Raw genomic sequence first — 455,950 nt, 5'->3', positions numbered from 1 at the left:
GCGGTCGTAGAACAGCTGCCGGGCGACGGCGTCCAGCCCCAGGTACGGCTCGTCGAAGAACGTGAGCGGGGCGCGGGAGGCCAGGCCGACGATCACTCCGATCGCCGAGAGCTGTCCGCGGGAGAGCTTCTTGATCTTGCGGTCGACCGGGAGGCGGAAGTCCTCGACGAGCTCGCGGGCGAACGCCTCGTCCCAGCCGTCGAAGAACCAGGGAGCGCTGCGCAGGACGTGCTTCACCTTGAAGTCGTCGGGGTACTTCTGGCTCTCCTTGATGAAGCAGGTGCGGGAGAGGACGGCGGCGTTCTCCACAGGTGACTGCCCGAAGACGCGGATCTCGCCCGAGCTGGCGAACTCCTGGCCGGTGAGCAGCGACATCAGCGTCGTCTTGCCCGCGCCGTTGCGGCCGAGGAGGCCGTGGATGCGGTTCTCCTCCAGCGCGAAGCCGATGCCGTCGACGGCGCGCATGCGTCCGTAGTGCTTGGTGAGGTCGTGGACCTCGATGACCGCGCTCATCGCGATCCCCCTTCTGTGATCATGTCGGCGAGCTGCTCGGTGCTGAGGCCGAGCTTGGCGGCCTCGGCGAGCAGCGGAGCGACGAACTGGTCGCGGAACTGCGTGCGGCGCTTCTCGACCAGGCGGTCGCGCGCCCCCTCGGCGACGAACATGCCGATCCCCCTCTTCTTGTAGAGCACCCCGTCGTCGACGAGCAGGTTCACGCCCTTGCCGGCGGTGGCCGGGTTGATGCGGTGGAACGCGGCGAACTCGTTGGTCGACGGGACCTGCGACTCCTCCGGCAGCGCGCCGTCGATGATGTCGTTCTCGATCTGCTCGGCGATCTGCAGGAAGAGCGGGCGGGAGTCGTCCACGCGGGCTCCTTCGGTGCTTGGTTGGGTGGTTAGTTGGTGCTGTAACCAACCATGGAGCCTCCGCGAGGCTGTGTCAAGAGGCGGGTGCCGCTCGGTCGGCGCGACGAGGCCCGCGGCGTGCTTCGCTGGCGTTGTGGTGAGGCCCTGTCGTCGCTTCGCGGGGGGCGGGGCACGGCGGGTACACTGGCTCGGCCAGCCTCTGTAGCTCAATGGAAGAGCGACTCCGTCCTAAGGAGCAGGTTGGGGGTTCGAGTCCCTCCAGGGGCACCACAGTGTCGTTACTAAAACCCTTGCCAGAGAAGTACGCCGGATTGGCGCCGATCTCGGCCTCCAGGAAGCTGGTGGGGTTCCGAGCACCATTCTTTCGAGTGGTGCTTTTTTCGTGTGCTGCGAGCTGAACGGCGGTTGAGACGATCGTGACGAACGGCTCGTTCAACTCGACGGTGATGGTCTCGTCCGCGTGAACGAGAACACGCGCGAGGAAGACCTGATTGAAGAGCCTCTTCACGTGGTCGGGAGCCCAACCGTAAGCGCTGGCACACTCCGCGGTCACATCGAGGGCGAGCCGGATCGCATGCTCGACATCGGCAACGTCCTGGCTCAGAATAGTTGCATGAATTCAAATCCGCATCGATGTTTAATCCGAAAAGCATTTTAAATGCTACTAGCCCGCCACCTTGCCAGCTACGGTGAAGGCTTGGCGCAAGCGCGCAACGAGGGAGACGTGGTTGCATTTGTGGAATCGAATAAAGTACCCAGTCTTTCTATCTATGACAAGGTGAGTTTGCTTCGCCTCTGCCTTGGGCTGCAAGGCGTAACGACTATTCTAGACGGTGAGCCAGTCGACGTTCTGTCTGATGCGATGGCCGCACTATTCGATGCTGGATTTAACTGTCGGCTATGTCGAGATGATGCGCGAAGTATTTGGATTGAAGTCGTTTTAGCTGCAGCTGTCTTTGACTACCTTGATGTGCGCGGCGAGGATCTATCTGTGTTCGAAGCTAAAACTCTCTGGGGGAGTCCTTTGTCCCTCGCGATGGCGCATGAGGGCGTGCTGACGTTGCGTCAGGCGACCGGTTCGCACGAGCCGTACGAATATTTTCTCGCCGCTCACTACTCTGATCGGTGCTCTAAAGCAGAGATGGCCTTTTTTGCGGCGCAATGGGAACTCATGCGAATCTCTAGTCCATCGATTATTGCTGATGCAGAAAGTGAAAGTCGGACAGCCTCTCTATCACAAACTCAGAGCGACGCAGCCTGAGAACGTGCGGACATTAGCTTCGAGATAATCTCTGATCGCCGGTTCTGTATCGAGGCAATCCGGTCGCGAGCATCGGACTGGCGCCGTTGCTGGCTGTTTACGATTGACATCCAGTTGGGATTCTGCATCGAGGGCGAGCGCGCTGACAGGGCGCGCGAGTACGAATCTTGTGCCCGGTAGAGCGCCATCTCAACGTTGCTGAGTTGGGCTTCTAGACGGCTGACATACTCATAGGCTTTGCGACGTCGTTCAGCTTTACGGTTCTCGAAGTCCTGTTGCTTGCGCTCGTGTAGCTTCGTCTTGGCTGCGTTGAGGCGCGCCCACAGTTGTTCGTTGTCAGCCTTATCGCACTGCCCGACTTGTTTCCACCGATCGGTGAGAGTACGCATCTCGTTTCCGGCGGCAGTCAGATCGGTCGCAGATGACAGCGATTCTGCTCGGGCGACAATCTGCTCCTTAGCTGCGCGGTTGCGCTCCCATTCGCGCTTGCGCTCTTCAAACTGCCGGTGCTTGCGATCGTTAAGCCGAGTTCGAGCGGCGTTGAAGCGCTGCCACAGTTTTTCGTTATCCGCCTTATCGCATTGACCAACTTTCTTCCACTGATCGCCAAGTGTGCGCATTTTCTCGGAAGCGGATTTCAAGTCGTTCGATCCAGCAAGTCCTTCGGCCTGCGATACTATACGTTCTTTTTCGGCCTTGTTTGCTGTCCACTCCGCCTTCCGCTTTTCGAATTCTCGTGAGCGTCGTTCGTTGAGCTGTTTGCGGGCGCGGTCAAAGCGGGCCCAAAGGCGATCCTCTTCGGCACGTTCGCAGCGACCAGCCTGCTTCCACTCATCGAGGAGCTTCTTCATCTCTTCGCTGGCCGCCCGTAGATCACTAGAATTAGTGAGCGACTCGGCGCGATTGATGATCCGCTGTTTTTCTGCCGCGGCGACGAACTGATTCTTCTTCAAATTATCGAAATGCTGCTCGCGCGCGTCAAAAAATGACTTGCGGGCAGCGTCGAATTTCGGCCATAGCTTGTTGGCTGCGCTCGGGGCGGCCTTAGCCGCCCCTTGCCACTTTGTGAGAAGTTGTTTGTACTGCTCACCGGTAGATTTCCAGTCGGTTGACGTCGAAAGGTTCTGGGCGTCTTGAACGATCCAGTAGAGCGGCTGATCTGTGCCAACAATCACGTCAGCGCGCCCCGTCGAAGGGTACTCATTGACAGTCGTTGGTCGTCCGGCATGATCGGTGTATCGCTGCTGCGAAGCTGGGCCGCTCCCCCGAGGAACTGTTCGCCCACTGTCGTAGCGAGCGCCGGACGTCCTGCGCGAGTACTCGATCAGTCCGTCCTGGCCGACAGCATGGTCATGGTCTCTGTCGTTCGCCATAACGCCCCCATCTCGTAGTGCGCGTAGTCTACGAACTGGCTCGGCGCGGTGTCGAGAGTCAGGGTTTCGTCAGGCGCTGAAGAGCGATGCGCTCGATCCCGTTCCTTCTCGCCGAGAAGCCTCGCCATGGCTGCGGAAGTTTGGCTGCCGCGCGCCCAGTCCTCCTCCGCGTGGTACTTCAGGGTCGACTTCCTCCCTGCAGCACTTCTATGTTTGGAAGGTCAACGTTGGTCACTCGGTGTAGGCCGGCGCCCGTCCGTTACCTTCGATGCTGCCGCCCGTGTCGGGAAGCAGGGCCTGCGCTAGCGTCGCTCCATGACCACACGTGAGTTGCGCGACGAGCTCGCCGCGTTCGTCGCCGAGCGGGAGTGGGCGCAGTTCCACTCGGAGGAGAATCTGGCGAAGAGCATCGCCATCGAGGCGGGGGAACTGCTCGAATGCTTCCAGTGGGGCCACGACGCCGACCGGGATGCCGTCCGATCCGAGCTGGCGGACGTCCTCACCTATTGCCTGCTGCTCGCCGACAGGATCGGCGCCGACCCCGAGGACCTGGTGCGGTCGAAGCTCATGCGGACGCGCGAGAAGTACCCGGTGGACAGGGCTCGGGGAAGCAGCGCCCGGTATGACGCCCTCTGACATCGAGCGGATCGTCTTCGACGGGCCGTCCGTCAAGGCCTGGGCGATGACGGACGACCGCCGCTCGAACTGGCCGGTCGTCTACGTCCTGGACGAGAGCAAGCGCCGCGCGAGGCGGCTCCCGCGGGTCTACGTCGGAGAGACGAGGAGCGCCGCGAGCCGGCTGCGGCAGCACCTGGGCTCGGTCGACAAGGTCGATCTCCAGACGGCGCGCGTGATCGTCGATCCGAGGTTCAACAAGTCGGTCTGCCTCGATCTCGAATCCTTCCTGATCAAGCTGCTCTTCGCGGAAGGTCGATTCGCCGTCCTCAATCGCAACGAGGGGATCGTCGACTCCGACTACTACGACCGGGCGGCCTACCAGGACCGCTTCGCCGAGATCTTCGAGCAGCTGCGCCTGGAAGGCCTGTTCACGCGGAGCATCGCTGAGATCGAGAACAGCGACCTCTTCAAACTGTCGCCCTTCAAGACGCTCACCTCCGAGCAGGCGGCGGCGGTCGTCGGAATCGTCGACGCGCTCGTCGAGGACCTCGGGAAGCAGACACAGTCCACGTCGATCGTTCAGGGGGAGCCGGGGACGGGCAAGACGATCGTCGCTGTCTACCTCCTCAAGCTCCTCGCGGACGTCCGGCTGTTCGCGGAGAGGATCGACAGAGCCGAGGAGGCTCCCGGCGAGGACCGGCTGGACGACCTCGTCGAGGGCGACTCCGTCTTCTCGGACTTCTTCTTCGCCGACACCCGCGAACTGCTGCGCGGGCTGCGCATTGGGATCGTCGTGCCGCAGCAGTCTCTGCGCTCCTCGATCAAGAAGGTCTTCGCCAAGACCACAGGGCTCGACGAGAAGATGGTGCTCACTCCCTTCCAGGTCGGTGAGGACCCGGGACGCTGGGACCTGCTCGTCGTCGACGAGTCGCACCGCCTCAATCAGCGGGCCAACCAGCCGTCGGGCTCCCTCAACAAGAAGTTCACGGACATCACCACTGCGCTATTCGGCTCCGACGATCACGCCCGGACTCAGCTCGACTGGATCCGCGCGAAGAGCGATCACCAGATCCTCCTTCTCGACGCGGCGCAGTCGGTCCGACCGGCAGACCTTCCGCGGCCCGCGATCGACGCGTTGATCCGATCCGCTCAGGAGGACGGCCGCCTGCACCGTCTGACCTCGCAGATGCGGGTGCGCGCCGGAACGGACTACGTCGGCTGGGTGCGCGCCGTCCTCGATCCGACGGCAGCAGACCTCCCCCTGCGACCGGACCTCGGGGAGTACGACCTCCGCTTCTACGACGACTTCGGAGCCCTGCGGCGCGACCTGCGGCAGCGGGAGGAGGAGACCGGTCTGGCGCGGCTGGTCGCCGGCTACGCCTGGCGCTGGACGTCGCGGAAGGACCCGTCAGCCGCCGACATCGAGATCCAGGGAGAGCGGCTCCGCTGGAACAGCACGCAGGTCGACTGGATCGCGTCGCCCGGCTCCGCCGATGAGATGGGCTCGATCCACACCGTGCAGGGGTACGACCTGAACTACGCGGGCGTTGTCATCGGCCCGGACCTGAGGTGGGACAGCGAGAAGGGCCGGCTCAGGGTCTCCCGCTCGGACTACCACGACAAGAAGGGCAAGGAGAACAACCCGGGACGGATAGGCCGCGATTACACCGACGACGAGCTCCTGCAGTACATCGTCAACATCTACGCGGTGCTGCTGACCCGCGGGATGCTCGGCACGTACGTATACGTCTGCGACGACGCCCTCCGGGAACGACTCCGGACGGCCTTCGGCCGACCGCTCACGGCCTTCTGAGGGCGTCCCGCGGGCCTTCGTTCAGGCTGCCTCGACATGATCGAGGCTGGTACTCGACGGAAGGTTCTCTGTGAGCATGTTCAAGCGCATTCTCGGCATGGCGTCGAAGGCGCTCGATTCGAAGAGCGGCTCGGGGTCGTCCTCGAGCGGGACGACCGATTGGCGCGACCTGGTGCGCACCGCCGCCGACAAGGTGACGGGCGACTCGCGGAGCGGGCAGGCTCAGCCGCCCCAGCAGTACGGCTCGCCGCAGCGCCCCTCCGCGCGACCCCAGGACGCCCGGCCCGGGCAGCAGCCTGTGGTCACGCAGGAGGACCGCGCGGCGATCGCGCGCTACGACTACCTCCTCCGCACCGCCGACCCGGAGCAGCTCGAGCAGGTCCACCGCGACGCGTTCGCGAAGCTGACGCCGGCGCAGCGCACCCAGGTCGAGGCCCGGCTCCGCGACGAGCTGCCCGCGAACGAGCAGCCGCGGTCCTCCGCCCCCGACGACCTGGCGCGTGCGGCGACGCGGGGAGAGGCGAACAACCCGGGATTCCTCAAGAAGATGTTCTCGAAGCCGGGGACGCGCGGTACGCTCGCGGGCGCGGGCGTCGGAGCGGCGGCGGGCATCGGGCTCGGCGCGGCGGGCGGACTGCTCGCGGCGGTCGCAGGCGGTGCCGTGATCAGCAGCGTCGCCGGTCCTCTGCTCGCGCAGGCGTCCGGTCTCGGCGTGGACTTCGAGAACCTGGCCGGCGGATTCGGGGACCTGGGTGACTTCGGCGACATCACGGGCGGCGCGGGCGAGTTCGTCTCCGGCGCGGGCGAGCACGTGTCCGGGCTGGGGGAGCAGGTGTCCGAGTTCGGCTCGGACTTCCAGCTGCCGGGTCTCGGCGACCTCGGGAACCTCTTCGACCGCTAGGCGGTCCCGGCCGGAGCGCTCCGGCGGCGGAGGAACGGCGACGCGATCGCGAGCGCCGCTCCGACGACGAGCAGGACGGCGCCCACGATCGCGACGGCGGTCGTCGACCAGTCGGGGAGGTCGACGACCGTCGTGCCGTTGAGGAGCTTCCATTCACAGGCTGCGCCGAGCGGCCACCACGACCAGAAGCCGCGGACGAGCTCTCCCGCTTCGGGCGGGACACCGCCGAGGCTGACGCTGCAGACGTAGTCGAAGCCCTGACGGTCGATGTTCGCGTACTGCAGAGGCACGAGTGCGAGCGCGGCCAGGCCGGCGACGGCGAGGACGAGGCCGGCGATCAGGGCGAGACGGGCGGCCGTGAGGCGCTTCTTCACCGGTGTCGAGGCGGGGGCGGGCGGCGTCTCGGTCATCATCCGATGGTGTCATGAGCGCGGAAGGGCCGGGCGGGGGTGCGCAACTACGGCTGAGACGCGTGCATCGGTCTGATTCAGCGCTTCGCGAGAAAGTCAGCATCCGGTGCGCAAGAGTCGCCGGTGTGCTGGCGCGATCGGATGCCGTCACCAGCGTCCGCCGACCGCCCGCAGCGCGACGGCCAGCATCCCGGCCAGCGCCACCAGGACGGTCGCGATGACGAAGATCCCGGACGAGTAGCCCTCGACCATCAGCGGCAGCACTGCTCCGAGGACGGTCCCGACCTGCGTCACGGCCGTGTATGCGCTGGCGCCCGCGCCGACTCCGCCCCTGCTCGTTCGACCGAGCAGGACCAGGCCGGTGCTCTGAAAGCCGACGCCCACTACGGCGTAGAGCACCTGGGCCAGCAGCAGCACCGGATAGGTGGTCGCGAGGAGCAGGAGCGAGAACGATCCGACCCCGAAGAGGGCGATCACGACGAGGGTGACGGCGCTGCCGCGGGCCGCGCTGAGCCGACCGAGCAGAGGCAGCGCGGCCAACTCCAGTAGAGCCGATATCAGGAACAAAGGAGGCACCTCGGCAGGGCGGAGCCCGGACGAGACAGCGAACAGCGGCAGATAGATCCCCCGAAGGGTGTCGGCCGACTTGAGAAGCGCCACGAGGACAAGCGCAGTGAAGAACGCTCCGCTTCTCGCTCGAGGCGTTCCGACTTCTCCGCCATCGTGCTCGCGCGGGAACGCGCGTCCAGCGAATGGTCTGCAGGTCGCACCGATCATCGTGATGCCGCCGAACACGGAGGCGATCAAGAGAGGATCGAGCCCGAGCGCGGACACGGCCGAGTAGATGACGAGGCCGAGGATGTATCCGCCGACCGTCATCAGCCGAAGACGCGTGACCGCGGCGACCTGTTCGTCGTCACTCAGCTGCGCGGCGACGCGGCCGAAGATCTGCGGGACGATCGTGCTGACGAGGAGCAGGAGAACGCCGCTCAGCATGACGAGCACGAATGTACCTGCGGTCGCGCGGAGTGCAAGGAGGGCGACCGGGACGGCTGCGCAGGTCAGGACCAATGCGCTGCGCGGGTACCCGTGATGGCGAACTGTAGGGACGAGCAGGGTGTTGTAGACGATGGCGGCGGCCGCGTTGACGAGAAAGAACACGGCGATCTCGCCCTTTGAGTGACCGGCCGAGTCGAGGGAGACGGGAACGGCTACGCTCGTGAGGCCTCCGATGGTCGCGTTGCTCAGCAGGGTCAGGGCGACGGATTGTGGGACGCGAGCGCCAGACAGTGGTTCCTCCTTAGTCGCTGACCGGTCTAGTTGGCGCGGACGGACGAAGGTGGATCCTCGATGTCGCCCGGGTCGTTGCGATCCGAAACTGATGCGCGCCACTGAATATCTCTCACCTAAAAGCCGTCCGACCCTATCCCCGCTGATTGAAATGTCGCGGCGAGACCGCGCCCCAGCAACAGGTCCTTCCCGCACCTCCGGGCCGTGGCCAGAAGATGCTCACCCCACACTGCAGCCAGGGGCGCCATCGCATCGCTCAGGTACACCATGTCGAATTCGCGTTCGGCGAAACCGCATCGGATCCCGATCGCGTTGAGATTGACCGGTCGCCGTGCAGTCGACCAGCCGCTCGGATGTTCGGACGCAATGGGAAAACCCGGCCCGAGCGCGACGACGGACCGTGAATGAGCTACTTCAGACATCAGTCCGACGAAAAGCATCGATGTGTCGTTCGGATGCTGACGAAGGATCTGCAGGTCAGCTCGGCTGTTCGTTGAATCTCGAGCCCACCTCGCGACGCGCTCCCACTCGGGCTGCTCCAATTGCGCCAGGGGCCTGTTGCAGATGAAGAACTCGATTTCCATATCGACACATCGATCGGCCCACTGTTCCAGGTTAGCTCGATTGCTTCTTGCTTGTTCGGCTGTATTTTCGGAGATGCTCGGCAGTTCTACGCCCCACGCGTCCTCTATCCAGTGAAGAGAAAGGCCCATCCGGCATAGCCTGTAGCCGAACTCCACATCTTCGACTCCATAAGTTGAGAAGCGCTCGTCGAAACCGCCCGCGGAGAAGAAATTCGATCGCGCCACTGCAATGTTCCGTCCCCAGTAGAAACGCCAGGAGACCGCCAGCGGAACCCGCCGGACATCGACATCCAACCACTTGTCCGATCTATAATCAGCGTAGCCGGGCCGCGTAGCCATCTCCATGTGTCTTGTGCGCCAGTCCGGGCCGCTGACAAGAGAACGGAATGCATGGGCATCTTCGCCAGAGAAGTCCCAGCCGTAGGTCGGCCCTGCTGTACTGCGTTTACCGACTTCCACGTTCGCCGCATGGGACTGAATCAGGTTCTCGCCCGCGAGAGTGCCGCAATCGAGGAAGATCAGTGTTCTGCCCCGAGATGCTCGCGCGCCGAGATTCCTTACCGCGCTCAGGCGGAACCCGTCGTCTCGTTGGCGAGTGTATGAGATGTCAATCGCGTGTTCGAAGGCCTTGACGACCGCAACGGTATCGCTCGAAGAGCCGTCGTCTGCGACGATGACCTCATAGGTGAACGACGCCTCTTGTTGCGCTAATGTCGTCAGAGTTCTTCTCAACTCGTCAGGGCGGTCATAAGTCGGAACGACGACTGAAACCTCCGGAGAAACACCGTCTGCTTTCTGCGGGAAGATCAACGGTCCTGACATGCCTTCATCCTTTCTCGCGTACCTGGAGGCATCGCAGAGCCGGCCCTCATTGTACGTTGCGGACTGCACTCCGCGATGTCGCGGTAAAGGAGTGATCGCTTCACGTCAGTTCGCTTGTGACTTCGCAATTCGATGTGCGAGACCGTAGCAGGCTGTGCCCTTCGGCGACCAGAGTGTGGCGCGCGTGGCACCCCTCGGGTCGTGAACACCGTGCGCACGCGCAGACGTGGCGCCAAGGCTCGCCCGCTGTCCAGCTCTCACAGAGCCAGGCGCGGCGAGTGTCATTTCGTGCCAGTCGTCGGCGTGGATGGCTGTGGGATATATGTTCATCATCACATCGAACCGACGAAGACCCACACGAAGAGGTGCGGAGTGATTTATCTCGATTCTGCGGCCACGTCTTTTCCCAAGGAGCATCATGTAGTGGATGCCATGAAATCCTATGCTTAACGTGGAACAAGCCCAGGCAGGTCGGGGCACCGGCTATCCGCTTGGGCTGAGGGCCAAGTCTGGGCAGCTCGTGAGTCGCTAGCAGATCTGGTCAAATGCATCGATCCGGAGCGGGTGACCTTCTCGCTGAATGCAACGATGTCTCTCAATGCGGTTGTGCACCACCTGGGCTCGATCGGGGGCCGCGTCCTGACGTCCGCTTTCGAACACAATTCAGTGGTTCGGCCACTTCATGCAGCGGCGCAGGAGGGTTCGGTCAGGCATGAGATCATTCCGCCCTCGACCAGCGGACCGTTCGATCTCGATCGACTGCAGGAGCAACTGCTTGCCGGCGGAGTCGCCGGGGTCATTGTCACCTGGGCCTCCAACGTCTCCGGTTCAGTGCTTCCGATCCGTGAAATCTCTGAAATCTGCAGAGAGGCCGGTGTTTTCATCGCCGTGGATGGGGCGCAGGCGCTTGGGTACCTTGATGTCGACGCGGGTCTTGCGGACGTGCTGGTGTTCGCTGGGCACAAGGGTTTGGGGGGACCTTTGGGTGTTGGTGGCGCTGTTGTCGGAGAAGGTGTCCGGTTGTCGCCTTTCGTCACCGGCGGATCGGGTGGACGTTCTGAAAGTCGGGATCATCCCTGCTGGCTGCCCTGGTCGCAAAAGGCGGGAACACAGAATGGGATCGGAATCGCCGGGTTAGGCGCGGCTCTGAGGCTGTTGGACGGGGCCGAGATCGCCAGAAGGCGGCGTCGAGCAACCGATTTGCGAGAACGATTCGTTACTGGTCTCAGTGGTGGTGGCGCGGTCACCCTCATCGAATCGCCCAGCGCCGAAGAACCTGTCGGAGTGGTGTCGTTCCGGATGAACCGTGTGACCCCGAGTGTTGCTGCTTCGCTCCTCGAAGAACGCTTCGACATTCTCGTTCGCGCCGGACTGCATTGCTCTCCTCTGGCCCACGAGACTCTCGGCACAGGCGATGGCGGGACTGTCCGGGTGAGTTTCGGGCCGAGAACTACGACAAATGAGGTCGATCTAGCACTTGCCGCAGTCCAGTCCATCTCATCGAGTTCGAGCGAAAGGAAATGATGAAGAATGTCGGTCACCTGGGACCCCGAATGCGTCTTCTGCAGGTCGAATCCGCGTCGAGTGTGGGAGGAAGACGGACTCGCGGTCTGTTCTGATCCAGCTCCCCTTCGGCAGGGTCACCTCCTCATCTACACAACCGAGCACTATCCATCGGCCGCAGACATGGATGCGCAGGCGGCAGAGCGGCTCGACGCATTGGAGGCCGACCTCGGTAAGCGCATCTGTGCAGAGTTCGGGGACTACGTTCTGTTCGAGCACGGGCGTACCGGTCACTGTCTTCGAAGTCGTCCTGGAGAGCGCCTCTGTCATCACATGCACGTCCACATGATCCCCGGCGCCCTAGACCTGCGGGGCTATGCAGGAATAGCGCAAGAGATCGGGATCTCATCATGGCGAGACGTCCTAGCCCTTGGTAGCGATGTCGATGGCTACGTTGTCATCGGCAATGCGCACGAAAAGGTCGTCGCGCCATTGACGCGCTCTCTTCCTCCGCATCACCTGCGTACGGTGATCGCGCGAGCGAACGCAACTCCAGATCTCGCCGACTGGGAACTCGCTCTCGCGGGAGAAGAGGTGGGCCTGGTCGCCGCTGCATCGCATTCGACTGTCGTCGCGCTCGTTGAGAATTTTCGGTTTGCGAGGGCGACATGAAGCGCCCCGTTGTACTGCATGTCTCGTGGGGAAGGGGGAACGGCCACGTCACGCGCCTGGTAGCCATAGGTCGGGCTTTTCACTCCGCGGGTTGGGACTGTGTTCTACTCGGTCGGCAGAATGCGGTGCACGATCGATTGGTCTCGAAGGCGGGAATCTTCACGACAGCCTATTACCGCGAAGGTGTCGCAGACATCGACCCATGGGCAGAATGGGGAGATCCTGGCGTGTTCGATAAAGCAGTCGTTGCTGACGTCGCTGTGCTCCAGCGGTTCAGGCCGGACCGGGTGATCAACGATAACCGATTGTCGATGATCGTAGCTTGCGCTTCGCTCTCCATCCCGATCGTCACGCTATGCCAAGACAATCAGCTCGTCGGCTACCGCTATCAGGGCGAGGGAGTGTCCGAGATCTGGACCGGACCGCTCATGGCGGTCAACGAGGCTCTTGGGCGGCGAGGGCTTCCCCTGGTCGATCGAGATGTTCGAGAACTGTTCGAACGCGGGCTGATCGCAATACCGAGTGCGCCGAGTCTTGACGTAATGGAGAGCCGCGTCGGTATGAGAGAAGTGGTTTTCACTGGCGTTCTCGGACCGGTCAAAGCGGGTCTGCATGGATCCGGGTTGCTGTTCTATCGGACGGTAGGAGGAATCGAGTCGGAGTTCCTGCACGCTTTCGAGAACTGGGAAGGAGAAATCTATGTGGCGACCGGAGACCAGGCGTCAGCGGATTCGTATCGACATGTCCCGGACGCCATCCACGTCGCGGCTCTCTGGGATCTCGAAGAAGTGTTTCCGGAGCTGGCTGCCGTCGTGCATCACGGAGGACATGGAATCGCGACGACGTGCGTGGCATCAGGGGTGCCAGCCGTCATTCTTCCAGGTCACAATCCGGAGAGGCGTTCGAACGGGTATCGGGTGGAGTTGTCGGGGTGGGGGAAGGTGCTCGGTCCACTTTCAGCGGAGGGTACTCGATGGGGCCCGGCCGTCGATGTGACCGGAGACCGTCCTCCGTGGAGCGATGTCCGTGGTGCAGTCGACGCTCTCCGGGCCCCCGACGTCGACGCGGGCGGGTCCGTCGCGTCAGCATCAGAGCTCGTCCGGCTGCTGACATGACGAGGGAGAAGCTCGTCCGAGACGGTGTACCGGCACTGCTTTGGGGTCTCGGTGTCGACGCGCGCTTCAGATCCGTCGATGCCGGCGAGCGGCGGGCCTGGCTCCTGGCGAAGCTGAAGGAGGAATGCGACGAGGTCCTGGCTGCCCCGTCCGTCGAAGAGCTGGCGGACGTCGCGGAAGTCCTGCATGCGCTCGCGTCGGAGCTCGGAGTGGCCTGGAGCGAGGTCGAAGCGGTGCGCGAGAGGAAAGGAGCGGACCGCGGAGTGTTCGACGCCGGAGTCGTGATGCGACTCTCCGAGTAGCACTCTGCTCGCGCGGCGGCGTCGTACCCTCGTCTGCATGGGGTTCGTCTTCTCGCTGCTGATCATCGTCCTGACCGTGCTCGCGCTGGTCGACGTCGTACGGCAGCCGGACAACGTCATCAAGAACCTGCCCAAGATCGTGTGGATCCTGCTGATCTTCTTCCTCCCGCTCATCGGCGTCTCGCTGTGGTTCCTGCTCGGGCACGACTGGAAGCGCGGCGACGGCGGATCCTTCGTGCCGGGCGGCCGAGTGCCCCGCCGCCGGAAGCAGGCGCCGCCGCCGATGGTGGTGCGGCCCGCTCCGAAGAGCACCGAGGAGCAGCTCGCCGACCTCGAGCGCGAGGAGGCGCACTACGCGCGGCTCGCCGAGGAGCAGCGTCGCCGCCGCGAGGGTGAGCGGCCGCTCGACGCGTGAGCGGCCGCTCCGGAGGCCGCTACTTCGAGAAGTTCGACGCCGCCCACTGGATCGAGGCGATCTTCGCCTGACCCGCGACGCTCGGGTGGAAGTAGTCGGTGGTCCCGATCAGGCCCTTGGTGACGGGGGTCGCGGTGAGCGCTCCGCCGTCCCAGTCGCAGAGCTGACCGGCGGCGCTGCACGCCGTCTGCAGCGCGGTGTTGTACTGCGTCGTCCGCGTCTTCGCGGCAGCGGCGGAGGCGGCAGCGGCTGTGCTGCTGAGCCTGCGGCCGGTGGAGCTGACGCCGCGCGTGGTCCGGCAGAGGTCGCCGCCCGCCCAGACGAGCGCGCCGACTCCGGTCTTCACGACCGACCACTCGGAGGCCACGTTCGGCATCGACGAGAGGACGATGCGGGCGGAGGGCCACGTGGTGCGGATCTTCGTGATCGCGGCGGAGGCTCCGGTGCGGAACGTGCTCGCCGGGGTCATCGTGTAGCCGTCGGAGGCGACGCGGTTGTCGGGCGAGCAGAGGTCGTTGCCGCCGATGAGCAGGGTGACGACGTCCGGCCGCACGCCGGCGGCGACCGCGGCGTCGATCCGCGAGGGGACCTGCGCGACGACGTCGCCGGTGGTGGCGAAGTTCGCGGTCGTGACGGTGGTGCCGGGGAGCGCGGTCCGCAAGCGGGAGGCGAAGGAGTTCACGGAGGAGCTGGTGCCGGTGGACCAGTTGTTGCGGGGGCAGTCCGCGAAGGAGCCGCAGGTCCCGTAGGCCTGGGTGATGGAGTCGCCGAGGCTCAGCACCGAGAGGGTGGCGGGAGTGGCGGCGGCGGCGGCCTGCGCCGGGAGCAGCGCGGCGGCGAGGGCGAGCGCGGCTCCGACGGCGAGGGCGCGGACGCGGCGGCTCGGGGTCGGCGGGCGGGAGAGGGAGAGGCTCATGGGGGACCGTTCTCGAGGGGGAGGACGGTGGGGGAACCGTCGGTGCTGACGCTAGGGGAGCGGCGCCCCGGATGACCCCGAACGGGTGACCCCAGAACGGGCCGGATGTGCGCGACGGCAGCGGATCCGGTCGTCCGGCGGGCGGAACCGTCTGGAAGGCGAGCGTCCTCTCAGCCGCCTGCCACCGGCACGATCCGCAGCCGGCTCATCGCCCAGACCAGCGCCCCCGACGCGAGGAACGCGACCGCGATCACGACGACGAACACCGACACCTGCCCGTACCCGGTCGCGGGATCCAGGAACGGATAGGGCACCCAGCCGTCCGTCGCTCCGCGGATCAGCACCACGACGAGCCAGACGATCGGGTAGACCACGACCAGCCAGAGCCTGCGCCACGGCAGCGGAGGGCGATCCGCGAGCAGCAGCCAGTCGAGCAGTCCGTAGACGGGGAACAGCACGTGCATGACGGTGTTGGCCCACGGCAGCGCCACTCCGCCCGCCACATCGGTGAGGAGGGTGTTGTAGACGAGGCCGACGACGATGATGTACCCGGTGAAGGCACCCCGCACCAGTAGGAGCCCGCCGGGCGCGGGACGGCGGCGGAGCGCGAGCACGGCGGTGGCTCCGAGCACGACGGCCAGCACGATGTTGCTCTGGATGGTGAAGAAGCCGAAGAAGTTGAACGGGTTCAGCGGCGTCCGAGAGGCGGTGTCGACGGCCGTCGCGATCACGGCCACCAGAACGGCGGCGGCCACGAGGAGGCGGAGGAGCGCGACCGGCACGCGGGCCGACTCCGCCCGGGAGGAGGGAGCGGGTGGCGTCATCGCTCGAGCGTAGCGCCGGAGCGCCTACCCTGTCCCCGTGCTCACGATCGGTGTCGACCTCGCTGCGGAGCCGGTGCGCACCGCTCTCGCCGCCCTCGAGTTCTCCGGCGGCCGGGCCGTCGTCCGCTCGCTCGTACTCGGCGCCGAGGACGCGACGATCGTCGAGGCGTCACGGGACGCGGCGGTCATCGGGATCGACTGCGCGTTCGGCTGGCCGGTGGAGTTCGCGGCGTTCGTCTCCGCGCACACGCGACGGGAGGTCTCGCCGCGGACGCTCGCGGGACGCGACTGGCGCCGCCGCCTCGCGTACCGCGAGACGGACCGGGTGGCGCGCGAGGTCACCGGCCGCTGGCCGCTCAGCGTCTCGACCGACCGGCTCGGGATGACCGCGATGCGCTGCGCGGAGCTGCTCGACGCCTTCGCCGCGAGCGGGGAGGACGTCGACCGCTCCGGGCGCGGACGGCTCGTCGAGGCGTACCCGGCGGCGGCGCTGCGGCTCTGGGGAGTGGACACCACGGGGTACAAGACGCGACCGGAGGCCGTGGCGCTCGCCGCGGAGTCGCTGCGACGGGCCGCACCCTGGCTCGATGTGCCGGCGCCCGCGCTCGCGCTGATGAGCCGCTCCGACGACGCGTTCGACGCCGTCGTCGCCGCTCTCAACGCCCGCGCCCACGCCCTGGGCGCGACCCTGCCGGTGCCTCCCGAACTGCAGGAGGCGGCGGAGGCCGAGGGGTGGATCGCGGTCCCGACCGGATCGCTCGCGGAGCTCGCGGGCTGATCCGGCCGTCTCGACGGGTGTGCGCTCAGGCCGGGATCTTCGCCCCCAGCAGGCCGGCGGCGACCTCGGCGGCCCGCTCGGCCTCCTCGACGGTCGAGAAGGGTCCGGTGGGGACGAGGGAGGGCGCGGTGGTCAGTCGGGCGTCGATCTCGAGTCGGAACCGGGGCAGCTCCGCCCCGGGAACGACGACGATCCTGACTCCGTTCCGGCTCCATCGCGCGGGTTGGATAGAAGAAATCTGTGTCATGGTGCTCTCCGCTTTCGCGATCATCCGCACGGGTGGCTGACGCCTCGACCGTGCACGCTTCACGCTACGTCCGGTGCCCGTCTCTCCGAACGGGCTTGACCTCTCAGGCTCGTCGGGCGTAGTGCCTCATTGCAGTCGGTCGAGGGTGTCGCTGATCCGCCGCAGGCACTCGATGAGGACCGACACCTGCGCGGCGTCCAGGTCGGCGAGCACCTCGCCCTCGGCGGCGACGAGATTGCGCATCGCCTCGTCGACCCGCTTCGTGCCCCGCGGGGTGAGCGAGACGATCTTGCTGCGCGAGTCGGCGGCGTTCTGCTCGCGGACCACGAGCCCGCGGGCCCCGAGGCGGTCGACGCGGCTGGCGAGGTTGCCGCTGGACAGCGCGAGGTGCGTGGCCAGGGCCGAGGGCGTCATCCCGCCCTCCCCGCGCTGCCGCAGCAGCGAGAGGAGCTCGAACTCCCACGGGGCGAGATCGCTGACGGCGAAGGACTGCCGCCGCACCTCCTGCACGCGCGGGCTGAGCCGGCGGAGGCGGGAGACGACGTCCAGAGGCGCGAAATCGAGGTCGGGCAGGGCCCCGGCCCACGCGTCGATCACCAGATCGACATCGTCGTCTTCGCGCATGCCCCGATTATCCCCGGACGGCGCGGGCGCCGACGACGGGTGGTCCGGGGAGGCCGGCGGGCCTAGCCTGTGCGGACGACGGGCGGACCGGTCAGGCGCGGGCGGCCCGGACGTAGGCGACGATCGCGTTGGCGTGGCCGTGGCCCAGGCCGTGCTCGGTCTTCAGCCAGGTGACGACCTGCATGTGCGGCTCGGAGCGCAGACGCTCGTCGGCGAGGTCCAGCCAGTCCTGGACGGGACGGTCGTAGGTCTTCTCGATGCTCGGGAAGTACGAGGCCGGTCCCTTCGGCTTCGCACCGTCGGCGGGCGGTTCGGGAGCGAGCACGCGGTCGGTCATGCGGTCACGATAGCGAGCCGCGGTCAGGTCGTGTAGGCCGAGGGGTCGAACCGGCCGAGCTCCTCGCGGAAGGCGAAGGCGAAGTCGGGCCAGAGCAGGGTGAGTCGCCGGTTGTCGTCCAGGTACCAGCTCTCGCAGCCGCCGTTGGTCCAGACGGTGTCGGCGCTGAGGGCGTCGAGGCGGGCGACGGAGGCGGCCTCGGCCTCGGCGGTGACCTCGAGCCGGTCGGCGCCGGAGACCGCGAGGTGGTCGAGCGCGGCGAGCACGTAGGCGATCTGCGTCTCGATCATGTGCACCGCGGAGTTGTGGCCGAGGCTCGCGTTGGGGCCGTTGACGACGAAGAGGCTCGGGAAGCCGTGGACCGCGGTCGACTCGTACGCGACCATGCCGTCGGCCCAGCGGTCGGCGAGGAGGACGCCGCCGCGGCCGCGGATGCGCCGGGCGAAGGGCGGCCGCGTGGAGTGGAAGCCGGTCGCGAAGACGAGCACGTCGACCCCGTGCGGGACGCCGTCGTCGCCGAGCGCGGCCCCCTCCTCGAGGCGCCGGAGCGGACCGGGGACGACGCGGACGTGCGGCTGCGCGAGAGCGGGGTAGTAGTCGTCCGAGAGGAGCACGCGCTTGCAGCCGATCTCGTAGTCCGGAGTCAGCACGGTGCGGAGTGCGGGATCGATGATCTGCGACTCGAGGTGGCCGAGCGCCTCCGCCCGCAGCCGGTCGATGGCCTCGGGCACGGCGACGCGGCCGGCGAAGCCGAGCTCGGCGCGCCAGAACAGCTCCTCGCGGAGCCTCGCCAGGGCCCCGGGCGCGCGGGAGAGGGTTCGGCGCTCCTCCGGCGGGTACGGGCGGTTCCGGCGGGGGACGACGTACGGGGCTGAGCGCTGGAAGAGCACCACCTCGGCGGCGCGCTCGGCGAGGTGCGGCACGATCTGCACGGCGGAGGCTCCCGAGCCGACGATGCCGACGCGCTTCCCGTCGAGGTCGACGTCGTCCCTCCAGCGGGCGGAGTGGAAGGCGGGACCCGCGAACGAATCCAGGCCCGGGACGGCCGGGAGGCGGGGCTCGGAGAGGCGCCCCGCGCAGACGAGGAGGACCGCGGCGGAGTAGTCGCCCCGGGAGGTGCGCACCCGCCAGCGGTGCGCCTCCTCGTCGAAGACCGCCTCGAGCACCTCGGTCCCCAGCCGGAGTCGGGGCGCCAGGCCCTCCTTCTCGACGACGCGCTCGAGGTAGGACTGGATCTCGGCCCCGGGGGCGTAGAACGCCGACCAGTCGGCCTCGGGGGCGAAGGAGTAGGAGTAGAGGTGCGAGGGGATGTCGCAGGAGACTCCGGGGTAGACGTTGTCCCGCCAGGTCCCGCCGATCCGCTCGGCGCGCTCCAGCACGACGAACGAGGTCCCGCCGCGGCGCTCCAGGCGGACCGCGGCTCCGAGCCCGGCGAAACCGGCGCCGATCACGACGACGTCGACGTCCATCAGACCGTCGTCCTCGCCAGGACGCTGCCCGCCGGGTCGCGGTGCGGATCGGCGAGGAAGTGCTCGAGGACGGCGAGGAGCTCGGCGGGCCGCTCGGCGAGCACCGCGTGACCGGCGTCGAGGACGGCGTAGCGGGCGTCGTCGATCGCGCCGAGCAGGGCCTCGGCGCCCTCGACTCCGGCGACAGCGTCGGCGGAGCAGCCGACCACGAGGGTCGGAACCCGGCAGTCCGAGGCGGCCGCAGCGACGTCGGCCCGGGCGGAGGCGGCGAGCATCCTGGCGACGTCGGCGCCCCACGGGGAGGAGGCGGTGGCCGAGCGGACGGCGAGGAGCCGAGCGGCCTCCTCCTGCGCGTCGGGCGGGAGCATCGGCCAGAGGCGCGCCGCGCGGAGGAGGCGCTCCGTCGGCCGCAGCCATCCGGCCACGAGGGCGAGGGCGCGCACCCGCCGATCGCCCGCGGCGAGGGCCACGGCGGCTCCGAGCGAGTGGCCGATCAGGACGGCCTCGTCGGCGCCGAGCGCGTCCAGGGAGGCGCGGACCGCGGCGGGTCCGTCGAGCCAGGGGTCGCCGAGATCGGCGAGCTCGAGCGCGGCGACGCGGTGGCGCCGCGCCAGCATCGGCAGCAGCAGCCCGGTGTCGCTCCGCGCGCCCCGGCCGACGCCGGTCAGCATCAGGACCGCGCGCGGGCTCCCGGCGCCCGCGGTCAGCAGCCGCACGGTGGCGCTGTCCGACTCGATCCGCTCCTCCCGGACCAGCTCGGCCTGGCGCCGCAGGTACTCGGAGCGGGTCATGACGCCCGGCGGGTCCCGCGGACCGGGAGGCGCATCCGCTGAGGACCCGCCGCTGCGACGGGCTCCGCCCGCAGCGCCCTCTCCGGCGCGACCACGCCGTACGTCGTGGTGCGCTGGCGCCAGCCGCGGCCGATCTCGCCGCTCAGCCGGGCGACGGTCGCGATGTCGAGCGAGCGGTAGGCCTCCGCTCCGGCCTCGGGCCGCAGGGCCCCGTCGAGCAGCAGGCCGCCGAGGTCGTCCGCCCCGCCGCGGAGGAGGACCTGCGCCGCGTACAGTCCGAGCTTGGTCCAGGCGGTCTGCACGTGGGCGATCCGGCCGTGGAGGACGAGCCGTGCGACGGCGTGCACGGCGCGGGTCTCGCGGAGGGTCGGCCCGCCCCGGCTCGCGCGCACCACGGCCGGAGGCGCCTCCGCCGGGACGAAGGGCATCGCGATGAACTCGGTGAAGCCGCCCGTCTCGTCCTGGATCGCCGCGAGCGTGCGCAGGTGCGCGAGCTGCTGCTCGGGGGTCTCGACGTGTCCGTAGACCATGGTCGAGGTGGAGCGGAGGCCGCTGCGGTGCGCGGCCGTGATCGCCTCCCGCCACTCGGCCACGGTCGGGTCCGTCCCCTCGCTCAGGACGGCGCGGACGTCGTCGTCGAGGATGCGGGCGGCGGTCCCCGGGACGGAGTCCACGCCGGCCTCGCGCAGAGCGTCGAGCATCGCGGGCAGGGTTCGGCCCGTACGCCGGGCGACCTCGAGGATCTCGCCGGGCCGGTAGGCGTGCAGGTGCAGCGAGGGCTGCCGCTGCTTCAGCGTGCGGACGATCAGCAGCAGATCGTCGCCCGGGTGCTCCGGTCCGATCGCGCCCTGGAGGCAGAGCTCGGTGGCGCCGAGCGCGACCGCCTCGTCGGCGAGCTCCTCCAGCCGCTCGACGGTCAGCCCGCCGTCTCCCCAGAGGGAGGTGTCGATGTTGCGGTTGACGACGACCGAGACCTCGTCGCCGGCGGCGTCGTGCCGCAGGTCGTCCGCCAGAGCGGAGAGGGCGTCGAGGTCGTCGCCGTCGGCTGCGAGCAGGGCGAGGTAGTCGGCGTCCTCGAGACCGGCGGGGTCCGTCTCCGCCCGGGCGAGCACGGCGCCGAGGGCGGGCGCGACTGGTCGGGGCAGGGCGTCGAGCGAGTCGCGGTAGGGCCGGGGGAGGACCGCTGCCGCCTCGTCGGCGAGCCAGGTCCCGCGGTCGGCGAGCGCCTCGACGTAGGGAGCGACGCGCGGATCGATCCAGGTGGCCGAGTCGCGGAGGTACTGCGGGTGGGCGGTCAGCCGCTCGTGCAGCCGGTAGCCGGCCGTCGCGGTGAGCCGCGCGAGGTCGTCGATGTTCGGCCAGGGGCGCTCCGGATTCACGTGATCCGCCGTGAGCGGGCTGACACCGCCCCAGTCGTCGACCCCGGCGCGCAGCAGCAGCCCGAGCTCCTGCTCGTCGGTGAGGTTCGGCGGCGCCTGGATCGTCGCCTCGGCGCCCAGCACGAGGCGCGCGACCGCGACGTTGGCCACGTACTCCTGCAGCTCGAGGTCGACCTCGTTCTGCATGGCCGTCCGCGGCTTCGCGCGGAAGTTCTGGACGATGCACTCCTGCACGTGGCCCCACCGCTCGTGGGACTCGCGGATCGCGAAGAGGGCGTCCGCCCGCTCCGCCGCGTTCTCGCCGATGCCCAGCAGCACGCCGGTGGTGAAGGGGATGCGGCTGCGGCCCGCGTCCTCGAGCACCCGCAGGCGCAGCGCCGGGTCCTTGTCCGGGGAGCCGTAGTGCACACCGCCCTTCTCCGACCAGAGGCGCTCGGCGGTCGTCTCGAGCATCATGCCCATCGAGGGCGCGACCGGGCGGAGCCGCTGCAGCTCGGCCCACGACATCACGCCGGGGTTCAGGTGCGCGACCATGCCCGTCTCGCTCATCACCAGGACGGCCATCGCGCGCACGTACTCGAGCGTCGAGGCGTAGCCGTGCTCGGCGAGCCAGGCGCGGGCGATCGGCCACCGGTCCTCCGGGCGGTCGCCGAGCGTGAACAGGGCCTCCTTGCAGCCGAGCGCGGCACCGGCGCGGGCGACCTCGAGGATCTCCTCCGGCTCCATGAAGGTCGACTCGCGCTTGGCCGCGAGCCCGCCCGGTGTCTCCACGAAGACGCAGTAGTGGCACCGGTCGCGGCAGAGCTTGGTCAGCGGGACGAAGACCTTCCGCGAGTAGGTGACGACGCCGGGCCGTCCGCGGCGGGCGAGTCCGTCGTCGCGCAGGCGGCCGGCGGCCTCCAGCACCAGGTCGAGGTCGTCGCCGCGCGCGCCGAGGAGCTCCTCGGCGGTCTCGCGCGTCAGCGCCTCGCCGCGGTCGAGCCGGGCGAGCAGGGTGGCCGTGGTCATGCGGGAGCGGCCCTTCCGAAGGGGGTCGTGGCGGAGGCGGGAGGTCAGAGCGCGCGCAGCCGCGGCGCGAGGTCGCGCTCGAAGGCGTCGAAGAAGCGCTGCTGGTCGTCGCCCGGGGCGTGGAAGACCAGGTGGGTGAAGCCCGCGTCGACGTAGGGCTTGATCTGCGCGACCGTCTCCTCGGGGTCGGAGCCGACGATCCAGCGCTTCGCGACCTGCTCGATCGGCAGCTCGTCGGCGGCGCGCTCCATGTCGACCGGATCGGTCAGCGAGTGCTTCTGCTCCGGCGACAGCGAGAGCGGCGCCCAGAAGCGCGTGTTCTCGAGCGCGAGCGCCGGATCGGGATCGTAGGAGAGCTTGATCTCGATCATGCGGTCGATGGTCGAGGAGTCGCGATCGGCCGCCGCGGCGCCCTCCTCGACGGCGGGGAGCAGCTTCTCGGTGTAGAGCTCCATGCCCTTGCCCGACGTGCAGATGAAGCCGTCGCCCGCCCGGCCGGCGTACTTGGCGACGACGGGGCCGCCCGCCGCGATGTAGACCGGCACGCCGCTCTCGGGCTTGTCGTAGATCGACGCCTCGTGCGTGGAGTAGTACTCGCCGTCGAAGGTGACGCGGTCGCCCGCCCAGAGCGCGCGCATCAGCCGCACGGCCTCGCGCAGGCGGGCGAAGCGCTCCTTGAAGTCCGGCCAGGTCTGCTCGCCCGCGCCCTGGTAGCCGGTGGCGACCTCGTTCAGCGCCTCGCCGGTGCCGACGCCGAGCATGATCCGCTCGGGGTAGAGCACGCCGAGCGTGCCGAACGCCTGGGCGATGACGGCGGGATTGTAGCGGTAGTGCGGGGTCATCACGGAGGTGCCGAGGGTGATGCTGGAGGTGCGCTCACCGGCCGCGGCGAGCCAGGCGAGGGAGAACGGCGCGTGCCCGCCCGTGTGCCGCCACGGCTGGAAGTGGTCCGAGACGACCGCGGTCTCGAAGCCGTGCCGCTCGGCGCCGACCGCGAGCTCGACGAGCTCCCGGGCGCCGAACTGCTCCGCCGATGCCTTGTACCCGAGCGTGATCGTCATCTGCAGCCTTCGTGAGAGGTGGGACGGCCCCCGGAGCGGGAGCGGCCCCTCCATTCTGCGCCTGCCGCGGCGCCCGGCGGGACGGGTGGACGCACCCGGGGGAGGCGTGCCCCGATCCCGCGCTGGGGAGGAGCGTCAGGCCGGCGGAGCGGCGATGTTCACCATCCAGCCGACGCCGTAGCGGTCGACCAGCATCCCGAAGCGGTCGCCCCAGGGCGAGGCGACCAGCGGCTCGACGACCGTGCCGCCCTCGGCCAGGCCGTCCCAGTAGCCGCTCAGCTCGGCGTCGTCGTCGCCGAAGAGCGCGATCGTGATGCGGGCGCCGCTCTCGGCCGGGCTCGAGGAGGGGGAGTCGGAGCCCATCAGGATCATCCCGCTCGGCGTGACGAGCTGGGCGTGCATGATCCGGTCCTGGTCGGCCGGATCCGCGCTCATCCCGAAGTCGCCGAAACGGCTGGAGCTGAGCTCGCCGCCGAGGACGTCCCGGTAGAACTCCATCGCCTCCTGCGCGGAGCCGTCGAAGCCGATGTAGGGGCTCAGTGAAGTGGGCACGGCACCCCTTTCCGTCGAGGTGCGCCCAGTATCTCCGCGTCCCGACGCGAGCACCAGGGGCGTCCTGCAGAAGGTCCGTCCCCGGCCCTCAGAGCTCGTCGCGGGTGGGCGGGTTCGCGCCGGAGCGGGAGGTCGTGATGCCGGCGACGTGCGCGGCGTGGCGGCCGATCGCGTGCAGGGCGGGGCCGTCGAGGAGCATCCCGTTCGCGGCGCCGAGGCCCTGGCGGAACGCCTCGTCGAGGATCGCGCCCATCGCGGAGTCGCCGGCGCCGATCGTGTCCGCCACCACGATCCGGGCGGCGGGCACGGTCACCCGCGTGACGGCCGAGGCCAGCAGCAGTCCCTCCGCGCCGCGGGTGACGACCGCGAGCTGCGACCCGAGGGAGAGCAGCCTGCTGAGGATCTCGTCGAGCTGCATCGTCGGGTAGAGCCACTCCGCGTCCTCGTCGCTGAGCTTAACGACCTCGCACGCGGCGGCGATCCGCTCGAAGCGCGCGAGCGCCTCGGCGTGCGCGCCGACCAGAGCCGGACGGATGTTCGCGTCGACGCTCGCCGTCACTCCGGCGGGCAGAGCCTCGAGGAGCCCGAGCACGGCGGATCCGCCCGGCTCGAGGAAGATCGCGATGGAGCCGGTGTGGACGTGGGAGGCGCCCTCCGGGTCCGCCGCCGGCGGGTTCCAGGAGAGGTCGAAGACGTAGCGGGCCGACCCGTCCGCGGCGAGGACCGCCCGAGCGGTGCTGGTGCGCTCCGAGTCGCCGTGCCGGACCTCCACGCCGGAGGCCTCGAGGTGGGCGCTGATGCGGCGGCCGCGCTCGTCGTCGGCGATGTCGGTGACGAGGGTCGCGGGCCGCCCGAGTCGGGCGAGCGTGAGGGCGACGTTGGCCGGGGAGCCGCCGACGTGCTCCGTGGCGCTGCCGTCGCGCTCGACGATGTCGATCAGCGCCTCGCCGATGACCAGGGTGCGGGAAGCCGGGCTGACGCGCTCGTCGGTGGAGGACATGCCGACATCATGCCGGGTGACGGGGTCGCCCCGCGACGCGCGGGGCCGACCGGCGCGAGCGGCTCGCGTCCCGCCCGCGGTCTCAGACCCGGTCGCGCAGGTCCGCCAGCACCGCGTCCACGGTCGTGATCTCGATCAGCGGCGCGTACAGGGACATGGCGTCGAGCGCGCGCTGGTGGTCAGCCTCGGAGGCGCCCGCGCAGGCGTCCGCGGCGACCCTGACCCGCACTCCGGCGTCCGCGGCTGCCAGCGCCGTCGAGAGCACGCAGCAGTCGGTCGAGACGCCGGTGAGCACGAGCTCGCGGGAGTCGTCGAGCTCGGCCTCGAGCTCGGGCCCCCACTTGCCGAAGGTCGTGGCGGTGATCGTGCGGTGGCCCTCGAACCCGGCCACGAGCTCGTAGAGCCGGTCGCTCTCGGGGACGAGCGCGAACGGCCACTCGCGGTAGTAGGGGATCCACGCGCCGGCGGGCCGATCCGGGGCGACGAAGCGGGTGGTCACGACCCGCTCGCCGAACGCCGGGAGGAGCCGGCGGGTCCCCTCGGCCGCGCGCTCGAATCCGCCGGATCCCCACGGCGACTCGGCGTCGGCGAAGACGTGCTGCAGGTCGATCGCGACGAGCAGGCTCACGCCGAGGCCTCCTGGCGGCGGACGGCCCCGCGCGAGAGGGCGAGCGTTCCCGCGAAGCCGATCACGAGCGCCACGAGGACGCCGAGGTTGGCGCCGGCCCAGTCGCCGTCGCGGCCGCCGAGCGAGCCGAGGAGGTAGCCCTCCCACTCGAACCCGGGGGAGTAGTTGACCACCAGGCCCCAGCCGACGATCGCGCCGATCAGCACGAGGGCCACGGGGACCGCCGAGACGCTGCCGTAGCGGCCGCGGGAGTCGTACAGAGCCTCCTGGTCGTAGTCGCGCCGACGGAGGAGGAGGTCCGCGAGGAAGACGCCGAGCCAGGCCGCGATCGGCACGCCGAGGGTGATCAGGAAGCCCTGGAACGGGCCGAGGAAGTCGCCCGCGACGAACACGACGTAGACCGCTCCGAGGACCATCAGCACGCCGTCGATCCCGGCGGCCACCGGCCGCGAGACCTTGAGCCCCGTGCTGAGCAGCGCCAGGCCCGAGGAGTAGATGTCCATCACGGCCCCGCCGATCAGGCCGAGCAGCGCGACGACGATGAAGGGGAGCAGGAACCAGGTCGGCAGGATCCCGGCGAGCGCTCCGATCGGGTCCGCGGCGATCGCGTCCGAGAGCTCCTGCGAGGAGCCGGCCAGCAGCAGGCCGACGACCACCAGCACGACGGGCGCGACCGCTCCGCCGATCGTCGTCCACGCGATCACTCCGCTCGTGCGGGCACCGCGGGGGAGGTAGCGGGAGTAGTCGGCCGCGGCGTTCACCCAGCCCAGCCCGAAGCCGGTCATCATGAACACGAGCCCGCCGATGACCGCGGCGGCCGAGCCCGCGGGCAGGGCGCCGACGGCGGCGAGGTCGATCCGGTCGAGGACGAGCACGACGTAGACCACGGTCAGCACGGCGGTCGCGACGGTGATCGCGAGCTGGAGCCGCATGATCAGGCGGAAACCCGCGATCCCGGCGATCACGATGAGCGCGGCGACCACGATCAGCGCGACCACCTTGGTGAGCACGCCCCCGTCCCAGCCGAACTCCTCGAACACCGTCGCCGTCGCGAGCACCGCGAGTGAGGCCAGCACCGTCTCCCAGCCCACCGTGAGCAGCCAGGAGATCACCGAGACGAGGCGGTTGCCGTCGACCCCGAAGGCCGCCCGGCTGAGCACCATCGTGGGGGCGGAGCCGCGCTTGCCGGCGACGGCGACCAGACCGCAGAAGAGGAACGAGACGACGATCCCGATCACGCTGACGAGCGTCGCCTGCCCGAAGGAGAGGCCGAAGCCGAGGAGGAAGGAGCCGTAGCTCAGCCCGAGCACGGACACGTTCGCGGCGAACCACGGCCAGAACAGGTCGCGAGGGCGGCCGTGCCGCTCCGACTCCTGGATCGTGTCGAGGCCGTTGAGCTCGATGCCGCTTGCGGGGCGGGTGCTCGGACGATCGGGGGAGGTCATCGCGTCCTCGTTCTCACGGGTGCCGGCCCTGCGCCGGAGCTGTGACGAACCTACAGCGCCCCGCGCTCGAACAGCAGCCGGAGCGATTCGAGGTCGTCCGCGACCCGCGCGCAGTCCTCGTCCCAGTCGTCGAGGCTCATCCCGGGGCGCCGCCGCACGGTGAAGGCCACCTCGGCGCCGTCCCCGTTCACGAGCACCCGGAGCGGATTGTCCACCACCGTCCCGTCGGGGAGCGTGACCTCGTGGTCCGCGACGCCGAACGGGTTCTGCGGGGCGAAGCGCACCTCGACCCGGCCCATCGGCGAGTCGGCGAACCAGCGTCCGTCGACCTCTTCGAGCGCGGCGGAGGCGAGGCCCGCGGCCCACCGCGGGAGGTTCGCCGGGTCGGAGACGAAGGCGTACACCTCCGCGGCCGGAGCCTCGATCACGACGCCCACGGGGCGCGATTCGTACAGGGTCATCCGCTCGTCCTTCCTCTGCAGCCGGTCAGTGCTCGTCGCCGAAGCTGGCGACCAGCAGCGCGGCCAGCGCCGTCCGCTCCAGCATGCCCTCGATGCCGATCGCCTCGCTGCGCGCGTGCGCACCCTCACCCGGGGCGCCGAGCCCGTCGAGGACCGGCAGGCCCAGCGCGGCGACGAGGTTGCCGTCGCTCGCCCCGCCGACCGCGATCTCGCGGAGGGGGACGTCGATCCGCTTCGCGACCCGCTCGGCCCTGCGGTAGAGCGCGGCGACGGAGGCGGTCCGCTCGAAGACGGGCCGCTCCCAGGAGCCGCGCACCTCCAGCCGGATGCGCGGGTCGGCGGCGGCGAGCGCGTCGAGCTCGGCCTCGACGCGGGCGGCCTCGGCGGATCCGCGGATCCGCGCCTCCAGCTCCAGGCGCACGCGGGCCGTCGTCACGTTGACCCTCGAGCCGCCGGAGACCACTCCGATGTTGACCGAGGTGCCCTCCTCCTCCCGCGCGATCGCCAGCACCCGCGGGATCAGCGAGCCGAGCTCGTGGATCGCGCTCGCCCCCTTCTCCGGCTCGACCCCGGCGTGCGCCTCGACCCCGACCACGTCGATCACGAAGCGCCCGATGCCCTTGCGCGCCGTCTTGACCGCGTCGCCGATCGCGCCCTCGAACACCAGGACCGCGTCGGCGCCCGCGCACTGCCGCTCCAGGAACGGGCGGGAGGCGGCGCTGCCGATCTCCTCGTCCCCGCTCATCACCAGGCGGACGGCCGGATGCGGGACGCCGGCGTGGCGGAGCGCGGCCACCAGCCACACCATCTGCACCAGCCCGGCCTTCATGTCGTAGCTGCCCGGTCCGCTCAGGCGGTCGCCGTCGACGGCGAAGGGCCAGGAGCGGGTCGTGCCCAGGGGCCACACCGTGTCGTAGTGGCCGAGCAGCGCCACGAACGGACGCGTGCCCCGGTGCGGTCTCGCGCCGCCGCTCGCCGGGACGGTCCAGCTGGTCGCGGTCGGCGCGTCCTGCGCACGCCGGTGCTGCACGTCGGCGTCGTGCCCGAGCCGCTCTCCCACCCAGTGCACCAGGAAGGCGTGCAGCTCGCCGAGCGCCTCGAGGGAGTCGCTGGGGCTCTCGATCATCACGAGGTGCCGGACGTCGTCGAGCATCCGCGAGCGGTTGTCGCGGAGGAAGGAGCGCACGCGGGCGGCGTCGTCGGCATCGGGGAAGGTCATCGACTCCGGAGTACCAGAGTGCGGCCGCTCGCGCGAACCGGCTGAACCGTTCGGGCCCCCGTTACGTTGGTGCAGGAAGAGGTGGAGATGTCCGAGGATCAGGCCCAGATGCTGCGTGCGCTGCACGACGAGCACGCCAGCGCGCTCTGGCGGTTCGTGCTGCGCCTGACCGGCGACCGCCAGATGGCGGAGGACGTCGTGCAGGAGGCGCTGCTGCGCGCCTGGAAGCACCCCGAGATCCTCGCCCAGGGCGAGGCCGCCGCCCGCTCCTGGCTCTACACCGTTGCCCGGAACCTCGTCATCGACGACCGCCGCAGCGCCCGCTACGCCCGGGAGCTGGGCACGGACGAGGTCCCCGAGCGCCCGACCGCCGACCGCACCGACCAGGTGCTCGACGCCTGGCTGCTCTCGGACGCGCTCAGCGGACTGAGCCACGACCACCGCGCCGTCATCGTGCACGCCTACTACGGCGGCCGCACGGTCACCGAGATCGCCGCGCTGCTGGGGATCGCCCCGGGCACCGTCAAGTCTCGGATGCACTACGGGATGCGGGCCCTCAAGCTCGCACTGCAGGAGCGGGGGGTGACGGAGCTGTGAACCGCGACCCCTCCTCCGACGACCGGCACGACGACCCCTTCCGCGACTGGGACGCCGCGTACCTCCTCGGATCCCTGACCGCCGCCGACCGCCGCGAGTACGAGCTGCACCTGCGCGCCTGCCCCGGCTGCCGCGAGTCCCTCGCCGAGTTCGTCCCGCTGCCGGGCCTGCTGGCCCACCTGCCCCAGGACGAGGCGATGCGCCTGGTCGAGGAGCCGGAGGCGGCCGGCGATCCGGCTCCGGCGGCACTGCTGACCCGCCTCGCCGCGGCCACCGACTCCGTCCGCCGCCGGACGCGGCTGCGCATCGCGGGCCTGGTGCTCGCCGCCGCGGGCGTCTCGGCCGCCGCCGCCGTCGCCCTGCCGCTCGCGATCGGCCCGTCCCTCGCCCCCGTCGAGACCGTCGGCTCGACCGTCTCGCTCGCCGCGGCTCCGGGCGTCCCCGTCGAGGCCTCCGTGCGGTTCGTGCCGCAGCAGTGGGGCACGCGGATCGACATGGACTGCAGCTGGGCCGACACGGCCGAGCAGTACGCGGGCTCGGCCGGCTACGTCCTCTACGTCACGGACACCTCGGGCGGCACCGAGGCCGTCGGATCGTGGACGAGCGCGCCGGGGACGACGATGGAGCCCAGCCTCGCCACCGGGCTCCCGCTGTCCGAGATCGCCTCGGTCGAGGTGCGGCTGCAGGGATCGGACACCGTCGTGCTCACCGGCCGCCCCTGAGCGGGCCGCCGGATTCCCAGGTGCGCGCTCGGCGGACTGAGTAGCTTCTCAGTCATGACGATCGCGACCCTCGCCCTCGCCCCCGCCTCCGTGGCGACCGCCTCCTCCTCCGACAGCATCGACGAGCTCTCCGGACTCGTCGGCGTCGCCGCGCGGGTGATCGCCGCGCTCGGAGAGGCGGGCGTCGGCCTGCTGACGCTGATCGAGACGGTGTTCCCGCCGATCCCGAGCGAGCTCGTGCTGCCGCTGGCCGGCTTCCTCGCCCAGCAGGGCCGGATGAACCTGGTGCTGGTCGTGATCACGGCGACCCTCGGCGCCTACCTCGGCGGCCTGATCCTCTACGCGCTCGGCCACCGCATCGGCACGGAGCGCTCGATCCGCCTGCTCTCCAAGCTCCCGCTGGTCGACCGCGAGGACTTCGAGAAGGCGGTCGGCTGGTTCCGCCGGCACGGCACCTGGGCGGTCCTCTTCGGTCGCCTCATCCCGGGCGTGCGCAGCCTCATCTCGCTCCCCGCGGGGGCCGAGCGGATGAACCTGCTGCTGTTCTCGGGACTGACGATCCTCGGCTCCGGCGTCTGGAACGGCCTGCTGATCGGCCTCGGCGCGGCCCTCGGCACGCAGTACGAGCTCGTCGACCAGTACGCGGGCGTGCTCGACGCGATCATCTACAGCGCGTTCGGCGTGCTGCTGCTCGCGCTCGTTGTGCGCCGCGTGCGGCGGCACCGTGCCGCGGCGCGCACCGGATCGCGGCACTGACCTGCGTCCTCGGGCGGGCGGGCGCAAGGCCCCGCGCCACCCCGCCCCGGTGCCCTAACGTTCGAGGGGTCCGCACTCCCCGACGCGAAGGAACGCCATGTCCGAGACCGCCGCGCCCACGATGTCCCGCACCTCCGTCGAGCGCTGGTGGATCATCGCCGTCTCGCTGATCGCGATCGTGCTCGGCGTCATCGCCGTCCTGATCCCCGGTCCGACGCTGCTGACCGTCGCCATCGTCTTCGGCATCCACCTGATCGCCGCGGGCGTCTTCCGCCTGCTGCTGGCCTTCACCGCCTCGCGGCTCGATGCCCGGGTGCGCTGGCTCGCGGGCCTGCTCGGCGCCCTGATCCTGGTCGCGGGCATCCTGTGCCTGTCGAACCCGTTCGAGTCGCTGAGCGTCCTGGGCCTCGTGATCGGCGCGGGCTGGATCCTCGACGGCGTCTCGAGCATCACCAGCGGCCGCACCGTCGCCGGCCCCGCGTGGCTGCCGATCGCGGCAGGGATCGCCTCGGTCATCGCGGGCGTCCTGACGATCATCATGCCCGTGCTGGCGCTGGCCTCCTTCGTCACGGTCGCGGCCATCCTGCTGATCGTCGTGGGCGTCTCGGGCCTGCTCCTGCTCCCGGGCCGCACGAAGCGCCCCGAGAGCGCCGAGGCGTAGACCGCGCGGATGGCCGATCCCGATCTCGTCCCCGAGCTGCTCGTCGCCGACCTCGACCGGAGCCTGGGATTCTGGTGCGGTCCCTGCGGGTTCCGGATCCACTACGCCCGGCCCGAGGAGGGCTTCGCGTACCTGGTCCTCGGCTCCGCGCACGTGATGCTCGAAGAGGCGGGGCGGGGCCGCAACTGGATCGCGGCACCGCTGGAGCGCCCGCTCGGCCGGGGGATGAACCTGCAGCTGCACGTCGACGACGCCGACCGGACGGCAGCGGCGCTCGCCGAGGCCGGGACGCCGCTGTTCTCGCCGCTCGAGACCCGCTGGTACCGGGTCGGAGCGGAGGAGGCGGGCGTCCGTCAGCTGGTGGTGGCCGATCCGGACGGGTACCTGCTGCGGTTCCAGTCGTCGCTCGGACGCCGACCGGCTCGAGCGGACGTCCCCGTCGCTCCCTGACGGGCCGACCGCGCCACCATCCGCTCGGCTCGGGACGTCATGCCAGCGAGTGACGACCGTGACACTGCGCGGCTGGTTGCCTCGGAGACATGACGCAGCACCCCGCCACCGCGACCCTCCCGCAGGTCCCGGCCGCCGCCCTCTCCGAGCCCGCGATCGAGCAGGCCGCCTCGGCGGAGCACGAGCCCCTCGTCCGTCCGGCAGACCTGGTGTCGGCGCTCACGGGCGTCGCGCTCTGCTTCTTCTCCCTCTTCGTCTACGCCATCGCGCACTGGCAGTACTTCGGCACGGACGTCGACGAGGTGAGCGTCCTCGGCTGGCTCGCGCCGCTAATCGCCGGCGTCGCCTGCCTGCTGTCGGCCGTCGTGTCCGTCGGGGTCCGCGCCTCCGGGCGCCGCGCCGAGCGGACCGCGGCATGATCGCCGTCCTCGCCGGGCCCGGCCTCGAGGCCGCGGAGCAGCTCCTCGTCCGCGCCGGATGCCTCCGCCCCGAGCACCCGTGGGCGGCCGGTGCCGCCACGGAGGCCGCGCCGCGGATTGACTTCGCCGTCCTCGCCGAGCAGGCGTGCCTCCTCGACCTCTCGGAGGAGGCGGTCGCCCGCATCGCCGTGTCGCTCGCCACCGGCCGTCCCGTCGATCTGCGGAGCGCCTTCGGGCATCTCGCGCGCGACCACGCTCAGCTCGTCATGACCGCGGTCGCCGCTGCCGCCGGGCACGACCGCGTGAGCAGCCGGATCCGCGTGGTCGGCGACGAGCGCCGGGTCGAGACGGCGCCGCCCCTGGCCGTCTGGCCATCCTGAGCCCCCCGCCCGCCCCGATCGGGCGGGCGCGCTCGCCGATCCGACCCTGGGCTCCGCGTTCCTCCGATGCTCCAGGCAGGTGAGCCGTTCGGAGGTGCCATGCCGCCGACCCGCGTCGCTACGGCCTTTCGGAGGTGCCCGGTTTAGGGTGTCCGTGTGCAACGAGTCGACGATTTCCCAGGAGCCGGACCGGTGGCGACCTCACCCGAATCCGGTGACCAGGGGGAGGCGTCCGCGCATCGGCTCTCCCCGACGGCGACCTCTCCCGTGCAGGTGACAAGCGGCGAGGCCGGCTACCAGGGCGGCAACGTGGCCGATCCGGTGTGGCAGTCGTGGCGCGACGAGCTCGCCAAGGTCGGCGGTCCGTCGCCCCTGCTCCACTTCGTGGACTCGCCCCGGACGCGCATCGAGCTCTCGACCACGCACCCCGGCGGGCTGCCCCCGTTCATCTCGGGCAAGACGACGCTCCTCTCCTCGCTCATCCGCGACGAGCTCGCCCTGCGCACCGCGAAGAACGCCGCGGGTGCGATCACCGACAAGGGGATCGAGCTGCGCTCGGTCCGCGGCATCGAGGGCGTCCACCTCGCCATCGGCCTCGCCCAGTGGCGCGCCGGCGACACGGAGTTCACCGCACCCGTGCTCCTGCGCCCGCTCGCCATCCGCCGCTACGGCCGCGACTTCGAGCTCAAGCTCAAGGGCCAGCCCTACTTCAATCCGCAGCTCGCGCGCGCCCTCAAGCAGCAGTTCGGCATCACGATCGACCCCGAGCAGTTCGTCGAGCTGGCCGTGCAGAACGGCGTCTTCAAGCCGCAGCCGGTCATCGACCAGTTGCGCGGCCTGACCTCGCACCTGCCGTGGTTCGCCGTGCACCCGCGCCTCGTGGTCTCGAGCTTCGCCGACGTGGCGGGCGACATGCTCCGCGACGCCCGGATGCTCGAGCACCCGGTCCTCGACGCCGTCGCCGGGAACCCGGCCGCCAAGCGGGCGCTGCAGCAGTCGCAGAAGGTGGCGTCGATCATCCCGCAGGACGAGCGTCCTCCGGCGACCGACAACCTCCTCCTCGACGCGGACGCCGAGCAGGAGCAGGTGATCGCGAACATCGCGGCCGGCAACTCGCTCGTCGTGAAGACCCTTCCCGGCACGGGCGGCACCCAGACCATCGTCAACGCGATCGGCGCCCTGGCCGCCCAGCACAAGCGCGTGCTGGTCGTCAGCGCCCGCCGGTCGAGCCTCGACAGCATCCACCAGCGCCTGCTCTCGGCGGGCCTGGGCGGCATCGCAGTCGGGCCCCGCACGCTCCGCCGCGACCTCATCCAGTCGATCGGCCGCAACGAGAAGGCCGCGCGCCCCTCCGTCAGCGAGATCGACGACGCCCTGCTCCGGCTGCGGAAGGTGCTGCTCGACTACCGCGGCGCGCTCTCCCGGCGCGACGAGAGCTTCGGCGTCTCGGCGCTGCAGGCCCTCGAGGAGCTCGCCCGCCTCTCGCAGCTGCGGACGCCCCCGTCGACCGCCGCCCGCCTCGACCGCCGCTCCGTCACCGCTCTCGCGCACAGCCGCCCCGAGGCGACCCGGATGCTGATCGAGTCGGCGCGCCTGGGCGAGTTCCGCTACGGCCCGGGCGACTCGCCCTGGTACGGGGCCCAGTTCGACTCCACCGCCGACGCCGAGATCGCCCACGAGCTGGCCAAGCGCCTGCACCTGCGCGACCTGCCGCGCCTGCTCGACCGCGCCCAGGACGTCATCGGCCAGACGCGGATGCGCCCGTTCGAGTCGGTCGCCGAGCTCGGCATCTACCTGCGCCTGCTGCAGGACGTCCGCGAGACGCTGGACAAGTTCCAGCCGGCCGTTTTCGACCGCTCGATCCAGGACCTCATCGTCGCCACCTCGCCGCGCCGCGAGGCCGCCGAGATGTCGTCCACCAACCGCCGGCGCCTGAAGAAGCTCGCGCGCGAGTACCTGCGTCCCGGCGCGCACGTCACCGACCTCAACGCGGCGCTCCGCCGGGTGCAGCAGCAGCGGACGCTGTGGCAGCGCTACGCGGTCGCCGGCACGATCCCCGAGGTCCCGGTCGGCGTCGCCGACGTGCAGGTGGCCTACCAGCAGGTGACCGACCAGCTGAGCCGTCTCGACGAGCCGCTCGGCCGCCGCGGGACGAACCTGCAGCTCGCCTCGCTCCCTCTCGCGGAGCTGGCCTCGATGGTGTCCGGCCTCGCCGAGGACAGCGAGGTGCTGGCCAACCTCCAGGAGCGGACGACCCTCCTCGCCACCCTGCGCGACTGGGGCCTGGACCCGCTGCTCACCGACCTCTCGCGCCGCCACGTGCCGGCCGAGCTGGTCGCGGGCGAGCTGGACCTGGCCTGGTGGCGCTCGGCGCTCGAGATCATGCTGACCGACGAGCGCGCATTGCTCGGCGGCAACACGAGCGTGCTCGACCGGCTCGAGGCCGACTTCAAGCTCGTCGACGAGGCGCACGCCGCCTCGAGCGCCGAGCTGCTGGCCTGGAAGCTCTCCGAGACCTGGAAGATCGGGCTCGTCGACTGGCCGCAGGAGCGCGACGCGCTGCGCGCGCTGCTGCGCACCGAGGCGGCGACGACCCCTCAGGAGCTGCAGAAGGCCGCTCCGCACCTCTCGCGCGTGCTCGCTCCGGCCTGGCTCGCCTCGCCGTACGAGGTGCACCGCATCGGCACCGAGACGACCTTCGACGCGGTGTTCCTCGTCGACGCCGGGGCGACCACGCTGGCCGAGAACGTCGGAGCGATCCGCCGGGCGAAGCAGGTCGTCGCGTTCGGCGACCCGGTCACGCAGACCCCCACTCCCTTCGGCCTTCGCGTCGACGAGACGCCGGAGTTCGGCTCCACCGCCTCGCGGACCGACGTGGAGGCGCTGCACGCCCAGTCGGCGCTCGCCCGACTCGGCGAGCTGCTCAACACCGTCACGCTCACCCGCAGCTACCGCGCGGGCGGCGAGGACCTGGCCGAGCTGGTCAACCGCCGCTTCTACGGCGGCCGCATCGACTCGCTGCCCTGGGCCGGCTCGTTCCTCGGACACGACTCGCTCCGCTTCCACTACATCGCGAGCGGGCACGGCATGCCCGAGAACGACTCCGGAGCCGTCGAGTCCGTCGACGCCGAGGTCGCGAAGGTGGTCGAGCTGGTGCTCGAGCACGCCGTGATCCGTCCGCGCGAGTCGCTGATGGTCATCACCGCGAGTCCTCGCCACGCCGTGCGGGTGCAGCAGGCGGTGCTGACGGCCTTCGCCAAGCGCACCGATCTGAGCGACTTCATCCTCGGCGATCGTCCCGAGCCCTTCGCCGTCGTGACGCTGGAGCAGTCGGTCGCGCAGAGCCGCGACCGCGTCATCTTCTCGATCGGCTACGGCCGGACGCCCCACGGCCGCCTGCTGTCGAACTTCGGCGCTCTCGCGGAGCCGGGCGGAGAGCGCCTGCTGGCAGTCGGGATGACCCGTGCCCGCCGCTCGATGGACATCGTCTCGTGCTTCCGCCCGGGCGACATCGACGAGTCGCGCATGCGCTACGGCATGGTCGCGCTCGCGCAGGTGCTGCAGGAGGCGGAGGACCGCGTCCAGCCGAGCGACCGCGACGACTACTCGGAGCCGATGCTGGTGGATCTCGCCGCGCGCCTCGAGCGCCGCGGACTCCGGGTCAACATCGGGCACAAGGGCAAGCTGGCCCTCGTCGCCGCGCACGGGACCCGTGCCGTGGTGGTCGAGACCGACCGCGACGTGAGCACGCAGAGCCTGCGCGTGTCGCTGCGCCTGCGTCCGGAGCTGCTGCGCCGGCTGGGCTGGCACTACCTGCGGGTGCACAACTTCGAGCTGTTCGCCGACCCCGAGGCCGTGGCCGCGCGGGTGGCCGGGCTGATCGGTGCGACCGCGGGGGAGGAGCAGACCGCTGCTCCCGCCGCCGGCGAGGCTCCTGCTGCTCCCGCCGCTCCTGCCGCCGCCGCCGCTCCGGCATCGGGGGAGACGCAGCCCGTCGAGCCGCTGCCGCGCGACTGATCGTGGCGCCGGATCCCGACGCCCCCGCGGGTGCCGACCGCCCGTTGCGGCGCACCCGCGGCGGTCGGCGGGCGACGCTCCCCGCGAAGCCCGGCACCGATCCGTCCCCGCACGACGCTCCGGTCGCCGACCCCTCCGCGTCGCCCGCGCGCCCCGACACCGGCCCGAACGACGCGCGCCTGCGCCAGGACGTCCCCCCGCACTACTGACGTCAGCCGGACCGGTCGGTGATCCGCGAGTCGGCGCTCGACCCGTCGACGACCTCGGACCTCACCCCGCCGCGCCCCGCCTCGACGAGCGAACGCGTCACGCCGCTGTCCGGCGACCGCTCACGTCGGACCCGGCGACGGTGACCGGCTGCTTCCCGTCCGGTGCCTGCGGACGATCGCGTCCGTCCGGTGCCTAGCTGATCGACCGCTTTCCGCCTCATGCCCGGCGATGTCCGATGAAGGCGTGGACACAGGAACGATCAGTCCCCGCCGGAGACGCTGAAGGCCCCGATAGGCGACCTACCGAGGGTGCAGGTGTCGTCCGAAACGCGTGCCAGCGTTTCGAACGCACTGTTCGCACACCGCTCCACGGAACGCTCTCCATCGGGAAGCCGACCGCGGTCTTCTTCCGCCTCCGGCGGAAGAAGACAGAGCGACTCAGTCGACGTGCTTGCCGGAGTTCGCGGTGGTTGCGGTGCCATTGTTGGCGAGCAGATCGCGGATGTCGGCGAGGAGCTCGAGCTCGGTGGGGGCCTTGTCCTCCGCGGCGGGGGCGTCGGCGGCCTTCTTGGCGAACGCGGCGTTCTTGAGGTGGTTGATCGGCAGGACGAACGCGAAGTAGAGGACGAAGGCGACGATCACGAACTGGATCAGGGCCGAGACGACCGAGCCGTAGGCGATGACGGTCGGGTCCTCGCCGTTCTCTCCCGGTCGGATGGGCCAGACCAGGGCCTCGAGGGAGGAGGCGTCGAAGATCACGCCGATGAGCGGGTTGAAGATCCCCGTCACGATCGCGTTGACGATGGTCGTGAAAGCGGCGCCGATGACCACGGCGACAGCCAGGTCGATGACGTTGCCGCGGAGGATGAACTCCTTGAAGCCGTTGATCATGATCGTTCCGTTTCTGCCGTGAGCGGTGGGTGGCGGGTCAGCTCCCGGAGGAGGAACCCGAGGAGGAGGACCCGGAGGAGCCCGAGGACGACGAGGAGGAGGACGATCCGGAGCCCGAGGACCCCGAGCCGGACGAGGAGCCGCCCGAGCCCGATGAACCCGAGGATCCGGAGGAGGAGCCGCCCGATCCCGAGGAGCCCGACGACGAGTCGGATGAGCCGGAGCCGGATGCGCCCGAGCCGGACGAGCCGGCACCCGAGGAGGAGGAGCCGCCCTCGCTCGACTTCCCGCTGGAGCGGGAGTCGGTGCGGTAGAAGCCCGAGCCGTTGAAGGTCACGCCGACCGCGCTGAACACCTTACGCAGCGCCCCCTGGCAGCTCGGGCACTCAGTGAGCGTGTCGTCAGTGAACTTCTGCTGGATGTCGAAGGCGTTGCCGCACTGCGTGCAGCGGTAGGAGTAGGTGGGCACAGGGGGCTCCTCGGAGGCGGGTGGGGGAGAAGGAGGACGGGGTCAGTGGCGCAGGTCGACGATGCCGGAGGGAGTGACGACTCCGTCGACGGCCTGGTCGTGGACCTCGCTGGGCACCCGGTCGACGAGCTCGCTGTCGAAGACGACGGCGTAGACCGGCGGGCACTTCTCCATCGAGCCGAGGGTCTTGTCGAAGTAGCCGCGCCCCCAGCCCATCCGCATCCCCTGCCGGTCGACGGTGGCGGCCGGGACGACGATGAGGTCGACGTCGTTGATCGCGATGGGGCCGAGCAGCTGCCCGACGGGCTCGGGCATGCCGAACAGGCCCTGGGTCTCGGTGTGGCCGTCGCCGACCGCCCAGTCGAGCAGGCCGTCCTGGCGCGAGACGGGGAAGAGGACGCGGATGCCGTGGCTCTCGGCCCAGCCCAGGAACGGCCGGGTGCTCGGCTCGTCCGGAGCGGAGAGGTAGCACGCGAGGGAGCGGGCCCCCACGCGGGTGGCGAGCTCGATCAGGTGGGCGGTGATCTGCTCCGCGGCCTGTTCGCGAGCGGTCGAGGTCTGCGTGCGGCGGCGCTCGCGCAGCTCGGCGCGCAGCGCCCGCTTCTCGTGCGTGATGTCGACTGGCATGCGCTCAGTCTAGAACCGGGCCCCGCGCCGGCCTCCGCGCGGACGACCCTGAGGGACGCTCGTCCCGGACCGCCCCGGAACGGGGTCCGGCGCCTTCCGTCGCCGGTCCTGGCGCGAAACTCCCGCGACTTCCCCCGCCGCTAGGATGGCGCCCCATGGGCACTCGAATCCGCAAAGCAGTCATCCCCGCCGCAGGTCTCGGCACCCGCTTCCTGCCGGCGACGAAGGCCATCCCCAAGGAGATGCTGCCGGTCGTCGACAAGCCGGCGATCCAGTACGTGGTCGAGGAGGCGGCGGACGCCGGCCTCCAGGACGTGCTCGTGATCATCGGGCGCAACAAGAACGCGCTCGCCAACCACTTCGACTCGGTGCCCGAGCTCGAGCAGAACCTGTCCCAGAAGAAGGACGACAAGAAGCTCGAGCACGTCAAGTACGCCAGCGACCTCGCCGACGTGCACTTCGTCCGTCAGGGCGAGCCGAAGGGCCTCGGCCACGCGGTCTCCCGTGCGCAACGTCACGTCGGCGACGAGCCCTTCGCCGTGCTCCTCGGCGACGACCTGATCGACGCCCGCTACCCGCTGCTCTCCCGCATGATCGACGTCGCCGAGCAGCGCGACACCACGGTGGTCGCGCTGCTCGAGGTCGACCCCGACCAGATCCACCTCTACGGCTGCGCGGCGGTCGAGGCGACCGACGAGGACGACGTGGTGCGGATCACCGGGCTGGTCGAGAAGCCCTCCAAGGAGGACGCCCCCTCGAACCTCGCGATCATCGGCCGCTACGTGCTGAAGCCCGACGTGTTCGGCGTGCTCGAGCATACCGCTCCGGGCAAGGGCGGCGAGATCCAGCTGACCGACGCGCTGGAGCGCATGGCCCAGGATCCGGCCGAGTTCGGCGGCGTCTACGGCGTCGTGTTCCGCGGCCGCCGCTACGACACCGGCGACAAGCTCGACTACATCAAGGCCATCGTGCAGCTCGCCTCCGACCGCGACGACCTCGGCAAGGACCTCAAGCCCTGGTTGAAGGACTTCGTCGCCGGCCTCTGAGCCCCGGCGAGCGCGCCTCCGGAACGGACGGGACCCCCTGCTGAGGCGGGGGATCCCGTCCGTTCCTCCGTTCCACGGAAGCACGGAACGCCCCGGAGTCCAGTCCCCCTCCCGCAGTGCGGTGGAGCAGTAGGGTCGCATCATGCCGCTCCCGATCCCGACGCTCACCGAGGGTCGTGTCACCGTCCGCCCCATCCGCGTGCGCGACGCCCGCCCTCTCGAGCGGGAGCTGATCGCGAACCGGTCGTGGCTGCGCCAGTGGGAGGCGTCCGACCCCCGGGGAGGCGCCGCATTCGACGTGCGCGCCAGCATCCGCTCGCTGCAGCAGAACGCGCGGGCCGGCGGGGGAGTGCCGTTCCTCATCGACTGGGACGGCGAGCTCGCCGGGCAGCTCAACATCTCGAACATCGGGTACGGCTCGCTCTCCTCCGGGTCGATCGGCTACTGGGTGTCCGAGCGCTACGCCGGGCGGGGGATCACTCCGATCGCCGTGGCCCTCGCGGCCGACCACGCCTTCCTCGACCTGGGGCTGCACCGGATCGAGATCTGCATCCGCCCGGAGAACCGGCCGAGCCTGCGCGTGGTCGAGAAGCTCGGCTTCCGCTACGAGGGCCTGCGGCGACGCTTCATCCACATCAACGGCGACTGGCGCGACCACTTCTGCTTCGCCCTCGTGGCGGAGGAGGTGCCCCGCGGCGTGCTCCGCCGCTACCTCGACGGGCAGGTCCCGTCGGAGGTCGGCGTGCCGACCGACGCGGATCTCCGCGCCTCGCGCCGCTCGGGTCTCTCCGGACCCTCCGACGGCGCCGGTGTCCCTCCGACGGGGCCCCGACTGATCCGCGATCCGCACGGACACACCTACCCGTAATGACGGACGGGAGTGCCCGGTGCTCCTAGCGTTGTCCGCATGAGTAGCGACTGGCTGGGCGGGGGCGTCGTCTGGGCGCTCGCCGCCGTTCTGTGGGTCGCCTATTTGATCCCCACGTGGATGCGCAGGCGGTCGTACAACGCGACCGAGCGCAACGCGGTGAGGCTGCAGCAGACGCTGCGGATCCTCGCCGAGACCGCGGAAGTGCCCGAGCACGTGCGTGCGGAGGCGACGGCCCGCGAGGTGGCGCTGCAGCAGCGCCGGCTCCGGGTGACCGAGACACGACGACGAGCCGAAGAGAAGGCACAGGCGATGGAGCTGGCACAGGCGGAGAAGGCGGCGCGCGACGCGCTGCGACGGGCGACCGCGAGCGCACGGCGGAGCACGCGGTCAGGGCCCTCGGTCCTGCGCTGGCGCCAGGGCGCCGCGCTGGCCGTGCTGGTCGGGGCGGTCGCCGCGCTGGTCGGGCTCGTGATGCTGCCCTTCGGCGGCACGGGTGCGGTGCCGCTCGTCGGCCTGCTCCTCGCCGTCGCGGGGCTCGGCACGCTGATCCTGCTGGCTCCGGGTCGCCGGCGCGCGGCCGCTCCGGCCGCAACAGCGACGACGGCCGCCGCGACCGAGCGCCGGCGCGCCGAGGTCTTCGAGGCCGAGCTCGCCGAGGAGGCGGCGGACGACGCCTCCGAGGAGCTCGCCGAGGACCGTGCGAGCTGGACGCCGCAGCCGCTCCCCAAGCCGCTCTACCTCTCCCGGGGCACGGTCGCCGCCTCCGCGATGGCGTCGATCGACGCCGTGGAGCGCCTGCGCACCGCCGCGGCGGAAGCGGAGCTCGCCCAGCGCGCCGCCGCGACCGCTCCCGAGGTGGCGCCGCTGCGCGTCCCGCGTGCTGCCGCTCCCGCTCCCGAGGCGCCGCGTCCCTCCTCCCGCTTCGCCGCGATGGGCGTCGTGGACGGCGTCGACGCGATCGACCTCGACCAGGCGCTGCAGCGCCGCCGCGGGGCCTGACCCGAGTGCGAGGCGCCTGCTCGTCCGTGCTAGTGTGGACGAGTTGTTCGGGCCGGTGACGGCTCGGAAGGCACGGGTCCGTGGCGCAGTTGGTAGCGCGCTTCGTTCGCAATGAAGAGGTCAGGGGTTCGAATCCCCTCGGATCCACCACCACGGAAGGCCCGCTCGAGAGAGCGGGCCTTCTGCGTTCTCCCGGCGGCCGGATCGGGAACCTCGCCTGTTCGGCGGGTCGACCGCCTCGCGGCCTCGACGCGCTCGTCGGCGGAGAAGTGGTCCGTTGGATCGGCTTCGGTACTAGGCGTCTCCGCCGATCCTGGCTCGACCGCCGAGGACGGCGACTCCCGTCGAGACTCCGGCGACTGCGACCATCGCGACGATGCCCAGTGCCCGGAGCACGAACGCCTTGTGCTCCGAATCCTTGAGTGCTTCGTCGTCGATCGCTTCTTTGAACAGCCGAAGGACCGAGTAGCGGTCCGCCGCGCTCAGGGTGTCACGATCCAGTTCGCGGTTCAGGACGGCGCGGTACTCGGCGAAGGCCCTGTGAACCTTCTTCTGACTCTTCCAGTTGGCTCGAACGGCTGAACTCGCCTGATCTCGCACTTCACTGAACGAGTCGAGGACGAGATTCTTGAAATCCGGGAACTGCTCGACGACCTTCAGGGCGAGCTCCTCGCTCATGTTCGGCAGCTCGGATGCGAACGCTATGAACTTCTCTTTCGACAGATTCCTCCAAGAGTCGATACCGATCCTCTGCTTGAGATCGTCCTCGTTCGAGTAGTCCATGCTGATCCCTCTTCCCTCCACGGCGACGGCCGATCATCGCTTCAGAGTATCGAGGAGGAGCCGTCGGTCCACGTGCTCTCCGGGCGGGAGAGCGCGCGGGCCGGTCGTGCAGGTCCTGACGATCGGGCGCCCGAAGCTGTGGGCCGCTCGCCTCCGTGCGTCCTCCGTGTCCCCCATCCGGGCCGCGCCTGACGGGAGCCGCCCTCCTCCGGTCCGTCGGGGGAGCCGCGGCGACGTACGCTCGCCCCTCGTGCTCTCGCAGCACGCGAGGCACTCGAACGATGGACGACCAGGGGACGGGACGACATGGGGACCACAGCACACAGGGCACGGCGGAGAGCAGCAGGGGTCGGCGCGGGGGCGATCGCGCTCCTGGCGGGGCTCCTGGCGGCACCGCCGGCGCAGGCGTCCGGGACGCAGACGCTGCTCGCGCTCGGCGACTCGATCACGCGCGCGGCCACGACCTGCGGGGTGAACCGCGACTGCGTCGAGAACTCCTGGGCGACGGGATCGGCGCCCGCGGTCGACTCGATCGCGAACCGGATGGCGGCGGCGGATCCGCGGACGGCGGTCCGCGCGGTGAACTACGCGAAGTCGGGCGCGGTCATCAGCGGAGTCGAGTCGCGGATCGACGCCGCGGTCGCGGCCGGGGAGGAGCCGGACGTGGTCACGCTGCTGATCGGCGGCAACGACCTCTGCTCGCTGAGCCTCTCGCCCGACTCCCGCGACGGCTACGCGATGACGCCCGCGGCCTCCTTCGCCGCGTCGGCGACCCGGATCCTGCGCTCGATCGGCGAGGAGTGGCCGGAGGCGACGGTGCTCGTCGGCTCGGTCCCGGACATCGAGTCGGAGTGGGAGGCCGTGAAGCCGACGCCGGGCGCCGCGATCTGGGCCTGGGGCGGGGTCTGCCGGACCCAGCGCGGAGTCGACGCCACGACCGGAGCCCCGCTGACCGGCTCGGCCTACACTGCCTCGCTCGCGGCGGCGGAGGACCGGGAGGCCGCCTTCAACGAGGCACTCGAATCGGCCTGCGCATCCGCCGCGAACGACTGCGTCTGGGACGGCGGCGCCCTCACGGCGGCTCCGATCTCGCTCGACCAGCTCTCGACGGACGTCGACTACTTCCACCCGAACGTCGCCGGCCAGGCGATGATCGCGGAGGAGCTGTGGACGGCCTGGGGCCTCGGCGACGAACCGGCTCCGACCCCGACCCCGACTCCCACGTCGGCGCCCACCGCGGCTCCTGCTCCGGCACCCACGGGCTCGCCCGCGCCGTCGCGCGACACGACGGCTCCGAAGACCGTCATCACCGCGCCGACGAGCGGATCGACGGTGCGCGGCTCTGTCACCCTGGTCGCCACCGCCAAGGACGACGTCGGCACGACGAAGCTGAGCTTCTGGAGCGGAGCCACGCGGCTGGGCGACGCGACGAGGGCGTCGGACGGCACGTGGCGCCTGACCGTCTCGGCCTCCTCCTACCCGGCCGGGCGGTACGCGATCGTCGCGCACGCCTACGACGCCGCAGGGAACCTCGGGCGGAGCTCTTCGATCACCCTCAAGCGCTGAGCGGCTGAGGGGGCCGTCCGTCACCGGCCCCCTCAGCCCGGCGCGACGAGCAGCACGTCGGGACGATCCCAGTTCTCGACGGTCTGCAGCACCCAGAAGATCCCGAAGAGGGCGAGCGCGACGGCCTCGCCGAGCAGGAGCCACTGCTCGCCGAGAAGTTCCGCTCCCCGCTCCGTGAGAAGCAGGAGCACCAGCGCCGCATCGACCGCGGCGATCAGCACCGCGAGAACGGCGTAGCAGCGGGAGTAGAAGCGCGGCGTCCCCGGCCCGCTCGCTCCCTCCTCGCGCACCGCGACGGCGTGCAGACCCGCGGTGACGGCGATGAGGAGGAAGAAGACGCCGGCGGCGGCGTAGTGGCCGAGCCGCAGGAACGACGGGAGCGTGCTCCAGGCCGCCAGAGCGATCAGGAGGGCGGCGGCGATCGCGGTGCGGACGAGCGCCCAGCGGTCGAGGACCCGGTCGAGGGCGAGCAGGATCACGGAGGCGACGAGGACGGCCGCGGCCGTGACCAGGTAGGCGGGCAGGGAGGCGGCGACCTCACCCGCGGCCGTCGCGGGAAGGCACGACGCCCCTCCCGCCGGGCACACCGCTCCCTGGAGGCGCTGCAGCTCCTCCGAGGCGAGGGGCACCGGCACGATCGCGATGACCGGCGCCGTCATGCCCGCCAGCAGCAGGAGGAAGCGCCGCACGCTCCTCCCGGCGAGGACGACCAGCGCGACGCCGACCGCGAAGAGCGCCCCGGTGAAGAGGGAGCGGACCGGGGTGTAGTACGAGGCGCTGATCGAGCGCAGCGGGCCTCCGACGACGAGCTGGTGGACGAGGCCGGCCGTGAGGAGCACCACGGCCGCCACCAGGGAGAGGCGGACGTAGCGGTAGGTGCGGAGGGAGGAGACGGCGCCGCCCCCGCCCAGCGCGTCGCCGCGGGCCACCCGGCTACTCCGCGCGCAGGCCGGAGGAGGCGAGGGCGAAGTCGACGTCGATGCGGATCGCGACGCGGAGGGGGTTCGGGCGCGGGGTGCGGTAGCGCTGGGAGTAGAGCTCGACGGCGTGCTGCACGGCGTCCGGCTCCTCCTCGATCGTGGCCGGACCGCCCAGGCTCAGCCACCGGATGCCGTCGACCTGCCCGACCGTCGCGGTGCCGCCCCGCCGGACGTTGAGCACCTTCTGGCTCTCGCGGGAGGTGATGACGCGGACGACGCCGTCCTCGTAGGTGAAGCCCACGGCGACCACGTGCAGGCGGCCCTGGCGGCCGGGGGTGGAGAGGGTGGCCAGGTGGCGCTCGGTGACGAAGGCGAGGCCGTCGGCGCTCAGGATGCTCATCCCGCGAGCGTAGCCGGAGGCGCCGACGCGCTCCTGGGGGCGGACCGCCGGTCAGTCCTCGAGGATCAGCGCCTCGCCCTGGCCGCCTCCGCCGCAGAGCGCGGCGACGCCGAGCCCGCCGCCCCGGCGACGGAGGGCCAGCGCCAGGTGCAGGGCCAGCCGTGCTCCGGAGGCGCCCACCGGGTGGCCGAGCGCGATCGCCCCGCCGTCGAGGTTGACCGTCTCGGGCTCGACGCCGAGATCGTCCGCCGACTGGAGGACGACGGAGGCGAACGCCTCGTTGATCTCGATCAGGTCCAGGTCGGACACCGCTGCACCGCGGCGGCCGAGCGCCTGGAGGATCGCCGCCGACGGCTGCGAGTGGAGGGAGTTGTCCGGTCCGGCGACCTGCCCGTGCTCGGCGACGGTCGCGAGCCAGGGCAGTCCCCGCTCGCGGGCCCAGCCGCGGGACACGACGACCAGCGCGGCGGCACCGTCGGTGATCGGTGACGAGCTGCCCGCGGTGATCGTGCCCTCGGCTGAGAACGCGGGGGCCAGCCGGGCGAGCGTCTCGACCGTGCTGTCCTCCCGGATCCCGTCGTCGGCGGACACGACGAGGTCTGGTCCGCGCCGCTGCGGCACCGCGACCGGCACGATCTCCTCGGCGAGCACGCCGGTGGACCGTGCCGCGGCGGCCCGCTGGTGCGAGAGCGCGGCGAAGGCGTCCTGGCGCTCGCGGCGGATGCCCCGTGCGGCGTTGCCGTCGTCGGTCACCCTCCCCATCAGGCGGCGGTCGAACGGATCGAGCAGGCCGTCGTGAAGGAGTGCGTCCTCGAGCGGACGCGGACCGACACCCAGGCCCGAGCGGGATCCGAGCAGGAGGTGCGGCGCGTTGGTCATCGACTCCTGCCCTCCGGCGACGACCACCTGCGCCTCGCCGAGCCGGATCATCCGCGCCGCGTCGATCACCGCGGTGAGACCCGACAGGCAGAGCTTGTTGATCGTGACCGCCGGGACGTCCCAGCCCAGGCCCGCGAGGACCGCGGCCTGCCGGGCGGGGCCCTGACCGGCTCCGGCCTGGATCACCTGGCCGAGCACGACCGCGTCGACGTCGGCCGCGGAGGCGCCCGAGCGCTCGAGAGCCCCTCGGATGGCAGCGGCGCCGAGCTCGACGCCCGAGAGCGGCGCGAAGGCCCCGGAGAAGCGGGCGAACGGGGTGCGGGCGCCCCCCAGGATCACGGGGGTGGTGTCGTCAGTGGACACGGGGACTCCTTCTCGACGGTGAGAGCGGGGGAAGCGGTGGGGAGACGGATGCCGGATGCCGGCCCGGGTCAGGGAACGAGCAGGATCTTCCCGCGGACGTGGCCGTCCTCGCTGAGCCGATGCGCCTCGGCGGCCTGCTCGAGCGGGAGGCGCGGACCGGTCGCGACCGCGAAGCGCCCCTCGCTCGCCAGCCGGGCGGCGAGCGGCACGCCCTCGCGGCGGAGGCGCTGCTCCTTTTCGGTCAGCGGCACGGGACTGCCGCCGCTCCACGCCCGGATGCCCAGCTCTGCCGCACGAGGGCCGGCGACCACCGTTCCGACGTGCTGCGGATCCGCCACCAGCGCGAGCGAGGCGGCGAGCGCCTCGTCCGTCCCGGCCGCGTCGAGCACGCGGTCGACGCCCTCGGGCGCTGCGGCGCGCAGCCGCTCGAGCAGCCCGGGCCCGTAGGCGACCGGCACCGCTCCGAGCGCGCGCAGCGCCTCGTGGTTCGCCGGGCTCGCCGTGGCGATCACCCGGGCTCCGCGGTCGACGGCGAACTGGATCGCCGCCCGTCCTACCGCGCCGGCGCCCGCGTGGACCACGAACGTCGATCCCTCCGCGACGCCGAGCGAGACCACCGCCTGGTAGGCGGTGGAGACCGGGATGCCGAGCGCGGCCGCCTCCTCGAAGCCGAGTCCGTCGGGGAGCGGATCGAGGGAGTCGGGGGAGACCGCGACGGCGGTCGCGTAGGTGCCGGTGGCGCCGCTGACGATCACCCGGTCTCCGACGCTCCAACCGGTCACGCCCGGACCGACGGCGGAGACCACGCCGGAGCCGTCCGACCCGAGCCTCCGCGGACCGTCGAACGGCGGGCTCGGGCGCAGGCCGGAGCGCACCTTCCACTCGATCGGGTTCACGCCGGCCGCGCGGACGGCGACCACCACGGTGCCGGGCCCCGCCTCGGGCTCCGGCGCCTCGACGGTCTCGAGCACCTCGGGCCCGCCGATCCGCTCGTACTGCACGATCCTCGCCATGTCGTCCTCCTCCTCGCGGGCCACCGCCCGCTCCGGTCGCCTCAGTCCAGCAGACTCTCGCGCACCTGGCGGCGCAGCACCTTGCCGATCAGCGAGGTCGGCAGCTCGTCCACCGGGACGATCCGCTTGGGCACCTTGTAGGGCGTCAGGTGCAGCCGGCAGAAGTCGCGCAGCGCCTCCGGATCCACGGCCGTCCCGGCCCGCAGGACCACGGCCGCCGCGACGCTCTCGCCGCCGTCCTCGCGGGGGAGCCCGACGACGGCCGCGCGCGTCACGTCCGGGTGCGACTCCAGCACTCCCTCGACCTCGGAGGGGGAGACGTTGAAGCCGCCGGTGATGATGAGCTCCTTGGCCCGGTCGACGATCGTCACGAAGCCGTCGGCCGAGACGGTCGCGATGTCGCCCGTGCGCAGCCAGCCGCCGGGGAGGAGGGCCTCGGCCGTCTCCTCCGGCCGCTTCCAGTACCCCTGGAACACCTGCGGCCCCCGGAGCAGGAGCTCGCCGGACTCGCCCGGGCCGCGGTCGACCGACGGATCGGCGGGGTCGACGAGGCGGATCGTCGTGCTGGGGAACGGCACGCCCACGGTGCCGGGCCGGCGGGTCGGGCCGACCGGGTTTCCGAGGGCGACCGGCGAGCTCTCGGTCATGCCGTAGCCCTCGACCAGGAGTCCCCGGCTCGCGCGCTCCCAGCGGTCGACCGTCGCGACCGGCAGGCTCATCGCTCCCGAGATCGCGAAGCGGATGCCGCGCAGGTCGAGCTCGTGGCGCTCGGAGGCGCGGGCCAGCGCGTCGTACACGGGCGGCACCGCGGGGAGGAAGGTGGGCGGCGACGACTTCGCGGCCGCCTTCACGAGGCCGACGTCGAAGGTCGGGAACAGCACGACCTTCGCGCCGATGCTGATCGCGAAGGTCAGGCACAGCGTCAGGCCGTAGGCGTGGAACAGGGGGAGCACCGCGTAGAACGTCTCGTCGCCCTCGCGCAGGCCCGGCACCCAGGCGCGGCCCTGCAGGGCGTTCGCGCGGAGGTTCGCGTGGGAGAGGATCGCGCCCTTGGGCGTCCCGGTGGTGCCGCTCGTGTACTGCAGCAGGGCCGTGTCGCCGAGGACCGGGCGGGGGTGCGAGCGCGCGATGCGGCGGTTCTTCAGCAGCGACGCGAAGGGCACCAGGGAGCGGCTGCGGGGGGTCGCGGTCAGCTTCTCGCGCGACCGGCGCACCGACGGCAGGGGGAGCCGCAGCGCCAGGCGCTTGCCGAGCGGGAAGGAGCGGGTGAGGTCGACGGAGACGACGCGCTCGATGCCCAGGTCGGCGGGCATGGTCGCGACGACGTCGGCGATCTTGTCCCACACGACCGCGAACCGGGCGCCGTGGTCCTCGAACTGCCGCCGCAGCTCGCGCGGCGTGTAGAGCGGGTTGTGCTCGACCACGATCGCTCCGAGGCGGAGAGCGGCGTAGAACGCCACCACGTGCTCCGGGCAGTTCGGGAGCACCAGCGCGACGCGGTCGCCGGCGCGCACGCCGAGGCGCCGCAGGCCCTCCGCCGCGCGCGCGACCTGCTCGCCGAGCTCGGCGTAGCTGGTCTCGGCGCCGAAGAACTCGAGGGCGGTGCCGCGGCGGTACCGCGCGATCGAGTCCTCGAGCAGGTCGACGAGGGTCTGGGTGGGAGGGTCGATCTCGGCGGGCACGCCCTCCGCGTAGGAGGTCAGCCACGGCTTCGTCGCCAGGTTCGAGGATCCGGAGGTCACGGGCCGAGTATCGGGCACCCGCCTCCGCACTTCCTCCGAGGCGCGCGGAGGGGGTGCCGCGCCGGGCGCGGGAGCGGCAGGCTGGCGGCATGAGCGCAGCCATCGACCTCCTCCGCGACGCCTTCGGCCGGGTGCACGAGAACGTGCACGCCGTCCTGGACGACAGCACCCCCGATCAGCTCGCGTTCCGCGCGGACGCCCGCTCGAACTCGCCCGCCTGGCTCGTCTGGCATCTCGTCCGGGTGCAGGACGACCACCTCGCCCCGCTCGCCGGCCACGAGCAGGTGTGGACGGCCGACGGCTTCCACGGCCGGTCCGGCCTGCCCTTCGGGCCCGACGAGACCGGCTACGGGCAGGAGCCGGCCGAGGTGGCGGCGCTCGCCGCGGTGCCGGCCGCGCTGCTCGCGGAGTACGCCGACGCCGTGCACCGGCAGACGCTCGCCCTCCTCGACACGCTCGGCGACGAGGACCTCGAGCGCGTCGTCGACGAGCAGTGGGATCCGCCGGTGACCCTCGGGGTGCGGCTGGTCTCGGTGATCGACGACGACACGCAGCACGTCGGCCAGGCCGCGTACGCGAAGGGTCTCGCCGAGCGCTCGGCGCGCTGAGCCCGGCCTCTACGCTGGCGGGATGCGCGCGCTCCGGACCCTGCCCGCGAGCGCGGTCCTCGCCCTCGCCACCGCGCTGACCCTCGTCGGCTCCTGGATCCCCTCTTACTGGAACGACGAGGCCGCGACCCTCCGCCTGGCGCGGCTCCCGGTGGGGGAGCTCCTCGCCTTCGTGCAGGAGAAGGACGCGGTGCACCTGGTCTACGGCCTGATGATGCACGGCTGGATCGCGATCGCCGGGGAGTCGGAGCTCGCGGTGCGGGCGCCGTCCGCTCTCGCCGCGGGAGCGGCGGCGGCGGGCGTCGTCGTCCTGCTGCGATCGTTCGACCGGCCCCGGGCGGCACTCCTCGCCGCCGCGGTGCTCGTGCTGCTCCCGCGGTCCTCGTTCTCGGGGACCGAGGCGCGATCCTCCGCTCTGGCCACCGCGCTCGTGGTGGGAGCGGCGGTCCTCGTCGTGCGGGCGGCCCGCTCCGGAGGAGCCCTGCGCTGGATCGCGTTCGCGGCCGTCGCGGGTCTGGCGGACGCGGTGTTCCTCTACTCCGTGCTGGTGCTGCCGGCTCTCGTCGCGCTCGCCGCGGCCGCGGCGCCCCGGGGTGCCGTGCGGGCTCTCCCGGCGAGCGCCCTCTCTGCACTGGGCGCCGTGCCGGTGCTGCTCCTCGCCGCCGGGCAGAGCGGCCAGGTCGGCTGGCTCCGCTCGCAGCCGGTGACCGCGTTCACCGTCCTGGTCGAGCCGTTCTTCGGATCCGCGTGGTGGCTGGCCGGGATCGCCGTCGCGCTCCTCGCGGTCGCCGCGGTGCGGGGCGGCATGCGCGGGCCGCTCCTGCCGGCCCTCGTCCTCTGGATCGTGCTGCCGACGGCGGTGCTGGTGCTCGGGACCCTCCTCGTCGAGCCGATGTTCACTCCGCGCTACCTCGCGTCGAGCACGCCCGCCCTCGCGGTCCTCCTCGGCCTCGCGCTCGACTCGTTCAGGGCCCGGACGGGCGTCGCCCTCCTCGCCCTGATCGCGGTGGCCGCCCTGCCGGTCCTGGTGCAGATGCGCACGGTCACCGGGAAGCCGGCCGGGCAGGACCTCCGCGGTCTGGCGGCCGCCGTCGAGGAGCGGGCCCGTCCGGGCGACGCCGTCCTCCTCGGCTCCTCCGGGACGGTCTCGCTCCGGCCCCGCCTGGCGCTCGCCGCCTACCCGGAGGCGTTCGCGGGCGTGGACGATGTCGCCCTCGCCGCTCCGTACAGGACGACGGGCACGTATTCGGACGTCCTGCTGGAGGGCCAGGCGCTGCGCGCCGCGCTCGCCGGGGAGGACCGGGTCTGGCAGGCGCTGCCGGAGGGCGAGGCGGACGCGGTGCTCGCTGAGGCGGGTTTCGTCGCGCGCGAGCGGATCCGGGTGCCGACGACCGTGCTGACGCTGTGGGAGCGTCCGGAGGGCCGCTGATCCGGAGCGCTCGGGGCGTCGCAGCCCCGGAGTGGAGAGACGCCGGAGTGCCCGGAGCCCCGCCGACGGGGAGCCGCTACCCTTGTCCCCGGCGCCGTCGCAGAGCGGTGGCGTCCGCGGAGCGAGGACCGCGCCACCGAGAGGACCCGAACGTGACGTTGCCCGAGACCACCACCACCGCCATCGCGAAGCGGAAGGGGCGCGACGTCGCCCCTGAGATCGCGCGCTCCTGGCTGCTGGTGAACGCCACCCGCACCGAGACGTTCGACGCCGCGCACGCGTCCCGCGCCGACCAGATCGTCCTCGACATCGAGGACGCGGTCGACCCCAAGGCGAAGCCCGACGCGCGGACCGACGTCGCGGAGTGGCTGACCGGCGAGAAGCGCGCCTGGGTCCGCATCAACGACCACTCCACCCCGTTCTGGTCCGACGACGTCGACGCGCTGAAGGGCCTGCCCGGCCTCGCCGGCGTCATGCTCGCCAAGACCGAGGCCGCTGAGCACGTCACCGAGACCTTCGATCGCCTCGGCGGCTCCACCCCGGTGCTCGCCCTGGTCGAGTCCGCCCTCGGCATCGAGGAGGCGGTCTCGATCGCCCGCGCCCGCGGCACCTTCCGCCTCGCGTTCGGCAGCGGCGACTACCGCCGCGACACCGGCACCAGCGCCGACGACCTCGCGATGGCCTACCCGCGCTCGCGCCTGGTCGTCGCCTCGCGCATCGGCGACCTGCCCGGCCCGATCGACGGCCCGACCGTCTCGAACAGCCACCCCGTGCTGCGCGAGCAGTCCGCGCTCACGGTCTCGCTCGGCCTCACCGGGAAGCTCTGCCTCGACACCGAGCAGCTCGCCGTGATCAACGAGGTCATCAGCCCGACGCCGTCCGACGTCGCCTGGGCCCGCGACTTCCTCGACGACTTCGAGGCCCGCGGCCGCGTCATCCGCGACGGCAGCGACCTGCCCCGGCTGGGCCGCGCCAAGAAGATCGACAAGCTGGCCACGGCGTTCGGCGTCAACCCGCTGTGATCCGTCGCGGGGAGCGCGCCTCCGCGGCACACTGAGGGAGCCGCGGAGACCCTCCCGCGCAGGACGGAGACTCCGATGGGCGCGGTCAGCACCTTCCTCTGGTTCGACGACGGCGCGGGGGAGGCGGCGCGCTTCTACACGGAGCTGGTGCCGAACTCGCGGATCACCGGAAGCCAGGTGCTGCCGGAGGGCTCTCCGTCGCCCGGCGAGGTGCTGTCGGTGACGTTCGAGCTCGACGGGCAGCGGTTCCAGGCGATCAACGCCGGGCCGCGGTTCCCGTTCACCGAGGCCGTCTCGATCGTCGTGACCGTCGGCGGCCAGTCCGAGCTCGACCGGCTGTGGGACGCCCTGATCGCGGACGGCGGCGAGGAGAGCCGGTGCGGCTGGCTCCGCGACCGCTGGGGGCTGTCCTGGCAGATCGTGCCGGAGGTCCTCCCGCGTCTGCTCGGAGGCGCCGACCCCGAGGCGTCCGCGCGCGCTCTGCAGGCGATGCTCGCGATGAGCCGCCTCGACATCGCGGAGCTGGAGCGGGCCCATGCCGGCGCGTGACTCCGCCCGCCCGCGCCGCTCGACCTCGCTGCGGCGCGCGTACCTCCGCGACTACCGCTACGCCTACGGCTCGCGCTTCGTGCACCTGCGGGAGGGCTGGGACGTGTCGCGGTACGCGTCCGGCGACGGCGCTCCGGTGCTGCTCATCCCCGGGATCTATGAGACGTGGCAGTTCCTCCGGCCCATCGCCGAGAGGCTGCACGCGGCGGGCCATCCGATCCACGTGCTGCCCGCGCTCGGCTACAACACGCGGCCGATCGTCGCGTCGGCCGGACTCGGCCAGGACTACCTGCGCGAGCACGATCTGCGCGGAGTCGTCGTCGTCGCGCACAGCAAGGGCGGCCTGATCGGCAAGCACATGATGGTCGTCGACGACCGCGAGGACGGGCGGATCGAGCGGATGATCGCCGTCTCGACCCCGTTCAACGGCTCGTCGCTCGCACGGATCGCCCCGGCGCGGGCGCTCCGGGAGTTCGCGCCCCACCGCCCGCTGATCCGCACCCTGCTGGCTGAGCGCGAGGCCGACGCGCGCATCACGTCGATCTACGGGATGCGCGACCAGTACATCCCCGGAGGGAGCCGCCTCGCCGGGGCGCACGAGAACATCGCGGTCTCGGTGGTCGGCCACTTCGCGCTGCTCTCGAGCCCGAAGGTGCTCGACCTCATCGCGGCCCGGGTCTGAGGCCGGACCGGATCCGCTGGGCTCGCCGCCCGCGTGAGGCGCCTGCCGTGCGGCGCGACCTCGACCGGAGGACGGCCGCCTCAGCGACGGGCCGAGCCGCCCGCCGCGCTCAGGACCAGGGAGTGAGCAGCACGAGCGGGATCTGCCGCTCGGTCTTCGTCTGGTACTCGGCGTAGTCCGGCCACGCGGCGACCGCGCGCTCCCACCAGGCCGCGCGCAGATCGCCCTCGAGCACGCTCGCGGCGTAGTCCTTCTTCACGGGCCCGTCCTGCAGCTCGACGTGCGGCTCCTTGAGCATGTTGCCGTACCAGACGGGGTGCTCGGGCGCGCCGCCCTTGGACGCGACGACCACGTACTCGCCCTCGTGCTCGACGCGCATCAGCGCGGTCTTGCGGAGCTTCCCGCTCTTCGAGCCGACGGTGGTCAGGACGATGATGGGGCGGCCGCGGAGGAGGTTCCCCTCGGCTCCGCCGGTCCGCTCGTAGAGCTCCGCCTGCTCGCGGGCCCACTCGGACGTGCTGGGTTCGTACTCTCCGGTCAGCGGCATGCCTCCGATCGTACGGCCGCGGCGGCCCCGGTGGCCGACCCGTGTGCAGGAGGATGGAGCGGTGTTCTCCGCAGACCCGTTCGACCGAGCCCGTATCGCCCTCCTGCGCGACGACCTGATCCGCGCCCGCTACGGCGTGGACGCCGTGCGGGGGCTCTGGGGCGACGAAGCGGCCGAGGCGCTGCACCGCGGCGACCGGGTCCCCGCCCGCCGCGCCCTCGAGCGCAGCGGCGACCACGACGCGCTGGCCACCCTCGCCCGCCTGTTCCTCCTGGCCGATCCCGTCTCGGCCGACGACGCGGACGAGGCGTTCGGCGCTCTCGCGCTGGAGGGGGCGGTGGAGCTCGGCCTGGTGCGCGTCGAGGCCGGAGCCGTCGTCACCGCGGCCCTCGACCTGCGCCCCTACGACGTGGTCGACCAGCGCGGCGCTGCCTCCTGGTGGATCGCCTCCGACCTCGGGGAGCTCGCCCTCGGCCGCGCGCTCGACGAGGACCACGTGCTCGGCGTCGGCGGCGCGAGCCTCACGCTGACCGGCCTGATGATCCAGCGGCCCGTCGGCCGCGTGCTCGACCTGGGGACCGGCTGCGGGATCCAGGCGCTGCACGCCTCCCGCCACGCCGAGCAGGTGGTCGCCACCGACATCTCCGAGCGCGCGCTCGCGCTCGCCTCTTTCACCGCGGCGCTCAACGGGATCGAGAACATCGAGTTCCGCCTCGGCAGCCTCTACGAGCCGGTCGCGGGGGAGCGCTTCGACCACATCGTCACGAACCCGCCGTTCGTCATCACGCCGCGAGTCGAGGGCGTCCCCTCCTACGAGTACCGCGACGGCGGGCTGGAGGGCGACGAGATCGTGCGCCGCGTGATCCTCGGAGCAGCCGAGCACCTGGTGCCCGGCGGTGTCGCGCAGCTCCTGGGGAACTGGGAGTACCGGGAGGGCGCGGACGCCTTCGACCGGATCGCGGACTGGCTCGCCGACGCCCGCAGCCCGCTGGAGCAGGCGCTCGAGGCGGGGCCCGAGGGGCTCGACGCCTGGATGGGCGGGACCGCCTCTCCTCTGGACGTCTGGGTCGTGGAGCGCGAGCGTCAGGATCCGGCGGTCTACGCCGAGACCTGGATCCGGGACGGCGGCACGACTCGCGGCCCCGCGTTCGACGCGCTGGTCGACGCCTGGCTGACCGACTTCGAGCGGCGCGGGGTGACCGGCGTCGGCTTCGGCTACGTCACGCTCCGCTTGCCCGAGCAGCCCCGCCCGCCGATCCGCCGCCTCGAGCGGATCACCACGCCGGTCGCGACCGCGGGCCTGGGCGGCCACCTCGCCGCCTGCCTCGACGCGGCCGAGGCCCTCGCGTCGATCGACGATCGCGCTCTGGCGGGTCTCGCCCTGGTCGTCGCCGGAGACGTCACGGAGGAGCGGCACTACTGGCCGGGCAACGACGATCCGACGGTGCTGCGGCTGCGCCAGGGCGGCGGGTTCGCCCGGGTCGAGGAGGTCGACACGGCGCTCGCCGCCGTGGTCGGCGCCTGCGACGGCGAGCTCTCGGTGGCGGCGATCGCGGCGGCGGTCGCCTCGCTCCTCCAGGTCGAGGAGGAGGCGGTGTCCGACTCGGTGCTGCCGCGGGTGCGCGAGCTGGTGGCGACGGGGCTGCTGCGGCTGCCCCAGGGGGAACGCGGCTAGAAGAGGGTGGCGGAGTCCTCGACGGGGGGCGCGGCGGCCGCGGCGGGCGCGGCGGCGGCCGTCGGCCATCCGGGTCCGGCGTCGACGGGCTGCCGGCGCTGGTAGGCGGTCGCGGCGCTCCGGGCGCGGACGTCGGCGGCCTCGTTCATCCGGTGGTTGGCGTGCCCCTTCACCCACTCGAAGGTGACGGCCCGGCCCTGCAGCTCCTCGTCGAGCGCCTTGATGATCTCGACGTTCATCACCGGCTTGCCGTCGGCCTTGCGCCAGCCCTTCCGCTTCCAGCCCGGCAGCCACTCGGTGCAGGCCTTGATGGCGTACTGGCTGTCGCAGAGGATGTGCAGCGGCTCCTCCTCCTGCGCGGTCGCGCGCAGCAGCTCGAGCACCGCGGTGAGCTCGCCGATGTTGTTCGTGCCGTGCGACCAGCCGCCCGCGGCCCAGCGCTCGTCGTCGACGTACCAGGCCCAGCCGGCGGGGCCGGGGTTGCCCAGTGCGGACCCGTCTGCGGCGGCGATGATGCTCACGTGCGTCTCTCCTCGTGCTCTCGGTGCTCGCGCCGGTGCGGCGCCCTCCGAGGGTAGTCGGCGGGCGGGGCGGTCCGCGGCGCGCGGCGCGGAGTCAGGCGGAGGAGGAGCGGCGCGCGATCGTCACGCGCGTCGAGTACGGCATCGCGACGGTCCCGCTCCCGCCCGACTCCTCGTCCACCACGGCGTCGACCGCCGCGAGGACCGCGGCGCGCTCCTCGTCGGGCATCGCGATGATGTAGCTGCGGGACGCGAACATGTCGCGCACCCCGGCTCGGTCCAGCTCGAAGGACCACTCGAAGGCCGCGAACGCCACCCGCTCGAGAGCGGAGCCGAGCGGCGGCCGGAGCGTCTCGAAGCGCTCGGCGGTGGAGGCCCCGGCGACCTCGCCGAGCCGGCGCACCCAGGGGACCGACTCGTCGCGGATGTTCCACACCAGCGCGAGCACGCCCTCCGGCACCAGGACGCGGGCGACTTCGGCTCCCGCGCGCTCGGCGTCGACCCAGTGCCACGACTGCGCGGCGGTGACGAGCTCCGCGGAGGCGTCCGCGGCGGGGATCGCCTCGGCCGTCCCCTCCTCGGGGCGGACCCCCGGCAGATTCGAGGCGAGCCGCGCGAGCATCTCCGCGTCGGGCTCGACCGCGGTCACGGCGAGGCCGCGGGACGCGAGCGACGCGGTGAACTTGCCCGTTCCCGCGCCGAGGTCCACGGCGCGCAGCCGATCGGAGGCGTCGGCTCCCGCCGCGCGGGCCCGCTCCGGGACGAAGGCGCCCGCCACCCGCGCGGGGGCGTGCCCCACGATCCAGTCGACGGCGTCGTCGGGGTAGCCGGGCCGCCCGCGGTCGTAGGCGTCGACCGCGCTGCCGAAGGAGCGTCCGAGGCCGCTCATCGCTTCTCCGCCGCCCGCGCGAGCACGTCCACCGCGTAGCCGTAGCCGGCGATCCCCGCGCCGACGATCACGGCGATCGCGACGTCCGAGAGGTAGGAGTGCTGCCGGAACGGCTCGCGCCGGTGCACGTTGCTCACGTGCACCTCGACCATCGGCAGCTCGGTCGCGAGGACGGCGTCGCGGATCGCGATCGACGTGTGCGTGTACGCCCCGGCGTTGAGCACCACTCCCGAGACGGAGCCGCGAGCCGCGTGCAGCCGGTCGACGATCGCGCCCTCCGAGCTGCTCTGGAAGGTCTCGACCGTGAAGCCGTGCCGCTCGGCCGCCTCCGCCGCCAGCGCCTCGGCGTCAGCGAGGGTGTCCGAGCCGTAGAGCTCGGGCTCGCGGGTGCCGAGCAGGTTCAGGTTCGGGCCGTTGAGGACGAGGATCGGCAGCTTCACGCTCCGACCCTAGCGCCGGCCGTCCCCGCGAGCGGGAGCGACGGCAGCGCCGCGCGCAGGAGGATCAGCTCGCGCGCATGGGCGTCCAGACGCCGGTCCTCCTCGGTCCGCAGCTCGAGAGGCGGAACCGGCTCGGCCGCCCCGTCGGCGCCCCGCACCACGAAGACGCTCCGGCACTGCGTGGTCAGCTCCAGCTCGCCGGTCCGCGGGTCCCCGGAGCGCACGTGCACCGCCAGGTGCATGCTCCGGGCGCTCGTGTGGATGAGGCGCGCCTCCACCTCGACGAGGTGCCCGATGCGCACCGGACGGTAGAAGTGGATCCCGCCGGAGTAGACGGCCACCGCGTCGCGGCCGGTCCAGCGCTGCGCGACCGCGTCGGCCGCCTCGTCGATCCAGCGCATCACGATCCCGCCGTGGGCGTTGCCGCCCCAGTTGACGTCGCCCGGCGCCGCGAGGAAGCGGAACACGATCCGCGGACCGGTGCCCTCCTCGGTGTACTCCTGGGCGCGCATCACGTCGTGCAGCCGTCGGCGGCCGTCGATGCGCGCGGCGGCGCCCTCGGCGAGGGACAGGTCCTCGATCGAGCGGGGCCGCCACTCCGGGACCGACCGCGGCCTCTTCTCGTCGTCGACGGCCACGAACACGAGGAGGCAGTGCGTGGCGCCCTCGTAGAGGCCGGTCCGCGGATCCGCCTGCGCGACCTGCACCAGCACGTGCATGCTCGTGCGCCCGGTGTGGATGACGCGGGCGGTCGCCTCGATCAGGTTGCCGACCGAGATGGGCCGGGTGAAGTGGACGTTGCCGACGTACGCCGTCACGCAGTAGCCGCCGCTCCAGCCCACGGCGCAGGCGTAGCCGGCCTTGTCGATCCACTCGAGGACGCGGCCGGCCTGGGCGCTGCGGCCGTCGGCGGTGGCGTCCTGCGGGGCGGCGAGGAAGCGGAGCGTGATGCGGTCGGTCATGGTGCCCGTCGTCGTGGGAGCGGAAGGGGAGAGTGGACCCGCGGGGGTGCGAGGAAAGGGAGATGATCCGCCCGCGGGCCACAGGGGTGTCCGGCAGGAGCCGGCTCGGTCAGGGGGATCAGGCCGCCAGCGGCAGCTTCTCGGCGAGGAGCCGGAGCCGCAGGGCCTGGAGCTCGGCGGTCAGCTCGGGCGGCAGCCGGTCGCCGAACCGCGTGAAGAACTCCTCCGTGAGCGCGCACTCCTCCAGCCACGCCTCCACCGGGACGGAGAACAGCTCCTCCTTCTGGGCCGCGGAGAGCCGGAGCCCGTGCGTGTCGATCGCGACCGGCAGGTCGCCGAGGGGGCTCCGCCGCGCCTCCGCCAGCCCCTCCAGGCGGCGGACGAGCCACTGCAGCACCCGCGCGTTCTCGCCGAAGCCGGGCCAGAGGAACTCGCCGTCCGCGTCCTTCCGGAACCAGTTGACCTGGAACACCGCCGGCGCCGCATCGCCGAGCTCAGCGCCGATCGCGAGCCAGTGCGCGAAGTAGTCGGCCATGTTGTAGCCGCAGAAGGGGAGCATCGCGAACGGATCGCGGCGCAGCTCCCCGACCGTGCCCTCCGCGGCCGCGGTCTTCTCGGAGGCGACGGTCGCACCCAGGAAGACGCCGTGCTGCCACGAGGTGGCCTGCGTGACCAGCGGGACGTTGCTCGCCCGTCGGCCACCGAAGACGATCGCGTCCAGCGGCACGCCCTCGTGGGCGTCCCAGTCGGCGGAGAGCGACGGGCACTGCGCGGCCGGCGCGGTGAAGCGGGAGTTGGGGTGCGCGGCGGGCGTGCCGGACGCCGGCGTCCACGGCTGCCCGCGCCAGTCGGTCAGCCGCTCCGGGACCTCGTCGGTCAGGCCCTCCCACCACACGTCGCCGTCCTCGCGGAGCGCGACGTTGGTGAAGATCGTGTTGCCCCAGAGCGTCTGCACGGCGTTCGGGTTCGAGCTCTCCCCGGTGCCGGGAGCGACGCCGAAGAAGCCCGTCTCGGGGTTCATCGCCCAGAGGCGTCCATCCTCCCCGCGGCGCATCCAGGTGATGTCGTCGCCCAGCGTCTCGACCCGCCAGCCGGGGATCGCGGGCTGCATCATCGCGAGGTTGGTCTTGCCGCACGCGCTCGGGAAGGCGGCGGCGACGTGGTAGCGCCGTCCCTCGGGCGAGACGATGCGGATCAGCAGCATGTGCTCGGCGAGCCAGCCCTCCTCGCGCCCCATCGCCGAGGCGATGCGCAGGGCGAAGCACTTCTTCGCCAGCAGGGCGTTGCCGCCGTAGCCGGAGCCGTACGAGACGATCTCGCGCGTCTCCGGGAACTGGGTGATGTACTTCACGGGGCTGCACGGCCAGGCGACGTCCTCGCGGGTGACGCCGTCCGCGTCGCGGAGGGGCAGCCCCACGGTGTGCACGCCGCGGACGAACGGGGTCTCCTCGGTGAAGGCGGCGAGCGGCTCGGAGCCCACGCGCGCCATGATCCGCAGGTTCAGCACCGCGTAGGCCGAGTCGGTGACCTGGACGCCCAGCTGCGAGAGCGGACCGCCGACGGGCCCCATCGAGAACGGGACGACGTACATCGTCCGTCCGCGCATCGCTCCGTCGAGGAGGGGAGCGAGCTCGGCCCTCATCGCGGCGGGCTCGCGCCAGTTGTTGGTCGGTCCCGCGTCGGCCTCGTCGGTCGTGCAGATGAAGGTGCGGTCCTCGACCCGGGCGACGTCGTCCGGGTCGGTGCGGGCCAGGAACGAGCCGGGCCGCCACTCCGGATTGAGCGGGAGGAGCGTGCCGGAGGCGACGAGCCGCTCGGTCAGGCGGTACCACTCCGCGGGGGAGCCGTCGCTCCACTCGATCGCGTCGGGCTTGAGGATCGCGGCGGTCTCGCGCACCCAGCGGCGGAGGGCGAGGGGCGCCGGCGGCACGACGGGCGCGGGGACGGACGTCGGCGCGGTCATGGTGCTCGGCTCGAGTCGGACGGTGTTGCTGTAGATGCTCATGCTGGCTCCGCTTTCGGTGGTCGTCGTCGACGGGGGTGGGGAGTCGCCGGCCGCAGCCGGGAAGAGGCCGGCCGGGCCGGGAGGGGCGCTCAGTGGCGCCTGAAGCCAGGATGGAGGAGGATCGGGAGGTATTCCCGGCGCTCAGGCGGTCAAGAAACCACCTTTTTGCGCTTCCGTCACAACCGATCGCTGGAGCTCGCCGTGACCGATCCCTCGACGCCCGCCCCGGGCTCCGACGCCGTGCTGCTCGGGCAGCGCCTGCGCCACTTCCGCACCCGGCGCGGACTGACCCTCGGGCAGCTCGCCGAGCGCGTCGACGTGTCGGGGAGCCAGCTCTCGCTGATCGAGACGGGGCGCCGCGAGCCGCGCCTCTCCCTCCTGCAGCGCCTCGCGGCCGCGCTCGGCGTCGAGCTGGCGGCGCTGCTCTCGGACGAGCCGCCGAGCGAGCGGGCCGCGCTCGAGATCGAGCTGGCGCGCGTGCAGAAGGGGTCGCTGTACCGCTCGCTCGGCCTGCCCGAGTTCAAGGTCAACAAGGGGCTGAGCACGCCCGTGCTGGAGGCGTTCCTCGGCGTCTACCGCGAGCTCGCCCGTCGCCGGAGCGAGGCGAGTGCCACACCGGAGGAGGCGCGCCGGGCCAACACCGCCCAGCGGCTCCAGCTGCGCGAGCGCAGCTCCTACCTGCCCGAGATCGAGGAGGTGGCGGGCGAGATGCTCCGGACCGTCGGGCACCGCGGAGGAGCACTGACCCACAGCTCCGTCTCGAAGATGGCCCGGCACCTCGGCTTCGAGATCATCCACGTCGGCGACCTGCCGCACTCCGCCCGCTCGGTGATCGACCTCGCGAACGGCAGGATCTACCTCCCGCCCGCCTCGATCCCCGGGGGGCACGGCCTGCGGGCGCTGGCGCTGCAGGCGATGGCGCACCGCCTCCTCGGGCACGAGCGGCCGGTGACCTACGCCGACTTCCTCCGCCAGCGCCTCGAGATCAACTACTTCGCCGCCGCGTGCCTGATGCCGCTGGAGCCGGCGGTCGCGTTCCTCCAGGAGGCGAAGCGCGAGCGGGACATCTCGGTGGAGGACTTCCGCGACGGCTTCGGCGTCACCCACGAGGCCGCCGCCCTGCGCTTCACGAACCTGCTCACCTCGCACCTCGACATCCGGATGCACTTCCTGCGGGTGCTGGGAGACGGCTCGATCCAGAAGGCCTACGAGAACGACGGGCTGCCGCTGCCGACCGACGTCACCGGGGCCGTCGAGGGCCAGGTCGTCTGCCGCTACTGGTCGGCGCGCTCCGCGTTCACCCGGACCAACCGGACGACGGAGTACTACCAGTACGTCGACACTCCGGCGGGCACCTTCTGGTCGGCGTCGCAGACCGGCACGACCGCCACCGAGGAGTTCTCGATCACCGTGGGCGTCCCGTTCGCCGAGGCCCGCTTCTTCCGAGGCCGCGACACCGACCGCCGCGAGCTCTCCCGCTGCCCCGACGAGTCCTGCTGCCGACGCGCCCCGTCGGAGCTCGCCGCGCGCTGGGACGGCAACGCCTGGCCGAGCGCGCGCCTGCACGCGCACGTGCTCGCGCCGCTGCCGTCGGGGACCTTCCCCGGCATCGACGACGCCGAGGTCTACGAGTTCCTCGACGCGCACGCTCGCGAGTCCTGACCGCTCCCGCGAGACGCCGCTCCGGTGCGCCTGGGTCGGCGTGCCGCGTACCCGAGCGGCGTCCCGCGGAGGGGGCGGGAGGCGTCAGTCCGAGATGAGGGCGCGGGCCGTTCCCTCGTCGAGGATGAGGTCGGTGATGAGGCCGGCCGCCAGGGCGCCGCGCAGGCCCGGCAGCTTCGAGGCGCCCGAGACGACGCAGATCCGGCGCGACGCGCGGCGCACGGTGGAGAGGTCCGGACCGCTTGCACGTTCGTTCATGGGGATGTCGTCCCAGCTGCCGTCGGACCGGTAGAACACCGTCGCGACGTCGCCGACGACCCCGGAGCCGCTGAGCGAGGTGAAGTCGCTCGGCTCCAGGTAGCCGCCGATGTAGACCTTCGAGGGGACCGCCGCGAACGGCGACCCGAGCCCGAACAGCGCCACGTCCATCCGCTGCTGCAGCTCCAGGACCCGTCGGGTGGAGCGCTCGCGCCACACCGCCTGCTTGGTGGTCGGGTCGTCGAAGAACGCCGGCACCGGGAACTGCTGGACCTTCGCCGCGTAGGCGTCACCGAAGCGGCGGAGGATCTCGCTCGAGTAGTTGATGCCCGTGGTCTCGGTGTTGCCGGCGCCGTTCAGCTGCACGATCTGCGTGTTGTGCGTCTCCTTGGCGATCAGGTGGCGGCTGATCGCGCTCATCGTGGAGCCCCAGGCGATGCCGACGATCATGTTCGAGTCGATGAACTGCCCGAGGATCCTCGCTGCGGACAGGGCGACCCGCTCGAGCCGGTCGATCTCGCTGGTGTGGTCCGGCACCGGCACGATGTGCGCCGTGATGTCGAAGTGGGACCGCACCTCGGCCGAGAGGGCGCTCGCCCGGTCGAGGGGGGAGCGGATCTGGATGTCGACCAGGCCGGTCGCGCGGGCGTGCGAGAGCAGGCGCGAGACGGAGGAGCGCGACGTGTGCAGCTCGTGCGCGATCGCGTCCATCGTCAGATCCTGCATGTAGTACAGCTGGGCCGCACGCAGCGCGTCCCGCGTCTTGTCGGGATGGGTCGCGTGGGTCGTCTCGTCGAGTTCGACGACCGGTCTCACCGGGGTCATAGCACTCCCTGCACGGATTTCCACCCGTCTTGACCGGATGTGTTGTCGGGTCAAGGATGGCTGTATTCCTCCGCGAAATCAATCGGTCATCTCCCCGGTGCACGCTGGTGCGGAGGCCTCGACGACACCCCTACGACACGAAGGCGAGTACGAAGTGGCACAGTCCGACGGAACTCCCGGAAACTCCGCTCTGCGCGAGAGCGTCGCTGCTCTCCGCGACAACCCCCGCGCCACGGTCCTGGTCATCGGCGGTGGCATCAACGGCATCGGGACCTTCCGCGAGCTCGCGCTCAACGGCGTCGACGTCGCCCTCGTCGAGCGCGGCGACTACGTCTCCGGTGCCTCGAGCGCCTCGAGCCACATGATCCACGGCGGCATCCGCTACCTCGAGAACGGCGAGTTCCGACTCGTCAACGAGGGCGTGCACGAGCGCAACGGCCTGCTGAAGATCGCTCCCCATTACGTGAAGCCGCTGCAGACGACGATCCCGATCTACTCGACGTTCTCGGGCATCCTCGCGGCTCCGCTGCGCTTCCTGACCCACAAGTCGGGCAAGCCGCAGGAGCGCGGTGCGCTGCTGATCAAGGTCGGCCTCACGATGTACGACTTCTTCTCCCGCGACGGCGGCACGGTCCCGCGCCACCAGTTCCACGGGCGCAAGCGCTCGCTGAACGAGCTCCCCAAGCTCGACCCGAAGATCAAGTACACCGCCACCTACTTCGACGCCTCCGTGCACGAGCCCGAGCGCCTCGCGCTCGACGTGCTCCACGACGCGCTGATCGGCGGCAGGAAGGCCCGCGCGGCCAACTACGTCGAGGCCGTCGGCGCCGACGAGAAGGGCGTGGTCCTCCGCGACCGCGAGTCCGGCGAGGAGTTCACCTTCGCGGCGGACGTCGTCGTCAACGTCTCCGGACCGTGGACCGACTTCACCAACACGGCCCTCGGCACGTCCACGAAATTCATGGGCGGCACCAAGGGCTCGCACATCGTGCTCGACAACCCCGAGCTGGTCGAGGCCTGCGAGGGTCGCGAGATGTTCTTCGAGCACAGCGACGGACGCATCGTCCTCATCTACCCGCTCAAGGGCCGCGTGATGGTCGGCACGACCGACATCGACGCCGACCCCACGAAGCCGGCGGTGTGCACGGAGGAGGAGATCGACTACTTCTTCGAGCTCGTCAACCACGTCTTCCCGGCCATCCGCGTGGACCGTTCGCAGATCGTCTTCAAGTTCTCCGGCATCCGCCCGTTGCCCCGCCACGACGACGAGGCCCCGGGCTTCGTCTCCCGCGACTACCGCATCGAGCCCTCGACGCTCCCCGGCAACGGCTCGCCCGTGCTCAGCCTGGTCGGCGGCAAGTGGACGACGTTCCGCGCCCTGTCGGAGCACCTCTCGAACGAGGTCTTCAAGCGGATCGGCGTGACCCGTCGCGTCTCCACCGTGAAGACCCCCATCGGAGGCGGCAAGGGCTTCCCGCGCACCGACGCGTCCCGCGCGCAGTGGATCAGCCAGCACCGCTCCGGGCTCTCCTCGGCCCGCACGGGCCAGCTGCTCGAGCGCTACGGCACCCGCGCGCAGGAGGTCATCGAGGCCCTGGCCGACGGACACGACGAGGCGCTCGACTTCGACAAGGACTTCACCACCGGTGAGATCCGCTACCTCGCCCAGCGCGAGAGCGTGGTGCACCTCATCGACCTGGTGATGCGCCGCACCAACCACGCCTTCACGGGCGGCCTGAGCCGCGAGCTCCTCGAGGAGCTCGCCGAGCACACGGGCGCCGTGCTGGGCTGGGACGACGCCGCCCGCGCGTCGGAGGTCGACGCGACCATCGCGCACCTCAAGGAGTACAACGGCGTCGACGTCGGGGGCACCTCGGTGCAGACCCCGACGGCCGTGCCCGCCTCCTGATCGGCGATCAGGCGCGGATCGACGGAAGCCCCGGACCGAGGACCACCTCGACCGGGGCTTCCGTCGTGACAACGCACAAACGTGCACGCGCCGTTCCTTGTCGCTAGGACAGGGCGCCGATAACTTCACACCGTCGGGCATCGAAGCCCGCCGCGGACGCCTGTGCGCGTCCGTCTTACGAAAAGGAAAAGGTCAACGTGGACAATCTCGGAGTGGTCTTCCTCGCCGAAGTCGTGGGAACGGCCATGCTCGTGCTCCTCGGCTGCGGTGTCGTCGCCAACGTCGCGCTCGTGAAGAGCAAGGGTCTCAACGGCGGAACCCTCATGGTCAACATCGGCTGGGGCTTCGCGGTCTTCGCCGGTGTGATCGTCTCGTACAACTCGGGGGCGCACCTCAACCCCGCGGTCACCCTGGGCCTCGTCGCGAGCGGAGCGACCGAGTTCGGATCCGGCGTGCCCGTCGACATCGTCTCGATCCTCGTCTACATCCTCGCCCAGATGATCGGTGCGATCCTCGGTGCCGTCTTCTGCTGGCTCGCCTACAAGCAGCACTTCGACGAGGAGCCCGACGCGGCGAACAAGCTCGGCGTCTTCTCGACCGGCCCGGCGATCCGCTCGTACGGCTGGAACTTCGTCACCGAGGTCATCGGCACCTTCGTCCTCGTCTTCGTCGTCATCGGCTTCGGCGGCGGACGTCAGGGCGACGGCGGTCTGGCCGCGCTCGGCGCGCTGCCCGTCGCCATCCTGGTGATCGCGATCGGCGCCTCCCTCGGCGGCCCGACCGGCTACGCCATCAACCCCGCCCGCGACCTCGGCCCCCGCATCGCGCACGCGCTGCTGCCGATCAAGGGCAAGGGCTCGAGCGACTGGAGCTACGCCTGGGTGCCCGTCGCCGGCCCGATCGTCGGTGGAGTGCTCGCGGGCCTCGCCTCGCTCGTGCTGCTCCCGGTCCTCTAGACCGCCGCGCTTCCTTTCACCCCCGTTACGAAGGAGTAATCATTCATGGCTGACTACGTCATCGCTATCGACCAGGGGACCACGTCGTCCCGCGCGATCATCTTCGACAAGAAGGGATCGATCGTCTCCACCGGCCAGAAGGAGCACGAGCAGATCTTCCCGCGCGCCGGCTGGGTCGAGCACGACCCGATCGAGATCTGGAACAACGTCCGCGAGGTGATCGGCCAGGCTCTCTCCCGCGCCGACCTGACCCGCCACGACATCGCCTCCGTCGGCATCACCAACCAGCGCGAGACCGCTGTCGTCTGGGACAGGACGACCGGCAAGCCGGTCTACAACGCGATCGTCTGGCAGGACACCCGCACCCAGTCGATCGTCGACCGCCTCGCGGGCGACGAGGGCGCTGACCGCTTCAAGTCGATCGTGGGCCTCCCGCTCGCGACCTACTTCTCCGGCACCAAGATCGTCTGGATCCTCGAGAACGTCGAGGGTGCTCGCGAGAGGGCCGAGGCGGGCGACCTGATCTTCGGCACGACGGACACCTGGGTCCTCTGGAACCTGACCGGCGGCATCGACGGCGGCGTCCACAAGACCGACGTCACCAACGCCTCCCGCACCCTGTTCCTCGACCTCGAGACCCTCGAGTGGCGCGACGACATCCTCGAGGCCTTCGGGGTCCCGAAGTCGATGCTCCCCGAGGTCTGCTCCTCCTCCGAGGTCTACGGCCACGTCGAGTCGTCGTCGCTGCTGCGCGAGGTCCCGATCGCCGGCATCCTCGGCGACCAGCAGGCCGCGACCTTCGGCCAGGCGGCGTTCGACCCGGGCGAGGCGAAGAACACCTACGGCACCGGCAACTTCCTGATCTTCAACACGGGCACCGAGATCGTCCACTCGAAGAACGGTCTGCTCACCACCATCGGCTACAAGCTCGGCGACGGCGAGGTGCACTACGCGCTCGAGGGCTCGATCGCGGTCTCCGGCTCGCTGATCCAGTGGCTGCGCGACAACCTGGGCCTCATCGGCTCGGCCCCCGAGGTCGAGGCGCTGGCCGCCACGGTCGAGGACAACGGAGGCGCGTACTTCGTCCCCGCCTTCTCGGGTCTGTTCGCCCCCTACTGGCGCTCCGACGCCCGCGGAGCCCTCGTCGGCCTCACCCGCTACGTCAACAAGGGCCACATCGCCCGCGCCGCGCTCGAGGCGACCGCCTTCCAGACCCGCGAGGTCCTGGACGCGGTCAACGCCGACTCCGGCGTCCCCCTGCAGGAGCTCAAGGTCGACGGCGGAATGATCGCCAACAACCTGCTCATGCAGTTCCAGGCCGACATCCTCGGCGTCCCGGTCGTCCGACCGGTCGTCGCGGAGACCACCGCGCTCGGAGCGGCCTACGCGGCCGGTCTCGCGGTCGGCTTCTGGGAGAACCTCGACGACCTGCGCCAGAACTGGCAGGAGGACTCGCGCTGGACCCCGCAGATGGACCAGGACGAGGCCGCCCGCCAGTACCGCCTCTGGAAGAAGGCCGTCACCAAGACCTTCGACTGGATCGACGAGGACGTGCAGTAGTTTTCTCCGCGGCAGTCCCTGCCTGCCGCGGCGCGGTCGGCTCATCGAGGTGGTCGCGTCTCGGGGAGCGGGTCGCGTCCGGCTAGGGGACGACGCTGACACGCGTCCTCCCCGTTCGCCTTGTGCGACGAGCGGATGGCGTGAGTCCGTTCACGGTGAAGCGCCCTGTCCGACCCTCGGGTCGGGTGGGGCGCTTCGTCGTTCCGACGACGGTGCAACGGGAATCGCAACGGGGTGGTTCGGGGACACCCATGCTGGTCGAGTGGTCGCCGCAGACGGCTCATCGAGACCCGGCAATTCGGACCTGCATGCTGGTCGAGTGGTCGCCGCAGACGGCTCATCGAGACCCGGCAATTCGGACCTGCATGCTGGTCGCGTAGTCGCTGCAGGCGGTTTATCGAGACCCGGACCGGGTGAGGCCTCAGCCCGCCGACAGCCCGAGCTGCGCGTCCAGCTCGTCCAGGGAGCCGATCCGGCGCACGCCCAGCTCGACCGCCTCGGGCGGCAGCTCGCGGCCGTGCTCGGGACCGCCGACGCGGTCGAGCCAGACGCCGCGCAGGCCCGCAGCGGCCGCTCCGACGGCGTCGGTGCCGAGCCGGTCGCCGACGTAGAGGGCCTCCTCCGGAGAGACCCCGAACCGCTCGCAGGCGATCGCGAAGATCCGCGCGTCCGGCTTGGCGACGCCGACGTCGCCGGAGGCGATCACGTGCTCGAAGCGACCGGAGAGGCCCGTGCCCTCGATCTTCCCCCGCTGGAAGTCGAGCACGCCGTTGGTGATGACGCCGAGGCGGACTCCGGCGGCGTCGAGCCGGTCGAGGACGGGCAGCGCGTCGTCGTGGAGGGTCCAGGCGGCGACGTAGTGCTCGAGGTACCCGCGGAACCAGGAGCTCGCCTCCTCGGGAGTCAGCCCGACTCCGGCCTCCGCGGCGAAGTCCGTGGCGCGCGCCCGGCGCTGGCCCTCGTAGTCGAGCTCGCCCGCGAGGTAGCGGTGGTAGTGCTCCTCCTCGAGCAGGTGCCAGCGGCGCTGCACGTCGGCCGGCTCGCCGGCGTAGGCGGCGCCGAGCGAGGCGGCGTACGCGACGATCCCCTCCCGCACAGCGCGGGCATGGGCGAAGAGGGTGTCGTCGAGGTCGAAGAGCGCGAGCCGCAGCACGGCCGCCTCAGCGGACGCGGCGGAGGAGGCCGACGGAGTCGTAGACGGCGGCGAGCGTGCGCTCCGCGGTCTCGGACGCGCGGTCGGCGGCGAGGGAGAGGACCCGGTCGAGCTCGGCCGGGTCGGCGAGCAGCTCCGCGGTCCGCGCGCGGATCGGGTCGAAGGTGGCGGCGACCACCTCGACGAGGCCCTTCTTGAGGTCCCCGTAGCCGCGGCCCGCGTACTCCTGCTCCAGCGACTCGACGGAGCGGTCGGCGAGGACCGAGTAGATCGTCAGCAGGTTCGAGACGCCGGGCTTCGCCGCCCGGTCGAAGCGCACCTCCGACTCGGTGTCCGTCACGGCGCGCATGATCTTCTTCGCGGTCGCCTTCGGCTCGTCGAGCACGCTGAGCAGGCCCGCATCCGACTCCGCCGACTTCGACATCTTGGCGCCCGGGTTCTGCAGGTCGAAGATCTTCGCGGTCTCGCGCACGATGTGGGGCTCCGGCACGGCGAAGGTCTCGCCGAAGCGCGAGTTGAAGCGCGCGGCGAGATCGCGGGTGAGCTCCAGGTGCTGGCGCTGGTCCTCGCCGACCGGCACCGCGTCCGTCTGGTACAGCAGGATGTCGGCCGCCATCAGGATCGGGTAGGTGAACAGGCCCACCGAGGCGGCCTCAGCGCCCTGCTTCGCCGACTTGTCCTTGAACTGCGTCATCCGGCTGGCCTCGCCGAAGCCGGTCAGGGTGTTGAGGACCCAGGCGAGCTCGGCGTGAGCGGGTACGTGGGACTGGATGAAGAGGGTCGAGCGCGTGGGGTCGATGCCCGCGGCGATGTACTGCGCGGCGGTCGCGCGGGTGCGCTCGCGGAGCTGCTGCGGGTCCTGCGGGACCGTGATCGCGTGCAGGTCGACGACGCAGAAGTAGGCGTCGAAGTCCTCCTGCATCGCGACCCACTGGGTCAGCGCGCCGATGTAGTTGCCGAGGTGCAGCGACCCGGAGGAGGGCTGCATGCCGGAGAAGATGACGGGCTTGGCGCCCGGGGTGCTGGGAGTCATGGGTGGCCTCGAGGGGTCGGTTCGCGGGGGAGAGGGTCAGAGCTCGTAGTCGACGACCACGGGGGAGTGGTCGGACCAGCGGGTGTCGTAGGAGGCGGCGCGGTCGACCTCGTAGCTGCGGGCGAGGTCGGCGAGCGCGGGCGTGGCGAGCTGGTAGTCGAGGCGCCAGCCGGTGTCGGTGTCGAAGGCCTGGCCGCGCTGCGACCACCACGTGTACGGTCCGGGCACCTCGCCCGCGAACCGGCGGCCGAGGTCGACCCAGCCCAGTCCGGCACCGGCGTTGTAGTCCGGGTCGCCCTCGGCGCCGACGAAGCGGTCGACGTAGGCGCGCTCCTCCGGGAGGAAGCCTGCCTTCTTGACGTTGCCCTTCCAGTTCTTGATGTCGAGCGTGCGGTGGCCGACGTTGAGGTCGCCCATCACCACGGCGAGCTCGCTGTGCGCCCGGATCTCGGGCAGGCGCGCTTCCATCGCGTCGAGGAAGCGGTACTTCTCGACCTGCTTGGGGGTGCCGACCTCGCCGGAGTGGACGTAGGTGGAGACGACGGTGAGCGAGCGGCCGCCGACCTCGTAGTCGGCCTCGAGCCAGCGTCCGGCCGAGTCGAAGTCGTCGGCGCCGAAGGTCACGCGGTGGATCGTGGCGAGCCTGCGCGAGGCGAGAGCGACTCCGGCGCGCCCCTTGGCGGTCGCCTCGTCGTGCAGCACGTCCCACTCGTCCCCGAGGAGCCCCGTGAGGTCGTCCGTGGAGGCGCGGACCTCCTGCAGGGCCAGGACGTCGACGTCGCGAGCGGCGAGCCAGTCGCCCATCCCCTTGCGGTAGGCGGCGCGGACGCCGTTCACGTTGACGGAGGCGATGCGGAGGGTGCTGCGAGTCACCGGAGCAGTCTATTCGGAGCCGCGGAGCGGGCCGCCCGGCCGCGCTCGCACCCCGGAACGCGGAAGCCGGCGGCCGCCTCGCGCCACTCCCTCGGAGAGGGGGAGGAGCGCGGAGGCGACCGCCGGCGGGACCGCTCAGGACGGTCGGTCGGAGGGGATCAGGCGGGGACGGCCTGCGCGGTGGCGGGCTCGGGCACCTCGGCGACCACCGGGGCGCGCTTGATGCTCTTCGCGATGATCACGCAGACGGCCGTGACGACCATGCCCACCAGGATGGCGACCAGGTAGAGGATCGGCTGCCCGACGAGACCGGTGACCCAGACGCCGCCGTGCGGGGCGCGGAGGGTGGAGCCGAAGAGCGCGACGAGCGCACCCGTGACGGCCGAGCCGACCATGGCGGACGGGATCACGCGCAGCGGGTCGACCGCGGCGAACGGGATGGCCCCCTCCGAGATGAAGGACGCGCCCAGCAGGTAGGCGGCCTTGCCGTTCTGGCGCTCGGCGTCGGTGAACAGGCGCTTGCGGAGCGTCGTGGCCAGGGCCAGACCCAGCGGCGGGGTCATGCCGGCGGCCATGACGATCGCCATCACCTTGAACTGCACGGAGTTCGGGTCGCCGTCGGCGGGGACGGAGGCGAGGCCGGTGGTCGCGAAGGCGTAGGCCACCTTGTTGACCGGACCGCCCATGTCGAACGCCATCATGAGGCCGAGGATGATCCCCAGGATGATCAGGTTGCCGCCCGAGAGGCCCGAGAGCCAGGACGACAGGCCCTCGCTCAGTGCGCGGAGCGGCGCTCCGAGCACCACGAACATCAGGAAGCCGGTGATGAAGGTGGCGATCAGGGGGATGATCACGACGGGCATCAGCGACTTGAACGCCGCGGGGAGCTTGATCCGCGAGATGTAGAGGGCCGCGTAGCCGGCGATGAAGCCGGAGGCGAGGCCGCCCAGGAAGCCCGCGCCGACGGTGACCGCGACCGCGCCGCCGAGGAAGCCCGGCGCGATGCCGGGACGATCGGCGATGCCGAAGGCGATGAAGCCCGAGAGCACCGGCACCAGGAAGGCGAAGGTCGCGCTTCCGATGAGGAACATCACTCCGGCCCAGTCGGTGATGTTCGCCACGTTGAAGCCGTCGTCGATGATCTGCTGGGCCGTGAAGTCGACGATCCGGTAGCCGCCGAACAGGAACGACAGCGCGATCAGCAGACCGCCCGCCGCGACGAACGGGATCATGTAGGAGACGCCGGTCATCAGGTTCTGGCGGATGCGTGTTCCGACGCCGACCTTCTTCGGCGCGGCGGGGGCCGCGGCCGGAGTCGAGCGGGCGGGGGCGGACGCGGCGGAGCCGGAGCCGCGGAGGGCCAGAGCGCGGTCGAGGACCTCGTCCGGCTTGGACAGGGCCTCGGCGACGCCCACCTGGAGGATCGGCTTGCCGGCGAAGCGGTCCTTGCCGCGGACCTCGAGGTCGGCGGCGAGGATGACGACGTCCGCGGCGGCGATGTCGGCCGCGGTCATCTCGTCCGAGCCGGCCGCGCCCTGGGTCTCGACGTGGATCGGGTAGCCGCGCTTCTTCGCGGCCTGCTCGAGCGCCTCCGCCGCCATGTACGTGTGGGCGATGCCCGCGATGCAGCTGGTCACGGCGACGAAGCGCGGGCCGGAGGCGGGGCTCGCGGCGGGCGCGTCCTGCACCTTCGCGACGGCGCGGTCGATGACGTCGGCCGCCTTCGCGAGCGCCTCCGACGTGCCCACCTCGAGGGTGGGCTTCCCGGCGAAGCGCTCCTTGCCGCGGACCTCGAGGTCGGCGGCGAGGATCACGACGTCGGCGTCGGCGATGGTCCGGTCCGACATGGGATCGGAGCCCGCGGCGCCCTGGGTCTCGACCTGGATCTCGTACCCCTTCTTCTTCGCGGCCTGCTCGAGGGCCTCGGCCGCCATGTAGGTGTGCGCGATGCCGGCGATGCAGCTCGTGACGGCGACGATCCTCATGAGACGACGACCTCTCGGGCGATGATGTCCGCGACCTCCTGGCCGCTGGCGGCGGCGCGGAGGGAACCGGTGAAGGACTCGTGGATCAGCTTGCGGGCGAGCTGGGCGAGGATCTTGAGGTGCGCCTGGTCGGCGCCGTCCGGAGCCGCGATCAGGAAGATCAGGTCGGCCGGGCCGTCGGGGGCGCCGAAGTCGACGCCCTGCTTCGCGATGCCGACCGCCACGCTGGGCGAGACGACGTGGGAGGAGCGGGCGTGGGGGATCCCGATGCCGCCGGGCATGCCGGTCGCCATCTGCGACTCGCGGTCGCGGACGTCGGCGAGGAAGCCGTCGAGGTCGGTGACGCGGCCGGCGTCGGCGAGCGTCTTCGCGAGCTGCGCGGTGGCCTCGTCCTTCGTGGCGGCGGTGAGGTCGACGATGACCGTCGACGCCTCGGTGAGAGCAGTCATGCGCTCAGTTCTCCAATCGGGAGGGTGGGGTCGGGGTTCTCGACGACGGAGACGTCGTCGAGGCGGAGGGAGTCGGGACCCGGGGCTTCGCTGCCCGGGAGCTGGACGGCGGCGGTACCCCACGCGACTGCTGTCGCGAGGCGCTCCGCCTCCGTGGCGTCGACGGCCGAGAGGTAGCCGGCGAGCGTGCTGTCGCCGGCGCCGACGGTGCTGAGAGGCACGACGGCGGGGGCGCCCGCCCACCACGACGCATGCGCCGTGACGAGGAGGGCGCCGTGCTCTCCGAGGCTGACGAGCGCTCGCGCGTCGGGCAGCTGCAGGAGTTCACGGGCTCCGGCGACGACGTCTCCGACCGTCGTCAGGGAGCGGCCGAGGAGCTCTTCGAGCTCCTCGAGGTTGGGCTTCACCAGGGTGGCGGTGCCGGCCGCGATGATCGCGGTCAGGGGGGCTCCCGAGGTGTCGACGGCGAGGGGGACGCCGAAGTGCAGGGCGAGGCGGCCGAGCGCGGGGTAGAAGTCCGCTCCCAGTCCCGGGGGGACGCTGCCGCAGGCGACGAGCCAGCGGGGCGAGGCCGAGACGTGCTCGCCGATCAGCTCGGAGAGGGCGTGGGCCTCCTCCTCCGTGACGGCGGGGCCGGGCTCGTTGATCTTGGTGGTGCGGCCCGTCTTGTCGTCGACCACGGTGATGTTGGTGCGGATCGGGTGGGCGATCGCCGCACTGGCCGAGCGGACTCCGGCGACCCGGAGCATGGTGGACAGGTCGAGGCCGGTGGAGGCGTCGGCCGGGTAGACCGCGGTCGCCTCGACGCCGTTGCGGGCGAGGGCACGGGCGACGTTGACGCCCTTGCCGGCCGGGTCGCGCCGCACGTCGTGCGCGCGGTTGACCTCGCCGACGGCGAAGCCGCTCGTGGAGAGGGTGACGTCGATGCTCGGGTTGGCGGTGACGGTGACGATCATGCGCGGACGACCTCCGGGCCGGCCGACTCGATGTCGTCGGCGAGCTCGTCGTCGACATCGGCGTCGGTGATGACGGTGTCGACCGCGGACAGCGGAGCGACGTGCCCGAAGTCCTGCCGGCCGAACTTCGAGTGGTCGGCGAGGACCACGACCCGGCGCGCGGAGGCGATGATCGCGGACTTGACGACGGCCTCGTCGAGATCGGGGGTGGTGAGCCCGCGCTCGAGGCTGAGGCCGTTCGTGCCGATGAAGGCGACGTCCACCGAGACCGTGGAGAGGGCCTGGGCGGCCCACGGTCCGACGGCGGCCTGCGTGACTCCGCGCAGGTGCCCGCCGATGAGGTGGAGGTCGATGTTGGGCCGGCCGACGAGCGCCATCGCGACGGGGAGGGAGTGGGTGACGACCGTCAGCCGGCGGTCCAGGGGGAGCAGCTCCGCCAGCCGCACCGTGGTGGTGCCGGCGTCGATGGCGATCGAGCCGCCGTCGGGCACCTCAGCGAGGGCCGCGGTGGCGATGCGGTCCTTCTCGCCGGCGAGGTGTCCCTCGCGGGCGGCGACCTCGGGCTCGATGCCCAGGCGCTCGACGGGGATGGCGCCGCCGTGCGCACGGCGCAGCAGGCCCCGCTTCTCGAGGCTGGTGAGATCGCGGCGGATCGTCTCCGGCGTCACGGCGAGGGAGAGGGCGAGGTCGCGGACCTCGACGCGCCCGTCGGTGCGGGCGCGGTCCAGGATCGCCTGGTGCCGCTCCGGTGCGTACATGTGGACTCCGTCGTCTCGCCGTGGGTGGTGCGCCGGATCCGCGGTGTCGTTGCCGACCTCGGATCTGCGTTTACCTCTTTTTAGACCCGTTCGGGAGGGAAGTCAACAGAAACGGACAGACTCGGCAGGCGGAATCGGGCCCGGCGACGCAGGGCTGGACGGAAGGAGGACCGCCGGGTCAGGCGGCGAGCTGCTCGAGCTCCTCCTCGAGCTGCGCGAGCTGGCGCTCCAGGCGCCGTCGTTTCAGGAGGGACGCCTCCGGCAGCGCGGCGCGAAGCCGCTCGCGCTCGGCCTCGGCGAGGGTGCGGCGCGCGGTGCGCAGCTGCTCCTCCCGCTCCTTCTCGCGCTCCTCCGGCGTGAGCTTGCGCGCCGAGATCCCGGCGTCGCTCATCCCGACGGAGATCCACGACGCGGCGATCAGGATCACCTGGCAGACGAGGTTGAACCAGATCAGCAGACCGATGAGGACCGCGAACGAGGCGAGCAGCGGATTGCGGGAGGCGCCGCCCAGCAGCTGCGTTCCGAGGACCTTGAGCGCGCCGAGAGCGATCCCGCCGAGCAGCGACCCCGCCCAGAGGTTCTTCCAGGGGATCGAGATGCCCGAGAGGATGCGGAAGGAGCCGGCCAGGGTGCCCGTGTCCAGGGCGAGCATGATCAGCAGGCCGACCGCGCTGCCGGCGAGACGGGCCGGCATCGACTCGCTGCCGATCCCGAGGAAGCCGAACGCCACGTCCACCAGCGAGGTCGAGAACACGGAGAGACCGGCCGAGACCAGCAGCACCGCCCCGAAGACCAGGGCGAGCCCCGCGTCCTTGAGCTTGAGCAGGACGAAGAGGGTCGTGGGTCCGGGGAGCGAGAAGAGCAGCCGGACCGCCTGGCGCAGGCTCCCCAGGAAGTTGAGCGCCGTCCAGAGCAGGCCGGCGGCCGCGATCGCACCCGTCCAGCCGAGGATCGACGAGTCGAGCAGGTCGTCGACCGACACGAGGGCGTTCTTCCCGCCGATCAGGCCGGGGACGGAGCGGGTCACCAGGTCGAGGAGGGAGTCGCGCAGCACCGAGTCGTCGCGCACCCAGAAGCCGAAGACGGCGAAGAAGACGAAGAGCGCCGCGAAGACCGCGAACAGGGCCTGGAAGGCGAGTCCGGAGGCGAAGAGGGGCCCGCCGGTCTCGGAGTAGTGGAGCATCACCCGCACCGGCCGCGTCCGCATGACCCGCTCGAACAGGCCCGGGATCCCGCGGGGAGTGTCGGCCGCCTCGGTCATTCCTCCAGCGTACTGAGGCCTCGCGGCGCTCCCGTGCACGTGCCCGCCTGCACGCAGGAACGCGTCCGGCCCGCGGGATCCGAGGATCCCGGCGGGCCGGACGCGTTCGCGAGGGGGAGGATCAGGCGCGGCCGCGGATGACGGCCTGCTTCACCTCGGCGATCGCCTGCGTGATCTGGATGCCGCGCGGGCACGCCTCCGTGCAGTTGAAGGTCGTGCGGCAGCGCCACACGCCCTCCTTGTCGTTGAGGATGTCCAGGCGCGCTCCACCGGCGTCGTCGCGCGAGTCGAAGATGAAGCGGTGGGCGTTCACGATCGCCGCGGGGCCGAAGTACTGCCCGTCGGTCCAGAACACGGGGCAGGACGACGTGCACGCGGCGCAGAGGATGCACTTCGTGGTGTCGTCGAAGCGGGCGCGGTCGGCGACCGACTGCACGCGCTCCTTGCCCTTGGGTGCCGGGGTGTTGGCGACCAGGAACGGCTGAACCTCGCGGTAGGAGGCGAAGAACGGCTCCATGTCGACGACGAGGTCCTTCTCGAGGGGCAGGCCCTTGATCGCCTCGATGTAGATCGGCTGCGAGATGTCGAGATCCTTGATCAGCGTCTTGCAGGCCAGGCGGTTGCGGCCGTTGATCCGCATCGCGTCGGATCCGCAGATGCCGTGCGCGCACGAGCGGCGGAAGGTCAGCGATCCGTCCTGGTCCCACTTGATGCGGTGCAGGGCGTCGAGGACGCGGTCGGTCGAGTACATCTCGACGTCGAAGTCCTGCCAGCGCGGCTCGGCGTCCACCTCGGGGTCGAAGCGGCGGATGATGAACGTGACGGTGAACGCCTCCGGGGCCGCGGGGGCTGCGGGCGGCTGCTCGAGGGTAGCGGTCGACATGGCTAGTACTTCCTCTCCATCGGCTGGTACCGGGTGATCACGACGGGCTTCCAGTCGAGCCGGATGTGGTCACCGGCGTCGGAGGAGTGGGCGTCACCGGAGAGGTACGCCATCGTGTGCTGCATGTAGTTCTCGTCGTCGCGCTTCGGGAAGTCGTCGCGCATGTGGCCGCCGCGGCTCTCCTTGCGGTTGCGCGCCGAGTAGACGACGACCTCGGCGAGGTCGAGCAGGAAGCCCAGCTCGACGGCCTCGAGGAGGTCGGTGTTGAAGCGCTTGCCCTTGTCCTGCACCGAGATGTTGCGGAACCGGTCGCGCAGGCGCTGGATGGTCCCGGTGACGGCCTCGAGGGATTCGTCGGTGCGGAACACCTGGGCGTTCTTGTCCATCTCGTCCTGCAGCTCCTTGCGGATCGCGGCGATCCGCTCGGTGCCGGTCGCGGAGCGGAGCGAGGCGAGCATGTCGCGGATCGCGCCGGCCGGGTCGGCGGGCAGGGGGGTGAAGTCGACCGTCTTCGCGTAGTCGGCGGCGTTGTTGCCGCTGCGCTTGCCGAAGACGTTGATGTCGAGGAGGGAGTTGGTGCCGAGGCGGTTGGAGCCGTGCACCGAGACGCACGCGCACTCGCCGGCGGCGTAGAGGCCGGGGACGACGGTCGTGTTGTCCGAGAGCACCTCGGCCTTGACGTTGGTCGGGATGCCGCCCATCGCGTAATGCGCGGTCGGCATGACGGGGACCGGCTCGACGACGGGGTCGACGCCCAGGTAGGTGCGGGCGAACTCGGTGATGTCGGGGAGCTTGGTCTCGAGGACCTCGGCGCCCAGGTGGGTGCAGTCCAGCAGCACGTAGTCCTTGTGCGGTCCGGCGCCGCGGCCCTCCGCCACCTCCTGGACCATGCAGCGGGCGACGATGTCGCGCGGCGCGAGGTCCTTGATGGTGGGGGCGTAGCGCTCCATGAAGCGCTCGCCCGAGGCGTTGCGGAGGATCGCACCCTCTCCTCGCGCTCCCTCGGTGAGGAGGATGCCGAGGCCGGCGAGGCCGGTCGGGTGGAACTGGAAGAACTCCATGTCCTCCAGGGGGAGGCCCTTGCGCCAGATGATGCCGACGCCGTCGCCGGTGAGGGTGTGCGCGTTGGAGGTGGTCTTGTAGATCTTGCCGAAGCCGCCGGTCGCGAAGATGATCGCCTTCGCCTGGAAGACGTGCAGCTCGCCCGTGGCCAGCTCGTAGGCGACGACGCCGGAGGGCTTGGCCATTCCGTCGACCTCGGTCATCACCAGGTCGAGGACGTAGAACTCGTTGTAGAAGTTGATGCCGAGCCGGACGCAGTTCTGGAACAGCGTCTGCAGGATCATGTGGCCGGTGCGGTCGGCCGCGTAGCAGGCCCGGCGGACGGGCGCCTTGCCGTGGTCGCGGGTGTGGCCGCCGAAGCGGCGCTGGTCGATCTTGCCCTCCTCGGTGCGGTTGAAGGGAAGGCCCATGTTCTCGAGGTCGATGACCGCGTCGATGGCCTCCTTCGCGAGGATCTCGGCCGCGTCCTGGTCGACGAGGTAGTCGCCGCCCTTGACGGTGTCGAAGGTGTGCCACTCCCAGCTGTCCTCCTCGACGTTCGCGAGGGCGGCGGCCATGCCGCCCTGCGCCGCTCCGGTGTGGGAGCGGGTCGGGTACAGCTTCGAGATCACGGCCGTCCTCGCCTTGGGGCCGGCCTCGATGGCCGCGCGCATCCCGGCACCGCCGGCGCCGACGATGACGACGTCGAACTGGTGGTAGTGGACGCCGTCGGGTCCGACGGTCTGCGCGAAGGCGCTCTGGTCGGCGCCGGTGTGGGAGTGGCCTGGTGTGCTCACGGGGTGGGTGCTCCGTCGTACGGGGATGGGAGGGGGAGGTGCCGGGACGCGGTGCCGCGGACCGGGAGGGGCGCGGGCCCCTCTCCGATCCGCGGCACCGTGGTCACGCTGCGCAGAAGGAGGGCAGCAGGTCCGCGGCGGTGCCGGCGGGGCACGGGTCGAACGCGAAGACGACCCAGGTGCCGAGCGCGATCAGCGCGACGACGGCGACGAGGATGCCGCCCTTGAAGGCCTTGGCCAGCAGGGGCGAGGTCGCGTAGTCGTTGACCAGCGTGCGCATGCCGTTGCCGCCGTGGATCAGCGCGAGCCACAGCATGAGGACGTCCCACCACTGCCAGAACGGGTTCGCCAGTTTGCCGCCGACGAAGCCGAAGTCGATGGCCTTGATGCCGTCGCCCAGCAGCAGGTTGTAGATGAGGTGCCCGAAGATCAGGACGATCAGCACGACGCCGGAGGCGCGCATGTAGATCCAGCCCCACTTCTCCCAGTTGGTGCCGGAGGAGCGGGTCGGGGTGTGCGGGGTCCGCGGTGCGGCGACGGTGCTCAATGCGCACCCCCCTCGCTGAAGACGTTGATCAGGTGGCGCGGCGCGAAGCCGAGCATCAGCACGACCCAGAGGCCCATGACGACCCAGAAGAGGACGCGCTGGTTGCGGGTCGCCCAGCTCCAGAAGTCGACCAGGATGATCCGCAGGCCGTTCAGCGCGTGGAACGCGATGGCGCCCACGAGCCCGGTCTCGCCGAGTCCCATGATCGGGTTCTTGTACGTGCCGATGACCGCGTTGTACGCCTCGGGGCTCACGGCGATGAGAGCGGAGTCGAGGACGTGGACGAGGAGGAAGAAGAAGATGGCGACACCGGTGATCCGGTGGAGCACCCACGACCACATGCCTTCGCGACCGCGGTACAGGGTGCCGGCCGGACGCCGGATCTTCCCCTGCTTCCGGGGTGCGAGGGTTTGAGCAGCTTGAACTGACACGAACAACCCTCCCTGGTTGTGCTCCGACGGCCTGACCTGTTCCCACGTCGCGTGGACGGGGACGGGGCGGGGAGCGACGAGAAACTCGCCCTCCGATTCTAAGCGCGCTCGCAGGCGGGCGCGGCTTAGGCGAGCCTTAGCTGCGGGGCAGGGCGAGGGCGGGCGCCCCCGCGGTCGCGTAGTGCGCGAGGAGCTCGTCGGTGAGCGCGCTCCAGGTGCGGTGGAGCACGCGGCGGCGGCCCGCCTCGCCGAGCCGGGCGCGCAGTGCGGGATCTCGGACCAGGCGCTCCACCTGCCGGCGGAGGTCGGAGTCGCTCTCGGGCGCGTAGAGCAGGCCGTCCACGCCGTGCTCGATGAGGTCGGTGGGGCCGCCCGCGTGCGGCGCGACCACCGCGGTGCCGGACGCCTGCGCCTCCTGCACCGTCTGGCCGAACGTCTCCTCCGTTCCGGTGTGCACGAAGACGTCGAGCGCGGCGAAGACCGCCGGCAGCCGGTCGCCGTCGAGCCGGCCGAGCATCCGCGCCGCCGGGCCGAGGGCGGCGGCGACCCGGGCGGAGGAGGGGCCGTAGCCGCCCACGACCAGCTCCGCGTGCGGGAGGGAGGCGAGTGCCGCCATCCGCTCCACTCTCTTCTCGGGGGAGAGGCGCCCGATGTAGCCGACGAGCGCGTCGTCCGCGCCGAGTCCGGCCCGGACGGCCTGCGCGTAGGGGGAGGATCGGCGGCGCGGGTGGAAGCGGTCGCTCTGCACGCCGCGGCCCCACAGCGCGGTGCGCTCGATGCCGGCGGCGGCGAGGTCGTCGAGGGCGCTGGTGGAGGGGGCGAGGGTCAGGTCCGCCCCGGCGTGGATCTGGCGGATCACCCGCCAGGCGAGGGCGCGGGCGCCGCGGATGCCGTAGCGGGCCGCGAATCGCGCGACGTCCGTCTGGTAGATCGCGACACTCGGCACCCCGAGCCGACCGGCCGAGGCGATGGCGCGGGCGCCGAGGAGGAAGGGCGAGGCGACGTGCACCACGTCGGGCTCGAAGTCGGCCAGCTCCCGGGTGAGGGCGAGCGTGGGGATCCCGACCGGGAAGTCGCGGTAGGCGATCGCCGGGTGCTCCACGACGCGGTGGCCCGCGTAGTGGCCCGGCGCCCCCGCGGCCGGGCAGACGACGAGCGCCTCGATCCCGCGCTCCGCGAACTCGTCGAGCACCCGCAGGACGCTCGTGGTCACGCCGTTCAACGACGGCAGGAAGCTCTCGGTGACGACCGCGACTCTCACGCCCCGGACGCTACGGCGGCGGGATGAACGGCGGCGCGCGCCCGGGTGAACGGACGGTCGCGCTCGGGCTCCCTTGTATCCTGCGGACATGACATCACCTGAGACCGATGGCCGCGCCCCGCTCGACCGCTTCTACAGCGTGATCCCCGCCGGCGGGATCGGCTCGAGGCTGTGGCCGCTCTCCCGGGCCGACGCCCCGAAGTTCCTGCACGATCTGACGGGATCGGGACAGACCCTCCTCCGCGACACCTGGGACCGCCTCGCGCCCATCTCGGGCGCCGACCGGATCATGGTCGTGACCGGCCGCGCGCACCGCGCCGCCGTCGAGGAGCAGCTCGAGAGCCTCGAGGACCTCAACGTCGTCCTCGAGAGCGAGCCGCGCGACTCGTCCGCCGCGATCGGCCTGGCCGCCGCCATCCTCGAGCGCCGCCAGCCGGGCGTGATCATCGGCTCGTTCGCCGCCGACCACGTCATCAGCGGTCAGCAGCTGTTCCACGACGCGGTCGCCGAGGCCGTCGTCGCGGCGGACGCGGGCTACATCGCGACCATCGGCATCACGCCGACCGAGCCTGCCGTGGGCTTCGGCTACATCCGCACGGGGAAGCACCTCGGGATCGACGGGGCGACGCACACGCTCGCCGTCGACTCCTTCGTCGAGAAGCCCGACGCCGACACCGCGCGCGCCTACCTCTCCAGCGGTCAGTACCTCTGGAACGCGGGCATGTTCATCGCCCGCGCCGACCGCCTCCTCGAGGAGCTCGGCCGCGCCAAGCCGAAGCTGCTCGCCGGACTGCTCGAGCTCGCCGCCGCGTGGGACACCCCGGAGCGCGGCGCGGTCGTCGACCGCATCTGGCCGGGCCTGGAGAAGATCGCGATCGACTACTCCGTCGCCGAGCCGGCCGCGGCCGCGGGCAAGCTGGCCGTCGTGCCCGGCCACTTCTCCTGGGACGACGTGGGCGACTTCGCCTCGATCGCGAAGCTGCACTCGAGCGGACTCCGCTCGGACCTCGCCATCCTCGGCGAGGACGCGCGTGTTCTGGCCGACTCCGCGACGGGCATCGTCGTCAGCGGCGGCAACCGCACCATCGCCCTCATCGGAGTGAAGGACATCGTCGTCGTGGACACCCCCGACGCACTCCTGGTGACCACGACCGAGAACGCCCAGAAGGTCAAGGGCGTCGTCGACGCCCTGCGCCTCTCCGGCCGCACCGACGTCCTCTAGCCCTCCGTCACACCCGGCGAAGCGCGGCCCTCCCCTCGGAGGCGCCGCGCTTCGCCGTTCCGCCCCTCGCCGTTCCGCCCCTCGCCTCATGCGCGTGCGGCGGTCCTGATACGCCGTTCGCGCGGCCACTCGACCACCCTCGATGAGGGCCTCGGCCGTCCCGTTCGGTGCTGGCGGGCGGGTCTCCGCTCGCGCGGCAACTCGACCACCGTGGAAGCACCCGTCCGTGCCCGACCGCGCGCAGCGCGGAGCTCCCACGAGCACTCTCGACGTCCGGCAGCAGGGGAGAGGGCCGCGAGCCGGAATCGCGTGCCAAGCGATTCAGGCCAGCCCGACGCGACCCGCTCTGCGGAACGCACCCGTCGCGAAGCCGACCGCGCCGAGCCGCTCCGCGGCTCGGAATCGAGCCCAGCCGACCGCGCCGAGCCGCTCCGCGGCTCGCAATCGAGCACAGCCGACCGCACCCCGCGACACGCTCCGCGTGTCGCGAAGATCAACACTGTGTAACGCTTCCTGAGGTCTACCGTCCGGGCGGCTGAGCGGCTTGTCACATTGGGTAACGTGTGGGAATCGACGCCCTGTTGCGCTCGTCGCGCGGGGCCGCATTCCTGGAGGACGACATCTTGACTATCACCTCGCGTAAGGCCGCGTTCGGCGGTCTCGCCGCCCTCGGCGTCACCGCGCTTCTCGCCGGTTGCGCCTCCGCCCCCGAGGAGAGCGGCTCCAGCGCCGCCGCCGGTGGCGACTTCCTGCCCTGCATGGTCTCCGACGCGGGCGGGTTCGACGACAAGTCGTTCAACGAGCTCGGCTACAACGGCCTCGTGAAGGCCTCGGAGGACCTCGGTGTCACGCCGAAGACCGTCACCTCGGAGTCCGAGACGGACTACGCCCCGAACCTGACCAGCCTCGTCGACCAGGGCTGCAACCTGATCATCACCGTCGGCTTCGCGCTGGCCGAGGCCACGTCGGCCGCGGCCGAGGCGAACACGGACATCGACTTCGCGATCATCGACGACGCGTCGATCGACCTGCCGAACGTCAAGCCGATCACCTTCGACACCTCGCAGGCGGCGTTCCTCGCCGGCTACGCGGCCGCGTCGTACTCCAAGACCGGCGTCGTCGGCACCTACGGCGGCCAGCAGTTCCCGACCGTCACGATCTTCATGGACGGCTACGCCGACGGCGTGAAGTACTACAACGAGCAGAAGGGGAAGGACGTCAAGGTCGTCGGCTGGGACGTCGACGCGCAGACCGGCTCCTTCACCGGCGGCTTCGCGGCGGGCGTCGAGGCCAAGTCGGCCGCGCAGTCGCTGATCGACCAGAACGCGGACGTCATCCTCCCCGTCGGCGGTCCGATCTTCCAGTCGGCGATCGAGGCGATCCGCGACTCCGGCAAGGACATCGCGATGGTCGGCGTGGACGCGGACCTGTACGAGACCTACCCCGACGGCGCCGACCTGTACCTGACCTCGATCCTCAAGGGCATCGAGGCCGGCACGACCGACGTCACCAGCTCCGCCGGAGCCGACGACTTCGACCCCACTCCCTTCGTGGGCACCCTCGAGAACGACGGAGTCGGCATCGCGCCGTTCCACGACTTCGAGTCGAAGGTCTCGGGCGACCTGCAGGGCGAGCTCGACACCATCAAGGCGGGCATCATCGACGGCTCCATCACCGTCACCTCCCCGTCCGCTCCCGCGGCGTCCTAGCCGCTTCCTCGAAGAGGCCGGCGGGCCCGAGCACACCTCGGGCCCGCCGGCCTCTTCGTCGGTCCGGCGGGCGGATCGGCTCCGCTGCGGCCATCGATCCCGGCCGACGGCGCATCGTGGCGCGAACCGAAAGTTAGATTGGTCCCATGAAGCTCGAACTGCGTGGCATCACGAAGCGCTTCGGCGCGCTCGTGGCCAACGACCACATCGATCTCACCGTCGAACCCGGTGAGATCCACTGCCTCCTCGGCGAGAACGGCGCGGGCAAGTCGACGCTCATGAACGTGCTCTACGGCCTGTACCAGGCCGAGGAGGGGGAGATCCTGCTGGACGACGCGGTCCAGCACTTCTCCGGTCCGGGTGACGCCATGAAGGCGGGCATCGGGATGGTCCACCAGCACTTCATGCTCGTCCCCGTATTCACCGTCGCCGAGAACGTCATGCTGGGCCACGAGGAGACGAAGGCCGGCGGGCGCCTGGACCTCGCTGCCGCGCGCGCCCGGGTGCGCGAGATCTCGGACCGCTTCGGCTTCGACGTGGATCCCGACGCCCTGGTCGAGGACCTCCCCGTCGGCGTCCAGCAGCGGGTCGAGATCATCAAGGCCCTCTCCCGCGACGCCCGGGTGCTCGTGTTCGACGAGCCGACCGCGGTGCTGACCCCGCAGGAGACCGACGAGCTGATCGCGATCATGCGCCAGCTGCGTGCGGCCGGGACCGCCATCGTCTTCATCACGCACAAGCTCCGCGAGGTGCGCGAGGTCGGAGACCGCATCACCGTCATCCGCCTCGGCAGAGTCGTGGGGGAGGCGTCGCCGACGGCGAGCAACGCCGAGCTCGCCTCGCTGATGGTGGGCCGCGCCGTCGAGCTGACGGTGCAGAAGGAGCAGGCGGTGCCGGGCGACGAGGCCCTCGTCGTCTCGAACCTCACCGTGCGCGACGCCAACGGCCAGGCCGTCGTCGACGACGTCTCCTTCGAGGTCCGCCGCGGCGAGATCCTCGCGATCGCGGGCGTGCAGGGCAACGGCCAGACCGAGCTCACCGAGGCGATCATGGGCCTGCAGGAGCGGGTCGAGGGCTCGGTGACCCTGGACGGGCGCCGCCTCGACGGGCTGTCCGTGCGCCGCGTCCTCGAGTCGGGGGTCGGCTTCGTCCCCGAGGACCGCACCGAGGACGGTCTGGTCGCCGAGTTCACGATCGCCGAGAACCTCATGCTCGACCGCAGCGACCGCGGTCCGTTCGTGAAGGGACTGGGCCTGCGGCTGAAGGAGCTCGAGCGCTTCGCCGAGGAGCGGGTGCGCGAGTTCGACGTGCGCGCCCAGGGGATCGGCACCCACGTCGGCCGCCTCTCCGGAGGCAACCAGCAGAAGGTGGTGCTCGCGCGCGAGCTCAGCCGGGAGCTGCGGCTGTTCATCGCGGCGCAGCCCACCCGCGGCATCGACGTCGGCTCCATCGAGTTCGTCCACAAGCGCATCGTCGAGACGCGCGACACCGGGGTCCCCGTGATCGTGGTGTCGACGGAGCTCGACGAGGTCGCGGCGCTCGCCGACCGCATCGCGGTCATGTACAAGGGCGGGATCATCGGCATCGTCCCCGCCGACACGCCCCGCGAGGTCCTGGGGCTCATGATGGCCGGGCAGGCGCCCGCCGAGAAGGGAGCGGCGGCGTGAGCGACGCGCAACTGCCCGCGGTCGATCCCGACGCGGAGACCGAGAAGGCGTCCGGGCTCGAGCCCGGCCAGAAGCCGGATCAGGAGGTGCGCTCCGGCCCGCTCGAGAGCGGCGCCTCCCGCGTCCTGCGCGAGATCCTCTCCGGCACCGCGCTGATGTCGGTGCTCGCCGTGCTCCTCTCCCTCATCGCGGGCGGCGTGCTGATCGCCGCGACCGACAAGGACGTCCAGGCGGCGTCGGGCTACTTCTTCGCCCGGCCGCTCGACACCCTGCAGGCGATCTGGCAGTCCGTCTCCGGTGCCTACTCCTCGCTCTTCCAGGGCTCGGTCTACAACTTCCGCCGCGAGGGCTTCGCCAACGGCATCAAGCCGCTGACGGACACCCTGGCCTTCGCGACCCCGCTGATCGCCGGCGGCCTCGGAGTGGCGCTGGCCTTCCGCGTCGGCCTGTTCAACATCGGCGGCCGCGGCCAGATGCTGATCGCCGCCGCCTGCGCGGGCTGGGTCGGCTTCTCCTTCGACCTCCCGTGGGGCGTGCACCTGATCGTCGCGCTCGCCGCCGGCATCCTGGGCGGCGCGCTCTGGGGCGGACTCGTGGGACTGCTCAAGGCCCGCACCGGCGCGCACGAGGTGATCCTCACGATCATGCTCAACTACGTCGCGTTCTACCTGATCTCCTACCTCCTGCGGACGCCCGGCGCGCTGCAGGCGCCCGGCTCGAACAACCCGAAGTCGCCCGGGATGAAGGAGACCGCGGTCTTCCCGGCGCTCCTCGGCCCCGGATACTCGCTCACGCTCGGCTTCGTCTTCGCGGTCCTCGCGACCGTGTTCGTCTGGTGGCTCCTGAACCGCTCGACGATCGGCTTCAAGTTCCGCGCGGTGGGGGAGAACCCGCACGCGGCACGGGTCGCGGGCATCGACGTGAAGAACAGCTACGTGTACGCGATGCTGCTCTCCGGCGGCCTGCTCGGCCTGGCCGGCAGCGCCCAGGTGATGGGGACGGTCACGACCGGCTTCACCTCCGGGATCGACGCGGGCATCGGCTTCGACGCGATCACGGTCGCGCTGCTGGGCCGCTCCCGACCCTGGGGCGTGTTCTTCGCCGGCATCCTCTTCGGCGCCTTCAAGGCGGGCGGCTACTCGATGCAGGCCGCCGAGGGCGTGCCGATCGACGTGGTCCTCGTCGTCCAGTCGCTGATCGTCCTCTTCATCGCCGCACCGCCGCTGGTGCGCGCGATCTTCCGCCTCCCGACGCCCGGGGCAGCCCCGAAGCGCCGCACCCGCCGCACCTCGGAGGTGTCCGCATGAGCACCGCCGTCGCCACCGCCCCCGACCGCGTCGTGATCCGCAGCTGGAAGGCGCCGATCGCGTTCGGCGTCTTCGCGCTGCTCGCCGTCGTCCTCTTCGTGGCCCTCGGCCGCGACGGGACGAGCTCGTTCCGCCTCGCCGCGGGGACCGACTTCTTCGCGCTGCCGGACATCCCGTTCCCGACGCGGGGGACGGGCGTGGTCGTCGCGATCCTCCTGGTCGCCCTGGCCGTCGCGTCGGCCGGGCTCACCCGCGCCGGCCGCCGGATCCCGCTCTGGCTCTCGGCGGTCTTCGCCCTGGTCTTCCTGATCGGGTTCCTCGTCTGGGCGTCGGCCGGTGCCGCGCTGCCCGTCTCGGGACTGCTGCTCGGGACCGTCGGGCTCGCCACTCCGCTGATCTTCGGCTCGCTCGGCGGCGTCATCTCGGAGCGTGTCGGAGTCGTCAACGTCGCGATCGAGGGGCAGCTGCTCGCCGGCGCCTTCACCGCGGCGATGGTCGGCTCCCTCACCCGCCAGCCGGTGCTCGGCCTGCTCGCGGCGATGGTCGCGAGCGTCCTGGTGTCGTTCGTGCTGGCCGCCTTCGCGATCAAGTACCTGGTCGACCAGGTGATCGTCGGAGTCGTGCTGAACGTGCTGGTGACCGGCCTGACGAGCTTCCTCTACTCCCAGGTCCTCTCCGCCGATGCGTCGACGTTCAACTCGCCGGTGAAGTTCGACCGCCTCCCGATCCCGGTGCTCAGCCAGGTGCCGATCGTGGGCGCCGTCCTGTTCAACCAGACGGTGATCGTCTACCTGATGTACTTCGCGATCTTCGCGGTGTGGTGGGGCCTGTTCAAGACCAAGTGGGGCCTCCGCCTGCGCGCCGTGGGCGAGCACCCGCAGGCCGCGGACACCGTGGGCATCGATGTCGCCCGCACGCGCTTCTGGAACGTCTCCCTCGCCGGGGCGATCGCCGGAGTCGGCGGCGCGTACTACACGCTCGACGCGGTCGGCGCGTTCGGCAAGGAGATGACCGCGGGTGCGGGCTTCATCGCCCTGGCCGCCGTCATCTTCGGCCGCTGGGACCCGATCAAGGCGACGCTCGCGTCGCTCCTGTTCGGCTTCGCGACCAACCTGCAGAACGTGCTCGGCGTCATCGGCTCGCCCGTGCCCAGCGAGTTCATGCTGATGCTGCCGTACGTCGTGACGATCTTCGCGGTGGCCGGTCTCGTCGGCCAGTCCCGCGGACCGGCCGCCGCCGGCAAGCCGTACCTGAAGTCCTGAGAGGAGCCGTCGTGACCGACATCGACTGGGAGGCGCTGCGCGAGGCCGCGCTCGAGGCCATGAGCCACGCCTACGTCCCGTACTCGAAGTTCCCCGTCGGGGTCGCCGCGCTCGTGGACGACGGCCGGACGATCTCGGGCTGCAACGTCGAGAACGCCTCCTACGGGCTCACGCTCTGCGCCGAGTGCGCGCTGGTGTCCTCTCTGCATATGACGGGCGGCGGCCGGCTCGTCGCCTTCACCTGCGTCGACGGGAAGGGCGGCGTCCTGATGCCCTGCGGGCGCTGCCGCCAGCTGCTCTTCGAGCACTCGGCCGAGGGCATGCTCCTCCAGACCGTGTCGGGCGTGAAGACGATCGACGAGGTCATCCCCGACGCCTTCGGCCCGCGCACGCTCGAGGCCTACGCCGCCTCCTAGGGCCGCCGTCACCGCTCCCACTCCCGAACCGAGGACCCCGCATGACCCGCACCACCCCCGTCGAGGACTTCGACGCCGTCGACATCATCCGCACCAAGCGCGACCGCGGCACGCTCTCGACCGCGCAGATCGACTGGCTGATCGACGCCTACACCCGCGGCTACGTCGCTGACGAGCAGATGGCGGCCTTCGCGATGGCGGTCCTGCTGAACGGGATGGAGCGCGACGAGATCCGCGACCTCACCCTGGCGATGATCGCCAGCGGCGAGCGCATGCGGTTCGACGGACTCGGCAAGCGCACGGTCGACAAGCACTCCACGGGCGGGGTCGGCGACAAGATCACGCTGCCGCTGATGCCGCTGGTCGCCTCCTTCGGCGTGGCGGTGCCCCAGCTCTCGGGACGCGGGCTCGGCCACACGGGCGGAACGCTCGACAAGCTGGAGTCGATCCCGGGCTGGCGGGCCGACCTCGGCAACGAGGAGATGCTGGAGCAGCTGCGGACGGTCGGCGGCGTGATCTGCGCCGCGGGCTCGGGCCTCGCCCCCGCCGACAAGAAGCTCTACGCGCTCCGGGACATCACCGGGACCGTCGAGGCGATCCCGCTGATCGCGTCCTCGATCATGTCGAAGAAGATCGCCGAGGGGACCGACGCCCTGGTGCTCGACGTGAAGTTCGGCTCCGGGGCGTTCATGGTCGACATCGAGCGCTCGCGGGAGCTGGCGCGGGCGATGGTCGACCTCGGCAACGACGCGGGGGTGCGGACCACCGCGCTGCTGACCAACATGAACGTGCCGCTCGGTCTGGCCATCGGCAACGCGAACGAGGTGCGGGAGTCGGTCGAGGTGCTCGCCGGCGGCGGCCCCTCGGACGTCCGGGAGCTGACGCTGGCCCTGGCCCGCGAGATGCTGGCCCTCGCCGGGCAGCCGGACGCGGACGTCGAGCGCGCCCTCGACGGCGGCGCGGCGATGGACACCTGGCGCGCGGTCATCCGCGCTCAGGGAGGGGACGCGGATGCGGCGCTCCCCGAGGCCCGCGAGACCCACGTCGTGGTCGCCGAGCGCGACGGCGTCCTGGTGGAGCAGCAGGCGCTGCCGTTCGGCATCGCCGCCTGGCGCCTGGGCGCCGGACGCGCCCGACAGTCCGACGCGGTGCAGCACGCGGCGGGGATCGACCTGCACGCGAAGCCGGGCGACCGCGTCCGCGCGGGCCGGCCCCTGCTCACGCTGTCGGCCGACGAGCCGGAGCGCTTCGCCCGGGCGCTCGAGGCGCTCGACGGTGCCTACCGGATCGGCGACGACGGCGACGAGGTGCTCGACGGCGGCCCCCTCGTGGCGGAGCGCGTCTCCTAGCCCCGCGCCGCCCGGCACGGAGGAGGCGCCGCCCGGCGAGCCGCTCCCGCCGACCCTCTAGGGTGGTCGGCGAACCACCGCCGACCTGCGAGGAGCACCGTGACCGATCAGACCGAGGAGTACCTCCTCCCGGGCGAGGGCGTCCTCATCGACGAGCTCCCCAAGGTGTCGTTGCACGACCACCTCGACGGGGGGCTGCGGGCCGGGACGGTCCTCGAGATCGCCCGCGAGACGGGCGTGCCGCTCCCGGCCGAGGAGCCGGACGCGCTCGCCGAGTGGTTCCGCGCCACGGCCGACTCCGGCTCCCTCACCGACTACATCGCCACCTTCGAGACGACGGTCGCCGTGATGCAGACCGCGCCGGCGCTCGAGCGCGTGGCCCGCGAGTTCGTGCTCGACCTCGCCGCCGACGGAGTCGTGCACGGCGAGGTGCGCTGGGCGCCGGAGCAGCACCAGCGCGCCGGGCTCTCGCTCGACGCGGCTGTCGAGGCGGTCCAGGAGGGGCTGCAGCAGGGCGTGCAGGAGGCGGCGGCGGAGGGACACCGCATCCGCGTCGGCCAGCTGATCACCGCGATGCGGCACGCCGACCGCTCGCTCGAGGTCGCCGAGCTGGCGCTGCGCCACCGCGAGCGCGGTGCGATCGGCTTCGACATCGCCGGAGCCGAGGCGGGCTTCCCCGCCTCGCGGCACCGTCACGCCTTCGAGCTGCTCGCGGCGGCTCACTTCCCGACCACGGTCCACGCGGGGGAGGCGGACGGCCTCGACAGCATCCGCTCGGCCCTGCTCGACGGCCGCGCGCTGCGCCTGGGCCACGGCGTCCGGATCGCGGAGGACATCCGCATCGAGCGCCAGGACGACGACGCGAGCTACGTGACCCTCGGCGAGCTCTCGGAGTGGGTGAAGGACCGCGAGATCGCCCTCGAGCTCAGCCCCTCCTCCAACCTGCAGACCGGAGCCGTCGCAGCGTGGGGTGCCGAGCTCGCCGACCACCCCTTCGACCTGCTCTACCAGCTGGGCTTCCGCGTCACGGTGAACACCGACAACCGCCTGATGAGCGCGACGACCCTCAGCCGCGAGCTCGCCCTCCTGTCCGACGCGTTCGGGTACGACCTCGACGACTTCGAGGCCTTCCAGCTGAACGCGGCTCACGCCGCCTTCCTGCCGCTCGACGAGCGCCGCGAGCTCGTCGAGACGATCAGCGCCGGCTTCGAGGCGGCCTGACGGTGCCGCTCGACGCGCTCCCCGAGGAGGCGGTGGCCCTCCGCCACTCCGCCGGATCCTGGCGGGAGGCCGTCCTCGAGGCGGGCCGTGCGCTCGAGCGGACCGGCGCGGTGGACGCCGCCTACTCCCGGCGCATGGTCGAGCAGGTCGACGTGCTCGGGCCGTACATCGTCATCGCGCCCGGGCTCGCCCTCGCGCACGCCCGGCCCGGCAACGACGTCCTCGCGGACGGCCTCTCCGTCGTCACGCTGGCCGAGCCCGTCGCCTTCGGCCACAGCACCAACGACCCGGTGTCGGTCGTCATCGGGATCGCCACCACCCAGGCGCACGGACACGTCGGCTTCGTCTCCGGGCTCGCCGACGTGCTCAGCCGTCCGGACGCGGTCGGCGCCCTCGCCGCCGCCCGCACCGTCCGCAGCATCAACGCCGTCCTCACCGACAGCACCCCGCACCACCCGCACCACGGAAGAAGCGCATGAAGATCGTCACCCTCTGCGGCGCCGGAATCGGCACCTCCGCCATCCTCAAGCTCGGCGCCGAGCGCGCCCTCGAGACCCTCGACCTCGAGGCCGAGGTGATCGCCTCCGACCTGGCCTCCGTCGACGCGCTCGCCGCCGACGCGCAGGTCATCCTCACCTCCGGCGAGCTCGTCGACCGCATCGGCCGCACCTTCGCCGAGGTCGTCGTCATCGACAACTACCTCGACCAGAACGAGATCACGGAGAAGATCGAGCGAGCGCTGGGCTGAGCTCGACTCTGAGCCGCTCCCTGCGCGGCTCAGCGCGGTCGGCCTCCCGACGGGGCGCGTTCCGCAGAGCGTATTCCGTCGGGCTGCCTCGAATCGCTGCCACGCGATTCTCGGACGCGCCCTCCACCTTGCGGTGAGAGGGCGCTCCCTCCTCCTGCTGGTCGAGTAGCCGCAGAGCGGCGTATCAAGACTCCCATTTCCAGGGCGCGATGTGTCTACCGTGCGGTGGGAGGGCGTCCGTCGTCCGCCCCTGCTGGTCGAGTGGCCGCGGAGCGGCGTGCCGAGAGCCGGGTTCCCGCGCGGACGGCTGCCCGGACCTCGGGGGGTCAGCGGGCGGCGAGCTGCTCCAGGACGGTGCCGATCAGGCGGCGGGCGCGGGCGGGGGAGAGGCGGGCGGGCCGCTCGGCCGCGCGGGAGACCGCGATGCCGTCGAGGACCGCGAGGAGCAGCGCGGCGTCGTCGGCGCCGAACGACGCCGCGGGATGCGCGGCGCGCAGCAGCTCCAGGACGACGTCCTCCGTGCGCGACCAGCCGGCGGTGTGGATCGCGCGGATCTCCGGATCGGTGCCGGCGCGGGAGGCGAAGGCGGTCCACACGATCGCGTCGGGCACGTCCTCGTCCGCGACGCACGCGATCTCGTCGCAGAAGACGCGCAGCCGCACCTCGGCCGAGGGTTCGGCCTCCAGGCGGCTCCGCATCCGCTCGCGGAAGCGCTCCTCGACCCGGGCCATCGCGCCGGCCAGCAGCGCCTGCTTCGTCGGGAAGTGGTGCTGGACGGCCCCCACCGAGACGCCGGCCTCGGCCGCGACGGTGCGGATGCTGAGGTGCTCCGCCCCGCGGGTCGAGAGGACGGCGACGACCGCCGAGAGGATGTCGCTCCTGCTCTCGCGCCGATCCGGCATGGCGTCCCTCTCGTTCGACTGCTCGAGCAGGCTACGCTCTCGGACATGACCAATACGACCGTATTGCCACCCCGTGCCGGAGCCGGCCGCCGAATCGCGACCCTGGACGTCGTCCGCGGTGTCGCGATCATCGGGACCCTCGGCACGAACATCTGGATCTTCTCCCACCCCTGGGGGATGCTCGGACTGCTCTCCGTCCCGGTGACGCCGGAGACCTCCTCCTCCGCCGGGACTGCGCAGCTCCTGCTGATGGCGCTGGCGCAGGGCAAGTTCCTCGCCCTCCTCTCCCTCGCCTTCGGGGTGGGCCTCGCGATCCAGCACGCCTCCGCGGTCCGGCGCGGGACGCGCTGGCCGGGCCGCTACCTCTGGCGCGCGACGCTCCTCCTCCTGGACGGCGCGGTCAACTACGTGCTGATCGCGGAGTTCGACGTCCTCATGGGATACGCCGTCACCGGAGCGGTCGTCGCCTGGCTGCTGCTCACCCGGCCGACGACGCAGCGCCGCGTGATCCTCGTCTGCGGCGCTCTGCACGTCGTCCTGATCTCGGCGCTCGTGGCGCTCGTGGCGGTGAGTCCGGACGGTGCCGGACAGGGGCCGACCGGCCGGAGCCCCTACGCGGACGCGTCGTTCCTCGGCCTCGCCCTCTTCCGGCTGCAGAACGCGGGCGTCTTCCGTGCGGAGCCGGTGCTCATCGGGCTCCTCAGCCTCGCGATGTTCCTCCTCGGCGCGCGCCTCCATCGGGCGGGGGTCCTCGCCGCCGAGGGCGCGTCACTCCGCCGTCGCATGATGGTCCTCGGCGCCCTCGCCCTCCCCGTCGACCTCGCGCTGGGCGTCGGGGGGAGTGCCGCCGGTCTGCTCGCCGAGCGCTACCTCGTCGCGCCCCTGGTCGGGCTCGGCCTGCTCGCGGCCCTCGCCGAGGCCTGCCTCCGCCGGGGCGCCGAGGGCTGGGCGGCACGCCGGGCGCGGGAGGTCGGCCGGGTCGCCCTGAGCGCCTACCTCCTGCAGAACCTGCTCGGCGGCGCCCTCTTCTACGGCTGGGGACTCGGGCTGGCGGTGACCGCCGCGCAGTGGCGCGTCCCGGCGACCGTCGGAGCGTTCCTGCTCATCGCGGCGGTCGTCGTGCTCGCGGCGCACCTGTGGCTGCGCCGGTTCGAGCTCGGTCCGGTGGAGTGGCTCTGGAAGCGGGGCGAGCGGATCGGTGTCCGCGCGCCCCGCTGACCGGAGGGGGACCTACGCGAGGAGCTCCGCGGCGCCGGTGCGCAGGGCGGCGAGGCGGGACGAGACGGCCGACCGGCGGGCGTCGGCGTCGGAGTCGTGCGACCAGGCGTCGAGGTAGAGCTTGACCTTCGGCTCCGTGCCGCTCGGGCGCGCGATGAGACGGGCACCGTCCAGGGAGAAGCGGAGCGCGTCGGTCGGAGGCAGCGCGCCGCCCTCGGCGAGCAGGTCCTCGCTCCGCTCGACGGCGAGCCCGCCGATCGCGGTCGGAGGCGTCGCGCGCAGTCCGGCCATGATCCGGCCGATCTCGGAGAGGTCGGTGACGCGGAGCGAGATCTGCTCCGATCCGAAGAGCCCGAACCGCTCGGCGAACGACTCCAGCTCGTCGTCGATCGTGCGCTCCTCGGCGGCGAGCGCGCTCGCGAGGGAGAGGAAGGCGAGCGCGGCCGAGACGCCGTCCTTGTCGCGGACCGTCCCGGGGTTCACCAGGTAGCCGAGCGCCTCCTCGTAGCCGAAGACGAGGTCGGGGACGCGCGAGATCCACTTGAAGCCCGTGAGCGTCTCGGCGAAGTCGAGGCCGTAGTCGGCCGCCACAGCACCGAGGGCGGGGGAGGAGACGATCGAGCAGGCGAGCGCTCCTTCGGTGCGGCCCTCGCGGCGGGCCTGCTCGGCGGCGCGCCAGCCGAGCAGCGCTCCGACCTCGTTGCCGGTGAGGCGCCGGAAGCCCTCCGGGGCGGAGGCGTCGGGCACGGCGGCGGCGAAGCGGTCGGCGTCCGGGTCGTTCGCCACGATCAGCTGCGCGCGACCGGAGCGCGCGGTCGAGAAGGCGAGGTCGAGGGCGCCCGCCTCCTCCGGGTTCGGGAACGCGACCGTGGGGAACGCCGCGTCGGGCTCGATCTGCTCGACCACGACGGCCGGCTCGTCGAATCCCGCCGCGGAGAGCACCCGGTGCGCCGTCTCCCAGCCGACCCCGTGCATCGCCGTGTAGACGATGCGCAGCGGAGCGGACTGGCGGCCGACGGCGGCCGTCGCCTCGATGTAGGCGGCGACCACGGACTCGTCCGCGAGCCGGTACTCGCCGCGCGGAAGCTCCGGAACGCGCCGGTCCCGCGCGACCGCGAGGATCCGCTCGGCGATCTCGGAGTCGACCGGCGGCACGATCTGCGAGCCCTCGTCGGCGCCGCCGAGGTACACCTTGTAGCCGTTGTCCTGCGGCGGGTTGTGGCTCGCCGTGACCATCACTCCGGCGTCGGCGCCGAGGTGGCGCACGGCGAAGGCCAGCACGGGGGTGGGCAGGAGCCGGGGCAGCAGCACCGCGTCCACGCCGGCGCCCGCCATCAGCGCGGCGGAGTCCTCGGCGAAGACGCGCGAGTTCTTCCGGCCGTCGTAGCCGATCACGACCACGGGCCGCTGGACGCCCTGCGCCAGCAGGAAGTCGGCCAGGCCGACGGCGGCCTGCGAGACCAGCACGCGGTTCATCCGGTTGGATCCCGCCGCGATGGCGCCGCGCAGGCCCGCGGTGCCGAACGCCAGGCGGGCGCCGAAGCGGTCCTCGAGCTCGGCGCGGGCGGAAGCGTCCCCCGAGTCGGAGGCGGTCAGCAGGCCGACCAGCTCCTCCCGCGTCTCCGGGTCGGGGTCCTGGGCGAGCCAGGCCTCGGCGAGCTCCCGGACGTCGGCGCTCACAGGGCGCCCGTGATCCCGGCGAGCAGGCGGGCGAGGTCGTCCTCGGCGTCGCGGCCGGCCTCGAGCACCTCCTCGTGGCTGAGGGGGGTCTTCTGGATGCCGGCGGCGAGGTTCGTGATGAGCGACATGCCCAGCACCTCCATGCCCGCCTCGCGCGCGGCGATGGCCTCGAGGGCGGTCGACATGCCGACGATGTGGCCGCCGATGATCCTCGCCATCTGCACCTCGGCCGGGCTCTCGTAGTGCGGCCCGCGGAACTGCACGTACACGCCCTCGTCCAGCTCAGGACGCGTCCCCCGGGCGAGGTCGCGCAGGCGCGAGGAGTAGAGGTCGGTGAGGTCGACGAACGTCGCGCCCTCGAGCGGCGAGTCGGCGGTGAGGTTGATGTGGTCGCTGATCAGCACGGGGGTCCCGGGCGTCCAGTGCTCCTTGATGCCGCCCGCGCCGTTGGTGAGGATCATCACCGTCGCGCCCGTCGCGGCGGCGGTGCGGACGCTGTGCGCGACGCGGCGCACGCCGTAGCCCTCGTAGTAGTGGGTGCGGGCGCCGATGATCAGCGCGCGCCTGCCGGTGGGGAGCAGGACGGAGCGCAGGGTGCCGCCGTGCCCGTGCACGGCCGGCTTGGAGAAGCCGAGGATCTCGGTGGCCTCCACCGTCGCGGTCGTCTCGCCGATCGCGTCGGCGGCCTTGCCCCAGCCGCTGCCGAGGGTGAGGGCGATGTCGTGCTTCTCGACCCCTGTCGCCTCGGCGATCTGAGCGGCCGCGCGGGCCGCGATCTCGAAGGGATCGGCGTCGGGGGCGTCGAGCGGGTGCAGGGTCTGGTCGGACATCCTCCCACCCTACCGACGGGCTGCGCGGCGGCGGAGGGCGACTCCCGCGGCCGATCCGACACCCCGCGATTGGGCGAACACTCAGTGAGAGAGGACAATGGGAAGCATGGCTTACGAGTTCGAGCGCGCGCAGAGGATCGCTGTACTCGGAGGGGGGCCGGGCGGCTACGAAGCCGCCATCGCGGGAGCGCAGCTCGGCGCCGAGGTCACCCTGGTCGAGCGGGTCGGAGTGGGCGGCTCGGCCGTCATCACCGACGTCGTCCCGTCGAAGTCGCTCATCGCGACGGCGGAGGCCACCAACGCCATCGGCGAGGCCGCCGACCTGGGCGTGCAGTTCTTCACCCGCTCGGAGCAGAACAAGCCGGTGCGCCCGGACGTGGCGGTCAACCTGGCGACGGTGAACAAGCGCCTGCTCGGGCTCGCGCGCCAGCAGTCCGAGGACATGCGCGCGAACCTGGTGCACCACGGCGTGCGCATCGTCCAGGGGGACGGGCGCCTGGACGGCTCGAACGCCTTGATCGTCTCCACGGCGGCCGGCGGCGAGGGCATGGACTTCGACCGCATCGAGGCGGACACGATCGTGGTCTCGGTGGGCGCCAGCCCCCGTGTGCTCCCGACCGCGGCTCCCGACGGCGAGCGCATCCTCAGCTGGACCCAGCTCTACAACCTCAAGTCCGTCCCCGAGCACCTGATCGTGGTGGGCTCCGGCGTGACCGGCGCGGAGTTCGCCTCCGCCTACCGTGCGCTCGGCGCCCGCGTGACCCTCATCTCCTCCCGCGACCAGGTGCTGCCCGGCGAGGACGCCGACGCGGCCGCCGTGATCGAGAACGTCTTCAAGCGCAACGGCATGGTCGTGCTCTCGAAGTCGCGCGCCGACCGCGTCGAGCGGACCGAGAAGGGCGTGCAGGCCGTGCTCTCGGACGGACGCGTCGTCGAGGGCTCGCACTGCCTGATGGCCGTCGGCTCCGTGCCGAACACGGCGGGCATCGGCCTCGAGGACGCGGGGGTGCAGCTGACGGAGTCGGGGCACATCCGCGTCAACCGCGTCGCCCGCACCAGCGTCCCCTCGATCTACGCGGCCGGGGACTGCACCACGTTCCTCCCGCTCGCCTCCGTCGCCGCCATGCAGGGCCGCACCGGCGTGTTCCACGCGATGGGCGACGCCGTGAACCCGACCGAGGTGCGCAACGTCGCGGCGAACATCTTCACGCAGCCCGAGATCGCGACCGTCGGGTGGAGCCAGCGCGAGATCGAGGAGGGCATCGCGCAGGGCGAGATCTACAAGCTCCCGCTCGCCGCGAACCCGCGGGCGAAGATGATGGGCATCCGCGACGGCTTCGTCAAGCTGTTCGCGCGCACCGGCTCCGGCACCGTCATCGGAGGCGTCATCGTCGCTCCGAAGGCGAGCGAGCTGATCTTCCCGCTCGCCCTCGCCGTGGAGCACCGCCTGACCGTCGACCAGGTCGCGCGGGCCTTCACCGTCTACCCGAGCCTCACCGGCTCGATCTCGGACGCCGCGCGCGCCATGCACATCGTCACCTGACGCGCCACTCCGCCGGGCCGCGCGGGGTGCGGCCCTTCATCGGCAGAGCGCACGACCGGGAATCGCGTGCGAAGCGATTGACGGCAGCGCGACGCGACCCGCTCGGCGGTACCACTCACGTCGAGGAGCCGACCGCGCCGGGCCGCGCGGGGAGCGGCCCGGAACGGGCTCAGACGATCTGGAGGAGCACGTGTCCCGCGGGGACGGTCGCTCCGGCCGTCGCGTCGAGGCCCTTCACGACGCCGTCCTTGTGGGCGGTGAGCGGCTGCTCCATCTTCATCGCCTCGAGGACGACGACCAGGTCGCCGGTGACGACCGTGTCGCCCTCGGCGACGGCGACCTTGACGATGGTGGCCTGCATGGGCGAGGCGACGGAGTCGCCCGTGACGGTGCTGACGGAGGAGGAGCCGCGGCGCTTCGGGGAGGCGGCAGCGGCCCCGCGGGCGGGTCCCGAGCCGACCAGGTCGCCGGGGAGCGTGACCTCGACGCGGCGCCCGTCGACCTCGACGACCACGTTCCGGCGGGCCGCCGGCTCGTCGGTCGCTCCGGGCTCGCCGCTCCAGGCCGGGATCGTGTTCTCGAACTCGGTCTCGATCCAGCGGGTGTAGATCGTGAAGGGCGCGCCGCCCTCGGGGGCGAAGGCCGGGTCCTCGACGATCGCGCGGTGGAAGGGGAGGACGGTCGGCAGTCCGGTGACCTCGAACTCGGCGAGGGCGCGGCGCGAGCGCTCCAGCGCCTGCTCGCGGCTGTCGCCGGTGACGATCAGCTTCGCGAGGAGCGAGTCGAAGGAGCCGGAGATCACGTCGCCGGCGACGACGCCGGAGTCGACGCGGACGCCGGGTCCGCCGGGGGCCTTGAAGACGTGCACCGGGCCCGGAGCGGGGAGGAAGCCGCGGCCCGCGTCCTCGCCGTTGATGCGGAACTCGAAGGAGTGGCCGCGGGGCGCCGGGTCGTCGTAGTCGAGCACGCCGCCCTCGGCGAGGCGGAACTGCTCGCGCACGAGGTCGATGCCGGTGATCTCCTCCGACACGGGGTGCTCGACCTGGAGGCGGGTGTTCACCTCGAGGAAGGACACCGTGCCGTCCTTGCCGATCAGGAACTCGCAGGTCCCGGCGCCGAGGTAGCCGACCTCCTGCAGGATCGCCTTCGAGGCGCGGTAGAGCTCGGTGTTCTGCGTGTCCGTCAGGAACGGCGCGGGCGCCTCCTCGACGAGCTTCTGGTGGCGGCGCTGGAGGGAGCAGTCGCGGGTGGAGACCACGACGACGTTGCCGTGCGCGTCGGCCAGGCACTGGGTCTCGACGTGGCGCGGCTGGTCGAGGTACTTCTCGACGAAGCACTCGCCGCGGCCGAAGGCGGCGACGGCCTCGCGCGTGGCGGAGGCGAACAGCTCCTCGACCTCGTCGCGCTCGCGGGCGACCTTGAGGCCGCGACCGCCGCCGCCGAAGGCCGCCTTGATCGCGACGGGGAGGCCGTACTGGTCCACGAACTCGAGCACCTCGGCGGCGCCGGAGACGGGGTTGAGGGTTCCCGGGGCGAGCGGCGCGCCGACCTTCTCGGCGACGTGGCGGGCCGAGACCTTGTCGCCGAGGCGCTCGATGGCCTCGGGGCCGGGGCCGATCCAGATCAGGCCGGCGTCGATGACGGCGCGGGCGAAGTCGGCGTTCTCGGCGAGGAAGCCGTAGCCGGGGTGCACGGCGTCGGCACCGGAGCGGCGCGCCACCGAGAGCAGCTTGTCGATGACGAGGTAGGTCTCGGCGCTGGTCGTCCCGCCGAGGGCGTAGGCCTCGTCGGCGAGGCGGCTGTGCACGGCGTCGCGGTCCTGGTCGGCGTAGACGGCCACGGAGGCGATCCCGCTGTCGCGGGCGGCGCGGATGACTCGGACGGCGATCTCGCCCCGGTTGGCGACGAGCACCTTCGTAATCTTCGGCATGGTCCCCAACCCTAGGGGGCGGCTCCGCCCGGCCCGGCGCGGCTCACCACAAAGAAGCGGAGGGCCTTCGTCGGTTCCTCACAAGGGCGGGACGGGCCTCAGCGGTTCCAGAGCGCGGTCCAGTCGACGCCGAGGCTCCGCACCAGAGTGCGGAGGGTCGGCACCGACATCCCGATCACCGTCGAGGGGTCGCCCTCGATCGCGGTGATGAAGCCGGCGCCGCGGCCGTCGATGGTGAAGGCGCCGGCCACCTCGAGGGGCTCGCCGGTGGCGACGTAGGCGTCGATCTCGGCGTCGTCGATGTCGTCGGCGAACGTGACGGCGGCGGAGGTGACCGCTCCGGCCTCGGCGACGATCCTCCCGCCGCGGTGGTCGACGAGCCAGTGGCCGGAGTGGAGGCGGCCGGTGCGTCCGCGCTGGGCGCGCCAGCGCTCCCGGGCCCGCTCGGGCTCGTGCGGCTTGCCGTGGACGACGCCGTCGAGGACGAACGCGGAGTCGCCGCCGAGCACCAGACCGTCGATGTCCGGGCGCAGGACGGCGTGCGCCTTGGCGCGGGCGAGCAGCGAGACGGTGGCGTCCGCGTCCAGCGCCGCGCCCCGCTCCTGCTCGGCCCGGGCGACGGCCGCGGGCTCGTCCACCTCGGAGGGGACGACGACGGGCTCGATCCCGGAGGCCCGCAGCAGCGCGAGGCGCGCGGGGGAGGTGGAGGCGAGGTAGAGGCGCACGAGGGCTCCCTGCGGCCGGGCCCACGCTGTGGGATGCTCGACGGATGGCACAGACCCCGTCCCGAGCATCCGCCCGCCCCGACGGGGCCGACGACGCACTCGGGACCGAGATCGAGCTCGACATTAGCAACGTCGCCCACGGCGGCGTGTTCGTCGCCCGGCACGAGGGCCGCGTCGTCTTCGTCCCGGACGTCCTCCCCGGCGAGCGCGTGCGGGCGCGGATCAGCGAGGTCCGGCACGACAGCTTCTGGCGTGCCGAGGCGCTCGAGGTGCTCGAGGCGTCCGAGCACCGGGTGGAGCACGTCTGGCCCGAGGCCGCCCTCGACCGCCGCCCGGGGGAGCGCGTCGGCGGCGCCGAGCTCGGCCACGCCGACCTGGCCTACCAGCGCGAGCTGAAGCGCCTCGTGCTCGTCGACTCCTTCTCCCGCTTCGCCCGTCGCGAGGTCGAGGTGGAGGTCTCGCCGATCGGCGGGGACGACGCGTCCGGCGGCCTCGGCTGGCGCACGCGGAACCGCCTCCACGTCGACGACGACGGACGGGTCGGCCCCTACGCGGCACGCAGCCACCACGTCGTCACCGTGGAGTCGCTGCCCCTCGCGACCGCCGACTCCTCCCTGGCCGCACCGCTCGGCGAGCGCCTCGCTCCCGGCTCGGTGGTCGACCTCGTCGACGCGGCCGGGTCCGAGGGGGCCGCGGTGCTCGTGCACGACCCCTCCGACAAGCGCGCCCGCCGCGACCGCACGGTGGTGAGCGAGTTCGTCGCCGACCGCACCTTCCGGGTCGACCGCACCGGCTTCTGGCAGGTGCACCGCGGAGCCGCCGCCGCGCTCTTCGAGGCCGTGCAGGCCGCCGTCGACGCGGATGCGGCGGACCCGTCGGCCGCCAACCACGACCTCTACGGCGGGGTGGGCCTGCTCGCCGCGGCGCTGGCCGACCGCCTCGGCGCCGGAGTGCGCGTGACCAGCGTCGAGAGCGACTCCCGCGCCACCGAGCACGCGCTCGAGAACCTGGCCGACCAGGTCGGCGCCCGCGCGGTGACCGCCCGCGTCGACCGCTACCTCCGCGACGTCGTCGCCCAGGCCGATGCGCGCGAGCGGGCGCGGTGGCGCGCGGCGACCGTGGTCCTCGACCCGCCGCGCTCGGGCGCCGGCCGAGCGGTCACCGACGCTCTGGCGGAGCTGCGGCCGGCGCAGCTCGTCTACGTCGCCTGCGACCCGGTCGCGCTCGCCCGCGACGTGGGCGCCCTGACCGGGGCCGGCTACGAGCTGGAGCGCCTCGAGGGCTTCGACCTCTTCCCGCACACCTCCCACGTGGAGGCCGTTGCGCGACTGGTCCGCCGAGAGGACTGACCGCGGGCCCGCGCCTGCGTACCATGGGCGGGATGGAGCCCCACGTCGACGCAGCCGAGGCCCCGCGCGTGCGCGTGGCGATCGTGGACGACCACGAGTCGGTGCGCCTGGGCGTGGCCGCCGCCGTCGAGAGCGCGGGGATGCAGGTGGTCGCCGCCGCCGAGACCGTCCAGGCCCTCGAGAGCACGATCGGCGGCGCCGAGATCGAGGTGCTCGTCCTCGACCTGTCCCTGAACGACGGCTCGAGCATCACCAGCAACGTCAAGTGGGGGCAGGTGCGCGGCTCCGCCGTCCTCGTCCACAGCATCGCCGACCGCGTCGTGGCCGTGCGGGAGGCGCTCGCCGCGGGAGCGGCCGGCGTCATCCCGAAGTCCTCGCCCATGTCGACGGTCGTCGCCGCCATCCGCACCGTCGCCCGCGGCGAGGTCCTCAACAATCTGGAGTGGGCCTCGGCCATCGACGCCGACGACGACTTCGCGCGGGCCGTGCTCGGTCGTCGCGAGCGCGACGTCCTGCACCTCTACGCCTCGGGGCTGCCGCTGAAGCTGGTGGCCGAGCGGCTGCAGATCTCGGTGTCGACGGCGAAGGAGTACCTCGACCGGATCCGCGACAAGTACGTCGAGATCGGCCGTCCCGCCCCGACGAAGGTCGATCTGCTGCGGCGCGCGGTGGAGGACGGCATCCTGCCGGGCATCGACCCGGACGACGGCGATGGCGGGCGCTGAGGCGCCGATCGCCCGCCGCAACGCCGGGCGCGAGCGCATCGACCGGATCATCAGCACGGTCGTGTCGTTCTTCGGCTTCGGCTTCGGCGTGCAGACCGTCCCGCCGATCCTCGCGCAGCTGCCCCTCCTGCGCCCCGAGGTGGCCTGGCCGGTGCTGGTGCTGGTCTTCGGATCGCTCACCGCCGCCGTGGTCACCGCCGTGCTGCGGCGGGGCACGCGGATCACGGCGGTCCTGGTCGCCGTCGGTGTCCTCATCGCCCTCCTGACCTGGCCGGCCGCCGTCTCCACCGGGGGCGCGGACCGCGAGACCCCGTGGATCTGGTACCTGCTGACCATCGGCACCGCCTTCTGCACGATCGCGGCTCCCCTCCGGATCGCGATCGCGTACGTGTCGGTGACGACCGTGCTGTTCGGGCTGCTGCGCGTCCTCCCCTCCGGCGGCGGGGCGGAGCCGACCCGCGCGATCCTCGACGCCGCCTACGTGGGCATCGTCGGCTTCGTGATGCTGGTGCTGATCACCGTGCTCCGGCAGTCGGCCGACCAGATCGATCGCGCGCAGACGACGGCCATGGAGCAGTACGAGGCGGCGATGCGCCAGCACGCCGGCGAGGTGGAGCGGGTCGAGGTCGACGCCCTGGTGCACGACAACGTGCTTGCGACGCTGCTCTCCGCCGCCTCCGCCGAGTCGCCGGCCGAGCGTGCGCTGGTCTCCTCGATGGCGCAGCGCACCCTCGCCGTGCTGCTGCCCGACCACGAGCCGGAGCCGCCCGAGGGGCTGGTCCCGCTCGAGCTCCTGCAGCGCCAGCTCGCCCACGCGGCGTCCACCTTCGGGACCGAGATCTCAGTCGCGACGGCCGACGGAGTGGATCCGCGCGCGACGACGCTGCCGCGCCCGGTGGCCGAGGCGCTGCTCGGCGCGGTCTGGCAGGCGCTCGCCAACAGCGTTCAGCACGCGGGTCCGAGCGGCAGCGTCCACCGCGCCGTGCACGGGCTGCTGGGCGACGGCGCGGTGGAGGTCGTGGTGGAGGACGACGGCCGCGGCTTCCGGCTCGCCGACGTCCCGCGCGAGCGGCTGGGCATCCGGCTCTCCATCCTCGAGCGGGTGCACAACGCGCGGGGATCGGCGCGGGTCGACTCGACTCCGGGCGAGGGCACCCGTGTCGTCCTCTCCTGGCGGGCGGACGCGGGAGGAGGGCCGTGATCGCCTACCCGCGCCCCCTGCTCCAGGCGCTCGGCGCCGGCTTCTCGCTGTACCACGTGGTGCTCGCCTTCTTCTCCTTCCGCATCTCCCCGGCCACGCCGGCCGACCTCGTCGCGGTCGCGCTGTACGTCGCGGCGACCGTCGTCGCCCTCTGGCCGGGAGCGACGACCCGGCTCGCCCTGCCCGTCGCGGTCGGGATGACCGCGGTCGCCGTCGCTCTGCCGCTGCTGGTCGCGCCGTCGCTCGATCCGGGCGCCTCCAACGGCTACTCCACCTGGTACATCGCCGCGGTCGGCACCCTCATGACGATCGTGTGCGCCCGCCGGCGCGCGGCCTGCGCCTGGGTCGGCGTCGGCTTCCTGATCGTGCACACCGTGTTCTGGGCCGGCCCGGCCGCGCTGGCCACTCTCGGCGTCGTCGGGGGGATCGCCTGGGTCGCGATCGCGCAGCTGCTCATCGTCGAGCTCGGGCGCGCGGGCTCCGAGGCGCGCGTGCTCGAGGCGGCCGAGCGCGCGGCCGCGTCGTGGCGGGCCGCGGAGGAGGCGCACCTCACGGAGCGCGAGGTCCGGCTGGAGCAGACCCGTGCCCTCGCCGCCGACATGCTGCTGCGCATCGCCGAGCCGGGACCGGGCCTCACCGACGAGGAGCGGCGCGAGTGCCGGCTGCTCGAGGCGGCCGTGCGCGACGAGATCCGCGGCCGGCGGCTGCTGGACGACGAGGTGCGGCGTCTCGTGCTCGACGCGCGGCGGCGGGGGGTGACCGTCTCGGTGCTCGACGACGGCGGCCTCGACCGCACCTCCGAGGGCGAGAGCCGACGGGTGCTGGGGGAGCTCGCCCAGGCTCTGAGCGGGATCCGCGAGGAGGTCGACCGCGTGGTGGTGCGCACCGCGTCGGCCGACTCGGCCTCGGCGGTCACCGTGGTGGGCCTGCGGACGGCCGGCGACGGCAGCGCGGGCGCCCTCGGCTCCGACGACGCGGGGGACGAGGTCGACGCCTGGGTCGAGATCCGGCGCGACGGCGTCGGCGGACGGGACGTCTGAGCGGCGGAGAGCGCGCGGGACGGCGCGGCCGTCCGCATGCGCAGCGACCGGCGGCGACCCGCCCCGGAGGGCGTGCGTATCTCGGATCGGTGCCGCGGGCGGTACGCTCCGGCTCTCAGCACGGCTCAGGTCCCGGCTCGCCCGGTCTCTCGGCGCGGACCGATCGACGGCGCGGCACGAGGGTGAGCAGAGCCGTCATGAGCAGGGCCCGTCGAGCGCACAGCGCGTGATGAGAAGAGCCCGTTAACGGAGTGCGGCGGGCCGTCCACTCCTCCGAAGAGGGGGCCCGGCCCGCCGTCAAACCCCGAGTGAGGGTAACAACCCGAATATTACCCTCACTCGCCCCCAACACACCCGCCTGCTTACCCTGGTCGGCGAGTGATTGGCGGTGCCCCTTCCGAAGGAGGAGCACCGTACGTCCACTAGTGTGCTCGCTCCGCCAGGAGGCGCATAGTCAGCACTTTAGGGGACTAATCGGGGGACAAATTTCACGTTCCGCGTCGCGGATCGCTCGTTCCCCGACGGGCTGCGTCTGCGAGACCGCTCAGCCGGAGAAGGAGCGCCACGCTCCGGGTGCCGGCCGGAGCGGCCTGCGGACCGCCGCGGCGCGGTCGTTCCAGCCCCCGCTGAGCTCCAGCGGGGTCTCCGGCTCGGCCTCGGTGCGCGAGGTCAGTGCGGTGACGACGGCCGTGACGGCGGCGATCTCGGCGGCGTCGAGGCCGGGGGTGGAGATGACGACGGCGGGTGCGGAGTCGGAGGCGGTCATCCCGTGACGCTATCGCATGCTGTTCACGGCGCCGGTCGGCGGGGCATGGCTATGCTGACGCCGGATGCCGCCGGAGCGTCGTCCGTCCGTTGCGAACAGGAGCGTCCCCGCATGCCGACGTGGTTCCCGAGGAGCGGTGCCGCGGCGCTGCGCCCCCTGCGTCTGCTGGTCCGGAGGTCGCCCGCGGCCGTCTCGGTCGTCCTGGTCCTCCTGGCCGCGAGCGCGATCACGGGGACGCTCGTCGCCCCCGCAGGAGCCGAGACGACGTCCTGGTGGGCGGCGGGCCCGATGACGACCCTCGACGGCCGTCCGTGGACAGGGGTGACCGCCCTCCTGATCGCGGCGGACCCGCTGCAGCTGCTCCTGGACGTCGTGCTGGTGCTCCCGATGCTCCTCGCCGCGGAGCGCCGCCTCGGCTCGGCCCGCACCCTCCTCGCCTTCCTCGTGACCGGCGCCGTCGGGATCGTCGTCGGGTCCTCCGTGCAGTCGATCGGCGCTCTCGCCGGCGAGTGGTGGGCGGGCGACACCGTCGGCGACCACACCTTCGACCCGCTGATCGGCGCGGTCGGCGCCCTCATCGCCTCGACCGCCTTCATGGGCGCTCTGTGGCGTCGCCGGCTCCGGGTGACCGTCTTCGCCGTCGTGCTGATGTTCGTGCTCTACGCGGGCGACTCCGCCGACGCGTACCGGCTCCTCGCGGGCGGCTCGGGGCTCGTGCTCGGCGCGGTGCTCGCGCGGGGAGCGTCGGGACTGCGTCCGCAGCGTCCGGCCCCGAGCTCGCACCGCGAGTCCCGGGGGCTGCTGGCGGCGGTCGTCGTCGTCACCGCCATCGGTCCGCTCGTCGCCGTCCTCTCGGACTCGGGCTACGGTCCGTTCTCGTTCCTCGGCCGACTGCTGCAGAGTGCCTTCACGGGGACGACGGACCTCGAGGACCCGTGCAGCCGCGCCCTCCGGCACTGCGCGCACCACGTGAAGCTGAGCCTGGTCGCCCCCGGGCCGATCCTGCTGACGTTCGTCCCGCTCCTCCTCCTGCTCGTCGCCGCCTACGGCCTGCGCTCCGGGCGCCGCCTGGGCCTGCTGCTGGCGGTCGGGGTGAACATCGCGATCGCGATCCTGGAGGTCTTCTCCCTCCAGCGCGCCGCCCGTCACCCCGAGTTCCTGTACTACGCCGAGTACCTGCTCTGGGTGGCGACGACGGTGCTGGTGCCGCTGGCCGTCGTGGCGATGCTCGTGATCGGGAGGAGGCACTTCCGCATCCGCGCGCCCCGTGCCGCTGCGAGGCTCTGGACGCGGGTCGTCGCCATCGCCTTCGTCGTGTCCCTCGGCGGCTACCTGGCGCTCTCGGCCGGCGTGCGCACGAGCTTCGAGCCGCTCCTGGGCCTCGGGAGACTCCTCCTGGACGGGCTGCTGCGCTTCGTCCCGGTGAGCTTCCTCGGCGGCGCCGGACTGCTCGCCGTGCCGCGGGAGCCCGTCGCGCGGATCGTCTTCGAGTGGGTCGGCCCGGTGTTCTGGCTCGTGGTCGTCGTCGCGGTGGTCGCCCTGCTCCGGGCCACCGACGTGCAGCGGAACCGCGGCGACGAGGCGCGGTACCGCGCGCTCCTGTCCCTGCACGGCGCCGGCAGCCTCGGCCATCAGGGGACCTGGGAGGGCAACGCGCACTGGATCTCGGCCGACGGGACCGGCGGAGTCGCCTACCGGGTGATCGGCGGCGTGGCGATCACCCTCTCCGACCCGGCCTGCGCTCCCGAGCGGCGGGAGGACGTCGTGGCCGAGTTCGTGCGTTTCTGCGACGAGCGCAGCTGGACGCCCGTCTTCTACAGCATCCACGACGAGCTGCTCCCCGTCTTCGACCGGCTCGGCTGGTCGCGCCTCTCGGTCGGCGAGGAGACGATCATCGAGCTCTCCTCCTTCGAGCTCACCGGCAAGCGGTGGCAGAAGGTGCGCTACCCGCTCACGCGCGGCATCAAGCTGGGCATCGAGGCGCAGTGGACCAGCTGGCCCGAGCTCTCCCTCGGCATGGCCAACCAGATCGTCGACCTGTCGGAGCGCTGGGTCGCCGAGAAGGCGCTGCCCGAGATGGGCTTCACCCTCGGTGGGATCGACGAGGTCCGCGATCCCGACGTCGCCCTCCTGCTCGCGGTCGGACCGGACGGCGTGCTGCAGGGGGTGACGAGCTGGCTGCCCGTGCACCGGGAGGGGCGCGTGGTCGGCTGGACCCTCGACTTCATGCGCCGCTCCGACGACTCGATGCCCGGCATCATGGAGTTCCTCATCGCCTCCGCGGCGCTGCGCGTCAAGGAGGAGGGCGCCGAGTTCCTCTCGCTCTCGGGCGCACCGCTCGCCACCGCACCGGTCGAGGAGGGGGAGGAGCCTCCGGAGCCGACGGTCCTCTCGCGCCTGCTCGAGTTCCTCTCGCGGACGCTCGAGCCGGCCTACGGCTTCACGTCGCTGTTCCGCTTCAAGGCCAAGTTCCACCCGCGCTACGCGGGCCTCTGGATGACCTACCCCGACGCGCTGCAGCTGCCCCGGATCGGAGCCGCGCTGGGTCGCGCCTATCTGCCCGACCTCTCCGCCGCGCAGGCGCTGGCGTTCGCGCGGGTGGTCGGGGCGAAGCCGGAGGAGAAGCCGTCCGAGGCGTCCGCGGCGAAGCCGGATGCTCCGGCCGCCAGGGCAGGCGCTCCTGCGGCGAAGGCGGGTGCTCCGACAGCCGAGCCGGACGGTCCTGGGGTGAAGGCGGGTGGTCCTGCGGTGAAGGCGGGTGCTCCGGCTGCGAGGGCGGATGCCCGGGAAGCGGAGCCCGATTCCGCGACAGGGGAGCCGGGTGCTCCGGCCGCGGAGCCGGCCGCTCCCGTCGTGCGGCCCGATGCTCCCGCGGAGTCCGCTGCCCGACGGACCGGCCCCGGCTCCTCCGACTGATCGTTCCGCCCCTCCGCCCCGTGAGGAGGTGGGCGCAGCGGAACACCGCGGCACGGACGGTCTCCCGTCTCCTGCCGCGGCGTCCGAGCGAGCCGGGTCAGAGCGGGATGTTGCCGTGCTTCTTCGCGGGCAGGTTGGCGCGCTTGGTGCGCAGCGCACGCAGCGCCTTGATGACGGAGACACGCGTCGCCGAGGGCTCGATCACGCCGTCGAGCTCGCCGCGCTCGGCCGCGAGGAACGGGCTCGCGACGTTGTAGGTGTACTCGTTCGCCAGGCGCGTCCGGACAGCTGCGACGTCCTCGCCGGCCTCCTCCGCCTTGCGGATCTCGTTGCGGTAGAGGATGTTCACCGCGCCCTGGCCGCCCATGACGGCGATCTCGGCGGTCGGCCACGCGAGGTTGATGTCGGCTCCCAGCTGCTTGGACCCCATCACGATGTACGCGCCGCCGTACGCCTTGCGCAGGATGACCGTGACCAGCGGCACGGTCGCCTCGGCGTAGGCGTAGAGCAGCTTCGCGCCGCGGCGGATGACGCCGGTCCACTCCTGGTCGGTGCCGGGCAGGTAGCCCGGGACGTCGACCAGGGTCAGGATCGGCAGCGAGAACGCGTCGCAGAAGCGGACGAAGCGGGACGCCTTCTCGCCCGCCTCGATGTTCAGCGTGCCCGCCATGGCGCTCGGCTGGTTCGCGATGATGCCGACGGAGCGGCCCTCGACGCGGCCGAAGCCGATCACGATGTTCGGCGCGAACAGCGGCTGCACCTCGAGGAAGTCGCCCTCGTCGACGATGTGCTCGATGACGGCGCGCATATCGTACGGCTGGTTCGGGCTGTCCGGGATGACCGTGTCGAGGAAGCGGTCCGCGTCGGTCGTCTCGAGGTCGACCTCGGTCTCGAAGACGGGGACAGGCGACAGGTTGTTGTCCGGGAGGAAGGAGAGGAGCGTCCGCGCGTAGTCGAGCGCGTCGTTCTCGTCGCTCGCGAGGTAGTGCGAGACGCCCGAGATCTTGTTGTGGGTCAGCGCACCGCCGAGCTCCTCCATGCCGACGTCCTCGCCGGTGACGGTCTTGATCACGTCGGGCCCGGTGACGAACATCTGGCTGGTCTTGTCGACCATGATCACGAAGTCGGTCAGGGCGGGGGAGTAGACCGCGCCTCCCGCGGCCGGGCCGCAGATGATCGAGATCTGGGGGATCACGCCGCTCGCCGCGGTGTTGCGGCGGAAGATCTCGCCGTACTTGCCGAGGGCGACCACGCCCTCCTGGATCCGTGCTCCGCCGGAGTCGAGGATGCCGATGATCGGGACGCCGGTCTTCAGGGCGAGGTCCATCACCTTGATGATCTTCTCGCCGGCCACCTCGCCGAGCGAGCCGCCGAAGATCGTGAAGTCCTGCGAGTACACGGCGACCTGGCGGCCGTGGATGGTGCCGGTCCCGGTGACGACGGCGTCGCCGTAGGGGCGCTTCTTCTCCATGCCGAACGCGTGGGTGCGGTGGCGCACGAACTCGTCCAGCTCGACGAACGAGCCCGGGTCGAGGAGGGTGTCGATCCGCTCCCGTGCGGTCATCTTGCCCTTGGCGTGCTGCTTCTCGATCGCCGCCTCGCCACTGGCCGTGACGGCCTCGTGGTAGCGGTTCCTGAGGTCCGCGATCTTCCCCGCGGTCGTGTACAGATCGGGCGCGGGACGTTCGGTGTTCGCGGTCACCCGCTCACCCTACCGGCGGGGCGGACGCCTCCTCTTGTCGCACTCGCACAGGGAGGGCCGCTCCCGACGGGAGGATCCGGACAAGGGCGGGCCGTCGCGCGCGGCGCTCGGAGCGGCCTCGCGGGAGCCGCCGCTACCGTGGCGGCATGCTCCTCCCGCTCTCCTCCGCCGTCTCCCCCCGCGTCCTCGCGCTCGAGTCGGCGGGGTCGACGAACGACGAGCTCCGCGAGCGGGCGGCCGCCGACCCCGCCGCGTGGCCGCACCTCTCCGTCGTCGCCACCGGCGACCAGCGAGCCGGGCGCGGCCGGCTGGGGCGCGTCTGGCAGGCGCCCGCGGGCCGCACGCTCGCGGCCTCGACTCTGGTCGATGCCTCCGCCCTCGGCGCCGAGGCCTCCGGCTGGCTGCCGCTCGTGGCCGGCGCCGCTCTCGCCCGGGCCCTCGCACCCCTCGTCGACGGGGACGTCGTCGTCAAGTGGCCCAACGACGTCCTGATCGACGGCCGGAAGGTCGCGGGGGTCCTCGCCGAGCGCCTGCCGGACGGGCGGGTCGTCGTCGGCACCGGCGTGAACCTGCTGCTGACGGAGGCGGAGCTGCCGGTCCCGACCGCCACCTCGCTCGCCCTCGCCGGAGCGCGGACGACGAGCGCCGACGAGGTGCTCGCCGCGTTCCTGACCGGGTTCCAGGGTCTGCTGGCTCCGCTGCTCGCCCAGGGCGACCCCCAGGCCTCCGGAGCGGCCGCCGCCGTCCGCGCCTCCTGCGGCACCCTCGGAACGCGCGTCCGGCTCGAGCTGCCCGACGGCACGCAGGAGGAGGGGACCGCCGCCGCACTCGCCCCGGACGGCTCCCTCCTGCTCGAGCAGGGCGGCGCGCTGCGCTCGTTCACGGCCGGCGACGTCACGCATCTGCGCTCCTGATGGCCAGGACCGACCCCGCCGACCGCGAGCTGGCGCGGCTGACCCCGCGCGCCCGCCGGGCGGTCGCACCGGTCGTCGGTCTCCTCCTGCTCACCTGGACGGGCTTCTACTTCGCCGCGCAGTTCGAGCTCGCCCTGCAGCGCTGGATCATCGGGCTCGGCACCGCACTTCTGGTGCTTCTCCTCTGCGCTCCCGGGATCGCGGGCTGGGCGAGCGTGCGCTACCGCGTCACCGCCTCCGGCCTCAGCGCGCGCCGGGGCGTGGCGTCGATCCGGCGGGCCGAGGTGGTCTTCGATCGGAGGATGGAGGTCGTGGTCGAGCGCTCCCTCGGCCAGCGCCTCGCCCGGTGCGGGGACGTCCGGATCCTGCAGGCGGGAGCCGAGGTGTTCGTGCTGCGGGACCTGCCGGATCCGGAGCTCACGGCCGACCTGCTGCGGGAGGCGATCGGCGCGGCTCCCGTTCTCGAGCCGGAGTGGCCGCCGCCCGCGTGAGCGCGTCGGGGCCTCGGTAGCATGGAGCCGCCCCGCGCCAGCGGGCGGAGACGGAGGAGCGCCATGCGCGTCGGCGTGATCGGGGGCGGCCAGCTCGCCCGGATGATGATCCCCGCGGCGGTGGAGCTCGGCATCGAGATCGCCGTGCTCGCCGAGAGCGAGGGCGCCCCGGCGGGGCTCGCCGCGACACGGGTCGGCGACTACCGCGACGAGGCGACCCTGCTCGCCTTCGCCGAGACCGTGGACGTGGTGACGTTCGACCACGAGCACGTTCCCCAGCCGATCCTCCGCGAGCTCGTCGCCCGCGGCGTCGCCGTGCACCCCGGCCCCGACGCCCTGCTGTTCGCCCAGGACAAGCTGATGATGCGGCGCCGCCTGACCGAGCTCGGCGTGCCCGTGCCCGAGTGGGCCGAGGTCTCCTCCGCCGAGGAGCTGGGGGCGTTCCTGGCCGAACACGGCGGCAGCGGCGTGGTGAAGACCGCGCGCGGCGGCTACGACGGCAAGGGCGTTCGCGTGGTGCGCGGCGCCCACGAGGCGGACGACTGGTTCACCGCCCTCGCCGAGGACGGCCGGGGCGGCTCGCTCCTGGTCGAGGAGCTGGTGGGCTTCCGCCGCGAGCTCGCGCAGCTCGTCGCCCGGCGTCCCTCCGGCGAGAGCATCCTCTGGCCGGTGGTGGAGTCGGTGCAGCGCGACGGCGTCTGCGCCGAGGTGATCGCTCCGGCCCCCGCGTCCGCCGGCCGGCTCGCATCAGCCGCGGCCGAGATCGCGCAGACGATCGCCGACAGCCTCGGGGTCACCGGCGTCCTGGCCGTCGAGCTGTTCGAGACGACGGACGACCGGATCCTGGTCAACGAGCTGGCCATGCGCCCGCACAACAGCGGCCACTGGACGATGGACGGATCGACCACGTCGCAGTTCGAGCAGCACCTGCGCGCGGTCCTCGACCTGCCGCTCGGCGCGACGGGCTGCCGCGATCCGTGGACCGTGATGGTCAACGTGCTCGGCGGCCCGGTGGGGGAGTCGCTGACCGACCGCTATCCGCGGGTGCTCGCCGATCACCCGGGTGTGAAGGTGCACAACTACGGCAAGGAGCCGCGACCGGGCCGCAAGGTCGGGCACGTGAACGCCACCGGCGACGACCTCGACCTCGTGGTCTACGAGGCTCGCGCGGCGGCGGCCGTTCTCACGGACTGACCCGTACGATGGTCGCCGTGACGAGCCTGCCGACCTCCCCGACCCCTGCCGGAGCCCTCTCGTGAGCGCGGACGCGCTCGTGAACGGGCCCGCGCCGCTCGTCGGCGTCGTGATGGGGTCGGACTCGGACTGGTCCGTCATGCAGGCGGCGTCCACCGTCCTCGCCGAGTTCGGCGTGGCGCACGAGGTCCGGGTCGTCTCCGCGCACCGCACCCCGGAGGCGATGATCGCGTACGGCCGCGAGGCCCGCGGCCGCGGCCTGAAGGTCGTCATCGCCGGGGCGGGCGGAGCCGCCCACCTCCCCGGCATGCTCGCCGCCGTGACCTCGCTCCCCGTCGTCGGAGTGCCGGTCCCGCTCGCCCGCCTCGACGGGCTCGACTCCCTCCTCTCGATCGTGCAGATGCCCGCGGGCGTCCCCGTCGCCACCGTCTCCATCGGCGGAGCGCGGAACGCCGGACTGCTCGCGGTGAAGATCCTCGCGACCGCGGACGACGCCCTCTCCGCAGCGCTCGACGCCTTCGCCGCCGACCTCGAGGTGCAGGTCGCCGCGAAGAACGACGCCCTGGTGGCGGGCCTGTGACGGCCGTCGCCCTGCCGCTGCGGCACCCGGACGTCGCCTCCCGCGCCTTCATGACGCGGCGGGCGTGGTGGCTGCTGATCGTCAACCTGCTGGTGCCCGGGTCCGCTCAGGTCCTCGCGGGCAACCGCCGGCTCGGGCGCCTGGGGCTCGGCTTCACCCTCGGGCTCTGGGTCGCCCTCCTGGTCGCGGTGCTCCTCTACTTCGTCTTCCCGACCGGCCTCTACACGCTCGCGACCTTCGACGTCTCGATGCTCGCGCTCCAGGCCGCGCTCGTCGTCTACGGGGTGGTCTGGGCCGTGCTGACGCTCGACACCCTCCGCCTGATCCGCGTCGTCCGGGTGCGCCCGCGGATGCGCGGCGTGCTCGCGTTCGCGACGATCGCGCTGATGGCGATCTCGGTCGGCACCACCGCCTACGGCACCTACCTGCTCGGCGTGACACGGGGGACGCTGTCGTCGATCTTCGGCGGCGGAGCGATCGAGCAGCCGATCGACGGCCGCTACAACGTGATGCTCCTCGGCGGCGACGCGGGAGAGGACCGCGTCGGTCTGCGCCCAGACAGCATCTCGGTGGTCAGCATCGACGCGTCGAGCGGCAAGGCCTCGATCATCGGCGTCTCGCGCGAGTTCGTCGACTTCCCGTTCCCCGAGACCAGCCCGATGCACGAGCTCTACCCCGACGGCTACGACACCGACAACTGCGCCGTCGACGTCTGCAAGCTCAACTCGGTCTACACCGAGGTCGAGCTGAAGCACCCGGAGCTCTACCCTGACGCCGTCGACCACGGCAGCGAGCCCGGCATCGAGGCGATGCGCGACGCGGTCGAGGGCATCCTCGACCTGAGGATCCAGTACTACGCGCTGATCGACATGGAGGGCTTCGCCCAGCTGATCGATGCGCTCGGCGGCATCGACATCGACTACGTGGCCGACGAGCCGCTGCCCCTGGGCGGGCTGCCCGACTCCGACGGCGTGATGCAGGGCGTCAACCAGTGGATCGATCCCGGGCACTGGCACTTCAACGGCGAGCAGGCCCTCGCCTACGCCCGCTCGCGCTACACCACGAGCGACTACGACCGGATGGCGCGCCAGCGGCAGGTGCAGGAGGCGCTGCTCGCCCAGTTCGAGCCGGGCAACGTCCTCGCCAAGTTCCAGGACGTCGCGTCCGCCGGGTCCCAGGTCATCAAGACGGACGTCCCGCAGGGGATGCTCGGCTACTTCGTGCAGCTGGGGCTCAAGACGAAGTCGCAGCCAGTGGATCCGATCGAGCTGGTCCCGCCGGCCGTCGACCCGGAGGACCCGGACTACGACGTCGTGCACTCGCTGGTGAGTGCCGGACTGTCGGGCGACTCCGCGCCGTAGACGGCCGGGTGCCGCACGCCTCAGAGGTCGGCGTGCAGCGCCCAGACCCGCTCGGCGGAGTCGCGCCAGCTGAAGGCGCGGGAGCGGTCGCGGCCGGCCACCGACATCCGCTCGCGCAGACCGGTGTCGGCGAGCACGCTGCTCATGGCGAGGGCGAGGCGGTCCGGGTAGTCCTTCGCGTCGCCGCGCTCGACGGCGACGCCGGCGTCCGCGGCGACCTCCATCAGCGCGGGGTCGTCGGAGTGCACCACCGGCACTCCGAAGTGCATCGCCTCGAGCACGGGCAGGCCGAAGCCCTCGGCGATGCTCGGGTAGACGAAGAGGGTGGCCCGGGAGAGGACGACGGCGAGGTCGGCGTCGCTGAGGACTCCCAGGGCGCGCACGCGCGTCTCGTCGAGGCCCTGCTCGTCGGCGACGGAGGCCACGTCCAGGTCGCCCCAGCCGGTCGGGCCGACCAGGAGCAGCGGGATCGCCGGCGCGGACGCTCCTCCGAAGGCCGCGATCAGCGAGACCAGGCCCTTGCGCGGCTCCAGCGTGCCGACGCTCAGCACGTACTCCGGGGGGAGGCCCAGCGCCGTGGCGCGCTCGTCGGCGTCCTCCGGGACGACCAGGCCGGAGCCGACGGCTCCGCCGATCACGCGCAGTCGATCGCCGAAGTCCATCAGCTGGGAGAGCTGGTGGGCGACGGCGTGGGTGGGGACGACGACGGCGTCCGCGTGCTTGCGGGCGCGCTTCGCCATCGCCCGGTGCCACTTCGCGCCGTGCGGGGTGAGGGTCTCGGGATGCGTCCACGGCACCGTGTCGTGGATCGTGACGGCGATCTGCTCGCCCTCGCTCCCGTCGTGGCTGCGCAGCGGGGCGAAGAGGCTCGGGGCGTGGATCATGCCGCCGCCGGCCGGGATGGCGATCCCGTACTGCCAGGCGCGCGAGAGCTCGCGGCGCCCGAGCGGCAGCCGGTGGATGCGCGCGAGGCCGGGCAGGCGCAGGCGCAGCTCCTCCTCCTTCTCGGGCGGGTGGGCGGAGACGACGGCCTCCACCTCGCAGTCGCGGGGAGCCGTCGCGATCAGCTCGCGGGTGAGCTCCTCGGTGTAGCGGCCGATGCCGCCGGGCACGCGGGCGAGCATCTGGTCGACGACGACGCGGAGAGTGGTGGTCACGGGGTCACCGCCTCGAGGGGTGCGGCGGCGAGCGCGTCCTGCCAGGAGCGCAGCGGCGGCAGGCCCGCCCGGCTCCAGCCGTCGTGTCCGAGGACCGAGTAGGCCGGACGCGGAGCGGGGCGGACGAACGAGCCGCTGTCGGTCGGGCGCAGGCGCTCGGGATCCAGGCCCGCCTTGGCGAAGACGGCACGGGCGAAGCCGAGCCAGGTCGTCTCGCCGGAGCTGGTGCCGTGGTAGACGCCGGCAGGGGCCTCCGCGTCGACCAGCTCGATCAGGCGCGCGGCGAGGTCGGCGGTCCAGGTGGGCTGGCCGTGCTGGTCGTCGACCACGGTCAGCGTCTCGTGCGCGCCCGCCAGTCGCACCATCGTCTTCGCGAAGTTGCCGCCGTGCTCGCCGTAGAGCCAGGCCGTGCGGACGACGTACCCGCGCTCCGGGTTGGCCTCGAGCACCAGGCGCTCGCCCTCGGCCTTCGTGCGGCCGTAGGCCGAGATCGGGTTCCGGGGGTGGTCCTCGGAGTAGGGGGTCGTCGCGGAGCCGTCGAAGACGTAGTCGGTGGAGACCTGCACGAGTGCGGCTCCCGTCTCGGCGGTGGCGAGGGCGAGGTTGCGCGCTCCGACGGCGTTGACGCGGTGCGCCTCCTCCTCGTCGGTCTCGGCGTCGTCGACGCGGGTGTACGCGGCGCAGTTCACCACGGCGTCGTGTCCCGCGACGGCGGCGCGCACGGCGTCGAGGTCGGTCACGTCGAGGTCGGAGCGGCCGAGGGCGGTGCTGGGGCGGGAGCCGAGGGCCGCGCGCAGGTCGGTGCCGAGCATGCCGGAGGCGCCCGTGATGAGGAAGGTCACCTCCTCATCATGCCCGAGCGGTCCGTCGGCCGACGGTCGGCGCTCCGGCACGCCGCCGGGTGGCGCAGAGAGGCGTCGCGGGCCCGTGACACGCCGTCGTTACACTGGCGACCGTGCAGATCCGAGAGCTCGACATCCCCGACGTCTACGAAGTGACTCCGCGCCAGTTCCCCGACGATCGCGGGGTCTTCTACGAGTTCTACCGCTTCGACCGCCTGGCCGAGAAGGTCGGGCACCCGCTCTCGCTCCGGCAGGGCAACACCTCCGTCTCGCGGCGCGGCACCGTCCGCGGCATCCACTTCGCGCAGATCCCGCCGTCGCAGGCCAAGTACGTCTCGTGCTTCTCCGGTGCGGTCTTCGACTACGTGATCGACGTGCGCGTCGGGTCGCCGACCTTCGGGCGCTGGGAGTCGATCCTGCTCGACGACGTCGACCGCCGCTCCGTCTACATCGCCGAGGGGGTCGCGCACGCCTTCGTGGCGCTGACCGAGGGCGCCGTGGTCTCGTACCTCGTGAACGCCACCTTCGACCCGGTGCGGGAGAAGGGGATCGACCCGCTCGACGAGCAGATCGGCCTGCGCTTCCCGGAGGAGGCCGGCGAGCTGCTCCTCTCGCCGAAGGACACCGACGCACCGACGCTGGCCGAGGCCGAGGCGCAGGGCCTGCTGCCGACCTGGGACGAGGCGCGGGCCTTCTACACGGAGCTCGACTCCGCGTCCTGACCGCCGATCCGGTGGGCGGGCCGCCCGGCGCCGGCCAGGCGGCCCGCCCGATCGGAGCGGATCAGCTCTTCGAGCGCAGGCGCATCAGCGCGACCCGGGCGCCCAGCCCGGCGCGGACCGCCGCGCGGATCGGCGCCTGATACCAGGCGCCGTACTTCTGCGCGAGGTAGAGGTAGGCGCTGCGGTGGTGGACCGCGAGCATCCGCGCCGAGGCCAGGCGGGTGGAGTGCCCGCCGAGGTGGGAGACGACCGCGTCGGCGAGGTAGACGTTGGTCCACCCGCGCTGTCCGAGCGAGTCGCCCAGCTGGACGTCCTCGAAGTACATGAAGTAGCGGTCGTCGAACCCGCCGATCTCCTCGAAGGCCGTGCGGCGCACCATCACGCAGGCGCCGGAGAGCCAGCCCGCCTCCATCCGGCCGTGGCGGAGGGTCTCGACCGCGCGCGAGCGCCGGTAGGTCGCCGACCACGGGTTGCCGGGCCAGACGTGGGCGAAGACGGCGTGCCCGACGCCCGTGCCGAGCGAGGGCAGAGCGCGGGCCGAGGGGTAGATCGTGCCGTCGGAGTCGAGGATCCGGGGCCCGATCGAGCCGATCCGGTCGTCCGCCGTCGCCGCGGCGTAGAGGGCGTCGATCGAGCCGGGGAGGAAGACCGTGTCCGGGTTGGTGACCAGGATCCACTCGACCTCGGGCCCGAGGCGGTCGACCGCGTAGTTGACGGCCCGGCCGTAGCCGAGGTTCTGCCCGGTCTCGTGGAACTCGACCTGCGGCAGGCGCTCGACGACGCTGCGGACGGAGTCGTCCGTGGTCAGGTTGTCGACCACCACGATGCGCACGTCGTGCTCCGTCGCCTCCGGCACAGACTCGAGGCACGCGCGGAGGACCTCACCCGAGAAGTGGGTGACGACGACGACCGCGATGGGCAACGTCGAGCGGGCGATGGGAGCCTCCGGGTGGTGCGGCGTCGACGGGAGGAGTGCCCCGTCGGAAGAACTCGACGAGGCTAGCACGCGGCTCGAGCGGTGCCCGGGAGCCTGCGGCCCTCAGCGGACGATGTCGACGGGCTCGGTGCTGACGGCCACGGCGGCGGGGGAGACCGTCTCGATCGCAGGCAGCGCATCGTGCGCCGGACGGCGGAAGACGACGAACTTGTACATGCAGAAGTTCCACACCAGTCCCACGAGGACGGCGACGGCCTTGGCGATGTTGATCGCGAGGAAGGCGTTCTCGCCGGAGCTGGGGAGGAAGAGCAGCGAGTTGCCGAAGCGGGTGTCGAAGAAGACCTCGAAGCCGTAGATGATCGCCGACTGCAGGACCAGCGAGCTGAACCCGGTGACGAGGAAGAACTTCGCGAACGTGGCGACCGAGACCCTGCCCGGGTGGCGGAAGACGAAGAAGTGGTTCAGCGCGTACGAGATCGTGATGCCGACCAGGACGGAGAAGACGTTGGCGACGAGGGTCGGCAGACCGAGCAGGAGCACGAGCGTGTTGAGGATGAGGAAGTCGATCGCCGTGTTGGTGCAGCCCGCGATGAGGAAGCGGACCTTCTGCGATTCGAGGAGTCTCTTCATCTGCGGTGCTCTTTCCCGTCCCCCTCTGGCGTCGATGCCCGACCGTCGGGCTCCGACGGGCGTCCATCGGGGCAGGCGAACAAGGGGTGAACCGCCGTGCACTGTCGTCCATCGTAACCGTGGACCCCAGCCGGGCGGTCGAACAGCCGGTGCCATGTTCCTGAGAGAGTGCGCGGACGGGGCGGCGGGCCGCGGGGCGCGCTCGGAGGCTCGCGAGCACCGCCTCGTTATACTCGCAGGGCTCTCACCGGTCAGCCGGTGCACCGGAAGAACGGATCCTCCCCGCCTCATGCGCTCCCTCGCCGTCGTCGTCCCCACCTACAACGAAGTCGCGAACATCGCGACGGCGCTGCCGCGGGTCGCGCTCGCGGCGTCCCTCAACCCCGACTTCCACGTGACCGTCGCCGTCATCGACGACAGCTCCCCCGACGGCACCGCGGACCGCGCGCGCGAGCTCGCGGCCGAGCTCGGGTCCGACACCTTCGAGGTCCTCGTGCTCTCGCGCGAGAAGAAGGAGGGGCTCGGCGCGGCGTACATCTGGGCCTTCCAGCACCTCCTCGCGGCCGAGCGCCGCTACGACTACCTGCTGCAGATGGACGCCGACCTCTCGCACGACCCGGACTACATCGACGCCTTCCTCCGCGAGGTGCGCGCGGGCGCCGACTTCGTGGTCGCCTCCCGCTACATCGCGGGCGGGGGCACTCCCGACTGGACGCTCGACCGCAAGCTGCTGAGCGGTGGCGGCAACCTCTACACGCGCCTCTTCCTCGGCTCGAAGATCACCGACTGGACCGGCGGCTTCAACCTCTTCAGCGCCGACCTCCTGCGCACCCTCCACCTCGATACGATCCGCGCAGCCGGCTACGGCTTCCAGATCGTGCTCAAGTACCGGGCGCTGCGCCGGGCCCGCGGAGTGAAGGAGATCCCGATCGTCTTCCTCGACCGCACGGTCGGCAACTCCAAGATCCCGAGCGACACCCTCCTGAAGAACCTCCTGCTCGTCCTGGCCATCCGGTTCGGCGGGAAGCACCGGTGACGGCGGGTCCGACGGGATCCCCTCGGACCCGGAGGGCCCTCCTCGAGCTCGCCGCCCTCGCCGTCGTCGTCAGCGGGACCCTGCTCGTGCTCGGATTCATGGTCGGCACGCCGTGGCGGCCGCTGCTCTTCCGCGACGGCGACTCGCTGGCGCTGCCGCTGATCCTGCAGTCCTTCGCCGAGGGCCGCCCCGCGGCGTGGGTGATGACGAGCCAGCTCTTCCTCTTCCCCGAGCTCCCCGTCTTCGGCGTCGCGTGGATGCTGACCGGTGGCGATCCCGCGGCGGCGCTCGCTGTCAACGCCGTGCTCAACGTCGTCCTCCTCTACGGCGTGCTCCGGATGCTCGCGCGACGGCTCGTCGCGGACCGGCACCGCCGGCTGCGGCCCGCCGCCGCGCTCGCCGGCATCGCCGTGCTGCTGGTTCTCTGCCTGACGGAGGGCCGCGCGCTCAACAACGAGGGGGCCCTGGCGACCACCTTCCTCCTCACGACCTACTACTACGGCGCGGTGCTCACAGGCCTCGCCGGGCTCGCCGTCGCCCTGGGCGCGCTGCGCGAGCGCCGTCCGGCCGCGCGTCCGCTGCTCCTGGTCGGAGCGGCCGTCGCCGCGACGACCCTCTCCGATCCGCTCCTCCTCGTGCAGTTCGTCGGCCCCCTGCTGGTGGTCCTCGTCGTGCTGCTGGTGCTCGCTCTCGCTGCTCCCCGAGCGGTGCTGATCGTCGCGGGCACGGTCCTCGGGGCCGCCGCGCTCGGGGCCGCGCTGCGGATCCCGCTCGGCTTCCTGATCGGGACCGACGCCGGCGGGTACCTCCGGCTGCCGCTCGCTGGGACGGCCCTGGACGACCTGATCGTGCAGTTCCTGGTGCTGAAGGCGCCGCTGATCGGCAAGCTCGAGGTGGCGCTGCTGGGTCTGCTGCTGCTGGCGGCCCTCGCCGTCGTCGTGGCCGGTGTCGCCCGCCTGGCGCGGGGAGCCGCCCTCGATGAGGCGGCCCGTGCGCGCTTCGCGGTGTGCGCGTTCCTGCCGGCGCAGACGGCGGTGCTCCTGGTGGTGCAGGTCTTCACCGGCAGCTCGGTCAGCCGCTACCTGATGCCGATCCCGGTGACCGCGACCGTGGTCGTGATCGCCCTGATCGGCGCCGCGGCGGCGCACCGGCGTGCTGCGGGCGCGCGGCTGGCGCCGGTCGTCCGCGTCGTCGCTCCGCTGGCCGCCGCAGGCCTCGTCGTCGCCGCCGTGCCGGCCACAACGGCGGTCGCCTCCGCGGCGGCCGAGGCGCGATCGGACCCGGACACCGACTGCCTGGACCGCTGGATCGACGGCCGCGAGCTCGCGGGCGTCGGCTCGTTCTGGTCCACGCGGCCGCTGGACCTCTACGGGCCGGCCTCGCTGCACGTCCAGCAGGTCAACTTCGACTTCACGGTGCAGCTGTGGATGAACAACCTGAGCGACTACCGCGACCGGCAGTACAGCTTCGTCCTGGCCGACCGCTCGCCCGACTGGGCGGGGCTCGCGCGCGGAACGCTCGGCGCTCCCTCCGATATCGTCGCCTGCGGGGGGTTCGACATCTACGACTACGCGGGCACCGACGGCGAGACCGAGCTGAACCGGATCGTCCAGACCAGCGTGGAGGAGCAGCGCCGTGAGCGCGGCTACTGACGTGCGCGGCCCGCGGACGGCGAGTCGGCGGCGCCGGACGCTCGTCGAGCTCGGATGGGCCCTCGTCGCCGCCCTCGTCCCGGTCGTCGCCGCCGTGCTCGCGCTCGGGATCGGGCCGCAGGACCTGACGGCCCGCTGGACCGTGGGCGGCGACGACCAGATCCTGCACTACACGCTCTTCACCAGTGCCACGCAGGCGTTCCCGTTCGACGGCAACGCAGCGCTCGGCTTCCCCGACGGGTTCAACGCCTTCTTCAGCGCGCAGTTCGACGTCGCCTCCGCCCTCGCCGTGTCGGTCCTGGCCCTCGTGGTGCGCGACGGGACGACGCTCCTGAACGTCTTCTACCTGGGCACGTTCGCGACGGTCGCCGTCACCGGCTACGTGTTCTTCCGCGCCCTCCGCACGCGGCCCTGGGTCGCGGCGTTCTCCGCGGTCCTGCTGTCGCTGCTGCCGTACCACTTCCTCCGGATCGGATTCGGCCACGCGTTCCTCGCCAACTACTGGGCGATCCCGCTCCTGGGCGTGATGGTGCTGATGGTCGCCGGACCGCGCACCGATCCTCTCCGAGCCTGGTCCAAGCGGGGCGCTACGCCGACTATCCGCGTACTGCGCTCCGTCGTCCCGGGAGTCGTGCTCGGGCTCCTGGTGGCGAGCACGGGCGGCTACTACTACGTCTTCGCGGTCCTGGTCCTCGGAGCGACCTGGGCGGTGAGCACGGCCGCCGGGCTCCTCTCCCGCGAGCGGCTGCGCGTGCTCGCGGTCTCGTCGGTGCCGATCCTCGCGCTCGGCGTGTTCGTCGGGCTCTCGCTGCTGCTGCTCTCGCTCGACTTCGGGGAGCGCTACAGCCCGTACTTCACGTCGCGGACCGTGGGGGAGTCGGAGGCCTACGCCGGCAAGCTCGTGCTGCTGGGCCTGCCCTGGTCGGGGACCGGGCTGCCGCAGGGGTACGGCCTGCTGAACACCTACGCGGGCCAGTCCGGCGTGGCGCCGACGACGGAGCCGCCCGGATTCTCGATCCTCGCCAGCGTCGCGCTCCTGATCACGCTCGTGGCGCTTCCGATCACCGCGCTCGGCGGCGGACGGGCGCTCCGTGCGACCGCGGTCGGCCGGTTCTTCTCGGACGCCCGCGTGCGCGTCCTCGCCGTGGCGACACTGGCCGCGCTCCTCTTCTACACGGTGACGGGCCTGGGCGTCGTGGTCTCGCTGGTGGCGGGGCCGACGATCCGTGCGTGGGCGCGGATGTCGATCGTCATCGCGGTCCTCGTCCTCGGCGTGCTCGCGCTCCTGCTCGATCGGATCACGGCCCGTGGCGGTGTCCGGATCCTCGTGGCGGCGCTGCTCGCCGCCGTCGCCGTCATCGATCAGCTGGCCGGAGTATCGGCCGCGGTGCCGATCGCTCCGACCGACGACTCCGAGATGCGCTCGTTCGTGTCGGAGGCCGACGCGCAGCTGGACGACGGCTGCGGAGTGGTGGAGCTCCCCCTGAAGAGCTTCCCCGACAGCGGGCGGATCGGAGCGCTCTCCGACTACGACGAGGCACTGCCCTACCTCGCGACCGAGGAGGGACGCCTCCGCTGGAGCTACGGGGCTGTGGAGGGCACCTACGGCTGGGACGTCTGGGGCGACGTCGACGACCCCGCGGAGTTCGCCGACGCGGTGGCGGGCAGCGGCGCCTGCGCCGTCTACGTGGACACAGCCGGCTACACCGACGACCCCGACGGCTGGCGGGCCTACGTCGAGGCGGCGACGGGGGACGTCGAGCCCGAGGTCGCCTCCGCCTCCGGGCGCTGGCTGCTGTTCACGACCCGGCGCTGATCAGCGGTCGTCGAAGGCCAGCTCGAGCAGGCGCCGGGCGGTGCGGTCCCACCCCGGGATGGGCTCCGGTGCGAGTCGCCGGGGACGGCGCAGCGCCTCTCCGATCGCGGCCGACCACCCGGTGCGGTCCGCCGGGTCGATGAAGACGGCGGCGGACTCCCGCCCGGCGAGCGCGTCGCGGAGGCCGGGGATGTCTGCCGCGAGCACCGGAGTGCCGCAGGCGACGGCCTCGAGGGCGGGCAGGCCGAAGCCCTCGTGCCAGGAGGGCATGGCGACGGCGTCGGCGCCCGTGAGCAGGGCCGGCAGATCCTCGTCGGCGACGTAGAAGGAGGCGAAGCGCACGTCGGCTCCTGCGGCGACCGCGCGGGCGACGGCGGAGTGGACGTCCTCGTTGTCCCAGCCGTCCCCGCCGACCAGGAGCAGGGTGTGGTTCTCCGGCCGCTCGGCCTGCCGGTACGCGTTCACCAGGGTGACGAGGTTCTTGCGGCGCTCGATCGATCCGACGAAGAGCAGGTAGGACCCGAGCCCGTGCTCCGCGCGGACCCGCGCCACCTCCTCCTCGCCGCGGGCATGGAAGAGGTCGGCGTCGATCGTGGTCGGCAGCACGCGGACGCGCGCCGGATCGACGCCCAGAGCGCTCTCGACCTCGGCCGCGGAGGACGGGGTGCCGGTCAGGACCAGGTCGCTGCGCCGGATCCACCGGGGCACGGACCGCGACAGCAGCTCTCGGCGCTCGCGCGGAACGAGCTCGGGCATCACAGCGAAGCAGACGTCGTGCACGAAGGTGATCGAGCGGGAGCGGGCGAGCGGCCAGCTCCGGAAGTTCGGGAAGAAGTAGGCGCCGCGGCCGAGCAGGAGGTCGATCCCCGGCGCGGGCACTCGGGTCAGTGCGCTCCACACCGGCCGGGGCAGCGGCACCGGTCGGACGCGCAGCGTACGGAAGCCGAAGCGCCCGAGCGAGCCCGCTTCGCTCGCCGGGACGACGAGGAGCACCTCGACCTCTGCGGCGGTCGCGTCGGTGTCCAGCGCGTGCAGCAGGCCGAGCAGGACGCGGCCGACCCCGGTCAGGCGCGGCGCCGCGAGGGCGGTCGCGTCGACCAGGAGGCGGCGGCGCCGCGCGGTCACGGCCTGCTGAGGCGGACGGTGGAGTCGATGTCGACGACGCCGTCGTGCACGGAGGCCCGCTCGACCGTGAAGGTCGCGGCGACCGGGATCCGCATGGTCTCGCCCTGCGAGAAGGTGGCCGAGGAGGCGTGCACGGCGTAGTTGCCGGCGCCGAGGTGCAGGTCGGGGAGGGTGAACGTGACCGTCATCTCTCCGTCGACCGCGCTCAGCGGCGTGCCGATGCGCTCCGTGTTCGTCCCGAAGACGCGCTGGCCGAGGGGGGTGTCGATGCCCATGCCGATGTTCCAGTCGTCGACCGGGCGGCTGGTGCGCACCGTGACGTCGAACTCGAGGGTCTCGCCGCTGCGGACGACCGTGCCGCCGTGCTCGATCGATCCGCCGCGCAGTCGGCAGCCCAGGATCTCGATGAGCTGGGGGGCGGGCTCGTCCGCGGCCTCGGCGGCCTCGGCCTCGCGCTCCTGGCGGGCGGCCCGCCGGTCCTCGAAGCTCTCGCGGAGGACCTGGAGTCCCTCGGAGGTCTCGCCGTCGAAGACGACGGTGCCCTTCTCGAGGACGATGGTGCGGTCGCAGAGCTCGCCGACCTGCTCGAGCGAGTGGGTGACCAGCACGATGGTCTTCCCCGCGCGCTGGAAGGCGCGGATGCGGTCCATGCACTTGCGCTGGAACGGCTCGTCGCCGACGGCGAGCACCTCGTCGACCAGCAGCAGGTCGGGATCGGTGTGGATCGCGATAGCGAAGGCGAGCCGCACGTACATGCCCGACGAGTAGAACTTGACCTGGGTGTCGATGAACTCGGCGATCTCGGAGAAGTCGACGATCGAGTCGAACTTGCTGTCCAGCTCGCTGCGCGAGAGTCCGAGGATCGCGCCGTTGAGGTAGACGTTCTCGCGCCCGGTGAGGTCGGGGTGGAAGCCCGCTCCGAGCTCGAGGAGCGCGGCGAGGCGTCCGCGGCGCTCCACGGTGCCGGTCGTCGGCTGCACGATGCCGCCGATGAGCTTGAGGAGCGTGCTCTTGCCCGATCCGTTCGCGCCGATGAGGCCGACGGTCGAGCCCAGTGGGATCTCGAGGTCGACGTCGCGGAGTGCCCAGAACTCGTCGCGGTGCTTGCGCCCGCGGCCGAAGTTGACGATCCGCTCCTTGAACGACTTGTCCTTGCGGATGACGAAGCGCTTGGAGGCGTTGCGCACCCGGACGACGGTCGGGGTGCCGGAGGAGGCGGGCACGGACTCCTGCTTGCTGGTGAGGGTCACGATCAGATCTCCTGGGCGAAGTTGCCCTCGAGGCGGCGGAAGATCCGGTGGCCGATCCACACGAACACCAGCCCGACGACGAGGACGATGAGAAGGCGCAGCTCCATGTCCGGCGGCCACACCTGGGGGGCGATCTCGTTGCCGTCGATGATGCTGACGCGCGAGCCGTCTCCCCAGATCGCGCGCTGGAAGGCGAGAATCGCGTTCGAGATCGGGTTGATCAGGTAGAGCTGCTCGGCCCAGCCGTGGCCCGCTCCGGTGGAGGCGGCGACGACGAAGTTCCACGCGTAGACGATGGGGGAGAGCCAGAAGAAGATCTGCAGCCCGACCTCGACGAGGAACTGGACGTCGCGGAGGTAGACGTTGAGGGCCGAGAGGGCCAGGGCCAGCGCGAGGCCGTACACGAGCACGATCGCCAGCGCGGGCACGATGTAGAGGAGCTGGACGCCGAAGATCAGCGAGCCCGTGAGGACGGCTCCCGCGATCAGGACGACGAACTGCACACCGAAGTTGAAGAGGGCCGAGCCGATGGCCGCCACCGGGAAGATCTCCCGCGGCAGGTACACCTTCTTGATCAGCCCGCCGTTGCCGAGGATCGACGTGGTGCCCGCGGTCACGATCTCGCTGAACAGGCCCCAGAGGGTGAGCCCCGAGAAGACGAAGATCGCGAAGTTCGGGACGCCGCGAGAGGCCCCGAGGATCTGGCCGATCGCCACGTAGTAGATGAGGAGCATGATCAGCGGCCGGACGAGGCTCCAGACGAAGCCCAGGCTGCTGTCCTTGTAGCGCGACTTCAGCTCGCGCCCCACGAGCAGGCGGAGCAGCTCGCGGTGCCGCAGGATCTCGGCGAGGGAGGCGACGAAGCCGCCCGAGCCGCCGCCGACGGCCGACGTGGTGCCGGCGATCTGGAACGGCTCGTCGGCGATCGCGCGCGCGCGATCCACAGCTTTGCTGGGCATGGAACTCCAAGCTCTCGGCCTCCGCCGGGCGACGGACCGCATCATTATACGTGCGGCCCACCCTGGAGCCCCCTGGCTGGCGTGCCGGTGCGCGGCGCATGGCGGGTAGTCTTGCTCCCGCTCGCCGACTGAACGACACGAACGAGGTGTTCGCCATGCCCACGCAGCCATCCGACGTCCCCCTGGACCCGGCGCCGCAGAGCGCTGGGGACCCCGCCCCCGTCCTCGGCGGCACGGGCGAGGACGCTCCTCCCGCTCCCGACCCGAGCCTCGAGTCGGCCGTCGGCGACGCCGCTCCCGCCGCCGTCCCGGCCGAGCCCGCCCGCACGTCCGGGGCACCCATCGAGCCCCGTCTCGCCGAGCCCGAGTCCCCGGACGAGGAGCTCGCCCGCCTGCGCGCGCAGGTCGACTCCCTCCTCAACGACCCCTTCGACGAGTGGGTCGAGCGAATCCAGGTGGGCGGAGTGACCGCCTCCGGCTTCGAGCGCACCCTCTCCTGGCGGGTGACGAAGCCGCTCCGCCTGGTGCGCACCTTCCAGATCCGCGTCGAGCAGCTCGGGCTGTCGGGCGCCGTCGGCCACAGCGCGCGCTTCGTGAAGCGCCGCCTGTCCGGTCGGGCGCGATGAGCGACCGGTCGCAGGTCTCGGCCGCCGGCTCGGCCGCCGCGCGCGCCCACCGCACGGAGGCGATGCTGCAGCGCCTGGAGCAGATCGGCGCGCTCCTCTTCGACGCGGAGCGCCGCGCCTCGCTGCGCACCCGCGGGCCCGGCCCGTACCTCGACGAGGTGGCCCGAGAGATCCGCTCGCGCCAGGACGACGAGCTGACCTGGGTCGCGCTGGTGTCGTTCACGGCCGCGTACCCGACGAGCGAGCTGTTCGACTGGTTCCGCCGCGCCCTCGAGCTCGCCTCCGAGGAGGCGGCGCTGCGCATCTTCCTCGAGGCCGGCTCCCGCACCGCGACCGGGTTCGCCGATCTGGACGCCCGCGTCGAGGTCGTCACCGGGGCCGTCCTGATCGACGTCGACTTCCCCGCCCGCCACGGGCACAACACCGGCGTCCAGCGGGTCGTGCGCCAGACCGTGTCCCGCTGGGACGCCGAGCACGAGATCGTCCCGGTCGCCTGGGTCCACGGATCGATGTCCTTCCGGCGGCTGAGCGCGATCGAGCACGAGCGCGTCGTCGACTGGTCCTCCGCCGGGCGGCGCGACTGGGAGCACGGCGATCCGGAGCGCATCGAGTTCGTCGTGCCCTACCGCAGCGTCGTCGTCATCCCCTCGGTGCCGGACTACAACCAGTGCGGGCCGCTCGCGGCCCTCGCCGAGTACTCCGGCAACGAGGTCGTCGTCCTCGGCCACGACGCCATCCCCGTCGTCAGCGCCGACACGGTGCCGCCGGAGGAGACGGTGCGCTTCGTCAACTTCCTCTCCGTGGTCAAGCACGCCGAGCGCGTCGCCACGGTGAGCACCGCGGCCGCGCTGGAGTTCGAGGGCTTCGTGCGAGCGCTCCCCGCTCAGGGCCTCACCGGCCCGACCGTCGTCCCGGTCCCGCTGCCCGTGGAGCTCCCGGACGGCCTGCGCTCCGAGGGCCGGAGCGCGTCCGGCCTGCCGCTCGTGCTCTGCGTCGGCAGCCAGGAGCCCCGCAAGAACCACCTCGCGGTGCTGCACGCCGCCGAGGTCCTCTGGCGCGAGGGCCTGCGCTTCCGCGTCCGCTTCATCGGCGGGGCCAACCCGTGGGCGCACCAGGTCTTCGATCCTCGCGTGCGCGAGCTGGTCGCCGCCGGACGCCCGGTCGAGGTGCTCCGCGGAGCCGACGACGACGTCCTGATCGCGAGCTACCGGGAGGCGCTGTTCCTGGCGTTCCCGTCGCTGCACGAGGGGTACGGCCTGCCGGTCGCCGAGGCGCTGTCGATCGGGCTCCCCGTGCTGACCTCGCGCTACGGCAGCACGGCGCAGATCGCCGAGCACGGCGGATGCGTCCTGATCGACCCGGAGTCCGACGAGGAGATCACCGACGGCATGCGCCGCCTGCTGACGTCGCCGGAGCTCGTCGACGAGCTCCGCCTCGAGGCGGCCGAGCGGCCCGAGCGCACCTGGGACGACTACGCCCGGGAGCTGTGGGCCGCCCTGATCGGCCCCTCGGCCCTCATCGAGCACGAGGAGGCGCCCCGTGCGCTCTAAGCAGTACCTGGTCGACCGTCTCGCCACCCTGGTGCGCACCCTGGCCCCCACCGTGGAGCCGCTGGGCAGCGTCGACGCCCTCACGGGACAGCTGAGCGTTCTGCTGCCCGCCCCCACCGACCGCGAGGTCTGGCTGGTGCTCGCCGTCCTCCGCGGCACGCTCCCGCGCCGGGAGGACGTCGTCGACGGCCGCCGCCGGGCCCGGCTGGACGGCACCGCCGGTCTGCTCACCCACGCCGCGTCCACCATCGCCTCGAACCGGGTCTTCGCCCGCTTCCACCACCCCGAGGTCGAGGTGGTCGTCGGCGCGGTCGTCGTCGACGTTCACCACACCGCGCGCACGGGACTGGCCACGGGCATCCAGCGCGTGGTGCGCCAGAGCCTCGTCCGCTGGACGCGCGACCACGAGATCCTGCTCGCCGGCTGGGACTCGACCCACGAGTCGCTCGTCATGCTCACCCCGGAGCAGAGCCGGAACGCCGTCTCGGGCGACGTGCCCGACGCCGCGGAGGACCGCTCCCGCGTGATCGTCCCGTGGCAGGGCACCTACCTCCTGCCCGAGCTCGCCGTGGAGGACGAGCGGACGTCGCGCGTCTCCGCCCTCGCCGAGTTCAGCGGCAACCGCACGGGCACCATCGGCTTCGACTGCGTGCCGGTCACCACCGCCGAGACGGCGAGCACCGGCATCAGCGCCGCCTTCTCGCGCACGCTCGTCGCTGTGTCGCACATGGACCGCATCGCGACCATCTCCGAGGCGGCCGCGACCGAGTACTCCGGCTGGCGCCACATGCTCGGCAGCGTCGGGATGCAGGGGCCGGACATCCGGCCGATCCTGCTGCCCTCGCAGCCGGAGAGCGTCTCGGACGAGGAGCTGGCCACCGCCGCGCGCTCGCTGGTGACCGGTGACCTCCCGCTCGTCGTCTGCGTCGGCAGCCACGAGCCGCGGAAGAACCACCTGGCGGTGCTCCAGGCCGCCGAGCTGCTCTGGCGCCGGGGCGTGCGCTTCAGCCTGGTCTTCATCGGCGGCAACGCCTGGAGCAGCGCCGAGTTCGAGTACCGACTCGAGGTCCTCGAGGGCCAGGGCCGTCCGGTCCGCTCGCTCTCCAAGATCACCGACGCGCTGCTCTGGAGCGCCTACCGCCTGGCCCGGTGCACCGTGTTCCCCTCGATCAACGAGGGCTACGGTCTCCCGATCGTGGAGTCGATCTCGGTCGGCACCCCGGTCGTGACCTCCGGATTCGGCAGCATGCACGAGGTCTCCGCCTCGGGCGGCGCGCTGTTCGTCGATCCGCACGACGACCACGACATCGCCGCGGCCCTCGAGCGGTTGCTGACCGACGACGAGCTGCACGCGCGGCTCTCGGCGGAGGCGCTCGCGATCGACGGCGGCACCTGGGACGAGTACGCCGCCCGCGTCTGGTCGTACCTCGTCGAGGGAGACGGCGTCGACGAGCGGGCCCGGGCCGAGCAGTCGGACGCGACCGCCTAGGCGTCCTCGATCCACCGCGTGCAGAAGGCCCCCGCTCCAGCAGCGAGGGCCTTCTGCACGCGGTGCGCGCGGCTCAGCGGGAGCGGCGCGCCAGCTCGAGGTCGTTCTCGACCATGCGGGCGACGATCTCCTCGAAGCCGACGGTCGGCGCCCAGCCGAGCACTTCGCGGGCCCGGGAGGCGTCCCCGCGCATCTCGGGGGCGTCCACGGGGCGCGCGAACCGCGGGTCGATCGTGACCCGCTGCTCCCAGTCGTCGATGCCGGCCGCGGTGAAGGCGGCACGGACGAAGTCGCGGACCGAGTGCGCGACTCCGGTCGCCACGACGTAGTCGCCCGCCTCCTCGGCGCGCGAAGCGCGCACGAGGGCGTCCACGTAGTCGGGAGCCCAGCCCCAGTCGCGGCGCGCGTCGAGATTGCCGAGCGAGAGCTCCGACTCGGCGCCCGTCGCGATCGCCGCGACTCCGGCGGTGATCTTGCGGGTGACGAAGCCGAGCGGCCGACGCGGCGACTCGTGGTTGTAGAGGATGCCGGACGAGGCGTGGAGCCCTCGGCCGCGGTAGACCGCGACGAGGTGGTGCGCGAACGCCTTCGCGGCTCCGTAAGGGGAGACGGGGCGGATCGGGGTCCGCTCGGTCTGCGGGTTCTCGGTCGCGGCCCCGAAGATCTCGGAGGAGGAGGCCTGGACGAAGCGGACCTCCCGGCCCGCCGACTCCTGGAGCGCCAGCGAGGCCTCCAGGAGCGCGGCGACCGCGGTGCCGGTCACCTCGGCCGTGAGCACGGGCTCCTTCCACGAGAGCGCGACGGAGGAGAGGCCGGCGAGGTGGAAGACCGTGTCCGGCTGCGCCTCCGCGACGATGCGGCCGAGGCCGGAGGCGTCGCGGAGATCGCCCTCGAAGGCGCGGACGGCGGCGGGAAGAGCGGCGTCGTCGGTCCCGCGCACGAGCGCGGAGACCTCCCAGCCGTCGGCGAGCAGGCGCTCGACGAGGTAGCCCCCGTCCTGACCGCTCGCTCCGGTGACGAGAGCGGCAGGCATGACTACTTGATCAGCGCGGACTGCTCGGCGAGGTCGTTCTCGACCATCATCGCCACGAGCTCGGGGAACGAGACCTTCGGCTCCCAGCCGAGGACGTCGCGCGCCTTCGCCGGGTCGCCGATCAGCAGGTCCACCTCGGCGGGACGCATGAACGCGGGGTTCTGGGTCACGTACGGGGTCCAGTCCTCGATGCCGACGTGGTTGAAGGCGATGTCGAGGTACTCGCGGATCTCGTGGGTCTCGCCGGTCGCGACCACGTAGTCGTCGCCCTCGGGCTGCTGCAGCATGCGCCACATCGCGTCGACGTAGTCGCCGGCGAAGCCCCAGTCGCGCTTCGCGTCGAGGTTGCCGAGCTCCAGCGTCTCCTGGAGGCCGAGCTTGATGCGGGCGACCGCGAGGCTGATCTTGCGGGTGACGAACTCCGGGCCGCGGCGGGGCGACTCGTGGTTGAAGAGGATGCCGGAGGAGGCGTGCATGCCGTACGACTCGCGGTAGTTGATGGTCATGTAGTGGCCGAAGACCTTGGCCACTCCGTAGGGCGAGCGCGGCCAGAGCAGCGTCTCCTCGCTCTGCGGGACCTGCTGGACCTTGCCGAACATCTCGGAGGAGGAGGCCTGGTAGAACTTCACGCGCGACATGTCGGAGCCGGCGTAGAGGCGGGTCGCCTCGAGGATGTTGAGCACGCCCTTGCCGGTCACATCGGTGGTGAGCGACGCGTTCTCCCACGAGTAGGCGACGAACGAGATCGCACCGAGGTTGTAGACCTCGTCGGGCTGGGCGGCGGCGAGCACGCGCACGAGGCTCGACACGTCGGTCAGGTCGCCGGTGAGCAGGGTCACCTCGGGCACGGTGCGGCGGACCAGCTCGTACTTGGGGTTGTTCTGCCCGCGGACGAGCCCGAAGACCTCGTAGCCCTTCGAGAGGAGGAGCTCGGCGAGGTAGAGGCCGTCCTGGCCGGTGATTCCGGTGATCAAAGCGCGGGGCACGTGGTGGTCCAATTCGTCGGGGTCGATGACAGCGGGACACATACTACCCACGGGCACGGCCGGGCGCCGGGAGCGGTGCGGCCCGCCGGTATCCTGGCCGGGCTTCGGACCGATTGGACGCCATGCCGGAACTCCGCCCCGTCACGCTCGCCGTGCTCACCGTCGACCCGGGCGGGATGGGCGGCGGCGAGACCTACGCGCGCGCGCTCACGCGCCTCCTGGCGCCGCGGCCGGGGGAGGAGGGGCCCGCCGTGCAGGTGCTCGTCCCCGAGAACGCGCGCGGCTTCAGCGAGGGCGTGCCCGAGGTCGTGGCCGAGGGGGTCGTCAGCGGGGCGGGCCACCGCCGCCGGGCCGTGGGGATGCTCCAGGCGCTCCTGCGCACGCCGCGCCTGCGCCGGCGCCTCGGCCGGGACGCGGTGCTCTACTTCCCGTTCACGGTCCCGCTCCCGTGGCCGTCGCGGCGGCAGGGGCACGTGCAGATGCTGTTCGATCTGCAGCACCGCGACCTCCCGCACCTCTTCCCCCGCGTCGAGCGCGTCTTCCGCCGGCTCGCCTACGAGGCGACCGCTCGCCGCGCCGACGCGGTCATCACCATCAGCGCCTTCACCAAGGGGCGGATCGTCGAGCTGCTGGGCATCCCGGAGGAGCGGATCCACGTGTCGCATCTCGGCGTGGACACCCGGCGCTTCGTCGCGAATCTGGGCACACGCGAGGACTTCGTCTTCTACCCGGCGCGCGCCTGGCCGCACAAGAACCACGCCCGCCTGTTCGAGGCGGTGCGCCTGCTGCGGGAGGAGGGGCACGCCCTCCGGCTCGTGCTGACGGGAGGGGACCTGGACCGCCTCGGCCCGCTGCCGGACTTCGTCGAGTGGCGCGGCCACGTCACTCCGGAGGAGCTCGCCGACCTCTACCGCCGAGCCGCGGTGCTGGCGTTCCCGAGCCTCTACGAGGGCTTCGGCCTCCCGCCGATCGAGGCGATGGCGTCGGGATGCCCGGTGGCCGCCTCCGACGCGGGCTCGCTCCCGGAGATCTGCGGGGACGCCGCGGTCTACGTCGATCCGCTCGAGCCGCGCTCGATCGCGGACGGGATCCTCGAGGCGATCGAGCGGACCGGCGAGCTCGGCCCGCTCGGCGTCGAGCGTGCCCGGTCCTTCAGCTGGGAGCGCTGCCGGGAGGAGCACCTCGCCGTGCTCCGCCAGGTGGCGCGGCGGCGCGGGCGCTGAGGAGTCCGGTCAGTCCCGCGGGTGCAGGAGCCGGCGCCAGCTCAGTCCCTGGGCCGCGCGCATCGCGCAGAGCACCACGAGCAGCCAGCCGGCGTCGAGCAGGATCGAGCTCTCGGCCAGTGCGGTGACCATCAGCACGGTCAGCACCAGCACCGGCCAGACGTGCACGACCGCCTTGCGCTCGGAGGCGATCAGCCAGGAGCGCCAGAGCGCGAGGCCGATCAGCACGACGAAGAGGACCACCCCGACCGCGCCGACCTGCAGGGCCACGTCGAAGAGCGCGTTGAGGCTCGACGAGTGCGGGCGGCCCGAGAGGTAGTCGATGGCGGTGAAGGGGTAGAGGTCGGGCCGCCAGTAGCCCACCCAGCCCCAGCCGACGATCGGAGCGAGGTCCGTGAAGCGCCAGACCTGCTGCCAGAGCCGCAGCCGGAACTCGAACTCGCTGCCCGCGTTCAGCAGCTCGATCACCCGGTAGCGCAGGAGCCACACGGTGAGGGCGGCCGCGGCGGCGACGCCGAGCACCGCGAACTGCCGCCGACGGCGGTGGGTGCCGTCGCCGTGGCGCACCCAGCGCAGAGCGAGGGCGACGACGACGGCCACGGCGAGCACGCCCGCGCTCACGGCGGAGCGCGTGAAGAGGAGGGTGACCGCGGCGAGGGCGAGCGAGGCGACGGCCGGCCCGCGGGCGACGGAGCGGGTCATCAGCTCCACCGAGAACGTCACGATCGCCAGCAGGCAGACCAGCCCGAGCTGGTTGCGCGTGCCGACGAGTCCCTGGATCGGCCCGCCGACCGCGAGCAGGCCCTCCACGCCGAGGAAGCGCAGCGGCTGGTCGATCAGCACCCCCGAGAGCACCTCCACGGCCAGCGAGGCGATCAGCACGACCCGCAGCACGTCGCCGACCGAGCGGATGATCTGGATGATGTCGCGCGTGAGGCCGATCGCGATCGCCAGGAACGCCAGGGCGAACTGGTAGACGACGCTCGAGACCGTGGCCCAGGTGTAGTCGCTCCACAGCACGCTGAGCGCGATCCAGCCGAGGAACACCAGGATGCTCGTGGGCAGCAGGCCCTCCCAGTCGAGCCGCCCGCGCCGCAGGACGAGCATGACCGCGGCGAGGGCGGTGAGCGTGGCGACGGCGGCGATGTAGCCGGGCCAGCCGAGGAGCCCGCGGACCGCCGGGGCGCAGAGGACGGTGACGAGAGTGGTCTGCGCGAGGGCCGCCGCGAACTGCGGGGACGCCGTCGCGTCGGCGAGGGGGAGCGGGGTCGCGGCGAGGACCTCGGGCGTCTCGGTCGCCGGTCGCTTGGTCTGCACCGCGAAGAGGACGAGGAGCAGCCAGCCTCCCTCGATCAGGATCCGGCTCTCGAACAGCGACTGCGCCAGGAGGGCGACCACGATCAGCAGCGGAGCGAGGCTGACGGCCGTGTAGGGGAGGGTCGAGGTCGCGTCGCGCCGCGGGCGGTCGACCGCGCGGAACCAGGAGCGCCACAGCGTCGAGACGGCGAGCGCCGCGAAGAGGACGAGGCCGAACGCTCCGAGCTGGAGGGCGACGTCGAGCCAGGCGTCGTGGGCCTGCAGGTAGAGCACGCCCTTGCGCTCGGCGAGGGTGTCGAACGGGGCGGCCCAGGGAGCCCAGTAGCTGACCCAGCCCCAGCCGAGGACCGGGCGCTGCAGCGTGAGCGCGATCACCGAGTCCCAGATGTCGAGGCGGCCCGTGGCGTCCTCGCTCTTGCCGAGCAGGCCGAGGAGGGCGCCCCAGCCCGCGGCGCCTCCGGCGACGGCGGCCACCGCCAGCCCCGCGGCGGTCAGGTAGACGGGACGGCGGCGGGACTCGCCCCTCCGGCGAGCCCAGAGCGCGAACGCGGCCGCGAAGACGACGGCGACGAGGCAGAGCAGGACGGTGGCCGAGCGGGTGAGCAGGAGGGTCGCGACGAACAGGGCGACCCAGACCGCTCCCCAGCGGCGCCGGACCGAGTGGGCCGCCAGCTCGATCGCGATCACGATCAGGCCGAGCAGGGCGAGGAAGCCGAGGAGGTTGCGGTTGCCGACGATCCCCTGGACGGGCTCGCCGGTGAAGAGGGCTGCCTGCGACCAGTAGAAGGCGTCGGGCGTCGGTCCGTCGGCGGGAGGCTCGACGCCGAACGGCAGGACGGGCTGCCGCACGACGACCGCGATCACGAGCTCGAAGAGGAGCGAGAGGCCGACGGAGAGGCGCAGTGCCCGTCCGAGAGCCGTGAGCAGTTCCCGGCTGCTCAGCGTGACGGCGAGGACGACGCCGCCGAGCGTCGTCGCGAGCTGCGCCGTGACTCCGATCGCGCTCGCTCCCGGATAGGCGGACCACAGCAGCGAGAGCACCGCGAGCCCGAGGAAGAGGACCAGCGACTTCGGCGTGCGGGCCCAGCGCGGGCGGGGGCGGGCGCGGACGAGCACGGCGATCGAGGCGCCCAGGAGCAGCGCGACGACGACGCCCCAGCCCCACCATCCGGCGAGGTTCCGCAGCGACTGGCCGGCCAGCAGCACGGCCAGCACCGCCACCGCGAGCGCTCGGGGAGCGGCGGGGGCGGCGCGTCGGATCATGGCGACCAGTCTAGGGAGCGGGGGCGGCGCGGCGGCGTGCCGGGCGCGCCGCCGCTCGCTCCCCGGCCGGGGCGTCCCCTCGGGGAAGACGGCTTGGACGGGAGGCTCAGACGAACGCGGCGGTGCCGGTGATCGAGCGGCCGACGATCAGCGTGTTCATCTCGCGGGTGCCCTCGTAGGAGTAGAGGGCCTCCGCGTCGGCGAAGAAGCGGGCGACGCCGTAGTCGAGGACGATGCCGTTGCCGCCCATCACCTCGCGGCACCAGGCGACGGTCTCGCGCATCCGGGCCGTCGCGTAGGCCTTCGCGAGGGCGGAGTGCTCGTCGCGCTGCTCGCCGGCGTCGAGCATCTCGGACACGCGGGTCGCCAGGGCGATGCTGGCCGTGATGTTGCCGATGCTCTTGACCAGGAGGTCCTGCATCAGCTGGTGCCCGACGAGCGGCTTGCCGAACTGCACGCGCTCCTTCGCGTAGCGCAGCGCCGCGTCGTAGGCGCCGATCGCGACGCCGATGGCCTGCCAGGCGACCTCGGCACGGGTGAGCCGGAGCACCTTCGCGGTGTCGCGGAACGAGTTCGCGCCCTGCAGGCGCAGCGACTCCGGGACGCGGACGCCCTCGAGCACGATGTCGGCGTTCTGCACCGTGCGCAGGCTCTGCTTGCGCGCGATGGCGGTGGCGCGGTAGCCCGGCGTCGAGGTGGGGACGAGGAAGCCCTTCACCTGGCCGTCCTCCGCGTCCTTCGCCCAGATCACGGTCACGTCGCTGAAGGTCGCGTTGCCGATCCAGCGCTTCTCGCCGTCGAGGATCCAGTCGTCACCGTCCCGGCGGGCGGTGGTGCGCAGGCCCTGGGCGGAGTCGGAGCCGGAGTGCGGCTCGGTGAGGCCGAAGGCGCCGACGACCTCGCCCGAGGCGAGCTTCGGCAGCCACTCGGCGCGCTGCTCCTCGGAGCCGGCGACGCCGACCGTGCCCATCACCAGGCCGTTCTGCACGCCGACGTAGGTCGCGATGCCCGCGTCCACCCGGCCCAGCTCGAGTGCCACCCAGCCGCGGAACACGGCGGAGTTCTCGATCGCGCGGGTCTCGGGCCAGGAGAGGCCGATGACGCCGGTGGCGTGGATCCCGGGGATCAGCTGCCGCGGGAACTCCGCGCGCTCCCAGTACTCGTCGGCGATCGGCCGCACCTGCTCCTCGAGGAACGCGCGGACGCCGACCAGCAGCTCCTTCTCGGCGGGCGTGAGCGCCGCCTCGAACCCGTAGAAGTCGGCCCCCAGGGTCTCGAAGGTCGTGCTGTCCATGCTCTGTGCTCCCTCGCTCGTCGGATGCGGCACGGCGACCGCTCCGACGGCGACAGTGCTGCGACTCCCAGCGTACGAAGCGCGCCTGCGAGTGCCGCGTCCTCTGGCGGAGAGCACCAACAGGCGGGCCCTCCTCCCGGGCCCGCGTTGTGGATCCTGCTAGCGTCGCAGCGGAGCGGCCCCGGCGCGTCCGGCTGAGCGGCTCGGACCCACCCCTCGGACGGAAGGCCAGCGCTCCCGTGTTCATCCCGATCGGCAACACCCCCCGCGACTACGCCTGGGGCTCGCTCACCGGCATCTCGGAGGCCCTCGGCACCGCGCCCTCCGGCGCCCCCGAGGCCGAGCTCTGGCTCGGCGCGCACCCGGGCTCGCCCGCGCGCATCCTCGACCCCGCCTCGGTCGGCGCCGGCACGCTCGCCGAGTGGATCGGCGAGCACCCCGAGGCGGCGCTCGCCGGAGTGGAGGGGTCGGTCGATCCGGTCTCGGGCGCTCCCCGTCTGCCGTTCCTGCTCAAGATCCTCGCCGCGGGCGGGCCGCTGTCGCTCCAGGCCCACCCCTCGTCCGAGCGGGCCCGGCGCCGGTTCGTCGAGGAGGAGGAGGCCGGCATCCCGCGGGACGCCGCCGATCGCAACTACAAGGACCCGTTCCACAAGCCCGAGCTGATCTACGCGCTCAGCGAGAGCTTCGACGCGCTCTGCGGCTTCCGCGAGCCGGCGGACGCCCGGGCGCTGCTCGCCGAGCTGGCCGGGCGCGCCCCGGCGGAGGAGGCGGCCGCGATCGCGCGGTTCGCCCGGACGCTCGAGGGCGAGCCCTCGGAGGTCCTCCGCGGCGCCCTGTCGTGGCTGCTCGCCGACGGCGACCGCGCCGAGGTCGCCGCGCTGGTGTCCGCGGTCGTCGCGGCGTCCACGGGCGACGACCGCCTCGAGACGACCACGGTCCGGGACCTGGCCGAGAGCTACCCGGGCGACCCCGGCATCGTGCTCTCGCTCCTGCTCAACCGCGTCCGCCTCGCCCGCGGCGAGGTGCTCTACCTGCCTGCAGGCAACATCCACGCCTACCTCGCGGGCACGGGCGTGGAGCTGATGGCCGCCTCCGACAACGTGCTGCGCGGGGGCCTCACGCCCAAGCACATCGACGTGCCCGAGCTGGTGAGCGTGCTGGAGTTCTCGCCGCTGCCCGTGCCCTACCTCCCGGCCGAGCAGGCCGGACCGGGCGTGCGCGTCTACCGTCCGGACGTCCCCGACTTCGTGCTCGCCGTCGTGCAGCCGGCGTCGGAGGAGCCGGCCCGCGTCGCCCTGCACGGGCCCGCCATCGCGATCGCGACCGAGGGCTCGTTCTCGCTCGAGGGCGCCGAGGGCTCGGTCCGCGTCGAGCGCGGCGGCAGCGTGTTCGTGACCCCGTCGGAGGGCGCTCTCGCCGTCACCGGACGGGGCACGCTCTTCGTCGCGACGGTCTGACCCCTCCAACGACCCGGCCGCTCAGGCGGCGAAGGTGCGGCGGTAGGCCACCGGCGTGGTCCGCAGGACGCGCGTGAAGTGGTGGCGCATCACCGCGGCCGTGCCGAAGCCGACCCGCGCGGCGACCGCCTCGAGGGTCAGCTCCGTCTCCTCCAGCAGCACCTGCGCCCGGAGGAGGCGCTGGCGGGTGAGCCAGGCGAGCGGAGTCGTGCCGAGGTCGGCCCGGAAGCGGCGCGCGAAGGTGCGGGGGGCCATCAGGGCCCGACGGGCCAGCGCCTCGATCGAGAGGTCCTCGTCGAGGTGCTCCAGCATCCACTCGGTGACCTCGGCCAGCGAGTCCGCGCGCGCCTCGGGAACGGGGGTCCGCAGGTACTGCGCCTGCCCGCCGTGGCGCTGCGGGGGTACGACCATCCGCCGGGCGACGACGCTCGCCGCCGTCGCGCCCAGCTCCTCGCGCACCACGTGCAGCGCCGCGTCGATGCCGGCCGCGGTGCCCGCGCTCGTCACGATGCGCCCCTCCTGCACGTAGAGGACCTCCGGGTCCACCGTGACGGAGGGGAAGCGCCGGGCGAGCTCCGCGGCGTGCATCCAGTGGGTGGTCGCGCGCCGACCGTCGAGCAGGCCCGCCTGCGCCAGGGTGAAGGCCCCGCTGCAGACGCTGAGGATCCACGCGCCGCGCTCGTGAGCCTCGCGGAGGAGGTCGAGCACCCGCTCGTCGGCGGGCCCGCGGCCGTGGGCGGGGACGGCGATCAGGTCCGCGTCCCGGGCCGCGTGGAGACCATCGGCGATCAGCAGGTCGAATCCGAGGCTCGTGCGGACGGGGCCCGGATCGGGAGTGGCGATCCGGAAGTCGAGGGCGGGACCTCCGTCGGCGCCGCGGTCGATCCCGAACACCTCGCAGACGACCCCGAACTCGAACGGCGCGAGGCCGGGCAGGGCGAGGAGGGCGACGGAGCGGAGCACGACGGCAGGATATCGCGTCACGTCGTCATCCGGCCTATCCACGCCGTCGATCCCCGCCGCTAGGGTGTCTTCCGGCGCGCGGAGTCGCGGGCCCGCACCGAGGAGGATCCACATGGCATGGCTGGTCACCGGGGGAGCCGGGTACATCGGGGCGCACGTGGTGCGCGCGTTCTCGGAGCAGGGCATCGACCCCGTCGTCCTCGACGACCTCTCCTCGGGGCACGCGTCGTTCGTGCCCGAGGGCGTCCCGTTCCGCCAGGGCTCGATCCTCGACGAGGCCCTGCTCGACCGCGTGCTCGCCGAGCACGACATCGAGGGCGTCGTCCACGTCGCCGGGTTCAAGTACGCCGGAGTCTCGGTGCAGCGCCCTCTGCACACCTACGAGCAGAACGTCACCGGCACCATGCGCGTGCTGGCGGCGATGGAGCGCGCCGGGGTCTCCTCGATCGTCTTCTCCTCGAGCGCTGCCGTCTACGGCGCGGTCGACGTCGAGATCGTCACCGAGGACACCCCCAAGAGCCCGGAGTCGCCCTACGGCGAGTCGAAGCTGATCGGCGAGTGGCTGCTCGCGGACGCGGGGCGGGCGCACGGCGTCAGGCACGCCTCCCTGCGCTACTTCAACGTCGTCGGGTCCGGCTACCCGGACGTCTACGACACCAGCCCCCACAATCTCTTCCCCCTCGTCTTCGAGGCGCTGCTGGACGGCCGCACGCCCCGGATCAACGGCGACGACTACCCGACACCGGACGGCACCTGCGTCCGCGACTACATCCACGTCGCGGACCTGGCGCTCGCGCACGTCGCCGCGGCGCGCCGCCTGGCCGCCGGCGAGCCGATCGACCCGGTCTACAACCTGGGCAGCGGATCCGGGGCCTCCGTCGGGGAGATCATGCGCGCGATCGCCGACAGCACCGGCATCGCCTTCACGCCCGAGGTCGCCCCGCGGCGGCCGGGTGATCCGCCCCGCATCGTCGCCTCCGGTGAGACGGCGGCCCGCGACCTGGGCTGGGAGATGCGGCACACCGTCGCCGAGATGGTGGAGAGCGCATGGCGCGCACGGAGCGCCGCGACGGCCTGATCGGATCTCACGTTCGCGACACGCCGGTGTGTCGTGAACCCTCCACGGCGGGTTGAGGGTTTATGGTCCGCGACTTGACCTGAGCGAATGACACCGCTGTAATTACCTAGGCAGCGGCTCCGGGAGGAGCGGCCGCCGATCATCGGTTCGCAGGCGGGGTAGGAGACGGCATGACGCTTCCGGAACAGCACTCCGGAGTCCCCGAGGACTGGTTCGTCGATCCGGTCCGTCTGGGCGTGCCCGGGGTCCGACCCGGGATCGACACCGCGACCGAGGCGCCGGGGGGCGCGCTCTCCTGGCAGGTCGACTCGCTGTGCGCGCAGACCGATCCCGAGGCCTTCTTCCCCGAGAAGGGCGGCTCGACCCGCGACGCCAAGAAGATCTGCACCTCGTGCGAGGTCCGGGCGCAGTGCCTCGAGTACGCGCTCGAGAACGACGAGCGCTTCGGCATCTGGGGCGGCCTCTCCGAGCGCGAGCGCCGGAAGCTGCGCCGCCGGGCCTAGTCCCCTCCTCGCCGCGACCCGACCGACGGGGCGGCGAGCCGCAGGCGGGCGGCGCGGCGGCATCGCTTAGGGTGGTCCGCGATGTATCCACGAGTCACCGCCGTCCTCGTCGCGCGCAACGGCGCGGCCTATCTGGAACGAACCCTCGCGGCACTGCGGGCGCAGACCCGTCAGCCCGATGCGACGGTGTTCGTCGACGGAGGCTCGAAGGACACGACCGACGAGCTCCTCGCGTCCTGGGGTCCGACGCAGCTCGTGCAGGTCGCCGAGCACCTCCCCTTCGGCCAGGCCGTGGCCCGCGCTGTCCGCGTGATGCAGCCGCCGGCCGGAGAGGACGAGTGGCTGTGGCTGCTCGCGCAGGACTCCGCCCCCGAGCCCGGCGCCCTCGCGGCGCTGCTGGGAGCCGTCGAGGTCGCCCCCTCCGTCGCCGTCGCCGGTCCCAAGATCATGGACTGGACGCGCTCCGGCTACATCCGCAGCTACGGCGAGTCGATCACCAAGCACGGCACGACCGTCCACCTCGTCGAGGACGAGCTCGACCAGGGCCAGCACGACTCCACGCCCGACGTCCTGGCCGTCGCCGCCGGCGGCATGCTCGTGCGCCACTCCCTCTGGGAGGAGCTCGGCGGCTTCGACCCCGGCCTGCCGGTCGTCGACGACGCGCTCGACTTCTCGATCCGCACCCGGCTCGCCGGGCACCGGGTCAGCCGCGTGCCGGACGCCCGCGTCACCACCGCCCGCATCGGGCTGCAGCGCCCCGACGGCCGCCGCATCGACAGCGGGGAGCGGCGCCGCGCGCGCCAGCACCGCACCGCGCAGCTGCACCGCCGGCTCGCCTACGCGCCCGTCGCGCTCCTCCTCGTGCACTGGCTCTCGCTCGTCCCCCTGGCTATCGGCCGCGCAGTCGTGCGCCTGCTGCGCAAGCAGCCCGGGCTGGTCGGAGGGGAGCTGCTGGCGGCCCTCGTCGTCGCCTTCGGGGGGACGAAGGTGCTGCGGGCCCGCGCCGTTCTCCGCTCGTCGAAGAACGTGGGCTGGAAGGCCGTCGCGCCGCTGCGCATCCCGCTGGACGTGGTGCGGCAGCTGCGCTCGGTGCGCCACGACGCCGTGCGCGTGCAGGCTGGGCGGGACCGCCATCCGCTGCACTTCTTCCAGGGCGGGGGAGTGTGGGTCGTCCTCATCGCCGCGCTCGCCGGCCTGGTGGTCTACACGCCGCTCCTCGCTGCTCCCGCGCTCAGCGGCGGCGGTCTGCTGACGCTCTCGCCGACCGTCGGCGAGCTGTGGCGCAACGCGGCCTACGGCTGGCGCGACCTCGGCTCGGGGTTCATCGGCGCGGCGGACCCGTTCGCCGCCGTCCTCGCCGTGCTCGGCTCGCTGACCTTCTGGTCGCCCAGCTACTCGATGGTGCTGCTCTATCTCGTCGCGCTCCCCGCTGCCGCCCTCGGCGCCTGGCTGATGATCGCGCGGCTCACCCCGCGCGCGACCGCCCGCGCCGCCGGAGCCCTCGTCTACATCCTCGCTCCCGCCTTCTTCGCCGCGCAGGCCGACGGGCGCCCCGCCCCGCTGCTGGTGCACGTGCTGCTTCCCTGGCTCTTCTTCGCCGGGTTCGGCGCGTACCGCTCCTGGTCCGCCTCCGCGAGCGCCTCGATCCTGGCTGCGGCCGTCGTCGCGTGCGCGCCGGTGCTGGCCGTGCCGCTCCTGGTGATCTGGCTCGTCGTCGTCGCCACCTCGGGGCGGCGGATCGGCCGCTTCCTCGGCCTGCCGATCCCCGCGGCCGTCCTGCTCTTCCCGCTGGTGGTCGCCCGCGCACCGCGGGGCGACTGGCTCGGCGTCCTCGCGGATCCGGGCGTCCCGCTGCCCTCCGCGCAGTCGGACCTCGTCGCGCTGCTCGCCGGCTTCCCGGCCGGTCTGCCCGATGGATGGCTCGCGTTCCTCGGCGGTCTGGGGATCGGCGCCTCCGCCGCCCCGCTGGTCACGGCCGTGCTCGTCGTGCCGCTGATCGTCGCGGCGCTGGCCGCCCTCCTCCTCCCGAACAACCTCTCGGCCCTCGGCGGCGTCGGCGTCGCGGCGGCGGGTCTCGTGACCGCCTCGCTCGCCCAGGGCGTGCAGGTCGCGACCACCGGCTCCGAGGCGGTCTCCGTCTGGAGCGGCACCGGTCTCAGCCTCTACTGGCTCGGCCTGGTGATCGGCGCGTCGCTCTCGCTCGCCGCCGTGCGCTCCGTGCGCGTGGTGCCGGCGCTCGTCGTCACGGCCGCGGCAGCAGCAATGGTCGGTCCGCTCGCGGTGGCCTTCCCGTCCGGCGCCGGCACGTCCGTGTCGACCACGTCGGACCGCTCGCTCCCCGCCTACGTGGCGGCCGAGGCCCGGAACGACCCGCGGGTGGGCACGATCGTGCTCGTCCCGCAGGCGGACGGCGGCGTCCTCGCCCGGCTGGAGCGCGGAGCGGGCGCGACCCTCGACCAGCAGTCGACCCTCGCGAACACCGGCGCCGAGAGCACGGACGCGATCGACGAGCTGGCGGGCAACCTCGTCTCGCGGACGGGCTACGACGTCCCCTCCGCGCTCGAGAGCCTCGGCGTGCGCTTCGTCGTGCTGACCGAGCCGGCCGGCACCCAGGTCGGCGACGCGGCCGCCGCCGTGCGCGCGCGGGCGGCCGTCTCCCTCGACGGCAACGCGGCGTTCTCGGCCGTCGGCGACACCCGCTACGGGCTCCTCTGGACGGCCGTCGACACCGAGGGGACCCGCACCGAGGCCGCTCCGTCCGGCGTGGTCGGGCCCTTCGGGATCGCCTACACGATCGCCCTCCTCCTCGTCTTCGTCGTCGCCCTCCTGCTGGCGGTGCCCACCGGGCTCTCGCTCGAGCGGGGCCGCTCCAGCGGCGCGGTCGCCGGGATCGACGACGAGCCGGGCGAGGCCACCGGCCAGTTCGACGACGGGAACGACGATGTCTGACCCCGCCGACCAGGAGAAGCAGATGCCCGAGTCCTCCGCCCGCCGCTCCCGCGCGGAGCGCCGCGCCGATCGCTCCGCGGCATCGACGCCCGATCGCGCACCCTCGGCCGCCCGTCGGCGCCGGACGGCCCTGCGCGGTGCGGTGGGCGCGGCCGGAGTCGTGATCGCTGCGGCCGCCGTGGTCGTGCCCCAGCTCCTCCCGTCCCCCCTGGTCTCGAGCGCCGCGGAGGGCGTCGTCGTGACGCCCGTCGCGGCCGACAGCTCGCTGGTCTGCGGCGGCGATCTGATCGACGCCGGAGAGCCGGAGCAGCTGCGCGCCCTCGACGGCGCGGCGACCGCGGTCCGGCCCGAGGGCTCCACCTCGGACCCCACGGTCCTCGACGAGGACGATGTCGCCGCACCGGGCACCGGCATCACCGGTCTGAGCGTGCCCGCGGGCTCCGACCCCGCTCCCGGTGGAGCCACCGTCCAGGCCATCGGCACGGACACCCTCTCCGGACTGTCCGCCCGCGCCTGCGCCGAGCCCTCGGCCGACAGCTGGCTCGTGGCCGGCTCGACCGACGTCGGGCGCACCTCCGTGCTGATCCTGGCGAACCCGAGCGAGGTCGCCTCCACCGTCGACCTCACGCTCTTCTCCGAGACCGGCACCGTCCAGGCCACCGGCGCCACGGGCATCGTCGTTCCGGCCGGAGCGGTCCGCGCGCTCCCGCTCGCGGGGCTCGCCCCCGGGGTCGTCCAGCCCGTCGTGCACGTGACCGCACGGGGCGGCGAGGTCGCCGCGAGCATGCAGAGCAGCGCCATCTCCGGGCTCACCCCGGAGGGCGTCGAGACCACCGGCCCCTCCGCCGGCCCGGACACACTCGCCGTGATCGCCGGCTTCACCGTCACGTCGCCTCCGGCCGAGACCGCGAGCGACGACGGCAGCGGCGGCGCGGGCAGCCCCGTGCTGCGCATCCTCACCCCCGGCGACGCCGACAGCACGGTCTCGGTCGAGGTCACCAACGAGGACCCGAGCGGGTCGGGCGCCTCCACCCAGGTCGTCGTCCCCGCCGGCCTCGTCGGCGAGGTCCCGCTCACGGGCCTGGCGGACGGCTCCTACCGCATCGTCCTGCGGGCCGATCAGCCGATCGTCGCGGCGGGGCGGACGACCTCGACCGGCTCGGCCGGCACGGACTTCGCCTGGTTCGCCTCCGGCACCGCGACCACGACGCCCTTCGGCGTCGCCGGCACGGGCGAGGGCGACGCGCGACTGCACCTGGTCAACGGCAGCGACTCGACCGCCTCGGTCGAGATCGAGGCCCCGGGCGGCACCCGCACGCTCGAGCTCGGCCCGTTCGCGGCTCTCGCGACCCCGCTGGACGGCGACGGCGCGGTCGTCAGCAGCACCCAGCCGGTGCAGGCCTCGGTCTCGATCGCGCGCGACGGGCGGATCGCCTCGTACACGATCGTCCCGCCGGGACCGCTCTCCTCGCCGATCAAGGTCTACTCGCACTGAGACGCGGGGCGGCGGCGCCTCGGCGGTGCCGGCGCCTCAGAGCTGCCGGCGCATCAGGGGTGCCGGTAGCGGTCCGGGGAGATGTCCCACGGGTCGCGGCCGAGCAGCTCCGCGACGGCGCGGAACACGTAGCTCTCGATCAGCATGCGCTGGTGCCACTCGTCGCGGCGGTGCAGCTTCGCCAGGCGCTCGATCGGCACGCGGTAGAGCGTGATGCGGCGCGCGGCGTGGTCGACGCGCCACCGCGCGATGCCCGTGCCCTGCAGCCGGTCGGGGTCGACGTCGGGAGTCGCAGCGACGTCGACGCGGATGCCGGCGAGCTCCTCCGGCCAGGTGCCGCGGAGGTAGTCGAAGGCCGAGCCGATCGTCGCCTCGAAGAAGTCGGAGCGGGTCTGCAGCAGGGGGAGGTGCGGACCGGTGATCGGCCCTCGTGCGCCGCGGCCGTGCCGGTCGCGGGAGCCTCCGCGCGACCCGCTCGTCGGGCGAGCGGCGGAACGACGAGCACGGGGCATGGCTCCAGCCTATTGCTACTGTGGGCGGCGATGACCGGACGGCACTGCTCGCGGACGGGCTGCCGCGCGCAGGCCGTCGTCACGCTGACCTACGACTACCGCGACTCGCTGGTGGCGGTCGGGCCGCTGAGTCCTGCGCCGGATCCGCACGGCTACGACCTCTGCGCCGAGCACGACCGGCGGCTCCTCGTCCCGCGCGGCTGGGAGACCGTCCGCTACGGCGCGGGGCCCGCCTAGGCCGCTGCCGCGCGCGTCAGGGCCGCTCGGGGAAGCCGCGCGGCGTGCTCGAGAGCACGGGGGCCAGCCGCTCGAGGCGCTGGTCGGACAGGAGCAGGGCGCGCTCCTCCCGCGCCCGGCGGAGTGCGGCCACGGCGAGGAGGAAGTCCTCCGCGGGCGCGGCGGGCAGCGGGGAGACGTGGACCGCGGTCTCGTCGGCCAGCGCGGCGGCGAGCTGCGAGCGCGACGGCTCCGTCATGCCGTGGCGCTGGCGGAGGAACTGCGCCAGTCGGCGCGCCAGGGCGTCGGGGAGGCGCGCGGTGTCCGCCGTGACGGCCCAGCCCCGCAGCGGCTCCGGGATCTCGACGACCAGCGGCTCCGCGCGGGGAACCCGCTCGAGCTGGCTGTGCGTGCCCGCGAGGACGTCGCCGAGACGGCGCGATCGGCGCGAGAGGAGGCCGACGACCGCGGCGAGCCCGCCGAAGGTCATCAGGATCTCGAGGACGCCGGTGAGGCCGCGCACGAGGGCGTGCCGGAAGCCGATGGAACCGCCGTCGTCGCGGACGACGCGAGCGCCGACGGTGAGCTTCCCGAGCGAGCGGCCGCGACTGGCCGTCTCGACGGTGACCGGCACGATCACCACGGCGATGACGAGGGCCGCGATCGCCACGGCGGCCGAGGCGGCGGGGTCCAGGCCGCCGTCCCCGGAGAGGGAGGAGACCAGCAGGAACAGGCCCAGCGCGAGCAGGAGCTCCGCGATCAGGTCGATGATCGCGCCGACCGCGCGGAGCACGAACGAGGTGACGGGCACCTCGAGCGCGATCGCCTCGCCGGTGACCAGGTCGGCGTCGTCGAACTCGGTGCGCTGCTCCTCCACGGTGCTCCTCCCGGATGCTCGGCCTCGGCGGCGTGCCTGGCTATCCTGTCAGGAGATGGACATCGACGCTCTCTCGGCCGCCCGCACTGCGCAGTGGACCCGCCTCGACGAGCTCTCGCGCAGGCGCCGCCTGACCGGAGCCGAGGCGGACGAGCTGATCGAGCGCTACCAGGCGGCATCCGCGGACCTCGCCACGATCTCCTCCACCGCCGGATCGACGGCCGTCGGCACTCGGCTCGCCGTCTCGCTCTCGCGGGCTCGGGGACGCCTGACCGGCACGCGAGACGAGCCGCTCGCCGCGGTCTCCCGCTTCGTCGTCCTCTCGCTCCCGGCCGCTCTGCACCGGCTGCGCTGGCTGACGCTCGCCGTCGCCCTCGCGACCGCGGTGGTGGCGACGCTCTACGCGCTCTGGATCCTCGGCGACCCGCGCCTGCTCGCCGCGCTGGGCGACGACGAGGAGCTGCGGCGCTTCGCCCGGGGCGACTTCATCGACTACTACTCCGAGAACCCCGCCGCCTCGTTCGCCGGGCAGGTCTGGACGAACAACGCCTGGATCGCGGCGCAGTGCGTGGCCTTCGGGATCGTCGGCGTCTACGTGCCGTACATCCTGCTGCAGAACGCGCAGAACCTCGGCACGTCGATCGCGGTGATGTTCCATGTGGGGGAGGGCGACACGTTCTTCCTCTACATCGCGCCGCACGGACAGCTCGAGCTGACGGCCGTGTTCGTCGCCGCGGCCGCGGGCCTGCGGATCTTCTGGGCCTGGATCGCTCCCGGCGCGCGCACCCGCGGCCAGGCGCTCGCCGAGGACGCGCGGAGCCTGTTCACGGTGGCGATCGGCCTGGTCTTCGTGCTGCTCGTCTCGGGAGTGATCGAGGGGTTCGTCACTCCGGCACCCTGGCCCTGGTGGCTCAAGATCGGGATCGGGGCGCTCGCCCTCGGCGCGTTCCTCTTCTACATGATCGTCGTCGGCGGGCGCGCGGTGCGGGCGGGGGAGACGGGCGACCTCGACCGGTTCGAGGCCGGGTCGCGGAGCATCGCGGCCGGCTGAGCCGAGCCGGACGAGCGCGGCCGTCGGAGCGGGGCCGTCGATCAGCGCTCCCGGGACCGACGACGGCCCCTCTCGCAGGTCAGAGCCGTCCGGCCGCCTTGAGCGCGAGGTAGCGGTCCGCGAGCGCCGGCGGGAGCGCGGAGGGGCTGCCGAGCACGACGTCCCCGCCGAGACGGCGGACGGCGGCCGAGAGCCGGTCGACGTCCGCGAGCGAGCGCTCCGCGGCGGCGGCGGAGTAGACCGCGGCCCGGTCGCTCCGGTCCTCCGCCATCCGCTGCAGCTCGGGGTCGAGCGCGCAGGCGACCACGACCGTGTGCACGCGGGTGAGCTGCGGGAGCACCGCGAGGAGCCCCTCCGCCGAGCCGACCGAGTCGAGCGCGGTGAGGAGGACCACCAGCGAGCGCTGGGAGGCCAGGGTGCGCACCTGCGCGGGGACCGCCGCCCAGTCGGTCTCGATGAGCTGGGGCTGCACGGGGGCGAGGGCGTCCACGACGCGGGTCAGCACCTCCGTGCCGGTCGCGCCGTGCACGCGGGCTCGCCGGGTGCGGTCGAACGCGAGCACGTCGACCCGGTCGCCGGCCGAGGCCGCGAGGGCCGCCAGGAGGAGCGACGCCTCGATCGCCGTGTCCAGGCGCGGCTCGTCCTCGATCCGTGCGGCGGACGTGCGGCCCGTGTCGAGCACGACGATCACGCGCCGGTCGCGCTCCGGGCGCCAGGTGCGGACGACCGGCTCCCGGCGCCGCGCGGTCGCCCGCCAGTCGAGCGAGCGGACGTCGTCGCCGCGGACGTACTCGCGCAGGCTGTCGAACTCGGTCCCCTGGCCGCGGATCATCACGCTGGTCCGCCCCTCCAGCTCACGCAGCCGCGCCAGGCGCGAGGGCAGGTGGCGGCGGGAGCGGAAGGCGGGCAGCACCCGGACGACGGCCGGCGCGGCCCGCGTCGCCTGGCGGCCGGCCATCCCGAGCGGCCCGCGGGAGCGGATGGTGACGTGGAGTGCCCGGCGCTCGCCGCGGCGGATCGGCTCCAGGACCGTGGTCACCGCGCGGCGCTCGCCCGGCGGCAGACGCAGGGGCGACCGGGTCTCGAGGGCACCGGCCGAGGGCTCCCAGGCGTCGCGGAGGACCCCCGTGATCCTCCTGCGGCCGGTGCTCGTGACCAGGAGGGTCGCTTCGGCCCTCTCGCCGAGCCGCACCCGGTCCGGCACCCGCCGCTCGAGCACCACGGCCCGGGGCGAGCCCGCGACCGCGACGTCGATCCCGACGAGGACCGCCCAGGCCAGGAGCCAGAGGCCGAGCACGGCGAAGGCGACCTCGGGGCGGCCGCCCAGGAGGACGACCGGCACCAGGCCGACGAGGAGGACGAGGACGCTGCGTCCGGTGAGGTGCACGGCTCAGACCGGGACGCGGACCTGCTGCAGGATCCCGCCCAGGACGGCCTCGGTGCGGACGCCCTCGAGCTCCGCCTCCGGCTCCAGCTGGATGCGGTGGCGCAGCACGGGCAGGACCATCGCCTGCACGTGGTCGGGGGTGATCGAGCCGTAGCCGTTGAGCCAGGCCCAGGCGCGGGACGCCGCGAGCAGGGCGGTCGAGCCGCGGGGGCTGGTGCCGAGCTTGACGCTCGGGCTCTCGCGGGTGGCGCGGGCGAGGTCGACGATGTAGCCGAGGACGTCGGGACCGGCTCCGACTCGCCGGGCCGAGGCCTGGGCGGCGCGCAGACGGGCGGCGTCGAGCACGGGTCGCACGCCCGCGGCGTCGAGGTCGCGCGGGTCGAAGCCCGCGGCGTGGCGCGAGAGCACCTCCACCTCGACGTCGCGCGGCGGGATGTCGAGCACGAGCTTGAGCAGGAACCGGTCCAGCTGGGCCTCCGGGAGCACGTAGGTCCCCTCGTACTCGACCGGGTTCTGGGTGGCGGCGACGAGGAACGGGTCCGGCAGAGGCAGGGTGCGCCCGTCGACGCTGACCTGGCGCTCCTCCATCGCCTCGAGCAGCGCGGCCTGGGTCTTCGGCGGCGTGCGGTTGATCTCGTCCGCCAGCAGGAGATTCGTGAAGACCGGGCCCTCGCGGAAGGCGAAGCCGGAGGTGGAGGCGTCGTAGACGAGGGAGCCGGTGATGTCGCCGGGCATCAGGTCCGGCGTGAACTGCACCCGGCGGGTGTCGAGGCCGAGCGAGACGGACAGGGCGCGCACGAGCAGCGTCTTCGCGACTCCGGGGACGCCCTCGAGCAGGACGTGGCCGCCCGCGAGGAGGGCGATCAGGAGCCCGGAGACGGCGCCGTCCTGGCCGACGACCGCGCGGCCGACCTCCGAGCGGACCCGGTCGAGCTCGGCGCGCAGGTCGTCGTCGGAGACCGGCGCTCCGTCGCGGGCGGAGGGGGTGGTGTCGCTCATCGGGAGGGGCCTTCCGGTCGTCGGGCGGTCGTCGGGGAGAGGGCGGCGCGGAGCGCGCTCTCGAAGCGGAGGAGCTCGTCGGAGGCGGCCACGAGGGCGGCGTCGTCGCCCGGCAGGTCGTCGACGAGCAGCCGGCGCAGCGCGGCCTGATCGCGGCCGAGGCGCTCGGCGGCGACGGCGACGATCTCGTCGACCCCGGTCGCCGGAGCGAGTCCCAGAAGCGCGGCCGTCCGCCGGAGGGTGCCGATGCGCAGTGCGTCGAGGGCGCGGGGCCGCAGGGCTCCGCGCGCGTAGAGCCGCGCGCGGCCGCGGGCCGTCTCGCTCGCATGCACGACGACCGGCAGCGGCTCGACCGCGAGCGGGCCGAGCCGGCGGCCGCGCCAGACGGCGGAGGCGACGAACACGGCCACCAGCAGCAGGAGAGCCGGAGTCACCCAGCCGGGGGCGAGGTCGGCGGGTGCAGGGGCGGTGCTCGCCGAGTCGGCGGCTCCGGCGCGGTACCAGACCAGCCGGTCCTCACCGCCGAGCAGTCCGAGTGCGAGAGCGGCGCGGCCGTCCTGGCCGATGGTGCCGTTGCGGAGGAGGTCGGCGTCGCCGATCGCGGTGACGTCGGCGCCCTGCGGGAACCCGGTGCTCACGAGCAGGAAGCCGTCGTCGCCCGAGGGGAAGCAGCCGACCGCGTCGCCGTCGTCGAGGATCCGGTACGTGCTCCCTCCGGCGGGGAGCGTCCCGGCGCGCTCGGCCGCCGGGAGCGGGCACTCGGCGCGGAAGGGGCCGTCGCCGGCCGGGGAGCCGGCGAAGCGGACGTCCGGCAGCAGGGCGTCGAGCGCGGCTCCTCCCGGGGTCACCAGGACGAGCGATGCCGAGGCGCGGGCGAGCCGGCGGTACTGGGCCTCGTCGAGGGCCACGTCCGGGTCGTCGACGAGCAGTGTCGCGTCCGGGGAGGAGGCGGCGAGAGCGGAGTCCAGGTCGTCGGCGCGGACGACCTCGACGCCCTGATCGCGCAGCACCTGGGCGAGCGCGCGGGCGCCGTCCGGGGTCGCGCTGTCGACGTCGAGGTCCGGGGCGACCACCCGGGTCCCGGTCGCGACGGTGAGCAGCAGAGTGCCGACCGCGACGATCACGAGCAGGAGCACCCACACCCGTCCGCGGCGCAGCAGCGCGCCGAGGGTCGGGCTGGAGACCGTGTCGGCGCTCACCGGGGCGCCGCCAGGGCGTCCAGGACCGGCGAGGCCGCGGCGAGCTCGCGGTCCAGAGCCGCGACCCGCTCGTACTCGGCCGGGCCGCAGGGCTGCCCGAGGTAGCGCACGCGGTCGAAGTCGTCTGCCGTGCGGCGCAGCGCGGCGGCGGAGGAGGGGAAGGCCGCAGAGGCGCGCGACGCCAGGCCGAGCGCGGTCGTGCCGGGCGAGACCCGCAGGACGGTCCGCTCGTCGAGGGAGCGCACCAGGGCGCGGAAGCGCTCGACGAGCGCCTCGTCCCAGTCCCCGCGGGCGGCCGCGGCCTCGGCGAGCGAGCGGAGGATCGCGGCCGAGCGGGTGTCGTCGTCGGCGAGCACCGCTCCCGTGACGGTGCTGCGGCGACCGGCGCGGGGCCGTCCCGCGATGACGAGCGCGGCGACCACGAGCGCCACCAGCACCAGCACGCCGATCACGGCGGCGATCGGCACCGGCGGGCCGTCGCCCTGCAGCGTGAGGGAGGCGAACCAGTCGCGCACCGCCTGCACCACCCGGTCGAAGAGGGTCGGCTCGGCCGCCCGGTAGCGCGGGTCGGCGAGCTCCTCGAGGAGGAGTCGGCGCGCCTGCTCCGCGTCGGGCTCGAGAGGGGCCGCGGCGAGGATCACGGGCGCTCCGGCACGGGGAAGGGATCGGGGGAGGGGCGGCCCGCCGCGCGCTCCTCGACGTGGCGCATCAGCACCAGGTCGAAGCCCTCGCGGCGCATCCGTCGGTCGAGGTAGACGAGGCCCGTCACGGCCGACTGGAGCACGGTGCCGACGGCGCCGATCACGAAGCCCACGGCGACGGAGGCGATCGTCACCACGAGCGAGGTGACGAGCTGCGCGTCCGGGTCGGTCGGGGCGATCAGGGCGCCGGCGATCGGGATGAGCAGGCTGAACGGCGTGGCCACGATCTGGCCGGCGACCTGGATGATCACGGTCATCAGCGCGAGCGCGCCGAAGGTGCGCCAGAAGCCGCCCGCCACCAGCCGCCAGGAGCGCGCCACCGCACGGCGCAGCGGCAGCCGCTCGACGACGATCAGGCTCGGAACCAGGGCGAGCTTCGTCGACAGCCAGACCCCCAGCGCGAGGGCGACCAGGCCGGAGCCGACGAGCACCAGGATCCCGCCGACGATCGCGCTCGACGTCCCGTCCATCGCTCCGATGACGAACAGCGGCACGGCGAGCGCCACGGCGAGGAGCACCAGGAGGAGGTAGCCGACGCCCTGCAGGACCGTCCAGCCGATCAGCGCCCAGAAGCGGCCCCGCAGCCGGGCGAGCAGCTGTCGGAAGGTCGCCCGCTCGCCGAGGACGCCGCGGGTGACCTCGAGCACGACCACGCCCTGCACGAGAGCGCCGCTGGCGAGCGAGACGGCGAGGGGGATGAGGGCGGCCAGGACCACGACCGCGAGGGAGCCCGCGCCGACGGCGTCGCGGTCGGCGGACTCCGCCTGCGCGATGCGCCCGACGGCGAGCACCGCGATCAAGCCGTAGACCGCCAGGGCGAGCACCGACCCGAGGCCCTGCACCAGCAGGGCGACGCCCAGGGTCGTGCGGGGGCTGCGGCGGAGGACCTGGAACGGGGCGCCGAGCAGGGTGCCGAAGCCGAGCGGGCGCAGCGGCACGAGACCGGGCTTGGGCGGGGGAGTCCAGCCGGGCGCTGGGCGTCCGGGCGACCAGGGGCCGGCGCCGGCGGGCGACCAGGAGCCCCCGGCGGGAGCGGGTGGTACGGGGCCTGCGCTCGGCGGCGCGGGCGACCAGGCCGGGGCGACGGGAGCGGGCAGCGGCCTGCGCCGGTCGCCGTCCTGCGCCGGGACGGCCGCGTCGTCCGGACGCCCTGCGGGCGGGGGCCACTGAGCTGCGTCGGTCATCCCCTCCATGCTGTCACAGGCGTGCGGGCGGGGTCCTCCCCCGAGCGGACCCCCTTAGCCCGCAGAGCCCGCTCCCCGCCCGCGGAGAGGTGCGTCGGTTAGCCTGGGTCGGGTCACCGTGCGCGCCGTGGGCGGGCGCGACCCGAGACGAGGAAGAGCAGACCGATGAGCGCGCGCATTCTGGTGGTCGACGACGACGCCGCCCTGGCCGAGATGATCGGCATCGTCCTGCGCGCCGACGGGTACGACGTCTCCTTCTGCGCGGACGGCTCAGGCGCCCTCGAGGCCTTCCGGCGGGCCCGGCCGGACCTGGTCCTGCTCGACCTGATGCTGCCCGGGATCGACGGGATCGAGGTGTGCCGCGCGATCCGCGCCGAGTCCGGCGTCCCCGTCATCATGCTGACGGCCAAGTCCGACACCTCCGACGTCGTGCAGGGCCTCGAGTCCGGCGCCGACGACTACATGGTCAAGCCGTTCGACCCCAAGGAGCTCGTCGCGCGGATCAGGACGCGCCTGCGTCCCGCCACCGCCGCCGCGAACGCGGTGCTGCAGGTCGGGGACCTGAGCCTCGACGTCGCCGGCCACGAGGTCCGCCGCGGCGAGACGCGCATCGGCCTGACCCCGCTCGAGTTCGACCTCCTCCTCGCCCTCGCCTCCAAGCCCCAGCAGGTCTTCACCCGCGAGATGCTGCTCGAGCAGGTCTGGGGCTACCACTACAAGGCCGACACCCGCCTCGTGAACGTGCACGTCCAGCGCCTGCGCGCCAAGGTCGAGAAGGACCCGGACGACCCCCGCATCGTGATGACCGTGCGCGGCGTCGGCTACCGCGCCGGCGCCGTCCTCCCGGGCTGACCGTGCCCCGCCTCGCCGCTCCCGACGTGCGCCGGTGGCCCCGCCGCGTGCTCGGGGTGTGGCGCACGTCGCTGCAGTTCCGCGCGGTCGCGATCACGGTCCTGCTCAGCGGCATCGCCATCGGCTCGACCGGCGTCTACCTCTCGTACAGCATCAGCGACAACCTGTTCCAGTCGCGGCTGACGCAGGTCACGGGCGACACGTCGCGCGCGACCCGGGCCGCGCAGGGATACCTCGACGCCGCCACCGTCTCCACCCGCCAGGACATGGAGGAGGTGATGAGCTCGGTGCGCACCGCCGTCCGGGACGCCTCCTCCTCCGCGCTGATCGCCGTCGTGCGCTCGCCCGACCAGGAGGCGTCCTCGCTGGCGCCTCAGGACATCTACAACCGCGAGCTGCAGAACGGCGTGATCAGCGACGCGCTGCGCGAGCGGGTGCAGGCGGGCTCCGACGGGCAGTACTGGCAGTCGGTGACGCTCGACGCCTCCGGTCAGCAGCAGCCCGGCATCCTCGTCGGCTCGACCCTCGAGCTGCCGAGCTCGGCCGGGCGCTACGAGCTGTACATCGGCTACTCCCTCGCGGACGCGGAGCGCACGCTCCAGTTCGTGCAGCAGGTGCTCAACGTGGCGGGGATCCTGCTCATCCTGCTGATCGGAGCGGTCAGCTGGGTCGTCGTGCGGATCGTCGTCGCCCCGGTCCGGGTCGCGGCCGAGACGAGCCAGCGCCTCGCCGCCGGCGACTTCGACGTGCGGATCCCCGAGCGGGGCCAGGACGTGATCGCGACCCTCGCCCGGTCGTTCAACGGCATGGCCGACAGCCTGCAGGACCGGATCAGCGAGCTCGCGACGCTCAGCCAGGTCCAGCAGCGCTTCGTCTCGGACGTCTCGCACGAGCTCCGGACGCCGCTGACGACGATGAAGCTGGCCGGGGACGTGCTGTACGACCAGCGCGAGGACTTCGCCCCGGTCGCCGAGCGCACGGTCGAGCTGCTGCACAGCCAGATCGACCGCTTCGAGAGCCTCCTCGCCGACCTGCTCGAGATCTCCCGCCACGACGCGGGATCGGCCGAGCTCGAGCTCGAGCCGGTCAACCTGGTGAAGCTGGCCGGCGACGAGATCGAGGCGATGCGCGGGATCGCGGAGGCGAACGGCTCCCGGCTCACTCTCTCCGCCCCGGGCGGCTACTTCGACGCCGACCTCGATCCGCGCCGCATCCGCCGGATCGTCCGCAACCTGCTGGGCAACGCGATCGAGCACGGCGACGGCCGCGAGGTCGTCGTCACTGTCGACAGCAACGCCAGCGCGGTCGCCCTCGCGGTGCGCGACTACGGGCACGGCATGAGCAGCGAGGAGGTGGTGCGCGTCTTCGACCGCTTCTGGCGCGCCGACCCGTCCCGCCGCCGCACGCTCGGCGGCACCGGCCTCGGCCTCTCCATCGCGCAGGAGGACACCGCCCTGCACCACGGCTGGCTGCAGGTCTGGTCAGTGCCCGATCGCGGCGCCTGCTTCCGCCTGACCGTGCCCCGCCACCGCGGCGAGCGGATCGAGGCCTCGCCGCTCCCGCTGCCCCCGGTCGACGCGGGCGAGCAGGCCTACAGCGGCCCGATCGTCCTCCCGCCGCTGCAGGCTCCTCCGGTCGGGGCCGCGGGGGTGCTCCCGTGAGGCGCGGCGTCCTCCGCGCCGTCGCGGCCGCCGCGCTGCTCGCGCTCGGGCTGGCCGGGTGCGCCGGCATCCCGCGGGACGGCGACGTCGGAGTCGGACGGCCCGACACCGCGCCGCAGGACCTCCAGTACGACTTCCTCCCGTCGGGACCCGCCGTCGGTGCGTCGCAGCGCGACATCCTGACCGGCTTCATCGACGCCGCGTCGAGCCCGCAGAACAACTACAAGATCGCCCGCGAGTTCCTCTCCACCGGAGCCGACTGGACGCCGGGCGAGCACGTGACGGTCGACGAGGGCCAGCGCTCCGCCTCGCCGCAGTCGGGATCCACGCTCTCGCTGACGATCACGCCCGTCGCCGAGGTCGACGCGACCGGCGTCTACACCGACGTCGCCACCACGGCCGGCCTGACCCTCGACTACGGCTTCGTCCAGGAGAACGGCGAGTGGCGCATCAGCGCGCCGCCGAGCGGCGTGGTGATCGACCGCACCACCTTCGAGCAGGTCTTCTCGACGCACGCGCTCTACTTCTTCGACCCCGCATACCAGTACCTCGTGCCGGACCTGCGCTGGTTCGCCTCGCGCGCCGACAGCTCCACCAGCACCACGATCGTCACCGAGCTGCTGCGCGGCCCCACGCCGTGGCTGCGGGACTCCGCCGCCGTCGTGTCGGCCTTCCCGACCGGGACGACGCTGGCGGCCGAGACCGTCCCGGTCGAGTCGCAGCGCGCCGTGGTCGACCTGAACCCGGCCGCTCTCGAGGCCGATCCGGCGCAGTGGCGGCTGATGGCCCTGCAGCTGAACCGGAGCCTCGCGAACGTCTCGAACGTCACCGGAGTCGCGCTCTCGGTCGAGCAGAACCCGATCGACGTCCCCTCCGAGGTCACCGGCCTGCCGACCTCGCCCCGCGTCGACACCCGGCCGCTCGTGCTGACCGACGACGCTTTCGGATTCCTCGGCTCCTCCGGGCTGGCCGGCCTCGGGATCTCGGATCGGATCGAGGCGCTGCAGCCGCGGGCCGCGGTCCTCGGCGAGCAGCGCGGGGCCGACTCGGACGCATCGGCCGCCGTGCTCACCGCCGCGGGCGTGAGCCTCGTGGAGCCCGACGGTGCCGACGTCCTCCTCGACGCGCGGTCGGGCCTCGTCGCGCCGTCCATCGATCCGCTCGGGTACGTCTGGTCGGTGCCGTCGGCCTCGCCCGGGCAGCTGGTGGCGTACTCCGCGGACGGCTCGCGCTCGATGCAGGTCGCGACGGCCTGGAGCGAGGTCGAGTCGCTCGCCTCGATCGCCGTGTCGCGCGACGGCACCCGGATGCTGGCGCTCGCCCAGGACGGGCAGCAGGCGACGGTGCTGGTGGCCGGCATCACCCGCTCCCGGGACGGCGACCCGGTGGCGGTCGGCGAGCCGGTCGTCCTCCGCTCGACTCTGGGGACCGCGGTCGCCGCGGCCTGGACGGACGAGCTCGACGTGGTGTCGGTCGTCCGCGGCTCGACGGGAGAGGACACCGTCACGATGAACCTGCTCGGCGGAGGCGCCACGGCGCTCGGCACGACGACGGGCACGGTCCAGATCGCCGCGGGCAACACCTCGACCCAGGTCCGGATCCTCGCCGAGGGCGGGGAGCTCCGGCAGCAGCGGGGCTCGGCCTGGCAGACGACCGCGACGGACATCCGGCTGCTCGCGGCGCAGACCGGCATGGGGTCCTGACCGGTCCTGTCGGCGGCGAGGAGCCCTGTCGACGACGGAGCGCTCCGGATGCTCCTCCCCAGGCGCGTCGGGCAGGCGGATCGTCCCGATCCGACGGATCCACCCCCGCGCCGCGGCCCGGACGGCGAACGTGGAGGCATGCTCTCCGATCACCTGCTCGACGCCCTCGCCGTCCTCCTCCCGCTGGAGTGCCCCGCCTGCGGAGAGCCGACGAGCCGGGCGCCCTGTCCGGACTGCTCGGCCGACGCGGCCGCCTCGGCCTGCCTGCTGACCCGCGTCGTCGGGCCGCCGGACGATCCGCTCCTCGTCGTCACCGGTGGCCCGTACGAGGGCACGGTGCGCCGCCTCGTCGTCGCGCTGAAGGAGGAGGGCCGCACGGCCTGCCTCGCCCCGCTCGGCGCGCTGTTGCGTCCGGCCCTCGGCGCGGCGCTCGCAGGCAGCCCCGCGATCCTGGTCGTCCCGCCCGGCTCCTGGCTCGGCCGCGTGCGGCGGGGCGCCGATCCCGTCGCGCAGCTGGTCGCCGCGGCGGGAGGGCGGGCGGCGCGTCCTCTCCGGCGGTCGCGGATGGTCCGCGACCAGGTCGGGCTCGGCCGCATCGAGCGGCGCGGCAACCTCGACGGGGCGTTCCGCGCCCGCCGTCCGCTCTCGTCGTGGCCGCCGGTGGTCCTCGTCGACGACGTGGTCACCTCCGGCGCGACCCTGCTCGAGCTCCGGCGCGCCGTGCGTGCGGCCGGCGGGACGGTCCGGGCCGCGGCGGCCCTGGCCGGCACCGCGCAACGAGGAGGGAACGTAGCAGCAGAATCCGGACGAACTCCCGGTGACGATCCGGTGGCCGGGGTCTACGGTGGGGGCACGGCGTGAACGGTCCGCCCCGGAGAAAGGCGGCACGCCGTACTCGACTGGGAGGTTGTCATGGACATCGACATCACAGGACGCAACATCGACATCACCGATCGCTTCCGCGCGTACGCGACGGAGAAGTCGGACAAGGTGGCGCACCTCGCCGATCGTGCTCTCGCACTCGAGATCAAGGCGAGCAGGCACGCCGAGGGCAAGGGCTCGGCCGGCGGCGACCGCGTGGAGCTGACGCTGATCGGCAAGGGGCCCGTGGTCCGGGCCGAGGCGAGCGGAGCCGACAAGTACGCGGCGTTCGACGTCGCCATCGGCCGGCTGCTCGAACGGGTGAGACGCGCGAAGGACCGGAAGAAGGTCCATCGGGGCCAGCATCGGCCGACCTCGCTCCGCGACGCGGCCGCCGACGACTTCAGCGTCGTCGCCATCCAGCCGGCCGACGCGGCGGTGCTGGAGCAGCTGAGCACGGGCGTCATCCCCGTGCAGGAGGCGCCGGAGCCGGTGGAGGACGAGGTCGAGGAGCCGTACTGCCCCGTCGTCATCCGCAAGAAGGTCTTCGCCTCCGTCTCGATGACCGTCGACGACGCCGTCGACTACATGGAGCTGGTCGGACACGACTTCTACCTCTTCATCGACTCCGACACGAACCGCCCGAGCGTGGTCTACCGCCGCAAGGGCTGGGACTACGGCGTCATCGGCCTCGGCGACGAGGCCGACGAGCTCGCCGAGCAGGCCGCCGGCTGAGATCCGACCCCGGGCCCCGGAGCATCCGCTCCGGGGCCCTCCCCGTGCCCAGGCAGGGAGTCCGCCCAGGGCGGACGCGTCGCCCCGACCGCTCGCCGCCCGCCCCGGCTAGGCTGGTCGCGGTCCGCGCTCCGGCGCGCGACTCCTGTCTTCTACTTTTTTGGAGTACCCCGTGGCCTCTGTCCTCGAAAAGGTCCTTCGCGTCGGGGAGGGGCGGGTCATCCGCCGCCTCGAGAACTACGCGAAGGCCGTCAACGCCCTCGAAGAGGACTTCACGCACCTCAGCGACGAGGAGCTGAAGAACGAGACCGTCGAGCTGCGCGAGCGCTACTCGAACGGCGAGTCCCTCGACGACCTGCTGCCGGAGGCGTTCGCCGCCGTCCGCGAGGCCTCGCGCCGGACGCTCGGCCTCCGCCACTTCGACGTGCAGCTCATGGGCGGCGCCGCCCTGCACCTGGGCAACATCGCCGAGATGAAGACCGGAGAGGGCAAGACGCTCGTCGCGACCCTCCCGGCCTACCTCAACGCGATCGCCAGCCGCGGCGTGCACATCGTCACGGTCAACGACTTCCTCGCGTCGTACCAGTCCGAGCTGATGGGGCGCGTGTTCCGCGCCCTCGGCATGACGACCGGAGTGATCCTCTCGGGCCAGACCCCGGAGCAGCGCCGCGAGCAGTACTCGGCCGACATCACCTACGGCACGAACAACGAGTTCGGCTTCGACTACCTCCGCGACAACATGGCGTGGCAGGCGCAGGACATGGTCCAGCGCGGCCACTTCTACGCCATCGTCGACGAGGTCGACTCGATCCTCATCGACGAGGCCCGCACCCCGCTGATCATCTCCGGACCGGCGTCGGGCGAGGCGAACCGCTGGTTCGCGGAGTTCGCCAACCTCGCCAAGCGCCTCGACGAGGGCGAGGACTTCGAGGTCGACGAGAAGAAGCGCACCGTCGGCGTCCTCGAGCCCGGCATCGAGAAGGTCGAGGACTACCTCGGCATCGACAACCTCTACGAGTCGGCGAACACCCCGCTGATCTCGTTCCTCAACAACGCCATCAAGGCGCGCGCGCTGTTCAAGAAGGACAAGGACTACGTCGTGCTGAACGGCGAGGTCCTGATCGTCGACGAGCACACCGGCCGCATCCTGGCCGGACGCCGCTACAACGAGGGCATCCACCAGGCCATCGAGGCGAAGGAGGGCGTGCAGGTCAAGGCCGAGAACCAGACCCTGGCCACCGTCACGCTCCAGAACTACTTCCGCCTCTACGCGAAGCTCTCCGGCATGACCGGAACGGCCGAGACCGAGGCCGCCGAGTTCATGTCGACCTACAAGCTCGGCGTCGTCCCGATCCCGACGAACCGCAAGATGCAGCGGATCGACAACGCCGACCTCGTCTACAAGAACGAGCAGGTCAAGTTCGCCCAGGTCGTCGAGGACATCGCGGAGCGCCACGCGGCCGGGCAGCCGGTCCTCGTCGGCACGACCAGCGTCGAGAAGAGCGAGTACCTCTCGCGCCTGCTCGCCAAGAAGGGCGTGCGCCACGAGGTCCTGAACGCCAAGAACCACGCGCGGGAGGCGGCCATCGTCGCCCAGGCCGGCCGCCTCGGCGCCGTCACCGTCGCGACCAACATGGCCGGTCGAGGCACCGACATCATGCTCGGCGGCAACGCCGAGTTCCTCGCGGTCTCCGAGATGACGGCCAAGGGCCTGAACCCCTCCGAGACTCCGGAGGAGTACGAGGCCGCGTGGGACGAGGTCTTCGCCGCCGTCAAGGAGAAGGTGGGCGAGGAGGCCGAGAAGGTCCAGGCCGCCGGCGGCCTCTACGTGCTCGGCACCGAGCGCCACGAGTCGCGCCGCATCGACAACCAGCTCCGCGGACGCTCGGGGCGCCAGGGCGACCCGGGGGAGAGCCGCTTCTACCTCTCGCTCACCGACGACCTCATGCGCCTGTTCAACTCCGGCGCCGCCGAGGCGCTCATGGGCCGCGGCAACGTCCCGGACGACATCGCCATCGAGTCGAAGGTCGTCTCGCGCGCCATCCGCAGCGCCCAGTCGCAGGTCGAGGCCCGCAACGCCGAGATCCGCAAGAACGTCCTCAAGTACGACGACGTCCTCAACCGCCAGCGCGAGGCGATCTACTCGGACCGCCGCCACATCCTCGAGGGCGACGACCTGCACGAGCGCACCCAGAAGTTCCTCGTCGACGTGATCGACGAGATCCTCGAGGTGCACACCGGCGACGGCAACGGCGACGACTGGGACTTCGACGCCCTCTGGACCGAGCTGAAGACGCTGTACCCGATCAGCCTCACCATCGACGAGGTGGTGCAGGAGGCGGGCAGCCGCGGTCGCATCAACAAGGAGTTCATGCGCCGCGAGATCCTCTCGGACGCGCAGCTCGCCTACCAGCGCCGCGAGGAGCAGCTGGGCTCTCCCGCCATGCGCGAGCTCGAGCGCCGTGTCGTGCTCTCGGTGATCGACCGCCGCTGGCGCGACCACCTCTACGAGATGGACTACCTCAAGGACGGCATCGGCCTGCGCGCGATGGCCCAGCGCGACCCGCTGGTCGAGTACCAGCGCGAGGGCTTCGCCCTGTTCCAGCAGATGATGGGGCAGATCCGCGAGGAGACCGTCGGCTTCCTCTTCAACCTCGAGGTCGAGGTGACCCAGAAGCAGGGCGAGGTCGCCGGAGTCGCGGCCAAGGGCCTCGCTCAGCCGGTCGCTCCGGCCGAGAAGCTCAGCTACTCGGCCCCGAGCGACACCGGCGGCGTCGAGGTCCGCGACCAGCGCGGACAGGTGCAGCAGGCGGCCACCGCGAAGGCCCGCGCCGAGGAGGCCCGCAAGGCGCTCCCCGAGGGCGAGGCGGAGGAGACTCCGACGACCGGCGCCTTCGGCCAGAAGCCGGGCGGCTCGGACGCCCCCGCCAACCGCGAGGAGCGGCGCGCGCAGTCCAAGCGCCGCTGAGTCCTCCCCGGACGACGCCGACGGCCCCGGCCCCGCAGCAGCGGGTGTCCGGGGCCGTCGGCGTTCCTGCGGAGGCTCGGACCCCGCCTCGCCCGCCGTCAGGACTCGCCGCGCGCGAGGGCCGAGACGAAGCCGCCGGCGAAGGTGTCGCCGAGGCCGATCGTCGTCGGCCGGTCCGTCTCGAGGACGAGCCCGGGGACGCAGCAGGCCTCGAGCGTCGACTCCACCGCTGCGCACACCGCTTGTGAGCCGGGCTGGGGAGGGAGTCCGCCGACGCGGTCGTAGTCGGCGGCGGTGAAGCCGTCCCCGAGGAGGTCGCGGAGCTCGGTCGCGCGGATTATCTCGTCACCGACGCCCCGCCGCCCCCGGAGCTCGAGGAGGCCCTGCGCGACGAGGGAGTGGAGATCGTGCTCCCGGCCGGTGCGGCCGCCCGGGAGCGCTGACCCGCTCCTCACAGCACGTTGATCGCGGTGGCACGCCAGCGGGCGTCCGTGCCCTCGAGCCGGATCGCGACGGCCCGGCTCCGTGCGCGGTGATGCACCAGGACCACTCCCTCGACGACGCCGTCCCGCGGCTCCGTGACGATCACCCGTCCGACCGTGAACGGGACGCGCTGCGCCGTCCGCTTCCGCAGGCTGCGGGCGCGGGCCGCGAGCACGACCCGCTTCTGCAGGTGGTGGTAGACCTCGTCGCTCAGCCACCGCGCGATCTGGTCGATCTCGCGCGAGCCCTCCAGGATCTCGATCACGAGGTGCGTGAGCCGGGCGAGCAGGGGCTCCGGGTCGGGCAGCTCCGCGCGGGTCGCAGGCTGCGGGGCGAAGAACTCCGCGAGGGTGAGCCGCTCCACGGCCGCCTCGGGGTCGAGGGGGAGGGTGCGGTAGTCGAAGGCGTGGAGGGGAAGGCTCATGCGGCGATCTCCTGGGGCAGGACGAGCTGTTCACGGGTCCGGGTCACCTCTCTGCTCGACGGGCGGGGCGCGCTGGGTCGGCACGCGAGGACGACCTCATCGAAGCAGTCGAGGGATGCTCATGGAGTGCAGAGGCGCAGACTGTGGATAATCGTCGGCCGTCCCGAGCTGTGGACAGCGAGCCCGGCGTGCACCGCCCGGCCGCGCCCTAGGCTTGTCGGGTGTCGACCCTCAGTGACCTCGTCCTCTCCCACGGCCGATCCGACGAAGCGGACGTCGAATGGCTGCACCTGCTCGTCGGAGACCTGCAGCTGCTCGCCGACCTGGCCTTCGCCGACATCGTGCTCTGGGTGCCCACGGCCGACGACAGCTTCGTCGCCGTCGCCCACGCGCGCCCCAGCAGCGCGGCGACGCTCTTCTACCGCGACTTCGTCGGGCAGAGGATCAAGTCGGAGTGGCGCGCCCAGGTCGTCGAGGCGTTCGAGACCGCGCGGATCGTCGACACCTCCGCCCCGGACTGGTTCGAGGAGACGCCCACCCGCGTGCGCGCGGTGCCCGTCCTGCGCCGCCTGGGGGCCTCCGACGGCGGCACGACGGACCGCCCCATCGCGGTCGTCACGCGCCACACCAACCTCAGCGAGACGCGCACGCCGAGCCGGCAGGAGCTGACGTTCAACGACTGCGCGAACGACCTCTTCTCGATGATCGCCTCGGGCGACTTCCCGGACCTGGGCGCGCCGACCGGTCCTCGTCGCGGGGCGCCGCGCGCGTCCGACGGACTGATCCGCCTGGACGTCGACGGCGTCACCACGTTCGCGAGCCCCAACGCCCTCTCGGCGTTCAACCGCATCGGCTTCGCCGACGAGCTCGAGGGGGAGTCGCTCGCCGAGGTCACCACGAAGCTGATCGCGGGGAAGGTCGTCATCGACGAGTCGCTCCCGCTGGTCGTGACCGGCCGGGCGCCGTGGCGCACCGACATCGAGGCCCGCGGAGTGACGGTGTCGCTGCGCGCGATCCCGATCCGCGACCGCGGCGAGCGGGTCGGCGCCGTCGTCCTGTGCCGCGACGTGACGGAGCTGCGCCACCAGGAGCGGGAGCTCATCACCAAGGACGCGACGATCCGCGAGATCCACCACCGCGTGAAGAACAACCTGCAGACCGTGGCCTCGCTGCTGCGGATCCAGGCCAGGCGCACCCACTCCGACCTCGCCCGGGAGGCGCTCACGCAGGCGATGCGCCGCGTCGCCGCCATCGCGGTCGTGCACGACACGCTCTCGGAGGGGCTGAACCAGAACGTCGACTTCGACGCGGTCTTCGACCGGGTGCTGCTGCTGATCGCCGAGGTCGCCTCGACCCACAACACCACGGTGCACCCGAAGCTGACGGGGAGCTTCGGCAACCTGCCCAGCGAGTACGCGACTCCGCTCGCCCTCGCCCTGACCGAGCTGGTCACCAACGCCGTCGAGCACGGCCTGGCCGGACGGGAGGGCGACGTGGAGATCGTCGCCTCGCGCAGCGATGACGAGCTCACGGTGAAGGTGCGCGACACGGGCGTCGGGCTGCCGGAGGGCAAGGTCGGATCGGGTCTGGGCACGCAGATCGTGCGCACGCTCATCCAGGGCGAGCTCGGCGGCACCATCGACTGGCACACGCTGGTCGGGCGCGGCACCGAGGTCACCATCGAGGTGCCGCTGCGGTGGCTGGAGCGCGCCCGCTCCTGAAGCCGGAGACGACGCGACCCCCGCTGCCGAGAGGCGACGGGGGTCGGGGTCGTTCGTGCCGCCGAGCGGCTCGTGCGCCTAGGAGGCGCGGCGTGCGCGGGCGGCGCGGCGCTTCAGGGCGCGACGCTCGTCCTCGCTGAGGCCGCCCCACACGCCCGAGTCCTGGCCGGTCTCGAGGGCGTACTGGAGGCAGACCTCGGTGACGGTGCAGCGTGCGCACACCGACTTCGCCTTCTCGATCTGGTCCACGGCCGGGCCGGTGTTGCCGACCGGGAAGAAAAGCTCGGGGTCTGCGGTGAGGCAAGCGGCCTTGTCGCGCCAGTCCATGCGGGTGCTCCTTGTGTGAAGGCGTGCGTGGAGGAACCACGCAGTGTTCGGGTGGGATGATCGATCCACGCCGACGATCCCGACCAGTACTCGACCTCCGCGCCCTCACCGGCGCACGCCACGAGGCCCCGTGCTGGAGCGCGGGGTGGATCGGGGTGGTGGACGGGAGAACGCTCGGTTCTTGCCGGCGCACTCGACGCGATGCGCGAGCACTGCGTCGGCCACCCGGCTCCAGTGCTGGTCATCCGGCTCGCCCCCGTGCCTGACGGCGCGGCGGGATCGGATGTTCACATCGGCGGAAACCCACGACCCTGTGAGCGGTGAAACGAACTGGACTAGCCTGTCACGGGGATGAGCCCGAATCAAGAGTCCTGGATGGGATGTGCCTGTGACCGCTGACGCGAACGGGTCCCGCGGACCCCGCCCGACCGCCTCCCGGCCGCTCGGTCTGGTGGTGCTGATCGCGGTCCTGGCCCTCGAGACGCTCGCCGTCGCCGGGGTCGCGGCGTGGCTCGTGCTCGAGCTGCTGACGACCCGGGCCGATACGGTCGGCGGCGGGATCGCGATCGTCGTCCTCGCGCTGATCGCCGTGTGCTGGGCCGCCGCGACGACGCTCGGCGCCGTGCGACGGCGAGGCTGGATGCGCGCGTCGGCGCTGACGATCCAGCTGGTGATGATGGCCGTGGCGCTCGGCGCCTTCCAGGGCCAGTACGCCGTGCCCGACATCGGCTGGGCGCTGCTGGCGCCGGCCGCGGTGGCCGTCGTCGCGCTGTTCCTCCCGAGCGTGGTCGCCGCCACTCGTCGCGATCCGGCCGTGTAGCCGGACGGCTGGCGCGCCGCCGCTCGCGGGTGCGACGCTGGAGGGACCCCCTCCTCGACACGGAAGCGACGCGCATGGACTCCACCCGACTCGGCTCCAGCGGCCTGCAGATCTCCTCGATCGTCCTCGGCTGCATGAGCTTCGGCGCTCCCGACCGCGGTGCCCACGGCTGGAGCATGGGCGAGGAGGAGTCGCGGACCTTCCTCCGGCGGGCGCTGGAGCTCGGCGTCACCACGTTCGACACGGCGGACGTCTACTCCGACGGCACGAGCGAGGAGTTCGTCGGCCGGGCGCTCGCGGACTTCGCGGTCCGCGAGGAGGTCGTGATCGCCACGAAGGTCCACGGGCGGATGCGCCCCGGCCCCAACGGCGGCGGCCTCTCGCGGCGGCACATCCTCAGCGCGATCGACGACAGCCTCCGGCGTCTCGGCACGGACTACGTCGACCTCTACCAGATCCACCGCTGGGACCCCGAGACGCCGATCGAGGAGACGATGGAGACGCTCCACGACGTCGTCCGCTCGGGCAGGGCGCGCTACATCGGCGCCTCGAGCATGTGGGCGTGGCAGTTCGCGAAGGCGCAGTACACCGCGGATCTGGGCGGCTGGACGCGGTTCGTCTCGATGCAGGACCAGTACAACCTGATCCAGCGCGAGGACGAGCGCGAGCTGCACCCCTTCTGCGTCGACCAGGGAGTCGGCGTGATCCCGTGGTCGCCGCTCGCCCGGGGCCGGCTCACCCGCGACTGGGACGAGACCACGGCGCGCACCGAGACCGACGTCTTCGGCGGCACCCTCTACCGCCAGCAGGAGGAGGCCGACCGGCGGACCGTCGCGACCGTCGCACGCATCGCCGAGCAGCGCGGCGTGCCCCGTGCGCAGGTGGCGCTCGCCTGGGTCCGGCAGCAGGAGGCGGTCACCGCTCCGATCGTCGGAGCCACGAAGCTCCACCACCTCGACGATGCGGTCGCGTCGCTGGACGTGGAGCTGACCGCCGACGAGCTGGAGGCGCTGGGCGCCGACTACGCACCGCGCGCCAACGAGGGGTTCTGATCAGGCCGATGCGCCACCGCTGATCCGCCCGAGCGGTCTCCGCTATGTTTCCTCTCGAAGATGACGGAAGCTCGGATCGGGAGGCGGCATGGCGAGGAGTGCCGGGGATCCGCTAGGGGCGCGCTACCGCCTGCTCGAGCGGATCGGCTCGGGTGCCGCGGGCGAGGTGTGGCGCGTCGCCGACGCGCAGGGGCCGGACCGCGCGGCGAAGCTCCTCCGCGGTGAGCACGTGCACGACGCGGGCCTGGTCGAGCGGTTCGTCCGTGAGAGGTCGGTGCTCACCCGTCTGCGGCACCCGCACGTCGTGGAGGTGCTCGACCTCGTCGTGGAGGGGGAGACGCTCGGGATCGTGATGGAGCTCGTCGGCGGTGGACCGCTGCGGGAGCTGCTGCGGGACGAGGGCACCCTCCCGGCGGTCGATGCGCTGCCCGTGGCGGCCTCGATCCTCGACGCTCTCGCCGCCGCGCATGCGATCGGCACGGTCCACCGGGACGTGAAGCCCGACAACGTCCTGCTCGCGGAGGGTGCGGACGATGCGGGCTCCGCCGTCCGCGTCTCCGACTTCGGCATCGCTCACGTGGTCGCCGAGGGGCCGCGCGCGACGACGGGTGTCATCGGGACGCCGGAGTACCTCTCGCCCGAGATGCTCGCCACCGGAGCGGCCGGCCCGCCGAGCGACGTCTACTCGACGGGGATCCTGCTCTACGAGCTGCTGTGCGGCCGGACCCCGTTCGCCGGCCCCGGCGCCGATGTCGCGGTCGCCTACCGGCACGTCGCGATGCTCCCGCCGCCGCTGGATCTGCCGCCGCGGCTCGCGTCGCTCCTGGACCGGATGCTCGCGAAGGATCCGGCGTCGCGGCCGACGGCTGCGGAGGCGGCGGGGATCCTGCGACGCCTCTCCCCGGCGCTGGCCGGGCTGCCGGCGCTGCCGCGCGCGGCGGGCGCGGCGGAGTTCGAGGAGGCCGAGCGCCCGGGCACGGTCCTCCGCGGGATGGCGGTGGAGATGTCGTCGGAGCCGGTGGAGGAGGGGCCCGCTCCCGAGCTCGGCCCGTCGTCGCAGGCGACCGTGCTCCGCCCGGTGCCGCGCCGCGAGCTGCGCCTGGCGGAACGGCCGTTCGAGGCTCCAGCTCGGCGGGGGCGCGGCGGACGTCTGCGGATGATCCTCGCCGCCCTCGGCGCCGGCGTCCTGCTCATCGGGGCGGTGCTCCTCGCCGTCCAGCCGCGCGGCGGCGGAGCACGGGCCTCGGCACCGGATGCCGACCTGTCGGCCCGGCAGCAGGACCGGCCGCTGCCGACGGGCCTCGGAGTGACGCGATCGGCCACCTGGGACGCGGAGCGACGGGCCGTGGTCGTCGAGATCTCCTACTCCGCCCAGAGCGCGCCCCTCTCGGGGTCCTTCCTCGAGGTGCTGCCGGGCCCGGACGCCGCGGCGGCGTGCCCCGCGGCCAGCTGGTCCGGAGTGACGGCGGTGCGCAACCGGCCGAGCGTCACCGGAGTCGGGGTCGGCTGCGGTTGGAGCCTGACGGACCTGCACGTCCCGGCGCAGGGGATCGTCGACGTCACGGCGACCGTGCCGATCGCGGTGGCCGAGCAGAGCGCCCTGGACGGGTGGCTCGCGGCGGCCGCATCAGCGACGGCACAGGCGGTGGCCGACCCTGCGGTCACCGGGACGGCGTATCCCGTGCAGCGGCTGCGGGATGTGCGGATCGAGACTCCCGCGCGGACGGTCGGCCGGACCCCGCTGCCGGTGACGCTGGTGCCGGTCTGGCCGAGCGGGGCGGACCCCGTGAATCCCCTGCTGGCGACGCCGTCGTCCGCGCCGGCGAGCAGCATGCTCGACGCGATCGCGGGCGGAGTGGAGGGCGTGCGGTTCAGCGACGGCTGCAGCGGCGCGGTCGCCGTGTCGTCCGACGGGCTGACGGTGACCGCCCTCACGGTGACTCCGTCCTGCGAGCTGCGCGCCCGAGTGGGCGCGTTCTCGGACCTCTCGAGCAGTCCCTTCGCGATCACCACTCGCGAGTGAGTCGACCTCTCGCGCCAGTGTCGCGCCGTCGACGCCATGCGCGCCGTCTGCGCGGTCTCGCCTCCTACCATGACGAGACATCCTCATGAAACCACGGTGGAGTGGGGAGCGGGCGGGACGGTCCCGTCCGCAGGGGTAGAAAGGTGCGATCCATGTCACGTGTTCTCTCGACCGACGAGGCGAAGTCCGCGATCCAGCAGATCCAGTCGATCGTCAACGGCGGCCTCGCCGATCAGATCAGCCGCCTCGACGCACAGGGGCGGACACTGTCCGATCCGAACGTCTGGGACGGTCCGCTGGCCTCGCAGTTCCGCTCGTCGACCTGGCCGGAGACGAAGTCGGCCCTCGAGAAGGCCAAGCAGGAGCTCGAGGAGCTGCGCAGCCAGCTGGCGACGATCTCGCAGAACATCTTCGCCGCCGGCGGAGGGAGCTGACCGGCCGTCCCGCCCCTGCGTGCTCCGGCGAGCGGGGGCGGGACGTGCTCGTCGTCTCCGCGCTCCTTCCTCCGCGCACCTCCATCGGTGCGTCTCGGAGTGATCGGAGCGCTCTCGAGGAGGACGCGCCGATCGACTCGGTGGCGGAGGCGCGATCACCCGCCCGAGGGCGCTGATCAGCCGCCGTCCGCCGGCGTCGGCGAGACCGACTGCACGAAGTGGATCTCGCCGTCGAGGCTGACGAAGCCCCGGCCCACCGTGGGCGGGACGGGGAAGCGCCGCGGGATCTGCGCGCCGAGGAGAGTGCCGTCGTTGTCGACGTCGGGCTGGAGCAGCAGCACGCAGCGGGAGGCCGCCGCCTTCTTCGTCCAGTTCCCGAAATGGCTGCGGAGCTCGCTCGACCGGCCGGCCAGCACGACGCAGAGTCCCGGGCGACCCGACGAGACCAGCCTCATCAGCGCCTGGTCGGTGTCGTCCCAGCGCTCGGCGTCGTCGAGGAGGAGCAGCACGGGGCCCTCCTCCGTCGAGAGCGACGCGAGGAGGGTGCGGAGTTCCTCCGCGCCCACGGCGAGTCGGTCGAGGTCGGCGCCCCTCAGCGGGGAGCGTCGATCGCACACTCCCCAGACGGCGACCGAGCCGGCGGCCCGCGCCGCCTCGGCCAGGGCGAGCAGCACGGTCGACTTGCCCGATCGGGCGGGTCCGGCGATGACGACGTGCTCGCCCTCGAAGACCTGGAACGCCAGCGGGGCGAGGTCCGACTCGCCGAGGCCGATCGGGAGCAGCCACGGCTCGCGATCGAAGCGGGCCTCGATCCCGAGCGCGCTCACGGCGACCCTGTCGGGAAGCGTGCCGACCGTGCTCGTCCTGCCGCGCGCATCCGGCCAGGCGGCCGCGAGCTCGGCGATCGCGTCGTCGAGACCGGCCCTCGGAGTCGCGACCTGCGTCTGCAGGAGCGACGAGGTGAGAACGCAGCGCCCCGGCACCGCTGCCGGCGCCTGCACCGGCTTCACCCCGGCGGCGGCGTAGTCCTGCGGGTCGGCGAGGCGGAACAGCCACTTCTGCGTCGTGACCTCCTCCATCACCGAGGGGATCGCCCTCGCCCGGGTGCTCGTCACCGCGAAGTGCAGGCCGAGCTCCGGTCCGTCGGCGTAGGCGCGGGTGAACGCCTCCATCAGAGCCAGGCCCTCCCAGTCCTGGAACTCGTCCTTCAGAGTGGCGAGACCGTCGACGAGCACCAGCGCACGACGGTGGCCCCCGGGCGATGCTCGGCGCCGGCGCACCTCGTCGCGCAGGTGACGGAGGAACCGGGTCTGCTTCTCGTGGGATCCGCCACCTGCGCCGACGTAGGAGACGGTGTGCGGGAGTCGCGCAAGCGGGGCGGAGTCGCGGGAACCGGCAGCGAGGACGTAGAGGTCGAGCTCGTCCGGGGGGAAGTGGCGGGCGGCCGTCAGCGCGATCGACGCGAGCGCCGTGCTGGTGCCGCTGCCGGGGATGCCGATGAGGAGCAGGTTCCCCTCGCCCAGATCCCAGCCGGTCGGCGTCCGGCGCTGCCGGTCGGGGTCGTCCGAGAGTGCGACGTGCAGGACGTCGCCGACGACGCGACCGAGGTCGGACTCCTCCGCACCGAACCCGCTGAGGGCCACGGTGTCCTCGAGCGGCTCCGGCCAGATCGGGCGGGGAGGGCCGAAGCCCGAAGCGACGTCCGCCTCGACCACCGCGTCGATCAGGAGGTCGAGATCGGTCGGGGCCGTCTCGTCGGCGGCGACCGGGGAGGGGCCCTCGACGGGGACGCCCGTGGGTCCGACCGGGCGGACCTCGATCGCCTCGACGGCCGCCGCCTCCGCGCGACCGGTGACCAGCGCCGTCTGGACGGGCGAGATGTCGTTCTGGCCCCGCTTCACGTACGCCCGGCCGGTCTGGGAGCGGGAGATCCCGGCCGCGCTCGCGACTCCGATCACGTCGGCGGAGTCGTCCCGGCTCTGCACCCGGAGGGCGACGCGGAGGTTGGTGTTGGCGAGGATGTCGTCGTTCACCACTCCGGCCGGACGCTGGGTGGCGAGGATCATGTGCACGCCGAGCGTCCGGCCGACCGCGGCGACGCTCACGAGGGACGTCAGGACGTCGGGATGCTCCTTCGCGAGAACGGCGAACTCGTCGACGACGAGCAGGAGCCGCGGCATCGGCTCCGGCGGCGAGGTGGCCCAGTACGCGTCGAGGTCGTCGACACCCTCGCCGGCGGCGGCGAAGAGCCGCTGACGACGCCGCATCTCGGCCTGGAGCGAGCGCAGCGCGCGGTCGGCGAGCTGGGCGTCGAGGTTGCTGATGGTGCCGATCGTGTGCGGGAGCCGCTCGCAGGACGCGAACGCTGCACCCCCCTTGAAGTCGATGAGCACGAAGGTGAGGCGCGTCGGATCGTTCCAGGCCGCGAGGCCGGCCACGAAGGAGCGCAGGAACTCGCTCTTGCCCGAGCCCGTGGTGCCGCCGACCAGGCCGTGCGGGCCGTCGGCGACGAGATCGAGCACGAGCGGACCGTGCTCGGACGAGCCGACGGGCGCGCGCACGCCCCGGGCGCTCGACCACCACCCCCGGACGTCCGCGGCGGTCGGACGATCGGCGCCCAGGAGCGGCGGCAGCCGCACGAGCGCGGAGAGGGCCGCCCCCGCGGTGACGAGCTCCGGGTCCTCGAAGCGCGCCAGGTCGCGCGCACAGCGCTCGGCCGTGGAGGAGGCGAGACCGGCGAGCACCACGTCCTCGACGGTGATCCGCTCGTCGGGCCGGGAGAGGAGCGCCGAGGCGTCCGCTCCGACCCGGACGACGACCGTGCAGGAGGCGGGGAGCTGCTCCTCCGACGCCGCGAGGACGAGGCCGGAGATCCGGGTCGCCGCCTCGCGCTCGCCGCGGCCGAGTCCGAGGAGTTCGCGCGCCGGAGCGGCGCGTCCCTCGGTCAGCACGTCGGAGTCGAGCACCAGGAGCACGCGCGGCGAGTCCTCGTCGCGGAGGGCGCGGAGGAGCTCGGAGCTGCGGTCGCGCCGGTCGGAGAGTCGGCGTCCGCCCCCGGGCAGACGCGTGTGGGGGAGCCAGGAGGCCCAGCTCCAGTCGGAGTCGCGTCGCCGGTCGCAGAACACCCCGATCGCCAGGTCGGCCGGACCGCAGTGGACCGCCGCCTGGCAGAGCAGGCTCCTCGCCAGAGCGAGGCCGCCCTCGCGGTCGCCGACGATCCCGACGACGCCCGAGTCCGCGAGATCGATGGACACGGGCGCGCTCGGGACGACGCTCACCGCGAGGATCGCGCGCACCTCCTCCTCGAGCCGCGGCACTCCGCGCTGATCGAGCGGGGGAGACCACGGGACGTCGCCGACGCCGATGTGCAGGCGGAGCACATCGGCGGAGGTCGCGCGCCGCTGCCACAGCGACGTGGCGGGCAGCGCCGCCCGGCGGATCGTCGTCGCCGGGTCGGGCGCGTCCTCCTCGAGGCGGGCCCGTTCGACACGCGCGGAACGGGCGATGTCGTCGCGGAGCGTCTGCAGCGCCTCGCCGTAGCGCTGCTCCTCGGACCGGGTCGCTCGGGCGTGCCGGTGCCGCTGCTCGAACCACAGGCCCACCCCGGCCACGGGGCTGAGCGCGGCGAAGAGGGCGTAGCGCGCATCGCCCATGATGAGGACCATCGCGAAGGCGAGGACGAGCGGCGCGGCGACGGTGATCACGCTGAAGGTCGTGGCGGAGGCGATCTCGAGGCGGGCCGGCGGGACGACCGCCTCGCCGGCCGCCGGACGTCCCGGTCGCGGCGGCCGGTTGAAGGGCACGGTCGCCGTCGCGGTGACGTTGTCCGTGCTCCCCGGCTCGGGCGCGAGGAGCTCGGGAGGCGCGGGGCGCAGTCGGAGAGCCGCCCCACCGGCGATCACGACCACGGCGTCGGAGACGAGGACCCCGTCCCCGGTCGCGGAGACGCCGTCGACCAGAGTGCCGTTGGTGCTGTCGGCGTCGCGCACCCGCAGGCCGTCGCCCTCGCGGGTCACCGAGAAGTGCTCCCAGGAGGCGCTCGCCGTGTCGAGGACGACGTCGGCGTGCGGGGAGCGGCCCACGATCAGCGCACGGCCCCGCGGGATCTCGACCAAGGCTCCCGCGCCGAGACCGCCCGACAGCACGGCCGTCCACCCGCGGGCCGCGGCAGGTCGGGGCAGGGGGGAGCGGGCGATCCGCGTTCCCTCGAGCAGCAGCAGATCGGCCAGCCGGGTCTCCACAGGATGCAGGGCGGTGTCGACGGCGAGGGCCGTCCCGGGCGGGAGGCGGTGCCCGGTGGCGGTGGCGATCAGCTCGCCGAGTGTCGCGGAGTCGCGGTGGCGGCCGAGGTCGATGTCGGAGCGGGTGCCGTCGAGATCGAGGAGGAGTCGCACCGGGGGCTCACGGTCGGGGCTGTCCGGCGAACCAGAGCAGCGGCGGGTCGGCGGGCCGCAGGCCGAGGCGCTGCGGCGAGGTGTGGAGGGGGAGTGCCGGGGCGTCCAGAGCGTGCGCGGCGCCGAAGTCGAGCGGCGGACCGGCGAGCCCGTCCGTCGGTCCGATCGTGGATCCGCGGAGTGCGGCGGCGACCGCCGAGGGTTCCCTGCTGCCTGCGACGGCCGCGGCTCGCACGAGCGCCACGACGGCGTCGTGGCTGGGGGCGTCCGCGACCGCGGCGAGATCGCGGAACGAACGGTCGCCGAGGAGGGTCGCCCGCGCGGCATCGTCGGCGGTCATCCGCACGGCCCCCAGGAACGCGGAGGCCGCGCGTCCGCGCTCGTCGCCGCGGAGGGCGACCGCGTCGCCGGAATCCGTGCCGATCGTCGTCAGATCTCCCGAGAGGGTGCCTCCGGCCGCGGCCAGGGCGGGAGCGAAGGCGGGGCTCAGCGCGTCGGGCGTGAGCAGGATCGGGACGGACGCCCCCGCCGCCTGCAGAGCGGCGACCGCCGTCGCCTGCGCCGCGGCGGGGCCGGACACGACGACGCGCTCGACCGCCAGCTCGCCCTCGAGGTGCGGGCGGGCGGCGGTGATGATCACGTCCGCGGTGGCGCCGGGATCGGCGGTCACCGTCGCGGCGGGCGAGAGACCGGTCGGGGTGCCTCCACCGGTGTCGACGAGGAGTACCCGGGCGCCGCCGCCGGCCTCCTCCACGAGTGCCGCGTCGGTCGAGGCGGTGTCGGGTCCGAGGGACCAGACGCCGTCGCCGGGCAGGGCGGGGTCGCCTCCGTACGGGAGGACGGCCGCTGTCCCCGCTGCCCGAGCGGCGTCCACGGCCGCAGCGGTGTGCATGCCGTAGGTCGCGAGGACGAGGCCGGACACGCCCTGGCCCGTCAGCTCCTCGACGGCGGCGCGGGCACCCTCGGGCGTCCCGTGGTCGTCGACGGCGACGAGACCGATCTCGCAGTCGCCCATCGCTGACCGGTGCGCTGCGACGACGGCACCGTTCGCCGCGTCCTTCCACTCCGCGCCCTCGCCCGGAGCCGAGCTGAGCGAGACCACCACCCCGAGCGTCAGCTGCTCGGGCACCCGGGCGCACGAGAAGCCGACCGGGAGAGCGGCGACCTCCGTCATCGGGGCGGACTGCGGGGGCAGGAGGGAGACGAGGGCACCGCTGACGCCGAGGAGGGCGACGGCGCCGCCGATCAGCATCGGGCTCCGTCGGGCGGTGCGGGGGTGCTGCGCCGCGCGCCTGCCCAGGCGGGTCATCGCTCGTCCCCGATCCGGAAGGAGTAGACCGTCCGGGTCCGCGTGCCCTCGGGCAGGTCGAGGTGGAACGCGGGAAGCTCATCCCCGGCGCGGAGGGAGGCCCGCTCCTGGGCCTGCGCCAGCAGGATGCCCGAGACGTCCTCGGATCGCACCGCGGCGTAGCCCCGTGCGCTCTGCGAGGCGAGGGCGAGCTGCACGTCGGCGGTGCCGACCTTCGCGGCACTCGTGGTCATCGATCCGAGCAGGCCGGAGCCGCCGACCGTCCGGTCGCCGAGGTCCAGGAGCACCTTGTGCAGATCGGCGGCGAGGAGCGCGGCGGCCGCGTCGGTGTCGCGGGTCGAGGCGTCGATCGTCGTCGCGATGCCGGCCAGGGAGGCGCGCGTCCGCTCGGAGACGGCCCCGCCGATCCGGGCCTCCGCGGTGCGGAGAGCCCGGTGCCCGGCGTCCACCGTCGCTGCACCGTCGGAGCGGATGCCGGAGGAGGCCGTGCGCAGGCTCGAGACCGACCGGTCGAACATCGCGACGACCGCGTCGGCGTCGGCGCCGGAGCGCGTCGAGATCCGCCGCACCTGCTCGTCGAGGAGTGCGGTGACCGCGGAGGCGGCGGCCGTGTCCGTCTCGGCGAACGCCTTCTGGATCGCCGGTGCGAGAGCGTCCTGCTGGGCGCCGAGAGCGTCGATGCGGGTGCCGAGGGCGTCGCGCTGAGCGGTCAGCGCGTCGACGCCGGTGCGGAGGGAGGCGAGCAGGCCGGTGAGGCGTGCGTCGTCCGAGCCGGCCGTCTCGTCGGCCTCGGCCATGCCGCTGCGGACCGTGGCGAGCGCGGCGCGCAGGGCGGCGAGGTCGGCACTCGCGCCAGTGCTGCCGACGGTGGAGGCGACGGCGGTCCACGCGTGGACCTGGTCGCTCAGCCGGTCGGCCAGGGGGGCCGGATAGCCGTCGGGAGCGTCGAGGCGGCCCGCGCCGGAGCAGGGCGTCGCGGTCAGGTAGGCGCGGAGCTCCTCGACGGAGCCCCGGGTCACCTCCACGGGTGCGCGCGTCGGGCGCCCGGTCGGCGTGGGTGCGGCAGCAGGGGACTGTGTCGCCGGCGACAGCTCGCAGAGCCGATCGGCCAGCTCCTGGTTCTGCGCCGACAGCGACCCCGTGCTGGTCGGCGTGCCGAGCTCGTCCAGGGCGGTCGTGGCGGCGGCGCCGACCGAGGCGACCGTCGTCTCCAGGCCCGCGGTGTCCGCGTCGAGCTCGTCCAGCGTCGCCGACAGGGCGGCGAGCGCCCGGGTGACGGATCCCTCCGGGTCGGCCAGGGTGTCCACCGAGGCCGACGCGGCGTCCACCCTGCTCGCGAGGGCGGCGAACCCGGCCTGCACGCCGTCCATCAGCTCCGGCTGCAGGGAGTCGACGAGGTCCTGCCCGCGATCGAGCATCCCGAGCAGCACGGTGTCGACGGCGGCTGCGGAGGCGGCGAGGGAGCATGTCATCGAGGGTGCCGTGCAGGTCTCGGCGGAGGGCTGTGCCGGCCCCGCGGCAGCACGGAGAGCCGCGACGACCTCGTCGCGGCAGGACTCGGCCGCGGTCCCGTACGCGTCGAGCTCGGCCGTGAGCCGTAGCAGCTCCGAGTGGATCGAGCCGGTGCGGCCGCCGTCGACGGCGAGTCCGCATCCGCTGCCCGAGACCGTCGGCGGCGGCACCGCGGCCGATGTGTCGCCCAGCATGGCGTCCACCGCGTCGATCGCCTCGGACAGCTGCGCCAGCAGGCCGGACTCGGTGCCCGAGACCGTCGACGACAGCTGCGCCCGGAGCGCGCCGAGCTGCCCGGAGAGGCTCTGCATCGAGGCCGCCGTCGAGGCGGCGCCGGCCCGCAGCTCCTCGGCCGTGCGGACACCGAGAGTCTCGGAGGTCGCGTCGAGCGAGGCCCGCACCTCGGCGACGGTGGTGCCGGCCTGCGTCAGCAGGTCGTCCACCGCGGTGACGACCTCGATCGTGCGGCGCTCGAGGGCGAGCGGCGAGGCGTCGGAGGAGTCGAACGCGGCGCCCAGCGCCCCCTCGGTGGTCGGGTCGGTGCTCAGGCCGGGCTGGACCGCCAGGTCGAAGGCGGGGACGGCGAAGTCGGCGACGTCGGCGACGAGGGTCAGCGTCGCCATCGCGCCACCGCCCGGGGGAGCGAGGAGAGCGGCCCACTGCACGACGGCGTCTCCGTGCTCGTCACGGCTGAGCACGCCGTTGGTGACGGCACCCGACTCGCTCTCGGTGACGACGCGACTCGGCGAGACGCCCGGCAGGACCGCGGAGGCTGCGATCGTCAGCGGAGCGCCGACGAGTGCACTGCGGCGGGCTGCACGACCGGCCGCGTCGAACGCGACCTCCTCGGGCCGGACCGTCAGGTTCTCCACCGCGAGCGAGATCTCGATCCGACCCGAGCGCCCGGCGAGGTCGGCCGGATCGGTGCCCGAGGCGTCGGCGGTGCGCCACGAGGGCCGGACACGGACCGGCAGGTCGGCGGCGACCTCGGGGGGATCGTAGACGGTGGTGGTCGCCGAGGTGTCGGACGGGTCGTCGCCGACGGCGAGGGCCGTCCCCTCGATCGCACGGACACCCCCGTCGGACGAGACGGCGACGGACACCGCCTGCAGCACCCTGGCGGCGGTGAGCGCCGGCTCCGGTGGCGTGCAGCCCGCCAGTACAGCTGCCACGACCGCGATCGCCGCTGCGGCCGTCGTCCTGCGAGCATTCGAGCGCACCCTGACCACCCCTCGTCCCGACGGGGCACCGGGCGGTGCCGCTCACGTCGACATGAGAGATGCTCGCAGATGAGCGGAACCCCGAGAGCCGGTGGCGCACGATGACCTGCACCGCGCGCCCCGGGGTCAGACGAGCTTCAGCTTCTTGCGGAGCGCCTGCACGTGCCCGGTCGCCCGGACGCCGTACTGCGCGAACTCGAGCGCTCCCTCGGCTCCGACGACGAACGTCGAGCGCAGCACGCCGACGACGGTCTTGCCGTAGAGGCTCTTCTCGCCCCACACCGCGTACGCGCGGTGCACGGTCATGTCGGGGTCGCTCAGCAGCGGGTACGCGATGCCCTGGGCGTCGGCCCAGCGGCGCAGCGCCTCCGGGGCGTCCCGCGAGATCCCGAGGACCTCGTAGCCGGAGTCGCGGAGGGACGCCGCGTTGTCGCGGAAGTCGCAGGCCTCCGTGGTGCAGCCGGGGGTGTCGGCCTCGGGGTAGAAGAACAGGATGACGCGCCGTCCGCGGTATTCCGTGAGCGAGACGGGCTCGCCGTCCTGGTTCGGCAGCGTGAACTCCGGAGCGGAGTCGCCGACGGCGAGGCGCGCCTCGGCGGGGAGGGGGGAGAGGTCGGTCATCGTCTGCTTCCGTCGGTCGTGGCGAAGGTGGTCAGGAGGCGCTGGAGCGAGTCGAGGCGCTCCGGTCCGCTGGCGCCCAGCAGTCCGCCCTCGACAGCCTCGATGATGGCGCAGTCGGGGGAGTCGGGCAGGTGCGTGCAGCCGCGCGGGCAGTCCCGGGCGATCACGGCGAGGGTCGTGAACGCGCCGAGGATGTTGTCGGTGTTCACGTGGCCGAGTCCGAACGAGCGGACGCCGGGGGTGTCGATGACCCAGCCGTGCCGGTCGCCGCGCTCCACGCGGAGCGAGACGGTGGAGGACGAGGTGTGCCGACCGCGGCCCGTCACGGTGTTCACGCGCCCGATGGCCCGGTGCGCGTCCGGGACGAGCTTGTTCACGAGGGTGGACTTGCCGACTCCGGAGTGCCCGACGACCACGGTCTCGTGGCCGAGGAGGGCGTCGGCGATCTCGTCGACCGGCGGCTCGTCCTGGCTCGAGAGGAACACGCGGAGGTCGAGCCCCTCGAAGTTGCGGAGGAACGGGGCCGGGTCCGCGAGGTCGGTCTTGGTGATGCAGAGCATCGGAGTGATCCCGGCGTCGAAGGCGGCGACCAGGTAGCGGTCGACCAGCCGGGTCCGGGGCTCGGGGTCGGCGGCGGCCACCACGCAGAGCATCTGGTCGGCGTTGGCGACGATCACGCGCTCGATCGCGTCGGTGTCGTCGGCGCTGCGGCGGAGGAGGGTCGACCGCTCGCGGATGCGGACGATGCGGGCGAGCGTCCCCTCGTCGCCGCTGGAGTCCCCGACCACGTCGACGCGGTCGCCGGCCACGATCGCCTGGCGCCGCAGCTCGCGGGCCCGGGCCGCCGTGAACTCGTGCTCCTCGGGCGTCCCGTCGCCGATCATCACCGTGTAGCGACCCCGGTCGACGCCGAGCACCATCGCGATCTCTGCGTCCTCGTAGGCGGGCCGGTTCTTGGTCCGGGGCTTCGTGCCCTTCGGGTTCGGGCGCACCCGCGCGTCCGACTCGTCGTACCCGTCGAAGTCGTCGAGAGCACCGTCGGCGTCGAGGCCGCTGTCCGTCCACCACGACACGGGTCAGACCGATCCGGCGAGGGTCGTCCACAGTTCCGGGAACTGGGGGAGGGTCTTCGCTGTCGTCGCGACGTCCTCGATCACCACGCCGGGGACCACGAGGCCGATCAGGGCGCCGGCGTGGGCCATGCGGTGGTCGGAGTAGGTGCGCCAGCGGCCGCCGTGGAGCTCGGCGGGCTCGATGCGCAGACCGTCCTCGAGCTCCGTGACCCGGCCGCCGAGGCCGGTGATCTCGGCGGCGAGGGCGGCGAGGCGGTCCGTCTCGTGGTGGCGGATGTGGCCGATCCCGGTCAGGGTGCTGGGAGTGGAGGCCAGCGCGGCGAGCGCGGCGAGGGCGGGGGCGAGCTCGCCTCCCTCCGACAGGTCGAGGTCCACGCCCAGGATCTCGTCGCCGCCGGTGACCACGAGGTCCTCGCCGTCGCGCTCGACGCGGGCGCCGAACAGCGGCAGGATCCGCTCGAGGTGCGCCCCGACCTGCGTGGTGACGGCCGGCCAGTGGCGAAGCCGGACGCGGCCGCCCGTGACGAGGGCCGCAGCGAGGAACGGCGCGGCGTTCGAGAGGTCGGGCTCGATCAGCACGTCGGCGCCGCCGATGGGCTGCGGCGCGACGGTCCACTCGCCGTCGGCGGGCGTGCCGACCTCGACGCCCCGTGCCGCCAGCGCGGCGACGGTCATGTCGATGTGGGGCCGGGAGGGGACGGCGCTGCCCTCGTGGCGCAGGTGCAGTCCCTCCTCGAAGCGGGCGCCGGCCAGCAGGAGCGCCGAGACGAACTGGCTCGACCGCGAGGCGTCGACGACGACGTCGCCGCCCCGGACGGCCCCGGACCCGTGGACGGTGAAGGGGAGCGCGCCGCGGCCGTCGTCGGCGACGTCGACGCCGAGCGCGCGGAGGGAGGCGATCGTCGCCCCCATCGGCCGCTTCGCCGCGTACGCGTCGCCGTCGAAGGTGGTGGGGCCGAGCGCGAGGCCGGCCAGCGGCGGGACGAAGCGCATCACGGTGCCCGCGAGCCCGCAGTCGATCGTCGTCGAGCCGAGCAGCTCCTCCGCGGGCTCCACGACCAGGTCGGCGCCGAAGCCGCCGGTCGAGCCGGACTCCCGGATCGTGGTGCCGAGCGAGCGCAGCGCCTCGATCATCAGGGCGCTGTCGCGGGAGTGCAGCGGCGCCCGCAGCGTGGAGGGCCCGTCGGCCAGAGCAGCGAGCACCAGCTCCCGGTTGGTCAGCGACTTGGAGCCGGGCAGGCCGACCTCGGCGTCGAGAGCGCCGGCCGCGAGGGGTGCGGGCCAGGCGTCGTCGCCGGGGAGCGCACGGGCGTCGCCGTACGCATCGAACTCGGGGGCGGAATAACGCGAGAAGACCATCGGTTGTCAGAATAGTCGGCGCGCAGGGCGTCGTCAGGAGCGTGACGGAGGCGGAGCATGACGGCAGCACCCCCGGTCCTCCGGAGCAGCAGGCCCGTCGCCCGGAGGCGCCCTCGCGCCGCAACCCCGGTCGTCCGCCGCGCCGCCGCTCTAGAATCGCTCGTGATGACTCGCGACGACGAACCCCGCACCACCCCCGCCGACGAGGCTCCCGAGCCCGCTGACGCGGAGCAGACGATCGTGGAGACCGTCGAGGAGTCGCTGGACGACGCCCCGGTCGAGGCTCCCGTCGATCTCCGCTCCCTCTTCGAGCAGCAGGCGCTGCCCTTCATCGACCAGCTCTACGCGGCCGGTCTGCGGATGACGAAGAACCCCTCCGACGCGCAGGACCTCGTACAGGAGACGTTCGCGAAGGCGTTCGGCGCGTTCCGCCAGTTCGAGCAGGGCACCAACCTGAAGGCCTGGCTCTACCGCATCCTCACGAACACGTTCATCAACTCGTACCGCAAGAAGCAGCGCGAGCCCTACCAGAGCGCGATCGACGAGCTCGAGGACTGGCAGCTGGGCGGCGCCGAGTCGACCACGGCCACCTCCAGCCGCTCGGCCGAGGCGGAGGCGATCGACCACCTCCCCGACACCGCGGTGAAGGAGGCGCTCCAGGCGATCCCGGAGGACTTCCGGCTCGCCGTCTACTTCGCCGATGTCGAAGGCTTCTCCTACCAGGAGATCGCGGACATCATGAAGACCCCCGTCGGGACCGTCATGAGTCGGCTGCACCGCGGCCGGCGCATGCTGCGCGAACGACTCACCGACTACGCACGCGAGCGCGGATTCCGCGCCGCATTCACTTCCGGGAGCACGAAATGACCGACAGCGGCTGCACGAAGGCGAAGGCCGAGCTCGAGGAGTACCTCCACAACGAGCTGTGCAAGGAGGACGCCGCCGACATCCGCGAGCACATGGCGGGATGCGTCGACTGCGCCGATGAGGCGAAGGTCGGCGTGGTGCTGACGGTCGCCGTGCAGCGGGCCTGCAAGGAGACGGCGCCGGAGGACCTCCGCGCCCAGGTGCTCGGCATGCTCCGCGACGAGCACGCCGCGCACTCCCAGGCGCCCGCCCGCCTCTAGGCGCCGCACGACCCGGGGAGCCCCGGCCGTTCGAGACCTCCCGCGCACCGCGGGCCCTCGAGGGGCCGGGGCTCCGTCGTGTCCGGCGGCCTCCGGGCGCCGCGGCACCCGCACGTCGCGCGCGCTCCTGCCGGTCTCTGCGGGCCTGCGGTCAGGCACGGTCCGCCCGCAACGCGACGGGCCCGCCGGAACACGAGGTTCCGACGGGCCCGACCGCGTCGTGCGGACCGCGGGTCAGCGGGTGAGCGCCCGCGACAGCAGGTCGGCCTGCTCGGAGGCGTGCCGCTTGGCCGAGCCGGCCGCGGGGGAGGCCGCGGAGGGCCGCGAGACCACGCGCATGGACCGGCCCAGCTTCGGAGCGACCTCGAGGGCCATGAACGGCCAGGCGCCCTGGTTCTCGGGCTCGTCCTGCACCCAGACGAGCTCCGCGTCCGGGTATCGCTCGGCGATGCCGCGCAGCTCCTCGATCGGCGCCGGGTAGTACTGCTCGACCCGGACCAGCGCGATGCCGTCGTCGGGCTTCTTCTCGAGCTCCGCCTTGAGGTCGTAGTGGACCTTGCCGGCGTGGAGCAGGACGCGCTTCACGGCGGAGGCGTCCTCGATCCGCGCGTCGTCGATCACCGGCTGGAAGCGGCCCGAGGTGAAGTCCTCGACCGGGCTCGAGGCTCCGCGCAGGCGCAGCATCGCCTTCGGGGTGAAGACGATCAGCGGTCGGCGGGGCCGGGAGTAGGCCTGGCGGCGCAGCAGGTGGAAGTAGGACGCCGGCGTCGACGGGCGCGCGACGGTCATGTTCCGCTCCGCGCACATCTGCAGGTAGCGCTCGATCCGCGCCGACGAGTGGTCGGGGCCCTGGCCCTCGTAGCCGTGCGGGAGCAGGAGCACGAGCGACGAGCGCTGCCCCCACTTCTGCTCGGCCGAGGAGATGAACTCGTCGATCACGATCTGGGCGCCGTTCGCGAAGTCGCCGAACTGCGCCTCCCACAGCACGAGCGAGTCGGGCCGCTCCACCGAGTAGCCGTACTCGAACGCCATCGCCGCGTACTCCGAGAGCAGCGAGTCGTAGATCCAGAGCCGGGCCTGCTGCTCGGACAGGTTCATCAGCGGCAGCCACTCCTGGCCGTTCTCGCGGTCGTGGAGGACCGCGTGGCGCTGGACGAAGGTCCCGCGGCGCGTGTCCTGGCCGACGAGGCGCACAGGGGTGTCCTCGAGCAGCAGGGAGCCGAGCGCGAGCAGCTCGCCGAAGGCCCAGTCGATGGAGCCGGAGCGGCTCATCTCCCGGCGCTTCGCCAGCAGCTGCTGGAGCTTGGGGTGCACGGTGAAGCCCTCGGGCGGCGTCGTGAACGCGTCGCCGATTCGCGTGACGACCTCGGTCTTCACGCCGGTGACCTCGGGCTCGCCCGGGTAGTCCTCGCCCTGCTGCGCGTCGGGCAGCTCGAGGTCGGCCACGGAGTCGCCGTCGGCGGTGATCACGGGGATCGCGCCGGTCTGCGCGGCGTGGGTCTCGGCGAAGGCGCGCTCCAGACGGTCCTGGAAGTCCTGGTGGGCGCGGTCGTACTCCTCCTCGGTGATGTCGCCGCGGCCGACGAGCGCCTCGGTGTACAGCTTGCGGACCGAGCGCTTGGCCTCGATCAGGCTGTACATCAGCGGCTGGGTCATCGAGGGGTCGTCGCCCTCGTTGTGCCCGCGCCGGCGATAGCAGATCAGGTCGATGACCACGTCGCGGTGGAACCGCTGGCGGTACTCGAACGCGAGCTGCCCGACGTGGACGACAGCCTCGGGGTCGTCGCCGTTCACGTGGAAGATCGGCGCCTGGATCGTCTTCGCGCCGTCGGTCGAGTAGATCGAGGTGCGGGCCTCGTGAGGGGGAGTCGTGAACCCGACCTGGTTGTTGATGTTGATGTGGATCGTGCCGCCGGTGCGGTACGCCCGCAGCTGCGACATCTGCAGGGTCTCGACCACCACGCCCTGGCCCGCCATCGCGGCGTCGCCGTGCACGAGGATCGGCAGCGTGGTGAAGGTGCCGATGGGCTTGCGGTCCTGCTTGGCGCGGACGATGCCCTCGAGCACGCCGTTCACGGCCTCGAGGTGCGAGGGGTTCGCCGCCAGGTAGACCGGGATCTCCTCGCCCGCAGCACCGCGGAAGGTGCCCTCGGTGCCGAGGTGGTACTTCACGTCTCCGGATCCCTGGACCGTGCGCGGGTCCTGGGTGCCCTCGAACTCGCGGAAGATCTGGCCGTAGGTCTTGCCGGCGATGTTGGTCAGCACGTTCAGGCGGCCGCGGTGGGCCATGCCGATCGCGACCTCGTCGAGGTGCTCGTCGGCCGCGCCCTGCAGGACGGCGTCGAGCAGCGCGATGAGCGACTCCCCGCCCTCGAGCGAGAAGCGCTTCTGGCCCACGTACTTGGTCTGCAGGAAGGTCTCGAAGGCCTCGGCCTCGTTGAGCTTGCCCAGGATGCGCAGCTGCTCGTCGTGGCCCGGCTTCTCGTAGCCGCGCTCGAGCTTCTGCTGCATCCAGGCGCGCTGCTCCGGGTCCTGGATGTGCATGTACTCGACGCCGACGGTGCGGCAGTACGAGTCGCGGAGGATCCCGAGGATGTCGCGCAGCTTGAGCTGGCGCTTGCCGCCGAAGCCGTCCGTGACGAACTCGCGATCGAGGTCCCAGAAGGTGAGGCCGTGGCTCTCGATGGCGAGGTCGGGGTGCGAGCGCTGCACGTACTCCAGCGGGTCGACGTCGGCCATCAGATGCCCGCGGACGCGGAACGAGTTGATGAGCTCCTGCACGCGGGCGGTCTTGGAGACGCGCTCGGCGAGGTCGACGGCGATGTCCGTGGACCAGTGGATCGGGTCGTAGGGGATGCGCAGCGCGGCGAAGATGTCCTCGTAGAAGCCGCGGCCGCCGAGCAGGAGCTCGTGCACGATCTTGAGGAACTCGCCCGAGCCGGCGCCCTGGATGACGCGGTGGTCGTAGGTCGAGGTCAGGGTGATGGTCTTGCCGATGCCCAGCTCGACCAGCGTCTTCTCGGACGCGCCCTGGAACTCCGCCGGGTACTCGAGGGCGCCGGCTCCGATGATGCAGCCCTGGCCCTTCATCAGGCGGGGGACGGAGTGGACCGTGCCGATGCCGCCGGGGTTCGTCAGCGAGAGCGTGGTGCCCGCGAAGTCGCCGGCGACGAGCTTGTTGCCGCGCGCGCGCTTGACCAGGTCCTCGTAGGCCGAGAGGTAGGCGGTGAAGCTCAGCGTGTCGGCGCGCTTGATGCTCGGCACGAGCAGGGCGCGCGTGCCGTCGGGCTTCGGCATATCGATCGCGATGCCGAGGTTGACGTGCGCCGGGGCGACGACCGCGGGCTTGCCGTCGACCTCGTCGTAGAACACGTTCTGGCTCGGGAAGTCCTTGAGCGCGCGGATGAGCGCCCAGCCGATCAGGTGCGTGAACGAGACCTTGCCGCCGCGGGTGCGGCGCAGGTGGTTGTTGATGACGATGCGGTTGTCGATCATCAGCTTCGCCGGGATCGTGCGGACGCTCGTCGCGGTGGGGATGCTGAGGCTGGCGTCCATGTTGGTCGCGAGGCTCTTCGCCATGCCGCGGAGCGGGGTGACGACGTCCTCGTCCGGCGTCGAGTCCTCGGCGGAGGGCTTGCTCACCGGAGCGTCGGCCGGGATCGGCTGCGCCTTCGGCTGCTTCGACGTGGTGCGGGAGGCGGGGGTCGACTCGGAGGAGGAGGCGGCGGCGGGATGGGTCACGGCGCCTCCGCCGCTCGACGAGACGCGCTCGGCGGCAGCGGCGGGCTTCGAGGCGGCGGGCGCGGGGGCCGCGGCAGGAGCCGGAGCCGGAGCGTCCTTGCCGGAGTTCGCGAGCTGGGCGCCGTAGCGCTCCAGGATGGGCCACCAGGACTCGTCCACCGAGGCGCGGTCGGCGCTGTACTGCTCGTACAGCTCCTCCACGAGCCACTCGTTGGCTCCGAAGTCCTCCGCGCCCTGCTCTGTTCCTGCTCCGGTCAACTGGCTCGACACAGCCGATCGCCCACTCTCTCCGTTGATTCGTCCTCGATCATCCGGACGGGCCCGTCGCATCCCTCGGCGCCTGCCACCGCGGCGGAGGAGGTCGTCCTCGCACCAGCGGGAACCGGTGCCGTCGCCTGGTCCCGTCCCGGTCGCCAAGCCTAGCCCCGTTCCCTGCACGGCCGACCCGGGGCCGCGCCGGAGTAGCGTTTCCCCCATGCGTTTCTCCGGCGGAACACCCTCAGGCGACCTCACCTACTCGGACGTCTTCCTCGTCCCCGGCCGCTCGTCGGTGACGAGCCGCCTCGACGTCTCGCTCGCCCCGGGCGACGGCACCGGGGCGACGATCCCCGTCGTCTCCTCCAACATGAACTCGGTCACCGGTCAGCGCCTCGCAGCGACGCTCGCGCGCCGGGGCGGGCTCGGCGTCCTCCCGCAGGACATGCCTCTGCAGGCGCTGGACGCCGCGATCCGCTGGGTGAAGCGCCAGCCGGTCGCCTTCTCCGGCGCCCTCACCGCCTCGCCGGCGACGACCGTGGAGGAGGCGCTGCGCATCCTGCCGGCCGTCGCCGGCCACGGCTTCGTGGTGCAGGAGGAGGGCGGCGCGATCCTCGGCTGCGTCCCGGCCGCGCGCCTGGCGACCGCGCTGCCGGACGCGCGCCTGGGCGACCTGGTGCACTCCGCCACCCCCTCGATCGACGCCGACGACGTGCCCACCGCGCGGGCCGCCTTCGACCTCATGGTGGCCGCCGACCTCGACTTCGCCCCGGTGCTGCACCACGGCGCCCTGGTCGGCACGCTGTCGCGCACCGGCGCCCTCCGCTCCACCGTCTACGACCCGGCGCTCGACGCGGACGGGCGTCTGCGCGTCGCGGCAGCGATCGGCATCAACGGCGACGTCGAGGCGAAGGCGCGCGCGCTCGTCTCCGCGGGCGTCGACGTCCTCGTCCTCGACACCGCGCACGGCCACCAGGAGGGGATGCTCCGGGCGCTCCGGACGGTCTCCGCGCTCGATCTCGGAGTGCCGATCGCGGCGGGCAACGTCGTCACGGCCGACGCGGTGCACGACCTCGTCGACGCGGGAGCGGACATCCTCAAGGTCGGCGTCGGCCCCGGCGCGATGTGCACCACCCGGATGATGACCGCGGTCGGCCGCCCGCAGTTCTCGGCCGTCCTCGAGACGGCCGAGCGCGCGCACGAGCTGGGCGCCCACGTCTGGGCGGACGGCGGGGTGCGCTACCCGCGCGACGTCGCCCTCGCGCTGGCCGCGGGCGCCGCCTCCGTGATGATCGGCTCCTGGTTCGCCGGCACGATCGAGGCTCCGGGGGAGCTGCGCAGCGACGCGGCCGGCCGGGTCTACAAGGAGAGCTGGGGCATGGCCTCGGCCAAGGCGGTGCAGGAGCGCTTCGACCGCCTCGACGCGTACGAGCTCGCCCGCAAGCGCCTCTTCGCCGAGGGCATCTCCTCCTCCACCATCTACCTCGATCCGCTGCGGCCCTCGGTCGAGGACCTGCTCGACATGATCACGTCGGGGGTCCGCTCGTCCTTCACCTACGCCGGAGCCCGGAGCGTGGCCGACTTCCATGAGCGGGCGCACGTGGGCCTGCAGTCGGCCGCGGGCTACGAGGAGGGCAAGGCGCTGCCGGTCAGCTGGTGAGCGGGCGCCGCGTGCTAGAACCGAGCCCATGACCATCGTCGACAACGCCGTGTACGTCGACGGCCGCCGCATCCGGAACCCCGACTCGCTCGAGGACACCTTCGAGCTGATGCGCGACGAGCACGGCATGGCCTGGATCGGCCTCTACCGCCCGACGCGCGAGGAGGTCGAGGCGGTCGCCGAGGAGTTCGGGCTGCACCCGCTCGCCGTCGAGGACGCGCTGAGCGGGCACCAGCGGGCCAAGCTCGAGCGCTACGACGACGGGCTCTTCGTCGTGCTGCGGCCGGCGCGCTACGCGGACGCCGCCGAGACGGTCGTCTTCGGCGAGCTGCACGTCTTCGTCGGCCCCGACTTCGTGGTCACCATCCGGCACGCCGACTCCCCGGACCTCGCCCGCGTGCGCCGCCGCCTGGAGGAGGATCCGGCCCTTCTCGCCCGCGGGCCCGAAGCGGTGCTCTACGCGATCCTCGACCAGGTCGTCGACGAGTACGCGCCGGTGGTGTTCGGCGTCCAGGGCGACGTGGACGAGATCGAGGACCAGCTCTTCGGCGACGACTCGGACGACGGGCTCTCGGAGCGCATCTACCGGCTCTCGCGCGAGGTCATCCACTTCCAGCGCTCGGTGCAGCCGCTGACCGCCCTGCTGCACGAGCTGCTGCAGGAGTCGACGCCCGTGGAGGGGGAGCCCTCGCCCTCGCCGGAGCGGATCGAGCTGCGCCGGTCACTCCGCGACGTGCTCGACCACACCATCCGCGTGACGGAGGCGGTCGACTCCCTGCGCGCGATCCTCGACAAGGCGCTCACGGTGCACTCGACGCTCGTCTCGCGCCGGCAGACCGAGACCGGGCTCGCCCAGAACGACGTGGTCCGCAAGATCTCCTCGTGGGCGGCGATCCTCTTCGCCCCGACGCTCGTGGCCGGCATCTACGGGATGAACTTCGACGACATGCCGGAGCTGCACTGGCGCCTCGGCTACCCCTGGGCGCTGGGCCTGATGGTGCTGTTCGGCTTCGCGCTCTACGCGGTGTTCAAGCGGAAGAAGTGGCTCTGAGCCGCGGCATCGGAGCACGCCCGGCGGCGCTCCGCGGCGGGTAGACTCGGCGCCACAATGGACGACCCTCCCTCTGCGCATCCGGCCTGTTCCGCTCACTGCAGTGCTCCTCGGACTCCCGCTCGCCGCTCACGGTCCGCCGCTCCGCCGGCCCGCCCCGTCCGGCCCTCCTCGCACCTCCCTCTCGTGACCGGGGGCGACCACCGTGGGAACTGAGTGGCTCCTCCTCGGCGTCGGCCTGCTGCTGACCCTGGGCACCGGCGTCTTCGTCGCCAGCGAGTTCGCGCTGGTGAACCTCGACCGGGCCGATCTCGAAGCCCGTCGCGACCGCGGCGAGACGCGCCTGGGCATGACCATCGCGGCCCTGCGCGTCACCTCCACGCACCTCTCGAGCGCGCAGCTGGGCATCACCCTCACGACGCTGCTCACCGGCTACACGATGGAGCCCGCCCTCTCGACGCTGCTCCAGGAGCCGTTCAGCGGATTCGGCATCCCGGAGGAGGCGCTCGCGCCGGTCATGACGGTGGTCGCCATCGTCATCGCGACCCTGCTGTCGATGATCCTCGGCGAGCTGGTCCCCAAGAACTTCGCCCTCGCTCTGCCGCGGGCGACCGCGAAGCTCGTCGTGCCGCTGCAGACCGCGTTCACGACGGTGTTCCGCCCGGCCGTCGCCCTGCTGAACGGCAGTGCGAACGCCCTGCTGCGCCTGGTCGGCATCGAGCCGAAGGAGGAACTCTCGGGCGCCCGCAGCGCCGAGGAGCTCTCGAGCCTCGTGCGCCACTCCGCCAGCGCCGGACTGCTCGAGGAGGACACGGCCGACCTGCTCGGGCGCACCCTCCGCTTCTCCGCCCTCACCGCGGGCGACGTGATGACGCCGCGCCTGCGCCTGTCGACGGTCGAGCGCGCGAGCACCGCGCAGGACGTGCTCGACCTCGCCCGAACCACCGGGTTCTCGCGCTTCCCGATCACGGACGACGACATCGACGACATCGTCGGAGTCGTGCACGTCAAGCAGGCCGTCGCCGTGCCCCGCGGCAAGAGGTCCGACGTCCCGGTCACGGCGCTGCGCTCCGAGCCGCTCCGCGTCCCCGAGACCATGAAGCTCGACGTGCTGCTCACCGAGCTGCGCGGACGCGGCTTCCAGCTCGCGGTCGTCGTCGACGAGTACGGCGGCACGGCGGGCGTCGCCACGCTCGAGGACCTGGTCGAGGAGCTGGTCGGCGAGGTCGCCGACGAGCACGACCGCTCCCGGGCCGACGTGGTCAAGCTCCCCGGCTCCACCACCTTCCCCGGCATGCTCCGCCCCGACGAGGTCCTCGACCGCGCCGGCGTGCACATCCCCGAGGAGGGGCCCTACGAGACGGTCGCCGGATTCGTGATGAGCGAGCTCGGCCGCCTCCCCGCCGTCGGCGACCGGGTCGACGTCGAGGGCGGCTCGCTGCGCGTCGAGCGCCTGGACGGCCGCCGCATCGACCGCCTCCGCTTCACCCCCGACCCCGACGCGGATCCCGACGGGATCCCCGACCCGCTCGCCGACGTCGCCCGCGGACACCGCGGACGGAAGGAGTCCGACGATGAGTGACTGGGCCGGAATCGCCTGGCTCGTGGTGCTCCTCGCCGCGAACGCCTTCTTCGTCGGAGCGGAGTTCGCAGTCATCTCCGCGCGCCGCTCCCAGATCGAGCCCCTCGCGGAGAGCGGACGCCGCAGCGCGATCACCGCGCTCGCCGCGATGGAGCACGCCACACTGATGCTCGCGACCACGCAGCTGGGCATCACCGTCTGCTCGCTGCTGATCCTCAACGTGAGCGAGCCGGCGATCCACCACCTGCTCGAGGTGCCGCTGCACGCCGTCGGCATCCCCGACGAGCTCTCCGGCACCGTCGCCTTCGTCATCACGCTGCTGATCGTGTCGTTCCTGCACGTGGTGCTCGGCGAGATGGTCCCCAAGAACATCTCGTTCTCGATGCCCGACCGCGCCGTGCTCCTCCTGGCGCCGCCGCTCGTCGCCATCGCCCGGGTCCTCCGCCCGATCATCGTCGCCCTCAACGCGGTCTCGAACGGAGTGCTCCGCCTCTTCAAGGTGGAGCCCAAGGACGAGGCGAACAGCACCTTCACGCTCGAGGAGGTGCAGACGATCGTCGACCAGTCCACCCGCGAGGGCACGCTCCGCGACTCGACCGGGACCCTCCTCGCCGCGTTCGAGTTCACCGAGAAGAAGGTCCACGACGTCGCCCTGCCCCTCGACGGGATCGTCAGCCTCCCCAGCGGAGCGACCCCCGCCGACGTCGAGCGCGCCGTCGCCAAGCACGGCTTCTCGCGCTACGTGATCCTCGGCGAGGACGGCACCCCCGAGGGCTACATCCACCTCAAGGACGTCCTCGACCTCGACGGCGACACCGAGGGCGCCAAGTTCCGCCTCCCCGTCCCCGCCAAGCGCATCCGCCAGCTCGCCTCGATCTTCGAGGCCACCGACCTCGAGGACGCCCTCGCGATCATGCGGCGCACCGGCGCCCACCTCGCCCGGGCGTTCGACGAGCAGGGCCGCGCCACCGGAGTGCTGTTCCTCGAGGACATCATCGAGGAGCTCGTCGGCGAAGTCGACGACGCCACCCGCCGCTAGGCGCGGGTGCTGGAGGGGGCGTTGTCGTCGGGCGCGATACCGCCGGTATCGCTTCCTCCTCCGCCTTGCATCCGACCCCTCCGCGGCCCGCGCCCGCGGGTGCTGGAGGGGGCGTTGTCGTCGGGCGCGGTACCGCCGGTATCGCTTCCTCCTCCGCCTTGCATCCGACCCCTCCTCGGCCCGCGCCCGCGGGTGCTGGAGGGGGCGTTCGCGGCGTTGTCGTCGGGCGCGGTACCGCCGGTACCGCTTCCTCCTCCGCCTTGCGACTGCCCCCTCCAGCACCCGCGCCCCTCTGGAGCAAGGGGAGAGGGGTGCGGCTGCGCCGGCACCAGTGCGCTGCGCCGGCACCAGTGCGCTGCTCCGGCACCAGTGCGGCAGCGGCGGCACCGGGCGGCTCCGCCGCAGGGCGACGTAGGGTGGCGGGATGGGTGAGCGGGTCGGGACGGCGGAGGCGGCGCGGAGCATCAGGGTGCCGCGGGAGGACGACGACAAGTACACGCGCGGGGTGCTGGGGATCGCGACCGGGTCGGAGCGGTATCCGGGAGCGGCGGTGCTCGGCGTCGAGGCGGCGGTGCGGACGGGAGTCGGCATGGTCCGGTACCTCGGACCGGAGCGGCCCGCGGGACTGGTGCTCGCCCGGCGGCCGGAGGTCGTGACCGCGGTGGGGCGCGTGCAGGCCTGGCTCGTCGGCTCCGGCACCAGCGCCGAGGACCGCAGCGACGAGGAGCGGCGCACCCTGATCGAGCAGCTGCACTCGGGAGTCCCGGTGGTGCTCGACGCGGGCGCGCTCGACCTGATCGACGAGGCCGCAGGCCCGGTCGTCATCACGCCGCACTACCGCGAGCTCGCCGGAGTGCTCGGCCGAGCGGGTCTGGACGCGGACGCCGCGACGATCGCCGAGGCCCCGGGGGAGTGGGCGCGCCGGGCGGCGGACCGCCTCGGAGTCTGCGTGCTCCTCAAGGGCGGCACCACCCACGTCGTCGCGGGCGGCGTCGAGCTCGAGGTCTCCGGATCCACGCCCTGGCTGGCGACCGCGGGCAGCGGCGACGTCCTCGGCGGCGTGCTCGGCGCACTCCTCGCCGGTCGGGCCGCGGACGCCGAGGCGGCCGGGACGACTCTGACCGCGGAGGACCTCGCCCCGGTGGCCGCCGCGGCCGCCGTCCTGCACGCGGAGGCCGGACGGAGCGCCTCCGCCGGCGGCCCGATCGCCGCGCTCGACATCGCGGAGCACCTGCCCGGAGTGGTCGCCGCACTCCTGCGCTGACACGCCCGTCGGACGAGCGCTGAACCGAACCGGGACCGCCGCCGTTGTCCTGGAGGAAGCGACGCCCGCGGCCCGGCTCACCGGCTCCGCACCGCCGCCTCATCGGGTGCTCGAAGCGAGCACCTCTACCGTCGGATCCGCCGCGTCCGCCTTGACCAGGAGAACAGACATGACCGCGAAGACCACGACTCCCGCCCGCTACGCCCTGACCCTCCTCGCCGGCGCCGGCACCCTCGCCGCGCTCGCCGCTTGCTCCAGCACCACCACGACCGGGAGCGACGCCGCCGACGCGGCGACCACCACCGCTCCGAGCACCGCCACCAGCTCCGCCCCCGAGGCGACCGGCGCCGCGTCCTCCGCCGCGAGCGGCAGCAGCTACGCCGACGGCACCTACGAGGCCGAGGGCGCCTACACCTCGCCCGGAGGGAACGAGAAGGTGGGCGTCTCGCTGACCCTCGCCGACGGCGTCGTCACCGACGTGACCGTGACCCCGGAGTCGGAGAACCCCACCGGCCAGCAGTACCAGTCGCGCTTCGCGGGTGGCATCGCGGGCGAGGTCGTCGGCAAGCAGCTCGACGAGCTGAAGGTCTCCAAGGTGTCGGGGTCCTCCCTCACCTCCGGCGGCTTCAACGACGCCGTCGAGACCATCAAGGCCGATGCCACGGCCTGACGCCCCGACGGTCCTCGGCCACGCGTGGCGGTTCGACGCGATCGGCACCGGCTGGCAGATCGACACCGCCGAGCCGCTCGAGCCCTCCCACCGCTCGCGGGTCGAGGCGCGCATCGCGGAGTACGACCGCACCTGGTCGCGGTTCCGTGACGACTCCGCCGTCTCGCAGCTGCGGGTCGGAGGCGAGCACGTCTTCCCCGACGAGGCGGCCGACCTCTTCGCACTGTACGACGTGCTCGACGAGCTGACCGGCGGGGCGGTCACCCCCTTCGTCGGCGGCTCTCTCGAGCAGCTCGGCTACGACTCCGCGTACACCCTCGTCCCGCGCGGACCCGCCGTCCCCGCTCCCTCCTGGGCCGCCGCCCGACGCGGGGCGGCGGGACTGCGGGTCGAGCCCGGGACCGTCGTCGACGTCGGCGCCGCGGGCAAGGGCCAGCTCGTCGACCTCGTCCTCGAGGAGCTCGACGGAGCCGGGCCCGCCGTCGTCGACGCGAGCGGCGACCTCCGGGGCATCGGAGCCGGACCCGTCCGGGTCGGCCTCGAGCACCCGTGGGACCCGAGCAGCGCACTGGGAGTGGCGGTGCCCGGCGACCGCGCGCTCTGCGGCTCGGCGAGCAACCGCCGCGCCTGGGGCAGCGGCCTCCACCACGTCCTCGACGGGCGGACCGGAGCTCCGGTCGAGAGCATCGTCGCCGCCTGGGCGGTGGCCGACACGGCCCTCGTCGCCGACGGGCTCGCGACCGCGCTGTTCGTCTGTCCGCCCGAGGCCCTCGCCGAGCGCTTCGACTTCGAGTTCGTCCGCGTCCGCAGCGACGGCACCCTCCACTACTCGCCTTCCTTCCCCGGAGAGGTCTTCCGATGATCGGCACCTTCGACCGCGCCCTCGGCCGCGTCACCACCTACCGGCTGGTCTGGATGACGCTCGCCGCGCTCCTGCTCGTCGCCGTCGGCTACGCCGCAGCCGGCCTGATCTTCTCGACGCCGCTCGAGATCCTCGGCACGACGCTCGTCGCCGTCGCCTCGACGGCCCTGGTCAGCGCGGTCCTCGCGCGGCTGTTCCGCAGCCGCGCGCACCTGGAGTCCTCGCTCGTCACCGGTCTGCTGATCGCCTGCCTGCTCTTCCCGACGGCCGATCCCCGCGGGCTCGCCGTGATCGCGCTCGTCGGCGCGATCGCCGCCGCGTCCAAGTACGTCCTGGCCTGGCGGGGCCGCCACCTCTTCAACCCGGCCGCGGTCGCCGTGCTGATCATCGGCTTCACCGGGCTCAACGCCGGAGCCTGGTGGATCGCCAGTGGCGCGATCTGGCCGTTCGTCGTCGTGGGTTCCCTCCTGATCGTCGCGCGGGTCCGCCGCTGGGCCGTCTTCGCCGTCTTCGTCGTCGTCGCCGGCGGGGTGTCCGTGCAGCAGGCGGTGCAGAACGGCCAGGACCTCGGCGCCGCGGCGGCTCTGGTCCTCACGGCCTACCCCTTCGTCTTCGCCGGCGCCTTCATGCTGACGGAGCCGCTCACGCTCGCGCCGCGCCGCTCGCAGCAGCTGATCATCGCGGTCGTCGCAGCGCTCGTGGCGAGCGTCCCCTTCCACATCGGCGTCGTCTCCGCCACTCCGGAGCTGGGCCTCGTGGTCGGCAACGCCCTCGCGTTCGCCTTCGCATTCCGCCAGCGTCGGCGGCACACGCTCGAGCTCGCCTCGACCCGCGTGCTGGCGCCGGGCATCGCGGAGTACCGCTTCCGCTCCCGCTCGCCGCTGACCTTCGAGCCGGGCCAGTGGCTCGAGCTCGACCTGCCGCACCGCGCCGACAGCCGGGGCAGCCGGCGCACCTTCTCGGTCTCCTCCGCTCCGTCCGACGGCGAGATCGCGATCGCCCTGCGGATGCCGGAGAAGGCGAGCAGCTTCAAGCGCGCCCTCGCCGCTCTGGAGCCCGGCGACTCGCTCCGGGCGACGAGCGTCGGCGGTGACTTCGTCCTGCCTGCCGATCCCGCCGTGCCACTGCTGCTGGTGGCGGGCGGCATCGGGATCACCCCGTTCGCCAGTCAGCTCCGCTCGCTCGCGGACGGTCCGCGGCGCGACGTCGTCGTCGTGGTCGCCGCGCCGAGCCTCGCCGAGGTCGCGTACCGCGACCTGCTGCAGGAGTCGGGGGCCCGGGTCGTGCTCTGCTCGAAGGAGGCGCCGACCGACCTGCCCGCACGGTGGTCGCACGTCACAGGCCGACTGGCCGCCGAGCTGCTCGCGGACGCGGTGCCGGACGCCGGCCGCCGCGTGGGCTACGTCTCCGGGTCGCCGTCGTTCGTCGACTCGGTCCGCGGCGCCCTGCGCGGTGCCGGGGCGAAGCGGATCCGCACCGACGCGTTCGCCGGCTACTGAGTTCATCGGGTTGTGATGCCGGCTGCTGACGCCCGGCGGCGACCGACGCCGCCGGGCAACCGATGCCCGGCGGGAGCGGCGCTCTCAGGCGGGCTCAGGTGCTGCCAGGGTCCCGTTCAGCGGCCCCTCTACAATGACGCGGTGCCGTCCTCCCCTCCTCGAGCGTCCTCCCGCCCCCTCGCCCGGCTGCGCGAGAACCGCGACTCCGTCGCCGTGCTCTGGGGCGCCTTCGCGCTGGTGCACGTGGTGCTCTCCCTCCTGGCGCTGTTCGCTCCGGGTCTGCCGATGGGCGACGTCAGCATCGTCTACAAGGAGTGGATGAGGACCGCCGTCGAGGGCGGCGGCATCGCCGGGATCGACACGGGCTGGGTCTACCCGATCCTCGCCTGGGGCCCGATCGCCGCCTCCTGGCTCTTCGGCTCGGCGGGCTACGACCTGATGTGGCTCGTCCTCGTCGCGCTCGCCGACGCCGCCGCCTTCGCCCTGCTGCTGCGCGGCCGGTCGGCGCCGCGCCTCGCCGCGGCGCGCTGGTGGCTGCTGTTCCTCGTCCTCCTCGGGCCGATCGCGATCGGCCGCATCGACGCCTTCACTGCGCCGCCGGCCATCGCCGGGATGCTCTGGGCGGCGACCCGTCCGGGCGTCGCGGCGCTGCTGCTGACCGTGGCCACCTGGATCAAGGTGTGGCCGGCCGCGATCCTCGCCGCTGCCGTGCTGGTCCTGCGCGGACGGCTGCGGATGATCCTCGTCCCCGCGGTCGCCTCCGTGATCATCGTGCTCGCGGTCGTCCTCGTCGGCGGCGGGGACCAGGTCTTCAGCTTCGTCACCGACCAGACCGATCGGGGCCTCCAGATCGAGGCCGTCGTGAGCACTCCCTGGATGTGGCTGTCGGTCCTCCCGGGATCGGGGAGCTACGTCTACTACGCCGCCGACATCAACACCTTCGAGATGCACGGGCCCGGCACCGAGTTCGCGGCGAGCCTGATGACCCCGCTGCTCGCTCTGGCCATGCTCGGCGTGGCCCTGCTGGGTGCCCGTGCTCTCGCCCGCCGGGCGGACCCCGCCAGGCTGTTCCCGCTGCTCGCGCTGACCTTCGTGGTCGTGTTCATCGACACCAACAAGGTGCTCTCGCCGCAGTACATCGTCTGGCTCGCGCCGCCGGTGATCGCTGGGCTGATCGCGTGCCGCGACGGCGCGTTCGACCGGCCCGCGAAGCTGACGCTCGTCACTGCGGCTCTGACCCAGGTGGTCTACCCGTACCTCTACCTCTTCCTCCTCTGGTCGCACTGGTGGATGGTGCTCGTGCTGACCGTACGGAACATCCTCCTCGTGGTGCTGCTCGGCTGGCTGCTGCGCGAGCTGTGGAGGATGGGGACGGCGCGGGTCGTCGCACCCGGCGCCACGACTTCCGCGTCGTCGCTGACCGGCGAGACCCGCCTGGCGCCCCAGGGCTCGTAGGCTCGGAGGGCGCGGGGCCGGCACGCGGTGCGCGCAGTCAAGGAGGCTCCCATGCTCGTCGCATTCTCGGTCGCACCGTCCGGGGGCGAGGCGCCCGACGCGTCCGTCCACGACGCCGTCGCCGCCGCCGTCCGCATCGTCCGCGAGAGCGGCCTGCCGTCGCGGACGACCTCGATGTTCACCGAGATCGAGGGGGAGTGGGACGAGGTCTTCGACGTCGTCAAGCGCGCGACGGAGGCCGTCGGAGCGTTCGGGACGCGCGTGTCGCTCGTCCTGAAGGCGGACATCCGCCCCGGCTACTCGGGCGAGATCGACGGCAAGATCGCCCGGCTGAACGACGCGCTGGGGGAGTAGCGGGTCCGCGCCGAGACCTCTCGTGTCCGGGCTTTCTCGAATCGATTCGACATCCGCCCGATCCTGAGTAGCCTTGACCGGTGACGCTCTCGCCCGCTCGGACCCGCCTCGCCCTGCTCGCCCTCGCGATGGGGGGCTTCGGCATCGGCTCGACCGAGTTCGTCGCGATGGGGCTCCTCCCGCAGCTCGCCGCCGACCTCCTCCCCGGGGTCTGGGCCGCGAGCCAGGAGCAGGCCGTCTCGCAGGCGGGGATGCTGATCTCGGCCTACGCGCTCGGTGTCGTGGTCGGCGCCCCCACCATCGCCGCCGCAGCGGCGCGCTGGCCGCGCAAGAGGCTCCTCCTGACCCTCCTCGTCGCCTTCACCGTCGGGACGATCGGCTCGGCGCTGCTCCCGAGCTTCCCGCTCGTCCTCGCCGCGCGCTTCGTCGCCGCCCTCCCGCACGGCGCCTACTTCGGCATCGCCTCCCTGGTCGCCGCCGACCTGATGGGTCCCGGCAAGCGCGGCAAGGGAGTCGCGTTCGTCCTCTCCGGGCTCACGATCGCGAACGTCGTCGGTGTGCCCGCGATCACCTGGGTCGGGCAGGTGGCCGGCTGGCGCAGCGCCTACCTCGTGGTCGCGGTGCTCTTCGCGCTGACCGTCGTGGCCGTCCAGCTTCTGGTGCCCGCGCAGCCCGGGAATCCGGCGGCGACCGTCCGCAACGAGCTGCGGGCGTTCGGGCGCCTGCAGGTCTGGATGACCCTGCTCGTCGGCGCCATCGGCTTCGGCGGACTCTTCGCGATGTACAGCTACATCTCGCCGCTCGCGACCGAGGTGACGGGGCTGCCGCTCGGCGCGGTCCCGTGGATCCTGGTCGTCATCGGCCTCGGGATGACCGTCGGCAACCTCGTCGGCGGCTGGGCCGCCGACCGCGACGTGCGGCGGGCGCTGGTGGTGTTCTTCGCAGGCGTCGGCGTCTCGCTGATCGGACTCGCGCTGTCGGCCTCGTCGGTCGTCGGCCTGGTGGTGTTCGCGTTCCTCTCGGCGGGCTTCTCGGCGGCCGCGTCGCCCGCGATCCAGACCCGGCTGATGGACGTGGCGCGCGACAGCCAGACGATCGCGGCCGCGCTCAACCACTCCGCCCTGAACATCGGCAACTCGGTGGGTGCCGCGCTCGGCGGCCTGACGATCGCCGCCGGACTGGGCTACCTGTCGCCCATCTGGGTCGGCGTGGGCCTGACCGCGGCCGGAATCGTGCTCGCCGTCGGCAGCATCGCGATCGACCGCGCCCGGGGCACGGTCTACCCGGTCCACCGCGAGCCCGCCCAGCCGGGCACCGGCGGCATCCCGGTCGACGCGCTGTAAGCAGAGCGCCGCCCGGGCCTCTGGAAGACTCTCGGCATGCGCGCCGTGAGCTACTCGTCCTTCTCCGCCCTCCCCGCGATCGTCGAGGTCCCGGAGCCCGTCTGCCCCGTCGACGGCGTCGTCGTCCGCGTCGCGGCGACCGGGGTGTGCCGGAGCGACTGGCACGCGTGGAAGGGGCACGACGACTCGGTCGTCCTGCCGCAGATCCCCGGGCACGAGTTCGCCGGGACGGTGATCGCGACGGGAGCCCAGGTGTCGCTCTTCGCGGTCGGCGACCGGGTCACGGCGCCGTTCGTGTTCGCCTGCGGCGACTGCGAGCAGTGCCGGGAAGGGGCGACGCAGGTGTGCCTCCGGCAGCAGCAGCCGGGATTCACCCTCGACGGGTCGTTCGCCGAGGCGGTGGCCGTGACGGGTGCGGACCTGAACCTGGTGCGCCTGCCCGACTCCGTCGGCTTCGTCGAGGCGGCCGGTCTCGGCTGCCGCTTCGGGACCGCGTACCACGCCCTGCACGAGCGCGGCCGGGTCGCCCCGGGGGAGTGGGTCGCGGTGCTGGGCTGCGGCGGAGTCGGCCTCTCCGCGGTGATCGTGGCGCTCGCCGCCGGAGCCCGGGTGGTGGCGTCGGATGTCTCCGCTCCCGCGCGGGAGGCCGCGGCGGCGCTCGGGGCGGTGACCGTCCCCGGAGGCGAGGGTGCCGCCGACGCGATCCGCGCGGCGACCGGAGGAGGGGCGCATCTGGCGGTCGACGCCGTCGGCAGCAGGGTCACCGCGGAGGCGTCGATCGCCGCCCTGCGTCCGCGCTGCCGGCACGTGCAGGTGGGTCTGCTCCTCGGGCCCGACGCGGCACCGGCGATCCCGCTCGGCCGGGTCATCGCCCAGGAGCTGGAGCTGCTGGGCAGCCACGGCATCGCCCGGAGCGGCTACACGGCCCTCCTCGACGACATCGTCGCCGGCCGTCTGCGCCCCGCCGACTCCGTCGGCCGCACCATCGCCTTCGAGGACCTGCCCGACGCCCTCGCCGCGATGGACGCCCCCGCCGCGACGCCCGGCATGACGGTCGCCGTCCTGGCCCCCTGACGCGGGCCCGCAGGAGCACTCGCAGTCCCGGTCCGGTGGGTCTCGATGCCCAGCGTCCCGCGGCATCTCGACCAGCATCGACCCGTTGTCCGTGCCTGGCGGGTCTCGATACGCCGCGTCCCGCGGCGACTCGACCGGCACGACTCGGGCACGCCCGCCCGGCTCGACTGCAGGAGCAGGTGGCCGCCGCTCGACGAGGTGGAGCCCGCCGACAACGATCCGCGTGCCGGCGGATCGATGCCGGGCGACGCACCCCGCTCTGCGGAACGCACAACGTCGTGAAGCCGACCGCGCCGCGGCGGGCGGGGACCGCCGCGCCGTCGTGGAGCCCGCCGACAGTGATCCGCGTGCCGGCGGATCGATGCCGGGCGTCGCACCTCGCTCTGCGGAGCGCACCCCGTCGTGAAGCCGACCGCGCCGTGGCGGGCGGGGACCGCCGCGCCGTCGTGGAGCCCGCCGACAGTGATCCGCGTGTCAGCGGATCGATGCCGGGCGACGCACCTCGCTCTGCGGAACGCACCCCGTCGTGAAGCCGACCGCGCCGCGGCGGGCGGGGACCGCCGCGGAAGAGGACTCAGTCCGTCTCGATGAGGATCCCGTCGTGGATGGCGCGCTTGCGGAGCGCCACTTTCGTGCCGACGTCGATGCCGACGACGCGGTACTTCTCGCGGATCCGCTTGAGGTACGACTTCGCCGTCTCCTCCGAGATGCCCAGCTCGAACGCGACCGACTTCACCGGCTCGCCGCCGCCGTAGAGAGCCATCACGCGGCGCTCCTGCGCGCTGAGCTTCGGCGCTCCGTCGGAGTCGCCGGTGGAGAGCGCCATGTCGAGCTCGTGCGAGATGTAGGAGTGGCCGTCCTTGGCCGCGCGGATCGCCTCGACGATCATGTCCGCGTCCTCGGTCTTCACCAGGTAGCCGAGGGCTCCGGAGGCGAGCGCCTCGCGGACCACGGCGGGCTCGGAGTAGGTGCTCATCAGCACGGTCTTCACCCCGGTGGTCTTGAGGGTCGAGAGCTTCACCGAGATCGGGATGTTGTCCTTGAGGTCGAGGTCGAGGAGGACGACGTCGACGGGGAACTCGGGGTGCGTGAGCAGCTCGGGCCAGGAGGCGACCGCGGCCACCAGCTGGATGTCGGAGGCGGCTCCGCGGATCCACTCCGTGAGCGCTCCGAGGAGCATCTTGTGGTCGTCCACGACCGCGAGAGTGATCTTCGCGTCAGCGGTGGGTGTCATCGGTGTCCTTCGGTCGGCGGTCGTCGGCGGTCTCTCGGCGGCTGCTCACCGGTCGGCGGGATTCTCGACCAGGCAGTCGATCTCGATCCGGAGCTCCCCGTCGCGCGAGGTGTCGCGGAAGACGCCGACCTGAGCGATAGCCTCCCACGTCGCAGGATCGACGCCGCGCAAGGGCGCGCCTGAGGAGCGGAGCGTGATCGGCACGAGCAGTCCTCGGGCGGCCGTCCCGGCTCCGGGATCGCGGGGGCTGCCCGACTCGACGTGGAGGACCACGGCGAGCCCGGTCGCGCTGTCGGCGATCAGCCAGATCGCCGAGAGGAGCCCGTCGCGCTGCAGGTGTCCGAGGAGTCCGGCGGTGCCGTCCGGGTCGTCGAGCTCGACGAGCGGCGCGAGCAGCTCGGACTCGAGCACGGCGTGGTGCAGCCAGGTCTCGCGCCGCCCCTCGATGAGGTGGAGGCGGAGCTGGGTGGCGAGCGAGGTCGCATGGGCGGCGCGCTGGGCGTCGAGGGGCAGGCGGACCGAGCCGTCGCCCACCTCGGCGAGGAGGCGCTCGGCGGCGAGGTCGAGCCGTGCGAGCTCCTCCGAGGCGAGCATCCCGACCGCGTAGCGCGGGCCGAGCGTGGTGCTCTGCACGAGGGCGCGGTCGATCTCGAGCTGGACCATCCGGCGGAATCCGCGCATCATCACGACCACGACGACGGCCGGCGCGATCGTCACCACGAGGGCGCTGATGCGCACCGAGAGCGCGCCCGCGCCGCCCGACTCCATCGAGAGGAACGCGATCACCTCGGCGATCGCGACGAGGGCGCTCACCGCGAGGATCTCGATCCCGCGCCGGTGGACGATCAGCGCGGCGTGCGCGACGGCGCCCGCGACCGCGGCGGTGGGGACGGTGCGGGCCGCGCCGGAGTCGGTCACGGCCACCAGGTCGAGCACGACGGCGGCTCCGACGGCGACGAGGAAGCAGAGGTAGACCGGGAGCGGCAGGCGGCGTCCGCCGAGGTGGATCGCGAGGACGGTGGACCCGAAGGCCAGGACGACGAGGACCCAGGCGATCGCCGCGGGCGCGAGGTCGCTGTAGCGGGCGGAGGTCGAGAGGAAGATCAGCAGCTCGTAGGCGAGGATCGCGGCGGCGATGCCGTTGAGGCCGCTGCCGAGGTAGTTGGTGCCGAGCCCCTCCTGCTGTCGGCGGACCGAGCGGGCGGACCGGGAGGAGCGGCCGTGCGTCGCGGGCACGCGTCCCAGCAGCGGGGCCCGCGACTCCGGCGCGGGGCTCACTTGGGGACCTCCAGCACCACGGTCGTCCCCGATCCGGGGGCGCTGAACAGTCTGGTGCGGCCGCCGACGTCGCCGAGCCGGGCGATCACCGACTCCTTGAAGCCGAGCTTCGTGTCGGGGACGGTCGCGATGTCGAAGCCCGCGCCCGCGTCCGTGACCATCGCGCGGACGGTCGTCTCGTCCTCGGTGATCGTCACGTCGGCCGAGGCGACGCCGGAGTGGCGGCGCACGTTCTCGAGGCACTCCGCCAGGGCGAGGACGAAGGAGTCGAGGGCCGCGCCGGTGAGCGCCACCTGGCCGGAGCCGTGCCAGATCACGTCGAGCCCCATCCGGCCGAAGCGGTTGCGGACGGTCTCGAGGGTGTTGGCCGCGGGGGCGGAGGTGACGCTGGTCAGCTGGTAGGAGCCGGACGCGCTCGGGGTGGGGGTCCCGCCGAGCCGGAGCTGGCGCAGGAGCTGCGCGTCCTGCGCCGCCTGCTGCCGGAGCGCGTCGACCGACACTCCGCGGCCCGAGTGCGCGAGGAGCGTGAGGGTGGCCAGCACCGTGTCGTGCAGGAGCCGCGCACCCTGCCGGCGCTGCGCCTCCGTCTCGCTGGCGAGGCGCTCCACACGGTGCGCGTTGCCGATGCTGTCGATCCGCCGCACCACCCGAGGGACCGCTGTGCCGATCCAGAGGGCGAATCCGCAGAGCGTGCCCCAGGGCAGCAGGCTCTGGACGACCACGGTGGGGATCATGGTGCCGCTCGAGACGAGCACCGACGGGATCAGGCTCGGGAGGAGCACCGGCAGCAGCAGGAGCAGTCGGCGCGCGGACGTCGTCACGACCACGGCGATGCTCGCGGTCACGGCGTTCGCGGTGTTGACCAGGACGAACCCGGCGAAGTCGGCGCCCGGAGCGAGCCCAAGCGCGAGGCCCCAGCCCAGCAGCAGGCCGCCGACGGCGACGGCGATCACTCGGCTGCGGCGCCCCGTCCGGGCGAGCTCGACGTGGGCGGCCATCATGCCCAGGAGCAGCGCGACGGCGAACGGCACGGCGGCGGGCTGGAGCGTCCCGGGGATGAGGGCCATGCCGAGCGCCCCCGCCTCCGTGAGCAGGCCGATCCCGCAGGCGGAGTGGCGCAGCAGCCGGTCGCGCTCGCGGGCGCTGCGGATCATCGGCACGCTCTGGCCCCCTCCGGTCGTGGCGCGGGGCTGGCCCCCGTCTCACGATAGCCACTGCCCGGGCCGGTCGGAGCGGTTCGGGGCGTCGAACCGCGCCGGGGTCGGGCGGGTCAGGCCGTCGCGGGATGCGCCAGCAGCCGGGCGAGGTGCGCGCCGACCGCGTCGTCCTCGATGAGGAACCCGTCGTGGCCGAACGTCGAGGTGATCACCGCGACCTCTCCGCCGTCGAGGGCGCCGGGAGCGTGCGCCGCGATGAGCCGCTGGCCCTCGACCGGGAAGAGCCGGTCGCTGTCGATGCCGAGGACGAGGGTCGGGCTGGTGATCCGGGAGAGGGCGGCGGCCTCGCCGCCCCGGCCGCGGCCGACGTCGTGCGAGTTCATCGCCTCGACGAGCGTGATGTAGCTGTTCGCGTCGAAGCGGCGGGTGAACTTGTTGCCGTGGAAGTCGAGGTACGACTCCACGGCGAAGCGGCCGCCGCCGCCGAGCGGGCTGAGCCCCGACTGCCAGCTGCGCTCGAAGCGGTCGTTGAGCTCGGAGGGGCTGCGGTAGTTGAGCAGTGCCATCCGGCGGGCGAGCGCGAGGCCGTGGTACGGGCCCTGGCCGTCGCCGGCGTCGTAGTAGGAGCCGCCCGCGAAGGCCGCGTCGTTGCGGATCGCTTCGAGCTGCACGAAGTTGAGGGCGATCTGGTCGGCCGTGGCCCGCGGGGGAGCGGCGAGGACCGCGAGGCGCGCGACCCGCTCCGCGTGGTCGATCCCCCACTCCAGCGCCTGCATCCCGCCCATCGACCCGCCGATGACGGTGTGCCAGCGCTCGACGCCGAGCAGGTCGCTGAACTGCACCTGCGCTCGTACCTGGTCGCGGATGCTCGTGTACGGGAACCGTGCGCCCCACTCGTGGCCGTCGGGGGCGAGGGACGCGGGACCGGTGGAGCCCTGGCAGCCGCCGAGCATGTTCGGGGCGACCACGAAGAAGCGGTCGGTGTCGATCACGAGGCCGGGGCCGACGAGTCCCGACCACCAGCCGTCCGTCGCGTGGCCGGGATCGCCGCGGCCGAGCAGGTGGGAGTCGCCGGTCAGCGCGTGCAGGACGAGGACGGCGTTGTCGCGGCGCTCGTTCAGCGCGCCCCAGCTCTCGTAGGCGACGCGGGCGTGGGGGAGGCGGCCGCCCGCCTCGAAGTCGAACGGGCCGAGGTCGACGAAGCGGCGCCCGCCCGGGTGGTCGCCGTCGCGCCAGGCTCCGGTGGCGGGCGGCTTGCCGATGACCGAGAGGAGCTGGCGCTCGGTGACGAACGCCGACGGGACCGTGTCCTCGAGTGTCTGCTGCCAGTCCATAGCGCTGTCCATCGTGTCAGAGCGCCGCGGGGCGGAGCCGTTTGTTACGCCCTGCTCCCGCGCTCCTCCGCCCGCGCGCGGAGCGCCCCGACGCGATCCCCGCGGACGGGGACCCCGTCAGGGCGCCGAGGGGCCTCAGGCGTTCGCGCGGGAGGCCTCGACGACGGCGCGCGCGGCGCGGAGGGCCTGGTCGAGGTCGGCGCGGAGGTCGTCGACGTTCTCGAGTCCCACCGACAGGCGCACCAGGCCCGGAGTGACGCCGGCGGTCAGCTGCTGCTCGGGCGAGAGCTGCGAGTGCGTGGTCGACGCGGGGTGGATGACGAGCGAGCGGACGTCGCCGATGTTGGCCAGGTGCGAGAACAGCTCCAGCGAGTCGACGAAGGCCCGGCCGGCGTCCACTCCGCCCTTGAGCTCGAACGAGAGCACCGCGCCCACGCCCTTCGGCGCGTAGCGGTTGGCCGCGGCGTACCAGGGCGAGGTGGGCAGGCCCGAGTAGTTCACCGAGGCGATGTCGGAGTGGTTCTCGAGGTACTCCGCGATCTCCTGCGCGTTCTGCACGTGGCGCTCGATCCGGAGCGAGAGGGTCTCGATGCCCTGGATGAGCTGCCAGGCGCTCGCCGGGGCGATCGAGGCGCCGAGGTCGCGCAGCAGCTGCACGCGGGCCTTGATGATGTAGGCGAGGGAGTCGCCGACCGCGTCGGTGTAGACGGCACCGTGGTAGGACTCGTCCGGCGTGGTGAGGCCGGGGAAGCGCTCGGCGTTCGCGGTCCACGAGAAGCGGCCGCCGTCGACGATCGCTCCGCCGATGACCGTGCCGTGGCCGCCGAGGAACTTCGTCGCCGAGTGCACGATGATGTCCGCGCCGTGCTCGAAGGGGCGGATCAGGTAGGGCGTCGCGATGGTGTTGTCCACGATCAGGGGCACGCCGGCGTCGTGCGCGACATCGGCCACGGTGCGGATGTCGAGGATGTTGATCTTGGGGTTGCCGACGGTCTCGGCGAAGAACAGCTTCGTGTTCGGACGGACGGCGCGGCGCCACTCCTCGCGGTCGTCCTGGTTCTCGACGAAGGTCGTCTCGATGCCGAGCTTGGCGAGGGTGTACTTGAAGAGGTTGTAGGTGCCGCCGTAGATCGAGGACGACGAGACGATGTGGTCGCCGGCCTGGGCGATGTTCAGCACGGCCGCGGTCTCGGCGGCCTGGCCCGAGGCGAGCAGCAGGGCGCCGGAGCCGCCCTCGAGGGCGGTGAGCCGCTCCTCCACGACCGCCTGGGTCGGGTTCTGGATGCGGGTGTAGATGTTCCCGAACTCGGCCAGCGCGAACAGGTTCTGGGCGTGCTCCGCGTTGTCGAAGACGTAGGAGGTGGTCTGGTAGATCGGCGTCGCGCGGGCCTTGGTCACCGGGTCCGGCGCGGCGCCCGAGTGGATCTGCTTGGTCTCGAACTGCCACTTCTCGGAGTCGGTCATGGTGCTTCCCATCGGATTGTCGGGTCGGGGACGGGGCCGTTCTCCGTCGCGACGAGCGTACGCGGGGGCCCGCCGGGCGGCCAGGACCGCCGACACACTGGGTAACGGCCGTCAGCGCCGCTCGGGCTGCCGGTCGCGCTTGGCGCCCGTGGGGTCGGCGCGGTCCGGGCGCCGGGGCCTCTCGTCGGCCGCCGGGGCGAAGAGCCAGGCCGCGCGGGGCTCGACCAGCCGGTGGAAGACGGTGCGGGTCCAGCCGAGCGAGAGCACGACCGAGACCGCGATGCAGAACACGATCATCAGCACGAGGGCGAGCGTGCTCTCCGTCCGCGAGAGGATCCCGGACTCCCGCAGCGGATAGAGGACGAAGCTGTGGAGGAGGTAGACGTACATCGTCGACTGCCCCCAGGCGGTGAGCGGGGTGCGGCGGCGCGGAACCAGCGCGAAGAGCGCGAGCGAGAGCACGACCGCTCCGGCCATCAGGGCCAGCCGCACCAGCCCGGCCCACCACTGGGTCTCGCCGAGGGCGTCGTAGGGGCGGTCGTAGAAGAACCAGTAGCGCAGGTCCGCCGCTCGGAACGCCTCGATGTTGACGGTCATGACGACCGCCGTGACCGCGAAGAGGACGACGGCGAGGATCCGGGCGAGGAGCACCCGCGACGGCGGCTGATCGAGCCAGCGGTCGACGGCGGAGCGGCCGCCGGGGGCGAAGCCGCGCAGGCGCCAGCCGAACACGAAGAACGGCAGGATCCCGATCGCGCGCGCGAGCGAGAAGGTCGAGTCGATGTTGTCGTAGTAGCTGACCCCGACCGCGAGCACCACGCTGATCAGAAGCGGCCAGCGCAGCAGCGCCAGGTAGGGGAGGACGAGGCGGAAGATGCCCAGCGCGAGCAGGAACCACAGCGTCCAGCTCGGCTTCGTCGGGTTGAACTCCTGCTTCCCCTCGACCAGGAACTGCACCAGGGTCCAGATCGTCTCCATGATCAGGTAGGGCAGGAGGATGTCGGTCAGCACCCGCCGCATCGCACGCCCGCTCGGGGCGCCGCTCTTGGAGAAGTAGCCCGAGATGATCGCGAACGCCGGCATGTGGAAGGCGTAGATCGTCAGGTAGACGATGAGCGAGGTGTCGGAGTTGGCCGTCAGCCTCTGGACGCCGTGCCCGATCACGACGAGGGTCACGCAGACGAAGCGCGCGTTGTCCCAGAGGGGAACGCGGCGCTTCGGGGTGACGGCTGTCCCGGCGGTCGCGGGAACCGGGTCGGCGGGCGGCACGCGGCCAGACTAGCGTTGGGCTGCGACGACGGAGTCGAGGGTGTCCGAGGCTTGACGGAAGGGGACGGGCGTGGATCGACGCGTTGTCGTGACAGGAGCGAGTTCAGGGATCGGGGCGGCCGCGGTCCGCCTGTTCCGCGAGCACGGCTGGAAGGTCGTCGCCGTCGCGCGCCGGCGCGACCGGCTGGAGGCGCTCGCCGCCGAGACCGGCGCCGGGTACTTCGCCGCCGACCTCACCGACGCCGCCCAGGTCGACGCTCTGCGCGACCACCTCTCCTCCTCCGGGCCCGTGCACGCCCTCGTGAACAACGCGGGCGGCGCGCTCGGACTCGACTCGGTCGAGAGGTCCGACCCCGAGGACTGGCGCCGCATGTTCGAGATCAACGTGCTCTCGGTGAAGCTCGTGACCAGCGCGCTGCTCCCGCTGCTGCGGGCCGGGATCCGGGGGAGCGGCACCTCCGCGGACATCGTGACGGTCACCTCGATCGCCGGCCACGTCGCCTACGAGGGCGGAGGCGGGTACAACGCCGCCAAGCACGCCGCGCACGCGCTGGTCGCCGTGCTGCGGCTCGAGCTGGCCGGCGAGCCGATCCGCGTGATCGAGATCGCGCCGGGGATGGTGCACACGGACGAGTTCTCGCTGGTCCGCTTCCGCGGCGACCGGGAGCGCGCCGACGCGGTCTACGCCGAGGTCCCCGACCCGCTGGTCGCGGAGGACGTCGCCGCTGCGATCGTCTCCTCGGTGGAGCTCCCCGCCCACGTCAACCTCGACCTGGTGACCATCAAGCCGGTCGCGCAGGCGGCCCCGCACAAGGTCGCGAAGGGACCCCTGGCCCCGCGCGCCTGACCGATGTGACGCGGAGGCCCGCGACGGCCTAGCCTGTCCCTCATGGTTTCCGACGCCGACGACTCCGCCGCCCTCCTCGCCGCCACGGAGAAGGAGGTGCTCGGCTGGCTCGAGTTCGGCGACGCCGCTCGGCACCTGGCCGACGACGTGGTCGCGTCGGGCTACCGGCCGGAGCTGGTCGTCGCCATCGCGCGCGGCGGTCTGCTCCTCGCGGGCGCCGTGGCCTACGCGCTCGGCATCAAGAGCTGCGGCGCGCTGAACGTCGAGTTCTACACCGGCGTCGAGGCGCGCCTGGCGGAGCCCGTGGTGCTGCCGCCGCTGCTCGACGAGGCGTCCGTGCGCGGCAAGCGCATCCTCCTGGTCGACGACGTCTCCGACTCCGGCCACACCCTCGCCCTCTCGGTGAAGCTCATCCGCGCGATGGGTGCCGAGGTGCGCACCGTGACCCTCTACACGAAGCCGCGCACGGTGCTCGAGCCCGATTTCTTCTGGCGCCGCACCCCGCGCTGGATCGTCTTCCCCTGGTCGGCTCTGCCCCCGGTGGACGGAGCCCTCGCCGAGGACGACGAGTGAGCGTCCACCTCATCGGCGGCGGAGGCGGCGTCGAGCACGACCAGCAGCTGTACGGGGCGTTCCTCGCGGAGGCGCGCGCCCACGCGGTCGACGCCGGCCGGATCGAGGGCCCGCGCATCGCGATCGTCGTCGTCCACGACGGGCTCGGCCCGGAGGCCTACGCCGGCTACGCGGCACTGCTCGCGACGGTCGGCCCGCTCGACGCGTTCGCCGTGATGAAGCCGGAGGGCGGCCGGATCGATCCCGCGGTCTTCGACGACGTCGACGGGATCTTCGTCGGCGGAGGGCTGACCCCGGCCTACCGCGACGCGCTCGAGGCCTGCTTCCCGCGGCTGCGCGATCTCGTCTCCTCCGGAGTGCCGTACGCCGGCTACTCGGCGGGAGCTGCCGTCGCGGCCGACCGCGCCCTCGTCGGCGGCCACCGGATCGGCGGCGTCGCCGTCGTCCCGGAGGGCGCGGCGGAGGAGCTCGACGAGGTCACGGTGCTCGAGGGCATCGGCCTCATCGACGTGACGGTCGACGTGCATGCGGCGCAGTTGGGGACCCTCGGCCGCCTGGTCGCGGCCGTCGAGGCGGGCCTGGTCGACGGCGGCGTCGCGCTCGACGAGTCCACCGTGCTGATCGTCGGGACCGGCGCGCTCCGCGTCGGCGGCGCCGGCTCGGTGTGGCGCGTGAGCGGCAGCGACGCCGGAGTCGTCGTCGCGACGCTCGCGGCGGGCTGACCGGGTGGACCTAGCGGAGCTCGCGGCCTCGGGACTGATCGACAGGGGCTGGGCGGAGGCGCTCGCCCCCGTCGCCGGGGACATCGCCGCGATGGGCGACTTCCTCCGCGGCGAGGTCGCGGCCGGCCGGCCCTACCTCCCCGCGGGCCGCGACGTGCTCCGCGCCTTCGCCGCACCGCTCGCGGACGTGCGCGTCCTCATCGTCGGACAGGACCCGTACCCGACGCCCGGGCACCCGATCGGGCTGTCCTTCGCGGTCGAGCGCCACGTGCGCCCGCTGCCGAGGAGCCTGCAGAACATCCACCGCGAGCTCCGGGACGACCTCGGCGTCGAGCCGCCCGAGCACGGCGACGTCAGCGGCTGGACCTCGAGCGGCGTGATGCTGCTCAACCGGGTCCTCACCGTCGCCCCCGGCTCTCCCGCCTCGCACCGCGGGAAGGGCTGGGAGGCGGTCACCGAGCACGCGATCCGCACGCTGGCCGCCCGGGACGCGCCTCTCGTCGCGATCCTCTGGGGCCGCGACGCCGCGTCGCTCCGCCCGATGCTGGGGGAGGCCGGAGTGATCGAGAGCGCGCACCCCAGCCCGCTGTCGGCCTCGCGCGGCTTCTTCGGCTCCCGGCCGTTCAGCCGCGCCAATGCCCTCCTGGAGGAGCGCGGCGCGGAGCCGGTCGACTGGAGCGCTCTCGCGTGACCGGGCGCTCGCCCGCGGGGCGGCTACGCTGGCCCGGATCGATGGGCGGAGCCGAAGGGGAGCCGGATGCTTGAGGAAGAGTACGAGAGCCGGCGCGTCCTGCCGCCGCACCTGCGGAAGGCGCCGCCTCCCGAGCCCGGCTTCTCGTTCGAGATCCGCGACGCCCGCGACGCCGACCTCCCGGACATCCGCGAGATCTACAACCACTACGTGCGCAACACGGTGGTGACCTTCGACGAGGACGACTCGACGCTGAAGGAGTGGCGCACGAAGTTCTCCCGCAACCAGAAGCTCGGGCTGCCCTTCATCGTGGCCGTCTCGCCGTCGGGCCAGATCCTCGGCTACGCGATGGTGTCGCCGTGGTCCTCCAAGCGGGCGTATCGCTTCACCGTGGAGAACTCGATCTACCTGCGGGCGGCCTCCACCGGCAAGGGCCTCGGCCGGGCGCTGATGGCCGAGCTCCTCGAGCGCGCGAAGGCCGTGGGGATCCGTCAGATCATGGCCGTCATCGCCGACAAGGGCGCGGAGGCGTCGCTGGCGATGCACGCGCAGTTCGGATTCGTCGAGGTCGGCCGGATGGGCCGCGTCGGCTTCAAGTTCGAGCGCTGGCTCAGCACCGTCCTGCTGCAGAAGACCCTCAAGTAGGGCCGACCCGCCCCTGCGAATGCGCCTCATCGACAGGTGCCGGGGAGCGCGCCGTCCCTACACTGGACGGCATGGAATGGCTCGTCCCGCTCATCGTCGTCGTCGCGCTCGTCGTCATCCTCGGGGTCTACCTCTGGGCGACGTACAACTCGCTGGTCACCCTCAACGTCCGCGTGGACGAGGCGTGGAGCGACATCACCGTCCAGCTGAAGCGCCGTGCGGATCTGATCCCCAACGTGATCGACTCCGTGAAGGGCTACGCCTCGCACGAGCGCCAGGTCTTCGAGTCGGTGACGCAGGCTCGCGCCGAGACGCTGCAGGCCCAGGGCCCGGCGGAGGCGTCGGTCGCCGAGGACCACATGCAGAGCGCGCTGAAGTCGATCTTCGCGGTCGCGGAGGCGTACCCCCAGCTGCAGGCGAGCCAGAACTTCCTCCAGCTGCAGGGCGAGCTGGTCGACACCGAGGACAAGATCCAGTCGGCCCGGCGCTTCTACAACGGCGGCGTGCGCGAGATGAACACCAAGGTGAAGGTCTTCCCGAACACGCTCTTCTCGCGTCGGCTCGGCTTCTCGGAGCGCGAGTTCTTCGAGGTCGGCGATCTCGCCGCGATCTCGGAGCCCCCGCGCGTCCAGTTCTAGGCAGCCGCCGTGTACAGCGCGATCGCCCGCAACAAGCGCAACACGGTCCTGATCCTCGTCCTGTTCCTGGCGATCATCGGCGGCCTGGGCGCCCTGGCTGCAGCGGTCTACCGCAGCACGACGATCGTCGTGGTGGTGCTCGTGATCGCCGCCGGGTACGCGTTCTTCCAGTACTTCTTCGCCGCTCGCCAGGCGGTCGCGCTCAGCGGCGGCGTGGCGGTGGAGAAGGCGGACGAGCCGAGGCTGTACCGCATCGTCGAGAACCTCTCGATCGCGACGGGCACGCCGATGCCGAAGGTGTACCTGATCGACGACCCGGCGCCGAACGCGTTCGCGACCGGCCGTGATCCCGAGCACGCCGTCGTGGCTGCGACGACGGGCCTGCTCGCGATCATGGACGACGCCGAGCTGGAGGGCGTGATGGCCCACGAGCTGGGCCACGTCCGCAACTACGACATCCGCGTCTCGATGATCGTCTTCGGTCTCGTCGTCGCGGTGGGCTTCCTCTCGGACGCCTTCCTCCGCCTGGCCTTCTTCGGGCGGGGCGGCAACGGCAACGGCGGGGGCAACCCGGCGCTCCTGATCGTCGGGCTGGTGTCGATGGTCCTCGCGCCGATCGTCGCCTCGGTCGTGCAGCTCTCGATCTCCCGCCAGCGCGAGTACCTCGCCGATGCGACCAGCGCGCTGACGACCCGCCACCCCGACGCCCTCGCCCGCGCCCTGCTCAAGCTCGAGTCCGCGGGCCGGCCGATGCAGCGGCAGAACAGTTCGATGGCGCACCTCTGGATCGCCGACCCGTCGAAGCCGGGAGTGGTCGCGCGCCTCTTCGCGACCCACCCGCCGATCGCGAACCGCGTCGCCCGCCTCTCCGAGATGGGCTCGCGCTTCTAGCAGGCCGATCCGGCCGACGCCCCGTCGACGAGCGCCGCCCCGCACCGCATCCCGCTTCGGTCAGAGGTGCGCCCGTCACCGCGCCGGACGGGACGTCATCCGGTCGGAGCCGCGAGCGGACCGCCGTCGACGGTCGTCAGGTACTCGGCGAAGACCGGCGCCGGGTCGATGCCGCTCGCGGCCGCGTCGACCAGCGCCCGCCGGACCAGGGCGAGGACGACGGTGGCCAGGACGGCCGCCCGGTGCGGGGACGTGCGGCCGAGTCCCATCCGCTCCGCGAGGAACGGCGTCAGCGCCTCCTCGCCGTCGTGCAGCGACTGCGCCCAGACGGCGCGCATCGCCGAGGTCTCGGTGAGCAGGGGGATCAGCCGGAGGGTGCGGTCGAGCTGGGGACCGGAGGCCGCCGCGGCGAAGGCGTGACCGAGCGCCGCGTTCAGCGGCTCGGCGGCCGGTCGTTCGAGGAGGGCGCGTCCCATCGCGGCGATCGCGGCGGCGAGCACCGGGCGCACGCAGTCCTCCTTCCCGCCGAGGTACCGGTGGAAGGTCCGGAGGGAGACGCCGGCCGCATGGGCGAGCTCGCCCGTGCCGACCCCGACGACGCTCCCGCGCTCGAGCAGACGGGCGACGCAGCGCTCCGAGAGCGCCAGCGCCAGGACGCCGCCGGGCGCGCTCACGCGATCCTCCTCAGTGCTGCGGCGAGGGCGGCCGCGAGGTCGCCGCGACCGACGACCTCGACGGCGTCGAGGCCCTGCCAGGCCGCCGCCTCGACCAGCAGTGCGGCGAGCCGCTCCGGCGTGTCGGCCGGGGCCCCCGGCTCGAGCCAGGCGGCCTGCACGAGGAGGACCCGGCGCTTGCGGTCGCTCTTGAGGTCGACCCGGGCAGCGATCACGTCGTCGAGGAGCACGGGGAGGACGTAGTAGCCGTGGACCCGCTGCTCGGCCGGGGTGTAGATCTCGATCCGGTAATGGAAGCCGAAGAACAGCTCGGCCCTCGGCCGGTGCCAGACCACGGGGTCGAACGGCGAGAGGAGCGCGTCCGCCCGGAGCGTGCGGGGGCGTCGGGCGTCGACGTGCCGCCAGAGCGGCACGGGTCGCCCGCCCCGCTCCCAGCCGCGCACCTCGACGCGCTCGAGCTCGCCCGCCTCGACCAGCTCGTCGATCGCGACGCGCGTGGGGGACTGGAGCAGCCGGTGGTAGTCGGCCAGGTCGCCGAGGGTGCCGATCCCGTGGGCCCGGGCCGCCCGGCGCACGAGCTCGCGGACGGCGTCGGGGAGGGGCACGTCGGCGTCGAGCACCGCGCTCGGGAGGAGCCGCTCGGCGAGACCGTAGGAGCGCTCGAAGCGCGTGCGCCCCGCCGTCACCACCTCGCCCCAGCGGAACAGGACCTCGAGGCCGCGCTTGATGTCGGACCAGCCCCACCAGGGGCCCGTGCGGACGTTGGCCTCGTGCTCGATCTCGGAGGCGCGGAGGGGACCGTCGGCGAGCGCGGAGCGGAGCCAGTCGAGGGTGGCGCGGTTCTCGTGGGCCCAGCCCTCGTGCTCGGGCAGGCGGACCCGGCGGTAGTGCTCCATCCGCCAGCGGTAGAGCAAGAGGTCCTCGCGGCGGACGAGGGCGGCCTCGTGGGCCCAGTACTCGAGGTAGGGGCCGTCGGGGGAGAAGGCCGCGGCGTCGAGGAGGGAGCGATCGTACGGGCCGAGCCGCGCGAGCAGCGGCAGGTAGTGGCTCCGCTCGAAGACGTTCACCGAGTCGAGCTGGAGCGGGCGGATCCGGTCCACGGCGGCCCGCACCCGGCGCGCGTCGACCCGGGAGGGACGGGGGACGCCGAACCCCTGCGCCGCCAGGGCGATGCGGCGCGCCATCGCGGGGGAGAGCTGCTCGGTCATGGTCCGCCCACGCTAGCGAACGCCCCCGACATCGCCGTCCCCGATTCGGCGCCCGGCGTTCGCCCGGCATTCACCGCCGCGCTCCCTCGCCGACTCGCGGCGCTCCTACCGTGCCCGAGGCCGTCCCACCGGGGCGGCTCACCCGACTCCTGGAGGACCCTTGACCATTCAGCGCCTGTCGCGCACCGCCGCGGTCGCCGCCGCCGGCACCGCCCTCGTCTTCACGCTCTCGGCCTGCTCCGGCGGCGCCACCGCCTCGTCCGACGGCGGCGGCGCGGACGCGGCGTCCGCCACATCCGCCGCGGACCTCGGCGGGCTGGACGCCCTGGTCGAGGCGGCGAAGGCCGAGGGCGAGCTCAACGTCATCGCCCTGCCCGACACCTGGGCGAACTACGGCGAGCTGATCAGCGGCTTCGAGGACGAGTACGGCATCACCGTGAACTCCGCCGACCCCGACGTCTCCTCCGCGGAGGAGATCAGCACGGCGGAGAACCTCGCCGGGCAGGACACCGCTCCCGACGTGTTCGACCTGGGGCCGGCCGTCGCTCTGGCGAACACGGACATGTTCGCGCCGTACAAGGTCGAGTCCTGGGACGACATCCCCGAGGGGAACAAGGAGGAGTCGGGCCTCTGGGTCAACGACTACACCGGCCTGATGTCGATCGGGTTCGACGCGGCCGCGGTGCCTGCGCCCGCGTCGCTCGAGGACCTCCTCGGCGCCGACTACCGCGGCTCGGTCGCGATCAACGGCGACCCGACCCAGGCGGGAGCCGCCGCGGCCGCAGTGCAGCTCGCGGCTCTCCAGTCCGGCGGCTCCGCCGACGACGTCCAGGCGGGGATCGACTTCTTCGAGAAGCTGAACGACGCCGGCAACTTCCTGCCGCTGGACCCGACCGACGCCACCATCGCCTCGGGCGAGACCCCGGTCGTCTTCGACTGGAGCTACAACAACCTCGCCGCCGGGAAGGCGAACGAGGGCACCCGCGAGTGGACGACGACCGTCCTCCCGGGCTCCGCCGTCGGCAGCTACTACAACCAGGCGGTCAACGCCGACGCTCCGCACCCCGCGGCCGCGCGGCTCTGGCAGGAGTACCTCTACTCCGACGCCGCGCAGAACCTCTACCTCGCCGCCGGCGCCTACCCGGTACGCCTGGCCGCGATGACCGAGGCCGGCACGGTCGACCAGGACGCGCTCGACGCCGTCGGCGCCGCTCCCTCCGACCTCGTCCAGTTCACGGAGGAGCAGACCGAGGCGGCCTCGTCGCTCCTCGCCAAGAAGTGGGCCGCGGCGATCCAGTGACCACCGCTCCCGCCGAGGCCGTCTCCGGGGCGTCCGCGCTCCGGGGACGGCGCGGCACCCCGGCCGTGCTGGGCGTCGCCCCCTTCGCGCTCTACGTCCTGCTGTTCCTGGCCGTCCCCACGGTCCTCGCGGTGGCGACCGGATTCACGGACGGAGGCGGCCGCTTCACCACGGCTAACGTGCTCGCGCTCGGGGATCCCGTCGTGCTGTCCGCCTTCGGCGCGTCGCTCGGGCTCTCGGCCGTGACCGCCGTCGTCGGCGCGGTGCTGGGCGCGGTCGTGTGCCTGGCCCTGCTCGGCTCCGATCCGCGCGGGGCGCTCCGGACCGTCGTCGATGCGGCGGCGAGCGTCCTCGCGCAGTTCGGCGGTGTGATGCTCGCGTTCGCCTTCATCGCGACGATCGGCGTGCAGGGGCTGGTGACCACCCTCCTCGCGGGAGCGGGCGTCGACCTCTACGCCGACGGCGTGTGGCTCTACCAGCTTCCCGGGCTCGTCCTGCCCTACCTCTACTTCCAGGTGCCCCTGATGGTGCTCACGTTCCTGCCCGCGCTCGAGGGTCTGCGCCCGGAGTGGGCCGAGGCGAACGCGGTGCTCGGCGGGGGCCGGCTCGGCTACTGGCTGCACGTCGCCCTCCCGGTGCTGGCGCCGTCGTTCCTCGGCTGCGTGCTGCTGCTGTTCGCGAACGCGTTCTCCTCCTTCGCCACCGCGGCGGCGCTGATCAGCCAGGGCGCGCAGATCGTCCCGCTGCAGATCCGCGCCGCGCTGGTCAGCGAGACGGTGCTGGGCCGTGAGAACCTCGCGGGCGCCCTCGCGCTCGGGATGCTCGCGGTGATGGTGGTCCTGATGTCCGGGTACGCGCTGCTGCAGCGCCGGGCCCGGCGGTGGCAGCGATGAGGCCCGCGCGGCTCCTGTCCGGGGCGGTGCTCGTGATCACCGGGCTGGTGTTCGCCGTTCCGATCGTCGCGATGGCGGAGTTCACGCTCCGCGGCGCCGACGGCCACGACCTCTCGCACTGGACGGCGATCCTCGACCCGGAGAACGAGCGCGCCTACCGCTCGCTGTTCCAGGGGATCGGCAACTCGCTGGTCCTCGCCGTCGTCACCGCCCTCATCGTCCTGGTCCTGCTGGTGCCGACGATGCTGCTCGTCGAGATCCGGCTCCCGCGCCTGCGCCGGGCTCTGGAGCTGGTCTGCCTGCTCCCGCTGACCGTGCCCGCCATCGTCCTCGTCGTCGGCCTCGCGCCGGTCTACTCCGTGGTCACCGAGCTCGCCGGCTCCGCGCCGTGGACGCTCGCTCTCGCCTACGGGGTGCTGGTCCTGCCCTACGCCTACCGCGCCGTGGCGGCGGACCTCGCCGGTCTCGACGCCGTGACGCTCTCGGAGGCGGCCCGCTCGCTCGGCGCGGGCCCGCTCGCGGTGCTCGGGAGGGTCCTCCTGCCGAACCTGCGCCGGGGCCTGGTCGCGGCCGCGCTGATCACCGTCGCAGTCGTTCTCGGCGAGTACACGATCGCCTCGCTCCTCAGCCGCACCACCCTCCAGACCGGCCTGGTGCAGGTGTCGAAGTCCGACGCCTACGTCGCCGTGATCTTCTCGCTGCTCTCGCTCCTCTTCGCCTTCGCCCTCCTGCTCGGGATCGGCCGCCTCGCGCGGATCGGCCTGCCGACGGGCCGGGCCCGCTCCTCGAAAGGCTCCTCGTGACCGCTCCCACCCTCCCCGGCGCCCGCGTGCGCTTCGTCGACGTGGAGCGGCACTACGGCTCCGCGCGAGCGCTCGACGGCGTCTCGTTCGACGTGGCCCCGGGTGAGTTCATCGCGCTGCTCGGCCCCTCCGGCTGCGGCAAGACCACAGCCCTGCGCGCCCTCAGCGGTCTCGAGCGGATCGACGCGGGGCGGATCCTCGTCAACGAGGAGGACGTCGCCCACGTCCCCGTCGCGAAGCGCGACATGGGCATGGTCTTCCAGTCGTACTCGCTCTTCCCGCACCTGCGGGCGCGCGAGAACGTCGAGTTCGGGCTGCGCACCCGGGGAGTCGGGGCGCGCGAGCGCCGGGCGGCCGCGGGGGAGGCGCTGGAGGTCGTGGGCCTCGGCGCCCTCGGCGACCGCTACGCGCACGAGCTCTCCGGCGGCCAGCAGCAGCGGGTGGCGCTCGCGCGCGCCCTCGTCACGCGGCCGCGGGTGCTGCTGCTGGACGAGCCCCTGTCGGCCCTGGACGCGAAGGTCCGCGTCCAGCTGCGCGACGAGATCAAGCGCCTGCAGTCCGAGATCGGCATCACCACGTTCTTCGTCACGCACGACCAGGAGGAGGCGCTCGCCGTCGCCGACCGCGTCGCGGTGATGAACGCCGGGCGGATCGAGCAGCTGGGTGCACCGGAGGACCTCTACGCGCGCCCGGCGACCGCCTTCACGGCCCGCTTCGTCGGCCTCTCGACGGTGGTCGCGGGGACGGTCTCGTCGGGATCGGTCCTCGCGCTCGGCGTGCGCCTGCCGCTCGTCGACGCGGCGGCGGCCGACGGGCCCGTGTCGGTGTTCCTCCGCCCCGAGGACCTCGCCGTCGTGGCCGACGGCGCTCCCGACTCCCTGCCCGGAGTCGTCCTCGCCTCGAGCTTCCTGGGGCCGGTGCGGCGCTCGACAGTCCGGCTGTCGACGGGCGAGGAGGTCACCGTCCAGCACGCGTCGGGGCACCGCCTCGAGCCGGGGGAGCGGGTCGGCGTGCTGCCCGCGCGGCGCCCGGTCGCCGTCGGTCCGGCACCGGAGCAGGCGGCGGTCGGCGCCGCCGCATGAGCACTCCCCGGGGATACCGCGCGGGGTATGCGCCGGGGCCTAGTCTGGGCAGATGAGACTCGGCAGGTCCCGCCGCACCTCCGGCCCGCGCGCCGTCCAGCCCGCCGCGCCCGCCGCCCCGGCCGCCCCCTCCCGGCCCGCTCCCGTCGCCGATTCGGCCTTCGTGAGCGACGGGATGCGCATCGCCGGCGCCTGGGCCTGGCGCGTCCTCGTCGTGGTCGCGGCGCTCGCGGTGCTGGTGCTGCTCGTCATCGAGCTGCGGCTGATCGTCATCCCGCTCCTGCTCGCGATCGTGATCGCCGCCCTGCTCGTGCCGTTCTCGAGCTTCCTCCAGCGCCACCGCTGGCCCAAGTGGGCCGCCGTCGTCCTGGCGGAGCTGGGGATCGTCGTGGTGATCGGCGGGCTCCTCTTCCTCGTCGTCACCCAGGTCTACTCCGGCTTCGACGATCTCAGCCGGCAGACGGTGCAGTCCTACGACGACTTCAAGGCCTTCCTCCTCGAGTCGCCGCTCCACCTCACCGAGACCGACATCAACCAGTACGCGCAGCAGGCCCTCACGGCCCTGCAGCAGGACTCGGGGATGCTGGTCAGCGGCGCGCTCAGCGTCGGCTCGACCGTCGGCCACCTGCTGACGGGCGTGCTGCTCACCCTCTTCTCGACGCTGTTCATCCTCATCGACGGGCCGAACATCTGGAGCTGGGTCGTCCGCCTCTTCCCGCGTCGCGCCCGCGGAGCCGTCGACGGCGCCGGCCGCGCGGGGTGGGTGACGCTGACCAACTTCGTGAAGGTGCAGATCCTGGTCGCCTTCGTCGACGCGGTCGGCATCGGCCTCGGCTCCTTCCTCCTCGGCGTCCCGCTGGCCATCCCGATCGGCGTGCTCGTCTTCCTCGGCTCCTTCGTGCCGGTCATCGGCGCCGTGGTGACCGGGGCGCTGGCCGTCTTCATCGCGCTGGTCTACAACGGACCGCTGATCGCGCTGTTCCTGCTGATCGTCGTCCTCGCGGTGCAGCAGCTCGAGGGCCACATCCTCCAGCCGCTGATCATGGGGTCGGCGGTCAAGGTCCACCCGCTGGCCGTCGTGCTCGCGGTGGCAGGAGGCTCGATCATCGGCGGCATCGCCGGCGCCTTCTTCGCGGTGCCCGTCGTGGCCACGCTCAACGTCATGGTCAAGTACGTCGCGAGCGGAGCCTGGCGCTCGCCGACCCGAACCCCCGAGAGAGTTGCCGCAGAGCATGCAGACTAGCCGCGTCGTCGGACCCGCCCTCCACGAGTTCGAGGCGGCCCGCGTCGTCCTCGCCCCCGTCATCGCCGCCACCCCCATGGAGACGAGCACCTTCCTCGCGCAGGTCCTCGGCTCGCCCGTGTTCCTCAAGTGCGAGAACCTCCAGCGCACCGGCTCCTATAAGATCCGCGGAGCCGTGTTCCGGATGTCGCGGCTCACCCCGGAGGAGCGGGCCCGCGGAGTCGTGGCGGCCTCGGCCGGCAACCACGCGCAGGGCGTCGCCTACGCGGCGCGGGAGCTGGGGATCAAGGCCACGATCTTCATGCCGATCGGCGTCGCGCTGCCCAAGCTCGCGGCCACCCGTGACTACGGCGCTGACGTGGTGCTGAGCGGGCACATCTTCAACGAGGCGCTCGCGGCGGCGGCGGAGTTCGCCGAGCGCACCGGCGCGGTCTTCGTTCCTCCCTACGACCACCCCGACGTGATCACCGGGCAGGGCACGGTCGGCCTCGAGATCCTCGAGCAGGCCCCCGCCGTCGAGACCATCGTGGTGCCCATCGGCGGGGGCGGCCTCATCGCCGGGGTCGCATCGGCGGCCAAGCAGAAGGCGGCCGAGGAGGGGCGCACGCTCCGCGTCATCGGCGTGCAGGCGGCCAACGCGGCGCCGTACCCGCTCTCGCTCGCGAGCGGTGAGCCGACCGCGATCACGATCTCTCCGACGATCGCCGACGGCATCGCCGTGGCGAAGCCGGGGCAGCTGAACTTCGCGATCGTCCGCGAGATGGTGGACGAGGTCGTCACCGTCGAGGACGACGACATCGCCCGGGCCCTGCTGGTGCTGCTGGAGCGGGCGAAGCTCGTGGTGGAGCCCGCGGGCGCGGTGGGCATCGCGGCGATCCTGACGGGGAAGATCCGCGACGCCGGAGCGACCGCGGTCATCCTGTCGGGCGGCAACATCGATCCGCTGATGATGGAGCGGGTGATCAGCCGGGGCCTGGCCGCGTCGGAGCGCTACCTCAAGATGAGCATCGGGCTGCCGGATCGTCCGGGGCAGCTGTCGCGCATCGCGGAGCTCATCTCGGAGGCGAACGCGAACGTGGTCGAGGTGCTGCACACCCGGCACGGCCGGGGCCTGCAGATCAGCGAGGTCGAGATCGAGATCAGCGTCGAGACCCGCGGCCCCGAGCATGCCGACCGGGTCATCAAGGTCCTCACCGACGCCGGCTACGCCCCCCGCATCTCCCGCAACTGACCGCTCGAGGGCGCCGCGGTGTTCTCCGCAGAGCGGAGGACAAAGCCGGTACCGGCGATCTCGCGCTCTCGCCGTCACCGCGAAGCCTGCGCGGCGCTCCCGTTCGGAGAGGGCTGATCGTGCGTCGCGGCGTTCTCCGCAAGGCGGAGGAGGAAGCGGTACCGGCGGTGTCGCGCCCGACGCTGTCGCCGCGAAGCCGGCGCCCCCCGTCTGGAGAGGGCTGATCGTGCGTCGCGGCGTTCTCCGCAAGGCGGAGGAGGAAGCGGTACCGGCGATCTCGCGTCCTCCGCTGTCGCCGCGAAGCCGGCGCCCCCCCGTCTGGAGAGGGCTGATCGTGCGTCGCGGCGTTCTCCGCAAGGCGGAGGAGGAAGCGGTACCGTCGGTATCGCGCCTTACGCTGTCGCCGTGAAGCCGGCGCCCCCCCGTCTGGAGAGGGCTGATCGTGCGTCGCGGCGTTCTCCGCAAGGCGGAGGAGGAAGCGATACCGGCGGTATCGCGCCCGACGCTGTCGCCGCGAAGCCGGCGCCCCCCCCGTCTGGAGAGGGCTGATCGTGCGTCGCGGCGTTCTCCGCAAGGCGGAGGAGGAAGCGATACCGGCGGTATCGCGCCCGACGACAACGCCGCGGAGAGCGCCGCGACGTGCGATCAGTGGCCGGACCAGGTCTCGACGTTGGCGACGCGGACCTCGATCTCCCGCCCGTTGGGTGCCGTGAAGCGGGCGGTGTCGCCGACGTTCAGGCCCATGATCGCCGATCCGAGGGGGCTCTGGGGGCTGTAGACGTCGAGGTCGCTCTCGCCCGCCATCTCGCGGTTGCCGAGGAGGAAGCGGGACTCGTCGCCGGCGATCTCGGCGGTGATGATGGTGCCGGCCTCGACGACTCCGTGGCTCTCGGGGGGCGTGCCGATCTCGGCTTCGCGGAGGAGGGAGGTCAGCTGGCGGATGCGGGCCTCGATCTTGCCCTGCTCGTCCTTCGCGGCGTGGTAGCCGCCGTTCTCCTTCAGGTCGCCCTCCTCGCGGGCGACCTCGATGCGCTTGGCGATCTCCTCGCGTCCGTTGGTGGACAGCTCGGTGAGCTCCGCCTCGAGGCGGTCGTACGACTCCTGGGTCATCCAGGTCACCTGTGACTGGTCGGCCATGGTGGGCTCCTGCTCTGCGGGCCGCGCTCGCGGCGCCCGGCAGCACCGTGCGGAGGTGTCCGCGTCCGGCGGTGGGGACGGCCGGCGTCAGGCGGCGGTGGGAATGGCGAGGCCCCGACGAGTCCGTCAGGGCTTCGGGCAAGCCTACGGGAGCCAGCAGGAGGAGATCAAACCTGTGTTCGCGAGCTCGGTGGTGCGGACGGTCTCCGTGTAGGAGCGGAAGCGCTCCGTCGTGGCGGGGTACTCCACGACCAGCCAGCCGACCACGGCGGACTGCTCGTTGAGGGCCTGGACCGCGCAGGCGACCTCGCGGCCGACGGGCGCGGTGAGGTCGAAGGAGACGGTGACGGTGCGGTCGTCGACGACCTGGTGCGCGGTGTCCTGGACGTCCACTCCGCCGCGTGCTCCGTCGAGTCCGGCCCAGACGACCCAGGCGGCGAAGACGGCGACGAAGGCGAGCGCGACGCCGCCGAAGAGCCAGCGGTTCCCGCGGCGGGTGCGAGTCGTGCGGCCGTAGCGGGTGGCGAGGGGTCCGGCGGCGCGGACCGCGTCCGGATCGAGTGCGGGCGCGGCGGCTCCCTCGACGCTCTCGGACGTGCGGGCGGCCACGGAACTCCCTGGGTGATGCGTCTACTCTGGACGGGTGGCGCGCGTCCTACGCGGACGGGAGCGCCGATCCCATTAAACCCCGAGGAATCGAGCGATCGTGTCCCAGGCCGTCGAGGTCTCCGTCGATTCGGAGGTGCGGGACACTCCGCGCCTTCTCGCCGTGCACGCCCATCCTGACGACGAGTCGAGCAAGGGCGCGGCGACGCTGGCCGCCTACGCCTCGCGGGGCGCCGAGGTCATGGTCGTCTCCTGCACCGGAGGCGAGGCCGGCTCCGTGCTGAACGAGGGCCTCGAGGCCCGCGCGCACGCCGAGCGCGACATCGGCGGCCTCCGCCGCTACGAGATGGCGGCCGCTCGCGAGGCGCTCGGCGTCGAGCACGCCTGGCTCGGCTTCGTCGACTCCGGCATGCCCGAGGACGGGAAGGTCGACGCCGCCTCGTTCGCGGGTCTGCCGCTCGCCACGGCCGCCGCTCCGCTCGTGCGCCTGGTCCGCCGGTTCCGGCCGCACGTGATCATCAGCTACGACGAGAACGGCGGCTACCCGCACCCCGACCACATCCGCGCCCACCAGGTCGCCGTCGAGGCCTACCGCGCGGCGGGCCTCGCCGAGGAGTACCGGGACACGGGCGCTCCGTGGTCGGTCTCGAAGCTGTACTACGACCGCGTCTTCAGCGGCCAGAAGCTGCGGGCGATCGCCGAGCACCTGCGCTCGATCGACCCGGAGGACCCGCGCCTGTCGGTCTTCGAGGAGATGAAGCGCTGGAACGAGGACACCCCGTACCTCGCGACCACGCGGGTCGTGATCTCCGGCTTCCACGATCGGCGCGATGCGGCCCTGCTGGCCCACGCCAGCCAGGTCGCTCCGGACAACGCCTTCTTCTTCCTCCCGCACGAGGCGATCGACGCCGCCTGGCCGACCGACGACTTCCAGCTCGTCGAGAGCCGGGTCGACGCGCCGACGCCCGAGACGGATCTCTTCGCCGGTCTCGACCTGGCCGAGCTCGCCCCGGGCCCGACCGCAGTCGTCCCGCCGATCGCTCCCGACCCCGAGCCCTCGGGGGACGCCCCGGTGTCCCCGGAGCCCGACGGCTCCGGCGTCGTCGTCGCCGACGAGGTGCGCGCGTGATCGCCGCGCTGCTCGAGGGCGCCCAGCGCGCCGTCGTCCTCGCCTCCACGACGGTGCCGACCCCCGGCCCCGAGTTCAACGAGGACACGGTCACGCCGGGCCTCTTCGGCTTCATCACGATGCTCGTGATCGCTCTGGCCGCCGTCCTCCTCGCGCTCGACATGGTCCGGCGCGTGCGGCGCACCACCTACACCGCCCAGGTGAAGGAGCGGCTCGACGCCGAGGAGGCGGAGCGCAGCGAGGGCTGAGCCCGGCCCGCACCGGTGGGCCCGGGCCCCGCTAGGCGTTGTAGGCGGGGTGGAGCGAGACGATCAGCGCCGCCGTCCAGTGGCAGAGGAACGCCACGGCCGTGAGCGCGTGGAAGATCTCGTGGAAGCCGAAGACGCCCGGGACCGGGTTGGGCTTCTTGATCCCGTAGATCACGGCGCCCGCGGAGTAGCAGAGCCCCCCGACGAGGACGAGCACCATCATCGTCGCGCTGGCCTCGAAGAGCGGACCGAGGTACATCACGGCCGCCCAGCCCAGCAGCAGGTAGAGCGGCACGTAGAGCCAGCGCGGCGCCCCGATCCAGAAGACGCGGAAGCCGATCCCGAGCAGCGCCCCCGCCCAGACCAGGACCAGCAGGAGCGTGCCCTGCGCGGGCGGCAGGGCGAGCACGGCCAGCGGCGTGTAGGTGCCGGCGATCAGCAGGAAGATGTTGGCGTGGTCGATCCGCTTGAGGATCATCTTCGTCCGCGGCTTCCAGTCGAAGCGGTGGTACAGAGCGGAGTTGCCGAAGAGCAGGAGCGACGTGGCCGCGAACACCGCGGCCGCCCACTTCGCCGCGGTCCCCTCCGCGACCACGATCAGCACCACTCCGGCGACGATCGCGAGCGGGAAGAGGCCGGCGTGGATCCAGCCGCGCCAGGTGGGCCGGACCTCCGCCGAGGAGTCGTGCTCGATCGCGTCCTCGACGAGGGGGAGGGCGGGCAGGTCCGGGCCGTCCGCTCCGACGGCGTCTCTGCCGCGGACAGTGCGGGCGCGGGGATCGGACGGGGGAGGCGTCGGCCGCTGGCTCATGCCGGACAGACTACGACGCCGTCCCGGGCCGACGCCGAGCGCCGCCGGGCTTCGAGGAGCGCCCCGGGTCGACTACCGTGTCACTGTGCCGAAGCCGAGACTGCCTGTGGGAAGGGACCTCCTCTACGGCGTCTACAAGAAGCGCCTCCGCTCGAGCCTTCCCCCCGACTCCCTGCCGAACCACGTCGCGATGATCATCGACGGCAACCGGCGCTGGGCGCGGCAGCGGGCCCTCGAGACCGCCGCGCACGGCCACCGGGCCGGAGCCGCCAAGGTGCACGAGTTCCTGCAGTGGTGCGACGAGCTCGGTGTGCGCCACGTCACCCTCTACCTGCTCTCGCAGGACAACCTCGTCGGCCGCGACAGCAGCGAGCTGACCGAGCTGATCGCGATCATCGCCGACCTCGCCGAGGAGGTCTCCCAGCAGCCCGACTGGCGGGTGCAGCACGTCGGCTCCGACGAGGGCCTCCCGCCCTCGCTCGTGGCGGCGCTCGACACGGCGGAGGCGCGCACCGCCTCCCACACGGGCCTGCACGTCAACCTCGCGGTCGGCTACGGCGGGCGGCACGAGATCGCCCAGGCCGTGCGGAGCATCCTGGAGGAGCACGGCAAGCGCGGCTCCTCCATCGAGGACGTCGCGGGCCTGCTGACCCCGGAGCTCATCGGCGAGCACCTGTACACCAGCGGGCAGCCCGACCCGGATCTGGTCATCCGCACCTCGGGTGAGCAGCGCCTCTCCGACTTCATGCTCTGGCAGAGCGCGCACAGCGAGTTCTACTTCATGGAGGCGCTCGGCCCCGACATCCGCGAGGTCGACTTCCTCCGCGCGCTCCGCGACTACGCCGGACGGCACCGCCGCTTCGGCAGCTGACCTCGCGGCTCCTGCCGCACCACCGACCGGAAGGGCCGGCATGAGCTCGAACGAGGCCACCTCCACCACGACCGAGGACTACCTCGCCGGCTTCGGCGAGGAGACCGGGTACCTCGACTTCGGCCGGGTGGGCCCGCTCTCGGCGACCGTCGCCGCCGAGCAGGAGGCGGCCGTCGAGCTGCTGGCGCGCGCGCGCAGCGGCACCCTCGACGAGCTGTTCCGGCAGGACGAGCGCGTCCGGGAGGCGGCGGCGGCGCTCGTGCGCGTCCCCAGCGACCGCGTCGTCTTCCAGCCCAACACCTCGACCGGCCTCCTGCACGCGCTGTTCGGCGCCTCGGGCGCGGTGCTGCTGTCGGCCGCGGAGTTCCCGAGCCTGCCGTTCGCGGCGGTGCGCTCGGCGCAGGCTCTCGGCTCGGTGGAGCCCCGCTGGCTGCGGACCGAGCAGGGACGGGTGACGCCGGAGGCGGTCCGCGAGCAGCTCACGGACGACGTGACGACCGTCGCGGTGAGCCTGGTCGACTCCCGCACGGGCTACCTCGCGGACGTCGCGGCGATCCGTGACGTGATCAGCGACCGGATGCTCGTCCTCGACGCGATCCAGGGCTTCGGCGTCGTCGACGCGCCCTACGAGCTGGCGGACGTGGTCGTCACCGGCGGCCAGAAGTGGCTCCGCGCCGGCTGGGGGACGGGCTTCCTCGCGCTCAGCGAGCGGGCGCTGTCGCAGCTGACCCCGGTGCTCTCCGGCTGGACGGGATCGGAGCAGGCGGAGCCGTGGGACGAGGTGGCTCCGCCGCGCGGCGACGCCCGCGCCTTCAGCATCAGCAACCCGGACCCGATCGCCCAGGCCCGGCTCGCGTCGGCGCTGGAGGAGGTCGCCGCGGTCGGGCAGTCGACGATCGCCGCGCTCGTGGCGGAGCGGGTCAGCGCGATCGTCGACCTCGCGGACGAGTTCGGACTGGCGGTCGTGGGCTCCCGCGGCGAGCACGAGCGCGCCGGCATCGTGGTCGTCGAGCCGGAGCCGGAGGAGCTGGCCCCGCTGGCAGCCTCCCTCGCCGCGCACGGCGTCACCGCGCGCCTGCGTCCGAGCACCGTCCGCTTCAGCGCGCACGCCGGCACCACCGACGCGACCCTCGCGCTGCTCCGCGCCGCCCTGATCTCGTCGGCCACGAGCATCGACTACTAGGCCGGATTCCGCGCGTTCACACACTGGTTACACATTCGTAGCGGTGAGAAGCACACGGATGTCATTCGCCGGGTTAGGTTCGAGTCATCAGGTACAGCGCCTGGTCGAGACGGCCACAGAAGTACGGCTCGACATCGCGCAGACGCCGAAGGGACACTGCGCGGTGCACGACACGCACCGATGAGGCCGGCTCGAGGACATGAGCCGGGGGCTCCGGCCCCCGGAGTGTGGAGAGTCGTCGTGACAGTTCCCCAGGGCATGGATCCGCAGACCGGGACGCAGGGCGGCGTCCACCGCCGTGTCCAGCACGGGTCCTCGGATCCGGCCGATCAGCTCCTCCGCACCTACGTCCTGGACACCTCGGTGCTGCTGTCGGATCCCTCCTCGATGTTCCGGTTCGCGGAGCACGCCGTCGTGCTGCCGATCGTCGTCATCAGCGAGCTCGAGGGCAAGCGCAACGATCCCGAGATCGGCTACTTCGCCCGGCAGGCCCTGCGCCGCCTCGACGAGCTGCGCGTGCAGCACGAGCGCCTCGACTTCCCCATCGCCGTCGGCCGCGGCGGCACGCTCCGCGTCGAGCTCAACCACTCGAACATGTCGGTGCTGCCGAGCGGGCTCCAGATGGGCGACAACGACGCGAGGATCCTCGCCGTCGCGCTCAACCTGCAGAGCGAGGGCGCCGCGGTGACCGTCGTGTCCAAGGACATGCCGATGCGCGTGAAGGCCGCCTCCATCGGCCTCGCCGCGGAGGAGTACCTGGCCGAGCAGGCCCCCGAGTCCGGTTGGACCGGCATGGACGACGTGACGCTCGGCGGCGACGCGATGAGCGAGCTCTACGACCGCGAGCGGCTCTTCACGGACGTCGTGGCCGACATCCCGGTCAACACCGGACTCGTCGTCCATTCCGACCGCGGCTCCGCTCTCGCGAGGGTCACTGGCAAGCGGCAGATCACGCTGGTCCGCGGCGACAAGGACGTGTTCGGCCTGCACGGGCGGTCGGCGGAGCAGCGGCTCGCGATCGACCTGCTGCTCGACCCGGAGGTCGGCATCGTCTCGCTCGGCGGCCGGGCCGGCACCGGCAAGTCGGCGCTGGCGCTCTGCGCGGGCCTGGAGGCGGTGCTGGAGAAGCGCCAGCACAAGAAGATCATGGTCTTCCGGCCGCTCTACGCGGTGGGCGGCCAGGACCTCGGCTTCCTGCCCGGCGACGCGGCTGAGAAGATGAACCCCTGGGCGCAGGCGGTCTTCGACACGCTCGGGGCGCTGGTGTCGCAGAACGTGCTCGACGAGGTGATCGAGCGCGGGATGCTCGAGGTGCTGCCGCTCACGCACATCCGCGGGCGCTCGCTGCACGACGCGTTCGTGATCGTCGACGAGGCGCAGTCGCTGGAGCGGAACGTCCTGCTCACGGTGCTCTCGCGCGTCGGGCAGAACTCCCGGGTGGTGCTGACCCACGACGTGGCGCAGCGCGACAACCTCCGGGTCGGCCGGCACGACGGGGTCGCCTCCGTGATCGAGACGCTGAAGGGCCACCCGCTGTTCGCGCACGTCACGCTGACCCGCTCCGAGCGCTCGGCGATCGCCGCTCTGGTCACCGAGATGCTGGAATCGAACGAGCTCGCCTGACGGGCTCGCCGTGCGTCCGGCCCGTGGGATCCGAGGATCCCCGGGCCGGGCGCGTCCCTGCAGGGCACCGGGGCGTAGCGTGGACGGGTGAGCATCCTCGACGACGCGCTCCTCGAGCGCTTCCGCACCCGCGCGGCCGACTACGACGAGCGCAACGCGTTCTGCGCGGACGACCTGGAGGAGCTGCGCTCGATCGGGTACCTGGCGCTGCTCGTCCCCGAGGAGCTCGGCGGTGCCGGCCTCGGCCTGGAGCAGGCGGCCGCCGAGCAGACGCGCCTCGCGACGGCCGCGCCCGCGACCGCGCTCGCCGTCAACATGCACCTGGTCTGGACCGGGATCGCGCGACTCCTGCTCGAGCGGGGCGACGACTCCCTCCGCTCGGTTCTCGTCGACGCCGCGACGGGTCACGTCTTCGCCTTCGGCAACAGCGAGGCGGGCAACGACCTGGTGCTCTCGGATTCGCTGACGCGGGCGGAGCCGCTCGGGGACGGCGGCTACCGCTTCACCGGCACGAAGGTCTTCACCTCCCTCGCGCCCGCTTGGACGCGGCTCGGCGTGTTCGGCCGCGACGACAGCGGGTCGGAGCCGCGGCTCGTGCACGGCTTCGTGCACCGTGAGCGCCCGGACTCGCCGGTCGCCGGGCTCGAGGTCCGCGACGACTGGGACACGCTCGGCATGCGGGCGACCCAGAGCCGCACGACGGTGCTCGACGGCGTCGTCGTCCCGGCCGAGCGGATGATCCGCTCGCTGCCCGTCGGACCGACCGCCGACCCCTTCGTCTTCGCCGTCTTCGCGGCCTTCGAGCTGCTGATCTCCTCGGTCTACCTCGGTGTCGCGCAGCGCGCGCTCGAGCTCGCCGTCGCCTCCGTCCGCCGACGGGCCTCCCTCCGGGCGGGAGGGCGGCCACTGGCGGAGGACCCCGAGGTGCGGCACCGGGTGGCTGAGACCGGGATGCTGCTCGACGGGCTCGAGGCGCCCCTGCGCTCGGCGGCGGCCGACGTGGACGCGCTCGTCGACCGCGGCGCGCGCTGGTTCCCCTCGCTGGTCGGGGTGAAGATCCGCACCACGGAGGGAGCGCTCCGCGTGGTCGAGAGCGCCGTCCGGATCGCGGGCGGCTCGGCGTACCAGCGCCGGTCGGAGCTCGGTCGCCTCTACCGCGACGTGCTCGCCGGGCAGTTCCACCCCTCCGACGACGCGTCGGCGCACGGCGCCTGGGCGTCGCTCCTGCTGGGACCGCTGCCGCCGCACGACTGAGGCCGGGATGGGACCCGCCGCCGCCCGAGCACGCCGGCGGGCCGCCCTGTGGAGAACTCCGACGCCCCGAGGGCGTCGCCCCCTAGTCTCGGCGGATGCTCCGCGGATCTCTGCTCGACCGGGCCGCCCTGCTCCTCGGCGCCCTGGTGCTCCTCTTGATCGGGGCCCCGCACCTCGGTCGGGCGCCCGGCCTCGTCCCGGTGGCGCTCGTGAGCGTGCCGCTGGTGCTGGCGGACGTGCGCGGGCACCGGCTCCCGAACGCGGTCACGCTCCCGCTGCTGGTGGTCGGAGCCGTCCTCGCGCCCACGGCGGGGACGCTTCTCGCCGTCCTCGCGACGGTGCTGTGCCTGGGCGTGCTGCATGCGGCGGGCGGGCTGGGCCTCGGCGACGTGAAGCTCCAGGCGGCCCTCGCACCGCCGCTCGCGGCTCTCGGACCCGAGCAGGTCGTCGCTGCGCCCGCTGTCGGTTTCGCGGTGGCAGGGCTGTGGGTGCTCGTGCTGCGCGCCCGCGGACGGGTCGCGTTCGGACCGTTCCTGCTCACGGGGTTCTGGCTGGTGCTCTGACGGCCCGCCTCCGCGCCGAGCGCAGGGACGGGCCGTCGGAGGGCCGGGCTCAGCCGGGGCGGGTCATCGACATGACGTCGAGGGCGCTGTCGAGCTGCTCCTCCGTCACCTCGCCTCGCTCGACGAAGCCGAGGTCCACGACCGACTCGCGGACGGTGATCCCCTTGGCGACCGAGTTCTTCGCGACCTTGGCGGCGGCCTCGTAGCCGATCACCTTGTTGAGCGGCGTGACGATCGAGGGGGAGGACTCGGCGAGGGCGCGGGCGTGCTCGACGTCGGCCTCGAGGCCGTCGACGGTCTTGTCGGCGAGCAGCACGGCGGAGTTCGCGAGGAGGCGGATCGACTCCAGCAGCGCCGTCCCCATGACGGGGATCGCGACGTTGAGCTCGAAGGCACCCGAGGCGCCGGCCCAGGCGATGGTGGCGTCGTTGCCGATCACGCGCGCGCAGACCATGAGGACGGCCTCCGGGATCACCGGGTTCACCTTGCCGGGCATGATCGAGGATCCGGGCTGGAGGTCGGGGATCCGCAGCTCTCCGAGGCCGGTGTTGGGGCCGGAGCCCATCCAGCGGAGGTCGTTGTTGATCTTGGTCAGGCTCACCGCGAGCACGCGCAGCGCTCCGGAGGCCTCGACCAGCGAGTCCCGCGCGCCCTGGGCCTCGAAGTGGTTGCGGGCCTCGGTGACGGGAAGGCCCGTCTCCTCCGCGAGGCGCGCGATGACCTTCTGCGGGAAGCCGGCGGGGGTGTTGATCCCGGTGCCGACCGCGGTGCCGCCGAGCGGGACCTCGGCGACGCGGGGGAGCGCCGACCGCACGCGCTCGATGCCGAGGCGGATCTGCGCGGCGTAGCCGCCGAACTCCTGGCCGAGCGTGACGGGGGTGGCGTCCATCAGGTGGGTGCGGCCGGCCTTGACGACCTCGGCCCACTGCTCCGCCTTGACCTCGAGCGACTCGGCGAGCTGCTCGAGCGAGGGGATCAGCGACTCGATGAGCGCGCCGGTGACGGCGACGTGGACCGAGGTGGGGAACACGTCGTTGGAGGACTGCGAGGCGTTGACGTGGTCGTTCGGGTGCACGGTGCGGCCGAGGGCCGTGGTCGCCAGCGAGCCCAGCACCTCGTTCATGTTCATGTTCGAGGACGTGCCCGAGCCGGTCTGGTAGACGTCGATCGGGAAGTGCGCGTCGTAGCCGCCCCCGACGACGAGGTCGGCCGCGTCGGCGATCGCCGTGGCGATGTCGGCGTCGAGCACGCCCAGCTCGGCGTTGGCCAGCGCCGCCGCCTTCTTGATGCGCGCGAGGGCCGCGATCTGGGCCGGCTCGAGCCCCGCACCCGAGATCGGGAAGTTCTCGACCGCCCGCTGGGTCTGCGCGGCGTAGAGGGCGTCGCGGGGGACCCGCACCTCGCCCATCGTGTCGTGCTCGATGCGGAAGTCGCCGGAGTCGTCGGTCGGGGAGTGATCCACCACGCTGTGTTCGTCCTTGTCTGATCGGTTGGTGCTGTGCTGTCCGGAGCCGCTCACGCGGGATCCGATCCCACCGCGCTCGGAGCGGCGGCGGAGGAGGCCGAGCCGGAGTCGCGCTCCAGCTCGGAGACGTAGGGGCTGAGCTCGGGCGGATCGATGCCGAGCACGACATCGGACATCACGGTGCCGTCCGAGAGCCGGTAGTTGGCGCCCACGAGGGCGAGCCGCCCGGTCGCGACAGCGTCGGCGATCAGCGGGGAGCGCTGGAGCAGCTCGGCGACCGTGTCGCGCAGGTGCTCGCGGCCGACGGCCAGCGCGTCGGTCGCCGACGGGTCGACGAGCACGCGGCCGTCCGGCTGGGCGCCCACGAGGCGGCGCACCGCGGGGATGATCGGCTCGATCAGGTGCTCGATGTGCGGGGGGAGCCGCTCGGCGCCGGGCGCCTGCGACTGGATCGCCGCCCGGACCGCTCCGCACTCGTCGTGGCCGAGCACGAGCAGCACCTTCACGCCGAGGACGGCGACGCCGTACTCCAGCGAGCCGATGATGGAGTCGGCGATCACCTGGCCGGCGTTGCGGACGACGAAGAGGTCGCCGAGCCCCAGGTCGAAGATGATCTCGGCCGCGAGGCGGGAGTCGCTGCAGCCGAAGAGCGCGGCGAGCGGGGCCTGCGCGGCGGCGAGCTCGGCGCGGCGCTCGACGTCCTGGCGGGGGTGGCGGGGCTCGCCGGCGACGAAGCGCTGGTTGCCGCGGAGCATCTCCTTCCAGACCCACGCCGGCGGGCGGGACTCGCGGGGGACGGTGCTGCTGGTTCCGAGGCTCATCGGGACTCCTCCTGGCCGATCTGCGGGGTGATGGCGTCCACGACCAGGCGGATCTCGTCCGTCGGGGCCGTGCCGTAGACGAGGTAGGTGCTGGAGCCCTCCGTCGTCTCGAGTGCGTAGGGCGTGTTGCCGGTGTCTTCGCCGGAGTCGCGGTGGTCGTAGACGGTCCAGTCGCGGCCGTCGATCGTCTCGACGCCGGTCGCCGCCCGGCGGTCGAGCTGCGTCGCGACCCAGGCCGCGTCCGCGTCGAGCCCCTGGCTCAGGCCGATGTAGCCCGCCTTCGGGGTGATCAGGCCGACGTACCAGTAGTCGGTGCCGTTCTCGCGGCGGAGCTCGGCCGCGTTGGCCTTCCAGCCGTCGGGCAGGGAGGGCACGGCGAGCGTCTGCTCCTCGCCCAGCTGGACCTGTGCGGCGACGCGGGGGACGTCGACCGAGGAGAGCTCCACGGTGTCGCCGCGGGGGACGAGCAGGACGATGAGCGCTACGGCGCCGACGGTCGCGAGCAGCGAGAAGACGAGGTTGTTGACCGTCTTGCGCTGACGGTAGAGCCGGGAGTTCTCGGCCTTGCGTGCGGCCGTCTCGGCCGCCGTCTCCGGGCGCCCGAGCTCGGCGACGACCCGCGCGGGCTTCGCGCGGCTCATCCGGCGGCCGCCCCTCCGGAGCGGGCCGCGTCCAGCCGGGCGCGTGCTCCGATCAGCCACTCCTCGCAGCGGGCGGCGAGGGCCTCGCCGCGCTCCCACAGGGCGAGCGAGCGCTCGAGGGTGGAGCTGCCCTGCTCGAGCTCGGAGACGACGCGGACGAGCTCGTCGCGCGCCTGCTCGTAGGAGAATCCCGAGACGTCGGAGTCGGTCGCCGGGGCGTCGGGGGAGTCGGGCATGGGTCTGATCCTATCGATCGGGGCTGAGGGGGACGGGTGGCGCGGCGGGCTCAGGACCGGCCGGCGGGATCGCCGGTGGGCCCCTCGGAGCGGGCGCCGACGGCCCCCTCCGCGAGCGTGAGGACGAGTGCGCCGCCGGCCGGCGCGTCACCGGGCGCCCGGACGACGTGCCCGGCCGCGTTCTGGACGATCGCGTAGCCGCGGTCGAGGGTGTGCTGGGGGGAGAGGGCGCGCAGGTGGCCGTGCAGGCGCTCGACCTCGAGGTGCGCGCGCTCGAGGCGGCGGTCCACCAGCTCGGCGCCGCGCGCGACCCAGCGGGTCAGCTCCTCGGAGTGCCGATCGACCAGCACGTGCGGCTGGGCGAGCACCGGCCGCGAGCGCAGCTGCGAGAGCCGGTCGATCTCGTGCGAGACGAGCCCGCTCACGCGGCCGGTCATCCGCAGCCGGGCCTGCTGCACGCGCAGCAGCTCGTCGGAGACGTCGGGCACGACCCTCTTCGCGGCGTCGGTGGGAGTGGAGGCGCGCAGGTCGGCGACGTCGTCGAGCAGCGGGCGGTCGGCCTCGTGGCCGATCGCGCTGACGACCGGAGTGGAGCAGGCGGCGACGGCGCGCACGAGCGCCTCGTCGCTGAAGCCGAGCAGGTTCTGGAAGTCGCCGCCTCCGCGGGCGATCACGATCACGTCGATGCTGTCGTCGGCCTCGAGGGTCCGCAGGGCCGAGAGCACCTCCGGGACCGTCCGGTCGCCCTGCACGGCCGAGTGGACCACCCGGAAGCGCACGGCCGGCCAGCGCAGCTGCGCGTTCCGCAGCACGTCCTTCTCGGCGTCCGAGTCCTTGCCGGTGATGAGGCCCACGCCGTGCGGGAGGAACGGCAGCGGCTTCTTGCGGGAGGCGTCGAACAGCCCCTCCGACGCCAGCTGCCGGCGGAGCCGCTCGAGCTTCTCGAGCAGATCGCCCAGGCCGACGTGGCGCATCTCGAAGACCTGCATCGAGAGCGTGCCGCCCTTGACCCAGTAGTTGGGCTTCACCAGCGCGATGACCCGATCGCCCTGCTTGAGGTCGGCCGGGAGGCGGCTCCGCACCGACGACCAGACGGTGAAGCCGACCGTCGCGTCTCCGGACAGGTCCTTCAGCTTCCCGTAGACGTTGCCGCCGGACGCGCCCCACTGGGTGATCTCGCCCTCGACCCACGCGGTCCCGAGGCGCTCGATCCAGCCCTTGATCTTGCTGGCGAGCAGGCCGACCGGCCAGGGTGCGTCGGCGGTGGGTGGGGCGTCGGTCATCGCTGCCTCTGCTCGGAGGGACGGGGGGAGCGGGAGTGCCCTCCCGCGACGACAACGGTACGGGACGGGTCCGACACCGGGACGGCCCGGGCACAGGATGCACCACGTAGAATCAGGGGGTGAGCCAAGTCCCGATCAGCCTGCCCATGCCGCGCATGCCCCGCGCCACAGGGCGTCTGCGCGACGTCCCCGTCGAGGGCCGCAAGCGCGTCCTCCTCGCCGCGCCCCGCGGCTACTGCGCCGGAGTCGACCGCGCGGTCGTCGCCGTCGAGAAGGCCATCGAGCACTACGGTGCCCCGGTCTACGTGCGCAAGCAGATCGTGCACAACGTGCACGTCGTCTCCACGCTCGAGAGCCAGGGCGCCATCTTCGTCGACGAGGTCGACGAGGTGCCCGAGGGATCGCACATCGTCTTCAGCGCGCACGGCGTCTCACCGGCCGTCGTCCAGGGCGCGGCCGACCGCAGTCTCCAGGCGATCGACGCGACCTGCCCCCTGGTGACGAAGGTGCACCGCGAGGCCGTCCGCTTCGCGCGCGACGACTTCGAGATCCTCCTCATCGGCCACGAGGGCCACGAAGAGGTCGAGGGCACCGCGGGCGAGGCTCCCGATCACGTCACCCTCGTCGGCAGCCCCGACGACGTGCCGAACATCGTCGTGAAGGACCCGGACAAGGTCGTCTGGCTCTCGCAGACGACGCTCTCGGTCGACGAGACGATGGAGACGGTGCGCCGTCTCCGCGAGCGCTTCCCCAACCTGCAGGACCCGCCGAGCGACGACATCTGCTACGCCACGCAGAACCGCCAGGTCGCGATCAAGAAGGTCGCCGCGGGCGCCGAGCTGGTCATCGTCGTCGGCTCCGCGAACTCCTCCAACTCCGTGCGCCTCGTCGAGGTCGCCCTCGAGTACGGCGCGAAGGCCGCCTACCGGGTCGACTACGCGAGCGAGATCAAGCAGGAGTGGCTCGAGGGCATCCGCACCGTCGGCGTCACCAGCGGCGCCTCGGTGCCCGAGGTGCTCGTCCAGGAGGTCCTCGACGACCTCGCCGCCGCCGGGTACGGCGACGTCGAGGAGGTCAAGACCGCGGAGGAGGACCTGATGTTCTCGCTCCCCAAGGAGCTGCGCAAGGACGTCGCCGGCAAGCGCGACGCCCGCGGCGTCGGTGGACGCATCAGCGCGGGAGCGGGCGCCTAGAGCGTTCCGGCCCGGACACGGAAGAGGCCGCCCTCCCTCGGGAGCGGCGGCCTCTTCCGTGTGCGGTGGAACGGGGATCGACGCTAGACGTCGGTGCCGGCGCCGCCCTGCGAGCCCGACATGCGCGTGACGTACTCCGCGAACGTCGGGTCGCCCAGGATGGCGATCGCCGCGACGATCAGGGAGAGCAGCACGGTCGCCGCGATCCCGAGGATCGGGACGAGCACGGCGCGCTTGCCGGCGCGGAGCCGCCGGATCGAGATCCACACCGCGAAGGCGACGATCAGCGACTGCGCGAGCGCCACCACGACGCCGAGGATCCGTGCGAGCTCCGGCGACGCGTAGGTGCCGATGCCCTGGGAGCGGTAGAGCTCCTGGAGGGTCGTCGCGAAGCTCGAGGGATCGAGCAGCGTCGGCACGGCGAAGAACACGCCGAGCGCGAGCAGCACGATCGTGAGCAGGCGGTCGACGGGATGCGCGACGGGCTTCGCGGCCGGAGCGGTCGCGGGCCTCGGATCGGTCTCCGACCCCCTCGGGTCGGGGACGACCACGGCATCCTCCGGCGGCTGCCACGACCAGCCGGGCGGCGCGTACTCGCCGTACTGCGGCTCCGGACGCCTGTCGCCCGGCTGATCGTGTGCGTTCGTCACGGAGCGGTGCCCTACTTCCCGGAGTTCCCGGCCGAGCCGAGCTGACGGGTCGCCTCGGCGACGCGCGCGGCCATCGCGGTCTCGGCGATCTTGCCCCACGAGCGCGGGTCGTAGACCTTCTTGTTGCCGACCTCGCCGTCGACCTTGAGGAAGCCGTCGTAGTTCTTCAGCACGGTGTCCGCGACGGAGCGGCTGAACGCGTACTGCGTGTCGGTGTCGATGTTCATCTTGACGACGCCGTTGCGGACCGCCTCGGCGATCTCCTCGTCGGTCGAGCCCGAGCCGCCGTGGAAGACGAGATCGAGGGGGAGCGCGCCGGTGCCGTACTTCGCCTGCAGGCCGTCCTGGATCTCGCGGAGCAGCTCCGGGCGCAGTCGGACGTTGCCCGGCTTGTAGACGCCGTGGACGTTGCCGAAGGTGAGGGCGGCCATGTAGCGGCCCTGCTCGCCGAAGCCGAGGGCCTCGACGGTCGCGATCGCGTCGTCGAGCGTGGTGTAGAGGTGCTCGTTGATGTCGTGCGAGACGCCGTCCTCCTCGCCGCCGACGACGCCGATCTCGACCTCGAGGATGGCGTTGATGTTCTTGACGCGCGGAAGGATCTCCTTCGCGATGGCGAGGTTCTCGTCGAGCGGGATCGCGGAGCCGTCCCACATGTGCGACTGGAAGAGCGGCTCGCGACCGGCCTTGACCTCCTCCTCGGAGGCGGCGATCAGCGGGTAGACGAAGCCCTCGAGCGCGTTCTGCGGGCAGTGGTCGGTGTGGAGCGCGACCGTGACCGGGTAGTTCTTGGCGACCTCGGTCGCGAACCTCGCGAAGGCGATCGCGCCTGCCGCGCGGTTCTTCACGGTGTGGCCGGCGAAGTAGTCCGCGCCTCCGGTGGTGACCTGGATGATGCCGTCCGAGCCCGCCTCGGTGAGGCCCTGGAGGACCGCGTTGATCGTCTGCGACGACGAGACGTTGAACGCCGGGTAGGCGAAGCCGCCCGCCTTCGCCTTGTCGAGCATCTCTGCGTACTGGTCCGGGGTAGCGACGGGCATGGCATCTCCTTTGACGGATGAACGAAGGGGGGGTCGGGCGAGGCCCGCGTCGCGGACGAGTCTAGCGAGGCGCCCCTCCGCGGTCCCTCCGCCCGTGGAGGGCCCTGGACTAGGCTTCGGGCAGGGATGGGGATCCGCTCCGCGGGTCCTGCGACGACGTGCACGAACTCGACGACGAAGGACTCCGCTCTGTGATCGACAACGACTCGCTCTACCTCCACCCCGACCGCAACCTCGGCATGGAGCTCGTCCGCGCCACCGAGGCCGCCGCGATCCGCGCCGTGCCCTTCATCGGCAAGGGCGACAAGAACGCCGCCGACGGCGCAGCGGTCGACGCCATGCGCACCTTCCTCGGGACCGTGAACTTCGACGGAGTCGTCGTGATCGGCGAGGGCGAGAAGGACAACGCGCCCATGCTCTTCAACGGCGAGCATGTCGGCAACGGCTCGGGGCCCGCCGCCGACATCGCCGTCGACCCGATCGACGGCACCTCGCTGACCGCGGCCGGGCGCCAGAACGCGCTCTCGATGATCGCCGTCGCCGACCGCGGCGCGATGTTCGACCCCTCCGCCGTGTTCTACATGGAGAAGATCGTCACCGGGCCCGAGGGCGTCGGGATCATCGACATCCAGCGCCCGATCGGCGAGAACATCCGCGCCCTGGCCCGCGCCAAGCGCAAGCCCGTCGAGGAGATGCGCATCGCGGTGCTGGACCGCCCGCGCCACGCTCAGCTGATCGAGGACATCCGCGCGGCCGGAGCCGGCACGCGCCTCCTGCTCGACGGCGACGTCGCGGGCGGCATCAACGCCGCTCGCCACGACTCCCGACTCGACATGTGCGTCGGCACCGGAGGCACGCCCGAGGGCATCATCACGGCCTGCGCCATCCGCGCGCTCGGGGGAGTCATCCAGGGCATCCTCCGCCCGAAGGACGACGACGAGCGCCAGCGTGCCATCGACGCCGGGCACGACCTCGACCGCGTGCTCCACGCCAACGACCTCGTCCGCAGCGACAACACCTACTTCGTCGCGACCGGAGTGACGAACGGCGGGCTCGTGAAGGGCGTGCGCAAGGAGGGCCACGTCATCACGACGGAGTCCATCGTGCTGCGCTCCCGCTCGGGCACCATCCGCCGCGTGACCGCCCAGCACCTCGCGGAGAAGTGGGTCTAGGCCGTCACGCTCTCTCAGAGACGCCGCACTGCTGCCGAGGCGCCGCACCGCTGACGGCGCACTCGTCGAGTGCGGCGGCGTCTCGGCGTGCAGGACGCGGAAGGACACCGGCCTCGGTCACCGAGGCGAGCGGGCGGGGCCGCGGCGGGTCTCGAGACGCCTCGCGGGCGCTCCTCCGCCGAGCCGCGGAGGCGGAGCGCCGTCGCGAGCTGCGGTCGTCCGGGTGTCGAGCCGGATGGACGGCGCCGCTCGCGCGCGGCCTGCACGCCCGGTGCTCGCTCAGCGGGAACCCGGGGCCCTACGCGCTCCGCTCGGACTCGTCCTCCGCGGCGAGCAGCTCGACGGCGGTGAGGCGGCGCGGCGAGGAGGCGACTCCTCCGACCGGGGCGATGACGCGCGACTCGTCGAGGGAGTCGAACTGGCGCGCGGTGACCAGCACGCGGCTCTCGAGCGAGCCGGCGAAGGCGTTGTAGGAGTCGACCGTCTTCTCGAGCGAGCGGCGCAGGCCCTCGGCGTGGTCGGCGAGGGTGCCGAGACGGGCGTAGAGCGTCTTGCCGAGGTCGAGCAGGCGCTTGGCGTCGTCGGTGAGCACGTCCTGCTGCCAGGTGTAGGCGACGGTCTTCAGCACCGACCACAGGGTCACGGGCGAGGCGAGGGCGACGCGCTTGCGGAACGCGTACTCGAGCAGGCTCGGGTCGGCGTCGAGCGCGCTCGCGAGCAGCGGCTCGCTCGGCACGAACGCGATGACGAACTCGGGGCTCGCCGGGAGGCCGGTCCAGTAGGAGCGGGCGGCCAGCGCGTCCACGTGGCCGCGGAGGGCGCGGACGTGCGCGCGCAGGAGCCCCGCACGCCGCGCCTCCTCCTCTCCGCCGGCGCCCGCGGGGATCGCGCTCGCCTCCAGGTACGCGTCGAACGGCACTTTGGCGTCCACCGCGATCGCCTTGCCGCCGGGCAGGCGGACCACCATGTCGGCGCGGCCGCGGCCCGCCTCGCCCTCGAGGCCGAACTGCACGTCGAAGTCGACCCGCTGGGTGAGCCCGGCGGCCTCGACGACGTTCCGCAGCTGCGTCTCGCCCCAGGCGCCGCGGCTCGTGGTGGAGCGGAGCGCGGACGCGAGGGTCTCGGTCGTCGAGCGCAGCTGCTCGCCCGCCGCCCGCTGCCCCTCGAGCTGCTCGGTGATCGCCCCGAACTGGGCGGCGCGCTCGCGTTCGAGCCGGCCGACCGCCTCCTGCATGCCGCGCAGGCTCTCGGCGACGGGGGAGAGGGTCTGCAGGATGCGCGCGTCGTGCCGCTCGCGCTCGGCGACGACGCGCAGCTGCTCCTGGAGCTCGCGGATCTGGTCGCGGGCGGAGCCGAGGTTCTCGCGGTGCTGCTCGACGACGGCCTCGTGGCGCTCCTCCAGGCCCTCCGCGCGGGCGCGGGCTGTCGCGAGGTCGAGGGCGAGGGCGGCGTCGGGCGTGCGGGAGCGGGCGAGGAGGACGGCCACGACTCCCGCGAGGAGCGCGCCGACCACCAGGCCGAGGGCGAAGGAGAGATCCATGCCGCCGATGACACCACGCACTTCCGACATCGATCGATCGACGCGCCACGACCACCGAACGAGGGCCAGGACGCCCTGCGACCGCCTCGTAGACTTCGCGATCATGGGGAATCACCACCGCTCATCGCGCCTGCTCACGGTCGCGCTCGCTCTCGCCATCGGGCTCGGCACCGCCCTCGTCCCGATCACCTCCGCCTCGGCCGCCGAGGACGCGCCGTCGACCGTCTCGGTCGAGACCGGCGCTCTCGACGCGTCCCTCGACCGCGCCGACCTCGGCGTCCCGGACCAGTCGACGCAGTACAGCGCCGAGGAGACGAAGAGCTTCCGCGCCGGCTTCATCGTCAGCGACGCCCAGTTCTTCGACGGCGACGCGCTGAGCACCGGTCAGGTGCAGTCGCTCCTGAACGAGAAGGGCAGCCGGTGCTCCACCGCCGGCACCGCCCCCTGCCTCAAGAACTTCTCGCAGGCGACGCCGTCCAAGGCGGCGGACGCGATGTGCAGCGCCTACCAGGGCTCCGGCAGCGAGTCGTCGGCCTCGATCTTGACGCGCGTCGGCCTGGCCTGCGGCATCAACCCGCTCGCCCTGGTCGTTCTCGTGCAGAAGGAGCGGAGCCTCGTCACCGACACGACGCCGAGCCCCGAGGACTACGCCAAGGCGACCGGCTACAACTGCCCGGACACCGCGGCGTGCGACCCCGGCTCGGCGGGCTTCTTCACGCAGGTCTACAGCGCGGCCCGCCAGTTCAAGCGCTACGCCAACCCGCCCGGCTCCGGCTCGAACTTCACCACCTACGCTCCGGGCACGACGCCGAACGTCGCCTACTACCCGAGCACCGCGTGCGGCTCCTCGCCGGTCACCATCCGCAACCAGGCCACGGCCGACCTCTACTACTACACGCCGTACCAGCCCAACGACTACGCGCTCACCGGCTCCGGCAACGCGGCCTGCGCGACCTACGGCAACATCAACTTCTGGTACCTCTTCAGCGACTGGAACCCGAACGGCACCCTGGCCAACGCCGGGATCGCCCCCGCGGGACGCGTCGACGCCCCGCGCATCTCGGGCAGCACGCTGAGCGTGTCCGGCTGGGCCGTCGACCCGACGACGCAGCAGGCCGCGCTGACCACGACGGTCACGGTGACCGGCCCCGACGGCACCCGCACGGTCCGCACGCAGACCGCGAACGGCGACCGCGGCGACATCCCGGGCGAGTACTCCGTCGCCGGCCGCGCCCACGGCTTCGGCGCCACCACGCCCGTCTCGGCACCCGGCACCTACCAGGTCTGCGTCTCCGCCGACTCCGTCGACTGGAACCGCTGGGTCGGCACGGGCGACTCCCGGGGCCCCGGCCGGAAGGATCTCGGCTGCTCGTCCGTGAGCACGTCGGCCGGGATCGACGTCTTGCGTCTGGCCGGCACCGACCGCCAGGGCACCGCCGTCGCGATCTCGAAGGCCGTCTTCGGCCCGAACGTCCCCGTCGTCTACATCGCGACCGGCGCGAACTTCCCCGACGCGCTGAGCGCCGCCCCGGTCGCGGCCAAGCAGAAGGGTCCGCTGCTCCTGGTCGACCGCGACTCGATGTCGCAGCCCGTTCGCGACGAGCTCAGCCGGCTCAAGCCGGCGAGGATCGTCGTGGTCGGCTCCCCACTGAGCGTCGGCGACGGCCTGCTGAACCAGCTGAGGTCCTACTCGCCGACGGTGGACCGCATCGGAGGGAAGGACCGCTACGACACGTCCAGGCTCATCATCCAGAGCGCGTTCCCGAGCGGCTCGTCGCGCGCCTGGCTCGCCACGGGCGAGAAGTTCCCCGACGCGCTCGGCGCGAGCGCCGCGGCCGGCTCCGTCGACGCACCCGTCGTCCTCGTGAACGGCACCGGCAGCACGGCCGACGCCGTGACGAAGGGCATCCTCTCGAAGCTCAAGGTGCAGAACCTCACCATCGCGGGCAGCCCCCTGTCGGTGAGCGAGGGGATCAAGAACTCGCTTCCGGTGCCGACGATCACCCGCATCGGCGGAGTCGACCGCTACGACACATCGGAGCAGCTGAACCGGGCCGCCTTCTCGAGGGCCAAGACCGTGTTCCTGGCGACGGGCGAGAACTTCCCCGACGCCCTCGCCGGAGCCACGGCGGCGGGCTACTCGAACAGCCCGCTGTTCGCCGTGCCGACGACCTGCGTGCCCCGCGCCGTCCTGACCGACATCGCGAAGTCGGGAGCTCAGCGGGTCGTCCTCCTCGGCGGTCCCACCACCCTCTCGGAGGACGTCGCGCGGCTCACCCCCTGCGGCTGATCGCCCGCGACCCCGCCACTAGCGTGGAGGGATGACCCCGACCGCACCGTCCCCGACCGGCCTCCGACGCCGGCGGGGCGGTGCGGTCGTCGTCGTCGCGGCGCTGGTGGCACTCCTGCTGGGAGGCTCCGTCGACGGCACGCGCCTCGCAGCGGTGCCGTCCGAGCCGCAGACCGTCCGGCTGTGGACCTTCCTCCAGCCGGGCCCCGTCGCGGCCGACTTCGACCCGGGCGACCTGATCTCCGACGAGGTCTTCTTCGACGGCGACGCGCTCGGACCGCTCACGGTGCAGGCGTTCCTCGACGCCCGCGTCCCCGACTGCGCTGGCGGGCCGGTGCCGTGCCTGCGCGACTACGCCGAGGACACCGCGGCGATCACGGCCGACGAGCAGTGCGACGCGCTGCCCGCCGGACGCGACGTCCCGGCCGCGGAGATCATCACCTCGGTCGCCGGCGCGTGCGGCGTGAATCCGGCCGTCCTCCTGGTGCTGCTGCAGAAGGAGCAGTCGCTCGTGACCGATCCGGAGCCGAGCGAGCGGCAGTTCCGCAGTGCCACGGGCTACGGCTGCCCGGACACCGCCGACTGCGACACGGACTCCTACGGCTTCGCGGCGCAGGTGTACGGAGCGGCGTGGCAGTTCCAGCGCTACCGGAATCCGGACTCGAGCTTCGACTGGTACCCGGTCGGCGCGGCCAGCGACGTCCGCTACTCCCCGGACGAGTCCTGCGGCACCGCCCCGGTGACGATCGCCAACGCGGCCACGGCGGGCCTCTACTACTACACGCCGTACCAGCCGAATGCGGCGGCGCTCGCGAACCTCTACGGCGAGGGCGACGACTGCTCGGCCTACGGGAACCGGAACTTCTGGCGCATCTTCAGCACCTGGTTCGGCGACCCCCGCGGCTGAGCCGATCGTCTCGAGCCGGCTCGGCATGACGGACGTCAGGCGGCGACGGGGGCCTTCGGGCGCAGGCGCTTCACGGAGACGCCGGCCAGCTCGCCGAGCTCGGCCATGCTCGCGGCGCCGTGCCGCCGGGCCGCGTGCACGACGATCGCGGCGCACGCCTCGGCGTCGGCCGACGCGTCGTGGTGGCGGAAGTCCTCGAAGCCCGCGGCCATGGCGACGACGGGGAGGCGGTAGGAGTCGAGCTCGTACGTCTTGCGGGCGAGCTGCAGCGAGCAGAGGTAGTCGTACTCGGGGTGCTCGAGGGAGGTCGCCGCGCAGGCCGCGCGGATGACGCCCATGTCGAAGCCGGCGTTGTGCGCGACGAACACGTCCTCGCCGGCGAAGGCCGCCAGGGCGGCGAACTGGTCGACCCAGGAGGCGGCGGCGTGCACGTCGTGCTTGCGGATGCCGTGGATCCGCGTGTTCCACTCGAGGAAGTCGTCGTACCCCAGCGGCGGGCGGATGAGCCAGCCGGCGCGGTCGACGACGCGGCCGTCGCGGACCTTCACGAGCCCGACGGAGCAGGCGGAGGCTCCGTGAGAGTTGGCGGTCTCGAAGTCAATGGCGGTGAAGTCGATGGGCACGCTTCAGCCTCTCACGCACCTCCGACGCCGCCGGGAGCGTCGCGCGCGCGTCGCCCCGAGCGGCCGGGAGCACCCGCCGGCCGCGGGCCGGGCGCCTCCCGTTCCTCCGCGCCCGCCCGCCCGGCCCTTCCGCCGCCACGCCGTAGGATGGATGCCCGTGGCTCTCACTATCGCAATCGTCGGTCTCCCCAACGTCGGCAAGTCGACGCTCTTCAACGCACTGACCAAGAACACGGTGCTCGCGGCGAACTACCCGTTCGCGACGATCGAGCCGAACGTGGGTGTGGTGAACCTGCCCGACTCCCGCCTCGAGGTGCTCGCCGGGATCTTCGGCTCCGAGCGCATCCTCCCGGCGCCCGTCTCCTTCGTCGACATCGCCGGCATCGTGCGCGGCGCGTCCGAGGGCGAGGGCCTGGGCAACAAGTTCCTCGCGAACATCCGCGAGGCCGACGCGATCGCGCAGGTCATCCGCGGCTTCGAGGACTCAGACGTCGTCCACGTCGACGGCAAGGTCGACGCCGCCAGCGACATGGAGACGATCAACACCGAGCTGGTCCTCGCCGATCTCCAGACCCTCGAGAAGGCCGAGGCCCGCTACGAGAAGGAGCTCAAGGGCAGGAAGATCGAGCCGATCGTGGTCGAGACCGCGAAGAAGGCGCGCGAGTTCCTCGACCAGGGCAAGCCGCTGTCGGCCTCCTCGATCGATCTGGAGCCGATCCGCGAGCTGGGCCTGCTGACCGCCAAGCCCTTCATCTACGTCTTCAACGTCGACGAGGCCGTGCTGACCGACGACGCCCGGAAGGCAGAGCTCGCAGCCCTGGTCGCGCCGGCGAAGGCGATCTTCCTCGACGCGAAGATCGAGTCCGAGCTGATCGACCTCGACGAGGCCGACGCCGCCGAGATGCTCGAGTCGACCGGCCAGACGGAGTCGGGCCTCAACCAGCTCGCGACCATCGGCTTCGACACCCTGGGCCTCCAGACGTACCTCACGGCCGGCCCGAAGGAGACGCGCGCCTGGACCATCGGTAAGGGCTGGACCGCGCCCCAGGCCGCCGGTGTCATCCACACCGACTTCCAGAAGGGCTTCATCAAGGCCGAGATCATCTCGTTCGACGACCTCGTCGAGACCGGCTCGATCGCCGAGGCACGCGCGAAGGGCAAGGCCCGCATCGAGGGCAAGGACTACGTCATGCAGGACGGCGACGTCGTGGAGTTCCGCTTCAACGTGTAGAGCACCGCCTCGATCCCCGTAAACGCTGGTCTCTGGGCTTGCCGGTCCGCATAGAGTCCGCAGGAGGTCGGTCGGGGGAGGTCGCGCCACGCCCGGGAATGTCGGCAGCTTGCGATACGTTGACGGTGACGACCTGGAAGGAGGAGCCATGGGGTACAGCCCAGTGAACGTCAGCAACAACCTGCTTCGCCGTGCCTTCGAGGAGGATGTTGCGGTGTCACCGATGAAGTTGCAGAAGCTGCTCTTCTTCACCGCTAGTGAGTACGCGAAGCGGACCCACACACCCCTGATCGATGGGACGTTCCAGACATGGAAGTACGGTCCGGTCGAGAGAAGCGTCTACGAGGAGTTCCGTTCCTTCGGAGGTAATCGGATTCGCTCATACGGCAAGGATGCCGCTGGCAATGCTTGGGTCGTAGACGAGCAGACCGATCCGCAGCTTCGCGCGGCGATCGACGTCATCTGGGGAGCGTCGAAGTACAAGAACGCCGTCGACCTGTCCCGGATCACCCACCTACAGGGGTCGGCCTGGGACGTCGCCTACACGCGCGGTTGGATCTCAGACGACGAACTGGAAGCAGATCAGAGCTACCGAGTTGCCCTGGGTTTGTCAGAAGCAGCCGCTGGGTGACCGAGCAGGCGGGGCCGCCGCAGAGCCCTCGTGCGAAAGTGCCTGCGGGTGCGCGCGAGGACGAGCCTTCAGGCACCGGATCGGTTGCGCAGGGTCAATACAAGCAGGTTAGCGATCCGGAGGCTAAACACCGCCGGGCGATGGATCTTTCGAAGCTCCGCTTCGCTTTCTGGCTCGTAGGTCTCTCATTAGTAGCACTACTTGGCCTCGAGATCGCCGATAGCTACGTGCCGGCGCCCGAGGGTGCAGGCGACCTCTCTGGCGCGGCTGACGTCTTCAAGCTGATTGCGACGACAGCGCTTGGCTTCATTTTCGGACGATCCCTAGGGCGAGGGGAAAGCTAGGGATCCGGCGGCTGTCCGGTTGCTTAAGGATGTCGCCATCAGCCGGCCTGCAGCGGCTCGCGTACGATCCTCTGCGGTCGGCCAAAGGTGTGAGTAGGTCTCGAGCGTCGTCGTCGCCTTCGCATGACCTAGCGCCCGTTGCACCGTGACGACGTCACAGCCGTCGGCGATGAGCCCGGACGCGTAGAAGTGGCGGAGGTCGTGAAGTCGGAACGCGTCCACGCCCGCTCGAGCGACGGTGCTCCGCCACCAGTAGCCAACCGTGTTCTGATGGGGCGGCTGACCCCCTCCGCCGACGAAGAGCCACCCCTCGTCGCCGCGGACGCCGACCTGCTCGACGTGGCGGCCGAGGAGGAGCACGAGCTCGTCGGGGAGGTACACGACGCGCTCAGATCCGTATTTCGGCGGAGTGATCTCGACTACGCCGGCCGAGACGCGCTGAACCTGGCGCTGGACGTGGAGTTGTCGGCGTAGGAAGTCGACGTCGGAGACCTGCGCGCCGGCGGCCTCTCCGAGGCGGAGACCGGCGAACGCGCAGAGCGCGACGAATGGTCGGAACCATTCTTCGGCCGAATCGAGCACGGCGCCGACCTCCTCGGGCGACGGCACGCGCATCGCGTGCTCGGCTTTGCGGCCGCGCGGGAGCGTGACGCCCTCTGAGGGATCGGAGCCGATCAAGCGGTCGCGGAGCGCGCCGCGGAGGACGGCGCGCACGTTGTTCGTCCGCGTCCGGATCGTGCCGGCGGCGAGCCCCTCGGCGCTCATGCTCTTGATCCAAGTCTCGACGTGTGAGCGGCGCAGCTTCCCGAGCTCGACGTCGGCGAAGGTGCAGCGCCGCACGGCGAGGCTCATTGCGGTGGCAGTGCCGCGCGCCCAGACCTGACGCGTCGACCACTCCGCAAAGTAGCTGGCGAGGGTGATACGGCCTGCAGCGGGATCGACGTATGTGCCCACGACGAGGGTCGCGGTGACACCATCAAGCCAGCGCTGCCCGTCAATCTTGCGGGGGAAGTGGCGGGCGTGCTCCTTCCCGTTGGCGTCGCGGTAGCGGGCGCGCCAGGTGCCATTCGGTCGCTTCTGGATGCTTGCCACGGTTACTCTCCAACCTCTGTCGCGCGATCGGCCTCATCCTCGAATGCCCGCTCGCCGAAGCGCTTCGTCAGCTCGCCAGAGCGCTCCGCGGTCTGCACGCGAACCCACCACGGCAGCGACGCGTGCACGAACACCCCGACATCGGACTCCGCGTCCTCGTAGTCGCTCGAGAGATTCAACGGAGCCTCGCCGACTGCCCAGTGCCAAGCCTCGAATGCTGGACCACGGTGCCCAGTAATGTTTACGGTCTCGTTCGAAGAGCGCGTGTGGGGCATCAGGAGCGCGAGGGGCGTCACGCCGAGCACCACTGCGAACGCGATGAGGTCATCAACCTCGACGCGGCGGTCACCCGACTCGATCTTGCCGATACTCGCCACGGGGACCGGGCGTCCCAACTCCGCGAGCATCTGGGAGACGTCAGCTTGGGTCCTCCCTGCGTAGAGCCGGATCCGCTTGATGTTCTTCGCGACCTCCAGACCGGTCGGGCCTATCTCGTTGCCGCGTTGCTTGGGACGGGGATCGGTGGACATGCGACGAGACTAGTTGACTTACAACGGAGGTGCGCATACCTTCCTTGCAAGGCAAGTTAATGTTCTTGGAAGGAAGTTCTGATGCAAGGCAGTCGCCAGCACGAAGCAAGCCCGCTCCTGACGCTCCCCGAGACAGCGGAACGTCTCCGCAAGTCCGAGGCGCAACTGCGTTGGATGGTCCACCGCGGCACGGCACCCAAGTCAGCACTCATCGGCGGTCGCCGGATGTGGAGGGCTTCTGATGTGGCCTCGTTCATCGAGGCGGCGTTCGCGGAGGCGGTTTAGATGGCCGGCGCGAAGCTCGGCGAGGTGCGCGTGCTGCTCGTCGTGGCAGGCGCGACGGCGCGCTTCACAGCGCACACGCTGACCGCGACCCTGCTACTGCAACTTCTGCCAGCGCTCGTCCGCGATGTTACGTCGACGCTCGAACGGGTGCGCTCCCGCGAGGAGCACCTGTCGGGTCGGCCGCTATGAGCCTCGTCGACGCCGTGGCGACAGCGCGCCGACCGCCGGCCCAACCCGCCCACGAGAAAGCCCTCAACGTCGGCCAGGACGCAGAGGGCTGGGGCACCAACCCGAGAACTTACGTCGAAGAAAGGACGGCTGCCACGATCGCATCCCAGGTCCCAGGGGTCGAGGGCCACCGCGACGCCATCGAAGGCCGCCCGTCCTCATGTGGGACCTCCGCCGTTGCCCACGTCGCCCACGACCTGCCCGAGCAGCGCGAGTGGGCCGGCTCGTGATCGGGGTGGTCGACGTCCGTCATGCCGGCGGGGCTGTCCTCGTCGAACTGGCCGAGTTCCTCGAGCAGGCCGTCGTCTGCCTCAAGCCCCCCGGCCTCTCGCTGCCGCTCTACCCAGACGAGGCAGTACACCTGGCGGTCGAGCTCATCGCGGCCGCGCACCGAGCCGAACACCCGGCGCCGGACGACTGGCTTGGAGAGGACGGCCGTGAGTGAGCATCTCAGCCCGCAACTGGGCGTGGCGCGCCGGCGAGCATCTCGAGCTCTCGGCCCCCGAGGCGTTCGTCCTCGCATTCCTGGCGGAGATGGAGAACGCGGAGGAAGGGTGCGCGTTCCCGTCGCAGGAGACGATCGCGGCGAGGACTCGGCAGTCGGATCGCAACGTGCGAACCGTCATCCGGCGCCTCGAGGAGCGCAAGCTGCTGCGCGTCGAGAAGCGCCGGCGGAAGGGTGGCGACTGGGCGAGATCCGAGTACTTCCTGGCCGTGCCGCACGACTTTCGGGAGAGCGATCCGGAGTGGCTCCGACACCAGGGCTAGGACGCCGCTACCGGAACGTCCTTCCGGTACCACCGGAACTTCACGACCGACCGCCGGAACGTCCTTCCGCCACCACCGGAACCTCACGACCGTCCTACCGGAATGACGTTCCGACTACCAGTGAAGACCAGTGACAAGACCAGTGACCAATGATCAGGCCCACTTGCAGCCGCAAGCGGGCGAGTTCACTCCTCGAAGAAATGGAGAAGAGCAGATGTCAGAGCACAAGCAGCCCGACAACGAATCGATGCGTGACGAGATGATGACGCCAGAGGAGATGCTCGACGCGCTCGAGCGCGGTATGCGCGGACGGGGCCTGGCGGCTCGCGCTCGCGCGACGCGGGAGCGGCTGGAAGCCACCGACGCGATGCTGGAACGGATGATCAAGCCGGAGGAGGCGTGGGTCGTGCTCGTGGCCCTCGTTGGTGCTGTGCAGCTTGGAGACGCGGCGACGGTGATTCGCGCCGGCGCCATGCTGGACCGGATGCTGGGTGGGACTGTCGCAGTTCTCACGCAGGCTGTCGTCGTGCTGAGGGACGTAGCCGGCGCCGTCGGGGTGACTGACTTGAGCGGACTCCTCGAGCGCCTCCGGCTCGGCGCGTCGGTGGACGAGGCGATCGGGAACGCCGGCCCCGACTGACGATGACGACGACGAGGCCCGCAGTGATGTCCACCCGGACTCCCTGCGGGCCTTTCTCGTGTAGCGTCGAACTCGGTCGATCGCAGTGCCCCTCCGGGCTGGTGGCGTGACCAACGAAATTCATTCGTTGAGTCCCCCCTCGGAGCACTCTCGGCCAGCAGGCGCCCGACGCCTGCCGTTCCCGATGGTCGAGTCGCTGAGGAGCACCTCAGCACCGCGCCGGCCGACCGTGCCGCCGCTCCCATCGACACGGCCGCACCGGCCGAGAACGGAGGGTTCGCGTGAACCCCGAAGCGAAGCTCAAGACCCTGCACGCCGAGTGGACGACCCTCGCCGGGAAGTCGGAGCTCACCGACGCCGACGCGACCCGCGTGCTTGCCCTGCGCACCGAGATCGAGACGACCGAGCGCATCATCGCCACCCGCAAGCAGGCCGAGGCCGGCCTCGCAGCCTTCGGCGCCAGCGCGTCGGTGACCGCCGACGGCGCGAGCGGCCTCCTGCCGTCCCGCGCCGACAAGGCCGCCGGCTTCGTGCAGGCGTACCGCAAGCGCCTCACCGAAACCGGATACGCCGCGAAGGGCGTCGTCCCAAGCGGGACCGTGCAGGTGCAGTACGACGGCCCCGTGGTAAACGACCCGCGGGCCGTGTTCTCGCTCGCCGGCCTCGTGCGCAACACCCCGACCGACGTCCCCTCCGGCGCGTACCTCCGCCAGACGATCCGCGACCTGCAGGCCGCCCCCGTCGAGCTCGGCGCGCCGAAGCCGCAGAGCGCCCTCGCGATCGAGCACAAGACGTGGGAGCTCGCGACCCTCGCCCACCTGCTCGAGCCCGTCTCGAAGCAGTGGCTCGCCGACATCGACGGCCTGACCCCGTTCATCGCCGCCGAGCTCGCCTACGGCCTGGACGAGGCTACGAACGACTACCTGCTGAACGGTGGGGTGAGCGAGAACGGCACGACCAAGTCCGGGCTGCTGAACACCCCCGCCATCGTCACACAGCCGTACAGCACCTCCAAGCTGCTCACCATCCGCGCAGCCCTCGGCGCCCTCGACACGGCCGGCGTAAACGCGACCGGCATCGCCCTCGCTCCCTCCGACTGGGAAGCGATCGAGACCGCGACCGACACCACCGGCCGCACCCTCATCGCCGCCGACGGCACCTCCGCCGAGCGACGCCTCTGGGGCGTCCCCGTCACCCTCGTCAACGGGATGCCCGCCGGCACCGGCCTCGTCGGCGACTGGTCGACCGTCACTCTGTTCCGCCGCGGCGTGTACGAGATCACCGTCGTCGAGACGGGTACCGCCGAGATCGACGGCGCCACCGTCGACCTCTACGGACGCAACCTCGCCCGCTTCCGCGGCGAGACCCGCATCGGCACCGCCATCACCTCGACGCCGAGCTTCCGCAAGCTCGACCTCACCGCCTAGACGTGGCGCCGGGAGTAGTGCCCCGGCGTCCGCGCGGTCGACCTGGAACTCGACTGCGCACCCCAGCCCCAGCCGCCCCGCGTACTGCTTTCTCGGGAGCCGGCTGGGGCTGACCCACACCCCGGGCAGGGGGGCGTTCCCATCGCACGCGATCGAACCCCCCCCAACACTCCCCGCCCTGAGTGCCGCTCTCTCCCCGGTTCTCGCCGCCGCCGCTGTCCCATCTACGTCAGGAGCCCCCTCGTGCCGATGAGTGTCGAGCAGCGTCGTGAGCGTGATCGTGTGCGGAAGGCTCGGCAGCGGGCCCGGAACCGCGAGGCGGCGGCCCAAGCGCCCGCGGTTCCGCAGGCGGCGGCGGAGTCGGGCACTCACGTAGAGGCGCTCCGCACGACTGTGGACGCTCTGGGGGTGGCCGCCGTGCCGATGGCTGTCGTCTACGTCGAGCTCGCGTTGACGCTGGCGCGGAGGTGGGACAGAGGTGTCCCACCCGGCCAGGAGCCCCGGCTGCTGCGCGAGTACCTGAACATTCTGCGGCTGCTGCGCGAGTTCGCACCGGGCCCGACTGCCGAGGGCCCAGCGCCGGCCGCGCCGTTGGCGGCAGATGCGTCAGTGTCCGCTTTCGAGGAGTTCAAGCGGCGGTCGCTGCACCGGCCCGCGGGGTCCGGGCTGTAGCGGCTGCGGGCCGTCGCGCTCGCTCTCGAGGTGGCGGCCGGCGAGAATGACTGGGTGGCCACGGAGTACCTCTCGATCGAGCAGGCGGCGAAGCGCGTGGGCCGTTCGCCACGGACCGTTCAGCGGTGGCTGAGCGCCGGCATGCCGTATCGGGTGCGAGCCGGCGATACGCAGAAGTGGATCGCGTTGCCCGACCTGCAGGCGATGTTCGTCGCGAAGCTCACTGCGTCCCCGATCCGGCATCCGTCACCGCAGCGCGCGGAGCACAGGAACCGGAGCCGTTATCACGCCGGCTGCCGTTGCGAGCCCTGTAGCGCCGCTGCGGCTGCGTACGAGCGCGGTCGCTATCAGGCTCGGGCTCGGGCGGCGAGAGAGCGACGTGCGGCCGCGCTACCCCGGGTGTAGACGCTGGTCCCAGTGGCGCATCTGTGTCCCTCAGCGGGCGCAGGACGGGCCGGCTCGGCGCTCATCCCAGGAGAGAGCACGAGGGCCAATTAATCCTCTGCTCTCCCTACCGGCGAGGCGGGTCGCGGTAGCTAGTTTCTAGGCGCTCTCGAAGGAGCGGCGCGTCCAGCCCGGGACCACGGCGGGTGACCGCCTCGACCGCGGCGTTAGCTAGTCAGTGGCTCCCGGTGCATGCTCAGGACATAGCCACACTGAGGCTTCGGACGAGACCAACGCCACCGAGTCGGTAGTGGGCAACTGAGGCAAGAGACCGGCGACAACGATGAATCCAGCCTGAAGCGAGTCTCCACGATCCATCGAGTCGCAGAACGCGGTGCCGGCTAGCTTCAAGGACTGATCCGTGTAGTTCGCAGTCTCAGGCACTTTTTCTCGAACCCCAGAGAGGTACTCCGCCTCGACCATGATCAGAGTTCCCGTGTCCATGTCGGCACGGTAAGGCGCGCCGAAGCTCGTGAGACGCTCGGTTGGTGTTGCAGTCGGCGTGACCGCTGGCGCCGCCTCGGGCGTAACGGTCACTGTGACAGCGGGAGCAGGCTCCGACGATGGAGCTGAGCAACCGCTGAGCACAAGGAGAACACAGAGGACTGGCAGAGCACGCTTCATGTGCTGAGCTTAGGGCCGTCGCTGGTCTCGGCGAGGATCACCGCATGGCACTCCACTGAGCCCCGATGTAGATGGTGTCGAGGGCGGTCTGTCCGGGCGAATGATGGGTGCATGACCGGCGCGAGCACCTCGGCTCGATTCGCTTCGTGCGATACCACGGTGTCCCGACACGAGTGTGCGTGACGAGCGACGTCTGGGTGGTCGGCGGAGGAGGCTCGCTCCCGGCTGCGGCGCGCGCGTTCCTGCCTGGCGCTCTGGTGCGCGTGCTGTGCGCCAGTAGGCATCCGTCTCGCGCCTCCGCTGTCCGAGCCGGCTCCACCGGCGCAATGATGCCGAGATGACTCAAGACGACAGCCATTACGCCCTCATCGCCATGTCCGTATGGACCGGTTCGCCCCGGTTGCTGGGCATCTACTCGACCGCGGAGGAAGCAATGGGCGCTGCCACCACCGATCGTCAGCCAGTGGCAGACGCGAGCCCAGTTCGGCTCACGATCGAGCGATGGAGGGGCGCAGCGCGAATCAGCGAGCGCTGCCGCGCCACCTCCGTCCACCTGGAGGTCGATGCTGAAGCTCGCTGGACGTAGGCGCAGGCGGCGTCACGCGGGCAAGGAGCGAAGCTTCGAACGGCCACCTGGTTCTCCACAGGATCGTCCACATATCGCACACAAGTTCGAGGAAAGGCCGCTGCGGTCGGCATTCTTTTTTCTCTTGGCCCTGGTAGGAAGCTCTTTTCCCAGGTCAAAAGCTTGAACGGATGTCTTTTCCACAGGGAAGTGCACAGAACTATCCACAGTTCACCCACAGCGGATGCGGCGATTCCCGCTTTTTCTCCACAGCGCTGTCCACAGGGCCGTTTGACGAGTGTTCGAGGGAGGGTGGAACCTTGCCCCGTCGCTGATGCAGCGAAACGGCCCGAGCGATACCAACACCCGGGCCGTTCTCTTCCCCGCCGACTCTCAATCAGGAGGATGCAATGAACCCTACTGGCCGACTCGCAGCAGCGAGAGAACACCTCGAGCTGCTCCGAGCAGATCACGAACGTCAGCGCGTGCAGGATCGCTACTACGTGCGCCTGGCCTACATCTACGGCATCCCCGTCGAAGAGATTGCCCTCACGTCCGGCCTCCCTAGTCCGGCGGTGCGGCACCTGCTCACGACTTAGCCCCCGTGGGGCGGCGGTGGTTCCCTCTACCGTCGCCCCAGTGTCTCAGCAGCTGGAAGCAGCCCGCCGTGGCGAGGGGGCCCGACACCCACCGCCAGTCCGCAACAAGTCCGCAAGAGTCCCAATTCAGGCCCGTCCGGAGCAACCACTAGCCATCACCAGATCGGCGGAACGGTGCGGTGTTCGCCACCGCGCAATCACGCTCAATCGCCAGGCGAACGTTCCGCTTCAACGTGTAGGACGGCCGCGCTCGGCTCGAGGCGCCCGGTTCGCTCGGATCCCCGGATCCGCGAGCCGGGCGCTTCTGCACGGAGGTGCGGGATCGCCGACCCCGGGAGTCCGACACGAGGCCGGTCACGTCCGCGGACGTCCGCTCCGCCCGTCAGTTCAGCACGTCCCCGATCAGCCAGCTCGACAGCCCGACGAGGGTGCAGACGCCGACGACCACCCAGGCGACGGTCCGGCGGACCGAGCGGGAGACCGCCTCGGAGCTGCGGGGAGTGGGACGCATCGGTGCGGTGTACGCGGGCGGGACGGAGTAGGTCCGAGCCGGCGGGAGGAGTCGGGGGAGCGTGACCGGGCGGCCGTCGACCCACTCGGCGGGCAGGTCCGCGGCCTTCGCGGCCTGCAGCGTGAGCTCGACCTTCAGCGGCGATCCGCGGAGGGAGGCGTAGGCGGCGGCGACGAGGCCGAGGCTCGCGAGATGGCGGAGGGTCGGGGTGAAGTCTGCCGACAGGGTCGGTGAGAGCTCGCCGACCCGTTCGCCGTCCAGTCGGAGTTCGACGAGGTCGCCCGTGGTGTGCAGGGTCAGCAGCAGCAGGCCGCGGCCGCTCGCCGGGACCACCGTCGACAGGCGGGCGAAGTGCTCGTCCTCGCGCAGGACCGGCAGGCCCCGCGACCAGGGGAGGATCGAGTGGCGCTCGACGGGCGGCTCGTTGAGCGGCACGAGCAGCTCCGGGGCGACGAGGGCGACGCGGAGGACGGCCCGCAGCCCCTCCTCGCCGCGCTCGACCCGGAGGCGCGCGGTCGTGACCGGGACGGCTCCGCTCGCCACGACCCGGTCGAGGGCGGCACGGTGCGCAGTGGCGTTCGGCAGGTAGCCGAGGACGCGGCCGCCGGCCCGGACCGAGACGGCGTCGAGGCCGGTGGGGTGGTCGGGCTCGGGGATCAGATCGACCTCGAGGGTCCGCTCGTCGATCTCGCCCGCCTTGAGCGTGCGGTCGATCAGATCGGCGATCTCCTCGATCCGCTCGGCCTCGGCGAGGGCGTCGACGCTCGGGGCGCCGTCGGCGTTCGGGAGGCGGTAGACGACGCGCTCCGTGACGGGGGTGACGGGTGCGTCCCGCACCACCGCGGCACTGTCCTGCGCGGAGCGGCGCGCCCCGGTGAACCGCCTGCCGTCCCACCAGCGCATCTCGGCCGCATCGGCCTCGTCGCGGTACCAGCCCGCCGGCGCACCCTCGTCCATCGACCCCCCCCGTTCCTCCGGCGAACGAGTCTACGAGGAGGGCGGGAGCGTCAGAGACCCGGGTCCGTGGCGGCGGGATCCTGGGGGGCGAGCGCGGCCGCGGGCTCTCCCGAAGCGGGGCCGCTCCACGCACCGGACTCGTGCGCCCGAGGGCCGGCGATCCACTCCAGAGCCTCGCGGACGAGCATCCGGACGTGACGCGCGTGGCCGATGGTGACGGGGGCGGGATCCTCGAGGACCTCGAGCAGGCGGTGCAGCACGGCACGGCTCTGCAGTCGTGTCATGGGCCTCACGCTAGGGGGCCGGTCGCTCGGACGGTAGTGCCGATCCGCGACAGCGCACCCGTCTAGGCTCGCCACATGACTCGTCTCGACGGTGCCGTCGTCCTCGTCCTCGGAGCCTCGGGCGGCCTCGGCCGCCTCCTGGCCGATTCGCTGGAGGCACGCGGTGCCGTCGCGGTGCGCTCGGGGCGCGACTCCGCGGCGCTCGGCGAGGCACCCCTGGTCGCCGACCTGCGCGGGGAGGACGAGCCCCGGCGCGTGGTCGCCGAGGTGCTCGAGCGGCACGGGCGCCTCGACGGCGTCGTCGTGGCCGCGGGCGTCGTGGCCTTCGGGCCCTCCGCCGAGCTCGATCCGGCCGTTCTGGAGGAGCTCGTCGAGGTGAACGCGCTGGCGCCGATCCGGGTGCTGACCGCCGCGCTGCCGTCGCTCGTCGCGTCGGCGGGCGAGGGGCGCGAGCCGTTCGCGCTGACCATCAGCGGCGTGGTGGCGGAGGCTCCGACCGCGGGACTCGCCGCGTACTCCGCTTCGAAGGCGGCACTGCACTCCTTCGTGAAGGCCTCGGCCCGCGAGTACAAGCGGGCGGGCGTCCTCCTGCTCGACGCGCGTCCCGGCCACACCGAGACCGAGCTGTCCCGGCACCCGCTCGCGGGAGACGCGCCCCGCTTCGGCGCGGGTCTGGCGCCGCAAGACGTGGTCGACCGGCTGCTCGACGCGGTCGAGGACGGCGAGACCGACCTGCCTCCTGCGGCGTTCACCGGCTGACGCCGTCCCGAGACGAGGCGGAGCCGGTCGATCCTCGCGGGAACGCCCCGGATCGAGCACTGCAGCCTCGGCTGCGTACAGCCGTCGTGATCAGCCTGCGCATCCGGCGGCCGGGACCGCGATCGGCGCGGCAGCCCGTCCCACCGTCCTCCTCGCAGACGCGGGGATACCCGCCGTTCACCGGAGCGTCGCACGGGCGCACTAGCGTCCCTCCGTGCCCGACACCGCCGATGACGCCCTCCGTCCCACTCCCGAGCTGCTCCGCACGCTCACACCCGCCGACGCGCGGGACCTCGTCGTGCTGGACGAGGACGACGACGATCCGGTGCTCCTGCGCCGCGACGGCACGCAGGTCGACACCTGGCGCGAGGGCTACCCCTACGACGAGCGGATGTCGCGCGAGGAGTACGAGGCGGGCAAGCGCCTCCTCCAGATCGAACTGCTGAAGCTGCAGAACTGGATCAAGAAGCACGGGCGCCGACTCGTGGTCGTGTTCGAGGGGCGCGACGCCGCGGGCAAGGGCGGCACCATCAAGCGCTTCACCGAGCACCTCAACCCGCGCGGAGCCCGCGTGGTCGCGCTCGAGAAGCCGACCGAGCGCGAGGCCGGTCAGTGGTACTTCCAGCGCTACGTCTCGCACCTGCCGGCCGCCGGCGAGATCGTCCTCTTCGACCGCTCCTGGTACAACCGGGCCGGCGTGGAGCGCGTGATGGGCTTCTGCACGCCGGCGCAGTACGAGGAGTTCATCCGCCAGACGCCGCTGTTCGAGCGGATGCTCGTCGGCGACGGCATCGACCTGGTGAAGCTGTGGTTCTCGGTCTCGGCGGAGGAGCAGCGCACCAGGTTCACGATCCGCATGATCGACCCCGTGCGCCAGTGGAAGCTCTCGCCGATGGACCTCGCCTCGCTCGACAAGTGGGGCGACTACACCGCGGCCAAGGAGGCGATGATGGCGGCGACCGACACCGCCGACGCTCCCTGGACCATCGTGAAGAGCAACGACAAGAAGCGCGCCCGGCTCGAGGCCATGCGCTACGTCCTGAGCCTCTACGACTACGACGGACGCGACGAGGAGGTCGTGGGCCCGCTGGGTCCGGACCCGCTGATCGTCGGATCGGCCGCGGACGTGTACGAGCGCGGCGAGCACGCCGCGACGAGCTGACCGGGGGGACGGACATGGGGGAGTCGGGGATCGGCGCGGAGCTGCCGGGGGTGCACCTGCGCTGGCTGGCGCTCGACGAGCAGACGCTGGACGCCGAGCGGCTGCTGCCGCTGCTGAGCGACGAGGAGCGCGAGCGCTACGCCGGCACGGTCGCCGCGTCGGCGGCCGAGCGCTTCGTCTTCGGGCGGGTGCTCCTGCGGATGCTCGCGGCCGAGCTCACGGGGACGCGCGCGTCGGAGGTCCGGGTCGTCGCGTGCTGCCCGCGCTGCGGGGGCGCGCACGGCCGGCCGCGGCTGGAGGGACGCGGGATCGCGCTCGAGCTGCTGTCGGTGAGCATCGCGCACTGCGCGGGCGCCGTCGTGGTCGCGGCGAGCAGCGCCGGTGCGGTCGGCGTCGATGTGGAGCCGACGCTGGGCACGCCCGAGCGCGGGGAGCGGATCACGCGCATCGCCGGGGCGCCCTTCGCCACGGGCGGGATGCGCCCCGCCGACCCCGTCCTGCACTGGACCCGGATCGAGGCCGCGCTGAAGGCGGACGGCCGCGGGCTCGAGCTCGACCCGCGCCGGGTGCACGTGCACGAGTCGCACCACGCGGCGGAGGCGCGGATCGACGGCGTCCGCTTCCGGCTGGCCGAGCCGCAGCTGGACCCCGCGCTGCGGGTCAGCGTCGCCCTCGGGCCGATGGGGGACGCGGGCGCCGGGCCCATCATCGGCTGGCGGCGCGAGCACGGCGACGCGCTCGCGGACTCGCTGGTGTCAGCGCCGGGACGGTAGCGGCGGCAGCTCCTCGTCGAGGAGCCAGGTGTCGAGCAGGTCGTCCACGCCCTCGCCGAGGACCTCGGTGCAGAGCTCGCGGAACTCCTCGTCGGTGACGGCGGCGGAGGCGTAGCGGGACGTCCACTCCCGCAGCAGCCGGAGGAAGGGCTCGTCGCCGACGGTGAGCCGCAGCGCGTGCAGGGTGAGCGCGCCGCGCTTGTAGACGCGGTCGTCGAAGAGTGCGACCGGCCCCGGATCGGCGAGCACGAGATCCTGCGCCGCAGCCCGCAGCACCGCGTGGTGGCGGCGGGCGCAGGCGTCGGCGGTGGCGCGGCCCGACTCCTCCGACCACAGCCACTCCGCGTAGCAGGCGAACCCCTCGTTGAGCCAGATGTGGCGCCACCGGGCGATGCCCACGCTGTTGCCGAACCACTGGTGCGCGAGCTCGTGCGCGATGAGGCGCTCCGCGCCGCCGCGGCCGTCGGCGTGGTTGGCGCCGAACACCGCCATCGCCTGCGCCTCGAGCGGGATCTCCAGCTCGTCCGCCGTGACGACGATGCAGTAGCGGGCGAAGGGGTAGGGCCCGAACAGCCGCGTGAACAGGGCGAGCATGCGCTCGAGCGGAGCGAAGTCGTGCGCGACCCGAGCGGCCAGGGCGGCGGGGCGGGCGAGGGTCACCGCGACCCCGGCGAGCACGCGCTCCTCGATCGCGTAGCGGCCGATCTGCACCGAGGCGAGGTACGCGGCGCTGGGCTCGTGCTGCTCGTAGAGCCAGGTGCGGCGGCCGGAGCGGGCGCTCGAGTCGATGAGCACCCCGTTCGCGAGCACGGCGTAGCCCTCCTCGGCGGTGACGCGCAGGCGGTACGGAGCCTTCTCGGCGACGTCGTCGTTGCAGGGGAACCAGGTGGAGGAGCCGGAGGGCTGCGAGGCGACGAGCACCCCGTCCTCCAGCTCCTCCCAGCCGAGCTCGCCCCAGTGGGTGGCGCGGGGGGCGGGGTGGCCGCTGTACTCGATCTCGACGTCAACGCTCTCGCCCGCGGCCAGCGGCTCGGCGGGGGACACCCGCAGCTTGTGCGGCGCCTGCTCGTGGCGGGCGCGGCGTCCGTCGATCCGGACGCGGGCCACGCGGAGCCGGGAGAGGTCGAGGGAGAACCGCCGGAGCGGCTGCAGCGCGACGATCCGCAGCACGGCCCGGCCGGCCAGGCGGTTCGAGGCGACGCGGTAGTCGAGGTCGAGGTCGTAGGACTCGACGCGGTAGCCGGTGTTCCCGATGCCGGGGACGTAGGGGTCGCCGGCGGTCTCGAGCCCGGTCAGCGCGGGGCTCACGCGACGGGCGCGTGGTAGTCGGCGACGCGCACCTCGCGCCACGGGCCGATCGGGTTGCCGCTCCAGCGGCTGCCCGCGGGCACGAGCTCCCCCCGCATCACGAGCGAGGCCGGGCCGACCGTGCCGTGCTCGGCGATCCGCGCGGCGGGGAGGATCACGCTGTGCGGGCCCAGGGTGGCGCCGGCGTCGAGGCTCACGAGATCCATGCTCATGATTCGATCATGGAACAGGTGCGTCTGCACGACGCAGCCCCGGTTCACGGTCGCTCCGTCGCCGAGCGAGATCAGATCGGCCTCGGGGAGCCAGTAGCTCTCGCACCAGACGCCGCGTCCGATCCGGGCGCCGAGGCTCCGCAGCCACCAGACCAGCGCCGGAGTGCCCGCGGCGGCGTGGGCGAACCAGGGCGCGGCGACCATCTCGGTGAAGGCGTCGGCCAGCTCGCTCCGCCAGACGAACGAGGACCACAGCGGCTGCTCGCTCGGCTCGACCCGCTGGATCAGGATCCACTTCGCGGCGGTGGAGACGGCCGCGGCGACCGCCCCGGCGGCCAGCAGCACGACGCCTCCCACGAGCGCGGCGAGCACCGCCCCGAGCGTCTGGATCAGCGCGAGCAGTCCGGCGACCACGCCGAGGCCGATCGCGACCGAGACGACCACCGGGACGAAGCGGCCGAGCTCCCACGCGATGCGGGCCGCGCGGAGTCGGCGGGCCGGGCGGAAGGTGCGCGCCGACTCCGCCTCGACGACGGTGCGCCGCAGCCGCACGGGAGGTGAGCCCAGCCACGACGAGCCCGCCTTCGACTTGCGGGGCGCGGAGGAGAGGACGGCGACGAGTCCGCCGGCGGGCACGGTGTGGCCGGGCGCGGCCATGCCGGAGTTGCCGAGGAACGCGCGCTCGCCGATCTCCGCGCGGGCGAGCCGCATCCAGCCGCCGCCGAGCGCGTAGGAGGCGACGAGCGTGTCGTCGGCGAGGAACGCGCCGTCGCGGATGGTCGTCATCGCGGGCAGGAGCAGCACCGTCGAGGCCTCGACGTCGCGTCCGACCTTCGCGCCGAGGAGCCGCAGCCAGACCGGGGTGAACAGGCCCGAGTAGAGCGGGAAGAGCAGGACCCGCGCGGAGTCGAGCAGCCGCTCCGTCGACCAGACCTGCCAGCCGATCCGACCGCGCACGGGGTGGGTGCCGGGCTCGACGCCCCGCCCGAGCAGGCGCACCAGGACGACGACGAGGGCGGCGAGGACGACTCCGGAGACGGCGACGGCGGGCACGAGGGCGGCGAGAGCGGGCCCGAGCGCGGCGCCGAGGCCGGCCGAGCCGCGCACGGCGGCGGCCACGACGGCGAGCCCGGCCGCGAGGGCGAGGACCGGGACCGCTGCGAGGCCGACCGCGGACGCTCCGTACGCCCAGACCCAGCCCGGGCGGCGCGCCGGGCGCTCCGAGGGGAACCCGGCGTTCGCCCTGCCGAGCCGCTGGGCGGGGGATCCTCCCCAGCGCTGCCCGGCCGGCACCCGCCCGAAGACGGCCGATCCCGGCTCGATCTGCGCGTGCTTGCCGATCCGGGCGCCGGGGAGGAGCGTGCTGCGCGCGCCCACCGTGCTGCCCGCGCCGACCCGGACGGCGCCGACGCGCAGGACGTCGCCGTCGATCCAGTAGCCGGAGAGGTCGACCTCGGGCTCGATCGCGGCGCCGCGCCCGAGCGTGAGCATCCCGGTCAGAGGAGGGAGGGAGTGCAGGTCGACGTCGTCGGCGATGCGGGCACCGAGCGCGCGGGCGTAGTAGGCGACCCAGGGCGCGCCTGCCAGGCTCACGGCCTTGAGCTGGAACGCGATCTGCTCCGCCAGCCAGAGCCGGAGGTGCACACTCCCGCCGCGCGGGTGGTCTCCGGCTCGGATCCCGCGCAGCAGGGTGCGCGCGGCGAGGACGGTGAGCCCCATCCGCCCGAACGGCGTGAGGAAGAGCGCGAACGCGGGGATCAGCGCGGCGAGCGGAGCGGTGGGCAGCCAGCCGAACCCCGGCACCAGGTCGAGCACCGCGGTGACGGTGAGGATCGCAGTGACCCAGCGGGCGCTGCCGAGCACGAGCAGCGGTGCGCCGAGGAGGGTCTGCAGCACCCGCATCCTGAGGGGGACCGGCGCGATGCGGTGAGCGGACACCTCCGCGGTGCCCGTCGAGCGGCTCTGGATCTCGGCGGCCATCGCCGCGAGACGCGGGTGGGCGTAGACGTCGGCGACGGTGAACTCGGGATCGCGCTCGCGGATCCGCGCGACCAGCTGGGCGGCGGCGAGGGAGCCGCCGCCGAGGTCGAAGAAGTTCGCCCGCTCGTCGACCGGCACGCCGAGCACGTCGCGCCAGAGGGCGGCGAGCCACGCCTCCTCGGGGTCGAGGGAGGCGTCCTCGGTCGTGCCCACGGCGAGCGGCCAGGGGAGTGCGGCGCGGTCGACCTTGCCGGAGACGCGGGTCGGCAGCTCCTCGACCACGGCCAGCAGCGGCACGAGGGATGCGGGCAGCTCCTCACGCAGGCGGGCGAGCGCCGCGTCGCGGTCGAGCTCCCGGCCGCCGGCGAGGGCCAGGTAGCCGACGAGGACCTGGTTGCCGGCCGCCGTGGTGCGGACCGCGGCCGCCGCCCCCGAGACTCCGGGGAGCGCCTGCAGCGCCGCCTCGACCTCGCCTAGCTCGATCCGCCGACCGCCGAGCTTCACCTGGTCGTCCGCGCGCCCCTGGAAGACCAGGCCGGCGCTCTCGAAGCGCACCAGGTCGCCGGAGCGGTAGGCCCGCTCCCAGCCCAGGAGCGGTGCCGGCGCGTACTTCTCGGCGTCCTTGACCGGGTCGAGGTAGCGCGCGAGCCCGACCCCGCCGATGACCAGCTCGCCGACCTCGCCCTCGCCGACCCGCTGCCCGTCCGCGTCCACGACGGCGAGCCGCCAGCCGTCCAACGGCAGCCCGATGCGCACCGGGGGAGGCCCGCCGAGGGGCGCGGCGCAGGCGACGACGGTGGCCTCGGTCGGCCCGTAGGTGTTCCAGACCTCGCGGCCCTCGACGGCCAGGCGCTCGCCGAGCTCCGGCGGGCACGCCTCGCCACCGAAGATCAGCAGGCGGACGTTCTCGAGCGACTCCGCGGGCCAGAGCGCCGCGAGGGTCGGCACGGTCGAGACCACGGTGATGCCGTGCGTGGTCAGCCAGGGGCCGAGGTCCATGCCGCTGCGGACCAGCGAGCGGGGAGCGGGGACGAGGCAGGCGCCGTGCCGCCAGGCGAGCCACATCTCCTCGCAGGACGCGTCGAACGCGACCGAGAGACCGGCCAGCACCCGGTCCCCGGGGCCGAGCGGCTCCGCCTGGAGGAACAGGCGCGCCTCGGCGTCGACGAAGGCGGCGGCGGAGCGGTGGCTGACCGCCACTCCCTTGGGGGTTCCGGTGGAGCCGGAGGTGAAGATGATCCAGGCGTCGTCCTCGAGCGAGGGCGGCTGCAGCAGCGGGATCGACGCCGTGCTCGGGTGCGGCGCGCTCGCGGTGAACAGGCGCGCGGCCGGCTCGTCGGCGCCGGTGCGCTCGAAGCGGCCGGAGCCGGTGATCACGCCGCGGACGGCGGCCTCGCCGAAGACGAGGCGCGCCCGCTCCTCGGGGTCGTCCGCGTCCACCGGGACGTACGCGGCTCCCGCGGCGAGGACGGCCAGGATCGCGAGGTAGAGCTCGCGGGAGCCGCTGGGCATGCGGATCCCGACGCGGTCGCCGCGTCGGACCCCTGCGGTGGTGAGCTCGCCCGCGAGCTGCACCGTGCGGGCCAGCAGCTCCCGGTAGCTGAGCGCTCCGGCCGGGTCCTCCAGCGCGGAGGCGTCCGGGTGGCGCTCCGCGGTGTCGCGGAGGACGTCGACCAGCGTGCGGGGAGGCGGGGTGGCCGCTCCGGCGTCGAGCACGTCCTGGGGGCCGGCCGTCTCGGTCACGTCTCGTCTCCGTCCCGGCCGCGCGATCGGGAGCGCGGCGGCCGGGGCGACACCGTAGGGAGGCGGAGTGACGCGGAGGTGAACAGGCGGGGTCGGCCCCCCCCGGCTCAGTGCGCCATCGGGAGCGGCGCGTCCGACTCCGCCGGGCGGCGGACGAAGAACGCGGCCACGATCGCGACCGTCGCGATCGACGCTCCCCACAGGAACGCGGAGTGGATGCCGCCGGCGTAGGAGGCGGCCTGGTCGGCTCCGCCCTGCGCGAGCTCCGCAGACCGGATCGAGAGGACGGTGACGAACAGCGCCGTGCCCGCCGCGCCGCCCAGCTGCTGCACGGTGCCGATGATCGCGCTGCCGTGCGAGTACAGCGAGGGGCGCACCGAGCCGAGGCCGGCGGTGAACAGCGGCGTGAAGACGAAGGCGAGGCCCAGGCTGAGGGTGACGTGCAGCGAGAGGACGAACCAGGGCGACGAGTCCGCCGCGAGCAGGGTGTACCCCCACAGTGCGCCGGCGACGACGATCGAGCCGGGCACGAGCAGCACGCGCGGGCCGAAGCGGTCGTAGCCGCGGCCGACGAACGGCGCGAGCAGGCCCATCAGCAGGCCGCCGGGGAGCAGGAGCAGCCCGGTCTCCAGCGGAGTGAGGCCCAGCACGTTCTGCGTGTAGAGGGGCAGCAGGATCAGGGTGCCGAAGAGCGCCGACATGCTGACCGCCATCATCGCGATGACGATGGTGAAGTTCGCGGAGGAGAAGGTCCGGAGGTCCAGCAGGGCCCGGTCGGTGCGCTGCAGCAGCAGCTGGCGCGCGATGAAGCCCGCGAGGCCGAGGCCCGCGACGACGAACGGGATCCACGGCGCGACGACAGCGCCTCCGCCCTCGCCGAGGCTCGACAGGCCGTAGACGAGGCCGCCGAAGCCGAAGACTGAGAGGACGACCGAGAGCGAGTCGATCGGGATGGAGCGGGGCTCGGTGACGTTCTCGACCTTGCGCAGGCCCAGGAGAAGCGCGCCGATCGCGATCGGCAGCACGATCCAGAACATCCAGCGCCAGCCGAGGAAGTTGAGGATGACGCCCGAGATCGTCGGTCCGACGGCCGGAGCCACCGAGATGACGATCGAGATGTTGCCCATCATCCGGCCGCGGATCGCCGGGGGCACCAGCGTCATCACGGTCGTCATCAGCAGCGGCATCATGATGGCCGTGCCGCCGGCCTGCACCACGCGGGCCGCCAGGAGGACCGCGAAGGTCGGGGCGAGCGCGGCGGTGAGCGTGCCGAGGCTGAAGAGGATCATCGCGGCGGCGAAGAGCGTGCGGGTGTGCAGCCGCTGGATCAGGTAGCCCGTGATCGGGATGACGACGGCCATCGTGAGCATGAAGGCGGTCGAGAGCCACTGGCCCACGTGCGCCTCGACGTCGAAGTCGCGCATGAGGTCGGGCAGCGCCACGCTCATGATCGTCTCGTTGAGGATCACGACGAACGCCGACACCAGCAGGAGGCTGATGACCAGGCGGCTGCGCGGCTCGAGGGTCGTGGCGGCGGCGGGTGCGGCGGGCCGCGCGGCGGGAAGGGTGCTGCGCTCGGTCACAGGTGTTCTCCGGTCGTGAGGGGATCGGTGTGAGGGGCGCATCGACGGCTCGACTCGCGGGCGCGGATGCGGGGTACGGAGGGAGAACAGCGGCGGACGCCCCGGACATTCCCGATCGACGGGGATCCGCTGCGAGAGGTCTCAGGTGAGGACCGTGGAGAGCGCGGAGGACGCGGCCTCGGCCTCCTCGAGCGTGGCGCCCTCGCCGAAGCTGAACCGCACGGCGGTCCGGGCGACGTCGGGGTCGAGGCCGAGGGCCAGCAGCGCGGGCGAGGGCTCGTCGCGCCCGGCGGCGCACGCCGAGCCGCTCGAGACGACGACGCCGCGCTCCTCCAGCTCGAGGAGCGTCGACTCGCCGCTGCGCCCGGGGACGGCGTACGCGGCGATCGAGGGGAGCCGGTGCGCCGCGGAGCCCAGCGGCACGGCCCGGGGCGCCAGGGCCGCGACCCGCTCGGCGAACGCGTCCCGGACCGCTCCGACCCGCGCCGCGCGGTCCGGATCGAGCAGGCGCACCGCGGTGCCGAGCGCGACCGCGAAGGCCACGTTCTCGGTGCCCGAGCGCCGCTCCCGCTCCTGGCCGCCGCCGTGCAGCAGGGGCTCGAACGGGAGCCGGCTGCGCAGCAGCAGCGCCCCCACGCCCTTCGGCGCCCCGAGCTTGTGCCCCGAGACCGAGACCGCGTCGGCGCCCCAGCCCGCGACGTCCAGCCAGCCGGCGGCCTGGACGGCGTCCACGTGCAGCGGCACGCCGCGCGATCGGCAGAGCGCCGCGATCGCCGGAACGTCCTGCACCGTCCCGATCTCGTTGCTCGCCGCGAGCACCGAGACCAGCGCGGTGTCCGGCCGGACCAGCGCGGCGAGCGCGTCGAGGTCGAGCAGGCCGGTCGCGTCGACGGGGGCCGTCGACACCTCGAAGCCGTGCAGGCGCCGGAGGTGGTCGGCCGACTCGACGGTCGCCTCGTGCTCGAGCGCCGAGATCACCAGGTGCCGTCCGCGCGGCGATCCCAGCGCGAGGCCCTTGACCGCCGTGTTGATCGACTCCGTGCCGCCGGAGGTGAAGAGCGTCTCGGAGGCGCGGCCGCCGAGGAAGCGGGCCACGTGAGCGCGCGCCGCCTCCAGCGCGCGCGCCGCGGCGTCGCCGAGCGAGTGGCTGCTCGACGGATTGCCGTACTCGGCGGTGAGGAACGGCCACATGGCCTCCAGCACCTCGCGGCGCACGGGCGAGGTCGCGGCGTGGTCGAGGTAGATCACTCGACCGCGATGTCCAGGCCGAGGTCGAGCGAGCGGACGCTGTGGGTGAGCGCGCCGACGGAGATCACGTCGACCCCCGCCTCCGCGATCGCGCGCACGGTCGAGAGGTCGACGCCGCCGCTCGCCTCGACCACGGCCCGCCCGCCGATGAGGGCGACGCCCTGGCGGAGCAGCTCGGGGGTGAAGTTGTCGAGCATGATCGTGTCCGCGCCTCCCGCCAGCGCGGGCTCGATCTGGTCGAGCCGGTCGACCTCGACCTCGAGGTGCGCCGTGTGCGGGATCGAGGCGCGCGCCGCCCGCAGGGCCGCGGTCAGGTCGATCCCGCGCGCGGCGAGCACCGCGAGGTGGTTGTCCTTCGCCAGCACCGCGTCCGAGAGCGAGAAGCGGTGGTTGCGGCCGCCGCCGCTGCGGACGGCGTGCCTCTCGAGCGCGCGCAGGCCCGGCGTGGTCTTGCGGGTGTCGACGATGCGGGCGCGCGTCCCCTCCACCGCGGCGACGTACTGCGCCGTCAGGGTGGCGATGCCGCTCATCCGCTGCACGAGGTTGAGCGCGACCCGCTCGCCGCGGAGCACGCCGCCCGCGGGGCCCTCGATCCGGGCGAGGGTCTGCCCGGCCTCGAAGACCGCGCCGTCCTCCACGAGCACCGAGCAGCGGATCCGGGAGTCGACCTGCCGCATCGTGCCGACGAGGACGGCGCCGCCGCTGAAGACGCCGGGCTCGCGGGCCACGAGGGCTGCGCTCGCGGTGGCGTCCGCGGGGAGGAGGGTGTCGGAGGTCAGGTCGCCCCAGGGCGCGTCCTCCTCGAGGGCGAGGGTGACGACGCGGTCGATGCTCTGGCGGGTCAGCACGGAAGGGCCGCCTCTCTGGTGGGGGCGGCGGCGCTCGCCGTCGCGGGGTCGGGGGAGTCGATGCGGTGGTGGGCGCCGACGGAGTGCGTGCGCGCGAGCGCGGCGTCGATGAGAGCGAGGGCGCAGGTCAGCAGGTTCGCGTCCTCGAGCGTCTTCAGTCCGAGCGGAGCGGGCGTGGCGGAGGCGACGAGTGCGTCGCGCGCCGCTGTGAGCCCCGCCGCGTCCCGGGAGAGGCCGGCTCCCGCCCACATCGCGTCCTGGAGAGCGGTGCGGTCGAGCGTCATCGGGACGACGGCGCGGGGAGGGGCGACCGGGCCCCCGCTCCACGGGAGGGAGTCGAGGGCGAGCGCCGCGCGGCGCGCGAACACGACGCCCTCGAGCAGGCTGTTGGAGGCGAGGCGGTTCGCGCCGTGGACGCCGGTGCGGGCGACCTCGCCGACCGCGAGCAGCCCGGGGAGGCTGGTGCGCCCGTCCAGGTCGGTCGCGATCCCGCCCATCCAGTAGTGCGCGGCCGGAGTCACGGGCAGCAGGTCGTCGGCGAGCGAGAGCCCGTTCTCGCGGCAGGCCGCCGAGATCGTCGGGAACCTCTTCGCCAGCACCTCGGAGTCGATCGCCCGGGCGTCCAGGTGCACGGGCAGTCCGCCCTGCAGCCGCATCCGCTCCGCGATCGCGCGCGCCACGACGTCACGCGGCGCCAGCTCGGCCTCGGGGTGCACCCCGGCCAGGAACCGCTCGCCCGCGGCGTCGCGCAGCACCGCGCCCTCGCCGCGCACCGCCTCCGAGACGAGGAAGCCGCCCGGCAGCGCGAGCGTGGTCGGGTGGAACTGGTAGAACTCCAGGTCCGCCGTCTCCGCTCCTGCCCGCAGGGCGGCGGCGAGCCCGTCCCCGGTCGCGACGGACGGATTGGTGGTGTGCCGGTAGAGCTGCCCGGCGCCTCCGGTGGCCAGCACGACCGCGTCGGCCGCCAGGCGCTCGAGCACGCCGTCGTGCAGGACGTCGGCGCCCGTGACCGAGCCGCCCTCCCGCACCAGGTCGACCAGGGCGGCGTGCTCGCGCACCTCGACGGACGAGCCCCGCACCGCCGCCACGAGCGCGGCCTCGATCGCGGCGCCCGTCGCGTCGCCGCCGGCGTGCAGGATCCGCGGACGCGAGTGGGCGCCCTCGAGTCCCCGCGCCAGCTCGCCGCCCTCGCGGTCGAAGCCGACGCCCCACTCCTGCAGCACCGCGACCGCCTCCGGCCCCTCGGCGCAGAGCACCTCGACCGCCGAGCGCACGGCGAGGCCCGCACCGGCGGTGAGCGTGTCCTCCACGTGCAGCGCCACGGAGTCGCCCGGCGCCGTGACCGCGGCGATCCCGCCCTGCGCGGCGCGCGTCGACGACTCCGCCAGCGCGCCCTTGGTGACGAGCAGCACCTCGTGGCGGCGCTGCGCCGTCAGCGCGGCGACCAGCCCGGCGATGCCGCTGCCGACGACGACGACCCGCGCCATGTCAGACCGCCGCCGGCCCGGCGGGCGGAACGGCCGCGAGCATCCGCTCGAGGGCGATGCGCGCCTCGGCCTGCACCGACTCCGCGACCTCGATCCGGTTGAGCACCGTCCCCGCGACCAGTCCCTCGAGCACCCAGGCGAGGTAGCCGGGGTGGATGCGGTACATGGTCGAGCAGGGGCAGACCACGTCGTCGAGGCAGAAGATCGTGTGCTGCGGGTACTGGACGGCGAGGCGCTGCACCAGGTTGATCTCGGTGCCGATCGCGAAGGTCGATCCCGCGGGTGCCGCCTGGATCGCCTTCACGATGTAGTCGGTCGAGCCGTACTCGTCGGCCGCGTCGACGACCGCCATCGGGCACTCCGGGTGCACGATCACGCGCACGCCCGGGTGCTCGGCGCGCGCCTTCGCGATCTGGGCCGTCGTGAAGCGCTTGTGCACCGAGCAGAATCCGTGCCAGAGGATCACCTGCGCGTCCAGGAGCGTCGCGGTGTCGGAGCCGCCCTGCGGCTTCCGCGGGTTCCACATCGGCATCCGCTCCAGCGGCACGCCCATCGCCTTGGCGGTGTTGCGGCCGAGGTGCTGGTCGGGGAAGAACAGCACCCGCTGCCCGCGCGCGAACGCGTCCTCGAGCACGGTCGCCGCGTTCGAGGAGGTGCAGACCACGCCTCCGTTGCGGCCGCAGAACGCCTTCAGCGCGGCGGAGGAGTTCATGTACGTGACCGGGACGAGCGGCACGCGGCCGTCGGCGTCCGGCTCGGTGCCGTAGAGCTCGGTGAGCTCGGCCCAGGCGTCCTCGACGGAGTCGATGTCGGCCATGTCCGCCATCGAGCAGCCGGCCGCCAGGTTCGGGAGGATCACGGCCTGCTCCGGACCGGAGAGGATGTCGGCCGTCTCCGCCATGAAGTGCACGCCGCAGAAGACGATCGCCTCGGCGTCGGGCCGGCTCGTCGCCGCCTTCGCCAGCTGGAACGAGTCGCCCACGTAGTCGGCGTACTGCACCACCTCGTCCCGCTGGTAGAAGTGCCCGAGCACGACGACCCGCTCGCCGAGCGTCTCCTTCGCCGCGAGGATGCGGTGGTGCAGCTCGTCGGCGCTCGCCGTCGTGTACTCCTCCGGCAGACGTCCCTGGACCGGGGCGTCGGCCGGGATCGGGTCGGCCTGGGAGGCGCCGGGCCCGTAGGCGGGCAGGCCGAGGTCGAACGACCAGGGGGCCTCCGCGAGCTCGGGCGCGCAGGTGGCGCCGGGCGCGGAGCCGCCCTCGATGAGCCGGATGGTGCTGTCGACGGATGTCACGGTGTTCTCCTCGTGAGGCGGGTGGGGGAGTCGGGCGGCGCGCTCAGACGGGCAGCGGGCCGTTGTCGACGAGCGCCGCCGACTCGTCGTAGCGGTAGAGGCGCGGGGGACGGTGGCGGGTGCCCGTCAGGCGCTCCCCGGTGGGCACCACGGTGCCGGAGCTCTCGATCGTCCGGCGGAAGTTGGCCGGGTCGAGGGGCTTCTGCAGGACGGCCTCGTGGACCTCCCGCAGTTGGGACAGGGTGAAGGCGCCGCCGAGGAAGGCCTGCGCGATGCGGGAGTACTCCATCTTGTTGCGCAGGCGCCAGAGGGCGTAGTCGACGATCAGTCCGTGGTCGAAGGCGAGCTCGAGCGGCAGATCGGTGCAGAGCCAGGCGACGTTCTCTCCCACGATGGCCTCGTCGGCCTCGGCGGAGCGCACGAGCGCCCAGTAGACGATCGACACGACGCGGTCCTCGCCGGGGGAGCGGTCGGTGCCGCCGACGGCGTAGAGCTGCTCGAGGTAGCGCGGAGCCAGGCCCGTGGTCTCGCGGAGGGTGCGGCGGGCCGACTCGGCGAGGTCCTCGTCCGGATGCAGCGGTCCGCCGGGCAGTGCCCAGAGTCCCTCGAACGGCTCGCGGATGCGCCGGACGACGGGGATCCAGACGGTGCTCGCTCCGGTCTCCGGGTGCGGCCGCAGGGCGAAGATCACCGTCGACACGGCGAGCTGCACGTCCGGCATCCGGTGCCCCCTACTAAGAGTCGCACCGACTGTAAGTGCTGAGATCACCTTAGTGTCACGAACACCTGAACACCTAGCGGAAGAGGCGACACGCCGCGCAGGGTCCGCCCTCACCGCTAGGCTGACCGCACAACCGAATACCGGGCCGCAATACGCGACGCGGGAGAGCCGACTCCGGTCGGCACCGAAGGAGCAAGCCTCCCCGCCAATCTCTCAGGTCTTGTACCGCGTCGAACTGGCCACTCTGGAAAGCGATCCGCTCGGATCCGCCCATGGTGAAAGCGCTCGACCCCTCGGGGCGGCGCGAATCTCTCAGGCTCCACGACAGAGGGGGAGTTCCCACGGCACTGCTGTGCTCTGCCGCGAACGCGGCGCGAGTCCAGCACTGCGACGAAATGGAGAACTCATGTCCGAGACCCCGACGACCAGCCCCGAAGCCCGCCACTCGCCCCTGCACGAGGTGCACGTCGCCGCCGGCGCGTCCTTCACCGACTTCGCCGGGTGGCAGATGCCGGTCCGCTACTCCGGCGATCTCGCCGAGCACCACGCCGTGCGCACCGCCGCCGGCCTCTTCGACCTCTCGCACATGGCCGAGATCCTCGTCGTCGGCCCCGAGGCGGTCGACGCCCTCGACTACGCGCTGGCGAGCGACATCTCGGCCGTCGCCGCCGGCCGCGCGAAGTACACCCTTCTCCTGGAGCGCACGGGCGGCGTGATCGACGACCTCGTCGTCTACCGCACGGGCGAGGACCGCTTCATGGTCGTCGCGAACGCGGCCAACCGGCACATCGTCGTCGAGACGCTCCGCGACCGCACCGCGATGTTCGAGTGCGAGCTGTTCGACGAGAGCGACGACGTCGCCCTCATCGCGCTGCAGGGCCCGCGCTCGCTCGAGATCCTGCAGAACGTCCAGGGCCTCGCCGTCGAGACCGAGCGGGGAGCGGAGTCGGTGCTCGACACGGACGACGCCGCCCGCCTGCTCGCGGAGCTGCGCTACTACCGCGCCGTGCCCGCGACCTTCGAGGCGCACCCGATCCTGATCGCGCGCACCGGGTACACAGGCGAGGACGGCTTCGAGATCTACGTCTCGCCCGACTCCGCTCCCACGCTCTGGCAGGCTCTCGCCGAGACCGGCGCCGGAGCGGGCCTCGTCCCCGCCGGCCTCGCCGCCCGCGACACCCTCCGCCTCGAGGCGGGCATGCCGCTCTACGGCCACGAGCTCTCCCGCGACGTCTTCCCCGCACAGGCCGGCCTCGGCCGCGTCGTCGCCTTCGGGAAGCCGATCGACTTCGTCGGCCGCGCGGCCAGCGAGGAGGGTCCCTCCGGAGACGCTCCCGTGCTCGTCGGGCTCGTCGGCGAGGGCCGCCGCGCCGCCCGTGCCGACTACACCGTCCTCTCCGGCGACGACGAGGTCGGAGTGGTCACCAGCGGCGTCCTCTCGCCGACCCTGGGCGTCCCGATCGCGATGGCCTACGTCGCCCCCGCCTCCGCGCAGCCCGGGACGGCGCTCGCCGTCGACATCCGCGGCACGCGCCTCCCGATGACCGTCATCGAGCTCCCCTTCTACTCGAGAAAGAAGAACTGACATGGCCGTGCCCACCGAGCTGCAGTACACCTCCGACCACGAGTGGATCCGGGTCGACGGAGAGGTCGCGACCGTCGGCATCACCGCCTACGCCGCGGACAAGCTGGGCGACGTCGTCTTCGTCGAGCTCCCCGAGGCGGGAGCCCGCGTCGAGGGCGGCAGCGTCGTCGGCGAGATCGAGTCGACCAAGTCGGTGGGCGAGCTGTTCGCCCCCGTCGACGGCGAGGTCCTCGAGGCCAACACGGCCGTCGTCGGCAGCCCCGAGCTCGTCAACTCCGACCCGTTCGGCGAGGGGTGGCTGATCCGGGTCCGCTTCGACGCCCTGCCCGACGGCCTCCTCGACTCCGCCGCCTACACCGAGCTGGTCGGCGAGTAGATGGCGGCCACCAGGACCCCCGGCGCCTTCGAGTCCCGCCACATCGGGACCGACGCCGACGCGCAGCGCACCATGCTCGCGGCTCTCGGGTACGACTCCGTGGAGGAGCTCGTCACCGCCGCCGTCCCCGAGTCGATCCACGTCCGCGACCTCCCGCAGGTGCTGCCCGCTCCGGCCACCGAGACGGAGGCGCTCGCCGAGCTGCGCGCCCTCGCCGCGAGGAACACGGTGCGTCGGCCGATGATCGGCCTCGGCTACTACGGCACGCACACCCCCGCCGTGATCAAGCGCAACGTGCTCGAGAACCCCAGCTGGTACACGGCCTACACGCCGTACCAGCCCGAGATCTCGCAGGGGCGCCTGGAGGCGCTGATCAACTTCCAGACGATGGTCTCCGACCTCACCGGCCTCGACACGGCCGGCGCGTCGATGCTCGACGAGGGTACGGCCGTCGTCGAGGCGATGCTGCTCGCGCGCCGCGCCTCGAAGGCGCGCACCGACGTCTTCGTCGTCGACTCCGACGCTCTCCCGCAGACCCTCGCGCTGCTGCGCGGCCGGGCGGAGGCCGTCGGCATCCGCATCGTCGAGCTCCCGCTCTCGCGCACCGCCGCGGAGGAGGTGCCGGAGTGCTTCGGCGCCCTCGTGCAGTACCCCGGCGCGTCCGGGCACCTCTGGGACCCGTCGGCGGTGCTCGCCGCGGTGAAGGCCCACGGCGGCCTGGCCGTCGTCGCCGCCGACCTGCTCGCGCTGACCCTGGTGCGCTCGCCGGGCGAGTTCGGCGCGGACGTCGCGGTCGGCACCACGCAGCGCTTCGGCGTCCCGCTGGGCTTCGGAGGACCGCACGCCGGCTACCTCGCCGTCCGCAAGGGACTCGAGCGCCAGCTGCCCGGCCGCCTCGTCGGCGTCAGCCAGGACGCGGACGGCCACCCCGCCTACCGCCTGTCCCTCCAGGCCCGCGAGCAGCACATCCGCCGCGAGAAGGCCACCTCGAACATCTGCACCGCGCAGGTCCTCCTGGCGGTCATGGCCGCGATGTACGCGGTCTACCACGGGCCGGACGGGCTCGCCGCGATCGCCGAGCGCGTGCACGGCCGGGCCGCGCTCCTCGCGCGCCTCCTCCTCGACCGGGGCCACTCCCTCCGGCACGCCGACTTCTTCGACACCGTCTCGGTCGTCGTGCCCGGCGGTGCGGAGGCGGCGGTCGCCCGCGCCCGCGAGGCCGGCTTCGACGTGCGCCTGGTCGACGCCGACACGGTCTCGGTGTCGATCGACGAGACGGTCACCGACCTCGAGGTGATCGCCGTCGCGACCGCCGTCGGGCAGCTGGACTCGTCGTTCGGCTTCCTCAGCGGCTCCGCGCGGAGCATCCCCGCCGAGCTCGACCGCCGCACGCCGTTCCTCGTGCACCCGGTCTTCAGCAGCCACCACAGCGAGACCTCGATGATGCGCTACCTCAAGCGCCTCGCCGACTCGGACTACGCGCTGGACCGTGGCATGATCCCGCTCGGCTCCTGCACCATGAAGCTCAACGCCGCCACCGAGATGGAGGCGGTCAGCTGGCCCCAGTTCGCGGACCTGCACCCGTTCGCCCCCGAGGCGGACGTGCAGGGCTCCCTGGCGCTGATCGACCAGCTGGAGGGGTGGCTCGCCCACCTCACCGGCTACGACTCCGTGTCGCTCCAGCCCAACGCCGGCTCGCAGGGCGAGCTCGCGGGCCTGCTGGCGATCCGCGGCTGGCACCGGTCGAACGGCGACGAGGACCGCACGGTCTGCCTGATCCCCTCGAGCGCCCACGGCACCAACGCCGCGAGCGCGGTCCTCGCCGGCATGCGCGTCGTCGTCGTGGCCTGCGACGAGCTCGGCAACGTCGACCTGGACGACCTCCGGGCGAAGATCGCCGAGCACGCGGGCTCCCTCGCCGCGCTGATGATCACCTACCCGTCGACCCACGGCGTCTACGAGCACGAGGTCGCCGAGATCTGCCGCCTCGTCCACGAGGCAGGCGGACAGGTGTACGTGGACGGCGCGAACCTCAACGCGCTTCTGGGCTTCGCCCGCTTCGGAGACTTCGGCGGCGACGTCTCGCACCTCAACCTGCACAAGACGTTCTGCATCCCGCACGGCGGAGGCGGTCCCGGCGTCGGTCCCGTCGCCGCGAAGGCGCACCTCGCGCCGTTCCTGCCCGGTCACCCGCTCGCGCAGCGGCTCGAGCACGGCGTGGGCACGCAGGGCGAGCGGATCGTCCACGGCGGCGCACCGGTGTCGGCAGCGCCCTACGGCAGCCCCGGCATCCTGCCGATCTCGTGGGCGTACGCCCGGATGATGGGCGAGGAGGGCCTGCGGGCCGCGACCGGGGCGGCCGTCCTCTCGGCCAACTACGTCGCCGCGCGCCTCCGCGAGCACTACCCGGTGCTCTACACGGGGGACAACGGGCTCGTCGCCCACGAGTGCATCCTCGACATCCGTCCGCTGACGGCGGCGACCGGAGTGACCGTGGACGACGTCGCCAAGCGCCTCGTCGACTACGGCTTCCACGCCCCGACCATGAGCTTCCCCGTCGCCGGGACCCTGATGGTCGAGCCGACGGAGAGCGAGGACCTCGTCGAGATCGACCGCTTCATCGACGCGATGATCGGGATCCGGGCGGAGGCCGACCGCGTCGGCGCGGGGGAGTGGCCGGTGGACGACAACCCGCTGCGCGGCGCCCCGCACACCGCCGAGTGCCTGACGGCCGAGGAGTGGACGCACCCCTACAGCCGCGAGCAGGCCGTCTACCCGGTCCGCTCGCTGGTGCGCGGCAAGTACTGGCCGCCGGTCCGCCGGATCGACCAGGCCTACGGCGACCGCAACCTCGTCTGCGCCTGCCCGCCCATCGAGGCCTTCGCCTGATCCGCCCGCACGCGCTCGTCCGCAACCGAGGGTGAGAGAGCAGGAACGGAGCCTCGAGCCCGTCCTGTCATCTCCCACCCTCGGCTGCGGACACCGTCGGTCCCGCACAGGCGCGGAGTGGGGCGCAGTTCTCCCGATCCGGGGGGAACGGCGCACGGCGACTCCGATGCACGAGGGAGCCCGACCGTGTGGAACGCGTGGTGGAGGTGCCGGCAGGGCTCGACGGAGTCGCGACGAGCGAGCAGCTCCACCGTGCGGGCGTCACGCCGCGGCTCTTGAGAGCCGCCGTCGAGCGCGGCGCGGTCCTGCGGCTCCTCGGATGGGATCGGTCCGACGTCACGTCCGCGGAGCCGGCGGCGCGAACAGCTCGGGCCAGAGGGCGACGGCCAGCGGGTAGCCGACGAACGAGACGATGTCGATGATCGAGTGGGCGATCACCAGGGGCAGGGTGCGGCCGAAGCGCTGGTAGAAGAGTCCGAACACCAGGCCCATGACCACGTTCCCGATGAAGGGCCCGATGCCCTGGTAAAGGTGGTAGCTGCCCCGGAGCAGCGCACTGGTCACCAGGATCCGCCACCGCCCCCAGCCCAGATCGCCCAGGCGGGCGAAGAGGTACCCGATCACGACGACCTCCTCCTGCACTCCCGCCCGGATCGCGGAGAGCACGAGCACCGGCACCGTCCACCAGTACGCGTCCAGCGGCGAGGCCACCACCGCCACGGTGATGCCCAGCGCGCGTCCGACGGCGTACAGCGCGATGCCCGGCGCGCCGATCGCCACCGCGAGGACGGTCCCGGTCCCCAGGTCCGCGAACGGCCGGCGTAGGTCGAGCCCCAGGCGCCCGAGCGGACGGCCCGAGCTCTGCCAGAGCAGGAACGCGCAGAGGGCCACCGGCACCAGGTCGAAGAAGAGCGCGAGCAGCTGGTAGACGAGGTCGAAGCCCGGGCGGTCGCTGAGGGCGCCGTTGATCGTCGCGGTCTGGTCGGCCAGTGCGGTCGAGCGGGTGAGCCGGTTGGCGATGGAGACCACCGAGTAGACCGCGGAGGCGCCCAGCGAGAGCCCGAGGACCAGCAGGATCTCGATGCGGATCCGGCGCCGTCCGGGCGCGGATCCTGACAGGTCGGTGGACACTCCGTGCGTCTCCTCTGAAGTCGATGTGTTGCGCGACGGCCGCCCGGTACGCACGTTTCGTGCAGAACAGCGCAAGGATTCCACCTCCCGGTTACCGCTGTGTAACGGTTGCCACATGCTTTTGTGCAGATAGCGGGCGAATACATAGTCTCGTTGAAGGCATCCGCGCGACGGCCACCAGTCTCGTGCGCCGCCGCCGTCGCCACGCGCACGGCACTCCACGCGTCAGGGAAACCACTTCTCGCGCGCCCCCACATCACTGGAGGAATAGTGAACATCAGACGTTACGGATTCGGGGCTCTAGCGCTCGTCGCCGCGAGCACGCTGGTCCTGGCCGGCTGCAGCAGCTCGAACGACTCGGGCGGAGGTGCATCGGGAGGCGACGCCGCCGCGATCATCTCCACGAACGGCTCCGAGCCGCAGAACCCGCTGATCCCGACGAACACCAACGAGGTGGGCGGCGGCAAGATCCTCGACGAGATCTTCGCGGGCCTGGTCTACTACGACGCCAAGGGCGCCCCCGAGAACGACGTCGCCGAGTCCATCGAGTCGGACGACGCGCAGAACTACACGATCACAATCAAGTCGGGCCTGACCTTCACGAACGGCGACCCGGTCACCTCCAGCTCGTTCATCGACGCCTGGAACTACGGCGCCAAGCTGTCGAACAACCAGCTCAGCGCGTCGTTCTTCTCGAACTTCGAGGGCTTCAGCGACACCGAGGACAGCGAGCTCACCGGCCTCAAGGCCGTGGACGACACCACCTTCACCGTCGCGCTCAAGTCCCCCCAGTCGGACTTCCCGATCAGCCTCGGCTACTCGGCGTACTACCCCCTGCCCGCCGCCGCGTTCGACGACATGGCCGCCTTCGGTGAGAACCCGATCGGCAACGGCCCGTACAAGCTCGACGGCGACGACGCGTGGCAGCACGACGTCCAGATCGAGCTCGTCAAGAACGACGAGTACACCGGCCCCCGCGAGGCCCAGAACGGCGGCCTGAAGATCGTCTTCTACGCCACCCAGGACGCCTCCTACGCCGACCTCCTCGGCGGCAACGTCGACGTGATCGACCAGATCCCGGACTCCGCCTTCGGCACCTTCGAGAGCGACCTCGGCGACCGCGCCGTGAACCAGCCCTCGGCCGTGTTCCAGTCCTTCACCATCCCGGGCCGTCTCCCGCACTTCGACGGCGAGGAGGGTCAGCTCCGCCGCCAGGCGATCTCGATGTCCTTCGACCGCAAGGAGATCACCGACGTGATCTTCGAGGGCACCCGCACCCCGGCCTCCGACTTCACCTCCCCGGTGATCGACGGCTACAGCGACGCCCTCTCCGGCGCCGACGTGCTCGAGTACAACCCCGACGAGGCCAAGGCGCTGTGGGCTCAGGCCGACGCGATCAGCCCCTGGGACGGCACCTTCAAGATCGCCTACAACGCCGACGGCGGCCACCAGGGCTGGGTCGACGCGGTGACCAACTCGATTAAGAACACGCTGGGCATCGACGCCGAGGGCGACGCGTACCCGACCTTCGCCGAGGCGCGCACCAAGATCGTCGACCGCTCGATCGAGACCGCGTTCCGCACCGGATGGCAGGCCGACTACCCGAGCCTCTACAACTTCCTCGGACCGCTCTACGTGACCGGCGCCTCGTCCAACGACGGCGACTACTCGAACCCCGAGTTCGACACCCTGCTCCAGCAGGGCCTGTCGGACGCCGACGCCGACGCTGCGAACAAGACGTTCCAGCAGGCCCAGGAGATCCTCCTGAAAGACCTCCCGTCGCTGCCCCTCTGGTACGCGAACGTGACCGGCGGCTACGGCGAGGGCGTGTCGAACGTCGAGTTCGGCTGGAACTCGGTGCCGCTCTACTACGAGATCACCAAGAACTAAGCTCGAACCACTGGGGCGCTTCGCCCGTGCCGTCGGCCACCAGGTCACGGCACGGGCGGAGCGCCCTGTTTCGGTCACAATCGAATGAGGTCCCCATCCATGCGACTCCGGAACCGGCTGGGCTGACATGCTCGCCTACATCGTCCGACGCATCCTGCAAGCCGTCCCCGTGCTCATCGGCACCACGTTCCTCATCTACTTCATGGTCTTCTCCATGCCGGGGAACCCGCTCCTGTCGCTCTTCGGCGACAAGACGCCGAGCCCCGCACTCCTCGCCCGCCTCGAGGAGCAGTACCACCTGAACGAGCCCTTCTTCGTCCAGTACCTGTACTACCTGGGAGGCGTCGTCCGCGGCGACTTCGGCATCTCGTTCTCCGGCCAGTCCGTCAACGAGATCCTCGCCCGCACCTTCCCGGTCACCCTGACGCTGGCCATGATGGCGATCGTCATCGAGATCGTCGTCGCCCTGACCATCGGCCTCATCAGCGGTCTGCGCAAGGGCAGCTTCTTCGACGCGAGCGCCCTGGTCGTCAGCCTCCTGCTCGTGTCGGTGCCGATCTTCGTGCTCTGCTTCATCGCGCAGTCCTTCTTCGCGATCCAGCTGGGATGGTTCCCTCCGACCGTCGGAGCCGACGCGTCGTTCCAGAGGCTGCTGCTGCCCGCGATCGTGCTCGCCCTGTTCGTGGTGGCGTCGGCCATCCGCCTCACGCGCGGCTCGGTCATCGAGACGGCCGGCTCGGACTTCGTCCGCACCGCGTACAGCAAGGGGCTCTCGCGACGCCGCGTCATCCCCGTGCACGTCCTGCGCAACTCGCTCATCCCGGTCACGACGCAGTTCGGAGCCGACTTCGGCCTCCTGATCGTCGGCGCGACCGTGACCGAGGGCATCTTCAACGTTCCCGGAGTCGGGAACACGCTCTATCAGGCGATCATCCGAGGTGAGCGGCCGACCGTCGTCTCCTTCGTCACGGTCATGGTGCTGTTCTACCTCGTGGTGAACATCCTCGTCGACCTGCTCTACGCCGTACTCGACCCGAGGATCCGCTATGCCAAATGAGTCCACCGGCGGCGCGCAGAAGGCCCGCCGCATCGACCACTTCGTGGCCCCGCTCGAGGAGACGCCGATCGCGTCGGTCGACGCCGTCAGCCTCGACGAGAAGCCCAGCAACCTCTGGACCGACGCGTGGCGCGACCTGCGCAAGCGGCCCATGTTCTGGATCTCGGGCGTCCTGATCCTCGTCATCATCGCCGTCGCGCTGTTCCCGGGCCTGTTCACCTCGGTGGACCCCCGCCAGTGCGCGCTCTCGTTCAGCAACCAGGGCCCCGGCGACGGCAGCCTGCTCGGCTACACCAAGCAGGGGTGCGACGTCTTCTCGCGGATCATCCACGGCACGTCCACGTCGCTGACCGTCGGCCTCATCGTGATCGTGATCACGACGGTCTCCGGCGTCATCGGCGGCGCTCTGGCCGGCTTCTTCGGCGGCTGGGTCGACACCGTGATCATGCGCCTCGGCGACATCTTCTTCTCGATCCCCTACATCCTCGCCGCGGTCGTCATCATGTCCGTCTTCTCGGCCTACCGGAACGTGTTCGTCATCGCCCTGGCGATCGGCGCGTTCGCCTGGCCGACGACGGCGCGCGTCCTGCGCTCCGAGGTCCTCCGCGTGAAGCAGGCCGACTTCGTCGGCGCCGCCACCGCGACCGGCCTCTCCCGCATGGCGATCCTGTTCCGGCACGTGCTGCCGAACTCGATCGCTCCCGTCATCGTCGTCACGACGATCTCGCTCGGCGCGGCCATCACCGCGGAGGCGACGCTGTCGTTCCTCGGCGTCGGCCTTCCCGGCTCGGTCATGTCGTGGGGCAACGACATCAGCCAGGCCCAGCGCGATCTGCGCACCAACCCGCAGACGCTGATCTACCCGTCGATCGCCCTGACGGTCACGGTGCTGAGCTTCATCCTCCTCGGCGAATCGCTCCGCGACGCGCTCGACCCGAAGGCGAGGGCCCTCCGATGACCGCCACGACACCGAACGCACCGCACGGGCCGCTGCTCGAGGTCACCGACCTCGAGGTCGGCTTCCAGACCGGCAGCGGACTGGTCCCCGCCCTCCGCGGCGTGAGCCTCACGATCGAGCACGGCCAGACCGTCGCGATCGTGGGGGAGTCGGGCTCCGGCAAGTCGACGACCGCCGCCGCGATCATCGGCCTGCTCCCCGGCACCGGCCAGGTCACCGCCGGCTCCGTGCTGTTCGACGGCAAGGACCTCGCGAAGGCGACGAGGACCGAGCTCGAGGACATCCGCGGCCGCCGGATCGGCTACGTCCCGCAGGACCCGATGTCGAACCTGAACCCCGTGTGGTCGGTCGGCTTCCAGGTCGAGGAGACCATCAAGGCCAACGGCCTCGCGACCGGTCGCAAGGAGGTGCGCGCCAAGGCGATCGAGGTCCTGCAGAACGCGGGCCTCGCCGACGCGGAGAAGCGCCTCAAGCAGTTCCCGCACCAGTTCTCGGGCGGCATGCGCCAGCGCGTGCTGATCGGCATCGGCCTGGCCGCGGCTCCCCAGCTGCTGATCGCCGACGAGCCCACCTCGGCGCTCGACGTCACGGTCCAGCGCCGGATCCTCGACCACCTCGAGACGCTGACGAAGACCGACGGCACCGCGCTGCTCTTCATCACGCACGACCTGGGCCTCGCCGCCGAGCGCGCCGAGAAGCTCATCGTCATGTACAAGGGCCGCATCGTCGAGTCCGGCGCCTCGGTGGAGGTGCTGCAGAACCCGCAGCACCCCTACACGCAGCGCCTGATCGCGGCGGCGCCCAGCCTCGCGTCGCGCCGCATCCAGTCGACGGCCGGCCGGGCCGTGGAGTCGGTCTCCGGCGAGTCGGAGGCCGTGCGCGAGGTCGACCTGGTCGGCGCGGGCGCCGCGCACCACGCCGGCGCGGTCGCCTCGGGCGCCCCGATGATCGAGGTCGACGGCCTCACGAAGGTCTTCAAGATCCGCCGCGGCGGCCTGAAGGCCGAGGACTTCACCGCCGTCGACAACGTGTCGTTCTCGATCCCGAAGGGCACCACCACGGCGCTCGTGGGCGAGTCCGGATCGGGCAAGTCGACGATCGCCCGCCTGGTGCTGGGCCTCGAGACGGCGACGTCCGGAGCGATCTCGATCGCCGGTCGCCGGACCGAGAAGCTCAAGGGCCGCGACATGCTGGCGCTCCGGCGCTCCATGCAGCCGGTGTTCCAGGACCCGTACGGCTCGCTCGACCCGCTGCACAACATCGGCAACACCATCTCGGAGCCGCTGCGAGTGCACAAGGTCGGCGACCGGACGTCGCAGCGCGAGCGCGTCCTCGAGCTGCTCGACCAGGTGTCCCTCCCGCGCGTGATCGCGAGCCGGTACCCGAACGAGCTCTCCGGCGGCCAGCGCCAGCGCGTGGCGATCGCCCGCGCGCTCGCGCTGAAGCCGGAGATCGTGGTGCTCGACGAGGCCGTGTCGGCTCTGGACGTCCTCGTCCAGGCGCAGATCCTCCGCCTCCTCGCCGACCTGCAGGCCGAGCTCGGGCTGACCTACCTGTTCATCACGCACGACCTGGCGGTGGTCCGCGTGATCGCCGACGACGTCTGCGTGATGCAGAAGGGCAGGATCGTCGAGCACGCCCCGACGGACACCGTGTTCGACTCGCCGCAGCAGGAGTACACCCGCGAGCTGCTCGACGCCATCCCCGGCGCCGGCATCGAGTTCGCGGTCTGACCGACCGTCACCAGGGCCCCGGCCCCGCCTGGAGCGCTCCTCGGAGCCCTCCGGAGCGGGGATCCGGGGCCCTTCGCCGTGCGGACGCCTCGCTGCGGTACGATGGATGGTCCCCCTTTTGCACGAGAACACGAGACGAGTCCGTATCCATGGCAAGTGCCACCCGCTCCGACCTGCGCAACGTCGCGATCGTCGCCCACGTCGACCATGGCAAGACCACGCTGGTCGACGCCATGCTCAAGCAGACGAACTCCTTCGACGCGCACGCCCACGTGGACGAGCGCGCGATGGACTCCAACGAGCTCGAGCGCGAGAAGGGCATCACGATCCTCGCGAAGAACACCGCTGTCTCGTACAGCGGCAAGCACGCGAGCGACGGTCCCATCACCATCAACGTCATCGACACCCCGGGCCACGCCGACTTCGGCGGCGAGGTCGAGCGCGGCCTGTCGATGGTCGACGGCGTCTGCCTCCTCGTCGACGCGTCCGAGGGCCCGCTGCCCCAGACCCGCTTCGTGCTGCGCAAGGCGCTCGAGGCGAAGCTCCCCGTCATCCTCCTGGTCAACAAGACCGACCGCCCCGACGCGCGCATCGACGAGGTCGTCGCCGAGAGCCAGGACCTGCTCCTCGGCCTCGCCTCCGACATGGCCGACGACGTGCCGGACCTCGACCTCGACGCGATCCTCGACGTCCCCGTGGTCTACGCCTCCGGCAAGGCCGGCCGCGCCTCGGCTAACAAGCCCGAGGACGGCACGCTGCCGGACGCCGAGGACCTGGAGCCGCTGTTCGAGGCGATCCTCAAGCACATCCCCGCGCCGACCTACGACGACGACGCGCCCCTCCAGGCCCACGTCACCAACCTCGACGCGTCGCCGTTCCTCGGCCGCCTCGCCCTCCTCCGCGTCTTCAACGGCACGATCAAGAAGGGGCAGACGGTCGCCTGGGTCCACCACGACGGCACCCACACCAACGCGCGCATCACCGAGCTGCTGATCACCAAGGCGCTCGACCGCTACCCGGCCGAGTCCGCGGGCCCCGGCGACATCGTCGCGATCGCGGGCTTCCCCGAGATCACCATCGGCGAGACCATCGCCGACCCCGAGGACATCCGCCCGCTGCCGGCCATCACGGTCGACGACCCGGCGATCTCGATGACGATCGGCACCAACACCTCGCCGCTCGTCGGCAAGGTGAAGGGCCACAAGCTCACGGCGCGCATGGTCAAGGACCGCCTCGACCGCGAGCTCATCGGAAACGTGTCGCTCAAGATCGTCGACATCGGACGCCCCGACTCGTGGGAGGTCCAGGGCCGCGGCGAGCTCGCGCTGGCCATCCTCGTCGAGCAGATGCGCCGCGAGGGCTACGAGCTGACCGTCGGCAAGCCCCAGGTGGTCACCCGCCAGGTCGACGGCAAGACGCACGAGCCCTTCGAGCACCTCACGATCGACGCCCCGGAGGAGTACCTCGGTGCGATCACGCAGCTCCTCGCCGCCCGCAAGGGCCGCATGGACGGCATGTCGAACCACGGCACCGGCTGGGTCCGCATGGAGTTCATCGTTCCGTCGCGCGGCCTGATCGGCTTCCGCACCGAGTTCCTCACCACCACGCGCGGCACCGGCATCGCGAACGCGATCCTGCACGGCTACGAGCCGTGGGCCGGCGCGATCGTCACCCGCAACAACGGGTCGATCGTCGCGGACCGCAACGGCGTCGTGACCCCGTTCGCCATCATCGCGCTCCAGGAGCGGATGACCTTCTTCGTGAACCCCACCGAGGAGGTCTACGAGGGCATGGTGATCGGCGAGAACTCGCGCAACGACGACATGGACGTGAACATCACCAAGGAGAAGAAGCTGACCAACATGCGTCAGTCCACCTCCGACACCTTCGAGTCGATGACGCCGTCGCGTCAGCTGACGCTCGAGGAGTGCCTCGAGTTCGCCCGCGAGGACGAGTGCGTCGAGGTCACCCCCGAGGTCGTCCGCATCCGCAAGGTGGAGCTCGATGCGAACGCCCGCGCGCGCATGACGAGCCGCCTCAAGAAGCAGGGCTGAGCCCCGGGCGCCTCGGCGCCCGCCCACGACGAGACCGGCCGGAGCGATGCCCCGGCCGGTCTCGTCGTCTCCGCCCGGTGCTGCAGCGTGCAGCGCCGATCCCGTCCCTCGCGGTCCGGATCAGCCCGCCGGACTCGGAGAGGGAGAGGGGGTCGAGGACTCCGCCTCGAGCGTCGAGGTGACGAAGGAGACGAACGCCGCCGCGTCGTCCGGCTTCCCCGTGTACTGCTCGCCGTTCACCAGCACGGTGGGCGTCGACTCGAGCTTCGGCAGCGAGGAGTTAGCGAGGGGGAGCGAGGTGGCCCGCTCGGTCGCGGCCTTCACCCAGGGCCGGAACTCGCCCGCGGTCATGCAGGCGAGGACGTCGTCGTCGGTGACGCCCGCTCCGGTCACCAGCGCCCGCAGAGCGTCGTCGTCGAGGCCCGTCGTCCCCTCCGCCGGCTGCTGCGCGAAGAGCGCCGCGTTCACGGCGAGGAAGCGGTCCGGATCCTCGTCGGCGACGCACGCCGCGGCGTTCGCGGCCCGGCTGGAGTACTCGGAGCCGGCCGAGGAGGAGTCGAGGATCGCCACCGGGTGGATCTCGAGCGTGATCGCCTCCTTCGTCAGCCACGACTGCAGCTGCTCGGCGTTCGCCTTCTCGAACTGCCCGCAGTACGGGCAGAGGTAGTCGACGTAGAGGTCGACGGCGACGACTCCGCCCGCCCGTGTGGCGCTCTCGTCGGTCGGGACGGGGGATGCTCCCGGAGCGATCGCCGCGCTCGTCGTCGCCGTCACGGCCGAGCCGTCGCCCGCGAGGACGATGCCGTCGCTGAGCATGTTCGCCGGGCCGGCGCTCGCGACCTCCTGCTGCGACCAGACGTTCCAGCAGACCAGGGCCACGACCGCGAGGAGCCCGACGACCGCTCCGCCCTGCCCGAGCAGCCGGTTCCGGCGCCGCCGGCGCCTCTCGGCTTCGCGGCGCTCCCGCGCCTGCGCTCGGGCGAGCTCCTGGCGCTCGCGCTTGGTCAGGCCGCTTCTCGCACTGTTCCCGGACATCGCCGACGACGCTACGGGCGCAGGCTTCGGCGCGCCGTGGAGTGCGCCCGCCGGATCCTGGGACGGAGTGCGGGTCCTCTCAGGGATCAGGCGAAGAGGCCGGAGCCGAGGAAATCGGTCTCGTCGCGGGCACCGGGCGGCACCGCGAACACGGCCGAGCCGACGTGCTTCACGTACTCGTTCAGCGCGTCGGTCGCGAGGTTCCGCTGCACGGTGACGAACTGCTCCGGGGAGCGCTGGAACGAGAGGAAGAACAGCCCCGCGTTCAGGCGTCCGAGCTCGTCGTTGCCGTCGACGAAGTTGTAGCCGCGGCGCAGGAGCCGCACCCCGTTGTTCACGCTCGGGTGCGCGAGGCGCACGTGCGACTCCTGATCGATCAGCGGGGCACCCGTGGCGCCGGCCGCTGCGAAGTCGGGCTCCGTGGACTCCGTGCCGCCCGAGAGCGGGGCTCCGGACCCCTTGCTGCGGCCGATGACCCGCTCCTGCTCGCCCAGCTGGCTGCGGTCCCACGTCTCGATGATCATCCGGATCTTCCGCGCGACCAGGTAGCTGCCGCCGACCATCCACGCGGGGCCGTCGGAGGAGGGGACCCAGACGTGCTCTTCTACGGCGTCGGCCTCCTCGGACTTCACGTTCGCCGTGCCGTCCTTGAAGCCGAAGAGGTTGCGCGGAGTCGCCTGGGCGGTGGACGTCGAGGAGGTGCGGCCGAAGCCGAGCTGCGACCAGCGGAGCGAGGCCCGGCCGAACGCGATCCGGCTCAGGTTGCGGATGGCGTGCACGGCGACCTGCGGATCGTCGGCGCAGGCCTGGATGCAGAGGTCGCCGCCGCCGGCCGACGGGACGAGCGCGTCGCCGCGGAAGCGGGGCAGGGCCTGCAGCTGCGGAGGCCGGCGGTCGGCGAGGCCGAAGCGGTCGGCGCCGGACTCGTCCGTGAAGAGGGTGGGTCCGAAGCCGACCGTGACGGTGAGGGACGCGGCGTCGAGCCCGAGCGCCTCCCCGGTGTCCTCCGGGGGAGCCGTGTCCGGCCCGTCCACCGCGCCGGTCTCGCCGATCTCGAGGCCCTGGGTCATCCGCGAGGCGGCGAGCGTCCAGTCCTTCAGGAGCTCGACGAGGTCCTCGCGCGTGGTGCCCGCGGCGAGGTCGAACGCGGCGAAGTGCAGCCGGTCCTGAGCGGCGGTGGTGATGCCCGCCTGGTTCGCGCCGAAGAACGGCACGGTGCGCGTGGCGGAGGAGGCCGTCGCGCTCGCAGACGATGTGACGGCCACCGTGCCGCCCACTCCGGCGGCCAGCCCGGCCGTCCCCGCCGAGACGAGGCCGAGAAGCCCGCGCCGCGAGAGGCGGCGGGGCTCGTCGGAGGGCTGTTGGGAGGCCGTCGGCCGGGCTCCCTCGTGATGCTCGGCGCCCACTAGGCGGCCGGCTCCTCGACGCCCAGCACCGTGTGGGTCAGCTGCGAGAGCGGCTCGGAGAGAGCGTTGACCGCGTCCGAGAGCTCCTTCTTCTGCTCCGCGGTGACGGTGGAGTACGCAGCGAAGCCGGAGTCGATCGAGCCGTACTGCGCGAGCAGGGCGTCGAGCTCGGAGAACCGCTGCGTGATCCGTCCGGTGAGGTCGGCGCCCTCGTCGCCGCTGGCGGTCGCGATCGGCTCGACGTTGCCGAACGCCACCTCCGCGCCCTGGACGTTCGCGGCGAAGTCGGTGAGGTCAGTGCTCGACCACCAGTCCTCCTCGCCCGTGATCTTGCCGGCCGCGACCTCGTCGAGCAGGCCGATGGCGCCGTTGGAGATGTCGCCCACCGAGACGGTGAAGCCGGGCGCGTTCACGAGGTCGGCCAGGCTCTGCACGTCGTCGACGAGGCCCTGGCCGAACTGCGCGCGCTGCTCGGGGGTGGAGGGCGCCCAGTCGAGGAGCGCGCTCGTGCCGTCGGAGTTGAGCGCACCCTCCGCGGGGGCCCACAGGTCCTTCTCGATGCGGTGGAAGCCGGTCCAGTCCAGGCCCTCGGCGACGGCGTCGACCTCGCGGTAGTCGATGCGCGGGTCGAGGTCGCCGAACGCCTCCGCGGTCGGCTCGATCCGCTCGTAGAAGACGCGGGTCGACGCGAAGAGGCCGCGCGCCTTCTCGTCGTCGCCGGCCTCGTAGGCCTGGGCGAACTCGGCCACCGCGGGGAGCAGCTCGCCCACCTGCGACTTCACGTACGCCACGTAGTTGGTGACCGCCGCCTCCGTCGCCGCCTTCTCGTCCGCCGACTGCGCGGTGGCCTCACCGGTCACGGTGAACTCGCTCAGCCCGACCGGGGCGCCGACCTGCTGGAACTTGCAGGCGGTGTAGTAGGTGCCCGGCTCGAGCTGAGCGACGTAGGAGACGCTCTGGCCCGGGGTCACGTTCTCCTTCTCGCCCACGATCCGCAGCTTGTCCTCGGCCAGGATCTCGAACTCGTTGACGTCCGAGCCGCCGTTGGTCAGTGAGAACGTCACCGCTCCCGCCTCGGCGGTCGCCGTCGACACCTCGCAGGCGTCGTCCCTGATCGCGACGTCGAGCGCGGCGGAGGAGGAGGACGCGGGAGTGTTCGGCACGCAGCCCGTGAGGATCAGCGCCAGGGCGCCGGCGCCGGCGAGGCCGAGGGTGACGCGGGGGAGGGTGGGACGAGCGCGCGAGGACATGCTTCTCCTGGATCGGGGCGAGTGCGCCGGCGGTGCCGGAGCGGGTCAGACGGAGGTGGGAGCGGGAGCGGCGACCGGGGCCGCGCTGCCCCGTCGCGGACCGCGCAGGCGGACCTGGCGGACGAACAGGGCGCCGACGACGACGAGGTAGAGCAGCCAGGCGGCGAACTGCAGAGCGGTCGGCTCGGGCGTGTAGTTGAAGAGGCCGCCGACCACGGCGGTCACGGGCGGCGGGAGGATCGGGCCGAGCGAGAACAGCGGGGTGCCCCAGCCGGGCAGGAGCGACGCCTCCTGCAGGTCGCCGACGCCGTAGGAGAGGACGCCGGCCGCGACAAGGATGAGGAAGCCGCCCGTCCAGGTGAAGAAGCGCCCGAGGTCGATCCGGACGAAGCCCCGGAAGATCAGGTACGCGATGACGACCGAGCTGAGGATGCCCAGCATCGCGCCGACCGTGCCGACCCACGCGCTGGATCCCGACCCCGCAGTGCTCGAGGACACGCTCGCCCAGACGAAGAGCGCCGTCTCGATGCCCTCGCGGCCGACGCTGATGAAGCCGAGGACCACGATGCCGAGGGCCGAACCCGCGACGGCGCCGTCGAGCCGGGACTCGAGGTCGCCCTTCATGCTGCGGGCGTTCGCGCCCATCCAGAAGATCATCCAGGTGACCAGGCCGACCGCGAGGATCGAGAGGCCGCCGCCGATGAGCTCCTGAGCCTGGAACGACAGGGTCGAGGGGCCCCAGGTGAGGATCGCACCGGTGACGAGTGAGATCGCGATCGCGGCGGCGATACCGGTCCAGAGCCGCGGCAGCACGTCGCGCCGGCCGAGCTTGGTCAGGTAGGCCACGAGGATGCCGACGACGAGGCCGGCTTCGAGGCCTTCGCGGAGGCCGATGAGGTAGTTTGCGAGCACGCGTGTTCTCTTGGTCGATGGTGGACGAGGAGGGGGCGACTCCCGCCCCGAGTCGATCCGGTCGGCGGGGCTCCGTTGTTCGGTAAGCCTTGCCTAACCCGGGTCGACTGTAGTCCGCTGCCCGGTCGCTGTCCAGAAGCACCCGCAGCGGAGGACGCGCAGGACGAGAGGCGGAGAGTGGACGCGGGCCGGGACGCAGCAGCGGAGCGGGTGGTGGCGGTGCACGCCCACCCCGACGACGAGACGATCACCATGGGCGGGACCCTGGCGCGGCTGGTGGCGCAGGGCGCCTCCGTCACCGTCGTCACCGCCACGCGGGGCGAGTGCGGCGAGGTCATCCCCGAGGACCTCGCTCCGCTCGAGGGCTCGGCCGAGCTGGCCGCGCACCGGACGACCGAGCTCGTCGTCGCCCTGACGGCCCTCGGCGTCGCCGACCACCGCTTCCTCGGCGAGGGGGGCGCCCGCGCACCCGGCCTCGCTCCGCGCGTCTACCGGGACTCCGGCATGCAGTGGGGGCCCGGCCGCGTCCCGGTGCCGCTCGAGCCGGTGCATCCCGCGTCCTTCACCGCCGCGCCCGAGGACGAGGAGGTGGCGGATCTCGTCGCCGTCCTCCGGCAGGTCGACGCGGGCGTCGTGCTGTCGTACGACGCGGGCGGCGGCTACGGCCACCCGGACCACGTCCGCACCGCCCGGGTCGCCGAGCGCGCCGCCGAGCGCCTGGGCCTGCGCTTCCTCGCCGTCCTCCCCGACGCGGCCCCGCCCCTCCCCGGGGACGTCGTGATCGAGCTGTCCGCCGAGGACCACGCCCGCAAGCGCGCGGCCCTCGAGGCGCACGCGACGCAGCTGGTGGTCGAGGGCGACGAGGCCCGCCTCTCGAGCGGTCCGCCGTTCCCCATCGGCCGCATCGAGCGCTTCCGCCCGGTCGCGCAGGCGGGCCGTCCGGCGCCGCTGCCGGAGGAGCGTCCGACGCTGGGATCGCGCGTGCTGTCGGGCGTCGCCGGAGTCCTGGTCGGCGCGGTGGTCGGAGCGATCACGACGGTCGCTCACCAGAGCACCGTGTCGGTCGGCGGAGTCGTCCTCCCGGTCGGCTTGGCCGCCTCCCTCGCCGGTGTGCTGCTGCTCCTGCTCGGGCTGCGCCTCGTGCTCATCGACCGGTTCGTCGCGTTCTGCACTGCGATGGGCCTGCTCGGGATGATCGGGCTGCTCGCCCTGCGCAGCACCGGCGGATCCGTCCTCGTCCCGGCGAACGGCCTCGGCGTGGCCTGGACCTTCCTCCCCGCCCTCATCGCCCTCGTCGTGATCGCCTGGCCGCGGCTGCGGGCGGCCGCTCCCGCCGCCGCCCCGCGGCCCGCGGACGCCGACGCCCCGTCGGCCCCCGTACGATAGAGACACTGTTCGAAGGGACCTGGAGCACCGTGACCTACGTGATCGCACTTCCGTGCGTCGATGTCAAAGACCGCGCCTGCATCGACGAGTGCCCGGTCGACTGCATCTACGAAGGCGAGCGCTCGCTCTACATCCACCCGGACGAGTGCGTCGACTGCGGTGCCTGCGAGCCGGTCTGCCCCGTCGAGGCGATCTACTACGAGGACGACCTCCCCGAGGAGTGGTCCGACTACTACAAGGCCAACGTCGAGTTCTTCGACGAGATCGGCTCCCCGGGCGGAGCCGCCAAGGTCGGCGTGATCGCGAAGGACCACCCGGTCATCGCGGCGCTGCCTCCGCAGAGCCACTGAGGCCGCTCCCGTGGCCCTCAGCGCGCTGCCCGACTACCCCTGGGACCTGATGGCGCCCTTCGCCCGCACGGCGGCGGAGCACCCCGGCGGGATCGTCGACCTGTCGATCGGCTCGCCGGTGGACCCGACGCCCGCCCCGATCCGCGACGCGCTCGCCCGCGCGACGGACTCGCACGCGTACCCCACGACCGTGGGCACCCCCGCTCTGCGCGAGGCGATCGCCGCCTGGTACGCGCGGCGGCGCGGAGTCGAGGGCCTCGGGATCGACGAGGTCCTGCCGACGATCGGCTCCAAGGAGCTCGTCGCCTGGCTGCCCTTCCTCCTCGGACTCGGGGAGGGGGACGTGGTCGTGCATCCGCGCGCCGCCTACCCGACGTACGCGATGGGCGCGGCGATCGCCGGCGCTGAGGCGCTCGCCTCCGACGACCCCGCCGAGTGGCCCGCGACGACACGCCTGGTCTGGCTCAACTCTCCCGGCAACCCCGATGGCGCCGTGCTCGACGTGCCCGCCCTGCAGCGCGCCGTCGCCCGTGCCCGTGAGCTGGGCGCTGTGATCGCGGGGGACGAGTGCTACGCCGAGCTCGGCTGGGACGGCCGCTGGGCCGACGAGCCGATCCCGAGCGTCCTCGACCCGCGCGTGGTGGGGGAGGACCGCACCGGGGTCCTCGGCGTCTACTCGCTGAGCAAGCAGTCGAACCTCGCCGGCTACCGCGCCGCCTTCGTCGCCGGGGACGCGGCCCTGATCGCGCGCCTGGTGACCGTCCGCAAGCACGCGGGCATGATCGTGCCCGGTCCGCTGCAGGAGGCGATGATCGTCGCCCTCGCCGACGACGAGCACGTCGCCGCGCAGAAGGAGCGCTACCGCTCCCGCCGCGACCGCCTCCGGCCCGCCCTCGAGTCCGCGGGCTTCCGGATCGACCGCAGCGAGGCCGGCCTCTACCTGTGGGCGACCGAGGGCCGCCCGGCCTGGGAGTCCATCGACCGCCTCGCCCGCCTCGGCGTCCTCGCGGGCCCCGGCGTCTTCTACGGGGAGGGCTTCCCCGAGCACGTGCGCCTCTCGCTGACGGCCTCCGACGAGCGGATCGACGCGGCCGTGGAGCGCCTGTCCGGCGGCCTCTGAGGCGTTCGACCCGGCCGATCCTGGCGGGTTCCGACAAGGCCCCGGCCCCAGCGCTGGGCGATGTCACAGTGCCCCCGCTTTGCCCATAGGCTGTATGTGGTTCGGTCGACGGCGCCTCGCGAGGCCCCGGCTGCACCACGATCCAGACCCGGCGCCGCCCGCTCCGCGCGAGCGCTCCCGGGGTGCGACCGCGACGACCTGGGAGGCGTTGTGACCGAATCCGGCACGCAGAGCGACGGAACCGCGACGGTGGGCTCCACGGAGCCCGCGACCGGGAGCGCCACGACGCCGCCTCCCGCGCCGGCGGAGCAGGAGCTCCCCGAGAAGGTCACGCTCACCTTCGGCGACCGCACCGCGGACTTCCCGGTCCTGCGCAGCGTCGACGGCTCCTCGAGCATCGACTTCTCGACCCTGTCGAAGCAGACCGGCTTCATGTCGCTCGACTACGGCTTCGTGAACACGGCGGCGACCAAGTCGCAGATCACCTACATCGACGGCGACCAGGGGATCCTCCGCTACCGCGGCTACCCGATCGAGGAGGTGGCCACCAACGCGACCTACCTCGAGGTGGCCTGGCTCCTCATCTACGGCGAGCTGCCGACGGCCGACGAGCTCGCGGGCTTCGACGAGCGCATCCGCCGCCACACGCTCCTCCACGAGGACCTCAAGCGCTTCTTCGACGCGCTCCCTCACAGCGCGCACCCCATGTCGGTGCTCTCGGCCGGAGTGTCGGCCCTGTCGACGTACTACGAGGACAGCTCCAACCCGAAGGATCCGGAGGCTGTGGAGCTCACCACGATCCGCCTCCTGGCGAAGCTGCCCGTGATGGCGGCGTACGCCCACAAGAAGGCGATCGGCCAGGCGTTCCTCTATCCGGACAACTCGCTGAGCTTCGTCGACAACTTCCTCCGCCTCAACTTCGGCACGATGGCCGAGCAGTACCAGGTCGACCCGGTGCTCTCGAAGGCGCTCGACCGCCTCCTGATCCTCCACGAGGACCACGAGCAGAACGCGTCGACGTCGACCGTCCGCCTCGTCGGCTCCACCGAGGCGAACCTCTACGCCTCCGTCTCGGCCGGCATCAACGCCCTGTTCGGCCCTCTGCACGGCGGAGCGAACGAGGCGGTGCTCACCATGCTCGGCCGGATCCGCGAGTCGGGCGAGAGCGTGTCGACGTTCGTCGAGCGGGTGAAGAGCAAGGAGGAGGGCGTGCGCCTGATGGGCTTCGGCCACCGGGTGTACAAGAACTACGACCCGCGCGCGAAGCTGGTCAAGGAGAGCGCCTCCGAGGTCCTGCAGGCCCTCGGCGTGAAGGACCCGCTGCTCGACATCGCGATGGAGCTCGAGGCCCTCGCTCTCGAGGACGACTACTTCAAGGAGCGGCGCCTCTACCCGAACGTCGACTTCTACACGGGCGTCATCTACAAGGCGATGGGCTTCCCGACCCGGATGTTCACCGTGCTCTTCGCGATCGGCCGCCTGCCCGGCTGGATCGCCCACTGGCGCGAGATGAACACCGACAAGCAGACCAAGATCGGCCGCCCGCAGCAGCTCTACATGGGCTCGCCCGAGCGCCACTGGCCGACCGACCGCTGACCGGTCCCCGAGAGCCCGTCCCCGCCGGGGGCGGGCTCTCGCTGTGCAGCGCACCCGCCTCTCGTCAGCCGTCCGAGGCTCGAACCTCTTCTTCGAGGCGGGACGCAGAGCGGCGTGGTCGCCGCGGACTCGATCAGCACGGTTCGTCCCGGGGTGCCGCCTGCTGGGCCCGGCGGCGCCGGACGCCCGTCCTCAGGCGTGCAGGGCGGCGTTCAGCTCGATGCCGGCGCCGGTGCGGGGGAGGACCTCGACAGCTCCGGTGAGTGAGTTGCGGCGGAAGAGCAGGTTCGGCACGCCCGAGAGCTGCACGGCCTTCACGGTCTGCGGGGCGCCGTCGGCGCGCGGCGCTCCGCCGACCACGACGACCTTGGTGCCGGCGGTCACGTAGAGGCCGGCCTCGACGACGGTGTCGTCGCCGAGGGAGATGCCGATGCCCGAGTTCGCACCCAGCAGCGCCCGCGCGCCGATCGAGACGCGCTGCACTCCTCCGCCCGAGAGGGTGCCCATGATGGACGCGCCTCCGCCGATGTCCGAGCCGTCGCCGACCACGACGCCCTGCGAGATGCGCCCCTCGATCATCGAGCTGCCGAGGGTCCCGGCGTTGAAGTTGACGAAGCCCTCGTGCATCACCGTCGTGCCGGGTGCCAGATGCGCCCCGAGGCGGACGCGCGAGGTGTCCGCGATGCGCACCTTCGCGGGGGTGACGTAGTCGGTCAGCCGCGGGAACTTGTCGATCCCGGTGGCCTGGATGCCGTGGCGCCGGAGCGAGGGGCGCAGGCGGGTGAACGACTCCGGCGAGACCGGACCGGCGTTCGTCCACACCACGTTCGGCAGGTGGGCGAAGACGCCGTCGAGGTTCACCTCGTTCGGGCGGACCAGGAGGTGCGAGAGCAGGTGCAGCCGCAGGTAGGCGTCGGACGTGGAGGCGGGCGGCGCCTGCACGTCGATCTGCAGCGTGACCACGTCGATGCGGACCTCGCGGCGCGGATCCTCGCCGGCCTGCTCCTCGAACTCCGCCGGCACGATCCAGGGGTCGCGGCCGGCCGGGATGGTGCCGAGGCGCGGCTCCGGGAACCAGGTGTCGAGGACGGTGCCGTCGGCGGCCACGGTGGCGAGCCCGTATCCCCAGGCGGAGGCGGGCGCGGAGGAGTCTGCGGAGTGCTCGAGGGTCATGCCGATCAGGGTAGCGCGGAGCGTCCGGCCGCTACCCTGGGGCGCATGGCCGATCCGACCACCGCCCCTCCGCTCGATCTGCGCACCGATCCGGTCGCCCTGACGCGGATCCTCTGCGACATCCCGTCCGTCTCGGGCGACGAGCTCGAGATCGCGGACGCGGTGCAGTGGGCGCTCGAGCAGTACGACCACCTCGAGGTCATCCGCGACGGCCACACCGTCGTGGCGCGGACGAACCTCGGCCTCGCCCAGCGCGTCGTGATCGCCGGGCACCTCGACACGGTGCCGGTCAACGGCAACCTGCCCGTCGTCGCCGAGACGATCGACGGCGTCGAGCACCTGATCGGCCGCGGGACCGTCGACATGAAGGCCGGAGTGGCGGTGCAGCTCGTCCTCGCCGCCGAGCTCTCCGATCCGGCCGTCGACATCACCTGGATGTGGTACGACAACGAGGAGGTCGCAGCGGACCTCAACGGCCTCGGCCGTCTCTCCCGGCACCGCCCCGACCTCTTCTCCGCCGACTTCGCCGTGCTCGGCGAGCCGACCAGCGGAGCAGTGGAGGGCGGCTGCAACGGGACGCTCCGGGTCGACGTGGTCACCCGCGGCGTCCGCGCCCACTCCGCCCGCAGCTGGGTCGGCGAGAACGCGATCCACGCGGCGGCGCCGATCCTCGACCGCCTCGCCGCCTACGTACCGCGCGAGGTCGAGGTCGAGGGCCTCGTGTACCGCGAGGGCGTCAACGCCGTGCGCGTCACCGGCGGGGTCGCGGGCAACGTGATCCCGGACCTCTGCACGGTGCAGGTCAACTACCGCTTCGCCCCCGACCGGTCCGGGGAGGAGGCGCTCGCCCACCTCGAGGAGCTCTTCGAGGGGTTCGAGGTGACGGTGGACGATCTGGCCGAGGGCGCCCGCCCGGGGCTGGACGCACCTCTGGCCCAGGCCTTCCTCGCGGCCGTCGGAGCCGAGGCGAAGCCCAAGTACGGCTGGACCGACGTCGCGCGGTTCTCCGCCATGGGCATCCCGGCTGTCAACTACGGACCGGGCGACCCGCTCCGGGCCCACGCCGACGACGAGCGCGTGGCGGTGCACGAGATCACCGAGTGCACCGAGGGCCTCCGCCGCTGGCTGACCGCGTCCTCGTGAGCGCGACCGCCACGGCCGTCCCCGTCCGCCTCCGCCTGCGCCTGGTCCCGTGGTGGGCGCGCGTCCTCCTGGTGTACATCGCGACCCGCGTGGTCACGACGGTGATCCTGCTGCAGTTCGCCGCGCACCAGCTCGCGAACCCGTGGACCGGACCCTCCCCGTCCTACTCGGCCTTCGCGTCGATGTGGGACGGCCGCTGGTACGAGATCATCGCGGCCACCGGGTATCCCGGCTTCCTGCCGATCACGCAGGACGGCCACGTGGGGGAGAACGCCTGGGCCTTCATGCCGCTCTACCCGGGCGTCGTGAAGGCGCTGATGGCGCTCACCGGCCTCACCTGGGCTCCGGCCGCCGTGACCGTCTCCGTCCTGTGCGGAGCCGGAGCCTGCCTCGTCCTGTACCGCCTCTTCCGGCACTCCCTCGGCGAGTCGCAGTCGCTGACGGCGGTGCTGCTGTTCTGCGTGGCGCCGACCTCGCCGCTGATGCAGCTCGCCTACGCGGAGTCGATGGCGATGCTCCTGACCGCGGTCACGCTCCTCCTCCTGGTGCGGCGGCGCTGGCTCGCGGTCGTGCCCGTCGTGCTGCTGCTGGGCCTGACCCGGCCGAGCGGGCTCGCCTTCGCCGCCGCGCTCGGCCTGTACGTCGTCTACCGGTTCGTCCGGCGCCGCACGGAGCCGTTCCCGCGGTCGGAGTGGCTGCCGGCCGTGGGCCTGACGGCGTGGGGGCTCGTGGTCGGCTTCCTCTGGCCCGCCGTGGCGTGGGCCGTCACCGGGTCGATGACCGCGTACACCGACACCGAGCTGGCGTGGCGTGCGGTCTACATCGGCTACCAGGAGCTGCTCCCGCTGACCCCGTGGTTCCAGGGCGGCGCCTGGTGGGGCTCGTGGTGGTTCGGGGCCCCGGCCGTCGGCGTCGTGCTGGTGGTGCTCCTCCTGGCTGCGTTCGTCGGGATCCTCGCCGCACCGTGGACACGGCGGCTCGATCTCTTCAGCCGGGCCTGGGTCGCCGGGTACGGCGTCTACCTGCTGGCGTTCTTCTTCCCGCAGTCGAGCACCTTCCGGCTGCTGGGCCCGATGTTCCCGCTCGTCGGAGCGCTGGCGGTGCCGCGCTCGCCGGTCTTCCGGGTCGCGCTGGTCCTGCTCGGGATCGGCGGCCAGATCGTCTGGATCTCGATCTGCTGGGCCGTCGCCGGATCGGACTGGACCCCGCCGTGATCGTGCCGCGCGCCCGCCCGGCGCGGTGCTTCTCCCGGGACTCCCGACTCCCGCACGGGTATGCTCGTCGGAATGTCTCCCCTCACGCCAGCCGGTGAGCCGCGACACGCGTCGCCCCTCCTCCGGCCGACCCGCCGGCGAGCCGCGGCGACACCCGCCCGCTCCCCGCTGACGACCCCCTCCGCCTCCTCGACGGACCGCGGGCCGCTCGCGTGAGCGCCACCGCGATCGCGCCGGAGACGGAGGACGCCTCTCCGTCCCGCTCCCGCTGGGGTCTGCTCCGGAGGATCCCGTGGTGGATCCAGGTGCTCCTGGTCTTTGCCGTGTCCCGGGTCGTCACGACCGTGATCATGCTCCGTGTCGGCGCCGTGCGTCAGGGCGTCGAGTGGACGGGACTCCGCGACACCTACGTCCGGTTCGCGACGACGTGGGACGGCGGCTGGTACGAGCGGATCGGGATGACGGGGTACCCGTCGGTCCTGCCGCTCTCGCCGTCCGGAGCCGTGGAGCAGAACCCCTGGGCGTTCATGCCCGTCTACCCGTTCACCGTCCGCGGCCTGATGAACATCACCGGGCTCGACTGGGCGAACGCGGCGGTGCTCGTCGCCCTGGTCTGCAGTGCAGCGGCGTGCCTGGTGATCTACCGGCTGTTCCGCGTCTCGCTCAGCGAGGGCCAGGCGCTGATGGGGATCGTCTTCTTCTGCGTCGCTCCGACGTCCCCGATCCTGCAGATCGGCTACGCGGAGTCCGGCGGCATCCTCCTGACGGCCGTGCTGCTCCTCCTGCTGGTGCGCCGCAAGTGGATCTGGACGTTCCCCGTCGTGCTGGTCGTGGGGCTCCTGCGCCCGAGCGGTCTCGCGATCGCGGCGATGACGGGCCTCTACTTCCTTTACCGCGTCTGGCGGCACGTGCGCGGCACCGAGCCGTTCGCCCGCCGGGAGTTCGCCTTCACGGTCTCCCTCACGGTCTGGTCCCTCGCGGTGGGGTTCGCCTGGCTGCTCATCGCCTGGGCCGTGACCGGCTCCTTCACCGCGTACACCGACACCGAGCTCGCCTGGCGCAGCGTCTTCATCGGCGAGGGCGAGCTCATCCCCTTCACCTCCTGGTTCGCCGGCGGGGGCTGGTGGGGAGGCCTCTGGTTCGGCTCGCCGATCACGGGCATGGGCATCACCGTCGTGGTGGTGCTCGGATTCCTGGCGATCCTGTTCTCGCGGGCCACGCGCAGCCTCGACGTCTTCTCGCGGCTCTGGGTCGGCGGCTACGCGATCTACCTCTTCGCGTTCTTCTACCCGCAGTCGAGCACGTTCCGCATCCTGATGCCGATGTTCCCGCTGGCCGGGGCGCTCGCGGTGCCGCGGTCGACCCTCCTGAGGGTGTTCGTGGTGGCCGCATCGATCGTCGGGCAGATCGTCTGGGTGCTGCTGTGCTGGGTGTTCACCCCGGGCGACTGGTCCCCGCCGTGATCGGCTGACGCCCGACTTCCGGGCGCGGTTCGGAACACCCCCGCGGATGCACGATAATAGGGGGATACGTCACGAAAGGGGAACTCTATGGCGGCCATGAAGCCGAGGACCGGAGACGGACCGATGGAGGCTGTTAAGGAGGGCCGACTCATCGTCGTGCGCGTTCCGCTCGAAGGAGGCGGACGCCTCGTCGTCTCGGTCAACGATGCAGAGGCGAAAGAGCTGCACGACGCGCTCGCGTCGGTGGTGTCTCCCGCCTGATCCGCACCGTCGTGAACGCCCGTCGCACACCGTGCGGCGGGCGTTCCGTCTTTCCTCGGTCGGCCGCGCTCGTCAGGCGCGGCGCTTGTTGGCCTGCAGCAGGCCGTCGCCGATCGGCGAGAGCACGCTGACCACGGCGGGGGAGGCGCAGACCTCGGCCACCAGCGTGCGGAACGCCGTCGCGATCTCATCGCGCTGCGCGGGATTGGCCACGCGTCCGCGCCAGAGCGCGTGGGGGACGAGGACCGTCCCGCCCGGACGGACGAGCCGCAGCGCGTGCTCGACGTTCTCGATGACCTGCAGCGGATCGCCGTCGACGAAGACGATGTCGTAGGAGTTCTCGTTCATACGGGGCAGCACCTCGAGGGCGCGGCCCGGGATGAGCCGGAGCCGGTTGGGCGAGATGCCCGCCTCGTGGAACTGGGCGCGCGCGTGCTGCTGGTGCACCGCCTCGGAGTCGATCGAGGTGAGCATGGCCTCGGGGGCGCCGTCGAGCAGCCACAGGCCGCTCACTCCGGTGCCGGTGCCGATCTCGATGATGGAGGTCGCGCGCGCCGCGGCGGCGACCAGCGCGGCCTGCGCTCCGATCGAGGGGGAGACGGCGTCGATGCCCAGCTCGACCGAGAGCCGGCGGGCCGAGGCGATGGCCTCCGACTCGACGACCGCGTCCTCGGCGTACTTCCAGTTGGCATCCTTGTCGGACACGGGGGCGCTCCTCTGATCGGTGCACCGAGCGGATCGCGCCCGGGCATCGTCAGGGTACGGTGGCGCGCGGGCTCCGCGAGGGAGGCGCGGCGGGTTAGTGTTGTCCTCGTGTTCGGTCTGACGTTCGACAAGCTCCTCATCATCGGGGTCATCGCTGTCTTCGTGCTGGGTCCCGACCGCCTCCCGCACTACGCCGCCCAGCTCGGGCAGCTCGTGCGCAAGGTGCGCGGATTCGCCACGCAGGCCCGGGAGCGCGTCAAGGACGAGATGGGCGACGAGTTCAACGACGTCGACTGGAAGAAGCTCGACCCGCGCCAGTACGATCCCCGCCGCATCATCCGCGACGCCCTGCTCGAGGACGATCCGGCCCCCACCGTGAAGCCGCCCACCGCTGTCGCCGCTCCGGTCGTGCCGGGCGGCACCGGCTCCGCGCAGGACAGCTACTACACGACGATGCAGCGCTCCGTCTCGTCCGGCACGCTCTCGAGCGTCGCGCCGCCGCCGATCGACTCCGAGGCCACCTGAGCCCTGCTCCGCGAGGAGCGTCGGGCGGGCGTCTCGACCGACGCCGCCCGCACGAAGCCGCGCGGAGGCGTCAGCCGACGGCGAGCGGAAGACGACGGCCGGTCAGTCCCCGCGGCCGCGCGGCGAGCGTCGCCGCCAGGGCGTCGATCGCCCGGGCGGCAGGATCCTCCGGATCGCCGACGACGACGGGCACGCCCTCGTCGCCCCCCGCCCGCAGCGCGACGGAGATCGGCAGCGACGCGAGTAGCGGCACCTCGTCGCCCGTCGCAGTGAGCCGACGCGCGACCTCGGCCCCGCCTCCGCTGCCGAAGAGCTCCAGCACCGAGCCGTCGGGCTGCGGAAGCCCCGACATGTTCTCGACCACTCCGACGATGCGCTGGCCCGATTGGCGGGCGAGCGCGCCGCTGCGCTCGGCCACGTCGGCGGCCGCCGGCTGCGGGGTGGTGACGATGAGGACCTCCGCATGCGGGAGCAGCTGCCCGATGGAGATCGCCACATCCCCCGTGCCGGGAGGCAGGTCGAGCAGGAGCACGTCGAGGTCGCCGAAGTACACGTCGGTGAGGAACTGGGAGATCGTGCGGTGCAGCATGGGTCCGCGCCAGGAGACGGCCGCCCCCCGGGTGTCGCCCTCGAGGAACATCCCGATCGAGATGACCTTCACGCCGTGCGCCACCGGCGGCAGCATCAGTTCGCCGACGCGGGTGGGCCCCGCGACGCGCCCGTCGTGCATCAGGCCGAGCAGGCCGGGGATGGAGAAGCCGTGCACGTCGGCGTCTACGAGGCCGACCGCGAGCCCCCGCTGAGCGAGGGCGACCGCGAGGTTGGCGGTGACGGTCGACTTGCCGACACCGCCCTTGCCGCTGGTGACCGCGTACACGCGGGTGAGCGAGTCCGGGCCGAAGGGCATGCTCCGGCGGCCGCCCTGGAGGCGCTCGGTGAGGGCGGTGCGCTGCGCCGGCGTCATCACTCCGACCACGACGTCGACCGCCGTGACTCCGGGAGCCGAGGCCGCGGCCTCGCGTACGTCGCGCTCGATCGCGGAGGCGGCCGGGCAGCCGACGATGGTCAGCCGGATCGCGACGCGGACCGCTCCGTCGACGGCCGCCTCGACCGACTCGAGCATGTCGAGCTCGGTGATGGGCTTCCGGATCTCCGGATCGACGACCCGGGCCAGCGCCGTCCTGACGGCGGTCTCGATGGCGGCGACGTCAGGCATCGCGCCGCTCGGGCTCCTGCGCCCGATCCTTCTCGAGCTCCTCGAGGAGGCCGCGCAGCTCCGAGCGGATGAAGTCCTTGCTCGCCATGTCGCGTATCGCCAGGCGCAGGGCCACGACCTCGCGCGCGAGGTACTCGGTGTCCGCGAGGTTGCGCTCGGCCCGCTGCCGGTCCTGCTCGATCTGGACGCGGTCGCGGTCGTCCTGGCGGTTCTGCGCGAGCAGCAGCAGCGGCGCGGCGTAGGAGGCCTGCAGCGAGAGGATCAGCGTCAGCACCGTGAAGCCGAGGGCCTGCGAGTCGAAGCGCGCGTCCGCGGGCCCGTAGGTGTTGAACATCAGCCAGAAGACGCAGAAGATCGTCATGCCGACCAGGAACCACGGCGTGCCCATGCCGCGGGCGAACGACTCGGTCAGGCGGCCGAAGCGGTCGCTGCTCGGGCGGTTCCGCCGCGAGAGGACGCGGGTGCGCAAGCCCTTGGGAGCGTCCAGGCGCCGGTCCTGCTTGGTGTCCCTAGCCACGCGCGCCCCTCCGTCCCCGTCGTGTCCTGCCTGTCGCCGCGGGTGCCGGCGGCACGAGCGGGACGCCCTGCGTCGCCGTCGTCACCGGCTTCCTCGGTTCGTCGTCGTCGCCGTGGCTGCGCCAGTCGTCGGGGAGGAGGTAGTCGAGGACGTCGTCGATGGTCACGACGCCGACGAGGCGGTGGGACGCGTCGACGACGGGCACCGAGACGAGGTTGTAGCTGGCCAGGATCCGGGCGACCTCGGCCGCCGAGGTCTCGGGCGTGATCGGGTCCATGCTCTGGTCGAGCAGGGTGCCGAGGCGCTCGTGCGGCGGGTAGCGGAGCATCCGCTGGAAGTGCACCATGCCGAGGAAGCGGCCGGTCGGCGGCTCGTAGGGCGGCAGCGTGACGCAGACGGCGGCGCCGAGGGCCGGGGCGAGCTCGTGGCGGCGGATGAGGGCGAGACCCTCGGCGACGGTCGCCTCGGAGGAGACGATGATCGGCTCCGTGGTCATCAGACCGCCGGCGGACTCCGGGGCGTAGGTGAGGAGCATGCGGACGTCGTCCGCCTCCTCCGGCTCCATCAGCTCCAGGAGCGCCTCGCCGCGCTCCTCCGAGAGCTGGGCGATCAGGTCGGCCGCGTCGTCCGGCTGCATCTGGTCGAGGACGTCGGCGGCGCGGTCGTCGTCGAGCCGGCCGAGGATCTCGACCTGCTCGCTCTCGGGCATCTCCTCGAGCACGTCCGCGAGGCGGTCGTCCGAGAGCTCGCCGGCGACCTCGAGCATCCGCTGCTGCGGCAGGTCGAGGAGCGTGCTGGCGAGGTCGGCGGGCTTGAGCTCGGAGAGGCTGGCGACGTACTGCTCGGCGGACTGCGCCTCGGTCGAGACGCTCTCGCGGACCTCGCGCCAGCCGGCGAAGGCGGTCGCGCCCTTGGCGAAGGGGGAGGGGCTGGTCTTGGGCCGGCGGACGAAGAGCTGCGCGAGCTCCCACTCGCCGGGAGCGGCCTCCTCGATCGCGACGTCCTCGACGACCGCGTCACCGGAGCCGTCCACGAAGCTCACCCGGCGGCCGAGGAGCTCGGCGATGACGCGGACCTCTCCGCCCCGCTGCTCGAAGCGGCGCACGTTGATGAGCCCGGTGGTGATGATCTGGCCGCTGCCGATGCTGGTGACCCGGCCGATCGACACGAAGACCCGACGGCGCCCGGGGATCTCGACCACCAGGCCGACCACCCGCGGGGCGTCGTTCTGCCGGTAGACCAGGAGCACGTCGCGGACCTTGCCGACGCGATCGCCGGCCGGGTCGAAGACACTGCATCCGGCCAAGCGCGCGACGAAGACTCTGGCGGAACTCACGGCTACAAACCTAGTCCCGTGCAGCCGGGCGGACGCCGAGCGTTCCCGGCTCGCCCTCGGCCGGTTCTCCGAATCCGTTCAGAGACCTTCAAGTGGCCTGTGCGATTCTGTCCGGGTGACTCAGCAGACGCCGTTCAGCGGCCGAGGGCCGGCCTTCCCCACGATCCCGCGCGGGGAGATCCTCGCCACGTTCGACACGTACCAGGAGGCGCAGGCCGCCGTCGACGTGCTCGCCCGCGCCGACTTCCCGGTGCGCCAGCTCGCCATCATCGGCAACGAGCTCAAGAGCGTCGAGCGGGTGACCGGCAAGCTCACCTGGGGCCGCGTCGCCCTCGCCGGAGCGGCCTCCGGCGCCTGGCTCGGTGTCTTCCTGGGCCTCCTGCTCATCATCTTCTCGCCGACGACGGAGTTCTCCTTCCTCATCGCGGCGGTCCTCCTCGGCGCCGGCTTCGGGATGCTCTTCGGGCTCGCCTCCTACGCCGTGAACCGCCGCCGTCGCGACTTCACCTCGACCATGCAGGTGATCGCGACAAGCTACTCCGTGCTCGTGGACCCCGAGGTGGTCAACCGCGCGCGCAACCTGCTCGACGGCGGCACCTCCCCGGCGGAGGCGCCGCAGACGGCCTGGGCTCCGCCGCCCGCCGCGGTCGGCGACCCGCAGCCGCAGCCCGTCCGCCCCGAGGACGACCCGCGCTGACGATCCTCCACGAAGGCCCCCGGTCCGCCGGGGGCCTTCGTCATTCCGGGGGCGGGGCGGCTCAGGCGGAGCCGACGGGCGGGAGGACGATGTCGACCGCGAGACCCCGGGGGGAGCGGTTGACCAGGGCGACCGTCCCGCCGGCCGAGAGCACGGTGGTGTGCACCAGGGCCAGCCCCAGACCGCTGCCGCCGGAGGCGAGGGTCCGGGAGTCGTCCGGGCGGGAGAAGCGGTCGAAGGCGACCGGGATGAAGGCGTCGGGCATCCCCGGTCCGTCGTCCGAGACGCTGAGCATCAGGCGCCCGTCCGACTGCGAGAGGGAGGCGACGATCATGCCGCCGCCGTTCATCGCCTGGATCGCGTTCCTCACGAGGTTGTCGATCACCCGGCCGAAGTCCTGGGACGCGACCGCGTAGAGCCGCACCGGCTCGCGCTCGTCGATCTCGTAGTCGATCTCCACCCCCGACTCCGAGGCGAGCAGGCGGGTGCGGTCGACGGCGCCCACCAACTCGTCGACGAGCTCGGCGAAGGGAGCGGTCGGGCGGACGGTGCGGCTCTCGATGCGCGAGATGTCGAGGAGGGCGGATGCGAGGCGCACGAGCCGGTCGACGCTCTTCTGCGCGTCGAGGATGACCCGGTCGACCGCGACCGGGTCGTCGACGCGGTGGTGGGCGATCTCGAGCTGGGCGGAGAGCGCGGCGAGGGGAGTGCGGAGCTCGTGGCTCGCATCCGACACCATCTGCTTCTCCCGGGCCAGCGACGCGGTCTGCTTGGTCAGGAACGCGTTCAGCGTCACCGCGAGCTCGTCGATCTCGTCGCGCGTGCCGACGACCGGGAGCTGGTCGCCCTGCCCGGGCTCGGCGGCGATCTGATCCGCGCGCGCCCGCATCCGGCGCACCGGGGCGAGGGCCGCGCCCGTCAGGATCCACGAGGCGAGCCCGAACGTGACGACGAGGAAGATCGCGGCGTAGACGAGCACGTGGGCGAAGTCGTCGAGGACGAGCTGCGACGCGGCCTGATCGCGGGCGGAGGCGACCTGCCAGACGCCGCGATCGCTCTCGATGGCCGTGAAGCGGACCAGATAGCTGCCGTTCGCCGTCGTCACGTCGGCGTACCGGGGCGAGGTGTCGGCCGGCTCCTCCGCCAGAGCGCTGAGCACCTCGCCGCTCAGGCGCGAGGGCATGGTCGAGGTGCTGACGCTCCCGTCGGGCGCGAGAGCGAGGAACAGCTGGCCCGTCGACGAGCCCTGCGTGCGCGGGACGTTGCCCGCCGAGATGTCGCGGCGCACCTCGTCCTCGATCGACATCAGGATCGTCCGCTCGCTGCGGTCGACGATGCCGGTGACCACCTGGTAGAAGAGCAGCGCCGCGAGCGCGAAGAGGGCGGTCGCCACAGCGACCGTTCCCACGGTGATCCTCGCGCGGATCGAGAGCGCGCCGACCCGGCGGCGTGCCGTGCTCATCCGCGACACGGGCTATTCGACCGGGCGGAGGAAGTAGCCCTTGCCGCGGACGGTCACGATGCTGACGCCCGTGTCCTCGGTCGGGAGCTTCTTGCGCAGGTAGCTGACGTACTGGTCGACGATGTTGTTGTCGACGATCTCGCCGCCGCCCCAGATCTCGGAGAGGATCCGCTGGCGGGTCACGACGGAGCCGACGGGAGTGATGAGGAGCTTGAGGAGCTCGAGCTCCTTCGGGCTGACGTGGATGCGCGAGCCGTCGGCGGTGCGCCGGATGCTCGATCCGTCCACGGTGATGCGTCCGACGTCGATCGAGGTGGACATCAGCGACGGGCTGCGGCGCAGGAGGGCCCGGAGGCGCGCGTTGAGCTCGGTGAACGCGAACGGCTTGGTCAGGTAGTCGTCCGCTCCGGCGTCGAGGCCGAAGACGCGGTCCTCGATCGCGTCCCGCGCGGTCAGCAGCATGATCGGCGTGGGCCGGCCGAGCTCGCGGATCCGGCGGCAGATCTCGAAGCCCGACATCGCCGGCAGCATGACGTCCACGATGGCGGCCGAGAACTCGGCGTTGCTGAACGCGACGAGCGCGTCGATGCCGTTCGTGGTCAGCACGGCCTCGTAGCCGGCGTCTTCGAGGCCGCCGACGAGGGCCTCACCCATGGCTGGATCGTCTTCGACGACAAGGATCTTCACGCGCTCACCCTACGGCCCGGCTCCCAGGAGGACGCACTGGGCGGGCCGTGTGTCGATCGGATGCGGGATCGACCCATCCGATCGGCGCTGGGCGACGAATGAGGAGCAACAGACCGCTCGGGGGCGTGGCGGGAGAGGCGCGATCAGTGGCGCATTTCTACTCTTCTCTCCCCGTCGGCCCGATGATCCTGTTCGCGAAGTTCACCTCTACCGTCACCCGAAGGCGGCACAAAAATGCTCAATATTCTTTCCATCTGGGCGCGTCTCGCGCTGTCGGTCCTCCTGTGGATCGTCCTTCTTCCCGTCATGCTCGTCCTGCTGCCGTTCCGCACGGGCAGGAGCGCCTCGCTCCCCGCCCTGCGACCGGTGCCGGTTCCCGCACCGACGGTGGCGATCGACACCCGGAGCACTAGCGGCGCGTACTAGGCCCACTTCCCGGTCGTTCCGGGCTCGACGCCCCGCTCCCATGAGCTCCGGCGTGGTCCGCCCACCGATCCTCGACGCCCGAACAGCCGTGCCTCTCTCCGCCAGGAGGGGGCGCGGCTGTTCGTCGTTCCCCGGGTCGATCCCGACTGACCGACAGATGTCGATTTCGGCTCCTCTCTATCGCGAGCCGCGTCAAGCCCTTCGCAGAATCTCAGGGACTGGCAATACAGTGCTCGCACATGGTTCACCGATCGGAAGGAACACGGATGCTTCGCGCCACGCTCGACACCGCTGGGATCCAGCTCGATTCGACCACGGGAGCCCCCGTGCGCCCCGACACCCCGGTCTCGGTGGTCGCGTCGGCGCCTCAGAGCCTGATCTCGCGGATGCTCGGACGCCGCCGCTGCGAAGCCTGCGGAGCGGCCTCGGCCCGTCGCCGCGACGGCTTCTGCTCGGCCGACTGCGCCGGCACCTTCCACCTCTACGAGTGAGCCCGACCGGCCGAGTGCCGGTGGTGAACGTCCCGAAGGCCCGTGATCGACGATCGCGGGCCTTCGTGCTGTCCGGGGAGGGTCGGAGCGCCGGGTGAGGAGCGCCACGGTCGGACTCGGTCGCCCACCGGGTGACGCCGCTCGGTCCGTGGTGGAGGGGTGCGCCTCGAGGGGCGTCGAGCACCGGAGCTGAGCGCCCGCAGGCGAGGGAGGGGAGCGGAGGACCGCAGATGTGCCCCCAGTAGGATTCGAACCTACGCCCCTGCCTCCGGAGGGCAGTGCTCTATCCCCTGAGCTATGGGGGCCAGGAGTGCCTGACCACATTAGCACCCGGGCGGGGCGGGCCCCGACGCCGGGAGCGGTCCTCGCGCATGCCACGATGGAGCCATGCTGCGCACCGTCTCCGCCTCGCTGGATCTGCGTCTGAACGGCCCGACCGACCTGATCTTCCTGGTGGCGGCGACGCCCACGGGCGACTCGTTCGAGGACTCCTTCACCGTCCGGCTCGACGGGCAGGAAGTGCCGGTGCGGGAGTTCCCGGCGCGGCACGGCGCCCGCGTGCACCGCGTCGCGGGGAACGAGGGCGACCTGCGGGTCGAGTACCGGGCGCGGGTTGCCGGCCACGGCGCTCCGGACGAGCCGAGCGAGCTCGAACTCGTCGAGTACCTGCGGCCGAGCCGGTACGCCGAGGCGGACGTGCTCGGCGGGATCGCCCGGCGCGAATTCGGGCGGGCCCGGGGCCTCGAGGCGCTGACGGCCGTCGAGGAATGGGTGCACGGCCACCTGTCGTACGTCTACGGGTCGACGGTCGGCACCGGGGGAGCGGCGCAGGTCATCGAGAGCGGCCAGGGCGTGTGCCGGGACTTCGCGCACACGGTCGCCGGGCTGCTCCGCGCCCTCGACATCCCCGCCCGGGTGACGGCGGTCTACGCGCCGGGCCTCGAGCCGCGCGACTTCCACGCGGTCACGGAGGCCTGGGTCGGCGGCGCCTGGCACGTCGTGGACGCGACCCGGCTGGCTCCGCGCGGGTCGATGCTGCGCATCTCGTCCGGCCGGGACACGGCCGACACCGCGTTCCTCAGCAGCTACCTGACGGACCTGCGCCTGACCGGGATGAGCGTGGAGGCCGACTGCGACGCGGCGCTCGTCGACGACCACGTCTCGCCGGTGCGCCTGGGCTGACGCCGGGGCTCAGTCGGCGAGGACGCCGATCGCCGACCGCACGAGCGGCTCGGGGTCGCCCGGCTCGACGAAGGAGGCGCTGGACGCCTCGATCCAGTACTCGCCGACGAAGGCGTCCGCGACGCCCCGCCCCTCGGCCACCTGGTAGTAGCCCTCGATCTCCGGCGGCTTGCCGTAAGTGGGGACGGCCTTGCTGGTGGTGAAGAACTCGTTCTTGAGCGCCTCGATCACCGCGGGGTCGAGGTGGGCCACGGCCAGCTGCAGCTCGGCGCCCGAATCGTCGGACCATCCGCAGACCAGGCCGTCGTACTGGGCGATCTCCTCGGAGACGGCGGTGGTCCCGATGCCGTCGTCCGGGGAGAATCCGCCCCACAGGCCCGCGAGCGCCGAGGCCGGGACCAGCTGCTCGCAGGCGAGGGGGATCGGCGTGCCGCTGACGGCGCCGCTCGCGCTCGGCTCCGGGTCGGCCGCGGGGGAGCAGCCGGAGAGGGCCGCCGTGGCGAGGGCGACGAGGAGGAGGGCGGCGGGACGGCGCATGCGTCGCACCCTAGCAACGCCGCCCTGCCGAGCGGCCCCGCGGTGCAGGAGGGACGGGGGGCGCGGGCGCGGCGGCCGGTAGAATCGCTCCCCGTGACTCCCGAACAGCTCGCCGCCTCCCTGCACGCCCTCGTCCTCGACGCCGTGCAGCGACGGGGGAGCGATGCGGGCGTCGAGCTCTCGGACGTCGTGCTGGAGCGCCCGAAGAACCGCGACCACGGCGACTGGGCCTCGAACATCGCGATGAAGCTCGCGAAGCGGGTCGGCGCGAACCCGCGCGAGCTCGCCGCCGAGCTGGCCGAGGGGCTGGGCGCGGTCGAGGGCGTCGCCACGGTCGAGGTCGCCGGTCCCGGCTTCCTCAACGTCCGGCTCGAGGCCGCGGCCGCGGGCGCCCTGGCCGGCGCGATCGTCGAGGCGGGCGAGGCCTACGGCACCGGGTCCGCCTACGCCGGCGTCCGGATGAACCTCGAGTTCGTCTCCGCCAACCCCACCGGCCCCATCCACATCGGCGGGACGCGCTGGGCGGCGGTCGGCGACAGCCTGGCCCGGATGCTCCTCTCGCAGGGCGCCGAGGTGACCCGCGAGTACTACTTCAACGACCACGGCGCGCAGATCGACCGCTTCACGCGGAGCCTCCTCGCCGCCCACCGCGGCGAGCCGACCCCGGAGGACGGCTACGGCGGCGCCTACATCGGCGACATCGCCGAGCGCGTCGCGGCCGCCTACCCGGGCGACCTCGCCGTCCTGCCCGAGGAGGAGCTCGCCGAGACCTTCCGCTCGATCGGCGTCGAGCTGATGTTCGGCGAGATCAAGCAGAGCCTGCACGAGTTCGGCGTCGACTTCGACGTGTACTTCCACGAGAACTCCCTGCACGAGTCGCGCGCCGTCGACCGCGCGATCGAGCGCCTCCGCGAGCTCGGGCACATCTTCGAGGCGGACGGCGCCACCTGGCTGCGGACCACCTCGTTCGGCGACGACCGCGACCGCGTCATCATCAAGAGCGACGGGGAGGCGGCCTACATCGCGGGCGACCTCGCCTACTACCTCGACAAGCGCGAGCGCGGCTTCGATCGGGCGATCATCATGCTCGGCGCCGACCACCACGGCTATATCGGCCGGATGATGGCGATGTGCGCGGCGTTCGGCGACACCCCGGGCGTGAACCTCGAGATCCTGATCGGCCAGCTGGTCAACCTGCTCCGCGACGGCGAGGCGGTCCGGATGTCCAAGCGGGCGGGGACCGTCGTCACGATGGAGGACCTCACGGAGGCCGTCGGCGTGGACGCCGCGCGCTATTCGCTGGTGCGCTCCTCGGCCGACTCGACCCTCGACATCGACCTCGACCTGCTGACCAAGCGGAGCAACGACAACCCCGTCTACTACGTGCAGTACGCCCACGCGCGCACCCGCCAGGTCGCGGCGAAGGCCGCGGCGTCGGGCGTCCCCGTCGAGCCGTTCGCGCCCGAGACGCTGGTGCATCCGACCGAGTCGGCGCTGCTCGGCGGCCTGCAGGAGTTCCCGCGCATCGTGGCGCACGCCGCGGAGCTGCGCGAGCCGCACCGCGTCGCGCGGTACCTCGAGGAGGTCGCCGGCCTCTACCACCGCTGGTACGACAACTGCCGGGTCGTGCCGCAGGGCGAGGACCCGGTCGAGGCCGTGCACTCGACCCGGCTGCGCCTGAACGAGGCGACCGGGCAGGTGCTCCGCAACGGGCTCTCCCTGCTGGGCGTCACGGCCCCGGACCGGATGTGAGCGCGTCGGGGGCTGCGCCGCGGCGCCGGCGCGGGGGACGCGCGGCCGTGGTGGTCGTCGTGGTGCTGGTGCTGCTCGTGGTCGCGGCGGTGGTGGGCGACTCGCTCGCCCGCCGCGCCGTCGCGGACCGCGCCGCCGCGAGCCTCCGCGAGGCGCTCGCACTGCCCGCGGACCGGGCGGTGGACGTCGACGTCGCCGGCTGGGCCGTTCTCCCGCAGCTCGTCTCGGGGCGGCTGGACCGGCTCGACCTGCGCAGCTCGGACGTGACGTTCGGCGAGCTCGACGGCGACGTCGCTGCGACCCTGATCGGGGTGCCGGTGAGCGGCGTCGGAGCGGTCGAGTCCGGCAGCACCACGGTCGCGATCGACGCGGCCTCGGTGTCGCGGCTCGTCACCGAGCGCAGCACCGTTCCTGTCGACGAGGTGACGCTGGACGCTCCGCTCGTGCGCGTGACCGCCTCCGTCGAGGTGCTGGGTCTCCGGCTCGGCGCGGGCGTGGGGATGGAGCTCGCCGCCGTGGACGGCGCCATCCGGCTGACCCCGGCCGAGGTCTCCGCCGCCGGTGCGACCTTCTCGGCGACCGACTTCCGCGACCGCTTCGGCGCCGTCTCCGGCGACCTGCTCGCTCCGTCCTCCGTGTGCATCGCGGACTCGGTGCCGCGCGGACTGACGCTGACCGGAGTCGAGGTCGCCGACGAGTCGCTGAACGCGAGCTTCGCGCTCTCTCCGACGTTCCTCAGCGACCGCGCGGAGCAGGAACCGGGCACGTGCGCCTGAGCCCGCGCGGCGCCGCCGCCCCGGACCGGTAGGATCGGAGCCCTGTGCCGGCGTCTTCCGCGGGCCGAACACTGACATCGCTGGCTTCAGGGGTCAATCCGGACCCGCTCGCCCCGCAGTGACGCTCCCACTCTCTCCTGTGAGGTCTCACCCGTGGACACCGTCGACGCCCGCGCCCGCGCCCCCCGGCATCCGCTCGCGCCTGAGTGGCTGCACACGCCCGCCGACCCGAACGCCCTGGCCGACGGCGTGTGGCCGGACAGCGCCGAGCGCGGCGAGGACGGCGGGATCCGGATCGCCGGAGTGCCCGTCGCCGAGCTGGTGCGCGAGCACGGCACTCCTCTCTACGTGGTGGACGAGGCCGACGCCCGCCGCCGGGCCGTCGAGATGCGCGAGGTCTTCGCCCGCGAGCTCGGCCGCATCGGCACCGGCGTCACGGTCTACTACGCGGGCAAGGCGTTCCTCTCGACCGAGGTCGCCCGCTGGATGCGCGACGAGGGCCTGAACCTCGACCTCTCCAGCGGCGGCGAGATGGCAGTGGCCCTCGCCGCCGGGATCGAGCCCGAGCGCTTCGGCCTCCACGGCAACAACAAGTCGCTCCGCGAGATCGACAGGGCCGTCGAGGTGGGCGCGGGCACGATCGTGCTCGACAGCCTCGTCGAGATCGAGCGCGTCGCAGCCGCGGCCGAGCGGCACGGCCGCGTGCAGGCGGTGCGCCTCCGGGTCAACAGCGGAGTGCACGCGCACACCCACGAGTTCCTCGCCACGGCGCACGAGGACCAGAAGTTCGGCCTCGCACTCGCCGACTGCCCGGCCGCGGTCGCCCGCATCCGCTCCTTCTCCTCCCTGCGGTTCCTCGGGCTGCACTGCCACATCGGATCCCAGATCTTCGGCTCCGCCGGGTTCGCGGAGTCGGCGTCGCGCCTGCTCGACGTCCACGCGGCACTGCTCGCGGACGGCCCCGTGCCGGAGCTCAACCTCGGCGGCGGCTTCGGCATCGCGTACACCAGTGCCGACGACCCGACCCCGATCGCCGAGATCGCGGCCGCCGTCGCCGACGCGGTCGCCGAGCAGTGCTCCGCCCGCGGCGTCCCGGTGCCGCACATCGCGATCGAGCCCGGCCGCTCGCTGATCGGGCCCGCCGGCGTCACCCTCTACGAGGTGGGCACCGTGAAGGACGTGACGGTCGGCTCCGAGGGCTCGACCGCGGTCCGCCGCTACGTCAGCGTCGACGGCGGCATGAGCGACAACGCCCGTCCGGCGCTCTACGGCGCCGACTACACGGCGCGGATCGCCGACCGCTCCTCCTCGGCCGAGCCCGCCCTCGTGCGGGTGGCCGGGAAGCACTGCGAGTCGGGCGACATCGTCGTCCACGACGACTTCCTGCCCGCGGACGTGCGGCCGGGCGACCTGCTCGCCGTCGCCGCGACCGGCGCCTACTGCTGGTCGCTCGCCAGCAACTACAACTACCTCGGGCGCCCCCCGGTGGTCGCCGTCCGCGACGGGCGCTCGCGCGTCCTCGTGCGCGGCGAGACCGAGGAGGACCTCCTCCGCCGCGACGCCGGCATCGAACGAAAGGCCACCTCCCGATGATCGAGTACCGCAGCCTCCGCGTCGCCCTGCTGGGCGCCGGGTCCGTCGGTGCCCAGGTGGCGCGCCTCCTGCTCGACCACGGCGACGAGCTCGCCCAGCGCGTGGGGGCGCCGCTGGAGCTCGTAGGCGTGGCCGTCAGGGACGTGGACGCGCCCCGCACCGCCGACATCCCGAAGCACCTGCTCACCACCGACGCCGAGTCGCTGATCCTGGGCGCCGACATCGTGGTCGAGCTGATCGGCGGGCTCGAGCCCGCCCGCAGCCACATCCTCACGGCGATCTCGTCGGGCGCGGACGTGATCACGGCCAACAAGGCGCTGCTCGCCGCCCACGGCAACGAGCTCTTCGAGGCCGCCGACCAGGTGGGCGCCCAGCTCAACTACGAGGCGGCCGTCGCCGGCGCGATCCCGATCATCCGGCCGCTGCGCGACAGCCTCGCCGGCGACCGGGTCCACCGCATCCTCGGCATCGTCAACGGCACGACCAACTACATCCTCGACCGGATGGACACCGAGCACGCGAGCCTCGAGGACGCGCTCGCCCGCGCGACCGAGCTCGGCTACGCCGAGTCCGACCCGACCGCCGACATCGAGGGCTACGACGCGGCGCAGAAGGCGGCGATCCTCGCCCGCCTCGCGTTCCACACCGACGTCCCGGTCACCCTGGTGCACCGCGAGGGCATCACCGGCATCACGAAGGCGCAGGTCGACCAGGCCCGCGACTCCGGCTACGTGATCAAGCTGCTCGCGATCTGCGAGCGGCTGACCGACGCCAAGACCGGCGTGGAGGGCGTGTCCGCGCGGGTCTACCCCGCGCTCGTGCACCGCTCCCACCCGCTCGCGGCCGTGCACGGGGCCAACAACGCGGTCTTCGTCGAGGCGGAGGCGGCCGGCGACCTGATGTTCTACGGCGCCGGCGCCGGCGGGATCGAGACGGCCTCCGCCGTCCTCGGCGACGTCGTGTCGGCCGCCCGCCGCCACGTCGTCGGCGGCCCCGGCCTGGTGACCAGCGCGAGCTCCGGGCTCGCGGTCCTCCCGATCGGCCACGTCACCACCCGGTACCAGGTCACCCTCGAGGTGCTCGACCGCCCCGGCGTGCTCGCGCAGATCGCGGGCGTCTTCGCCGACCACGGCGTCTCGGTCGAGACCCTGGTGCAGACCCCGCCCGGCGCCGACCCGCTGGAGGAGCAGGGCGGTGCGGAGCGGCGCGAGCCGACCGCTACCCTGGTCATCGGCACGCACGCCGCGGCGGAATCCGATCTGGCGGCCACCGTCACCGCCCTCCATTCGCATGGTTTCGTCGGCGCCGTGACGTCCGTTCTACGAGTTGAAGGAGCCTGAGATGGCCAAGCAGTGGCGCGGAGTCCTGCACGAGTACGCGGACCGCCTCGATGTCACCGAGGCGACCCCGGTCATCACTCTCGGCGAGGGCGGCACGCCGCTCATCCCCGCGGCGGCCCTCTCGGCGCGCACGGGCGCGAAGGTGTGGGTCAAGTACGAGGGCATGAACCCGACCGGCTCCTTCAAGGACCGCGGCATGACCATGGCGATCTCGAAGGCCGTCGAGCACGGCGCGAAGGCCGTCATCTGCGCTTCGACCGGCAACACCTCCGCGTCGGCCGCCGCCTACGCGACGCACGCCGGCATCACCGCGGCCGTCCTGGTGCCGGAGGGCAAGATCGCCCTGGGCAAGCTCAGCCAGGCGATCGCGCACAACGCGCAGCTGCTGCAGGTGCAGGGCAACTTCGACGACTGCCTCGACATCGCCCGCGACCTCGCGAAGAACTACCCGGTCCACCTGGTCAACTCGGTGAACCCGGACCGCATCGCCGGCCAGAAGACCGCGGCCTTCGAGGTCGTCGAGGTGCTGGGCGACGCGCCGGACTTCCACATCGTCCCGGTCGGCAACGCGGGCAACTACACCGCCTACTTCCGCGGCTACTCGGAGGAGCTGGAGCGCGGCGAGTCGACCCGCCTCCCGCGCATGTTCGGCTTCCAGGCCGAGGGCTCCGCTCCGATCGTGCACGGCGCCCCGGTCCGCCACCCCGAGACGATCGCCAGCGCGATCCGGATCGGCAACCCGGCCTCGTGGGAGCTCGCCCTCAACGCGCGCACCGTCAGCGACGGCTACTTCGGCGCGATCAGCGACGAGAAGATCCTCGAGGCGTACCGCATCCTCGCGGGCGAGGTCGGCGTCTTCGTCGAGCCGGCGTCGGCGATCAGCGTCGCGGGGCTCCTCGAGCGCGCCGAGGCCGGAGCGATCCCGAAGGACGCGACCGTCGTCCTGACGGTCACCGGCCACGGGCTCAAGGACCCGCAGTGGGCGCTCCGCACGGCCGACGGCGCGGACATCACGCCGACCGTCGTCCCGGTCGACACCGCCGCGATCGCGGACGTGCTGGGGCTGGCCGGCGCATGACCTCGGCGGTTCCCGTCGGCCGCACCGTCCACGTCAAGGTCCCCGCCACCTCGGCGAACCTGGGCCCCGGCTTCGACACGCTCGGCCTGGCGCTCTCGTTCTACGACGAGCTCGACGTGACGGCCGTCGCGGCCACGGGTGCGCGGGTCACCGTGCACGGGGTCGGCGAGGGAGAGGTGGCGACCGACGAGACGAACCTCGTCGTGCAGGCCATCGCGTACACGTTCGCCGACCAGCGGCAGGAGATGCCCGGCATCGAGGTGATCGCGCGCAACATCATCCCTCACGGCCGCGGGATGGGCTCGTCCGGCGCCGCGATCGTCTCCGGCATCATGGCCGCGAAGGGCCTGCTCGAGGGCGTCGTCGAGCTCGACTCGGACGACCTCCTCCGCATCGCCACCGAGATGGAGGGGCACCCCGACAACGTGGCGCCCGCGCTGTTCGGCGGCCTCACCATCGCCTGGGTCGAGCCGCACGCCTCCGGCGCCGACGACTCGCCGCTGCGACCGCGCTCCAAGAAGCTCATGGTCCACCGCGGCGTGTCCCCGGTCGTCTTCGTGCCCGAGCACACAATGTCGACGCGGCTGGCACGCTCGCTGCAGCCGCAGAGCGTGCCGCACGAGGACGCGGTGTTCAACGTCTCGCGCTCCTCGCTCCTGATCGCCGCTCTCATCCAGAGCCCGGAGCTGCTGTTCGCGGCGACCGAGGACAAGCTGCACCAGAACTACCGCGCGGCCGCCATGCCCGAGACCTCAGCGCTGATCGCGCTGCTGCGCTCGCACGGCTACGCGGCCGTCGTCTCGGGTGCCGGACCGAGCGTCCTGGTGCTCTGCAGCGACCCCGCACAGCGCCTCGCCGCCGCGGATCTGGTGGAGCGGGAGGCCCCCACGCCGTGGCGCGCGCACATGCTGGCCGTCGACTTCAAGGGTGCTACAGTGGGGACCGCATCCCGAGGAACCGCGTAACGAGCGGAATCTGTCCGACGGATCGTCCCGACAACCACGGCCATCACATCGTGTGAAGGGCGCCCCTGCTCCTCTTGCAGACCGGCGCCTGGTCTCCGGGCCCTCTCCTCGCTCTCTGCGGCAGTCGGTCCCGGCGGCCGAGAGCATCGCGTGGATCAGAACACGCGATGGCACCGCACGGTCGATGAGCTCTCCCGGTGAGCACTCGTTCCCGGGGGGAAGGAACCCTCTCCAGTGACAGACGTCAACACCCACGGCTCGACCGTGGACCTCACCGCCGACCTCTCCGGTCTGCGCGTCGCCGAGCTCCAGGCTCTCGCGACGCGGCTCGGCCTCGGCGGCGCCTCCAAGCTCCGCAAGGGCGAGCTGGTCCAGGCCATCTCGGACCTGCGCGCCGCCTCCGCCGAGGACGCGCCCGCCGCGATCGCCGACGCGGTCGATCCGGACGACGCAGCGGTCGCCCCGGACGTCGACGCCACCGGCGTCGAGGCCGAGCCGGCCGATGTGGCCGAGCAGTCCGCTCCGCAGCCCGAGGCGCCGGCGGAGCTGCCGACGCCCGTCGAGAGCACCGAGGCCGACACGGCCGACGTCCTCGAGCAGGCCGCGCCCACCGTCGACGAGCCCTCCGCGACGGCCGCCGAGTCGGCCCCCGTCGAGCTCGAGCTCCCCGCGGCGGCCGAGCCGGTCGCCGAGCCCGCCGAGCGCGCGCCCCGCCGACGCAGCTCGCGCCGCGCCTCCAGCGGCACCGTCGCCGCCGGCGAGCACCTCAACATCCCCGGCGGGACCGGCGTCGAGTCGCTGATCCCCGACCTCCCCGTCATCGAGCAGGACCGCGACGCCGACCAGGCCGCGAAGCCCGTCATCGACATCGAGCTGCCCAACGGGCCGGAGTCGGACGACTCCTCCCGCGAGGGCGGCCAGCGCGAGCGCCGCGGACGCCGCCGCAGCCGCGGGGGCGCCTCCGAGCAGAGCGAGCAGGCCGAGCAGGCGCCCGCCGAGAACGACGCCGACTCCTCCGACTCCGGCGACCAGCAGGAGCAGCAGGGCGGCGACCAGCAGCAGAACGGCGACCAGCAGGGCACCGGCCGCGGTCGCAACCGCCGCAACCGGAACCGCAACCGCGGGGACGACCGCCAGAACGACGCTCAGCAGAGCCCCGCCGCGCAGTCCCAGCCGCAGAACGGTCAGGGCGCGCGCGCCGCGCAGTCCGAGGGCCAGCAGGCTCCTCAGCAGAACGGCTCCGGACAGCCCCAGAACGGCCAGCAGGCCGAGGGCGAGGACGGCCGCCGCAGCCGCTACCGCGACCGCAAGCGCCGCGGCGGAGCGATCGGCGACGACTTCGAGCCCGAGATCGGCGAGGACGACGTCCTCATCCCGGTCGCCGGCATCCTCGACGTCCTCGACAACTACGCCTTCGTACGCACCACCGGGTACCTGCCCGGCGTCAGCGACGTCTACGTCTCCCTCGGACAGGTCAAGAAGTACAACCTGCGCAAGGGCGACGCGGTCGTCGGCGCCATCCGCCAGCCCCGCGAGGGCGAGGGCGGCGGCCGCCAGAAGTACAACGCGATCGTCCGCGTCGACTCGATCAACGGCCAGACCGTCGAGGAGGCCGCTGCGCGCGTCGAGTTCCAGAAGCTCACGCCGCTCTACCCGACCGAGCGCCTGCGCCTCGAGACGGAGCCCGGCAAGCTGACCCAGCGGATCATCGACCTGGTCGCCCCGATCGGCAAGGGACAGCGCGGCCTGATCGTCGCGCCGCCCAAGGCCGGCAAGACCATCGTCCTGCAGCAGATCGCCAACGCGATCGTGCAGAACAACCCCGAGGTCCACCTGATGGTCGTCCTGGTCGACGAGCGTCCGGAGGAGGTCACCGACATGCAGCGCACCGTGCGCGGCGAGGTCGTCGCCTCCACCTTCGACCGCCCGGCCGAGGACCACACGACCGTCGCCGAGCTCGCGATCGAGCGCGCGAAGCGCCTGGTCGAGCTGGGCCACGACGTGGTCGTGCTGCTCGACTCCATCACCCGTCTCGGCCGCGCCTACAACGTGACCGCTCCTCCCTCGGGCCGTGTGCTCTCGGGCGGCGTGGACGCCTCGGCGCTGTACCCGCCGAAGAAGTTCTTCGGAGCGGCGCGCAACATCGAGAACGGCGGCTCGCTCACCATCCTCGCGACGGCGCTCATCGAGACCGGCTCGAAGATGGACGAGGTGATCTTCGAGGAGTTCAAGGGCACCGGCAACATGGAGCTCCGCCTCTCCCGTCACCTCGCCGACAAGCGGATCTTCCCCGCCGTCGACGTGAACGCCTCCGGCACGCGCCGCGAGGAGATGCTGCTCAGCGCCGACGAGGTCAAGATCACCTGGAAGCTGCGCCGCGCCCTCGCCGGGCTCGACCAGCAGCAGGCGCTCGAGATCATCCTGTCGCGCCTGAAGGAGACCTCGTCCAACGTCGAGTTCCTCATGCAGGTCTCGAAGTCGGCCGTCGGCCCGGCCACCGCCGGCCACGGCAACGGCCACCACTAGCGCCCCGACGTCCGCGGTCGCCCCTGTCACCGGGGGCGGCCGCGGACGTTTTCGCGTCCCCGGGCGATGAGCCCGACCCCGACCACCTCCGGAAGCCAGGACCCCATGTTCGAATCCGTCAGCGTCCTCCTCGCCGAGCACGAGGACCTGCAGACGCAGCTCTCCGACCCGGCACTCCACGCCGATGCCGCCCGCGCCAAGAAGGTCAACCGGCGCTACGCGGAGCTGAGCCAGATCAAGGCGGCCCACTCCGCCTGGATCCAGGCCGGCGAGGACCTCGAGGCCGCGCGCGAGCTCGCTCGCGAGGACGAGGCCTTCGCGGAGGAGGTCCCCGAGTTGGAGGAGTCGCTGCGGGTGGCGCAGGAGAAGCTGCGGCGCCTGCTCATCCCGCGCGACCCCGACGACGGCCGCGACGTCATCATGGAGATCAAGGGCGGCGAGGGCGGAGCCGAGAGCGCGCTGTTCGCGGCCGACCTCCTCCGGATGTACCTCCACTACGCCGAGGCGAAGGGCTGGAAGACGGAGATCCTCGACCGCGACGAGTCCGACCTCGGCGGCTACAAGAACGTGCAGGTCGCGATCAAGAGCAACGCCACCGATCCCTCGCAGGGCGTGTGGGCGCACCTCAAGTACGAGGGCGGCGTGCACCGGGTGCAGCGCGTCCCCGTGACCGAGTCGCAGGGGCGGATCCACACCTCGACCACGGGCGTGCTCGTGTTCCCCGAGGTGGACGCGCCCGAGGAGGTCGCGATCAATCAGAACGACCTGAAGATCGACGTCTACCGCTCCTCCGGTCCCGGCGGGCAGTCCGTCAACACGACCGACTCCGCCGTGCGGATCACCCACCTCCCGACCGGCATCGTCGTGTCGATGCAGAACGAGAAGAGCCAGCTGCAGAACCGCGAGGCGGGCATGCGCGTGCTCCGCGCTCGCATCCTGGCCCGCCAGCAGGAGGAGATCGCCGCGGCGGCCTCGGACGCGCGCAAGACGCAGATCCGCACGATGGACCGCTCCGAGCGCATCCGGACCTACAACTTCCCCGAGAACCGCATCGCCGACCACCGCACCGGCTACAAGGCGTACAACCTCGACGGCGTGATGAACGGCGCGCTCGACCCGGTGGTGGAGAGCGCCATCCAGGCCGACGAGGAGGCCCGCCTGGCCGACATCGGCTCCGAGGAGGCGTGACCCTCGTGACCACCGGTGTCGACGCGCGCACCCTCCTCGCGGACGCGGTCGCCCGCCTCGCCGCCGCCCGCGTCCCCACGCCGGACGTCGACGCGGAGCTGCTTCTCGGGCACCTGCTCGGGCTCGGCCGCGGCCGGCTGCAGGCGCGCCTCATCACGGGGTTGAGCGTCGACGAGGAGCACGCCGCGGCGTTCGCGAGCGCGATCGAGCGCCGGTCGGCTCGCGAGCCGCTGCAGCACATCACCGGGATCGCGCCGTTCCGCTCGCTCGAGCTCGCGGTCGGACCCGGCGTGTTCGTCCCGCGACCCGAGACCGAGGGCGTCGCGCAGATCGCGATCGACGCGCTCCGAGCGGTCGTCGATCCGGAGCCGATCGCCGTCGACCTCGGCACGGGCAGCGGAGCCCTGGCGCTCGCGCTTGCGCACGAGGTGCCGCACGCGCGCGTGATCGGCGTGGAGAACGCTCCCGAGGCGTTCATCTGGGCCCGCGGCAACCGCGAGCGGCTCGGGCTCGAGAACGCCCGCATCGTCTTCGACGACCTCGCCCGGGCACTTCCCGAGCTGGACGGCACCGTCTCCGTCGTCGTCTCCAACCCGCCCTACATCCCGGCCGCCGCCGTCCCGCGCGATCCGGAGGTGCGCCTGTTCGACCCGCCCTCGGCGCTCTACGGCGGCGAGGACGGCCTGGACGTCGTCCGCTCGCTCTCGGCGACCGCCCTCCGCCTGCTCCGCTCCGGGGGAGTGCTGGTGATGGAGCACGGCGAGCTGCAGGGCGCCGAGATCCGCGCCCTGCTCACCGCCGACGGCTGGCGCGGAGCGACCACGCAGCGCGATCTCACCGGCCGCGACCGGGCGACGGTGGCGGTGCGCTGAGGCGTCGCGGAGCTCTGCTAGCCTGAGCGGCGATCCGGTGGCCGCACCGGGCAGGCAGGCTCGGGAGACTCGCATCGTCCCTGCACGCGATCGGCCGCGCCGTCGGCTCCGCCGCCCGCTGCTGATCGTCCTGGTCGTCGTGGTGGTCGCGGCCCTCGTCGTGGTCGCTGTGCGGCTCCTCGAGCGGAGCGACGGAACTGCTCCCGTGGCCTGCGCGCCGTCGTCCGCCGCCGCGTCGCCCGCGCCTGCCATCGGCTCGGTCGACGACTACCTGGGCGGCCGGTCCTACCTCCGCGGCGTGAACGTGTTCGACCTGCAGTCGCGCGTCGACGTCGGAGTCGACTGCACCGCCCGGAATCCGGCGGAGAGCTACGAGTTCCTGGCGGACCGCGGACTGACGCTGGTCCGGCTCGCGGTGCCCTGGTCGCTCCTGCAGCCGCGGGCCGACGGGGAGAGCACCGACGACGCTCTGGCGAAGGGGCTCGATCCGGCGGCGGTCTCGCTGCTCCGGACCGAGATCGCCGCCATCGGCGCCGCCGGCATGCGGGCCGTGCTCGACCTGCACAACAACGGCACGTATCCGGCGAGCCAGGGCGATCTGCCCGAGGGGACCGTCTGGTTCGGATCCGGGCTCTCGGTATCCCAGGCGCAGCGGGTCTGGGCCCTGCTCGCGGCGGAGTTCCAGGACGACGGACGCATCGCCGCCTACGACCTCTTCAACGAGGTGAAGCGGGCGCTGGTCCCCGTCGAGACCTACAAGGCCTACACGCAGGCCGTGGTGTCGGCCGTCCGGGAAGCCGGCGATCGGCACACGATCTGGGTCGAGGGGATGCGGGAGGCGACGACGGGCACGGTCGCCGCGATCGCACCCGACGGGCCGTGGATCCAGGACCCGCTGGACCGGATCATGTACTCGCAGCACTTCTACCCCGGCGGCACGGGCACGACCCTGCGCTCGGACAAGCAGGGCGGCACCGACGAGCAGGTCTTCGTGGCGGCGGTGACGACCTTCGGGCAGTGGTGCCGGCGGTTCGGGGTGCACTGCTCGGTCGGGGAGGTCGGCTGGCCCAGCGATCAGAGCCTCTCTCTCACCGCTGGCGGCGCGGGCTCCTGGACGGACGTCGGCGAAGCCTTCTACACAGCACCGACTGGCTGTTCCCGCTGATCGAGAACGACGAGCCTCTGGTGGTGGTCGCCGTGGGCGGCACGCCGGAGTCCTCGGCCAAAGCGGCGGAGGCGGTCGCCGCCCGCACGTCCCGGATGACCTGGCTCGCGTACGACGGATTCGACCAGCAGTGGCACGGCATCGGCGAGGAGCGGCCGCTCGCCGAGTCGCTCGCCCGTGCCGATCTCGTCCTGGTCGGGATGGGCATGCCCCGCCAGGAGCGCTGGATCCTGGAGAACCGGGACCTCGCCCCGCGGGCGGCGTTCGCGAACGTGGGGGGGCTGCCTCGACTACATCGCCGGCACGCAGGCGCTCGCCCCGCGGTGGATGGGCGCCCTGGGCGTGGAGTGGCTGTTCCGCCTGGCGCGCGACCCGCGCCGGCTCGCGGCCCGCTACCTCCTCGAGCCGCTGCAGCTGCTCCGCATCGTCCTGTCCGGCCGGTCCCGCGCGAAGCGGACGCCCGGCCCGTGCGACTCTCCGCGGCCCTCCGGCCGGGTGTCGACCGGAGTCGGTCCGCACTGATCCCCGCCGGCGGGCCGCCTCAGGCCTGAGCGGAGTACTTCTCCTCGGTGGCGGCCTTCGCGGGGCGCCACCAGTCCTCGTTGGCGCGGTACCAGTCGATGGTGGCGGCGAGTCCGGCGTCGAAGTCGGTGTAGCGGGGGCGCCAGTCGAGTTCGGTGCGCAGGCGGGTGGAGTCGATGGCGTAGCGGAGGTCGTGTCCGGCGCGGTCGGTGACGTGGTCGAAGGCGTCCTCGGGTTGTCCGAAGGCGGTGAGGATGCGGGTGACGACGTCGAGGTTGCTCTTCTCGCCGTCGGCGCCGATGAGGTAGGTCTCGCCGATCTCGCCGCGGTCGATGATGGCCCAGACGCCGGTGTTGTGGTCGTCGACGTGGATCCAGTCTCGGACGTTGGCGCCGGTGCCGTAGAGCTTGGGGCGGATGCCGTCGATGGCGTTGGTGATCTGGCGGGGGATGAACTTCTCGACGTGCTGGTAGGGGCCGTAGTTGTTGGAGCAGTTGGAGATCGTGGCGCGCACGCCGAAGGAGCGCACCCAGGCGCGCACGAGGAGGTCGCTGGCGGCCTTGGTCGAGGAGTACGGGCTGGAGGGGTTGTACGGGGTGTGCTCGGTGAAGCGCGCGGGGTCATCGAGCTCGAGGTCGCCGTACACCTCGTCCGTCGAGATGTGGTGGTACCGCACGTCGTGCGCGCGCACCGCCTGCAGGAGCGCGAAGGTGCCGATGACGTTCGTCGCGAGGAAGGGCGTCGGGTCGTGCAGGGAGTTGTCGTTGTGCGACTCCGCGGCGAAATGGACCACCAGATCCGCGTCGGCGACCAGCCGGTCCACCAGCTCGGCGTCGGCGACGTCGCCCTCGACCAGCCGCACTCGGTCGGCGACGGGGGCGAGGGAGTCGCGGCTGCCCGCGTAGGTGAGCTTGTCGAGCACGGTGATCCGCGCGTCGGGACGCTCGCGCAGGGTCAGGTGGACGAAGTTGCTGCCGATGAAGCCGGCACCGCCGGTGACGAGGATCCGCACGGGTTCTCCTGGAGGTCGGGAAGGTCGGGGGAGGCCGGGCTCAGCGGCCCGCGTTCACGCCTTCGAGGCTGAGCAGGCGGTGGAGGTAGGCGCCGTATCCGCTCTTGACCAGCGGTGCGGCGAGCTCGGCGAGGCGGGCGTCGTCGATCCAGGAGTTGCGCCAGGCGATCTCCTCGATGCAGCCGATCTTGAACCCCTGCCTCTGCTCGATCACGCGCACGAACTCCGTCGCCTCGATCATGGAATCGAAGGTCCCGGTGTCGAGCCAGGCCGTTCCCCGGTCGAGCACCTGGACGTTCAGCCGCCCCGCCTCGAGGTAGCGCTCGTTGATCGTCGAGATCTCGAGCTCGCCGCGGGCCGAGGGCGTGATCGTCTTCGCGATCGCCACGACGTCGTTGTCGTAGAAGTAGAGGCCGGGCACGGCGTAGTTGCTGCGCGGCTGCTCGGGCTTCTCCTCGATGGAGACGGCTCGGAAGTGCTCGTCGAACTCGACGACCCCGTAGGCGCGCGGGTCGGCGACCTGGTAGGCGAAGATGACGGCGCCCTCGATCGTGGTGTTCGCCGCGAGGGCGGTGCCCAGGGCGGTGCCGTGGAAGATGTTGTCGCCCAGGACCAGGGCGACCGACTCGTCGCCGATGAACTCCTCGCCGATCAGGAACGCCTGCGCGAGCCCGTCGGGGGAGGGCTGCACGGCGTACTCGATCCGCATGCCCAGGCTCGACCCGTCGCCCAGCAGGGCGCGGAACTGGTCGTTGTACTCGGGGGTCGTGATCACGAGGACCTCGTCGATCCCGGCCATCATCAGCGTCGACAGCGGGTAGTAGATCATCGGCTTGTCGTAGATCGGCATCAGCTGCTTCGAGATGCCCTTGGTGATCGGCCACAACCGCGACCCCGAACCACCCGCGAGGACGATGCCCCTCATCGGAGCAGCCCCGGGTGAGGAGCTGCGGCGGGGGTCCGCTGCACCGCCGAGGGGAGCGTGAAGATCTGCGGGGAGAGGGTCACGGAGCCGACTCTATCGGCGGCGCCGCGGTGCCTCCGCATGCCGGTGCGGCGGGCGCGGAACCTGTGGCGGGGACTGACGGTCGAGCGACCGCTACCGACGCGATCCGACTCCGTGAGCGGCGCGCACGCCGCCCCCGCCTCCGTATCGCGCCTCCCACTCGGAGGCCGCCGGGCACGGGGATAACTTCTCCGACGTCCGCGGCTCCGCCTGCCGCGACGGAGAGAGGTACCGCCCTGTGCACGAGGTCATCGACCAGCGGGATTCCGCGCTCCTCCCGTCTCCCGGTCCCTGCCGCCGATCCCCCCTGACGGGGGGAGTCCGCCCGTGCTGACCATCGGGATCGTCGCCCTCGACGCCTGGCACGCGGCTCCGCTCGAGCGCGCCTGGCGCCGCCAGGGGCACCGCGTGGTCGTGGTGACCGGTGACCCGGAGGGGTTCAGCGGGGCGGAGCTCCGCCCCAGCGTGCTCGCCCGCTTCCTCGAGCCCGCCCGCCGGAGGGGCGCCGGGTCCGTCGGGCTCGCCGTCGTCACGCGCCGGGCCCGCCGACTGCTCGATCCGGAGCGGCCCGACCTCGTGGTGGCTCTCCCGGGGACGGCCGTGGAGCTCGCCGGGCTCGCTCCGATGACCGTCCTCCTGGCCGACGACCTCCCGGCACTCCCGCGCCTCCGGTTCGAAGAGGAGCGCCGCGGTGCTGTCGTCGTCACCCCGACGGAGCGGCTCGCGTCAGCCCTCGCGGGAACGGTCGTGCCCCTGGGCCTGCCGGACGCGTCGTTCCCGACGCCGTCCGCCCCCGACGGGCCCCTCCGCTTCGCCGCCGTGGGAGCCTCCTGTCTCGACCGGGGCGCCGAGCGGCTCGATCTCCTCGCCCGCCTGGACGGCACCGAGTACGTCACCGTGATCGACGACGGCGGCGGCATCGCCGACGACCTCGCGTCGGGGCTGCGCTCCGTCGGCGAGCAGGACCGCGACGGCGTCGTCGAGGTGCTCCGCCACTCCCACGTGTACGCCCACCTGACGCCGTCGACGACCGGCGCGGCCGCCGGACTCGACGCGCTGGCGAGCGGGCTGCCGGTCCTCGCGATCGAGTCGAGCGTCCTGGCCGATCTCTGCGCGGCGGGGGCGGGCGTGGTCCTCTCCGACGACGCGACGCGCGAGGACTACGAGGACGCCCTCCATCGGCTCCGGCGCGAGTGGACGGCTCTCTCCCGGGGGGCCGCCGAGCTCGCGCGGGAGCGCCCGTGGTCCGTCGCGGCCGAGGAGATCCTCGCCCTCGCGGAGGGACGCGTCCGTGTCGCCTGAACCGGTTCCTGCTGTCGGCGCCTCCGCCGACGCGATGCTGCCGAACGCCGTCGCCCTGCGCCTGGCCGCCGTGCTGGTGCAGTACACCCTGCGGACGCACGGCGTCCGCAACCTCGTGGTGAAGGGCGAGGGTCTGCACCGCCAGGGGATCCGCGCGCCGATGACGTCGGCCGACGTCGACCTCTGGGTCGACCCCGAGCGCTTCGACGAGGCTCTCGGGCTGCTCGCCTCGATGGGCTGGCGCCGCCGCGCCGAGGCTCTCAGCTGGACGCTCTTCGTCGACCACTCGATCACGCTCGTCCACCCCTCGTGGCCGTGCGACGTCGACGTCCACCGCTCCTTCCCGGGTGCCTTCGAGGAGGAGCGGATCGTCTTCGACCGCCTCTGGGCGGCCGCCGAGGATCTGCCGCTGAGCGACGAGACCCTGCGGATCCCCGGGCGCGCGCACCACCTCGTGCTGCACGCCCTGCACCAGCTGCGCAGCGCGCGCTCCGCCTCGGCGACCACGGCGCTGGCGGTTCTGAAGGCGCACGCCGCCGGCCTTCCGAGCGAGGAGCGTGAGGCGATCCGCGACGCGGCCGTCGAGCTCGGCGCGCAGACGCCGATGACGGAGCTCCTCACCTCCTGGGGAGTCCCCGCCGCGCCCGAGGAGCGCTACCGGCAGGCCCAGATTCTCTGGGACGTGCGCCGCAGCTCCGACCGGCACACCTTCAACTGGCTGCACGCCGTGGCGTCCGCTCCCTGGCACCTGAAGGGAGGCCTGCTGCTGAGAGCCGCCTTCCCCACCCGCGCGGATCTCGAGGCGAGCCATCCCGAGGCGACGACGGTCCGACGTCGGCTCCGGCTCCGGGGGGAGCGGACCCTGCGGGCGCTCCGAGGCCTCCCCTCCGCCCTCACCGGTTTCGCCAGGGTGGCGCTGAGCGGCCGCAGCGAGGAGCAGGGCTCGGCGTCCTCGTTCGAGGCGATCGCGGCGACCACGGCGCCGGTGAGCGACCTCCCGGCCTCGTCCGATCCCGCGGCGAGCGCCGTGCATCCGGTGGAGGCCTCCGCCGAGGCGCAGGGTGGCAGCGCGCCGCCGGCCCAGCGCTTCGCCGTCGAGCGCACGGACCGTCAGGTCTACGTGCTCGACCTGTCCCGCCCGTCGGTGTCCCCGATCGTGCTCTCGCTGAGCGCCGCCTCGGTCTTCGAGGCCGTGATCCGGCAGCGCCGGCCCCGGGACGAGGTCGTCGACCTCCTCGCCGATCACTACGACGTCGACCCCGGGACGATGGGCCGCGACGTCGACGCCGTCCTGGCCGAACTCGACGTCCGCTTCCCGGGCGCGGTTCCCGACGGGGCGCTCTCATGAGGGCCGCCCGTTCCCGATCCCTGCGGATCCTGCACGTCCTCGACTCCTTCGAGGACGGCGGAGCGCAGCGTGTGGCCCTCTCCCTGGGCGCGTGGAGCCGCGAGCACGGCTGCGAGACCGCCTACTGGGGGCGTCCCGGGCCGCTCAGCGACCGCGCCGCGCAGGAGTCGCCCGTCTTCGTGGTGCCGAGACCCGGACAGGGCTTCGCGGCCGATCTCCGCGGCCTCGCTCTCGCCGTCCGCCGGTTCCGCCCGCACGTCCTGCACGCCCACCAGCGCCGCGAGGCTCTGCTGGCCCTCCTCGTCGGCGCCGCGCTCGGTGTCCCCGTGGTCGAGCACGCGCACACCGAGCTGCCCGGGATCGACAGGCGAGCGCTCTCCTTCCGCTCCCGGCGGGTGTTCGCCGTCTCCGCCTCCGTGGGGCGGATGGTCGTCGAGGACTACGGCCGCCCGCAGGATCGCGTCGTGGTCACCGGCAACGCCCCGGCGAACGTCACCGCGGAGCCCGCGAGCGCGCAGGAACTCGCCGAGCCGGTCGTCCGCGTCCTCGGCATCGGGCGGCTCGCGGAGCAGAAGGACCCGATCCGCTTCCTCGCGGCCGTCGAGGCCCTCGCCCGGGTCCGGCCCGTCACCGGCACCTGGCTCGGCGACGGTCCGATGCTGCCGGTGCTGCGCGAGCGCGCCCGGGGAGCCGGAGTGGTCGACTTCGCCGGTCCGTCGGCGGACGTGACCGGAGCGCTGGACGCGGCGCATCTCCTCCTGTCGACCTCGCGGTGGGAGGGGACTCCGCTCGTGATGCTGGAGGCGATGGCCCGCCGTCGCCCGGTCGTGGCGACCGACGTCGGCGGTGTGGGTGAGCTGCTCGCCGACGGTCGGGGCCTCCTGCTCCCCGCCGACGCCGACGGGGAGCGGATCGCCGAGCTCCTCGCCGCCGCTCTGGAGCGACCCGAGGGGCTCCTGATGCAGGCCGACCGCGCGAAGGCGTGGGTGGACGAGGCCGCCTCGCCCGACGCCGTCTTCGGACCCGTCGTCGCCGCCTACCGCGAGCTCGGGGGCCGACGGTGAGCGGGGGCGTGCACTCGGTGACCGTCGTGGCTCCCTGCTACAACGCGATCGCCCGGCTCGACGGCTTCCTCGCGCGGCTCGCACTCACTCTCGGACCGGGGACGCGGGTCGTCCTCGTCGACGACGCGTCCTCGGACGGCACGGCGGAGGTGCTCGAGAAGTGGGCCGAGGGACGCGAGGACGCCCGGGTCCTGCTCCTCGAGCAGAACGGCGGCGTCGCTGCCGCCCGGAACCGCGCCCTCGACGGCATCGACTCCGAGTTCGTCTGGTTCGTGGACGTCGACGACGAGTGGGACACGGAGATCCTTCGGACCCTCACCGCCGAGGCCGAGCGGACGGCGGCCGACGTCGTCGTCTGCCGGGCGCTCTACCGCACCCGGCAGTCGACCTCCGGACGTGTGATCGACGGCCTCGACCGGCGCGAACTGGTCTCGTCCGAACTCGCTCTCGAGCGGATGGCGTCCGGGCGCCTGCACGGCTTCCTCTGGAACAAGCTCTTCCGCCGCGCCGTCCTGCAGGAGGAGCTCTTCCCGCGCTTGAGCTCCCAGTCCGACTTCGTCGGCGTGCTGCGGGCGGTCCAGGCGGCGGAACGGGTGCTCTTCGTGCCGGAGATCCTCTACTCCTACGTCCACACGGCGTCCTCGATCACCCGTCGGCGCGACCCGGACCTCCGGAACCTCCTGGTCTGCGCCGAGGAGATGCGCGCGGCGCTCGCCCGTACGTTCGAGGAGGTGCCGCGCCCGCTGTCGGACTGGTTCACGACCTGGTTCTACGCCGTCCCCGTCGCGCTCACCCCGATCCGCCAGAACTCCGACGCGGCGCTCGTCGAGACCGGCGTCCGGCTCGGGTCCGAGGCGCTGCGCGACGTCCGCGTGCTCCGCTCCGCGCGGTCGCCGCGGCTGCTCGTCCTGGGGCTGGTGCTCAAGCACGTCCCCGCCGCCTTCACGGCGCTCAGCCGGATCCTCTACGCCGTGCACGACACCCGCCGCCGGCTCTCCGATCGGAGGAGCACCCGGTGGACGACGTGACCGTCCCCGTGCAGGCGGCCGCGACCGGCCCCTTCCGCACACCAGCTCCGTTCCCTCCCTCCCGCACCGACCCCCGAGGAGCACCGGCATGACCTCCTACATCACCGGCCGCATCGAGCGGATGCCGGCCAGCATCACCACGCTCGACGAGGCGGCGGAGGCCGTGCTCGAGCTGTCCCGGAGCGGCCGCGACGAGCTGGTCGTCACGCCGAACACCGACCACTTCGTGCGCTGGAAGCACTCCGGCGAGTTCCGGCGGTACTACGGCCGGGCGTCCCTCGTGGTGCTCGACGGGGCGCCTCTGGTCTGGCTGGCCCGCTCGTACGGCCACCGCACGGCGAGCCGCGTGACGGGCATCGACCTCTTCACCGAGGTCTGCCGCCGCGCGGCGCTCGAGGGTGCGCCGGTCGCTCTCATCGGCGGACGCCCCGGAGTCGGCGATCGCGCAGCCGCCGAGCTGCAGCAGCGCTTCGCCGGGCTCCAGGTTCCGGTCGTCCTCTCGCCGGAGCCGGCCGAGCTCGCGGACGACACCTACCTCGCCCGCCTCTCCTCGACTCTGCGCACGGCAGACGTCCGCATCGTCGCGCTCTGCCTCGGCTCCCCCAAGCAGGAGGAGGTTCGCGAGCGCCTGCTCGCCGTCGGCGGCACGGGAGCGGTCTGCCTCGGCGTCGGCGCCGCCGTGGACTTCCTCGCCGGCGAGATCCCGCGGGCGCCGCTCGTGGTGCAGCGCCTCGGCCTCGAGTGGGCGCACCGGCTCAGCCGGGAGCCCGGCAGGCTCTGGCGGCGCTATCTGGGCGACGCCGTGCGGGTGCTGCCGAGCGTGGTCGCGGCCCTCCGCTACCGGGTGCGCCGTGCCGTCCGCTGAGCACGCGGGCGGCGTCGCCGGCGAGAGGCCGCTGGTCCTGGTCTGGAAGCGCGCGTGGCTGCAGGACTCCGAGACGTTCGTCCGCAATCAGATGCACGGACTCGAGCGCTGGCGCGCCCTCGGAGTGGGCCTCGAGCGCACCGGCTCGGGCGTCCTCCACGACCGCACGGACATCGTCCTGCACGATCCGATCACCCCTCGCGGGCGGCGGTCCCTCCTCCTGCGGTGGCTCGGAGTGTCACGACGGCTCGACGCGATCGTCGATGAGCACCGGCCCGCCCTCATCCATGCGCACTTCCTCATCGACGCCGTCTTCATCGCGCGGTACGCACGGAGGAGGCGCCTCCCGCTCGTCGTGACGGGGCACGGCTACGACGTGACCAGCTGGCCGCTCGCGACCGGAGCTCCGCGCCTGCTCCGCCCCCTCGCCCGAGCTCACCGCGCCCTCGAGGCCCGCGCCGTCTTCCGCACCGCGCTCGCGGTGATCGGGGTCTCCCGCTTCATCACCGACGGGCTCCTGCGCCTGGGGGCGGACCCGCGGCGCACCGGAGTGGGCTACATCGGCGTCCCGACCTCCCGCCCCGAGGCCGCACCGGCTGCGGAGCGCGCGGGAATCGTCTTCGTCGGACGCCTCACCGACAAGAAGGGCGTTCCGGATCTGCTCGAGGCGGTCGCCGCCCTCCCCGGACCGATCCGCGACGTCCCCCTGACCGTCGTCGGCGACGGCCACCTGCGGGAGGCGCTCGTCGAGCAGGCGGCGCGGCTGGGCCTGCAGGTGACCTTCACCGGCTCCCTGCCCCCCGCCGAGGTCGCCCGCATCCTCGCCGGCGCCGCGGTCTTCTGCGCACCGTCGCGGACCGCGGCGACAGGCGACTCCGAGGGCTTCGGCATGGTCTTCCTCGAGGCCGCGCTCGCAGGCGTCCCTGTCGTCTCGTACCGCCACGGCGGCGTCCCGGAGGCGGTCCAGGACGGCGTCACCGGGCTGCTCGTCCCGGAGGGGGACGTGCCCGGCCTGACCGGGGCGCTCACCGCCCTGCTCCGGGACCCGGACCGCGCGGAGCGGATGGGCGCGGAGGGGCGGGAGCGCGTGCTCGCCTCGTTCGACCTCGCCGAGCGGATCCGCGACCTCGAGGACCTCTACGACCGGGCGGCCGGCCGATCGATGCCGACGACGACGGACGGAGATCGCGGATGAGCCGCGCCGAGCACCGCGCCGACGATCCGCGACCGGGCCTCCGTCCGGCCTCCGCCGGGCGGGAGAGGTGAGCCTGCGCCGGAGCACCGTCGACGCGACCGCCTGGACGGCGGTCTCGTTCGCCGTCGCGCTCGTCGTGCAGCTCGGGCAGTTCGCGCTCCTGGCGAGACTGCTGGACCCCTCCGAGATGGGGATCATCGCGATCGTCGCCCTGCTCAACGCGTTCGTCGACATCTTCCTCGGAATGGGGGTCGCCCAGGCGATCATCCAGCGCCGGCGGGCGACCAGCTTCGAGCTCTCGTCGGTCTTCTGGCTCAACCTCTCCGTCGGGCTCCTGGTCACCGTCGCCGTCCTCCTGGGCGCCGCACCGATCGCCTCCCTGCTCGGGTCCGCCGCCGCGGCGCCTGTCCTCACCGTCGCCTCGCTCGTGTTCGTGGGCAGCGCAGCCGGGCAGGTGCCGAGAGCGGTGCTCGAGAAGGGGATCCGGTTCCGAGCGGTCGCCGTGTCCGAGACGATCGCTCTCGTCGGCGGCTTCGCCGTGACGGTCTGCCTCGCGGTCTCGGGCGCGGGGGCGCTCTCCTATGCGTGGGGGCTCGTCGCGACCGCGGCTCTGCGCTCCGTGCTCGCCCTCGTGCAGGCCCGCCGCTGGTTCCGGCTGCGGTTCCGGTTCCGGATCCGCGAGACCGCCCGCTTCCTCTCCTTCGGCGTCTTCCAGACCCTCGACGGCATCGTCAACTACCTGGGCTCGAACGCCGGCTCGCTCGCGATCGGCCGCCTGCTCGGACCGGCCCAGCTGGGCGGGTACACCCTGGGATACAACCTCGCCGTGAACCTCCCCGCGAGGGTCAACCCGATCGTGACGCGGGTGATGTTCCCGGTGTTCTCCTCGATCCAGCACGACCGTGAGCGCGTCGCGCGGAACCACCTCCGCGTCACCGCGGTGCTCAGCATGGCGAGCATCCCGCCGCTGATGCTGGTGGCGCTGCGCTCCGAGGAGATCGTGCGGCTGTTCTACGGACCCGGCTGGGGCTGGATCGCGGGCATGACGAGCGCACTGACGGTGGTGGGCGCGGTGCGGGCGATCGGCAATCCGGTCGGCTTCATCCTGATGGCGATGGACCGGGTGCGGTTCGGGCTGGTCGTGAACATCGTGAAGACCGCGATCACGGTCCCGATGATCGTCGGCGGGGGAGTGCTGTTCGGACTCGACGGCTTGATCGGCGGGCTGCTGCTCTCGAGCGCTCTCGGCTTCGCCGTCACCTGCGCCGTGCTGCGGGTGGTGCTCGGAGTGCGCCTCGGCGCGTTCCTGCGCGCGTGCGCCGCGGGGCCGCTGCTCGCCGCACCGATGGCGATCGTGCTGCTCCTGCTCCGCCTGCTCCCCGAGGGCGCGCCCCTGCGGCTGCTCCCGGTGGAGCTGGCGCTCGCGGGCCTCGTGCTGGGAGCGACCGCCCTCCTGGCGCCGGGGCGCGACATCGCCGAGGCGCGATCGCTCGTCCTGTCGCGACTGCCCGCCCGGCTCCGGCTCGGCTCCGCCGCCCCGGTCGAGGTCGCCGTGGTGCTCGCCGCCGAGGAGCGCTTCGACGGCAGCGGGGGAGCCGTGGCGACCTGGGTCCGCGAGACGGTGTCCCGGTCCTCGCTCCGGATCGCCGTGCACGCGCCGTGGTCGTCGGCGTCACCGGGCGTGGACGTCAGGCCCCATCGTCTGTACCGGCGGATCTACGCGGTTCAGCGGCGCGCGGCACTCCTCCTGGCGCATCGGCGCGACAGCGACCCGGGCGCCGAGCTGCGCCGGCTGTCCTTCGGCGGGCGCTTCTGGCTGCTGGTGCTCGCTCCGTCGCTGCGCCGTGTCCCGACGGTCTGGATCCACAACCGCCCCCGCTACGCCGTGCGCCTGCGCCGCCTGGGCTACCGGGGGCGGATCGTCGCACACCTGCACAACGACCTGCTCGATCACCTGCCACCCGATCCCGCCGCCGCCCGGCGCTACCTCGACGCGGTCGACGAGTGGATCTTCTGCAGCGAGTTCCTGCGCGCCCGGGCGGTCGACCGGTACGGCCTGATCGCCACAGCCGTCCTGTACAACGGGGTCGTCCCTCCGCCCGAGGTCCCGCCGGCGCCGCTCGGCGGTACTGCGGAGGCGGTCTTCGCCGGGAGGCTGGTGGCCGAGAAGGGAGCCCGCGAGGCCGTCGAGATCGTGAGGCGGATGCGGACCGAGCACGGCGCCGATCTGCGGCTGGTCATCGCCGGCGCATCGGGCCTCGGGGACGACGCGACGCCCACCCCGTACGTCCGAGCGCTCGACGAGGCTGTCGCCGCCCTGCCCGGCGTCGTGCGCCGGCTCCCGTTCCTCCGGCACGAGGACCTGCTGGAGCTGTTCGGCTCCTCGGCGCTCCTGCTCTACCCCTGCCGCTGGGACGAGCCGTTCGGGATGGTGGTGGTGGAGGCGCTCTCGCGGGGGATCCCCGTCGTGACGGTCGAGCGCGGAGGCCTCCCCGAGATCCTGCGCACCTCCGACGGAGTGGTCGACGGATCCGTCCTCGTCCCGCCGGGCACGGAGGAGGAGGTCGCGGACGCCGTCCTCGCGGAGCTCCCCGCCCTCATCGCCTCGCTGCGCGATCCCCGGCGACGCGCGGAGGTGGCTGCGGCGTCGCGGCGCCGAGCGGCGGACTTCGGCTGGCCGGGCATCGCCCGCCGCGCGGACGAGCTGCTGGCAGACCCCCGTGGCTGAGGCGCGGGGCCGCCGCGCGCACGCGGATCGACGTTCCGCGCCAAGCCCGTCGAGGCTCGTGCCGCGCGATTAGTGTCGGCGCGACATGCCACCTGCATCCCCTCTCCCGCCCGCGTCCGCCGACGCCACCGCCTCTCCCGTGCTGCTCGATCCGCCTCCCGCCCCGGACCGGCGCCCGCGGGCGACCCTCCCGCCGCGAGAGGTCGGCCCGTCGTCCCGGAATCGGCGCGCCGCTCCTCCGCTCCGCCAGACGGAGGCCGCCACCAGCACCTCCGCGGAACGGCTCTGACATGGGCCGCCACGCCGACGACGCCCTCCTCCGCCGCCCGACCGCCTCTCGTCCCTCCGTCATCGCCGCGACCCGCGTCACCGACGCTCCGGAGACCCGCGGGCGGCCGTCGCGCGCGCCGGCGGATCCCGCTCAGCGGCGGCACGAGCGGATCGTCCTCGTCTTCCTCGCGGTGCTCCTGGCGCTGAGCGTCGTGCAGCTCTACACCCTGGGCCCCGTCACCGCTCCGGTCGCCTGGAGCCTGCTCTTCCTCCCGTACTCCGTGGCGCGGCTGCGCGGCGGGCGGATCGACCGGTTCGTGGTCGTGGTCCTCCTCGTGATCGCCGGCACCCTCTTCGCGCTCACCTACTCCGGAGCACGCGCGGCCGCGCTGCGCGACGTGGTCTCCGTCGTCTCCTTCCTCACTCCGTACCTGGCCGTCCGCGGGCTCGGCGACGGCGCCTGGCGTGTCGTCGGCCGCGCCCTCAACTGGGCGGCGCCCGTGTTCCTCCTCCAGGTGACGCTCACGATCCTCTTCCAGCTCGATCCCGTGCAGGAGACCGCCTACCTCCGGTGGCCGGAAGCGGTGCTGTTCTCCGACATCTACGTGCGGGACATCTTCACGACGTCCTTCAACAACGTCCTGCAGGAGAAGTCGGGAGGGTTCTTCCTCAACGGCAACATCGCCTCGATGTACATGGCCACGACCGGCGCGCTGGCCTTCGCCGTCTGGAGACGGCAGCGGGGGAGTCTCCTCCTGCTCGTCGCCGTCGCCGGGCTGGTCGGCGCCCTCTTCACGCTGTCCAAGACCGCGATCGTCCTCGCGATCGTCCTGCCCCTGCTGGTCGCCGCGATCCGCGGACTCAAGGGACGCAGCCTCGGTCCGGTCGCCTGGATGATCACCATCCCCTCCGGGATCACGGCCGTGTACGCCGTCGCCGTGTCCTTCCCGCAGCTGGCGGAGGCGGGCGTGCTCACGCTCGGGGCCCGCGGCGACTTCCTGCGCCTGGCTGCGAGCGCGTTCCCCGACAACTGGCTGCTGGGGCTGGGGTACGGCGGATGGCAGGAGCTGTGGCTGGCGCGCGGGTCGCAGTTCACCCAGCACAGCGAGCCGCGCCCGCCTCACAACCTCCTCGTCACCGCGTGGACCAACGGCGGGCTCCTGATCGCGCTCCCCGTCATCGCGTTCCTCCTCCTCGCCACCATCGCCGTCGTGCGCCTGCTCCTCCGGGTCGCCCGGAACGAGGCCGTCGCCGTCGGGGCGCTCGCCGTCGCCGTCCTCTGGACGTTCCTGCACGGGATGGCCGACAACACCACCTGGTTCGGCGATCAGCACTCGCTCGCGACGCTCGCCGTCTCCGTGGCGCTCGTGGGCGTCCTGTCGGCGGAGGCGCCCGCCACGCCGGGCCGAGTGCCTCACGGAAGCGCTCCGGCGGCCTCGGCCGGCGCGGGTCGGGCGCCGCTGCGACGGCCGCCGAGCCCCGGCCTCGGGCGGCGCTGACGCGACCGCCGCGCCGCAGCCGGTCCGGACACGGACCGCGCCGGTATCATCGACCCGTTATGGCACGCATCTACGACTGCTCCGTCGACACGGACCTCCTGACCGGCACCCGTCTCGCGCGGACGGCCATCGGCCGCGGCGAGCTCGTGGTGATCCCCACCGACACCGTCTACGGCGTCGCGGCCAACGCGTTCGACGCCGCCGCGGTCCAGCGCCTGCTCGACGCGAAGGGACGGACGAGGCAGTCGCCGCCGCCCGTCCTGATCGGGGACGTGGCCGCCCTCGACGCCCTCGCCGAGAACGTGCCGGAGGCGGTGCGCGACCTCGCGCGCGAGTTCTGGCCCGGCGGGCTCACCATCGTCCTGCACGCCCAGCCTTCACTGGTCTGGGACCTGGGCGAGACGCGCGGGACCGTGGCGCTGCGCATGCCGGACAACCCGGTGACGATCGAGCTCCTCGCCGAGACCGGCCCGCTGGCGGTCTCCTCCGCCAATCGCACGGGGCAGCCCTCGGCCACGACCGCACAGGAGGCGTTCGACCAGCTCGGCGACTCCGTCGACGTCTATCTCGACGCCGGCGCCGCCGGATCGCGCTACAGCGACCGCCCCGCGGGCGCCAGCGAGTCCTCGACGATCGTCGACGCGACAGCGCTGAGCTTCGAGGGCGGCACCCTGCGCATCCTGCGCCAGGGCGTCGTGTCGGCCGAGCGGATCCGCGAGGTCGTCGGAGACCTGCTGCCGGATCCGGACGCGCCTCGTGCCGAGACGTCGGAGCCCGACGCCTCCACGGCCGGCGCGGCGCAGGCCGGGTACCAGCAGGAGCCCGCCGAGACCGCGACCGGCAGCGACCCGTACGCCTTCGAGCGGACCCCGACCGCGCGCCCCGACTGGGCCTCCGGCGCCCGCCTGCAGGACGACTCCGCGCCCGGCGACTCCGCGCCCGTCGATTCCGCCGATGCGCCGGACACGGGCTCGTCGAGCACGAACGCGCCGACGCCCAACACCGGCACCGGCGCCGCCCGCACCGACTCCGCTCCGGGTGAGTAACCGGTGATCACCTTCGCCCTCGTCTCGCTCGCGGTCGCGCTCGTGACCGGAGCGCTGTCGTGGGTCATCTGGAAGCTGAGCCTGAAGTACCGGCTCTACCCGAAGATCCGCGTCAGGGACATGCACACGCGGCCGACCCCCCGCCTGGGCGGCATCGCGATGTTCCTCGGGATCCTCGTCGGCTTCGGCATCGCCTCCCAGCTGCCCTACTTCCGGCTGGTGTTCGCCAATCCCGAGCCGATCCTCGCGATCCTCGGCGCGAGCCTGCTCATCGTCCTCATCGGCGTCGCCGACGACATCTGGGACCTGGACTGGACCACGAAGCTGGCCGGTCAGCTGATCGCCGCCGGCCTGATCGCCTGGAAGGGCGTGCAGATCGTCTCCCTGCCGATCGGCGGCCTGACCGTCGGCTCGCCGTGGATGTCGCTGATCATCACCGTGCTCGCGATCGTCCTGGTCACCAACGCTCTCAACTTCATCGACGGCCTCGACGGCCTCGTGGCGGGCGTCGCCGTGATCGCCAACGGGGTCTTCTTCCTCTACAGCTACCTGCTGGTGCAGCAGACCTCGCCCACCGACTACTTCAACCTGGCCTCGCTCATCGCGGTCCTGCTCGTCGGCGCCTGCGCCGGATTCCTCCCCATCAACTGGCGTCCGGCGCGGATGTTCATGGGCGACAGCGGCGCACTGCTGATCGGGATGCTGATGGCCACCTCCGCGATCGCGGTCACCGGCCAGATCGACCCGGCCCAGCTCGCGGCGAAGGAGCTCCTGCCCGCGTTCATCCCGATCATCCTGCCGTTCGCGATACTCGTGGTGCCGCTGATGGACTTCGGCCTCGCTGTGATCAGGCGCCTGCGCGCGGGAAAGTCGCCGTTCAGCGCCGACCGGAAGCACCTGCACCACCGCCTGCTCGACATGGGGCACTCCCACCTGCACGCCGTGCTGATCTTCTACGCGTGGACCGCCGTCGTCGCCGTCAGCTGCCTGCTGATGTTCGTGGTCGACGTGCTGTGGGTCCCGCTCGTCTTCCTCGGAGTCGGTCTGCTGGTCTGCACCGTCGTCACGCTCGCCCCGCTCAGCCGCCGCAAGCGGCTCGAGGCGGCGGCGCAGTCCGCGGAGGCCTCACCCGTCCTCGACCCCCTCGACCGCGCGTCCTCGACGGAGCTGCTCCGTCCGCCGGCCGGACTCCCGATCGACCGGGACACGACAGCGCCGACCACGGCGCGGAAGGAAGCATCATGACCGGAGCCTCCCCGGCCACCCCCCGTCCGCAGCCCGCGTCCGTCCCCGTCCTGCGCCGCGCGCTGGTCGTGGGCGGCCTCTTCGTGCTCGCCCTGGCCGTTCTCGGCACCGTCGTCGGCGGGATCGCCGCCGGGGGAGAGGGCGCGATCGGAGCCCTCCTCGGCGCGATCGTCGGCGGCGTGATGGTGCTCCTCACCGCCGCGAGCATCCTCGTCGCCAACCGCCTCGACATCGGCGGGTTCTTCGCCGTCGTCCTCGGCACGTGGCTCGCCAAGTTCGTGCTGTTCGTGATCGCCGCCCTGGTCCTGCGCGATCAGCCGTGGCTGAACAGCACCGCGATGTTCGTCACGATCATCGTCGCCGTCCTGGGGTCCCTGGTGATCGACGTCCTGGTCGTCTCGCGCTCGCGCATGCCGAACGTCAGCGACATCGCCCGATGAGGACGAGCCGAACGGTTCCTGAGAGGACCACGATTCGGCTCTCAGGCCGTTCTGTTGCTACAGTAGGGACGAATCCCGCAGGCGAACGTGTCCTCAGATCGTCTCATCGTTGATGGCGGTCGTCGAGCACGATCGCCGTCCGAGCGGAAAACCCCACCTTTCGTCGTCGCGAGAGCGTTGCGTCCGAATGATTCGATTCGGTCGGCTGCAACGTGCCACGCCCCGAATTCCAGGAGCTAGCGCTGTTTGCTAACGCTGTGACCCTGTTGGTCTCGTCCTCGACCGGTGAGAGTGACTTCCACACCCCGTCGATCTCCGAGTTCTTCCCGCCCGGTTTCCTCTTCGAGGGAACCCCTTTCGAGATCAACCGCGTCATGCTGGTCCGCTTCATCGCGGTCATCGCACTGATGCTGTTCTTCTGGCTCGGGACGCGCAAGCTGCGCCTCGTCCCCGGCCGCTTCCAGAACGTCGTCGAGCTCGCGTTCGACTTCGTCCGCGTCACCATCGCCAAGGACATCCTCGGCGAGAAGGACGCGCGCCGGTTCCTCCCGATCCTCGTGACGATCTTCTTCGCGATCATCTCGATGAACCTGACCGGCATCGTCCCGTTCCTGAACATCGCGGGGACCTCCGTGGTGGGCATGCCGCTCTTCCTCGGCCTGGTCGCCTACGTGACGTTCATCTACGCGGGCATCAAGGACCGGGGGATGGGCTTCTTCAAGAACGCCCTGTTCCCGCCCGGAGCGCCGTTCCTGATCTACTTCATCCTCACGCCGATCGAGCTGCTGCAGACGTTCATCATCCGTCCGCTCTCGCTCGCACTGCGGCTCGTGATGAACATGATCGTCGGCCACCTCCTGCTGGTGCTGTGCTTCTCGGCCACGCAGTTCTTCCTCTTCAGCTCCCAGATCGACCCGGGCTTCAAGCTCTTCGGCGTCGTGACCTTCGCCTTCGGCGGTGCGTTCACGCTCTTCGAGCTCCTCGTCGCCGTGCTGCAGGCCTACATCTTCACCCTCCTCGCTGCGGTCTACATCCAGTTGGCCGTCGCCGAGGAGCACTGACCCCACTACTCACGGGCTCCCGCCCGTTCTCACGATCACCCCACTGAAAGGACCCACTCGTGGACTCAGTCACCGTTCTCGCCGAACTCACCGGCAACATCGCGACGGTCGGTTACGGCCTCGCAGCGATCGGCCCCGGCATCGGTGTCGGCATCGTCGCGGGCAAGACCGTCGAGGCCATGGCGCGCCAGCCCGAGATGGCCGGCCGCCTCCAGACCACGATGTTCCTCGGCATCGCGTTCACCGAGGTGCTCGCGCTCATCGGCCTCGCCACCTACTTCATCTTCGCGGCGTAGTCGTGTTCAGCACCGCTGTGAACATCGCTGCGGAAGAAGGTGACGTCCCCGCGGTCATTCTGATCCCGGAGTTCTACGACTTCTTCTGGTCGGGGGTGATCTTCCTCATCCTGCTGTTCTTCTTCTGGAGGCTGGTCCTGCCGCGCCTGCAGAAGATGCTCGACGCGCGCTCCGCCGCGATCGAGGGGAACATCGCGAAGGCCGACGAGGCCCAGCGACAGGCCGAGGCCGCCCTCGAGAAGTACACCGCCCAGCTGGCCGAGGCCCGCGCCGAGGCCGGAGTGATCCGTGAGAAGGCGAACGCCGACGGCAACGCGATCGTGGCGGCGAAGAAGGAGCAGGCGCAGGTCGAGGCCGAGCGCATCCTCCACAACGCGCACGCCCAGATCGAGGCGGACCGTCAGGCCGCCGTGGTCTCGCTCCGCTCCGAAGTCGGAACCCTCGCCATCGACCTCGCCTCCGGCGTGATCGGCGAGAGCCTCAACGACGACGCGAAGGCGTCCGCGATCGTGGACCGCTTCCTCGCCGACCTCGAGGCCTCGGAGAAGGCGAACAACTGATGGGCAGCGCGTCCAGGCAGGCACTCGCATCGGCGAAGGCGGAGCTCTCCGCCCTCGCCGGTCAGGCGTCCCTCGACACGGCCCAGCAGCTCTTCGAGGCCGCACGGGTCATCGACGGCCAGGCGCAGCTGCGCGCGGCCCTCGCCGACCCGAGCGCCGACTCGAGCAGCAAGCAGGCTCTCGTCGCCCGCGTGTTCGGTCCCTTCGGCGAGCCGGCCAAGCGCCTGCTCACCGTGATCGTCGGCCACCGCTGGTCGAGCCCGAGCGACATGGTCGCCGGGGTCGAGGAGGTCGGGGTCCGCGCGATCGCGTCCTCCGCTCCGGAGGGGGTCAACCTCGAGAAGGAGCTCCACTCCTTCGGCGAGGTCGTCGCCTCCGACGCCCAGCTCGAGCTCGCGCTCGGCAGCAAGCTCGCCGCCGCCGACTCGAAGGTCGCGCTCGTGCAGCGCCTCCTCGAGGGCAAGGCCGCGGCCGAGACGCTGGCGATCCTCCGGCAGCTGATCGCGCACCCGCGCGGTCGCCGCATCCCGGAGCTCGTCCGCTTCGCAGCAGGCGTGGTCGCCGACCAGGGCGGGTTCATCCTCGCCACGGTCTCGGTCGCCGCACCGATCGCCCCCGAGCAGCTCGACCGGCTCCGCTCGGCGCTCACGCGCCAGTACAGCCGACCGGTCTCCGTCAACGTCGTGGTCGATCCCTCCCTCCTGGGCGGGATGCGCCTGCACGTCGGCGACGAGGTCATCGACGGAACCGTCTCCGCACGGCTGTCCGACCTGAAGCTCCAGCTCGCGTCCTGACGGGCGCACGTATCCTCAGAGGGCACTGCCCTCGACCCCCGCACCATCCAGGTCAGGCCCCGACGACCTCTTCGGCTCGCACGGACCCAACGAATAGGAATTCCCATGGCAGATATCACCATCAGCCCGGATGAGATCCGCGACGCGCTGAAGGACTTCGTCTCGTCGTACGAGCCGGGCAAGGCCTCCACCACCGAGGTCGGCTACGTCATCGACGCCGCCGACGGCATCGCCCACGTCGAGGGCCTCCCCGGCGTCATGGCCAACGAGCTCATCCGCTTCTCCAACGGCGTCCTGGGCCTGGCCCAGAACCTCGACGAGAACGAGATCGGCGTCGTCGTCCTCGGCGAGTTCTCCGGCATCGAGGAGGGCATGGAGGTCACCCGCACCGGCGAGGTCCTCTCGGTCCCCGTCGGCGACGGCTACCTCGGGCGCGTCGTCGACCCGCTCGGCAACCCGATCGACGGACTCGGCGAGATCGCCTCCGAGGGCCGCCGCGCCCTCGAGCTCCAGGCTCCCGGCGTCATGTCGCGCAAGTCGGTCCACGAGCCGCTGCAGACCGGCATCAAGGCCATCGACGCGATGATCCCGGTCGGCCGCGGCCAGCGCCAGCTCATCATCGGGGACCGCCAGACCGGCAAGACGGCCATCGCGATCGACACGATCATCAACCAGAAGGCCAACTGGGAGTCGGGCGACACGAACAAGCAGGTCCGCTGCATCTACGTCGCGATCGGCCAGAAGGGCTCGACCATCGCCTCGGTGAAGGGCGCGCTCGAGGACGCCGGAGCGATGGAGTACACGACCATCGTCGCGTCCCCGGCCTCCGACCCCGCCGGCTTCAAGTACCTCGCCCCCTACACCGGCTCGGCCATCGGCCAGCACTGGATGTACGGCGGCAAGCACGTCCTGATCATCTTCGACGACCTGTCGAAGCAGGCCGAGGCCTACCGCGCCGTGTCGCTCCTCCTGCGCCGCCCGCCGGGACGCGAGGCGTACCCGGGTGACGTCTTCTACCTGCACTCCCGTCTGCTGGAGCGCTGCGCGAAGCTGTCCGACGAGCTCGGCGCCGGCTCGATGACCGGTCTCCCGATCATCGAGACCAAGGCCAACGACGTCTCGGCCTACATCCCGACCAACGTGATCTCGATCACCGACGGCCAGATCTTCCTCCAGTCCGACCTCTTCAACGCCAACCAGCGTCCCGCGGTCGACGTGGGCATCTCGGTCTCGCGGGTCGGCGGCGACGCGCAGGTCAAGTCGATCAAGAAGGTCTCCGGCACGCTGAAGCTCGAGCTGGCGCAGTACCGCTCGCTCGAGGCCTTCGCGATGTTCGCCTCCGACCTCGACGCCGCCTCGCGCCGTCAGCTCGCCCGCGGCGCCCGCCTGACCGAGCTGCTCAAGCAGCCGCAGTACTCGCCGTACCCCGTCGAGGAGCAGGTCGTCTCGATCTGGGCCGGAACGAACGGCAAGCTCGACGAGGTCCCGGTCCCCGACGTGCTGCGCTTCGAGCGCGAGCTCCTGGACTACCTGGGCCGCAACACCCAGGTGCTGAACACCCTCCGCGACACCAACGTGCTCTCCGACGACACCGTCGCCGAGCTCAACCGTGCCGTCGACGGCTTCAAGCTGGAGTTCCAGACCGGTGAGGGCAAGCCGCTCGCCTCGGTCGGGCGCGAGGAGCACCAGGCCATCGCGGCCGACGAGGTCGGCCAGGAGAAGATCGTCAAGGGCCGTCGCTGACCAGCGGCACCCCGTCGATTCGCCACTTTTAGGACAACAGGAGACACATGGGAGCGCAACTCCGGGTCTACCGGTCGAAGATCCGCTCGGCCCAGACGACCAAGAAGATCACTCGGGCCATGGAGCTGATCTCGGCCTCGCGCATCCAGAAGGCGCAGAACCGCGTCGCTGCCGCGGCGCCGTACTCGAACGCGATCACGCGCGCCGTGTCCGCTGTCGCGACCTACTCGAACGTGGAGCACCCGCTCACGACCGAGCGCGAGAAGCTGGACACGGCCGCGATCGTGATCTTCACCTCCGACCGCGGCCTCGCCGGCGCGTTCTCCTCGAGCGTGCTCAAGGAGGCCGAGGAGCTGGCCGCGCTGCTGCGCAGCGAGGGCAAGGAGGTCGTCTTCTACCTGGTCGGCCGCAAGGCGAACGCGTACTTCTCGTTCCGGAAGCGGGCCAGCGTCCGCGTCTGGACGGGCGGCACCGACCAGCCCGTGTTCGAGACGGCGAAGGAGATCGCGGACGCGGTCGTCGAGTCGTACAACCTCGATGACGAGGAGGGCGGCGTGGACGAGATCCACCTCGTCTACAACCGCTTCGTCAGCATGGTCACCCAGCAGCCGACCGTCGTCCGGCTGCTGCCGCTCGAGGTCGTCGAGGGCGCCGAGGAGCAGAACAGCGAGCTGTACCCGCTCTACGAGTTCGAGCCCGACCCCGAGACGGTCCTCGACCGCCTCCTGCCCGTGTACGTCGAGAGCCGCATCTTCAACGCGATGCTGCAGTCGGCGGCCTCGGAGCACGCGGCACGCCAGAAGGCCATGAAGTCGGCGAGCGACAACGCGGACACGCTGATCAAGACCTACACGCGTCTCGCCAACAACGCCCGCCAGACCGAGATCACGCAGCAGATCGCCGAGATCGTCGGCGGCGCCGACGCCCTGTCCTCCTCCAAGTAAGAGGGCTCCGCTCCACACAGTTTCGACTCCGCCCTCCGGGAGCGGTGAGACCACAGAAGGAAGTAGCAATGACACTGACCGCACCTGAGGCGGCGACCGGGACGTCGGGCGGGGCCATCGGCCGCATCGCCCGCGTCACCGGCCCCGTCGTTGACATCGAGTTCCCCCACGACGCGATCCCCGAGGTCTACAACGCGCTCTACACGCACGTCGAGGTCGAGGGCGTCTCGAGCAAGCTGACCTTCGAGGTCGCGCAGCACCTGGGCGACGACCTCGTCCGGGCCATCTCCCTGAACCCCACCGACGGACTCGTCCGCGGCCAGGAGGTCCACGACACCGGCCTGCCGATCTCGGTCCCGGTCGGCGACGTGACCAAGGGCAAGGTCTTCAACGTGATCGGCGAGGTGCTCAACGCCGACGCCGACGGGAAGATCAACGGCGAGTCGTTCGAGATCACCGAGCGCTGGCCCATCCACCGCAAGCCCCCGCAGTTCGATCAGCTCGAGTCCAAGACCGAGCTGTTCGAGACCGGCATCAAGGTCATCGACCTGCTCACTCCGTACGTGCAGGGCGGCAAGATCGGCCTGTTCGGCGGCGCGGGCGTCGGCAAGACCGTCCTCATCCAGGAGATGATCCAGCGCGTCGCGCAGGACCACGGTGGAGTGTCCGTGTTCGCCGGCGTCGGCGAGCGCACCCGTGAGGGGAACGACCTCATCGCCGAGATGGAGGAGGCGGGCGTCTTCGACAAGACCGCGCTTGTCTTCGGCCAGATGGACGAGCCGCCGGGAACGCGTCTGCGCGTCGCCCTGTCGGCACTGACCATGGCGGAGTACTTCCGCGATGTGCAGAAGCAGGACGTGCTGCTCTTCATCGACAACATCTTCCGCTTCACGCAGGCCGGCTCGGAGGTGTCGACCCTCCTGGGCCGCATGCCCTCCGCGGTGGGCTACCAGCCGAACCTCGCCGACGAGATGGGTGTGCTCCAGGAGCGCATCACCTCGACGCGCGGACACTCGATCACCTCGCTGCAGGCGATCTACGTCCCCGCCGACGACTACACGGACCCGGCGCCGGCGACCACCTTCGCCCACCTCGACGCGACCACCGAGCTCTCCCGTGAGATCGCGTCGAAGGGCCTCTACCCGGCCGTCGACCCGCTCACGTCCACCTCGCGCATCCTCGACCCCCGCTACCTGGGCGCCGACCACTACCGCGTGGCGACGAACGTGAAGCAGATCCTGCAGAAGAACAAGGAGCTGCAGGAGATCATCGCGATCCTCGGTGTCGACGAGCTGTCGGAGGAGGACAAGATCACGGTGTCGCGTGCGCGCCGGATCCAGCAGTTCCTCTCGCAGAACACCTACATGGCGAAGAAGTTCACCGGTGTCGAGGGATCGACCGTCCCGCTGAAGGACACGATCGAGTCGTTCGACGCGATCACCAAGGGCGAGTTCGACCACGTGGCCGAGCAGGCGTTCTTCAACGTCGGCTCGATCTCGGACGTCGAGGAGAAGTGGACCCAGATCCAGAAGGAGAACGGCTGATCATGGCCGGGACCCTGAAGGTCAGCGTCGTGTCCGCGAACGCCGAGGTGTGGTCCGGAGAGGCGAAGCAGCTCACGGCTCGCACGGTCGAGGGCGAGATCGGCATCCTCGCCGGCCACGAGCCGATGCTCGCGATCCTCGCCACCGGCGAGGTGCGCGTCACGGCCCTGGACGGCACGCGTCTCACCGCGCAGGCCGACGACGGCTTCCTGTCCGTCGAGAACGACGTGGTGACCGTGGTCGCCCGTCAGGCATCGCTGGTCTAGTACACCGCCGCTCACCGCGGCTCGGAGGGGCCGGACGATCATCGCGATCGTCCGGCCCCTTCGTCGTGCCGCCCGTCCCTCTTCTCCGAAGGAGTCCTGTGCACGTCCTGCTGCCACCGTCCGAGACGAAGCGCGACGGCGGCGACGAGCCGTTCGTGCTCGAGTCGCTCGCCTTCCCCGAGCTCCACGCGAAGCGGCGCGAGCTGGCGGAGGCGCTGATCGCGCTGGCCGGGGACCCCGAGCTCTCTGCCCGGGCGCTGAAGCTCGGTCCGCGTCAGTTCGGCGAGATCGATCGCAACGCGGGGCTCGCGACCGCGGCAGGTCTCCCCGCGGTCGACCGCTTCGACGGGGTGCTGTTCGATGCGCTCGACGCGCGCAGCCTCGATTCCGGTGCACGGGAGGTGCTCGGTCGGACGGCGATCGTGCAGTCCGCGCTCTGGGGGCCGATCCGCGCCCTCGACCTGATCCCTGCATACCGTCTGTCCCACGACTCCCGTGTGCCGGGCAGACCGCTCAAGCGGTGGTGGGCGGCGGAGGCCGGGCGGGTGCTGAGCGCGCTCGACGGGCTCGTCCTCGATCTGCGGAGTGAGGCGTACGCGGCGCTCGGACCGGTCCCTGCGGGCGAGGGGCGGTTCTTCGTCCGCGTCCGCTCGCGCGGGTGCGACGGCGTCCTCCGGTCGCTGAACCACTTCAACAAGCAGGGCAAGGGACGCTTCGTCAGGGCGCTGGCGGAGGACCGGGTGGCGACGGAGTCGCTCGGCGAGCTCTCGGCGTGGGCGGCCGGGCGCGGGTTCCTGCTCGCCGAGAACCGGCACACGGGAGAGCTCGACCTCGTCGTGCCGGAGTCGTAGGCGTCAGCGTCGGCGCCAGCAGCCGGTGAGGTGGTCGTCGACGACTCCGGCCGACTGCATCAGCGCGTACGCGGTGGTCGGTCCGACGAAGCGGAGCCCGGCGGCCTTCAGCGCTCGCGCGAGCGCCGTCGACCCGGGCGTCGTCGCAGGGACGTCGGCGGCTCGGACCACCCGGTCCTCGACGTCCGGATCGTGGAAGGACCACACGAGCTCGTCGAGCGCGCCCTCGCCTCTCTGCTCCAGGAGCGCGAGCACGGCCCGGGCGTTGTCCCGGGTGGCGATGATCTTCGCGCGGTTCCGGATGATGCCGCTGTCCTCCATCAGCCGCTCGACATCGGTGTCGTCGTACCGGGCGACGCGGGCCGGATCGAAGCCGTCGAAGGCCTCGCGGAACCTCGGCCGCTTGCGGAGGATCGTGATCCAGGAGAGGCCGGACTGGAACGCCTCGAGGGAGATCTTCTCGAACAGCAGGCGATCTCCGTGCAGCGGGGTGCCCCATTCCTCGTCGTGGTAGCGGCGGTACTCCGGATCCGCGCCGCTCCAGGCGCAGCGGACCAGGCCGTCCTCTCCCTCGACGAGTCCGTCGGCCGTGCTCATCGGTGGGGGATCCCCTCGTGATCGAGAAGCCAGGCTTTCGTGGCGACGCCCTCGCCCGCGCTGAAGCCGGTGATCCGTCCGTCGCTCGCGAGGACGCGGTGGCAGCCCACGATGATCGGCACCGGGTTCGCACCTACCGCTCCGCCGATCGGCCGGCCCGCCCGGGGGCGACCGGCGGCCGTGCCCAGTGCGCCGTAGGAGGTGATCTCCCCGAAGCCCAGAGCCTGGAGCCGCTGCCAGATCTCGAGCTGGAAGGGCGTGCCGCGCAGAGCGACCGGCAGATCGAAAGAGCGGCGGGTCCCGTCGAAGTACTCGTCCAGCTGCTCGACGGCCCGCAGGAGCACCGGGAGGTCCGACTCCGGGAGGTGCTCGTGCGGGAGCAGACCGGCCTGCTCGATGGCGAGCGAGACGATCGCATCGCCGTCGCTGCCCACCTCGATGCGGCCGAGGGGGCTCGTCGTCCGTCGGACGTGAAGGGGAGTCGTTCTCATGCGTCGAGAGTATCCGCGGGACTCCCCACCGACCGGCGGGAATCGGACACCGGTGCAGAACTCGGCCGATCGGTCCCTGTGGAGGGATTCCTGGCCGGAGGGCGCCATCCGAGCGCCGGCGATTCGGTGTCGATGGGACCTCTCCCTCCACAGGCGGCGATCTCGAGATCCTTCCGATGATCCCGAGGGCCGTCGCTCCCGGCGGGTGCGAGGGTCGGCAGGATCGCAGCATGACCTCCTCAGCGATCTTCCTCCACCCCGCTCCCGCCTCGCGTGTCCCGGCCTCACCCGACGACGCCGCCCTGTTCCATGCCGCTCACGGATCCCGGCGGGGTGCGGCGGAGGCGAGCCTCGTGCTCGTCCCGTTCCGGGCCGGCGCGCCGAGCGGCTCGCTCCGCTTCGAGCTGTCGGGTGCGGATCCGTCCCTGATCGCGCGGGCCTGCCTCGGTGCGCTCGGCCGGTTCGGGCGGGTGCGGCGAGCACTCGCGCTGGTGCATCCCGGCGAGGCGGGTCCGGAGTCGTGCGAGGGACTCGTCGCCGCCCTCGAGGAGCGTGCGCGCCGGCTCCCCGGCCTCGCCCTCCGCGTCGCCGTGCTCCCGTCCTCCGGCGGCGACGACGGGCTCGAGGCCGGCGACCGGGACGACCCGCGAGCGGTGGCCGCCGCGGTCGACCGTCTCCTCGACCGCCACCCGCGGGCCGAACTGCCCGACGTGCTGTTGCGCGGTGTCGACGACCTCGTCCGGCGAGCTCTCGCCGGTCCCGATCCCGAGGTCCGGCCGGCGGGCCTGGCTGCGCTCGTCGTGGCCGTGCAGCGCAGCCGCGGTGCGGACCGCGTGTTGCGGTCGGCGCGGAGCGGTGACCCCGGCGCGGCGGGAGCGCTCGCCCCGCTGCTCCGCCGTGCCGCCGTCGTCGCACCCCCGAGTGAGCGAGCCGGAGTGCTCGTCCTCCTCGCCCGGATCCTGGCCGGTGAGGGCCGTGCCGACGAGGCCGGACGGCTCGCCGACGAGGCCGTCGCTCTCGATCCGCACCACGCAGGTGCGCGCCGAGTCGCGGCCGCACTCGCCGCCGATCGTCGGGAGCGCGCCGCGTGAGGGCGCTAGAGCCGCGACCAGGCCTCGGTGAGCACGCTCCGGAGGATCTGCTCGATCTCGTCGAACTCGCGCGGGCCGATGGTGAGCGGCGGCGCGAGCTGGACGACGGGATCGCCGCGGTCGTCCGCCCGGCAGTACAGCCCCGCGTCGAAGAGCCCCTTCGAGAGGAATCCGCGCAGCAGCCGCTCCGACTCGTCCTCGTCGAACGTCTCCTTCGTCGCCTTGTCCTTCACCAGCTCGATGCCGAAGAAGTAGCCGTCGCCCCGGACGTCGCCGACGATCGGCAGGTCGAGCAGCTTCTCGAGCGTGGACCGGAAGACGGGCGAGTTCTCGCGCACGCGCTCGTTCAGGCCCTCCTCCTCGAAGATGTCGAGGTTCTCGAGCGCGACCGCGGCCGAGACGGGGTGGCCGCCGAAGGTGTAGCCGTGCGGGAAGACGACCTGACCGTGGCGGAAGGGCTCGTAGATCCGATCGCTGACGATCGTCGCGCCGATGGGGGAGTAGCCGCTGGTCATCCCCTTCGCGCAGGTGATCATGTCCGGCACGTAGCCGTACTCGTCGCAGGCGAACATGTGCCCGATGCGGCCGAACGCGCAGATCACCTCATCGGACACCAGCAGCACGTCGTGCTTGTCGCAGATCTCGCGGACCCTCTGGAAGTACCCGGGAGGGGGCGGGAAGCAGCCGCCCGAGTTCTGCACGGGCTCCAGGAACACGGCGGCCACCGTGTCCGGCCCCTCGAACTCGATCATCTCCTCGATGCGGTTCGCCGCCCACAGGCCGAACGCCTCCAGGTCGTCGCCGTGCTCGGGAGCCCGGTAGAAGTTGGTGTTGGGGACGCGGAAGCCGCCCGGCACCAGCGGCTCGAACATCGACTTCATCCCGGGGATGCCCGTGATCGCGAGCGCTCCCTGGGGAGTGCCGTGATACGCGACCGAGCGCGAGACGACCTTGTGCTTGCCCGGCTTGCCCTGCAGCTTCCAGTAGTGCTTGGCGAGCTTGAAGGCCGTCTCCACAGCCTCGCCGCCGCCGGTCGAGAAGAAGACCCGGTTGAGGTCGCCCGGCGCGTGGTCGGCGAGCCGGTCGGCCAGCTCGATCGCCGAGGGGGTCGCGTAGGACCAGAGCGGGAAGAAGGAGAGCTCGGACGCCTGCTTCGCCGCGGCCTCCGCCAGTCGGCGCCGCCCGTGTCCCGCATTGACGACGAAGAGGCCGGACAGGCCGTCGAAGTACTTGCGCCCGGTGCTGTCCCAGATGTGGTGTCCCTCGCCGCGCGTGATGATCGGCACGCCCGCGCCCGAGTCCATCGTCGACTGACGGGTGAAGTGCATCCAGAGGTGGTCCTTCGCCTTCTTCTGCAGGGAGGCGTCGTCGATCCCCCCTGGCGCGTCGGTCCCGCGGACGGGATCGCCCGACTCGAGGCCGGAGGTCGAGAAGGCTGTCTCGGTGGTCATCTTTTACCGCGTTCCCCAGTTGTAGAACTGCTTGTGGAGCTTCAGATAGACGAAGGTCTCGGTCGAGAGCACGCCGGGAAGCGACCGGATCTCCTGGTTGAGCAGGGCGATCAGATCGTCATCGTTCTCGCACACGACCTCGGCGAGGATGTCGAAGGAGCCGGCCGTCAGCACGACGTAGTCGACGGCGGGGATGGAGGCGAGCCGGTCCGCGACGTCGCGGGTGTCGCCGGTGACGCGCACACCGATCATCGCCTGGCGGTAGAAGCCGAGCTGCATCGGATCCGTCACCGCGACGATCTGCATGACGCCCGACTCGGTGAGCTTCTGCACCCGCTGCCGGACGGCCGCCTCGCTCAGGCCCACGGCCTTGCCGATCTCGGCGTACGAGCGCCGACCGTCGGCCTGCAGCTGCTCGATGATCGCCTTCGACACCTCGTCGAGCTGGACAGGACGCTGAGAGGGCGGGCGAGACGGGGCCATGCGGCGATTCTGGCAGTCCTCGAGTGCCCGGGCAAGTGGATCCGCACGTCGGAGCTCGCTCCGGCATCGGATCCGGTGGTCTGAGCGTGGTCCCGTCTGCGCGACGGACATCGGGCGACAGCGATGGCGGCCGGCTCGGCGGAGGGCCGTCAGCGACTACCATCGGGAGGCGGCCGGGCACCCCTGGAGCCGGCGGTCACGGGCCGTCGGACCGGACGGCTGCGGGCCACGGGGATGCGAGGAGCAGCGATGACGCAGATCGGCCGCAGCCGCGCGTCCGTCACCGTCCCCGTCTCCGCCTGGAGCTCCGACGCACCCTCGGCCGAAGTCACCCTCGGCTGGGCCGCGCGCACCGAGACCGGCCACGTGCGCAGCGCGAACGAGGACAGCTACCTCGCTAAGAGCCCGCTCTTCGCTGTCGCCGACGGGATGGGCGGGCACGCGGCAGGAGAGGTCGCCAGCGACGCGGTCGTGTCGCGCCTGTCCACCGCGGCGCTCGGCGCGACCGTCGGAGCGGAGGAGATCGACCGGGCGCTTCGGGAGGCGGTCGGGGACATCGCCCGGCAGTCGCACACGGCCGACGTCGGCACCGGGACCACGGTCACCGGGATCGCGCTCACGGTGGTCGGAGGAGAGCCCTACTGGTCCGTCTTCAACATCGGCGACTCGCGCGTGTACCTGAGCGTCGCCGGGACCCTCGTGCAGCTCACCGTGGACCACTCCATCGTCCAGGAGCTGGTCGACGCGGGCCTGATCTCCCGCGACGAGGCCGACGTGCATCCGCACAGCAACGTGATCACCCGCGCGGTCGGCTTCCACGAGGCGCCCGTCCCCGACTACCGGCTCGTGCCCGTCCTCGCCGGATCGCGTATGCTGATCTGCTCGGACGGACTCACGAAGGAGCTGACCGATGCCGGCGTCGGCCACCTGCTCAGCGGCACCGGCTCCGCTCAGGAGGCGGCCGACGCCCTGGTCGACGCCGCGCTGGACAACGGCGGGCGCGACAACGTCACCGTGATCGTCGTCGACGTCCTCGCGGTCACCGGCGACGAGGAGGCCGGCGCACCGGTCTGACGAGCAGCGCCCCGGCACGGGGCGGCCGCGGTCGTGGTGCCGCCGGACCGCCCGCACGCGCCGAACGGCCGTACGACGGTCCGGCGCCTGCCGGTTCGCGTCGGGTTCGGCCGGCTCGGGGCTCCCCGCGCCGGCGCTGGGTACGATGGTGAGCGGAAGGGCGTTCTCGGTGATCTGCAGCACGTGTGGCTCCAACCTCGCTCCCGGGGCGATCCTCTGCGGCGAGTGCGGTTCGTCGGTGGCGGCGCATGCCACGACGGGTGCGTCCCGCCCCTCGTCCTCCGGCGACACGACGGTCCTCGACCCGTCCCGCCGTGCCTGGCTGCCGGGCCTGGCCCCCGGCCGGCACCGGCGTCCCGCCCCCGGCGCACCGATGGCGCCGCCCTCGCAGGGGCTCGTGCGCCTCAGCTTCGCGACCGGGCAGCACGCGATCGTGACCGGCAACGGCCTGATCGGACGCCAGCCGCTCCCGGACCCCAACGAGACGTTCCGGCACATCCTCGCGATCCCGGATCCGTCGCGATCCCTCTCCAAGACCCACCTCGAGTTCGGCTTCGACGAGGGCGGGCTCTGGGTCAGGGACCGCTGGTCGGCCAACGGGTCCGTGCTGGTCGCACCGACCCAGGCGCCGCTCCCGCTCGAGGCCGGCCGCCGCTACCGCGCGAAGCTCGGCAGCCGGATCCTGCTCTCCTCCGTCGAGATGGCGGTCGAGCGCGTCGACGGGTCCGCCGGCGGCTCGGGACGCCCGCCCCTCACCCGCTGACGGCACGGCCTCCGGGGACCGAATCGGCGGTCGACACGGACTCCGGGTGCGGAATTCGTGACGATCATGTTTCCGGATGAGCGTTCTCCTCCGTTCGCCGTGACAGGCGGATGAGCGCTGTGCCAGTATTTCCCCACGTTCGGCCCCCGAGGCACGAGCCCCGACGCAGTCAGGAGCCCCCGCCATGACCCGTCCCCTCCCGAGGGATCCCGTCCTCCGCCGGGCCGTCGCCGCGGCACGCTCGCACGAGCGCGAGCGCCGGGCGGTCCTCTCGCGTCGGGCGGTCCTCGGCGGGATCGGCCTCGGAGCGGGTGCCCTCGCCCTGGCCGCCTGCGCCCCGCAGACCCGTGCCGCTCCGACCGCCGCCGCCGACGGATCGGCCGGCGACCCGCGCCTGGTGTGGGACAACTGGCCCGCCTACATGGACGAGGACGACGACGGGAACCACCCCACGCTCCAGGGCTTCGAGGAGCAGACGGGCATCGCGGTGACCTACAACGTCGCCGTCGACGACAACAACTCGTACTACGGCAAGGTGAAGGACCAGCTCGCGCTCGGGCAGTACATCGGCGCCGACACGGTCTGCCTGACGGAGTGGATGGTCTCGCGCCTGGTCCGCCGCGGCTACGTGCAGGAGCTCGACCACGCGAACATCCCGAACATCGCCAACCTCACCCCCTCGCTGGCGAACCCCGACTTCGATCCGGGCCGCCGGCTCTCCCTCCCGTACCAGGCGGGGTTCTCGGGCATCTGCTGGAACAGGGAGAAGCTGCCGAAGGGCCTCTCGAGCATCGAGGATCTGTGGGATCCGTCGCTCCGCGGCCGCGTCGGCGTGCTGAGCGAGATGCGCGACACGATCGGGCTCATCATGCTCGCTCAGGGGACGGACATCGCCGGCTCCTGGGGCGACGACGAGTACATGAACGCGATCGACGTCTTCCGCGAGCAGGTCGACGCCGGACAGATCCGCAACATCAAGGGGAACGCGTACCTCAACGACCTGCAGAACGAGGACACCCTCGCGGCGATCTGCTGGTCCGGCGACATCACCCTGATCAACGCCGAGGCCGGCGACAAGTGGGAGTTCGCCTTCCCCGACTCGGGCGGCGCACTCTGGAACGACACCTTCGTGGTCCCGATGGGCTCCGAGCGCAAGGCCAACGCCGAAGCCCTGATGAACTACTACTACGAGCCCGAGGTCGCCGCCGAGGTGGCCGCCTGGGTCAACTACATCACCCCCGTGGATGGAGCGAAGGACGTCATGGAGAGCATCGATCCGGAGCTGGCCGAGAACCAGCTGATCTTCCCCGACGAGGACACGCTCGCGCAGGCGCACGTGTTCCGGACCCTGACCGCCGCGGAGGAGAAGGAGTACCAGGCCGAGTTCCAGAAGGTGCTCCTGGGCATCTGATGGCGATCGGGACCTTCGCCGAGAGCGGCGCCGACCTCCAGCTGGTCGGGATCAGCAAGCAGTACCCGGGCTTCACGGCCATCGACTCCCTGGACCTCACCATCCCGGCGGGCTCCTTCTTCGCCCTGCTGGGCCCCTCGGGCTGCGGCAAGACGACGACGCTGCGCCTGGTCGCCGGGCTCGAGGAGCCCTCCGCCGGCCGGATCCTCATCGGCGGGCGGGACGTCACCGAGACGAAGACGTACCAGCGGCCCGTCAACACCGTGTTCCAGTCGTACGCGCTGTTCCCGCACATGTCGATCCTCGAGAACGTCGCCTTCGGCCTGAAGCGGCGGAGGATCGCCGACCCCGTCGGCAAGGCGCACGAGGCGCTCCGCCTGGTCGAGCTCGACCACCTCGCCCAGCGCCGCCCCGCGCAGCTCTCCGGTGGTCAGCAGCAGCGGGTCGCCCTCGCGCGCGCCCTCGTCAACCGGCCCGCCCTGCTCCTGCTCGACGAGCCGCTCGGCGCCCTCGACCTCAAGCTCCGCCGGCAGATGCAGCTGGAGCTCAAGTCCATCCAGGAGGAGGTGGGCCTCACCTTCCTCCACGTCACGCACGACCAGGAGGAGGCCATGACGATGGCCGACACCGTCGCGGTGATGAACAAGGGCAGGATCGAGCAGATGGGCGCGCCGGAGGAGCTCTACGAGCTCCCGCGCACCGCGTTCGTCGCGAACTTCCTCGGCCAGTCCAACCTCTTCACGGGTGAGGTGGTCGGCAGCACCGACCGCGCACTCACCGTCGACGCGGGCGGGCACCGGATCGTCGTGCCCGTCGCCCGCTGCGCCCGCACGAGCGGGGAGATCACCGTCGGCGTCCGCCCCGAGAAGCTCCTGCTGCTGACGCAGGAGCCGCCGCCGGACTCCGGCCGGAACGTGCTCGGGCCCGGCCGCGTGGTCGACGTCTCCTTCAGCGGGGTCAGCACCCAGTACACGATCCGGATGCCGGGCCTGGGCCCGGTGGTCGTCTTCGCGCAGAACATGGTCTTCGGGCCGGTCGTCGGCGAGGGAGCGGAGGTGTGGGTCGGCTTCAGCGCCGAGCACGGCTTCGGACTCGCGGACGAACCGGGCTCGGTCCCGCGCTTCGAGGCGGACGACTCCACCAGCGCCATCGCCGTGCAGCGCCGGGGGCTCCTGGCCGGTCGCAGCGGGGGAGCGTAGGCATGGCCTTCGCCGCCTTCGCCACGGGGCAGGCGGATCCTCAGGACGCTCCGGTCCGCCGGCGGTCGACGATCGCGCTGGTCCTGCTGCTGCCGGGCATCGCCTACATGCTGCTGTTCTTCCTGGCGCCGCTCATCTCGCTCGTGCTCACGTCCTTCCAGGCCGAGGTGCCGGACGGGGACATCGGCGAGTACGCCCCCGGCTTCGCCTGGCAGAACTACCTCGTGGTGATGGGCGACTACTGGCCGCACGTGCTCCGCTCCTTCGGCTACGCGCTGATCGCGACGGTGCTCGCGCTGGTGATCAGCTACCCGCTGGCCTACTTCATCGGAGTGAAGGCGCGGCCCTGGCCGCTGCTGCAGAACCTGCTCCTCACGCTGGTGATCGCGCCCTTCTTCATCAGCTTCCTGCTCCGGACGCTGGCGTGGAAGCAGATCCTCGCGGACGAGAGCCCGCTCGTGCAGGCGCTCAAGGCCGTGGCGGTCCTGCCGAGCGACGGCCACCTCACGGGGACGCCGCTCGCCGTGATCTTCGGCATCACCTACAACTTCATCCCGTTCATGACGCTGCCGCTGTACACGACGCTCGAGCGCCTCGACGTGCGCTTCCTGGAGGCAGGGTCGGATCTCTACGCGCACCCCGCCTCCGTGTTCTGGAGCGTGACCGTCCCCCTGTCGATGCCGGGCATCGTCTCGGGCACGCTGCTGACGTTCATCCCCGCGGCTGGCGACTACATCAACGCGAGCCGGGACTTCCTCGGCTCGTCGCAGACCTCGATGGTGGGCAACGCGATCGAGGCGAACTTCCTCACGCTCGAGAACTACCCGGCGGCCGCCGCGCTCTCGATCGTGCTGATGGCCGTGATCCTGGTCATCGTCGGCTTCTACGTGAAGCGCAGTGGAACGGAGGACCTCCTGTGACCGCGACGGCCGACCGTCCGCTCGCGAGCGCCCAGGAGGCGCTCGGCGCGCCGCCCCCCGCCCCGATCCGGGGCCGCCGCCGCTTCCGGGGCCTCGGGCTCGGCGTCTACACGGCGCTGGCGCTGCTCTTCCTGCTCATCCCTATCGGGTACACCTTCGTCTTCTCCTTCAACGACTCGGGGAAGAGCAACCTCGCCTGGCGCGGGTTCACCCTCGACAAGTGGGTGTCGGCCTGGACCAGCGAGGAGGTGATGACCGCCTTCGGGAACAGCCTGCTGGTCGGTGTGATCGCCACCGTGCTGGCCACTGCGCTCGGCACCATGATCGCCATCGCGCTCGTGCGGTTCCGCTTCCGGTTCCGGTCGGCGATCAGCCTGCTGCTGTTCCTCCCCATGGCGACTCCGGAGGTGGTGCTCGGAGCCGGCCTCGCCGCGCAGTTCCTCAGCGTGGGCGCCGAGAAGGGGCTGGTCACGATCGTGCTGGCGCACACGATGTTCTGCATCAGCTTCGTCGTGGTCACCGTGAAGGCGCGGGTGGCGAGCCTGGACCCGAAGCTGGAGGAGGCGGGACGCGACCTCTACGCGTCGCCGAACCAGGTCTTCTGGCGGATCACCTTCCCGCTGCTGCTGCCCGGCATCCTCGCCGCGGCGCTGCTCTCGTTCGCGCTGAGCTTCGACGACTTCATCATCACGAACTTCAACTCCGGATCGGTCACCACGTTCCCGAAGTACATCTACATCGCGGCGGCGCGCGGCATCCCGGCGGAGGCGAACGTCATCGCATCGGCGGTGTTCGTCCTCGCGATCCTCGTGGTGGTGATCACGCAGGTCTCCGCGGCGGCCCGGGCGAAGCGCCTCGCGCGCGAGCAGTAGCTCAGGGCGTGCCGGGACGTGCGGTCAGACGTAGGAGGCGCGGATCGCGCCGACCGGGCGCCCGCCGCCCGACACGACCGGGTTCAGCCGCACCAGCACGTCGTTCGCCGCGGTCCGGTCCACCGCGTCCGCCTCGACCAGGAGCTTCAGTGCGACCACGGTCGCGGCGCGAAGGCTCCCGTCGAGGATCTTCAGGGCGACGGTGGTGCCGTCGGGCGAGGCCATCACGAGCACGCCCTCGGCGCCGAGCTTGGCGACCAGGCCCAAGCGCTCGATCACGACGGTGTTGTCCCGGCCCGGGCCGTCGATCGCCCACGCGTTCTCGAGGATCGCGGCCGTGAGGACGCCGGCCTGGCGGTAGAGGCCGAACGGTGAGGCGGGGGAGGAGGACACGATCCGCGAGACGCCCTTCGCCAGCGCGGTCAGAGGAAGGGCGTGCACGGGAGCTCCGCAGCCGTCGATCCCCGAGGCCACGACGCGCTCGCCGGTGAGGCGCTCGATCGTGTCGACGATGTGCTGCTGCAGCGGGTGCGTCCGCTCGAGGTAGTCCTCGGTGCTCCAGCCGTTCTGCACGCAGGCCAGCAGCATCGCCGCGTGCTTGCCCGAGCAGTTCATGTAGAGCGGGTCCGGAGTCGCGCCCGCCCGCAGCAGCTGAGCGCGGGTCCCGGAGTCGCCGGGCCAGTCGGCCGGGCACTGCAGGGCGGTGTGGTCCAGGCCGGCGCGGAAGAGCAGGTTCTGCACCAGCGCCACGTGCTGGGGGATGCCGGCGTGGCTCGCGGTGGCGATGACCGCCTCCGCGCCGTTCAGCTCGACTCCGGCGGTCATCACCGCGAGGGCCTGGAACGGCTTGAGGCAGGAGCGGGGGAAGACGGGAGCCGTCGGGGTGCCGAGGCTGCGGGCGACGCGGCCCTCGGAGTCGAGGAGGACGGCGGAGCCGGCGTGGCGCGACTCGACGAACCCGGATCGCTCGACGACGGCCAGCTCGACGGACTCGGCGACGGTGAAGGTTCCTGCTGGCATCCCCCCATCCTGCCCGATGCGTGGACCGGTCCCGCGCTCCCGGAGACGCCGAAGGCCACCGGGGAGCGCCTCGGCGCCCGCGGTGGCCTTCGGAGGATCGCGCCTAGAGGGTGGCGAACGCGTCGGCGATGACCGACACGGCGTCGTCGAGCAGCTCGTCGGTGAGGGCGAGGCTCGGCAGGAAGCGGACCACGTTGCCGTAGGTGCCGGCGCTCAGCACGAGGACCCCGTGCTGGGCGGCGTAGTCGATGATCGCCTGGACCGCGACGGCGTTCGGCTCCTTCGTGGTGCCGGCGGTGCCGGGCTGCACGAGCTCCATCGCCATCATCGCGCCGATTCCGCGGACGTCGCCGATGATGTCGTAGCGCTCCTGCAGGCCTCGCAGCGCCGCGCCCAGGCGGGCGCCGATCCGGTCGGCCTCGGCGAGGAGGCCCTCGCGCTCGATGCGCTCGAAGACCGCGACGGCGGCGGCGGCGGCGACGGGGTTCCCGCCGAAGGTGCCGCCCAGTCCGCCGGCCTGCGCCGAGTCCATGATCTCGGCGCGGCCCGTCACACCCGCGAGCGGCAGGCCGCCGGCGATGCCCTTGGCCGAGAGGACGAGGTCGGGGACGAGGCCGAGGTGCTCGCTGGCGAACCAGGCGCCGGTGCGGGCCATGCCCGACTGGATCTCGTCGGCGACGAAGACGATGCCGTTGGCCGTGCACCACTCCTGCAGTGCCGGGAGGAAGCCGTCGGCGGGGACCATGAAGCCGCCCTCGCCCTGGATGGGCTCGGCGACGAGGCAGGCCAGGGCGGAGGCGCCGACGGTCTTCTCGAGGTACGAGATCGCGCGCTGGGCGGCCTCGGCTCCCGACAGGCCGTCGTGGTACGGGTACGAGCTCGGCGCACGGTGGACGTCGCTGGCGAAGGGTCCGAAGCCCAGGCCGTAGGGAAGCGCCTTGAAGTTCATGGCCATCGTGAGGTTCGTGCGTCCGTGGTACGCGTGGTCGAGCACCGCGACGCCGGGGCGGCCGGTGTGCTTGCGCGCGATCTTGACGGCGTTCTCGACCGCCTCGGCACCGGAGTTGACCAGGACGGTCTTCTTGGCGAAGTCGCCGGGGGTGTGCTGGGCCAGCAGCTCCGCGACGCGGATGTAGGGCTCGTACGGAGTGACGGTGAAGAGGGTGTGCGTGAGGCGCGCGAGCTGCTCCGCGGCGGCCGCGACGACGGAGTCGTCGGTGTGCCCGATCGTCGTGACGCCGATGCCGGCGCCGAGGTCGATGAAGCTGTTGCCGTCGACGTCGACCAGGATCGCGCCGTGCGCGCGGTCGATGTAGACGGGGAGCGCGGTGCCGACGCCGGTGGGCACGACGGCGAGGCGGCGCTCGTGCAGGGCCCGGGATCGCGGCCCGGGGATCTCGGTCGCGACGCGCCGCTCCTGGGGGACTGCGGACGTGGGAACCTGGGGGGCGAGCGTGTCTGTCATGGTCCTCGGAGTCTACCCGCGGGGGTTCCGCGTCCAGAGGTCCAGACCGGCGCGACCGGCCTGATCCACCGCCGTCGAGGAGGAGCCCGATGAAGTCCGAGCACGAGTACGCGGTGTCCGTCGTCTGGGAGGGCGACCGGGGCACCGGCACGAGCGGCTACCGCGAGTACGGGCGCCAGCTGACCGTCACGGCGGAGGGCCCGGCGCCCATCCTCGCCTCGGCCGACACGCCCTTCCGGGGCGACGCCGACCGCTGGAACCCGGAGCAGCTGCTCCTCGCGGCGCTCGCGCAGTGCCACCTCCTCTCCTACCTGCACGTGGCGGTCAAGAACGGAGTCGTCGTCACCGGCTACACGGACGACGCGGTGGGCTCGATGCTGCAGGAGGGGGAGAGCGGCCGCTTCACCTCGGTGACCCTCCGGCCCCGCGTCACTGTCGCCGAGGAGTCGATGGTGGCGATCGCCCAGACGCTGCACGCCGAGGCCTCCCGGCTCTGCTTCATCGCGAACTCGGTGAACTTCCCCGTCGCCCACGAGCCGGAGGCGTCCGCGCGCTGAGGCTCAGCGGCGCTCGTGCGGGAGCGCCCGGCGGATGCGCTCGGCCGTGGTCGTCGGCGGCGACTCGTTGTACGCACCGGCGAGCTCCTGCCCGGAGAGCGCGTGGACGGCCGCCATCACCTCGTCGGTGGCGTGGCGTCGGGCGCGGCCGGAGTCGGCGGAGCCGTGCCGCGAGAGGTCCAGCGGAGCCCCGAAGCGGACCGTGATCCGGTGCAGGCGCGGCACCCTCGTGCCCACCGGCTGGAGCTCCTGCGTGCCGATCATGCCGACGGGGACCACCGGCGCGCCCGTGGTGAGGGCGAGCCATGCCACTCCGGTGCGGCCCTTGTAGAGGCGCCCGTCGCGGGAGCGGGTGCCCTCGGGGTAGACGGCGAACGCCTCGTCCCGCTCGAGGATCGCCCGGCCGAGGTCCAGCGCCTCCTGAGCGGCCTGGCCGGCGCCGCGCTCGACCGCGACGGCTCCGACGCTCGTGAAGAAGGCGCGAGAGAGGGCGCCCCGCACGCCGGTCCCCGTGAAGTAGTCCGACTTGGCCAGGAACTGCACCGGCCGCGGGGCGAGCAGCGTCAGCACCGGGGAGTCGATGAACGAGAGGTGGTTGGCTGCCAGGATCACGCGTCCCTCGGCCGGGACGTTGTCGCGCCCCTCCACGATCGGCCGGTAGACCAGCCGGCCGACGCCGCCGATGGACAGGCGCGCCAGACGCGCGGAGAGGCCGATCCCCGGGGGAGTCGGCCTCTCGTGGTCGTCGTCGATCCGCATTCCGACGAAGCTACCGGGGCGTCCATGCCGCTCCGGTCATGCGGCGGATCAGCCGAACTGGGCGAGCGCCTCCTCGATGACCGTCGCGGCGTCGTCGATGAGCTCCTCGCTGATGACCACGCTCGGCATGATCCGCAGCACGCTGTCCCAGCTGCCCGCGTCGAGGACGATCACGCCGTTCGTGGTGGCGTGCTTCAGGATCGCGGTGAGCGCCTCCGGGTACTGCTTCTTCGTGCCCGGGTGGACGAGCTCGACGCCCCACATCGCGCCCTTGCCGCGGACCTCGCCCACGACCGCGAAGCGCTCGGCCCAGTCGCCGATCCGCGCCTGCAGCAGGCGCTCGACCCGCTGCGCCTCCTCCAGCAGGCCCTCGGACTCGATCGCCTCGAACGTCGCGAGCGCCGCGGCGGTGGAGACGGGGTTGCCGCCGAACGTGCCGCCGATGCCGCCGGGCTGCACGGCGTCCATGATCTCGGCGCGGCCGGTGACGGCGGCGAGCGGGAAGCCGCCGGCGATGCCCTTGGCCGTCGTGATGAGGTCCGGGACCACGCCGTGGTGCTCGATGGAGTACCAGGTGCCGGTGCGGGCGATGCCGGCCTGGATCTCGTCCGCGACGAAGACGATGCCGTTCTCGGTGCAGAACTCGGACAGGCGGCGGAAGTAGCCCGGCGCCGGGACGATGATGCCGCCGTCGCCCTGGATCGGCTCGACGAAGAGCGCGGCCAGCTCCTGCGCGCCGATGTGGGTGGTGATGTAGTCGATCGTGCGCTCGGCCGCCTCCTCGCCCGTCATGCCCTCGGGGTCGCGGAACGGGTAGCTGATCGGGAGGCTGTAGATCTCTCCCGGGAAGGGGCCCATGCCCGCGCGCTCCGGCCAGGGGCGGTAGGTCATCGCCATCGTGAGGTTGGTGCGGCCGTGGAAGGCGTGGTCGAGCGTCGCGATGGCGCGGCGGCCGGTGAACTTCCGCGCGATCTTGACGGCGTTCTCGACCGCCTCCGCGCCGGAGTTCACCAGGATCGAGTGCTTCTCGAAGTCCCCGGGGGTGATCTCGGCGAGCTTCTCGGCGACCCGGACGTAGTTCTCGTACGGAGTGACGGTGAAGAGGGTGTGCGTCAGCTTCTCGGCCTGCGCGGCGGCCGCCGCGGCGACCGCGGGGTGCGCGTGGCCGATGGTGGTCACTCCGATGCCGCAGCCGAGGTCGATCAGGCGGTTGCCGTCGACGTCGACCAGGACCGCGCCCGACGCGTGGTCCATGTAGATGTTCGCGAGCGTCCCGGCGCCGCGGGAGACGCTGGCGACGCGGCGCTCCTGGAGGGCGACGGAGCGCGGGCCGGGGAGCTCGGTGACGAGCTCTCGGGACTGGGGGACCGAGAATTCACGCATGCCCCGATGGTAGGCCTGGGACCGTTCGAGGACCCGCACCCAGCGCGTTGCGAGGCGCGCCGTGCAGGATGGAGGCGATCCCCGAACGTCCACCGGCCGCCGCCGGTCACGAAAGGTGCCCCTGTGCGCAGAACCCTCGCGATCCTCGCCGTCCTCGGCGCCTCCCTGAGCCTGGCGGCCTGCACCCCCGGGGAGCCGGATGCAGCGCCGTCCGCCTCCGCCACCCCGCTCGGCTGCGCGACCGGGGGCGAGGCGACCGCCGCGGTGCAGACCAGCGGCGACTTCGCCACCAAGCCGGTCACCGTGTTCCCCAGCCCGGTCAGCGTGCACGCCACCGAGCGCTCGGTCGCGATCGAGGGCACCGGCGAGGAGGTCGCCGAGGGCGACACCGTGCTGGTCGACTACACGCTCTACAACGGGACGAGCGGTGCCGAGTTCTCGGCGAGCAGCTACGCGCCCGGTGGCCGCGCGGCCTTCGAAGTCGACACCGACCAGTACCTCGCCGGCCTCGTGAAGGCCGTCAACTGCGCGACCGTCGGCTCGCGCGTCGTCGCCGTCGTTCCCCCGGCCGACGCGTTCGGCGACGCCGGGCAGAGCCAGTTCGGCATCGCCGCGACCGACTCGATCGTCATGGTGATCGACGTCGAGCAGATCGTGCCGACCGCCGCCGACGGCGAGCCGCAGCCCCCGGTCGACGGCCTGCCGACGGTGGCGCTCGCCGAGGACGGGGCGCCCACCGTCACCATCCCCGCGACCGACCCTCCCGCCGACCTGCAGCTCGCCGTCCTCAAGAAGGGGCGCGGCCCGACCGTGGCCGACGGCGACCAGCTGATCGTGCAGTACCAGGGCGTGGTCTGGGGCACCGGCGAGGTGTTCGACCAGAGCTGGGGGAAGCCCGCTCCCGCCGCCTTCGGCACCGGCGACGTGATCGAGGGCTTCAAGGAGGCCGTGGTCGGCCAGACCGTCGGCTCGCAGGTGCTCGTCACCATCCCGCCGTCGAAGGGCTACGGCGACCAGGGCAACCAGAACGCGGGAATCAGCGGGACCGACACCCTCGTCTTCGTGGTCGACATCCTCGCCATCAGCTGACCGGGAGGCGCTGGGTGCTCCGTGCCAGGATGGGCGGATGCGCAGGGTCATCATCCTCGGCTCGACCGGGTCCATCGGCACGCAGGCTCTCGACGTCATCGGCGCGAACCGCGAGCGGTTCGAGGTCGTCGGCCTCGCCGCCGGCTCGAACCGGGCGGCGGTCGCCGAGCAGGCGTCCGCGTTCGGCGTCGAGCACACGGCGTTCGGTGCGGAGGAGGCCGAGCAGCTGATCCGCTCGGTCGACGCGGACGTCGTGCTGAACGGGATCACCGGCTCGGTGGGGCTCGGCCCGACGCTCGCGGCGCTCGAGGAGGGCAGGACGCTCGCTCTCGCCAACAAGGAGTCGCTGATCGTCGGCGGCGAGCTCGTCACCTCGCTCGCCGGTCCCGGCCAGATCGTGCCGGTCGACTCCGAGCACTCCGCGATCGCCCAGGCCCTCCTCGCGGGCGAGCACCGGGAGGTCCGCCGCCTGGTGCTGACCGCGTCCGGAGGGCCGTTCCGGGGACGCGACCGCGCCTCCCTCCGCGACGTCACCCCGGCGCAGGCGCTCGCGCACCCGACCTGGGACATGGGCCTGGTCGTCACGACCAACTCCTCCACCCTGGTCAACAAGGGGCTCGAGGTGATCGAGGCGCACCTGCTCTTCGACGTCCCCTACGACCGGATCGACGTCACCGTGCACCCGCAGTCGGTGATCCACTCGATGGTCGAGTACGTCGACGGCTCGACGATCGCCCAGGCCTCGCCGCCGGACATGCGGCTCCCGATCTCGCTCGGCCTCGACTGGCCGCACCGCGTCGCCGGGGTCGGCGTCCCGCTCGACTGGACCCGCTCCCACTCCTGGACGTTCGAGCCGCTGGACGAGGAGGCGTTCCCCTCGGTCCGGCTCGCGAAGCGCGTCGGGGAGGCGGGCGCCTCCTACCCGGCCGTGTTCAACGCGGCGAACGAGCAGGCCGTGCAGGCGTTCCACGCGGGGCGGATCGGCTACCTCGACATCCTCGAGACGGTGGAGGCGGTGGTCGACGCGCACAGCGTCGACGGCGTGCTGACCCGCGAGTCGCTGGCCGCGGCGGAAGAGTGGGCGCGCCGCACGGCGGACGAGCGGATCGCCGGAGTCTGACCAGGGGTCATCCGGACGGGCTCCGTCCCCGCGGATCCGTGTCGGCGGACGTCGCGCCGCTGATCCGCTCGGCCGCGGAGTTCATCGGATCCGTGCAGGCGCACCCCAGCGTGGACGGGCGGGCCCGGCCTACAGTGTGTCGGTGGAATCCGTGCTGCTCTTCGTCCTCGGCGTCGTCATCATCGCCGTCGGCGTCGCCCTCTCCATCGCCCTGCACGAGGTCGGGCACCTCCTCCCCGCCAAGCTGTTCGGGGTCAAGGTCACGCAGTACATGATCGGGTTCGGGCCGACCCTCTTCTCCCGGCGCCGAGGCGAGACGGAGTACGGCGTCAAGGCGATCCCGCTCGGCGGCTACATCGCCATGATCGGCATGTACCCGCCGAAGCACCCGGGGGACCGGCCCACGGAGTCGAGCACAGGCTTCTTCAACGGCCTGGCGTCCTCCGAAGCCCAGCTCGAGGAGCCCCGGCGCGGCGCCTACGCCACGATGATCGACGAGGCCCGCGCCGCCAGCGCCGAGACGATCGGCGACGGCGAGGACCACCGCGCGTTCTACCGGCTCCCCGTGTGGAAGCGCGTGATCGTCATGGCCGGCGGCCCCTTCATGAACCTCGTGATCGCCACGGTCCTCTTCACCGTCCTCCTCTGCGGCATCGGGATCCCGCAGAGCACCAGCACCCTCGCCGCGGTCTCGCAGTGCGTGGTCCCGGAGTCGCAGCGCGCGACCGCGACCTGCACCGCCGACGACCCGCTGGCACCCGGAGCCGCGGCGGGCCTGCTGCCCGGCGACACGATCACGGCGATCGACGGCACTCCGGTGAGCACCTGGAACGACCTGACCCCGATCATCCAGCGCTCCGCGGGCGTCCCGCTCAGCGTGTCCGTCCAGCGCGACGGCGCCCCGCTGACCCTCACGATCACCCCCGCCGAGAACGAGGTCGCGGTGACCGACGCGAACGGCGCCCCCGTCACCGACGCCTCCGGTGCGATCGAGACGCAGACGGTCGGCTTCATCGGCATCTCGCCCACGTCGGCCCTCGCGCAGCAGCCGGTCACCGCGGTGCCCGAGACGGTCTGGTCGAACATCACCAGCGTCGCCCATGTGATCCTCAACCTGCCGCAGCGCCTCATCGACGTCGCCCAGGCGGCGTTCGGCTCGGAGGCGCGCGACGCCAACGGCCCGATCAGCGTCGTCGGAGTGGGCCGGATCGCGGGCGAGATCGCCGCCTCCGACCAGCTCCCCGTCGTGTCCAAGGTGCAGACGATGGTCGGCGTCCTCGCCTCGCTCAACGTCGCCCTCCTCGTCTTCAACCTGGTGCCGCTGCTCCCCATGGACGGCGGCCACATCGCCGGCGCCCTCTGGGAGGGCCTGCGCCGCCGGATCGCCAAGCTCTTCGGACGCCGCGACCCCGGCCCCGTCGACATCGCCCGCCTGCTCCCGCTCACCTACGTCGTCGTCCTCGTCCTCGGCGGCATGAGCGCCCTCCTCATCTACGCCGACATCGTCAAGCCGATCACGCTGTTCTGAGTTGGATTCCACGCCGGGCCTCGCCCGGCGTGGCGCGGTCGGCTTCTCGGGGTGGGGGCGTGGGTGGAGCGGGGTGCGGACGGCTGGGGCGAATCGCTGGGACGCGATTCACCCGTTCGCCTCGCGGGTGGAGGACGGGCCTCGCCCGGCGTGGTGCGGTCGGCTCTGCGAGGTGGGGTGTGGGTGGAGCGGGGTGCGGGCGGCTGGGGCCGGTCGCTCGGACGGGATCGGCGGTTCGGCTCGGGAGCGAGGCGACCGCGGATCGTCGTGCGGTCTCGGGCTGAGAGCAGGTGCGGTGGACGGGTTCCGAGGCGCGCAGGAGGGGCGGCGGCTGGGAAGGTGCGGCGAGCGGACGAGGGGTCCCGCGGCGCGCGTACGATGGGGCGCGTGCCAGCAGTGAATCTGGGTCTTCCCAAGGTCCCCATGACCCTCGCCCCCCGCCGCAAGTCCCGCCAGATCAAGGTGGGCAAGGTGCTCGTGGGCGGTGACGCGCAGGTCAGCGTCCAGTCGATGTGCACCACACCGACGACGAACATCAACGCGACCCTCCAGCAGATCGCCGAGCTCACCGCGTCCGGCTGCGACATCGTCCGCGTCGCGGTGCCGAGCCGCGACGACGCGGAGGCGCTGCCGATCATCGCCAAGAAGAGCCAGATCCCGGTCATCGCCGACATCCACTTCCAGCCCAACTACGTCTACGCCGCGATCGACGCCGGCTGCGCCGCGGTCCGCGTGAACCCCGGCAACATCCGCAAGTTCGACGACCAGGTCGGCAAGATCGCCGCCGCCGCGAAGGCCGCCGGCGTCTCGATCCGCATCGGCGTCAACGCCGGCTCGCTCGAGCCGAGCATCCTGCAGAAGTACGGCAAGCCCACCCCCGAGGCCCTCGTCGAGAGCGCCGTCTGGGAGGCCAGCCTCTTCGAGGAGCACGACTTCCACGACTTCAAGATCTCGGTCAAGCACAACGACCCCGTCGTCATGGTGAAGGCCTACCGCCAGCTCGCCGAGCGCGGTGACTGGCCCCTCCACCTCGGCGTCACCGAGGCCGGCCCCGAATTCCAGGGGACCATCAAGTCCGCCACCGCCTTCGGCATCCTCCTCGGCGAGGGCATCGGCGACACCATCCGCGTGTCCCTCTCGGCCCCGCCCGCGCAGGAGGTCAAGGTCGGCCTGCAGATCCTCCAGTCGCTGAACCTCCGCGAGCGCAAGCTCGAGATCGTCTCCTGCCCCAGCTGCGGCCGCGCGCAGGTCGACGTCTACACGCTCGCCAACGACGTCACGGCCGGCCTCGAGGGCATGAGCGTCCCGCTGCGCGTCGCCGTGATGGGCTGCGTCGTCAACGGACCCGGCGAGGCCCGCGAGGCCGACCTGGGCGTCGCCTCCGGCAACGGCAAGGGCCAGATCTTCGTCAAGGGCGAGGTCATCAAGACCGTCCCCGAGGCCGAGATCGTCCAGACCCTCATCGAGGAGGCCAACCGCCTGGCCGCCGAGATGCCGGCCGACGACACCTCGACCGGAGCCCCGGTCGTCACCGTCGGCGCGAACTGACGGCGCGGGGCGGATCGACGTGGTCCGCCCCGCACTGCGCCTCGCGCTCGTGGTCGTCGCCGCCGCGCTCCTCGCCTCCGGTGTCGCCGCGCTCCGCAGCGGCCCGTCCTCCGAGGCCGGCGAGTGCATCGACAGCCGCACCCCGCAGGACCCCTTCGGCTGCGACCGCTGGGTGCTGACCGCGGCAGAGGGGGAGACCCCGTACACGGCCTGGGTCGAGGACGCCCGCGTTCGCCTCCGCTCGGAGAGCGTCGGGGGTGCGCCGACCCTGGTCGTCGGCACGGGCTGCCTCGTGGTCAGCGCCGCCTACCGGATCGACGACGGCGTGCTGGTCCCCGGCGACGAGGTGACCGGATCCGACAGCTGCTCCGACACGCCGAGCCCCGAGGCCATCCGGCTCCGGGCGCTCCTCTCCGGCCCGATGACGATCGGCGGCACCCCCGACGACGTGCTGCTGGACGGCACGGGCGGAGCGGTCGTCTTCTCGCGGATCCCCGACTGAGGGTCCCGGCGCCCTCGCGAGCCGGGGGAGCGCAGCGGATAGGATCGTCCCTCGTGGTCACCCGTCTCTCGCATCTGTTCGTCCGCACGCTCCGGGAGGATCCCGCCGACGCCGAGGTCGCGGGCCACCGCCTCCTCGTCCGCGCGGGCTACATCCGCCGTCAGGCGCCCGGCGTCTTCGCCTGGCTGCCGCTGGGACTGCGCGTCAAGCGCCGCATCGAGCGGATCATCCACGAGGAGATGGAGGCCGCCGGCGCCCAGGAGGTGCACTTCCCCGCGCTCCTGCCCCGCGAGCCCTACGAGCTCTCGGGCCGCTGGACCGAGTACGGCGACGGCGTGTTCCGCCTGAAGGACCGCAAGGACGCCGACTACATGCTGGCTCCCACGCACGAGGAGTTCTTCACGCTGCTCGTGAAGGACCTCTACTCCTCCTACAAGGACCTGCCCCTGTCGATCTACCAGATCCAGGACAAGTACCGGGACGAGGCGCGGCCCCGCGCGGGCCTCCTGCGCGGCCGCGAGTTCACGATGAAGGACGCGTACTCCTTCGACTACACCGACGCCGGCCTCGACGCGAGCTACCAGCGCCAGCGCGACGCCTACGAGCGGATCTTCGCCCGTCTGGGCCTGGAGTACGTGATCGTGCAGGCCGACGCCGGAGCGATGGGCGGCTCCCGGAGCGAGGAGTTCCTGCACCCCACCCCCGTCGGCGAGGACACCTTCGTCCGGTCGGCGGGAGGGTACGCGGCGAACGTCGAGGCGTACCGCACGCCCGTCCCCGCGGCGCTGCCCGTCGAGGGCCTGCCCGAGGCGCGCGTCTTCGACTCGCCCGACACCCCGACCATCCAGACCCTGGTCGACCTGGCGAACGCGACGCAGCCCCGCCCCGACGGCCGCGCCTGGACCGCCGCCGACACCCTGAAGAACGTCGTCCTCGCGCTCACCGCGCTCGACGGCACCCGCGAGCTCGTGATCGTCGGCCTGCCCGGCGACCGCGACGTCGACCTCAAGCGCGCCGAGGTGGCCTTCGCCCCGGCCGAGGTCGAGGCCGCCACGGCGGAGGACTTCGCGAAGCACCCCGGACTGGTCAAGGGCTACATCGGACCTTGGTCGGCCGAAGGAGCCGTCCTGGGCGAGGAGTCGGCGACCGGCGTCCGCTACCTGCTCGACCCGCGCGTGGTCGACGGCACCGCCTGGATCACCGGGGCCAACGTCTCCGGGCAGCACGTCCTCGACCTGGTCGCCGGCCGCGACTTCCACGGCGACGCCACCGTCGAGGTCGCGGACGTCCGCACCGGCGACGAGGCGCCCGACGGCTCGGGCCCGATCGAGACCGCCCGCGGCATGGAGATCGGCCACGTCTTCCAGCTCGGCCGCAAGTACGCCGACGTCCTCGGGCTGAAGGTGCTCGACGAGAACGGGAAGCTCGTCACCGTCACGATGGGCTCCTACGGCATCGGCGTGACCCGCATCCTCGCCATCATCGCCGAGGCCACCCACGACGACCGAGGACTGCTCTGGCCCGCGAACGTCGCGCCGTTCGACGTGCACGTCATCGCGACCGGCAAGGACGCGGCGGCTCTCGAGCTCGCCGAGTCGGTCGCCGCCTCCCTCGAGGCCGTCGGCCGCGACGTGCTGATCGACGACCGCCCGAAGGTCTCGCCCGGCGTCAAGTTCGGCGACGCCGAGCTGATCGGGGTGCCCGTGATCGTCATCGCGGGGCGAGGAGCGGCCGACGGGATCGTCGAGCTGTGGGACCGCCGGTCCGGCGAGCGCGAGCAGCTCCCGGTCGCCGAGGCGCTCGCCCGGCTGGGCGCCTAGACCCGACACGCCGAGGGCCCCGCCACCGCTTCCCGCGGCAGGCGGGGCCCTCCGTGCCTCGGCGGGATCCGCGGGTGGAACCCCGGGCCGCGTCGGGTACCCTTGAGGGCTGATCCGGGTGAGAGCCCGGCAGGCGAACGACCGCGGTCACCACCGCGGCATCCAAGTGAATAGAGAGAAAGGCCCGCCCGTGGACATCGACCTGAGCGTTCTGCGACTCATGGAGCGCGAGCGCGAGATCCCCTTCGAGGAACTCGTGCAGATCATCGAGCAGGCGATCCTGACCGCCTACCTCAAGCACATCGGCCAGGCCGACGACGCCGACAAGGCCACCGCCGTCGACGCGCGAGTGCACCTCGACCGCAAGACCGGTCACGTCTCGGTCTTCGTGCCCGAGCTCGACGAGGAGGGCGCCGTCGTGGGCGAGGCCGAGGACTCCCCGCGCGACTTCGGCCGCATCGCCGCCTTCGCCGCGAAGCAGGTCATCAACCAGCGCCTGCGCGACATCGCCGACGAGCACGTGCTCGGCGAGTTCAAGGGCCGCGAGGGCGACATCGTCGCCGGCGTCATCCAGCAGGGCCCCAACCCGCGGATGATCCACGTCGACCTCGGCTCCATCGAGGCGATCCTCTCGCCCGAGGAGCAGGTGCCCGGCGAGGACTACAGCCACGGACGCCGCATCCGCGTCTACGTCACGAGCGTCGGCCGCGGACCCAAGGGCCCGTCGGTCCAGGTGTCCCGCACCCACCCGTCGCTGGTGCGCAAGCTGTTCGCCCTCGAGGTCCCCGAGATCGCGTCCGGCGTGGTGGAGATCGTCTCCCTCGCCCGCGAGGCCGGCCACCGCACCAAGATCGCGGTGCGCGCGACCGAGCCCGGCGTGAACGCCAAGGGCGCCTGCATCGGCGAGCTCGGCCAGCGCGTGCGCGCGGTGACCGCCGAGCTCAACAACGAGAAGATCGACATCGTCGACTACTCCTCCGACCTGCCGACCTTCGTCGCCAGCGCGCTCTCGCCCGCCAAGGTGACCAGCGCGTTCGTGATCGACCAGAGCCTCAAGGCCGTCCGCGCGCTCGTCCCCGACTACCAGCTCTCGCTCGCCATCGGCAAGGAGGGCCAGAACGCCCGCCTCGCCGCCAAGCTGACCGGCGCGAAGATCGACATCCAGCCCGATTCGGTGATGGACGGGGAGTGATCCCCGAGCATCGGCCGTGCGGGGGAGCGGTCCCGGAGGGGAGGGAGTAGAGTGGAAGCCGTCAGAACGTGCGTCGGCTGCCGTCTGCGCGCCCCCCGGGCCTCTCTTCTGAGGCTGGTCCTCCACTCGAACGTCCTCGCGGTAGACCCGCGTGCCGTCCGTCCTGGTCGGGGAGCGTGGCTCCACGACACAGCCGACTGCTACGAGCTCGCGGTCAAGCGCCGCGCGTTCGGAAGAGCGTTCCGGACACGCGAGAGCGTGGACGCGAGCGAGCTGGAGCAGTACATCGCACGATCCGACCGGCTCGGCCCCTCGACCGGAGGGGCCGGAGCAGCGCACGATCACACCATAGAGAACAGGCAGAACGGCCCGTGAACTGATCATGAGCGAAGACTGATGAGCGGCTCGAAATGAGACCCGTCCGTTCGTGACGCCTGCCCCCGTCTTGGGTGCAGGCCCAAGACAGGAGAGAAGTGGCAAAACCACGCGTACACGAGATCGCATCCGAACTGGGTGTCGATAGCAAGGTCGCACTTGCGAAGTTGAAGGAGCTCGGCGAGTTCGTCAAGGGCCCGTCCTCGAGCATCGAACCCCCGGTGGCGCGCAAGCTCCGCCAGGCCCTCCAGGGCCAGGGCGGTTCCTCCGCGGGAGCGTCGGCGACCCCGGCCGCCCCCGCCGCCGGCGCCCGTCCCGGGGCCCCGCGCCCCTCCGGCGCGCGTCCGTCCGCGCCCACGCCCGGACCGGCCAAGCCGCCCGCTCCGGCGCCGGCACCGCCGATGTCGGTCGCCGAGCGCCAGGCCCAGGCTCAGGCCGCCCAGGAGGCCGCGGCCGCTCAGCGCGCTCAGGCAGCCAAGGACGCGCCCGCCGAGGCCGCCGCTCCGGCTCCGACCGAGGCCCCCGCGGCTCCGGCCGCCGCCGAGAAGCCGGCGTCCGGCGCGACCCCCGGCGGACCCAAGCCCGTGACCCCGCGTCCGGCTCCCGCCGCGAACACCCCGCGCCCCGGCGGCGCCTCGGGCGGCTCCAACCGCCCCGGCGGCACCCCGCGCCCGGGCAACAACCCGTTCGCCAGCAACCAGGGCATGGGACAGCGTCCCGCCGCCCCGCGCCCCGGCAACAACCCCTTCGCCAGCTCGCAGGGCATGGGATCGCGTCCGACCCCGGGCAACATCCCCCGCCCGGCTGCTCCGCGCCCCGGCGCGCCCCGACCCGGCGGACCCGGCATGGGCCAGCGCCCCGCCGGCTTCGGCCAGCGTCCCGGCGGACCCGGCGGCGGAGCAGGACGTCCCGGCGGTGCCGGTCGTCCGGCCGGCGGCGGATTCCAGCGCCCCGGCGGCGCTCCCGGTGCCGGTGGCGGCTTCGCCCCGCGTCCCGGTGGCGGCGGCGGTCGCGGTCGCGGCCCCGGCGGTGGAACCGCAGGAGCCTTCGGTCGCGGCGGCGGCAAGAGCAAGGCCCGGAAGTCCAAGCGCACGAAGCGTCAGGAGTTCGAGCTCAGGGAGGCCCCGTCGCTCGGCGGCGTCAGCGTCCCCCGCGGCGACGGCAGGACGGTCATCCGTCTGCGCCGCGGCGCGTCGATCTCGGACTTCGCCGACAAGATCGAGGCCATGACCGGCGTGCCGGTGCCCCCCGGCAACCTGGTCACCGTCCTCTTCGCCCTCGGCGAGATGGCGACGGCGACCGAGTCGCTCGACGAGGCCACCTTCGAGGTGCTCGGCTCCGAGCTCGGCTTCAAGATCCAGGTCGTCTCGCCCGAGGACGAGGACAAGGAGCTCCTCGAGGGCTTCGGTCTCGACCTCGAGCAGGAGCTCGACGACGAGACGGACGAGGACCTCGAGATCCGTCCGCCGGTCGTCACCGTCATGGGTCACGTCGACCACGGAAAGACGCGCCTGCTCGACGCGATCCGCAACGCCAACGTCGTCGCCGGCGAGGCGGGCGGGATCACGCAGCACATCGGTGCGTACCAGGTCGTCGCGGAGCACGAGGGCATCGAGCGCCCGATCACCTTCATCGACACCCCGGGTCACGAGGCGTTCACCGCCATGCGAGCCCGCGGTGCCCAGGTCACGGACATCGCGATCCTCGTGGTCGCGGCGGACGACGGCATCATGCCGCAGACCATCGAGGCGCTGAACCACGCCCAGGCGGCCAACGTGCCGATCGTGGTCGCGGTGAACAAGGTGGACAAGCCCGACGCCAACCCGGCCAAGGTGCGTCAGCAGCTCACCGAGTTCGGGCTCGTCGCCGAGGAGTACGGCGGAGACGTCATGTTCGTCGACGTGTCGGCTCGCGCGGGCACCGGCATCCAGGACCTCCTGGACGCCGTGCTGCTCACCGCGGACGCCGGTCTCGACCTGCGCGCCAACCCCAACAAGGAGGCGCGCGGAGTCGCGATCGAGGCGAAGCTCGACAAGGGACGCGGTGCGGTCGCGACCGTGCTCATCCAGTCGGGAACGCTGCGCGTCGGAGACGCGATCGTCGCCGGAACGGCCTACGGCCGCGTCCGTGCGATGGCGGACGAGAACGGCAACGCCGTCCTCGAAGCCGTGCCGTCGCGTCCGGTGCAGGTGCAGGGACTCTCGTCCGTGCCCCGCGCCGGCGACACCTTCCTCGTCACCGAGGAGGACCGCACGGCCCGTCAGATCGCCGAGAAGCGCGAAGCCGCTCAGCGCAACGCCCTGCTGGCCAAGGCCCGCAAGCGCATCTCGCTCGAGGACTTCACCCGTGCTCTCGAGGAGGGCAAGGTCGAGTCGCTCAACCTCATCATCAAGGGCGACGTGTCCGGTGCCGTCGAGGCGCTGGAGGAGTCGCTCGTCAAGATCGAGGTCGACGACTCGGTGCAGCTGCGCATCATCCACCGCGGTGTCGGTGCGATCACGGAGTCGGACGTCAACCTCGCGACGATCGACAACGCGATCATCGTGGGCTTCAACGTCCGCCCCGACCCGAAGGCCCGCGAGCGCGCTGCTCGAGAAGGAGTGGACATCCGCTTCTACTCGGTCATCTACAACGCGATCGAAGAGGTCGAGAACTCGCTCACGGGCATGCTCAAGCCCGAGTTCGAGGAGGTCCAGTCCGGTGTCGCTGAGATCCGCGAGGTGTTCCGCTCCTCCAAGTTCGGCAACATCGCGGGTGTCATCGTCCGCTCCGGCACGATCACCCGCAACTCGAAGGCGCGCGTCATCCGTGACGGCGTCGTGGTCGGGGACAACCTGGCCATCGAGTCGCTGCGTCGCTTCAAGGACGACGTCACGGAGGTCCGTACGGACTACGAGGCCGGTATCGGTCTCGGAAAGTACAACGACATCCAGATCGGCGACGAGATCGAGACGATCGAGATGAAGGAGAAGCCGCGAGGCTGATCCGCCCACTGGAAGGCCCGGGTCCGCCCGGGCCTTCCGGCGTCTCACGGCGCTGTTCGTGCGGGATCGGGAGGGGACTCTCGTCCTCTCGCGCCCTGCGGGAGGAATCGGGGGCGGCCCGTGTCCCGGAGGTGCGCACCCCCCAGAGGGCGCTTCCGCACCTCCGGGCGTGGAAGGCCGTCGAAGATCAGGCGCTCCCGTCTCGGTGGGTGCGCCCGCTGAGCGAGCAGCTCGTGAGCAGCGAGCCTGCGGGCGATGTCCGGCTCCCGATCCAGCACCTGAGCCTTCCCACCCCGGTCCCCGAGGATCAGGGAGCCGCGAGGAGGCACCCCACCCGCGCCGTCGCAGACGCGCGGTCGAGGGGCATCACGCCCCAGAAGCAAGGCCCCCTCGGACGCGACCGGTCGTCCGGGCGGAGAGTGGTTGAATGGCGAGCTGAACGGTTCGCCGAGAGAGATGTGAGGACCAGCCATGGCAGATCCGGCCCGGGCGAGGAAGCTCGCCGAACGTATCCAGGTGATCGTCGCGAAGCGGCTCGAGCGCGGTCTCCGCGACCCGCGCCTCGGCTTCGTCACCATCACCGATGTCCAGGTGACCGGCGACCTGCAGCACGCCTCGGTGTTCTACACGGTCTACGGCACCGATGAGGAGCGCGCCGATTCGGCCGCGGCCCTCAAGGCCGCCACCGGCATGCTCCGCACCGAGGTGGGCAGGAACATCACGTCCCGGCTCACGCCGTCGCTCGAGTTCATCCTCGACGCGGTGCCCGAGAACGCGAAGCACATCGAGGATCTGCTCGCCGCCGCGCGCAGCCAGGACTCGCAGGTGCAGTCGCTCGCCGCTCAGGCGGACTACGCCGGCGACGCCGACCCCTATGTGAAGCCCCGCGAGGACGACGAGGACTAGGCGCCGAGCCCGAACACCGCGGAGCCCGTGGCGACGTCGACCGATTCCAGGACGACGACGACACGGGCTCCCGGCGTGAGCGGGGCCGGGACGTCGACGGTGATCTCCGGGTCGAGCAGCTGGACCGAGGAGCGGGTGCGCGCCGAGGAGACGACGATCCCGCTGAAGGAGGCTCCTTCGCGGCCGCGGAGGACGGCGGCCTCGACGATCGCGGTCGCCGCACGGGAGGCGGCTCCGGCCCGGCGGTCGCTCGCGGCGAGGAGCGGCGGGAGCAGGGGCAGCGCCTCGCGCAGCTGCGACGGGATCGTTCCGCCGCGGGACACCGCGAGGCAGACGGCGAGGCCGAACCGGTCGACCAGGCGCCGCAGCGGCGCGGTGACGTGCGCGTACGGCGCGGCGAGAGCCGCCTGCTCGGGATGCTCCGGCGGGGCGCCGTCGAAGGCGGTGTAGCCGGCGCCGCGGAACAGGCTCGTCGCGGCGTACATGATGGCGAGCTGGGCGGGGTCGGCGGTGTCGAGGCGGCGCAGGTAGGCGCCGTAGGCCTCCTCCTCGGGCCACGGGACGCCGAGCGCCGCGGCTCGGGAGCGGAAGGCCGCGACGGTGGCGGGGTCGGCCTCGGGCATGGTCCGGAGGATGCCCACCCCCGCGTCGAGCATCATCGTCGCCGCCGCCATACCGGTCAGCAGCGAGACCTGGGCGTTCCAGCCCTCGACGGCCAGGGGAGCGCGGCGCTCGACCCGGTAGCCGCCGTCGGCGGCGACGATCTCCTCCTCGGGCAGCGTCAGGCTCGCTCCTCCGCGCTCGGCCTCGCGCGCCAGGCGCTCGCGTCCGAACCAGGGGAGGAGGGCGAGGGAGGGGTGCGGATCGCCCGCGTCGACGCTGCGCTGCACGCCCTCGTAGTCGAGCCGGGCCACGCTGCGCACGAGCGCCCGCTCGAGGTGCACCGAGCGCGGCTCCGCCCGCTCGTCGAGGGTCAGCGTCCAGACCAGCGCTCGGCGCGTCTCGTCCGGCAGGAGCGACGCGGTCCCCTCGGAGAGGACCGCGGGGTGCAGCGGGACGCGGCCGTCCGGGAGGTAGTAGGTCTGGCCGCGGCGGCGCGTCTCGGCGTCGAGCGCTCCGCCGGTGCGGACGACCGCGGGCACGTCCGCGATGGCGTAGCGGAGGACGACGCCCTCCGACGTGCGCTCCAGGTGGAGGGCCTGGTCCAGGTCGAGCGAGCCGGGCGGGTCGATCGTCACGAAGGGGAGGTCCGTCCGGTCGACGCGGTCCTCGTCGTCCGCTCCGGCGTCCGCGTGCTCGGCCTCGGCCAGCGCGGCCGGCGGGAACGGGCCGGGCAGGTCGTTCTCGACGCGGACCGCGGCGAGGGCGCGCTGGACGTCCTGGGCGAGGTCGACGTCGAGGGCGCGCTCGACGGCGGCGTCGGGGCGGGGGAGGCGGAGGCGGCGACCGGTCACGGCGCCGACCCTACCCGCCTCCTCCGACGCGGACGGCGGTCGACGGGCCCTCAGGAGCCGGGGAGGAGGTAGCCGTCCTCCGGGCCGCCCGTCGCCAGACCGTCGGCGAGGAGCCCGGCCAGGGCGCGACCGCGCTGGTCGGCGTCCGGCCAGAGAGACTCCACCTCGGCCGCGGTGACCGGGCCGTGCGCGGCGCGCAGCTCGGCGAGGATGAGGCCGCGGACCTGGCGGTCCGAGCCCTCGAACCGCTTCTGCTTCGCCTTCACGGGCCCGGTGTGCTCGGGGTACCCCTCCGCCCGCCAGCGGCAGAGGTCGCGGATCGGGCACTCGTCGCAGCGCGGAGCGCGGGCGGTGCAGACGACCGCCCCCAGCTCCATCGCGCCCGCGTTGAAGGCCGCCGCCTCGGAGAGCGACTCGGGCAGCAGCGCCGACATCGCGGCGAGGTCGGCCCTCGCGCGGGGCGGACCGGGCTCCGCCGCTCCGTCGACCGCGCGCGCGAGGACCCGGCGGACGTTGGTGTCGACCACGGGGTGCCGCCTCCCGTAGGCGAACACGGCGATGGCGCGGGCGGTGTAGTCGCCGATGCCGGGCAGCGCGAGGAGGGTCTCGACGTCGTCGGGGACCACGTCGCCGTGCTCCTCGGCGATCGCCACGGCGCAGGCGTGCAGGCGCAGGGCCCGCCGCGGGTAGCCCAGGGACTGCCAGGCGCGCACCGCCTCGCCGGGAGGGACGGCGGCGAGAGCGGAGGGTGTCGGCCAGCGCTCCAGCCACTCCGCCAGACGCGGGACGACGCGGACCACCGGGGTCTGCTGCAGCATGAACTCGCTGACGAGCGTGCCCCAGGCGGGGAAGCCCTCGCGGCGCCACGGCAGGTCGCGGGCGCTCGTGCGGAACCAGGCGGTGATCGCGTCGGCGAGAGGGTCGGAGGGCATCAGCCCACACTAGGCGGCGGCGCGTATCGTGGGCGGATGACCAGGTGGGCTCCGCAGAAGGCCGATGTGCTCGACGCTCTCGCGGCGGAGGTGCTGCACAACTACGGGCGCGGACGGGTCAAGGTCGGGATCGACGGCGACGACCCCGCGGTGAGCGCGGCGTTCGCGCTCGACCTCGCGGAGGCGCTCCGCCGGGCCGGCAAGGACGCGATCGTCGCGCACCTCACCGACTTCCGACGTCCCCGCGCCGATCGGGACGACCCCGCCGTGCCCGAGGAGCAGCGCTCCTACGCGGCCGGGTACGACTACGAGCTCCTGCGCCGCGTGCTGCTCGATCCGTTCACCCTCGGCGGCAGCACCGGGTTCGTGCTCGCGGGCTTCGACGCGGTGCGCGACGAGGCGCGGCAGGCGCGCTGGCGGACCGCCGGCCGCGACGCGGTGCTGCTCGTCGACGGCGAGTTCGCCCTCCGGCCGGAGCTGCGCGGCGCGTGGAGCACCAGCATCCGCCTCGACACGCAGGAGCCGCCGGTGGACGCGGCGTACCGCGCCACGACGGATCCGCGCCGGCCGGCGGGGATCCTCGTCGACATCCGCGATCCGGAGCAGCCCCGGCGCCTCTTCGCCGACTCCTGCTGAGCCTCGGGACGGAGGCCGCCGCCGCGGGCGGCGTCGGTCCGACAGGGCCGCGGGCTCAGACCAGGGCGGCGCGGCGCACGACCTCAGCCGGCGGCACGAAGGCGCCCGCCCGCTCGACCTCGTGCACCAGGTCGACCAGCAGCTGGTTGACCGGTGCCTCGCGCCCGCCGCGGTGAGCGGTGCGGACCACGGCCCCGGCCAGGTGGTCGATCTCGCTCGGCACTCCGCGGCGGACGCTCTGCAGCGTCGACCCGGGGTTCGGCACCTCGCCCATCCGCGCGGCCATCCGGCGGGGGAGCAGCTCGACCAGGGGCAGGGGAGCGGCGGCCAGGGCGCGGACGGACGCGTTCGAGAGTCCCTGCAGCGAGCCGAAGCGGACGCCCGACGCGAGGCCCGTCCGGGCGGCCTCGCGCATCGACCGGGCGAGGACGCGCCGCAGCCCCGGATCGACGATCGTCTCCTGGACCGAGAGCCCGGTGATCGCGGGCAGGGCGTTGACCTCGTTGATCAGCAGCTTCGTCCACTGCGCTCCGGTGAAGTCGTCGGTGACGGCGGTGGGGACCGCCTCGCCGAGCACGGCGGCGGCCCGTCGCACGTCGTCGTCGGCCGGGCGGCCGGGGACGCCGAGCGTGGTCGTGGCAGGAGCCGTGACGGTGACGCGGCCGGGTTCGAGGTGGCTCGCGGCGAAGAGGGCGAGAGCACCCACGAGCCGGGCGTCGCGCACCTGCCGGGCCGCCGCGGTGAGTCCGTCCAGTCCGTTCTGGACGACGACGACGAGGGTGCCGTCGACCGTGCGGCGGTTGGTTCGCAGCGCGTCCTCGGCGTCCTGCGCTTTCGTGCAGACGAAGGCGAGATCGGGTGCCAGATCGAGGGACTCGCCGCAGCGGACCCAGGCGGTGTGCTCGCCCCACGCCCCGTCGAGCCGGATCCCCGACCGGCGGATCGCGGTGAGGTGGTCGCCTCGGGCGGTGACCTCGACGTCGTGCCCGGCGCGGTCGAGAAGGGCGGCGATGGTGCCGCCGACGGCGCCTGCTCCGAGTACTGCGATCCTCATCCGGACAGCCTAGGACGGGCGGGCGAGGGCTCCGGCTGCACCCCGGGGGTCCTCCCGATCCGTCCGTGTATCCTCGCACCCGTGCTCGAGACCCCCGCCCCGGCTCCGAACGGGATCCTCCTGCTGGACAAGCCCGGCGGCATCACCAGCCACGACCTCGTCTCGCGGACCCGCCGCCGCGCGGGGACCCGCAAGGTCGGCCACGCGGGGACGCTCGATCCGATGGCAACCGGGCTGATGATCCTCGGTCTCGGCCCCTCGACGCGCCTGCTCACCTACCTCGTCGGCCTCGACAAGCAGTACGAGGCGACGATCCGGCTGGGCTCCTCCACCACCACCGACGACCAGGAGGGCGAGGTGCTCGCCTCGGCGGAGCCCGCACTCGTCGCGGCCCTCGCCCCGGAGTCGGTGTCCGACGCGATCGCGGCCCTCACCGGAGCGATCGAGCAGGTCCCGAGCACGGTCAGCGCGATCAAGGTGGACGGCCGCCGCGCCTACGCCCGCGCCCGCGACGGCGAGGAGGTCGTGCTCGCCTCCCGCCCCGTGACCGTCTCGGAGTTCGCCGTCCTGGCGAGCCGCCCGGTCGAGGGGTTCCTCGACCTGGACGTGCGCGTCACCTGCTCCTCCGGCACCTACATCCGCGCGCTCGCCCGCGACCTGGGCGCGTCCCTCGGAGTCGGCGGCCACCTGACCGCGCTGCGGCGCACCGCGGTCGGCCCCTTCTCCGTGGCGCAGGCCGGCGAGATCGACGAGCTCGACGTCCCCGCCGCGCTCCTGCCGCCGACGCTGGTGGCGGGCGAGCTGTTCCCCCTGCTGCGCCTCGACGCCCAGGAGGCGGGCGATCTCGCGAACGGCAAGCGCATCCCGGCCCCGGAGGCGGTGGCGGGCGCGAAGGGCCTCCTCGCCGCGGTCGGCCCGGGGGAGCGGCTGATCGGCCTCGCAGAGCGGCGCGGCACCCAGCTCAAGAGCGTCGTCAACTTCCCGACCGAGGACCTGCGGACGGCCGCCTCGTGATCGAGTGGTTCACGATCCTCCAGGTGGGGATCGCCGTCGCGGCCGGCCTGCTCTGCCTCGTGCTCGGGCTGCTCGCCCGCCGTCCCTCGGACGTCTCGGTCGGCGCGACGGCGATCGTCGAGCTGCTGCTGATCGTCCAGCTGGCGGTCGCGATCGTGTCGCCGCTGGTCGGCAACCGCCCGTCGGGGAGCCTGCCGGAGTACTACATCTACCTGATCTCGGCGCTGCTCCTGCCGCTCGCGGCCGGGTTCTGGGCGCTCATCGAGCGGAGCCGCTGGAGCACCGTGATCCTGGGCGTCGCCTGCCTCTCGATCGCGGTCATGGTCTACCGGATGCACCAGATCTGGTTCTTCCAGAGCGCCTGATCGGGCCCGCCACCGGGCCCGGCCCGGCGAGCGCCTAGCATGGACGTGCGATGTCGAAACCAGCCAGCGATGCGTCCGGACGGGCCGCTCACGACCCCTCAGTCCCCTCGGCCCCCGGGAGCGGAGAGCCGACCCGTTCCGCCCGCTCGCGCGGGATCGGCAGCCTCCTGGTCGTGGTCTACGGGATCCTCGCGCTCGCCGCGACGGGGCGCTCCGTCTTCCAGATCATCGACCGGTTCGACGAGGCGCCGCTGGCGTTCTCGCTCTCGGCGCTCTCGGCCGTCGTGTACATCGTCGCGACGGTCGCCCTGATCGTCCCGGGCCGCGCCTGGCAGCGCGTCGCGTGGGTGACGATCACCTTCGAGCTGGTGGGCGTGCTCGTGGTCGGCGCGCTCAGCCTCCTCGCTCCGCAGCTCCTCGGGCTCGCGAGCGCCGACCCGTTCGGGCGCCAGTCGACGGTGTGGGCGGCCTTCGGCGCCGGCTACCTGCTCATCCCGCTCGTCCTGCCCGTGCTCGGCCTCTGGTGGCTCCGCGTGCAGGGGCGGCCCACGCCCCGGGCGGCCGCCTGATGCGCGTCGAGACCCGCCCCGGCGACCTGGCCGGGATCGGACCCTCCGCCGTCACGATCGGCAAGTTCGACGGCGTCCACTCCGGGCACCGGGCCGTCATCGGCCGGCTGCACGAGCGGGCCCGCGAGCAGGGGCTCGCCGCCGTCGTCGTCACCTTCGACCGCAATCCGCTCAGCGTGATCGCGCCGGAGAAGTGCCCGCCCGTCCTGGTCGGCAACGAGCAGAAGCTCGAGCTCCTCGCGGGGACCGGCGTGGACGCGACGCTGCTGCTCACCTTCGACGAGGCGTTCCGGGCGCTCTCACCCGAGCAGTTCGTCGAGCAGGTGCTGGTGGAGGCGCTCGAGGCCCGTGTGGTCCTCGTCGGCTCCGACTTCCGCTTCGGCGCCCGGGGAGCGGGCGACGTCGACCTGCTGCGCGTGCTCGGCGGGCAGCACGGATTCGAGGTGGAGCTGATCGACGACGTGCGGCCCGAGGACGGCCGCCGCGTCTCCTCCACCTGGATCCGCGAGCTGCTGGCCGAGGGCGATGTGGAGCACGCGACGCGCCTGCTCGGGCACGAGCCCGTCGTCCGCGGCGTGGTCGTGCACGGAGCGAAGCGCGGCCGCGAGCTGGGCTTCCCGACCGCGAACCTCTCGCCGGAGTCGCAGGGCCTGATCCCGGCCGACGGCGTCTACGCGGGCCGGCTCACCACCGACGGCGTCACGCATCCCGCCGCGATCTCGGTCGGCAGCAACCCGACCTTCGTCGGAGTGCCGCCCAAGCAGGTCGAGGCGTACGTGCTCGATCAGACGCTCGACACCCTCGACCTCTACGACCGCGTGGTCGACGTGGCGTTCGTCGGCCGGATCCGCGGCCAGGTCGCCTACGAGGGCGTCGAGCCCCTCATCCGCCAGATGAACCACGACGTGGTGCAGGTCCGCGAGGTCCTCGGCATCGACTGAGCGGGATGCCGGGCGCCGCCTAGCAGGGGCCGCGGGCCCGCACCAGCGGGAGAGGTCCCGGGGCCATCGGCGTACCGTGGCCGCATGAGCGAAACCCCCTCCGACTCGGCGCGCCCCCTCGCGCTCGTCACCGGCGCGACCGGCTACATCGGCGGCCGGCTGACGCCGCGCCTCCTCGAGGCGGGCTTCCGGGTGCGTGTCCTGGTGCGCGACCCGCGCAAGCTGGTCGACGTGCCGTGGGCGGAGGAGGTCGAGGTCGCTCAGGGCGATCTCGGCGATCCGGAGTCGCTGGAGGCCGCGGTCGAGGGCGTCGACGTCCTCTATTACCTCGTCCACTCGATGGGCTCGGGCAACGACCACGCCCACTTCGAGGAGGTCGAGAGCCGCGCCGCGCACAACGTCGCCACGGCCGCGGAGTCGGCCGGCGTCGGCCGCATCGTCTACCTCGGCGGCCTGCACCCCGAGGGCCAGGAGCTCTCGAAGCACCTCCGCTCGCGCGCTGAGGTGGGCCGGATCCTGATGGAGTCGGGAGTGCCGACGATCGCCCTGCAGGCGGGCGTGATCATCGGCTCCGGGTCGACCTCGTTCGAGATGGTGCGCCACCTCACCGACGTGCTGCCGTACATGCCCGCGCCGCAGTGGGTGCGCAACTTCATCCAGCCGATCGCCGTGCGCGACGTGCTGCACTACCTGATCGGCTCCGCGTCGCTCGAGGACGCCGCGCTCAACCGCACCTTCGACATCGGCGGGCCCGACGTGCTCCGCTACGGCCAGATGATGAACGGCTACGCGGTCGAGGCCGGGCTCCCGCAGCGGCCGATCGCGTCCCTGCCGGTGTTCACCCCGTGGCTGGCCTCGCAGTGGGTCAACCTGGTCACGCCGATCCCGCGCTCGCTCGCGGTGCCCATCATCGCCTCGCTGCAGTACGACTGCGTCGTGCATGAGCAGGACATCCGCGCGCTCATCCCCGACCCCGAGGGCGGGCTGACCTCCTACCGCCGCGCCGTCCGGCTCGCGCTGGGTAAGATGCAGGCGGGCGAGATCGAGACGAGCTGGCAGAACGCGGAGGTCGTCGGCGCTCCCAGCGATCCGCTGCCGAGCGACCCGGAGTGGGCCGGCCACACGGTCTACGTGGACCTCAAGGAGCGCCGCACCCAGGCCGACCCGGCCAAGCTCTGGCGCGTCATCGAGGGCATCGGCGGCACCAACGGCTGGTACTCCTTCCCGCTCGCGTGGGTGATCCGCGGATGGATGGACCGCCTCGTCGGGGGAGTGGGCCTGCAGCGCGGGCGCCGCGACTCCGCGCGCCTGCACGCCGGCGACGCCCTCGACTTCTGGCGCGTCGAGGAGATCGAGCGGCCGAAGCTCCTGCGCCTGCGCGCCGAGATGAAGGTGCCCGGCGGGGCCTGGCTCGAGATGCGCGCCGAGCCCTCCGGAGACGGCGGCTCGGTCTACACGCAGCGCGCGGTCTTCTTCCCGCAGGGCCTCGCGGGCAGGCTCTACTGGTTCGCGATCCTGCCCTTCCACGGCATCATCTTCAACGGCATGGCCAACCGCATCACGGCCACCGCGGCCGACCTGCCGGACTCCGGCGACGAGCGCTCCCCTGGCGGGCGCCGGGTGCAGCGGTGACAATGGAGGGGTCCGGCGGCGGCGAGGCCGCCCGGGACGCCGACGAGAGGAGCACGATGAGCGAACGGTCGAGTACGGACGCGGGGCGCGGACTCCAGCTGGGGAAGGTCCTCTTCATCGGGGACAGCATCATCCAGGCGGGAGCCTGGGGCGAGTGGCTGACGGAGTCGACGGTCGTCGACGAGGGAGTCGGAGGGGCCACCACGGCGGACGTCGTCGCGCGGCTCGCCGAGCTGGTCGCGCAGGAGCCGGACACGGTGGTGCTGCTGATCGGCACCAACGACCTCGCCTGGCACCGCACGACGGAGCACGTCGTGCGCAACATCGAGACGATCGTCGCGACGTTCCGGCGCGATCTTCCGGACGTGCGCATCCTGGTGACCTCGGTCCTGCCGCGCGGACACGAGTTCGCACCGCAGATCCGCGAGATCAACCGCCACCTGTGGCAGTTCGCGCCCACGGCGCACGCGGGCTACCTCGACCTGTGGCCGGTGCTCGCGGGGGAGGACGGCGGACTGCTCGAGCAGTACTCGCCGGACGGCCTGCACCTCAACGAGGACGGCTACCGCGCGTGGCGCGAGGCACTGGGCCCGGCGCTCGAGGCGGTCGTGCGGATGCCTCCGCGGACCCGCCCGATCACGCTGCCCTACGACGAGTTCGCGCGGCCGAAGACGGCCTAGCGCAGCACCGTGGAGGGGGAGTCGACCGCAGGGTCGGCTCCCCTTCCGTCATTCCGCGGCCAGGGCGGCCTCGAAGGCCGCGAGGGCGTCCGCGGAGAAGAGGACGAACCGGACCTCGTCGAGTGCGCCGTCCGCGGTCGCCTCGCGGACCGTCTCCACCGCGATGCGCGCCGCGTCGTCCATCGGCCAGCCGTAGACGCCCGCCGAGACGGCCGGGAAGGCGAGCGTCCGCGCACCGAGACCGACGGCGGTGCGCACCGACTCGCGGTAGGCCGAGGCGAGGACGGCGCTGCGGTCCTCCCACCGCGAGTGGACGGGACCGACGGTGTGCACGACCCAGCGGGCAGGGAGGCGGCCGGCGGTCGTGGCGACCGCGGAGCCGGCGGGCAGACCGTCCGGCAGCTCGGTCCCGCGGAGCCGGCGGCACTCGGCGAGGATCTCCGGTCCGCCCGCGCGGTGGATCGCGCCGTCGACGCCGCCGCCGCCGAGGAGCGACGAGTTCGCCGCGTTCACGATCGCGTCGACGTGCTCGCGGGTGAGGTCGCCGCGCACGGCTCTCAGGGTGGTCACGACTCGTCCTCCAGGCTTCGTCCGAGGGCAGCGATCGCCGCAGGTCCCACGCGGCAGCAGCCGCCGATCAGATCCGCTCCCGCCGCGCGCCAGGAGGCGACCAGCGCGGGGTCGAAGGCCGCGTCGCCTGCCCAGCGACGCTCGACGGCGTCCCACTCCTCGCCGCTGTTCGGGTACACGACGACCAGCTTGACGGTGACGGAGCGGGCGATGCGGACCGCCTCGGCGACGTCGCCGGGCGGGCAGCAGTTCACTCCCACGTCGACGACCTCCTCGGAGGCGGCGGCGACGGCGAGCGCCTCAGCCAGGGGCTCGCCGGCCGCGGTGCGGCCCGAACGGCCGCTCACGCAGATCCAGGCGGGGACCGAGGAGCCCGCGAGGGCCTCCACGACGGCCCGCACCTCCCGCACCGACGGGATGGTCTCGACGGCGAGCAGGTCGGGCCCGGCCGCGGCCAGGGTCTCCAGGCGCGGCCGGTGCCAGGCGGCGAGCTCGCCGACGGTGAGGCCGTCGTCGCCGCGGTACTCGGAGCCGTCGCCGAGGCTCGCGCCGTAAGGGCCGACGGAGGCGACGACCCAGCCGCTCTGCGCGCGCCGGGCCAGGTCGACGCTCTCCCGGAGGGCGCGCTCCGCGAGGCCCGGGGCCAGGCCCGCGGCCGCGAATCCGCTCGCGGACACCTGGTAGCTCGCGGTCACCGCGACCCGGGCGCCCGCCTCGGCGAAGGCGCGGTGCGCGGCGACGACCCGGCCGGGCTCCTCCAGCAGGACCCGGGCGCTCCAGAGCGAGGAGTCCACCGCGGCGCCCTGCGCCTCCAGCTCCGTGCCCAGGCCCCCGTCGAGCAGCAGCGGGCGCACCCGCGCCGCGGCGACGAGGCCGGCGGTCACGAGCGGTTGTTGGAGAGCTCGAAGATCTTCACGAGCTCGGCGATCGCCGCCTCGCGGGCGTCTCCGCCCTCCTCGAACATCGCGGTGATGTGCGTGCGGAGGTGGTTCTCGACGATGAGCTTGTTGAGCGAGCCGAGCGACTTCTGGATCGCGAGGGACTGCGTGACGATGTCGACGCAGTAGTCCTCGTTCTCGATCATCCGCTCGAGGCCGCGCATCTGGCCGCCCAGGATCCGGGCACGGTGCAGCGAGCGCTTCTTGAGGTCCTCGATCACTCCTCCAGCCTACGCGCCGCAGGCGGTACCCGGGCGGGGTATGCGCGCCTACGATCGAGGGGTGAGCACCCGCAAGCCGTCCCGCGCGACCGCCGCCCGCTACCCCTCGCGCGACCGCGCCCGCATGGCGCTCGCGCCCGGGATCCTCGGCGCGATCGTGCTGCTGGCCGGGCTCGCCCTCGTCGGCTCCGACGCCTACGACTTCATCCGCTACCCGGTCGCGATCCTCGCGGCGGTCATCGGCTGGTTCGCGATCCAGGCGCGCGCACTCCTCTGGCTGATCGGGCTCGTCCCGGTGCTCGTGCTGTGGAACCCGGTGCTGCCGTTCGCCTTCCCGGACGCGATCTGGTCCTCGCTGAGCCTCGCCGCGGTCGGCGTCTTCGTGGCGGCGGGCCTCGTCATCCGCGTCCCGACTCCGGAATGACGACGAGCGCGACCGTCCGCGCGGCGGAGCGCCGACCGGACCGCCCCGAGGAGTAGACTGGCGCCGCACCCGCACGCCGGGGATGCTGCGACCGGGTCCCAGACCCGTTGCTCGGAGCTCCCGACGGCCACCGGATGCACCGACGCCCGACGCCTCCCCGGAGGCGATCCGGCGGATGCACGGCGACGGCAGCGCGCGGGAACCCCTCCTCCGCCCCCCGTCACACATCGAGGAGGAGCATGGCTCGCAGCGGCCAGCGTCAGTCCGGTCAGACGCGACGAGCGTCGAACGCCGCCGGGAGCCGACCCCGATCGCGCTCGCGCGGCGTGGACAACGCGGGGATCATCCCGATCCTCGCCCGCCGCGTCCGCGAGGTGGAGGCGAAGGCCCAGACCGGCAAGGTCGGACCGACCAACCGGACGAAGTTCCTGGTGATCGCTCTCCTGATGCGCGAGGAGCGCAAGCGGGTCAAGGTCGATCCCTCGCTCAGCGACGCGCAGCGAGCCGAGGAGATGAAGCGCCTCGACGGCATCGCCACGATCCTGGCCAAGACGGCCGCCCGCGACACCAGCCTGATCGCGCTGCTCGAATCGGAGGCCGGCGTCACGGCGGCCGCGCAGAAGCTCCGCCGCGACTGGCTGCTCGAGGCGGGCGCGGAGCTCAGCCCCGACGAGCTGCTCATCGTGACCGAGCCGGAGCCCAAGCCCGAGGTGCCGGTCAACCAGGTCGTGCCGCAGTCGGTGCGCGCCCGGCAGCTGGCGAACCCCTTCCTCCCGCCGGACTTCTCGATCGCCGAGGCCTCGGCCCCGGCGCCGCGCCGCCGGCTCGACGACTGGGAGCTGCTCGGGCCGCTCTTCAAGGCGTTCGAGTACGGAGCGGGCGGACGGGCCGCGAGCATGGAGCTCCCGGAGCCGCCGAAGCTCGACCGGGTCTCGCCGCGCGGCCGCGAGCTGATGCCGCACCAGGCGCGCTTCATCGAGAGCGCCCGCGAGGGGCACCGCAGCTTCCTGCTCGCCGACGAGCCGGGTCTGGGCAAGACCGCGCAGAGCCTCCTGGCCGCCTCGGTGGTCGGGGCGTACCCGCTGCTCGCGGTGGTGCCGAACGTGGTCAAGATGAACTGGGCGCGCGAGGTCGAGCACTGGACGCCGCAGCGGCGCGCCACGGTCATCCACGGAGACGGCGGCACGCTCGACGCGTTCGCCGACGTGGTCATCGTCAACTACGACATCCTCGACCGGCACATCGGCTGGCTCGGGAGCCTGGGCTTCCGCGGCATGGTCGTCGACGAGGCGCACTTCATCAAGAACCTCCGCTCGCAGCGCTCGCAGAGCGTGCTCGCGCTGGCGTCGAGGATCCGCGAGACCACTCCGGGGCACGATCCGCTGATGATCGCGCTGACCGGCACCCCGCTGATCAACGACGTCGACGACTTCCGCGCCATCTGGCGCTTCCTCGGCTGGATCGACGAGACCAAGCCGGGGCCGGAGCTGATGGGCCGCCTCGAGGAGACGGGCCTCACCCCCGCCGACACGGGCTTCTACCCGGAGGCGCGCGAGGCCGTGATCGACCTCGGCATCGTCCGGCGCAAGAAGATCGATGTCGCCGCCGACCTGCCGTCGAAGCGGATCGTCGACCTGCCCGTCGAGCTGGACGACGACCTCGGCCGCTCCATCCAGAAGGCCGAGCGCGAGCTCGGCGCCCGCATGCTGCAGCGCTTCAGGGCGGTCACCTCCTCGATCACGCACGAGCTCGACGACGACGAGCGCGAGCGGTTCATCCGCATCGTGGCGCAGAGCGAGCTCGAGGAGTCGAAGTCGGCCAAGACCGGCGAGAACGTCTTCACCATGGTGCGCCGGATCGGCCAGGCCAAGGCGGCGCTGGCCGCCGACTACGCCTCGCAGCTGGCCCGCTCGGTGGGCAAGGTCGTCTTCTTCGCGAAGCACATCGACGTGATGGACCAGGCGGAGGACACCTTCGAGAAGCGCGAGCTGACGTCCGTCTCGATCCGGGGAGACCAGACCGCGGCGTTCCGCCAGACGCAGATCGACGCCTTCAACGAGGACCCCGACGTCTCGGTCGCCGTCTGCTCGCTCACCGCGGCGGGAGTCGGCGTGAACCTGCAGGCGTCGTCCAACGTGGTGCTCGCCGAGCTGTCGTGGACGTCGGCCGAGCAGACGCAGGCGATCGACCGCGTGCACCGCATCGGCCAGGAGGAGCCGGTAACGGCGTGGCGGATCATCGCGGCGCACACGATCGACGCGAAGATCGCCGAGCTCATCGACGCCAAGGCCGGTCTCGCCGCCCGCGCGCTCGACGGCGCGGACGCCGAGACGGCCTCGGCCGACACGGTGCAGCTGGACGCCCTCATGCACGTCCTGCGCGAGGCGATCGGCTGAGCGCACCCGGCCGGGCCGGCTGAGAGCTCAGCCGGTCCGGGCGAGCGGTGCGGCGAAGAAGTCCTTCTCGAACGAACTCGACCGCAGGAACGCGTCCCTCATCGCGGCGCGCTGCCTCGGTGAGGCGTCGCGGGCGGCCTGCTCCGTGAACTCGATCGCCCGCTCGGTGGCCGTCGCGAAGACCGGGTCGCCGTAGGTGAGCAGCCAGTCCGCGTAGGGGTGCTCGGGGTGCCCGGAGGCGGCGAGGCGCGACCCGACGTCGGCGTAGAGCCAGAAGCAGGGGAGCAGGGCGGCGACGATCTCGCCGTAGCCGCCGCCCGCGGCGACCGCGAGCAGGTGGTCGGTGTAGCCGCGGGTCACGGGCGCGGGAGTCGCGTCCCTGGTCCCGAGCCGGTCGCGGTGCAGCTGAGCCTCCGCCGCGAGGGCGGACGCCGAGCCCTCGGCCCAGAAGACCTGCTCGGCGGTGGTCGGCGCGCGTTGCGCCGCCACGGCCAGGACGCGGGCGTACTCGGTGAGGTAGAGAGCGTCCTGCTCGAGGTACCACTCGAAGTCCTCCCGCCCGAGGGAGCCGTCGCCGAGGGCCCGCACGAACGGGAGCGCGTCGATCTCGTCGCGGAGGGTCCGCGTCCGCTCCCAGACGTCCGCGCAGAACGCCGGAGGACGTTGCCGGTGGAAGTGGTCGATCGGGCCGTTGCCGGAGCCGACCTCGAGAGCGTCGGCGGCGCGCAGGGCGCTGGTCAGCCACTCCTTGGCCTCCGTCAGCGCCTCGACCAGGGCGTCGGAGGAGGCGTCGCGCCCGGCCAGGAGCGTCGCCATCGCGGACGAGAGCGAGCACCCGGTGCCGTGCGTGTTCGAGGTGGCGACGCGCTCGCCGGGGACCTCGCGCACGAGGCCGTCGGGGGTGACGATCGCGTCCGGGGTGGCGGGGCCGTCGAGGTGGCCGCCCTTCACCAGCACGGCGGCCTCGAGGGCGCGGGCGAGTGCCGCTCCCTGCGCGAGCGCGGCCGGCCAGTCGGAGGCGGTCGGCTCTCCGGCCAGCACGCCCAGCTCGGGGAGGTTCGGCGTCACCAGGTCGGCGCGGCGGAGCAGGTCGCGCACGGCGTCCTCCGCCTCGGGAGCGAGCAGCCGGTGACCGCTGGTCGCGACCATCACCGGATCCACGACCACGACGGGCGGGCGGACCTCGTCGAGCCACTCGGCGACGACTCCGGCGTACTCGGCCGTGGCGAGCATCCCGATCTTCACCGCGTCGATCGTGACGTCGTCGCTCACCGCGTCGAGCTGCTCGCGGAGGAACGCGGCGGGTGGCAGGTGCACGGAGCGGACACCGTGCGTGTTCTGCGCGACGAGCGCGGTGACGACCGCCATGCCGTAGCCGCCGAGCGCGCCGATCGACTTGAGGTCGGCCTGGACGCCTGCACCGCCGGTCGGATCGGTGCCGGCGATGCTGAGGACACGGGGGACGCGGGCGCCGGCGGTCACCGGTCCCACTCCGCTCGGATCAGGCGGGCGGCCGCCGCGGGGTCGGCGGCCGTGCAGAGCGCCGACACGACCGCGAGGCCGGCCGCACCGGCGAGGCGGAGTGGCCCCGCGTCCGCGGCTCCGACTCCGCCGATGGCGACGCAGGGCAGCGCCGTGGCCGCGGCGAGGGCGGCGAACCCGTCGACACCGAGGGGAGCGGGGTGGTCGGGCTTGGTCGCGGTGGGCCGGATGACGCCGACGCCGAGGTAGTCGACCGTCCCCGCGGGCAGGGCGCGGACGGCGGCGAGGTGCTCGGGGGTGTTCGCGGTGAGCCCGATCACCGCGTCGGGTCCGAGCAGCGAGCGGGCGGCGGTGACGGGGAGGTCGGACTGCCCGAGGTGGACGCCGTGGACGCGGGCGCCCGCGAGGCGGGCGGCGAGGGCGACGTCGACGCGGTCGTCGACCAGCAGGGTCGTGCGCTCGTCGAGGACGGCGGCGACGGCCCGGGTCAGGGCGACGAGCTCGGCGGCGGGGGCGTCGTGATCGCGGATCTGCACGGTCGTGACTCCGCCCCGGACGGCGGCGGCGACCACCGCGGGCACGCCGCGCGGGCCGCACTGGGCGGTGTCCGTGACGAGGTGGAGCGAGAGGTCGAGGCTCATGCGATCCGCGCCCCGGCCTCGGCGTCGGCCGGCTGGAGGGCAGCGAGGGCGTCGAGGAGGCCGACGGCGAAGGACCCGGGACCGCTGCTCGCGGCGGCGGCCCGCTCGGCGGCGAGGCCCCAGACCGCGGAGGCGCTGACGGCCGCGTCGAGCGGGCGGGCGCCCGCGCCGAGGAACGCCGCCATCACGGCGCCGAGCGCGCAGCCGCCGCCGGTCACGCGGGTCAGCAGCGGGTGGCCCCCCGTGACCCGGACGATCCGCTCGCCGTCGGTGACGAGGTCGACCGCTCCCGAGACGGCGACCACGCCGCCGGTGCGGCGGGCGAGGACGCGGGCGGAGTCGAGCGCCTGCTCGGCGGTGTCGACGGCGTCCACGCCGCGGCCGCCCGCACCGGCTCCCGCGAGGGCGAGGATCTCGGAGGCGTTGCCGCGGATGATCGCGGGCCGCGCCTCGAGCAGCTCCACCGCCAGAGCGGTGCGGACGGGCAGCGGGCCCACGGCGACCGGATCGAGCACCCACGGGGTGCCGGCGCGTCCGGCCGCGGCGACCGCCTCGCGAGCACCCTCGCGCTGCTCCGCTCCGGGCGTGCCGAGGTTGACGAGCACGGCGGAGGCGAGGCCCGCGAAGACGCCCGCCTCGCCGGGCAGGTCGCACATCGCCGGGCTGGCGCCGAGGGCCAGGAGGCTGTTGGCGGTGAAGCCGGTGACGACCGCGTTCGTGATGCACTGCACCAGGGGCCCGGCGGCGCGGAGCTCGGCGAGATCGCGACCCACGGACGCCGGGTCGGGCGCCGTGTCGGCGGGGAGGGTCGGGTGGACAGGCGTGCGAATGCTCATTCGCGACATCCCTTCGCTAGTACGAACTAGATCAGGTTCAACGGGTCTTCTCTCAGCCCTGGCGGGCACCCCGTGTCACTGCGCACGACCCTAGCAGCGGGCGCGGGCGCGCTCGCTGCTGCAGTGCGAGAGGAGCCAGCGGGCCGTCGTCGCCCCTTCGCCCGGGAGCGGCCGCTCAGCCGGTGAGGATCGTCGAGTCGCCGCGCGGCCCCACCGCGACGCGGAGGCCGATCGGAAGCCGCTCGCGCATCGCGTCGACATGGCTGATCAGGCCGATCGTCCGACCGCCCGACCGCAGCTCGTCGAGCGTGCTGAGCGCCGTCTCGAGCGTCTCGGCATCGAGCGAGCCGAAGCCCTCGTCGATGAACATGGTCTCGAGCGAGATGCCGCCGGACTGCGCCGTCACCACGTCGGCGAGGCCGAGGGCGAGGGCGAGCGAGGCGAGGAACGTCTCGCCACCGGAGAGCGAGGCGGGCTGCCGGCGGACGCCGGTGAAGGCGTCGAGCACGTCGATCCCGAGGCCGGAGGCGGCGCCGCGGTAGGCGAGCGAGTCGTCGTGGGCGAGCGCGTAGCGGCCGCTGGTCATCGCGTCGAGGCGGAGGTTCGCCGCGGTCACGATCTCCTCCAGGCGTCCGGCGAGGGCGAAGGCCTCGAGGTCCATCCGGCGCGTGTTCTGCCCCCGGCCGGAGACGGTCTCGGCCAGCGCGCGCAGCTCCTCGTGGCGGTGGAGGCGCTCACCCAGCACCGCGAGGCGGCCCGCGGCCGTCGCGGTGAGCTCGGCCAGGCGCTCCGAGCGGTGCTCGAGCACGGAGAGGCCGGCTCGCGCCTCGTCGCGACGGGCGGAGGCCTCGCGCGAGCGCCCCTCGGCCTCGGCGAGGTCGACGGCCGTGCCCGGCAGTCCGCGGAGCTCCGGGTCGGCGAGCACCGCCTCCGTCGCGCTCCGCCGTCGCTCGTGCTCGGCGACGACGGCCTCGGCCCGCGCCCGGTCCCCGCTGGCCAGCGCGGCCGACTCGGCCTCCTCGGCGGTCGTGAAGCCGCGCTCGGCGAGGACCTCGGCGAGCTCCTCCCGGGCGGCGGCGGCGGCCTCGGACCGCGAGACGGCCGCCTCCTCGGCCTCGACCAGGGCGACGGCACGACGGCGCTGGGCGTTCAGCTGCTCGACGCGCGAGGCGACGCTCGTCGCGCCGTCGCGGAAGGCCTCGACGCGCTCCCGCAGCAGCCGCAGCGCTTCAGCGGCGAGGGCGGACTCGTCGGCGCGGGCGCGGTGCTCCTCACGAGCGGCGTCCCGCCCGGTCGTGAGAGCGTCGATCCGGGTGCGCAGCCGGATGCGCTCGCGCCGCAGCTCCTCCATGCGGGCGGCGGCGCGGCGCGCCGAGGCGAGCCGCTCCTCGTGCGCCGGGCGGAGCGACTCCGGATCCGCGTCCTCGCCCACGCGCTCCTCGAGCGCCGCGAGAGCCCGAGCCGCGGCTCCCTCGCGCTCGCGGGCGCCGTCGAGGGCGGCGGCGGCGCGCTCCACCGCGACGCGGGCCCGGTCGAGGTCGTCGGTGCCGACCGTCGTCGGGCCGTCGTGCTCGGCCGGGCGGGGGTGCTCGCACGAGCCGCAGACGGGGCAGGGCTCGCCCGGCTCCAGCCGCTCGGCGAGCTCCCCGGCGAACCCGGCGAACCGGCGCGCGATCAGGGCGGCCTGCTCCGCGGCGCGCTCGCCGTGGACGCGCGCCGCGTCGGCGTAGGCCGTGCGGAGCTGCTGCAGGCCCGCCGCAGTGAGATCGCGCTCGAGGGCCGCGGCGATCCTCCGCTCGAGCGCGGCGAGCGCGTCGACGCGCGCGGGGACGGCGGCGGCCTCCCCGGCCAGGGACTCCTCCTCGGCGGCGAGCGCGTCGACGCGGGCGGGCAGCTCGCGCAGCTCCGCCTCGATCCCCGCGAGCGCGGTCGCCGCCGCCTGCTCGGCGCGTGCGGACCGCTCGGCGACGCGCTCCGCGTCGGGGAGCCGGCGCTCCTCTGCCAGCGCCTCGGCGAGGGCGCCGAGGACAGCGGCGAGCCGTTCGGCCGTCTCGGCGGCCGGGCCCCCGGACGCGTCCCCGTAGGCGTCGGCGGCGAGGTCGCGCTGCTGCCGGGCGGCCCGCTCCTTCTCGGCGGCTGCCCGGGCGGAGCGGAGCAGCGGCAGCACGCCGTCGGCCCGGCGCGCGCGCTCGATCGCGGCCCGCTGCTGCTCGACGTGCGCCTCGGCGACCACGAGCTCCTCCGCCTCGATGAGGGCGCGCCGGCGCCGCTCCTGGCCCCGGGCGGTGCGCCGGGCCTCGTCGAGAGCGGCGCCCGCGGCCTCGTGCGCCGCGTCGGCCGCGGCGGAGCCGGCCCGGGCCGCCTCGAGCGGAGCGGCGAGCCGCGCCGGCAGCCCGGCGAACCAGGCGGCGTCCGGCAGAGGCGGCTCGGCTCCGTCATCGAGGAGCCGGACGGCCTCGTCCGCGAGCGCCGTCACGGCCGCGCGCTCCTCCTCGAGCTCGACGGCGCTCGCGTCGCGCTGCTCGAGCAGGCGGCGGCGGAGCAGATCGAAGCGCTCGGTCGCGAAGAGCGTGCGCAGGAGCCGCTGCCGGTCGTCGTTCTTCGCGAGCAGGAACTCGTGGAAGCGGTTCTGCGCCAGCAGGATCACCTGGAGGAACTGGTCCTTCGTCAGGCCGACGATCCGGCCGATGTCGGCGCCCACCTCCTTCGCGCTCGACGAGAGCCCGACCCAGGCGCCGTCGACCTGCTCCAGCAGCTCGACCTTCGCCGGCTGGGTCGTGGTGCCGGTGCCGCGCCGTTTCGGCCGCTCGTACTCGGGCGAGCGCCGGACGCGGTAGACGCGCCCCGCCGCCTCGAAGTCGAGCTCGGCGAAGGTCTCGTCCTCGGGGCCGCTGTGGTCGCTCCGGAGGCGCGAGGCGGTGCCGTCGAAGCGGGGGACCGAGCCGTAGAGCGCGAACGCGATCGCGTCGAGGATCGTCGACTTGCCCGCTCCGGTGCGCCCGGCGATGAGGTACACGCCCACGTCCTCGAGCCGGTCGAAGTCGACGCACTGCTCGGCGCGGAAGGGTCCGAGTCCGGCGAAGGCGAGTCGGCGGATCCTCACCGCAGAGCCTCGGCCTCGACAGCCGCGAGCGCGTCGAGGGTGAGGGCGCGCTCGGTCTCCGTGGCGCCGTGACCGCCGCGGACGTGGGCGAGGAAGTCGTCGACGACCTCGACGTCGCTCCGCCCGCGGATCCGCTCGGCGTACGCGCGCGGCTCGGCCGCGGCGTGCGGGGGCCGGTGCTCGAGCGTCGCGCAGCCGGGGAAGCGCGACTGCAGGCGCGCCATCGCGTCGAGCGGGCGCACGGGATCGGTGAGCACCGCCGAGACCCAGTCGCCCTCCACCTCGGCCAGGGAGGGATCGCGCAGCAGCTGCTCGAGCTCGCCCTCGATCACGCTGAGCCTCCTCGGCACGGGGAGCGGCGACCACTCGACGCCCTCGAGCCCCTCGGGCCCGATCGTCACCAGCCAGGCGCCGCGCGGCTTCGACGCCTCGCCGAACGAGTAGTGCAGCGGCGCTCCGGAGTAGCGCACTCCCGGCAGCAGCTCGGCGCGTCCGTGGATGTGCCCGAGCGCCGCGTAGTCGGCCGCGGCGAAGTGCTCGACCGAGACGTAGTCGAGCCCGCCCGCCGTGATGTCGCGCTCGAGGACCGCGGCCGGGGCTCCGACCGCGAAGCAGTGCGCGAGCACGACCCAGGGACGGCCCGCCGCCTCGGCGGCGGCGCGCACCCGCGCCATCGCGAAGGCGAGCACGTCCTCGTGGCGGCGCAGCTGCTGCTCCGGGTGCCGGTGGCGGTAGAGGGCGGGCTCGAGGAAGGGGATGCCGTGGACGCCGACCTCGAGCCCGGACGCGTCCCGCAGCACGACCGGCTCGGCGTACGCCTCGGGGTCGGTGAGGACGTGGACGCCCGCCCCGCGCAGGAGCCCGGCCTGGAAGCCGAGCCGGGCGGGGGAGTCGTGGTTGCCGCTGGTGAGGACGACCTCGGCGCCGGCCGCGCGGATCGCCTCGAGCGTGCGGGTGAGGAGGGTGTAGTGCTCCGCGGCGGGCACGGCGGAGTCGAAGACGTCGCCGGCGATCAGCACCGCGTCCACGCGCTCGGCCCGCACCGTCTCGACCAGGGCCTCGAGCACGGTCGCGAGCGCCGCCGTCGTGGAGTGCCCGTGGAAGGTGCGGCCGATGTGCCAGTCCGAGGTGTGCAGCAGCTTCACGGTCGTCCTTCCTCTGCGTCGTCCGGGGGAGCGCCTCCAGGCTAGTGAGGCCCTCCGACACCGGCGGCGCAGCGGACACCTCCCGTTCACCGGGAGGTGCACAATAGGGCGTCGGTCGAGCAGAGGAGATGGTCGTGAAGCTGCCCCGCGTCCCCGCGACGATCCTGGGTCTGGGCTCGCGCACCCGCGCCGCCGCCGAGGACACCGCTCCCATCCAGCGTCTGCGCCCGGACGACGAGCCGGCCCGCACCAGCACGGTCGACAACGCGATCTACCAGGACGGCCGCCGGGTCGTCTCACCCGGCAGCATCCCGGAGGCGCTCGCCGCCCTGCAGAAGCTGCCCGACGCGATGGCGTGGATCGGGCTGTACCGGCCGAACGCGGCCGAGCTCGCCGCGCTCGAGGACGAGTTCTCGATGCACCCGCTCGCCCTCGAGGACGCGATCAGCGCGCACCAGAGGCCCAAGCTCGAGCGGTACGGCAGCGACATGTTCGTGGTGCTGCGCGCCGCCAGCTACTCCGACCAGCGCGAGGAGGTCGACTTCGGCGAGCTCCACCTGTTCGTGGGGTCGAACTTCGTCGTCACGGTCCGCCACTCCGAGAAGCCCGACCTCTCGCTGGTGCGGCGGCGGATGGAGGCCGATCCGGAGCTGCTGCGCGTCGGCCCGGTCGCCGTGCTGTACGCGATCCTCGACGCCGTCGTGGACCAGTACTCGCCCGTCGTCGCCGGTCTCGAGAACGACATCGACGAGATCGAGGCGCAGGTCTTCGAGGGCGACCCGGCGGTGTCCCGCCGCATCTACGAGCTCAGCCAGGAGGTGCTGGACTTCCAGCGTGCGGTCGCTCCGCTGACCGGCATGCTCGGGCGGCTCGTCACCGACTTCGAGGTGTTCCAGTCGGATGTGGAGCTGCGCCGCTACATCCGCGACGTCGCCGACCACGTCGCGCTCGTCACCGAGCGGGTCGACGGCTTCCGCACCACGCTGCGGGAGATCCTGGCGGTGAACGCGACCCTCGTCGCCCAGCGCCAGAACGAGGACATGAAGAAGCTCGCGGAGGTGGGCAACCAGCAGAACGACGAGGTCAAGCGGATCTCCGCCTGGGCGGCCATCTTCTTCGCGCCGACCATGATCTCGAGCATCTACGGCATGAACTTCGACGTGATGCCCGAGCTGCACGTGGCGTGGGGGTACCCGGCGGCGCTCGCGGCGATGCTCGCCTCGAGCGTGGTGCTGCACCGGCTCTTCAAGCGGTGGGGCTGGCTCTGAGCCCGCGTCCCGCGACGTGTCAACACCGTGACGGTCCCGGAGGCTCCGCGTAGCGTCGCTCGCGGGCCGTCCGGCCCCTGAACGGAGGGACTCCCGATGACTCCGGAGGACACGACCACGACGGCCCCGCGGCCCCGCTCCCTCTGGCGGGCGGGCGCGGCTCCGATCCCCTCCGACGAGTTCGTGCCGGGCGCGCACTACGACGACGTCGTGGTCGGCGCCGGGCTCACCGGGCTGGTCACCGCGCTCCTCCTGCAGCGGACCGGCCGGCGCGTGCTGGTGCTGGAGGCGCGGGAGGTCGGCGCCGTCACGACCGGGAACACGACGGCGAAGCTCAGCCTCCTGCAGGGAGCGCACCTCTCCCGGATCGCGGAGCGCAACATCCCCGCGGTGACCGAGGCCTACGTCGCGGCGAACCTCGCGGGCTTCCGCTGGCTGCTCGACTACTGCGAGGGCGCGGGCGTGCCGGTGCAGAGGCGCACCGCCTACAGCTACGCGCAGACGCCCGAGGGCGTGGACGCCGTCCTGAAGGAGCACACGACCGCGCGCCGCTTCGGCCTCGCGACCCGCCTCGTCGGCGAGCTCGACGTGCCGTTCCCCAGCACGGCGGCCGTCGCCCTCGACGACCAGGCCCAGTTCGACCCGATGGACGTCCTCACGGCGCTCGCCGCCGACTTCCGCGCCGCCGGGGGCACCCTGGTGCAGGGCGTCCGGGCCCTCGGGATGCGAGCGACCGCTCCCGTCCGGGTCCGCACCAGCGCGGGCCCGGTGACCGGGGACCGGGCCTACCTGCTCACGGGGGCGCCGATCCTCGACCGCGGCCTCTACTTCGCCAAGATCGCCGCGCTGCGCTCGTACGCGGTCGCGTTCCGCACCGACGCGCCGATCCCCGACGGCATGTACCTCTCGGTCGACGAGCCGTCCCGCTCGGTGCGCGACGCCGAGCTCGACGGCGAGCGGCTCCTCCTGATCGGCGGCAACGGCCACCCGGTGGGGCGCAGGCCCGTCACCTCGGAGGCGGTGGACGACCTGGTCGCCTGGACGCGGCGGTCCTTCCCGAGGGCGGAGCCGGTCGCGCAGTGGAGCGCCCAGGACTACGAGCCGTTCCACCGTGTGCCGTTCGTGGGCTGGCTGCCGCGGGGCCGCGGACGGATCTTCCTGGCGACCGGCTACGACAAGTGGGGGATGACCAACGCGGTGCAGGCCGCGATGACGCTCGTCGCCGACCTCGAGGGCAGGACGCCGGCCTGGGCGAGGACGCTGCACCGCCGGCCCACGCTGCCGCGGGTGATGGCGGAGGGGCTCGGCGCCGGGCTGGCGGTGGGCGCCTGGTACGCCCGCGGCTGGTCGGCAGCGCTCCGCGCGCCCCGCTCGGCCGGGGTGGTGCCGGCGGAGGGCCAGGGCTCGCTCGCCCGCGACGGCCTGCAGCCCGTCGCGGTCTCCACCGTGGAGGGGAGGCGCTGCGCGGTGTCGGCGGTGTGTCCGCACCTGGGCGGGATCGTCACCTGGAACGACTCGGAGCGCAGCTGGGACTGTCCGCTGCACGGCTCCCGCTTCGCAGCCGACGGGACGGTGCTGGAGGGGCCGGCGGTCGAGCCGCTCGCCCCGCTGGGCTAGGCCGGCCGCCGGCTCCGCGGAGCCGAGCCGACGGCCGGCCCCGCAGAGCAGGCGGCTCAGTCCTCGTCCGCTCCGGGCTCCGCGACCTCGTCGCCGTCCGCGCCCGAGGCGTCGCCGGTCGTGTGCAGATCGGTGTCGCCCGGGATGCTGAAGTCGCTCAGCGGGTCCAGGGGCTTCTTGTCGTCGGTGTCGTCGCTCATGCCTGCCACCCTACGAGCGTCCGGCGAGGCGCTGCACCGCGGCGACCGGGATCGACAGCCACTCCGGCCGGTTGCGCGCCTCGTAGATCGCCTCGTAGACGGCCTTGTCGAGCTCGAACGCGTCGAGCACCGCCCGGTGCGCGGTGACCGCGTCGCCCGCTTGCTCGGCGTAGCCCTCGAGGAACGCGGCACGGCTCGCCGCCGCCCACGCCGCCCTCGAGGCGCCCGGCTCGGCCTGCTCGTGCGCACCCGCCGCGTAGTCGAAGGAGCGCAGCATCCCCGCCACGTCGCGAAGGGCCACGTCGGGAAGACGGCGCTCGTGCATGGGCCGCAGCGGCTCGCCCTCGAAGTCGAGGAGCACCCAGCCGCGATCGGGCACGGACAGGACCTGCCCGAGGTGGTAGTCGCCGTGGATGCGCTGGAGCCTCGGCCACGGCGCGGTCTCGGCGGCGCGGAACACGGCCTCGATCGCCTCCGAGTCCTCGGCGATCACGGGGACCTCGGCCGACGCGATGCGCAGGCGACGGCGCATGGCCGCGACCATCCGCTCGACGACCTCGGACGTGGTGTCCTCGGTCGGCATGACCTCCGCCAGCGTCGCGTGCACCTCGGCGGTGGCGCGGCCCAGCTCGCGGGCGGGTCCGGTGAAGTCGGAGTCGGCGGCGACCGCCTCGAGGGCGACGCGCCACGCGTCCTGGACCCCGGGGAGGAACTCCTGCGCGAAGGCGAGGTGCCCGAAGGCGCGGCCCGTCTCCTCGCCCTCGTCGTCCCACTCGCCGGTCACGTTGCCGATCACGGGCGGGACGAGGGCGCTCCCGGCGGCGTTGAGCGCCGACTGCACCGTCACGTCCGGGTTGTCGCCGTGGTGGAGGGCGCGGAAGACCTTGACGATCACCGGGGTCGCGTCGGATCCGTCGTCGGCGGTGGTGCGGACGATCACCGAGGTGTTCGACTGCTCGCCGCTGAGCACCTTCGAGGACGCGAACGCCCCGATCGCGGCACCCGGTTGCCGGTGGCCCTCGGCGCGGGCGCCGCCCTGGGCGCCGTCCTCGTCGGAGCGGCCACCGTCGGCGATCATCCCGAGCAGGGCGCGGGCGAACACCGGGTCGCGCGGAGCGTCGTACACGAAGTGCGCGTCGTCGGAGTAGACGAGGGCGTCCTCGAGCCCGGGCACCGGAGCCGCGTGGACGGTCACCGGCACCTGGTACAGCACCGGGCTCGTGCCTGCCCGGTCGATGAAGAGGTGGTCCACCACCTCCGCCTCGCCGGGGTGCAGCGACCAGGCGCCGCGGACCTCCAGCTCGGGGCGCCGCCCCTTGCTCGCGTACCACCTCTGGTCCGCCACCCATGCGGCGATGCGGTCGATCGACAGGCCTGCGCTCATGCTCTTCCCTCCGTCGGCACCCCGAACCCTACTGGCCGCGGACGACGGGCGGAGGGGCTTGCGGCGGGGCGCTCAGGCCAGCTCGAGCACGTCCAGCGTCCAGGCGTACTCGAACGCGATCTCGCGCCAGCGCTCGTAGCGTCCGCTCACCCCGCCGTGTCCCGCGGTCATCTCGGTGCGCAGCAGCGCGGGAGCGCCGACCTCGCGGAGCCTGGCCACCCACTTCGCCGGCTCCACGTACAGCACCCGGGTGTCGTTGAGGCTCGTCGTCGCGAGGATCCGGGGGTACTGCACGCCCTCGCGGACGTTCTCGTAGGGCGAGTACGACTTCATGTAGGCGTAGACCTCGGCGTCGTGCAGCGGGTCGCCCCACTCGTCCCACTCGATCACCGTGAGCGGGAGCGACGGGTCGAGGATCGAGGTGAGCGCGTCGACGAACGGGACCTGCGCGAGGACGCCGGCGAACGCCTCCGGGGCGAGGTTCGCGACCGCGCCCATCAGCAGGCCGCCGGCCGACCCTCCCTGCGCGACCAGGCGGTCCGGAGTGGTGAAGCCCGCGTCGACCAGGTGCCGCGCCGCGGAGACGAAGTCGGTGAAGGTCGTCCGCTTCGCCAGCGTCTTCCCGTTCTCGTACCAGGAGCGGCCCATCTCCCCGCCGCCGCGGACGTGCGCGACGGCGAAGACGACGCCGCGGTCGAGCAGCGAGAGGCGCGCGATCGAGAAGCCCGGGTCGATGCTCGCCTCGTACGAGCCGTAGCCGTAGAGGAGGAGCGGCGCGGGGGCCGAGTCCGGATCGGCGGCGTCGCGGCGCCAGACGAGCGAGAGGGGCACCCGCGTGCCGTCCTCCGCCACGGCCCACTCCCTCCTCTGCACGTAGAGCGCGGGGTCGTAGTCGCCGAGCACCGGCTGCTGCTTGAGCACCGTGCGCTCGCCCGTCGCGACGTCGAGCGCGAGCACGGTCGAGGGGGTGACGAACGAGGTGTAGGCGAGGCGGAGGGAGGGCTGCTCCCACTCCGGGTTCCCCGCCAGGCCCGCGTCGTAGAGCGGCTCGTCGAAGACGATCTCCTCGAGCCGCGCTCCGGCGCCGTCCTCGCGGAGGAGCCCGAGCCGGGTGGCTCCGTCGGCGCGGTACGAGACGACGACGTGCCCGGCGAAAGCGTCGACGCCCTCGATCCGGCGGCCCTCGCGGTGCGGCACCACCACGCGGCGCTCGCGGGCCCGGGCGTCGGCGTCGAGCGACAGGTCGGCCGGCTCCTCGACGATCTCGAAGTCGAGGGCGCCGTCGTTGTGCACGATCAGCAGGCGGTCGCGTCCGTCGACGACGGCGTGCTCGACCTCGTACTCCACGCCCTCGCGGCGCGGCCACACCGAGCGGAACGAGCCGGTCGGGTCGGACGCGTCCAGCAGCAGGCACTCGCTCGTGATCTTGCTGCCGATCTCGATGACGAGGAAGCGGCGGCTGCGGGTGAGGCCCACGCCGATCCAGTAGCGCTCGTCGGGCTCGGCGAAGACGACCTCGTCCGGGGTCCCGGCGCCGACCTCGTGCCGCCAGATCGTGTCGGGGCGCCAGGACTCGTCGACGGTCGGGTAGAAGACGAAGCGCGCGTCGGCGCCGAATGCCGCTCCGCCGCCGGTGCCCTCGATGACGTCCGGCAGGTCCTCGCCGGTCTCGAGGTCGCGGATGCGGAGGGTGTAGCGCTCGTCGCCCTCGACATCGGTGCCGAAGAGCAGCCGTCGGCCGTCCGCCGAGACGTCGAAGCTGCCGAGCGAGAAGAAGTCGTGCCCCTCCGCCTCCGCGTTGCCGTCCAGGACGACCTGCTCGCCCTCGAGCGGACCGCCCTCGGCGATCGACGGCGGCGTCCAGTCGTCCGGCCCGCTGATCGGCGCCCGGCAGTGCACGGCGTACTGGCGGCCCTCGTAGGAGCGCGAGAAGTACCACCAGGAGCCCTCCCGGACGGGCACCGAGAGGTCGGTCTCCTTCGTCCGCGAGCGGATCTCCTCGAACAGGCGCTCGCGCAGCGGAGCGAGAGGAGCCAGCACCGCCTCGGTGTACGCGTTCTCGGCCTCGAGGTGCGCGATCACCTCGGGGCTCTCCTTCTCGCGCAGCCACTCGTAGTGGTCGACCACCACGTCGCCGTGGTGGCGGCGCTCGAGGGGGACGCGGCGGGCGACGGGCGGAACGGGCGCGGTCATCGCTCCAGCCTAGGGCGAGGGCGCCCCTGGCCGCCCGGGGTGCCGCAGCGGCGCCGGGCGTGATCACAATGGAGCATGGCCAGCGGTGCGGAGAACGAGTCGGCGACGTCCCGGGCGGGCGGTGCGCGGAGAGTGCAGACCGAGGTCGAGCGCAAGTACGACGTCGACGCGGGCACCCGGCTGCCCGACCTGACCGGCACCGGGAGCGTCGCGAGCGTCCGCACCGAGGAGCCGGTGACCCTCCGCGCCGAGTACTTCGACACCGCCGAGCGCGCTCTGTCCCGGGCGCGGATCACGCTGCGCCGCCGCGAGGGCGGATCCGACCAGGGCTGGCACGTCAAGCTGCCCGGCTCCTCCGGCCGCACCGAGATCCACGCGGAGCTCACGGCCTCGCGCACGGTCCCGTCCGCCGTCCGCGAGCCGGTGCTCGGGCAGGTGGGGCGCGCGCCGCTCGAGCCGCTGGCGCTGCTCGAGACGGTCCGCTCGATCACCCGCGCCCTCGACTCCCACGGGCGGGAGCTCGCCGAGATCGCCGACGACCTGGTGACCGCGCGCGACCAGCGCACCGGCCGCGAGCGGCGCTGGAGGGAGTGGGAGGTCGAGCTCGTCGACGTCCCTGGGGACGAGGGCGAGCGGGTCCTCGACGCGATCGAGCAGCGCCTCCTCGCCGCGGGCGCCCGCCCGGCCGCCAGCGCCTCGAAGCTCGCCCGGGCCACCGGCGGCCCGATCGAGGAGACGGTCCCGGATCCGCGGAACGGCGGGGAGGCGGCGCTCGCCGCGGTCCGCTCGCTCCTGCGCGAGCTGCGCGCCGTCGACCCGCGGGTGCGCCTCGAGGCCGACGACGCCCTGCATCGGATGCGCGTGCTCGCGCGCCGGCTCCGGTCCGTCCTCGCCGCCTCCCGCTCCGTGCTCGACCGTGCGGCGACCGACCCCGTGCGGGACGAGCTGCGCTGGCTGGGAGGGGTCCTCGGCGCGGCTCGCGATCAGGAGGTGCTCGCCGAGCGGTTCCGCGCCTCCCTGGCGGCCGTCGAGGGCGCCCCGAGCTCCCCCTCCGCCCTGCTGGAGGAGATCGAGCACCGGCACGCCGCGGCGCTGCGCCGCGTCGACCGCACTCTGCGCGGCGGCCGCTACCTCGCGCTCCTCGCCTCGCTCGACGCCCTGCTCGCGGACCCGCCCCGCACCGCGCGGGCGGGCTCGAGCGCGACGGCGCTGGTGCGCCGCTCCGTCGCGAAGGACCTCGCGCGCATCTCCGCAGCGGGCTCCGCGGCGGCCGGCGGCTCGCTCGAGGCCAGACACGACCTGCGGAAGGCGGCGAAGCGTCTCCGCTACACGGTGGAGGCGTGGCGGGCGGTCGTCCCCGAGGCCGTCGGCGCCCGGCGCCGCTCGCTCGCCGAGGCGGGCGAGGACCTCGCCGACGCCCTGGGGGAGGAGCGCGACGCGCTCGCCGCCCGTGCGCTGATCCTGAAGGAGGCCGATCGCAGCGGGGAGGGGGCCTTCGCGCTGGGGGTCGTCGCCGCCGAGGAGCGGCACCGCGCCAGGCGGGCCGCGAAGGCCGCGGAGAAGGCGGGGGACCGTCTGGGGTCGCTCTCGCGCTGACCGTGCGGCCCCGCGGTCGCTGTCAAGCCGACGGCCCGGTCACACGGACGAAATCCACGGCGGATAATGTGAATCATGCCTTCCGTCCGTGCTCTTCCGTCACCGCTCCTGCGCCCGCGCCACTTCGACCGCGACGACGTCGTGGTCCATGCCGGCCTGTTCTCGCTGGTGAACTCGAGTACGACGCCCCGCGCGGCCTGGACCGAGGACCTGATCGCCATCGGCGAGGTCCTCGACGCCGCCGAATTCCCCTACCGCCTCATCCGCGGCACCGACGGCTCGCCCTTCCTCGCGGTGGACCGCGTGCTCGGCGCCGAGCTGGCCACGCTGCTGGCGCGTGCCTTCGCGACCGAGCCCTTCTACGCCAAGACGGTCGACAAGCGGGGCACCCCGCCCCAGCTCCTGGCCGAGGGCGTGCTCGCGCCGTACCCGCGCGCCTCCGTCTTCAAGCTCTTCCGCCCGCGCGTCTCCTCGACGGGATCGCTGCGCTACGGCGCCCGCAGCGGCGTCCGCCTCGAGCTGTGGAAGGTGGGCGAGGAGGAGATCATCACTCCCGCCGAGAACGCGCTCATGCGCAACAGCCTCCCCGTCGCCGAAGCCATCGACGCCCACGTCGAGGCGTACGGCCGCACCTGGCCGACGTTCGAGGGCATGTTCGAGCCGCTCGTCAGCGACATCCGCTTCGAGGTGGACATCGTCTTCTCGTGGGTCGACGGCACCGACCTGGAGTTCCAGCGCGCCCGTGCGGCCCGCATGGCGAGCTACGTGGTGGGCGAGGGCGACGACGCTCCGGCGCGCTTCCGCCAGATCGACGAGCTCAAGTACGCCCTGCGCAGCGTCTACATGTACGCGCCGTGGATCCGGCACATCTACATCGTCACCGACTCCCCGCGCCCGCGCTGGCTGGACGAGCACCCGGACGTCACCCTCGTGCGCAGCGAGGACCACTTCCGCGACCTCTCGGTGCTGCCGACGCACAACTCCCACGCGGTCGAGAGCCAGCTGCACCGCATCCCGGGGCTGGCGGAGCACTTCCTCTACTCCAACGATGACATGTTCTTCGGGCGCCCGGTCGACCCGTCGATCTTCTTCTCGCCCGGGGGTATCACGAAGTTCATCGAGGCGACGACGCGCATCGGCATGGGCGACTCCAACGCCTCCCGCAGCGGCTTCGAGAACGCGGCCCGCGTCAACCGGCGCCTGCTCCGCGAGCGCTTCGGCGCGATGACGACCCGTCACCTCGAGCACGCCGCCACGCCGCTCCGCAAGACCGTGATGGCCGAGCTCGAGGCCGAGTTCGAGCCGGAGTTCACCGCGACCGCTGCGAGCCGCTTCCGCTCCGCGAGCGACGTCTCCGTCACCAACTCGCTCTACCACTACTACGCGCTGATGACCGGCCGCGCGGTCGTGCAGGAGAACGCCTCGGTGAAGTACGTCGACACGACGATGCACCAGGGGCTGAAGGACATGCGCAAGCTCCTCAAGAACCGCGGAGTCGACTTCTTCTGCCTCAACGACGGCAGCTTCCCCGAGATCTCGGCGGAGGCGCGCACCAAGGCCGTCATCGGGTTCCTCGAGGAGTACTACCCGATCCCGGCTCCGTGGGAGCGCGAGGACTGACCGTGGGCTGGGCCGTCGGGGGAGCGGTTGCCGGGCTGCTTCTCGGCCTGGCGAGCTCGCTCGTGTTCCCGGGCATCGGAGTGGGAGCGGGCGTCGGCGTGGGCGTCGCGCTGGCCGCGGCGCTGGCGTTCGCCGGATGGCTGTTAGCGCGGGACCGCGCTGGCGGGCGCTGATACCGCCGGCCGTGTCCGAGGACGCGGTCGACGCGGCGCCCGGAGGCGTCGGGGCGACCCCGACGCCCCGTCGCGTCGCTACGCGCTGACGCCCACCGGCTCCACGAGCGGCGGGTACAGCGCCTCGTCGCGCGCGACCGGAGCCGCCGTCGCCGCGGCGATCTCGACGCCGCGGTCCGCGAGGATCCGCTGCGTCTCGTCCGCCGAAACGTACGACACCTCGGTCGAGGCGCCGATCGGCACCACCGAGTGCAGCACCGTGCCGTCGTAGACGTGGATCAGGTTGAACGCCTGGGCGCCGTTGCGGGCGCGGGTCGCGCCCACCGGCACGTTGAGGTCCTGGGTGTAGCAGGTGGCCGACGCGACCGAGACCGGGATGCCGGCGAACATCGCCGTCGACGAGTAGTGCAGGTGGCCCGCGATGATGCTGCGGACGTCGGAGCCCTCGAGCACCTCCGCGAGGGCGGGCTGGTCGCGCAGCTCCACGAGGACCGACAGGTCGAGCACGCTCGGCACCGGCGGGTGGTGCAGCGCGAGGATCGTGCCGTGCGGGGCCGGGCTGGAGAGCTCCTCCGCCAGCCAGTCGAGCTGCGCGTCCGAGATCTCGCCGTAGTGGGCGCCGGGCACGGTGGAGTCCAGCGCGATGATCCGGAGCCCGTTGACGTCGTGCACGCGGTCGACCGGCTGCGTGGTCGGGAGCTGGTCGAGCAGCCCCGAGCGGAACGCGCCGCGGTCGTCGTGGTTGCCCATCACCCAGATCACCTCGGCGCCGAGGCGTGCGGCCGCGGGCTCGACGACGGCGCGCAGCTTCGCGTACGCCTCCGGCTCGCCCTTGTCGGCGAGATCACCCGTGATGACGATGGCCTCCGGACGTCCGCCGGACGCCTCCAGCTCGTCGAACAGGAGCCGCAGCTGGGCCTCGCTGTCGACGTCGGAGCCGTACAGGCCGCCGTCTCCGGCGATGAAGTGGGTGTCGCTCAGGTGAAGGATGAAGTGGTTGGGCCGGGGGTACTCGGCCTGGCGGAGGGACATGATCCTCGGGTTCCACGATCGGCGGGAGCCGGATCACGCGACCCGGCGTCGGCACTTGCGCACTGCTCCAGCGGAGGCGACCCCGCTGCGATCAGTCCATCATCGCGGGGTGAACTCCGGGCCAACACCGGTCGGCGCGTCATCGAACGGTTCTCCCAGGTTGCCGGTCGCTGCGCGGTCCTCCCGGACCCCGGAGGACCGCCGCGATCAGAGCCGGGCGAGCAGCCGCGCGTAGAACTCGATGGCGCGCTCGAACTGGTCGGCCTCGACCGACTCGTCGACCCCGTGGATCCCGAGCTGCTGCCGCGGGCTGATCTCGAACGGGATGAAGCGGTAGACGTGGTCGCTGATGGCGTGGAAGTGCCGCGCGTCGCTGCCGCCGGTCTGCACGTAGGGGGCGACGACCGCGTCCGGGAACGACTCCTGGACGACCGCGCGGAGCAGGTCGTACGGCCCGCCGTCGCCGCGCTCGCCGGTGGGGGAGACGGGGGAGGGCTCGTGGGCGACCTTCACCTCGACCTCGACCTCCGGGTCGTCGATGACGGCGCGGATGCGCTCGACCACGCCCGCCACGGTGCCGCCCGGGTTGATCCGCACGTTCGCGGTGGCGCTGGCGCTGGAGGCGAGGACGTTCGCTCCGGTGCTGCCGCGCAGCTCGGTGATCGCGACCGTCGTCCGCAGCATCGCGGCCGAGCGGTTGGAGTGGGCGGCGAGCGCGCCGACGACGGCTTCCGGGTGCTCGTGCGGGCGGGCGTACCAGACGGCGTGGGCCGCGTCCGCGTGGTCGGCCGCCGCGCGCACCAGCTGGGCGATCGGCTCCGGGAGGGTCGAGGGGAACGGGTTCTCGGTCAGGCGGTGGATCGCCCTCGCGAGCCGCTGGGTGGCGAGCAGCCCGGGCGGGGGCGGCGGGGCGGAGGCGTGGCCCCCGACGTCGCGGCAGGTCAGCTCGAGGTTCATGATCCCGCGCTCGGTGACGCCGATCACGGCGATCGGGGTGGTGACGCCGGGCAGGATGCCGCGCCGCACGTTCCCGCCCTCGTCGAGCACGAGGCGCGGGCGGACCCCGCGCGCGCCGAGCAGGGCGACGACCGAGGGGGCGCCGTCGCCCGCCGTCTCCTCGTTGTGCGTGGAGAGGAGGTACACGTCGTGCCGGGGCCGCTCGCCCCGCAGGACGGCCGCCTCGACCGCTTCGAGGAGGGCGACGAGGGAGCCCTTGTCGTCGAGGGCGCCGCGCGCCACGACGGAGGTGCGGCCGTCCGCGGCGACGACCGTCTCGGCCGCGAACGGGTCGTGCGACCACTCCGCCGCCGTCACGCTGACCACGTCGTAGTGGGCCATCAGCACGGCCGGCTCGCCCGGCTCCTCACCGCGCCAGCGCCAGAGGAGGGAGTGGCCGGCGACGGTCTCGGAATCCAGCGCCGCGTGCAGCGCCGGGTAGAGCTCGGCGACGAGCTCCCGGAAGGCGTGGAAGCGGCTCCAGTCGGTCGCCGACTCGTCCGAGTGGGACACGGTGTCGACGCGCAGCAGGGCCTGGAAGCGCTCGAGCGCGGTCGTCGTCACCGGGCTAGCCTACGACGGCGGTGCCGGGCCCCCGGCCCGTCGGAGCGGAGGTGCGCGGTGGGGCTGCCCGAGGTCTGCGTCGTCTACGTCCTCCGCGACGGCCCGCGGGGTGCGGAGGTGCTCCTCGGCCGGAAGCGCAGGGGCCTCGGCGAGGGCCGCGTGGTCGCCCCCGGCGGCAAGCTCGAGCCCGGGGAGTCGCCCGTCGACGCGGCCGTCCGCGAGCTGGAGGAGGAGGCGGGGCTGGTCGCCCTCCCGGCCGACCTGGAGCCGCGCGGCGTGCTCGACTACTCCTTCCCCCACCGGCCGGCGTGGAGCCAGCGCTCGCACGTCTTCCTCTGCCGCCGGGTCGCCGGCGAGGTCACCGAGTCGAGCGAGCTCGCCGCCGCCTTCGTCCCGGTCGACGAGATGCCGTTCGACCGGATGTGGGATGACGCCCGCCTCTGGCTGCCGGGCGTGCTGCGCGGGGGCGCGCCCGTGCGCCTCCGGGTCGAGTTCGGCGCCGACCTCGCGAGCGTGGCCTCGTGGGGGCCGGCCGACGCTCAGACGAACGTTCCCGCCACCAGCAGCGCCAGCAGCGAGATCACCGAGGCGATCGAGAGCGTCAGCGAGTAGGCGGTGAACGTGCCCCGCACGGTCAGGCCGAGCACGGACTTGAAGAGCCAGAACGCGTTGGCGTTGACCATCCCGAGGAAGAGCGCGCCGGAGCCGGCGGCCAGGGCGATCAGCGCCGGGTTCACGTCGAGCACGGGGATCAGCGGGGCGACGATGCCGACCGCGGTGATCGCGGCCGTCGAGACCGAGCCGATCGCCGCGTGCAGCACGGCCGCGACGACCCAGGTGAGCAGGATCGGCGAGAGGGCCCGCCCGTCGAAGGCGCCGGCGAGCGCGTCGCCGACCCCGGTTCCTCCGACCACGGCGGCGAGGCTGCCGCTGACCCCGGTCAGGACGACGATCGGGCCGCTGCGGGTCAGTGCTCCGCCCAGTGCCGTGGCCACGGCGCCCTTCGGGAGCGTCCGCAGTGCCGTCGCGTAGGCCAGCACCAAGCCGGCCAGCAGCGCGATGTGCGCGTCGCCGAGGAACCGCAGGAGGGGGACGTCGAGCTCGGCCAGCTGGGTGAGCGAGTTCGCGGCGATCAGCACGATGGTGAGGGCGATCGGAGCGACGGCCAGCGCGAGCGGCACCCGCCGCGTCGCGAGCGCCGTGCCTCCCGTGGCCGCGCCCGCCTCGGGCTCGAGAGCGGGCCCCGGGACCGCCCCGCCCTCGAGGTCGCGCTCGTCCCGCCAGCCGCCGCGCTTCACCAGGGCGCTGTACACCAGCACGGTCAGCACGATTGTGACGATGCCCAGCGGGGCGCCGATGGCGACCATCGACGGCAGGGGAGCGCCCGCGATGCCTGCCGTGGCCAGCGCGGCGGCTCCGGGGACGACGAAGACCACGCCCACGATCATCCCGACGATGGAGGAGCCGGCCAGCAGCCCGTAGCCACCGGCACCGAGCCCCCGCGAGGCCAGACGAGTCAGCGGTGCGCTCATCACGACCAGCACGTCGGAGTAGATCGAGGGGAAGGCGACGCCCAGGGTCAGCGCGTAGGCGACCGGGAGCGCGCGCCGACCGAAGCGCTTCACGAGCCAGCGGGCGAGCAGCGGGGCCACGCCCAGCGCCTCCAGGAGCGATCCGAGCAGCAGGCCGAGCGCGATCAGCAGGCCGATGTCGCCGAGGACCGCGCCGAATCCGGACGTCATCGCGGTCACAGTCCCCTCGCCGCCCTGCCCCGAGACGAGGCCGAGCCCGAGGGCCGAGACGAGGAGGGCGATCACCGGCTCGACCTTCAGCACGACGATCAGGACCACGACGGCCACGATCGTGAGCAGGATGAGGAGCGCGGGCCAGTAGTCGGTCATGGGCGGTCCTTCTGTCGAGGAGCGGGAGGGCCCGGAGACCGGGTCGCCGCGAGCCGTCCAGCCCCGGCCGTGGTGCGCCGCCAGACGGACGATCGCGCGGATCCGCGGAGCCGGGAGAACGCCGCGGAGATGCGGCGCGTCAGCGGAACATACCGATCCCCGACCCTGCTCCCCGACGTCGACGACTTCTTTCGTCATGCAGCGTCGCGAACACGAAGGGGCCGGATGCGCACCGTGCTACTTTCACCGGGCAGACGTCCTCGGGGGGAGGACGCAGCCGCATCTCTCCTCCGTGGTCACCCGCATCCGGACGGCCTCCGCCGTCCGACCCGCCAGGCGCCCTCCGTGGGGCGCCGCCGTCAGCGGGCCACACGACAGCGACGCGATCCGGCCCCGCCCGGACGCGCCCGAGCGCAGCAGGAGCACTACCCATGACGGCACAGATCATCGACGCGACCGATCTCGACGAGCTCCGGCGCGTCGGGCAGGAGCTCCGCGAGGGCGCGACCGTCATCGCGCAGACCGACACGAACTACGGCGTGTTCGCCAGCCCCTTCTCGCGCAGCGCCTGCTTCCGCCTCTACGACATGAAGAAGCGGGACGGCGCGAAGCCGCTCACCCTCTTCGTCTCCGCGCCCCGCGACTGGGCGACCTGGGCCTTCGCCCCGGAGACGGCCGACATGGACGCGCTCGTCGCAGCGTTCTGGCCGGGGCCGCTGAACGTCATCCTGCGCCGCAAGCCCGTCGTCCCGGACTGGGTCACCTCGGGCCAGGACACGGTGTCGGTCGTGCACAACCTCAGCGCCCCGATCAACCTGCTCTCGATATTCGCGGGCCTGCCGCTCGCGGCCACCTCCGCCAACATCAGCGGCACGGTGTCGACCGGACTCGTCGACTTCGACCTCGCCGCGGAGCACCTCGGCGGCGACAGCGACTACCTGATCCGCAGCACCACCGCCCCCGACTCCACGATGAGCAGCACGATCGTCTCCCTCGTGGGCGGCGCGTCGATCGTCCGTCAGGGCGACGTGGGCGCCGACGCACTGCGCGTCGTCGTGCCCTCCCTTGTCTGACCTCGGGCGCGGGGACGCCCCGCGCGGCCGCAGCGCCGCCGGGCTGATCACGGTCTACCGGATCGTCTCGCGCGCCTACTTCCACCTGCCCGTGGTCGCGGTGTTCCTGCTGGCGCGGGGCTACCCGATCCTGGCCGTGGCGCTGCTGCTGGCGCTCTACGGAGTGGTGGCGGCGCTCGCCGACGGCCCGCTCTCGCCGCTCACACGCCGCCTGTCCTCGGCGGGCGCGCTCGTCGTCGGCGAGGGCGTGAAGGCACTGGGCCTCGTCGTGATCGTGCTGGACGCGGATCCGGTCGCCGTCGTGATCAGCCAGCTGCTCGCCGGCTGCGGCTTCTCGCTGACGGCCGGGCGGGACGCCGCGCTGGCCTCCTCGCTGCGCGCCGGAGCCGATGCTCGCCGCCAGGAGACGCGGGTGCAGAGCGGAATGTTCCTCGCCTCCTTCGGCGCGGGAGTGCTCGGGGCCGCCTCGCTCGCGCTCTGGGACCGGCTGCCGTTCCTCCTCAGCGCGCTCGTGTCGTGCGCCGCGCTGGCCGTGGTGCTCCTTGCCCGCCTGCCGCTCGGCGCGAGCGCCGCCTCGGGAGTGGCGGCGCGCGCCGTGCGGCCGGCCGTCCTGCCCGCCGCGGTGCGCTTCTGGTCCCTCTACTACTCCGTGAACCGCGCCGTCCTGCTCGCCGCTTACACCTTCGTGATCCCGCTGCTGCTGTTCCAGGAGCTGCGTCTGACGCTGCCCGCGTTCGGCCTGGTGCTCGGCCTCTACACGCTCGCCGGCCTGGCCGCCGCCCGGCTCTCGCCGCTCATCGCCGGCACGCCCCTGGTCTTCCGGCTGACGGCGCTCACCCAGGTGCTGGGCCTCGCCCTGACCACCCTCGGGGTGCTCGGCGCCGCGATCGCCGGCCTGGCCCTGCTCGGGATCGCGGGCGGCTTCGTGCGGCCCGCGACGATGATCGCCCTGGCGCCGGCGATGAACGGGCTCGAGGACGGCGCCCGGGTCGCGGTGATGCGCGGACTGGAGCGCAACCAGGGGATCCTCCAGGCCGTCCTGCTCGTCGGCGCCGGGATACTCGTCCCCCTCACGGGAGGGACCGCGCCGACCCTCATCGTCCTCGTCGTCCTCGCGGTCCTCGCGCAGACGATCGGGGCCGTCTCGATGCGACGACAGGAGAGGAGGGCCGTCACCGCGGAAGCGGAGTGACAGAGGAAGTCCGGGACGAGCCCGGCGGCGGCGTCCCTCATCCACGTGCAAGGAGTGAAGCAATGCAGCCCATCTACACGTTCTCCGATTCCGACAGATCGACCCTCCAGCAGTCGCTGCTGGCGGTCGCCATCGACCCCTACAAGGACTACGACCGCTTCCGCGACGCGATCGCCGCGCTGATCGACAGCGGCGACGTCCCGCAGGGCTTCGTCGACGCGCTCGCCCGCATCCGGCGCGAGCGCGACGAGAAGATCACCTACGCGCACCTGATCTCGAACAACCCGGTCGACGACGAGATCCCCTGGCTCGACCAGGACGACGCGCTCGAGGACAAGTACCGCAAGAAGCTGACGTTCGTCGGCGAGGGCCTGCTCGAGCTGCAGTCGCAGTACCTCGGCTCGCCGCTGCTCGCGTACGCCACCCGCAACAACGGCGACTTCTTCCAGGACGTCTACGCCGACAACCGCTTCTCGAACACCCAGACGCAGAAGACCGACGGCGAGCTGTACTGGCACAACGAGCGGACCGCGCACCCGGTGCGCGCCGACTTCATCTCGCTCCTGGGACTGCGCACGCCCGAGACCGACCTCGTCTACACGAAGTACGTCGACGGCCGCGAGATCCTGCGCTTCATCTCACCCGAGAACCAGGCGCTCCTGCGCGAGGCGGTCTACATCACCCCGTTCGACGAGCTCTCGCGCGCCCAGAACAAGAACCAGATCGTGTCGGACCAGCACGCTCTGCTCGAGAACGAGCACAGCTTCCGCTACTACGACACCCGGACGGTGCCGGCCGACCCGGACGACCTGCCGCACCTGTGGGCGCTCTGGCAGTTCCGCGATGCGCTCTCGAAGGTCAGCGAGCAGTACCACCGGATCCGCGACGCGGACCTGCTGATCATCGCGAACCAGGACGGCCTGCACAGCCGTCAGCTCGTCGACGTCCAGGACCGCGACAAGACCCGCTTCCGCTGGCTGCTGAAGACGTACTCGTTCCGCGACGCGGCGACCGCGGACCGCCACTCCGACTACTGGCTCGACGGCGTCCGCGGCCGAGTCACCGACTGAGAGAGAAGGAGAACGACATGACCGATCTGACCAGGAGCACGCCCCCGCACCCGCTCGACTTCCTGCCCGCGACGGCGCCCCTGGAGGTGTCCAGCGACGACGTGACCGACGGCGAGCGGCTCGCCGAGGCCCAGGGGAGCGGCGACACCAGCCCGTCCCTGCGCTGGAGCGCCGGCCCCGAGGGCACGCAGTCGTACGCCGTGACCGTGTTCGACCCCGATGCGCCGACCCTCGGCGGCATCCACCACTGGGTCCTGGTCGACATCCCGAAGGAGGTCACCGAGCTGGCCGCCGGCTCGACGGAAGTGGGGCGCCCGGCGCTCAACGACCTCGGGTCGCTCGCCTACGCCGGTGCGGCCCCGCCGCCCGGTGACCGCCCGCACCGCTACCTCTTCACGGTGCACGCGCTCGGAGTGCCGACGCTGCCGGTCGACGAGTCGACTCCGGCCTCGCTGGTCGGCTTCCATCTGACCGTCAACACGCTCGCGCGAGGCTCGCTCACGGCCCTCGCCTGAGCCGTCCCGTCGGCGCGCGCGGCGCGGACGGGCGCGCACCGGGCACCGGAGTCGATCCGGAGCCCGGTGCGCGTCCGTTCGCGGCATCACCGCCGCGGACGACGGGAGGCGATCCGCTAGGCTTCCGCTCGGCCGGGGCCCCGCCCATGGCGTCTCTGGACACCACGAAAGGGAAAGAATGACCAGCACGACGGTGATCGAATGGCGTGAGCAGGCTCCTGCGGAAGCGGTGGACGCGCTCTACGCCCCCGGTGGACTGGTCGTCTGCGCGACCAAGGTCGGCTACATCCTGATGACGACCGACGGAGCGGGCCTCGAGCGCAAGTTCTCGGCCAAGCAACGCAACCGCAACAAGCCGGGCGTCGTGCTCTGCTCCAGCATCGAGCAGCTCACCGAGCTCGCCGAGCTCAACGAGGAGGTCCTCGCCTTCTACCAGAAGCACTGGGACCAGGACGTCCTGCTCGGCTGCATCCTCCCGTGGAAGGCCGAGGCCGTCGACCTGATCGACGAGGACGCCCGCGAGCTGGTCCGCGACGGACGGGGCACCAGCTGCTTCGTCATCCGCTTCGGCCGCCCGGCCGAGCAGCTGGTCGCCACCATGTGGGAGCGCGACCGCACCCTCACCTTCGCCAGCTCGGCCAACCCCTCGGGCGTGGGCAACCGCGGCCGCGTCGCGAACATCGGCGAGCGGATCGAGAACGAGGCCGACGTCATCGTCTCGGCCGACTCCTACGTCTCCTCGATCCAGCCGGACAAGGACGAGGACTCCCGCCACGAGCAGGGCGTCATGGTCTCGATGGTGGACGCCTCGGGCGCCCTCATCCCCGTGCAGGGCGGCGAGCGCTCGATCACCCCGGGCCCCGTGCTGATCCGCCGCGGCCTCGACTACGAGCGCATCATGCTGAACCTCGCCGAGCAGTTCAACTCCTGGGACTACCGCCAGGGCGAGTACTACTGATCCGCTAGCGGATCGCGACGACGGCCGGGCCGGGGCTCGCCCCCGACCCGGCCGTCGTCGTCCCCGGCGTCAGAGCTCGAGCACGTCGCCGGGCTCGAGCGCGTGGTACTCCCCGCCCCCCTCGCGCACGGCCCAGCCGAGCCGGTCGTGGCCGAGCGAGCGCCCCGCCTCCGAGAGCACCTGCTCGTGGGTCGCGAAGGCGTGCCGCGGCGCGATCTCGAGCACGTAGTCCATCGCCTCGGCGATCTTCATCCACGGCGCGCCCGACGGGGCCGCGAGGACCTCGACGTCGACGCCCTCGGGGACGGTGAAGGAGTCGCCGGCGTAGTAGACGCGGCCGCTGACGAGGACGCCCACGTTGTCGATGACGGGGATGCTCCGGTGGATCACCGCGTGACGGGAGCCGAAGAAGCGCAGCTCGAACGGGCCCACCGTCACGACATCGCCGTCGGCGACCGTCTCGACGTCGAAGCCCTCGGCCGCGGCGGCGACCCCGGCCGGGCCGAGGATCCGGAGCGACGGGGCCGCGTCGCGCAGGCGCCGCAGCTGCTCCGGGGTCCAGTGGTCGGCGTGCTCGTGCGTGATCACCACGGCGACGGTCCCGGCCGTCCCCTCGACGGGCCGGGTGAAGGAGCCGGGGTCGAGGACGAGCCGGGCGCCGCCCTCCTCGATCAGGACGCTCGCGTGCTCGAGTTTCGTCAGTCTCATCCTCCGAGCCAACCGCGTCGGCGAGCGGCGGGCAAGGGCCTGCGGGTCGGCGAGCGGATCGGCGGGCCGCTCGATTTGCACGGATGCTGATCCGTGTGCAACACTCTTCGAGTTGCAAAAACGCGGCCCCATCGTTTAGCGGCCTAGGACGTCGCCCTCTCACGGCGGTAACGCGGGTTCAAATCCCGCTGGGGTCACCACGGCAACACGAGAAGAACCCCCGGTCATCCCGGGGGTTCTTCTCGTTTAACGCTCCGGTGTCCACCCCGGTCCGGCTTTCCCGCCCGCGGCGGTGCCCGGCCGGATCGGCGCTAGGATCGCATCCGCGAAGGGGAGTATCCCGACCTTTCCGCTCCCGTCAGTACGCACCGCCCCTGCGCGGCGCCGGGGCGGGACGGGTGACGCGGACCGGCACGGCCGTCCGCTCCCCGGGGAGAGACTTTCGGCCCCCACCCACTCGGAAGGCCCTCATGCTCGATCTGCCCGTCTGGTTCGTGATCGGCTCGTTCGTCGTCCTGAGCCTGATCCTCGCCGCCGACCTGCTGCTGGTCTACAAGCGCCCGCACGTGCCAAGCCTGAAGGAGTCCAGCCTCTGGGTCGGCTTCTACGTCACGCTCGCGCTGATCTTCGCGCTGGCGATGCTGATCCTCGGCGGCGGCGAGCTCGCGGGCCAGTTCGTCGCGGGCTGGCTGACCGAGTACAGCCTCTCGATCGACAACCTGTTCGTCTTCGTCATCATCATGGGGCGCTTCGCGGTGCCGGCGAAGCTGCAGCAGGAGGTGCTGATGGTGGGCATCATCATCGCGCTGGTCTTCCGCGGGATCTTCATCCTCCTCGGCGCGCAGCTCATCGAGAGCTTCAGCTGGATCTTCTACCTGTTCGGCGCGTTCCTGGTCTACACGGCGTGGAACCAGGCGTTCGGCGCGGAGGACGAGGACGAGGGCACCGACAACCTGCTCATCCGCCTCCTGCGCAAGCGCGTGAGGATCTCGGACGAGTTCGACGGCTCGAAGATCCGCACGGTCAAGAACGGCACGACGTTCTTCACCCCGATGCTGATCGTCTTCCTCGCGATCGGCTCGACCGACCTGCTCTTCGCGCTCGACTCGATCCCGGCGATCTTCGGCATCACCGAGAGCCCCTTCATCGTGTTCACCGCGAACGTCTTCGCGCTGATGGGGCTCCGCCAGCTCTACTTCCTGCTCGGCGGGCTGATCGACAAGCTCGAGTACCTCAAGTACGGGATCGCGTTCATACTCGCCTTCATCGGCGTGAAGCTCGTCCTGCACGCCCTGCACGAGAACGACCTGCCCTTCCTCAACGGGGGCGAGCCGGTGCCGGTGTGGGACATCGACACGATCACCTCGCTCGTGGTCATCGTGCTGAGCATGACCGTGGCGACGCTGGCGAGCCTGGCGAAGATGCGCCGCGAGCACCGCCACATCCAGCTGCACGACGGGCACCCCGAGGTCGTCGCGGACGACGCCCGGTCCTCCGCCGAGGAGAAGTGATCCCGCGATGACGACGACCACGGTCGACCTGCCCCAGGGGGCGCTGCGGCTCGCCGTCAGCAGCAGCACCGACGTCGGCGCCGTCCGCCGCGTCAACGAGGACGCCCTCCTCGCCGACGAGCTGCTCCTGGCAGTCGCGGACGGGATGGGCGGGCACGCACGAGGGGACCTCGCGAGCGCAGCCGCCGTCGAGGCGCTGCGCGAGTACCGGCCGACGAGCCTGGGTCCGGTGGACGCGGTGTTCGACCTGGTGGAGGGCGCCAACACGGCCGTGCGCGCGCTCGACGTGGGCGGTGCGCTCTGCGGCACGACGCTGACCGGGCTGATGCTCGTGCTCCCCGAGCCCGCGGGCCCGGCCCGCTGGGCGCTGTTCAACGTCGGGGACTCCCGCGTCTACCGCTGGGACGGTGCCGAACTCCAGCAGCTGACGGTGGACCACTCCGCCGTGCAGGAGCTCGTCTCGGCCGGCCTGCTCACCCCCGAGTCGGCGGAGTCGCATCCCGACCGCAACATCGTCACCCGCGCCCTCGGCGCCGACGAGGAGGTCGAGACGGACGTCTGGACGCTGCCCGTCGTGCCGCGCGCCAGCTACCTGCTCTGCTCCGACGGGCTGACGAAGGAGCTCTCCGACCAGCGGATCGCCGCCCTGTTCGCCCGCCGCGACTCCGGCGACCCTGCCGACCTCGCTCAGGCGCTCGTGCGTGCGGCGGTCGAGGCCGGCGGACGGGACAACGTCACCGTCGTCGTCGTCGACGCCGTGCTCGACGCCCGCGCCTGAGCCGGGCGACTCCGTGCCTCGCCCGCCCGGGAGGCGGGGGAGCGCGGTGCTATTCTCGGTCCATGCTGAGTGGCCCGCACCTCCTTCCGTGCCGCGACGAGACCTCGAACTGACGGCCTCCCTCGTCGCGGTGCCTCGCCCGGCCGAGCAGCGACTCCAGGAGGAGAAGGAACCGTCATGATCGAGACCACACCCGGCACAGCCGCGCCCGCGTCGAGTGGAGCAGGGACCGGCAGGAGAGCCGAGAAGCCGCGCACCCTCGCCGAGAAGGTCTGGGACGACCACGTCGTCGTCGCGGGCGAGAACGGCGCTCCCGACCTGCTCTACATCGACCTGCACCTGCTGCACGAGGTGACCAGCCCGCAGCCGTTCGACGGCCTGCGTGCCGCGGGGCGCCCGCTGCGCCGGCCGGACCTCACCATCGCCACCGAGGACCACAACACGCCGACCCTCGAGATCGGACGCCCCATCGAGGATCCGATCAGCCGCACCCAGATCGACGCGCTGCGCCGCAACGCCGGCGAGTTCGGCGTCCGCCTGCACTCCCTGGGCGACGTCGAGCAGGGCATCGTGCATGTCGTCGGCCCCCAGTTGGGCCTGACGATGCCCGGCGTCACGGTGGTCTGCGGCGACTCGCACACCTCCACGCACGGCGCGTTCGGCGCGATCGCCTTCGGCATCGGCACGAGCGAGGTCGAGCACGTGATGGCGACGCAGACGCTGCCGCTGCAACCCTTCAAGACGATGGCGATCACGGTCGAGGGCACGCTGAAGGAGGGGGTGACGGCCAAGGACATCATCCTCGCGGTCATCGCCCGCATCGGCACCGGCGGCGGCCAGGGCTACATCCTCGAGTACCGCGGCTCCGCGATCCGCGCGCTCTCGATGGAGGGCCGGATGACGATCTGCAACATGTCGATCGAGGCGGGTGCGCGGGCCGGCATGGTCGCGCCGGACGAGACGACCTTCGCCTACCTGCACGGCCGCCCGCACGCTCCGGCGGGCGAGGACTGGGACGCCGCGGTCGCCTACTGGCGGACGCTGCCGAGCGACGAGGGCGCCGTGTTCGACGCCGAGGTCGTGATCGACGCCGACGCGCTCGAGCCGTTCGTCACCTGGGGCACGAACCCCGGCCAGGGCGTCTCGCTCTCGCAGGCGGTACCGGACCCTGACGTCCTCGACGATCCGAACGAGCGCGCCAGCGCTCTGCGAGCGCTGGAGTACATGGCGCTGGAGCCCGGCACGCCGATGAAGGAGATCCCGGTCGACGTGGTCTTCATGGGCTCCTGCACCAACTCGCGGATCGAGGACCTGCGGGCCTTCGCTGCCGTCGTCGAGGGGCGCACCAAGGCCCCCGGCGTCCGCGTGATGGTCGTCCCCGGCTCCGCCCGGGTGCGGCTCGAGGCCGAGGCCGAGGGGATCGACCGGATCGTCACCGCGTTCGGCGCGGAGTGGCGCTTCGCCGGCTGCTCGATGTGCCTCGGGATGAACACCGACCAGCTCGTCCTGGGGGAGCGCGTGGCCTCCACGTCCAACCGCAACTTCGAGGGTCGTCAGGGCAAGGGGGCGAAGACCCACCTCGTCTCGCCCCTCGTCGCCGCGGCCACGGCCGTGCGCGGCACCCTCTCCAGTCCCTCCGATCTGGAGCCGGTCCGCGAGAGAGCAGGAGTCTGACCGTGCAGAAGTTCGAGACCGTCACCGCGATCGCCGCGCCCCTGAAGCGCGCCAACGTCGACACCGACCAGATCCTCCCCGGCATCTACCTCCGCCGCATCACGAAGACCGGCTTCGAGGACGCGCTCTTCCACGGCTGGCGGCAGGACGCGGACTTCGTCCTCAACCAGGAGCGCTACCGCGGCGCCGGCATCCTCGTCGCCGGCCCCGACTTCGCCATCGGCTCCAGCCGCGAGCACGCCGTCTGGGCGCTGCGCGACTTCGGCTTCCGGGTCGTCATCTCCCCCCGCTTCGGCGACATCTTCCGGGGCAACGCCGGCAAGCAGGGACTGCTCGCGGCCGTCGTCTCGGAGCCCGACGTCGAGCGGCTGTGGGAGATCATCGAGGGCACCCCGGGAATAGAACCGACGGTGGATCTGGTTGCGCGTACGGTCACCGCCGGTGGCGAGACCTTCGACTTCGAGATCGACGACTACACTCGATGGCGCCTGATCGAGGGCCTGGACGACATCGGCCTGACCCTGCGCGACGAAGCGCTCATTTCCGAATTCGAGACCCGCCGCGAGAGCTGGCGGCCCAAGACATTGCCGGTGAAATAGCGTGAACACACTTCTTCAGGACGCCAAGGCCCTGCAGGACGCCAAGGCGTCGGGAGCGCGGGTGGGAATGACGACCGAGCGGATCACCATCAACGGCGGGCGACCGCTGGTGGGCCGGATCGAGCTCAAGGGGGCCAAGAACCTGGTCACCAAGGCGATGGTCGCGGCGCTGCTCGGCGAGACCGCCTCCACCCTCCGCGACGTGCCCGACATCAGCGACGTCCGCGTCGTGAAGGGCCTGCTCGAAGTCCACGGCGTCAAGGTGAAGCAGGGCGCCGAGGTGGGCGAGCTGATCCTCGACCCCTCCAACGTCGAGTCCGCGCACTTCGCCGACATCGACGCGCACGCCGGCTCCAGCCGCATCCCGATCCTCTTCTGCGGCCCGCTGCTGCACCGCCTGGGCGAGGCGTTCATCCCCGACCTCGGCGGCTGCCGCATCGGCGACCGCCCGATCGACTACCACCTCGAGGTGCTGCGCAACTTCGGCGCCGTCGTCGAGAAGCTGCCCTCGGGCATCCGGATGTCGGCACCCGAGGGCCTGCACGGCGCCAAGGTGTCGCTGCCCTACCCGAGCGTCGGAGCGACCGAGCAGGTCCTCCTGACCGCGGTGCGCGCCTCCGGCATCACCGAGCTCTCGGGCGCGGCGATCGAGCCCGAGATCATGGACCTGATCAACATCCTGCAGAAGATGGGCGCCATCATCTCGGTCGACACCGACCGCGTGATCCGCATCGAGGGCGTGGACCGGCTCACCGGCTACTCCCACCGCGCGCTCTTCGACCGCAACGAGGCTGCCTCCTGGGCGGCCGCGGCCCTCGCGACCGACGGCGACATCTTCGTCGGCGGCGCCCGCCAGCAGGAGATGACCACCTTCCTCAACGTCTTCCGCAAGGTCGGCGGCGCGTTCGAGATCGCCGAGGACGGCATCCGCTTCTACCACCCGGGCGGCGAGCTCAAGCCGGTCATCATCGAGACCGACGTGCACCCCGGCTTCATGACCGACTGGCAGCAGCCGCTGGTCGTGGCGCTCACGAAGGCCAAGGGCGTCTCGATCGTGCACGAGACCGTCTACGAGCAGCGCTTCGGCTTCGTCGACGCGCTCGTCGAGATGGGCGCGACCATCCAGATCCACCGCGAGTGCCTCGGCGGGCAGGCCTGCCGCTTCGGGCAGCGCAACTTCATGCACTCGGCCGTGATCTCGGGACCCTCGAAGCTGCACGGCGCCGACATCGTCGTGCCGGATCTGCGCGGCGGCTTCTCGCACCTGATCGCGGCGCTCTCGGCCGAGGGCACCTCGACGGTCTCGAACGTCGGCATCATCAGCCGCGGCTACGAGAACTTCCTCACCAAGCTCGAGCTGCTGGGCGCCGACTTCTCGCTCGACGCGTAGCCGCCCACCGGGACCCCGGTGCCGCTGAGGACGACCGTCCTCAGCGGCCCGGGGTCCTGTCGCGCCCGGGCGCGCCCCACGCGGGCGGTTCCGCGTCCTCCTCCAGGCGTCCCCGGATCCGCTTCTCGAGGAGCGCGAGCGTCGTCTCCGGCGCGGGCCGGAGGCTCAGCGGTCCGGGCGACTCGACCAGGACCAGCGTGAGGCGTCCGCGCCGCGTGCCGGCCAGGACGACCTCGAGGGCCTCGCGCGGACGCAGGCCCACCAGCACCCACCGCCGCTCCAGCCGCGCGATCCGCGCCCAGGGCACGACGACGCCCCAGTCGCCGAAGGAGACGGTCAGTCCCCGGCGGCGCGGCACGACCACCGCGTAGGGCCGCAGCGTCGGCAGCGGGAACCGCGGCTCGACACGACGGAGGCCCGCTCCGAGCCGGCCGCGTCCGAGGACCGCGACGCCGCCGGTCGCCTCCGCCTCGACGTGGGCGAGCGGTGCCACCGCCACGCGCCAGAGGGCGTCGACCCCGCCGATCACGAGGGCGACGGCCGCCGAGCCGCCGACGAGGACCGCGAGCGTCAGCAGGAGGCCGTCGCCGAGCGCGGCCGCGTCGCGTCCGGCCTGCGTGGCGAGCAGCACGACTCCCCACACGAGCAGGAGCACCAGGCCGGACTGCGCGATCGGCGAGTCGGCGAGGCGGCCGAGCGCTCGGCCGACGGCGTCCCACGGCGACGGGCGGCGACGCGGACGGGGCGTGCCGGTACCGTACCCGGCGGCCGGGCCGCTCCTCCCACCGCGGGGCCCCGCTGCTCCCGGGCGTGGGGACGCGGCCCCTCCGATGCGGGATGCGAGGATGGGCGGGTGTCTGAGCGAAGCCGTCCGTCCATCTTCTGGTTCCTCGCGGCGGCGGTGATCCCCGTGATGACCGCCTCGGTCGACCTGCGGATCCGGAACGGCGACAAGATCCCGAGCACCGGAGCCTTCGTGTTCGCGCCGAACCACTACAGCGAGATCGACCCGATCATCACGGGCTGGACCCTGTGGCGCGCCGGCCGCGCACCGCGCTTCCTCGCCAAGGCCTCGCTGTTCTCGGTGCCCGTGCTCGGCTCGATCCTGCGCGGCTCCGGGCAGATCCCCGTCGAGCGCTCGGGCTCGGTCCGCGGCAGCGAGCCGCTGAAGACCGCCAAGGCTCTCGTGGACGAGGGCCGCTCGGTCATCATCTACCCCGAGGGCACCCTCACCCGCGACCCCGAGCTCTGGCCGATGCGCGGCAAGACGGGAGCGGTGCGGATGGCGCTGCAGTACGGCCTGCCTGTCGTCCCGGTCGCGCACTGGGGCGCGCAGCAGCTGATGGGCCGCTACTCCAAGCGGATCACCCTCTTCCGCCGCAAGCGCGTCGACGTGATCGTCGGCGACCCCGTCGACCTGTCCGCCTTCCGCGGACGCAGCCTCGACTCCGCCACACTCAACGAGGCCTCCGCGGTCGTGATGGCGGCGATCACCGCCCTGCTCGAGGAGCTGCGCGGCGAGGCGGCGCCCGAGAAGCGCTGGAACCCCTCCGAGCACAACCAGAAGGGCACGGGTCGCTTTGAGTCCGAGCAGTAGGAAGGCGCCCATCCCCGTGCCCCGCCGCGTCGCCGTCCTCGGCGCCGGCAGCTGGGGCACCACGTTCGCGAAGATCCTCGCCGACGGCGGCTCCGACGTCGTGATGTGGGCGCGCCGCGCCGAGCTGGCCCGCGAGATCACCGAGGCCAAGCGCAACAGCGACTACCTCCCCGGCATCAACCTCCCGCGCAACATCCGGGCCACGCCGCGCATCGAGGAGGCGCTGGAGGGCGCGGACCACGTCTACCTCTCCATCCCGTCGCAGTCGCTGCGGAGCAACCTCGAGGCGATCACGCCGTTCCTCACCGAGCGCACGGTGCTGGTGAGCCTGATGAAGGGCGTCGAGAAGGGCACCGGCCAGCGGATGAGCGAGGTGATCGCGCAGATGCTGCCGGTCTCTCTCGACCGGATCGCCGTCGCCTCCGGGCCCAACCTCGCCCTCGAGATCGCCAAGGAGCAGCCGACCGCGGCGGTCATCGCCTCCGAGAGCCTCGTCACCGCGCAGGAGGTGGCTCTCGCGGCGACCAACCGCTACTTCCGCTCCTACGTCAACACCGACGTGATCGGCACCGAGTTCGGCGGCGTGCTGAAGAACCTCATCGCCGTGGCGATCGGCATCGTCGACGGCGTCGGCTACGGCGAGAACACGAAGGCATCGATCATCACGCGCGGTCTCGCCGAGATGACCGACTTCGCGGTCGCGTACGGCGGACGGGCCGAGACGATGGCCGGACTCGCGGGGCTCGGCGACCTCATCGCGACGTCGAGCTCGTCCCTCTCGCGCAACAACACGGCCGGGCGCCTGCTCGGCCAGGGCTACAGCTTCACCGACGTGGTGAAGTCGATGCAGCAGACGGCGGAGGGGCTCGCCTCCGTCGCGCCGGTCCTCGAGCTGGCGCGCGCCAGGGGAGTCGACATGCCCATCGTCGAGCAGGTGTCGCAGGTGCTCGCCGGTACGCTCGATCCGAAGGACATCGCGCCGCACCTGACCACGGATTCGGACGAGCCACAGGGTGAGAGGAACCTCGATGACCAGCAAGCTCCGCGTGGCCGTTCTGTTCGGGGGGCGCTCCAGCGAGCACTCGATCAGCTGCGCAACGGCGGCCGGGGTGCTGCGGGCGATCGACCGTGACCGCTTCGAGGTGATCCCCGTCGGGATCACCTCCGACGGCGCCTTCGTGCTCGAGGAGGACCGTCCTGAGAAGTTCGCTCTCGATGCCGCGTCGCTGCCCCGCGTCGAGGACGACGGCTCCCGTGTGCGCTGGCCGGAGTCGGCCCTCTCGCGTGAGCTCGCCGTGACGACCGAGGACGGCGCGACGCGCTCGCTCGGCGAGGTCGACGTGGTGCTGCCGATCCTGCACGGCCCGTGGGGCGAGGACGGCACCGTCCAGGGGATGCTCGAGCTCGTCGGGCTGCCCTACGTCGGCTCGGGCGTGCTCGCGTCGGCGCTCGGCATGGACAAGCACTTCACCAAGACGGTGCTGCGGGCCGCGGGCCTCGCGGTGGCGCCCTGGTACCTCGTGACCGAGGCGGAGTGGCGCGCCGACCCGGGCGACGCCTCCTCGGCCCTCGACGAGCTGGGCCTGCCCGCGTTCGTGAAGCCGGCGCGGGCCGGCTCGAGCGTGGGCGTCAGCCGGATCGAAGAGCGCGAGCAGCTCGAGGCCGCGCTGGAGGAGGCGTTCGCGCACGACTCGCGGGTGCTGATCGAGTCGGGCATCGTCGGCCGCGAGGTAGAGATCGGCGTGCTCGGCGGCCGCCGCGGTGCTCCGGCCCGCGCCTCCGTCGCCGGCGAGGTGGTCGTCACCGGCCGCGGCTTCTACGACTTCGAGGCGAAGTACCTCGGGGCGTCCGGCATCGAGCTGGTCTGCCCGGCCGATCTCACCGACGGCGAGCTCTCCGAGATGCGGTCCCTCGCGATCCGCGCCTTCGACGCGATCGGAGCCGAGGGCCTCGCCCGGGTCGACTTCTTCCTCACCGCCGACGGCTTCGTCGTCAACGAGATCAACACCATGCCCGGCTTCACGCCGGTCTCGATGTTCCCGCGCATGTGGGGCGCGAGCGGCGTGGACTACCCGGACCTGATCAGCGAGCTGCTCGACTCGGCGCTCGACCGCGTCCCGGTCGCCGCCCGATGACGTCGGCGCTCGCGCTCCGCGTCGAGGCGGGCGCGGCCGCGGCGCCCTTCGAGCAGATCCGTGAGCAGATCACCGCTCTGATCGCCGCGGGCGAGCTGCCGGTCGGCACGCGGCTGCCGCCGGTGCGCGCGCTGGCCGAGACGCTGGGCGTCGCCGCGGGGACGGTCGCCCGCTCCTACCGGGAGCTGGAGTCGGCGGGCCTGGTCGAGACGCGCGGCCGGGCGGGCACGGTCGTCGCGGGAGGCGTGGACGCGCTGGAGCGCGAGCTGCAGGCCGCGGCCGCCGTGTTCGCGTCCCGCGCGCGCGAGCTGGGGGCGACCTCCGATGGTGCGCTCACCGCAGCGAGTCGAGCCCTCGGCGTCTGACGCTGAAGCTCAGCCGGTGGGCGTGTCCGTCGGATCGAGGGTGTCGGCGTCCGAGACGTCGGTGCACTCGCGCGTCTGCGGGACGTAGGAGACGGCGTTCGCCAGGTCGAGCGCGGCGGAGGATCCGGACGCGCGGCTCTGGTCGACGGTGATCTCCACCGCGGGATCGCGACCGTAGGTGGTCAGCGTGTAGATGTCCTCGTCCTTCTGCGTCTCGTCGATGATCCAGTCGACTCCGCTGACGTTCACGCAGAGGTCCGTCGTCGGGCCGGGCACCTCGACTCCGCAGTGGAGGATGACGGCGGCCGGGGTGCCCCAGGCGGCGGTGCCCTGAGCGTTCGTCTCGCGCTCGGGCTGCTCCGCGACCACGTCGGGCAGGCGCACCGAGACCTCCGCGCAGCCGGTGCTCGTCGCATCGGCGGCGGGCTCGAGGGCGACGCTGGCCGAGCAGCCCGAGAGCAGCAGGACGGCGGCGGCGGCGAGAAGGGGGGAGCGGAGTCGGCGGGGGGACATCGCCGTCAACGCTAGCGTGTGAACCATGGCAGAGGATCGGAGTCCCACCCTGGCCGAGCTCAGCGAGGGCGAGGTGCTCGCGAGGGTGCTGGCCCGGCTCGGCGGCCCGGGCGCGGAGACCCTGGTCGGGCCCGGCGACGACTGCGCGGTGCTGCGCGCTCCCGACGGCCGCTTCGTGGTGACCACGGACATGATGGTGCACGGCCCCGACTTCCGGCTGGCCTGGTCGCGCCCGGCGGACCTGGGCTGGAAGGCGGCGGCCTCGAACCTCGCCGACGTCGCGGCGATGGGGGCCCGTCCCACCGGGCTCGTCGTCGCGCTCGCGGCACCCCAGTCGCTGGGCGTCGACGTGCTGGAGGGGATCGCGGGCGGCCTCGCCGCCGGCTGCGCCGCGATGGCGCCGGGATGCGGAGTCGTCGGGGGAGACCTGTCCGCCTCCGCGACGCTGACGCTCTCGATCACGGCGTTCGGCTCGCTCGACGGACGACCGCCGGTGCTCCGCAGCGGTGCGAGGCCGGGGGACGTGCTCGCCGTGGCCGGTCCGCTGGGACGAGCGGGGCTCGGGCTGCGCCTGCTGTTCGAGCAGGCGCGGCGGGACGGGGAGCCGTCGGCCGACCTCGCCGCCCGGCTCCGCGAGCGGCATCCGTCCCTCCTCGAGGCGCAGCTGCGCCCGACCGCGCCGATCTCCGCGGGCGAGGCCGCGGGCGGGACCGCCACCGCGATGATGGACGTCTCGGACGGCGTGGTGCTCGACGCCCGTCGGATGGCGCGTGCGAGCGGAGTGGCGATCGACCTCGATGCCGCGGCGGTCGACGTGCACGCGCGCGGGCTCACGGGCGTGGAGGGCGTGGACCTCGACCTGGCGAGGGCGTTGGTGCTGGGAGGCGGCGAGGACCACGCGATGCTCGCGTGCTTCCCGCCCGCCGCGGCGCTGCCGGAGGGCTTCGTCCCGCTCGGGGTCGTCCGCGAGGGGGACCCGGAGGTGCGCCTGGGCGGGGTCGCGCTCGAGGGGCGCGGGGGCTGGGACCCGTACCTCGGCTGGGACGGCGCGGCGGGCTGAGGCCGCTCAGCCGGCCGCGGAGGAAGCGGGCGAGACGGGCGACGCCGGTGAAGCCCACCAGATCGTGGTCTCGCCGTAGTCCTTCCTCCGCTCCCGCTCCAGACCCGCGGGCCAGCGCGGCTCCGGGCTGCGGGAGCTCCGCTCCACGACGACCACCGCGTCCTCGCGCAGCAGCGGCAGCACGCCGGCGAGATCGGCGGCGAGGTCGTCCTCGCCGAGGTCGTAGGGCGGGTCGAGGAACACCGTGTCCGTGTTGAGGGCCGGGGACCCGTCGAGGAAGGAGCGGACCGAGCCGGTCACCACCTCGATCCGCGGGGCGGGCCGCTTGTTCTTGGCAGCCGCGGTCACGATCGCCCGTGCGTTCTCGCCCGCGGTCCGGGCGGCCTTCGGGTCGCGCTCGACCAGGACGACCGCGCTCGCTCCGCGGCTGGCCGACTCGAGCCCGAGGGCGCCGGAGCCCGCGTAGAGGTCGACCACCGTCGCGCCGTCGAGGGCGTCCCGGGCCTCGAGGGCCGAGAAGACGGCCTCGCGCACGCGGTCGCTGGTGGGGCGGGTGCCCGCGCGCGGGACCCGGAGGGTGAGCGAGCCGGCGAATCCGGCGATGATCCTGGTCACCGGATCGAGCATAGGGCGGCACCCCTGCCCACGGCGTCCGGCGGCCGCCGCGCGCTCCCGCCTGGCGGCACACTGCGAACTCTCGGAACCTGGACCCTTTTCCCGTCAGGACTGCGAGAATCCCTAGCTATGACGTCGCTCGAAGACACCCGCTCCGCTGTCGGCCGCCGAGCGGCTCCCGAGACGCCCCTGACCCGCGAGGAGTTCACGGCGCACTGCGGCGCCGTCCTCGGGAACCTCACCCGCGTGATCGACGGCAAGTCGGCCGAGGTCTCGATGGCGCTGACGGTGTTCCTCGCCGGTGGGCACCTCCTGATGGAGGACGTCCCCGGCACCGGCAAGACGGTCCTGGCGAAGTCGCTGGCGGCCTCGGTCGGCGGCAGCGTCGCGCGCATCCAGTTCACGCCCGACCTGCTCCCCTCCGACGTCACGGGGGTCTCGGTCTACAACCAGGCGACCCGCGACTTCGAGTTCAAGCCGGGCCCGGTCTTCGCGAACATCCTGATCGGCGACGAGATCAACCGGGCCTCGCCCAAGACGCAGTCGGCGCTGCTGGAGTGCATGGAGGAGCGCCAGGTCTCGGTCGACGGCACCACCCACCTCCTCCCGCGCCCCTTCGCCGTGATCGCGACGCAGAACCCGGTCGAGATGGAGGGCACCTACTCGCTGCCCGAGGCCCAGCGCGACCGCTTCATGGCCCGCCTCTCGCTCGGCTACCCCGATGAGCGCGCCGAGCTCGAGATGATCCGCACCCGCGACTCGGCCAGCCCGCTCGAGGAGCTGCGGCCCGTCGTGGGCCTCGCCGAGCTCGAGCGGATGATGGCCTACGTGCGCTCCGTGTACGTCGCACCACCCGTGCAGGAGTACGTGGTGGCGATCATGCAGGCCACGCGGGTCGACCCCGAGCTGCGGCTCGGGGGGAGCCCGCGCGCCACGCTCCAGCTGATCGCCGCCGCGAAGGCTCTCGCCGCCCTCAGCGACCGCGACTTCGTGGTGCCGGACGACGTCGACGCGCTCGCCGTCCCCGTGCTCGGCCACCGCCTCCTGCCCGCCACGCGCCTCCCCGGCCGCTCCGGCGCCGGATCCTCGCACTCGGTCACCGAGATCGTGCAGCGCATCGTCGCGGCCACCCCCGTCCCCTTCGGCAACCGTGGCGACTGAGGCCCGCGCCGCCGAGACGCCGTCGTCCCGTCTCGGCGGTCTGCCCGCGCTCCGCGGGGTCGCGCTGACGCTGCGCGGCTGGGCGCTCGTTCTGCTGGGCGTCGCGGGAGTGGTGATCGCGCCGCTGACAGAGTTCCGCGAGCTGCTGTTCGTCGGCCTGGTGCTGCTGGGCCTGCCCCTGGGCGCGCTCGTCTCCCTGCTCCTGGCGCCGGCGTCGTTCCGAGTGCAGCGCCGCTTCGCTCCCCAGACCGTCGCGGCCGGCGACGTGGTGGAGGTCGACGTGCTGCTCGAGAACCGCGGCCGCGCCGTCCGCAGCGGGGCGCGCGCCCACGACCGGCTCGAGCGCGTGGAGCGCGGGGTCGTCGTCGGCCGGCCGGTCGCCGAGGGCGTCTTCGGGCTGCCGGGCGTCCCGTCGGGCGGCCGCGTGCGCGCCCGCTACCGTCTGCCCGCCGAGCGGCGCGGGATCCACCGCATCGGCCCGCTGCGCCTGGTGCGCGGCGACGGCCTCGGGCTTGCGCTCCGCGAGAGCGTCGTGGGGGCTGCGCAGCCGTTCGTCGTGACTCCGCGGGTCGTGCCGCTCCAGAGCGACGTCCTGGACGCGCACGGAGCAGGCGGATCGAGCCCGGTCGCGCACGCGACGGCCGGCGCCGGCACGGACGACGTGATCCCGCGCGACTACCGCCCGGGGGACGCCATGCGCCGGGTGCACTGGCGGGCGAGCGCCCGCTCCGGTGAGCTCATGGTCCGCCAGGACGAGCAGAACACCGATCCGCACGCGTGGATCCTCCTCGAGACCCGGGCCGAGCGCGTGCTCGAGCGGCGCGGCGACGACCGGCTCGAGTGGGCGGTGTCGATGACGGCCTCCCTCGCCGTGCACCTGCTCGACCGCGGCTTCGAGACCCACCTCGTCGAGACGGGTGCGGACGGCGAGCCGGAGCACTCGGAGGACGAGCGCGAGGTGGCGCACGACGTGCTGCTGCGCCTGGCCGAGCTGGCGCCCTCGCGCGAGTCGGTCGACGCGGTGACCCGGATCTCGGCCGACATGCGCGACACCGGGGGAGTGCGACCGGTCTTCGCCGTCCTCACCCGACTCCTCGAGTCGGACCTCGACGCCCTCGGCTCCCTGGCCGCGCAGTCGCGCCCCGCGATCGCCTTCGTCGTCGCCGGCACCGCTGAGGAGGAGGCGGCTCTCGCCTCGCTCGGCTGGTACGCGGTGTCCGTCGACCCGAGTGCCTCCGTCGAGGAGGCGTGGGCGCAGGCTCTCGCTCTGCGGGTGGTGGCGTGAGCCGCCGCGTCGAGAGCGATCCGCGCGCCGGGTCGGCTCCTCTGAGCGGTCTGCTCTTCCTCGCGATCACGGCCGCCGCCGCCGGGATCGGGCGGCTCCTCGTCGGCGTCGACTGGCTGGTGCTCCTCGCGAGCGCGGTCGCCGTGGTGCTCGGCGTCCCGGCCGCCGCCCGGGCTCTGCGCGTGCACCCCGTCGTCCCGCCGATCCTCGGCACGCTGACGATGGTCGGCGTGCTGACCGCGATGTTCGTGCCCGGTCGGGCCCTGCTGTTCGTGATCCCCACGCCCGGCGCCGTCGCGCAGGCGGAGGCGCTCGCGCAGGGCGGCTTCCAGTCCATCGCCCAGCAGGGGCTCCCGGCCATCGCCGACGACGGCATCTCGTTCCTCCTGATCGGCGGGGTGGTCGTGCTCGCCTGGGCGGCCGACCTGTTCGCCTTCTCCGTCCGCCTCCCCGCCCTGGCCGGTCTGTTCCCTGCGGCGCTGCTCGCGGTGCCGGCGATCGTGGACCCCTCCGAGGTGTCCTGGGCGAGCCTCGTCGTCACTGCGCTCGCCTACGCGGGCGTGCTCGCCGCCACGGCCGCCCCTCGCCGCCCGAGCGGCCCGAGCGCGGCCGCGGCCGTGCTGCCCGCCTTCGCGGCCGTGACCGTCGTCGTCCTGGGCGCGGGAGTCGTCGCCGGGTCGGCGGCAGGCTACGCGCGCACCACCGCCCCCTCGGGCGTCTCCGGCAGCCTCTTCAACGGCGCGATCGACCCGGTGGTCGCTCTCGGCGCGGACCTGCGCCGCCCGAACCCCGTGACCGTGCTGCGCTACGCCACCGACTCCGACCTGCCCGTCTACCTCCGCGTGCTGACCGTCTCGGACTTCGACGGTGACGACTGGGCGCCGAGCGAGACGGAGCAGACCGCTCCGATCGAGGCGCCGATCGCGCCCGAGGGGCTCTCCGAGAGCGTGCCGCGCGAGGCGGAGGAGGTCGACGTCTCGGTGGAGACGCTGCGGAGCCAGTGGCTCCCCGTGCCGTATCCGGTCTCGTCGCTGACGGGCGTCGGCGACGGCTGGCTCCAGGACGTGCAGGACGGCTCGATCCGCGGCGACGCGACGACCCGCTCCGGAGACGACTACCAGGTGCAGGCGCTGCGGCTCGAGCCCGACCCGCAGCAGCTGCTCGCCGCGCCCGCGCCGTCCGGCGTCGACCGGTACCTCTCGCTCCCCGACGACGTGCCCGAGATCGTCCGCACCACCGCCGAGGAGGTCACGGCGGAGGCTCCGACCGCCTACGACCGGGCGCGCGCGCTGCAGACGTACTTCCGCTCGTCCGAGTTCCGCTACTCCGAGGACACCCCCGCGGAGGAGGGCTACGACGGCGACGGAGTCGGCGTGCTCTCGGCGTTCCTGACGACGAAGGAGGGCTACTGCGTCCACTTCGCCTCGGCGATGGCGGTGATGGCGCGCGAGCTCGGGATCCCGTCGCGGCTCGCCATCGGCTACCAGCCCGGCTCCGTCGTGCCCTCCGGCGGCAGCGACCTGACCACCTACCGCGTCCTCTCCTCCGACCTGCACGCCTGGCCCGAGCTGTACTTCGAGGGAGTCGGCTGGCTGCCCTTCGAGCCGACGCCCAGCCGCGGCGCTCCGGCCTCCTACACCCTGCCGAGCGCGACGGCGTCCTCGGGCCCCACCGCCCCGGGCTCGACCGCGACCACCGCGCCCGGTGCGACCAGCGCTCCCGCCGCGACACCCACTCCGACGGCCGCGTCGGCGACGCCGACCCCCGGTGCCGTCGGCGCCTCGAGCACCACGGCGGCTCCCGCGGCCACGCTCTGGGTGCTGCTCCTGCTGCTCGTGCTCGTCCCCTGGCTGATGCGCGCCGTCCAGCGCGCGCTGCGGCGCCGGTCCGCGCGCTCCGGCTCCGTCGAGGCCGCGTGGGCCGAGCTGCTGGCGACCGCCCGCGACCTGGGCGTCCCCGTGGAGGACACGGAGTCTCCGCGCGCGCAGGAGGCCCGCATGGCTCCCGCCCTCGACCCCGGAGCGGCGGCACGTCTGCAGGGGCTCCGGGAGCGCGTCGAGCGCCGGCGCTACTCGCCGTCCGCGAGCGAGTCGGAGGCGTGGGACGACGCGACCGCCGTGGCCGCCGCGCTCCGCGGCTCCGCGGGTGCCGGTCGTCGGGTGCTCGCGTCGGTCGTGCCGCGCTCGGCGCTGGACCCGGTCGCCCGGCTCGCGCGTCCGAGGTCCGACCTATGATCGCTAGGTGATCCCGGACCCCCTCGACGCCTCGCTCGCGCCGCTGATCGGGCCGCGCACGGCGACCGCGGTCGAGAAGGCCTTCGGGTACCGCACGGTCGGCGAGCTCCTGGGCCACTACCCGCGCCGCTACGCGAAGCGGGGCGAGCTGACGGCGCTCTCGCGTCTCCCCGTGGGAGAGAGCGTGACGATCGTGGCGGAGGTGCGCGAGGTGCGCGAGCGGCCGATGCGCAACCGGCGCGGCACCCTGCTCGAGGTCGTCATCTCGGACGGCTCGGGCACGCTCTCGCTGACGTTCTTCGGACAGCCCTGGCGCGCGGCGAAGCTCCACCGCGGCGTGCGCGGGATCTTCGCGGGCACGGTCTCGATGTTCCGCGACACCCCGCAGCTCACGCATCCCGACTACCGCCTGTTCGACGACGAGGAGGCCGCCGCGACGGAGACGGGAGGCGGTGAGCTCGCGAAGGACTGGGCCGAGCGGCCGATCCCGATCTACCCGGCGACCAGCGCGATCTCGAGCTGGCAGCTCCAGGCCGCGATCGGCGTGCTGCTGGACGGCTTGCGCGACGTGCCCGACCCGATGCCCGAGCAGGTGCGCGCCGGCCGCTCGCTGCTGGGCCTCGGCGAGGCGCTGGAGCTGATCCACCGCCCGCAGCGGGAGGGCGAGGAGGCGCAGGCGCGCGAGACGCTGCGCTTCCACGAGGCGTTCCTCCTGCAGCTCGCCCTGCTCGAGCGCCGGGCCTCGGCGCGCAGCAGCCCCGCGACGGCCCGCGTGCCCGGCCCCGGCGGGCTGCTCGAGCGCTTCGACGCCGCGCTGCCCTTCGCCCTCACCGGCGACCAGACCGCGGTGGGGCACGAGATCGCCGCCGATCTGGCTGCCGAGAGCCCGATGACCCGGCTGGTGCAGGGCGAGGTCGGCTCCGGCAAGACCCTCGTCGCGCTCCGGGCGATGCTCGCCACGGCCGAGAGCGGCGGGCAGGCGGCGCTGCTCGCTCCCACCGAGGTGCTCGCGGGGCAGCACCTCCGCTCGATCGCGAGGACCCTCGGCCCGGAGCTCGCGGCCGAGCTGGTGCCGACCCTCCTCACCGGCGGGCTGGGGGCGGCGCAGCGCCGAGCGGCCCTCCTCCGGATCGTCTCGGGCACGGCGAAGATCGTCGTCGGCACGCACGCCCTCCTCGGCGACGCGGTCTCCTTCTACGACCTGGGCCTCGTCGTGATCGACGAGCAGCACCGCTTCGGCGTGGACCAGCGGGACGCCCTGCGCCGGAAGGGCGCCACCCCGCCGCACGTGCTGGTGCTGACGGCCACGCCCATCCCGCGGACCGTCGCCATGACGGTCTTCGGCGATCTCGACACCTCGACCATCCGCGAGCTGCCCGCCGGGCGCCCCGGCATCACGAGCCACGTGGTCCCGCTCGCCGACCACCCCGCGTGGATCGCGCGGGCGTGGGAGCGCGCCGAGGAGGAGATCCGCTCGGGCCACCAGGTCTACCTCGTCTGCCCGGCGATCGAGCCGGGGGAGCCCGCCGAGGGCGCGCAGCCGCCCGAGGAGGACGCCGCCGCGCCGCTCACGACCGTCGCGGCCACGCTCGAGGGCGTGCGCGCGCATCCGCTGCTCGGGAAGCGGCGGTCGGCCGCGCTGCACGGGCGGATGACGACGGAGGAGAAGGACGCCGTGATGCGCTCCTTCGCCGCGGGGGAGATCGACGTCCTGGTGTCGACGACGGTCATCGAGGTCGGCGTGGACGTGCCGAACGCCTCGATGATGGTCGTGCTCGACGCGGAGCGGTTCGGAGTGTCGCAGCTGCACCAGCTCCGCGGGCGCATCGGGCGCGGCGGCGTCGCGGGGGTGTGCCTGTTCGTGACTGCGGCGGAGGCGGGGACGGTCGCGCGCGAGCGGGTGGAGGCGGTCGCCGCGACGCTCGACGGCTTCGCGCTCGCCGAGGTCGACCTGGAGCTGCGCCGCGAGGGCGACGTGCTGGGCGACTCGCAGTCCGGCGGGCGCTCGTCGCTCCGCCTGCTGCGGGTGGTGCAGGACGCGGACGTGATCGTGGAGGCGCGGGCGCTGGCCGAGCGGCTCCTCGCGGAGGACCCGTCGCTCGCCGCGCACGACCGGCTCCGTGCCGCGCTCGCGCGCCGCGTGCAGGACCGCGACCGGGAGTTCCTCGCCAAGAGCTAGGCGGTGCCCGCCCGCTACTCTGTCGGCATGGCCCGCATCGCCGTCGTCCCCGGCTCCTTCGACCCCGTGACCCTCGGTCATCTCGACGTGATCGAGCGGGCCGCGCGCCTGGTCGACGAGCTGCACGTCGTGGTGGTGCACAACCCCGCCAAGACCGCGCTGCTGCCGATCGCCCAGCGCGTCTCGCTCATCGAGCAGTCGATCGCGGAGGCGGGCGTCGAGGGACGGATCGTCGTCGCCTCGTGGAGCATGGGCCTGCTCGTCGACTACTGCACCGACGTCGGCGCGAGCATCCTGGTGAAGGGCATCCGCTCGCAGGTCGACGTGGCGTACGAGACGCCCATGGCGATCGTGAACCGCAACCTCGCGCACGTCGAGACGGTGTTCCTCCTGCCCGATCCCGCGCACGCCCACGTGTCGAGCTCGCTGGTGCGGCAGGTCTCCTCCCTCGGCGGCGACGTCGCCCCCTACGTGCCGCCCGCGGTCGCCGCGTACCTCGCCGCCGGCTGAGGCGCCGCCGATCGCCTGCCCGGGTGATCCCGGGCCGTGGACCCGTGCGCCCGCGGCAGCCGGGAGAATGGACCGGTGAGCGAGACGCGCGTGCAGGCCTGGGCCCTCGACGGCATCCCGGAGGTGACTCCCGGTGACGACCTGCTCGAGCTGATCCTCGCGGCCGTCGCCGCCGCCGCCGAGGAGGACCGGCCCGCGGACGGCGACATCCTTGTCGTCACGAGCAAGATCGTCTCGAAGGCGGAGGGGCGCATCGTCGCCGCGACCGACCGCGAGGACGCGATCACGGCCGAGACCGTCCGCGTCGTCGCCACCCGGGCGCACGGCTCCGGCGTCACCCGCATCGTCGAGAACCGCCTCGGGATCGTCCAGGCGGCGGCCGGAGTCGACGCCAGCAACGTCGCGGAGGGGACGGTCCTCCTCCTCCCCCTCGACCCGGACGCCTCGGCGCGGGCCCTCTGCGCGGGCCTCCGGGAGCGGCTCGGCGTGGAGGTGGGCGTGCTCGTCAGCGACACCCTGGGCCGCGCCTGGCGGGTCGGGCAGACCGACGCGGCCATCGGAGCCGCGGGCGTCCTCGTGATCGACGACCTCCGCGGCGGGGTCGACGCCCTGGGGCGCACGCTGGGAGTGACCATGCCGGCCGTCGCGGACGAGATCGCCGCGCTCGGCGATCTGGTGAAGGGCAAGGCGAGCGGACGCCCCGTCGCCGTCGTCCGCGGGCTCGCCCGCCTGGTGACGAGGGTCGAGAGCCCGGGTGCCCGCACGCTGACCCGCACGGGCCCCGACGACATGTTCCGCCTCGGCGCCGACGAGGCCTTCGCCGAGGGCTTCGCGGCCGGAGCCGCCTCGCGCGAGGAGCGCGCGTGACCGGCTGGAGCGCGGTCGTCGTGTTCAAGGGCCGCGGCGGCTCGAAGACGCGCCTCGACGTGCCGGGCCGCGCGGCGCTGGCCGAGGCGTTCCTCCTGGACACGCTCGCCGCCGTGGCCGCCGCGGAGCCGGTGGCGAGCCTTCTCCTGGTCACCTCCGACGCCGGTGCGGCCGACCGCGCACGGGCGGAGCACCCGCAGCTGGTGGTGGTGCCCGACCCGGGGACCCTCGACGCCGCCGTGTCCGGGGGAGCCGAGGCCGCCCTCCACCGCCGGCCGGGCGCCCCGGTGATCGTGCTGACCGGGGACCTGCCCGCCCTGCTGCCGTCGGACCTCTCCGAGGCGCTCGCGACGCGGTCGCTCCCGGCCGTCGTCCCGGACCGCGAGGGGAGCGGCACCACGGCGCTCCTGCTGGCGGCCGGGGCCCTCGTCGCTCCGGCGTTCGGCCCGGGCTCGCTGGCCCGGCACCGCGACGCGGGCTGCGCCGTCGTCGTGCTGCCCGGCTCGTCGACGCTGAGGCTGGACGTCGACACGCTCGCCGATCTCGGAGACGCGGAGGAGGCCGGGGTCGGCCCGCACACGTCCCGCGCGCTGGCCGCAGCGGCCTGAGGCGCAGGGAGTCCGAGCCGCGGACACGGTCAGCCGGCGAGCAGCCCCGCCTCGAACGCCGCCGTCAGGCCCGCGTCGATCGCGAGCGATGCGCCGTCGACCGAGCGGACGGGGATCGCCCGCCGGGTGCTCGACACCAGCCACGCCGCATCCGCACCGGTGAGCGCCGTGACCGGCAGCTCGCGGCGCGACGATGCGAGCCCGCGGCGCTCGCCCAGCGCGAGGACCCGCTCGACCGTCGTGCCGGCGAGCACGCTGCCCGAGAGCGGCGTCGCGAGCACCCCGTCGCCGAGGAGCACCAGGCTCGACGTCGCCCCCTCGAGGAGAAGCCCGTCGCTCGTGCGCCAGACCACGTCGTCCGCGCCCCGGGACGCCGCCTCGCGCAGCGCCGCCCGGGTGACGGCGCCCGAGGTGGTCTTGACGCCCGGGAGCAGCCACGGCGCGAGCGGACCGCTCGCGTACCCGCGGTCCAGCACGACGACGGCCGCGCCCTTCTCCCGGAGCGCGCTCGAGTCGGGAGTCGGAGCCGCGCGCACGGTGCACCGGGCGGAGTCGCCCGACCCGTGGGCGGCGATGAAGCGGACCGTCAGGTCGTCGACCCGATCGTGCTCCGCCACGGCGAGGTCGACCGCTCGGGACCAGAGGGGCGCCTCCGGGATCGTCAGCCCGACGGCCCGGGCCGATCCGGCCAGCCTCTCGAGGTGCTCGCCGAGCGCACGGGGACGTCCGTCGAGGACCGCGACGGTCTCGAAGACCCCGTCGCCGCGGAGGTAGCCCGCCTCGTCGACGCGGACGAGCGGACCCTCCGGGTCGCGGAGGACGACGGCGCCGGAGGTGATCTCGACCAGGACGGGGGTGCTCATCCGCCCATCCTGCCCCCGGCGGAGCCTCAGCGGGGGAGGAGGCCGCTCGCCACGTCGGACGGCTCGACGATCTCGCGCCACGGCTCCGGCCGGAGTCCTGCCGAGCCGAGCACGTCGGCCCCGGCGAGGAGATCCACGTCGAGACCGGTCAGCTCGCCGATCGCGGCGACCGGCAGCTGGAACGTCCTGAAGCCGCCGAGCGGCACCAGGCCCTCGCGCACGCGCTCCACGAGCTCGCTCTGGTCGAGCAGGTACGCGCTCGTCGCGAGCGTCGATCCGTCCGGGCTCCACGCCGCGATCTTCCAGAAGCGGCGGGGGATGCCCGTACCGCGGTAGACCGGGTCGTCGTCCGCGAGCACGGGCCCGGTGAAGACGCTCAGGCGCGTGCGCCAGGTCTGCGCGTACTCGAGCACCAGCGTCTCGAGCCCGAGCCACAGCTCCTGCGACTGATTGAAGCCGCTCGCCTGGGGCGCGGCGTTCGTGTAGCAGAAGCTGTCGCGGTTGGCCGCGGCGGCCTCGTCCCGGTCGCCCCAGACGGGGTCGCGGCGGCGGACCAGGTGGCCGCGGTCGAGGTCGTTGCGGGCGTACACCTCCGGCCCGGTCTGCTCGGAGGCGGGGATGCGGTCGTCGAGGTGCCAGTCGTCGCCGCGGCCGAGCTCGACCAGGCGCGCGCCGTCGATGTTCACGGCCGTCGAGACGGCCAGGCGCCGCTCCGGATCCAGCAGCACCTCGAAGTGCGTGTACGGCAGGAGCCGGACCGGGCGCTCGACCCTCAGGAGCGGCGCACCCGCGGGGACGCCGAGGAAGTCCGCGTCGAAGCTCACTCCTCGACCTCCGCCGTCGGAGTCGCCGTGGCTGTCGCTGTCGGGGTCGCCGTGGGAGTCGCCGGGGGAGCCTCGGTCGCGGGGACTCCCGTGCCGGTCGGAGCCGGAGCCGGTGCCTGGGTGGCGGGAGCCGGGACCTGCGAGCCGTTGCTGATCAGCAGGGCGAGGTCGGAGTAGCGCGCGACGGTCGTGCCCGCGGCCGGGTCGGTGCCCGCCACCACGCCGGCCGGGAGCGACGAGTCGATGGTCGCCCCCTCCTCGACGTCGAAGCCGAGGTCCTCCAGCGCCTCCGTGGCGTCGTCGACCGAGCGGCCGGAGACGGTCGGCACGGCGATCTGGCGGCCGTTCAGCAGGGCGCTGCTGGGCTCCTCGAAGTCGTCTCCGCCGTACTTCTGGTCGGCGCGGGTCATCACCGAGTTCCAGATGTAGTGGCGGATGTTGGAGGCGTACGGGCGGCTCTCGAGCTCCGAGTTCGGGAAGCGGACCTCGCGCATCGAGGTGTGGCCGTCGATGTTGCCCACCCAGACCACGGTCGCGACGCGCGAGCTCGCCCCGTCCATCCAGGTCGACTCCGCGTTGTCGGTGGTGCCCGTCTTGCCGATGTGCTCGATGCCGTCGTCCGGGTCGGACTGGGCGGCCGTGCCGCCGGTGACGACGCGCTGCAGGGCGTAGTTCGCGACCGCCGTCAGCTCGGGGCTGAGGGCCTGGTTGCAGGTGGAGGTCGGCGGCTGGACGGCGGCGCCGGTCGCGTCGGTGATCGAGTCGATGGCGATCGCGGAGCAGGCGGTGCCGTTGTTGGCGAAGCCGGCGAAGGCGGTGACCATCGAGAGGGGGGAGATGAGCGTGTCCGAGCCGAGGACAGCGGACGGCTTGTAGTCGACCTCGCCGCCGTCGGCGGCCTTCACTCCGAAGCCGACCGCGCGGTCGCGGATCGCGCAGAGGTCGAGCTGCTGCGCCATCGAGACGTAGACGGTGTTGATCGACTGCATCGTGCCGGTCAGCACGCTGTAGCTGCCGTTCTCGCTGTCGTCGTTGTTGACCTCGTAGGAGGTGTCGAGCTCGCCGCCCGGTGCGCAGCTGGCGGGGAAGCCCGAGAAGGTGCGCTCGCGGCCGTTGATCGTCTCGTTCAGGGTGCGTCCGCTCGCGAGCCACTGCGCGAGCGTGAACACCTTGTAGGTCGATCCGACCTGGAACCCGGCGGAGCCGCCGTAGGCCGTGTCGGTGTTGAAGTTGACGGCGGAGAAGTTCGCGCCGTTCACGGCGCCGGCCGCGTCGTAGTCCTTGTTCTGCACCATCGCCAGGATCCGGCCGGTGCCGACCTCCATCGAGACGGTCGCGCTGCCGATGTTGGTGTCGAGGGTGGGGACCTTGGGGACGGCGTTGTTCGTCGCGTTGGCCGCGGTGTCCTGCAGGTCGCGGTCGAGCGTCGTGTAGATCTTGTAGCCGCCGCGCTGGAAGTTCGCGAGGCGGGTGTCCGCGTCGTCGCCGAACGCCGGGTCGTTCTGGACGACGCGGGTGATGTAGTCGCAGAAGAAGGCCGCGTTGCCGGCGGTCTGGCAGCCGGTGGGCGTCTGCGTGATCGCGGGGACGACCTCCTCGGCGACGGCGGCGTCGTGGTCGGCCTGCGAGATCTTCCCCTCCTGCAGCATCTGGTCGAGGACGTAGTCGCGGCGTATCTTGTTGTCCGGGATGTTCTCGGGCTGGTCGATCCTGAGGCCGTTGGGGTTGTTGACCGTGGCGATCAGGCTGGCGGCCTGCGCGAGGCTCAGGTCGGCCGCGCTGGTCGAGAAGTAGTACTCGGCCGCCGCCTGGATGCCGTAGACCTGGCCGCCGAAGCCCGCGATGTTGAGGTAGCCGAGGAGGATGTCGTCCTTGCTGTACTTCTTCTCGAGGTCGACGGCGAGCTTCATCTCCTTGAGCTTGCGGCTCGGAGTGGTCGCGGTCGCCTCCTCGTAGGCGGCCTCCGAGGCGGCCTCGTCGGTCGCGCTCAGCGACTCCGCCTTCTGCACGAGGACGTTCTTGACGTACTGCTGGGTGATGGAGGATCCGCCCTGGAGGTCACCGCCGACGATGTTGCTGAGCACCGCGCGGATCGTGCCCTGCAGGTCGACGCCGCCATGGTCGTAGAAGCGCGGGTCCTCGGTCGAGACCGCCGCGTCCTTCACGGACTGGCTGACCTGGTCGAAGGCCACCTCCTCGCGGTTCTGCGCGTAGAAGGAGGCGAGCAGCTCGTCCGAGCCGTCGGTGCGCTTGGCGTAGATCTCGGTCTTCTGGGCCAGCTGGCCGAGCTCGAGGTACTCGGGCACCGTCTCGAACAGCCCGATCGGGTTGTTCTCGGCGAGACCGGTGACGGCGAGGGCGGGAGTGACCCCGACCGTGATCAGCAGGCCCCCGGCGAGGCTGGCTCCGACGATCCCGAGGACCCGGGCGAGCACGCCGCCGCGGGCGGTTCCTTGCGCAGACATGGCTACGAGAGTAGGCGACGAGTCTGGATCCGTCGTGCGGCCGCGCTCGGGGGCCCGGATGCCCGCCCTCCCGGCCCCGGGAGCGGCGGCCGCCGGTACGGTGAGCGGGTGACCAGAGCCCGAGCATGACCGCCTCCGCCGACCCCGCCGAGACGCGCCGCCGCGCGGTGCTCGTGGTGGCCGTCCTCGCCTCCTTCGTCGCCTTCCTCGACGGCACCGTCGTCAACGTCGCCCTGCCCGCCATCACCCGCGAGCTCGGCGGCGGGCTCGCGGTGCAGCAGTGGGTGGTCGACGGGTACCTGATCACGCTCGGCGCGCTGATCCTCGTGGCCGGCTCGCTCGCCGACCGCATCGGCCGGGCCCGCAGCATGACCATCGGCCTGATCGGCTTCGGTGTCACCTCGCTGCTGTGCGCGCTGGCCCCCACCGCCGAGGTCCTCATCGTGGCGCGGATGCTCCAGGGCGCCGCCGGCGCGATCCTCGTACCAAGCTCGCTCGCCCTCATCATCGCGACCGTCCACGGCGCCGCGCAGGCCCGGACCATCGGCGCGTGGACGGCCTGGACCGGCACGGCGACGATCGCCGGCCCCGTGCTCGGCGGCCTGCTGGTGGACGCGGGCTCGTGGCGGTACGTCTTCGCGCTCAACCTGCTGCCGATCGCGGTGACGCTGGTCCTGCTGCGCAGGCTGGGCGCGGTCGACTCGGGGACCCGGGTGCCGATCGACGGCGTCGGCGCGGTGCTCGGGGTGATCGGCCTGGGAGGGCCCGTGTTCGCGCTGATCGAGCAGGAGCGGCTCGGGATCCAGCATCCGCTCGTGCTGACCGCCCTGATCGGGGGAGTCGCCGCCCTCGTCGCGTTCGTCGTGTGGGAGCGACGCGCGGCGCATCCGATGCTGCCGCTGTCGCTCTTCGCGTCGCGGAACTTCACCGTCGGCAACGTCTCGACGGCGTTCGTCTACGGCGCGCTCTCCTTCGGCTTCTTCGCGCTGGGCCTGTTCCTGCAGCAGACCCTGGGCTTCTCGGCGACCCTGGCCGGACTCGCGACGCTCCCGCCGACGATCCTGCTGCTCCTGCTCTCGCAGGTCTCCGGGTCGCTGTCGGCGCGGTTCGGCCCGCGGCTCTTCATGGGCGTCGGACCGCTGATCGCCGCGGCCGGGTTCCTCCTGCTCTCCTTCGTCGACGAGGGCGCCGACTACGCCACGCAGCTGCTCCCGGGGATCCTCCTCTTCGGCTTCGGCCTCGCGGTGACGGTCGCCCCGCTGACCTCGACGATCCTCGGCGCGGTCGAGGACGGGCACAGCGGAGTCGGCTCCGCCGTGAACAACGCTGTCTCGCGCATCGCCGGGCTGGTCGCCATCGCCGCGACCTCGCTCGTGGTCGGCGACTCGCTCGACGTCGAGGGCTTCTCCCGTGCCGCCGTCGCGACCTCCGCCCTCCTGGTCGCCGGCGGCGTCGTCTCCCTCCTCGGCATCCGCAACCCGGCTCCCGCCGACCGCTGACGACTGCTCGGGGAGCGTCTCCGACCCCCGTCCGGGGTGCGGCGCCCCGTGTTCACGCGGTGTCCGCCGATCCTTCGACGGAACGTGGATGAAATAGTTGTCGCTACATGGAATACTGATCGACGTCGATGCGCTTGCATACATCGGACGGGGACGCTCTCCCCGCGACGACCGTCACACTCGAGGAGAAACCATGACCGACACCGTCACCATCCCCGGCTACAAGGCCGGCACCTGGGTCATCGACCCCACCCACAGCGAGGTCGCGTTCAGCGTCCGCCACCTGATGATCAGCAAGGTCAAGGGCAAGTTCGAGCGCTTCACCGCCACGTTCACCACCGGCGAGAACCCGCTCGACTCCAAGGTCGAGGCCACCGCCGAGGTCGCCTCCGTCAACACCAACGAGCCCAACCGCGACGGCCACCTCCGCACCGGCGACTTCTTCGAGGCCGAGCAGTACCCGGAGATCCACTTCGTCTCGACCGCCGTCCGCCCGAACGGCGACGACTTCCTCGTCGACGGCGAGCTCACCATCAAGGGCACCACCAAGCCCGTCACCTTCGAGGTGGAGTTCGGCGGCTTCGGCACCGACCCCTACGGCAACTACAAGGCCGGCCTCACCGCCAAGGCCACCATCGACCGCACCGACTTCGGTCTGACCTACAACGCGGCCCTCGAGACCGGTGGCGTGCTCATCGGCGAGAAGGTCACCATCACCCTCGACCTGCAGGCCGCCCACCAGGCGTAGTCCGAGCCGATCGACCGGAGCCGTCCCTCCCCCCGGGGAGCGGACGGCTCCGTCGTTCCCGGAGCCGGTGCGGGATCAGAGGATGCCGAGCTCCGTCAGCTGCTCGGAGATGCCCGCGCCGTCGGGCGCGAAGACCCAGGTCGTGCCGCTGGTCAGGGAGCGGTCCTCGGCCTTGGAGCGGCCTCCCGCGAGCACCGCCTCGCCGGTGGAGAGCTGGCGGATCGCGATCGCCGCGACCTTGTCGGGGTGCTCGTCCGCGAAGTCGGAGTAGATCTCCTCGTCGTGCTGCCCGTCGTCGCCGACCAGCAGCCAGCGCACGTCCGGGAACTCGGCCGCGAGTCGGCGGAGGTTCATCTCCTTGTGCTGCTTGCCGCTGCGGAACCAGCGGTCGTGCGTCGGGCCCCAGTCGGTCAGGAGGAGCGCTCCGGCCGGGTACAGGTGCCGCGACAGGAAGCGGGTGAGCGCCGGGGCGACGTTCCACGCGCCGGTGGAGAGGTAGATGACCGGGGAGCCCTCGTACTGCCGGGCGAAGCGGTCGAGGAAGACCGCCATGCCGGGCGTGGGCATCCGGGCGTGCTCGTCGAGCACGAAGGTGTTCCAGGCGGCGACGAAGGGGCGGGGGAGCGCGGTGACCATCACTGTGTCGTCCACGTCCGACACGACGCCCAGCCGCGACTCCGGACGCACGATGAAGACGGGCGCCTCGACGGGCTTCGAGCTCGCGGTCGAGAAGGTGATGGTGTGCCAGCCGGGCTCGAGCGTGATCGGGAGGTCCGCGTCGACGACTCCGCCGCGGTCGGCCGTCACCCGGTGGGTCTGCCCGTCGGCCTCGACGGTCACGACGGCCCCGCTCACGAAGACGCTGGTGAAGCTCCGCCAGCCGCGCACGCCCTCGACGGGGCGGACCTCCTCGACCCCGGGAGGGGTCGGCCGCGTGTAGAGGACGCGGGCCAGGACGCGCAGCTGCGTCGTCGAGCCGTAGCCGGTGTAGGGGATGACCCTCGGGACGTAGCCCTTGCGCTTCACGCGCCTCATCCGGAAGGAGTGGAGTCGGTCCTCGAGGCGGGCGGCGCGGTGCATGACCTCCGCCTTGCCTGCGCTCAGGGGCTTGCTCTCGGGCGTCAGCGGCATCCGCCCAGTCTGTCAGACCGGATGCCGGACCGCGGATCGCGCTCTCACGCGATCGTCAGGCTCCGGTGGGCTCGATCAGCTCGGGGCCGTTCGCCGAGACGGAGCCCACGGCCGCGCCGACGCCGTGCACCTCGAGCTCCTCGGCCAGCTCGGCCGCGCCCTCGGCGGCCGCGCGCAGCAGCTCGCCGTCCCCGGGGGACGCCGGGTCCAGCCAGTCCTCGATCAGCTCCGGCTGCAGCAGCACGGGCATCCGCTCGTGCACCTCGGCGAGCGGCCCGGCGGAGGGGCGGGTGAGGACCGTCGCCGAGAGCAGCCACGGAGAGCCCGGCTGGGCCGAGCGCCACCACTCGTAGAGACCGGCGAACAGGAGGAGCGAGCCCTCGCCCGGCGAGACGTAGACGGGTGCCTTCGCCCCGTCCGCGCCGACCCGCCACTCGTACCAGCCCGAGGCGGGCACGATCGCGCGCCGGGAGGCGTAGGACTCGCGGAACGACGGCTTCTCGGCGACGGACTCGATCCGCGCGTTGAACAGCGGCGGCCCCGCGGACGGGTCGGCGGCGGAGCGGGGCACCAGGCCCCAGCGGGCTCCGGCGAGCCGGCGCCGCGGCGGGCTGCCCTCCTCGACCCCCTTCATCGACTCCGCGACGACGGCGATCCGCTGGGTCGGCGCGATGTTCCAGGACGGCTCCGGCAGGTCGGCGCCCGGCTCGTCGATGTCGAAGAGCGCCACCAGGTCGGCGGTGGTCTGCGAGAGGACGAAGCGTCCGCACATGGTTTCTCCCGGGTGGATCGGACCCGCGGAGCCGTCGCCCTTCCGGGGGCGCGAAACACGAGGGACTTTCGATGAGACGACCCCGACCGGCGGTCGCCGTGCGTACGATTGTAGGAACCACGACCGAAGGAGCCCGCCGTGCCTCTTGGAAACCTCGTCGATCGACCGTTCGGTGAATCGTCCCAGGTCCGCAACGAGCCGGTGCAGGTGCGCAGCGCCGCCCGTCTCGCCTCGCTGCTCGACGCGGCGGCCGCCGTCGTCGACGAGGTCGGCTTCGACCGCCTGACCACGGCGATGGTCGCCGAGCGCGCGGGAGCCGCGATCGGCACGGTCTACCGCTACTTCCCGGACCGCATCGCCGTCCTCCAGGCGCTGCGCGAGCGGGCTCTCGAGCGCTTCCGCCGCCGCGTCATCACCGAGATCCGCGACACCCACCCGGGCAACTGGTGGGGCGCGGTCGACTGCGCGATCGACGCCTTCTGCGAGATGCACCGCAACGAGCCGGGCTTCCGCTCCATCCGCTTCGTCGACACGATCCACGCCCCCGAGGTCGCGGGCGAGGCGTTCGAGGCCGGCTTCTTCGCCCGCCGCTTCGCCGAGATCCTCGCGTCCGAGTACGGCCTCCCGGGCGGCGCGCAGCTGTCCTTCCGCCTCGAGGTGACCATCGAGGTCGCGGACGCGCTGCTCACGCGCGCGTTCCTCATCGACCCCAACGGCGACCAGCGCTTCATCGACGAGAGCCGCTCGCTGCTGCGCCACTACATGACCTCGCACTACGGAGCCGTCGAGGAGTCCTGACCGGCTAGGACTGTCAAGGCCCTAGTCGCTCCCGGAACATCCCGCAACACTTCGCGGTCCGGGTTGGCAGGCGGCTGCTATTGGTGTTTTCCTTGCCGCCTGGCCCCGTTCGGGGCCGCGGGCCGTGCAACGGCCGGACGCGCGGAGCGAGAGCGGGCACAGTCGTGGACCAGGGACAGATCGGCGCGCACACCGCCGGACGGCGGGCGGCCTCGTGATCGAGTTCCGCAACGTCAGCAAGCAGTACCCGGACGGCACGCGGGCGGTCGACGACTTCTCGCTCGTGCTGCCCTCCCGGCAGACGACCGTCTTCGTCGGCTCCTCGGGCTGCGGGAAGACCACGATCCTCCGCATGATCAACCGGATGATCGAGCCGACCTCCGGCACCATCGAGATCGACGGCGAGGACATCTCGTCCCTGCCCGCCGTCGCGCTCCGCCGCCGCATCGGCTACGTGATGCAGAACTCCGGCCTCCTGCCGCACCGCAAGGTCATCGACAACATCGCGACCGTGCCGCGGCTGAACGGAGTCGCCAAGAAGCAGGCGCACGCCCGCGCGCTCGAGCTGATGGACACGGTCGGACTGGACCGTGCGCTCGCCGCCCGGTACCCCAGCCAGCTCTCCGGCGGCCAGCAGCAGCGCGTCGGTGTGGCGCGCGGCCTGGCGGTCGACCCGAACATCCTGCTGATGGACGAGCCGTTCGGCGCGGTCGACCCTCTCGTGCGTGCCGACCTGCAGCGCGAGACCCTGCGGCTCCAGGACGAGCTCGACAAGACGGTGGTCTTCGTCACCCACGACATCGACGAGGCGTTCCTCCTCGGCGACCAGGTCGTCATCCTCGAGAAGGGCGGCCGGATCGCGCAGAAGGGCTCGCCCGCCGAGATCCTGGCGAACCCCGCGAGCGAGTTCGTCGCCGGCTTCGTCGGCGCCGACCGCGGCAAGCGCTCGCTCCGGATCGAGGAGCGCGACGGCGCCCGCATCGTGGTCGACGGCGACGGGCGCCCGACCGGAGTGCTGCGCGCGCAGGACGGCCCCGCCGCGTGAACTGGGTCGTCAACAACACGGACGCGATCGTCGCGAACCTGCTGGCGCACCTGGCCCTGTCGGTCCCGCCGATCCTGCTCAGCTTCCTCGTCTCGCTGCCGTTCGGCTGGTTCGCGAACCGCTACCGCTGGAGCCGCGGCACCCTGCTGACAGGGCTCGGCGTGCTCTACGCCATCCCCTCGCTGGCCATGTTCATCCTGCTGCCGGTCCTGCTGGGCATCCCGCTCCGCTCGACCGCCAATGTGATCACGGGCCTCACCCTCTACGGCGTCGCGCTGATGGTCCGCACCACCTCGGACGCACTGGGCGCGGTGTCGGACGACGTCCGCCAGTCGGCGACCGCGATGGGCTACTCCGGCTGGGCGCGCTTCTGGCGGGTCGAGTTCCCGCTGGCCGGTCCGGTCCTGCTCTCGGGCCTGCGCGTGGTCACGGTCAGCACGGTCAGCCTGGTGACGGTCGGCGCGGTGCTCGGGATCCAGAGCCTCGGCCTGCTCTTCACCGACGGCTTCCAGCGCGGCATCACCGGTGAGATCGTCACGGGCATCGTCCTCACGATCGTCCTCGCGCTGGTACTCGACGGACTGCTGGTGCTGATCGGCCGTCTCCTCATGCCCTGGACGGCTCTGGACCGCACGCGCCGCTCGCGCAGACCGGTCGCGGTTGAGAGGGCGGTGACGTCGTGAACCTCATCGCCGAGGCCTTCGCCTGGATCGCCGACCCCGCGCACTGGACCGGGGTCTACGCGATCCCGACCCGTGTCGCCCAGCACGTCGGCATCAGCCTGCTGGTGCTCGTGATCGCGGCCGCGATCGCGATCCCGATCGGCTACCTGATCGGGCACACCGGGCGCGGCAAGGGCATCGCCGTGCCGGTCGCAGGCGGTCTGCGCGCCCTGCCGACGCTGGGCGTGCTCGTCCTCGCGGCGATGAGCCTGGGGCTCGGCCTCGGCGCTCCGGTGATCGCCCTCGTCGTGCTCGCGATCCCGTCGGTGCTCGCCGGCGCGTATTCCGGGCTCGAGGCGGTCGACCGCCGCACGGTCGACGCGGCGCGCTCGATGGGCATGACCGAGTGGCAGATCCTGACGAAGGTCGAGATCCCGCTGGGGCTGCCGCTGCTGATCGGCGGGCTCCGCTCGGCGGCGCTGCAGATCATCGCGACCGCCACGCTCGCCGACTACATCGGCGCCGGCGGCCTCGGGCAGTACATCTTCCGCGGAGTGAAGTCGGGGGACTACCCGCAGATGCTCGCCGGCTCGATCCTGGTGATCGTGCTGACGCTCCTCAGCGAGGTCCTGTTCGCCCTCCTCCAGCGGCTCGCCGTGCCGCGCGGAGTCGTGCTCGGCCTGGCCGGCACCGCCGGCCGCACAGGTTCCCGCGCCTCGTCGCCCCGACGACGCGCGGTGATGGGAATCCCCATCGAAGAAGGGAAATAGCAATGTTCACAGCACATTTCACGAAGGGCCGTGTCGCGCTCAGCGCACTCGCGGTCGGTGCCGTCGTGGCACTGGCAGGGTGTTCCTCGAGCGATCCGCTCGATGAGGGATCGGGTGCGACTGCGGGCAGCGAGACCATCGTGGTCGGCTCGCAGGACTACTACTCGAACGAGATCCTCGCCGAGATCTACGCGCAGGCGCTGGAGAACGACGGCTTCACCGTCGACCGCCAGCTGCGCATCGGCCAGCGCGAGATCTACCTGCCCGAGATCGAGAGCGGATCCATCGACGTCTTCCCGGAGTACGACGGCAGCCTCCTGCAGGCGCTCGAGCCCGACGCGACGGCCACCACCGCCGACGACGTGTACTCCGCGCTCGGCGACGCGCTGCCCGACGGCCTCCGCGCCCTCGACGCCGCCGAGGCCAGCGACCAGAACTCGTACACCGTCACCCAGGCCTTCGCCGACAAGTGGGACCTGACCGACATCGCGTCGCTCAAGAACGTCACCGACCCGATCGTGGTCGGCGGCAACTCCGAGCTGCAGACGCGCCCCTACGGGCCCGACACCCTGCAGTCGAAGTACGGCATCACGACCACCTTCCAGGCGATCGAGGACAGCGGCGGATCGACCACCGTCGACGCGCTCACCAGCGACCAGATCCAGCTGGCGAACGTCTACACGGCCGACCCGAACATCCAGAAGAACGACCTCGTCGCTCTCGAGGACCCGGACGGACTGTTCGTGGCCGACAACGTCGTGCCGATCGTCTCGAGCAAGATCACGGACGACGCGGCCGAGGTGCTGAACGCGGTCAGCGCGAAGCTCACGGCGGACGACCTCGTCGCCCTCAACTCCGAGAGCGTCAACGAGCAGAAGTCCGCGTCCGCGATCGCGGGCGAGTGGCTGAAGTCGGCGGGTCTCGTCGACTGATCCTCCCCGGATCCACGCCCGGAGGCGCGTCACTCGTCGAGGTGACGCGCCTCCGCTCTGTTCAGGAGCTTCTTCCCGAGGAGCACGAGCAGGGCGAAGACGACGATGACGCCCACGAAGACGTAGCCGGCGCCGTGCAGGCTTTCCGAGAGCTCCCGGTAGCTGCCGGCCGCGGCCGCGCCGACGCCGACGTAGGCGGACGACCAGAGCACGCACGCCGGGATCGTCCAGGCCATGAAGGTCCGGTAGCGCATCCCGCTCATCCCCACCGTCAGCGGGATCAGCGAGTGCAGCACCGGCAGGAATCGCGAGAGGAACACGGCGAACCCGCCGCGCCGCGCGAGGTAGCGCTCGGCCTTCAGCCAGTTCTTCTCGCCGAGCCGGCGTCCCAGGCGCGACGCGCGGATCCGCGGCCCGAACCAGCGGCCGAGGTAGAAGCCGACGGACTCGCCGCAGAGGGCGCCGATGACGACCGTGACGGCCAGCGCCGCGAACTGCAGCGGGCTGGTCACGCCGGTCGCGCTGACGATCACGATCGTGTCGCCGGGGACGACGAGGCCCGCCAGGATCGTGGTCTCGAAGAAGATCGCGAGTCCGGCGAGGAGCGTCCGCCAGACCGGGGGGACGCTGACGACGAAGTCCAGGATCCCGGTGAGGGTGTCGTTCACCGGGCGCCCCCGCCCGCCGGGGACTCGATCGGGGGCTGGGGCCGACGGCGGCTCCGGATGCTCGGCATGGCTCGATCGTAGGGGCGCACGGCTGGGCGGCGGCAGGGCTGCGCCCGGGAGGCCGGTGGACGCCGGGCGGTCAGGGGACGGCGACGAGCGCGGAGGCCGCCGGGCCGGTGCCGTTCGCCGTGACCGCCTGCACCGAGAGGGTGTAGCTGCGGCCCGGGACCAGCTTCGTGAAGGTCTGCGAGCGCTTGGTCGCGGCGACCACGGCGCTCCAGGCTCCGGCTCCGCTCGTGTCGGACCCGTCGCGCGACACGCGGTAGCCGGTGACCGCCGAGCCACCGGTCCCCGCGGGGGGCGACCACGCGAGCGTCGCCGTGCCGTCCGAGCCCGCCGTGGCGGTGACCGCGGTCGGCGCGCCGGGGAGTCCGGCGGCGACGAGGGTCGCCGTCAGCGTGGTGCTGCTCCCGGGAGTGACGACGCTGTGCGAGGCGGCGCCGCCGTCCGACCAGGACGAGAACCGGTAGGCCGTGCCCGACGCGTCGGTCTGGTCCGGGACCTCCAGCTGGAGGGCCGAGCCCGCCCACGAGACGACGGTCGTGCCTCCGGCGACCTCGGTGCCGTTGACGACGACCGTCCGGCCGGCGGGAGCGGTGGCCAGGGTGACGGAGACCTTCTGCGGGAAGAACGTCCGCGTCGCCGTCGTCGACACTCCGCTCGAGTCCGTCGCCGTGACGCTGATCAGGAGGTCGCTGTCCGCGGCGGCGGCGAGGTCCTCCGGGCCGGGGGCGACGAAGGAGAGGTCGTTCCCCGTCAGCGGCCCGAGGAAGGGATGCGTGTGCTGAGCGTGGCGGCGCTGGACGGTCCAGGTGAGCGCCGAGGCGGGCAGGGCGCCGTCCTCGGCGTCGGTCGCCGTGGCGCGGAGGCCGTAGCTCCGGCCGGTGACGAACACCCCTCCGTCGGCGGGTGCGGTGATGCTCACCGTCGGGGCACTGTCGCCCGAGGTGATCCTCGTCGTCGCGGGGGCGGAGACGGCTCCCTTCGGATCGCGGACGCGGAGGGACGCGGTCCAGCTGCCGGCGGCGTAGCTGTGGGTGAAGGTCGGGCCGGTCGTGATGCGGTCGGGGGTGCCGTCGCCGAACGACCACAGGTAGGTCAGGGCACCGCCCTCCGGGTCGCTGCTGCCCGAGCCGTTCAGCCGCGCGGCGAGAGGAGCCGCGCCGGAGGAGGGGGCGGCGGTGAGGGTCGCGGTCGGGGCGCGGTTCGCCGCGGCGGTGTAGGCGAGGCGCCGGACCTCGCCGCCGTTCGCGTAGCTGGTGTAGAAGAGGTCCTGGGTCCCGCGCGAGGGACCGAAGGCCATGGCGACGGCGCTGCTGCCGCCGAGGCCGGTCACGAGGTCGCCGGCCGCGCCGGTGCGGCCGAGGGTCCGGATCTTCCCGCACACGTAGTCGCCGAAGAGGTACGCGCCGTCGTAGGCGGCCGGCCAGACGCCGCGGGGGACGTAGGCGCCGCCCGTGATCGAGGCGCAGCCGCTGCTGTGCGCGTAGTCGTGGACCGGGTCGGTGAGACCGGCGGGCGCCGCGGCTCCGCAGTTCGAGGCCGAGCCGGTCTTCGCGCAGTGGCCCTCACGGGTGTTCCAGCCGTAGTCGGCGCCGGCGACGCCCTGGTCGATCTCCTCCCAGGCGTCCTGGCCCACGTCGTTGATGCGGAAGACGGTGCCGGTCGCGTTCGGGTCGAAGGCCATCCGGAACGGATTGCGCAGGCCGCTCGCGAACGTCTCGCGGCAGCGCACGCCCGCGGCGGCCGGGGCGAGCCGGCAGGAGGCGGTCCCGGTGCCCAGGTAGGGGTTGCCGGCCGGGACGCCGCCGGTGAGGGTGATCCGGAGGATCTTGCCGTTCAGGATGTTCGGGTCGCGGGCGGCGTCGTTCCGGCCGCCGCAGCCGCTGCCGCCCGGCGAGCCGACTCCGCCGCGGTAGTCGCAGCCGCCGTCGCCGACGCTGACGTAGAGCAGGCCGTCCTTGCCGATGGCGAGGTCGCCGCCGTTGTGGTTGCTCGCGGGGGAGTAGATGCCGTCGAGGAGGACGCGCTCGGAGGCCGGGTCGATGCGGTCGTCGGTGCCGAGCTGGAACGAGGAGACGCGGTTGCGCGGGGCTCCCGCGGGGTTCACCGTGCCGCCGGCGTTCGTCGGGCAGGAGGAGTCGGAGCCCTTCGAGGTGTAGTAGACGACGACGGTGCGCGAGCCCGGTGCCGGGTCGACCGCGAGGCCGAGCACGCCGCGCTCGCCGTTGGCGCAGACCTTCGAGCGCAGGTCGAGGGCCGGGGTGGCGACCAGGCCGCCGGCGCGGATCACCCGGATCGCGCCGGTCTGCGAGGAGACGAGGGTGCGTCCGTCGGTCGTGAAGGCGAGGGCGGTCGGCGCGGGGACGGCCGCCACCCGCGAGTCGGTGAAGCCGGCGGGCACGACGGGAGCGGCGGACGCCGGACCCGCGGGCCCGGCGACGAGCGCGGCGGCCGTGATCGCCAGGACGGTGAGCAGGGCGAGACCACGGGGGCGGATCCTCGAGCGGGGCATCGGTGACTCCGAGACGGTCGGCGCTGCTGAGCGAGCGGCGGTCTGCGGCGGTGCAGAGGGCGCTGTCGGCGATGACGCGGGGCCAGGATAGGCGCGCGCGACGGAGGGGCCGTGTCCCCCTTCAGGGTCAACACTGGGGGCTCCGGGCGCGGTGTCCCCGGGCCGCTCACGTCGAGCGGGGCTGCTGTGCGGCGGCCCGCCGGCTCACTCCAGAGCGGGCAGGACCACCGCGCGGACCGCCTCCGAGAACCGGGCGTAGCCGGCCTCGTCGAAGTGCAGGCCGTCGTCGACGAAGAGGGAGGGGTCGACAGAGCCGTCGGAGGTGACGAGCGCGTCGGCGGTGGGGACGAAGGTGACGCGGCCGTCCGTCTCGGCGTAGGCGCTGACCGCGGTGTTGGCGGCGCGGACCTCGGCGCCGACGGAGGCGCGGGCGGGCGTCTCCGCGATCTCGACGTAGAACAGCTCGGCGTCGGGGGCGACCTCCTCCACGCGCTGGAGGTACTCGACGACGGCGCCGGCGGTCTGGGCGCCGGTGCGCGAGCCCTCCTCGCCGCTGATGTCGTTCGCTCCCACGTACACGATCACGGCGCGGGGATCGAAGGGGGCGACCATGCGGTCCAGCCACGCGAGGTGATCGGCGACGGTCGTGCCGCCGATCCCGATGTTGTAGGTCTCGAGCGGGCGCAGGTCCTCCTTGGAGGTCGTCCAGCGGCCGATCGTGGAGCTGCCCGTGAGGACGATGCTGTGCTGCGGGAACCCGGCGGCGAAGCGCCTCTCGAGACCGGCGACGCGCTCGGCCATGTCGACGGAGGAGGTGGGGTCGGGGGAGCTCGCGGCCGGAGCGCCCGCGCCTCCGCTCCGCGAGGCGAGCGAGAGGGCGATGCCCGCGCCGGCGAGGACCAGCGCGAGCACCAGCAGCGCCGACCGTCTCGGAGTCACCGATGCCCCGCTCGAGGATCCGCCCCCGTGGTCTCGCCCTGCTCACCGTCCTGGCGATCACGG

417 protein-coding genes, 4 tRNA genes, 3 pseudogenes and 2 riboswitches (1 of these 426 cut by a window edge) are annotated in these 455,950 nt (G+C 72.5%); of the genes and pseudogenes, 253 read left to right on the top strand and 171 right to left on the bottom strand.

Features of this window, described 5'->3' with window-relative positions:
- Together C5C57_RS02095 and C5C57_RS02090 are read right to left on the bottom strand one after the other, a co-directional pair.
- Positions 1-513, bottom strand: the 5' portion of a protein-coding gene (locus C5C57_RS02095; protein ID WP_104224612.1) for an ABC transporter ATP-binding protein. The gene continues 363 nt to the left of window position 1, outside the view; 513 of the gene's 876 nt are visible here — the first part of the coding sequence; its start codon is at positions 511-513; its stop codon lies beyond the left edge, outside the window.
- The gene (locus tag C5C57_RS02090) at positions 510-866 is read right to left on the bottom strand and encodes a GntR family transcriptional regulator (RefSeq protein WP_104224613.1); all 357 of its coding nucleotides are present in this window, start codon (positions 864-866) and stop codon (positions 510-512) included. The genes C5C57_RS02095 and C5C57_RS02090 overlap by 4 nt, the downstream gene beginning before the upstream one ends.
- A gap of 195 nt (positions 867-1,061) precedes the next feature.
- On the opposite strand from C5C57_RS02090, the gene C5C57_RS02085 reads away from it, so the two are divergent.
- Positions 1,062-1,136: transfer RNA gene (locus C5C57_RS02085), tRNA-Arg, on the top strand.
- Between the two features lie 388 nt (positions 1,137-1,524).
- The gene (locus C5C57_RS17570) at positions 1,525-2,127 is read left to right on the top strand and encodes a hypothetical protein (RefSeq protein ID WP_146082330.1); all 603 of its coding nucleotides are present in this window, start codon (positions 1,525-1,527) and stop codon (positions 2,125-2,127) included.
- On the opposite strand, the gene C5C57_RS02080 is transcribed toward C5C57_RS17570, so the two are convergent.
- The gene (locus C5C57_RS02080) at positions 2,109-3,302 is read right to left on the bottom strand and encodes a DUF349 domain-containing protein (RefSeq protein ID WP_181027098.1); all 1,194 of its coding nucleotides are present in this window, start codon (positions 3,300-3,302) and stop codon (positions 2,109-2,111) included. The two genes, C5C57_RS17570 and C5C57_RS02080, sit on opposite strands and share 19 nt — an antisense overlap.
- A 513-nt stretch (positions 3,303-3,815) precedes the next feature.
- Here C5C57_RS02080 and C5C57_RS02075 point away from each other — a divergent pair.
- The 3 genes from C5C57_RS02075 (at position 3,816) to C5C57_RS02065 (ending at position 6,832) form a co-directional block, all read left to right on the top strand.
- Positions 3,816-4,136, top strand: coding sequence for a nucleotide pyrophosphohydrolase (locus C5C57_RS02075; RefSeq protein WP_104246730.1), 321 nt, complete (start codon positions 3,816-3,818; stop codon positions 4,134-4,136).
- Positions 4,123-5,931: a DUF2075 domain-containing protein gene (locus C5C57_RS02070; protein ID WP_104297215.1), complete on the top strand. Its 1,809-nt coding sequence runs from the start codon at positions 4,123-4,125 to the stop codon at positions 5,929-5,931. Before C5C57_RS02075 ends, C5C57_RS02070 begins: the two co-directional genes overlap by 14 nt.
- 76 nt (positions 5,932-6,007) lie before the next feature.
- A complete protein-coding gene (locus tag C5C57_RS02065; RefSeq protein ID WP_258071959.1) occupies positions 6,008-6,832 on the top strand; it encodes a hypothetical protein in 825 nt (274 codons plus the stop codon).
- On the opposite strand, the gene C5C57_RS17905 is transcribed toward C5C57_RS02065, so the two are convergent.
- The 3 genes from C5C57_RS17905 to C5C57_RS02050 all read right to left on the bottom strand — a co-directional run bounded on the left by C5C57_RS17905 (position 6,829) and on the right by C5C57_RS02050 (position 9,938).
- Positions 6,829-7,242 (bottom strand): hypothetical protein, encoded by a 414-nt coding sequence (locus tag C5C57_RS17905; RefSeq protein WP_104339898.1) that lies wholly within the window; start codon positions 7,240-7,242, stop codon positions 6,829-6,831. The genes C5C57_RS02065 and C5C57_RS17905 overlap by 4 nt on opposite strands.
- A 147-nt stretch (positions 7,243-7,389) precedes the next feature.
- Positions 7,390-8,403: a hypothetical protein gene (locus tag C5C57_RS02055; protein ID WP_104226470.1), complete on the bottom strand. Its 1,014-nt coding sequence runs from the start codon at positions 8,401-8,403 to the stop codon at positions 7,390-7,392.
- 245 nt (positions 8,404-8,648) lie between these two features.
- Positions 8,649-9,938: a glycosyltransferase gene (locus C5C57_RS02050; RefSeq protein ID WP_104297214.1), complete on the bottom strand. Its 1,290-nt coding sequence runs from the start codon at positions 9,936-9,938 to the stop codon at positions 8,649-8,651.
- 474 nt (positions 9,939-10,412) lie between these two features.
- Here C5C57_RS02050 and C5C57_RS02045 point away from each other — a divergent pair.
- The 5 genes and pseudogenes from C5C57_RS02045 to C5C57_RS02025 form a co-directional block, all read left to right on the top strand.
- Positions 10,413-11,462: pseudogene (locus C5C57_RS02045) on the top strand (aminotransferase class V-fold PLP-dependent enzyme); the annotation flags it as partial.
- Between the two features lie 162 nt (positions 11,463-11,624).
- Positions 11,625-12,113 (top strand): hypothetical protein, encoded by a 489-nt coding sequence (locus C5C57_RS17560; protein ID WP_181069053.1) that lies wholly within the window; start codon positions 11,625-11,627, stop codon positions 12,111-12,113.
- Between the two features lie 125 nt (positions 12,114-12,238).
- Complete coding sequence (locus C5C57_RS17555; RefSeq protein WP_146082327.1) at positions 12,239-13,228, top strand: glycosyltransferase; 990 nt, start codon at positions 12,239-12,241, stop codon at positions 13,226-13,228.
- A complete protein-coding gene (locus C5C57_RS02030; RefSeq protein ID WP_104226465.1) occupies positions 13,225-13,530 on the top strand; it encodes a nucleoside triphosphate pyrophosphohydrolase in 306 nt (101 codons plus the stop codon). The genes C5C57_RS17555 and C5C57_RS02030 overlap by 4 nt, the downstream gene beginning before the upstream one ends.
- 37 nt (positions 13,531-13,567) lie before the next feature.
- Entirely contained in the window at positions 13,568-13,945 is a 378-nt protein-coding gene (locus C5C57_RS02025; protein WP_104246725.1) for a PLD nuclease N-terminal domain-containing protein, read from the top strand.
- Between the two features lie 19 nt (positions 13,946-13,964).
- Here the strand turns inward: C5C57_RS02025 and C5C57_RS02020 are convergent, their stop codons facing one another.
- The gene (locus tag C5C57_RS02020) at positions 13,965-14,861 is read right to left on the bottom strand and encodes a GDSL-type esterase/lipase family protein (RefSeq protein ID WP_104246724.1); all 897 of its coding nucleotides are present in this window, start codon (positions 14,859-14,861) and stop codon (positions 13,965-13,967) included.
- Positions 14,862-15,031: 170 nt separating this feature from the next.
- Complete coding sequence (locus C5C57_RS02015; RefSeq protein ID WP_104246723.1) at positions 15,032-15,685, bottom strand: Pr6Pr family membrane protein; 654 nt, start codon at positions 15,683-15,685, stop codon at positions 15,032-15,034.
- A gap of 37 nt (positions 15,686-15,722) precedes the next feature.
- Between C5C57_RS02015 and C5C57_RS02010 the strand changes: the two genes are divergently transcribed.
- Complete coding sequence (locus tag C5C57_RS02010) at positions 15,723-16,463, top strand: DUF429 domain-containing protein (RefSeq protein ID WP_104246722.1); 741 nt, start codon at positions 15,723-15,725, stop codon at positions 16,461-16,463.
- Positions 16,464-16,488: 25 nt separating this feature from the next.
- Here C5C57_RS02010 and C5C57_RS02005 read toward each other — a convergent pair whose 3' ends face one another.
- From C5C57_RS02005 to C5C57_RS01945, 13 genes are all read right to left on the bottom strand, one after another.
- Positions 16,489-16,710 (bottom strand): hypothetical protein, encoded by a 222-nt coding sequence (locus C5C57_RS02005; RefSeq protein ID WP_146076606.1) that lies wholly within the window; start codon positions 16,708-16,710, stop codon positions 16,489-16,491.
- A 126-nt stretch (positions 16,711-16,836) separates the two neighbouring features.
- Positions 16,837-17,334, bottom strand: a complete 498-nt coding sequence (locus C5C57_RS02000) for a MarR family winged helix-turn-helix transcriptional regulator (RefSeq protein ID WP_104225059.1) — start codon at positions 17,332-17,334, stop codon at positions 16,837-16,839.
- Positions 17,335-17,425: 91 nt separating this feature from the next.
- A complete protein-coding gene (locus C5C57_RS01995; protein WP_104232872.1) occupies positions 17,426-17,671 on the bottom strand; it encodes a DUF4287 domain-containing protein in 246 nt (81 codons plus the stop codon).
- A gap of 23 nt (positions 17,672-17,694) precedes the next feature.
- A complete protein-coding gene (locus C5C57_RS01990; RefSeq protein ID WP_104246721.1) occupies positions 17,695-19,140 on the bottom strand; it encodes an NAD(P)/FAD-dependent oxidoreductase in 1,446 nt (481 codons plus the stop codon).
- Positions 19,140-19,931 (bottom strand): alpha/beta fold hydrolase, encoded by a 792-nt coding sequence (locus C5C57_RS01985; protein WP_104246720.1) that lies wholly within the window; start codon positions 19,929-19,931, stop codon positions 19,140-19,142. The genes C5C57_RS01990 and C5C57_RS01985 overlap by 1 nt, the downstream gene beginning before the upstream one ends.
- The gene (cofG, locus tag C5C57_RS01980) at positions 19,928-22,318 is read right to left on the bottom strand and encodes a 7,8-didemethyl-8-hydroxy-5-deazariboflavin synthase CofG (protein WP_104246719.1); all 2,391 of its coding nucleotides are present in this window, start codon (positions 22,316-22,318) and stop codon (positions 19,928-19,930) included. Before cofG ends, C5C57_RS01985 begins: the two co-directional genes overlap by 4 nt.
- 44 nt (positions 22,319-22,362) lie before the next feature.
- Positions 22,363-23,379 (bottom strand): glucose-6-phosphate dehydrogenase (coenzyme-F420), encoded by a 1,017-nt coding sequence (gene fgd / locus C5C57_RS01975; RefSeq protein WP_181027097.1) that lies wholly within the window; start codon positions 23,377-23,379, stop codon positions 22,363-22,365.
- 135 nt (positions 23,380-23,514) lie between these two features.
- The gene (locus tag C5C57_RS01970) at positions 23,515-23,931 is read right to left on the bottom strand and encodes a VOC family protein (RefSeq protein ID WP_104246718.1); all 417 of its coding nucleotides are present in this window, start codon (positions 23,929-23,931) and stop codon (positions 23,515-23,517) included.
- Between the two features lie 88 nt (positions 23,932-24,019).
- Positions 24,020-24,931, bottom strand: coding sequence for a carbohydrate kinase (locus C5C57_RS01965; protein WP_104246717.1), 912 nt, complete (start codon positions 24,929-24,931; stop codon positions 24,020-24,022).
- A gap of 82 nt (positions 24,932-25,013) precedes the next feature.
- Positions 25,014-25,559, bottom strand: a complete 546-nt coding sequence (locus C5C57_RS01960) for a cysteine hydrolase family protein (protein WP_104246716.1) — start codon at positions 25,557-25,559, stop codon at positions 25,014-25,016.
- Positions 25,556-27,004 (bottom strand): cytosine permease, encoded by a 1,449-nt coding sequence (locus C5C57_RS01955; protein ID WP_104246715.1) that lies wholly within the window; start codon positions 27,002-27,004, stop codon positions 25,556-25,558. The genes C5C57_RS01960 and C5C57_RS01955 overlap by 4 nt, the downstream gene beginning before the upstream one ends.
- A 50-nt stretch (positions 27,005-27,054) precedes the next feature.
- Positions 27,055-27,465, bottom strand: a complete 411-nt coding sequence (locus C5C57_RS01950) for an SRPBCC family protein (RefSeq protein WP_104246714.1) — start codon at positions 27,463-27,465, stop codon at positions 27,055-27,057.
- Positions 27,466-27,490: 25 nt separating this feature from the next.
- Complete coding sequence (locus C5C57_RS01945) at positions 27,491-28,684, bottom strand: M20/M25/M40 family metallo-hydrolase (protein ID WP_104225069.1); 1,194 nt, start codon at positions 28,682-28,684, stop codon at positions 27,491-27,493.
- An 87-nt stretch (positions 28,685-28,771) separates the two neighbouring features.
- Here C5C57_RS01945 and C5C57_RS01940 point away from each other — a divergent pair, with 87 nt between their 5' ends.
- The 9 genes from C5C57_RS01940 (at position 28,772) to C5C57_RS01900 (ending at position 36,895) form a co-directional block, all read left to right on the top strand.
- Complete coding sequence (locus C5C57_RS01940; protein ID WP_104225070.1) at positions 28,772-29,281, top strand: sigma-70 family RNA polymerase sigma factor; 510 nt, start codon at positions 28,772-28,774, stop codon at positions 29,279-29,281.
- Positions 29,278-30,003 carry an anti-sigma factor gene (locus C5C57_RS01935; RefSeq protein WP_104232863.1) on the top strand — a complete coding sequence of 242 codons (726 nt, stop codon included), beginning with the start codon at positions 29,278-29,280 and terminating at the stop codon, positions 30,001-30,003. Before C5C57_RS01940 ends, C5C57_RS01935 begins: the two co-directional genes overlap by 4 nt.
- 54 nt (positions 30,004-30,057) lie before the next feature.
- Complete coding sequence (locus C5C57_RS01930) at positions 30,058-30,759, top strand: DedA family protein (protein ID WP_104225072.1); 702 nt, start codon at positions 30,058-30,060, stop codon at positions 30,757-30,759.
- Positions 30,760-30,856: 97 nt separating this feature from the next.
- Positions 30,857-31,420: an HdeD family acid-resistance protein gene (locus C5C57_RS01925; protein WP_104225073.1), complete on the top strand. Its 564-nt coding sequence runs from the start codon at positions 30,857-30,859 to the stop codon at positions 31,418-31,420.
- A gap of 9 nt (positions 31,421-31,429) precedes the next feature.
- Positions 31,430-31,870 (top strand): VOC family protein, encoded by a 441-nt coding sequence (locus tag C5C57_RS01920; protein WP_104225074.1) that lies wholly within the window; start codon positions 31,430-31,432, stop codon positions 31,868-31,870.
- An 89-nt stretch (positions 31,871-31,959) separates the two neighbouring features.
- Entirely contained in the window at positions 31,960-32,289 is a 330-nt protein-coding gene (locus C5C57_RS01915) for a hypothetical protein (protein WP_104226447.1), read from the top strand.
- Positions 32,286-32,669, top strand: a complete 384-nt coding sequence (locus C5C57_RS01910; protein ID WP_104246713.1) for a hypothetical protein — start codon at positions 32,286-32,288, stop codon at positions 32,667-32,669. Before C5C57_RS01915 ends, C5C57_RS01910 begins: the two co-directional genes overlap by 4 nt.
- Before the next feature lie 192 nt (positions 32,670-32,861).
- On the top strand, positions 32,862-36,686 hold the full coding sequence (locus C5C57_RS01905; RefSeq protein WP_374952906.1) for a DEAD/DEAH box helicase: 3,825 nt from the start codon (positions 32,862-32,864) through the stop codon (positions 36,684-36,686).
- A 2-nt stretch (positions 36,687-36,688) separates the two neighbouring features.
- Positions 36,689-36,895, top strand: a complete 207-nt coding sequence (locus tag C5C57_RS01900) for a hypothetical protein (RefSeq protein WP_104246712.1) — start codon at positions 36,689-36,691, stop codon at positions 36,893-36,895.
- A 438-nt stretch (positions 36,896-37,333) separates the two neighbouring features.
- On the opposite strand, the gene mscL is transcribed toward C5C57_RS01900, so the two are convergent.
- Positions 37,334-37,786, bottom strand: coding sequence for a large conductance mechanosensitive channel protein MscL (gene mscL / locus C5C57_RS01895; RefSeq protein ID WP_181027096.1), 453 nt, complete (start codon positions 37,784-37,786; stop codon positions 37,334-37,336).
- 29 nt (positions 37,787-37,815) lie between these two features.
- Here mscL and C5C57_RS18595 point away from each other — a divergent pair, with 29 nt between their 5' ends.
- Positions 37,816-38,100 (top strand): hypothetical protein, encoded by a 285-nt coding sequence (locus C5C57_RS18595; protein ID WP_308471459.1) that lies wholly within the window; start codon positions 37,816-37,818, stop codon positions 38,098-38,100.
- Positions 38,101-38,114: 14 nt separating this feature from the next.
- Here the strand turns inward: C5C57_RS18595 and C5C57_RS18590 are convergent.
- Positions 38,115-38,255, bottom strand: a pseudogene (locus tag C5C57_RS18590) (FmdB family zinc ribbon protein); the annotation flags it as partial.
- Between the two features lie 42 nt (positions 38,256-38,297).
- Positions 38,298-38,882 carry a 5-formyltetrahydrofolate cyclo-ligase gene (locus C5C57_RS01885; protein ID WP_104297211.1) on the bottom strand — a complete coding sequence of 195 codons (585 nt, stop codon included), beginning with the start codon at positions 38,880-38,882 and terminating at the stop codon, positions 38,298-38,300.
- 155 nt (positions 38,883-39,037) lie between these two features.
- Between C5C57_RS01885 and galU the strand changes: the two genes are divergently transcribed.
- The 4 genes from galU to C5C57_RS01865 all read left to right on the top strand — a co-directional run bounded on the left by galU (position 39,038) and on the right by C5C57_RS01865 (position 41,948).
- Positions 39,038-39,928: a UTP--glucose-1-phosphate uridylyltransferase GalU gene (gene galU, locus C5C57_RS01880; RefSeq protein ID WP_104297210.1), complete on the top strand. Its 891-nt coding sequence runs from the start codon at positions 39,038-39,040 to the stop codon at positions 39,926-39,928.
- Positions 39,929-40,070: 142 nt separating this feature from the next.
- Entirely contained in the window at positions 40,071-40,796 is a 726-nt protein-coding gene (locus tag C5C57_RS01875; protein ID WP_104223217.1) for a GNAT family N-acetyltransferase, read from the top strand.
- 39 nt (positions 40,797-40,835) lie between these two features.
- The gene (locus C5C57_RS01870) at positions 40,836-41,798 is read left to right on the top strand and encodes a hypothetical protein (protein ID WP_104223216.1); all 963 of its coding nucleotides are present in this window, start codon (positions 40,836-40,838) and stop codon (positions 41,796-41,798) included.
- Positions 41,799-41,872: 74 nt separating this feature from the next.
- Positions 41,873-41,948, top strand: a tRNA-Ala gene (locus C5C57_RS01865).
- A gap of 144 nt (positions 41,949-42,092) precedes the next feature.
- Here C5C57_RS01865 and C5C57_RS01860 read toward each other — a convergent pair.
- Positions 42,093-42,581, bottom strand: a complete 489-nt coding sequence (locus tag C5C57_RS01860) for a hypothetical protein (protein WP_104226443.1) — start codon at positions 42,579-42,581, stop codon at positions 42,093-42,095.
- 306 nt (positions 42,582-42,887) lie between these two features.
- Between C5C57_RS01860 and C5C57_RS01855 the strand changes: the two genes are divergently transcribed.
- Positions 42,888-44,147, top strand: a complete 1,260-nt coding sequence (locus tag C5C57_RS01855; protein ID WP_104297209.1) for a GDSL-type esterase/lipase family protein — start codon at positions 42,888-42,890, stop codon at positions 44,145-44,147.
- 32 nt (positions 44,148-44,179) lie between these two features.
- Here C5C57_RS01855 and C5C57_RS01850 read toward each other — a convergent pair whose 3' ends face one another.
- From C5C57_RS01850 to C5C57_RS01830, 5 genes are all read right to left on the bottom strand, one after another.
- Positions 44,180-45,076 (bottom strand): hypothetical protein, encoded by an 897-nt coding sequence (locus tag C5C57_RS01850; RefSeq protein WP_104297208.1) that lies wholly within the window; start codon positions 45,074-45,076, stop codon positions 44,180-44,182.
- Positions 45,077-45,080: 4 nt separating this feature from the next.
- Positions 45,081-45,467, bottom strand: coding sequence for a pyridoxamine 5'-phosphate oxidase family protein (locus C5C57_RS01845; RefSeq protein ID WP_104223212.1), 387 nt, complete (start codon positions 45,465-45,467; stop codon positions 45,081-45,083).
- A gap of 51 nt (positions 45,468-45,518) precedes the next feature.
- Positions 45,519-46,709: an acetyl-CoA C-acyltransferase gene (locus C5C57_RS01840; RefSeq protein ID WP_104288098.1), complete on the bottom strand. Its 1,191-nt coding sequence runs from the start codon at positions 46,707-46,709 to the stop codon at positions 45,519-45,521.
- Positions 46,710-46,777: 68 nt separating this feature from the next.
- The gene (locus tag C5C57_RS01835; protein WP_104288991.1) at positions 46,778-47,722 is read right to left on the bottom strand and encodes an NADP-dependent oxidoreductase; all 945 of its coding nucleotides are present in this window, start codon (positions 47,720-47,722) and stop codon (positions 46,778-46,780) included.
- A 41-nt stretch (positions 47,723-47,763) separates the two neighbouring features.
- Complete coding sequence (locus C5C57_RS01830) at positions 47,764-49,464, bottom strand: long-chain-fatty-acid--CoA ligase (RefSeq protein ID WP_104288099.1); 1,701 nt, start codon at positions 49,462-49,464, stop codon at positions 47,764-47,766.
- Positions 49,465-49,553: 89 nt separating this feature from the next.
- On the opposite strand from C5C57_RS01830, the gene C5C57_RS01825 reads away from it, so the two are divergent.
- The 5 genes from C5C57_RS01825 (at position 49,554) to C5C57_RS01805 (ending at position 53,754) form a co-directional block, all read left to right on the top strand.
- Positions 49,554-50,072, top strand: a complete 519-nt coding sequence (locus C5C57_RS01825; RefSeq protein WP_104223209.1) for a DinB family protein — start codon at positions 49,554-49,556, stop codon at positions 50,070-50,072.
- A gap of 22 nt (positions 50,073-50,094) precedes the next feature.
- On the top strand, positions 50,095-51,501 hold the full coding sequence (locus C5C57_RS01820; protein ID WP_104297207.1) for a glycosyltransferase family 39 protein: 1,407 nt from the start codon (positions 50,095-50,097) through the stop codon (positions 51,499-51,501).
- Between the two features lie 158 nt (positions 51,502-51,659).
- Entirely contained in the window at positions 51,660-52,523 is an 864-nt protein-coding gene (locus C5C57_RS01815) for a CoA ester lyase (RefSeq protein ID WP_208543400.1), read from the top strand.
- Positions 52,524-52,598: 75 nt separating this feature from the next.
- Positions 52,599-53,072: a VOC family protein gene (locus C5C57_RS01810; protein ID WP_104223207.1), complete on the top strand. Its 474-nt coding sequence runs from the start codon at positions 52,599-52,601 to the stop codon at positions 53,070-53,072.
- A complete protein-coding gene (locus C5C57_RS01805) occupies positions 53,059-53,754 on the top strand; it encodes a triacylglycerol lipase (RefSeq protein ID WP_104249466.1) in 696 nt (231 codons plus the stop codon). The genes C5C57_RS01810 and C5C57_RS01805 overlap by 14 nt, the downstream gene beginning before the upstream one ends.
- Before the next feature lie 109 nt (positions 53,755-53,863).
- Here the strand turns inward: C5C57_RS01805 and C5C57_RS01800 are convergent, their stop codons facing one another.
- On the bottom strand, positions 53,864-54,301 hold the full coding sequence (locus C5C57_RS01800; protein ID WP_104223205.1) for a nitroreductase family deazaflavin-dependent oxidoreductase: 438 nt from the start codon (positions 54,299-54,301) through the stop codon (positions 53,864-53,866).
- A gap of 61 nt (positions 54,302-54,362) precedes the next feature.
- Between C5C57_RS01800 and C5C57_RS01795 the strand changes: the two genes are divergently transcribed.
- Positions 54,363-55,976 carry a methyltransferase gene (locus C5C57_RS01795; RefSeq protein ID WP_258063265.1) on the top strand — a complete coding sequence of 538 codons (1,614 nt, stop codon included), beginning with the start codon at positions 54,363-54,365 and terminating at the stop codon, positions 55,974-55,976.
- On the opposite strand, the gene C5C57_RS01790 is transcribed toward C5C57_RS01795, so the two are convergent.
- From C5C57_RS01790 to C5C57_RS01770, 5 genes are all read right to left on the bottom strand, one after another.
- Positions 55,973-56,497 carry a ribonuclease H gene (locus C5C57_RS01790; RefSeq protein WP_104223203.1) on the bottom strand — a complete coding sequence of 175 codons (525 nt, stop codon included), beginning with the start codon at positions 56,495-56,497 and terminating at the stop codon, positions 55,973-55,975. The two genes, C5C57_RS01795 and C5C57_RS01790, sit on opposite strands and share 4 nt — an antisense overlap.
- Before the next feature lie 94 nt (positions 56,498-56,591).
- Positions 56,592-57,386 (bottom strand): class I SAM-dependent methyltransferase, encoded by a 795-nt coding sequence (locus C5C57_RS01785; protein WP_104288102.1) that lies wholly within the window; start codon positions 57,384-57,386, stop codon positions 56,592-56,594.
- Complete coding sequence (gene aroQ / locus C5C57_RS01780; RefSeq protein WP_104238317.1) at positions 57,383-57,826, bottom strand: type II 3-dehydroquinate dehydratase; 444 nt, start codon at positions 57,824-57,826, stop codon at positions 57,383-57,385. The genes C5C57_RS01785 and aroQ overlap by 4 nt, the downstream gene beginning before the upstream one ends.
- Positions 57,823-58,788 (bottom strand): acyl-CoA thioesterase, encoded by a 966-nt coding sequence (locus C5C57_RS01775; protein WP_104288103.1) that lies wholly within the window; start codon positions 58,786-58,788, stop codon positions 57,823-57,825. The genes aroQ and C5C57_RS01775 overlap by 4 nt, the downstream gene beginning before the upstream one ends.
- A 118-nt stretch (positions 58,789-58,906) precedes the next feature.
- Complete coding sequence (locus tag C5C57_RS01770) at positions 58,907-60,751, bottom strand: phosphoenolpyruvate carboxykinase (GTP) (protein WP_104297227.1); 1,845 nt, start codon at positions 60,749-60,751, stop codon at positions 58,907-58,909.
- Between the two features lie 243 nt (positions 60,752-60,994).
- Here C5C57_RS01770 and C5C57_RS01765 point away from each other — a divergent pair, with 243 nt between their 5' ends.
- Positions 60,995-62,455 carry a helix-turn-helix domain-containing protein gene (locus C5C57_RS01765; protein WP_104223199.1) on the top strand — a complete coding sequence of 487 codons (1,461 nt, stop codon included), beginning with the start codon at positions 60,995-60,997 and terminating at the stop codon, positions 62,453-62,455.
- Positions 62,456-62,539: 84 nt separating this feature from the next.
- Here C5C57_RS01765 and C5C57_RS01760 read toward each other — a convergent pair whose 3' ends face one another.
- Positions 62,540-63,538 (bottom strand): sugar-binding transcriptional regulator, encoded by a 999-nt coding sequence (locus C5C57_RS01760; RefSeq protein ID WP_104223198.1) that lies wholly within the window; start codon positions 63,536-63,538, stop codon positions 62,540-62,542.
- Positions 63,539-63,692: 154 nt separating this feature from the next.
- On the opposite strand from C5C57_RS01760, the gene C5C57_RS01755 reads away from it, so the two are divergent.
- The 3 genes from C5C57_RS01755 to glpK all read left to right on the top strand — a co-directional run bounded on the left by C5C57_RS01755 (position 63,693) and on the right by glpK (position 67,963).
- The gene (locus C5C57_RS01755; protein WP_258061232.1) at positions 63,693-65,447 is read left to right on the top strand and encodes a glycerol-3-phosphate dehydrogenase/oxidase; all 1,755 of its coding nucleotides are present in this window, start codon (positions 63,693-63,695) and stop codon (positions 65,445-65,447) included.
- A gap of 245 nt (positions 65,448-65,692) precedes the next feature.
- Positions 65,693-66,403, top strand: coding sequence for an MIP/aquaporin family protein (locus tag C5C57_RS01750; protein ID WP_244230707.1), 711 nt, complete (start codon positions 65,693-65,695; stop codon positions 66,401-66,403).
- Between the two features lie 45 nt (positions 66,404-66,448).
- Positions 66,449-67,963: a glycerol kinase GlpK gene (gene glpK, locus C5C57_RS01745; RefSeq protein ID WP_104246697.1), complete on the top strand. Its 1,515-nt coding sequence runs from the start codon at positions 66,449-66,451 to the stop codon at positions 67,961-67,963.
- Positions 67,964-68,384: 421 nt separating this feature from the next.
- On the opposite strand, the gene C5C57_RS01740 is transcribed toward glpK, so the two are convergent.
- The 13 genes from C5C57_RS01740 to C5C57_RS01675 all read right to left on the bottom strand — a co-directional run bounded on the left by C5C57_RS01740 (position 68,385) and on the right by C5C57_RS01675 (position 81,391).
- Positions 68,385-69,116 carry an HAD family hydrolase gene (locus tag C5C57_RS01740; RefSeq protein WP_104246696.1) on the bottom strand — a complete coding sequence of 244 codons (732 nt, stop codon included), beginning with the start codon at positions 69,114-69,116 and terminating at the stop codon, positions 68,385-68,387.
- Positions 69,117-69,123: 7 nt separating this feature from the next.
- A complete protein-coding gene (gene trpS / locus C5C57_RS01735) occupies positions 69,124-70,149 on the bottom strand; it encodes a tryptophan--tRNA ligase (RefSeq protein ID WP_104246695.1) in 1,026 nt (341 codons plus the stop codon).
- A gap of 36 nt (positions 70,150-70,185) precedes the next feature.
- On the bottom strand, positions 70,186-71,022 hold the full coding sequence (locus C5C57_RS01730; protein ID WP_104246694.1) for an exodeoxyribonuclease III: 837 nt from the start codon (positions 71,020-71,022) through the stop codon (positions 70,186-70,188).
- A gap of 158 nt (positions 71,023-71,180) precedes the next feature.
- A complete protein-coding gene (locus C5C57_RS01725; RefSeq protein ID WP_104232839.1) occupies positions 71,181-73,007 on the bottom strand; it encodes a PTS fructose-like transporter subunit IIB in 1,827 nt (608 codons plus the stop codon).
- Positions 73,004-73,456 (bottom strand): PTS sugar transporter subunit IIA, encoded by a 453-nt coding sequence (locus tag C5C57_RS01715; protein ID WP_097166616.1) that lies wholly within the window; start codon positions 73,454-73,456, stop codon positions 73,004-73,006. The genes C5C57_RS01725 and C5C57_RS01715 overlap by 4 nt, the downstream gene beginning before the upstream one ends.
- Positions 73,453-74,412 carry a 1-phosphofructokinase family hexose kinase gene (locus C5C57_RS01710; RefSeq protein ID WP_104246693.1) on the bottom strand — a complete coding sequence of 320 codons (960 nt, stop codon included), beginning with the start codon at positions 74,410-74,412 and terminating at the stop codon, positions 73,453-73,455. The genes C5C57_RS01715 and C5C57_RS01710 overlap by 4 nt, the downstream gene beginning before the upstream one ends.
- Positions 74,409-75,170 carry a DeoR/GlpR family DNA-binding transcription regulator gene (locus C5C57_RS01705; protein WP_104226423.1) on the bottom strand — a complete coding sequence of 254 codons (762 nt, stop codon included), beginning with the start codon at positions 75,168-75,170 and terminating at the stop codon, positions 74,409-74,411. The genes C5C57_RS01710 and C5C57_RS01705 overlap by 4 nt, the downstream gene beginning before the upstream one ends.
- 178 nt (positions 75,171-75,348) lie before the next feature.
- Entirely contained in the window at positions 75,349-76,431 is a 1,083-nt protein-coding gene (locus C5C57_RS01700) for a YhjD/YihY/BrkB family envelope integrity protein (protein ID WP_104223189.1), read from the bottom strand.
- A gap of 121 nt (positions 76,432-76,552) precedes the next feature.
- Positions 76,553-77,314 carry a succinate dehydrogenase iron-sulfur subunit gene (locus C5C57_RS01695; protein ID WP_068254543.1) on the bottom strand — a complete coding sequence of 254 codons (762 nt, stop codon included), beginning with the start codon at positions 77,312-77,314 and terminating at the stop codon, positions 76,553-76,555.
- A gap of 2 nt (positions 77,315-77,316) precedes the next feature.
- Complete coding sequence (gene sdhA / locus C5C57_RS01690; RefSeq protein WP_374953593.1) at positions 77,317-79,053, bottom strand: succinate dehydrogenase flavoprotein subunit; 1,737 nt, start codon at positions 79,051-79,053, stop codon at positions 77,317-77,319.
- Between the two features lie 202 nt (positions 79,054-79,255).
- Positions 79,256-79,699, bottom strand: coding sequence for a succinate dehydrogenase hydrophobic membrane anchor subunit (locus C5C57_RS01685; protein WP_104223187.1), 444 nt, complete (start codon positions 79,697-79,699; stop codon positions 79,256-79,258).
- Positions 79,696-80,130 carry a succinate dehydrogenase, cytochrome b556 subunit gene (gene sdhC / locus C5C57_RS01680; protein WP_374952907.1) on the bottom strand — a complete coding sequence of 145 codons (435 nt, stop codon included), beginning with the start codon at positions 80,128-80,130 and terminating at the stop codon, positions 79,696-79,698. Before sdhC ends, C5C57_RS01685 begins: the two co-directional genes overlap by 4 nt.
- A gap of 136 nt (positions 80,131-80,266) precedes the next feature.
- Positions 80,267-81,391: a glycosyltransferase family 1 protein gene (locus C5C57_RS01675; RefSeq protein WP_181027095.1), complete on the bottom strand. Its 1,125-nt coding sequence runs from the start codon at positions 81,389-81,391 to the stop codon at positions 80,267-80,269.
- 88 nt (positions 81,392-81,479) lie between these two features.
- Between C5C57_RS01675 and C5C57_RS01670 the strand changes: the two genes are divergently transcribed.
- The 10 genes from C5C57_RS01670 (at position 81,480) to C5C57_RS01625 (ending at position 92,292) form a co-directional block, all read left to right on the top strand.
- Entirely contained in the window at positions 81,480-82,613 is a 1,134-nt protein-coding gene (locus C5C57_RS01670) for a mannose-1-phosphate guanylyltransferase (RefSeq protein ID WP_104223184.1), read from the top strand.
- 623 nt (positions 82,614-83,236) lie between these two features.
- A complete protein-coding gene (locus tag C5C57_RS01665; protein ID WP_104246690.1) occupies positions 83,237-84,322 on the top strand; it encodes a BMP family protein in 1,086 nt (361 codons plus the stop codon).
- Positions 84,323-84,468: 146 nt separating this feature from the next.
- Positions 84,469-85,989 carry an ABC transporter ATP-binding protein gene (locus C5C57_RS01660; RefSeq protein WP_104226419.1) on the top strand — a complete coding sequence of 507 codons (1,521 nt, stop codon included), beginning with the start codon at positions 84,469-84,471 and terminating at the stop codon, positions 85,987-85,989.
- Complete coding sequence (locus C5C57_RS01655) at positions 85,986-87,296, top strand: ABC transporter permease (RefSeq protein WP_219812170.1); 1,311 nt, start codon at positions 85,986-85,988, stop codon at positions 87,294-87,296. The genes C5C57_RS01660 and C5C57_RS01655 overlap by 4 nt, the downstream gene beginning before the upstream one ends.
- The gene (locus tag C5C57_RS01650) at positions 87,293-88,558 is read left to right on the top strand and encodes an ABC transporter permease (RefSeq protein ID WP_104223181.1); all 1,266 of its coding nucleotides are present in this window, start codon (positions 87,293-87,295) and stop codon (positions 88,556-88,558) included. Before C5C57_RS01655 ends, C5C57_RS01650 begins: the two co-directional genes overlap by 4 nt.
- An 11-nt stretch (positions 88,559-88,569) precedes the next feature.
- A complete protein-coding gene (locus C5C57_RS01645) occupies positions 88,570-88,974 on the top strand; it encodes a cytidine deaminase (protein WP_104223180.1) in 405 nt (134 codons plus the stop codon).
- Positions 88,975-89,015: 41 nt separating this feature from the next.
- Positions 89,016-90,323, top strand: coding sequence for a thymidine phosphorylase (locus C5C57_RS01640; protein ID WP_104288109.1), 1,308 nt, complete (start codon positions 89,016-89,018; stop codon positions 90,321-90,323).
- A gap of 99 nt (positions 90,324-90,422) precedes the next feature.
- Positions 90,423-91,544, top strand: coding sequence for an adenosine deaminase (locus C5C57_RS01635; protein ID WP_104246688.1), 1,122 nt, complete (start codon positions 90,423-90,425; stop codon positions 91,542-91,544).
- A gap of 2 nt (positions 91,545-91,546) precedes the next feature.
- Positions 91,547-92,023 (top strand): PTS sugar transporter subunit IIA, encoded by a 477-nt coding sequence (locus C5C57_RS01630; RefSeq protein WP_104246687.1) that lies wholly within the window; start codon positions 91,547-91,549, stop codon positions 92,021-92,023.
- Positions 92,020-92,292, top strand: a complete 273-nt coding sequence (locus C5C57_RS01625) for a PTS sugar transporter subunit IIB (protein ID WP_104226416.1) — start codon at positions 92,020-92,022, stop codon at positions 92,290-92,292. The genes C5C57_RS01630 and C5C57_RS01625 overlap by 4 nt, the downstream gene beginning before the upstream one ends.
- Before the next feature lie 326 nt (positions 92,293-92,618).
- Here the strand turns inward: C5C57_RS01625 and C5C57_RS01620 are convergent, their stop codons facing one another.
- Complete coding sequence (locus tag C5C57_RS01620) at positions 92,619-93,194, bottom strand: TetR/AcrR family transcriptional regulator (protein ID WP_104249480.1); 576 nt, start codon at positions 93,192-93,194, stop codon at positions 92,619-92,621.
- A 45-nt stretch (positions 93,195-93,239) separates the two neighbouring features.
- Here C5C57_RS01620 and C5C57_RS01615 point away from each other — a divergent pair, with 45 nt between their 5' ends.
- Positions 93,240-94,412 (top strand): DUF418 domain-containing protein, encoded by a 1,173-nt coding sequence (locus tag C5C57_RS01615; protein ID WP_104246686.1) that lies wholly within the window; start codon positions 93,240-93,242, stop codon positions 94,410-94,412.
- A gap of 12 nt (positions 94,413-94,424) precedes the next feature.
- Here the strand turns inward: C5C57_RS01615 and C5C57_RS01610 are convergent, their stop codons facing one another.
- On the bottom strand, positions 94,425-96,092 hold the full coding sequence (locus tag C5C57_RS01610; RefSeq protein ID WP_104246685.1) for a phospho-sugar mutase: 1,668 nt from the start codon (positions 96,090-96,092) through the stop codon (positions 94,425-94,427).
- Positions 96,089-96,922 carry a purine-nucleoside phosphorylase gene (locus C5C57_RS01605; RefSeq protein ID WP_104232831.1) on the bottom strand — a complete coding sequence of 278 codons (834 nt, stop codon included), beginning with the start codon at positions 96,920-96,922 and terminating at the stop codon, positions 96,089-96,091. Before C5C57_RS01605 ends, C5C57_RS01610 begins: the two co-directional genes overlap by 4 nt.
- Positions 96,923-97,028: 106 nt before the next feature.
- Here C5C57_RS01605 and C5C57_RS01600 point away from each other — a divergent pair, with 106 nt between their 5' ends.
- A complete protein-coding gene (locus C5C57_RS01600) occupies positions 97,029-98,465 on the top strand; it encodes an NAD(P)H-quinone dehydrogenase (protein WP_104223171.1) in 1,437 nt (478 codons plus the stop codon).
- A 169-nt stretch (positions 98,466-98,634) separates the two neighbouring features.
- On the opposite strand, the gene C5C57_RS01595 is transcribed toward C5C57_RS01600, so the two are convergent.
- Positions 98,635-100,395, bottom strand: a complete 1,761-nt coding sequence (locus C5C57_RS01595; RefSeq protein WP_104246684.1) for a biotin carboxylase N-terminal domain-containing protein — start codon at positions 100,393-100,395, stop codon at positions 98,635-98,637.
- Positions 100,396-100,493: 98 nt separating this feature from the next.
- Positions 100,494-101,120, bottom strand: coding sequence for a nucleoside triphosphate pyrophosphatase (locus C5C57_RS01590; protein WP_181027094.1), 627 nt, complete (start codon positions 101,118-101,120; stop codon positions 100,494-100,496).
- Positions 101,121-101,164: 44 nt separating this feature from the next.
- On the opposite strand from C5C57_RS01590, the gene C5C57_RS01585 reads away from it, so the two are divergent.
- Genes C5C57_RS01585 through C5C57_RS01570 form a run of 4 tightly spaced genes read left to right on the top strand, consistent with a single transcriptional unit; the run spans position 101,165 to position 105,435 of the window.
- Positions 101,165-102,469 (top strand): class I SAM-dependent RNA methyltransferase, encoded by a 1,305-nt coding sequence (locus C5C57_RS01585; RefSeq protein ID WP_146080877.1) that lies wholly within the window; start codon positions 101,165-101,167, stop codon positions 102,467-102,469.
- Between the two features lie 23 nt (positions 102,470-102,492).
- Positions 102,493-103,194, top strand: a complete 702-nt coding sequence (locus C5C57_RS01580; RefSeq protein WP_104223169.1) for a response regulator transcription factor — start codon at positions 102,493-102,495, stop codon at positions 103,192-103,194.
- Positions 103,181-104,395 carry a sensor histidine kinase gene (locus tag C5C57_RS01575; protein ID WP_104297206.1) on the top strand — a complete coding sequence of 405 codons (1,215 nt, stop codon included), beginning with the start codon at positions 103,181-103,183 and terminating at the stop codon, positions 104,393-104,395. The genes C5C57_RS01580 and C5C57_RS01575 overlap by 14 nt, the downstream gene beginning before the upstream one ends.
- The gene (locus C5C57_RS01570) at positions 104,392-105,435 is read left to right on the top strand and encodes a hypothetical protein (protein WP_104225461.1); all 1,044 of its coding nucleotides are present in this window, start codon (positions 104,392-104,394) and stop codon (positions 105,433-105,435) included. Before C5C57_RS01575 ends, C5C57_RS01570 begins: the two co-directional genes overlap by 4 nt.
- Before the next feature lie 544 nt (positions 105,436-105,979).
- On the opposite strand, the gene C5C57_RS01565 is transcribed toward C5C57_RS01570, so the two are convergent.
- Complete coding sequence (locus C5C57_RS01565; RefSeq protein WP_104246683.1) at positions 105,980-106,201, bottom strand: acyl-CoA carboxylase subunit epsilon; 222 nt, start codon at positions 106,199-106,201, stop codon at positions 105,980-105,982.
- 111 nt (positions 106,202-106,312) lie between these two features.
- On the opposite strand from C5C57_RS01565, the gene C5C57_RS01560 reads away from it, so the two are divergent.
- Complete coding sequence (locus tag C5C57_RS01560; protein WP_181027093.1) at positions 106,313-109,117, top strand: bifunctional lysylphosphatidylglycerol flippase/synthetase MprF; 2,805 nt, start codon at positions 106,313-106,315, stop codon at positions 109,115-109,117.
- 97 nt (positions 109,118-109,214) lie between these two features.
- On the opposite strand, the gene C5C57_RS01555 is transcribed toward C5C57_RS01560, so the two are convergent.
- Positions 109,215-110,819 carry an acyl-CoA carboxylase subunit beta gene (locus tag C5C57_RS01555; RefSeq protein WP_104223164.1) on the bottom strand — a complete coding sequence of 535 codons (1,605 nt, stop codon included), beginning with the start codon at positions 110,817-110,819 and terminating at the stop codon, positions 109,215-109,217.
- A gap of 146 nt (positions 110,820-110,965) precedes the next feature.
- Between C5C57_RS01555 and C5C57_RS01550 the strand changes: the two genes are divergently transcribed.
- The 5 genes from C5C57_RS01550 (at position 110,966) to C5C57_RS01530 (ending at position 115,359) form a co-directional block, all read left to right on the top strand.
- A complete protein-coding gene (locus C5C57_RS01550; protein ID WP_104297205.1) occupies positions 110,966-111,733 on the top strand; it encodes a biotin--[acetyl-CoA-carboxylase] ligase in 768 nt (255 codons plus the stop codon).
- Positions 111,733-112,224 carry a PH domain-containing protein gene (locus C5C57_RS01545; RefSeq protein ID WP_104223162.1) on the top strand — a complete coding sequence of 164 codons (492 nt, stop codon included), beginning with the start codon at positions 111,733-111,735 and terminating at the stop codon, positions 112,222-112,224. Before C5C57_RS01550 ends, C5C57_RS01545 begins: the two co-directional genes overlap by 1 nt.
- A gap of 63 nt (positions 112,225-112,287) precedes the next feature.
- Positions 112,288-113,418 carry a 5-(carboxyamino)imidazole ribonucleotide synthase gene (locus tag C5C57_RS01540; RefSeq protein ID WP_104297204.1) on the top strand — a complete coding sequence of 377 codons (1,131 nt, stop codon included), beginning with the start codon at positions 112,288-112,290 and terminating at the stop codon, positions 113,416-113,418.
- A gap of 112 nt (positions 113,419-113,530) precedes the next feature.
- A complete protein-coding gene (purE, locus tag C5C57_RS01535; protein WP_104225651.1) occupies positions 113,531-113,998 on the top strand; it encodes a 5-(carboxyamino)imidazole ribonucleotide mutase in 468 nt (155 codons plus the stop codon).
- A complete protein-coding gene (locus C5C57_RS01530; protein WP_258072721.1) occupies positions 113,995-115,359 on the top strand; it encodes an LCP family protein in 1,365 nt (454 codons plus the stop codon). The genes purE and C5C57_RS01530 overlap by 4 nt, the downstream gene beginning before the upstream one ends.
- A gap of 20 nt (positions 115,360-115,379) precedes the next feature.
- Here the strand turns inward: C5C57_RS01530 and C5C57_RS01525 are convergent, their stop codons facing one another.
- Both C5C57_RS01525 and rfbD read right to left on the bottom strand, forming a co-directional pair.
- Entirely contained in the window at positions 115,380-116,516 is a 1,137-nt protein-coding gene (locus tag C5C57_RS01525; protein WP_244229467.1) for a glycosyltransferase family 1 protein, read from the bottom strand.
- Positions 116,513-117,358, bottom strand: coding sequence for a dTDP-4-dehydrorhamnose reductase (gene rfbD, locus C5C57_RS01520; protein ID WP_104283345.1), 846 nt, complete (start codon positions 117,356-117,358; stop codon positions 116,513-116,515). Before rfbD ends, C5C57_RS01525 begins: the two co-directional genes overlap by 4 nt.
- A gap of 113 nt (positions 117,359-117,471) precedes the next feature.
- Here rfbD and C5C57_RS01515 point away from each other — a divergent pair, with 113 nt between their 5' ends.
- Complete coding sequence (locus C5C57_RS01515; protein ID WP_104297203.1) at positions 117,472-118,080, top strand: dTDP-4-dehydrorhamnose 3,5-epimerase family protein; 609 nt, start codon at positions 117,472-117,474, stop codon at positions 118,078-118,080.
- 61 nt (positions 118,081-118,141) lie between these two features.
- Here C5C57_RS01515 and C5C57_RS01510 read toward each other — a convergent pair whose 3' ends face one another.
- Both C5C57_RS01510 and C5C57_RS01505 read right to left on the bottom strand, forming a co-directional pair.
- On the bottom strand, positions 118,142-119,002 hold the full coding sequence (locus C5C57_RS01510) for a glycosyltransferase family 2 protein (protein ID WP_244229466.1): 861 nt from the start codon (positions 119,000-119,002) through the stop codon (positions 118,142-118,144).
- 117 nt (positions 119,003-119,119) lie between these two features.
- Positions 119,120-119,647 (bottom strand): GtrA family protein, encoded by a 528-nt coding sequence (locus C5C57_RS01505; protein ID WP_104223158.1) that lies wholly within the window; start codon positions 119,645-119,647, stop codon positions 119,120-119,122.
- Between the two features lie 289 nt (positions 119,648-119,936).
- Between C5C57_RS01505 and C5C57_RS01500 the strand changes: the two genes are divergently transcribed.
- From C5C57_RS01500 to C5C57_RS01490, 3 genes are read left to right on the top strand one after another with little or no spacing between them, the layout of a single operon-like run.
- Positions 119,937-120,683, top strand: a complete 747-nt coding sequence (locus C5C57_RS01500; RefSeq protein ID WP_104297202.1) for a polyprenol monophosphomannose synthase — start codon at positions 119,937-119,939, stop codon at positions 120,681-120,683.
- A complete protein-coding gene (locus tag C5C57_RS01495) occupies positions 120,680-122,335 on the top strand; it encodes a hypothetical protein (protein WP_104297201.1) in 1,656 nt (551 codons plus the stop codon). The genes C5C57_RS01500 and C5C57_RS01495 overlap by 4 nt, the downstream gene beginning before the upstream one ends.
- Complete coding sequence (locus tag C5C57_RS01490; protein ID WP_146082326.1) at positions 122,319-124,151, top strand: hypothetical protein; 1,833 nt, start codon at positions 122,319-122,321, stop codon at positions 124,149-124,151. The genes C5C57_RS01495 and C5C57_RS01490 overlap by 17 nt, the downstream gene beginning before the upstream one ends.
- Here C5C57_RS01490 and C5C57_RS01485 read toward each other — a convergent pair whose 3' ends face one another.
- The 3 genes from C5C57_RS01485 to C5C57_RS01475 are packed head-to-tail and all read right to left on the bottom strand — an operon-like array spanning position 124,152 to position 127,485.
- Positions 124,152-125,276: a glycosyltransferase family 1 protein gene (locus C5C57_RS01485; RefSeq protein WP_104246675.1), complete on the bottom strand. Its 1,125-nt coding sequence runs from the start codon at positions 125,274-125,276 to the stop codon at positions 124,152-124,154.
- Positions 125,273-126,526 (bottom strand): ABC transporter ATP-binding protein, encoded by a 1,254-nt coding sequence (locus C5C57_RS01480; protein WP_244229465.1) that lies wholly within the window; start codon positions 126,524-126,526, stop codon positions 125,273-125,275. Before C5C57_RS01480 ends, C5C57_RS01485 begins: the two co-directional genes overlap by 4 nt.
- A gap of 2 nt (positions 126,527-126,528) precedes the next feature.
- Entirely contained in the window at positions 126,529-127,485 is a 957-nt protein-coding gene (locus C5C57_RS01475) for an ABC transporter permease (RefSeq protein ID WP_104223153.1), read from the bottom strand.
- 155 nt (positions 127,486-127,640) lie between these two features.
- Between C5C57_RS01475 and C5C57_RS01470 the strand changes: the two genes are divergently transcribed.
- Genes C5C57_RS01470 through C5C57_RS01460 form a run of 3 tightly spaced genes read left to right on the top strand, consistent with a single transcriptional unit; the run spans position 127,641 to position 131,150 of the window.
- On the top strand, positions 127,641-128,111 hold the full coding sequence (locus C5C57_RS01470) for a hypothetical protein (RefSeq protein ID WP_104223152.1): 471 nt from the start codon (positions 127,641-127,643) through the stop codon (positions 128,109-128,111).
- Positions 128,108-129,661 (top strand): glycosyltransferase, encoded by a 1,554-nt coding sequence (locus C5C57_RS01465; RefSeq protein WP_104246674.1) that lies wholly within the window; start codon positions 128,108-128,110, stop codon positions 129,659-129,661. Before C5C57_RS01470 ends, C5C57_RS01465 begins: the two co-directional genes overlap by 4 nt.
- Positions 129,651-131,150 (top strand): glycosyltransferase family 1 protein, encoded by a 1,500-nt coding sequence (locus tag C5C57_RS01460; protein WP_104232815.1) that lies wholly within the window; start codon positions 129,651-129,653, stop codon positions 131,148-131,150. The genes C5C57_RS01465 and C5C57_RS01460 overlap by 11 nt, the downstream gene beginning before the upstream one ends.
- Before the next feature lie 73 nt (positions 131,151-131,223).
- On the opposite strand, the gene C5C57_RS01455 is transcribed toward C5C57_RS01460, so the two are convergent.
- Both C5C57_RS01455 and C5C57_RS01450 read right to left on the bottom strand, forming a co-directional pair.
- Positions 131,224-132,183 (bottom strand): GDP-mannose 4,6-dehydratase, encoded by a 960-nt coding sequence (locus tag C5C57_RS01455; protein WP_104223149.1) that lies wholly within the window; start codon positions 132,181-132,183, stop codon positions 131,224-131,226.
- A 2-nt stretch (positions 132,184-132,185) separates the two neighbouring features.
- Positions 132,186-133,169 carry a GDP-mannose 4,6-dehydratase gene (locus C5C57_RS01450; protein ID WP_104275317.1) on the bottom strand — a complete coding sequence of 328 codons (984 nt, stop codon included), beginning with the start codon at positions 133,167-133,169 and terminating at the stop codon, positions 132,186-132,188.
- Positions 133,170-133,291: 122 nt separating this feature from the next.
- Between C5C57_RS01450 and C5C57_RS01445 the strand changes: the two genes are divergently transcribed.
- Entirely contained in the window at positions 133,292-134,392 is a 1,101-nt protein-coding gene (locus C5C57_RS01445) for a glycosyltransferase family 1 protein (RefSeq protein ID WP_104246673.1), read from the top strand.
- Between the two features lie 9 nt (positions 134,393-134,401).
- Here C5C57_RS01445 and C5C57_RS01440 read toward each other — a convergent pair whose 3' ends face one another.
- On the bottom strand, positions 134,402-136,972 hold the full coding sequence (locus tag C5C57_RS01440) for an O-antigen ligase family protein (protein ID WP_104246672.1): 2,571 nt from the start codon (positions 136,970-136,972) through the stop codon (positions 134,402-134,404).
- A gap of 106 nt (positions 136,973-137,078) precedes the next feature.
- On the bottom strand, positions 137,079-138,266 hold the full coding sequence (locus tag C5C57_RS01435) for an acyl-CoA dehydrogenase family protein (RefSeq protein WP_104246671.1): 1,188 nt from the start codon (positions 138,264-138,266) through the stop codon (positions 137,079-137,081).
- A 239-nt stretch (positions 138,267-138,505) separates the two neighbouring features.
- Here C5C57_RS01435 and manA point away from each other — a divergent pair, with 239 nt between their 5' ends.
- Positions 138,506-139,723 carry a mannose-6-phosphate isomerase, class I gene (gene manA / locus C5C57_RS01430; protein WP_104246670.1) on the top strand — a complete coding sequence of 406 codons (1,218 nt, stop codon included), beginning with the start codon at positions 138,506-138,508 and terminating at the stop codon, positions 139,721-139,723.
- Positions 139,724-139,744: 21 nt separating this feature from the next.
- On the opposite strand, the gene C5C57_RS01425 is transcribed toward manA, so the two are convergent.
- The gene (locus tag C5C57_RS01425) at positions 139,745-140,686 is read right to left on the bottom strand and encodes a GlxA family transcriptional regulator (protein ID WP_104246669.1); all 942 of its coding nucleotides are present in this window, start codon (positions 140,684-140,686) and stop codon (positions 139,745-139,747) included.
- Between the two features lie 112 nt (positions 140,687-140,798).
- Between C5C57_RS01425 and galE the strand changes: the two genes are divergently transcribed.
- From galE to C5C57_RS01405, 4 genes are all read left to right on the top strand, one after another.
- A complete protein-coding gene (gene galE / locus C5C57_RS01420) occupies positions 140,799-141,764 on the top strand; it encodes a UDP-glucose 4-epimerase GalE (protein WP_104246668.1) in 966 nt (321 codons plus the stop codon).
- 170 nt (positions 141,765-141,934) lie between these two features.
- A complete protein-coding gene (locus C5C57_RS01415; RefSeq protein WP_104224145.1) occupies positions 141,935-142,267 on the top strand; it encodes a WhiB family transcriptional regulator in 333 nt (110 codons plus the stop codon).
- A gap of 81 nt (positions 142,268-142,348) precedes the next feature.
- Entirely contained in the window at positions 142,349-145,216 is a 2,868-nt protein-coding gene (locus C5C57_RS01410; protein WP_104246667.1) for a glycosyltransferase family 2 protein, read from the top strand.
- A complete protein-coding gene (locus C5C57_RS01405) occupies positions 145,209-146,711 on the top strand; it encodes a DUF5719 family protein (RefSeq protein WP_146082325.1) in 1,503 nt (500 codons plus the stop codon). The genes C5C57_RS01410 and C5C57_RS01405 overlap by 8 nt, the downstream gene beginning before the upstream one ends.
- A gap of 53 nt (positions 146,712-146,764) precedes the next feature.
- Here the strand turns inward: C5C57_RS01405 and C5C57_RS01400 are convergent, their stop codons facing one another.
- Positions 146,765-147,223 (bottom strand): metallopeptidase family protein, encoded by a 459-nt coding sequence (locus C5C57_RS01400; RefSeq protein WP_104224142.1) that lies wholly within the window; start codon positions 147,221-147,223, stop codon positions 146,765-146,767.
- Between the two features lie 30 nt (positions 147,224-147,253).
- Between C5C57_RS01400 and C5C57_RS01395 the strand changes: the two genes are divergently transcribed.
- Positions 147,254-147,460: a DUF3499 family protein gene (locus C5C57_RS01395; RefSeq protein ID WP_104224141.1), complete on the top strand. Its 207-nt coding sequence runs from the start codon at positions 147,254-147,256 to the stop codon at positions 147,458-147,460.
- A 16-nt stretch (positions 147,461-147,476) separates the two neighbouring features.
- Here C5C57_RS01395 and C5C57_RS01390 read toward each other — a convergent pair whose 3' ends face one another.
- Complete coding sequence (locus tag C5C57_RS01390; protein ID WP_104224140.1) at positions 147,477-148,316, bottom strand: RDD family protein; 840 nt, start codon at positions 148,314-148,316, stop codon at positions 147,477-147,479.
- 55 nt (positions 148,317-148,371) lie between these two features.
- Here C5C57_RS01390 and C5C57_RS01385 point away from each other — a divergent pair, with 55 nt between their 5' ends.
- Positions 148,372-149,367 carry a stage II sporulation protein M gene (locus C5C57_RS01385; protein ID WP_104224139.1) on the top strand — a complete coding sequence of 332 codons (996 nt, stop codon included), beginning with the start codon at positions 148,372-148,374 and terminating at the stop codon, positions 149,365-149,367.
- 79 nt (positions 149,368-149,446) lie between these two features.
- Here C5C57_RS01385 and C5C57_RS01380 read toward each other — a convergent pair whose 3' ends face one another.
- Genes C5C57_RS01380 through C5C57_RS01360 form a run of 5 tightly spaced genes read right to left on the bottom strand, consistent with a single transcriptional unit; the run spans position 149,447 to position 154,837 of the window.
- Entirely contained in the window at positions 149,447-150,754 is a 1,308-nt protein-coding gene (locus C5C57_RS01380; protein WP_104246665.1) for a DUF58 domain-containing protein, read from the bottom strand.
- A 3-nt stretch (positions 150,755-150,757) separates the two neighbouring features.
- Positions 150,758-151,753, bottom strand: a complete 996-nt coding sequence (locus C5C57_RS01375; RefSeq protein ID WP_104224137.1) for a MoxR family ATPase — start codon at positions 151,751-151,753, stop codon at positions 150,758-150,760.
- The gene (locus C5C57_RS01370) at positions 151,750-152,952 is read right to left on the bottom strand and encodes a DUF4350 domain-containing protein (RefSeq protein ID WP_104297199.1); all 1,203 of its coding nucleotides are present in this window, start codon (positions 152,950-152,952) and stop codon (positions 151,750-151,752) included. Before C5C57_RS01370 ends, C5C57_RS01375 begins: the two co-directional genes overlap by 4 nt.
- Positions 152,949-153,593 carry a DUF4129 domain-containing protein gene (locus C5C57_RS01365; protein WP_104232800.1) on the bottom strand — a complete coding sequence of 215 codons (645 nt, stop codon included), beginning with the start codon at positions 153,591-153,593 and terminating at the stop codon, positions 152,949-152,951. The genes C5C57_RS01370 and C5C57_RS01365 overlap by 4 nt, the downstream gene beginning before the upstream one ends.
- Positions 153,590-154,837: a hypothetical protein gene (locus C5C57_RS01360; RefSeq protein ID WP_146082323.1), complete on the bottom strand. Its 1,248-nt coding sequence runs from the start codon at positions 154,835-154,837 to the stop codon at positions 153,590-153,592. Before C5C57_RS01360 ends, C5C57_RS01365 begins: the two co-directional genes overlap by 4 nt.
- A 165-nt stretch (positions 154,838-155,002) precedes the next feature.
- Here C5C57_RS01360 and mtrA point away from each other — a divergent pair, with 165 nt between their 5' ends.
- The 6 genes from mtrA to secA all read left to right on the top strand — a co-directional run bounded on the left by mtrA (position 155,003) and on the right by secA (position 163,617).
- Positions 155,003-155,689: an MtrAB system response regulator MtrA gene (gene mtrA, locus C5C57_RS01355; protein ID WP_104224133.1), complete on the top strand. Its 687-nt coding sequence runs from the start codon at positions 155,003-155,005 to the stop codon at positions 155,687-155,689.
- Between the two features lie 2 nt (positions 155,690-155,691).
- Entirely contained in the window at positions 155,692-157,350 is a 1,659-nt protein-coding gene (gene mtrB / locus C5C57_RS01350; protein ID WP_244229464.1) for an MtrAB system histidine kinase MtrB, read from the top strand.
- Positions 157,347-159,053, top strand: coding sequence for an LpqB family beta-propeller domain-containing protein (locus tag C5C57_RS17900; protein ID WP_181069051.1), 1,707 nt, complete (start codon positions 157,347-157,349; stop codon positions 159,051-159,053). Before mtrB ends, C5C57_RS17900 begins: the two co-directional genes overlap by 4 nt.
- 138 nt (positions 159,054-159,191) lie before the next feature.
- Positions 159,192-159,914 (top strand): ComF family protein, encoded by a 723-nt coding sequence (locus tag C5C57_RS01340; RefSeq protein WP_104246661.1) that lies wholly within the window; start codon positions 159,192-159,194, stop codon positions 159,912-159,914.
- Positions 159,915-159,965: 51 nt separating this feature from the next.
- A complete protein-coding gene (gene hpf / locus C5C57_RS01335; RefSeq protein WP_104224131.1) occupies positions 159,966-160,649 on the top strand; it encodes a ribosome hibernation-promoting factor, HPF/YfiA family in 684 nt (227 codons plus the stop codon).
- 172 nt (positions 160,650-160,821) lie between these two features.
- On the top strand, positions 160,822-163,617 hold the full coding sequence (secA, locus tag C5C57_RS01330) for a preprotein translocase subunit SecA (protein WP_104225488.1): 2,796 nt from the start codon (positions 160,822-160,824) through the stop codon (positions 163,615-163,617).
- Positions 163,618-163,715: 98 nt separating this feature from the next.
- Here secA and C5C57_RS01325 read toward each other — a convergent pair whose 3' ends face one another.
- Positions 163,716-164,072 carry a hypothetical protein gene (locus C5C57_RS01325; protein WP_104297198.1) on the bottom strand — a complete coding sequence of 119 codons (357 nt, stop codon included), beginning with the start codon at positions 164,070-164,072 and terminating at the stop codon, positions 163,716-163,718.
- The gene (locus C5C57_RS01320; RefSeq protein WP_219812326.1) at positions 164,069-164,524 is read right to left on the bottom strand and encodes an Rv3235 family protein; all 456 of its coding nucleotides are present in this window, start codon (positions 164,522-164,524) and stop codon (positions 164,069-164,071) included. Before C5C57_RS01320 ends, C5C57_RS01325 begins: the two co-directional genes overlap by 4 nt.
- A 221-nt stretch (positions 164,525-164,745) precedes the next feature.
- Between C5C57_RS01320 and C5C57_RS01315 the strand changes: the two genes are divergently transcribed.
- Complete coding sequence (locus tag C5C57_RS01315) at positions 164,746-166,245, top strand: sensor histidine kinase (RefSeq protein WP_104224128.1); 1,500 nt, start codon at positions 164,746-164,748, stop codon at positions 166,243-166,245.
- A 78-nt stretch (positions 166,246-166,323) separates the two neighbouring features.
- Here C5C57_RS01315 and C5C57_RS01310 read toward each other — a convergent pair whose 3' ends face one another.
- Complete coding sequence (locus tag C5C57_RS01310) at positions 166,324-166,572, bottom strand: WhiB family transcriptional regulator (protein ID WP_055788231.1); 249 nt, start codon at positions 166,570-166,572, stop codon at positions 166,324-166,326.
- A 388-nt stretch (positions 166,573-166,960) separates the two neighbouring features.
- On the opposite strand from C5C57_RS01310, the gene C5C57_RS01305 reads away from it, so the two are divergent.
- The 4 genes from C5C57_RS01305 to C5C57_RS01290 all read left to right on the top strand — a co-directional run bounded on the left by C5C57_RS01305 (position 166,961) and on the right by C5C57_RS01290 (position 170,901).
- Complete coding sequence (locus C5C57_RS01305) at positions 166,961-167,392, top strand: hypothetical protein (RefSeq protein ID WP_104246659.1); 432 nt, start codon at positions 166,961-166,963, stop codon at positions 167,390-167,392.
- 74 nt (positions 167,393-167,466) lie between these two features.
- The gene (locus tag C5C57_RS01300; protein WP_104257096.1) at positions 167,467-168,444 is read left to right on the top strand and encodes an aldo/keto reductase; all 978 of its coding nucleotides are present in this window, start codon (positions 167,467-167,469) and stop codon (positions 168,442-168,444) included.
- Positions 168,445-168,532: 88 nt separating this feature from the next.
- On the top strand, positions 168,533-170,467 hold the full coding sequence (locus tag C5C57_RS01295) for a serine/threonine-protein kinase (RefSeq protein ID WP_104297197.1): 1,935 nt from the start codon (positions 168,533-168,535) through the stop codon (positions 170,465-170,467).
- Positions 170,468-170,619: 152 nt separating this feature from the next.
- On the top strand, positions 170,620-170,901 hold the full coding sequence (locus C5C57_RS01290; RefSeq protein WP_104224124.1) for a pyrophosphorylase: 282 nt from the start codon (positions 170,620-170,622) through the stop codon (positions 170,899-170,901).
- 176 nt (positions 170,902-171,077) lie between these two features.
- On the opposite strand, the gene C5C57_RS01285 is transcribed toward C5C57_RS01290, so the two are convergent.
- The 6 genes from C5C57_RS01285 to aroA form a co-directional block, all read right to left on the bottom strand.
- Entirely contained in the window at positions 171,078-175,295 is a 4,218-nt protein-coding gene (locus C5C57_RS01285) for an FtsK/SpoIIIE domain-containing protein (RefSeq protein ID WP_104297196.1), read from the bottom strand.
- Between the two features lie 7 nt (positions 175,296-175,302).
- Positions 175,303-176,604, bottom strand: coding sequence for a hypothetical protein (locus tag C5C57_RS01280; RefSeq protein ID WP_146079408.1), 1,302 nt, complete (start codon positions 176,602-176,604; stop codon positions 175,303-175,305).
- Complete coding sequence (locus tag C5C57_RS01275; protein WP_146082322.1) at positions 176,601-179,288, bottom strand: hypothetical protein; 2,688 nt, start codon at positions 179,286-179,288, stop codon at positions 176,601-176,603. Before C5C57_RS01275 ends, C5C57_RS01280 begins: the two co-directional genes overlap by 4 nt.
- Positions 179,289-179,462: 174 nt before the next feature.
- A complete protein-coding gene (gene bcp / locus C5C57_RS01270) occupies positions 179,463-179,957 on the bottom strand; it encodes a thioredoxin-dependent thiol peroxidase (protein ID WP_104225495.1) in 495 nt (164 codons plus the stop codon).
- Positions 179,954-181,030 carry a ribosome small subunit-dependent GTPase A gene (gene rsgA, locus C5C57_RS01265; RefSeq protein WP_104224119.1) on the bottom strand — a complete coding sequence of 359 codons (1,077 nt, stop codon included), beginning with the start codon at positions 181,028-181,030 and terminating at the stop codon, positions 179,954-179,956. Before rsgA ends, bcp begins: the two co-directional genes overlap by 4 nt.
- A 3-nt stretch (positions 181,031-181,033) precedes the next feature.
- Positions 181,034-182,389 (bottom strand): 3-phosphoshikimate 1-carboxyvinyltransferase, encoded by a 1,356-nt coding sequence (aroA, locus tag C5C57_RS01260; RefSeq protein WP_104297194.1) that lies wholly within the window; start codon positions 182,387-182,389, stop codon positions 181,034-181,036.
- A 165-nt stretch (positions 182,390-182,554) separates the two neighbouring features.
- Here aroA and C5C57_RS01255 point away from each other — a divergent pair, with 165 nt between their 5' ends.
- Both C5C57_RS01255 and C5C57_RS01250 read left to right on the top strand, forming a co-directional pair.
- Positions 182,555-183,256: a sigma-70 family RNA polymerase sigma factor gene (locus C5C57_RS01255; protein ID WP_104224117.1), complete on the top strand. Its 702-nt coding sequence runs from the start codon at positions 182,555-182,557 to the stop codon at positions 183,254-183,256.
- Positions 183,253-183,516, top strand: a complete 264-nt coding sequence (locus tag C5C57_RS01250) for a zf-HC2 domain-containing protein (RefSeq protein WP_104224116.1) — start codon at positions 183,253-183,255, stop codon at positions 183,514-183,516. The genes C5C57_RS01255 and C5C57_RS01250 overlap by 4 nt, the downstream gene beginning before the upstream one ends.
- Before the next feature lie 234 nt (positions 183,517-183,750).
- Here the strand turns inward: C5C57_RS01250 and C5C57_RS01245 are convergent, their stop codons facing one another.
- Positions 183,751-187,527: a multifunctional oxoglutarate decarboxylase/oxoglutarate dehydrogenase thiamine pyrophosphate-binding subunit/dihydrolipoyllysine-residue succinyltransferase subunit gene (locus tag C5C57_RS01245; RefSeq protein WP_181069048.1), complete on the bottom strand. Its 3,777-nt coding sequence runs from the start codon at positions 187,525-187,527 to the stop codon at positions 183,751-183,753.
- A gap of 205 nt (positions 187,528-187,732) precedes the next feature.
- Here C5C57_RS01245 and C5C57_RS01240 point away from each other — a divergent pair, with 205 nt between their 5' ends.
- The 12 genes from C5C57_RS01240 (at position 187,733) to C5C57_RS01185 (ending at position 201,365) form a co-directional block, all read left to right on the top strand.
- Complete coding sequence (locus C5C57_RS01240; protein WP_104246650.1) at positions 187,733-189,172, top strand: GuaB1 family IMP dehydrogenase-related protein; 1,440 nt, start codon at positions 187,733-187,735, stop codon at positions 189,170-189,172.
- Positions 189,173-189,200: 28 nt separating this feature from the next.
- A complete protein-coding gene (gene corA, locus C5C57_RS01235) occupies positions 189,201-190,223 on the top strand; it encodes a magnesium/cobalt transporter CorA (RefSeq protein WP_104224113.1) in 1,023 nt (340 codons plus the stop codon).
- A gap of 205 nt (positions 190,224-190,428) precedes the next feature.
- The gene (locus tag C5C57_RS01230) at positions 190,429-191,805 is read left to right on the top strand and encodes a hemolysin family protein (RefSeq protein ID WP_104224112.1); all 1,377 of its coding nucleotides are present in this window, start codon (positions 190,429-190,431) and stop codon (positions 191,803-191,805) included.
- Positions 191,798-192,844: a hemolysin family protein gene (locus C5C57_RS01225; protein WP_104224111.1), complete on the top strand. Its 1,047-nt coding sequence runs from the start codon at positions 191,798-191,800 to the stop codon at positions 192,842-192,844. Before C5C57_RS01230 ends, C5C57_RS01225 begins: the two co-directional genes overlap by 8 nt.
- A gap of 424 nt (positions 192,845-193,268) precedes the next feature.
- Positions 193,269-194,108 carry an ADP/ATP-dependent (S)-NAD(P)H-hydrate dehydratase gene (locus C5C57_RS01220; protein ID WP_104297193.1) on the top strand — a complete coding sequence of 280 codons (840 nt, stop codon included), beginning with the start codon at positions 193,269-193,271 and terminating at the stop codon, positions 194,106-194,108.
- 169 nt (positions 194,109-194,277) lie between these two features.
- On the top strand, positions 194,278-194,778 hold the full coding sequence (locus C5C57_RS01215) for an FMN-binding protein (protein ID WP_104224453.1): 501 nt from the start codon (positions 194,278-194,280) through the stop codon (positions 194,776-194,778).
- The gene (locus tag C5C57_RS01210) at positions 194,765-195,640 is read left to right on the top strand and encodes an FAD:protein FMN transferase (RefSeq protein ID WP_104297192.1); all 876 of its coding nucleotides are present in this window, start codon (positions 194,765-194,767) and stop codon (positions 195,638-195,640) included. Before C5C57_RS01215 ends, C5C57_RS01210 begins: the two co-directional genes overlap by 14 nt.
- Positions 195,637-197,139, top strand: coding sequence for an oxidoreductase (locus C5C57_RS01205; RefSeq protein ID WP_104297191.1), 1,503 nt, complete (start codon positions 195,637-195,639; stop codon positions 197,137-197,139). The genes C5C57_RS01210 and C5C57_RS01205 overlap by 4 nt, the downstream gene beginning before the upstream one ends.
- Positions 197,140-197,280: 141 nt before the next feature.
- On the top strand, positions 197,281-198,594 hold the full coding sequence (locus C5C57_RS01200; protein WP_104225503.1) for a glycosyltransferase 87 family protein: 1,314 nt from the start codon (positions 197,281-197,283) through the stop codon (positions 198,592-198,594).
- 51 nt (positions 198,595-198,645) lie between these two features.
- Positions 198,646-198,948: a thiamine-binding protein gene (locus C5C57_RS01195; RefSeq protein WP_104224449.1), complete on the top strand. Its 303-nt coding sequence runs from the start codon at positions 198,646-198,648 to the stop codon at positions 198,946-198,948.
- Between the two features lie 128 nt (positions 198,949-199,076).
- A complete protein-coding gene (locus C5C57_RS01190) occupies positions 199,077-200,291 on the top strand; it encodes an MFS transporter (protein ID WP_104297225.1) in 1,215 nt (404 codons plus the stop codon).
- A gap of 36 nt (positions 200,292-200,327) precedes the next feature.
- Positions 200,328-201,365: an alcohol dehydrogenase catalytic domain-containing protein gene (locus C5C57_RS01185; protein WP_104297189.1), complete on the top strand. Its 1,038-nt coding sequence runs from the start codon at positions 200,328-200,330 to the stop codon at positions 201,363-201,365.
- A 574-nt stretch (positions 201,366-201,939) separates the two neighbouring features.
- On the opposite strand, the gene C5C57_RS01180 is transcribed toward C5C57_RS01185, so the two are convergent.
- The 6 genes from C5C57_RS01180 to C5C57_RS01155 form a co-directional block, all read right to left on the bottom strand.
- Positions 201,940-202,599, bottom strand: coding sequence for a response regulator (locus C5C57_RS01180; protein WP_104224447.1), 660 nt, complete (start codon positions 202,597-202,599; stop codon positions 201,940-201,942).
- Positions 202,600-202,644: 45 nt separating this feature from the next.
- Positions 202,645-203,835: a hypothetical protein gene (locus tag C5C57_RS01175; protein WP_146082321.1), complete on the bottom strand. Its 1,191-nt coding sequence runs from the start codon at positions 203,833-203,835 to the stop codon at positions 202,645-202,647.
- Positions 203,836-203,873: 38 nt separating this feature from the next.
- Positions 203,874-205,031: a sensor histidine kinase gene (locus C5C57_RS01170; RefSeq protein WP_104224445.1), complete on the bottom strand. Its 1,158-nt coding sequence runs from the start codon at positions 205,029-205,031 to the stop codon at positions 203,874-203,876.
- Between the two features lie 116 nt (positions 205,032-205,147).
- Positions 205,148-206,368, bottom strand: coding sequence for a homoserine O-acetyltransferase (locus tag C5C57_RS01165; protein ID WP_104297187.1), 1,221 nt, complete (start codon positions 206,366-206,368; stop codon positions 205,148-205,150).
- Positions 206,369-206,503: 135 nt separating this feature from the next.
- Entirely contained in the window at positions 206,504-207,832 is a 1,329-nt protein-coding gene (locus C5C57_RS01160) for a bifunctional o-acetylhomoserine/o-acetylserine sulfhydrylase (RefSeq protein ID WP_104237865.1), read from the bottom strand.
- A gap of 111 nt (positions 207,833-207,943) precedes the next feature.
- Positions 207,944-209,101, bottom strand: a complete 1,158-nt coding sequence (locus C5C57_RS01155; RefSeq protein WP_104297186.1) for an acyltransferase family protein — start codon at positions 209,099-209,101, stop codon at positions 207,944-207,946.
- A 70-nt stretch (positions 209,102-209,171) separates the two neighbouring features.
- On the opposite strand from C5C57_RS01155, the gene C5C57_RS01150 reads away from it, so the two are divergent.
- The 7 genes from C5C57_RS01150 to C5C57_RS01120 all read left to right on the top strand — a co-directional run bounded on the left by C5C57_RS01150 (position 209,172) and on the right by C5C57_RS01120 (position 214,108).
- Positions 209,172-209,948, top strand: coding sequence for an SDR family NAD(P)-dependent oxidoreductase (locus tag C5C57_RS01150; RefSeq protein WP_258072719.1), 777 nt, complete (start codon positions 209,172-209,174; stop codon positions 209,946-209,948).
- Positions 209,949-209,990: 42 nt separating this feature from the next.
- The gene (locus C5C57_RS01145; protein WP_104224441.1) at positions 209,991-210,521 is read left to right on the top strand and encodes a phosphoribosyltransferase; all 531 of its coding nucleotides are present in this window, start codon (positions 209,991-209,993) and stop codon (positions 210,519-210,521) included.
- Complete coding sequence (locus C5C57_RS01140) at positions 210,518-211,243, top strand: peptidase S51 (protein WP_104297184.1); 726 nt, start codon at positions 210,518-210,520, stop codon at positions 211,241-211,243. The genes C5C57_RS01145 and C5C57_RS01140 overlap by 4 nt, the downstream gene beginning before the upstream one ends.
- A 4-nt stretch (positions 211,244-211,247) precedes the next feature.
- Positions 211,248-211,934, top strand: a complete 687-nt coding sequence (locus tag C5C57_RS01135; RefSeq protein WP_104297183.1) for a uracil-DNA glycosylase — start codon at positions 211,248-211,250, stop codon at positions 211,932-211,934.
- A 66-nt stretch (positions 211,935-212,000) separates the two neighbouring features.
- Complete coding sequence (locus C5C57_RS01130; RefSeq protein WP_104224438.1) at positions 212,001-212,579, top strand: GNAT family N-acetyltransferase; 579 nt, start codon at positions 212,001-212,003, stop codon at positions 212,577-212,579.
- A 71-nt stretch (positions 212,580-212,650) separates the two neighbouring features.
- Positions 212,651-213,217 (top strand): LemA family protein, encoded by a 567-nt coding sequence (locus C5C57_RS01125; protein WP_104225511.1) that lies wholly within the window; start codon positions 212,651-212,653, stop codon positions 213,215-213,217.
- A gap of 9 nt (positions 213,218-213,226) precedes the next feature.
- Positions 213,227-214,108, top strand: coding sequence for a M48 family metalloprotease (locus C5C57_RS01120; RefSeq protein WP_104297182.1), 882 nt, complete (start codon positions 213,227-213,229; stop codon positions 214,106-214,108).
- Between the two features lie 95 nt (positions 214,109-214,203).
- On the opposite strand, the gene C5C57_RS01115 is transcribed toward C5C57_RS01120, so the two are convergent.
- Entirely contained in the window at positions 214,204-214,782 is a 579-nt protein-coding gene (locus tag C5C57_RS01115; protein ID WP_104224435.1) for a TetR/AcrR family transcriptional regulator, read from the bottom strand.
- Entirely contained in the window at positions 214,779-215,990 is a 1,212-nt protein-coding gene (locus C5C57_RS01110) for a winged helix-turn-helix domain-containing protein (RefSeq protein ID WP_104297181.1), read from the bottom strand. Before C5C57_RS01110 ends, C5C57_RS01115 begins: the two co-directional genes overlap by 4 nt.
- A 160-nt stretch (positions 215,991-216,150) precedes the next feature.
- On the opposite strand from C5C57_RS01110, the gene C5C57_RS01105 reads away from it, so the two are divergent.
- From C5C57_RS01105 to ilvA, 6 genes are read left to right on the top strand one after another with little or no spacing between them, the layout of a single operon-like run.
- Positions 216,151-217,290 (top strand): ABC transporter substrate-binding protein, encoded by a 1,140-nt coding sequence (locus C5C57_RS01105; RefSeq protein ID WP_104297180.1) that lies wholly within the window; start codon positions 216,151-216,153, stop codon positions 217,288-217,290.
- Positions 217,287-218,183: an ABC transporter permease subunit gene (locus C5C57_RS01100; RefSeq protein WP_104297224.1), complete on the top strand. Its 897-nt coding sequence runs from the start codon at positions 217,287-217,289 to the stop codon at positions 218,181-218,183. Before C5C57_RS01105 ends, C5C57_RS01100 begins: the two co-directional genes overlap by 4 nt.
- Positions 218,180-218,986 carry an ABC transporter permease gene (locus C5C57_RS01095; protein WP_104297179.1) on the top strand — a complete coding sequence of 269 codons (807 nt, stop codon included), beginning with the start codon at positions 218,180-218,182 and terminating at the stop codon, positions 218,984-218,986. The genes C5C57_RS01100 and C5C57_RS01095 overlap by 4 nt, the downstream gene beginning before the upstream one ends.
- Positions 218,983-220,068: an ABC transporter ATP-binding protein gene (locus C5C57_RS01090; protein ID WP_104297178.1), complete on the top strand. Its 1,086-nt coding sequence runs from the start codon at positions 218,983-218,985 to the stop codon at positions 220,066-220,068. The genes C5C57_RS01095 and C5C57_RS01090 overlap by 4 nt, the downstream gene beginning before the upstream one ends.
- 52 nt (positions 220,069-220,120) lie before the next feature.
- Positions 220,121-221,311 carry an AI-2E family transporter gene (locus tag C5C57_RS01085; RefSeq protein WP_104246634.1) on the top strand — a complete coding sequence of 397 codons (1,191 nt, stop codon included), beginning with the start codon at positions 220,121-220,123 and terminating at the stop codon, positions 221,309-221,311.
- Positions 221,301-222,542: a threonine ammonia-lyase gene (gene ilvA / locus C5C57_RS01080; protein WP_104297177.1), complete on the top strand. Its 1,242-nt coding sequence runs from the start codon at positions 221,301-221,303 to the stop codon at positions 222,540-222,542. Before C5C57_RS01085 ends, ilvA begins: the two co-directional genes overlap by 11 nt.
- Before the next feature lie 645 nt (positions 222,543-223,187).
- Here ilvA and greA read toward each other — a convergent pair.
- Positions 223,188-223,679 carry a transcription elongation factor GreA gene (gene greA / locus C5C57_RS01075; RefSeq protein WP_104225519.1) on the bottom strand — a complete coding sequence of 164 codons (492 nt, stop codon included), beginning with the start codon at positions 223,677-223,679 and terminating at the stop codon, positions 223,188-223,190.
- Positions 223,680-223,823: 144 nt separating this feature from the next.
- The gene (locus C5C57_RS01070; protein ID WP_104232767.1) at positions 223,824-224,288 is read right to left on the bottom strand and encodes a DUF4307 domain-containing protein; all 465 of its coding nucleotides are present in this window, start codon (positions 224,286-224,288) and stop codon (positions 223,824-223,826) included.
- 97 nt (positions 224,289-224,385) lie between these two features.
- Between C5C57_RS01070 and mca the strand changes: the two genes are divergently transcribed.
- Positions 224,386-225,414 carry a mycothiol conjugate amidase Mca gene (gene mca, locus C5C57_RS01065; RefSeq protein WP_258063623.1) on the top strand — a complete coding sequence of 343 codons (1,029 nt, stop codon included), beginning with the start codon at positions 224,386-224,388 and terminating at the stop codon, positions 225,412-225,414.
- Positions 225,411-225,662, top strand: coding sequence for a hypothetical protein (locus C5C57_RS01060; protein ID WP_104224426.1), 252 nt, complete (start codon positions 225,411-225,413; stop codon positions 225,660-225,662). The genes mca and C5C57_RS01060 overlap by 4 nt, the downstream gene beginning before the upstream one ends.
- Before the next feature lie 31 nt (positions 225,663-225,693).
- On the opposite strand, the gene C5C57_RS01055 is transcribed toward C5C57_RS01060, so the two are convergent.
- Positions 225,694-226,473 (bottom strand): hemolysin III family protein, encoded by a 780-nt coding sequence (locus tag C5C57_RS01055; protein WP_104246632.1) that lies wholly within the window; start codon positions 226,471-226,473, stop codon positions 225,694-225,696.
- Between the two features lie 106 nt (positions 226,474-226,579).
- On the opposite strand from C5C57_RS01055, the gene C5C57_RS01050 reads away from it, so the two are divergent.
- From C5C57_RS01050 to C5C57_RS01030, 5 genes are all read left to right on the top strand, one after another.
- On the top strand, positions 226,580-227,344 hold the full coding sequence (locus C5C57_RS01050) for an isoprenyl transferase (protein ID WP_279630826.1): 765 nt from the start codon (positions 226,580-226,582) through the stop codon (positions 227,342-227,344).
- Between the two features lie 40 nt (positions 227,345-227,384).
- Positions 227,385-228,527, top strand: a complete 1,143-nt coding sequence (locus C5C57_RS01045; protein WP_104297176.1) for an aminotransferase class V-fold PLP-dependent enzyme — start codon at positions 227,385-227,387, stop codon at positions 228,525-228,527.
- A 258-nt stretch (positions 228,528-228,785) separates the two neighbouring features.
- Positions 228,786-230,150 carry a PhoH family protein gene (locus C5C57_RS01040; RefSeq protein ID WP_104224423.1) on the top strand — a complete coding sequence of 455 codons (1,365 nt, stop codon included), beginning with the start codon at positions 228,786-228,788 and terminating at the stop codon, positions 230,148-230,150.
- Between the two features lie 87 nt (positions 230,151-230,237).
- Complete coding sequence (locus C5C57_RS01035) at positions 230,238-231,404, top strand: acyl-CoA dehydrogenase family protein (protein WP_104246630.1); 1,167 nt, start codon at positions 230,238-230,240, stop codon at positions 231,402-231,404.
- Between the two features lie 95 nt (positions 231,405-231,499).
- Entirely contained in the window at positions 231,500-231,967 is a 468-nt protein-coding gene (locus C5C57_RS01030) for a prepilin peptidase (protein ID WP_104297175.1), read from the top strand.
- 49 nt (positions 231,968-232,016) lie between these two features.
- Here the strand turns inward: C5C57_RS01030 and C5C57_RS01025 are convergent, their stop codons facing one another.
- Genes C5C57_RS01025 through xseA form a run of 5 tightly spaced genes read right to left on the bottom strand, consistent with a single transcriptional unit; the run spans position 232,017 to position 236,413 of the window.
- Positions 232,017-233,432: an aspartate ammonia-lyase gene (locus C5C57_RS01025; protein ID WP_104246628.1), complete on the bottom strand. Its 1,416-nt coding sequence runs from the start codon at positions 233,430-233,432 to the stop codon at positions 232,017-232,019.
- Positions 233,433-233,482: 50 nt separating this feature from the next.
- Positions 233,483-234,253 (bottom strand): carbonic anhydrase, encoded by a 771-nt coding sequence (locus tag C5C57_RS01020; protein ID WP_208543312.1) that lies wholly within the window; start codon positions 234,251-234,253, stop codon positions 233,483-233,485.
- Positions 234,250-234,894 carry a DUF4245 domain-containing protein gene (locus tag C5C57_RS01015; protein WP_104246627.1) on the bottom strand — a complete coding sequence of 215 codons (645 nt, stop codon included), beginning with the start codon at positions 234,892-234,894 and terminating at the stop codon, positions 234,250-234,252. The genes C5C57_RS01020 and C5C57_RS01015 overlap by 4 nt, the downstream gene beginning before the upstream one ends.
- Complete coding sequence (locus tag C5C57_RS01010) at positions 234,891-235,130, bottom strand: exodeoxyribonuclease VII small subunit (protein ID WP_104224418.1); 240 nt, start codon at positions 235,128-235,130, stop codon at positions 234,891-234,893. Before C5C57_RS01010 ends, C5C57_RS01015 begins: the two co-directional genes overlap by 4 nt.
- A gap of 50 nt (positions 235,131-235,180) precedes the next feature.
- A complete protein-coding gene (gene xseA, locus C5C57_RS01005) occupies positions 235,181-236,413 on the bottom strand; it encodes an exodeoxyribonuclease VII large subunit (protein ID WP_104224417.1) in 1,233 nt (410 codons plus the stop codon).
- A gap of 146 nt (positions 236,414-236,559) precedes the next feature.
- On the opposite strand from xseA, the gene C5C57_RS01000 reads away from it, so the two are divergent.
- Positions 236,560-237,606, top strand: coding sequence for a 4-hydroxy-3-methylbut-2-enyl diphosphate reductase (locus C5C57_RS01000; RefSeq protein ID WP_104232760.1), 1,047 nt, complete (start codon positions 236,560-236,562; stop codon positions 237,604-237,606).
- A gap of 83 nt (positions 237,607-237,689) precedes the next feature.
- Here the strand turns inward: C5C57_RS01000 and C5C57_RS00995 are convergent, their stop codons facing one another.
- Both C5C57_RS00995 and fbaA read right to left on the bottom strand, forming a co-directional pair.
- Entirely contained in the window at positions 237,690-238,256 is a 567-nt protein-coding gene (locus C5C57_RS00995) for a DUF6264 family protein (RefSeq protein WP_104224415.1), read from the bottom strand.
- An 11-nt stretch (positions 238,257-238,267) separates the two neighbouring features.
- A complete protein-coding gene (gene fbaA / locus C5C57_RS00990) occupies positions 238,268-239,293 on the bottom strand; it encodes a class II fructose-bisphosphate aldolase (RefSeq protein ID WP_104224414.1) in 1,026 nt (341 codons plus the stop codon).
- 239 nt (positions 239,294-239,532) lie between these two features.
- Here fbaA and glpX point away from each other — a divergent pair, with 239 nt between their 5' ends.
- Positions 239,533-240,465, top strand: coding sequence for a class II fructose-bisphosphatase (gene glpX, locus C5C57_RS00985; RefSeq protein ID WP_097165697.1), 933 nt, complete (start codon positions 239,533-239,535; stop codon positions 240,463-240,465).
- Positions 240,466-240,763: 298 nt separating this feature from the next.
- Here the strand turns inward: glpX and C5C57_RS00980 are convergent, their stop codons facing one another.
- On the bottom strand, positions 240,764-242,005 hold the full coding sequence (locus C5C57_RS00980) for a DNA recombination protein RmuC (protein ID WP_219815073.1): 1,242 nt from the start codon (positions 242,003-242,005) through the stop codon (positions 240,764-240,766).
- Positions 242,006-242,108: 103 nt separating this feature from the next.
- Between C5C57_RS00980 and C5C57_RS00975 the strand changes: the two genes are divergently transcribed.
- Together C5C57_RS00975 and C5C57_RS00970 are read left to right on the top strand one after the other, a co-directional pair.
- On the top strand, positions 242,109-244,295 hold the full coding sequence (locus C5C57_RS00975) for a cell wall-binding repeat-containing protein (RefSeq protein ID WP_104246624.1): 2,187 nt from the start codon (positions 242,109-242,111) through the stop codon (positions 244,293-244,295).
- A 31-nt stretch (positions 244,296-244,326) separates the two neighbouring features.
- Positions 244,327-245,202 carry a hemagglutinin gene (locus C5C57_RS00970; protein WP_104297174.1) on the top strand — a complete coding sequence of 292 codons (876 nt, stop codon included), beginning with the start codon at positions 244,327-244,329 and terminating at the stop codon, positions 245,200-245,202.
- Positions 245,203-245,237: 35 nt separating this feature from the next.
- Here the strand turns inward: C5C57_RS00970 and C5C57_RS00965 are convergent, their stop codons facing one another.
- Entirely contained in the window at positions 245,238-245,825 is a 588-nt protein-coding gene (locus C5C57_RS00965) for an exonuclease domain-containing protein (RefSeq protein ID WP_104246622.1), read from the bottom strand.
- A gap of 157 nt (positions 245,826-245,982) precedes the next feature.
- Here C5C57_RS00965 and ychF point away from each other — a divergent pair, with 157 nt between their 5' ends.
- The 3 genes from ychF to C5C57_RS17550 all read left to right on the top strand — a co-directional run bounded on the left by ychF (position 245,983) and on the right by C5C57_RS17550 (position 248,031).
- Complete coding sequence (gene ychF / locus C5C57_RS00960; RefSeq protein WP_104222958.1) at positions 245,983-247,056, top strand: redox-regulated ATPase YchF; 1,074 nt, start codon at positions 245,983-245,985, stop codon at positions 247,054-247,056.
- 148 nt (positions 247,057-247,204) lie between these two features.
- Complete coding sequence (locus C5C57_RS00955; protein WP_104297173.1) at positions 247,205-247,687, top strand: Panacea domain-containing protein; 483 nt, start codon at positions 247,205-247,207, stop codon at positions 247,685-247,687.
- Positions 247,684-248,031 carry a hypothetical protein gene (locus C5C57_RS17550; RefSeq protein ID WP_146082320.1) on the top strand — a complete coding sequence of 116 codons (348 nt, stop codon included), beginning with the start codon at positions 247,684-247,686 and terminating at the stop codon, positions 248,029-248,031. Before C5C57_RS00955 ends, C5C57_RS17550 begins: the two co-directional genes overlap by 4 nt.
- On the opposite strand, the gene C5C57_RS00950 is transcribed toward C5C57_RS17550, so the two are convergent.
- Together C5C57_RS00950 and C5C57_RS00945 are read right to left on the bottom strand one after the other, a co-directional pair.
- Positions 248,011-249,123, bottom strand: coding sequence for a tyrosine-type recombinase/integrase (locus C5C57_RS00950; RefSeq protein WP_104297172.1), 1,113 nt, complete (start codon positions 249,121-249,123; stop codon positions 248,011-248,013). The genes C5C57_RS17550 and C5C57_RS00950 overlap by 21 nt on opposite strands.
- 2 nt (positions 249,124-249,125) lie before the next feature.
- Positions 249,126-249,653, bottom strand: a complete 528-nt coding sequence (locus C5C57_RS00945) for a helix-turn-helix domain-containing protein (RefSeq protein WP_104297171.1) — start codon at positions 249,651-249,653, stop codon at positions 249,126-249,128.
- A gap of 81 nt (positions 249,654-249,734) precedes the next feature.
- Between C5C57_RS00945 and C5C57_RS00940 the strand changes: the two genes are divergently transcribed.
- The 9 genes from C5C57_RS00940 to C5C57_RS00900 all read left to right on the top strand — a co-directional run bounded on the left by C5C57_RS00940 (position 249,735) and on the right by C5C57_RS00900 (position 255,327).
- Positions 249,735-249,938, top strand: a complete 204-nt coding sequence (locus tag C5C57_RS00940) for an AlpA family transcriptional regulator (protein ID WP_104297170.1) — start codon at positions 249,735-249,737, stop codon at positions 249,936-249,938.
- Positions 249,939-250,127, top strand: coding sequence for a hypothetical protein (locus C5C57_RS00935; RefSeq protein ID WP_104297169.1), 189 nt, complete (start codon positions 249,939-249,941; stop codon positions 250,125-250,127).
- A gap of 253 nt (positions 250,128-250,380) precedes the next feature.
- Complete coding sequence (locus C5C57_RS00925) at positions 250,381-250,611, top strand: hypothetical protein (RefSeq protein WP_104297167.1); 231 nt, start codon at positions 250,381-250,383, stop codon at positions 250,609-250,611.
- Positions 250,608-250,934, top strand: a complete 327-nt coding sequence (locus C5C57_RS00920) for a helix-turn-helix domain-containing protein (protein WP_104297166.1) — start codon at positions 250,608-250,610, stop codon at positions 250,932-250,934. The genes C5C57_RS00925 and C5C57_RS00920 overlap by 4 nt, the downstream gene beginning before the upstream one ends.
- 214 nt (positions 250,935-251,148) lie before the next feature.
- Positions 251,149-251,574 carry a hypothetical protein gene (locus C5C57_RS00915; protein ID WP_104297165.1) on the top strand — a complete coding sequence of 142 codons (426 nt, stop codon included), beginning with the start codon at positions 251,149-251,151 and terminating at the stop codon, positions 251,572-251,574.
- A gap of 281 nt (positions 251,575-251,855) precedes the next feature.
- Complete coding sequence (locus C5C57_RS00910) at positions 251,856-253,001, top strand: phage major capsid protein (RefSeq protein WP_104297164.1); 1,146 nt, start codon at positions 251,856-251,858, stop codon at positions 252,999-253,001.
- Between the two features lie 408 nt (positions 253,002-253,409).
- A complete protein-coding gene (locus tag C5C57_RS17545) occupies positions 253,410-253,673 on the top strand; it encodes a hypothetical protein (protein ID WP_146082319.1) in 264 nt (87 codons plus the stop codon).
- A gap of 30 nt (positions 253,674-253,703) precedes the next feature.
- Positions 253,704-254,078, top strand: a complete 375-nt coding sequence (locus C5C57_RS18630) for a helix-turn-helix domain-containing protein (RefSeq protein ID WP_374953592.1) — start codon at positions 253,704-253,706, stop codon at positions 254,076-254,078.
- Positions 254,079-255,078: 1,000 nt separating this feature from the next.
- The gene (locus C5C57_RS00900) at positions 255,079-255,327 is read left to right on the top strand and encodes a hypothetical protein (protein WP_104297162.1); all 249 of its coding nucleotides are present in this window, start codon (positions 255,079-255,081) and stop codon (positions 255,325-255,327) included.
- Positions 255,328-256,287: 960 nt separating this feature from the next.
- Here C5C57_RS00900 and C5C57_RS00895 read toward each other — a convergent pair.
- On the bottom strand, positions 256,288-257,373 hold the full coding sequence (locus C5C57_RS00895; RefSeq protein ID WP_104246621.1) for a DUF2510 domain-containing protein: 1,086 nt from the start codon (positions 257,371-257,373) through the stop codon (positions 256,288-256,290).
- A gap of 50 nt (positions 257,374-257,423) precedes the next feature.
- Complete coding sequence (locus tag C5C57_RS00890; RefSeq protein ID WP_146078402.1) at positions 257,424-257,657, bottom strand: hypothetical protein; 234 nt, start codon at positions 257,655-257,657, stop codon at positions 257,424-257,426.
- Positions 257,658-257,732: 75 nt separating this feature from the next.
- On the opposite strand from C5C57_RS00890, the gene C5C57_RS00885 reads away from it, so the two are divergent.
- The 3 genes from C5C57_RS00885 (at position 257,733) to C5C57_RS00875 (ending at position 260,351) form a co-directional block, all read left to right on the top strand.
- Positions 257,733-258,416 carry an SDR family oxidoreductase gene (locus tag C5C57_RS00885; RefSeq protein ID WP_104246619.1) on the top strand — a complete coding sequence of 228 codons (684 nt, stop codon included), beginning with the start codon at positions 257,733-257,735 and terminating at the stop codon, positions 258,414-258,416.
- A gap of 301 nt (positions 258,417-258,717) precedes the next feature.
- Positions 258,718-259,578: a polyphosphate kinase 2 gene (ppk2, locus tag C5C57_RS00880; protein ID WP_258072351.1), complete on the top strand. Its 861-nt coding sequence runs from the start codon at positions 258,718-258,720 to the stop codon at positions 259,576-259,578.
- Positions 259,579-259,592: 14 nt separating this feature from the next.
- Positions 259,593-260,351 carry a 4'-phosphopantetheinyl transferase superfamily protein gene (locus C5C57_RS00875; RefSeq protein ID WP_104222962.1) on the top strand — a complete coding sequence of 253 codons (759 nt, stop codon included), beginning with the start codon at positions 259,593-259,595 and terminating at the stop codon, positions 260,349-260,351.
- On the opposite strand, the gene C5C57_RS00870 is transcribed toward C5C57_RS00875, so the two are convergent.
- From C5C57_RS00870 to C5C57_RS00835, 8 genes are all read right to left on the bottom strand, one after another.
- Positions 260,334-261,659 carry a M1 family metallopeptidase gene (locus C5C57_RS00870; protein WP_258072717.1) on the bottom strand — a complete coding sequence of 442 codons (1,326 nt, stop codon included), beginning with the start codon at positions 261,657-261,659 and terminating at the stop codon, positions 260,334-260,336. The genes C5C57_RS00875 and C5C57_RS00870 overlap by 18 nt on opposite strands.
- Positions 261,656-265,594 carry a Pls/PosA family non-ribosomal peptide synthetase gene (locus tag C5C57_RS00865; protein ID WP_258063658.1) on the bottom strand — a complete coding sequence of 1,313 codons (3,939 nt, stop codon included), beginning with the start codon at positions 265,592-265,594 and terminating at the stop codon, positions 261,656-261,658. Before C5C57_RS00865 ends, C5C57_RS00870 begins: the two co-directional genes overlap by 4 nt.
- Positions 265,595-265,701: 107 nt before the next feature.
- Positions 265,702-267,219 carry an MDR family MFS transporter gene (locus C5C57_RS00860; protein ID WP_104297161.1) on the bottom strand — a complete coding sequence of 506 codons (1,518 nt, stop codon included), beginning with the start codon at positions 267,217-267,219 and terminating at the stop codon, positions 265,702-265,704.
- Positions 267,220-267,318: 99 nt separating this feature from the next.
- Positions 267,319-268,425, bottom strand: a complete 1,107-nt coding sequence (locus C5C57_RS00855; protein ID WP_104246615.1) for a cysteine desulfurase family protein — start codon at positions 268,423-268,425, stop codon at positions 267,319-267,321.
- Positions 268,422-269,273, bottom strand: coding sequence for a carboxylating nicotinate-nucleotide diphosphorylase (gene nadC / locus C5C57_RS00850; protein ID WP_104266935.1), 852 nt, complete (start codon positions 269,271-269,273; stop codon positions 268,422-268,424). The genes C5C57_RS00855 and nadC overlap by 4 nt, the downstream gene beginning before the upstream one ends.
- The gene (gene nadB / locus C5C57_RS00845; protein WP_104297160.1) at positions 269,267-270,760 is read right to left on the bottom strand and encodes an L-aspartate oxidase; all 1,494 of its coding nucleotides are present in this window, start codon (positions 270,758-270,760) and stop codon (positions 269,267-269,269) included. The genes nadC and nadB overlap by 7 nt, the downstream gene beginning before the upstream one ends.
- A gap of 1 nt (position 270,761) precedes the next feature.
- Positions 270,762-272,054: a quinolinate synthase NadA gene (nadA, locus tag C5C57_RS00840; protein WP_104222968.1), complete on the bottom strand. Its 1,293-nt coding sequence runs from the start codon at positions 272,052-272,054 to the stop codon at positions 270,762-270,764.
- Positions 272,055-272,097: 43 nt separating this feature from the next.
- The gene (locus C5C57_RS00835) at positions 272,098-272,775 is read right to left on the bottom strand and encodes an NUDIX domain-containing protein (protein WP_104222969.1); all 678 of its coding nucleotides are present in this window, start codon (positions 272,773-272,775) and stop codon (positions 272,098-272,100) included.
- A 150-nt stretch (positions 272,776-272,925) separates the two neighbouring features.
- Positions 272,926-273,013, top strand: a riboswitch (glycine riboswitch).
- Between the two features lie 168 nt (positions 273,014-273,181).
- Here C5C57_RS00835 and gcvT point away from each other — a divergent pair.
- The 3 genes from gcvT to gcvP are packed head-to-tail and all read left to right on the top strand — an operon-like array spanning position 273,182 to position 277,625.
- Entirely contained in the window at positions 273,182-274,360 is a 1,179-nt protein-coding gene (gcvT, locus tag C5C57_RS00830; protein ID WP_104297159.1) for a glycine cleavage system aminomethyltransferase GcvT, read from the top strand.
- Between the two features lies 1 nt (position 274,361).
- Positions 274,362-274,736, top strand: a complete 375-nt coding sequence (gene gcvH / locus C5C57_RS00825; RefSeq protein ID WP_104297158.1) for a glycine cleavage system protein GcvH — start codon at positions 274,362-274,364, stop codon at positions 274,734-274,736.
- Positions 274,737-277,625, top strand: coding sequence for an aminomethyl-transferring glycine dehydrogenase (gene gcvP, locus C5C57_RS00820; RefSeq protein WP_104297157.1), 2,889 nt, complete (start codon positions 274,737-274,739; stop codon positions 277,623-277,625).
- A gap of 336 nt (positions 277,626-277,961) precedes the next feature.
- On the opposite strand, the gene C5C57_RS00815 is transcribed toward gcvP, so the two are convergent.
- Complete coding sequence (locus tag C5C57_RS00815; protein WP_258059269.1) at positions 277,962-278,756, bottom strand: CPBP family intramembrane glutamic endopeptidase; 795 nt, start codon at positions 278,754-278,756, stop codon at positions 277,962-277,964.
- Between the two features lie 270 nt (positions 278,757-279,026).
- Here C5C57_RS00815 and C5C57_RS00810 point away from each other — a divergent pair, with 270 nt between their 5' ends.
- The 5 genes from C5C57_RS00810 to typA all read left to right on the top strand — a co-directional run bounded on the left by C5C57_RS00810 (position 279,027) and on the right by typA (position 286,448).
- Entirely contained in the window at positions 279,027-280,646 is a 1,620-nt protein-coding gene (locus tag C5C57_RS00810) for an ABC transporter substrate-binding protein (protein WP_104222974.1), read from the top strand.
- Between the two features lie 127 nt (positions 280,647-280,773).
- Positions 280,774-281,703, top strand: a complete 930-nt coding sequence (locus tag C5C57_RS00805) for an ABC transporter permease (protein WP_104222975.1) — start codon at positions 280,774-280,776, stop codon at positions 281,701-281,703.
- The gene (locus C5C57_RS00800) at positions 281,693-282,661 is read left to right on the top strand and encodes an ABC transporter permease (protein WP_104222976.1); all 969 of its coding nucleotides are present in this window, start codon (positions 281,693-281,695) and stop codon (positions 282,659-282,661) included. Before C5C57_RS00805 ends, C5C57_RS00800 begins: the two co-directional genes overlap by 11 nt.
- Positions 282,658-284,394: an ABC transporter ATP-binding protein gene (locus tag C5C57_RS00795; RefSeq protein ID WP_104260189.1), complete on the top strand. Its 1,737-nt coding sequence runs from the start codon at positions 282,658-282,660 to the stop codon at positions 284,392-284,394. Before C5C57_RS00800 ends, C5C57_RS00795 begins: the two co-directional genes overlap by 4 nt.
- Positions 284,395-284,543: 149 nt before the next feature.
- The gene (gene typA / locus C5C57_RS00790; protein WP_104222978.1) at positions 284,544-286,448 is read left to right on the top strand and encodes a translational GTPase TypA; all 1,905 of its coding nucleotides are present in this window, start codon (positions 284,544-284,546) and stop codon (positions 286,446-286,448) included.
- 120 nt (positions 286,449-286,568) lie between these two features.
- Here the strand turns inward: typA and C5C57_RS00785 are convergent, their stop codons facing one another.
- The 4 genes from C5C57_RS00785 to efeU all read right to left on the bottom strand — a co-directional run bounded on the left by C5C57_RS00785 (position 286,569) and on the right by efeU (position 291,051).
- On the bottom strand, positions 286,569-287,483 hold the full coding sequence (locus tag C5C57_RS00785) for a thioredoxin domain-containing protein (RefSeq protein WP_104246610.1): 915 nt from the start codon (positions 287,481-287,483) through the stop codon (positions 286,569-286,571).
- A gap of 86 nt (positions 287,484-287,569) precedes the next feature.
- Positions 287,570-288,889 (bottom strand): iron uptake transporter deferrochelatase/peroxidase subunit, encoded by a 1,320-nt coding sequence (gene efeB / locus C5C57_RS00780; RefSeq protein ID WP_104297156.1) that lies wholly within the window; start codon positions 288,887-288,889, stop codon positions 287,570-287,572.
- Entirely contained in the window at positions 288,889-290,139 is a 1,251-nt protein-coding gene (gene efeO / locus C5C57_RS00775; protein ID WP_104237549.1) for an iron uptake system protein EfeO, read from the bottom strand. Before efeO ends, efeB begins: the two co-directional genes overlap by 1 nt.
- Positions 290,140-290,184: 45 nt before the next feature.
- Positions 290,185-291,051 carry an iron uptake transporter permease EfeU gene (gene efeU, locus C5C57_RS00770; RefSeq protein ID WP_104225548.1) on the bottom strand — a complete coding sequence of 289 codons (867 nt, stop codon included), beginning with the start codon at positions 291,049-291,051 and terminating at the stop codon, positions 290,185-290,187.
- Positions 291,052-291,228: 177 nt separating this feature from the next.
- On the opposite strand from efeU, the gene C5C57_RS00765 reads away from it, so the two are divergent.
- The 4 genes from C5C57_RS00765 (at position 291,229) to C5C57_RS00750 (ending at position 295,503) form a co-directional block, all read left to right on the top strand.
- Positions 291,229-292,437 carry a PIG-L family deacetylase gene (locus C5C57_RS00765; protein ID WP_104309065.1) on the top strand — a complete coding sequence of 403 codons (1,209 nt, stop codon included), beginning with the start codon at positions 291,229-291,231 and terminating at the stop codon, positions 292,435-292,437.
- Between the two features lie 29 nt (positions 292,438-292,466).
- Positions 292,467-292,787: a ferredoxin gene (gene fdxA / locus C5C57_RS00760; RefSeq protein WP_104222984.1), complete on the top strand. Its 321-nt coding sequence runs from the start codon at positions 292,467-292,469 to the stop codon at positions 292,785-292,787.
- Positions 292,788-292,797: 10 nt separating this feature from the next.
- Positions 292,798-293,907 (top strand): succinyldiaminopimelate transaminase, encoded by a 1,110-nt coding sequence (gene dapC, locus C5C57_RS00755; RefSeq protein ID WP_104297155.1) that lies wholly within the window; start codon positions 292,798-292,800, stop codon positions 293,905-293,907.
- Positions 293,908-294,117: 210 nt separating this feature from the next.
- Positions 294,118-295,503 carry a citrate synthase gene (locus C5C57_RS00750; protein ID WP_258063160.1) on the top strand — a complete coding sequence of 462 codons (1,386 nt, stop codon included), beginning with the start codon at positions 294,118-294,120 and terminating at the stop codon, positions 295,501-295,503.
- Positions 295,504-295,695: 192 nt separating this feature from the next.
- On the opposite strand, the gene dapD is transcribed toward C5C57_RS00750, so the two are convergent.
- A complete protein-coding gene (gene dapD, locus C5C57_RS00745) occupies positions 295,696-296,676 on the bottom strand; it encodes a 2,3,4,5-tetrahydropyridine-2,6-dicarboxylate N-succinyltransferase (protein ID WP_104246605.1) in 981 nt (326 codons plus the stop codon).
- A 45-nt stretch (positions 296,677-296,721) separates the two neighbouring features.
- On the opposite strand from dapD, the gene dapE reads away from it, so the two are divergent.
- From dapE to C5C57_RS00725, 4 genes are all read left to right on the top strand, one after another.
- On the top strand, positions 296,722-297,819 hold the full coding sequence (gene dapE, locus C5C57_RS00740) for a succinyl-diaminopimelate desuccinylase (protein WP_104297154.1): 1,098 nt from the start codon (positions 296,722-296,724) through the stop codon (positions 297,817-297,819).
- Positions 297,816-299,033 carry a hypothetical protein gene (locus C5C57_RS00735; RefSeq protein ID WP_258065743.1) on the top strand — a complete coding sequence of 406 codons (1,218 nt, stop codon included), beginning with the start codon at positions 297,816-297,818 and terminating at the stop codon, positions 299,031-299,033. The genes dapE and C5C57_RS00735 overlap by 4 nt, the downstream gene beginning before the upstream one ends.
- A 212-nt stretch (positions 299,034-299,245) precedes the next feature.
- Positions 299,246-300,496, top strand: coding sequence for a hypothetical protein (locus C5C57_RS00730; protein ID WP_104222988.1), 1,251 nt, complete (start codon positions 299,246-299,248; stop codon positions 300,494-300,496).
- A gap of 87 nt (positions 300,497-300,583) precedes the next feature.
- Positions 300,584-300,757: a DUF3117 domain-containing protein gene (locus tag C5C57_RS00725; protein WP_068208299.1), complete on the top strand. Its 174-nt coding sequence runs from the start codon at positions 300,584-300,586 to the stop codon at positions 300,755-300,757.
- A gap of 72 nt (positions 300,758-300,829) precedes the next feature.
- On the opposite strand, the gene C5C57_RS00720 is transcribed toward C5C57_RS00725, so the two are convergent.
- The gene (locus C5C57_RS00720) at positions 300,830-301,462 is read right to left on the bottom strand and encodes an O-methyltransferase (protein WP_104222989.1); all 633 of its coding nucleotides are present in this window, start codon (positions 301,460-301,462) and stop codon (positions 300,830-300,832) included.
- A 108-nt stretch (positions 301,463-301,570) separates the two neighbouring features.
- Here C5C57_RS00720 and C5C57_RS00715 point away from each other — a divergent pair, with 108 nt between their 5' ends.
- Positions 301,571-301,987, top strand: a complete 417-nt coding sequence (locus C5C57_RS00715) for a twin-arginine translocase TatA/TatE family subunit (protein WP_146076468.1) — start codon at positions 301,571-301,573, stop codon at positions 301,985-301,987.
- Positions 301,988-302,057: 70 nt separating this feature from the next.
- Here C5C57_RS00715 and C5C57_RS00710 read toward each other — a convergent pair whose 3' ends face one another.
- From C5C57_RS00710 to C5C57_RS00700, 3 genes are read right to left on the bottom strand one after another with little or no spacing between them, the layout of a single operon-like run.
- The gene (locus C5C57_RS00710) at positions 302,058-303,203 is read right to left on the bottom strand and encodes an Mrp/NBP35 family ATP-binding protein (protein ID WP_104232735.1); all 1,146 of its coding nucleotides are present in this window, start codon (positions 303,201-303,203) and stop codon (positions 302,058-302,060) included.
- On the bottom strand, positions 303,196-303,720 hold the full coding sequence (locus tag C5C57_RS00705) for a DUF1003 domain-containing protein (protein WP_104222991.1): 525 nt from the start codon (positions 303,718-303,720) through the stop codon (positions 303,196-303,198). Before C5C57_RS00705 ends, C5C57_RS00710 begins: the two co-directional genes overlap by 8 nt.
- Positions 303,713-305,056, bottom strand: a complete 1,344-nt coding sequence (locus tag C5C57_RS00700) for a magnesium transporter MgtE N-terminal domain-containing protein (protein ID WP_104225554.1) — start codon at positions 305,054-305,056, stop codon at positions 303,713-303,715. Before C5C57_RS00700 ends, C5C57_RS00705 begins: the two co-directional genes overlap by 8 nt.
- Before the next feature lie 115 nt (positions 305,057-305,171).
- Here C5C57_RS00700 and C5C57_RS00695 point away from each other — a divergent pair, with 115 nt between their 5' ends.
- Positions 305,172-305,753: a general stress protein gene (locus C5C57_RS00695; RefSeq protein ID WP_258063423.1), complete on the top strand. Its 582-nt coding sequence runs from the start codon at positions 305,172-305,174 to the stop codon at positions 305,751-305,753.
- Positions 305,754-305,814: 61 nt separating this feature from the next.
- Here C5C57_RS00695 and C5C57_RS00690 read toward each other — a convergent pair whose 3' ends face one another.
- Both C5C57_RS00690 and C5C57_RS00685 read right to left on the bottom strand, forming a co-directional pair.
- A complete protein-coding gene (locus C5C57_RS00690; RefSeq protein ID WP_146078762.1) occupies positions 305,815-307,215 on the bottom strand; it encodes a cell wall metabolism sensor histidine kinase WalK in 1,401 nt (466 codons plus the stop codon).
- A 12-nt stretch (positions 307,216-307,227) separates the two neighbouring features.
- Positions 307,228-307,902, bottom strand: a complete 675-nt coding sequence (locus tag C5C57_RS00685) for a response regulator transcription factor (protein WP_258059273.1) — start codon at positions 307,900-307,902, stop codon at positions 307,228-307,230.
- A 234-nt stretch (positions 307,903-308,136) separates the two neighbouring features.
- Between C5C57_RS00685 and C5C57_RS00680 the strand changes: the two genes are divergently transcribed.
- Positions 308,137-308,328: a hypothetical protein gene (locus C5C57_RS00680; protein ID WP_104297153.1), complete on the top strand. Its 192-nt coding sequence runs from the start codon at positions 308,137-308,139 to the stop codon at positions 308,326-308,328.
- 266 nt (positions 308,329-308,594) lie between these two features.
- Positions 308,595-308,819 (top strand): hypothetical protein, encoded by a 225-nt coding sequence (locus C5C57_RS00675; protein ID WP_104249561.1) that lies wholly within the window; start codon positions 308,595-308,597, stop codon positions 308,817-308,819.
- 233 nt (positions 308,820-309,052) lie between these two features.
- Here the strand turns inward: C5C57_RS00675 and C5C57_RS00670 are convergent.
- Positions 309,053-309,124: transfer RNA gene (locus C5C57_RS00670), tRNA-Arg, on the bottom strand.
- Between the two features lie 82 nt (positions 309,125-309,206).
- Between C5C57_RS00670 and C5C57_RS00665 the strand changes: the two genes are divergently transcribed.
- Positions 309,207-310,001 (top strand): transglutaminase family protein, encoded by a 795-nt coding sequence (locus C5C57_RS00665; protein ID WP_104297152.1) that lies wholly within the window; start codon positions 309,207-309,209, stop codon positions 309,999-310,001.
- A 9-nt stretch (positions 310,002-310,010) separates the two neighbouring features.
- Here C5C57_RS00665 and C5C57_RS00660 read toward each other — a convergent pair whose 3' ends face one another.
- Positions 310,011-310,538, bottom strand: coding sequence for a hypothetical protein (locus C5C57_RS00660; RefSeq protein ID WP_104260120.1), 528 nt, complete (start codon positions 310,536-310,538; stop codon positions 310,011-310,013).
- A gap of 93 nt (positions 310,539-310,631) precedes the next feature.
- On the opposite strand from C5C57_RS00660, the gene argS reads away from it, so the two are divergent.
- From argS to C5C57_RS00605, 12 genes and pseudogenes are all read left to right on the top strand, one after another.
- Complete coding sequence (argS, locus tag C5C57_RS00655) at positions 310,632-312,290, top strand: arginine--tRNA ligase (protein ID WP_104222999.1); 1,659 nt, start codon at positions 310,632-310,634, stop codon at positions 312,288-312,290.
- 47 nt (positions 312,291-312,337) lie between these two features.
- Positions 312,338-313,066 carry an LmeA family phospholipid-binding protein gene (locus C5C57_RS00650; RefSeq protein WP_181069046.1) on the top strand — a complete coding sequence of 243 codons (729 nt, stop codon included), beginning with the start codon at positions 312,338-312,340 and terminating at the stop codon, positions 313,064-313,066.
- Between the two features lie 153 nt (positions 313,067-313,219).
- Entirely contained in the window at positions 313,220-314,659 is a 1,440-nt protein-coding gene (gene lysA / locus C5C57_RS00645) for a diaminopimelate decarboxylase (RefSeq protein WP_104225560.1), read from the top strand.
- On the top strand, positions 314,656-315,999 hold the full coding sequence (locus C5C57_RS00640; RefSeq protein ID WP_104223002.1) for a homoserine dehydrogenase: 1,344 nt from the start codon (positions 314,656-314,658) through the stop codon (positions 315,997-315,999). The genes lysA and C5C57_RS00640 overlap by 4 nt, the downstream gene beginning before the upstream one ends.
- Before the next feature lies 1 nt (position 316,000).
- Positions 316,001-317,077, top strand: coding sequence for a threonine synthase (thrC, locus tag C5C57_RS00635; RefSeq protein ID WP_104223003.1), 1,077 nt, complete (start codon positions 316,001-316,003; stop codon positions 317,075-317,077).
- Positions 317,074-318,042: a homoserine kinase gene (gene thrB / locus C5C57_RS00630; RefSeq protein ID WP_104223004.1), complete on the top strand. Its 969-nt coding sequence runs from the start codon at positions 317,074-317,076 to the stop codon at positions 318,040-318,042. The genes thrC and thrB overlap by 4 nt, the downstream gene beginning before the upstream one ends.
- Positions 318,043-318,276: 234 nt before the next feature.
- Positions 318,277-320,568 (top strand): transcription termination factor Rho, encoded by a 2,292-nt coding sequence (gene rho, locus C5C57_RS00625; protein ID WP_104297150.1) that lies wholly within the window; start codon positions 318,277-318,279, stop codon positions 320,566-320,568.
- A gap of 105 nt (positions 320,569-320,673) precedes the next feature.
- Entirely contained in the window at positions 320,674-321,756 is a 1,083-nt protein-coding gene (prfA, locus tag C5C57_RS00620) for a peptide chain release factor 1 (RefSeq protein WP_104232724.1), read from the top strand.
- Positions 321,753-322,628: a peptide chain release factor N(5)-glutamine methyltransferase gene (gene prmC, locus C5C57_RS00615; protein WP_104237567.1), complete on the top strand. Its 876-nt coding sequence runs from the start codon at positions 321,753-321,755 to the stop codon at positions 322,626-322,628. Before prfA ends, prmC begins: the two co-directional genes overlap by 4 nt.
- Before the next feature lie 37 nt (positions 322,629-322,665).
- On the top strand, positions 322,666-323,793 hold the full coding sequence (locus C5C57_RS00610; RefSeq protein WP_181069044.1) for a glycoside hydrolase family 5 protein: 1,128 nt from the start codon (positions 322,666-322,668) through the stop codon (positions 323,791-323,793).
- Positions 323,794-323,813: 20 nt separating this feature from the next.
- Positions 323,814-324,017, top strand: a pseudogene (locus tag C5C57_RS18625) (WecB/TagA/CpsF family glycosyltransferase); the annotation flags it as partial.
- Positions 323,971-324,315 carry a WecB/TagA/CpsF family glycosyltransferase gene (locus tag C5C57_RS00605; RefSeq protein ID WP_219813756.1) on the top strand — a complete coding sequence of 115 codons (345 nt, stop codon included), beginning with the start codon at positions 323,971-323,973 and terminating at the stop codon, positions 324,313-324,315. The pseudogene C5C57_RS18625 and the gene C5C57_RS00605, both read left to right, overlap by 47 nt.
- 19 nt (positions 324,316-324,334) lie before the next feature.
- On the opposite strand, the gene rfbB is transcribed toward C5C57_RS00605, so the two are convergent.
- A complete protein-coding gene (rfbB, locus tag C5C57_RS00600) occupies positions 324,335-325,327 on the bottom strand; it encodes a dTDP-glucose 4,6-dehydratase (RefSeq protein WP_104297148.1) in 993 nt (330 codons plus the stop codon).
- A gap of 40 nt (positions 325,328-325,367) precedes the next feature.
- A complete protein-coding gene (gene rfbA, locus C5C57_RS00595; protein WP_104223010.1) occupies positions 325,368-326,252 on the bottom strand; it encodes a glucose-1-phosphate thymidylyltransferase RfbA in 885 nt (294 codons plus the stop codon).
- A gap of 408 nt (positions 326,253-326,660) precedes the next feature.
- Here rfbA and C5C57_RS00590 point away from each other — a divergent pair, with 408 nt between their 5' ends.
- From C5C57_RS00590 to C5C57_RS00495, 20 genes are all read left to right on the top strand, one after another.
- Positions 326,661-327,635 carry a glycosyltransferase family 4 protein gene (locus C5C57_RS00590; protein ID WP_146082318.1) on the top strand — a complete coding sequence of 325 codons (975 nt, stop codon included), beginning with the start codon at positions 326,661-326,663 and terminating at the stop codon, positions 327,633-327,635.
- Positions 327,625-328,983 carry a PqqD family peptide modification chaperone gene (locus tag C5C57_RS00585; RefSeq protein ID WP_146082317.1) on the top strand — a complete coding sequence of 453 codons (1,359 nt, stop codon included), beginning with the start codon at positions 327,625-327,627 and terminating at the stop codon, positions 328,981-328,983. The genes C5C57_RS00590 and C5C57_RS00585 overlap by 11 nt, the downstream gene beginning before the upstream one ends.
- The gene (locus C5C57_RS00580) at positions 328,980-330,047 is read left to right on the top strand and encodes a glycosyltransferase family 4 protein (protein ID WP_104246591.1); all 1,068 of its coding nucleotides are present in this window, start codon (positions 328,980-328,982) and stop codon (positions 330,045-330,047) included. The genes C5C57_RS00585 and C5C57_RS00580 overlap by 4 nt, the downstream gene beginning before the upstream one ends.
- An 8-nt stretch (positions 330,048-330,055) precedes the next feature.
- A complete protein-coding gene (locus C5C57_RS00575; protein WP_181069043.1) occupies positions 330,056-331,075 on the top strand; it encodes a glycosyltransferase family 2 protein in 1,020 nt (339 codons plus the stop codon).
- Positions 331,076-331,163: 88 nt separating this feature from the next.
- Positions 331,164-331,940: a WecB/TagA/CpsF family glycosyltransferase gene (locus C5C57_RS00570; RefSeq protein ID WP_104246589.1), complete on the top strand. Its 777-nt coding sequence runs from the start codon at positions 331,164-331,166 to the stop codon at positions 331,938-331,940.
- A complete protein-coding gene (locus tag C5C57_RS00565) occupies positions 331,927-333,135 on the top strand; it encodes a glycosyltransferase (protein ID WP_104246588.1) in 1,209 nt (402 codons plus the stop codon). The genes C5C57_RS00570 and C5C57_RS00565 overlap by 14 nt, the downstream gene beginning before the upstream one ends.
- Before the next feature lie 67 nt (positions 333,136-333,202).
- A complete protein-coding gene (locus tag C5C57_RS00560; RefSeq protein ID WP_104297147.1) occupies positions 333,203-335,863 on the top strand; it encodes an MOP flippase family protein in 2,661 nt (886 codons plus the stop codon).
- A 290-nt stretch (positions 335,864-336,153) separates the two neighbouring features.
- Complete coding sequence (locus C5C57_RS00555) at positions 336,154-337,632, top strand: O-antigen ligase (RefSeq protein WP_104246586.1); 1,479 nt, start codon at positions 336,154-336,156, stop codon at positions 337,630-337,632.
- A 59-nt stretch (positions 337,633-337,691) separates the two neighbouring features.
- On the top strand, positions 337,692-338,678 hold the full coding sequence (locus C5C57_RS00550) for an L-threonylcarbamoyladenylate synthase (RefSeq protein WP_104260103.1): 987 nt from the start codon (positions 337,692-337,694) through the stop codon (positions 338,676-338,678).
- 3 nt (positions 338,679-338,681) lie between these two features.
- Positions 338,682-339,923, top strand: a complete 1,242-nt coding sequence (locus C5C57_RS00545; RefSeq protein WP_181069041.1) for an MraY family glycosyltransferase — start codon at positions 338,682-338,684, stop codon at positions 339,921-339,923.
- On the top strand, positions 339,920-340,363 hold the full coding sequence (locus C5C57_RS00540; RefSeq protein ID WP_104223021.1) for a hypothetical protein: 444 nt from the start codon (positions 339,920-339,922) through the stop codon (positions 340,361-340,363). Before C5C57_RS00545 ends, C5C57_RS00540 begins: the two co-directional genes overlap by 4 nt.
- Before the next feature lie 257 nt (positions 340,364-340,620).
- Positions 340,621-341,424, top strand: coding sequence for a F0F1 ATP synthase subunit A (gene atpB / locus C5C57_RS00535; RefSeq protein ID WP_068254016.1), 804 nt, complete (start codon positions 340,621-340,623; stop codon positions 341,422-341,424).
- 59 nt (positions 341,425-341,483) lie between these two features.
- Positions 341,484-341,720, top strand: a complete 237-nt coding sequence (locus C5C57_RS00530) for an ATP synthase F0 subunit C (RefSeq protein WP_055794702.1) — start codon at positions 341,484-341,486, stop codon at positions 341,718-341,720.
- 2 nt (positions 341,721-341,722) lie between these two features.
- On the top strand, positions 341,723-342,280 hold the full coding sequence (locus C5C57_RS00525) for a F0F1 ATP synthase subunit B (RefSeq protein WP_244229449.1): 558 nt from the start codon (positions 341,723-341,725) through the stop codon (positions 342,278-342,280).
- Positions 342,280-343,074, top strand: coding sequence for a F0F1 ATP synthase subunit delta (locus C5C57_RS00520; RefSeq protein ID WP_104232703.1), 795 nt, complete (start codon positions 342,280-342,282; stop codon positions 343,072-343,074). The genes C5C57_RS00525 and C5C57_RS00520 overlap by 1 nt, the downstream gene beginning before the upstream one ends.
- A 105-nt stretch (positions 343,075-343,179) precedes the next feature.
- The gene (gene atpA, locus C5C57_RS00515) at positions 343,180-344,817 is read left to right on the top strand and encodes a F0F1 ATP synthase subunit alpha (RefSeq protein ID WP_104223023.1); all 1,638 of its coding nucleotides are present in this window, start codon (positions 343,180-343,182) and stop codon (positions 344,815-344,817) included.
- 47 nt (positions 344,818-344,864) lie between these two features.
- On the top strand, positions 344,865-345,761 hold the full coding sequence (locus C5C57_RS00510; RefSeq protein ID WP_104223024.1) for a F0F1 ATP synthase subunit gamma: 897 nt from the start codon (positions 344,865-344,867) through the stop codon (positions 345,759-345,761).
- 68 nt (positions 345,762-345,829) lie between these two features.
- Entirely contained in the window at positions 345,830-347,305 is a 1,476-nt protein-coding gene (gene atpD / locus C5C57_RS00505) for a F0F1 ATP synthase subunit beta (RefSeq protein ID WP_104223025.1), read from the top strand.
- Between the two features lie 2 nt (positions 347,306-347,307).
- The gene (locus tag C5C57_RS00500) at positions 347,308-347,571 is read left to right on the top strand and encodes a F0F1 ATP synthase subunit epsilon (RefSeq protein WP_104223026.1); all 264 of its coding nucleotides are present in this window, start codon (positions 347,308-347,310) and stop codon (positions 347,569-347,571) included.
- A gap of 98 nt (positions 347,572-347,669) precedes the next feature.
- Positions 347,670-348,422, top strand: a complete 753-nt coding sequence (locus C5C57_RS00495) for a YaaA family protein (RefSeq protein ID WP_104246583.1) — start codon at positions 347,670-347,672, stop codon at positions 348,420-348,422.
- A 3-nt stretch (positions 348,423-348,425) separates the two neighbouring features.
- Here the strand turns inward: C5C57_RS00495 and C5C57_RS00490 are convergent, their stop codons facing one another.
- Both C5C57_RS00490 and C5C57_RS00485 read right to left on the bottom strand, forming a co-directional pair.
- Entirely contained in the window at positions 348,426-349,019 is a 594-nt protein-coding gene (locus C5C57_RS00490; protein ID WP_104232699.1) for a DNA-3-methyladenine glycosylase I, read from the bottom strand.
- Entirely contained in the window at positions 349,016-349,510 is a 495-nt protein-coding gene (locus tag C5C57_RS00485; protein ID WP_104223029.1) for a methylated-DNA--[protein]-cysteine S-methyltransferase, read from the bottom strand. The genes C5C57_RS00490 and C5C57_RS00485 overlap by 4 nt, the downstream gene beginning before the upstream one ends.
- Positions 349,511-349,740: 230 nt before the next feature.
- Between C5C57_RS00485 and C5C57_RS00480 the strand changes: the two genes are divergently transcribed.
- Positions 349,741-350,601 carry a hypothetical protein gene (locus tag C5C57_RS00480; RefSeq protein WP_104246582.1) on the top strand — a complete coding sequence of 287 codons (861 nt, stop codon included), beginning with the start codon at positions 349,741-349,743 and terminating at the stop codon, positions 350,599-350,601.
- A 5-nt stretch (positions 350,602-350,606) separates the two neighbouring features.
- On the opposite strand, the gene C5C57_RS00475 is transcribed toward C5C57_RS00480, so the two are convergent.
- Together C5C57_RS00475 and C5C57_RS00470 are read right to left on the bottom strand one after the other, a co-directional pair.
- Complete coding sequence (locus C5C57_RS00475; RefSeq protein ID WP_104223031.1) at positions 350,607-352,052, bottom strand: aspartate aminotransferase family protein; 1,446 nt, start codon at positions 352,050-352,052, stop codon at positions 350,607-350,609.
- A gap of 3 nt (positions 352,053-352,055) precedes the next feature.
- A complete protein-coding gene (locus tag C5C57_RS00470) occupies positions 352,056-352,535 on the bottom strand; it encodes an Lrp/AsnC family transcriptional regulator (protein WP_104223032.1) in 480 nt (159 codons plus the stop codon).
- Between the two features lie 249 nt (positions 352,536-352,784).
- Between C5C57_RS00470 and C5C57_RS00465 the strand changes: the two genes are divergently transcribed.
- The 6 genes from C5C57_RS00465 (at position 352,785) to C5C57_RS00440 (ending at position 358,774) form a co-directional block, all read left to right on the top strand.
- Positions 352,785-353,609, top strand: a complete 825-nt coding sequence (locus C5C57_RS00465) for a PP2C family serine/threonine-protein phosphatase (protein WP_104246581.1) — start codon at positions 352,785-352,787, stop codon at positions 353,607-353,609.
- A 238-nt stretch (positions 353,610-353,847) separates the two neighbouring features.
- Positions 353,848-354,372, top strand: a complete 525-nt coding sequence (locus tag C5C57_RS00460; protein WP_104223034.1) for a hypothetical protein — start codon at positions 353,848-353,850, stop codon at positions 354,370-354,372.
- A gap of 184 nt (positions 354,373-354,556) precedes the next feature.
- Complete coding sequence (locus C5C57_RS00455; RefSeq protein ID WP_104223035.1) at positions 354,557-355,783, top strand: PotD/PotF family extracellular solute-binding protein; 1,227 nt, start codon at positions 354,557-354,559, stop codon at positions 355,781-355,783.
- Complete coding sequence (locus C5C57_RS00450) at positions 355,783-356,982, top strand: ABC transporter ATP-binding protein (protein ID WP_104246579.1); 1,200 nt, start codon at positions 355,783-355,785, stop codon at positions 356,980-356,982. Before C5C57_RS00455 ends, C5C57_RS00450 begins: the two co-directional genes overlap by 1 nt.
- A gap of 2 nt (positions 356,983-356,984) precedes the next feature.
- Positions 356,985-357,902, top strand: a complete 918-nt coding sequence (locus C5C57_RS00445; protein ID WP_104246578.1) for an ABC transporter permease — start codon at positions 356,985-356,987, stop codon at positions 357,900-357,902.
- 65 nt (positions 357,903-357,967) lie between these two features.
- Positions 357,968-358,774 (top strand): ABC transporter permease, encoded by an 807-nt coding sequence (locus C5C57_RS00440; RefSeq protein ID WP_181027101.1) that lies wholly within the window; start codon positions 357,968-357,970, stop codon positions 358,772-358,774.
- Between the two features lie 24 nt (positions 358,775-358,798).
- On the opposite strand, the gene C5C57_RS00435 is transcribed toward C5C57_RS00440, so the two are convergent.
- Both C5C57_RS00435 and gabT read right to left on the bottom strand, forming a co-directional pair.
- Positions 358,799-359,794, bottom strand: coding sequence for an asparaginase (locus C5C57_RS00435; RefSeq protein WP_104223039.1), 996 nt, complete (start codon positions 359,792-359,794; stop codon positions 358,799-358,801).
- A 103-nt stretch (positions 359,795-359,897) separates the two neighbouring features.
- A complete protein-coding gene (gene gabT / locus C5C57_RS00430) occupies positions 359,898-361,259 on the bottom strand; it encodes a 4-aminobutyrate--2-oxoglutarate transaminase (RefSeq protein ID WP_104223040.1) in 1,362 nt (453 codons plus the stop codon).
- 89 nt (positions 361,260-361,348) lie between these two features.
- Here gabT and C5C57_RS00425 point away from each other — a divergent pair, with 89 nt between their 5' ends.
- Positions 361,349-361,816 carry an OsmC family protein gene (locus C5C57_RS00425; RefSeq protein WP_104223041.1) on the top strand — a complete coding sequence of 156 codons (468 nt, stop codon included), beginning with the start codon at positions 361,349-361,351 and terminating at the stop codon, positions 361,814-361,816.
- A 3-nt stretch (positions 361,817-361,819) separates the two neighbouring features.
- Here the strand turns inward: C5C57_RS00425 and C5C57_RS00420 are convergent, their stop codons facing one another.
- A complete protein-coding gene (locus C5C57_RS00420) occupies positions 361,820-362,575 on the bottom strand; it encodes a 1-acyl-sn-glycerol-3-phosphate acyltransferase (protein ID WP_104246577.1) in 756 nt (251 codons plus the stop codon).
- Positions 362,576-362,623: 48 nt separating this feature from the next.
- A complete protein-coding gene (locus tag C5C57_RS00415; protein WP_104246576.1) occupies positions 362,624-363,958 on the bottom strand; it encodes an aminotransferase class III-fold pyridoxal phosphate-dependent enzyme in 1,335 nt (444 codons plus the stop codon).
- Between the two features lie 123 nt (positions 363,959-364,081).
- On the opposite strand from C5C57_RS00415, the gene C5C57_RS00410 reads away from it, so the two are divergent.
- From C5C57_RS00410 to rbfA, 10 genes are all read left to right on the top strand, one after another.
- Positions 364,082-365,047, top strand: coding sequence for an FKBP-type peptidyl-prolyl cis-trans isomerase (locus C5C57_RS00410; RefSeq protein WP_181027085.1), 966 nt, complete (start codon positions 364,082-364,084; stop codon positions 365,045-365,047).
- Between the two features lie 37 nt (positions 365,048-365,084).
- Positions 365,085-366,167 carry a 1-deoxy-D-xylulose-5-phosphate reductoisomerase gene (gene dxr, locus C5C57_RS00405; protein ID WP_104225590.1) on the top strand — a complete coding sequence of 361 codons (1,083 nt, stop codon included), beginning with the start codon at positions 365,085-365,087 and terminating at the stop codon, positions 366,165-366,167.
- Positions 366,168-366,309: 142 nt separating this feature from the next.
- Entirely contained in the window at positions 366,310-367,695 is a 1,386-nt protein-coding gene (locus C5C57_RS00400) for an RIP metalloprotease (RefSeq protein ID WP_258062217.1), read from the top strand.
- A 387-nt stretch (positions 367,696-368,082) separates the two neighbouring features.
- Positions 368,083-369,243 carry a flavodoxin-dependent (E)-4-hydroxy-3-methylbut-2-enyl-diphosphate synthase gene (gene ispG / locus C5C57_RS00395; protein WP_173244694.1) on the top strand — a complete coding sequence of 387 codons (1,161 nt, stop codon included), beginning with the start codon at positions 368,083-368,085 and terminating at the stop codon, positions 369,241-369,243.
- Positions 369,244-369,262: 19 nt separating this feature from the next.
- Positions 369,263-369,745, top strand: coding sequence for a hypothetical protein (locus C5C57_RS00390; RefSeq protein ID WP_104246574.1), 483 nt, complete (start codon positions 369,263-369,265; stop codon positions 369,743-369,745).
- Between the two features lie 53 nt (positions 369,746-369,798).
- Entirely contained in the window at positions 369,799-371,565 is a 1,767-nt protein-coding gene (locus C5C57_RS00385) for a proline--tRNA ligase (RefSeq protein WP_104246573.1), read from the top strand.
- A 190-nt stretch (positions 371,566-371,755) separates the two neighbouring features.
- Positions 371,756-372,757, top strand: a complete 1,002-nt coding sequence (nusA, locus tag C5C57_RS00380; protein WP_104225180.1) for a transcription termination factor NusA — start codon at positions 371,756-371,758, stop codon at positions 372,755-372,757.
- Positions 372,758-372,808: 51 nt separating this feature from the next.
- Positions 372,809-373,132, top strand: a complete 324-nt coding sequence (locus tag C5C57_RS00375; RefSeq protein WP_104225593.1) for a YlxR family protein — start codon at positions 372,809-372,811, stop codon at positions 373,130-373,132.
- A 98-nt stretch (positions 373,133-373,230) separates the two neighbouring features.
- Positions 373,231-376,116 carry a translation initiation factor IF-2 gene (infB, locus tag C5C57_RS00370; protein ID WP_104246572.1) on the top strand — a complete coding sequence of 962 codons (2,886 nt, stop codon included), beginning with the start codon at positions 373,231-373,233 and terminating at the stop codon, positions 376,114-376,116.
- A gap of 471 nt (positions 376,117-376,587) precedes the next feature.
- A complete protein-coding gene (rbfA, locus tag C5C57_RS00365) occupies positions 376,588-377,022 on the top strand; it encodes a 30S ribosome-binding factor RbfA (RefSeq protein ID WP_104246571.1) in 435 nt (144 codons plus the stop codon).
- Here the strand turns inward: rbfA and C5C57_RS00360 are convergent.
- Positions 377,019-378,476, bottom strand: a complete 1,458-nt coding sequence (locus tag C5C57_RS00360) for a ribonuclease catalytic domain-containing protein (RefSeq protein ID WP_104297146.1) — start codon at positions 378,474-378,476, stop codon at positions 377,019-377,021. The two genes, rbfA and C5C57_RS00360, sit on opposite strands and share 4 nt — an antisense overlap.
- Positions 378,477-378,526: 50 nt before the next feature.
- Complete coding sequence (locus C5C57_RS00355; RefSeq protein WP_104246569.1) at positions 378,527-379,408, bottom strand: A/G-specific adenine glycosylase; 882 nt, start codon at positions 379,406-379,408, stop codon at positions 378,527-378,529.
- 36 nt (positions 379,409-379,444) lie between these two features.
- Between C5C57_RS00355 and C5C57_RS18385 the strand changes: the two genes are divergently transcribed.
- Positions 379,445-380,044 carry a hypothetical protein gene (locus tag C5C57_RS18385; RefSeq protein WP_258072150.1) on the top strand — a complete coding sequence of 200 codons (600 nt, stop codon included), beginning with the start codon at positions 379,445-379,447 and terminating at the stop codon, positions 380,042-380,044.
- Between the two features lie 55 nt (positions 380,045-380,099).
- Here the strand turns inward: C5C57_RS18385 and C5C57_RS00345 are convergent, their stop codons facing one another.
- Positions 380,100-381,098 carry a ketopantoate reductase family protein gene (locus tag C5C57_RS00345; RefSeq protein ID WP_104246568.1) on the bottom strand — a complete coding sequence of 333 codons (999 nt, stop codon included), beginning with the start codon at positions 381,096-381,098 and terminating at the stop codon, positions 380,100-380,102.
- 81 nt (positions 381,099-381,179) lie between these two features.
- Between C5C57_RS00345 and truB the strand changes: the two genes are divergently transcribed.
- The 6 genes from truB to C5C57_RS00315 all read left to right on the top strand — a co-directional run bounded on the left by truB (position 381,180) and on the right by C5C57_RS00315 (position 386,299).
- Positions 381,180-382,112: a tRNA pseudouridine(55) synthase TruB gene (gene truB, locus C5C57_RS00340; protein WP_104223057.1), complete on the top strand. Its 933-nt coding sequence runs from the start codon at positions 381,180-381,182 to the stop codon at positions 382,110-382,112.
- Entirely contained in the window at positions 382,109-382,477 is a 369-nt protein-coding gene (locus C5C57_RS00335; RefSeq protein WP_104223058.1) for a hypothetical protein, read from the top strand. Before truB ends, C5C57_RS00335 begins: the two co-directional genes overlap by 4 nt.
- 50 nt (positions 382,478-382,527) lie before the next feature.
- Entirely contained in the window at positions 382,528-383,046 is a 519-nt protein-coding gene (locus tag C5C57_RS00330; protein WP_258072716.1) for a hypothetical protein, read from the top strand.
- Entirely contained in the window at positions 383,046-383,987 is a 942-nt protein-coding gene (locus C5C57_RS00325; RefSeq protein WP_104233805.1) for a bifunctional riboflavin kinase/FAD synthetase, read from the top strand. The genes C5C57_RS00330 and C5C57_RS00325 overlap by 1 nt, the downstream gene beginning before the upstream one ends.
- Positions 383,988-384,071: 84 nt before the next feature.
- On the top strand, positions 384,072-385,619 hold the full coding sequence (locus C5C57_RS00320; RefSeq protein ID WP_104246567.1) for an SDR family oxidoreductase: 1,548 nt from the start codon (positions 384,072-384,074) through the stop codon (positions 385,617-385,619).
- Between the two features lie 56 nt (positions 385,620-385,675).
- Positions 385,676-386,299 (top strand): GDSL-type esterase/lipase family protein, encoded by a 624-nt coding sequence (locus C5C57_RS00315; RefSeq protein WP_104225671.1) that lies wholly within the window; start codon positions 385,676-385,678, stop codon positions 386,297-386,299.
- Between the two features lie 48 nt (positions 386,300-386,347).
- Here C5C57_RS00315 and C5C57_RS00310 read toward each other — a convergent pair whose 3' ends face one another.
- From C5C57_RS00310 to C5C57_RS00300, 3 genes are read right to left on the bottom strand one after another with little or no spacing between them, the layout of a single operon-like run.
- A complete protein-coding gene (locus tag C5C57_RS00310) occupies positions 386,348-386,869 on the bottom strand; it encodes an O-acetyl-ADP-ribose deacetylase (RefSeq protein ID WP_104246566.1) in 522 nt (173 codons plus the stop codon).
- Positions 386,866-387,753: a homocysteine S-methyltransferase gene (gene mmuM / locus C5C57_RS00305; RefSeq protein WP_104297145.1), complete on the bottom strand. Its 888-nt coding sequence runs from the start codon at positions 387,751-387,753 to the stop codon at positions 386,866-386,868. The genes C5C57_RS00310 and mmuM overlap by 4 nt, the downstream gene beginning before the upstream one ends.
- Positions 387,750-388,028 carry a metal-sensitive transcriptional regulator gene (locus C5C57_RS00300; protein ID WP_104223062.1) on the bottom strand — a complete coding sequence of 93 codons (279 nt, stop codon included), beginning with the start codon at positions 388,026-388,028 and terminating at the stop codon, positions 387,750-387,752. Before C5C57_RS00300 ends, mmuM begins: the two co-directional genes overlap by 4 nt.
- A 61-nt stretch (positions 388,029-388,089) precedes the next feature.
- On the opposite strand from C5C57_RS00300, the gene C5C57_RS00295 reads away from it, so the two are divergent.
- Positions 388,090-388,452: a DUF6804 family protein gene (locus tag C5C57_RS00295; RefSeq protein ID WP_244229446.1), complete on the top strand. Its 363-nt coding sequence runs from the start codon at positions 388,090-388,092 to the stop codon at positions 388,450-388,452.
- Between the two features lie 239 nt (positions 388,453-388,691).
- Complete coding sequence (locus tag C5C57_RS00290) at positions 388,692-390,848, top strand: DEAD/DEAH box helicase (protein ID WP_104225603.1); 2,157 nt, start codon at positions 388,692-388,694, stop codon at positions 390,846-390,848.
- Between the two features lie 27 nt (positions 390,849-390,875).
- Here the strand turns inward: C5C57_RS00290 and thiD are convergent, their stop codons facing one another.
- From thiD to C5C57_RS00265, 5 genes are all read right to left on the bottom strand, one after another.
- Positions 390,876-392,330, bottom strand: a complete 1,455-nt coding sequence (gene thiD, locus C5C57_RS00285; protein ID WP_104246563.1) for a bifunctional hydroxymethylpyrimidine kinase/phosphomethylpyrimidine kinase — start codon at positions 392,328-392,330, stop codon at positions 390,876-390,878.
- Positions 392,327-392,971: a thiamine phosphate synthase gene (gene thiE / locus C5C57_RS00280; RefSeq protein WP_104246562.1), complete on the bottom strand. Its 645-nt coding sequence runs from the start codon at positions 392,969-392,971 to the stop codon at positions 392,327-392,329. Before thiE ends, thiD begins: the two co-directional genes overlap by 4 nt.
- Positions 392,968-393,807, bottom strand: a complete 840-nt coding sequence (thiM, locus tag C5C57_RS00275) for a hydroxyethylthiazole kinase (protein WP_104246561.1) — start codon at positions 393,805-393,807, stop codon at positions 392,968-392,970. Before thiM ends, thiE begins: the two co-directional genes overlap by 4 nt.
- Positions 393,799-393,890: riboswitch (TPP riboswitch) on the bottom strand. It overlaps the preceding gene by 9 nt.
- 92 nt (positions 393,891-393,982) lie before the next feature.
- Complete coding sequence (locus C5C57_RS00270) at positions 393,983-396,910, bottom strand: AAA family ATPase (protein WP_104246560.1); 2,928 nt, start codon at positions 396,908-396,910, stop codon at positions 393,983-393,985.
- Positions 396,907-398,055: an exonuclease SbcCD subunit D gene (locus tag C5C57_RS00265; RefSeq protein ID WP_104246559.1), complete on the bottom strand. Its 1,149-nt coding sequence runs from the start codon at positions 398,053-398,055 to the stop codon at positions 396,907-396,909. The genes C5C57_RS00270 and C5C57_RS00265 overlap by 4 nt, the downstream gene beginning before the upstream one ends.
- Positions 398,056-398,183: 128 nt before the next feature.
- Between C5C57_RS00265 and C5C57_RS00260 the strand changes: the two genes are divergently transcribed.
- Positions 398,184-399,323, top strand: coding sequence for a magnesium and cobalt transport protein CorA (locus C5C57_RS00260; RefSeq protein WP_104223070.1), 1,140 nt, complete (start codon positions 398,184-398,186; stop codon positions 399,321-399,323).
- 96 nt (positions 399,324-399,419) lie between these two features.
- Entirely contained in the window at positions 399,420-400,940 is a 1,521-nt protein-coding gene (locus C5C57_RS00255; protein ID WP_104246558.1) for an FAD-dependent oxidoreductase, read from the top strand.
- A 56-nt stretch (positions 400,941-400,996) separates the two neighbouring features.
- Here C5C57_RS00255 and C5C57_RS17895 read toward each other — a convergent pair whose 3' ends face one another.
- The 3 genes from C5C57_RS17895 to C5C57_RS00245 all read right to left on the bottom strand — a co-directional run bounded on the left by C5C57_RS17895 (position 400,997) and on the right by C5C57_RS00245 (position 404,717).
- Positions 400,997-401,140, bottom strand: coding sequence for a hypothetical protein (locus C5C57_RS17895; RefSeq protein ID WP_159914626.1), 144 nt, complete (start codon positions 401,138-401,140; stop codon positions 400,997-400,999).
- A gap of 10 nt (positions 401,141-401,150) precedes the next feature.
- A complete protein-coding gene (locus C5C57_RS00250; protein ID WP_104246557.1) occupies positions 401,151-402,524 on the bottom strand; it encodes a phosphotransferase in 1,374 nt (457 codons plus the stop codon).
- A gap of 72 nt (positions 402,525-402,596) precedes the next feature.
- A complete protein-coding gene (locus C5C57_RS00245) occupies positions 402,597-404,717 on the bottom strand; it encodes a S9 family peptidase (RefSeq protein ID WP_104297144.1) in 2,121 nt (706 codons plus the stop codon).
- 75 nt (positions 404,718-404,792) lie between these two features.
- Here C5C57_RS00245 and C5C57_RS00240 point away from each other — a divergent pair, with 75 nt between their 5' ends.
- From C5C57_RS00240 to C5C57_RS17535, 3 genes are all read left to right on the top strand, one after another.
- Positions 404,793-406,313: a CYTH and CHAD domain-containing protein gene (locus tag C5C57_RS00240; protein WP_104246555.1), complete on the top strand. Its 1,521-nt coding sequence runs from the start codon at positions 404,793-404,795 to the stop codon at positions 406,311-406,313.
- 75 nt (positions 406,314-406,388) lie between these two features.
- Positions 406,389-407,933, top strand: a complete 1,545-nt coding sequence (locus C5C57_RS00235) for a stealth family protein (protein WP_104233778.1) — start codon at positions 406,389-406,391, stop codon at positions 407,931-407,933.
- Positions 407,915-408,106 (top strand): hypothetical protein, encoded by a 192-nt coding sequence (locus C5C57_RS17535; protein WP_146082316.1) that lies wholly within the window; start codon positions 407,915-407,917, stop codon positions 408,104-408,106. Before C5C57_RS00235 ends, C5C57_RS17535 begins: the two co-directional genes overlap by 19 nt.
- A 78-nt stretch (positions 408,107-408,184) precedes the next feature.
- Here the strand turns inward: C5C57_RS17535 and C5C57_RS00230 are convergent, their stop codons facing one another.
- Positions 408,185-409,138 (bottom strand): phosphodiesterase, encoded by a 954-nt coding sequence (locus C5C57_RS00230; protein WP_104246554.1) that lies wholly within the window; start codon positions 409,136-409,138, stop codon positions 408,185-408,187.
- Positions 409,139-409,345: 207 nt separating this feature from the next.
- Positions 409,346-410,698: a M20/M25/M40 family metallo-hydrolase gene (locus C5C57_RS00225; protein ID WP_104246553.1), complete on the bottom strand. Its 1,353-nt coding sequence runs from the start codon at positions 410,696-410,698 to the stop codon at positions 409,346-409,348.
- Positions 410,699-410,755: 57 nt separating this feature from the next.
- Between C5C57_RS00225 and C5C57_RS00220 the strand changes: the two genes are divergently transcribed.
- The gene (locus C5C57_RS00220) at positions 410,756-411,310 is read left to right on the top strand and encodes an 8-oxo-dGTP diphosphatase (protein WP_181027084.1); all 555 of its coding nucleotides are present in this window, start codon (positions 410,756-410,758) and stop codon (positions 411,308-411,310) included.
- On the opposite strand, the gene C5C57_RS00215 is transcribed toward C5C57_RS00220, so the two are convergent.
- Entirely contained in the window at positions 411,238-412,599 is a 1,362-nt protein-coding gene (locus tag C5C57_RS00215; protein ID WP_104225615.1) for a GntP family permease, read from the bottom strand. The genes C5C57_RS00220 and C5C57_RS00215 overlap by 73 nt on opposite strands.
- A gap of 431 nt (positions 412,600-413,030) precedes the next feature.
- On the opposite strand from C5C57_RS00215, the gene C5C57_RS00210 reads away from it, so the two are divergent.
- The 5 genes from C5C57_RS00210 to C5C57_RS00190 all read left to right on the top strand — a co-directional run bounded on the left by C5C57_RS00210 (position 413,031) and on the right by C5C57_RS00190 (position 417,407).
- The gene (locus tag C5C57_RS00210) at positions 413,031-413,672 is read left to right on the top strand and encodes an L-threonylcarbamoyladenylate synthase (RefSeq protein ID WP_104225616.1); all 642 of its coding nucleotides are present in this window, start codon (positions 413,031-413,033) and stop codon (positions 413,670-413,672) included.
- Complete coding sequence (locus tag C5C57_RS00205; protein WP_104225617.1) at positions 413,665-414,864, top strand: hypothetical protein; 1,200 nt, start codon at positions 413,665-413,667, stop codon at positions 414,862-414,864. Before C5C57_RS00210 ends, C5C57_RS00205 begins: the two co-directional genes overlap by 8 nt.
- Before the next feature lie 62 nt (positions 414,865-414,926).
- Positions 414,927-415,934, top strand: a complete 1,008-nt coding sequence (locus C5C57_RS00200; RefSeq protein WP_104223082.1) for a TauD/TfdA family dioxygenase — start codon at positions 414,927-414,929, stop codon at positions 415,932-415,934.
- A 17-nt stretch (positions 415,935-415,951) separates the two neighbouring features.
- A complete protein-coding gene (locus tag C5C57_RS00195; protein WP_104223083.1) occupies positions 415,952-416,449 on the top strand; it encodes a YbhB/YbcL family Raf kinase inhibitor-like protein in 498 nt (165 codons plus the stop codon).
- 178 nt (positions 416,450-416,627) lie between these two features.
- Positions 416,628-417,407, top strand: a complete 780-nt coding sequence (locus C5C57_RS00190; protein ID WP_104223084.1) for an L-threonylcarbamoyladenylate synthase — start codon at positions 416,628-416,630, stop codon at positions 417,405-417,407.
- Between the two features lie 69 nt (positions 417,408-417,476).
- On the opposite strand, the gene C5C57_RS00185 is transcribed toward C5C57_RS00190, so the two are convergent.
- Positions 417,477-418,115, bottom strand: coding sequence for an MBL fold metallo-hydrolase (locus C5C57_RS00185; protein WP_104297143.1), 639 nt, complete (start codon positions 418,113-418,115; stop codon positions 417,477-417,479).
- Positions 418,116-418,239: 124 nt separating this feature from the next.
- Between C5C57_RS00185 and C5C57_RS00180 the strand changes: the two genes are divergently transcribed.
- The 6 genes from C5C57_RS00180 (at position 418,240) to murA (ending at position 424,067) form a co-directional block, all read left to right on the top strand.
- A tRNA-Glu gene (locus tag C5C57_RS00180) sits at positions 418,240-418,315 on the top strand.
- 270 nt (positions 418,316-418,585) lie between these two features.
- Complete coding sequence (locus C5C57_RS00175; RefSeq protein ID WP_104297142.1) at positions 418,586-419,626, top strand: TerC family protein; 1,041 nt, start codon at positions 418,586-418,588, stop codon at positions 419,624-419,626.
- Between the two features lie 7 nt (positions 419,627-419,633).
- Complete coding sequence (locus C5C57_RS00170) at positions 419,634-420,404, top strand: PP2C family serine/threonine-protein phosphatase (RefSeq protein ID WP_104297141.1); 771 nt, start codon at positions 419,634-419,636, stop codon at positions 420,402-420,404.
- A 177-nt stretch (positions 420,405-420,581) separates the two neighbouring features.
- Entirely contained in the window at positions 420,582-422,078 is a 1,497-nt protein-coding gene (leuC, locus tag C5C57_RS00165) for a 3-isopropylmalate dehydratase large subunit (protein WP_104223088.1), read from the top strand.
- A 2-nt stretch (positions 422,079-422,080) separates the two neighbouring features.
- The gene (gene leuD / locus C5C57_RS00160; protein ID WP_104223089.1) at positions 422,081-422,677 is read left to right on the top strand and encodes a 3-isopropylmalate dehydratase small subunit; all 597 of its coding nucleotides are present in this window, start codon (positions 422,081-422,083) and stop codon (positions 422,675-422,677) included.
- A gap of 67 nt (positions 422,678-422,744) precedes the next feature.
- Positions 422,745-424,067 (top strand): UDP-N-acetylglucosamine 1-carboxyvinyltransferase, encoded by a 1,323-nt coding sequence (murA, locus tag C5C57_RS00155; protein WP_181067970.1) that lies wholly within the window; start codon positions 422,745-422,747, stop codon positions 424,065-424,067.
- A gap of 40 nt (positions 424,068-424,107) precedes the next feature.
- On the opposite strand, the gene C5C57_RS00150 is transcribed toward murA, so the two are convergent.
- Positions 424,108-424,722, bottom strand: coding sequence for a hypothetical protein (locus C5C57_RS00150; protein WP_104233771.1), 615 nt, complete (start codon positions 424,720-424,722; stop codon positions 424,108-424,110).
- A gap of 198 nt (positions 424,723-424,920) precedes the next feature.
- Between C5C57_RS00150 and C5C57_RS00145 the strand changes: the two genes are divergently transcribed.
- From C5C57_RS00145 to C5C57_RS00130, 4 genes are read left to right on the top strand one after another with little or no spacing between them, the layout of a single operon-like run.
- Positions 424,921-425,664, top strand: coding sequence for a 1-acyl-sn-glycerol-3-phosphate acyltransferase (locus C5C57_RS00145; RefSeq protein ID WP_244229445.1), 744 nt, complete (start codon positions 424,921-424,923; stop codon positions 425,662-425,664).
- Positions 425,665-425,680: 16 nt separating this feature from the next.
- Positions 425,681-426,796, top strand: coding sequence for an NAD(P)H-dependent glycerol-3-phosphate dehydrogenase (locus tag C5C57_RS00140; RefSeq protein ID WP_181027083.1), 1,116 nt, complete (start codon positions 425,681-425,683; stop codon positions 426,794-426,796).
- Positions 426,693-427,799 (top strand): D-alanine--D-alanine ligase family protein, encoded by a 1,107-nt coding sequence (locus C5C57_RS00135; protein ID WP_104297140.1) that lies wholly within the window; start codon positions 426,693-426,695, stop codon positions 427,797-427,799. The genes C5C57_RS00140 and C5C57_RS00135 overlap by 104 nt, the downstream gene beginning before the upstream one ends.
- Positions 427,796-428,164, top strand: coding sequence for a GntR family transcriptional regulator (locus tag C5C57_RS00130; RefSeq protein ID WP_104223095.1), 369 nt, complete (start codon positions 427,796-427,798; stop codon positions 428,162-428,164). Before C5C57_RS00135 ends, C5C57_RS00130 begins: the two co-directional genes overlap by 4 nt.
- 9 nt (positions 428,165-428,173) lie before the next feature.
- Here the strand turns inward: C5C57_RS00130 and C5C57_RS00125 are convergent, their stop codons facing one another.
- Positions 428,174-428,677 carry a DUF3515 family protein gene (locus C5C57_RS00125; RefSeq protein ID WP_104223096.1) on the bottom strand — a complete coding sequence of 168 codons (504 nt, stop codon included), beginning with the start codon at positions 428,675-428,677 and terminating at the stop codon, positions 428,174-428,176.
- A gap of 25 nt (positions 428,678-428,702) precedes the next feature.
- On the opposite strand from C5C57_RS00125, the gene thiL reads away from it, so the two are divergent.
- Positions 428,703-429,737, top strand: coding sequence for a thiamine-phosphate kinase (gene thiL / locus C5C57_RS00120; protein ID WP_104225623.1), 1,035 nt, complete (start codon positions 428,703-428,705; stop codon positions 429,735-429,737).
- A gap of 6 nt (positions 429,738-429,743) precedes the next feature.
- Here thiL and C5C57_RS00115 read toward each other — a convergent pair whose 3' ends face one another.
- Positions 429,744-430,352: an RsmD family RNA methyltransferase gene (locus C5C57_RS00115; RefSeq protein WP_104223136.1), complete on the bottom strand. Its 609-nt coding sequence runs from the start codon at positions 430,350-430,352 to the stop codon at positions 429,744-429,746.
- Positions 430,353-430,481: 129 nt separating this feature from the next.
- On the opposite strand from C5C57_RS00115, the gene C5C57_RS00110 reads away from it, so the two are divergent.
- The 7 genes from C5C57_RS00110 to cofC all read left to right on the top strand — a co-directional run bounded on the left by C5C57_RS00110 (position 430,482) and on the right by cofC (position 439,196).
- Positions 430,482-431,513 (top strand): MoxR family ATPase, encoded by a 1,032-nt coding sequence (locus C5C57_RS00110; protein ID WP_104225624.1) that lies wholly within the window; start codon positions 430,482-430,484, stop codon positions 431,511-431,513.
- Positions 431,503-432,798 (top strand): DUF58 domain-containing protein, encoded by a 1,296-nt coding sequence (locus tag C5C57_RS00105; protein WP_104223099.1) that lies wholly within the window; start codon positions 431,503-431,505, stop codon positions 432,796-432,798. Before C5C57_RS00110 ends, C5C57_RS00105 begins: the two co-directional genes overlap by 11 nt.
- Positions 432,795-435,032 carry a DUF3488 and transglutaminase-like domain-containing protein gene (locus C5C57_RS00100; protein WP_104246549.1) on the top strand — a complete coding sequence of 746 codons (2,238 nt, stop codon included), beginning with the start codon at positions 432,795-432,797 and terminating at the stop codon, positions 435,030-435,032. The genes C5C57_RS00105 and C5C57_RS00100 overlap by 4 nt, the downstream gene beginning before the upstream one ends.
- A gap of 7 nt (positions 435,033-435,039) precedes the next feature.
- A complete protein-coding gene (locus tag C5C57_RS00095) occupies positions 435,040-437,211 on the top strand; it encodes an ATP-dependent DNA helicase RecG (protein ID WP_374953591.1) in 2,172 nt (723 codons plus the stop codon).
- A 27-nt stretch (positions 437,212-437,238) separates the two neighbouring features.
- Positions 437,239-437,721 (top strand): pantetheine-phosphate adenylyltransferase, encoded by a 483-nt coding sequence (gene coaD, locus C5C57_RS00090; protein ID WP_104223138.1) that lies wholly within the window; start codon positions 437,239-437,241, stop codon positions 437,719-437,721.
- Between the two features lie 75 nt (positions 437,722-437,796).
- Positions 437,797-438,588, top strand: coding sequence for a coenzyme F420-0:L-glutamate ligase (locus C5C57_RS00085; RefSeq protein WP_258063651.1), 792 nt, complete (start codon positions 437,797-437,799; stop codon positions 438,586-438,588).
- On the top strand, positions 438,585-439,196 hold the full coding sequence (gene cofC, locus C5C57_RS00080; protein WP_104225626.1) for a 2-phospho-L-lactate guanylyltransferase: 612 nt from the start codon (positions 438,585-438,587) through the stop codon (positions 439,194-439,196). The genes C5C57_RS00085 and cofC overlap by 4 nt, the downstream gene beginning before the upstream one ends.
- 29 nt (positions 439,197-439,225) lie before the next feature.
- Here cofC and C5C57_RS00075 read toward each other — a convergent pair whose 3' ends face one another.
- Genes C5C57_RS00075 through C5C57_RS00065 form a run of 3 tightly spaced genes read right to left on the bottom strand, consistent with a single transcriptional unit; the run spans position 439,226 to position 443,348 of the window.
- Entirely contained in the window at positions 439,226-440,059 is an 834-nt protein-coding gene (locus tag C5C57_RS00075) for an aminotransferase class IV (protein WP_104246548.1), read from the bottom strand.
- A gap of 26 nt (positions 440,060-440,085) precedes the next feature.
- Positions 440,086-440,883, bottom strand: a complete 798-nt coding sequence (locus C5C57_RS00070) for a DNA/RNA non-specific endonuclease (protein ID WP_104246547.1) — start codon at positions 440,881-440,883, stop codon at positions 440,086-440,088.
- Complete coding sequence (locus tag C5C57_RS00065) at positions 440,880-443,348, bottom strand: transglycosylase domain-containing protein (RefSeq protein WP_104246546.1); 2,469 nt, start codon at positions 443,346-443,348, stop codon at positions 440,880-440,882. Before C5C57_RS00065 ends, C5C57_RS00070 begins: the two co-directional genes overlap by 4 nt.
- A gap of 125 nt (positions 443,349-443,473) precedes the next feature.
- Between C5C57_RS00065 and C5C57_RS00060 the strand changes: the two genes are divergently transcribed.
- Both C5C57_RS00060 and C5C57_RS00055 read left to right on the top strand, forming a co-directional pair.
- Positions 443,474-444,847 (top strand): DHA2 family efflux MFS transporter permease subunit, encoded by a 1,374-nt coding sequence (locus C5C57_RS00060; protein ID WP_104225629.1) that lies wholly within the window; start codon positions 443,474-443,476, stop codon positions 444,845-444,847.
- 193 nt (positions 444,848-445,040) lie between these two features.
- Entirely contained in the window at positions 445,041-445,595 is a 555-nt protein-coding gene (locus tag C5C57_RS00055) for a YceI family protein (RefSeq protein WP_104237910.1), read from the top strand.
- 75 nt (positions 445,596-445,670) lie between these two features.
- Here the strand turns inward: C5C57_RS00055 and C5C57_RS00050 are convergent, their stop codons facing one another.
- Positions 445,671-446,726 (bottom strand): App1 family protein, encoded by a 1,056-nt coding sequence (locus C5C57_RS00050; protein WP_258072715.1) that lies wholly within the window; start codon positions 446,724-446,726, stop codon positions 445,671-445,673.
- Between the two features lie 55 nt (positions 446,727-446,781).
- Positions 446,782-447,498: an SOS response-associated peptidase gene (locus C5C57_RS00045; RefSeq protein WP_104246545.1), complete on the bottom strand. Its 717-nt coding sequence runs from the start codon at positions 447,496-447,498 to the stop codon at positions 446,782-446,784.
- 138 nt (positions 447,499-447,636) lie between these two features.
- Here C5C57_RS00045 and C5C57_RS00040 point away from each other — a divergent pair, with 138 nt between their 5' ends.
- From C5C57_RS00040 to C5C57_RS00020, 5 genes are all read left to right on the top strand, one after another.
- Positions 447,637-448,296 (top strand): TetR/AcrR family transcriptional regulator, encoded by a 660-nt coding sequence (locus tag C5C57_RS00040; RefSeq protein ID WP_104223107.1) that lies wholly within the window; start codon positions 447,637-447,639, stop codon positions 448,294-448,296.
- Positions 448,297-448,510: 214 nt separating this feature from the next.
- Complete coding sequence (locus tag C5C57_RS00035; protein WP_104225631.1) at positions 448,511-449,341, top strand: ABC transporter ATP-binding protein; 831 nt, start codon at positions 448,511-448,513, stop codon at positions 449,339-449,341.
- Complete coding sequence (locus C5C57_RS00030) at positions 449,338-450,024, top strand: ABC transporter permease (protein ID WP_104223109.1); 687 nt, start codon at positions 449,338-449,340, stop codon at positions 450,022-450,024. The genes C5C57_RS00035 and C5C57_RS00030 overlap by 4 nt, the downstream gene beginning before the upstream one ends.
- Complete coding sequence (locus tag C5C57_RS00025; RefSeq protein ID WP_104225632.1) at positions 450,021-450,773, top strand: ABC transporter permease; 753 nt, start codon at positions 450,021-450,023, stop codon at positions 450,771-450,773. The genes C5C57_RS00030 and C5C57_RS00025 overlap by 4 nt, the downstream gene beginning before the upstream one ends.
- A 2-nt stretch (positions 450,774-450,775) precedes the next feature.
- Positions 450,776-451,705, top strand: a complete 930-nt coding sequence (locus C5C57_RS00020) for an ABC transporter substrate-binding protein (protein ID WP_104223111.1) — start codon at positions 450,776-450,778, stop codon at positions 451,703-451,705.
- A 29-nt stretch (positions 451,706-451,734) separates the two neighbouring features.
- On the opposite strand, the gene C5C57_RS00015 is transcribed toward C5C57_RS00020, so the two are convergent.
- The 3 genes from C5C57_RS00015 to C5C57_RS00005 form a co-directional block, all read right to left on the bottom strand.
- Positions 451,735-452,373, bottom strand: a complete 639-nt coding sequence (locus tag C5C57_RS00015) for a DedA family protein (RefSeq protein WP_104223112.1) — start codon at positions 452,371-452,373, stop codon at positions 451,735-451,737.
- Positions 452,374-452,512: 139 nt separating this feature from the next.
- A complete protein-coding gene (locus tag C5C57_RS00010) occupies positions 452,513-454,948 on the bottom strand; it encodes a PQQ-dependent sugar dehydrogenase (RefSeq protein WP_181027082.1) in 2,436 nt (811 codons plus the stop codon).
- A 204-nt stretch (positions 454,949-455,152) separates the two neighbouring features.
- Positions 455,153-455,887, bottom strand: a complete 735-nt coding sequence (locus C5C57_RS00005; RefSeq protein ID WP_104297139.1) for a GDSL-type esterase/lipase family protein — start codon at positions 455,885-455,887, stop codon at positions 455,153-455,155.
- Positions 455,888-455,950: the final 63 nt, after the last annotated feature.

It is taken from the genome of Rathayibacter sp. AY1C5 (assembly GCF_002931705.1).
Taxonomy (GTDB): domain Bacteria; phylum Actinomycetota; class Actinomycetes; order Actinomycetales; family Microbacteriaceae; genus Rathayibacter.
Note: the sequence above shows the minus strand (reverse complement) of the source record. Positions and strands in the feature narration are given on the sequence as shown.

Coding starts and splice junctions, on each gene's coding strand:
- C5C57_RS17570 (WP_146082330.1), top strand. CDS start 1,525: ATGCTACTAGCCCGCCACCTTGCCAGCTACGGTGAAGGCTTGGCGCAA.
- C5C57_RS02075 (WP_104246730.1), top strand. CDS start 3,816: ATGACCACACGTGAGTTGCGCGACGAGCTCGCCGCGTTCGTCGCCGAG.
- C5C57_RS02070 (WP_104297215.1), top strand. CDS start 4,123: ATGACGCCCTCTGACATCGAGCGGATCGTCTTCGACGGGCCGTCCGTC.
- C5C57_RS02065 (WP_258071959.1), top strand. CDS start 6,008: ATGTTCAAGCGCATTCTCGGCATGGCGTCGAAGGCGCTCGATTCGAAG.
- C5C57_RS17905 (WP_104339898.1), bottom strand. CDS start 7,242: ATGACCGAGACGCCGCCCGCCCCCGCCTCGACACCGGTGAAGAAGCGC.
- C5C57_RS02050 (WP_104297214.1), bottom strand. CDS start 9,938: ATGTCAGGACCGTTGATCTTCCCGCAGAAAGCAGACGGTGTTTCTCCG.
- C5C57_RS17560 (WP_181069053.1), top strand. CDS start 11,625: ATGGATGCGCAGGCGGCAGAGCGGCTCGACGCATTGGAGGCCGACCTC.
- C5C57_RS02030 (WP_104226465.1), top strand. CDS start 13,225: ATGACGAGGGAGAAGCTCGTCCGAGACGGTGTACCGGCACTGCTTTGG.
- C5C57_RS02025 (WP_104246725.1), top strand. CDS start 13,568: ATGGGGTTCGTCTTCTCGCTGCTGATCATCGTCCTGACCGTGCTCGCG.
- C5C57_RS02020 (WP_104246724.1), bottom strand. CDS start 14,861: ATGAGCCTCTCCCTCTCCCGCCCGCCGACCCCGAGCCGCCGCGTCCGC.
- C5C57_RS02015 (WP_104246723.1), bottom strand. CDS start 15,685: ATGACGCCACCCGCTCCCTCCTCCCGGGCGGAGTCGGCCCGCGTGCCG.
- C5C57_RS02005 (WP_146076606.1), bottom strand. CDS start 16,710: ATGACACAGATTTCTTCTATCCAACCCGCGCGATGGAGCCGGAACGGA.
- C5C57_RS02000 (WP_104225059.1), bottom strand. CDS start 17,334: ATGCGCGAAGACGACGATGTCGATCTGGTGATCGACGCGTGGGCCGGG.
- C5C57_RS01995 (WP_104232872.1), bottom strand. CDS start 17,671: ATGACCGACCGCGTGCTCGCTCCCGAACCGCCCGCCGACGGTGCGAAG.
- C5C57_RS01990 (WP_104246721.1), bottom strand. CDS start 19,140: ATGGACGTCGACGTCGTCGTGATCGGCGCCGGTTTCGCCGGGCTCGGA.
- C5C57_RS01985 (WP_104246720.1), bottom strand. CDS start 19,931: ATGACCCGCTCCGAGTACCTGCGGCGCCAGGCCGAGCTGGTCCGGGAG.
- cofG (WP_104246719.1), bottom strand. CDS start 22,318: ATGACCACGGCCACCCTGCTCGCCCGGCTCGACCGCGGCGAGGCGCTG.
- fgd (WP_181027097.1), bottom strand. CDS start 23,379: ATGACGATCACGCTCGGGTACAAGGCATCGGCGGAGCAGTTCGGCGCC.
- C5C57_RS01965 (WP_104246717.1), bottom strand. CDS start 24,931: ATGTCCTCCACCGACGAGCGCGTCAGCCCGGCTTCCCGCACCCTGGTC.
- C5C57_RS01955 (WP_104246715.1), bottom strand. CDS start 27,004: ATGACCTCCCCCGATCGTCCGAGCACCCGCCCCGCAAGCGGCATCGAG.
- C5C57_RS01950 (WP_104246714.1), bottom strand. CDS start 27,465: ATGACCCTGTACGAATCGCGCCCCGTGGGCGTCGTGATCGAGGCTCCG.
- C5C57_RS01945 (WP_104225069.1), bottom strand. CDS start 28,684: ATGACCTTCCCCGATGCCGACGACGCCGCCCGCGTGCGCTCCTTCCTC.
- C5C57_RS01940 (WP_104225070.1), top strand. CDS start 28,772: ATGTCCGAGGATCAGGCCCAGATGCTGCGTGCGCTGCACGACGAGCAC.
- C5C57_RS01930 (WP_104225072.1), top strand. CDS start 30,058: ATGACGATCGCGACCCTCGCCCTCGCCCCCGCCTCCGTGGCGACCGCC.
- C5C57_RS01925 (WP_104225073.1), top strand. CDS start 30,857: ATGTCCGAGACCGCCGCGCCCACGATGTCCCGCACCTCCGTCGAGCGC.
- C5C57_RS01920 (WP_104225074.1), top strand. CDS start 31,430: ATGGCCGATCCCGATCTCGTCCCCGAGCTGCTCGTCGCCGACCTCGAC.
- C5C57_RS01915 (WP_104226447.1), top strand. CDS start 31,960: ATGACGCAGCACCCCGCCACCGCGACCCTCCCGCAGGTCCCGGCCGCC.
- C5C57_RS01910 (WP_104246713.1), top strand. CDS start 32,286: ATGATCGCCGTCCTCGCCGGGCCCGGCCTCGAGGCCGCGGAGCAGCTC.
- mscL (WP_181027096.1), bottom strand. CDS start 37,786: ATGATCAACGGCTTCAAGGAGTTCATCCTCCGCGGCAACGTCATCGAC.
- C5C57_RS01885 (WP_104297211.1), bottom strand. CDS start 38,882: ATGCCAGTCGACATCACGCACGAGAAGCGGGCGCTGCGCGCCGAGCTG.
- galU (WP_104297210.1), top strand. CDS start 39,038: ATGGGCACTCGAATCCGCAAAGCAGTCATCCCCGCCGCAGGTCTCGGC.
- C5C57_RS01875 (WP_104223217.1), top strand. CDS start 40,071: ATGCCGCTCCCGATCCCGACGCTCACCGAGGGTCGTGTCACCGTCCGC.
- C5C57_RS01870 (WP_104223216.1), top strand. CDS start 40,836: ATGAGTAGCGACTGGCTGGGCGGGGGCGTCGTCTGGGCGCTCGCCGCC.
- C5C57_RS01860 (WP_104226443.1), bottom strand. CDS start 42,581: ATGGACTACTCGAACGAGGACGATCTCAAGCAGAGGATCGGTATCGAC.
- C5C57_RS01855 (WP_104297209.1), top strand. CDS start 42,888: ATGGGGACCACAGCACACAGGGCACGGCGGAGAGCAGCAGGGGTCGGC.
- C5C57_RS01845 (WP_104223212.1), bottom strand. CDS start 45,467: ATGAGCATCCTGAGCGCCGACGGCCTCGCCTTCGTCACCGAGCGCCAC.
- C5C57_RS01835 (WP_104288991.1), bottom strand. CDS start 47,722: ATGGCGAGGATCGTGCAGTACGAGCGGATCGGCGGGCCCGAGGTGCTC.
- C5C57_RS01825 (WP_104223209.1), top strand. CDS start 49,554: ATGAGCGCAGCCATCGACCTCCTCCGCGACGCCTTCGGCCGGGTGCAC.
- C5C57_RS01820 (WP_104297207.1), top strand. CDS start 50,095: ATGCGCGCGCTCCGGACCCTGCCCGCGAGCGCGGTCCTCGCCCTCGCC.
- C5C57_RS01810 (WP_104223207.1), top strand. CDS start 52,599: ATGGGCGCGGTCAGCACCTTCCTCTGGTTCGACGACGGCGCGGGGGAG.
- C5C57_RS01805 (WP_104249466.1), top strand. CDS start 53,059: ATGCCGGCGCGTGACTCCGCCCGCCCGCGCCGCTCGACCTCGCTGCGG.
- C5C57_RS01800 (WP_104223205.1), bottom strand. CDS start 54,301: ATGCCGCTGACCGGAGAGTACGAACCCAGCACGTCCGAGTGGGCCCGC.
- C5C57_RS01785 (WP_104288102.1), bottom strand. CDS start 57,386: ATGAGCGGCCTCGGACGCTCCTTCGGCAGCGCGGTCGACGCCTACGAC.
- C5C57_RS01775 (WP_104288103.1), bottom strand. CDS start 58,788: ATGACCGACCGCATCACGCTCCGCTTCCTCGCCGCCCCGCAGGACGCC.
- C5C57_RS01770 (WP_104297227.1), bottom strand. CDS start 60,751: ATGACCGCGCCGACGTCCGTCCCCGCGCCCGTCGTGCCGCCGGCGCCC.
- C5C57_RS01760 (WP_104223198.1), bottom strand. CDS start 63,538: ATGACCCCGGTGAGACCGGTCGTCGAACTCGACGAGACGACCCACGCG.
- C5C57_RS01750 (WP_244230707.1), top strand. CDS start 65,693: ATGCTCGTGCTCCTCGGCTGCGGTGTCGTCGCCAACGTCGCGCTCGTG.
- glpK (WP_104246697.1), top strand. CDS start 66,449: ATGGCTGACTACGTCATCGCTATCGACCAGGGGACCACGTCGTCCCGC.
- trpS (WP_104246695.1), bottom strand. CDS start 70,149: ATGACTCCCAGCACCCCGGGCGCCAAGCCCGTCATCTTCTCCGGCATG.
- C5C57_RS01725 (WP_104232839.1), bottom strand. CDS start 73,007: ATGAGGATCGTCGCCGTCACGAGCTGCATCGCCGGCATCGCGCACACC.
- C5C57_RS01715 (WP_097166616.1), bottom strand. CDS start 73,456: ATGACTGCTCTCACCGAGGCGTCGACGGTCATCGTCGACCTCACCGCC.
- C5C57_RS01710 (WP_104246693.1), bottom strand. CDS start 74,412: ATGATCGTCACCGTCACCGCCAACCCGAGCATCGACGTCACCCTCTCC.
- C5C57_RS01705 (WP_104226423.1), bottom strand. CDS start 75,170: ATGTACGCACCGGAGCGGCACCAGGCGATCCTGGACCGCGCCCGCACC.
- C5C57_RS01700 (WP_104223189.1), bottom strand. CDS start 76,431: ATGACCGAGGCGGCCGACACTCCCCGCGGGATCCCGGGCCTGTTCGAG.
- C5C57_RS01695 (WP_068254543.1), bottom strand. CDS start 77,314: ATGTCGACCGCTACCCTCGAGCAGCCGCCCGCAGCCCCCGCGGCCCCG.
- C5C57_RS01670 (WP_104223184.1), top strand. CDS start 81,480: ATGACATCACCTGAGACCGATGGCCGCGCCCCGCTCGACCGCTTCTAC.
- C5C57_RS01660 (WP_104226419.1), top strand. CDS start 84,469: ATGAAGCTCGAACTGCGTGGCATCACGAAGCGCTTCGGCGCGCTCGTG.
- C5C57_RS01650 (WP_104223181.1), top strand. CDS start 87,293: ATGAGCACCGCCGTCGCCACCGCCCCCGACCGCGTCGTGATCCGCAGC.
- C5C57_RS01640 (WP_104288109.1), top strand. CDS start 89,016: ATGACCCGCACCACCCCCGTCGAGGACTTCGACGCCGTCGACATCATC.
- C5C57_RS01625 (WP_104226416.1), top strand. CDS start 92,020: ATGAAGATCGTCACCCTCTGCGGCGCCGGAATCGGCACCTCCGCCATC.
- C5C57_RS01620 (WP_104249480.1), bottom strand. CDS start 93,194: ATGCCGGATCGGCGCGAGAGCAGGAGCGACATCCTCTCGGCGGTCGTC.
- C5C57_RS01615 (WP_104246686.1), top strand. CDS start 93,240: ATGACCAATACGACCGTATTGCCACCCCGTGCCGGAGCCGGCCGCCGA.
- C5C57_RS01605 (WP_104232831.1), bottom strand. CDS start 96,922: ATGTCCGACCAGACCCTGCACCCGCTCGACGCCCCCGACGCCGATCCC.
- C5C57_RS01600 (WP_104223171.1), top strand. CDS start 97,029: ATGGCTTACGAGTTCGAGCGCGCGCAGAGGATCGCTGTACTCGGAGGG.
- C5C57_RS01595 (WP_104246684.1), bottom strand. CDS start 100,395: ATGCCGAAGATTACGAAGGTGCTCGTCGCCAACCGGGGCGAGATCGCC.
- C5C57_RS01585 (WP_146080877.1), top strand. CDS start 101,165: ATGGCACAGACCCCGTCCCGAGCATCCGCCCGCCCCGACGGGGCCGAC.
- C5C57_RS01580 (WP_104223169.1), top strand. CDS start 102,493: ATGGGCGGGATGGAGCCCCACGTCGACGCAGCCGAGGCCCCGCGCGTG.
- C5C57_RS01575 (WP_104297206.1), top strand. CDS start 103,181: ATGGCGGGCGCTGAGGCGCCGATCGCCCGCCGCAACGCCGGGCGCGAG.
- C5C57_RS01565 (WP_104246683.1), bottom strand. CDS start 106,201: ATGACCGCCTCCGACTCCGCACCCGCCGTCGTCATCTCCACCCCCGGC.
- C5C57_RS01560 (WP_181027093.1), top strand. CDS start 106,313: ATGCCGACGTGGTTCCCGAGGAGCGGTGCCGCGGCGCTGCGCCCCCTG.
- C5C57_RS01550 (WP_104297205.1), top strand. CDS start 110,966: ATGCTCCTCCCGCTCTCCTCCGCCGTCTCCCCCCGCGTCCTCGCGCTC.
- C5C57_RS01545 (WP_104223162.1), top strand. CDS start 111,733: ATGGCCAGGACCGACCCCGCCGACCGCGAGCTGGCGCGGCTGACCCCG.
- C5C57_RS01540 (WP_104297204.1), top strand. CDS start 112,288: ATGCGCGTCGGCGTGATCGGGGGCGGCCAGCTCGCCCGGATGATGATC.
- purE (WP_104225651.1), top strand. CDS start 113,531: ATGGGGTCGGACTCGGACTGGTCCGTCATGCAGGCGGCGTCCACCGTC.
- C5C57_RS01505 (WP_104223158.1), bottom strand. CDS start 119,647: ATGAAGAGACTCCTCGAATCGCAGAAGGTCCGCTTCCTCATCGCGGGC.
- C5C57_RS01500 (WP_104297202.1), top strand. CDS start 119,937: ATGCGCTCCCTCGCCGTCGTCGTCCCCACCTACAACGAAGTCGCGAAC.
- C5C57_RS01475 (WP_104223153.1), bottom strand. CDS start 127,485: ATGCCCAGCAAAGCTGTGGATCGCGCGCGCGCGATCGCCGACGAGCCG.
- C5C57_RS01470 (WP_104223152.1), top strand. CDS start 127,641: ATGCCCACGCAGCCATCCGACGTCCCCCTGGACCCGGCGCCGCAGAGC.
- C5C57_RS01465 (WP_104246674.1), top strand. CDS start 128,108: ATGAGCGACCGGTCGCAGGTCTCGGCCGCCGGCTCGGCCGCCGCGCGC.
- C5C57_RS01455 (WP_104223149.1), bottom strand. CDS start 132,183: ATGCCTGCCGCTCTCGTCACCGGAGCGAGCGGTCAGGACGGGGGCTAC.
- C5C57_RS01445 (WP_104246673.1), top strand. CDS start 133,292: ATGCCGGAACTCCGCCCCGTCACGCTCGCCGTGCTCACCGTCGACCCG.
- C5C57_RS01440 (WP_104246672.1), bottom strand. CDS start 136,972: ATGATCCGACGCGCCGCCCCCGCCGCTCCCCGAGCGCTCGCGGTGGCG.
- C5C57_RS01435 (WP_104246671.1), bottom strand. CDS start 138,266: ATGGACAGCACGACCTTCGAGACCCTGGGGGCCGACTTCTACGGGTTC.
- galE (WP_104246668.1), top strand. CDS start 140,799: ATGGCATGGCTGGTCACCGGGGGAGCCGGGTACATCGGGGCGCACGTG.
- C5C57_RS01415 (WP_104224145.1), top strand. CDS start 141,935: ATGACGCTTCCGGAACAGCACTCCGGAGTCCCCGAGGACTGGTTCGTC.
- C5C57_RS01410 (WP_104246667.1), top strand. CDS start 142,349: ATGTATCCACGAGTCACCGCCGTCCTCGTCGCGCGCAACGGCGCGGCC.
- C5C57_RS01405 (WP_146082325.1), top strand. CDS start 145,209: ATGTCTGACCCCGCCGACCAGGAGAAGCAGATGCCCGAGTCCTCCGCC.
- C5C57_RS01400 (WP_104224142.1), bottom strand. CDS start 147,223: ATGCCCCGTGCTCGTCGTTCCGCCGCTCGCCCGACGAGCGGGTCGCGC.
- C5C57_RS01395 (WP_104224141.1), top strand. CDS start 147,254: ATGACCGGACGGCACTGCTCGCGGACGGGCTGCCGCGCGCAGGCCGTC.
- C5C57_RS01385 (WP_104224139.1), top strand. CDS start 148,372: ATGGACATCGACGCTCTCTCGGCCGCCCGCACTGCGCAGTGGACCCGC.
- C5C57_RS01375 (WP_104224137.1), bottom strand. CDS start 151,753: ATGAGCGACACCACCCCCTCCGCCCGCGACGGAGCGCCGGTCTCCGAC.
- C5C57_RS01360 (WP_146082323.1), bottom strand. CDS start 154,837: ATGACCGACGCAGCTCAGTGGCCCCCGCCCGCAGGGCGTCCGGACGAC.
- mtrA (WP_104224133.1), top strand. CDS start 155,003: ATGAGCGCGCGCATTCTGGTGGTCGACGACGACGCCGCCCTGGCCGAG.
- C5C57_RS01340 (WP_104246661.1), top strand. CDS start 159,192: ATGCTCTCCGATCACCTGCTCGACGCCCTCGCCGTCCTCCTCCCGCTG.
- hpf (WP_104224131.1), top strand. CDS start 159,966: ATGGACATCGACATCACAGGACGCAACATCGACATCACCGATCGCTTC.
- C5C57_RS01320 (WP_219812326.1), bottom strand. CDS start 164,524: ATGAGCCTTCCCCTCCACGCCTTCGACTACCGCACCCTCCCCCTCGAC.
- C5C57_RS01310 (WP_055788231.1), bottom strand. CDS start 166,572: ATGGACTGGCGCGACAAGGCCGCTTGCCTCACCGCAGACCCCGAGCTT.
- C5C57_RS01300 (WP_104257096.1), top strand. CDS start 167,467: ATGGACTCCACCCGACTCGGCTCCAGCGGCCTGCAGATCTCCTCGATC.
- C5C57_RS01295 (WP_104297197.1), top strand. CDS start 168,533: ATGGCGAGGAGTGCCGGGGATCCGCTAGGGGCGCGCTACCGCCTGCTC.
- C5C57_RS01290 (WP_104224124.1), top strand. CDS start 170,620: ATGTCACGTGTTCTCTCGACCGACGAGGCGAAGTCCGCGATCCAGCAG.
- C5C57_RS01280 (WP_146079408.1), bottom strand. CDS start 176,604: ATGACCCGCCTGGGCAGGCGCGCGGCGCAGCACCCCCGCACCGCCCGA.
- bcp (WP_104225495.1), bottom strand. CDS start 179,957: ATGACCGACCTCTCCCCCCTCCCCGCCGAGGCGCGCCTCGCCGTCGGC.
- aroA (WP_104297194.1), bottom strand. CDS start 182,389: ATGGTCTTCTCGCGTTATTCCGCCCCCGAGTTCGATGCGTACGGCGAC.
- C5C57_RS01255 (WP_104224117.1), top strand. CDS start 182,555: ATGACTCGCGACGACGAACCCCGCACCACCCCCGCCGACGAGGCTCCC.
- C5C57_RS01250 (WP_104224116.1), top strand. CDS start 183,253: ATGACCGACAGCGGCTGCACGAAGGCGAAGGCCGAGCTCGAGGAGTAC.
- C5C57_RS01240 (WP_104246650.1), top strand. CDS start 187,733: ATGCGTTTCTCCGGCGGAACACCCTCAGGCGACCTCACCTACTCGGAC.
- corA (WP_104224113.1), top strand. CDS start 189,201: ATGACCATCGTCGACAACGCCGTGTACGTCGACGGCCGCCGCATCCGG.
- C5C57_RS01225 (WP_104224111.1), top strand. CDS start 191,798: ATGAGTGACTGGGCCGGAATCGCCTGGCTCGTGGTGCTCCTCGCCGCG.
- C5C57_RS01220 (WP_104297193.1), top strand. CDS start 193,269: ATGGGTGAGCGGGTCGGGACGGCGGAGGCGGCGCGGAGCATCAGGGTG.
- C5C57_RS01215 (WP_104224453.1), top strand. CDS start 194,278: ATGACCGCGAAGACCACGACTCCCGCCCGCTACGCCCTGACCCTCCTC.
- C5C57_RS01210 (WP_104297192.1), top strand. CDS start 194,765: ATGCCACGGCCTGACGCCCCGACGGTCCTCGGCCACGCGTGGCGGTTC.
- C5C57_RS01205 (WP_104297191.1), top strand. CDS start 195,637: ATGATCGGCACCTTCGACCGCGCCCTCGGCCGCGTCACCACCTACCGG.
- C5C57_RS01195 (WP_104224449.1), top strand. CDS start 198,646: ATGCTCGTCGCATTCTCGGTCGCACCGTCCGGGGGCGAGGCGCCCGAC.
- C5C57_RS01190 (WP_104297225.1), top strand. CDS start 199,077: ATGGGGGGCTTCGGCATCGGCTCGACCGAGTTCGTCGCGATGGGGCTC.
- C5C57_RS01185 (WP_104297189.1), top strand. CDS start 200,328: ATGCGCGCCGTGAGCTACTCGTCCTTCTCCGCCCTCCCCGCGATCGTC.
- C5C57_RS01180 (WP_104224447.1), bottom strand. CDS start 202,599: ATGACACCCACCGCTGACGCGAAGATCACTCTCGCGGTCGTGGACGAC.
- C5C57_RS01170 (WP_104224445.1), bottom strand. CDS start 205,031: ATGATCCGCAGCGCCCGCGAGCGCGACCGGCTGCTGCGCCACTCCGCC.
- C5C57_RS01165 (WP_104297187.1), bottom strand. CDS start 206,368: ATGGACTGGCAGCAGACACTCGAGGACACGGTCCCGTCGGCGTTCGTC.
- C5C57_RS01160 (WP_104237865.1), bottom strand. CDS start 207,832: ATGACCGACTCCGAGAAGTGGCAGTTCGAGACCAAGCAGATCCACTCG.
- C5C57_RS01145 (WP_104224441.1), top strand. CDS start 209,991: ATGGTTTCCGACGCCGACGACTCCGCCGCCCTCCTCGCCGCCACGGAG.
- C5C57_RS01130 (WP_104224438.1), top strand. CDS start 212,001: ATGCTTGAGGAAGAGTACGAGAGCCGGCGCGTCCTGCCGCCGCACCTG.
- C5C57_RS01125 (WP_104225511.1), top strand. CDS start 212,651: ATGGAATGGCTCGTCCCGCTCATCGTCGTCGTCGCGCTCGTCGTCATC.
- C5C57_RS01110 (WP_104297181.1), bottom strand. CDS start 215,990: ATGACCGAGCAGCTCTCCCCCGCGATGGCGCGCCGCATCGCCCTGGCG.
- C5C57_RS01095 (WP_104297179.1), top strand. CDS start 218,180: ATGAGGCCCGCGCGGCTCCTGTCCGGGGCGGTGCTCGTGATCACCGGG.
- C5C57_RS01085 (WP_104246634.1), top strand. CDS start 220,121: ATGAGACTCGGCAGGTCCCGCCGCACCTCCGGCCCGCGCGCCGTCCAG.
- ilvA (WP_104297177.1), top strand. CDS start 221,301: ATGCAGACTAGCCGCGTCGTCGGACCCGCCCTCCACGAGTTCGAGGCG.
- greA (WP_104225519.1), bottom strand. CDS start 223,679: ATGGCCGACCAGTCACAGGTGACCTGGATGACCCAGGAGTCGTACGAC.
- C5C57_RS01055 (WP_104246632.1), bottom strand. CDS start 226,473: ATGAGCCAGCGGCCGACGCCTCCCCCGTCCGATCCCCGCGCCCGCACT.
- C5C57_RS01045 (WP_104297176.1), top strand. CDS start 227,385: ATGAGCTCGAACGAGGCCACCTCCACCACGACCGAGGACTACCTCGCC.
- C5C57_RS01040 (WP_104224423.1), top strand. CDS start 228,786: ATGGATCCGCAGACCGGGACGCAGGGCGGCGTCCACCGCCGTGTCCAG.
- C5C57_RS01030 (WP_104297175.1), top strand. CDS start 231,500: ATGCTCCGCGGATCTCTGCTCGACCGGGCCGCCCTGCTCCTCGGCGCC.
- C5C57_RS01020 (WP_208543312.1), bottom strand. CDS start 234,253: ATGAGCCTCGGAACCAGCAGCACCGTCCCCCGCGAGTCCCGCCCGCCG.
- C5C57_RS01015 (WP_104246627.1), bottom strand. CDS start 234,894: ATGAGCCGCGCGAAGCCCGCGCGGGTCGTCGCCGAGCTCGGGCGCCCG.
- C5C57_RS01010 (WP_104224418.1), bottom strand. CDS start 235,130: ATGCCCGACTCCCCCGACGCCCCGGCGACCGACTCCGACGTCTCGGGA.
- xseA (WP_104224417.1), bottom strand. CDS start 236,413: ATGACCGACGCCCCACCCACCGCCGACGCACCCTGGCCGGTCGGCCTG.
- C5C57_RS01000 (WP_104232760.1), top strand. CDS start 236,560: ATGCCGCGCATGCCCCGCGCCACAGGGCGTCTGCGCGACGTCCCCGTC.
- fbaA (WP_104224414.1), bottom strand. CDS start 239,293: ATGCCCGTCGCTACCCCGGACCAGTACGCAGAGATGCTCGACAAGGCG.
- glpX (WP_097165697.1), top strand. CDS start 239,533: ATGGAGCTCGTCCGCGCCACCGAGGCCGCCGCGATCCGCGCCGTGCCC.
- C5C57_RS00980 (WP_219815073.1), bottom strand. CDS start 242,005: ATGGATCTCTCCTTCGCCCTCGGCCTGGTGGTCGGCGCGCTCCTCGCG.
- C5C57_RS00975 (WP_104246624.1), top strand. CDS start 242,109: ATGGGGAATCACCACCGCTCATCGCGCCTGCTCACGGTCGCGCTCGCT.
- C5C57_RS00970 (WP_104297174.1), top strand. CDS start 244,327: ATGACCCCGACCGCACCGTCCCCGACCGGCCTCCGACGCCGGCGGGGC.
- C5C57_RS00955 (WP_104297173.1), top strand. CDS start 247,205: ATGGGGTACAGCCCAGTGAACGTCAGCAACAACCTGCTTCGCCGTGCC.
- C5C57_RS00945 (WP_104297171.1), bottom strand. CDS start 249,653: ATGTCCACCGATCCCCGTCCCAAGCAACGCGGCAACGAGATAGGCCCG.
- C5C57_RS00940 (WP_104297170.1), top strand. CDS start 249,735: ATGCAAGGCAGTCGCCAGCACGAAGCAAGCCCGCTCCTGACGCTCCCC.
- C5C57_RS00935 (WP_104297169.1), top strand. CDS start 249,939: ATGGCCGGCGCGAAGCTCGGCGAGGTGCGCGTGCTGCTCGTCGTGGCA.
- C5C57_RS00915 (WP_104297165.1), top strand. CDS start 251,149: ATGTCAGAGCACAAGCAGCCCGACAACGAATCGATGCGTGACGAGATG.
- C5C57_RS00900 (WP_104297162.1), top strand. CDS start 255,079: ATGACTCAAGACGACAGCCATTACGCCCTCATCGCCATGTCCGTATGG.
- C5C57_RS00895 (WP_104246621.1), bottom strand. CDS start 257,373: ATGGACGAGGGTGCGCCGGCGGGCTGGTACCGCGACGAGGCCGATGCG.
- C5C57_RS00890 (WP_146078402.1), bottom strand. CDS start 257,657: ATGACACGACTGCAGAGCCGTGCCGTGCTGCACCGCCTGCTCGAGGTC.
- C5C57_RS00885 (WP_104246619.1), top strand. CDS start 257,733: ATGACTCGTCTCGACGGTGCCGTCGTCCTCGTCCTCGGAGCCTCGGGC.
- C5C57_RS00875 (WP_104222962.1), top strand. CDS start 259,593: ATGGGGGAGTCGGGGATCGGCGCGGAGCTGCCGGGGGTGCACCTGCGC.
- C5C57_RS00860 (WP_104297161.1), bottom strand. CDS start 267,219: ATGCGCCCCTCACACCGATCCCCTCACGACCGGAGAACACCTGTGACC.
- nadB (WP_104297160.1), bottom strand. CDS start 270,760: ATGGCGCGGGTCGTCGTCGTCGGCAGCGGCATCGCCGGGCTGGTCGCC.
- C5C57_RS00835 (WP_104222969.1), bottom strand. CDS start 272,775: ATGCCGGACGTGCAGCTCGCCGTGTCGACGGTGATCTTCGCCCTGCGG.
- gcvT (WP_104297159.1), top strand. CDS start 273,182: ATGTCCGAGACCCCGACGACCAGCCCCGAAGCCCGCCACTCGCCCCTG.
- gcvH (WP_104297158.1), top strand. CDS start 274,362: ATGGCCGTGCCCACCGAGCTGCAGTACACCTCCGACCACGAGTGGATC.
- gcvP (WP_104297157.1), top strand. CDS start 274,737: ATGGCGGCCACCAGGACCCCCGGCGCCTTCGAGTCCCGCCACATCGGG.
- C5C57_RS00805 (WP_104222975.1), top strand. CDS start 280,774: ATGCTCGCCTACATCGTCCGACGCATCCTGCAAGCCGTCCCCGTGCTC.
- C5C57_RS00800 (WP_104222976.1), top strand. CDS start 281,693: ATGCCAAATGAGTCCACCGGCGGCGCGCAGAAGGCCCGCCGCATCGAC.
- C5C57_RS00795 (WP_104260189.1), top strand. CDS start 282,658: ATGACCGCCACGACACCGAACGCACCGCACGGGCCGCTGCTCGAGGTC.
- typA (WP_104222978.1), top strand. CDS start 284,544: ATGGCAAGTGCCACCCGCTCCGACCTGCGCAACGTCGCGATCGTCGCC.
- C5C57_RS00785 (WP_104246610.1), bottom strand. CDS start 287,483: ATGTCCGGGAACAGTGCGAGAAGCGGCCTGACCAAGCGCGAGCGCCAG.
- efeO (WP_104237549.1), bottom strand. CDS start 290,139: ATGTCCTCGCGCGCTCGTCCCACCCTCCCCCGCGTCACCCTCGGCCTC.
- dapD (WP_104246605.1), bottom strand. CDS start 296,676: ATGACCCTCGAGCACTCCGCAGACTCCTCCGCGCCCGCCTCCGCCTGG.
- dapE (WP_104297154.1), top strand. CDS start 296,722: ATGGCCGATCCGACCACCGCCCCTCCGCTCGATCTGCGCACCGATCCG.
- C5C57_RS00725 (WP_068208299.1), top strand. CDS start 300,584: ATGGCGGCCATGAAGCCGAGGACCGGAGACGGACCGATGGAGGCTGTT.
- C5C57_RS00710 (WP_104232735.1), bottom strand. CDS start 303,203: ATGCCTGACGTCGCCGCCATCGAGACCGCCGTCAGGACGGCGCTGGCC.
- C5C57_RS00690 (WP_146078762.1), bottom strand. CDS start 307,215: ATGAGCACGGCACGCCGCCGGGTCGGCGCGCTCTCGATCCGCGCGAGG.
- C5C57_RS00680 (WP_104297153.1), top strand. CDS start 308,137: ATGCTCAATATTCTTTCCATCTGGGCGCGTCTCGCGCTGTCGGTCCTC.
- C5C57_RS00675 (WP_104249561.1), top strand. CDS start 308,595: ATGCTTCGCGCCACGCTCGACACCGCTGGGATCCAGCTCGATTCGACC.
- C5C57_RS00665 (WP_104297152.1), top strand. CDS start 309,207: ATGCTGCGCACCGTCTCCGCCTCGCTGGATCTGCGTCTGAACGGCCCG.
- C5C57_RS00660 (WP_104260120.1), bottom strand. CDS start 310,538: ATGCGCCGTCCCGCCGCCCTCCTCCTCGTCGCCCTCGCCACGGCGGCC.
- C5C57_RS00640 (WP_104223002.1), top strand. CDS start 314,656: ATGATCGAGTACCGCAGCCTCCGCGTCGCCCTGCTGGGCGCCGGGTCC.
- thrC (WP_104223003.1), top strand. CDS start 316,001: ATGGCCAAGCAGTGGCGCGGAGTCCTGCACGAGTACGCGGACCGCCTC.
- thrB (WP_104223004.1), top strand. CDS start 317,074: ATGACCTCGGCGGTTCCCGTCGGCCGCACCGTCCACGTCAAGGTCCCC.
- prfA (WP_104232724.1), top strand. CDS start 320,674: ATGTTCGAATCCGTCAGCGTCCTCCTCGCCGAGCACGAGGACCTGCAG.
- rfbA (WP_104223010.1), bottom strand. CDS start 326,252: ATGAGGGGCATCGTCCTCGCGGGTGGTTCGGGGTCGCGGTTGTGGCCG.
- C5C57_RS00580 (WP_104246591.1), top strand. CDS start 328,980: ATGAGGGCCGCCCGTTCCCGATCCCTGCGGATCCTGCACGTCCTCGAC.
- C5C57_RS00570 (WP_104246589.1), top strand. CDS start 331,164: ATGACCTCCTACATCACCGGCCGCATCGAGCGGATGCCGGCCAGCATC.
- C5C57_RS00555 (WP_104246586.1), top strand. CDS start 336,154: ATGGGCCGCCACGCCGACGACGCCCTCCTCCGCCGCCCGACCGCCTCT.
- C5C57_RS00550 (WP_104260103.1), top strand. CDS start 337,692: ATGGCACGCATCTACGACTGCTCCGTCGACACGGACCTCCTGACCGGC.
- C5C57_RS00540 (WP_104223021.1), top strand. CDS start 339,920: ATGACCGGAGCCTCCCCGGCCACCCCCCGTCCGCAGCCCGCGTCCGTC.
- C5C57_RS00520 (WP_104232703.1), top strand. CDS start 342,280: ATGGGCAGCGCGTCCAGGCAGGCACTCGCATCGGCGAAGGCGGAGCTC.
- atpA (WP_104223023.1), top strand. CDS start 343,180: ATGGCAGATATCACCATCAGCCCGGATGAGATCCGCGACGCGCTGAAG.
- C5C57_RS00510 (WP_104223024.1), top strand. CDS start 344,865: ATGGGAGCGCAACTCCGGGTCTACCGGTCGAAGATCCGCTCGGCCCAG.
- atpD (WP_104223025.1), top strand. CDS start 345,830: ATGACACTGACCGCACCTGAGGCGGCGACCGGGACGTCGGGCGGGGCC.
- C5C57_RS00500 (WP_104223026.1), top strand. CDS start 347,308: ATGGCCGGGACCCTGAAGGTCAGCGTCGTGTCCGCGAACGCCGAGGTG.
- C5C57_RS00490 (WP_104232699.1), bottom strand. CDS start 349,019: ATGAGCACGGCCGACGGACTCGTCGAGGGAGAGGACGGCCTGGTCCGC.
- C5C57_RS00485 (WP_104223029.1), bottom strand. CDS start 349,510: ATGAGAACGACTCCCCTTCACGTCCGACGGACGACGAGCCCCCTCGGC.
- C5C57_RS00480 (WP_104246582.1), top strand. CDS start 349,741: ATGACCTCCTCAGCGATCTTCCTCCACCCCGCTCCCGCCTCGCGTGTC.
- C5C57_RS00475 (WP_104223031.1), bottom strand. CDS start 352,052: ATGACCACCGAGACAGCCTTCTCGACCTCCGGCCTCGAGTCGGGCGAT.
- C5C57_RS00470 (WP_104223032.1), bottom strand. CDS start 352,535: ATGGCCCCGTCTCGCCCGCCCTCTCAGCGTCCTGTCCAGCTCGACGAG.
- C5C57_RS00465 (WP_104246581.1), top strand. CDS start 352,785: ATGACGCAGATCGGCCGCAGCCGCGCGTCCGTCACCGTCCCCGTCTCC.
- C5C57_RS00455 (WP_104223035.1), top strand. CDS start 354,557: ATGACCCGTCCCCTCCCGAGGGATCCCGTCCTCCGCCGGGCCGTCGCC.
- C5C57_RS00450 (WP_104246579.1), top strand. CDS start 355,783: ATGGCGATCGGGACCTTCGCCGAGAGCGGCGCCGACCTCCAGCTGGTC.
- C5C57_RS00445 (WP_104246578.1), top strand. CDS start 356,985: ATGGCCTTCGCCGCCTTCGCCACGGGGCAGGCGGATCCTCAGGACGCT.
- C5C57_RS00435 (WP_104223039.1), bottom strand. CDS start 359,794: ATGCCAGCAGGAACCTTCACCGTCGCCGAGTCCGTCGAGCTGGCCGTC.
- gabT (WP_104223040.1), bottom strand. CDS start 361,259: ATGACAGACACGCTCGCCCCCCAGGTTCCCACGTCCGCAGTCCCCCAG.
- C5C57_RS00425 (WP_104223041.1), top strand. CDS start 361,349: ATGAAGTCCGAGCACGAGTACGCGGTGTCCGTCGTCTGGGAGGGCGAC.
- C5C57_RS00420 (WP_104246577.1), bottom strand. CDS start 362,575: ATGCGGATCGACGACGACCACGAGAGGCCGACTCCCCCGGGGATCGGC.
- C5C57_RS00415 (WP_104246576.1), bottom strand. CDS start 363,958: ATGCGTGAATTCTCGGTCCCCCAGTCCCGAGAGCTCGTCACCGAGCTC.
- dxr (WP_104225590.1), top strand. CDS start 365,085: ATGCGCAGGGTCATCATCCTCGGCTCGACCGGGTCCATCGGCACGCAG.
- rbfA (WP_104246571.1), top strand. CDS start 376,588: ATGGCAGATCCGGCCCGGGCGAGGAAGCTCGCCGAACGTATCCAGGTG.
- C5C57_RS00355 (WP_104246569.1), bottom strand. CDS start 379,408: ATGCCCTCCGACCCTCTCGCCGACGCGATCACCGCCTGGTTCCGCACG.
- C5C57_RS18385 (WP_258072150.1), top strand. CDS start 379,445: ATGACCAGGTGGGCTCCGCAGAAGGCCGATGTGCTCGACGCTCTCGCG.
- C5C57_RS00345 (WP_104246568.1), bottom strand. CDS start 381,098: ATGAGGATCGCAGTACTCGGAGCAGGCGCCGTCGGCGGCACCATCGCC.
- C5C57_RS00330 (WP_258072716.1), top strand. CDS start 382,528: ATGTCGAAACCAGCCAGCGATGCGTCCGGACGGGCCGCTCACGACCCC.
- C5C57_RS00325 (WP_104233805.1), top strand. CDS start 383,046: ATGCGCGTCGAGACCCGCCCCGGCGACCTGGCCGGGATCGGACCCTCC.
- C5C57_RS00320 (WP_104246567.1), top strand. CDS start 384,072: ATGAGCGAAACCCCCTCCGACTCGGCGCGCCCCCTCGCGCTCGTCACC.
- C5C57_RS00315 (WP_104225671.1), top strand. CDS start 385,676: ATGAGCGAACGGTCGAGTACGGACGCGGGGCGCGGACTCCAGCTGGGG.
- C5C57_RS00290 (WP_104225603.1), top strand. CDS start 388,692: ATGGCTCGCAGCGGCCAGCGTCAGTCCGGTCAGACGCGACGAGCGTCG.
- thiE (WP_104246562.1), bottom strand. CDS start 392,971: ATGAGCCTCGACCTCTCGCTCCACCTCGTCACGGACACCGCCCAGTGC.
- thiM (WP_104246561.1), bottom strand. CDS start 393,807: ATGAGCATTCGCACGCCTGTCCACCCGACCCTCCCCGCCGACACGGCG.
- C5C57_RS00260 (WP_104223070.1), top strand. CDS start 398,184: ATGGTCGTGAAGCTGCCCCGCGTCCCCGCGACGATCCTGGGTCTGGGC.
- C5C57_RS00255 (WP_104246558.1), top strand. CDS start 399,420: ATGACTCCGGAGGACACGACCACGACGGCCCCGCGGCCCCGCTCCCTC.
- C5C57_RS17895 (WP_159914626.1), bottom strand. CDS start 401,140: ATGAGCGACGACACCGACGACAAGAAGCCCCTGGACCCGCTGAGCGAC.
- C5C57_RS00250 (WP_104246557.1), bottom strand. CDS start 402,524: ATGAGCGCAGGCCTGTCGATCGACCGCATCGCCGCATGGGTGGCGGAC.
- C5C57_RS00245 (WP_104297144.1), bottom strand. CDS start 404,717: ATGACCGCGCCCGTTCCGCCCGTCGCCCGCCGCGTCCCCCTCGAGCGC.
- C5C57_RS00240 (WP_104246555.1), top strand. CDS start 404,793: ATGGCCAGCGGTGCGGAGAACGAGTCGGCGACGTCCCGGGCGGGCGGT.
- C5C57_RS00235 (WP_104233778.1), top strand. CDS start 406,389: ATGCCTTCCGTCCGTGCTCTTCCGTCACCGCTCCTGCGCCCGCGCCAC.
- C5C57_RS00230 (WP_104246554.1), bottom strand. CDS start 409,138: ATGTCCCTCCGCCAGGCCGAGTACCCCCGGCCCAACCACTTCATCCTT.
- C5C57_RS00215 (WP_104225615.1), bottom strand. CDS start 412,599: ATGACCGACTACTGGCCCGCGCTCCTCATCCTGCTCACGATCGTGGCC.
- C5C57_RS00210 (WP_104225616.1), top strand. CDS start 413,031: ATGACGGCACAGATCATCGACGCGACCGATCTCGACGAGCTCCGGCGC.
- C5C57_RS00200 (WP_104223082.1), top strand. CDS start 414,927: ATGCAGCCCATCTACACGTTCTCCGATTCCGACAGATCGACCCTCCAG.
- C5C57_RS00195 (WP_104223083.1), top strand. CDS start 415,952: ATGACCGATCTGACCAGGAGCACGCCCCCGCACCCGCTCGACTTCCTG.
- C5C57_RS00190 (WP_104223084.1), top strand. CDS start 416,628: ATGACCAGCACGACGGTGATCGAATGGCGTGAGCAGGCTCCTGCGGAA.
- C5C57_RS00185 (WP_104297143.1), bottom strand. CDS start 418,115: ATGAGACTGACGAAACTCGAGCACGCGAGCGTCCTGATCGAGGAGGGC.
- C5C57_RS00175 (WP_104297142.1), top strand. CDS start 418,586: ATGCTCGATCTGCCCGTCTGGTTCGTGATCGGCTCGTTCGTCGTCCTG.
- C5C57_RS00170 (WP_104297141.1), top strand. CDS start 419,634: ATGACGACGACCACGGTCGACCTGCCCCAGGGGGCGCTGCGGCTCGCC.
- leuC (WP_104223088.1), top strand. CDS start 420,582: ATGATCGAGACCACACCCGGCACAGCCGCGCCCGCGTCGAGTGGAGCA.
- murA (WP_181067970.1), top strand. CDS start 422,745: ATGACGACCGAGCGGATCACCATCAACGGCGGGCGACCGCTGGTGGGC.
- C5C57_RS00135 (WP_104297140.1), top strand. CDS start 426,693: ATGACCAGCAAGCTCCGCGTGGCCGTTCTGTTCGGGGGGCGCTCCAGC.
- C5C57_RS00130 (WP_104223095.1), top strand. CDS start 427,796: ATGACGTCGGCGCTCGCGCTCCGCGTCGAGGCGGGCGCGGCCGCGGCG.
- C5C57_RS00125 (WP_104223096.1), bottom strand. CDS start 428,677: ATGTCCCCCCGCCGACTCCGCTCCCCCCTTCTCGCCGCCGCCGCCGTC.
- thiL (WP_104225623.1), top strand. CDS start 428,703: ATGGCAGAGGATCGGAGTCCCACCCTGGCCGAGCTCAGCGAGGGCGAG.
- C5C57_RS00110 (WP_104225624.1), top strand. CDS start 430,482: ATGACGTCGCTCGAAGACACCCGCTCCGCTGTCGGCCGCCGAGCGGCT.
- coaD (WP_104223138.1), top strand. CDS start 437,239: ATGGCCCGCATCGCCGTCGTCCCCGGCTCCTTCGACCCCGTGACCCTC.
- C5C57_RS00075 (WP_104246548.1), bottom strand. CDS start 440,059: ATGAGCACCCCCGTCCTGGTCGAGATCACCTCCGGCGCCGTCGTCCTC.
- C5C57_RS00065 (WP_104246546.1), bottom strand. CDS start 443,348: ATGTCTGCGCAAGGAACCGCCCGCGGCGGCGTGCTCGCCCGGGTCCTC.
- C5C57_RS00060 (WP_104225629.1), top strand. CDS start 443,474: ATGACCGCCTCCGCCGACCCCGCCGAGACGCGCCGCCGCGCGGTGCTC.
- C5C57_RS00055 (WP_104237910.1), top strand. CDS start 445,041: ATGACCGACACCGTCACCATCCCCGGCTACAAGGCCGGCACCTGGGTC.
- C5C57_RS00050 (WP_258072715.1), bottom strand. CDS start 446,726: ATGCCGCTGACGCCCGAGAGCAAGCCCCTGAGCGCAGGCAAGGCGGAG.
- C5C57_RS00045 (WP_104246545.1), bottom strand. CDS start 447,498: ATGTGCGGACGCTTCGTCCTCTCGCAGACCACCGCCGACCTGGTGGCG.
- C5C57_RS00020 (WP_104223111.1), top strand. CDS start 450,776: ATGTTCACAGCACATTTCACGAAGGGCCGTGTCGCGCTCAGCGCACTC.
- C5C57_RS00010 (WP_181027082.1), bottom strand. CDS start 454,948: ATGCCCCGCTCGAGGATCCGCCCCCGTGGTCTCGCCCTGCTCACCGTC.